Source organism: Vagococcus sp. JNUCC 83 (assembly GCF_053667615.1).
The window spans coordinates 287649-749021 of the sequence record NZ_CM132204.1; the positions used below are offsets into that span (position 1 = coordinate 287649).

A 461373-nucleotide genomic window follows, 5' to 3' on the forward strand; every position below is an offset into this window, starting at 1 on the left:
ATTATTTTGATAGTCCACAGTCTCGTTATACTGGAATCAATCATTCTCAAATAAGCCAAGCTCCTTTAGTGGTTTTATCTGAAAGTATTCAATTAGGGCCACTAATGTTTGTATCAAATGATGATAAAAATGTATTTGTTTTGGGCCACTTGGAATATGATGCCAATACGCTATATGAAGAGTATTTAAGAGATCAAGAAAAACAACTAGGAACACAATTTCCTAAGCATTATGAAAAAATAGAGAATACAAACCAGTTTAAACAAACATGGAGATCAGAAGCGAGTTTATTTTATCAAAATTGGTTAAATCTTGTGTATCAAATAACACCGTATGATTGGGTAACGAAAAATAACATTGGAATGTTATTTTCTGAAAAGAATTAAGTAAATCATCATGTAAGTTTATTGCTTTTCCTTTCCAGTGTGATAAAATATGCTATATTTTAAAATATATTCGTTAAATTTTTTTCTCAGATAATGAAATTTAAGTATGAAAAAAGGGGAGCAGTATGCCAAACAAAGAACAAGTTGTACATGAAGGCAACAACCAACTAAAACGAACGATGACCTTTTTCCCTGCATTATCAACTGTTATGGGAACTGTAATTGGTGGTGGAGTATTTTTCAAAACAGCAAGTGTGACTCAATCTACAGGTTCTGCGAGCATGACACTATTATCATGGTTTTTAGGTGGTATTATCAGTATTTGTGCTGGGTTAACGGCTGCAGAACTTTCAGCGGCAATACCTGAGACAGGCGGTATGGTACGCTATATTGAGAGGGCTTATGGAAAATTATGGAGCTTTTTATTGGGATGGGCGTTAATTATTATTTATTTTCCAGCTAATGTTGCAGCCTTATCTATTATATTTGGAACACAGTTCAAAAATCTATTTAGTCTGTCTAATTCTGTTGTTGTACCGATTGCGATTTTAGTTGGTGCTTCTATTATGTTGATTAATTTTTTAGGTGCAAGAGCAAGCGGAATTTTTCAATCTATTACCTTGATATGTAAATTAATACCATTAGCATTAATTGTTATTTTTGGATTATTGCGACAAGGCGATGTCACGGTGAGTTTATTTCCAGTGACAGCTGGATCTGAGGCATCTGGTTTTTTTCCTGCATTAGGAGCAGGATTACTAGCGACAATGTTTGCTTATGATGGATGGATACATGTTGGAAATATCTCTGGAGAGCTAAAAAATCCTGAAAGAGATTTACCGCGCTCGATAGCGGGCGGACTGTTCGGTGTTATGGTTATCTACCTATTAGTAAATTTTGTTTATTTGAAAACATTACCTATAGAGGCACTGGCGGGAAATGATAATGCAGCTATGGATGTGTCGAAACAAATTTTTGGTAACTTTGGTGGAAAACTGGTGACGATTGGGATTTTAATTTCTGTTTATGGTTCTATCAATGGGTATACAATGACAGGTATGAGAATTCCTTATACAATGGGATTAGATAAGCAATTACCATATTCAAATCAATTAGCTAAATTAAATCGTAACAAGGTGCCTTTTATTGCTGGTTTTTTTGAATTAGCTGTTGCGATTGTGATGATGTTACTAGGTGGTTTTGATATTTTAACAGACATGTTGGTATTTGTTATTTGGATATTTTATACATTAGTGTTTATGGCAGTGATAAAACTCCGAAAAACAGAACCAGATTTACCAAGACCATATAAAGTACCTTTGTATCCATTTATACCAATTGTTTCAATCATTGGTGGTATTTTTATTTTATCGATGACATTAATTAACCAATTATCTTTAGTAGTGACTGGGTTAGGACTGACTGCTTTAGGTATCCCGTTTTATATATATGCAAATAGAAAAAGAAACTAGAAAGTATTTTTAGTTTCTTTTTTTGTTTAGGAAATTTAAAATAACATGCTAAAAAGATAAAGATTTGATAGAATGAAGATAATATGGGGTTAAGGAGGACTAATTCATGCCTACAATGAATGATGTTGCAAAATTAGCAGGAGTATCTAGAGGAACGGTTTCTAATTATATTAATGGAGTTAGGGTGAAAGAAGCCTCACAAAAAAAGATCCAAGAAGCAATCGATGAATTAGGATACATCCCTAATATTACAGCGAGAGAATTGAAAATGAATCGGTCAAATTTAGTGATTTTTATTGTACCAACCACTCAAACACCATTTTTTGCTGAGCTAACATATCAAATGCAACGGGCGCTAAAAAAAGAACAGTTTAAGATGATTTTATGTACGTCAAATAATGATATCGCTGAAGAATTAGAGTATATACAAATGAGTCGAGAACAGAAAGCAGCAGGAATTATTACGATATCTTATAGTGACTTTTCTTCAGAATTGACACATGACATTCCTATCGTGTCTATTGAGAAAAAAATTTCTGAGACTATCCCATGTGTGACGTCGGATAACTATATGGGTGGAAAATTAGCTGCAAAAAAATTATCTGAAAGTGGTGCGAGTAATTTATTAATGATTACTAGAACAACTGATAAAACGATTACTAATTATGGTGAGAGAACAAGAGGTTTTGTTGATTACTGTGAAGAATATAATATTCCTTATGAGGTCTTTAATTCAAAATATCATGAAGATAAATTTTTTAATGAATTATCTCAGTTTTTACGACAAAACTATCAGAATAACATACCACATGATGGGATTTTTGCTGTAGCGGATCAATATGCTGATTTTTCATTAGATATTTTAAAACAATGTGGATTAACAAGTCCAAATGATTTTCAAATTATTGGTTTTGATGGTGGTAAGATGTATGAATATCAAAATCATCCATTATCTTCTATTCGTCAACCAATACCAGAAATAGTTACCAAGTGTGTGTCCATTTTGCAAGACATTTTAAAGGGTAAAAAAGAAACAAATGAAGAAACGATTGTCTTACCTGTTGAGTTTATTCAAGGTAAAACGACAAAAAGAATTTTATGAAACCACTTGCATAATTTTCTTTTTGTAGTATACTAATAAAAAATGGAACGTTCCAAATATAAACTCCGAACAATTTTGGAACGTTCCAATAGGAGGTAGTCATGAAAAAATTTGTTGTAGCAACCCATGAAAAAATGGCTCAAGGTGTAAAAGATACTCTTGAATTATTTGCCGGTAGCGATCTGAATATAACATATATGTGCGCGTATGTTGAAGGAATTGAAGACATCGATACACAAATTAATTGCTTTTTTGATGAATTAAAAGATGATGATCAAGCCGTTATTTTTACCGATATGTTTGGAGGTAGTGTGAATCAAAAAATGATACTAGCTGCACAAGGAAAAGAAAATGTATTTATAGTGGCTGGGTTTAATCTACCAGTCATGATTGAGATTATATATGGTGCAGAAGTTTATACCGATGATGTGATTGAAGGATTGATAAAAAGTGGGAGAGATGCCATGCAATTAGTAAAAAATAAACCCAACGTGAAGATAACTGAAGAAACAAATGAAGAAAAAAGTGACATGACAAATGATGTTAAAAACAATAAGCAAGCGAAACAAAACAACTCTACGGATATTATCCCTACAACACTTCGAGTAGATGAACGATTAGTTCATGGACAAATCGCGATGGTATGGTCTAAAGAATTAAGTTTACAGGGAATTATTGTGGCAAATGATGAAGTCGCTAACAACGAAACACAGCAAATGGCATTAAAAATGGCTGTTCCTTCAGGTATAAAGGTGTTGATTCGTTCAGTAGATGACGTTGCTAATATATTAAATGATCCACGAGCAAGTAGTAAGCGGATACTTGTTTTAGTTAGAACAGTTGGTGACGCTTTAAGGCTAGCGGAAAAAGTTCCAAACATGAATCGGATTAATATTGGTAATGTAGGAAAATCGGTTGAAGGGGAAAAGAAAACATTAACTCAATTTGTCATGTTGACACCAGATGAACTTGAATTCTTAAGTGAGTTGACTAAAATTTATCCAGAAACAGCACTTCAAAATGTTCCATCAGATAGAAAAGAACTAGCCAATAAATTTGTAAGTTAAAGGAGAGAAAACAATGTTACTAGAAGCATTTATTGTTGCACTCGTTGTATTTATTACAGTTGGTGGACAGGAGTTGTTAGGATTTACAATGATTGGAAGACCCATTGTCATTGGACCGTTATTAGGATTATTGCTAGGAGATATTCAAACAGGATTACTCATAGGGGCAGCACTTGAAACAATCTTTATGGGGGTTGTTAATATCGGTGGAGCAAGTTCTGCTGAACCTGGTTTAGCCACTGCGTTAGCGACAGCTTTTGCTATTAATATGGGAGCTGGTGCTGAGGTTGCTATTCCAATCGCTATTCCATTAGGTATCATTGGACTACAAATTAAAACATTATTATATGTTGGAGTTGTTGGTCCGTTTGCTTCAAAATTTGATACATATGCCCAAGAAGGAAATGAAACAGGAATTCGACGTTTACACTTTGGTTTGTGGGCACTTCAATGGTTTATTTATTCATTGATACCATTTTTTGCTATTTTATTCGGTTCAGAAGCAACACAAACAATGTTAGAAAAAATACCAGATGTGATTATTAATGGTTTGAGTATTGCCGGTAATCTATTACCAGCTGTTGGTATGGCAATGTTACTAAAGATATTATGGGATAAAAGTGTTTCAGTCTATTACTTTTTAGGATTTGTTTTAATCGCTTATTTTAAAACACCGTTGATTGCAGTTGCAGTTATTGCATTAATTATTGCGATTGTTACAGCAAACAGAGACATTGATTTAAAAAATATTAGAAAAGAAATTTCTGATAAATCATTACTAGCACAATCAAATAGTATTGATACAGATGATCCTGAAGTGGATGAATTTTTTAGATAATAGGAGGAAGAAAAGATGCAAGAAAAGTCATCAATGAGTTTAGAAGAGAAAAAATTATTAAAACAAATGTACTGGCGTTCATTCACTTTGTATTCTGCTGTAACTCCATCAAAACAGGGAGCCTCAGGTGTGTCCTATGCGATGCAACCATTTTTAGATTTGTTTTATAAAGATGATGAAGAAAAACGTAAAGAAGCAATGATACGTCAAATGTCTTATTTTAATACCAATGTGGCAGTTTACCCATTTATTTTAGGTATTACTGCGTCGATGGAAAAAGAAAATAGTGAAAAAGATGATTTTAATTCGGAATCAATTAATGCGATTAAAACAAGTTTAATGGGACCTTTAGCAGGCATTGGTGATTCTGTATTTTGGGGAGTACTGAGAACTATTGCAGCAGGAATTGCTGTTAGTTTGGCTCAAGCAGGCAATGTGTTAGCGCCTATTATCTTTTTAGTCTTGTTTAATGCGCCTGTACAATTTTTACGTTGGAAAGGTGGTATGTTAGGATACTCATTAGGCTCATCTTACATATCAAAATTATATAATGATGGTTTAATTAATATTTTGACTAAAGCAGCTAGTATTGTTGGGTTAGCGATGGTAGGTGCTATGACTAGTCAAATGGTTAAATTAGATATTAAATGGAATATGGTAATGGATGGGGAAGTAGTGTTAAAAACACAAGAGATGCTTGACCAAATATTTGTTGGGTTACTACCTTTAAGTATTACACTATTGAGTTTTTATTTACTGAAAAAGAAAAATGTTTCAATTAATTACTTAATTTTTGGCATTATTTTATTAGGTATTTTATTGTCTATTTTAGGAATTGCATAACAAGAAAGGAGCACGACATGAGAAATAATTGGTGGAAAAATGCTGTAATTTATGAAGTTTATCCTAAAAGTTTTAAAGATACAAATAACGATGGTATTGGTGATTTAAAAGGAATACAAGAGAAACTTCCTTATTTAAAAGAATTAGGTGTAGATGCCATCTGGATTGCTCCTATTTATTTATCACCACAAATCGATAATGGGTATGATATTGCAGATTATTACACGATTGATCCTATGTTTGGGACAAATGAAGACATGTATGAGTTGATCGAGCAAGCACATGATATAGGTATTAAAATTATTATGGATTTTGTGGCAAACCATACCTCAGATCAGTCTGAATGGTTTAAAGAAAGTTCACGCTCAAAAGATAATCCTTATAGCGATTTTTATATTTGGAAAGATGCTAAAGAAGATGGTAATGAACCCAATAATTGGGGGTCAAGTTTTGGAGGCTCGGCTTGGACATGGAATGAATTACGACAACAATATTATTTACATTACTATGCATCAGAGCAACCTGATTTAAATTGGGAAAATCCTAAAGTTCGGGAAGAGATTTATAAGATGATGCGTTTTTGGAAAAGTAAAGGAGTCGATGGATTTAGAATGGATGTGATTACATCTATCTCAAAAGATTTAAATTTCCCTGATAATGAGATACCTTACACAACAGGAAATCAGCAAAATGGACCAAGAATGCATGAATTTATTCATGAAATGAATCAAGAAGTTTTAACACCATATGACATGATGAGTGTTGGCGAAGCTCCAGCAGCTAAGTCAACAGATGCTTATTTATTAGTAGATCCAAAACGAGAAGAGTTAGACATGGTATTTACCTTTGAGCACATGCATATTGATCGTGAAAAAGGCAACATTAATGGACGATGGGCGTTAACTGAGCCTGATATTGTATCGTTAAAAAAAATAATGAGTGAGTGGCAACTCAATTTAAGGGATAAAGGATGGAATGCTCTTTACTTTGAAAACCATGATCGTGGACGTATTATTTCTAGATGGGGAAATGATGAGGAGTATCGTTATGAATCGGCGACCGCATTTGCCACAATCTTACATGGAATGCAGGGGACACCATTTGTTTATCAAGGTGAAGAAATCGGAATGACTAATGCCAAGTTTGAATTGGATGAATACATAGATGTTGAGTTACGAGGGAATTATGAGTATTTTGTTAAACAACAACAAACGATATCAGAAGAAGACTTCTTAAAGGCTGTTCACAAAGTCAGTCGTGATAATGCAAGAACTCCTATGCATTGGAATGATGAAACGAATGGTGGCTTTTCTGAGGCTGACCCTTGGTTTAAAGTTAATCCTAACTTTAAAGAAATTAATGTAGAAAAAGATAAGAAATCTGATAAATCGGTGTTTTATTTTTATCAAAAATTAATTAAACTTCGTCACGAAGATAACATCCTGCTTGAAGGTGACTACGAATTATTACTACCTGAACACCCACAGCTTTTTGTTTATAAAAGAAGTTTAGGTGATAGAGTATGGTTGGTAGTAGCTAATCTATCAGCTAGTCATCAACAGCTAACATGTACTCTACCTGATAATTACACCACTAAACTAAGTAATTATCAAAGAAGTGAATTGAATGAGAATTTAGCACCATATGAAAGTTTTATAATAGAATATAAACACTAAAAATCAGCATCCGATTGGGTGCTGATTTTTAGTTTTCTTGTGTTCTTATAGCATATGAATCAAGTAACACCCTTGCAATAATAGATAATGGAAGTCGTGATCGAACTTCGTATTCTGGGAAGTACGAACTATCAGATTTATAACCTTGAAAGACAATTTCGGATAAATTAGCAAGTGTACTATATGGATTAGCGGTAATTGTTATTGTACTAATATCATCTGCTATGCAATTTTTTAAGGCAGTTACTAATTCTGGTGTTTCACCATTTAAGGATATGAAAATAACAATATCTGATGGCTTTAATTTTCTACTAATACTCTTCATTATATTAGGATCAGAATGCATTTCGGCATATTTGCCCATTAATTGAAACTTCATACAAATTTCTTGTGCAGTCATTTCAGAGAATCCTCTTGCAAAAATAACGATTCTTTCAGAGTGTTTTATTTTTTGTATAGAGTCTTCAATAATCCCACTATCTAGCATATTAATCGTTCTAATTACTTCTTTTTCATTATATATTGCTGAAGGAATTGCTAAAAGACCTGGACTAGTTGTAGGTTTTGTTGGAGGATTAGTCGCAAATAATGGTGGAACTGGTTTTCTAGGAGGAATTGTTTCAGGATTTTTAGCTGGATATGTCATTATTTTACTATCTAAATTATTAAAGTCATTGCCAAAATCGTTAGACGGATTAAAAGCAATATTTTTATACCCAGTTCTTGGTGTAGGAATTACTTCTCTAATCATGGTTGGCATATCAGAACCAATGTCTGCAATCAATGAAGGAATGATGAGTTTTTTAGCCGGATTCGAAAATTCTAGCCCATTAATATTAGGAATTATAGTAGGTTGTATGTGTGCATTTGATATGGGTGGTCCTTTTAATAAAGCAGCTTATGTCACAGGAACAGCTCTTTTAGCCCAAGGGAATACTAGCTTTATGGCTGGTGTGTCAGCAGCTTGTATTGCTCCACCATTAATTACTGGCTTTGCAGTTTTATTTAATGGAAAATATTTTGATGAAAATGAGAGGAATGCTGGATTTGTTAACTTTATTTTAGGATCAACACATATCACAGAAGGAGCAATTCCTTTTGCGGCAAAAGATCCATTAAGAGTATTGCCAACAATGATGCTTGGTTCTTCTATTGCAGCAGTACTAACGTATATGTTTAAAGTACAAGTTCCAGCTCCTCATGGTGGCTTCTTAGTTTTACCAGTAGTGACTCATGCAGGTCTTTGGGTATTATCAATACTTATTGGCTCTATTATCGGCGGGGTTATATTAGGGATGATTCAAAAAAATAGAATATTAAAAATGGAAAAAGAACTTGGTAAATAATCTAACAAGTTGAGAAAGGTGGGTCATGATGATTCATTCAGATTGTATTTTTCTTGATAAAAATTTTAAAACAAAAGATGAAGTAATAAAATTCATATCCAAACAAGCTGTTGCAAAAGAAATAAGTAATAGAGAAAGAGATTTAATAAGTAGTTTTATAAAAAGGGAAGAAGAAGGTAGTACAGGTATGATGGATGGGTTTGCTATTCCACATGCCAAAAGTGACAGTATTATTAAACCTGCAGTAATAATAGTTAAATTAGATGAGGGAATAGAATGGGACAGTATGGATGGACAACCTATTAATTTTGTTATCGCTTTATTAATACCTGAATCAGAATCTGGAACTACCCATTTGAAATTATTATCGAATATTGCTAGGGCTTTAATGGATGAAGAGTTTAAAAAAGGACTTACTGAAGCAAATAGTGTTGAAGAAATAGTTAGTATATTTAAAAATAGAGAAATTTAATAAAAAGAGGAGTGATTTTTTGAAAAATATAACAGAAAAAAAGAAAATCCATATGGAAAATTTATCAAATGCTAATAGCATAATCGGGGCGTTGGCAATTGATCAGCGTGGCGCATTAAAAAAAATGTTTTCAAATGAACAATACCTAGGTGATGTTGATAAAGCTATTGTAACATTTAAAGAACTAGTTTCTACCTACTTGACTCCATATGCCAGTTCTATTCTTTTAGATCCTGAATATGGTATACCAGCTGCAAAAAAACGTCATTCTGATGCTGGTTTGTTATTAGCTTATGAGAAAACTGGATATGATACAACAATTGAAGGTCGATTTCCTGATTTAATAGATGATTATTCTGCATATAGAATTAAACAACAAGGTGCAGATGGAGTTAAGTTTTTGTTATATTATGACGTTGATAGTTCAACTGATACCAATGATAAGAAACATGCTTTCGTAGAACGAATTGGGGCTGAATGTATGGCTTTAGATATTCCATTTTATCTAGAGTTGGTCTCCTATGATGAAAGGATCAGTGACACAACTAGTGCAGAGTATGCTAAAATTAAGCCACATAAAGTAAATCAAATGATGAAGGAATTTTCAAAAGAACAGTATCATGTTGACGTATTAAAAGTAGAAGTTCCTATTAATATGGCATATGTAGAAGGGTACCAGGAAGACAATGAAGCAGTTATTTACACACAAAATGAAGCTAAAGAGTACTTTAAAGAACAAAGCAATGCCACTGAACTTCCATTTATTTTCCTGAGTGCTGGAGTGAGTGCCTCATTATTTCAAGAAACCTTGAAATTTGCTAAGAAATCTGGCTCAACTTTTAATGGAGTTTTATGCGGGAGAGCAACTTGGAAAGATGCAGTTCCTATATTTATAAAAGAAGGAGAAAGTGCAGCTAAAGAGTGGATGCAGACACAAGGGAGAAAAAATATAGAGGAGCTTAATTATGTGTTGAGTAATACAGCAACTTCTTGGAAAGAGAAAATATCTTAGTCGAATAAGTATATTATATATAGTAGAGGAGAGTGTAATATAAACTGTGTAAGTAACCTACCATCCTAGGTAGTGGGTTGCTTCGCGGTTTTTCTTTTTTTACAATAGATTAAAGGAGTGAGAAGCTGTGGCTAAAAAGAAAAGAGACCAAAAATCAGCGAAGTTAGCTCAATCAATTATTGACATCTATCAACCAGAATCGGTTGAAGATATGCAAGAAGCTTTAAAAGATGTTTTTGGACCGATGTTTGAAGCTATGCTACGTGGAGAATTAGATAATCATTTAGGTTATGAGAATCAGTCAAGACAAGAAAAAGAAACTCAAAACAGACGGAATGGATATGGAAATAAAAAGTTAAAAACAAGTTTCGGTGAATTAGACATTCAGGTTCCAAGAGATAGAGATGCTTCTTTTGAACCAGAAATTATTCCTAAAAGAAGCAAAGACGTTTCAAGTATTGAAAGTAAAGTTCTTTCTATGTATGCCAAAGGCATGAGTCAACGAGATATTGCCTCGACAATTGAAGATATTTATGGCTTTACTATTTCTCATGACATGGTGTCGGATATCACAGATCAAATATTATCAGAACTTGAGGAATGGCAAATCAGACCTCTGGCCAAATGCTATGCCTTCTTGTTTGTTGATTGTATGTATGTCACTCTAAGAGAAAATTATGAAGTGAAAGAATGTGCAGTGTATACAATTCTTGGCTATGATTTAAAAGGAAATAAAGAAATTTTAGGCCTTTGGTTAAATCAAACAGAATCAAAAAACAGATGGATGCAGATTTTTGATGAGATTAAAGAGCGTGGAGTTGAAGATATTCTATTTATTTCAATGGACGGCGTATCAGGACTTGAAAATGGTGCTAAAGCTATTTTCCCAGGCGTTGTGGTTCAACGTTGTTTAGTTCATTTAGTTAGAAATGCCCTTCGCTATGTACCAAGTAAGAGTTATAAAGAAGTTTGTAAGGATATGAAGTCTTTTTACAGCGCTTCTTCTTTAAAAGCTGCTCAAACAGCTTTTGATACCTTTCAAACAAAGTGGGCTATTTATCCAGGAGCTGTTGATGTTTGGAAAAGAAATTTTCAACATGTTGAACAACTATTTGATTATGGATCAGCTATTCGAAAAATAATGTACACAACAAATGCTGTAGAGAGTGTTCATTCAAGTTTCCGTAAGGTAACTAAAAAAGGCGCTTTCCCTAATGAGAATGCCCTTCTTAAGCTGCTATATCTTCGAGTAAAAGAACTTCAAAGTAAATGGGAAGGTGGACACGTTCACAATTGGGCTATGGTGCTTAATCAATTAACTGTTAATGATTCTTTTTCAAAACGAGTTGAAAAATATAATCGGTACTAATCAAAATAGGTTGGATATATATAATTTGACAACGAGTCTCTCGTCCTGTGAATTTTTATCGGGACAAGAGCTTTATTAAAAATGCCCTCTTATCCTCGAAGATTATCACAGGACGACTCATTGTCAAATTGTCGTTCTATTATTATTTAAAATTACTTACACACTTAACTTGACAAACCCTAGTAGAGCAACTAAAAAATGAAGATTTAGTTGCTTTACTTTTTACTATCTCAAACCATTCGATATAGATACAATGCTAATCTTAAGTAAAGTGAGTACTGTTGATTAGTTAGATTCTCTTCTAAAAGTGATTCTATTTTATGAATTCTATATAATAATGTGTTCCTATGAATAAAAAGTTCTCGCGAGGTACTAGCTATATTTTGATTATTTGCTAAATAGCTATCCAATGTGTCTAATAATTGGCTATCTTTTTTTTCATCCGCCTTTATTAACTCTCCAAGATAGTGATTGATATAATGTTTCATTGACAATTTATCGACTCGCTCAGTAATAAATAATTCAAAATAATAATCCTTAGGGTAATAGATGTGCGTTCCAGTCGTTGTTTTAAAGACCATTAATTTTTTTGCGACATCATAACTTTTTTGTATCTGTGATGCAGGGTTTTTTGTCCCAACAAAAATTGAAATAGAGGAATCTTTTGATAAAAATGATTGTATGTATTGCAACAAATCGTTAAAAAATAGTTTAATGTCATATTGTTTGTCAGGCAATGTTTCTTTTGTATCATCTTCTCCTATTAGCCCAATGTAATGATGTCCATGTTTAAAAAAATGGAGCGGTCGATAAAATGATTTTTTATATAGGTCAACAGCATTGAGTATAGTAGCTACTTCGAGTTCTTCATCATATTTTTGTTGGACAGGATTTTCTTTTACTTGGCTCAAGGAGTCTACCTCCATAACAAAAGCCGTGTAATTAATGGTGAAATCAAATGTTGGGTTCATCTCGGATAAGTCTTCAAACAATTTATCTCCAAATAGTAATTCTCGATAAAAGTCACGTTCAATTCGTTTGTTAATCCTTATTTTTTCAGTATTGTGCACAATTTTTAGGGCGATAGAAGGGGTAACATTTTCTAAAATAATATAGTCTTGTTGCGTAAAGCGTCGAATCGTTTGTAATACAATGATATATCCATAGGTAATATCGTTAAAGAAAATAGGGAAAATCATACTGTCTGTGTCGTCTTTGAATCGCAAGGAAACAGGGTGTTTAAGGAGCTCGACATTATAAGGAAGCTGTTTTAAGGAACCAGTATTAAAAAAAGATGCTCCTTTATTGACTTCAACATAAGGTGTAAAGCTAGTTGGCGTGTCCTCTGTTAAAAGTTGCCAATTTGCATTGGTAATAATCAGTGGATTTTCTAAAAGTATCTCAATTTGTTGACCAAATTCGTCAAAAGTATTTCCTTTTAAACCATATTCCATAAACCTCGAATTAATATCAAGAGCTAATAGAGTTGTATCATTTGATAAATCCGACAATCTGTTCATGATAGTAATCATAATTTTAGAAAAAGCTAAGCCATAAGGAATCACGATTAAAGGAATATTATATTGATTGCTAAATAAGTAAAGTTCTTTTGGAATGGGAGTGAGATACATTTGTGGTTTAATGCAAAGAGCGGAAATATTAATATCGTGAAAGCTTTTAAAAAAACGTTCAATTGCTAAATCGTCTTGCTTAAAAAAATAGCCAGATGTGACGATTAGTTCTCCTGGTGACAGCCATATCATTGCTTCGGGATTATCTAATATATTAACTCCTGTAATTGTATTGGATAATCCATTTTTTCCAGCTAAAACCACAAAATGATCTGAAATTGGAAGAGATAAAAAATCAGTTACGTTCATAAATGCCTCCTATAAATTTATTTGTACACATTGTACAAATAAATAGTGTTTTTTTCAAATAGAACCACTGTATAAAAACGTTTTTTATATAATTAAACTTAAGTTAGATGAACTGGTAAAAATGAATGACTATATATGTTTTATTGGTTATAAGATTGTTGAAGAATTGCTAATGCTTGAAAAGGATATAAAATCATTGGAAAATTGGGTTTAATCAAAAATTTGAATAGGAGGATTTTACATATGTCTGAGGACAGAATATTTCAACTAATGAATCAGCAAACGGAGCTTGATGTTCTAACAGAAGTGTATCAGCTAAAAAATATTGATATGGATGTTAGGAATAATCAAGGTCAAACCCCTTTGCATCTGGCGGTTTTAAAAAACATGTCAGAAATTGCTGCATATTTTTTAAGTTTAGGAGCAAATCCAAATGCAAAAGATCATATGGGATTGTCTCCATTTATCGCAGCAGCAGCTAATGGTTTTTCAGAAATGTTTGATTTAATATGCCGATATAATCCAGAAGTGACACAAATTAATCGCTTTGGTGGAACGGCATTGCTACCATCAAGTGAAAAAGGATTTTTACGTGTGGTACAGTTAGCAATAAAGGCTAAAGTCCCAGTCAATCACGTCAATAAACTTGGATGGAGTGCTCTATTAGAAGCGGTTATTTTAGGGGATGAGGGATTTTTATATCGTGATATTATATTAGAATTATTGTCTGCTAATGCTGATCAAATGATTCAAGACTTCGATGGTAAAAACGCAGTTGATTATGCTATAGAACAAGAAAAACATGATATGTTAAACATCTTAAACGTTGGAGAAAACACACAATCACCCTTCTATAATATTAGGGAATTATTAAGACAAGGTAACTATTTACAAACGATTAAAGACTTATTATCAATGGAATCTACGTTAGAGAGGGTATACTATTTAGGCTATGTTTATGAATTGTTAGGAAAATTTAATACCTCTCAATTTTATTATCAATTAGGATTAAAAGAGTCCATAGAATTTGCTTATTATTTAGCAAATAGTTATAAAAAAGAAAAAAATTATTCAAAAACACTTGATTATTTTGATTTAGGCATTAAAGAAAGTAAACGACCGGAGTTTTTCTTATACCATAAGTCAAACTTTTTAAGAGAAATAGGAGAGCATGAAGCTGCTATAGAAGTGATGGACGCATTATTAGAAAAGAATCCCTTGCGAGTGGATTACTTATTTCATAAATCTAATAGTTTTATTAGCTTAGGACAATATGATTTAGCTTATAAAGTAATGACTCATGCGCGAGATATTCAGCCAAGTAATTCACTATTTGTCGATCAGTTGGAACAATTAGATGATTTAATTAGAGAGGACTTTTACAAATCTTAATGACAACATACAAGCTATTGTAGTATTAATTATTTGCTTGAGGATACGCGTATGTTTCCTAGGAATGAAACGGGATAACTGTGGATTATTTAGACTGATAATTGTGATAAACTTTGGAATATATTTGAAAATATAAACAAAAAACGGTTCTATTGTTATTAACTTTTAATCAATATATGGTTATCTATTTTATTTTATGATAAACTGATTATATAGTTAACGTTTTCATAAAAATGGAGGTCATTCTATGGAAGAGGTAAAAGTTGGAATTGTCGGTTTAGGAAGATTAGGGAAAGTCCATGCTCATAATTTAAATAATAAAGTTGCTCATGCTAAGTTATATGCTACTTGTAGTCCAGTAAAAGAGGAATTAGAGTATGCAAGAAATCATTTAGGTGTGGTAAAAACATATACAGAATATGATGACATGGTAAAAGATGATGAATTAGATGCTATTTTCATTGTGTCCCCATCTGGACTCCATTGTCAGCAAATACAATCAGCATTTAAGCATGGAAAACATGTTTTCTCGGAAAAACCGATTGGCTTAGATATTGATGAAATAAATGATACGATAAAAGTCATTAAAAGCTTTCCTAATTTAAAATTTATGTTAGGATTTATGCGACGTTTTGATAAAGATTATATGTATGCAAAAGAGTTAGTTGATCAAGGTGAACTAGGTGAGTTAACGTTAGTGCGTTGTTATGGCATTGACCCTAGTGAAGGATTAGAGAGTTTTGTAAAATTTGCTGGAGCAAGCAATAGTGGTGGATTATTTGCAGATATGTCTATTCACGATATTGATTTAGTACGTTGGTTTACAAACCAAGAAATAGAAAACGTCTGGGCGATTGGTAAAAATGAAACTTATAAAGAGCTTGATAAAGTTGGAGAATTAGAAACAGGCGCTGCTATGTTGCAGTTGACTGATAATACAATGGGAATTTTAGTAGCTGGTCGAAATTGTCAACATGGCTATCATGTGGAAACCGAATTAATAGGGACTAAGGGCATGTTAAGAATTGCTCAAGTTCCAGAGAAAAATTTGGTCACTATTATGAATGAACATGGTGTTATTCGACCGACTTCACAGAATTTTCCAGAACGATTTTCGGAAGCTTTTGTCAATGAAGCAACAGAATTTATCGATTGCATCATTAACAATAGACAACCGAGTGTTGATGCTATTGATGGGCTAGAATCAACAAAAGTTGCTATTACTTGTCAACGATCTTATGAAGAAAATAAAGTTGTAAAAGTATAAAAATAACTCCCGTGATGACGTTTCATGGGAGTTGTTTTGGCTCTATGTCAAATAGGACTGATGAGTTGGATTTATCATCTTTTTTAGTTATTTAATTTTAATAAGGTCGTTGATCAAGAAAATTCTTATGCGCATATTTGTAAATGAGTTGAATCCATAGGAAACTCTCTTAAGAGTTTTTATATGAGTATTCTTAGCCTCAAGTTTTCCATTGGAAAAACTGTATTTTAGGGCGTTTCTAATACCTACTTCATAGGAAATCAGATTTTCTATTTTATCTCTAAATTGTGTATCCAAGCTATCAGGTAGATTTTTCAATAGTTCGAAAAAGGAATGCCCATCTTTGTTTCTAAAGTGATACATTAGTAAATGGAAGATGTCATAAGCTTCTTTTAGATCAGAAGAGAATGACAGTAGTCGATCAATCACCATAGATTCCGTTAAAAGAGGATACTTTGGAGAAGGAAAACTTCTCCAGGTCTTGAAATTTGAAATGGAAATATTTGTTTGATTTTTTAGAAGTAATTCCAATTTGATTTTAATTTATTTGCTTTTGACTGTTTCTTGTTGGTAACTAATCTTTTCATTTCTCGGATTCTAAAATCATTAAAAGCGGTGTTCAAATGCTTTACAATATGGAATCTATCAATGATTAACTTAGCAGTAGGAAAGACTTTTTTAATTAATTGAAAATAAGCTGCATTCATATCTGTTACTAAAAATTTAACTTTTTCCCGTTCCTCCAACGGAGAGCGATTGAAGTAAGGGATTATTTTATCTAATTTCCTACTAGGTAAAATGTCCACTAATTCACCTGTTTTTCCATCAGCACATATGAAGCTCATTTTATCTTCATAACTAGCGTGAGATCTAAATTCATCTACCATTAAAACTTCTGGAAAGGACCGTGGTTTAAGTTGTTGTGGAAGTTGTGATTCAACTGACTTAAGAACTCTTAAAACTGTCGTTAAAGAAACGTGGCATTGTTTAGCTATAAATGTCATAGAGACTTTCTCAGTTAATAATTCTAAAATCTTCAAAGTAATAAATTTACTGATATGACAGTTTTTTTCAACAATAGAACACTGTGCCGTCCAATTGTGCGAACAGCTTTTACAATGGAATCGTTGTTTCTTCAGTTTTAAAATAGTGGGCATATTTTGATAAGAATCTAACTGAATAGTTACTTCCTTTTTTCCATTTCTAACAACGACACTTTTCCCTTCATTATCAACAATAGTTGAACCACAGTTCCTACAAGCCGAAGGCATGGGAGAATAGACTCCAAAGATAACTAAAGTGTTTTTCCCTTTAACTTTATATTCCTCCGTATTTGTTAAATCTAAATGTTCATCTGTCATTCGTAACATTTTTTTGATATGATTATTCATGACATGTTGTCCTTTCTATCTTAGATTTTTGGTGGTACTTAAATTTTACTAGATAGACGACATGTTTTATATTTAAATAAACTAAAAAAGGGCTGATGAATCAAAATTTGATTCATCAGTCCTTTAAATTATAGAGCCGTTGTTTTTATCTATAGGTCACCAGTTAAGAATTGAGCTTTGCCAAATGCAAAACTCCAATCTTCATCGTCGTTAACGACAAGATTAATCATAATATCTTCACGTCGAATACCAAGTTCATTATTTAAAGTTTCTACCAGATTTTTGTAAAAAAGTTTTTTTTGCTCCGTTGTTCTTGGTCGTGTGATTAAACTAAAAACAAGGACATCATTGGTTCGCTCAAACCCTAAACCAGTATCAAGAATCTGCATTTCAAATGGTTCATGTTGATTTACGATTTGATATCTATCACCTATAGGGGCATCAAAGGCGTCCAACATTACTTTGTAAGAAATATCTAGAATCGCTTGAATATCTGTTTTAGTTCTTCCTTTTATCATATCTATCTTCATTAATGGCATAAATTAAGTCCTCCTCCAATGTTATACATAAATTATCTCAAAAATAACCAATATAATCAAATTTTAAACTTAAATTAATAACAATATGCTTAAAATATGAATAATTTAACTAATATACCATTTTGAATATTTTTTATATAAAAAAATATATAATTGATTGACAATTTTGTACGTAAATAGTATGATTTTTATATAAATTGTGAATGTTTAAACATTTTCAAAGTAAAAAAATAACTGAAAGTAAGTGAGTGAGATGAATGTCGAGCGTTTTATTGAAGCGAGAAGACAGAAAGGGTTATCTCAAAATGAATTGGCATTAGGAATTTGTACGCAAGCAACATTAAGTAGATTTGAAACCCATTCTCAAGTTCCGAATTTAAAAATACTCATTAAGTTATGTGAGAAATTAGAGTTACCGTTAAGTGAACTTTTTCCAAGAGTTGGTATTCGTTATACAGATTTGATAGAAACATTGAATGATGTTGAGTTTTTATTGATAACAAGTGAATATCAAAAAGCAAAAGAACTAATTGAGACAGTTGATATTAGTAAAATTGAAGACAAAGAGATTATCTTGCGTTATCGCTATCTAACGGGTTTTTTAATGATTTTTCAAAAAGCAGAAATTACAGAAATTTTGTTTAATTTTGATCAAATTCTATTAGACAACAGTAAAGAAGATGAAGAAATTTATCACTTATTAGCCTATACAGGAATTGGAATGGTATTTTCAAGAGAAAAAGATAATGAAAAAGCAGAATTTTATTTTAATAAAGTATTAGAAAAAATATATTATTACCCAATTAAGAATGTTGAAGATACATGGCGAGTATTAAATATTTTGTATCAATGTGGTGAATTTTATGCGAGTATTCATGAGTTAGAAGCGAGCAATATCTTGTTGAAATATGCTATAGAAATATGCTCAGATAATCACGTAACATATTATCTAGCTAGGGCTGCAGCAAAATTGGCAGAAAATGCCATGGTAGAAAAGAAAGAAACGGACGAAATATTAGAATTAATTTATGATGCGAGAGCCTATGCAAAAATAAATAGAAATGATATCAAACTAAAAGAGTTACAGCAAATGGAACAAAGAGTAAAGAATGGAGTGTGATATATGATTGAACAATGCACAAAACAATTACACTTAATGGGCACAGTCATAGATGTGACAGTTACAGCAGAATTTGCTGAGCAGATAACAGATGGGACCATCTCTTTATTATATTTCTATGAAAAAATGTTTAGTGCAAATCGAGATGATTCAGAACTAATGACAGTTAATCAAGCAGCAGGTATCACTCCTGTAGTGGTATCACCAGAATTGTTTGAATTAGTCTCTATTGGAAAACATCATAGCATGGGAGCAGACAGTTTTTTAAACATAGCAATTGGTCCTTTAATTAAGGAATGGAAAATAGGCTTTGATGGAGCAAAAATTCCATCAAATCAGGAAATAAACAGGTTATTAAAATATACTGAACCTGAAAATATTGAGCTAAATCAGGAAGCAAAAAGCATCTATTTAAAAAAAAGAGGAATGGAAATTGATTTAGGTGCATTAGCAAAGGGCTATATCGCAGATAAAATTGTTAACTATTACAAAGAAAAACAAGTACATTCAGCTATTTTAAACTTAGGTGGTAATGTAGTCGTTTATGGGCAAAGTCATCATCCTGATGAAATGTTTAGAATAGGTATCCAAAATCCAAAAGAACCTAGGGCACAATGTTTAACAGGTGTGAAAGCTAAAAACCAGTCGATTGTGACATCAGGAATTTATGAACGTGTGCTAAAGGTAAATAACAAAGAATATAACCACATCATTAATCCTAAAACTGGCTATCCTGTTGAGACGGATGTTGCTAGTTTGACCATACTGTCTGATTTGTCTGTTGACGGTGAAATTTGGACAACACGTTTATTTGGAAAAAATAGTTTAGACATAATTGATAAGGTAAATGCCATACAAAATATTGAGTGTATTGTAATAGATAAAGACAATAAAATCTATGTGTCAGAAGTAATCAAATCGAAATTAATTTAAAAGAGAGGAAGAATTTTTATGGATAATTATGTAGCAATAGTGGGGGCAAATTCAGAACAATCAACCAATCGACAACTGTTATATTTTATGAAAGATTATTTTAAAAATGAGGCAACTATCGACATTATAGAAATAAAAGAGTTTCCAGTGTTTAACAAACCTGAAAATAAAAATTTACCAGAAATTGTGACACAAGTGGCTAAAAAAATAGAAGAAGCTGATGGTGTGATTATTAGTACACCAGAGTATAACCATGCTGTTCCAGCGGCTTTGATGAATGCTCTTAATTGGTTGTCCTACGAACTTTATCCGTTTGTTGATAAACCGGTGATGATTACAGGAGCATCATATGGCACACTGGGATCCTCAAGAGCTCAAGCTCATTTAAAACAAATGCTTGATTCTCCTGAATTAAAAGCTAGGACAATGCCCAGCTCAGAGTTCTTATTGAGTCATTCACTTCAAGCGTTTGATGAAGCGGGAAAACTGATTGATGAAGAACAAATTCAAAAATTACATGGATTATTCTTAGATTTTAAACACTTTGTTTTTATGACAAATCAGTTGATGAGTACCCATAAATTGAATAAAAAAGAAGCAGAAGAGTTTTCATGGGAAAATATTTAGGGAGGAATAATAATGAAATTAGTCGGAATTGTCGGATCAAATGCAGAAAAATCATATAATCGTTTATTATTACAATACATCAAGAAACAATTTTCAAATAAATTTGAATTAGAGTTAATAGAGATTAAGGATGTTCCTTTGTTTAATCAAAGTAATGACCAAACCAACTCACCTGTTATACAGGAAATTAACCGTAAAATATCTCGTGCTGACGGGGTGATTATTGCCACACCAGAGCATAATCATACGATACCAGCTAGCCTGAAAAGTGTTTTGGAGTGGCTATCATTCAAAATTCATCCATTGGAAAATAAACCTGTTATGATTATTGGGGCTTCTTATTACGATCAAGGCTCATCTCGTGCACAACTTCATTTGCGTCAAATATTGGATGCTCCTGGTGTTCATGCCCTAGTCATGCCGGGAAATGAGTTTTTACTAGGAAAAGTTAGAGAGGCATTTGATGAAAATAATCAATTGAAAGATGTGAAAACTGTTGAATTTTTAGAAAGTTTATTGGATAAGTTTTTACGTTATATTGAAGTGATTTCTGAATTAGAAGGTCCTAAAAAAGTTGAATTAGAGCCAGAAGATTTATATTGTGAGCATTCGATTGAGACGACTATTGATGGGGTTGATAAAGTCGCTGATGATTGGGTTGAACAGGCATCTCAAAAAGTAGGTGCCGTTGAAGGAGAAGCATATGTTAAGTTAAATCGTGGGGTATTAACTGTTGATCAAATTAATTATTTCTTGGCCTCTATGCCAATGGAGTTAACTTATGCTGATGATAATAATCAATTTTTATATTACAATTACACGAAAGAAGACAAGGATATGTTAGCTTCACGCCATCCTAGTCAAGTTGGAAATCCACTAGCATATTGTCATCCGGACAAAGCATTAAAAGGGGTTAATTGGGTTATTCAGCAATTAAGGTCAGGTGCACAAGACTGTGTTAGAGTACATGTTCCAACGCACGGTGCAGATAAATTTGTTGTGCATAACTATCAAGCAATTTATGATGATAAGGGAAAATATGCAGGAATTAATGAGTACATATTGGATTTCAAGCCTATAGTAGATTGGTACCTAGAACAGACTGGACAAGCATTGACAGAAGGAGTAGATACAGTAAGTGGGGCATCCGAGTCAACACATGATAGTACAGTAGAAGCTGAGCCAGACACTGTATCAAGCGCTTCTGTTAAAGATTAATATTAAAAAACGACTTGGACATTTGTCTTTGTCGTTTTTTTGTTCACAAATAGTAATGATACTAGTATAAATTGAGTAAATCTATTGAAAATGAGAAAAAAGTTTATAATAATGAGGAAAAATTAATAAAAACAAACGATATTTTAGTTATATTGTTGTTTGAAATTCATAAAAAGGGATAGGTATATGAGCCAGTCGGCTGTTAAGCGTTCAGCATTGCTTACAAGTAGCTTATTATTACTTTCAACGTCGGTACTAAACGCAACGCTGGTCATAACTCAAGAAGCTGAAAAAAAGAGAAGTCATCTAGGCAAAAGAAGAGTGATGTGAGGGCCAAAAAAATTTTACTAGATGAACAAGAATCAAGTAATAAAAAGTATGCTAAAGGTTTTTATACTAGGCATCAAAAATAACTGGCGACAATTTTCAACGTGTTCGTGTGGTGATTCAGATAGATGAGGATATCGTATTAAATTAAGTGTATTTACCAACAACTGTGAAGACAAGTGAAACAGGCACTCAAATAGATGATGACTCTTTAAGTAATGAAGAGCCAGTCGTCACACCAAAAGACCCACCCCAAGAAGAGCCTTTACCATTTGAAAATCAACAGGAAACAGATGCCAAGGAAAATAAATCAGATGGTCAAAAGAAAGAAGCTTCTCAAAAAAGTCAATCGGACGAGCCAATCGGTTTTATCGCTCAGACATCAACACACAATAAAACGAATTCATCTAATGCTAGTCAAGTATATAAAAAACCACAATCAGGTTTAGCTAAAATACTACCAAAAACAGGTGAATTAACAGAGTTATGCTTGGTATATTGATATTACCAATCGTCTCTGTTGCTTGGTTTACTAAACGCAAAAAACAAGAAAAAAATATATAGAAGTTCTGAAGAAGGAGCGAGTTTTTTATAGCTCCTTCTTTTTTAATAGTTTCTAAATAATCTAGCATAAAATGAGAGTCTTGGCTTTTATTATGGTATAGTTAAACTATAAAATATTATAAAAGTGGGGACGATGTTTGTATGATAAAATCAATTGTAAAACAAGTTGGACAGTATTCAATGGATGCTAAGGATGAAATGATTATTTTATTTGGTGAGAAAGTAACAGAAGAATTAGAGAAGTTTTCTGTTATTCAAAAAATTAACTCGAATGATGCTTTTGACTTGGAAGTTGATGGAACAATCGCTTTTGATGATCAAGAGTACCGTATTGTACAAATAGGCTCAGTTGCCAATAAGCATTTAGATTCTATGGGACATGTCACATTGATGTTTAAAAGTCCAGAGGGAATGGATGAACTATCAAATGCTATTTACCTAGAACCATATACATTTCCTAAAATTAGTGAGGGGACAGTTATTACATACCGTTAGGGGGAAGTTTGGTGAAGCTAAAAAAAGAAGGAAGCTCTCAATCAATCTTTTACCGTTTATTTTTGAACAATAAATTAGTTACAGGATTGATGGTTGTACTATTGATTTTATTGATACTCTTAGTATTTACAAAAGTATCTAATTTGTTTACACCTATCGCGCAGTTTTTAGGCATTGTGGGTGTACCAATTATTGTGTCAGGATTATTATATTATTTACTTAATCCAGTAGTTAATTTATTTGAAAAAAGAGGCGTTAAGAGAGTTTATACTATTAGTGTTTTATTTATCACAATTCTTGGATTGATGATCTGGGGGATTGTTATCTTAGTTCCAAAAATAGAATATCAAACTAGAAGTTTTATTTCTGAATGGCCACATTATTGGGAAGTGATTGAGCAAAAAACGACTGAGTTCTTATCATTGCCAATATTAAGTCAGTTTAGTGAACCATTTGAAAAGTATTTTAATGAATTAACTGCTTCTATCAGTAGTTTGGCTAAATCTTTATCTAAGACAACTTTTAATAGTTTAGGTAATATCGTAGGAGCGGTGGCAAACGTTGTTGTAACAGCTATTACAGTGCCGTTTATACTGTTCTATTTGTTAAAAGACGGTCGACAATTAGTCCCTTATATTACACCAGTAATACCTACTAAAATGAGAAAACCAACACTTAAAGTGTTAGAAGATATTAATAAACAGCTGTCTTCTTATGTAAGAGGTCAAGTAACGGTGGCTTTTGCGGTTGCTGTGATGTTTATGATAGGTTTTAGTGTTATTGGGCTAGAGTATAGTGTGACTTTAGGCATACTTGCTGGTATTTTAAATTTAATACCATATATAGGGTCAGCTTTAGCCACTATACCTGCTATTGTGTTAGCTTTAGTTAATGGACCAAAGATGTTGATAGCAGTGATTATTGTTTTTGTTATTGAGCAAACTATTGAGGGAAGAGTTATTTCGCCTTTAATTTTAGGTAGTCAGCTTGATATACATCCGATTACTATTATCTTTGTACTCTTATCTGCTGGAAAACTATTTGGTGTATTAGGTGTTATTTTAGGTATTCCAGGATATGCAGCATTAAAAGTAGTCGTGATTCATATTTTTAATTGGTATAAAGAAATCTCAGGGTTGTATGAGGAAGAAGAATCTACTTCTAGTTAAACAAAAGTCTAGGATAATTAAATTCCTAGACTTTTTTGTGTTCTAAAAATAAAGAATAATTCATATCTTATCTTAAAAAGATTCATAAAAAAATGTTTTAATAAAACTATTGTTGGATAATAAATATCATACCAAATTTCTATAAAAGTACTATGGTATAAATGATAAAAAATCTGTCAGTGTTTTTGGAAAATAGCGATTTTTTAAATAAACCCATTGGTATGAATAAGATAAATTAGGAACGGTAATTTTATGAACATAGATACTTTTAGGTAGTTCACCTAAAAGAAATTCTGGTACAAAACTAATGCATTGATTTGTTTTTATTAATTGTAATAATAAACTAACATCTGTACAGCTAGTAATTGTCTGATGACAGTTAAGCGAGCTGTTAAGCCATAATGATAATTCTTTGTATAGCTCCTCTTCTTTGTGTAGAGGTAAGATAATGTCTTTCGATTGATGAAGAATTTCGTTAATCGTCCAGTGTTCATCATAATTATCAGAGTAAACGAGATAAACAGGAACCGTTTCTTTGTTAATAGAATGAAATCCTTCTTCACTTAAAATATAGTGTGTTAAAGCAATGTCGATTTGTCTTGCTTCTAGCATCTCTTGCAAAGTGGATTGATCATTTTGAAAAATATTTAGTTTAATATTTGGAAATTGTTTTAAATAATCTTTAATGATTGAGTACAACACAGACGATAATAAAGCGTCCACTCCGATGTTTATAGAGCCCAAAGTTCCAACATGACTATCTTGAATTCGTTGTTTTGCTTGATTGATTTGTGAAATGATTGACACAGCCTCACCGTACATAATTTTACCGCTAGGTGTTAGGTGATGCTGTTTTTTATGACGTTCGACTAGTATTGTTCCTAATTCTGTTTCTAATTGTTTTAACATTTGACTTAACGCTGATTGTGCTATATTCAGTTTTTTTGCAGCATCAGAAATAGTATTGGCTTCAGCAATGGCTACAAAATAGGTAAGTTGTCGAATATCCAATTGACTACCTCCTTTCTTATTAGAAAATAATTAAAAAATTAGATAAATCTAATGATATCAAAAAAAATGATATACGTCATTAATTATTTGTATAGAAATAAAATAAGTATTAGTCAAAGTAAATAGTTTATTAAAGGGAGCGATTTTACATGAAAACAAAAGAAGAGAAAGAAATGAATATTATTGATGATATAGTCAAAACAGTAAAGAAAATGGATGAGCATTTAGAGGTTATTCAGCAAGAGGATATAACTAACCAAACTAAATTAAAAGAATGGTTTTATGAAAAAGAAATGCTACACGATATTCGTCACATATTACATGATATTGATAAATATGATGGCTATAATTTGAAAAGGGTCGATCCAATAGATGAAAACTTGAAAGAATTAGGATTGGATGCCCAGACAGCTTCATTTATGAGAGACTATTTTTGTTAAATGATATACTATAAAAAACCAATGATACGACTACTATTCTGTAGAGGTGTCATTGGTTTTTTTACTATAATAATTCTTTTTCTTTGTACCATTGATCTGGTTGCCATACCCATGAACGTCCATCTTTTTCTAAGAGTTCAGTTGCTTCTTTTGGTCCCATGGTTCTAGCAGGATAAGTAGGTATTGGTGTGTGCTTCTTATCCCATGTTTGTTTGATGACATCAACAATTTTCCATGATGCAGCAACTTCATCCCAATGAGTAAAGTTTGTGGCATCACCTTTTAAACAGTCTAAAAGAAGTTTTTCGTATGCTTCTGGGCTATTTTCAAGCGTTTCGCTAGAATGACGATAATTTAATTTAACCGGATCCATAGCAAAACCAGGACCCACTTCTTTTCCATTTAATGTTAATGAAAAACCTTCAGTTGGTTGAATATAAATGGTTAAGATATTTTCTGGCAGAGTTTCTGACTGGTCTACAGATCGAAAAATATTAATAGGTGTCGTTTTAAAAATAATATTAATTCGTGTGCCTTTTTCTGTTAATCGTTTGCCAGTACGTACATAAAAAGGAACATCTGCCCATCGGAAAGTATCTATCATAAATTTACCAGCAACAAATGTTTCTGTTGAAGAGTCAGGGGCGACATCTTTTTCTTCGTGGTATCCAACAAATTCTTTGTTTCCTAAATGCCCGCGGGAATATTGAGCACGAACAAAATTTTCTTTCACTTCTGTTTCATTATAGACACGAATTGATTCAAGAGCACTAATTTTTTCTGTTCGAATGGCGTGATCTGAAAAAATTGTTGGAGGTTCCATTGCCAGTAAAGCAACTACTTGTAGAATATGATTTTGTACCATATCTTTTAAAGCGCCACTTTTATCGTAGTAACCACCACGTTCCTCTACACCTAATGATTCAGCTAATGTAATTTGGATGTTGTCTATGTATTGATGATTCCAAAGAGACTCAAAAATATTATTACCAAAGCGGATAGCAGAGATATTTTGTACCATCTCTTTTCCTAAGTAGTGATCAATGCGGAATATTTGATCTTCTGTGAATGCTGCTGAGATTGAATCATTTAATTCTTTAGCCGTTTGATAATCTGTACCAAATGGTTTTTCTATAATTAAACGATTGAATCCTGTATCACTTAAGATATGTTCTGATTTTATATGTTGGGCAATTGTTCCAAAGAAACTTGGTGCCATTGCTAAATAAAATATACGATTACCTTCTAATTGATACTCAGTATTAAGTTGGCTTGCTAACTTTTCAAGAGTCACATATTCATGTGTATTTGTGACATTATGTGCTTGATAATAAAAATGAGAAATAAACGATGTTAGTTCTTTTGACGTAGGATTTAAATCTGAAATGCTCTCAGCAATGACCTCTCTGAAATGTTCATTAGTCCATTCTCTTCTAGCAGTTCCTATCACAGCAAAATGCTCGTTGATTGCTTTTTTTCGATATAAGCGAAATAATGAAGGATAAAGCTTTCTCTTAGCTAAATCTCCTGTTCCCCCAAAGATGATAAATAATGCTTTATGTTCTTGTGTCATCTTACTTCCTACTTTCCTTACGAATATCTGAATAATCTTAGTATTGGTCTTATTTTACTTGTAAAAGAGATACAAATCAATAAATTAGAGTTTTATGAGAATACTTTTTACCTAATCGCCATGAGAAAATAAACTTTGTTTTTATGATATAATTGATTAAAAACATATGAGAGGTTGAGAAGATGACAAATACTTATACAGAAACATACACAATTCCATATTATGATTGTGACTCTGAAGGTCTATTAAAAATTCCTATGTTGATAAAAATGATGATACGAACTTCTGGCAATCAAAGTGATTCTTTAGGTGTCGGTGTAGAGCTATTAAAAGAGTTTAATGTTAATTGGATTATCACACAACATGACTTGAAAATTAGTAAATTACCTCAAACAGGTGATGTTGTGATGGTTACAACCCAAGCAGAAAGTTATAATAAGTATTTTTGTTATCGTCGCTTTTGGTTACATGATAGTAATAAAAATGAGTTAGCTTTTATGGAATCTACGTTTGCTTTAATGGATGTTACTACACGAAAAGTTCATGCCGTACCAGACGAGGTGATTTTACCGTTTCAGTCTGAAAAAATTAAGCGTATCAAACGAGGAGAAAAGATTCCGGAAATGAATGAAACTACTATTAAACGTTCATTTGATGTGAGTTTCTGGGATATAGATGACAATCATCATGTTAATAATGCCACCTATCCTGCTTGGATGATGGATAGTTTAGGTTATGATTTTTTAATAAGTCATGTTCCAACACGGATTATTGTCAAATTTAATAAAGAAATTCGTTACGGTGAAGCAGTTGAAAGTATGGTTGAAGAGATAACTAAACAAGAGACTGTTCATCAAATTAAAACTAATGAAACGCTTTGTGCTGAAGGGTTAATACAATGGAAAAAACGTTGATTTATCTTGTAATATGAATGATAGTTGCAGGATGAATAATTGATCATGCAAACTTAAATAAACAATATAAAAAGGGAGTTGCGAAATTTTGATTGAATTTCAAAATGTGTCGAAAATATATAAAGGAAATAAGAAGGCCGTATCTGATTTAAATTTATCATTTGATGATGGTGAATTTATCTGTTTTATTGGGACAAGTGGTAGTGGTAAAACAACTGCTATGCGTATGATTAATCGTATGATTGATCCGACATCTGGGAAAATATTGATTGACGGAAAAGATATCACTAAAGAAAATCCAGTTGACTTAAGACGCAGTATTGGTTATGTGATTCAAAATATTGGGTTGCTACCTCACATGACTATTAGAGAAAATATTACTTTAGTACCAAAGTTGTTAAAGTGGCCTGAAGAAGAGCGTAATGATATTGCAGAACGTTTAATTACTTTAGTAGAATTACCTAAAGAAATGCTTGATAGATATCCTAATGAACTCTCAGGTGGACAGCAACAGCGAATTGGTGTTATTAGAGCGCTTGCTGCAGATCAAAATATTATCTTGATGGATGAGCCGTTTGGGGCGCTTGATCCAATTACTCGAGATTCTTTACAAGATTTTGTGAAAGAGTTACAGGAAAAAATGGGAAAAACCATTGTATTTGTCACTCATGATATGGATGAGGCTCTGAAACTTGCCACAAAAATAGTAGTTATGAGTCATGGAAAAGTTGTTCAATGTGACACGCCTGAAAATATTTTAAGAACCCCGGCAAATGATTTCGTTCGTGAGTTGATAGGAGAAGAGCGTTTGATGCATAGCCAACAAGATTTTATTACGGTTGGTGAAGTTATGATGAAACGAGCAATTTCAATAACACCTGAAAAATCATTGTCTCAAGCGATTCGTTTGATGCGTGAAAAACGTGTAGATACGCTACTTGTGGTTGATGGCAATAATGTATTAAAAGGATTTATTGATGTTGAATCAATAAATGATAAACGAGGTTACTCAACTAGTGTTGGCGATATCATGGCGCTTGATGTGTTCTATATTAAGCAAACTGCACTATTAAGAGATGCCATTCAACGTATTTTAAAACGTGGCTTAAAATATGTGCCAGTAGTAGATGATGATAAAAAATTAGTTGGGATTCTAACACGTTCTTCTTTAGTTGATATGGTTTATGATACGATTTGGGGAGAAGATGATTCATCCGTAGATGATGTGTCTGTAGAAGAGGAGGAAGCATAATGAACACCTTCTTATTAGAAAATGGCAATGAATTAGTTGTAAAAACTCTTGAACACATCTATATTTCTGGCATTGCTCTTTTATTAGGGGTTATTGTTGCAGTCCCTTTAGGAATTGCTCTGACACGAACTAATAAACTGGCCAACTTTATCATTGGATTAGCAAGTGTATTGCAGACAATTCCATCACTTGCATTACTGACTATGTTTATTCCTTTTTTTGGCGTAGGAAAAACCACAGCTGTTGTCGCATTATTTATCTATTCACTGCTACCTATTTTACGAAACACTTACTTAGGAATCAAGAGTGTCGATCCTAATATGGTTGATGCAGCTAAAGGTATGGGAATGACTGATTTTGAACAAATTCGTATGGTGGAAGTGCCACTGGCTTTACCAACCATTATGCGAGGTATTCGTTTGGGAACGGTTTATGTCATTGCATGGGCAACTTTAGCTTCTTATATTGGAGGTGGAGGTTTAGGTGATTTAATTTTTAGTGGATTAAATCTTTATAAACCCGAATTGATTATTGGTGGGACAATTCCTGTTGTTCTTTTAGCGTTAATCAGTGATTTTTTATTAGGTTTACTAGAAAAGAAATTGTCTCCAAAGATGAAGGAGGCAAACAGTTAATGAAATTAAAACGACGTAAAATATTTTTATCTTTAGTATTTGGTTTATTGTTATTAACAGGTTGTGAATTACCTGGATTAGGTGGAGGCACTAGTGACAATCAAACTATACGTGTGGGATCACTTGCAACCACTGAAAATCAAATTCTAGCTAATTTAGTAAAAGAGATGATTGAGCATTATACGGACGATAAAGTTGTGTTAATAAATAATTTAGGAACAAGTACTGTTGCACATAATGCAATGGTTAACGGTGACATAGATATTTCAGCTGGACGATATACAGGAACCGATTTAAGTGGAACACTTAATCTACCAGCAGAAAAAGATCCAAAAAAAGCGTTTGAAATTGTCTCAGAAGAGTTTAACAAACGATACAACCAAACGTGGCTTCCGTCATATGGGTTTGCCAATACATATGCTTTCATGGTATCCAAAGAAACAGCCGAGAAGTACAATTTAAAAAAAATCAGTGACCTAAAAAATGTTGCTGATCAATTAACAGCTGGAGTAGACACATCTTGGATGAAACGTGATGGAGATGGCTATCAAGCTTTTTCAGATACGTATGATGTAGATTTTAAAAAAGTTTATCCAATGCAAATCGGTCTCGTTTATGATGCAGTAGCAGCAGGTAAGATGGACGTGGTACTAGGGTATTCAACTGATGGACGAATCGCTAGTTATGATTTAGTCGTTTTAGAGGATGATTTGAAATTCTTTCCACCATATGATGGTAGTATTGTGATTGACAATGATGTGATGAATAATAATCCTGAACTAAAAAAAGCACTACTAAAATTATCTGGAAAGATTGACACTAAAACGATGCAACGACTTAATTATGAAGCCGATAATAATTTATTAGAACCAGAAACAGTTGCTAAAAAATTTTTACGCGAAAATAACTTTTTTGAGGAGGAAAAATAATGCAAGATATGAACTTAATTCAACAATTTTTCTACTATTTACAACAAAATAGTGGGTATGTTCTTTCTCAATTTGTCCGTCATTTTCTCATCTCAATCTATGGTGTTTTTTTCGCAGCGATTGTAGGAATTCCATTGGGGATTTTTATAGCCAAAAAACGTCGCTTAGCTGATTGGGTAATTGGTGCGGCCAATGTGATCCAGACAGTCCCTTCGCTTGCAATGGTTTCCCTATTGATGTTAGCGTTTGGTTTAGGAGTCAATACGGTGATTATTACAGTGTTTCTATATTCGCTATTACCGATTATTTCAAATACGTATACAGGAATGACTCAAGTTGATAAAGACATTTTAGATGCAGGTAAAGGTATGGGGATGACTTCTTTTCAACGTTTGTGGATGATTGAGTTGCCTTTATCTATTTCTGTCTTAATGGCCGGAATAAGAAATGCACTAGTTGTTGCTATAGGGATTACAGCTATCGGTTCATTTGTTGGAGCTGGAGGATTAGGAGATATTATTATCCGTGGGACCAACGCTACAGATGGTACGGCGATTATTTTAGTCGGGGCACTTCCCACAGCATTGATGGCTATAATAACAGATTGGGTATTAGGACTAGTTGAACGCCGTCTTGATCCAGCAGGAAAATTATTGGGTGCCTCAACGGCCGTGGAAAGTAAAAATACACCATAAAAATGCTATTTTAAAGAAAAATTAACTTGCAATCCACTGATTCTAGGTGTAATTTGGAAAAAATGGTTGCAAGTTATTTTTTAGGAGGATATTAGATGAGACAATTTAAAAAGTCATCAAAATTAGATTACGTTAGTTATGATGTCAGAGGACCAGTTCTAGAAGAAGCAGACAGAATGACGGCAAAAGGAATGGATGTATTAAAATTAAATACAGGAAATCCAGCAGCATTTGGATTTAAGGCTCCTAACGAAATTATTCATGATTTAATTACCAATACTAGAGAGTCAGAAGGATACTCTGATTCAAAAGGTATTTTTTCAGCAAGAAAAGCTATTCAACAATATTGTCAGTTGAAAAAAATTCCTAATGTAACAATTAATGATATCTATACAGGAAACGGCGTAAGTGAATTAATTACAATGTCTATGCAAGCATTAATTGATAATGGCGATGAGGTGCTTGTACCAATGCCGGATTATCCATTATGGACAGCAGCGATTACGCTATCAGGTGGTAGAGCTGTTCATTATGTTTGCGATGAAGAAGCTGATTGGTATCCTGATATTGATGACATAAAAAGTAAAATCACACCAAAAACTAAAGGAATAGTATTAATCAATCCTAATAACCCAACAGGTGCACTGTATTCAAAAGATTTGTTGTTAGAAATTGTAAAAGTAGCACGAGAGCATGAATTGATTATCTATTCTGATGAAATTTATGATCGCTTAGTAATGGATGGACTAGAGCATGTATCTATTGCGAGTTTAGCGCCAGATTTGTGTGTGGTAACGTTTAATGGATTATCTAAATCACATCGTGTAGCAGGATTTCGTTGTGGTTGGATGGTTATTAGTGGTGAAAAAAAACATGTCCAAGGCTATATTGAGGGGATAAACATGTTAGCATCTATGAGATTATGCTCTAATGTATTATCCCAACAAATTATTCAAACAGCGCTAGGTGGTCATCAAAGTGTCGATGAATTACTGTTACCAGGTGGACGAATTTATGAGCAACGTGAATATATTACAAATGCGTTAAATGCGATTCCTGGAATAACAGTGAAAAAACCTCAGGCAGCCTTTTATATTTTTCCAAAATTAGATATAGAGAGATTTAATATAAAAGATGATGAAAAATTTGTGTTAGATTTTTTACATGAGCATCAGATTTTACTTGTACATGGTAAAGGCTTTAATATGTCTACACCAGATCATTTTAGAATTGTGTATTTGCCAGAAATGGAAGAGCTAAAAAAAGCAACAGCAAGTTTAGAAACATTTTTATCAACATATAAACAAAAATAATAATGAGGCTGACCCAAAAGTAAGTTTTTAAATGAAAATCACTAAACTAACAAAATAGAAATCCCATGAAGTCAGTGTTTTAATAAACTGATTTCATGGGATTTTTCTATTTTAAGACTTTTGGGTCAGCCTCATTATTATTTTTTTTAATATCCTTTTTACTAACTACAATTCGGCCTAAGTACTTATCTTTTAATTCCTCATTGGGATTGTTGACTTCAATTAAAACAGAATTGTCGTATTCTTTTTCAATCACACCTTCATAGCGGGATCCTTGCCATTTAAAGAACACTTTTTCTTTAGTATCCATACTAATCTCTCCCATATCATCCAAAAATAAAAAACATTGTAATAATTATTTCTGTATTATAACATTAAAAAATCAAAATGTGGAATAAAAACCTTTTTAAATTTAAACTATTATTCATTTAAAAATATACAGTACACTAATAAAAGTGGTTTTTGTGAAATATCTAGACCAATTATTGACTAATGAAGTAAATAGTGATAATTTAAACGTATACAAGAAAAGAAAGAAGTGTTAGCAATGAAAAAAATTATTTATGCTGATAAATTTTTTTTAGCAAGTGGAGAAGTTGGACCTGGTTTTTTAGAAATTAATGATGGCGTTTTCGGGAATATTACGACAGAAAATCCAGATGTCAATGCTGAGTTAATTGACTATTCAGGAAAATGGATTGCCCCAGGATTAGTTGATACACACATTCATGGGTATAAAAATCATGATGTGATGGATAATGATGCTGAAGGTATTAAAGTCATGTCGGAAGCCTTGCTAAGTTGTGGCGTAACGTCTTTTTTACCTACAACATTAACTTCAGACCACAAGAGATTAAAAAAAGTTGCTAGAACTGTAGGTGAAGTGAAAGATAAAGTAGAGGGTGCAAAAATTCAGGGAATTTATTTTGAAGGACCGTTCTTTACTGAAGAACATAAAGGGGCACAAAATCCTGGGTATTTTTCAGACCCAAGCTTAGAAGTTTTTCATGAATGGCAAGATGCCTCAGGAGGAATTATTAAAAAAATTGCTTTAGCACCAGAACGAGAAGGTGTTAAAGAGTTTGTTCAGCAAGTGACAAACGAGGGTGTTGTTGTAGCGCTTGGTCATAGCAATGCGACGATAAATCAAGCAAGAGAAGTTGTTGAATCTGGAGCTAGTGTATTTGTTCATACATATAATGGCATGCGTGGGTTAAATCACCGTGAACCTGGTATGGTAGGAGCCGCATTAAGTTTAGAACATGTATTTTCAGAGTTAATTTGTGATGGACATCATGTACATCCAACTGCAGCAGAAATCTTAATGGATGCAACAGGACGTGATCATGTGGCATTGATTACAGATTGCATGATGGCAGGAGGTATGCCGGATGGACAGTATATGTTAGGGGAATTTGAGGTTACTGTCAAAGATGGTACTGCAAGAATGAAAGAAGGAAATCTTGCAGGTAGTATTTTAAAATTAAAAGAAGCTATTAAAAATGTTGTGGATTGGGGAATCGCGACGCCACAAGAAGCTGTTATGATGGGAAGTTATGTTCCTGCTATAAGCTGTAAAATAGATGATGTTTGCGGTATGATCAAGCCTGGTCGTCAAGCTGATTTTATTGTTTTAGACAAATCGATGAATTTAGAAGCAACATATCTAGACGGTCAATGCCGTTTTGAAGTACAATAAGATGAATGGAACGGTAGAAGGTTTCTACCGTTTTTTTATATAAGGAAAAGGAGTCGAGTGCAGTGAATAAAGAACGAATGAATCGTGTATTAGAAGAGATGAACCGACAACAACTGTCACAACTAGTAGTATCAGATCAAGCGTCAATCGCTTATTTAACTGGACAATTAATTGATCCTGGTGAACGTTTAGTAGCATTAATCCTAAGAGAAAATAAAAAACATGTTGCAGTTATCAATAGGCTGTTTCCAATATCTGAAGAAACATTAGGGATGCCAATCATTTTTGTTGACGACACGGATGAAGGAATGGGTGTTTTAACGTTAGCTAAAGAATTAGATAGTACTCAACCGATTGCTATTGAAAAAAATTGGGCGTCTCACTTTTTATTAGATGTGATGAAAGAGTTAGATGTACCAATTAGTCAGTACACTCTAAGTTCTTTAGTTATTGATAAAGTAAGAGCGATTAAAACAGACGATGAAATAGAAAAAATGCTTGAAGCGTCTCATGATAATGATTTAGCAATGAATCAGTTGATTGGCTTGATTCCAGAAGAATTAACTGAAATAGAAATGACAAAGCGCTTAGAAAGCATTTATCATAAACTAGGTAATGATGGCTTTTCATTTGAACCAATTGTTGCTTATGGAGCGAACGGGGCTGATCCTCACCATATGAATGATGAATCTAAAGTTAAGCCAGGAGACAGTATCATTTTGGATATTGGCGGCATCAAAAATGGCTATTGCTCTGATATGACACGAACTGTTTTTTATAAAGAGGTTAGCGATAAAAGTCGAGAAGTGTATGATACAGTGTTAGAAGCAAATAAACGAGCAATTGATATTATCAAACCAGGTGTTAGGTTATGTGATATTGATGCTGCAGCAAGAGATTATATTGGATCAAAAGGTTATGGAAAATATTTTACACACCGAACTGGACACTTTATTGGGACAGAGGTTCATGAGGCTGGGGATGTTTCAGCAAGTAACACAGATGTCGTATCAGAGGGAATGATTTTTTCAATTGAACCTGGTATTTACTTGCCTGGTGAGGTTGGTGTGCGGATTGAAGATTTAGTTGTTGTGACTAAAGAAGGATGTAAAGTGCTAAATGAATACCCAAAAGAATTAATAGTCATTGATTAATTCTATGTATTAGCTGTTGAATCTACCAATAGGGTAAGGTTCAATAGCTTTTTTATTCTCATGTTTATCTTTTATTAAAAGTCGTGTAATATTAGGGGGGAATATTTGCCGTAGGAGGCTCTTAGAATAATTATGAAAATTTCAAACCAGTTTAAAAAAGGAGTTTTAGAACTTTGTGTTTTGTACCTTTTAAAGCATACAGATAGATATGGTTATGAATTGACTCAAAAGATGAATGAACATATAGCAATCACAGAAGGGGCATTGTATCCTATTTTGAGGCGATTAGTAAAAGAAGAATTTTGTTTAACTTATTTAAAAGAATCAAGTAGTGGCCCTGCTAGAAAGTATTATTCTTTAACTGATAAAGGTAGAGAACATTTAGAGTCATTATTTTCAGAATGGAATTTATTTGTAGAAAGTGTACAAGCATTATGTCAGGAGGAAGATAATGGAGAAGATGGATAATTTTTTTGATGAAATGAGACAATTGTTTTTAGAAAAAGATTTAGATGAATTTGAAGAATTAAAAGAAGATATGATGGAACATATTTCGATAAAATTGGAGCAAGGTGAAGAATTAGAGGTTATACTCGCAAAACTAGGAACCCCAAAAACAATAGTTGATGCTTTTTATGAAGATAAACGTTTAGAAAAAGTCGGGCAATATGAAACGGATATTGTTGCGATTGAGGATGTGACATCAGTTGCTTTGCAAGAAAAAAAAGATCGTTTATATAAAAAAATGTCTCGCTTTAGATATGGTTTGATGTTATTTTTTAACATTATCTTTTGGCTCCTAGTGATAGCTAGTTTTATATGTTTTTTTTGGAATATTGTTAACTACAGACATGTCAGTTTTATTATATTATTAATACTGGGTAATTCTTTATTTGGATTAGTTTTACTTAAAGATATGCAACACAAATCGACTAAAAAGATGTCTTTTTTTACACTAATTTTCATAATTATATCGTTTTTTATAGTTTATAGTATTCATTATAAATTGTTTTTTTATAAAGGTGAGAGGATAAGTGAAGCGATAGAACTTAACCAGGAAGCATTAGAATCATTAACATTAACTGGCGATTTTCCTGTTAATTTAACCATAGAACAGACATCAAAAAAATATCCAACGATTACGTTTGAAGGCCGTATGACAAAAGAAAGTAAAGATGGACTTAAACGCTTGGGTAGTAAAAAAGAGAAAATATTAGATTTGGGTGAAAAATCACCATTATCAATGTTTACTTCTATGGGAGAATTGGAAGTAGTACTAAGCATTCCAAAACATAATGAAAAAAATTTACTACTTGATTTTGAAGATGCAGATATTCAAGGAAGAAATATTGATGCTAAGAATATTGAATTATTAATTAAAACTGGTGATATTGAATTAGAAGATATAGAGAGTCAACATTTTAGAGTAGTTAGTGATCAAGCAGATATATTAATTAACCAATTTGATACGCCAATTGAGATTACTAACAATAAAGGAAAAAGTATAATAAAAAATGGTGTTGGAAATATTAATATTACTGCAACTAATGGTTTGACAAATCTTCTTAATATTAATGGTGATAAGGGGACTATTTCCAATAAAGATGGTAAGTTAGTTATGACTGATACATCATTAGATAATGCTAATATAACGAGTAAAAATAATACTGTGGTGATTGAAAATCAGTTAGGACAAACGACAATCGCTATAGAAAACGGAAAGTTGATTTTGAGAGAAAATCAAGGAAAGGTATTAGTCGATAATAATAAGGCCCCTATTATTGTGACACAACATCTTCCAGTAAATGGTGAAATAATCAGTCATTCAGGGGTGGTTAAGTGGGTACAATATTCAGATGAACATAATAAGGCCCCAAAATTCAAGTTAGAATCAAATAGTAAGCATATCAGGAATGATTTTAAAAATAGCGATAGCAGTGATAAAGGTCATGAGTTTATGATAAAAAGCGATACTGGTGAAATAAATATTATCAAAAAATAAACTAAGTTAGAGAATTGAAATTTCCACCAAAAATACACCTTAAACGTTAGATAGGTCATCTAATGTCTAAGGTGTATTTTAATTTAAATAGAGATGATATTTGACTGTAATATGCCTTCTTCCATTTGTTTAAAAAAATCAAAAACTGTTAAGTTAAACAGTTCACTGTCTGATTTATAAAATGAGTAGGGGATGACTAATGTTTTATCAGTATTTGATAGTACATAATCGTTATCAATTGTTTGTGAAATAAAGGTGTAGCCATCTAATTCATCTTTCGACCAGATACCATCGTCAGCTAAAAATTCCAGAGATTGATAAAATTGTTGGCTATTTTTGTCATTATTAAAGATAAAATAATCAGTCAAGGGTTGTAATTTTTTCTCTTTAACGAGAGTTAGAAAAGATTGTGGTGATTTGTCTATTGTCTCTGATGCTAATTGTTCAAATGTTTCCATTATTGTCACATCCATTTATTGTTTATTTTCAATTGTAACATAGAAATCAATATTGGATTGCTTACTCAATCCCCTTCCCTCTATATCCACAGCTATCGGCATAGGTTCATTACCTTGGTATATAGGTGCCACTCTGTAACGAATGGTTTCGCCAGAATCAGCTGCTTTTCGAACCATATTTTCATACTTGGTCATGTAGGGTGTATTTACTGGATTTTGATAGAGAGTTACTAAGTTTTCTAGTTGGTCTCCCGTCCCTCCCAATTGTCTCCCAATTAAATGACCACGTGAATGATTATGGGGTTCTAATCCGGAGATAAACCCTGGTGGACGGATACTTTGATTAGCTGAGGTTCCAGTATTAACCATATTCGGTTTGATAAGGGCATTAGCAGTAGTCGGTCTCCCAAGTTTATCTAGCTTACCGTATTCAATCCAACCTTTCGAACTATTTTTTAACTCTTCTGATGTGAAACGAGATTTTCCGTGTTCTATAGGACCAGGGTTATCTTTTTTTATCGTTTCACTAGTTTTTTGACTGGTTTCTTTGTTATCAAATGGTAAAAAATCAAGTAAGGTATCTGGGGACTTTACACCAGCGATAACTAATAAAATACAGACAATTAACCCAATGATGTATTGAATAGGTGTTGAGTTCTTTTTGTTTTTTTTGTATGACATAGTAAGCTCCTTTTTTTGTAATCGCTTGTTATTATACGATAGTCTATAAAAAAGAACAACCGTTCTCTTTTTAATAATGCTATTAATGTTTAAATAATCCATCTTTTGTTATAATGATACATGAGATTAAAAAGGGGTGATTCCATGAGTTATGTAGAATTAAAAAATGTGTATAAGCGTTATAAGATGGGAGATAATGTCATAGTTGCCAATAATGATATTAATTTTTCAATTGAAAAAGGTGAATTTGTGGTGATACTAGGTCCTAGTGGGGCAGGTAAATCAACGGTGTTAAACATTTTAGGTGGCATGGATAGTTGTGATGAGGGAAATGTGATTGTTGACGGGACGGACATAGCAACCTTTAATGCCAAAGAACTGACTAAATATCGCCGTTTGGATGTTGGATTTGTGTTCCAATTTTATAATTTAGTCCCTAATTTAACAGCAAAAGAAAATGTGGAACTTGCCTCTCAAGTTTCGCCAAATGCGTTAGATGTAGATAGCGTGATAGAGATGGTCCAACTTGATCATCGTAAAAACAATTTTCCAGCTCAATTATCTGGTGGAGAACAACAACGTGTTGCAATTGCACGAGCCTTAGCTAAAAATCCTAAATTATTGCTATGTGATGAACCAACTGGAGCGCTTGATTTTGAAACTGGAAAACATGTGTTAGCGATATTAGAAGAAACCTGTCGCAAGTACGGGACAACGGTCATCGTTATTACCCATAATTCAGAAATAGCCAAAATGGCGGATAGAGTGATTCGCATTAATGATGCAAGAGTGAGAAGTATTGAGAAAAATGAACATCCAGCAAAAGCTAGTGAGTTAGAGTGGTAAAGGGAGGTTCAAATTTATGAAAAAGAAAAAAGCATTGTGGACATCAACATTTAGAGAAATCTATCAATCAAAAGCAAGATTTATTTCTATTTTATTAATCATTATGTTAGGTGTAGGATTTTATGCGGGTATCAAAGCAACTGGACCAGACATGTTAAATACAGCAGATTCTTATTATAAAGATAATAAGTTAATGGACACTAAACTTATGTCTACTACTGGTTTAGAGGATAAAGACATTGAGTTAATCAAAGGAGATAAAACGGTAAAAACGGTTGAACCATCATATAGTTTAGATGTTTTAACCAAAGAGAATAATCACGTATTGAAGTTAATGGCTTATAAACCAGCTAAGAATGAATTGAATAAGCCTGTTGTTGTTGAGGGGAGATTACCTGAAAAAGAAAATGAAATAGCTCTCGATACACAAGCACAAGATAATCAAGACTATAAAATTGGTGACACGTTAACCATACAACAAGATGATGATAAGAGTGTTTCAAACACAAGTTATAAGGTTGTCGGATTTGTTAATAGTCCGATGTATATTGATAAAACATCAAGAGGATACACGACAGTTGGGACTGGTACGATTGATTACTTTGGCTATATTATGGAAGATGTGTTTACTTTACCTGTTTATACAGAAGCCTATATACAATACAAAGACACAGTCAAACTAGCAAGTTATAGTAAATCGTATGATGCAGCATATGATAAAGATGTTAAACATCTGAAAAGTATCTTAAAAAATCGTCCATCTGAGCGATTAGTAGAGATGAAAAAAGGAGCCAATACTAAATTAGATGAAGCTAAAACAAAACTATCTGATGGAGAAAAGCAATTTTCTGATGGTCAAACGGTACTTTCAACAAAAGAAAAAGAATTAAATAATCAGAAACAATTATTAGAAACAGCAAAAGAACAAGGTATATCGGTAGATGCCACAGAAGAAGCCGCATTGCAAGAAGCAATTAAAAAGTTAGAAGAAGAAAAAAGTAAATTTGAGGAACAACAAAAAGTACTAGACGACTCAAAAGAAGAATTAGAAAAGAACCAAAAAGAAGTAGATGAGCTAAAAGCGCCAACTTATCACTATTTTTCGAGAGAAGACAATCCATCTTACGCGGAATTTCAAGATAATGCAGATCGCATCTCATCAATAGCAACTGTTTTTCCAGTGTTTTTCTTTATGATAGCCGCACTTATTTCACTTACAACTATGACACGTATGGTTGATGAAAAACGCGGAGAAATCGGGACATTAAAAGCTCTAGGCTATACAAATTGGGAAATATCTCAAAAATATATTGTGTATTCTACGACAGCTAGTATTATTGGTAGTGTAATTGGATTAATGATAGGGTATTATTTATTTCCAACGGTTATTTTTGACGCTTATGGTAGCATGTACAATTTACCATCTGTGATTATTACTTATTATAGCAGTTATACGATTCAATCGATTGTAGTAGCTTTGTTATGCACGTTACTCGCGTCATTGCTAGTATTAAGAGTTGATTTACTTAGTACGCCAGCAACATTAATGAGACCCAAGGCACCAAAACCAGGGAAACGCATTTTACTTGAGCGTCTATCTTGGTTATGGTCTAAATTTAGTTTTAATCAAAAAGTTACTGCAAGAAATCTGTTTCGCTATAAGCAACGAATGTTGATGACTGTATTAGGTATTGCAGGATGTACGGCGATGATTTTAACAGGTTTTGGGTTGAAAGATTCGATTGGAGATATTGTCAATCTTCAGTTTAATAAAATCTGGCACTATGATGCGACAGTGACGTTTAATGAGGATAGCACTAATAAAGAAAAAGAAAACTATAAAAAAGTAAAAGAAACGGATAAGTCAATAGTAACTAGTCTAGACTTGTCTCAAAATAATATGACAGTCGTCAAAAAAGGTTATACAAATCGTGATGTAACAGTGGATGTACCTAAGCAAGTCAAACAGTTATCAAAATTTATTACATTTAATGATCGTAAATCTGGTGAGAAATATGAATTGACAAATAATGAAGTGATTATTAATGAAAAACTAGCTAATTTCTTTGATGTTAAACATGGTGATGACTTGACGATACGTGATGCAGATAATAAAGATGTGACTGTCAAGATTCATGCGGTAGTTGAAAATTATGCGATGCATTTTATTTATATGACACCAAGTTACTACGAACAACTATTTAATAAACAACCAAATTACAATGTTGAGTTACTTAAGTTTAGTAATAAGCTAACAGATAAGCAGCAAGATGAACTTGCAGATAAATTATTGAAAAGTAATTACGCTGCTAATGTGTCATTTACTAGTCAAATTGGAAAAACCATGGATGATACGATGTCTAGTTTAAATATCGTTGTATGGGTACTAATTATTTCCGCAGCATTGCTTGCGTTTGTTGTATTATATAATTTAACAAACATCAATATTTCTGAACGGATTCGAGAGCTGTCAACGATTAAAGTCTTAGGTTTTTATGATAGAGAAGTGACGATGTATGTTTACCGGGAAAATAATATTTTGACAGTATTAGGTATTTTATTAGGATTTGTGCTAGGTGTTTTATTACATGGTTATGTGTTAAAAACAGCAGAGATAGATATGATGATGTTCCCAACAACAATTCATACTATTAGTTATGTTTACTCCGCATTACTAACTTTACTCTTTTCATTTATTGTCATGTTAATTATGCATAGAAAATTAAAACGGGTTGATATGATAGAAGCTTTAAAATCAACTGAATAAGAATGTCGGGCAAAAGGAATTCTCCTTTTGTCTTTTTTATACGATTTTCGAATATCGGTTGGAAAATATACGATTTTTCTGTTGTTTTGTTTAAAATATTGGTAGACTAATAGTAATAAGGTGGGAAGGAGAGTGGGAGAGATGTTTGAAATACAGTCAATTGAACAAGTGTATTTTTACATATTAATATTTTGTACGATATTGTCTGTCGTATTATTTTTAGTGGGAGATATCTTACAATTTGATGGACCGATTGATCCTGTATTAATAGTACCTTGGATTGCATTTGTTTCGCTTTTTGGCTATCTAGGGGAAACGCTATCAACGTTAGGTAGTGTCTGGATTTTTATTATCGCCGTTTTGCTATCATCAGTTATCGTGTTTTTATTAAATTTTTATATACTGATTCCTTTGAAAAATTCGGAGGCAACTATTTCCGTGTCAGAAAAAACACTTGAAGGAAGAGTAGCAACAGTTGTGACGCCAATACCTATAAAAGGAATGGGAGAAATCACCATTAGTAGTGTGACGGGCACGATGAGTCGGCCAGCCGCTTTTTATACAGAGCAAGATGGGCAGATTAATAATGGTGAAGAAGTATTAATCATTGAGGTAAGAGAAAGAGTGTGTTATGTCGTACCATATGTTGAAAATTTTTAAATAATATATAAGAGGAGAGAAGTAGATGAATTTAATGTTTATTGCTATAGGGTTAGTTGCGTTTATTTTAATCATGTTATTAATTGTTTTTGTATCAAAATATCAAACAGCCAAACCAGATGAGGCATTGATTATTAGTGGGAGTTATTTAGGAAATAAAAATGTTCACGCAGACAATGAGGGCAATCGTATTAAGATTGTTCGTGGAGGAGGAGCATTTGTTTTACCTGTGTTCCAAAGAAGCAATCGTTTGAGTTTATTATCTAGTAAATTAGATGTATCAACGCCTGATGTATACACTGAACAAGGTGTACCAGTAATGGCTGATGGAACGTCTATTATTAAGATTGGATCATCTGTTGAAGAAATTGCTACAGCAGCTGAACAGTTTTTAGGAAAAACGCGTGAAGAACTTGAAAATGAAGCAAGAGAAGTTTTAGAAGGTCATTTACGTTCAATTTTGGGATCAATGACGGTTGAAGAAATTTATCAAAATAGAGATAAGTTCTCTCAAAGTGTGCAAGAAGTTGCTAGTGTGGATTTAGCTAAAATGGGGCTTGTCATTGTGTCATTTACTATTAAAGAAGTACGTGATAAAAATGGCTATCTGGATTCATTAGGTAAACCCCGTATTGCGCAAGTAAAACGTGATGCTGAAATTGCTGAAGCTGAAGCAAGTAAAGAAACTCGTATTAAAAAAGCACAAGCAGAAAAAGAATCGCAAGAGGCTGAATTACAACGTCAAACTGAAATTGCTGAAGCGACGAAAGAAAAAGAATTAAAATTGGCAGCCTATAAGCAAGAGCAAGATATCGCAAAAGCCAAAGCCGATCAAGCTTATAACTTAGAAAGTGCAAAAGCTCAACAACACGTTATCGAACAAGAGATGGAAGTTAAAGTTATTGAGCGTCAAAAACAAATTGAGTTAGAAGAAAAAGAAATCCAACGTCGTGAACGACAGTATGATTCTGAAGTGAAGAAAAAAGCGGATGCTGATCGTTACGCTAAAGAGCAAGAAGCATTAGCAGAAAAAGCAACAGAAGTAGCTGAAGCTGAAGCACAACAGTTTAAAGTTGAAGCAATGGCTAAAGCGAATGCCACTCAACTTCGAATGGAAGGTCAAGCTGAAGCCGATGCTATTTTAGCTATTGGTGAGGCAGAAGCCAAAGCAAAAGAACAAATTGCAGAAGCCTTTAAACAATATGGTGAAGCTGCTGTTATGAGTATGATTATCGAAATATTACCTGAGTTAGTGAAACAAGCAGCTCAACCTTTAGGAAATATCGAGAAAATTTCAGTTGTGGATACTGGTCAAGGTGGAGAAAATAGTGGTGCAAACCGTGTCACAAATTATGCAACAAACCTTTTAGCGTCAACTCAAGAAACATTGAAAGAGACAACAGGTTTAAATGTTAAAGAGATGTTAGAGTCATTTGTAGCAAAGAAAAATGAACAATAAATCAATTAAAAATAAAAACTCCCTTAGGTATTTTTACTAAGGGGGGGTTATTGATTATAAATTTTAAAAATTATATATTAAATTGATTATATATGCAATTATTTTGCTTATGACGTTTTTTTATAGAGGATAAAAAGTGTAATTTATAATAATTATTAAATGATAAAATATTAAGTTGGTTTATTTAATTACATAAAGTTGTATTTGATAGTAAGTCGTGTCTTAGTATAATATAAAAGAATAATAACGTTATCATCCTCTTTTTACTCAATTCTATGATATATCTTCCATGCAAATTTTTCTCATTTTTCCTTAATAGTGTATTTGTTAGCGAGTTTTAGGTCAATTTTTACCTATTTATGAGAAGTTATTGGTCTAGATAGGTTCAAAGATATCCCTATAATTAGATTTACTAAGAAAAGTTCTAGGGGAGAGGAAAGAATGAATAAATTAAAAGAAAAACAATTTGGTTTGTGGATGGTATTGATTTTGCTTATTCCATATTTTATCCAACCAATTGTTGCTGTAGCAGAAGGTATTGATAGGATAGTAAAAGATACGTCAACTAATCTTGTTGATTTTAATTTTACATCAACGTCAGATAGTCCAAGTTTATCGTCGTTAAAAATACAAATCGGTAAGGAATCAACAGAAGCAGAGGAACTATTTATAAAAAGTTCTGAACCATTAAAAAAAGTATCAGCATTAAATGAATCGAAAAAAGTTTTGACTCAAATAGTTGATAATGGATTTAATTTAAGTCTTATTGGGCAAACAAATAGTTTAATGGATTTTCAATTGGAACCAGTAAATGAGAAAGTAGAGCATTGGAGCATTACCTTACCTAATGGTGAAACAAAAGAGATTCATAAAGAGATAGAATCAGAAAAAGAAAATACGTTAGTGGGTAATATAAACGAAGGAAAAGAAGAAAATGACTTAAGTAAAACGTTTAACTTAAAGAAAAAAACACGAAAATTAAGAGAACCTGGAAATATTGAATCTTTAATTGCAGAGTTAAACAATGGAAAATCATTGATTGAAAATTTAACTGTCACATTAGCAGGAAACAAACCTATTCCAAATGAAGGTATCAGACCAGATGAGCCATTGAAACTAGCAGTAAAGTGGGCTATTCCTGAAGAAGTCGCACAAGAAATGGTTGCAGGTGATTACTATGAATTTTATTTGCCGGAGCAACTTCAAGTAACTCCAAGAAGTGGGGAGTTAAAAGGCCAAGATGGGATTGTATTTGGTAACTATACATTAACATCAGATGGAAAAGTTCGGTTTGATTTTAATGATGAGATTTCACAACATGGATTTATTGAAGGTGAATTTATTCATAATCAACAACTAAAAGAAATAACAAAACCTGGTAAGGTAGAAATTCGTTTGCCTCATCAAGAATCCTTACCACCGATTGAATTAATTGTAAAATCAAATGTTGATAGTGTAATTGAAAAAAGTGGTCGTCCTGATAAAACATGGGGAGCCAATTATATCAATTGGGATATTGACATCAATAAATCAATGTCATCTTTAGTAAAACCTGAAATCCAAGATATCTTACCAAAAGGTCTAACAAAAGAGTCAATTCAAATTGTTCCATTAGATGTGGATATAAATGGAAATGTACTAGGTGAAAAAGAGTCAACATTAACTGAAAATGTTGATTATAAAGTTGACGGTGATAAAATCATCTTTTTGAAAGATGTAACAGAAGCATACCGAATCAAGTTAAAAACAAAAATCAGTTTAGAAAAGAAAAAAGAAGAAAATGGAAGACCAGAGTTTACAAACAAAGCAACTTTGGTGTTTGATGGAAAAATAAAAGAAGCTGAAGCGACTGTTTCTGCTGATTATCATAAAAACTTAACTAAAACAGGCCCTACCGAAGTTGGTGAGGGTGGTCAAATTTATAATTGGAACGTACAAGCGAATTATTTAGAAAATAACTTAGCAATAGGAACAAAAATTCAAGATAGATTTAAAATTCCGAAAGATGCAGGCTATAGTATGTCTGTTATACCAGACAGTATGGAAGTGTATAAAGTAACATTTGATGAGGATGGAAATGAATCTATAGGTGACGTATTAGATACAAGCTTTTACAAAGTTGTCGATAAAGACTCTGAAGGATTTGATATTGAATTAATAAAAGAAATAGATTATGCCATCTATATTAGTTATCAAACAAAAGTGAACGGTTATGTATCAGGGGCAGAGGAACTAGCTAATGATGTGTCAATCAATGGTGACTACACAGTGAGTAGTGGTGGTTCTGTTTCCAATCAAAATTTAAGTAAATGGTTTACAGGTGTTAATTATGAAGATAAAACATTAGATTGGCAGCTAGATGTTAACCGTGCAAAATATACAATGAAAAATTATGTTTTAACGGACAAACTTTCATCAGGTCAAACATTAATTGAAGATTCTGTTGAAATAAGAGAAGTTGATGGGACAGACCCTGTTGTCAATAAAGATTATAAAATTGAGGTAAATGGACAAGAGTTCAAAATTATCTTCTTAGGAAAATTAGCAGAACAAACAGATAAGTATTATCAAATTTACTATAAGACAGCATTTGATTTGTCTAAAGTCGATAAAGGCCACCAAAAAGAAGATGACAATATTTTTTGGAATGAGTCATCTCATGAGTGGACTGATGATAGTGGGAAGAAACAACAAGCAGATACAGGTAAAATACATGCTGATTTACAAGATAACTTTAAGTTCAATGGATCAAAATATGCAACATATAATATGAAAGAAAAATCATATGATTGGATGATTGATGTTAACGTAAATTGCCACGTGTTAGTTAATGCAACGATTGAAGATGTGATTGAAGGGCAACATGAATTAATTGATGATAGTCTAAAAATCTATGAATTAAAAGTTTACTCGAATAGTACAACAGAAAAAGAAATTGATGTCACATCGAGTATTGATTACAAAATTATTCCAGAAGGTAAAAACAAACGAATCAAAATTAATTTACCTAAAAATAGTACAAAAGCATATCGAATAGAATATCAAACAACACATAAAGGATTATTGGTTACTAAAGGTGGGGTCAAAAATAAAGCTGTTTTTGAAAATGATAAAATAAAACATGAATTATCAGCAACTGTCGAACCTACTTTTGCAGGTAAAACAATTGAAAAAACTGGTGAAGTGAATCCAGAAAATGGCAACGAAGTGTTATGGGATGCTACCATTAATCCATCTCAATCTCATTTAGAAAATGTTGTTATTACAGACAAACCCTCTTCAAATCAAATATTGGATAAAAAATCAATAAAACTTTACTCTACCACTGTTTCAAACCATTATCATTATGGAACAATTGATAAAGATAAAGAACTGGTACAAGGGAAAGATTTTGATGTTGACATTAAAACAAATGATATAACGGGTGAACAAGTTTTAACTGTTAAACTGATTGGTGAATTAGCAACCATTGATACATCCTATATTTTACGTTATGTTACGACATTAAATAATACAACAGATGCGTCGCAAGTATATGTGTCTAATAATATTAAATTAACGGCTGATCATGTAGAAAGTATGGAAACTGAAACTAAAAGTCATGTATTGGTAACAGATAATGATGCAACAGCAACAGGTAAAGCTGGAAAAATTCGCATTACGAAACATTCATCATTTGATGATAAACCATTAGAGGGCGCACATTTTGAGTTATGGAAAACAAATGCTAAACGTGAGAAAAAACAATTATTACGTTCAGGTGTGACAAATAAAGATGGTCAATGGGATTTTGGTAATATTAGACCTGGAAAATATCTTTTAGTTGAAACAAAAGCACCAGAACATTTTTTAATTAGTTCAGAATTAAAAGAAGGTAAATTAATTGAGGTGACACCTCAAGCTAACAAAACAGACATACAAGAAATCAAAGAAGTCAATGATCCAAATGAAGTGGTTGTCACAAAAGTATCTAAAGATGGCAGGCCATTATCAGGAGCAACATTTAATTTACTTGATGAATCAAAACAATTGGTTATTAACCAAACACCTCTTGTATCTGATGAAGATGGACAAATTCGTTTAAGCGAGTTAAAAGAAGGTACATATTACTTAAAAGAGTTATCAGCTCCATCAGGATATATTAGAAATGATGAATTATTACCAATTCATATTACCTCAGATAAAAGTGATGCTTTAACATTTACTAATTATCAAGGTAGTGTGTCATTTGATAAAGTTGATGGTCAAACAACTCAATCATTGAAGGGGGCAACGTTTGATATTTTATCATTAGATAATCCTGCATTATCCGTAAAAGGAATCACTGGAGATGACAATGGACATTTTAAGGTAGATGGTTTAGCTCCTGGTAAGTATCAATTAGTTGAAACCACTGCACCAACGGGATATTTACTAAACACAGATCATATATCATTTACTATTCCAGAGCACGCATCAACTGAACCAGAAACAATAAGCTTAGGACAAGTGAAAAATGTTAAAGGATCAGCTAAATTTAAAAAAGTATCAGAAGATGGTCATGCATTAAAAGGTGCAACTTTCAGAATTAAAACTAAAGGCACTCAAGATGTTGTGATAGATGCATTGACAGGTAATGACCAAGGTGAATTTGAGATAGAAGGTATTGCTCCTGGTGAGTATGTGTTAGAAGAAACGCAAGCACCAACAGGCTATATCAGAAATACAGAAGAAACACCATTCTCGATTGATAATAAGGGCAATGGAGAAATCAGCACAACCGATATTGGAAGTATCGTGAATTACAAAGGTAAAATAACATTTGACAAAGTAACGGAAACTGGCGAAAAATTAGTTGGAGCCAAATTCCAAGTAGTAAATAAAGAAACAAAAGAAGTTATCATAAAAGATGTTGAATCAGATGATAAAGGCCATTATGTTGTAGAAGGATTGGCTCCAGGAAATTATGAATTAGAAGAAACGCAAGCGCCTGAAAACTATATCCGAAACAAAGATGTTATCGCCTTTACTATTCCTACAGAAACAAATGGAAAACCAAAAGAAATTCATGTATCAGATGTTGTGAACTATCAAGGGGACGTTCATTTCAAAAAAGTTGATGAGACAAATCAACCACTAAATCACGCCGAATTCAAATTAAGTGATAAAAACACAGGAAAAGTCATTAAACAAGATATTAAAGAAGTAGCACCAGGTGAATTTACAATTAGTGGATTAGCACCAGGTGAGTATGTGTTAGAAGAAACAAAAGCACCAGAAAATTATATTTTAAATACAGAACCTTATGAATTTACGATTCAAAAAGACGAGTCAGGTAAACCTGTTGCGACTAAAATTGATGATATTGTAAACTATCAAGGCAGTATCTCATTTAAGAAAACAAACGCTCAGGGTGAACTATTAGGTGGTGCGGTGTTCTCAGTAAGAGATGCTGAAACAAAACATGTTGTAGTAGATTCTATTAAAGAAACAACTAAAGGTGAATTTACGTTAACTCACTTAGCGCCAGGAAATTATGAGTTAATTGAAACCCAAGCACCTGAAGGCTATGTGTTAAATACTAAGCCAATGACGTTTAGCATTGATGGTAAACAAAAAGGTCAACCAAAACAATTAGAATTAGATAATGTTTTAAACTATCAAGGTAGTGTGTCATTTTCTAAAGTAGATGACAAAGGTAACGCACTTTCTGGCGCAACATTTAAATTGTTTAATAAAGATTCAGGTGAAGTTGTAAATAGTGAGATTACTGAGGCAAGTAAAGGACAATTTACTATTACTGATTTAGTACCAGGTCATTACTCATTAGAAGAAGTGACAGCTCCAACTGGATTCGTTAAAAACACTCAGCGTATTGATTTTACAATAGACAATCAATCAGAAGGTAAACCAAGTGTTGTTACACTAGACGCGTTTACTAATTATCAAGGTAGTTTATTGATAAAGAAAACGAGCGAAGAAGGAATATTACTTTCAAATGCTGTATTTGAATTAAGCCGTGTAATCGATGGTAAACATCAAGTTGTGGCGACAGATTTAACAACAGATTTATTAGGACAAGTTTCTATAGAAGGACTAGCTCCAGGTGAGTATGTTGTGAAAGAAATTAAAGCCCCAGCTGGATATAAATTAAACACACAAGAGTTTACTGTGACTATTGAAAGTAGTCATTTAGGTATGCCAGAGAAGTCTGTTGTATCAGTTACTGACTATCAAGGAAGCATTCAAATAACTAAAACGGATAAAGATTCAAACTTATTATTAGGTGCAGTATTTGCCATAAGAGATGTTCTTTCAAATCAAATCGTGAAAAATAACCTAACAACAGATAGTACTGGAAAAGTAATGACTGGCCAATTAATGCCAGGAGATTATGAATTAGTTGAAACCAAAGCTCCATCAGGATTTATGAGAAATGAAAAACCATTACCTTTTCATGTGTCAACTGAAGACAATGGCCAACCAAAAGCACTAGAATTAACGATGATTAATTACAAAGGAAGCATGTTATTAGAAAAAGTAAATGCTTCAAATGAACTATTAACTGGTGCTGTATTTAACTTACTTGATGGTGTGACAAAAGAAGTTTTAAGAGAAGGTCTTTCAGTAGATGAAAAAGGACAACTTTTAATTGAAGAACTATCACCAGGTCGTTATGAATTAGAAGAAACACAATCCCCAACAGGTTACATGATTAATAAAGAAAATGTAGCGTTTATTATTTATGATAAGTCATTTGACCAACCAGAAGTTATAAAAGAAACATTTGTAAATTATCAAACTCAAGCAGAATTTAAAAAGACAGATGCAAATGGCCAACCATTAAAAGATGCGACATTTGATTTATATGATAAAACGAATGGAACTAAAATTAAGGAAAATCTTGTGTCGAATCAAACTGGGAAAGTTGCTTTAGACAACTTATCACCAGGCGACTATGAATTAGTTGAAACTAAGGCTCCAGCAGGGTATATTTTAAATACTAAAAAAGTATCCTTTAAGGTAGAAGACGGACACGAAGGTAAACCAGAAGTGATGACATTAAAAGATGTTGTAAACTATCAAGGAACTGTGGAATTTACCAAAGTTGATGACACAGGCAAAGGTTTAGAGGGCGCTATTTTTAAAGTTGTAGATAAAGAAGGTAAAACTGTTCAAGAAAATATTACAGGTGATAAAGCCGGTAAGTTTGTCATCGACAATTTATCACCAGGTGACTATGAATTAGTTGAAACCAAAGCCCCAACAGGGTATGAAAGATTAACAACAGCTATTAAATTTACAGTTAATCCAAAAGAAGAAGGACAAGTTAAATCTATCCAATTGGAAAACATTGTAAATAAAAAAATTGTACCTGAACCAGATACATCAGAGTCAAGTACAAGTGAAACAAGTACAAGTGAAACAAGCACAACAAGTGCAAGCGAAACAAGCACAAGTGAAACAAGTACAAGTGAAACAAGTACAAGTGAAACAAGCACAAGTGAAACAAGTGCAAGCGAAACAAGCACAAGTGAAACAAGTACAGGTGAAACAAGTACAAGCGAAACAAGCACAAGTGAAACAAGCACAAGCGAAACAAGTACAAGTGAAACAAGTACAAGTGAAACAAGTACAAGTGAAACAAGTACAAATGAAACAAGTACAAGTGAAACAACTGCTAATCATACATCAGCTATGAGTGAAAGTAATCATTCGAATAGTTCTGACACTAATAAAAAATCAGATGCAACACATTTACCCCAAGCAGGTGAAAATATGACGAAGCATTGGGTATTAACGATAATAGGATTAATATTGATTATAAGTATGATGGTTGTATACAAAAAAAGGCAAAAATAGCATGTTGAGGCAAGGGATATTTTCTCTTGCCTTTTAAAATTTTATGAAATAAAATCTATTAATTGAGATTTTATGTTATACTAGAGCGTGAATTTCTACTAACTAAGTAATAACTACATAGAAAAACTAAGAGGAGTCTATATATGGGATTTGATCAACAAAAAGAAGTCGATAGAAGAAGAACATTTGCTATTATTTCGCATCCGGATGCTGGTAAAACAACGATCACCGAGCAATTACTATTATTTGGTGGCGCGATTAGAAATGCTGGAACCGTAAAAGGTAAAAAAACTGGGAATTATGCTAAATCAGACTGGATGGACATTGAAAAACAACGTGGGATTTCGGTTACAAGTTCTGTGATGCAATTTGATTTTCAAGGAAAACGCGTCAATATCTTGGATACTCCTGGACATGAGGACTTTTCTGAAGATACTTACCGTACATTAATGGCTGTCGATAGTGCAGTCATGGTCATTGATAGTGCTAAAGGGATTGAAGCACAAACTAAGAAACTATTCCAAGTGTGTCGTATGCGTGGGATTCCTATTTTTACTTTTATTAATAAACTGGATAGAGATGGTCGTGAACCACTTGATTTACTAGAAGAATTAGAAGAAGTGTTAGAAATTGATTCTTATCCAATGAACTGGCCAATTGGTATGGGAAAAGGATTTGAAGGATTATATGATATTTACAATAATCGTATAGAAATTCATCGTCCTGATCGTTTTGATGGGGAAAGATTCTTACCACTTAATGAGGATAGAGAATTAGAAATAGACCACCCATTAAAAGAGCAATCAATTTTTTCTCAAGTAATGGAAGAAGTTGAGTTATTACTTGAAGCTGGAAATGAATTTTCAGAAGAAAAAATTGCCAAGGGTGAATTAACACCAGTATTCTTTGGTTCTGCTTTGACAAACTTTGGTGTGGAAACATTTCTAGAAACGTTTTTACAATTTGCGCCAAAACCAAGCGAGCATGAAACAAAAGATGGTGGCGAAGTGAGTCCTTATGACAAAGACTTTTCTGGATTTGTCTTTAAAATTCAAGCAAATATGAATCCAGCTCATAGAGATAGAATTGCATTTGTTCGGATTTGTTCAGGGAGCTTTGAAAAAGGCATGGAAGTTAAGTTAGCTCGTGAATCGAAAAAAATTAAGTTAAATAACTCAACCCAGTTTATGGCTGATTCTCGTGAAATCGTAGAAGAAGCAGTGGCTGGTGATATTATTGGGTTGTATGATACAGGAACTTATCAGATTGGTGATACCTTATTTACTGGTAAAGATAAGATTGAATTTGAAGATTTACCACAATTTACGCCAGAGTTATTTATGAAAGTTACGGCGAAAAATGTGATGAAACAAAAGTCATTTCACAAGGGACTGTATCAGTTGGTGCAAGAAGGTGCTATTCAATTATATAAAACTTATTTAACTGAGGATTATATTATCGGGGCAGTTGGACAGTTGCAGTTTGAAGTATTCAAACACCGTATGTTAAACGAATACAATACTGAGTTAATCATGGAACCAATGGGAACAAAAATCGCTCGTTGGATTGATCCATCTCAGTTAGATGAAAAAATGAGTTCAAGTCGAAATATCTTAGCAAGAGATAGATTCGACCAACCATTATTCTTATTTGAAAATCAATTTGCGATGCGTTGGTTTGCGGATAAATATCCAGAAGTGGAATTGAAAACATTGTTATAAAATCCGTTGATATAATAGTTTTTTAGCATGTTTAAAATAAATTTTACATAAAAATTTAAGCACTTCGCGTTGGTTCTGTAGTTCATAAATCTCTTTTCTATCCGGATTTACTGGATTAGGAAAGAGGTTTTTTATTAATGACTTTAGTCAGTTGAGCACGAAATCGTGTGAAACAGAAAAACCACGCGTATTGCGCGTGGAAGAAATAGCTTTAGCGTTAAGAAACTCCTTTCGATATACTAAAAAGTGGCTACCAACCGCAATAAGAGTATCGAAAGGAGTTTCTTTATGTCTAATGACGATAAAAGTTTAGCACACACAAGGTGGAATTGTAAGTATCATTTAGTATTTACCCCAAAATATAGAAGGAAAGTAATTTATGGGGAGTTAAGGAAAGATATAGGAAAAATATTGAGAAAGTTATGCGAGATGAAAGATGTAGAAATAATAGAGGCATACGCAATGCCAGATCATATTCATATGCTAGTAAAAATACCTCCAAAACAATCGGTGTCAGGTTTTATGGGATTTCTTAAAGGAAGAAGTGCTGTCTTAATTCATGAGCAACACGGAAATTTGAAATATAAATATGGAAATAAAAGTTTTTGGTCTAAAGGATATTATGTGAGTACTGTGGGATTGAATCAGAAGACAATCCAAAAATATATTCGAGAACAAGAGTCTGATGATAGAGTAAGGGATAGTATAAGTAAACGTGAATACATGGATCCATTTAAAAAATAGAAAGTTTCTCGAATTGCGGTTGGCGGTCTTTTAAAAGGCTCTCTTTAGAGAGTATGTAGGTAACGAGCCCTTCTAGGGCTATTAAAAAGCCACCCGTTTTCACGGGTGGATATTTACTTTGGAATTGTGTTTTGACATCGTAGTTAAAGAATTTTTAATCTGAAAATCAATTAGCAATCTAAATGAGCCAGATAGTTTAGCCGAGTTAATTTGACAAATGACGTACATTTTATCAAAAAAGGTTATATATTTATATATTACACGTTTAATTTTAACTTTTATTCAGGTAATCCGCTAATGATTTAAGAGATGTGGGCATACATTTTGTCTCCTAAAAGTGGAATTTTTATCGTTTTGTTGTATACAACTCCTTTGAATAGTTTAATAAAATTGATTAAAATAGGGGAAAGAAAAGAGGAATATTATGTTGATTATTGGTAAAAATATTAAAACATATCGTATAAAAGAATCCTTAACGCAGACTGAATTAGCTGAGATAGTTGGTGTATCAAAGTCTTCGGTATCTAAATGGGAAACCAACCAAACTTATCCAGACATTGATTTATTACCTAAGTTGGCGACTATTTTTGGTATCTCAATAGATGAATTAATCGGTTACCAACAATCTATGAAAAAAGAAGCTATTCAAACATTATACAATATATATTCTAAACGTTTTTCCTTAGAGCCTTTTGATCAAGTTTATGAAGATTGCGTTGGTACCATCATACATATTATGCAAGTTCAGAAGTGTTATTACAAATGAGTGTTTTATTAATTAACCATCTAAATCTTTTAGATAATGAATTTAAAAAAAAAGAAATATTACAATCAATTATAGAATATATGAATAGAATTAAGCAGTTGTCAATCGATGTGAATCAAATGTCTTATGCTAATACTATTGAATCAATGTGTAATATGCAACTTGGATTTCCAGATAAAACAATCGAATTATTAGGAAGAGATGTACATGTCTATGTTGGTGAAGATCAGTTACTAGCTAGAGCATATGATTTTCAAGGAGATCATTTAAAAGCTTCTCAAATTAGACAAGTTGCACAATATCAAAGTCTTATGTGCTTGTTAATTATGAGTAGTGATTCTTTGATGGAAAGTGAAAAATCATTGAAAGAAATTGATGAAATTATGGAAAAAATAACATCAATAATGACATTATTTGATTTAGAAACATTGAATCCAGGTCTGCAGGCAACATTATATAATAATGCGTTTATAACATATACTTCTCATCGTTGTGTTGATAAGGGGATTGAAATGTTAAAAAAAGTTGTAATGATTTTAACCACATTGGTTTATCCCCTTACGTTGCATGGAGATGAGTACTTTAACCAATTGGATGAATGGATAAGTAAACAAACATACATTGGAACACAAATGCCACGTGATAGCGAGTTAGTTATTCAAAGTCTTATTGAGTTTTATACACACTCTCCCTTGGTTGTGGAAACATATAAAGATAATGAAGATTATCTTTTGTTAATAAATAAATTAATTCAATTTAAGGAGAAAAAATATGACAACAATATCATTTGAACAAATTAAAGAATATCTTCCATTTTTGGTTCCGTTGATAGTGATTCAATATGGATTAGCTTTTTACTGTTTGGTTAAATTATTTAAGCAAAAAAGTGTACATTACTTAAATAAATGGATTTGGTCTATACTTATTTTATTTATCCAGTTTATTGGACCAATCATTTATTTAATGACTGAAGGGAAAGAAAATGAATGATTTTAAGTTTGTCAAATGTATCAAAATCTTTTGGATCTCACAAAGTGTTAGATAATGTTAATCTAGATGTATCCTCTGGGGAAGTTATTGGTTTAGTTGGAAAAAATGGTGCTGGAAAGACAACGTTAATGAATTTGCTGCTTGGTTTTTTTAAGCTCGATAATGGTGAAATTATGGTTAATAATCAATTCGTCAAGTTTGGGGGACAGCAGACCAATCGAGATATTGGTTACTTACCTGACGTACCCCAGTTTTATTCATATATGACTAGTACACAATATTTATCGTATTGCGGAGAATTATTTGGAATGTCAAAATCTGAGATAGATATGCGAACTCATGAGGTATTAACACTTGTTGGATTAGAAAAAGACAAGAAAAAGATAAGGGGCTATTCTAGAGGGATGAAACAACGATTAGGGATGGCTCAAGCTATATTCCATTCACCGAAGTTGTTGATCTGTGATGAACCTATGTCAGCGTTAGATCCAATAGGAAGACAGGCAATGATTTATATACTGGAGGAAATCAAAAAAACGACAACAATTATATTTTCAAGTCATGTATTGGAAGATGTGGAACGTTTATCTTCTCGTATCATTTTATTAAATGATGGAAGTCTTAAAAATTTTTCACCAAGTAAAATGTCTTCTAAGCAATGGAAGATAGAGTTTGATCAATTGATTGATGTCGATGAATGGTTTAGTGATTGTAAAGTAATCTCTAAAGTCAAAAATACGTATTTAGTGCAAGTTAAAGAGGAAAATATTTTTCAGCACCATTTCTATCAAACTTGTTTAGTTAAGGACATTTACCCAATAAAAATGGAGAAATATTATGAGACACTGGATGAATTGTTTTTGGAGGTGGTAAAATGAGGGCGTTTCATGCATGTGTCAAAAAAGAGGTCAGAGAACATTGGGTTTATAAAAGATGGCAAATAATATCATTACTTTTTACTTTTTTTGGTATATTAAGTGTATTTACAGCAAAATATATGCCAGATTTGATGGGTTATTTTTTATCTAGTGAATTGGTCAAGTCATTTCCAACCCCAATAGTTCAGGATGTTTGGGTTCAGTTTTTTAAAAATATTGGACAAGTTGGCGTGTTAGTTGTCGTTGTTTTATTTAGTAGTCTGTTTACATCAGAATACCAAAATCACACACTCATCCTACCATTAAGTAAAGGTGTGTCACGTTGGAAAGTATTATTAAGTAAGTGGAGTGTAGCTTGTGCTGTGTTCAGCATACCATTTTTGATAGCAATAGGAGTTACACAAATATATAGTATGTTGTACTTCAAACAAGATAGTTTAGTTAATATTCCTGAAGCTTTATTATCTCAGTGGGTATTTGTTTGTTTTTTAATCACATTAATTGTCTTTTTTAGTTCATTTGTTTCGACAAATAGTCAAGTGTTAATCGGTGTATCGAGTGTCTTGTTATTATGTTTTGTTGTATCCATTTTTTTGGAAAATGGCAAGTATCTGCCCTTATTCTTGGCAACGTCAGTAAATCAATTAATTGCGAATACTGTAAACAAACAAGATGTTTATTTTAGTATGATAATTACTCTGATTGTTAGCATACTATTATTAGTTGTCAGTTTATTTTTGTTTAATAAGAAAGAAATAGACTAAAGGAACAGCACAGATCCAAATAACATTGTGGACAATGATAGAAAGTGTTTAAAACAAGTGTTATAGTACCATTAGGAGTTACAGAATTGTGGCTCTTTTTTTGTGAAAAAGAGTTTGGTTGATTCATAAAAATAGAAGTAATATTAAATTAATTCATATAAATTGGAAGCTTAACAAATGAGAGGAATAACTCTAGAGCACATGAGTTATCTATAATTAATGAAAAGTTATTAAAAGGGTTAATGATATTTGGGTATTTTTCTTGTATTCATTCATTTAAATAAAGTGATATAATTGAACGGACTGAGGGTAAAATCGATAATACAACTAGAAGCATTAAAAAAATATCCGAAATACCTCAGGAAAAAACTTGAGTATTGAGATGAAGCAGATTGGTTGTCAATAGTCCAACGTTTTTTGTTAGATAAGTGATATGATTGTACAAATTAGAAGATATAGCCTCACAAATTCCAATCATAAGAAATGATATTTTTTTCGTGAAGGCAAGCTATTGCTAGTAGGCTATTTAATACAGTGACCTCAACTTTAGTGTTAGGTTTTGAGATTATTGGCATATCTAAGGAATATTCTTTAAAGATATTTTTAAAGTTATTACCTTATGTTCAAAAAAATGACTAAAATTGAGATAGACTTGAAAGTGATCATATGCAAAAAGAAGGATTAATTAATGATGGGAAAGAAAGTCGTTAAGTAAACGAATAATGCGATTCATAATTTAACAGTTAAATTATGAAGTACGTGAATTTAGCTTCTTTTAGAGAATTACCAATAATAATACAAGGAGATAAGGTAATAAATTGTCATCTGAATTAAAGAAGTATGTATTAATACCGAAAGAGCAGTTGTGTGAACACTAAGAATAAAAAAAGTGAGGTTATATCAATGTCGGATGAACTTATAAATTTATTACAGACTAAAAAAATTGATGAATCTAAGTTAACTAGTGCCTCTATTATGAATACAGTAATTAGAGAAAATAACGGGAAATTTTAGCAGTCAAAATATCGAGAAATCAATCTATTGCATAGACGGCAAAGCGTGAGTTCCTAGAAAATATACATCATCTGTTCCAAATATGAAACTCAAAAAATAACGGAAATTGAAGATCAAAAATTAGAGCGTAGATATCGAGCTATTTTTTTTCTGAAATGAACAATTTTATTAATTTTCATGTGTCATTTCAACTAGTAAATTGTAATTAGAAAGGGTAGAAGATAGTGAATGAATATTCATTAGGAGAATTTATAAAGCCGTCCGATTGTTAAATTAATAGTTATTATATTTAAATAAAAAAATAAACAATAGCTTAGTTAAATTTATGGAGGAGAAAAAAATGTGCTTTAAATCAATATTTCAAATACCAGACTTGAGTTATAAGTGGAAGTATATTGGAAGTGATGGAAAAAAAGAAAGATGGATGTATCAGACAGAATTAATTGTACAGAAATTGAATCCCGCTGGTATTGTTAATAGGAAAAACTATGTAATAGAAATAGGATATGAAACTGAAAAAGAGTCAACAGTACCATTAAATAAGAAAAAAATAGTACTTCTTGATATAGCTACTAGGACTATGGCGTCTAAAAGATACCCTGATAATCACCAAACATATATTTTTTTTGGGATGGAAGATATATTTCAAATAAAAAGAAGATGGGGGAAAACAATATTAGTACCTATTCAAGACTTACCTCGCATGGATAGAAAAATTGAAAGAATAATAGAAAAAGTATACAAATAAAAAATTCATTTTTTTGTGGTGTAAATATAGTGGGTGTTTTTTTTATCACAGGATGGCGTTAATAAGAAATGGTAAATGAGTATAAAAAGTTCTGGTTAAAGTTTTATGATTTGCTTATGTTTTAAAAGGAAATGTGGTTAGGGTTTGTCAAGTTAAGTGTGTAAGTAATTTTAAATAATAATAGAACGACAATTTGACAATGAGTCGTCCTGTGATAATCTTCGAGGATAAGAGGGCATTTTTAATAAAGCTCTTGTCCCGATAAAAATTCACAGGACGAGAGACTCGTTGTCAAATTATATATATCCAACCTATTTTGATTAGTACCGATTATATTTTTCAACTCGTTTTGAAAAAGAATCATTAACAGTTAATTGATTAAGCACCATAGCCCAATTGTGAACGTGTCCACCTTCCCATTTACTTTGAAGTTCTTTTACTCGAAGATATAGCAGCTTAAGAAGGGCATTCTCATTAGGGAAAGCGCCTTTTTTAGTTACCTTACGGAAACTTGAATGAACACTCTCTACAGCATTTGTTGTGTACATTATTTTTCGAATAGCTGATCCATAATCAAATAGTTGTTCAACATGTTGAAAATTTCTTTTCCAAACATCAACAGCTCCTGGATAAATAGCCCACTTTGTTTGAAAGGTATCAAAAGCTGTTTGAGCAGCTTTTAAAGAAGAAGCGCTGTAAAAAGACTTCATATCCTTACAAACTTCTTTATAACTCTTACTTGGTACATAGCGAAGGGCATTTCTAACTAAATGAACTAAACAACGTTGAACCACAACGCCTGGGAAAATAGCTTTAGCACCATTTTCAAGTCCTGATACGCCGTCCATTGAAATAAATAGAATATCTTCAACTCCACGCTCTTTAATCTCATCAAAAATCTGCATCCATCTGTTTTTTGATTCTGTTTGATTTAACCAAAGGCCTAAAATTTCTTTATTTCCTTTTAAATCATAGCCAAGAATTGTATACACTGCACATTCTTTCACTTCATAATTTTCTCTTAGAGTGACATACATACAATCAACAAACAAGAAGGCATAGCATTTGGCCAGAGGTCTGATTTGCCATTCCTCAAGTTCTGATAATATTTGATCTGTGATATCCGACACCATGTCATGAGAAATAGTAAAGCCATAAATATCTTCAATTGTCGAGGCAATATCTCGTTGACTCATGCCTTTGGCATACATAGAAAGAACTTTACTTTCAATACTTGAAACGTCTTTGCTTCTTTTAGGAATAATTTCTGGTTCAAAAGAAGCATCTCTATCTCTTGGAACCTGAATGTCTAATTCACCGAAACTTGTTTTTAACTTTTTATTTCCATATCCATTCCGTCTGTTTTGAGTTTCTTTTTCTTGTCTTGACTGATTCTCATAACCTAAATGATTATCTAATTCTCCACGTAGCATAGCTTCAAACATCGGTCCAAAAACATCTTTTAAAGCTTCTTGCATATCTTCAACCGATTCTGGTTGATAGATGTCAATAATTGATTGAGCTAACTTCGCTGATTTTTGGTCTCTTTTCTTTTTAGCCACAGCTTCTCACTCCTTTAATCTATTGTAAAAAAAGAAAAACCGCGAAGCAACCCACTACCTAAGATGGTAGGTTACTTACACAGTTTATATTACACTCTCATATTATTTTAGTAATTTATCCAAATCAAGTGGTACAACATAATTTATCACAGTTAATCCTTTTTTATTTCTGAAACGTTGGGTTCCCGATTCAAAAATAGTATAGAGCTTGTCACCTGAAACCGATATTTGCTCTAAATAAGGTGGTGCTTCTATCACTTTTACAGCATCTTTTTCAAGAAATACATTGTCATCTCCTAATTCGTAGACAAGTATTTTAGAATTTTTATCCCCATAAGAACGTGATAACAGCATATAATTTTTATAAAATGTAATGCCTTGAATTTGTGTTCCTACATGCATTTTTTCTTCTGGTGATAGAGTTTTATCATCATCTACTAATTCTTTTTTTCCGTGTAGTGTGGTATCAAAAACGCCATCCTCGTTAAATTGATATTTTTCTAAAATCGCTTTGTGATCGACTGAGAAATAGCCAACATACAGGGCATCATCATGATAAGTAACATAAGAAGATTTTTTTATACCATCTAATGTAATTTCTTGATCATAGACAATTGGTATATAATTTTCTTTCATATCATATGCTTTGAGTTTATCCATAGAAAAAGCCACTAGTTCTGCTTGATCATTATCAGTAGAAGAACAAACCCAAATATTTTTTGCCACAGGATCGTATGTTATTCCTCCAACATGGGGATTTCCTTTTAGAATAATTGTTTTAACATAGTCATGTGTTTTTTTATTTAGGACATAAATTACTGAATGATGTTTTTTATCATGACTGTATGATGAAATAAGTAAATAATCTCCTGCAATCGTCACGCCTTGAGGGTCCATTGACTTACTAATACTTTTTTTACCAGGATTATCCAATGTAGGAACAATGGTTTCTTGAAGGCCTGGAATGGGATAAACATCTCCCTCAGATATATCAGAGAAAAAGGTGAAATTATAAAAGGTAGCGTATTGTTTTTTTAACACTTTTTCTTGTTTTGGAAGGTTGTAGTGTGCCACTACGCGTGATTTTTGCTGACAACCACTTATTAATAGAAGTGATAAAATAAGTAAAACTAATGATATTTTTTTCATAGAATGTCTTCTTTCTTAAAATGATACCGTTAGCATAACTGAAAATAAAGTTAAAAACAATGTTATTTATTAAGATGATTTATTTAAACATATCAGTTTTATTGGTGAATACTAAATTAGTGTTAAAATAAAGATGAACATATAAGGGGAGAACAATGAAATCAGACAATACATAAAGAACTAAAAACATGGTCAAATCGACGGGATGGTTTATTGTAGGGGTTATCATAACCACTATTGTGATTAAATTGTTTAAAAAATTTTATTTTGAGGGTAAATATTATGAATATTATGATGATAGTGTGTTTGTTGATTGGATTCATATTACTAGTATCAAGCATTATTTTTTATTTGTTAAAAGAAAAATCGGTGATTTTTATTGCTGGTTTCAATAGCTTAACTACAGAGGAACAAGAAAAATATGACACATTGAAGCTTAGTATAGATGTTAGAAATCAATTATTTAAATGGTCTTTTGTGTTATTTTTAGGTGGATTATTGTCTTTGTATAATGAATATTTTGGGGTAGGAGCCATGTTTATTTGGTATTTACTCCTTGTTAATAATATGGGGTTAAATAGTTTTGAGAAATACAAAAAGGACTGATTGCTAGTCAGTCCCTTTTGCTATTTACTAATTCAAATTCTTTATTCTTTAACTCATAAATGGTATCACATTTTTTTGCAACATCTTGTTCATGTGTCACGATAATAATGCATTTGTTTTGATTATGCGCAACCTCCTGAAATAAGGACACAATATCCTGAGATGTTTGATCATCTAAATTTCCAGTGGGCTCATCTGCGACAATTAAATCATGGTCACAACATAATGAACGGACGATGGCGACTCGTTGTTGTTGTCCACCTGAAAGCTGTGTGACGGGTTTAACAGCTAACGTGTCGTCAATCCCAACTTTATTTAAATGCTCAAGAGCGTATTCTTTTTTATTATCTACTTTAGTTTGGCAGATGCTCATAGCAGTTAATACATTGTCTAAAGCTGACATGTAAGGGAGTAAATTGTATGATTGAAAAATGGTTGATACATCATTTTTACGGTAATTTCTTAAACCAATTGAATGAATGTCTGTATCATTATAATAGATGATCCCTTCTTTTGGGACGTCTAATCCAGCAATAAGTGAAAGAAATGTCGTCTTTCCAGAACCACTGGCACCAAGTATGGCATATATGTTACCAGCTTTAAAATCTAAATCAACATGTTTATAGAGAAAGTCCTGTTCATTTGTATACCAGTAACCAATATCTTTTGTTTTAAGCATATAGATTCCTCTTTTCTAAGTAGTTAATATTTTTTTCGGTTGTAAGCGAAGAATGCCAAGTGATGATAACAGGATTGATAGGAAACTAATCAGTAATCCCAGTCCAGTAAGTTTTAGTATATCTGAACCACTCACTGAAATATTTAAATTGTCAATTTCGGTTGCAATTTCTTGTGAACTAGCACCCATCGTACCAAGTCCACCGCGCATACCACCACCAGATGGCTTATTAGGCATTTGATTGTCTTCACCGCCAGGTTGTCCACCACCAGGACCACCTTGATTTGTTTGAGTCTGAGAGGACTGACTTTGTTGATTAATCAATTGTTCACCGACAACATTTCCAACAATGTTTCCACTGAAGGTTGCAATAATTAATGCGACAATCATACAAACGACTATTTCACTGAAAAATTGTAAAATGACTTTAAAACGTGATTCACCAAGTGATAGTAATACACCAATTTCATAGCGACGTTCACGAATCGTCATCATGACAATCAGTGTTAAGATTATAATGCCCGCAATAGCAACTAAAATAACAATATTTTTTGCAAAACTAGCGACATTGTTAAGAGGTGATAACATTTGTTGATAAGCTTGATCATTTGTTTGTAGACTAAAAGAGTCGGTATCGATTAATTTTTCTGCTTCTTTAACAAAAGTATCCATCTCTTTAGGATCAGATAAAGTATAGGTTGCAGAGTCAATCGTTCCTTTTGCATCATCACCTTTTAACGTATTAGCAAAAGTATAAGAGCTATAAATTGTATTGGCTGGATTTAAGAAATTAAAACGCATGCCCATACTATCACCTGATTCAGACGTTGTATAAATCCCTTTTACTGTCATTTTATATGTTTTAGTTTCATCGTCAGAGTTTTTTAATGTAAAAGTATCCCCAACTTTTAAATCATTTGCTTCGGCTAATGTTTTTTCAATCACAACGTTATCTGTGTCTATATCATCTGAAGTTATAGCTTCTCCACTCGTGATTTTTGCGGTGCCTTCTTCAAAGGCAGAAGCCATTGATTGATCGACCACACCACTTATTTGAAAGTCACCTTGACTCATCCCTGCCATTGGTCCGCCTTGTTTTCCACCGTCAGGAGCGTTTTGATTTTCATTTGAAGAGTTTTCTGTTGATGATTCCGTTTCACTACTAGAAATGGAGGTAATGTTGTCCCCAGCCGTTGCAGATGTTGATGAGACAAAAGAATATGATTTGACATTGTCTAGTTTTGCAATCTTTTCAGCATCTTCAAGTGATACAGGGGTTAAACTAAAACTACCAGGGTCAGGTCGTTCACCACTTTCCGAATTCTGTTGTTTTTTCATTCCAGCTTCTCTATTTGCACTGAGTGTTACTTGAGCACCAATACTTTTTTTAGCATTTTCAGTTGCTGTGACAGAAGCTCTTTGAATGGTTAGTCCAGCTAAAACAAAAATTAAAATTGCTGAAAACACAGCACATAACAAAATCGTTCGCCCTTTTTTTGCTTTCATGCTTAGTAATGCTCGCTTGATAAAATCCATAATAATCCTCCTAAATATTTCTCTAAGTGATTATTACTTTAAATAACTTACCTTAAAGCTAACTTAAAATAGCATGAATTATTTTTGTCGCTTAACTAATCATTTTTAGTCCAATAGAAGAAAGTAAAATAACTAGAATACATACTAGACGTTTCCAATCTTTGGATTCATTAAAAAAAATCATACCAATAATCGATCCACCAACAACGCCAATACCAGTCCATATAGCATAACCAGTTCCCATAGGAATTGTGTTTAGTGCCATGCTTAGTAAAGTTAAACTCACTCCAAATCCTAAAATAATAAATAGTACAGTGGAGAATGTTCGCTTTATAGATAAACGGTTAATCATCGTGACACCAAACATTTCAAATAGTCCTGCGGCAATTAAAATCATCCAATCCATATTATTTTTCCTCCTTGATATTTTTTTCAGGTGTTAATAGTTTTAAACCAACGACACCGCTAATAAGCAATAAAATGAGTATCAATTTTACTAAATTTAGCGTAGAACCAAAGATTAGTATATCCGATAGAACAATGCCAACTGTTCCCAATCCAACAAACACAGCATAAACTGTCCCTGTAGGTAATGCACTTGTGGCTGAAATCATTAAATAATTACTTAAAATAATCAGTGAAATTGTCAACATCCATTGGGGTATTGTGCTCGAGTGAGTTAACCCAATGACCCAAAATATTTCCAAACCTGCTGCTAAGATAACTTTTGTCCATTCTTTATTCATTTCTATTCCTCCTTTTAAAATAAAAAAGCCTGAAAGACACTGTTAAAAAAACAGTATCTCCCAGGCTTTTATCCTTCCGTGACATAGATAAATCATCTATGAGTTTTCTCTTGGACCAGACTAATACAGTCGTACTACGGAACCCTAGAAAACTTAATATATGTAATTGTTTGTCATTCTAGCAAACTATAAATCTCTCGTCAACTAAAATTAAAAATTAGAATGTATCGTTTGTTTGCTTCTTTCATGGTAATATGAATGAAAAAGGTATGAGGGTATGAAAGATTTTTTACAAACTGATCGGCTAGAGACGTTATTTTCTTATCAACAAGCAGTGGATTTGTATCCTGATATGTATCCATTTTTAGAGGATGGGTCGTATAATGAGGAGATGTTTTTTCTTACATATACAACATTAAAAAGTGTGTTAACTGATTTATTATTTAAAGAGGATAAGGTAATCATTTTAATAAATAAATATCCGCTACTTAATAAAAATAAAACAGATAAAATTCTCCATAAAATAGTGAAAAATATAAGAGAAATTACCTTGTCTGAACAAACCTTTGATTGTTTTAATGATGATATAGATGATTATCATCGATTGCAAATTGAAACAACTTGTTCCAATATAAAGTGGAAGAAGTTGATTCTTTGTGTAATTAATCAAGATTTTCCAGATAGACGACCACAGTTTAAAATAAAAAATTCTCTACGAACACCTGAAATATACTTGATTAATCCAATATCTGAACTAATGATTCATATTTATGATGATCGAGGATATATCATTTATAGTAATGACAAAACCAAAATAAAGAAACAGATTAAATAATGAGGTGACCAATAGTGAAGAAAAAAGTGATGTTAGTATTTGGTACACGTCCAGAAGCGATAAAGATGTGCCCACTTGTCAAAGAATTAGAAAAACATGATGAATTTGAAACAGTTGTCTGTGTCACAGGGCAACATAGAGAAATGCTAGATCAAGTATTGAGTGTTTTTAATGTTGTACCTCAATATGATTTGGATATTATGAAATCACAACAAGATTTATTTGATGTGACAACAAATATTTTAGAAAAAATTAAACCAATATTGTTAAAGGAAAAGCCTGATATAGTTTTGGTGCATGGTGATACGAGTACCTCATATGCCTCAGCCTTAGCAGCGTTTTATTTGCGCATACCAGTGGGGCATGTAGAAGCTGGGCTTAGAACGCATAATATTTTTTCACCTTTTCCAGAAGAGTTTAATCGTCAATCTATTAGTTTAATTTCTACATTAGATTTTGCGCCAACAATTCGAGCCAAAGAAACACTAATGAAAGAAGGAAAAAAGGCTGACAGTATTTTTGTTACGGGAAATACAGCGATTGATGCCTTGCAAACAACGGTAAAAGATGAGTATGCAAGTGATATTCTTGAATGGGTTGCAGACAGCCGATTGATTGTCTTGACTGCGCATAAGCGAGAAAATCATGGACAACCTATGAAAGAAATGTTTCAAGCGGTGAAAACTATCGTTGATAAACATGAGGATGTTAAAGTAGTGTATCCCATTCATATGAATCCTGCCATTCAAACATTGGCTAAAGAGATCTTTGGAAACACAAAACGAGTGAAACTGATTCCTCCAATGGAAGTCATTGATTTTCATAATCTACTAGCTAAAAGTTATTTGATTATAACTGATAGTGGTGGCATACAAGAAGAAGCACCATCACTTGGAAAGCCAGTACTTGTCATGCGTGATACAACAGAGAGACCTGAAGGCATAGAAGCCGGTACTTTGAAACTGGTAGGAACGCATGAAGCAGTTATTTTTAAGGAATTGGATAACTTATTGACAGATGAAGAGAGTTATAAATCTATGTCTACAGCAAGCAATCCTTATGGTGATGGGACAGCTTCTCAACAAATTGCGACTATCTTAAAGAATAAATTATAACAAATAAAAGTTTTAGAGATTTCTCTAGAACTTTTTTTATGTTTTTAAGGAATTTGAGAAAAAACCTTGTACTGTAAGTGAGATACAAAAGGAGGGGATAATATGACAGATGAAGAATACTTAGTCGGTGATGAGGAAGTATTAGGTCAACTAATGGATACTTATACGAAACTATTGTGGGCAGTAGGTTCAAAGTATTTAAATCATCAGCAAGGCATGGGGGTTCAAGATATTGAGGAGTTGATTAGTGATGTGTTTATTAGATTGTGGAAAAATCCAAAGGGGTTTGATCCAAGTAAAGGTACATTGAAAACATATCTTTGTATGATGACGCGAGGTATGGCACTGAACAAAATGAAGCAACAATCAAAAAATATAACGGTTGAGCTCGAAGACAACATTACAGCGACATTAACGAGTGAAGAGTCTAAGCTCGATTGGTCTGTTTTTTATGATGCGGTGATGACGTTAGAAGAACCTATGCGAGAAATTATTATTAAACGTTATTTCTATGAAATGAAGCCAAAAGAAATACAAGAAAAGACAGGTTATGATTCAAAACTAATCGATAACAAGTTGTATCAAGGCAAAAAGCAATTACAAAAACAGTTTAAAGAATTAGGGGGAGAAATAGGATGAAAAAATACCTAAAAGAACCATTTGAAGAATTATCTGACGAGCAGTTAGATGAGTTATTGACAGAAATGAATTATGAAATACCTAAAGACTCGCAAGAAAAAATAAAACAAAGCGTGTTTGAAAACATCAACAAAGAAACAGAAAAAATCAAACCGTTAAAACCTAAAAAGAAAAAATGGGTAGCTATTCTTGGAGCAGTGGCAGTGCTTAGTTTGATGGTTGGTTATACGCAGTTAGATTCGATAAAAGCAGCTTATACCAAAGCTTTTGGTACAGAGGCAGACAAGATATTAATAGATGCAGAAAAACTTGATTATTCAGTAGAAGATCAAGGATTAAAATTAACGGCAAAAAATACCTTCAAAGATGGCAATACCACTTATGTTTTTTTAGAATTACAAGATCTAACAGGAGATAGATTATCAGAAGATACAAGCATTAGTGATTGGTCCATGCTTAATGGTGGAAACACGCAAGTGATTAACTATGATAAAAAAACAAAGACAGCGACGTTATTAGTCAGTTCTATTGCGTGGGAAGAACATAAAGATACAGGTTTTATATTGAAACAATTTGATTCTCATATCAAAGAGATGAAAAATACTGTGTCGATTGATTGGAAAAAAGATTTAGCGACAAATGTTAAATGGAACAAGTATGATGGGAAAAGTGGAGTAGGTGGTGGAAGTGCAGAAGACTCAATTTTAGAAAAATTGAATGTTAATTATGATGAGCTACTTACTGAATATTTACCGAACAAACGATTATCCATCCCATTAATTCCTGACGAAGATTATTTTATCGAAAATATGGCTTATAAAGATGGGTTATTACATATTTTGGTAAAATGGCCCAATATAAAAGGGTACAATTTCTTAAACTTAGATTTTCAACCTAAGGATGCTAGTAAAAAAATGCCAGAAAAAAATGGAAATAAGGTATGGCCATATATTGCTTCTTATTCAGCTTATAATAATGAAACACATAAAGATGAAACAGGACGAAGTGATTATGAGGAGTTTGTTTTTGATATAAAAGAATCAGAGTTACAAAACTATGATTTAAAAGTAGAAGCTGCAAAAACTCAAACAGTTGTTTCTGGAAATTGGGCAATAAAATTGAAAGAACCAAAAGAAATAGAAAGAAAAACATTAAAAGATATCACACTTAAAAAAGAAAACTTAGTATTATCTAATATAAATCTATCAGGTTTATCTTTAAGTTTTGATGTAAAAGATTCTTCTCGAGAGAAAATGGAAGAGTTGACTTTAGATGTAAAACTAGTGAAAAAAGATGGTGGAATCATTGATGTAACGAAAGACGGTGGCGGTAATATTTACACCGAAAATGGGGAAAGTCACGTTTCTTTAATGTTTGATTACACTGAATTAAGTGATATCGAATTAGTTATAATAAATGGTCAGACACTTAAAGTTAATTAAAAAAAATAAAACCATTCCTGTGCAAACGACAAGTAAAACATAGGAATGGTTTTATTTTAGCTAATTTTGTTCTTCTTTTTTTGTTTGACAGGAATTTCAACTTCAACGACACCATGAGCACGAATGATTTCTACCTCAGGATTGTCGACTGTAGTGTGAAGAAGCTCCTCTAAAACAGTGTTTAATTCTAAATCTTTGATGTCTCGAGTTTTGTTGACTAAAACAACATCAATGTGTGTATCAGCTGTACTGTGAATCACTAACGTTTTTCCTAATGAATAGACACTAACAAATCGGGCATCTGTGTTTTCTAATTGTTTTGAAACTAAAGTTGCATAACTATTCGTAACGTCAATTAATTTCATTATTCTCACCTCATTTTAGTTGTACCGTTCTTTATAAATCAATTATACCACAATGATGAAAAATTAAGGAGAAAAGCTTCCTATTAATATAGGAAAGATTTTCTCCTTAAAAATACTACACTAATTAACTTGTTCTGTTATTGTAATTCTATCATCAACTAGATTAGCAGATAAATGTTTTGCCTCTGGATTATCCAAATAGCAATCAGCAATACCATCTTCAATATACTCTTGTATAGTACGTCTTAAAGGTCTTGCACCCATACTTGCATCATAACCTAATTCAACCAATTTTTCTTTTGTTTCTTCAGTTGTATCAATATGGATACCCTCATCTTGTAATTTTAAGTTAATATCATCAAGCATAAGAGAGACAATAGACAATAAGTTTTCTTTACTTAATGGTTTAAACTCTACTACTCCATCAAATCGGTTTAAAAATTCTGGTTTAAAGTAATGAGAGAGTTGTCCTAAAACAGATTGAGTTGTTCCATCTTTAATGGCACCAAACCCAACACTAGCTTCGACATTTTGCGTTCCGGCATTACTGGTCATAATAATCAGTGTATCCTTAAAGCTTACTGTTCGACCTTGAGCATCAGTTAAACGGCCATCTTCAAGTATTTGCAAGAATAGATGCAGCACATCTGGATGAGCTTTTTCAACTTCATCTAAAAGGATTAAACTATATGGATTTCGTCTCACCCTTTCAGTTAATTGACCAGCTTCGTTGTATCCAACATAACCAGGTGGTGATCCAATCAATTTTGACACGCTATGTTTTTCCATGTACTCACTCATATCAAAGCGAATCATGTTTGATTCATGTCCAAATAATTCTTTTGCTAATTGTTTAGCAAGTTCAGTCTTACCAACACCAGTTGGACCAACAAAAAGAAATGATCCAATAGGGCGACTTTTATTTCCTAATCCAATACGATTTCGTCTAATAGCACGCGATACTTTATCAATGGCTTCGTCTTGGCCAATGACGTGTTTTTTCAACTCACTCGCTAAATGTTTCATTTGTTGTTGTTCAGTTTCTTTTAATTTGCCGACTGGAATACCTGTCATCGTTTCTACCGTTTGTTCCATATCTTCAACTGTGACAATAGGCATACTGTCTTCAGAAACTTGATGAACTTTTAAATCTTCTAACTTTTTGATTTGATCTCTGTAATAAGCAGCTTTTTCAAAATCTTCTTCTTCAGAAGCAATTTGTTTATTAGCTTCTGCTCTAGCAATACGAGAATCTAATACTTTTGGATCAATTGATGGAATGGTTAAATTCTTTTTAGATCCTGTTTCATCAAGTAAGTCAATTGCTTTATCAGGTAAATGCCGATCTTGGATAAAGCGACTCGATAGATGAACAGCCCCTTCAATCGCATCTTCTGTGTATTTAACATGATGATAGTTTTCATATTTTTCTTGGATACCTTTTAAAATATGAATGGTTTCTTCAACAGTTGGTTCATCCACTTTAACTGGTTGCAAACGTCTTTCAAGTGCTGCATCTTTTTCAATAATGCGGTACTCATTAAAAGTGGTTGCACCAACTAATTGCAATTCACCTCGCGCTAACGCAGGTTTTAAAATATTTCCGGCATCCATTGATCCATCATTCACTGAACCGGCACCAACAATTTCATGGATTTCATCGATAAATAAAATGACATTCTTTTGTTCTTTTAACTCAGTGATTAACTGTTTCATACGTTCTTCAAACTGGCCTCTAACACCTGTTCCTTGTACAAGAGAAACCACATCAAGCCTGATAACCTCTTTGTTTTCTAATTTATGTGGGACATCTCCATTCACAATACTTAAAGCTAGTCCCTCGACAACGGCTGTTTTACCAACACCAGGTTCACCTATCAAAACAGGATTATTTTTTGTTCGACGATTTAAAATTTCAATTACACGTTTTATTTCCTTGTCACGACCAATAACTGGATCGATTTTTCCTTCACGTGCTAGTTGAGTTAAGTTTTCACCATATTCTAAAAGAATAGAAGAACCACTTTCTCCCTTTCCTGGTTGTGATTGTTGTTGTGATTGTTTTATTGATTGTGATTGTTTTATTGATTGTGATTGTTGTGCCAACTGCTTGAAAAATTCATTTAATTGACCAAAACCATAGGGATCTTGTGCGAATTTTTCTCTGTTCATTTTATCTTCTTGTGATTTTATCTCTCGGTAACATTGTTGACACAAATCTATTTGTTGTTTTTCTCCATTAAGAGTAGCATGTAGATGGATAGTCGCTTCATTTGTTTTACAGTTTTTACATATCATTAGGCATATCCTCCTTTAATCAAATGAGTTGTCTTTTTTGACCTTTTTTGACCTTAGTTTAATTATATAATGTAAAAATATTTTTTGCAAAAAATTTGTTTTATTAAAAGGTGAATATTACCGAAAATGGGTTGTAATAAAAAACGTTTTATTAACGTAAAGTTTGAAGTTATTATTTAGTGTACAAAATCATGAGTAGAACAAAATAGCTAGTAAAAAATTTTATATTATTTTCTGAAACGTAGCTGAAAAGTTTATAAAAGGATTTTAATATTCTATAGATACCATGGGAAAAAAGTTGTAACTAAGAGAAAAACATGGTATTCTTTATCATTGAAAGGGTTATTTTTTTAGGACAATTTTTGTTTAATTAAATAATCCATCATAAAAATTTTTCACATGACAAAGGAGAAGATAATTATGGAAAAAAAAGAATTTCACGTAGTAGCAGATACAGGTATCCACGCTAGACCAGCAACTTTATTGGTGCAAACAGCTAGCAAGTTCAGCTCAGATGTTAACTTAGAATACAAAGGTAAATCTGTAAACTTAAAATCAATTATGGGCGTTATGTCTTTAGGTGTTGGCCAAGGTGCTGATGTGACAATTACAGCTGAAGGTGCTGACGAAGCAGATGCTATCGCAGCTATCGAAGAAACAATGAAAAAAGAAGGGTTATCTGAATAATGACAAAACAATTGAAAGGTATTGCGGTTAGTGATGGTATTGCAGTTGCTAAAGCATATCTTTTAGTTGAGCCGGATTTATCATTTGAAAAACGTTCAGTTGAAAACGTTGAAGCCGAAGCAGCACGTCTTTCAGATGCTCTTAGTCAATCAACTAAAGATTTGCAAGCAATCAGAGACAAAGCGGTGAAAACTTTAGGTGAAGAAGAAGCACAAGTTTTTGATGCTCACTTAATGGTTTTATCTGACCCTGAATTAATTAGTGCAATTGAAGGAAATATCAAAGATAACAAAGTTAATGCTGAATCAGCGTTAAAAGAAGTAACAGATATGTTTATTGGTATGTTTGAGGCTATGGAAGATAACCCTTACATGCAAGAAAGAGCAGCTGATATTCGCGATGTTACAAAACGCGTGATGAGTCATTTGTTAGGTGTTAAATTACCTGATTTGACAATGATTGATGAAGAAGTTGTTATTGTCGCTGAAGATTTAACTCCAAGTGATACAGCTCAATTAGATCGTAACTTTGTTCGTGCATTTGTTACTAATATTGGTGGGCGTACATCTCACTCTGCTATTATGGCTCGTTCTCTTGAAATTCCAGCTGTTGTTGGCACAAAAGAGATTACAGAGTTTGTTAAAGAAGGGGATATGTTAGCTGTTGACGGTAGTGAAGGTGATGTTATTGTCAACCCAACTGATGATCAAGTAGCTAATTTTAAAGCAAAAGAAAAAGCATTCAACGAATTAAAAGCTGAATGGGATAAATTAAAAAATGCTAAAACAGTAACAGCTGATGGTAAACATCTGGAGTTGGCTGGAAATATTGGAACGCCTAAAGATTTAGAGGGTGTTTTAAGTCATGGTGGAGAAGCAGTAGGGTTATACCGTACTGAATTTTTATACATGGATTCGCCAGATTTTCCAACTGAAGACGAACAGTTTGAAGCATATAAAGCTGTTTTGGAAGGTATGGATGGTAAACCTGTTGTGGTTCGTACAATGGATATTGGTGGGGATAAAGAACTTCCTTACTTGAAATTCCCTGAAGAGATGAATCCATTCTTAGGTTACCGTGCTATCCGTATTTGTCTAGCTGAAGATCAAATGTTCCGTACACAATTACGTGCGTTATTACGTGCGTCTGTTTATGGAAACTTACGTATTATGTTCCCAATGATTGCTACGTTAGCAGAATTTAGAGAAGCAAAAGCTTTACTTGAAGAAGAAAAAGCTAAATTAATTGCTGAAGGTGTAGAAGTGTCAAATGATATTCAAGTTGGTATCATGATTGAAATTCCTGCAGCAGCAGTTATCGCTGATCGTTTTGCGAAAGAAGTAGATTTCTTTAGTATTGGAACAAATGATTTGATTCAATACACAATGGCAGCAGATCGTATGAATGAACGCGTTTCTTACTTATATCAACCATATAACCCTGCAATTTTACGTTTAATTAAAAACGTTATTGATTCAGCTCATGCTGAAGGTAAATGGGCTGGTATGTGTGGAGAAATGGCTGGAGATCAAACAGCTGTGCCACTATTAGTTGGATTAGGTTTAGACGAATTTTCTATGAGTGCAACAAGTATTTTACGTACTCGTAGCTTAATGAAACGTTTAGATTCTAAAAAAATGGCTGAATTAGCAGAAAAAGCAATTACAGAATGTGACACTGCTGATGAGGTTGTTGCCTTAGTAGAAGAATATACAAAATAATTAGTGTTATGAACTATAATTTACTGTATTTATACGGTAAATTATAGTTTTTTTTTATTATTACATGTTAAAATATAAAAAGGTGTATAAATTTCGTATTAAAAATGAGACTGTAGTATGATGTATTGTGACATTGTTTTACGTATTATAGTAGATATTAGGAGTGGATTTTTTGTTAAGGATAAATATGTTTTCATCAGCTGATAAAGTGAAAGGACAGGGAGTTGGTAGCGCCTATACTGAGTTAGTTAACATGCTCAATAAACATTTTTCAACTGAATTTGATATTTCAATTAATAAATTTAACCAATCAGATATTTCACATTATCATACAGTTGATCCACAATTCTTTTTGTCTACATTTCAAAAAAAGAAACGTGGAACAACGATTGGGTACGTTCATTTTTTACCAGAAACATTAGAGGGAAGCCTAACGTTGTTTTCTCCCTTCAAAAAAATATTTGATTGGTATTTGATACGATTTTATGGTCGAATGGATAAATTAGTCGTTGTGAATCCAACGTTTATTCCAAAACTTGTTGAAGCAGGATTAAAAGAAGAACGAATTACTTATATTCCTAATTTCGTTTCAAATGAAAAATTTTACGAAGTAACAACGGATAAAAAAAATGAATGGCGACGAAACTATCATATTCCTAAAGATCAATTAGTTATCCTTGGGACCGGTCAGATTCAACAGAGAAAGGGTATTGATGATTTTGTTCAATTGGCTATTGATAATCCAGATATCCAATTTATTTGGGCAGGAGGCTTTTCATTTGGTAAAATGACAGACGGGTATGATCGTTACAAAAAAATATACGATAATCCACCAAAGAATCTATTATTTACGGGGATTGTTGATAGAGAAGAAATTATGCGATTATATAACATTGCGGATGTTTTTTTATTGCCATCTTACAATGAACTATTTCCAATGAGCATTTTAGAAGCTTTTAATTGTGGTACTCCTGTCATGTTGAGAGATTTAGAGTTATATCATGCTATTATTGATGATCAGTATATGTCAACACAAAATGTAGATGATATGAATGAAATGATTGAAACGATAAGAAAAAATCCTCAAATATTAGAAGAATATCAACAAAAATCAAAAGAATCTGCTTTATATTATAGTGAAGATCATGTTGCAAAAATTTGGTATGAGTACTATAAAAAAAACGCTAAGGAGGAGAGCTAGGTGAAAATAGGTTTTTTTACAGATACATATTTTCCTCAAGTTAGTGGTGTATCAACTTCTATTCGGACACTAAAAGAAGAACTTGAGAAGTTAGGGCATGATGTTTATATTTTCACAACAACTGATCCTGATGCAAAAGAGGTTGAACCAAGGATTATTCGGATGCCAAGTATTCCGTTTATTTCATTTAAAGAACGACGTGTAGTCATACGAGGCATGCTGTATGCTTATCACATCGCAAAAGAAATTGATTTGGACATTGTTCACACTCATACAGAATTTGGTGTAGGTATTCTGGGGAAACAGACAGCAAAAGCACTAAATGTTCCTGTTGTGCATACCTATCACACTATGTATGAAGATTATTTACATTACATTGCAAAAGGTAAAGTATTAAGACCTGTACATGTTAAGCAATTATCAAAATTATATACTAATCATATGTCAGGTATTGTTTGCCCTAGTCAAAGAGTTGTTAATAAGCTAAAAGAATATGGTATCGATCGACCAATGTCAGTGATTCCTACAGGTATCAATGTTTCTCAATTTAAACCAGTTGAAGAGGGATTAGTTGAAAACATTCGTCATAAATACGATATAGCAGAAGACGCTTGTTTATTGCTTTCTGTTAGTCGGATTTCTTATGAAAAAAATATTCAGACCATTTTAAATGGAATGCCTGATGTGGTAGAACAAGTTCCTAATGTAAAACTATTAATTGTTGGTGATGGGCCATTTAAAGCGAAACTAGAAAAACAAGTAGAAGAATTAGGATTGGAAGATTATGTTGTCTTTGTTGGCGAAGTTCCTAATAAAGATATCGCTCCTTTTTATCAAGCAGCTGATTATTTTGTGAGTGCTTCAGATTCAGAAACCCAAGGATTGACATATACTGAAGCTATGGCAGCAAAAACAAAAGTAGTGGCTAAAGGAAATGATTACTTGAACGATCTATTTAGTGATAAAAGTTTAGGTGTGACATATGAAAATAATAGTGAGTTTGCTGAGACGCTGATTGACTATGTCACACAACATATTGAATTAAATCAAGAAATTCTTAAAGATAAGTTGTATGATATTTCAAGTGAAGCCTTTGGTAAAAAAGTCGAAGCATTTTACCAGGAAGCTTTGACATATTTTGAAGAAAGACACCAAGGATACGAGGAAGAAAGTAACTTATATTCGTTAAGATTATTTAAAAAGTAGTGGTCTGCTAGGAGGAACTCTATGTCAAAAAAGAATAGGTGGTACCTACTATTAGCTGTTATGTTAGGTCTAGTAGTTATCGGAAATGAAATGAAAAAGGTCAGCTTAAAAGATATGGCAGCAGAGTTTTCCATTATAAATTGGTGGTGGATACTTGTATCTGTAGGGTGTATCCTTTTGTACTGGGGAATAGAAGCCAAGATTGTTCAAGTTCTATTGAAACGTAGCAATCCAGAATTTACTTTTTCTGCAAGTTATCGTATTCCTCTGATTGAGCATTTGTTCAATGCTATTACTCCTTTTTCAACAGGAGGACAACCCGCACAAATCATCGCCCTATCTAAATCAGGGGTTGATACAGGTGTTGCTACTTCAGTTAGTTTGATGAAGTTTGTTGTTTATCAAATATGGGTAGTGATTAATTTTTTAGTTTGTTTAATTGGTGGTTATGGTTATTTATCTAATAGCCTCTCAAAATTAAAAGTTCTTATTTTATTGAGTTTTATTATTCATTTTGTGATTGTTATTGGGTTGTTAATGATTATGTATTGGTATTCTTTTACAAGAATATTAGTTGATATGGTATTTAAAGTTATTCGTCTAATCAAGCAAGGCGAGAAAATAGACGATTTATACAAGCGAACAATCGAAAAAATGGATACATTCTATCAAGAAAGTCGTTATATGAGAGAACAACCTATATTAATGCTCAAGGTAAGTGCATTGACAGTGTTGCAACTGATAGCTTATTATATTATTCCTTACTTTATACTATACGGCTTAGGTATAACTGGAATAAGTATATTCCATGTCGTTGTGTTACACGCATTTATTACGATGTTAATCTCATTGTTCCCTGTTCCAGGTGGGACTGGGGGAGCTGAATATAGTTTTAGTTTATTATTTGGAACATTTACATTGTCTCAAAGTAAACTGGTACTAGCTATCTTTTTATGGCGAGGAGTGACTTACTATTTAGGCATCATACTTGGCTTAGTTGCTTTGACATTTCATCAAAATAAGAAAATAAATTCTAAAAATAAACAAACAGTTAAGACATTTGAGTGAAAGCTTAAATGTTTTTTTATTATTCAAAAAATAAAAGTGGTATAACTTTATTTAATACGTAACTTTTCTTATAATGTAGGAAGAGACAATTATTTATAGATGGGGTGAAGAAATGGAAAAAATTGGATTTATAGGAACTGGTGTTATGGGGGCATCAATTGTCAACCACTTATTAAAAGCAGGTTACTCAGTAAATGTGTATAATCGTACAAAGTCAAAAACAGATGATTTAGTAAAAGAAGGAGCCGTATGGTGTGAGACACCAAAAGATGTGACGAAAAATAGTGATATTGTCTTTACAATGGTTGGCTATCCAAAAGATGTTGAAGAAATCTATTACGGAGATAATGGGATATTTTCTGCACCTGTAAAAGAAAAAGTACTGATTGATATGACGACAAGCACTCCGTCTTTAGCTCAAAAAATTGATCAAACAGCAAAAGAAAAAGAAGCTTACAGCTTAGATGCTCCAGTATCTGGTGGCGATTTAGGTGCTAAAAATGGAACATTAACCACAATGGTAGGTGGCGAACAAAGTGTGTATGATAAAGTAAAACCTATATTTGACGTTTTTAGTAGCAAAGTGAACCTACAAGGAGCAGCTGGAAGTGGGCAACATACTAAAATGGCAAATCAAATCATGATTGCAGGAACAATGACAGGAATGACGGAATTATTGGTCTATGCTAAATCAGCTAATTTAGATTTAGAAAAAGTATTAGATACAGTTGGTGGAGGAAGTGCGGCTAACTGGTCGTTAACTAATTATGCGCCACGAATTTTAAAAGAAGATTTTACCCCTGGATTTTTTGTTAAGCATTTCTTAAAAGATTTAAACATTGCATTAGAAGAAGCTGAGAAAATGTCGATAGACTTGCCAGCAACAAAAGAGGCTAGAAATCTCTATCAAGCACTTGTTGATAAAGGTTTTGAAAATGATGGAACACAAGCCTTAATTAAACTTTGGTGGGATATTTAAAAAACTTACAAAAAGACAAAGTTTTTCAATGCATGTTAGAGTGGTTTCTGTTACAATATAACAGAAGAAATGCGAAGGAGGCTAGCTCTATGAAAAGTTCACAATTAGCAGCAATTATTAAACGATTGAATGCCATGGTGGAATCTAGCGACAGTGAGGTACAAGTTCGTCGATTTGAAAGAGAAGGACAAGAGCGATGCATCGTGACGTTTGATGGGAACAATGAGATGTTTGAGTTAACAGAAGCAGGTTCTCAAGAAGTCTATCAATTTGATGACATTGATTTAGTCACTTTAGAAATTTTTGAATTATTACAAGACTAACGATTAAAAGTGTTCACGTTATGTGTGACACTTTTTTTTTATGATAATTTGTAAAGGAGGACACATTGTGGGAGAAACCATTGAGTTTCCAAATAAAGAAGAACGACTTTTTTATCTAGCAAAAAAATACTTTAATCAAAATGAATGGTTACAATCTCTAAAATACTTTGAGGAATATTATGACATAAATCAAACTGTTGACGTTAACACTTATTTAGTTCGTATAGCTATTCAACTAGATATGTTAGAAGAAGGATACACGTATGTTCAAGAATTTCATTCTGAGTATCAAACTAACCCTAAACTACAAAACGTTTATTTTGAATTATTGTTGAAACGCAAACAATTTTTAACCATAGAAAAATGGTTATTGCAAATCAAATCATCCAACCGGAACGATAAATTTTACATGGAAACATTACAAAAAACTCAAGAATATTGGACAAAAGTGAATGATAAAGACTATATAAACACACTGGATTTGTGTGAAAATTTAGTAACACAAGGAATAAATGGTCAATTACAATTATTGAAAGACTGTGAGTTTTTAACTAAAGAAGATTTTATCCGTTTAGTGACAAAAAAATGGGTAAGTAATCCTGATTTATCTGTACTAGTTCGCGCACAGCTCATTGATAGTTTAGTCGAAGTGGGTGGGATTATTGAACTACATATACGAGATGTTTTTGGAGTGGAACATGTGATTGATCTAAGCCACGTACCACGTTTGATGCCAAGCGTTCTGTCACATCCTATCTACATAGCTTTATCTGAGTATCTAAGTAATAATAGCCCTACTCAAGAAGCCATGGTGTTAGGTGTCATAAAAACACATTTAGGTATGATGTACCCATGTATTGATGTTATTGTTGAAAAAGAGGATGATTGGAAAGAAGCATACTTGCGTTATTTTGGATTTGAAGTTGCACCTGGTGATTGTTTACATTCTGAGATTCAAAAAATTGATTCACTGATAAAAAAATTAGATACCATCATGATGAATACGATGACAAAATAGTGAGTAGTCAGTGAAAAATGTTTACAAGTAATGGTGTTTAGTGTAAGATTGTATGGTATGAAATAGTGTAAAAAACTATAAAGAATAGATACTTGGAGGTACATTATATGTCTACAAAATGGGAAAAAAAAGGAACAAACGATGGCGTTTTAACGTTTGAAGTTTCTACAGAGCATATTGAAAAAGGATTAAAAGCAGCGTTTGATCGTGTGAAGAAAGATTTAAACGTACCAGGTTTCCGTAAAGGGAAAGTACCTCGCCAAATGTTTAACCAAATGTATGGTGAAGAAGCATTATATGAAGATGCTTTAAACGTTGTATTACCTGAACTTTATGAGGCAGCAATTGAAGAGTCTGGTATTGAACCAGTTGCTCAACCAAAAATCAATGTTGAGTCAATGGAAAAAGGTCAACCATGGGTTATCTCAGCAGAAGTTGTTGTAAAACCTGAAGTTAAATTAGGTGACTATAAAAATCTAACTGTTCCTAAGCAAGATAGAACAGTGACAGATGAAGAAGTAGAAGAAAACTTAACTCAAAAACAACAATCACAAGCTGAATTAGTGATTAAAGAAGACGCTGCTGAAAATGGCGACACTGTTGTGATTGATTTTGAAGGATTTAAAGATGACGTTGCCTTTGAAGGTGGAAAAGGTGAAAACTACTCATTAGAATTAGGTTCTAACTCATTCATCCCAGGTTTTGAAGAACAATTAGTCGGAACTAAAGCTGGAGATGAAGTGGAAGTTAAAGTTACTTTCCCAGAGGAATATCAAGCTGAAGATTTAGCTGGACAAGATGCAGTGTTTAAAGTAACTGTTCATGAAGTTAAAGCAAAAGAATTACCAGAATTAGATGATGAATTTGCTAAAGATGTGGACGATGAAGTAGAAACTTTAGCTGAATTAAAAGAAAAAATCAAAGCTGAATTAGTCGCTTCTAAAGAAGAAGCAGCTGAAACAGCAGTTGAAGAAGCAGCAATTTCTCAAGCAGTTGAAAATGCTGAAATCGTTGAATTACCAGAAGTAATGGTTCACGATGAAGTTCACCGTGGCATGAATGAATTCTTATCAAACATGCAAAATCAAGGTATTTCACCTGAGTTGTACTACCAAATTAGTGGAACAACTGAAGCTGATTTACATAAACAATTTGAAGGTGAAGCTGAAACACGCGTTAAAACTAACTTAGTGATTGAAGCGATTGTTGAAGCAGAAAACTTTGAAGTAACAGATGAAGATATTCAAGCAGAAATTGAAGATTTAGCATCTCAATACAACATGGAAGCTTCAGCTGTAAGAAACGCATTATCTGATGCTATGTTAACTCATGATATTAAGATGAAACGTGCAGTTGATTCTATCGTGAAAACTGTTAAAGAAGAAGCTTAAGAAAGACCCAAAAGACAAGGTGAATAAGCCTTGTCTTTGTTTTTCTTTTTTAATGCATTGTCTAGTAGAGTATGTTATTATAAACAAGATGATTAGACTTTTCGCGAAATAGGCCATAAGGGTCTTTTTTCAATTAGGAGGGAAAACATGTACGACAATACAGGTGAAAACAACGAAGTGCGCTGTTCATTTTGTGGTAAGTCCCAAGATGAAGTGAAAAAATTAGTCGCAGGACCTGGGGTATATATATGTAACGAATGTATCGATTTATGTAAAGAAATCATTGATGAAGAGATGCAAGATGAGATGGTATCTGATTTAATCAATGTATTAAAACCAAAAGAAATTTTAGACGTATTAAATGAATACGTTATTGGTCAAGAACGGGCAAAAATTGTTTTATCTGTTGCGGTATATAATCACTATAAACGAGTACAACAAATGGCGATTGATGAAGAAAATGATGATACAGATGAGGTAGAACTTCAAAAAAGTAATATTTGTTTGATAGGACCGACTGGATCTGGAAAAACATTTTTAGCTCAAACATTAGCGAAAACATTAAATGTGCCATTTGCCATTGCCGATGCGACAAGTTTAACTGAAGCGGGTTATGTTGGTGAAGATGTTGAAAACATTCTTTTAAAACTATTACAAGCTGCTGATTTTAATGTTGAAAAAGCACAACGTGGTATTATCTATATCGATGAAATTGATAAAATCGCACGAAAAAGCGAGAATGTCTCTATTACACGAGATGTTTCTGGTGAAGGTGTACAGCAAGCCTTGCTTAAAATATTAGAAGGTACTGTGGCAAGTGTTCCCCCTCAAGGAGGACGCAAGCATCCACAACAAGAATTGATTCAGATTGATACATCTGAAATTTTATTTATTGTTGGTGGAGCATTTGATGGTATTGAAACAATCGTTAAAGAACGTCTAGGTGAAAAAGTCATTGGTTTTGGTTCAACTAGTAAAAACAAACGTGATGAAGAAAAAAGTATTATGTCACAAATCATTCCAGAAGATTTACTAAAATTTGGATTGATTCCTGAATTTATTGGTCGATTACCTGTGACAGCCTCATTAGAAAAATTAACACGTGATGATTTAGTTCGAATTTTAACTGAACCAAAAAATGCCTTGGTTAAACAATACAAAAAATTGTTGTCATTAGATGATGTTGAGTTAGAGTTTACACCAGGAGCACTAGAAGCTATTGCTAATCAGGCAATTGAGCGCGATACTGGGGCTCGTGGTCTTCGCTCAATTATAGAACATGTGATGATGGGAATTATGTATGAGATACCAACACGTGAAGACGTTGAAAAAGTGATTATTACAAAAGAAGCTGTAGAAGGCGACGGCGATCCTGAGTTGAAATTAAAAGCCAAATCAAAAAAATAAATAAGATATATTGAGAGAGCAGAGTGATTGCTCTCTTTTTTTGTCATGTTTGTTTAAAATGATACTAAGTTGATATAAACTTTACATTTAATTTGAAAAGAGACGTATATAATGTGATTTTCGAGTAATTTACCTTTATTTTACAAAATCAAGACTATAAACTTTACAAAAACTTGATACACTCTGTGTGTAGTAAATAACTAAACAAATAACTTTTTAAGGAGTTTTGACAAAAATGAAGAAAAAATTATTATCAGCAATTACAGTTGGGGTATTATTTACATTAGTTGGATGTGGAGGAAGTGGCTCAACAGATAGTAGTAAAGGTGGTTCAAATACCTCTGATAAAGGAAAGTCAACAGAAAAAGTTGATATTACATCTGTTGGTTCGACAGCACTACAACCATTGGTAGAAAAAGTTGCTGAAATTTATATGACTGATAATCCCGATTATACGATTACTGTTCAAGGTGGAGGAAGTGGTACAGGTCTAACACAAGTATCAACAGGTGCTGTAGACATTGGTAACTCTGATGTTTATGCAGAAGAAAAAGATGGCATCGATGCATCCAAAATTGAAGATCATAGAATTGCAGTTGTGGGTGTCGCACCAGTTGTGAATAAAGAAGTAGGTGTTACAAACATTACCTCTGAACAATTAAAAGATATTTTTACTGGTAAAGTAACTAACTGGAAAGAAGTTGGTGGAAAAGATCAAAAAATTGAACTAATCAATCGTGCAGCTGGAAGTGGTACGCGTGCAACTTTTGAGAAATGGGCAATCAATGGAGCAGAGGCAGCTAAAGGACAAGAACAAGATTCATCAGGTACCGTTAGAAAAATTGTTTCTGAAACACCAGGGGCAATCAGCTACCTTGCATTTTCTTATATTGATGACAGTATTTTGGGACTTTCTATCGATAATGTTGAGCCAAAAGATAAAAATGTATTAGATAATTCTTGGAAAATCTGGGCATATGAACATATGTATACACAAAAAAATGCAAGCAAAAATGTTTTAGCATTTTTAGATTATATGAAGTCAGATGATGTTCAAAAAAATGTAGTCAATGAATTAGGTTATATAGCCATTTCTGATATGAAAGTAGAACGTGATTTAGAAGGAAATATTAAATAGCAATAACGTTTTCTAGATGTGTCCTATCTTCATTTAGTTACATTAACTATGGTATAATGGAACAGAGTAAAATGGTTTAGGAAGGGACGTTTAGCAAAAATGAAACGAATTCTAGTAGTTGACGATGAACAATCAATTACAACTTTGTTAAAATATAATTTAGAAAAAGAAAGTTTTGAAGTGGACGTTGTTCATGATGGTGAATCTGCAATTGACTACGCCATGTCAAATAAATATAGTTTTATTATATTAGATTTGATGTTACCAAAAATAAATGGATTTGATGTCACAAAAAAGTTACGTAAAGAAAAAATAAGTACACCAATCATTATGTTAACAGCAAAAGACGAGACAATTGATAAAATCATTGGATTAGAAATTGGTGCAGATGATTACGTGACCAAACCTTTTAGCCCACGAGAATTAATTGCTAGATTACGTGCAGTTGAGAGGCGTCTGGAAAATCAAACAGAAGATGGTGAGAACGTAACGATTAGTAATAATCAATTAAGCGTTGGTGAATTAGTTGCTTATCCAAAAGATTATAAAGTTTTAAAAAGAGGGACAGAAATTACGCTAACTAAAAAAGAATTTGAACTATTAATATATTTTATGGAACGTCAAAATAGAATCATTGGACGAGATGAATTAATGTTATCAATTTGGAAAGATGATATGTATCATTTATCTCGTACGGTTGATATTCATGTAAGCCATTTGAGAGAAAAAATTGAAGATGACGCTAAAAGCCCCAAATATATTAAAACAGTTCGAGGGTTTGGTTATAAATTTCAGGAGCCAGAATAATGACACGATTACAGAAAATAGTCAATCCTGTAAGAATTATTATATTAACAATTATACTTGTTTTGATAGGTGGTTACTATACCACCTATTTTTTTAAAAAGGATGTTATCGAACAACAAACAAATCAGTTATCTAAAGAAATAGAGATTCTCTTACCTTTTATATCAAATGATAATAAGCTAGTCCTAGATAAAAGCAGGCTAGACCAAAGTGTGAGAAAGCATGAACGATTGACGATCATGAATGAGTCGGGTGATATTTTATATGACTCTTCAAAAGATAATATGGCAAAAGGGTCACGTAAAAATCGACCTGAAATAAAACAAATTTTAGAAGAAGGAAAATCTGAAGGTTTCGCTATTAGAGATAGTCATACAGTTGATGAAAAACTAATTTATGTATCAAAAAAGATAGAAAAAAATGATGAATTCATTGGTGTTATTAGATTAGCTGAAACTTACCAAGGAGTCTCGCAATATGTTGAAAACTTTCAACGTATCGTTATTTCAATAATGGTTGTATTAGTTTTAGCAATTCTTATTATGGGACATTATATTCGTCGTCAGACAGAAAAACCAATTCAATTTATGTTGCCCATTCTGAAACAAGCAATTCAGAATCCAGAGAAAAAGCAAAAGGTTATAGATGCGCCAGGAGAATGGCGAGAACTCTATCAAACGGTGTATGAGTTAATGGAAGAAACAAATTTATTGTATTATAAGCAATTAAAAAATGAAGAAACGCTTCAATTTTTGTTTGAAAATTTAGATATTGGGATTTTTATATTAAATGATCGACTTGAGTTAACTTTAGCTAATCGAATAATGGAAGAAATGTTTTATAAAAAATGGATTAATACAACATATGATAAATGGTTTGACGAGCCGACGTTAAATGAATTAATCCATCAAGCCTATGTAACAGGCGAATCAGTGCAAGGTGAAATAAAAATTGAGAAACCAGCAGAACAAGACTTAAAAATAGTGATTCGACCATTATCAATTGAAAATGAAAATAATGAGTATGTTGGTATTATCTATGATGTAACAAAAGTAAGACAAGTAGAGCGAGTTCATGAAGATTTTATTAGTAATATTTCCCATGAACTAAAAACACCAACCACATCAATCATTGGTTTTTCCGAGACATTATTAGCTGGTGCTAAAGATGATCCAGAAGCCAGTAAAGAATTTCTGACAATTATTGAACGAGAAGCACAACGACTAATGAGTCTGATTCAAACTATAATGATGTTACTGAAAACAGAAAAAGATATATACATTATGGATTCTTTTGTCGTACATCCTAAATTAGTCATAGAAGATGAAATTGATAGATACCGTTTTAGAGCATATGATAGAGATATTTCTATTATTTTTGATTGTTCCGTATCAGAAGATGTAGTGATTCCGAATGATTCGTTTCAAATTATTGTGAAAAATTTATTGGAAAATGCCATTGAATACTCTGAAGATCATAGTAAAATATTTATCTACTTAACGCAAAAAAATAATGAACTAACGCTAAAAGTAGAGGACGCTGGAATTGGAATTTCAAAAAAAGATCAACAACGTATTTTTGAAAGGTTTTACCGTGTGAGTCACTCAAGACAGCGAAATAGTGGCGGTTCTGGATTAGGTTTATCACTAGTAAAACATTATGCAGGAATTCTAGGTGGACGTGTTAAACTAGTGAGTGAGCTTGGAGAAGGGACAACAGTTATAGTCAAAATAAACTTAGATATACTGAAATCTAAATATGATGAGAAGAGTATAAAGGAATAACTTTTGTTATTTCTTTTTTTAAAATCTAATCGTTGACAAATGTAGATGATTGAATTATATTGTATTTATAAATAAATTAAGGAAGTGATTTATGGTGACCAAGGAAAAACAAATATATATTACTGAAGCAGAATGGGAAATTATGAAAGTAGTGTGGTCAAACGATGAGGTTACAAGTCGCCAAGTGTTAGATATTTTAAGTGATAAGATGGGTTGGAGTATGTCAACCATCAAGACATTGTTAGCTAGACTTGTTGAAAAAAATTATTTAAAAACGACAAAGAATGGCAACCAATTTATTTATGCGCCAAAAATTAATGAAGAAGATGCCATTAATAATCTTTTAACGGCGGATTTAAATAAATTATGTCAGAAGAAAAAAGGAAAAATGATTTATCAATTAATAGATAAAGAAGAACTAACAATAGATGATGTTACCCAACTAATCACTTTACTAAGCAAGAAAAAAGAGAACGCGCCACATCAAGTAGAGTGTAATTGTATTGTTGGTCAATGTAACTGTCATAAATGAGGTGAAAAAATGGAAAAGAGAATAATATTACCCGTTGAAGGGATGAGTTGTGCGTCATGTTCGAGTACGGTAGAAAAAGTGGTATCAAAACTTTCTGGTGTTAAAAACGCTAGTGTTAATTTAGCAACAGAGAAATTAGATGTAACGTATGACACAAATCAATTAAAAGAAACAGATATAGCTAAGGCTGTAGAAAATGCAGGGTATAGTATTGCTAATCAAGAAGTTACAGCTAAGTATGATATTGAAGGGATGACTTGTGCATCATGTGCAAGTACTATAGAAAAAGTTGTTAATCAATTAGACGGAGTCCATGATGTCTCTGTCAATCTTGCCACAGAAACAATGACTCTATCTTTTAATCCTTCAGTTACAGAAAAAAAAGAAATTATTAAGGCAGTTTCAGATGCAGGTTATAAAGCTGTTGATAAAGAAATAAATGACGTAGTGAGTCAAAATAAAGAAGATAGTAAGGAAAAACAAATTCATGTGATGTGGAAAAGGTTTCTCTATTCTGTCGTTTTCACTGTACCTCTATTATATATATCGATGGGGCACATGATAGGATTACCACTACCTTCATTTATTGATCCAATGAATTCACCAAAAGTATTTGCATTAACTCAATTAATTCTTACTATACCAGTTATTGCGATAGGATGGCCGTTTTTTACAGTAGGATTTAAAGCATTAGTCAAGAGACACCCTAACATGGATTCTTTAGTTGCTTTAGGAACGAGTGCAGCAACTTTATATAGCTTGTATGGTACGATTCAAGTATTTATGGGTGACTCTAGTTTTGCAATGAATCTCTATTATGAATCAGCCGCGACAATCTTGACATTGATTACATTAGGAAAATATTTTGAAGCTGTGTCTAAGGGAAAAACATCTGAAGCAATTAAAACACTGATTAATTTAGCGCCAAAAACAGCATCCGTTATTCGAGATGGTAATGAAAAAAATATTTCGGTAGAAGATGTCGTTGTTGATGATGTGTTAATTGTTCGACCTGGAGAAAAAATTCCAGTGGATGGTGTGATTATTTCAGGAAATAGTGCAGTTGACGAGTCAATGATTACTGGTGAAAGTATTCCTGTAGAGAAGAAAACGGGAGACAAAGTAGTCAGTGCTAGTTTAAATAAAACAGGTAGTTTTAAATTTAAGGCGACCAAGGTTGGAAAAGATACGACTTTGTCTCAGATTATAAAATTGGTAGAAGAAGCACAGGGATCTAAAGCACCAATTGCTCAATTAGCAGATAAAGTATCAGGTGTTTTTGTTCCGGTGGTTATTGTTTTAGCGATTGTATCTGGATTACTTTGGTATTTTTTAGGTCAAGAATCTTGGGTGTTTGCTTTAACGATTACTATTTCTGTCTTAGTGATTGCTTGTCCGTGTGCTTTAGGTTTAGCAACGCCTACAGCGATTATGGTAGGAACTGGTAAGGGAGCTGAAAATGGTATTCTGATAAAAAGCGGTCAGGCATTAGAAACAGCTCATCAATTAGATACCATCGTATTTGATAAGACAGGTACGATTACAGCCGGAAAACCTGTTGTAACAGATGTCTTGGTATTTGGTAAGTTATCAGAAGAGGAAATACTTAGATTATCTGCTTCGGCTGAAGTTCATTCGGAACATCCATTAGGAGTTGCTATTGTGGAAAAAGCCAAAGATATGTCAATTAATCTTCTATCGATTTCTGAATTTTCAGCTATACCAGGACAAGGAATTGAGGTAGAAATTGACGGAGCAACATACTATATAGGTAACGAGAGATTGATGAGAGAACAATCAATTAATTTGAATGATAAAAAAGAACTGATGAATTCATTAGCTAAAGAAGGTAAAACACCAATGTATGTTGCTGGTACACAAAAAGTAATTGGGATTATCGCAGTAGCTGACCCTGTGAAAGAAAGTAGTATTAGAGCCATCAGTGCGTTAAAAAAACTTGGGAAAAAAGTGGTTATGTTGACGGGAGATAACGAACTAACTGCACATGCAATTGCTAGTCAAGTTGGGATAGATACAGTGGTTAGTGAGGTCTTACCTGAAGACAAAGCCAACCAAATACAATTATTGCAGCAAGAAGGAAGAAAAGTTGGAATGGTGGGAGATGGTATCAATGATGCGCCAGCCTTAGCCCAAGCAGATATTGGATTAGCTATTGGAAATGGAACAGATGTCGCCATTGAATCAGCAGATATCGTGTTGATGAATGATGATTTGAAAAGTGTTGCAACAGCTATAGAATTATCAGATGCAACCATGAAAAATATTAAAGAAAATCTATTCTGGGCGTTTGGTTATAATATTTTAGGTATCCCAGTAGCAATGGGAATACTACATTTATTTGGTGGACCGTTACTAAATCCAATGATTGCTGGTGCGGCGATGAGTTTTAGTTCAGTGTCAGTTCTGTTAAATGCATTGAGATTAAAACGATTTAAACCAAGACAATAAAAAAAACCTCGTATGAGGTTTTTTTTAATACCAACCATTGTTCATCCAGAATGCTTGAGCGTTTTCCCATGAACCATAACGATTAGCAACATATTGATCAGCTACTTTTTCTTGATTTGCTGGTGAGTAGTCGCCATTCAAGTAGTTAGGGTCTAATTGGTAACGACCAATATGGTATCCGTTTGTTGCATTGTAATCTCCACCAGATTCTTTTTGAGCAATCCATTCTTTTGCACTAGATGTTGTAGCAGATGCAGACGATATAGATGCTTGTGTTTCTTGTTGTGGCGCTACATAAGTTGTTTCTTCTTGTGTAGGTTCAGACACAGCAACATTAGTGGTTGTCTGTCCATCAGTTTTTATAGTTAATTCTTGACCAGGGAAAATCATGTTCATATTTTTGATATTATTGTCTTTAGCGATTTGATCAATTTGATTGTTAGAACCAAAGAGTTCCATTGATATAGAAGAAAGAGTGTCACCTGATTTTACAGTGTATACAGAGTCAGCAAGTACAGTTGTACTGAATAATAATCCTAATGCAAATGTGCTACCAAATATTAATGTTTTTAGTGATTTCATAAGTTTGAAAATCTCCTTTTAAAGTTGTTTAATTTATTTTCGTTGTGTTCCAACGACAAGATATACTTTACCATCGAATAATATTTCTTAGGTGAAAGAATATGTTTAATTTGATAACAAAATAAAGTGGAATATTACAAAACGTGATACATAGAAATATTTGCTCGTTCGTAATTAGCTATATTATAATATAGCGGTTTTGATATAGTTAATTGACACAAGCAAAGTAATATATAGTTTATTCTGTGAAAAAAACAAGGTAATATGATAATAATTAAGAGATTTTGGTGATGTTATTTCATTATTTGTCAATAAAATAAAAATAAAAATATTACATACGTTACTTAGTTAAAATACTTTGTTACATTTCTGACTTTTTATAAAACCGTCATATATTTTAAAAAAATGAAGAAATACTTGAATTATCTATAAAAACTTTTGTAAAACCGGTTATTTTTGAATATACTGTAAGTAATAGATACTTAAGGGGGATTGTTTATTATGTTAGTCGATTCAAATTTACCAATTGAACGAGATAAATTAAAAAATAGATTTGCTAGATTAGTGAAGGAAGACAATGATATTATTGGTGCCTATTTTACGGGGTCAATTGGCGATAAGACAGAAGATTTTTATTCAGATATAAATGCTCGTATTATTTTAAAGCCAGGTATTCAAATTGAACAAAAACAACGTGATATTATTCGATCAATTGGAGATTATTTATTCATTGAGCTATTTGATTATAATCATTCTATTATCCACTATGCTACGTTTATTAAGTTAGACTTAATGGTATATACGCTGGAGATGTTAGAACCAAGTGTTTTATATAAACATATTGAAATTATAAAAGATGATGGTACGTTAACTGAATTACATAATTTATCGAAAAATACACACTATGTTGTGACACAAGAAGTATTTGATGATGTGTTAAACCAATATTATGCAGATTATTTTGATTTATACCGAGCATGGAGAAGAGATGAGAGGAATCATATTGAATCAATTATTTTATCAATCAAGCAACATTTAGTTTCTATGTGGTACCTTTCAAAAGGAGCAAAACCAAATGATGCGGATGATTGGAGTAATTATGAGGGTGATAAATCTCGATTATCACATTTAGAAAAAGAGTTTTTATTGTCTTATACACCATTTGATATCAATGATATTGAAGTCTTTACAAGAGAAATAGCTATATTAATGTTAGAAGCAAGTGAAAAAGTTGCCGTGTATGATGAGTTATTTTTCTCACGACCTAATTTTATGAAAGTACATGACCGTATATCATATAGTACGGAAGAAGAAGAATAAAAAAGAGGCTGACCCAAAAGTATTAGAATATAAAAAATCCCATGAAATCCGTTAATTACAATGTTGATTTCATGGGATTTCTATTTTGATAGTTAAGTGATTTTGATTGAAAAAGTTACTTTTGGGTCAGCCTCTTTTATTCGTATATATAATAGTAGAAACTTAACTCATTGCAGCTTGAGCCAATAAGTTTAAGTAGTTCCAAGGTCTGTCAAAATGCGGTTGGAAAAAGAAATCAGATAACGCTAAGTCTTCGACAGTCATATTATTTTGAATTGCTAATGATAGTGTATTAGCAGATTGGGTAATATCATATTTAGACATTAACTGTCCACCTAAAATTCGTTTAGTGTCTTTATCAAATACTAGTTGCATCATTACTTTTTCAGTTGTAGGCATGAACTCAGGACGGTAGTTATCTTCTAAGTAAACCATATCTGCATTTAGACCTTGCTGTTTAGCGTTTTCGATAGTTAATCCAGTTGAGCCAATTTTCCATCCAAATAGATACAACCCAGATGTTCCTTGAGTCCCACGATATGCTAGAGTTGGCTTGTTGATATTCTTTCCAACTAATAACCCTTGTCTTACAGCATTGGTTGCTAGAGGAATGTAATTTTCAACATTAGTTGGATTATAGTGAACAACTGCACTATCTCCTGCGGCAAAAATATCAGGTTTGCTTGTTTGCATGTATTTATTTACTTTGATTGCACCATTAGATAGCTTATCGACACTATCACCTAAAAGCTCTGTTGATGGTTTGAATCCTACGCAAAGAATAACCATATCCGCGTCAAATGATTGGGATTTAGTATGTACTTTTTTCACATTAAAAGATTCATCTGATTCAAAGCGTGCAACATTTTCTCCTAAAGCCAGAGTAACACCTTGATTGAACAGTTCTTTTTCGAGTTTATCAGTAAAAGGTTTATCTAAGTATTTATTTAAAATACGGTCTAGTCCATCAATCAAGGTGACTTCTTTCCCAGACTCAACAAACGCCTCAACTAGTTCGATTCCAATATATCCACCACCGACAACAACTATTTTTTTAGCATCTGTTGCTTTTTTTATGATGTCATTTGCTTGGTTATAGTTTTTACATAATAAAATATTATTTGACTCAACCCCTGGGATTGGCGGAACGATAGGCCATGATCCAGTAGTCATCACTAATTTATCATATGAAGTAGTGCTTGTTTCATTTGTTTTTAAATTAACAGCTGTTACTTGTTTAAGTTCAGTATCGATGGATGTCACATTATGCTCCATGTTTACTGTAGCACCTAGAGAAGCTAACTCCTCAGGATTTGAGTAGAATAAGTCTTGTGCATTTTTTACTACGCCACCTACGTATAACGCAATCCCGCATGATAAGAAAGAAACATTGTCATTTCTTTCATAGACAATTACCTCAGCTTCTGGAGATTCCTTTAAGATACTTTTTACTGCAGATGTACCAGCATGAGTACATCCTATAACAACAACTTTCATTGCTTTCACCCTTACATGTAATATTTATCACAAATGATTATATATGTGACATGTGCAAAATATAACAGAAAGAAAAAGTGAAGTATATCTTTATGCTTGTGAAGTTTAAAATAGAAAACAATGGTTTTTTATTAATCCATGTGCTAATTATATCAATTTTTTTGTTTACTATATATTCTGTTTGGTGAAAGAATAGACATAAAAAAACAAATTTGTGCTATTTTAAACATAGAATTAAATTCACAAATAAAAAAATTAGTTTTAATTAGAAAACATCTTTATAAAAAAGGTGTATTTTATACAAAAAGTGTTGAAGTACAATCATATATGGTAGATAATAAATTAACTTAGATTTTTTGTAGGTAGTTAAATAGACTCTATAATAATGAATGAGGTGATAGGATGACAAATCTTGCGGTATTTGATATAGGTGGTACAGCGGTGAAATGTAGCTTGTGGGAAAATAATTCACTGTCATTTCACACACAGTTTTTGACCCCTAAAACGATAGAATTACTAATTGAACAGATGAAAAAAGTTATAAGAAATTATCCGGTTGATATTGAAGGAGTTGCTATCAGTGCTCCGGGTGTGGTTGATACAAAAAATCGAGTCATTAAAGGAATGAGTGCTGTTCGATATTTACATGACTGTGAGATATTTGATGTGTTTGAAAAAGCTTTTTCTTTACCAGTAAGAATTGAGAATGATGCCAATTGTGCTGGTATCGCTGAGATGAGTTATGGAGTTGGACAGGGAGTAAATCATGCAGTATTTCTAGTGTTAGGTACTGGAGTTGGTGGAGCGATATTTATTAATCAATCATTATATAAGGGGGCACACTTATTTGGTGGCGAATTTGGCTTAATGAAAAATCATACTGATAAGATATTAAGTAATACAGGAACAATTGTCAGAGTTATTAAAGCATATGAACAACACACTGGTATCGAAGTAGACGGCAAAGAGCTTTTTAGGTTAGCGAATTTAGGAGATAAGCTAGCTTTGAGGTTCTTAGATACCATGTATGAGAATATTTCGCAAATTCTTTATGATTTACAGGTTTCTCTTGATCCTGAAATGGTTATTATTGGTGGAGGAATATCTGAAAAATCTGAAGTGGTTTATGAACTTCAGCGTCGGTTATTTACTAAGTTAGAAGAGATAAGGTTAGATCATATCATGCCACGTATCGTTGCTTGTCAATTTAAAAATGATGCGAATTTAATCGGAGCAGCTATTAATTTTTTAAACACTATTTAACCCCTAATGACATCAAATTAAGATGTTACTAGAGGTTTTATTTTTCTCTATATTATTGTGTATTTATAAGTTGTTTTCCATGTTTTTACTTGATGCTTATCTAGATTAATATTACCAAGTTTAGGATGGTTGATAACATCTGGTAATTCCTGGGTCTCTATAGCAATACCTAATTGTGACCGCATTTTTTGTCCGGTAACAAATTGATCTGTCGTAAAATTTGTGGTTGAAAAAATAACAGCTGCTTGTCTGTTAGAAGAAATTTGAATTTGTCTTCCATTATCTTTTTGACTCAAAATAATTTGTGGTTGCTCATTTGACAATAAAAATGCATCATCAATACCGCTTGAGAGCATGTTTAAAGAATCTGTTAATAAAGAGCCTGTTCTAAAATCATAACCAGTATCAGTAACATCTATCAGGTTTCCAGTCGGAATATTTTCACTATCAGTTTCTAAAATAGTATCTGCATGGATGAGCAAGGTATGATTAGTGATGTCGTCTTTCGCGTTACCATTAAGGTTAAAATAAATATGATTAGTTGGATTAACAATAGTGTTACTATCAGAGTGACAACTAGTAATCATTTCAATCGAATCCTGTGTTACTTTGTACGAATTTCTGACGTAAATAGGGCCAGGATACTCCGTTATAGTATCTTTTAACATAAAGTGCACGATGATGTCATCATCAACTTCTTCAATATCAAACGACCAAAACTGATGCCACCACCCGTTACTTCCACCATGTAAATGATTATTTCCATTGTTCTTTTCAAACTGTAGTCCATTCCATTTTCCTTCTTTAATTCTACCAGCAACTGGTCCAACAAAAGCTCCAAATTGCGCTGTATCATTTAATACTTCTTCAGGAGTGTCTGGAGAGAGTAATATATTTTCTTTCACGTCATCTTTATCTGGAACGTGCCATTCTTGAATTCTAGCCCCAAAATCAACAAATGTGACTGTATGATTTTTTTGATGTACGGTGATATAATGAATGTTTGTTTTTTTATCATGAGTTATTTTATATGCCATCTTTATCATGTTCCTTCCATAGTTTAATTAAATAACATAAAGTTAATTCTTCAGTATTTTGAACACTTATGATTGGATAAGGATCAAACGATTTATTAGGTGATAATGCTAGAGTGACGTTTGGCATGTTTCTAACTAAATTTAAATCATGTTTATCATCAATTATGAAAAAATCGCAAGAAATATCAGCTAGCTGTTCTAGAGCAATCAACGTCACAAGTGAGGAGATACCTAATTGTTGAATTAGTTTACTCGCTAGTCGACTAGCTGAATAACAATATACTGTTATATGTTCCTTTTTTGCCTCAATGAAAAGTTCTCTTATTCCAGGATAGATATCATCAGGCTCAATATCCTCTAATTCTTCTTCATAAATTGCGTCTTTGTTTAAAATAATAACCTCTTTTTGTTGATGGGTTAAATCATAGTAATCATCCAGCCATGTGTATCGTCTAAATATTTTTTGTTCTTCAAATGTTTTTATTGTAGGCATATTTAAATATGAGTGTTTTAAAACATCAATAAAACAGAGATTATGTAAATAAGTGGTATCTGTCACAAGGCCATCTAATGGTAAAACAATATTATCAAACAATCATACACCCCTTTTTTAAGATGAAAGAGTTTACTATCTTCATTTTAACGAAAAAAAGAGGGATTGTCACTGCTTATTAATTGATAATATGAATAGACTAAAAAGATAAATATGTGTATTATGTGTTATTTTAATGAATACTTTAAGTTAATCAGGATAATGATTGACTTAAACATATTCTTTGTTTATAATTATTATAAATAAGATTCTAGTTATTAGAATCAAAAAAATTAACGGAGGGTTATTATTATGTCATTAATTGGAAAAGAAATTGAAGAGTTTAACGCACAAGCTTATCATAAAGGAGAATTTATTTCTGTATCAAATGAAGATTTTAAAGGTCAATGGAGTATTCTTTGCTTCTACCCAGCAGATTTTACTTTTGTGTGTCCTACTGAGTTAGAAGATTTACAAGATCAATATGCAACGTTGAAAAGTTTAGGTGTTGAAGTATATTCTTGTTCAACAGACACTCATTTTACGCACAAAGCTTGGCACGATACATCAGATGCTATCGGTAAAATTGAATACATTATGATTGGAGACCCATCTCATGTAATCTCTCGTCAATTTGATGTGTTGGACGAAGAAGCTGGAGCTGCACAACGTGGGACTTTTATCATTGATCCAGATGGTGTGGTGCAAACAATCGAAATTAATGCTGATGGAATCGGCCGTGAAGCAAGTATTTTAGTAGATAAAATTCGTGCAGCACAATATGTTCGTGAAAACCCAGGCGAAGTGTGTCCTGCTAAGTGGAAAGAAAATGGTGAGACATTAAAACCAAGCTTTGATTTAGTCGGAAAAATATAAGGAGATAAATATGCTAGATAATGAAACAAAAGCACAATTAAAACAATATTTGGAACTACTAGAGTCTGATATTGAGTTTAAAGCAAGTTTAGATGATAGTGACTCGTCAAAAAAAGTGAGAGAGTTTTTAACAAGTGTCTGCGAGTTGTCTCCACGTTTAACCCTCGTTGAAGAAACACTAGAAAGAACACCTAGCTTTGAGGTCAGTCAACCAGGTAAGACAAGTGGTGTGACATTTGCTGGTTTACCTCTAGGTCATGAATTTTCATCCTTTATACTTGCTTTATTACAAGTAAGTGGTCGTGCACCAAAAGTTGAGAATTCAGTCATTAACACAATAAAAAAAATAGATGAACCATTATCTTTTGAAACATTTGTTAGTTTAACGTGTCATAATTGTCCTGATGTGGTTCAAGCGCTAAATATTATGAGCGTGATAAATCCTTTAATTTCTCATACAATGATTGAAGGCGGTATGTATCAAGAAGAAGTTGACGCTAAAAAAATAATGGCAGTTCCTACTGTCTTTTTAAACGGCGAAGAATTTTCAAGTGGACGTATGGAATTAAGTACTATTTTAGAAAAAATATTAGGTAGTGTAGATATTAGTGATATTGATCAAGAAAACCCTTATGATGTTCTTGTCATTGGTGGTGGACCTGCCGGTGGAGCAGCTGCAATTTATGCTGCAAGAAAAGGTATCAGAACTGGTATGATAGTTGATACATTTGGTGGACAAGTGATGGACACTTTAGGTATTGAAAACGTCATCGGAACACCTTATATAGAAGGTCCACAGTTGATGAATCAGATAGAAGAACATGTGAAACAATACAATGTTGATATTATGAAAAATCAACGAGCAAAAGATATTCAGAAAAATGGTTTTGTTGAAGTGTCTCTAGAAAGCGGAGCAGTGGTAAAAACGAAATCATTAGTTATATCAACGGGTGCTAGATGGCGCAACATCAACGTACCGGGTGAAAAGGAATTTAAAAACAAAGGGATTGCTTATTGTCCTCACTGTGATGGACCCTTATTTGCAGGAAAAGATATTGCTGTAATTGGTGGGGGGAATTCAGGCATTGAAGCTGCTATTGATTTAGCAGGTATGGGTAAACACGTTTATGTCTTAGAATTTTTACCTGAATTAAAAGCTGATAAAGTATTACAGGACAAATTATATTCTTTACCAAATGTGACTGTCATAACCGGCGCAGCGACTAAGTCTATCGAAGGATCAGATAGCGTAGAAAAACTCGTATATGAAGATGTCACAACTAATGAAATCCACGAGTTAGATGTGAAGGGTGTCTTTATCTTAATTGGTTTAATACCTAATACTGAGTGGCTACCTGAAACAATTACTACAACTGATCGTGGTGAGATTATTGTTGATAAGCATGGTATGACAAATGTCCCTGGCGTTTTTGCTGCAGGCGATTGTACTGACAGTGCCTATAAACAAATCATTATTTCTATGGGAAGTGGTGCAACTGCGGCTTTAGGAGCCTTTGACTACTTAATCCGACAATAATATAATGTTTTAAAGAGGCTGACCCAAAAGTAACTTTTTCAATCAAAATCACTTAACTATCAAAATAGAAATCCCATGAAATCAACGTTGTAATTAACGGATTTCATGGGATTTTTTATATTCTAATACTTTTGGGTCAGCCTCTTTTTATTTCTGCTATTATGTTTTACATACTAGTGGTGATATGATATAGTTTAAAAAGTAATAGGTATAACATAGTAGTGGAGGAGAAGATGAAACAAACGCAATTATTAAAAGGAATTCTTGAAGGCTGTGTGTTATCAGTATTACAAGAAAAGACAACATATGGTTATGAGTTAGTTCAAAAATTAATCCACTTAGGTTTTACAGATTTAAGTGCTGGAACAGTGTATCCTTTATTACAAAAATTAGAAAAACAAGGAATGCTTAGAGGTGAATTATTACCTTCCCCTGATGGTCCAAATAGAAAATACTATTCAGTTACTAAAGAAGGTGAACATCGGCTAGAAGAATTTGAAGAACAGTGGGTTAATTTGAGTGCTGTTGTCAATTTGATATTAAAAAAGGAGAACTAATATGACAGTTGAAAAAATGATTGATAAAAATAATGAGTTAAGGGATATGCTTACATCTGAAAGCAAGGATTACTATGAGAAAATATTATTGTATACACGTTTTAAAGGGTTATTTGGAGATGATGAGGTGATAGAAACAGCTTTATTAAATATACTGTATGATATATTGGATGCTCAACAATCAGGAATATCAGCTGAAGACTATTTTGGTGAAGAACCTAAAGACTATTTGGATGAGTTATTTAAAGAGATGCCACGAGTGCCTTTAAGTAAAAAGTTATCGGTATTTTATATGGTATTTGGTATTAGTTCAGGTTTTTCTTTATTTAGTACACTGACACAAAAAAATCCTTCAATAAATATTTTGACAATTTTATTAAATGGAATACTTAGCATGTTGTTAGTGTTTAGTGTATTTAAGTATTTAGAAAAAATGACGTTTAAGTTAAGTAGACAATCAAAAGTCGTGGAATATCTGAGAGTGTAATATAAACTGTGTAAGTAACCTACCATCCTAGGTAGTGGGTTGCTTCGCGGTTTTTCTTTTTTTACAATAGATTAAAGGAGTGAGAAGCTGTGGCTAAAAAGAAAAGAGACCAAAAATCAGCGAAGTTAGCTCAATCAATTATTGACATCTATCAACCAGAATCGGTTGAAGATATGCAAGAAGCTTTAAAAGATGTTTTTGGACCGATGTTTGAAGCTATGCTACGTGGAGAATTAGATAATCATTTAGGTTATGAGAATCAGTCAAGACAAGAAAAAGAAACTCAAAACAGACGGAATGGATATGGAAATAAAAAGTTAAAAACAAGTTTCGGTGAATTAGACATTCAGGTTCCAAGAGATAGAGATGCTTCTTTTGAACCAGAAATTATTCCTAAAAGAAGCAAAGACGTTTCAAGTATTGAAAGTAAAGTTCTTTCTATGTATGCCAAAGGCATGAGTCAACGAGATATTGCCTCGACAATTGAAGATATTTATGGCTTTACTATTTCTCATGACATGGTGTCGGATATCACAGATCAAATATTATCAGAACTTGAGGAATGGCAAATCAGACCTCTGGCCAAATGCTATGCCTTCTTGTTTGTTGATTGTATGTATGTCACTCTAAGAGAAAATTATGAAGTGAAAGAATGTGCAGTGTATACAATTCTTGGCTATGATTTAAAAGGAAATAAAGAAATTTTAGGCCTTTGGTTAAATCAAACAGAATCAAAAAACAGATGGATGCAGATTTTTGATGAGATTAAAGAGCGTGGAGTTGAAGATATTCTATTTATTTCAATGGACGGCGTATCAGGACTTGAAAATGGTGCTAAAGCTATTTTCCCAGGCGTTGTGGTTCAACGTTGTTTAGTTCATTTAGTTAGAAATGCCCTTCGCTATGTACCAAGTAAGAGTTATAAAGAAGTTTGTAAGGATATGAAGTCTTTTTACAGCGCTTCTTCTTTAAAAGCTGCTCAAACAGCTTTTGATACCTTTCAAACAAAGTGGGCTATTTATCCAGGAGCTGTTGATGTTTGGAAAAGAAATTTTCAACATGTTGAACAACTATTTGATTATGGATCAGCTATTCGAAAAATAATGTACACAACAAATGCTGTAGAGAGTGTTCATTCAAGTTTCCGTAAGGTAACTAAAAAAGGCGCTTTCCCTAATGAGAATGCCCTTCTTAAGCTGCTATATCTTCGAGTAAAAGAACTTCAAAGTAAATGGGAAGGTGGACACGTTCACAATTGGGCTATGGTGCTTAATCAATTAACTGTTAATGATTCTTTTTCAAAACGAGTTGAAAAATATAATCGGTACTAATCAAAATAGGTTGGATATATATAATTTGACAACGAGTCTCTCGTCCTGTGAATTTTTATCGGGACAAGAGCTTTATTAAAAATGCCCTCTTATCCTCGAAGATTATCACAGGACGACTCATTGTCAAATTGTCGTTCTATTATTATTTAAAATTACTTACACACTTAACTTGACAAACCCGAATATCTTGGTGTTTTTATGATAAGTATTTTATTAATGATAGGCTATATTGGCTCAGTTATGTTAGGGAATCGTTTTTTATCTGTTTCTATTCCTTTGTATGCATCCATATCTATTATTTTTATTGCGATGACAGTTGTTTCGTATCTTATAATTAAAAGAAAAAACACACCTTATTATAGTTATTTAGTTTTCGGGTGGGGGATTGCTTGTTTTACGACGATTAACAGACTACCACAAACAAAAAAATGGTTTGACTCAGAACCAGTGATTATTGTAAGTGTTGTGGTGATTTTATTAGGTGGTGTTATTACTGCAAAACTTTCTCAAAAAGCTTTATTAAAAGAGGATAAATAAAAAAGAAACTCGCTCATTTCTGACGAGTTTCTTTTTGGTTTTATTTTAACCAACTTTCTACTTTATCTTGGTTATTGTCAACCCATTCTTTTGCAGCTTCTTCAGGACTTTGCCCTTCATTGATAGCTAACATAACTGTTCCCATATCTTCAGTAGACCAGTTAAAGTTTTTCAATATTTTATAGGCTTCAGGAGAATCATCTTTAAATCCTAAACGTGTAAATGTTTTGATTGCTTCTGTTTCTCCCATTGATTTTTTTGGATCTTCCAAATATTTTAAGTCATATTTATTAAACATCCAATGTGGAGTCCAACCAGTGATGACAATAGGTTCTTTGTTTTTAATGGCTTGGTCTAATGCAACGACCATCGCTCCAGATGAAGATGTTTCAACTTTCCAATCACTTAAGTTGGAATATGCTTTTAATGTGTTATTGGCTGCTGAAACTACGCCAGCACCTGGTTCAATACCAGTAATTGATTTTCCAGCTTCATCTGATAAATCTTCAATTGAATTAACATCCATGTAACTTGGAACAACTAATCCGACTTTTGCCCCTTCTAGGTTAGTTCCTAAAATATCAATTTTATCTTTATACTCATCAGCTTGTGCTTTATGAGTGCTTGGTAACCAAGCAGAGACACTTGCATCAGCTTTTCCAGTAGCAACAGATTCCCACATAATAGCATTATCTAGTGGTGTTGTTTCTACATCAAATCCTTGACGTTTTAATACTTCAGCAACAACATGAGTTGAAGCGACTTCTGAATCCCACTCGACATAAGCTAAATTAACTTTTTTATCACTTGCTGTGTTAGATGATAAGAAGAGTGATGAGCCAATCGCAGCAACTAATACCACAACTGCAGCAATAATGGTTATTTGTTTTTTTCTAGGATTTTTTTCTTTTACTTTTTCTGTACGAGGTTTATTAACATATTGTGTAAAACGATCAATGATAATCGCTAAAATAACTAAAGCTAAACCATTAACAAATCCATTACCAACTTGAGCACGTTGTAAAGCTGATAACACGCCACGTCCTAAACCTGGAGCACCAATCATTGATGCAATAACTACCATTGATAAAGCTAGCATAGTTGTTTGATTAATCCCAGCTAAGATGGTGCTTTTGGCTAAAGGTAATTCCAGTTTAAATAGTTTTTGTTTTCCAGTACTACCAAATGAATCAGCTGCTTCAACTAGTTCTTCTGGTACTTGACGAATCCCTAAATTTGTAAAACGAACGGTTGGAGGTAAAGCAAAGATAACTGAGGCAAATACCCCTGGAACCATCCCAATACCAAAGAATGCAACGGCTGGAATTAAGTAAACAAATCCAGGCATTGTTTGCATAAAGTCTAGAATAGGCGTCAGAATAGCTTGTGCTTTATCACTCTTCGCCATTAATATACCAAGAGGAACACCTATAATGACAGATAAGATACTTGAAATTAATACTAAGGTTAATGTGCTCATTAAATCTGCCCATAGCCCTTGATTTAATATAAATAGCAAACCAAGGAAAGTAAAAATAGACAATCCTTTTTTCTTATCAGATATGTAGAAAGCCAATGCAGTAATCAAAACGATAAATACTAACGGTGGAATAGCTGTTAGTAGGGTGGTCATGCCATCCATTATTTGCTTACCTACTGTTTGGATAAAAGAAAATAGGCCAGAAAATGTATTTGTAAACCACTCTGTTATGTTTTCTACCCAATCTGCAACTGGTAAAGTACTTACTAGTAAATTATTCATTATCCATCACCTCGTTTTCATCTGTTGTATCAGCTAGTGCTTCAATCACACTGCCTCGAATCACTACACCTAGTAGTCGGTCGTTATCAACAACTGCAATAGGAGTTGGTGAGTCATAGATAAGAGGAAAGATATCGCTTATCAGCATATCTTTTTCAACGGTAATAATACCAGTATCTAAAACATCCCGTAATGTTTGTTTATTTTTCTTCGCTTCAGCCGCTGCATCCGCTGTGATTGTTCCAAGTAGTTCACGTTTTTTGTTAACAGCAACTAGCATGCTGACTTCTTCGCTACGCATACGTTGTAAGGCTACATTTGGTCCATCAATATCAAGGTTTGTTGTAATTGCCGGAACCATGATATTTTGAGCTGTTAAGACTTTTGAACGATCTACATCTTCAACGAATTCACGGACATAATTATTTGCTGGGTTGGTTAGAATTTCTTCACCAGTACCAATTTGCATAATTTGACCATCTTTCATTAACGCAATTCGATCTCCAATTCTTAAGGCCTCGTTTAAATCATGAGTAATAAAGATAATTGTTTTCTTCACTTTATCTTGCAATTCAATCAACTCATCTTGCATTTCGCGACGAATTAAAGGATCAAGTGCAGAGAAAGCTTCATCCATTAATAAGATTTCAGGGTCATTGGCAAGTGCACGAGCTAGACCAACACGTTGTTGCATCCCACCAGATAATTGATCTGGGTATTGATCTTTAAAAGTGATTAAACCTGAATTTTCTAGTGCTTTTTCAGCTCGTTTTTGACGTTCTTCTTTTTCAACACCACGAACTTCTAAACCATATTCAGTATTTTCTAAAATTGTTCGATGTGGAAATAACCCGAAATTTTGAAATACCATACTCATTTTATGGCGACGGACTTCTCTAAGCTGCTCTTTATCAAGTTTGGCTATGTCTTGTCCATCGATGTAAATATCACCAGAAGTTGGTTCAATAATTCGATTGATTAAACGAATCAATGTTGACTTTCCACTACCAGAAAGCCCCATAATAACGAATATTTCTCCTTCTTTAACGTCAAAATTTACATCATATACACCAACAGTTGCCCCAGTTTCTTTGACAATATCTGTTTTTGATTTTTTTTCTTTTACCATCTGTAACGCAACTTGTTGTTGTTGTTTTTTCCCAAATATTTTGGTTAAATTTTCAACTTTTACTTTAGTCATTACAAAACTCCTTTATAAAAATTCTCTCTTTTTGAAAGTGACCACATAATGTTATAACAGAATGGTCACTTTGTCAAAGAAAAAAATGCCTTATTATCATTTTATTTTCAGAAAATATGATAATAAGGCATGGTATATATAGGATTATGACGGATAAAAAAAATTTGATAAACGTTGCTTGGAAAACTCATCTCCAATGAAGTAAAGTGTATCACCAGCAGATATTTTCGCATATGGTCCTGGAGAGATTAACAATTGCTGCTCATGAAGAATTGCTACAACAGTTGCAGACGTTTCTTGCCATAAATTTAGTTCTTTGATGGTTTTTTCCAAGTGTTCGGCTTCTTTGGTTAATTGCAACTCAGATGGGAGAAGTGGGTTAGCATGATTGATTTTTTTAGTTTGAGAAACAAGTAGATTAGCCAAATCAGTCAAATTGTCTAACTCTTTTTTTTGTTTCTGGATATTTTTTAATAAGTCTTGCTTGATTTCTTCAATATTTTGGACATCCTTATATTGAGATAAGAAAGAGGTTGCTTTTTCTTTTGAAGCAACTAATACACCACTGCCGTGTTTAACTTCCATAATGCCCACATCAACTAAAATATTGACAGCTTTCCTAGCAGTTTCAGGTGAAACGCCAAAAGTATTAGCTAATGTTGATCTAGCATGGACTTTATCTCCAACTTTATAGTAATTAGTATCGATTCTCTCAGCGATTTCAATGGCTACCTGTTGATATTTTGGTAGAATAATTTTTTTATGTTTGTCCATTTTTACTCGATCCTTTCTGTTGTAACTTATTATGGCTATCGTACTAAAAAAAGAATAAAAATGCAAAACATGGTTTATTTTGTCTATTAGTCACTAACAGGAATTTGCATTCTAATAGTCATATTTCTTTCTAATTTAGTTGAGTGATTTTTACCTTAAATATAACTTCTGGGGCATCGTTTTTTAGGAATTACTGGTTCTTAACTTGTCTTGTAAAATAAATGATGATATGGTTATTCTTTAATAATACTGTTCCAATTAGTGAAGGGAATGATGAATGTGTCTGAAACAGTTAAAAGACAAGAAGAAGAGTATCTAAAGTTAACGTATGCTCAACTTATGCAGACTCAAAAAAAATTGAGTGAGTGGTTAGATGAAACAAAGCAATCTGGTCAAACAATGATGAGTAAAATCACAGAAGATATCAAGTTAAATGTTGATGGTATATCAGATAAACTAGATAGCTTTTCTCAAATTGAAATGAAAAATAGAGAAATTGATCAATATAATATCAAAATTAGAAACGGTGAACTAACGTTAGATAAAGTAAATCGACTACTAGAAAACCCATATTTTGGAAAAGTAAAAGTTGATTTTTTAGATGGAGAAGAACCAGACTTCTTTTATATAGGAATGCATGGTTTTTCAGATGATAAGAATGATAATTTGATTTATGATTGGCGTTCTCCAATTGCAGAATTGTTTTATAACAATGAAATAGGTACTTCATCCTATGATGTCAGAGGAACGATAATTGATACATCAATAGAAGAAAGACGTCAATTTGTTATTGAAAAAGATAAGTTAATCACATATTTCGATACAATGGTCTCTATTCAAGATGATGTGTTACTTGATGCACTAGCAAAAGATGACACTAAGAAAATGCGAGATATTACAGCAACCATTCAAAAAGAACAGAATGTGATTATTCGTGATACGAAAACACCGTATATATTAGTCAATGGTGTCGCTGGTAGTGGTAAGACATCTGCTATTATGCAACGAATTGCTTACTTGCTTTATAATTTACAAGATAAGATTACATCAGATGACGTGTTAATTTTATCTCCTAACAAAGCATTTATCCAATACGTCTCAGATGTTTTACCCTCGCTTGGTGAGAAAAATCCTCGTAATATGACTCTTCTACAATTTGCCCAAAGCTATATGAATCGATCAATTGAGTCAGAAGAAAATTATTTTAAACGCATATCTAAAAGTCAGATATCAAAAGAAACAGACGTATTAAGAGATGAACAGTTTATTAATTACATTAAGGAAAATGTCTTTCATGATTTTAATCATGAACAGTTATTCAAAGATATTATTTACCGTGATAAACCAATTATTAGTAAACAACAAATTAGTCAATTATTTGAAGAAACACCTAAAAATAGTTCACATGTTGACCGCGTACAAGGAGTTAAACAGCGATTGTTGAGTAGTTGGGATGAGCGATTGATACAGCAATCTCGGACTAAAAAAATTCATGACCAAGTAACGTCATTGACAGAAGAACAACAAGAAAAATATTTTGGTCATTTGATTCAGGATGACTCTGAGAAAAGTTTGACCCGTTATGCAGAAAAACTACTAAGAAAAAAATATAAAAAAGTCACACAACAAATTAATCGCTATCGTTGGTTAAACCAACTCGTCTTATTTAATGAATTGTTTGAAGGATTCTCAAGTATGTCATACTCTAGGCAAATGGCTCCTATTACATTAGATGAGGCAATTATTCTCCTATGTATTAAACACTATTATGTCGAGCGATTAACAATGCCTAATATGAAATTTGTTTTAGTTGATGAAGTACAAGATTACACACCTGCTCAATTACAGTTTTTATTGCTTCTTTTTCCAAAAAGTGATTTTACAATGGTTGGCGATGAAAACCAAGCTATTTTTAATACGAGTACACCTTTTCAAGCCATAGAACAATTATTTTCTAAAGATAATAAGGAATTAACAACTTATCATTTGTTAACAAGTTATCGTTCGACAGGAGCAATCACAGAAGCATTTAATGAATTATCACTATCAAAAAATGCTGAGATTGTACCGATTCGTCCATTTGGAGTTAAACCACAATTAATAAAGTACGAAACTGTTGATAAGTTACTCTCGCTGATTACTAATATTTTAGAAACAATACCTAGTGAAGAGTTAACTATACTGGTGAAAACAGAATATGAAAAAGAGAGAGTAGAACAGGTACTCAATGATATGCCCAATGTGGCAGTAACCAGTATTAACTTAGCTAAGGGGTTGGAATTTGATAATGTTCTACTATTTGATGCTACTAGTGAGCAGTATACAACTATTAGAGACCAAAAAATACTATACACTGCTTTTTCAAGAGCTATGAATCGTTTATACATTGCTTATAAAAAAGAATTATCTCCACTATTAACTTATCTATTATCGTAATTAATAATAGACAGACTACTTATCTACCGATACACTAAGAGATAAGTAGTCTTTTTAAGGGGGATAGATTAAATGATTGGTTGGGTATATTTTTTTATTATCATTTTTGCCAATAGCATTGGTGCAATTTCTGGTATGGGTGGAGGAGTTATCATAAAACCTCTATTCGATATGTTAGGCTATCATGATGTTTTAAGTATTTCATTTTATTCAACAGTGGCTGTTTTAAGTATGTCTTTAGTATCAACAGCTAGACAAGTACAAAATGGGATAAAAATTAGTTGGCCATTTGCTTTATCATTATCGTTAGGCTCTGTTTTGGGTGGGATATTAGGCAGTCTTGGTCTTGATAAATTAGTGAGTATCATGCCATCCGAAAAAATAGTCTCACTGATTCAGATTATATTAATTGTTTCGACATTGATTTTTTCTTATGCTTACAGTAAATCACAGTGGAAAAGTTATCACTTTAAAAGTTTGCTATCCATTATATTGTGTGGGGTGTTTTTGGGAGCGATTGCTAGTTTTCTAGGTATTGGTGGAGGACCACTAAATGTGGCTCTGTTGATGATGTTGTTTAGTGTGCCAATAAAAGATGCCACAGTATATTCGATTATTACGATTTTATTTTCTCAACTTTCAAAAATTATTACCATCCAGTTAAGTACTGATTTTAGTCACTTTGATTTGAGTTTATTAGTGTATATTATACCAGCTGGAATGATAGGTGGTTTATTGGGTGCCTATCTAAGTAAAAAGGTATCTTCAGAAAAAGTCACAATGATTTATCAGTTTGTGATATTAGCTGTACTCCTTGTCAATTTTTATAATGCTTATAAATTGTTCTTATAATAATTTTAAAATTTATGCTAGAATTTGTCTTTTTTGTCATTTTAAATGCAATAAATAAAATGTTTTATCTATTTATGTGCGGTAGAATAGACTTTAGTAAAGGATTTAAAAAAACTGGAGGTCATGATTATGTATACAAGTAATGGAAACTATGAAGCATTTGCTCGTCCTAAAAAATCTGAAAGAACAGACAAAATCTCAGCGGTTTATTTGGTTGGATCAGGATTAGCCTCATTATCTGCGGCAGCTTTTTTAATTAGAGATGCTCAACTACCTGGCAACAAAATCACTATTTTAGAAGAGTTACCCCTTCCAGGAGGTTCTCTAGATGGTATTGATAAAGACCAATATGGTTTTGTCATTCGTGGTGGACGTGAAATGGAGAGTCATTTTGAATGTTTATGGGATTTATATCGCTCAGTTCCATCACTTGAAGTTGAAAATGCTTCAGTACTAGATGAGTTTTATTGGTTAAATAAAGAAGATCCTAACTCATCCAAATGTCGTTTGATTCATAGCCAAGGGATTCAATCAGATACAGATGGGAAATTTACGTTAACTGAAAAAGGTTTAAAAGAAATTATCTCTTTGTGTTTAACTAAAGAAGATGATTTACAAGATAAAAGGATTGACGAAGTATTTAGTCAAGAATTTTTTGAGTCAAATTTTTGGAAATATTGGTGTACAATGTTTGCTTTCGAAAATTGGCACTCAGCTATGGAAATGCGTCGTTACTTAATGCGTTTTGTTCATCATATTGATGGATTGGCAGATTTTAGTGCATTGAAATTCACAAAATACAATCAGTACGAGTCTCTAGTAATGCCTTTAGTTGATTATTTAACTGGAGAAGGTGTGACATTTCAATATAATACAAAAGTTGAAAATATTATCGTAAATTGTGAGAGCAACCAAAAAATTGCCGAAAAATTAGAGTTACTAGTAGATGGCAAAAATGAAATAATTGAGTTAAAAGAAGATGATTTAGTGTTTGTAACAAATGGATCTATCACTGAAAGTTCAACGTATGGGACTCAGACAACACCAGCTCCAATACCAACAGCAGACGATTTAGGCGGTAGTTGGAATTTATGGAAAAAATTAGCGGATCAATGTGATGAATTTGGACATCCAGAAAAATTCTGTGAAAAATTACCAAGTGAAAGTTGGGTGGTTTCTGCAACTATTACAACACTTGATAAAAAAATAGCTCCTTATTTAGAAAAAATAAGCAAGCGTGATCCTTATTCAGGACGTGTTGTTACAGGTGGGATTGTCTTTTCAGAAGATTCGAATTGGCGTCAAAGTTATACAATTAATCGACAACCTCATTTTAAAAAACAACCTAAAGATGAGTTAGTTATTTGGTTCTATGCACTTTGTTCTAATAAAGAAGGAAATTATGTGAAAAAACCAATCACATCATGTTCAGGTGAGGAAATTGCCAAAGAATGGTTGTACCATATTGGTGTACCGGTTGATCAAATTGATGATTTAGCGAAAAATTCTGTCAATGTCGTACCAACTTATATGCCATTTATTACCTCATACTTTATGCCAAGAGCTAATGGTGATCGGCCATTAGTTGTACCAAACGGATCAAAAAATTTAGCATTTATAGGTAATTTCGCAGAAACAAAACGTGACACGGTATTTACCACAGAATATTCTGTTAGAACAGCAATGGAGGCTGTTTATGAATTAATGTCAGTTGATAGAGGTGTTCCAGAAGTATTTGCTTCAGCTTTTGACATTCGTACATTACTTCGAGCAACTTATTATTTAACAGATAAAAAAACATTGCCAGAAATTAAAGTACCTTGGTTAATGAGTAAAATTGAAAAACATGAACTTAAAAAAATAGAAGGTACATTTGTCGAAGAATTATTAAAAGACAATCATTTATTATAAAATAAAAGCAACGGCTAAAATTTAGACGTTGCTTTTATTTGTTGTTTCTTATGTTGTTTAATATATCTATAGCTGTTGGGGTATTCATATGAGGAGCATGTCTTAGTTCTTTTGTTACAGCTTCTATTTCATCACCAGTAGCACCAACTTGAATAGCAAGTGAACTGGCATGTAGTTTCATATGTCCTTTTTGAATACCATCACTGACTAATGCTTTTAAGGCGGCTAAATTTTGTGCTAGTCCAACTGACACGATGACTCGAGCAAGATCTTCAGAATCGGAAATGCGCATCATTTTTAAATTAGCCTGAGCCATTGGTAAAACAGAAATCGCTCCACCAACACTTCCAATAGACATAGGTAAAGTAAGTGTTCCGTGTAAGTTATTGCCTTTTACCGTCCACTCAGACATGCTTTGATAGGAACCATTTTTACTCGCATAAGCATGAGCAGCAGCCGAAACAGCGCGAGGGTCATTTCCTGTTGCAATTACCACTGAGTCAACACCATTCATAATTCCTTTATTATGAGTGACTGCTCGGTATGTATCTAAGTTAGCATAGCGGGTGGCCGTTTCAATACGTTTTGCTATCGTTTTGCCATCTATTGATGTCGTTGCTAGATTTTCTACAGGAATAGAACAGGTTGCAGTAACCAAAGATTCTGTGTTGTAGTTACTTAATATAGACATAAGAGCCTCTCCGCCAACTAAATCGACAATAAAAGGGGTCACGCCTTCTAAAATAGTATTGATGATGTTAGCTCCCATTGCTTTTTTAACATCGATTAGTAAATAGACTGTTAAAAATAAGTCATCATGTTCTTCTGAGTGAAATGTTTCGCAACGAATTTCTCTTAATCCACCTCCACGATTCACAATGGAAGGATGAGATAGGTCTGCCATTTTTTTTATTTCGTTAAAATGACTTAAAATGGTTTCTTTTGCTTTTTCTGGTTCCTTAATACCAGTTAAAATAATCTGCCCACGTTTTAAATAATGAGTGATGGCGGTTGAAAAACCGGTGGGACGCGTTAATTTAGCAGCAAAACTACAGGCAGCGATGACAGAAGGTTCTTCAACTACCATTGGAACAATCATTTCTTTATGATCTACAGTGAAATTTAGTGCAACCCCCATAGGTAAAGGAAACTGTGTTAGCTGATTTTCGATTAGTGAACTAGCCACATCGTTATCCAACACAGTGTTATTTTGAAATAAAACATAATCTTCACTTTCAATATAATGGTTAGATAAAAGGGTAGAGAGTCTCTCATCACGTGTTTTTTTATAAAATTTGTCAAATGTATTATTCACTAGAGAGTCTCCTTAATCTTTATTTTTACCATAGATTCTTTGATGATGAGTAACACCTTTGAAAAAGAATTTACCTGTATCTGTTTTGTCTTGATTGAACAAGTGATTCCCTTCGTTATCAATACGTAATTCCTCATTAAACATATTTGTATAATCATCAATTGATAAGGTTAGTCGTTTTTTCAGTATATCTCTGTGTTTGTCGGTTAATAGCCTTTCTTTGTATCCTTCAACTAACTGTCCAGAAAATATCTCAGCAACAGCTCCACTGCCATAACTAAAGAATCCGATACGATCATGTTCTTTAAGTGATGTTGTCATACTTTCAATTAAAGACATAAAGCTTAAATAAAGTGACCCAGTGTAAATATTTCCAATGTCACGAGAGTAATCAGTACTTTCTTGATATCTTTCTAAAAGTAAATCTTTGTTTGTAGGATTTTCTCTTTCAAGTAAAGGCAATAATGCTTTTTTGCCCATTTTTGTATAAGGTAAATGAAAACAAAAAGCATTGAAATCTTCTAATGATCGTTCTGTACGTTTAGTATACTCATTCCATAAATCACTGAAAAATGAAATATAGGCTTCATTTGAAAATTTTCCATCAACAATAGCTGTTTTTGAATAGTTTGGACGCCAAAAATCAAAAATACTTTTTGTCATTGAGACGGATATATCTTCAATTTCTAAAATACGAGGACATGAGCTAATAAGCATAGCAACCGCGCCAGCTCCTTGTGTGACTTCACCAGAGCTGTTTAGGCCATATCTAGAAATATCTGATCCAATTACTAAAGCTTTTTTATCAGGATGTAATTTAACAAAATCAACAGCCATCATTAATCCAGCTGTAGCCCCGTAACATGCTTGTTTTAAGTCAATTGATTTTGCAAAGGGGTGTATATTTAATAAATCATGGATAAATGACGCCACAGATTTTGATTCATCAACACCAGTTTCAGTTCCAACAACAATTAAATCTATGTTATTTAAATCATCTGCCGTAAGTAACGGATAAGCAGCATTGGCAGCCATACTAACTGTATCTTGACTAATAGGAGGAACAGACATTTTTGATTGACCAATCCCGATAGTAAATTTTGCTGGGTCAACGCCACGATGTGTTGCGAGTTCTTCTAAATCAATACATGTATTTGGAGTGTAAAAATTAATTTTATCTATACCAACCATACAAATAAACCTACTTTCTTTTATATAAGAGTTATTCATTTTGTATTTTATCATAGAAAGAACAAAAGAGTGGGGGATATTAGTTAACTTTAGTAATCTTTTAAAGAATAAAAAAACTGAACTCATTTAAAGAGTTCAGCTAAAAATTTAAAATTAGTCTTCTTCAGTTTTACCATTTACCAATTCAGGTTCTGCTGTTTCACCAACAGTATCTTCTTCAACAGGTGCTGACATTTCAGATACAGAACAAATTTGTTCTTCAGCATCAGTTACAATAGTAAACTCATCATGTTTTGGAATATCAGAAACAACTAAAGAGTCTCCAATTTCTAAATTAGCAACGTTGACTTCAACGCGTTCAGGTAACTTATCTGGAGTGGCAGAGACAACAATGCTATATAAGTTTTGTTCTAATACACCACCTGCTTTAACCCCTTTAGGAGTTCCAACTAATGATAACTCTGCTTCAACTTCAGTTTCTTGAGACATATCGACTGCAAGGAATTCCACGTGAATCCATGATTTAGTAAATGTATCTAATTCGTATGTGTGTAATAAGGTACTGATTTTTTTACCGTTTAAGTCTAATACATAAACAGCGTTTAATCCATTTTCACGAATATCTTTTTCTAATTGACGTGCATCAACTGAGATTGATAGGTTTTGAATACCATTACCATTTACAGCACCAGGTACACGGCCCTCTTCTCTAAGTTTTCTGCGGATAGATCTTGGTCTAGTTGCTCTTTCTTCTACTTTTAACACTACTGACATAAATAATTTCCTCCTTTAGAATATAACATCTTAGTTAGTTCGTTATTTAGTTCATGTAGATATAATCGTTGTGATGAGCTTGTCGATTTATCTAGTGATATTGATAAGAGTGTTAAACTTATCAATAACGAACGATAAGACTATATTATACCTTTTGAGGCAATCTTAACAATTAATAATTAATTACTAAGTTAAATATGGTGACTAAGGACTTAAGCAATCCATATATTGCCTGCTCATCATGGTAAAAAACCACACTATAATATAAGCTTATGAACTAACCATACGATGAAAAGAAGAAAAGGTCAAGTAATATAGCTGTAATATCAGATAATAACTTGTTTTGAATATTTTCTTTAAATAGATAGCTCGCTAAATAAGTATTCTTTCACTAATTGTTCAGTAGATTGAATGGATTCTTCATGCGTTCTTTCGTATGCATGGCTAGATTCAATACCAGCGCCAATTAAGCCATGTTTTACATCAGCACCAGCTCTCATAGCAGCAGAAGCATCACTACCATAATAGGGATAAATATCTAATTGATAAGGGATTTTGTGTTTTTGACATAAGGAAACAAAGTGATTTCTTAAACCTAAATGATAAGGTCCACTAGCATCTTTTACGCAAATTGAAACAGAATATTCATCTGTTTGTTGATCATCTCCCATAGAGCCCATATCAACAGCAACATACTCGATAACATTTGGATCGATATTAGAATTTCCACCATAACCAATTTCTTCATTGTTTGAGAAGAAAAAGTGAGTTGTATAAGGTAATTTTTTTCCATCTTTTTTTAAATCAATTAAAAAATTCATCAAAATAGCAGCACTTACTTTATCATCTAAATGACGAGATTTGATATAACCGGAGGGTGTGATTAGTGTACGAGGATCAAAGCTTATAAAATCCCCAACTTGAATGCCGAGATTTTCAGTATCTTCTTTAGAGAATGTTTTTTCATCGAGTCTGACTTCCATATTTTGTTGGTCTCTTTTTGCAGTGGCTGAGTCTTTATATACGTGGACACTCGTTTGATGCATGAGAATCGTTCCAGTATAATTTTTATTATTTTGTGTATGTACTGTACAATACTCTCCCTCAATGGCATTAAAATTAAAGCCACCAATTAAATCTAGTTTAAGGCGTCCATCGGGTTTAATCGCACGAACCATCGCTCCTAAAGTATCGATATGAGCTGTAATAAAACGTTGTTTGTTCGTATTCGCCCCCTCAACAGTAATAATCAGACTTCCTTTATTATTAATAGTAGGTGTGTAACCCACAGCTTTCATCTCGTTGGAAATAAACTGAATAATATCAGATGTATTTCCTGTTGGAGACGGAATATTGGTTAGTTGTTTAGTTAATTCAATGGTTGATTTAGACAAATTAATCATCCTTTCTTTTAAGTTAAGGGTAGATGAATCAACACTGAAAATCAATGATTATTTTTTATAAGAGAAATGGTGATTTTTTTGTTGTGAACGACGATAACTCTTTTCATCCCAAAGCATCAACCATAAAAGGATTAAAGGTGTCACAATAATTAAAGCAACATCAAGTCCCAAATTACCTAGTACAATTCCAATTATTAATACAACTAAAATAAGAGCATACCTTCTTATAGCAAACATAAAATCACTCCTTAAATTTTTAAACGAACATGTGTTCTGTGTTTTGTAAATGTATTATACAAACATCTGTTCGTTTTGTAAAGAAAAAAATAAAGCATAACATCATGCTTTATTAAATATGGTTTCTATAAAGGCCGACAACTTTTCCTAATATCGAAACATTGCTTAGTATGATAGGCTCTAAAGTGTCATTTTCTGGTTGTAATCGAATATGATTTTTTTCTTTAAAAAACCTTTTACATGTTGCTTCATTTTCGTCAGTCATGGCAATAACAATTTCACCATTGATAGCAGAGGACTGTTTTCTTACAATAACATGATCTCCATCAAATATGCCGGCATTAATCATACTATCGCCTCTTATAGTAAGCATAAATAGGCTGTTTTCTTCGTATTTTAAATCAGGCGGTAATGGAAAGAAATCTGATGCTTCTTCAACAGCAAGAATAGGTTCACCTGCAGTGACGACTCCAAGCATTGGAATAAATGGTGAATTAACGCCAATCATCTTAAGCCCTTCTGATGTAAGCTCGATTGCTCTAGGTTTAGTAGGGTCTCGTGTAATTAACCCTTTTTTTTCTAAACGAGATAGGTGTCCATGGACAGTAGATGTTGAGGAAAGATTGACAGCTGTACCGATTTCTCTCACAGTTGGAGGATACCCTTTTTCTTCAACTTGTTCGTGAATATATTTTAAAACGTCTATTTGTCTTGAAGAACGTTTAGTTGACATATTGATACCTCTTTTCCTTTTTTTTGAGTGTAACATAAATTTTCGTTAAAATCAAACGCATGTTCGTACTTTTTCGTTGGTAATAATTGTTTTTTTATTTCTTTTAAGATACTATTTAACTAGAACTTTAAGGAGGTTTTTACTTATGTTAAGTGAAAAAAAATTAGCAAGAATAAATGAACTAGCCAAAAAAGCAAAAACAACAGAGGGTTTGACTGATGTTGAAAAAAAAGAACAACAACTGTTAAGAGAAGAGTATTTACATAGTTTTCGAAAAGGTATGAGAAATCATATAGAAGGCATGAAAGTTGTTGATGAAGAGGGAACAGACGTTACACCAGAGAAGTTAAAACAAATTCAAAAAGAAAAAGGGTTACATGATAGATAATTTAGGTGTTTATTTTATTTAAAAACGCTTGTAAAAAAGAAATATTCGATGTAAAATGTAATAAAGGTAAATAAAACCTAAATAGGAGGGCGTTATATGTTATTTGATCAAACTGATCAATTAGGTGTGAATGCAATTCGTACACTTAGTTTAGACATGATTCAACAAGCAAATTCAGGACATCCAGGCTTACCAATGGGGGCAGCTCCAATGGCTTACACTCTTTGGACTAAATTTTTAAAAGTAAATCCAAAAACATCAAGACAATGGGTTGATCGTGACCGTTTTGTTTTATCTGCTGGACATGGTTCTGCTATGCTCTATAGTTTGCTGCATTTATCAGGTTATAACTTACCAATGGAAGAATTAAAAAATTTCCGTCAATGGGATAGTTTAACACCAGGACATCCGGAAGTTCATCATACTGATGGCGTTGAAGCAACAACAGGTCCATTAGGCCAAGGGATTGCAATGAGTGTTGGGTTTGCGATGGCAGAAGCACATCTTGCTGCAACATATAACAAAGATAAATTTAACATTGTGGATCATTATACTTATGCTTTATGTGGTGATGGTGACTTAATGGAAGGCGTCTCACAGGAAGCAATCAGTTTAGCTGGACATTTAAAACTTGGTAAACTAATTGTTTTATATGATTCAAATGATATTTCTTTAGATGGCCCATTAGATAAGTCATTTACTGAAGATGTTAAAGGCCGAGTGGAAGCATCAGGTTGGCAACATATTTTAGTGAAAGATGGTAACGATTTAGAAGAAATTGCTAATGCAATCGAAGCCGCACAAAAAGAAACAACAAAACCAACGATGATTGAAGTTAAAACTGTTATTGGTTTTGGTGCAGAAAACGAAGGAACAAATAAAGTACATGGTGCGCCACTTGGAGCTGAAGGTGTGGCATTTGCTAAAAAATCTTATGGTTGGGATTACCCAGCATTTACTGTACCAGAAGAAGTGGCAACACGTTTCCATACTGATATGGTAGAAAAAGGTGAAGAAGCAGAAGCAGCATGGCAAAAACTATTTGCTGACTATAAAGAAGCTTATCCAGAACTAGCACAACAATTTGAAGAAGCCTTTAAAGGTGAGGTCACAGTTGATTTAGAATCAGTGCTACCAACTTATGAAGTAGGTGAAAGTGCGGCAAGTCGTGTAACAAGCAAAGAAGCTATCCAAGTATTATCAAAAGAAATCTCATCATTCTGGGGAGGTTCTGCTGATTTATCATCATCAAACAATACAATGGTAGCTGCAGAAAAAGATTTCGAACCAGGACAATATGACGGCCGTAATATTTGGTTTGGTGTACGTGAGTTTGGTATGGCTGCTGCGATGAATGGTATTGCATTACATGGTGGAACCCGTGTTTATGGTGGAACATTCTTTGTATTTGTTGATTACTTACGTCCAGCGTTACGTCTATCAGCGATTCAAAAAACACCTGTAACATTTGTGTTAACACATGACTCAATTGCTGTTGGTGAAGATGGTCCGACTCATGAGCCAATCGAACAATTATCAAGTTTACGTGGTATGCCAAATGTGAACTTAATTCGTCCGGCTGATGGAAATGAAGTATCAGCGGCTTGGAAAATAGCAGCAACTTCAACTGAAACGCCAACTGTTTTAGCGTTATCAAGACAAAACTTACCTGTTCTTGACGGAACAAAAGAGAAAGCATACGACGGTGTTGCACGAGGAGCTTACGTGTTATCTCCATCAAGACGTGACACACCAGATGGTATTTTAATTGCAACTGGATCAGAAGTGAAACTGGCAGTGGATGCACAAAAAGCCTTATATGAAAAAGAAGGTGTGGATGTCTCTGTTGTGTCAATGCCATCAACGACTTTATTTGATGCACAAGATGCAGCGTATAAGGAAAGTGTGTTGCCATCATCTGTGAGCAAACGCGTTTCAATTGAAATGGGAACAACATTTGGATGGGGACGTTATGTTGGATTATCTGGTAAATCATTAGGTATTGACACATTTGGTGCAAGTGCACCAGGCAACAAAGTGATTGAAGAATATGGCTTTACAGTGGAAAATGTAGTGAAGGCATTTAATTCATTATAAGAGTATTATGAAACCCAACGATCAAATTATGATTGTTGGGTTTTTGTTGTTTTATTTAACGATTTATTGACACCCATTAAAATAGCTTGGGCTAATCCCAATGCACAGAATAATGTTGCGACAATAAAAGCAATATTATATCCATGTAGAGTGGCTGATAAGACATCCGATTTATAGGTTACAGGGGAATTGAGTAAGAGAGATTTTTTAGGCATCTCTTTTAAGGTAGCTTGCGATAAGAAACTGATGAGAATCGCTGTACCAATTGAGCTGAATAATTGTTTTGCGGTATTATTGACTGCTGATCCATGGCTAAGTAAATTATTTGGTAAAGAGTTCATCCCGGCTGTTGTGATGGGCATCATTACCATCCCAACGCCTAGCATACGAATACCATAGATAATCGTAATAAAATGCATAGGGGTTTTCTCATTTAGAGTACATAAACAAGCCGTTCCAAAGGTTAATAAACTCATCCCGATGATGGCAAGATATTTTGCGCCATATTTATCAAATAATTTTCCGGTAATTGGCATCATGACACCCAAAATTAATGCTCCTGGTAATAAAACAAGACCAGAATGAAACGGATCATATCCTCTGACATTTTGGATGTAGAGTGGTAATACCATCTCAGCTCCAACCATTGCCATATTAACAATCCCACTTAAAACGGTTGTGTTACTAAATAATTTTGATTTAAACACATCCATATTTAAAAAAGGATTGTTAATTTTTTGTTGTCGTATACTAAAAATAGCGATAAGCAATACACCGATAAATAATAGACTTAAAACCATTGGGTCGTGCCATCCATGTGTTCCAACAAGGGAGAAGCCATATAACAAGCTTCCAAATCCAAAAGTTGAAAGAATGGGAGAAGGTAAATCTATTTTTGATGGATGTAAAGGTAGAACGTTTTGCATAAAAATAAACGATAGACCAATAACTAAGACAATAATTGGGATGAGTAATCCAAATAGATATCGCCAATTAAACGTGTCGATAATAAAACCAGATAATGTTGGTCCGATAGCTGGAGCAAGGCCAATAACAATCCCAGCAATCCCCAAAGCTTTTCCTCGCTCATTTTCAGGATAGATGCTCAACATAATTGTTTGTAATAATGGAAGAGAAATTCCAACACCCATAGCTTGAATGATACGTCCAATTAACAATAGTTCAAAAGAATTTGCAACTAGGCAGACGATTGTACCGACTAAAAAAATAGAAATGGCTCCGATGTATAATTTTTTTGTGGGAATGTTGTTCATTAAATAAGCACTAATTGGAATCATGATGCCATTCACCAATAAAAAACCAGTGGTGAGCCACTGAATAGTTGAAGTAGACACAGAAAATTGTTTCATTAAATCAGGGTAAGCTGTTGTAAGTAACATCTGATTGAGTACTGTACAAAAACTCCCGATAATGATAGTAATCACCAATAGATTACGATGTTTTAATTTTACAATAGGACTGTCCATGATAAATCCCCCTTGATTGATATGAATGATAGATTACTCTCTCTTTTTGAAATTATAGTGAATATAACGGTGATTTATTATCATAATTAAAGAAATATCTTTTAGTATTGACTTAGTAATACAAGATTTATGAAAAAAACTAAGAAGATTTGTAAAAATAACATCTTTTTTTCGTTTGTTCTAGTCAAAATGGATTTGATAGTAAAATGAAAGAAGATGGTTAGATGGATACAAAAACATTGGAAAAATTGGTTATAAAAAATAAAGAGTACTGTCTACAAGGGAAAAATGCAGATTATATTCCTGCGCTTGCACAGGTAAATCCAAATCAGTTAGGAATCTCTTTATTTGATATTAATAGTAAAGAGATTATCTCTGCTGGTGATAGTTCAACGCGGTTTGCAATAGAGAGTATATCAAAGGTTCCTGCGTTGTTACTGGCTATAGAAGATAACGGCATAGCTACAGTATTAAAACATATCAATACTGAAGCAACAGGCTTTTCATTTAATTCTCCCTTGAACATGGAAATAAATCATGATAAACACCCGCTTAATCCATTTGTTAATATTGGCGCGATTAAGACAACCTCTCTTATCAAAGGTGAGTCACCGGATACACGTTTTAGTCGTTTGTTAACCTTTATAAAAAATATTTGTCACGACGACGATATTTCGCTAAACGATGACATTTACCAATCAGAATCTAAAACAGGTGATATTAATCGTTCACTCGCTTATTACTTAAAGGGAAATCATATGCTGAATGGTAATGTTGATGAGATATTGGAGGTTTATTTTAAGCAGTGTTCCTTAAACGTGACAACAGATGATATTGCTAGGATGGCAAGTGTTCTAGCAAACAAAGGTGTGACACCCTGGGATAATAAAAGACTTATATCTGAAGAATCAGCTACATTAGTTAAGTCAATTATGACAACAGCTGGTTTATATGATGAATCAGGCGAGTTTTCAGCTCATGTCGGAATACCAGGAAAGAGTGGTGTAGGTGGAGGGTTGATGGGGGTTTCTCCAAAGCGCTATGGTATCGGTGTATTTAGTCCACCGCTTGATAAATCAGGAAATAGTGTTGCTGGTGTGAAATTATTAAGAGATGTGGTAAATCATCTGAATTTAAATATATTTGACTAGTTTTTAATAAAAAAACGGTCAATATAATTAAAATAGTATATAATATTATCAAGAGAAAGGGATAGTATACGAAAGATGGTGAACTGATGGAAAATCAGATGTTTCGCTTACTGAATTCAACGAATCAGCAACTGCTTGAAATACTCTCATTAATTGCGGAGAATAAGCGATGGTATAGTACAAAGGAAATTAGTCTTTACCTAAATGTAACAGAAAGAACAGCACAAAGATATATCCAACAAGTAAGGGATATGTCAGAAGAGTTTAATCAATTCTCAAGTGTCAAGGTTGTTATAGACTATGAAAAATATCGGGGAATTTACTTGGATAGTGAGTCTGGTTATATCGATTTAAAAAATTATATTTATGAAAAAGATGAAACCATTCAATTACTAAAATATATCGTGGTAGAAGATGGAGTTAATGTTGAGCGGTATGCTATTGAAAATTATGTCAGTGTCAATTCAGTTAAGTCATCCTTAAAAAAGATAAAAGTGTTGTTTGAACTATATGATTTGAGTTTATCACGTCATACACATGCCATAATAGGCAATGAAAAACAAATTCGGATAATTATTTATATTATGATGTGGAGACTCTATAAGGGGATGAGATGGCCGTTTTCAACGATTAATGAAACGGTTATTTATCAAACGGTTGATTTGTTTTCAGAGACGAATCATTTTCAGTTTTCTGTCATTCAACGCAAGCAATTGGCATATGTTTTAGCGACAAATTTAATTCGTTTGAGAAAAAAACATTTTGTTGTGATGGAGGATGAGTGGAAGGATTATGTTAATGTCGACGCTTTGTTAAAGAAATTAGATTTTTTAAGAGGTGTCATGCAAGAGTTTCATATTTATTCGGAAGCTGAAATTTATTTTTATGCAGTCGTAGCACAAATAAAAACGAAATTTTACGAATCTGATGTGTTTAATAAAGAAATTTTAGGCTACCATAAACAACAACAATCAGATGTATATCAGGCCACAATTCAATTTATCAGTTTATTTCAATCCACCTTCACAGAAATACCAACAGATTTAAAAGAACGTTTTTTTATCACAAGTTTTTGTGCACACATGTTTTGTCGGCTATTTAAAAGTATTCATGTTGATGTAGATGGCTATTATGTGGTTAATGAAGTGAGTGATAGATACCCTGTCTTAAGGAATAAAATGTTAAAGTTAATTGATACATTACAGAAAAAAACGCATAATAATTTATTTTTGATGGAAGATTTTTTATTGCAAAAATATATTTTACTTTTTTCTTCGGTCTTACCACTGACATGTTATGAACCGGAGATTGCGATTTATTTAGACACTGATTTACCGTATTTTATTAAACGCGATATAGAAGAACGTATTACTTATCGATACAAGTATGATTATCATATTGTTTTTAAAACACTTAATCATGAGGAGGAAATTGATTTGGTGTTAACCAATATACCTAATACATTGGAAGAAAATAATCAATATTCTTCACATGTGCAATTATTTGATTATCCGATTAAAGAACGTGATTTAATCGAGATAGGGAAAAAATGCCAATTACTTGTACAGGAAAAAAGTCAGAAACAGAAGCTTTAAGAAGGTTAGTATTCTTAAAGTTTTTTTCGTATTCTTAATAAAATATTAACAGATTTGTGGGGTTATTTTATTTTAATTTAGAAGTATCTAATATATACTTTAATTTACAGGTAATTTGCAGTATACTTGATAGTTGAAGAACTATGAGTTACTTGTGATTAGAAGTTTTATTTATAAAATTGGAGGACGAAAACATGTGTGGATTTGTCGGATATATGAACCAACCAGGTGTTGATCCAACGGTCATCAAACAAATGGCGGATCGAATTGTACATAGAGGACCAGATGATGAAGGATTTTACCAAGATGACGCTATCTCAATGGGATTTAGACGCCTATCAATTATTGATTTAAATCATGGACAACAACCAATGACGAATCAAACGAATACGAAAGTATTAACGTTTAATGGTGAAATATATAATTACGTAGAATTAAGAGAAGAATTACAAGAATTAGGCTATGAGTTTAAAACAGAAGTAGACTCTGAAGTATTAATTCATGGTTATGATGCGTGGCAAGAAGGATTATTAGACCGTATTCGTGGGATGTACGCGTTTGTCATTTATGATTCTGAAACAGGTGAAGTGTTTGGTGCCCGTGATCATTTCGGGATTAAACCTCTGTATTATTTTAAAAATGAAGACACATTTATGTGGGGATCAGAGATTAAAGCTTTTTTAGATCACCCATCATTTGTTAAAGAGTTAAATGAAGAGTTATTACCAATTCATTTAAGTTTTGAATATGTTCCAAGTGATGAAACATTATTTAAAAATGTCTTTAAAGTGAACCCAGGCCATTATTTTAAATATAAAAATAACGACTTAGAGGTAAATGAATATTATCATTTCACATTTGAAGAAGAAAAGAAAATGACCATGGACGAGGCAAAACGTGATATCATTGATACGGTAGATGAATCAGTGAAAAAACACATGATTGCTGATGTTGAGGTAGGAAGTTTCTTATCAAGTGGGATTGATTCAAGTTATATTTTAAATGAAGCGTCACAAGATCGTGATATCCAATCATTTTCATTAGGTTTTGACGATAAAAATATTAGTGAGCTAGAATGGGCACAAGAATTCGCTAAAGAAATCGATCAAAAAAATACTGCCATCATGATTAATGATGAAGACTTTTTTGGCATTATTCCTAAAGCGATGTACCATATGGATGAACCATTATCTAATCCATCAGCGATTCAGCTATACTTTTTATCGAAAGAAACAAGTAAACATGTTAAAGTTGCTTTATCAGGTGAAGGAGCGGATGAGTTCTTTGGTGGATACAACACGTATCTAGAAGCAGGAACTTTTAGAAAATATGAAAAATTCACGACTCGTAATATGCGTCAACTATTCGCTCAAACAGCGAAACGTTTGCCACATTTCCATGGACGTCGTTTCTTAATTCGTGGCGCGCAAGATATTAGCGAACGCTATTACCGTGTGAATTATGTGTTTAATGAGGCAGAAAGAAATGATTTATTAAAAGATACTCGTTACAATAAATCATCATCGTTATACGTGAAAAACTTATTTGATGAAGCAAAAAGTAAAGATGATGTGACTAAGATGCAACATTTTGATATTCATGGGTGGCTAGCATATGATATCTTGCATAAAGCAGACCGTATGAGTATGGCTAACTCACTTGAAGTTAGAACGCCTTTAGTTGATAAAGAAGTAGCAGAAATTGCGAAAAGAATGCCAACAGACACACGTGTTGATATGAAAAATGGTGTGACAAAAATTGCATGGCGTGAAGCTTCAGAAGCAAAATTACCAGATCGTATTGTTAATCGTGAAAAATTAGGCTTCCCGTCACCACTTGCATCATGGCTAAAAGAAGACAAATACCAAGAGATGTTGAAAGAAGCATTTAATTCAGATATAGCTGAAAAATTCTTTAATGTCGATTATCTAAATCGTTTATTAGAAGAACAAAAACAAGGAATAGCAAATATGCAAAAAATATTTACTATTTATACGTTTATTGTTTGGTATCGTGTTTATTTCATTGAAAATTAATTAAAAGAAGGGAACCGATTGTATTGACTCAACAAAAAGAGTTTATCCCCGTTTTACTCGGTGGAGACTTGAATCTATATGGCATGGCCCGCTCATTTTATGATATTACAAATAAACCAGTCCGGACAATTGCTAGTGCGTCAATCGCACCAACCAAACACTCAAGCATACTTGCAATAGAAGTTGTATCAAATTTTGATACTGATCCAACGTTTATTGAAACAATGAGAGAAGTGGCAAAAGAATACAAAAATTCAGATGTTCCAGTTGTTTTAATGGGAATGGGAGATTGGTATACAGAACTAATTTCTAAACATTTAGACGAGTTATCTGAAACATTTGTTTGTCCTTATATCAATAAGGAATTAGAAAAACAATTAGTTAACAAACAAGATTTTTACGAGATATGCGAAAAATATGATTTACCATATCCTAAAACTAAAATTATTACACGCCGAATGGTTGAAAACTCAGAAGCAACACAACCCTTTGAGTTTCCAATCGCGCTAAAACCAGCCAATAGTGTATCGTGGAATGATTTTACTGATCCTATTAAGGAAAAAGTCTATATCATTGATAATTTGACTGAATATAATCGTGTCATTCATGGCATCTATGGTGCAGGATACAAAGATAATTTGATTTTACAAGAATTTGTTGAGGGTAATGAGAGCCCAATTCGTGTATTAAATGTTTACGTGGATAAACATCATCATGTAAAAATGATGTGTTTAGGGCATCCGCTTCTTGAAGATCCAACGCCTTTAGGTATTGGTAATTATTTGGCAATTATGCCCGATTATAATGAAGCTATCTACCAACAAGTTAAGCACTTTTTAGAAGATATCAAGTACACAGGCTTTGCTAACTTTGATTTGAAGTATGATATCAAAGATAACACATATAAGTTCTTTGAAATTAATTTAAGACAAGGAAGAAGTAGCTTTTTTGTCACACTTAATGGCTTGAATTTAGCAAAATGGGTTGTAAGAGATTATGTTTATGACGATTTAAAAGATGCAGAACCCGTTTATGCTAATATTCCTGAAGATAAAGGCATGTTGTGGCTAAATGTGCCACTCGATGTGTTTGATAAATATGTGCCAGAAACGCAATATAAAGATATGGCTCGAGAAATGATAGCTGATAAACGTTATGGCTATACATTTTATTATGAGGGTGATCGTAACTTTAAGCGTTATTTACAATTACAACGAATGTTTAGGTATTACCGAAAAGTATTTAAAAAATATGGTTAGTAAGGTGGGATGATATGGAACATTTCTTTACCGTCATTGGTGGTATGGGGACTAAAGCAACAGAATTATATGTGAAAATGGTAAATGATAAAACACCCGCTAAAAAAGACCAAGATTATTTAAATTATGTGTTAGTCAATTATGCAACCATTCCTGATAGAAGTTCTTACATAATGGATAAAGAAAATAACGATAATCCATTGCCATACTTGCTTGATGTGATTGAAACGTATAATAAATTATCACCAGATTTTTTTGTTCTGACGTGTAATACAGCCCATTACTTTTTTGACGAATTGGAAAAAGCAACAGATAAACCGCTACTGCATATGCCTAAGTTAGCTATATCAAGAGCGAGTGAAGCTTATGAAAAAGGCTCACGAGTGGGAATTATTGGGACTGAAGGTACCATTAAAAATAAAATTTATGACCCATTTATAGAAGAAGCTGGTTTTGAAGTGGTGCATCCAACGCAAGTTATTCAGGATAAAGTAAGTCAGCTTATTTTTGAGAAAATCAAACAAGACAATGTGCTAGATCATGAACTATATCATGAAGTATTAGATGATATGTTTAATGAATTGCACTGTGATGTCATTGTGTTAGGTTGTACAGAATTATCTATGGTGGAAGATGCGGAAAATCAGATGAATCAACATGTTATTGATCCACAAAATGTATTAGCTGAAGAAACAGTTGCTCTAGCTCTGAAAAATAGAAATTAGTAAGAAGATGACTTTGTCTTAGGATGGAGTCATCTTTTTTATGTAGAAACTAGTATATTTTTTCTGGTTGATTTACAATGAAGATACGTGAAAGGACTGAGTAAATGAAAACAATAACAACAGAAAGTTTATTTGAATTAAAAAGCTTATCTCATCCCTTGTCAGTAGGGAATATCATTTTTTTTATGGAGCACTCAATTAATCAAAAAAACAATCAATATGAGTCTCGTATTTATAGTATAGACAAACAAACGAAAGAACGACGTTTATGGAGTGGTGACGATGTATCGATTAGTCAATTAAAAGTATCTCCAAATAAAAAGTGGTTGAGTTACGTCGCTAAAGTAGATAAAAAAACACATCTAAAAGTACAAGCTATTAACGGAGGTAGTGCCTATAGTATGTTAGAAAAAGAATCATTTTCTAACTATACATGGAATCACTCAAGTAGTGCGATTTATTTTGTCCAAACAACATCAGAACACAATAAACAAGATGATCCATTTGAGCAACCTAAGAAGTGGGATAAATTAACTTATAAATTGGACGGAGCTGGATTATTAGATTTAAATGCAACGTATCAATTAAGTAAATTAACGATTGCAACAAAAGAGGAGACAATTCTCTTTGAATCAAGTGATGAATTCTCTTTGGATTATGTGTCAAAAGATGAGAGTTATGTTTTGTTAGGACGTGAAAAAGAGCCAAATAATGAATGGGATTACGGTAGCACAGTTTATAAATATGATGTATCAAACCAGTCTCTGATGTCGTTAACAGAGTCATTGCCAAAGGGAAGTTTTTATTGTGGAAAAATGAATCACGACGAAAACCATTTACTACTAACAGGTAATAATTTTGATTATGGATTTGTTACTCAAAATAAATTGTATCACTACAATATGACAACAGGACATCTAGAATGTTTGACTGAAACGTTGGATGAAGAAGTCGGAGATGCCATTGTCGGTGATTTTCAGCAACAAGTTAAGGGTGTTGATATAGAGTGGCTTTCTTCAGAGGAATATATCTTTCCAGTGACACATCATGGAAAAGTTATAGTGTATAAAGGGAGTTTAAATGGCTCTTTAACGAAAATTTTTGATGAAAAAATGCATTTAACAGATAGTTGCTTAGATGATAAAGAATTGATCGTGACTTATTCGACATTAATAGAGCCATCTGCTTTAGCAGTTTTATCGCTAGAGAATTCAACATTAGAAACTATTTATCATCCAAATGAAAAAGTACTAGACAATCTATCGTTGTCTCAACCACAGGAATTTTGGTATGAAACAGAAAAAGATGTTTCTGTACAAGGTTGGTACGTCCCACCTGTGAATGTGACAGCCAACCATCCAGCGGTCCTCTACATTCATGGAGGTCCTCAAGTATGTTATGGTGAGACTTTCTTCCATGAAATGCAGTACCATGCAGCAAATGGCTATGGGGTGATCATGTTAAACCCAAGAGGTGGTCAAGGATATGGTCAAGATTTTGTGCGTGCGATTCTTGGAGATTATGGTAATAAAGACTATCTTGATTTAATGACAGGTCTAGATGTTGTTTTAACTGAGCATCTAGAAATCAATGAGCAAGAACTGGTTGTGGCTGGTGGAAGTTATGGTGGCTTTATGACAAATTGGATTGTTGGTCATTCAAAACGTTTCAAAGCAGCTGTGACACAACGATCTATATCAAATTGGATTAGTTTTTATGGAACAAGTGACATTGGTGCTTTCTTTGTTAAATATCAACTATTGACTGATTTACCAAACATTTCTGATATGTGGCGATTATCACCATTAGCCTATGCGGAACTAGCTAAAACACCATTACTTATCTTACACGGGGAAGATGATTTGCGTTGTCCAAAAGAACAAGGTGAACAAATGTTTACAGCGATGAAACGTTTTAATGTACCGACTGAAATGATTGTCTATCCTAAATCAAGTCATGGATTATCAAGAGGAGGATTGCCTCATTTAAGGGCAGCTCGCTTACAAGATATTTCGAATTGGTTTAAAACACATTTAAATAATGGAGAAGAAAAATGAGTGTAAAAAATAAAACATTAGCCATGTTAGAAGCACATCGTGGCGAATTTTTCTCAGGTGAAAAATTAGCCGAATTAATTGGCGTATCAAGAAATGCTGTGTGGAAATCTATTAAACAATTAGAGCAAGAAGGCTACCCAATTATTGCGGTAAAAAGTAAGGGATATTGTTTAGAAGAAACAAGTGATAAATTGTCGTTACAAGGGTTGTTACCGTTTCTTGATAAAAATATGGATACGACATTAATCCAAGTACATGATACGATTGATTCGACAAATAATTTAGCCAAAGAGTTAGCAGTCTCAGGAGCGAAACATGGCACAGTGGTTATTGCTAATGAGCAAACAAATGGTCGTGGAAGGTATGGCAAAGTCTTTGAATCACCAAAAGATACTGGTATTTACATGAGCTTAATTATTAAACCAAGTCATTTTCCATCTATAGATCCATCATTAATGACCGCTTACTCAGCTGTTGTCGTATCAAATGTTTTATCTAAGTTGACAGGAGAAACTATTGGGATTAAATGGGTAAATGATTTATTTTTAAATGGAAAAAAAGTATGTGGTATTTTAACAGAAGCAGTAACAAATCTTGAAACAGGCTTATTAGATTGGATCGTTGTTGGGATTGGAATCAATGTGTCCACAGAGCCTACTGATTTTTCACAATCTGTTCAGTCAGTAGCGACCTCTTTAGTTAATGACAAACGAGTGACACGAAACGAAATAGCTGCTGAAATAATCAATCAATTTTTTATCCGAGCGCAGGACATTGATCAATCAACCATGATGCAAAGTTATCGGGATAAATCAATTGTTTTAGGTAAAACAGTCTCTGTTGTGTCGGGAACTCATCATGAAATTGCCCATGTTGAAGACATTCTTAATAATGGATCGCTACTTATAAAACAAATGAATGGTGATGTAAAAGAAATTAGATTTGGTGAAGTTTCTCTAAAAATAAGTTAGTCAACTTTTATTTTAAAAAAGTTGACTAACCTTTTCTTTTTGCTATAATAAAAAAGAAAAGGGGAGACGTTATGACAAAATTTAAAACATCAGATATGACAAGAATTGCACTATTTACCGCTGTTATAGTGGTATTATCACAAATCAGTATTCCAATGCCTTATGGAGTTCCAATGACGCTTCAAACATTTATTATTCCGTTAACTGGTGTGCTACTAGGGAAAAAATCAGGAACATTAGCTACGTTATTATATGTGTTATTAGGATTGATTGGGTTACCAGTTTTTGCTGGCTTTTCTGGAGGTGCGGCAGTTATTTTTGGCCCAACAGGTGGATTTATTTTAAGTTTTCCTATGATGGCTTATATTTCAGGACTATTTGCTGAACGTGGTAAAACATTATCATTATATAGTGGGTTGATTTTCAGTGCTATGATTAATTTTATTGTTGGATTTATTGTGTTTCATTTTGTGACAGGAAGTAGTCTATCAGTTGCATTTACCGCAACTGTCTTACCATTTATTCCTACAACTATTATTAAAGTCATTTTTATTGGATTGTTATCACAAAAATTGCGACCAGTTGTGCAGAAACGAATGGCTGTTTAGTTAGATGACAAAAAACGTATTAACTTAGCTTTAAGGCTAAATTAATACGTTTTTTTATTAATGACTTTAGTCAGATGAGCACGAAATCGTGCGAAACAGAAAAACCACGCGTACTGCGCGTGGAAGAAATAGCTTTAGCGTTAAGAACTCCTTTCGATATACTAAAAAGTGGCTACCAACCGCAATAGAGTATCGAAATGGGGTTCTTTATGTCTAATGACGATAAAAGTTTAGCACACACAAGATGGAATTGTAAGTATCACTTAGTATTTACTCAAAAATACCGAAGGAAAGTAGTGTATGGGGAATTAAGGAAAGATATAGGAAAAATATTGAGAAAGTTATGTGATATGAAAGATGTAGAAATAATAGAGGCACATGCAATGCCAGATCATATTCATATACTGGTAAAAACACCACCAAAATAATCAGTATCAGGTTTTATGGGGTTTCTTAAAGGAAGAAGTGCTGTCTTAATTCATGAGCAACACGGAAATTTGAAATATAAATATGGAAATAAAAGTTTTTGGTCTAAAGGATATTATGTGAGTACTGTAGGATTGAATCAGAAGACAATCCAAAAATATATTCGAGAACAAGAGGCTGATGATAGAGTAAGAGATAGTATAAGTAAAAGTAAAAGCGAATATATAGATCCATTCAAAAAATAGAAAATTTCTCGAATTGCGGTTGGCAGTCTTTTAAAAGGCTCTCTTTAGAGAGTATGTAGGTAATGAGCCCTTCTAGGGCTATTAAAAAGCCACCCGTTTTCACGGGTGGATATTTACTATTGGGTGGCATATTGGTTACTTGATGTTAGATAGTTACCAAAAGATTCTTTATCAAAACCTGGTGATACTCTAATACGTTTAAGAGCGTAAAGTCCATCATTTTTACTAGCATAGCCAGACTCAGTTGTTAAGGCTAGTTTATAACCTGTTGCTTCCGCTTCTTTTTCTACACGTTCGTCATATCTTCCGGCAGGATAACAAATAACGGTTGTTTGCTGTTTTAATGTATCATCTAACCAATTTTTTGAGTCGCGCAATTCAGTATGAATTTGTTCATCACTTAAGGTGTTTAGATCAAGATGACTAACAGTATGACTTTCGATTGAGATAAGGCCACTTTGTGTCATTTTTTTCATATCATCTGTATGAAAGTAATACTGATTATCTAGTTTAGAAGTAATATAATTGATAGTAGCATTCATTTTGAGCTTTTCTAAAATAGGAAAACCATCCGTATAATTATTTAGATAACCATCATCCAATGTAATCCAAACGATGTTTTCTTTTGGTTTTTTATTTTCAGTCAGAACAATATAGGCTTCTTCAGGAGTTAATGTGTAGTAATCATTTTCTTTTAACCACTCCATTTGTTTCTTAAATTCTTCAGGAGGAAGTTTTAACGTATTACCATCATCACTTTTAGTCAAGCTATGATACATCAATATTGGAAATGAAATAGCTGTATCGCTACTTATCCAATGAGTGGTATCGATTTTTCCAGTTTGTTTTTTTGAGTCAGTTGTTGAATTCTCAACCACAGTTTCTTTCGTTGAAGATTGAGCAGAGGTGGCTGTCTCCACAGTATTGGACGTGTCTTTTTTAGCGTAATCTTTTGCAAAATAAACACCAACTAAAATAATTTCTATTAATAATAAAATAATAATAAACCATAGAGCTTTTTTCTTCATAAAAAGTCCTCCTTGTCTTTTATCATAGTATCAAACGGTTATTCCAGTTGGCAAGTATTTGTTGAAAAAATTGAGCTATGGTAAACTGTGATAGGTGAGATGTTGTGAAGTTAAATAAAAGAATCACGTAGAAATGGAAGTGTTTGAGTGAAAGAATCTCAATTTCAATGGGAAAAAAAAGTTCTATCAAATGAAGAACAATCAACTATAGAAACGTTTAAAAAAGAAGGATTATCGCCAATAATGAGTGAATTATTGGTTAATCGTGGATTACAAACAATTGATGAGGTTGAGGAATTTTTAACACCATCATTGGATAATTTACACGATCCTTTTATGTTATATGATATGGAAAAAGTAGTAAATCGTGTGCAAGAAGCTATTGCGACGGGCGAGAGAATATTGATATATGGTGATTATGATGCAGATGGTATTACTAGTACAACTGTATTGAAAGAAGCGATTGAATTAATCGGGGGAGAGGTGGAGTATTATCTACCTGATCGATTTAATGATGGCTATGGACCTAATAAGGATGTTTATAAGTATTTTATTGAACAAGGAATTCAGTTGATTATTACTGTAGATAATGGAGTAAGTGGTCATGAGGCCATTGCCTATGCAAAAGAAAAAGGCATTGATATCATCGTGACGGATCATCATGAATTGCCTGATGAATTACCCGATGCGTTCGCGATTATTCATCCTAGACACCCATTAGGCAAGTATCCGTTTAAAGATTTAGCGGGTGTTGGGGTAGCGTTTAAAGTTGCAACAGCACTGTTAGGTGAGTTGCCAACCGAAAGTTTAGATTTAGTAGCTATTGGGACGATTGCGGATTTGGTGTCGTTGACAGGAGAAAATCGTTCATTAGTAAGTTTTGGATTAACAATGTTAAAACAAACAGAACGCGTTGGCCTACATGCTTTAGCCGAGATTGGTAATCTTGATTTATCTAATGCTAATGAAGAAACGATTGGTTTTGGGTTCGGTCCAAGACTGAATGCGATGGGAAGACTAAAAAGTGCTATGCCTGCAGTAGAACTACTGTCCACTTTTGATGAGGAAGAAGCATTGTCTATTGCAACGGATATACAGCAGACAAATGTTGATAGACAAGCACTTGTAAAAAAAATTACTAAAGAAGCATTAACTATGGTTGCTGAGTTTGGAGAGCAACCAATTTATGTCTTGGCAAACGAAGATTGGCATGAAGGGGTATTAGGAATTGTTGCCAGTCATATTGTCAGAAAAACGCAACGTCCGGCGATTATTTTAACAAAAGCAATGGATAATACATTGTTAAAGGGTTCAGGAAGAAGCATTTCTAGCATTGATTTATTTCAAGTCCTTTCCCAAATAAAAGATAAATTCATTTCATTTGGTGGACATCATATGGCAGCGGGATTGTCGTTTAATAAAGACAATCTAGATGGTATTAGAGAAGAATTAGTCGCTATAGTGAGGCCTTTGATAGAAGATGGGACTAAGGATGTTTTAGAAATAGATGCAACAATATCACTAGAAAATGTTTCTGTGGATATAATTGAAGAAATATCTAAGTTATCTCCATTTGGTACAGATAATCCATCTCCGCATTTTTTACTTTCTGATGTGAAAGCAGAGGGAATGAAGACAATTGGAGCTGATGGAAATCATTTAAAAGGGCAACTAGTTGATCAACAATCGTCATTAGATTGTATCGCATTTGGTAAAGGGTCTGAATTGGAAGAATTATTAACTGGGGACACTCTAGATGTTGTTGGAAAACTATCTATTAATGAATGGAATGGTTTTAGAAAACCACAATTGATGCTAGAAGATTATCATGTGTCTGGTATTCAGATTTTTGATATGCGAGGTGGCAAACAAGAAAATTTCGAGAGACTCGCAAGCAATCCTATGTATATTGTTTTTAATGAAGACACACCAGTAGAGCATGTTCCATCAGATCAATTAGTATACTTAAAAGATACAAGTTCTATTGATGAAGTGACTGATGAGAACGAATTAGTGTTTGTTGATTGCCCATACGATTTAGAATTAGTTTCACAGCTTGTTGCTACATGTGATTTTAAACGTTTGTATCTTTGGTTAAATGTGGTTAATGAGCATTATTTATCAGGGCTTCCGACCAGACAACAATTTGGAAAAGTGTTTAAATTAGTACAAGCTCAAGGTAGCATCGATGTTCGTTATAAATTAGAGGATTTATCAAATTATCTACAAATTTCTAAAAATCATTTAATTTTTATTATAAAAGTGTTTTTTGATTTGGGATTTGTTACAATAGAAGATGGTTTGATGAGCAAAGTTTCTAATCCTGATGCAAAAGCCTTGGAAGAAAGTGATGTTTATCAAGCTTACGTATACAAAATTGAGATGGAAAAACTATTTTTATATAGTAATGTAGCAGATATTCGTCAGTGGATATCGCAACAGGAGGAAGACAGATGAATTTAAAAGATTATATTGCTAGTATCCCTAATTATCCTCAAGAAGGTGTTATCTTTAGAGACATTTCACCGTTAATGGGGGATGGAGCGGCTTATCAAGAGGCGACAAATCAAATTGTAAAATATGCTAAAGAACGTGGAGCTGAAATGGTTGTTGGACCAGAAGCACGTGGATTTATTATAGGGTGTCCAGTAGCCTATGAATTAGGTATAGGATTTGCTCCTGCTAGAAAAAAAGGAAAGTTACCTCGTGAAACAATCGAAGTAGAGTATGGTTTAGAGTATGGTAAAGCAACACTGACATTACATAAAGATGCGATTAAACCAGGTCAAAAAGTTATTATTTGTGATGATTTATTAGCGACAGGTGGAACAATTGCAGCTACCATTGAGTTAGTGGAACAATTAGGTGGGGAAGTAGTTGGGTGTGCTTTCTTAGTTGAATTAAATGAGCTAAATGGCAGAGAAAAAATCAAGGGTTATGATATTTTAGCATTAATGGACTTTTAGATAAAAAAATCCAGCAAGAAAATTACTTTTTGCTGGATTTTTTTTGTATGCTTCGAATCCAGTGATGTGTTAAGCATTACTGGTTTTCATTTAATCTGTCTGGTTCAGAATGTGCCAAGCGACTGGCAGCAGCTGCAGCAATTGCCCCAACTATATCATCTAGAAATGTATGGACTTGATGGCCTTCATGAGAATTTAGTTTGGCCAAAATTCCTGGCTTAACTTTATCGATATACCCATAATTAGTAAAACCTATTGAACCATAAATATTCACAATCGATAATGCAAGAATCTCATCAATACCATAAAGACCTTCATCTGTTTCTAAAATTTCTTGTAAAGGTTCTAAGACTTGATGATTTTCTGCAGCAATATCAAGTTGAATACCTGTCAGAATAGCATTTTGTACCTCACGTTTATTTAGAACTGCCTCAACATTTTCTAAACACATATCAAGCGTTAAGTCTGTGACGTATTTTTCTTGCAAAAAATAAACCAAGTCTGCGATATCAGTGACTGTTACACCGCGATCAAGTAACAGTTGTCTAGATACTTTTTTTAGTGTTTCTTTTTTTATTGTCATGTTTGCACCTTCTCAAATAGTATTGTTACATAGTATATCTTATAGAAATAATTATAACAAGTAGATATTATTGGTCAAATAGACTCGTACTATGCATAGGTTGTATACGTTCTTTTGGATTTATGTGGTTTACTGCATGGTTAACAGCAATTGGTGCTTCACCAAAACCAGTGGCGATTAATTCCACTTTACCATCATAAGTTGAAATATCACCAATAGCAAAAATACCGTCTACTGATGTTCGCGTAGCAGAATCTGTGATAATAGATTGACGTTTGAATTCAATTGGCCAATTCTTAATAGGTCCTAGAGAAGATGAAAAGCCATAATTGACTAATAAGTCAGTAATTTCTACTGTTTTTGATTCGTCTTCTTTAGGATTAAATAAAGTCACTCCGCTTAAATTTCCATTATCTCCGTGTAGCTCGTGAATCACAAAAGGTGTTTCTACTTGTACACTTGATTGTTCTAATAAACTAATGCTATGTTCGTGTGCACGGAAAGTCGGGCGCCGATGGACTAACTTCACTGAGTTAGCAATACCCTCCAACATGAGTGCCCAATCGACAGCAGAATCTCCGCCACCACAAATCATAATGTCTTTTCCTCTAAATTGCTCCATATCTGTGACAAAATAATGCACTCCGTTTCCTTCGAATACATCATGTCCTGCAGTGGTTAATCTTTTTGGTTGGAACGCTCCATTTCCTACAGCGATGATGATTGTTCTAGAAAAATGAGTGTCTTTTTTTGTGGTCAATCTAAAAATATTTTCTTCTTTAGTGATATCTAAAACTTCTTCATTTAGACAAATGGTATGGTTAAAAGGCTCAATTTGCTCGATTAGTTGATCAACTAGTTGTTGTGCTTTGATATTAGGAAATCCTGCCACATCGTAGATAAGTTTTTCAGGATATAACAAGCTAAGCTGTCCACCTAGTTGAGGTAAGGTTTCGATAATTTTTGTTTTTGCTTGTCTCATTCCTGCATAGAACGACGCGAATATACCCGCAGGTCCCCCACCGATAATAGTGATATCATATATTTCTTTTGTCATGTGACACTCCTTTATTTACTCAATAAACAAAGTATAAATGACATCATCGCATAAATAAACTAATTTGAATTGTTCAGGTGTTTATAATTGCTTTATGACATGGTGTCATATATAATGACACCATGTCATAAAGTGTTAGGAGGTAACATCATGCCAAGACCCACGTTTTTTCGATTAGAAAATGAAAAGCAAATAAAAATAATAGAAGCGTGTGAAAAAGAGTTCTCATCAGTTCCGATTCATCAAGCATCGATTGCAAACATTGTGAAATATGCGGATATTCCAAGAGGTAGTTTTTATCAATACTTTGAAGATAAGGATGATGTGTTTTATTACATTTGTGATAATTTAGTGAAGCAGCCTGAGTCGAAATTCATGGAATTATTTAATGAAAATAATGGGCATTTATTTTTAACTATGAAAGAGTTTTTTGATTATTTTATTCACTTAGTTTTAAAAAGTACCCATTCAAAGTTATTAAAAAATATTTTTATGTATATGGATTATAAACGATCAAGTGAGATTTTTGATGGATTAGATGCAGAAAAGAAAATAGAAAAACAGTTTAGGGGTCGAAAGAGTCAGCGTTATCATCAATATGAAGAATTGATAAAAAATATTGATTACTCCTACTTGAAAATATCTAACGTTAAAGAATTAAATATCTTGTTAAGATTACTGTTTTATACAATGCATGCATCAATTAATGAAATTTATCGTACAGAACAAATGGGTAAAAAAGTCAGCATTGAAAAAATAAAAAGAGAATTTAATATGAAATTAAATTGGATTGCCTATGGGGTAATGAAAGATAATTAGGAGGATAGGCATATGTTAAGAATTATAAAGAGGATGTCTCTACCAGCCGTATTAGGGGCTGTTTTATTTATGGTGATTCAAATTACGAGCGATTTATATTTGCCAACACTAACATCAAATATTATTGATAATGGTGTGACTAAAGGGGACATATCTTATATTTGGCGAGTAGGATTTGTAATGATTGGAATTTCTTTTGTAGGAATTTTAGCATCTATTGCCAATACATTTATTGCCACTAGACAAGCTCAAAAGTTAGGGAAACAGTTACGTTCAGAGATATATAAAAAGGTAGAGTATTCTTCGCAACGTGAATTTGACAAAATAGGTACAGCGTCTCTAATTACAAGAACAACCAATGATGTCAATCAAATTCAGATGGTAAGTCAAATGTTTCTAAGGATAATGATTAATGCACCAATTACATTGATTGGGGCAAGTGTGTTGGCTTTTTATCGTGATAAAGAATTAACAAAAATATTTTTATATGTTATTCCAATGATTATTTTAGTAGTTGGTGTAACAATGTATTTTGCGATTCCTTTGTTTAAAAGTTTGCAAAAAAAGACCGACAGACTAAATTTAGTATTTCGTGAAGGACTGACAGGTGTACGCGTGATTCGTGCATTTAATCAAACAAAATTTGAAGAAAATCGTTTTGATGACGCCAATAAAGATTATACGAATACTGCGGTAAAAGTTAATACATTGATGTCATTTTTATTACCAGTGATTACGTTTATTATTAGTGTAACAAATGTATCTATCATTTGGTTTGGTGGACATAATATTGCTGAGGGAACGCTTGAAGTAGGGAACATGATGGCTTTTATGACGTATGCCATGCAAATCTTAATGAGTTTTGTCATGATGGCAATGATTTTTGTTTTTGTCCCTCGCGCTCAAGCATCGGCTGTTCGTATCAATGAAGTATTAGATATGAAAGATGATATTAAAGATCCAGAAACACCTAAAACTTTTAATAGTGATAGTTCACTTGCATTTCATAATGTAAGTTATAGTTATAGCGGAGCAGAAAAGCCTGCCCTTGCTGCTGTTGATTTTACTGCTAAAAAAGGTGATACGGTTGCGATTATTGGGGGAACAGGTTCGGGTAAATCAACTTTAGTCAACTTAATTCCACGCTTTTTTGATACGACTGAAGGTGAGATTTTAGTTGATGAATGTAATGTGCAGAACGTGTTGCAACATGATCTTAGAGAAAAAATTAGTTTTGTTCCTCAAAAGGCGGTTCTGTTTACAGGGACTATCCGTTCTAATATGCAATATGGAAAAGAACATGCGACAGATGACGATATTTGGAAAGCCTTAGAAATCGCACAAGCAAAAGAGTTTGTTTCTGAATTACCTGATGGATTAGATAGTAAAGTTGAACAAGGAGGAACAAATTTTTCTGGTGGTCAACGTCAACGTTTGTGTATTGCACGTGCATTAATCAAAGAAGCATCTGTATACGTATTTGATGATTCATTTTCAGCTTTAGATTTTAAAACAGATGCTGCTTTGCGTAAAGCTCTTAAAGAATCAATTACTGAAGCAGTTGTGGTAATTGTTGCTCAAAGAATTAGTACAGTGGTAAATGCTGACACTATTCTTGTATTAGATGATGGAATGATGGTAGGTCGAGGAAACCATAAAGAGTTAAAAGAAACGAATCAAACTTATCAAGAAATTATTTCATCACAATTGAGTAAGGAGGAAATAGCATGAGACAACATGGACCTGGTGGAGTAAAAGGAAAAAAAGCAAAACCAAAAAACTTTTGGAAAACAACCAAACGTTTAATGTCATATATGGTAAGACGTTGGTATTTGATTCTTTTAGTATTTATTTTGGCTACTGCCTCTACAATATTTCAAATTAGGACGCCTAAAATTTTAGGGGAAGCGACGACAGAAATTTTTGCTGGATTGATGAAAGCTAAAGAAGCGATGATGGGTGGTGCAAAAGTTACTAAAATTGATATCAATTTTGATAAAATTTTTGACATACTCATGATTGTATTAGCCATGTATATCGCGTCTGCTATTTTCAGTTTTATGCAACAGTTTATTATGACACGAATTTCTCAGCGAACAGTGTATCAATTAAGAAAAGAATTTAAAGAAAAAATGGGTAAAGTACCCGTTTCGTATTATGATACACACTCTAATGGTGATATCATGTCACGAGCAATCAATGACATGGATAATATTGCAACCACACTACAACAAACTTTAACTCAATTTGTCACTAGTATTTTAATGTTTTTTGGTGTCTTGTGGATGATGCTCACTATTAGTTGGAAGTTAACACTTGTTGCAGCTTTAACAGTGCCACTTAGCTTAATTATTACAATGATTATTGCACCAAAATCTCAACGTTATTTTGGAAAGCAACAAGCTAGTCTAGGATTATTAAATAATCAAATTGAAGAAAGTTATAGTGGACATACTGTTGTAAAAAGTTTTAATCACGAAAAAGATAATATTGAAACGTTTGAAATTCAAAATGATAGTTTATATGAATCTGGTTGGAAATCTCAATTTATTTCAGCAATTATCATGCCACTGATGAACTTTGTTAAAAATATTAGTTATGTATTTATTGCAGTACTTGGTGGCATTCAAGTAGCTAATGGGAACATGCCTTTAGGGGATGTACAAGCATTTATGCAATATACGAATCAGTTCGCGCAACCACTTAGTCAAATGGCCAATCTACTCAATACCATTCAATCAACGATTGCTTCAGCAGAACGTGTATTCGATGTGCTAGATGAGTTAGAAATGAGTGATACAACTGTCAATGAGACTAATGAAAGAAAAACAGATGCCGCTGTTTCGTTCCAACATATGGCGTTTGGTTATGATGATAGTGAGTTATTGATGAAAGATTTTAATCTCGATGTTTTTGCAGGGCAAAAAGTAGCCATTGTTGGTCCTACAGGTGCTGGTAAAACAACTATTATTAATTTGTTAGAAAGATTTTATGATGTGTCTGGAGGAGCAATTCTCTATGAAGGAAAAGACACACGAAATATTAAGCGTGAAAAATTACGTTCTCACTTTTCAATGGTACTTCAAGACACATGGTTATTTACCGGATCGATTTATGATAACATTCGTTATGGTAATATGGACGCCACTAAAGAAGATGTCATTCGTGCTGCAAAAGCTGCAAGAGTGGATGAGTTTGTCCGAAGATTACCTGAAGGATATGATACTGTATTAAATGAAGATGCTTCTAATATTTCGCAGGGGCAAAGACAATTAATCACGATTGCTCGAGCCTTTTTAGTTAATCCGGATGTTCTAATATTAGACGAAGCAACATCTAGTGTGGATACACGTACAGAAATATTAATCCAAGAAGCAATGGACAGATTGTTAGAAGGACGAACAAGTTTTGTGGTAGCCCATAGATTATCAACGATTCGTGATGCTGACAATATCATTGTCATGGATCAAGGAGATATTGTTGAAACAGGAAATCATAATCAATTACTTGAAAAAGCGGGATTTTATGCAGAGTTATATAATAGTCAATTTTCAACAGGAGTAACAATTTAATAATAAAAATGATATTCATCTAATTTTTCGAATATAATAATGGAATTCCTTAGATAAAAGGTGTTACAATGTAAATTGACGTTAAGGGAAAAGACATTGATTTGAAAATTTAGGGGGAAATGAATACTATGGTTAACTTTTCATTAAATCCAAAGACTAAATTAACGTCTGTTGCAATCAAAGTAAAAGATTTTGACAGAATGTTAAGTTTTTACCAACAGGTTGTTGGGTTTGATTTGATTAATGAAGAAAATGATATGGCTATTTTAGGTATTAGTAGTCAGAAAAGAAAATTGTTAGGTTTGATTTCGACACCAGATGGGGTTGAAGGATCAAACACTCAAACAGGATTAAACCATACATCGTTTGTTTTTCCAACTCGAGATGACCTTGCTCGATTTATTAAGCACCTCATGTTATTAAATTACCCAATCGAAGGTGAGAGTGATCATGGTTTTTGTGAGTCTGTTTATATAAGTGACCCTGAAAACAATCGCCTAGAGTTTAGTTGGGATAAGCCAAAAGATGAGTGGCCTATGGTAGATGGTAAAATAGATGGTGTAACAAAAGATTTAAATATTCAAAAACGTTTGAATGATGTTGAAGGTGAGTATGTCTCAGTACCTGAACAGACAAAAGTTGGACATGTCCATTTATCTGTCTCAGATTTAGAAGAAGTCTATCAGTTTTATGCTGAAAAACTAGGTTTTAAAATTAAAGACGATGATTTTAGTTCAACACACTTATTATCGGTAAATGATTACCACCATCAGTTAGCTATTAATGAGTCTCAATCTAATAGCTCTTCGCCAGTCATCCATGATACGGATTTAGGGGTAGATCATGTGACTTTTGATGTGCCAACAATGGATGATTTGTTATTACTAAAAGAAAACCTTGACACATTAGGGTGTGATTTTTACTATAACAAAGGAAAAAGAATCATTGGTTTGTATGATCCAAGTGGTATTCATTTGTGGTTTATTGTTTTTAAGAAAGAAAATAAAAAATAAAAAACTGATAGTCCTTACTAGTTTAATACTAAGTGAGGATTATCATTTTTTTATAGATGGAGAGAAAGTATGTTTAATAAGACCATCCAGTTTATCGAATCAATGTATCAAGATAATATTATACCAGGAGCTAACTATTTATTTTATAAAAATAATGCAATCTATAAACACACAATAGGTTATAGACAACTATTACCCGACAAAGAATGGGCTACTGAGAATACCATTTATGATATGGCTTCTCTCACCAAAGTGATGTTAACTAACACGATGGTTCTAAAATTAATTGAACAAAATAAAATTGATATTGATGAGCCATTTAAACTGTATTTATCTTCATGGCATGATGACAGAGTCACTTTACGTCACTTGTTAACTCATACATCTGGTATTACAGGTTACATAAAAAATCGTGATGTACTCTCTGCTGAAGAACTAAAAAAAGCTCTTTTATCTTTGCCTGTTAATGAATCAGATTTTGGTAGAAAAAAAGTCTATACAGATACAGGAACGTTATTGATAGGATTTATGTTAGAAGAGATGTTTGGAAAAACTGTTCAAGAATTATTTTCAGAAGAAATATTGATGCCTTTAAATATGTCTAATAGTGGTTTTTTTATGAAAGACAATCCATTGTGCGCACCAACAGAATTAACGACATCTCGAGGTTTGATTAAAGGAGACGTTCATGATCCGAAAGCCTTTCAACTACAAGAGCATTGTGCCAGTGCTGGACTATTTAGCACGATTGATGATAGTTTTAAATTTGTGGATATGATGCTAAAAAAAGGAAAACTACCATCAGGTGAACCATTTTTATTACAGTCTACTATTTTAGAATTATTACAAGACTACACGCCCAATAAACAGTTTTCTAGGTCGTTAGGGTGGGATTTGAAGTATCACTTAACTACCGGTCATCCGATATTGTTTCATACCGGGTATACGGGAACGTTTATGTTAATTGATATTATTAGTCAAGAAGCTTTTATTTTTCTGTCAAACCGAGTGCACCCAATTGATGATAAGGAAGCATATCTTAAAAAAAGAGATACTTTGATTGAAGTATTTTTAAAAGAGCAAACAGAAACTTGAGAGAAGTGATATACTATTTGTATAAACTTAGACGAGGTGATAGGATCTATGAAAGAACCATTATTTTTAAAACCTGTATTTCAAGAAAAAATATGGGGAGGAGAAAAACTAGAAACAGAATTTGGGTATGAATTAACAAGCAAAACTATTGGCGAGTGTTGGGCCATTAGTGCTCATCCACATGGTGTATCTACCATTGAAAATGGTGAATTCAAGGGGAAAAAACTAAATGAATTATGGAAAGAACATCCAGAAATTTTTGGATATCCTAAAGAGAAAGTTTTTCCACTACTTACTAAAATATTAGATGCTGAAGATGATTTATCAGTGCAAGTTCACCCAGATGATTTTTATGGACTAAATCATGAAGGTGAATTAGGAAAAACTGAATGTTGGTATATTATTAGTGCTGAGCCTGGAGCTGAAATAATTTATGGTCATCATGCAAAAAATAAAGAAGAACTCCAACGAATGATTGATTCTGGTGAATGGGATGCTTTATTAAGACGTATTCCTGTAAAAAAAGGCGATTTCTTTTATGTGCCGAGTGGAACCATCCATGCAATTGGTAGTGGTATAATGATTTTAGAAACACAACAGAGTAGTGATACTACTTACCGTGTGTACGATTATGATCGAATAGATGATAACGGTAACAATAGAGAATTGCATATTAAACAGTCGCTAGATGTGACAACTGTTCCTCATGCAGATCCTAAGCTAGAAATTACTCAAATAAATGAAAATAATTCAAGTATCACAACCTTTATTAAATCGGATTACTTTAATGTATATGAATGGAATGTTAATGGTATATTGGATGTTGAGACTCGTGCTCCTTATACTCTTGTCAGTGTGATTGGTGGATTTGGTTATTTAAAAATTCCTGGGGTTAAATCTTATGAATTGTCAAAAGGATCACATCTTTTACTACCTAATGGAATTGATTCATGGAGGATAGAAGGGGATATAGATATCATTGCTTCCGAGCCAGGAACTAAGAATCGATAAGAAAAATAGATAATACAAAAATACCATGCGTTATTTTAAAGCTAATGAAAAACTAGAGAGTTTCTAGAATAATAGGACAAATAGTAAAATAAATAGAGTACTTACTCCTTTGTATAAGGAATCAGTACTCTATTTTCTTATTTAACTTTTTCAACAGCTTCGGTTATTTTACACGGTATTTTTGTATTAATTATAAAACCTCTATAATTGGCTTGTAATCAGTTAAACGATTTTGGTCTTCTGCTACTTCTTTAGAATTTAACACGCCATTGTAAGTATTGAAACCATGTCTTAAAGCTTCATCATTGTAAACAATATCTTTTAATGAATCGTTTGCTAATTTGACAATGTAAGGTAATGTATTATTTGTTAATGCCAATGTTGATGTACGAGCTACAGCACCTGGCATATTAGCTACAGCATAGTGAACAACACCATGTTTGATATAAGTTGGGTTGTCATGATTTGTAACATGATCAGTTGTTTCAAAAATACCGCCTTGATCAATAGCAATATCTATAATGACAGAACCAGGTTTCATTTGTTTTACCATATCTTCTGTCACTAGTCGAGGGGCTTTACGACCGGGGATAAGAACAGCACCGATAACTAAGTCAGCAATTTTTACGGATTTTTCAATGTTATGTGAATTTGAAATAACAGTTTCTACATTGTTTCCAAAGATATCCTCCAATTCAGCTAAACGTTTAGGATTAACATCTAAGACTCTCACTTTTGCACCCAAACCAACTGCAAGTTTTGCTGCATTTGTTCCAGCGACCCCACCACCAATGATAACAACCTGTCCTTTTTCAACACCAGGTACAGCAGATAATAATACGCCAGCACCTTCATTAATTGATTCTAAGAAATAAGCGCCAGTTTGTGGAGCCATACGACCAGCAATTTCTGACATAGGTGTTAGTAATGGAAGAGAACCATCTGCTAAACGAACAGATTCATAAGCAATAGAGGTTACTTTTTTCTCTAATAAAGCATCTGTTAATTCTTTATTAGGAGCTAAGTGTAGATATGTAAATAATATTTGATTAGGTTTGAATAAATGATATTCAGATGCTAGAGGTTCTTTGACTTTTAGAACCATATCTACATCCCATGCGTCTTCTGGATTTTGAACGATTGTTGCACCCATTTCTTCGTAAGCAGTGTCTTCGAATCCAGCTCCTACACCTGCTTGAGATTGTACAACAACGTCATGTGATTTTTCCACTAAAATTTTAACAAATGGTGGAGTCAAAGCCACACGATTTTCATTGTTCTTAATTTCTTTTGGTACGCCAATTTTCAATTTTTTTCACTCCTATTCTTTCATAACTTGTTAAAGTTATAACAATGTAATTGTATATAAAAATTCAAAAAAAGGCCAATAATATACTTTTTGTATAAAAAAAGAACACAAATTAAATATGTGTTCTAATTCAAATCTTCTAATGTAAAAGTTTTTTCATATTTATTTTTCATAGCCATGTTTAGTAATCTGAGAGCTAATTGCTTATTTTTTGCTAAAAGGGGTCCATGAGAATATGACCCTATGACATTTTTATAAATAACACCTTCTGTTTTATCTTTGCCATTATTTCCATAGCCTTTTACGACTTCACCTAATGGTTTTTCCCCGTCGCCAAGGAATGTCATTCCATTATGGTTTTCAAAACCATAATAAGTTTCGTTAAATTCTTTATTATAAATTTCTATATCTCCAATAAAACGATTGTTTTCTTGGCTTAATGTATAATGTGGAAGAGCAGAAATACCATGAATCTTTTCACCATGAGCCCCAATATAATAGTCACCAAGTAGTTGGAAGCCACCGCATATTGCCAACATAACACCATCATTTTTTATGTAGCGAGTAAGAGACTCTTTTTTATTTTGAATATCTTCAGATACAATCTTCTGTTCGTAGTCTTGACCCCCGCCAAAAAAGACAAAGTCATATGTTGAATCATCAAACTCTTCAAATACACTGATAATTTCTGTTGTAATTGATATACCTAGTTTTTTAGCATAGTAGTTTAGTAAAAGTAGGTTACCATTGTCACCATATGTGTTTAGAAGATTTCCATAAAGGTGGCAAAATGTTAAATGATAATTTGTCATACTAGGCATCCTCCTTGATAAACCCTTGTTGGATTAGTTCTTTTCTCAAGCCTAATACGGCTGTATATGTTGCTAAAATGTAAACATGCTCAGTCGGAGCGGATTTTATTTCATTAATAACTTGTGTCAGTGAAGATGTTTCGATTAAGTTATCTTCGGGTATGCCAGCTACTTTTAGACGTAAGGACATGTCACTTTGACGTTCACCACCAGAAATCACTTTAGGGATATCAAGGTCACCCAATTCTTCTAGTTGACTATCCCAAATCCAACTAACATCAATACCATCCGCATAATTTGCGTTTAACAGAGCTGCTAAAGAAAATGGATAAGGAGATAATTTCATAGTATCAACCACTTGATTTAACCCAACAGGATTTTTTACCAATACGAGCGTACATTTTTTATCACCGATTTCGATGACTTCTTGTCGACCGAATACTTTCTCATCGTAAGAGAGACCTTTTCTGATTTTTTCTGGTGAGATATTATAGTGCTTTGCGACTGCTGTAGCAGCTAAAGCATTATAAATGTTGTACATCCCACCTACCTCAATTTGATAATCATGCTCATCAATCGTAAATGTCGAAGAAACGTTTGTCATGTGTTTGATATCAGTTAAAGCAACAGTAAGTTCAGGACGTTTGAAGTCACAGTTAGGGCAATAGTAATCACCTAAGTTGCTATATGTAATCATCTTGTAGTGCAAAATATGGTGACAGTGAGGACAAAGTACCCCATCTGTATTATAATGTGCCAGTTGTTCTTCGTCTTTTTTGTGGTTAAATCCGTAATATTCACGAGGGTTAACTGTTTCTACAGAATTAAAGATTGGTAAATCACCATTCATTAAAATTGGTGCATGAGGTGCTTTTTTAGCACCATCAACAATTAGTTGGTATGTCGTATAAATTTCTCCATAACGATCCATTTGATCGCGAAAAATATTTGTAAATAGAAATAGTTCAGGAGTTAAAAAGTCAGTTACTTTATTTAAACTCGCCTCATCAATTTCTAAGACTGCGACATTTTTACCATGTTTATTTTTTTTACCTTGAAGAAAGGTTGATACAATTCCTTGTAACATGTTGGCACCTGTCGTATTTGTAACAACTGAGTCAAATTCTTCTTTTAAGATGTTGACTGTTAAAGCAGTTGTTAAAGTTTTACCATTTGTTCCAGTTATAACAATTACATCATAATCTTTAGCAAGACTTGAAAGAATTGTTGGATCTATTTTTAACGCTAATTTTCCAGGTAAACTACTTCCACCTTTGAAAAATGTTTTCAATATCCATTGTGAAGATTTACCAACAGTTGTTGCTAGTCCACTTTTAAAACTCATATACATTCCTCCTGTGTATACATTAACTTAATCATGATACCATAAAAAAGATTCGATAGATTAAAAAAAAGCATAAGATTCTCTTAATAAGATAACAAAACGACTTAGAACAAAAAAACATTTGTTCCAAGTCGCTAAATTTAACCAATAATAATTTTTTCGGCGGGATAAACATAACCGTGATCGTGTTTTTCTTTTGGTATAAATATCATTAAGGTGTAAAGCATCCCAATACGTCCGATAAACATTAATAGGGCAATGACAATTTTCCCAATAGGAGAGAGTGAAGAGGTGATACCTAAAGATAATCCTGTAGTTCCAAAAGCTGAAGCTACCTCAACAATCAAGGCAATCATCGATTCATTTTCAGTGACCGTTAAAATTAGAATAGATAGGAAACACATGAAAACTGACAAATTAAATACAACAATGGCTTTTTTGATATCTGTTTTATCAATTCTCCTATTAAATACAGTGACGTTTTCTTGCCCTTTAATAAAGCTATACATATACAATCCTAAAATTGCGACAGTGGTTGTTCGAACACCTCCACCAACAGAACTGGGACTACAGCCTATAAACATTAGCATAGAAAAAAGTAACAAAGTAGGTGTTTGGAAATCATTGAGATTATTTAATTGTAAACCAGCATTTCTTGTTGTCGTTGAATAAAACATGGAGGTTAACCATTTTTGTGATTCGCTCATATCAATAAATAAATGATTTTTTTCTAAAAGATAAATTAACAGTGTTCCAACGACAAATAACACGAGATAAATACTAAGAGCAAGACGACTGAATAGAGAAAAGCGAAAAGGGAGTCTATGCTTTTTTCGTTTATAAAATAACCATTCTTTGATTTCCATGAGTACGGGAAAACCAATTCCACCAATCATGATTAAAAGCATTAAAATTGGTAAAAAGAAAAAGTCATTTTTATATGGCGTGACAGATTCTCCAGTCACATCAAAACCTGAGTTTGTGACTGCAGAAATTGATTGATAAAATCCATGAAATAGAGACTCAACTAAGTCAAGATGATGTTCAGCAAAATAAAAATGAGTAGCGAAAACAACGCCAAATACTAATTGAATAGCGAGTAAAGTTAACATAGTATTTTTGATTAAGCGAATACTCCCGCTCAGTTTTGGAGAGTTCATGTCTGTCATAATAAGTTGTCTACGTTTTAAAGATATTTTTTTCTTTGATAATATAAAGAAGAAAGTTGAGACCATCATTATTCCAAAACCACCTATTTGAAAGAGAATCTCGAGTAAGATGATGCCACGCTGATTAAATATTTCATTGATATTAAAGGTGCTAAGGCCTGTGACACTAATGGTACTTATAGCCATAAAAATCATATCAAAGGTTGAATAGGATGCACCATCTTGATGAAAGTAGGGCATGCTGAGTAAAAAGTAAGCGACTGCAGTCATCAAAACATAGTAGATAAATATAATTTGAATACTGGAAAGGTGTCGGTTAATGTATTTTATGCCAGAATGTTTTAATTTCATATAAGAAAATTCTAAACGAGGCAAATCATCTCCTCCTTATAGTCTAATGTCTCAACTAGTATAACAACTTCTAGATTATTAAACTAGTCTTAACAAAAAAGTTACGAATTTTATATAGGAAAAAATAATAGGTTTTGAAAATAAATAATCCATCAAAGATGAATTCATCTTTGATGGATTATAAAATTACATGATTGGTGAAAAAAGTCTAGCCGTTTTCTGTTTGAATTTTAGCCAAATAGACATATTATCGATCATTTCTTGGGTTAATTGTTTAGAGTTTTTTAAATCTTTTTCAAAATAATTAGTCAAGTCTTGATTGATTGATGGGTCATACATGACTGCACTTGCCTCAAAATTTAGTTTATAACTTCGAATATCTTGATTAGCAGACCCTACAATACTAACGTCATCATCCATGATTAGTACTTTAGAATGTAGGAAGCCTCCTTCATAAATAAACACGTCAATATCATATTTCATAATGACTTGAGCAAAATATTGTGTAGCACGATAAATGAAAGGATGGTCTGGCTTATTTGGAATCATAATTCGGACGTCAACTCCTGACTCTTTTGCGATTTTAAGCGCATCAAGAATCGTGTCATCAGGTATAAAATATGGTGTTTGTATCCAAATTCTTTTTTTTGCACTAGTGATTAGTTTAGTGAAAGCTAACTTAATTTGTTGCCTTTCATCATGAGGACCACTGGCAATAATCTGGATATCAGTAGAGGCTGAAGTATTTGGTTTCTCATGATACAGATAATCGAGTTTACCAATAAGTTTTTCATTTGATGGGACAGAAACATTCCAGTCAGATAGGAAACGCAATTCTAAAATAGAGGTTGCAGGACCGTCTATTCGTAGGTGAGTATCGCGCCAATAACCAAATTTTTTCGTTGTTTGAACGTACTGATCAGCGATATTAAATCCACCAATGTAGCTAATTTTTCCATCAATGACAGCAATCTTACGGTGGTCATGATAATTTACCCTAAATTTTAAAATTGCTTTTTCACTCGTAACAAAGGTCTGAGTTTTTCCGCCTGCTTCTATAAGTTGACTAAATTTTGCTTTTTTTACGCCTTTAGATCCTAGTTCATCGTAAAGTAAGCAAACTTCCACGCCTTGTTTTGCTTTTTCAGTGAGTAAATCAACCACGCGCATACCCGTTTCATCCGTCACAAAAGCATAATATTCAATGTGAATAAACTTTTCGGCATGTCTTATATCGTTTAGTAACGATTCTAATTTTTGCTCGCCATCCACGAATATTTTAACGTTATTATGGTGTGTTAGAGGGGTATGATTTAAATTAGACATAAAATAGGCTAGTTGTTGATGTTTTTTTTCGACAGGAATATCATCGTATAGTTGTAGAGTTGGATCGTACATACTATCTAGAGAATCGAAATCTAGGGATATTTGACTTTTTATGTCGTAACGTTCTTTTTTGCTAAGACCTAAGCCAAAAAATAGGTAGAGTATAAAACCCAAAAATGGAATAAACATAAAGACTAACAGCCATGCCCATGTTACGCTTGTGTCGCGCTCTCTATAAAATATTAAAAATAGTGCAAATAATAAATTAATTAAGTATAAAATAATTAAAAGGATGCTCATTTGTTATCCCCCTTTACATGATATCTTATTCTAGCAAAAAAATAGGCAGATACCTAGCTATATTTTATTTTTTTGAGTACTTTAATTCTTTTTGCAGTGCTTGTTTTGCATGATGGTCTGCCATTTTATTTTGATTTTCTGGTATCCATTCTATTGTTAGATTCTTAAAGCTCTTTGTAAGAGTTATTAAAGTATCAAGAAGTGGGGTGAATAACTCATTTTTTACATAGCGTTTGTTGATTGATGATACAACAATTTTACTATCTGAATATATATAGATTAAATTATCAGATAAACAATGGTCAAGACAATACTGGAGTGCTTTAATCACTGTTTTAAATTCAGCTGTATGATTGTCTGCAGCATCTAGAGGAAATGTTTCAATGATTATGTTTCCGTCGTTTTTGATAACAAAACATCCTACGCTTTTTTTATATTTTGGATGTGTAGAAGAATCAGTGTTAATTTTTATCATAAAATTCCTCATTTCATTTTTTTATTCGTTTATCTTGTGTTAGTATTATATCTTAGAGAAGAGCGAGTTTAACGGAGGGTAGTAATGAGCGAGAATAAGATTCATATATATAGATATCAACCTATATTAGCTGATACAGTTATTTATTGGTCTCTGACATTTGTCTTATTTTTTGCTAGTATGATTGGATTACTAGAAGAACAAGGACGTATCAACCTATTTAGTATAGTGACATTTTTAATGTTTCTGTTTTTTTTCTACCTAGGAACAAGACGAAAATTAATTTTGACACAAGATCAAATTAAGGTAAATGCTGTATTAAAAAAGAACCAATATACCATTGATATTAATGAAATAAAAAAAGTATTGGTCGGTAAGTATGGGTTTACATTAATAACGACACATCATGAGAGGTCATACCTTATGTTACCCTCATCTAAGATAAGTTTTATAACACATTTAGAGCAATCAGATTATTTAACCTGTGCCATAAATGGACATAAAAAAGGAGTTGATGATTAATCAACTCTTTTTTCATCTTCTTTTATAACAGATACGTTAGAAGCTTGTAAACCTCTAGCGCCTTCTTTAATATCAAATAAGACATGCTGTCCTTCAAATAATGTTTTAAAACCGTCTTGCTCTATTGCCGTAAAATGAACAAAGATTTCCTCATCTTGGTCGTAAACAATGAATCCATAGCCTTTTTTCACATCAAACCATTTTACTAAACCTTGTTTCATTTCACATTCCTCCAGGTTTCTTCTATCATATTGATTATTATACGGTTTCAACGAACATTCGTCAAACAACATTATTTAATAGAAAAACAGTCGGTAAATAAAGGTTGTTCTTTCTAAAAAATGTTATATACTGTATTTATTGTTTTTAATTGACAGAAGAAATAGTTTAGTGATGAAAGGAACGAGTCGATGATTCTTTATTTATTGATTATTATTGGGAGTATTGTAATAGATCAACTAACAAAATTGGTGGTTGTGCAAAATTTAGATTTGTATGAAACAACATGGAATAATCCGATTTTATCTATCACGCATATTCGTAATGAAGGTGGTGCGTGGAGTATTTTTGAAGGACATATGTGGTTTTTCTTATTAGTAGGAGTGATTGCTTTATGCATTTTTTCTTACTTACTTTATAAGAATAGATATAAAAATAAGTGGTTAACAATTGGTTTGAGTTTTGTGATAGGTGGGACTGTCGGGAATTTTATTGATCGCTTTAGACAAGGATATGTTGTCGATATGTTCCAAACAGAGTTTATTAAATTTCCAATTTTTAATGTGGCGGATATTTGTTTAGTGGTAGGTGTTATTTGCATTTTTATCTATATTCTATTTTTTGACGAAGAAGCTAACAATAAATAAGAATCTTGCGAAAAATTGTAAAGAGTAGTAAAATAGAATTAATATAAATAGTGAGGATGATGCTATATGTCAAAAAATCACTTAGTTGACGAAGCAATAGAAAAATTAAAAACAGCTGACATAAGAATTACACCACAAAGATATGCTATTTTGGAATATCTGATTGAAAGTCATACACACCCAACTGCTGATGATATTTATAAAGAATTGGAAAGTCGATTTCCAAATATGAGTGTTGCTACTGTATATAATAATTTGCGATTATTTACAGAAATTGGCTTTGTTGTTGAGATGGCATATGGCGATTCTTCAAGTCGGTTTGATTTTGCTACAGAAAAACACTATCATGCGATTTGCGAGAAATGTAAGAAAGTCGTGGATGTCAATTATCCAGGTCTTGGTGATGTGGAAGCTGCCACTGAAAAATTAACAGGATTTAGAATTAATGATCACCGTTTAGAAATGTATGGCATTTGTCCAGAATGTCAAAAATTAGAAGAAGATGCTTAAATTAAAAAGTCCCAACCTATATTCAATATAGATTGGGACTTTTTTTATTTACTTCCAGACATCTCTAGTAATTTATTTTTTAAATCTTCTTCCATCATGGATAATTCTAATTCAGCATTACGGCGTTTTTCTTTACCTTCTTGTTGAATTTTTAATGTTTCTTGAATAGTTTCTACTAAATCATTTTGAGTTTTTTGTAATGTTTCAATATCGACAATACCTCGTTCATTTTCTTTAGCTGTTTCAATTGCAGAAATTTTAAGCATCTCTGAATTTTTAGCTAATAAATCATTTGTCGTTTCAGATACTTGACGTTGAGCCGTCACAGCATCTTTTTGTCTCAACAGAGTTAAGGCGATAGCCACCTGATTTTTCCATAAAGGAATAGCGGTATTGATAGAAGCTTGGATTTTTTCAGCTAATGCTTGATTGGTATTTTGAATTAAACGAATTTGTGGTGCTTGTTGTATTGTAATTTGTCTAGCAAGCTTTAAGTCATAGGTTCTTTTTTCAAGACGATCAACAAATTGATTTAAGTCATTGACGATTTGAGTATCCATCTGATCGCCTGTTTCTTCTGCATGGGCCATCGCTTCAGGGATTTTTTTAGTTTGCAGTTCTTCAATCTTTAATTCACCAGCTGCAATATAAATATTTAGTGCATCAAAATAGTCCTTGTTTTTGTGATAAAGTTGTTCAAGCATTGCATTATCTTCAAGTAATCCATTTTTTTCATGATCTAATTTTACAGCTATTTTATCAATTTGAGCTCCTATTTTTTGATATTTAGCAGTAATTTCATAAATGGATTGTTTTACTTTACCAAACATACGCTTAAATAAATTACCATCTCTTGCTTCAAGCTCACTAGGACTGGCTTCATTTAGACGATACATCAACTCAGTCAATGAGTCTCCCATCGGACCAATATCTTGTGTTTGAACATGATTTAACATAGTATGTGAAAATTCACTTAGTTTTTGCTGAGCTGCGACACCATAACTTAAAATAGATTGACTATCATTTGTATCAATTTGATTGGCTAACTCTTGTGCTTGTTTTTTTCTTTCATCAGATAGCTTATCAATCACTTTTGTTGACGTAGCTACTTGTTGTTTTTTTTCAGCTTGAGCTAACACATCGGTTTGCTCAATTTCGGAAAAAGGGTTGCTAAGTAAGTCGTCTAATGTATTGTCTATTGATTCTACTTTTTTTATTTCGTCAGACATTAATTTTCCTCCTGCTCGCTAGAAATATCTTGTTCTTTGTACTCTCTATTAGTATTTTGTTTAGCAATTGATATTTCGACTTCAAGGTCTTCTATATCGTCACTAACAAAGTATTCATAATCTTTAATGATAAGGACTGCAACATTTTCAATAGCTGAAATACTATCATTTAAAGTGTCATATGTTGCTTTACTTTTAATTTCATGCTCTGAGATTTCAACATACTTATTAGTTAGTTCAACTAAATTTGGTAGATGATTGTAGAGAAACTTATCAGCTAGATGAAGTTTTTTTGGTTCTTTCACTAATTCCTTAAACATTGCTTTACACACTTTTAGTGTGTCATACCTTAAATTAATTGCTTTCAATTTCGGAACGGCTTGAAAATTAGATTCCAATTGATCGATTTGTTGTTTGGTTTCAGCAAGCGTGTTTCTGAAAAATTCAATTTCTTTATCAGACATGCCAGCTTCATGATAGTGTTCTTGCTTTTCTTTTGATAAACCAGGAACAACATCTTTTTTATGTTTCTTGGAGAATTTCTTATAGACAAACCATGCAATGAGTGCAAGGATAGCTACAGGAATTAAGTTTTCATCAATGTCAGTCAAAATGAACATTCCTACTAAAAAACCAATCACAAATATGACAGTCTTATTTGTTTTACGTTGCTTCATTTGTGTCACTCCTCTTTTTATGAATTATTTGTATAGTAATAGTTTATCATAAGGGAGTAAAAACATTATCAGTCCCAAGTTTGATTTATAAATAAGTACAAGGTTACAGTAAGATTTGTTGAAATAACACCTCGTTAAAGGTATCATAAACATAAATGACTCAAAATACAAGGAGCATGCTGAAGATGAAAGATAAATTTAATGAAGAAACGATAGAAAGAACTAATGTTTATAATGGGGCAATCATTGATGTTTGTGTTGATACAGTAAAACTACCTAATGGAGCAACGTCTAAACGAGAGCTTGTCTTTCATAATGGGGCTGTTGGTATTTTAGCTATTACACCAATGAACCGTATTGTGCTAGTTAGACAATACCGTAAAGCGATTGAAAAAAGTATTCTTGAAATTCCAGCTGGAAAAATAGAGAAGTACGAAACAAGTCCTATAGAGACTGCTCAACGTGAACTTGAAGAAGAAACATACTATCAATGTGAACGAATGGAAGAAGTCGCAGATTTTGTAACCTCACCTGGATTTTGTAACGAAAGAATGGTTTTATTTCAAGCGCATGGTATCAAAAGAGTAGAAAATCCTCTGCCTAGAGATGAGGATGAGTTTTTAGATATTGTTGAGTTATCATTAGCAGAAGCAAAAGAACATATTCGTTTAGGAAATATTTGTGATGCTAAAACCTTGTATGCTATTCTACTATGGGAATTTCAAATGAAATAAGGAGTAAAATATGTCAAAAGAAAAACCGGAAAAATCAGAAACAACCTCACAACAAATTTTAACAAGAAGTCGATTTAGAGAAGCGAATAAAAATGAAAAACGAAATGCTTGGTTAAATAGAGCCATTGTTATTATCGTGATATTGTTAGTGATTATATTGTACGCTATTTTTAACTTATAAGGAGTTTTATATGAAAATTGGAATTATCGGAGCAATGGAGCAAGAAGTTATTTTATTAAAAGAGCAATTAAATAATAGAAAAGAGTGGCATGAAGCGGGCGTTTCTTTTTACTCTGGTGTGATTGGTGAACATGATGTGGTCGTGACACAGTCAGGAATAGGAAAAGTGTTAGCCGGGTTGACGGCAAGTTTACTACTTAGCCATTATAAAGTGGATTGTCTAATCAATACTGGCTCTGCAGGAGGTATTGGTGAGGGATTATCTATTGGTGATTTAGTTATATCTGAAAAGTTAGCCTATTTTGACGCGGACGTCACAGCATTTGGGTATAGTTATGGCCAAATGCCACAGATGCCACTGTACTATGAAGCAAATCATGACTTGATATCAACTGCACGAAAAGCATCTAAGCAACATAACTTGGTACCACATGAGGGATTAATTGTATCAGGAGACACGTTTGTTCATAGTAAGGAGCAGATTAATCAGATTAAAGAGCATTTTCCAGACGTTTTAGCAAATGAAATGGAAGGTGCGGCTATTGCACAGGTTGCTCATCAATATAACTGTCCTTTTGTGGTTATAAGAGCCATTAGTGATGTAGGAGACGAGAATGCCAGTGTTAATTTTGATGAATTTATCATTGAAGCAGGTAAAAAATCCGCTGAGATGGTGATTCATTTAATTAAACAAATAAGTTAAGGAGTGAGAAGATGGAGGCTTTAATATCAATAGACTATACAAATGATTTTGTTGCAACAGATGGAAAATTAACGACTGGTGAATACGGTCAAAAAATTGAACCAGAGATTGTAAGACTAACCAATCAATTTATTGATGATGGAAATTATGTTGTTTTTGCTATTGATTGTCATGATTCTACAGACAAATATCATCCTGAAAATAAGTTGTTTCCACCTCATAACATCGAAGGAACAGATGGCCGTCAGTTATACAATGGATTGAATGATGTGTACGAAAAAAATAAAGATAAAGAAACGGTATATTGGATCGATAAACGTCATTACTCTGCATTTAGTGGGACTGATTTAGATAGTCGTTTAAGAGAAAGAAAAATTGATACGATTCACTTAACCGGTGTATGCACAGATATCTGTGTCCTACATACAGCCATTGATGCTTACAATTTAGGATATAATATTGTGGTACATGAAAAAGCTGTCCAAAGCTTCGACCAAGCTGGACATAAATGGGCGTTGGGGCATTTTAAAAATACACTGGGTGCGACCGTATTATAAACATTTAGATTAAGGTGATGATTTTGATAGGAAGTTTCAAATCATCATCTTTTATTTATATTGAGAGGTACTAATGGATAAACAAAATGATTAGTTACAACTAATTTTCATAAAATGTACAAAAAAAATAGTTATATGGTAAAATAAGCAAGTAATATAGTTTATAAAATAAAAATAGGAGGTTCATATGAAAAAAATTGAGCAAAAAGGGAAAGTAACATTTAGTCAAGCAACAGGTGATTTTTTTAAAGGATATTTTGATTTTAGGGGTAGAACAACAAGAGCGGGTTATTGGTGGGCCCAGTTGGCGATTGTACTAGTTTATGTTGTTCTTTATATTTGGACTATCTCATCACTAGTAAGTAGTATATATGGAGAGCCAAATATTATGCCAATTATCTTATTAGTACTATTTACGCTTGCTATTATTGTGCCATCATTATCTATTCAAGTAAGACGTTTAAGAGATTTAGGAATAAAGGGGAAAGCTTTATTAGGAATTTTTATCATTTATTATAGTTTAGCATACACTTGGTTATTTTCCTTTTATATAAACGCTATGGGAAATATAGCCTCAGTAGTATCTAATTCATTGTCGACAGGGGACGTGTCATCTTTTTCTAATAATTCGTCTCTTTTTACCTTTTTATTTATGATTTTTAGTATTTTTATGTCCGTTTCAATGTTTTTACCAACAAATTATTTTGTGACAAAAAGTAATAATCCATTTATAACATTTTTATTTGTTAGTAAAAAAACTGATGTTGAAGATGTCGAATTAAAAGACACTGTTATCTTTAAAGAAAATGAAACAAATGTATTAAATAATGATATTCAAGAAAATCATAAAAGTTAAAAAGTAAGTTATCTGGAAAAGTAACTATCCACCCGTGAAAACGGGTGGCTTTTTAATAGCCCTAGAAGGGCTCACTACTCGCATACCCTCTAAAGAGGGCTTTTAAAAGACTGACAACCGCTATTTGAGAAGACTTTTATTTTTTAAATGGATCCATATATTCTCGTTTACTTATACTATCTCTTACTCTGTCATCTGCTTCTTGTTCTCGAATATATTTTTGTATTGTCTTTTGATTTAAACCTACTGTGCTAACATAATAGCCTTTCGACCAAAAACTTCTATTTCCATACTTATATTTCAAATTTCCATGTTGCTCATGAATTAGCACAGCGCTTCTTCCTTTTAGAAATCCCATAAATCCTGAAACTGATTCCTTTGGTGGAATTCTTACTAGCATATGTATATGATCTGGCATTGCATGAGCCTCTATTATTTCGACATTTTTCATATCGCATAATTTTCTTAAAATTTTACCTATATCTTTTCTCAATTCCCCATATATCACTTTTCTTCTATATTTGGGGGTAAAGACTAAATGATACTTACAATTCCATCTTGTATGTGATAGACTTTTATCGTCATTAGACATAAAGAAACTCCTTTCGGTTCTCTTATAGCGGTTGGTAGCCACTATTTAGTATATCGAAAGGAGTTTCTTAACGCTAAAGCTATTTCCTCCACGCGCATTACGCGTGGTTTTTTTGTTGAACACTACTTCGTGTTCAACTGACTAAAGTCATTAATAAAAAATCCAATAACATCAGTTTATTAAAGCACTGATGTTATTGAATTTTTTTATTTGTTTGATTTAGCTAATTTTTGTTTATATAGAAAGAAGCTTAATTAAACCAATAGCAGCTAGTATTTGAACTAGTCCAACACTTCCAGCGTAAGCTAAAAATCTAGGACCTTCCTTTAAAAATTCTCGTGCATTTATTCTTAAACCAATAGCGGCTAGAGCAGTAATTTCAAACCAACCACTGATTGAATGGGTTGTCTGACTTAGTAAGTTTGGAAAATGAACGGTGCTATTTAATATACAACAAATAATAAAACCAATAATATACCAAGGAAGCGGAAATTTTTTCTTTTGTGGTTGCTTATAAGCAGAATGATTCAAAGGTTCATTTGTTTGTTGGACTATTTTGCTAAAAATAAATACAACAAAGACTAAAAACATAATACGTAAAATTTTAAACAATGTCGCCATCTCTACAACTTCTGGACTAACCATATTAGCACTGGCAATAACTTGTCCAACAGATTGTAGTGTCCCACCAATTAAGGCACTTTTTTCCATAATATTATCAGAAAAAACAGCTCCACCAATAAAGGGGAGTATTAGCATCAGTACTGTACCAAGTAAATTGACTAAAGTAATAATTTGTCCTTTTTCTTTATCTTTTGCGCCAATTTCTGGTGCAATCGCTCCAATGGCTGATGAGCCACATACAGCATTTCCTCCAGCCATTAGTAAGGACATAGTTTGGTTAAATTTTAATTTTTTACCTATAAAATAAGTAGCTAAAATAGTAACAGACATTTGTAGTAAAATGAATAAAATACCTGAACCGCCTATTTGAGCAATAGTTTGAAAAGTAACGGTTGTTCCAAGAAGAACAATTGATAACTCTAGTAGCGTTTTTTCAGAAAATTTTGTTCCTTTTTGCCATACCGCTTGATTAAAGAAAATATTACCCAGTAAAATTCCTAAAAGAATAGCAATAGTTCCTGCTCCCAGAGATGGGAGCCATATAGCAATTATTTTTGATACGCTAGCAATTCCTAGTGATAAAAGCAGTCCAGGAAATAACGATTGATTAAATTGTTTCATTTTCATTCCTCCAAGATTAAACATAACTAAATTATACTGGTTTAGTTTACATTTTAAAAATAAATAGTTACAATATTAACTATTAGAAAAATGAATAGTAGGAGATCATAATGTTTAGACTATTTTTAACATTTAAAGAGGCATATGAAACAAGAAATTTTACAAAAGCAGCTGAAAATTTGTATATCTCCCAACCTGCTGTATCAAGTCAAATCAAACAATTAGAAGAAGAATTAAATTGCAAGTTATTTACGAGAAAATCAAAACAAGAAATGTCACCAACAAAGGAAGCAACTATCCTATATACCAGACTCCTAAATTTGGAGGATGATTGGTTAGAAACCAAGCGATTAATTCGCCATGTTGGTAAAGATCAAGTTAAATGTGTCATCAGTGCATCGAATACTTTTTCAATTTATTATTTACCTGATATGATGAGTGTACTCATTAAAAAATTTCCTGATGTTTTTTTTGAGTTAGAGATGCACAATTCTGAAGAAGTACTAGAAAATGTACAACAACATCGAGCACATTTTGGTTTTATTGAAAAACCATTGGAGACAGGACCTATCTCTAGAAAAGAATTTTTATCGGATGAATTGGTGATTGTAGGAGATATGAGTAGTGATTTATGGTTGTGCCGAGAAGACATATCGGGAGTGTATCATTATACGAAACGTTACTTTTTACAAGAAAACATCCAACCAAAACGACTGTGTGTAAAAAATAATGAGATGATTGTGAGATTACTGGAAAAAGGGATAGGGAAAAGTATCATTTCTCGAGTATCTGTTCCAAAAGGGTTAACTTATCAAGAGCTTGATCAAAATTATAGACGACTGTTTTATTTTTTAAAAAAAGATTATTTGACACATCCAGTTTTATTAGAAATTGAGAAAGAAATTGAAAAATATGCAAACGAAAAGGACGTAGAGTAAAAAACTCTATGTCCTTTTTTGTTGGATGATACTTTCTACTTTTTGCAAAAATGTCAAATTTAAAGGGAATTTGACCATAATAATAGGAGTTTCAGTATAGAATGAATGCTCACTTGTTTCATGAAAAGGAGTCAGTACGACATCAGTGGAGTCTTCTATATAAGTACTTTTATAATCAATTTGATAATTAAAATATAAATCTAGATACTCTTTCATTTGTTTCTGATGCTGACGGTCAAACGCAGGCTCAATAAAAATAGAAACAACTTTAAATAAGTGTTTTGGATCAATAAAATATAAAAAGCGAAAAAAGTATTGCTGTAATAAGGTTGGTAATTGATTTTTTGGGATGAAATTTTTGTCTATTAAGTGTTTTTGTATCACATTAGAAAATTTTGACGTGATAATGGGGTATTGTGATAAATCATAATTTACGGTAATACCATATTTATACTCAAAAACTAATTGATCAAAAATCATCGTAACAAAACTAGTATAAAAAATATCTCGTTTAATGGTATAGGCTTCTTCATCTGTGATTGTTCTGAACAAAGGGAATAAGTCACTGAAAATTAATTCAGTCGTTGTCATCAATTCGTAATGATACTTTTCAAAAAAATTAAAGGCCAAATTAGTGTCTTCTTTTCTATTCAGTTCCTCATCAAGTGTCATGATGTAGAAAAAGTAGGCGATTTCTTTTTTATCAAAAATATAGTAATGATTAAATAGTTTTTCTACTAAAGGATACACAGGGTGAATTAACAACTCTCGGTAAAACTTTTCGTGAATCGAGACATGTTGATTAAAGCCAATACGTTGTAAATGAATTAAAAAAATATTTATTGTTTTTTGTTTTTTTACTTCTGAGATATGGAATTCAGCAGTATTAAAAAATGTTTCAAATTGGTCATGTAGCATATCGTAATCGATTCCATTTAATGAGAAATAGGTTTCACGGCTCACCATAGTATCAAACAAAGCAATAAAATAACGTATTTTACGTTCATCGCCAACTAATTTTAAGTGGACTAAATCAATACCATAGACATGACATGTTTCTTTAATTCGCTTAATATTTTTTCTCACAGTAGTTTCGCTATAAAAGTGTTGTTGACAATAGTTGGTAACAGAAATGATTTGTTGGTTGATGATATCATTAAGTAATATCATCGTTTGGCTTTTTTGAACAACGTACTTCTTAAAATCTTCAAAATCATTAGAGTAATCAGCTATTTTTATTCCTTTATTTTTTAGATAGTCAATAGAGAGTTGATTCACTGTTGTATTATCATACTCTTTTTTTATTTCTAAAATATCTTTTATATAGTGTTGGACTGTTCTTTCAGAAATGTTCAATTCTTTTGATATATAAGAAGTTTGTGTCCAATCATAATGATTATAGATGACATTAATGACTGATATAGTCATTTTTATTTTGGGTTCAAGTAATAAATTAATCAACTATTTCATTCCTTTCAAAAGAATAAATCAGACATACTATTAATCAAAGTATAATCTGTTTTATAAAAAATTACAATTCGTATAAAAATACATTTTAGATTCATAAAATCAAAGTTTTTTAGTTTTTTTTTCATTTTGTGTTCCAAGTTAAGTATGAATTGAGCGTTATACTATCGTTGCTGTGAAGATAATAGATAGTTGATATTCTTTATTACAGATTTATTATGCTAAATTATTTTAGCCTTAATGTAAAGAAAAAAACTAGAATTAAAAAATCTATTATTTTTCTAATGATAGGAGAGAGAGTAAAACATGCAAAACACAAAAAAGTTATCATTATTTAGTTTTTTTGCCATGACGGCATCATTATTCATTACAGTTTATGAATACCCAACTTTTGCAGAATCTGGTAAAACATTGATTTTTTTCTTACTAGTTTGCGGTCTGTTTTGGTTTTTACCAGTTGCTTTATGTGCAGCAGAAATTGGTACAGTAGAAGATTTTGAAGGTGGGGGGATTTTTGGCTGGGTAGGTCATACCCTAGGGGAAAAATTTGGATTTGCAGCCATCTTTTTCCAGTGGTTTCAAATAACAGTTGGGTTTGTTACCATGAGTTATTTTATTATTGGAGCATTAGCCTATGCCTTAAAGTTTCCAGAGATGAATGACAATAAAGTTATTAAGTTTTTAGTTGTTATCATCATTTTTTGGCTATTAACATTTTTACAGTTTAAGGGTACCAAAACAACCTCTCAAATTGCAAAAGCAGGGTTTGTGATAGGTATTATTATTCCAGTAAGTATGTTACTTATTTTTACTATTAAATATATTGCTAGTGGGCATGCCATCACTCAGTCTTTTATGGATAAATCTTTTTTTCCAAACAGAGAAACTTTCTCCTCTCTTGTGACCTTTATCTTGGCTTATGTTGGGGTAGAAGCATCTGCCTCACATATCAAGTCGCTTGATAATCCACAAAAAAATTATCCACTCATGATGATTTATCTAGTTATAACGGGAATCGTATTAAGTACGATTGGAGGAACAACTGTATCAATGGTGGTTCCAGCCAAACATCTATCTTTAAATAGTGGAGTTATTCAAGCGTTTGAAACATTAATTTTAAAAGGGAATCCTAGCCTAAGCTGGTTAGTTGAAATTCTTGCAATCATGTTGGCGTTTGGCGTGTTAGCGCAAGTAAGTTCATGGATTGTCAGCCCAACTGAAGGACTGAAATATGTTGCAGATCAAGGTCTTTTGCCAAAGTCATGTAAAAAAATAAATAGAAATGGTGTACCAACTACTTTATTAGTCATTCAAGGCGTGATTGTCACGATTTGGGCAGCTGTATTGACCTTTAGTGGAGGTGGGAATGCAGTCTCTTTTTTAACTGCGATTTCCTTAACTGTAGTTATTTATTTATGTGGTTACCTTTTATTTTTTGTCGGTTATTTTGTGTTGATTTTTAAACAGTCAAATCAATCATTAAAACGAGCATATGAAGTTCCTGGTGGAAAAAAAGTGAAAGCATTTTTAGCAGGAACTGGCACGATAATGTCTATCTTAGCTTTAATCTCTTCATTTATTGTGCCGTCTGAGTTAAAAGGAAAAGATGCTACGACGTACTTAGTTACTTTAGCATTTAGTTCGTTGGTAACCATAATTCTTCCATTTATTTTTTATAAATTCTATGGGAAAAAACATTCGGTTCAATTAAATCAGAGAGAGTGTGATATACGTGCAAATGATAAAACAAGAATTTAAGCAGTTATTTCATAATAAAATATTGTTAATTTCTGTCATAGCAATTTGTTTTATTCCTATATTGTATTCCAGTGTATTCGATAAATCGGTTTGGGATCCATATAATCGTTCTTCTCATTTACCTGTAGCGGTAGTTAATGAAGATCAACCTGTTGATATGCTAGGTCAAAAGGTAGATGTAGGAAAAAGCGTCATTGATGAATTAAAGCATAACAAACAATTAAAATGGGAATTTGTTGATGCCAAAGAAGCAATGAATGGGATGAAAGATTTGAAATATTACATGATAGTCACTATTCCAAAAGATTTTTCTAAAAATGCGGCAAGTTTGTTGGACCCAACACCTAATCAAATGGAAATAGAATACACAACAAATGGGTCACTAAATTATATTGGTTTAGACATGGCGCAAATTGGGGCAAAAGAGTTAGAAGCAAAAGTCCGCGAAAGTGTCACTGCATCCTACGTAAAAACAGTTCTATCAATAGGACAAAAAGGAAAACAAGACTTAGTAAAACTAACTAATGGTTCTAAAGAGTTAGCAAAAGGAAGCACCCAACTAGATAATGGACTTAGTGAGTACACAAATGGTGTGTCAACAGCTGCTAGTGGTTCTGAAACATTAACCAATGGTATCAATAAGTTAGCATCCAATGTGTCTCCCTTAAAAGATGGGGTAACAGAACTACAAGAGGGCTCGAATAAATTATCAAATGGTTTAAATCAAGTAAACGAAAAAATTCAACCACTTTCTGGCAAATTAAATGAGGTGGGAAGTGGTGTCACAGATTTATTAAATGGTACAAAAGAATTAGAAGTTAGTCTAAAAAATGTAGAAGGCAGTTTATCAGGATCTTCATCTAGTCTTTTAAAGCAAGATATTGAAAAGATTAATCAACAAGTTGAATCAGTATTAAATGATTCAAAACAATTGAGTGAGGCATCTAGTATTTCAGAGACACTGTCTACTGATTTAGTGGGATTAAGTAATCAGTTATCAGGATTTAGTCAAGTGATTGGAAGTATTAATCAAACCGTCTCCCAAGATACACAACAATTTGAACAACTATTAGAAGGCATTATCCAACAAAATAGTCGAATAAGTGATGATGTTAAACAAGAGTTGATAACACAATTATCACAACAAGTTACTAGTTTTTCAACACAACTGTCTTCTGATATTAGTAAGTCATCATCAGATATTGACAGTATTGTTAACCAAGTGCAAACAGGGTTAAATGACGCAAGCGAGCATGCTAAAACACTATCGCAGCAAGCAACGATGATAAGTCAAATAGCTAAAGGATTGTCAGAAAATACTGGAGAAATGAAAGAGTCAATTTCTAATATTAAAGCAGGAACTACTGATTTATTGGAAAGTTTTGGAAATAATGTTAATTTAACAAACACGCAAAATGTATTGCATGATTTAGAAACAGGATTGTCTCAAGTAGATAACCTAGTTAATGACGCCCCTGTTGCATTGAACGGTATAAATCGTTTATCAGCTGGAAGTGATGCTCTGACATCGGGCTTAAATACAATGTCAGAAAAAATGCCAGAACTTGTATCTGGTGTGAGCCAACTAGACAATGGATCAACTGAACTTAGTCAAGGATTAAACCAATTAACTAATAACACACCTAAACTTATGAATGGTGCCAGCCAGTTAACAACGGGTGCAACTACAATGGCTACAGCTTTGACACAAGCAGATAAGGTGGTTAGTCGTTTGAAGTTTAATAATAAAAACGTCAACATGTTTGCAGCACCTACAGGATTAAAAAATATTGAGTACAGTAAAGTAAAAAATTATGGGCAAGCATTAGCACCATACATCATGTCATTAGCTCTATTTGTTGGCTGTATTGTCTTTAATTTTATTTTTCCAATCAGACGTGTCTCAATGAAAGGACAATCAAGTCGTGATTGGTGGTTAAGTAAAGTTGCAATTGGATTTGTTGTTGCGACAATAATGGCGGTAATTGAAGCGACGATTATGCTGCTACTAAAATTACCAGTGGATCAAGTTGGAAAATTGTATTTAGTTGGTATTGTCACAGCTTGGTGTTATATGTTCCTAATCATGTTTTTAGCGATGACATTTGACAATCCAGGACGTTTTGTTGCAATGATTTTACTGGTGTTACAGCTTGGTGGTGCTGGGGGAACATTTCCACTACCATTACAAAACAGTTTCTTTAATGCGATACATCCGTATTTGCCGATGACATACTCTGTTTACGGGTTTAGAGAGGCAATATCTAGAGGAATAGGCGCACCAGTGTTTAATAAAAGTATTATGACATTACTATGTTTGTTTATAGTATTTGTTATGCTATTAAGATTTTCAATGGACTATCTCCAAAGAAAGCATTTAGAAAATATTTCTGCATTGAATGACAATCAGAAATTACAAGCATTAGAAAAATAATCGTTTTTAAATGAGATAGTTATCCCATTTGATATATATAATTGAAATTTATTAGGAGGTCTAGTGATGACTAGTGAAAAAAATCAATCAGTGGTACCAATTTTTGGCTCAAATGCCTCAGAAGAAGCAGTAATGTTAGACAAAATGAGAATGGACCCAATTAATCCATCTATTGCTTATCGCTTAATTAAAGATGAATTGATTAATGAAGGAAATGCTAGGCAAAATCTTGCGACATTTTGTCAAACATATATGGAACCAGAAGTAACTGCAATCATGGCTGAAACCATGGAAAAAAATGCCATTGATAAGTCTGAGTACCCACAAACAGCAGCGATGGAACAAAAATGTGTGAAGATGATTGCTGATTTATGGCATGCACCAAATAGAGAACGTGTGATGGGCACATCAACAGTTGGCTCTAGTGAGGCATGTATGCTCGGTGGAATGGCGATGAAATTTCGATGGCGAAATCGTGCGAAGAAAAACGGATTAGATATTAACGCTAAACGACCTAATTTAGTCATTTCCTCAGCTTATCAAGTGTGTTGGGAAAAATTTTGTGTTTACTGGGATATTGAAATGCGTGAAGTCCCTGTTGATAGCGAGCATTTAAGTATTAACACAGATACTGTAATGGATTATGTTGATGAATACACTATAGGAATTGTTGGGATTTTAGGGATTACCTATACTGGAAAATTTGATGACATAAAACAATTAGATGAATTGGTAGAAGAATATAACCAAACGCATAATCAAGACTTAGTCATTCATGTGGATGCTGCAAGTGGTGGTTTTTTCACACCATTTATCGAACCAGATTTAGTGTGGGATTTTCGATTAAAAAATGTTGTATCAATCAATTCATCTGGACATAAATATGGTTTGGTATATCCAGGTGTGGGCTGGGTATTATGGAAAGATGAAGACTACTTACCAAAAGAATTAGTATTTGAAGTAAGCTATTTGGGAAGTGTGATGCCAACGATGGCTATTAATTTTTCGAGAAGTGCCAGTCAAATTATCGGGCAGTATTATAATTTTTACCGTTTTGGATTTAATGGATACAAAGAAATTCATGAGCGAACTAAAAAAGTAGCGATGTCTTTAGCTAAAACTGTTGAAGAAACAGGACTTTTTAAAATGTTTAATACAGGGAATAATTTACCAATTGTGTGCTTTACACTAAAAGAGGATGCTAATGTCGAATGGACACTGTACGATTTATCCGATCGTTTACAAATGCGTGGATGGCAAGTTCCATCGTACCCATTTCCTAAAGATATGCAAGATACCATTGTTCAACGATTTGTGTGTCGTGCGGATATGGGGCAAAATATGGCAAATGCATTTGCCAAAGATTTTAATGCGGCACTAAAAGAGTTAAGTCAAGCAAGAATTTTATGCCATGAAGAATCAAAAAAAACAATGGTAAAACCTGAACACTAATAAATATAATGAATAAATTGTGAAAAAGTATTTTATAATGTCTCGTAAAAACAGAAAATATTATTCATAAATTAGGTAAAATTAAACAATATAATATATAACAGTGAAATGATTAAATAACTAAAAAATATTAGACATTAGTTAAAAACCAGGAGGAAAAATCATGAAGAAAACTGCATTATTAAGTGTTACTGTTGGAGCAACTCTATTATTACTTTTAGGCGGATGTGGCTCTAAACAAGAAGTGAAAGGAACAGTCGAAGCAGGAAGTGTATCATCAACTACTGAAAGCTTAAAAGATGGCGAAAAAGTGGATGTAGAAAGTGTTAGTTTAAAAGATGATGGATCATTTAAAGAAATTATTAAAGACGGTAACGACCCAAAAGTTAAATTAGAAGCAAAATATGATACTGACTGGCAAGATAAGAGTTGGGAAAATGTAGATTTTAAAATAGATAAAGTAAAAATTGTAGAAGTTGATAAATACAAAGATAAAGAAAATAATGAGTACAAAGGATTAATGTCTATGGACTTTACATTGAAAAACGATGGCAAAGAAGATGTGAGCATCCATCCAAGTGATGCGGTATTGGTCTTAAAAGATGGAACAGAAATTAAAGGAAAACACTTTAGAGATTATTGGGAAGATATTTTTTCTAAAGATAAACAAAAAGATGGCCACATTTACTTTACTTTTGATAAATTAGAGCAAGCAGATCAAGTAAAAGAAATCAAATTAACCTTTGATGGTCATAAAAAAGGTGATGATAGTGATAAAGTAGAACACACATATGATGTAACATTACCTTTAGAATTACAAAAATAATAAACATAGGAGGTTTTTCAAATGACAAATTTTGAAAAGAAAGAAGCACATGCAATTGATAAAATTTCTGGTGTGTTGACTAATTTAGATGCTACTTTAGCTAAAATTGATTCAGAAATGGAAAAAGGGCACGAAAAATCAGTAAAATGTTGGTTTGAAGAAAAAAAAGCGGTACATGAAATAAAAAAAATATTGCATGAAATAGACAAATATGAAAACTATAACGAAAAAGAATTAGATAATCTTGTGGATGAATGGGATTAATAAATAAGAGACAGTTTTAGTTGATACTATCCAATAAAACACTAAATTGAGCGGAATAATGACTATTATTCCGCTCAATTTATGCTGTTAAATAGAAAATACTATTTTGTTAATTTTAAATCAACTGTCCTAATAAGTTAGGAGTTATTGAGATGGAAACAGATTTATTTAAGCTATTAGATTCTAACAGTCGAAATATATTAACGATTCTATCAATTGTATCAGAAAAAAATGAGTGGTATGCAATTCATGACATTAGCCGTCATTTAAATGTAGTGGAAAGAACGGTTCAACGCTATATATATCAGCTAAAAGACTTAATCAATGAATTTAATGATAAGGTAAAAGAAGAAGACAAACTGTTTTTATGTTATGAAAAATATAAGGGAGTTCATTTAGAAACGCCAAAAGGAAGAGGAATAAGATTATTCAAATATCTTGTACTAGAACAAGATGAAACCTTTATGATATTAAAACATCTCATTTTTGAGGAGTTTGAATCTGTTACAAGATATGCTTTAGACCACTACGTTAGTGAGAGTAAAGTTCGAAAAAGCCTCAAAAAAATTCGACAGTATTTAAAACAATATCAGTTATCCTTGTCTAATATTAGTTTTAAAATTACTGGTGAGGAAAAATATGTTCGTATACTAACATATTATGTTATGTGGTATGGATTTAAAGCAACCGATTGGCCTTTTAAACAATTAAATCAAGAAAAGTTAGATAAAATGGTGGATTATTTAAGTGAAAGACTAGAAATTAATGTTACAAAAACACAACGAACGCAGCTAACTTATATGCTAGGAGTTAACCTATTTCGTTTATCTAAAGGGCATGTGATTCATTGTGAAAAAGACTGGAAAAATTATGTAAACATCAATCAAGTTAGATTGTTATTACCAGAATTAGTAGCGGTATTTTCTAAATCTCAGAAAGAGCTATCATCAGAAGTATATTTTTATATGTTACTAATCCAGCTAAAAGCTAACATGTATCAATCTGAAAGATTTAAAGATAGTATATTGTCTTATCATGAACAACAACAGTCTGATGTTTATCGTGTCACGCAACATTTTGTAAAATCGTTTCATAATAATTTGCTCAATATACCACAATCTTTGTATGACTCATTCTTTTTGACATCTTTTTGTAGCCATTTATTTTGCAAAGTCTTTCAAGGCGTATCAATTATCATGAGTTCAAAAGGAGGTTCATTTGAAAGACAAACTAATGACACCAGGTTGCATAAAGAGTTAAGTTTAATGCTTGAAAATCTATTAGTGGAAACAAATAATACTATTTTTAGGCAAAAACAATTTTTAATGGAAGAATATATGATGTTGTTTTCGATGATTCATCCTATTACTTACTTTGAACCAACTATTACTGTTTTTTTAGAGAGCGACTTATCATTTTTAGCGAAAAAATTATTAGAAAAGGAACTAATGAAACGTTACTCTGGATGTTATCATATTGAATGTGTGGATTTTTTTCAAGATGGAGTTGATCTCATTTTAACAAATATTTTTGAATTATCTATTACAAAAGAATGTCACTCGTCTTATATTTATTATTTTAATTATCCTTTGAGTCATAGAGACATAGAAGAGATTGATACCCTTATGGAAAGTATCAATAAAAAATAGTTAAAAGAAATTTTTAGATTGATTAAAAAACAATGAATTGTGAAAAAAATTCAATTTTTATATTGTTAAATAAAGCGATTTAGGTTATTATTTTCTGGGAATGTTAAATATTTAACAATTAAAAAGGGGATTAGATTATGAAAAATAAGTTATTGAAATCATTAACAGTTAGTTTCGCTACGATGCTAATGTTATCTGGTTGTGGGGGCCAAAAAGCTAGTGATAAAACGTCGGAGAGTTCTTCGACAAAAGCAAGCACGTCGGACGTCACTTCAGGAGCATCAGAACAAAAGTATACTGATCCTAAAGAGATGAAAGATGAGTATGATATTATTATAGTTGGTGCAGGTGGTGCAGGGATGTCAGCTGCTCTGCAAGCAAAAGAAGAAGGGAAAAATCCTGTTATTTTAGAGAAAATGCCAGTGGCTGGTGGGAATACGTTGAAAGCATCAAGTGGGATGAATGCTTCAGAAACAAAATTCCAAAAAGAAGCTGGGATTGAAGATTCAAATGATAAATTCTATGAAGAAACATTAAAGGGTGGACATAATACAAACGACAAAGAATTACTTCGCTATTATGTTGATCATTCAGCTAGTGCGATTGATTGGTTAGATTCAATGGGGATTAAGTTAAACAACTTAACAATTACTGGTGGAATGAGTGAAAAAAGAACTCATAGACCAGAAGATGGTTCAGCAGTTGGAGAGTACTTGGTTCATGGGTTATTGAATAATATTCATGAAAAAGAAATTCCAATTTTTGTTAACTCAGATGTCACTGAAATCTTAGAAAAAAATTCAGTGGTTGATGGTGTAAAAGTGACTGTTGAAGGAAAAGAAAAAGAAATTAATAGTAAAGCAGTGGTTGTCACAACAGGTGGTTATGGTGCTAATCCTGAAATGTTAGAAAAAGAAAAACCAGAATTAAAAGGCTATGTAACAACTAACCAAGAAGGTAGTACTGGTGATGGAATCCGCATGATTGAGAAATTAGGAGGCCAAACTGTTGATATGGATCAAATTCAAATTCATCCAACCGTTCAACAAGACAAGGGTGTATTAATTGGTGAAGCTGTCCGTGGCGAAGGAGCTATCTTAGTTAATCAAGAAGGCAAACGATTTACAAATGAGATGGGAACACGTGATAATGTTTCAGCAGCAATTACCGCGTTACCTGAAAAGTCTGCTTATTTAATATTTGATGCAGGTGTGAAAGAACGAGTGAAAGCAATTAATTTCTATGAAAAACAAGGATTTGTAAAATCTGCTGATTCAATCGAAGCATTAGCAAAAGAAATTGATATGGATGGTAAAACGTTAGATACAACTGTTGCAGAATGGAATAAAGCAGTAGCAGATAAAACTGATACCGCATTTTCTCGTGAAACAGGTATGGATAATGAGTTAAGTAAAGGTCCATTTTATGCGATTAAAATTGCACCAGGTATCCATTACACGATGGGTGGTGTAAAAATCAACGATAAAACAGAAGTATTAAACAAAGACAACAAGCCAATTACTGGATTGTATGCTGCTGGAGAAGTGACTGGTGGGTTACATGGTAGCAACCGTATTGGTGGAAACTCAGTTGGTGATATCATTGTATTTGGTCGCCAAGCTGGTGAACAATCTGCAAAATTTGTAAAATAATAAATCACTACTTTAAAGAGTTTCGTTTTAAGCGAAACTCTTTTTTTATACGTTATTTAGAATAAATTAATAAAAATAATAAAATAACGTTTCTAAAAAAGTATACACTAGTATACAATATGATTAGTGTATATTTTTAGGAGGCAAATCATGAAAAGAATTGATCAAGTGTATCAATATGTAGTTGATCAAACCAAACATTTATCCCCCAATAATCTAAAACCAGACTCAGGGATAACGACAAAAGAAGTTGCTGAGTATTTAGGGATTCAACGAACAAACGCAAGTAAAGATTTAAATACACTTGTAAAAGAAGAAGTGATTGAAAAATTAGAAGGTCGTCCAGTACGCTATGTGACAAAATCTATTTTCCAACACCAACCTTTTTCAAAATATGTTCCAAGTTATCAGGAAAAAAAAGAGTCTATTTATACAACGACTAGTAAAAAATTAGTAGATGACACTGACATATTTAAACGTATTATTGGTATCAATGGCAGCATGAAAAATGCGATAATGCAAGCAAAAGCTGCGATTTTGTATCCTCCAAATGGATTAAATTGTTTAATAACAGGTCCTACAGGTTCAGGTAAAACGTATTTTGCTCATACAATGTTTCAATATGCAAAACAGCAACATGTTTTAGAAGAGGATAAAGAATTAATAGTGTTCAATTGTGCGGACTATGCTAGTAACCCAGAATTATTGATGAGTCACTTATTTGGTCATATTAAAGGAGCTTTTACGGGAGCCGATGAAGAAAAAGATGGATTGATGAGCTTAGCAAATGATGGGTATTTGTTTTTGGATGAAATCCACCGGTTACCGCCAGAAGGTCAAGAGATGATTTTTTATTTTATGGATAATGGAAAGTACTCAAAGTTAGGTGAATCAACCAAAAACCGAGAAGCAAATGTTCGTATTATTTGTGCAACGACGGAAGACCCAAACTCTGCCTTGCTAAACACCTTTGTCAGACGAATTCCGATTACTATAAAGCTCCCTACATTCAAAGAAAGAAGTGCAAAAGAAAAGGTCGAACTGGTAAAGAATATGATGATTATTGAAGCTAAGCGCATTAATCGTCGAATTATTCTAACAGAGGATGTTGTAAAGGCTCTAATAGGTAGTGTGTCTTATGGTAATGTGGGGCAATTAAAATCCAATGTTCAGTTGGTAACAGCACAGTCTTTTTTAAAACATATGGATCAACACGATGTCACCATAACGATTGATGAATTGAATGAAGGGATAAAAGAGGGACTCGTTAGTCTTGCTACAGATAGACAAACAATGAGTGAATTAACACAACTGTTAGAATCTAAAATGATTATATCGCCTAATGAATCCTTTGACACATATGAAGGGGATACATATGAATTACCTTATAATCTGTATGAAATCATTGGTGATAAAGCAGCATTGCTTAAAGAAGATGGTTTTAATCAAGAAGCAATCAATCATTTTATAACCACAGATATTAATGTGCATTTAAAATCATTTTACCGTAATCATGGATTTAACTTTGATTCAGAAAATAAACTTGGTGAAATTATTGATAGTGATGTCATTAAGACAACAAGAAAGTTATATCAATATGCTACTGAAGAAGAAGGTTATAAATTCGAACAAAACTTTCTATATGCGATTGGATTACACATCAGCTCTTTTCTTAATCGATATAAAGCAGATATGTTAATTGAAACAAGTAACGATGAAAACATAATCAATATGATTCAAGCTTATCCAAAAGAGCATAAAGTAGCGAAAGTTTTTAAACAAATCATTGAAGAAAATCATAATGTCACGCTACCACAATCAGAGGTTAATTATTTAACAGTGTTGCTAATATCTTTAAATGAGTCTACTAAAAAAGGAAGAATTGGGATTATAGTGGCAGCTCATGGGAGAAGTACCGCATCAAGTATGGTTGAAGTAGTGAGCGAGTTGTTAAAAATCAATAATATCCGTGCGGTTGATATGCCTCTTGATATGACCCCAAAAGATGCGCTAGAAAACGTCATTAATCAAGTCAATGATGTAGATGAAGGAAGCGGGGTTTTATTATTAGTAGATATGGGTTCTTTAACCACATTTACAGATGATCTTAAACAACGAACAAAAATTGATGTAAAAGTGATTGATATGGTGACAACAGCATTGGTGTTAGAAGCGGGGAGAAAGTCCAGCCTATTAGATGGTGATTTAGATGACTTATATTATTCTTTAAGTCACTTTCATGGGTATCATACAAAAGAAACAACATTAAAGAATACTCAAGTAGATAAACCAAAAGCAATTTTAGCGATTTGTGCGTCAGGAAAAGGGACAGCTCAACGAATGAAAGAACTGATTAATGATTATTTGACGATATATATGGAAGAAGATATCGAAGTGTTAACGATGTCCATTCTAGAGTTAGACACAAAAATGGAACAAGTTCAGCAGGATTATCATCTTTTAGCCAGTACGGGTATAAAAAATCCTAATTTATCTGTGCCTTTTATTACAATGGATCAATTATTTTCTAAAGATGGCCCATCTTACATTGGACAAATTGTTTCAGAATCAGTGATTGAGGTGGATACTAAAGAATTAGATGAAGTAACAGCAAAAAAAACGTGTTTGAATTATATGAATCAATATTATACGTTCATTAATCCTGATAAATTGCTCGAACCATTGTGGCAAATTTGTGAGCAAATTGACGATAATATTTTATCTCAACAACAAGATTATGCCTTTTATATTTCTTTAACTATGCATTTATCAGGAATGATTGAACGTATACTCAGAAATGATACACTAACAGCTAACGAAGAAGAACTTTCTATCGCTGAATCAACCCCATTTTTAGATAAGGTAAAAAATAGTATGCAATTGTTACAGCAATTGTTTCAAATTGACGTATCTAAAGATGAAATGGTGTATATTATTAATATCATAAATAATCAGTTATCCCATTCATGATGATACACTAAAGATACACTATAAAAAGTGTATCTTTAGTGTCTTTTTTTGTTGATTTGATGCTGTTTAAAAAAGTTGGCACATAAATTGCATATATAAAAGTGGAATGTTTTAAGTGAAGAAGAAGGGGGCATCATATGGATATCCATTTAGTTCGTATCGATGACAGGTTGATTCATGGACAGGTAGCTACAGTCTGGACAAAACATTCAAAAATAAATCGTATTCTTGTTGTTAGTGATGAAGTAGCACAGGATAGTCTCAGAAAAACTTTGCTTATACAAGCAGCACCGCCAAATATTGTTGTAAATGTTATACCTATTAGTAAAATGATAGAAGTTTATCATGATCCACGTTTTAACGATTCGATTAAAGCCATGCTATTATTTACTAATCCTACAGATGTTAAGAGAGTTGTTGAAGCGGGCGTGAAAATTCGTACACTTAATGTTGGAGGAATGAGCTATCAAAAAGGTAAGTACATGTTAACAAATGCTGTTGCTGTAGATGAAGTGGACGAGGTAGCGTTTAGTTACTTGGATGAGCAAGGAATTATCATTGAGATAAGAAAAGTAGTATCTGATAGTCCTGTTGATTTGATTCAACTATTGAAGAAAAATCAAACAAAAAATGACAAAAAGAAAACGATAAAATAGGAGGTCACAAATATGGTTGGAATTATTTTAGCAAGTCATGGTGAATTTGCTAAAGGAATCTTGCAATCAGGTTCAATGATTTTTGGTGAACAAGAAAACGTCAAAGCCGTTACTTTAATGCCAAGTGAAGGGCCAGAAGATGTGAAAAAGAAAATTATTGAAGCGATTGATACGTTTGATCAGCAAGATGAAGTACTTTTTTTAGTTGATTTATGGGGTGGTACACCGTTTAATCAAGCAAATACATTGTTTGAAGAGCATAAAGATAATTGGGCAATTGTTAGTGGGTTAAATTTACCTATGTTAATAGAAGCTTATGCTATGAGATTATCTGAGGAAAGTGCTCATAAAATCGCCTCACAAATTCTTACAACTGGTAAAGATGGGATAAAAGTTCGTCCAGAGTCTCTTGAACCAGAAGATGAAAAGAAAGAAGATGCCGCACAACCTGAAGCAAAAATGGGTACTATCCCACCAGGAACAGTTATAGGTGATGGCAAAATTAAATTTGTATTGGCACGTATTGACTCTCGTTTATTACATGGGCAAGTTGCAACGGCATGGACAAAAACAACAAACCCAACACGTATTATCGTTGTATCAGATTCTGTTGCAAAAGATGATTTACGTAAAAAATTAATTGAACAAGCTGCTCCGCCGGGTGTAAAAGCAAATGTTATTCCAGTTAAGAAAATGATAGAAATTGCAAAAGATCCTCGATTTGGTGGAACAAAAGCATTGCTATTATTTGAAAATCCAGAAGATGTGGTTCGTGTAATCGATGGTGGTGTAAAAATCGATGAGGTAAACGTTGGGTCGTTAGCTCATTCAGTTGGTAAAGTGGTTGTAAATAAAGTTCTTTCTATGGGAGAACAGGACGTTGAAGCTTTTGAAAAATTAAAAGCTGATGGCGTGAAATTTGACGTACGTAAAGTACCAAATGATTCAAGAGCAAATATGGATGAGTTACTTAAAAAAGCTAAGACAGACTTAGCAAAATCATAAAATAGGAGGGATATCATGTCTGTATTATCAGTCATTTTAATTATTATTGTAGCTTTTTTTGCAGGAATGGAAGGTATCTTGGATGAGTTTCAATTCCATCAACCATTGATTGCTTGTACATTAATTGGGTTAGTTTCAGGTCATTTAGAAGCAGGAATTCTTTTAGGTGGGTCACTTCAAATGATCGCTCTAGGTTGGGCAAATATTGGGGCAGCTGTGGCACCTGATGCAGCTCTTGCTTCAGTAGCATCAGCAATTATTTTAGTTAAAGCATTAGGCGCTCAATCAATTTCAGTAAAAGATGCCGTATCATCATCAATTGCAGTAGCTATTCCTTTAGCTGTTGCTGGTTTATTCTTAACAATGATCGTTCGTACACTTGCTGTACCAATTGTTCACATGATGGATAGTGCGGCTGAAGAAGGAAATATGAAAAAAATTGAACGTTTACACATTATGGCTGTGTGTATGCAAGGGATTCGTATTGCGATTCCTGCTGCAGCACTTTTATTCATTCCAGCTGAAACAGTACAACACTTTTTAGAGTCAATGCCAGCTTGGTTAACTGAAGGTATGGCGATTGGTGGAGGAATGGTAGTGGCTGTTGGTTACGCAATGGTTATCAATATGATGGCAACTAAAGAAGTATGGCCATTCTTTGCTATGGGATTTGTGATTGCCGCTATCTCTGATATTACATTAATGGGGTTAGGTGCTTTAGGAGTTGCTTTTGCACTAATCTATATTAACTTATCAAAAATGGGTGGCTCATCAAATTCTGGCGGTGGAAGCAATACGGGTGATCCACTAGGCGATATCTTAAACGATTACTAATATAGGAGGAATGAAAACAATGGCAGAAAAGATAGAGTTAACGAAAAAAGATCGTATGACCGTTGCATGGCGTTCAACATTTATTCAAGGTTCTTGGAACTATGAACGTATGCAAAATGGTGGTTGGGCATTTTCAATGATTCCAGCGATTAAAAAATTATACAAAACAAAAGAAGAACAATCAGATGCATTAAAACGTCATTTAGAATTTTTTAATACACATCCATACATCGCTTCTCCTATTTTAGGGGTAACGCTTGCCTTAGAAGAAGAACGTGCAAACGGGTCTGAAATTGATGATGTGGCAATTCAAGGGGTAAAAGTTGGTATGATGGGGCCTCTTGCCGGTGTTGGGGATCCAGTCTTCTGGTTTACTTTACGTCCAATGTTAGGAGCACTTGGTGCATCTCTAGCAATGGGTGGCAGTATCTTAGGACCAATTATTTTCTTTGTTGCTTGGAATATTATTCGTTGGGGATTCATGTGGTATACACAAGAATTTGGTTACCGTGCAGGATCTAAAATCACAGATGATTTATCAGGTGGATTATTACAAGATGTAACAAAAGGTGCATCCATTTTAGGGATGTTTGTTCTAGCAGCCTTGGTTGAAAGATGGGTATCTATAGACTTTAAACCAATCGTTTCGAAGGTACCACTTGATAAAGGAGCCTATGTTGATTGGGCAAACCTTCCAGGTGGTATGGCTGGTGTGAAACAAGCATTTGAAGAAGTTGCACAAGGTCGTGCGTTAAGTGATGTTAAAGTGACAACACTACAAAACAACTTGGATCAATTAATTCCAGGTTTAGCACCGTTGCTATTAACTTTCTTCTGTATGTGGTTACTTAAGAAAAAAGTTAGTCCAATCGTTATCATCATTGGTTTATTCATTGTTGGTATTTTAGGACACGTAATTGGTTTATTATAAGATTTAAGAAGAGGTCAATATTGGCCTCTTTTTTTACTAAAAGAGTCTATGTTATAATGATCATAAGGGACGTGAGAATGTGGTACAATCGTTAAACACAAAAATTGATTTAGTTATTGCAGCAACTGCTTATACGGGTTTGACAGATTATGGAGAAATCATGATAGGTGATAAAGGATTTGAATTTTACCATGGAAGAGATCCAAGAAAATTTATCCAAATACCATGGGAGGAAGTCGATTATGTAGTGGCTTCAGTCATGTTTAAAGGTAAATGGATTCCAAGGTATGCGATTCAAACTAAAAAAAGTGGTACGTACACTTTTTCATCTAAAAAGCCAAAAGTTGTTTTACGTGCAATACGAGAGTATGTTGATCCAGAGCGTATGGTTCACTCGCTTAGCTTTATGGATGTGGTAAAAAGAGGAATAAAATCAAAGTTTAAGAAAGACAAATGAAAAAACTTCCGAAGAAATGAGTTATGACTCATTTTATCGAAAGTTTTTTTTATTCAAACTTGATTTAAAAGTATTTTTTGTTATTTTTAGTACAAAAAACAATTATTTTATGAAAATAAATGTGAAAAGTTATTGATTTTACCATCACAATCATATATTATATTCATTATATTATTAGATTATTCTAATTTATTTTTAATTTTAAAAAGGGGGAAGAAATATGAAAAAGAAAATAAAGTATCTATTGATGTCAGCGACAGTACTAACATTGGTGGCTTGTGGAAATAATACAGCGAAAAAAGAAGATACAGGTAAGGGGAATAGTAGTGGTACGGAAGAATTAGCCGATGAACAGATTTTCACTGTTAATGTGCCTCAAGAAATGCCAACTGCAGACTTATCTCTTAGTACAGATGTTATTAGCTCGGTAGCCTTAAACAATGTTTATGAAGGAATCTATCGCTTAAATGATAAGCAAGAACTAGAGCCAGCTGGTGCAAAAGAAAAAGTTGAGATTAGTGAAGATGGATTGACTTATAAAGTTAAACTTCGTGAAGAATCAAAATGGTCGGATGGAAAACCAGTGACTGCTAAAGATTATGTGTATGGATGGCAACGAACAGTTGATCCTAAAACGCAATCAGAGTACGCCTATCTACATGGGCCTGTCAAAAATGCTGAAGCTATCACAGCTGGTGATAAAGATAAAAGCGAGTTAGGTATTAAAGCAATCGGTGATTATGAGCTTGAAATAACATTAGAACAACCAACTCCTTATTTTGAAAAGTTATTGTCATTTTCTACATTTTTACCACAGCGTCAAGATATTGTTGAAAAATATGGTAACAAGTATGCTGCTACAAGTGAGAATGCTGTTTATAACGGGCCATTTGTCTTAGCAGAATTTGATGGTCCTGGGACTGATACTGAATGGGCATATGAGAAAAATGACACATACTGGGACAAAGATAATGTCAAGTTAGATAAAATCAAAGTAAGCGTAGTTAAATCTGACGCTACAAGTTTGAGCCTATATGAAGATGGGCAAGTGGAAGACATCAAGCTAAATGGAGAATTGGCACAGCAAATGGCTAATAGTCCAGATTTTGTAACGGATAAAGAAGCCGGAGTTAGATATTTAGAGTTAAATCAAGATAAGAAAGATTCACCATTCAAAAATGAAAATTTTAGAAAAGCTATTGCTTATTCAATCAACCGTGAAGCGTTAGCCACACAAATTTTATCAGATGGGTCTGTTGCTGCTACTGGATTAGTACCTGAAGGGGTAGCTGAAAGTCCATCGACTAAAAAAGACTTTACAGAAGAAACGAAGAATAAAGTATCTTATGATGCAACAAAAGCTAAAGATTACTGGGAAAAAGCTAAAAAAGAGTTAGGAAAAGATAAATTTGAATTTAATATTTTATCTTCAGATGATGATTCTACGAAAAAGGCTACTGAGTTTATCAAAGGGTCTTTAGAGGATGAATTAGATGGATTGAAAGTTGAATTAAGTCCTGTACCATTTGCCGTTAGATTAGAACGTTCTAATTCTGGAGACTTTAGTACAGTGTATGGTGGATGGATAGCAGATTATGCTGATCCTAGCAGTTTTGTTGATTTATTTGTAACAGGAAGCTCATATAACAGAGGGAAATACTCTAATGCTGAATATGATCAAAAAATCAAATCTGCAAGTATAACAAATGTATCTGATCCTGAGAAGCGTTGGCAAGATATGGTGGATGCGGAAGATATCATTATGAATGATATGGGAATGATTCCATTGATTCAATCAGCAGAAGCTCATTTAAGATCATCAAAAATAAAAAATGTTGTGGTTCATCCAGCAGGAGCGAGATACGATTATAAATGGGCATATAAAGTAAAATAGCCTAACGCTTCTAACGCTAGACTATTGGGTTAAAGAATGATTAGTAGAACACTGCTCACTAGAAGGATTAATCCAACTGTTAACCAATATATTGGAGAAAAAGAGAATGTCGTAGAAAAGGGAGTGCAATCTTCCTTTTCTCTATTTCTTCTACGATGTATTAACTGGTGCATGTGTTCTTGAAATCGATCGAAAAATCCGGAAGAAAGCACAAAAATGATTCCAGCAATAATTAAGAAAAAGAGAGACAGTAAAAAATAGCCATTAGATAAGGTTATTTTTGTTAAAGATTGCCCTGTGATTAAATAAAAAACTGGAACAACAATATAACAACTAAACAAGGTAATGATAGTTTTTTTAGACATAGTGACCACTTTCTTGAAAAGGTATAATAAATATCATTTTAAGTGAAGATGAAAGTAAAAGTCAATGTGTTTTTAATTACTTATAGGAGGAAATTAAATGGGGAATTTTGCGAAATACTTTCTTAAGCGGGTAGGATACATGCTTTTGACATTATGGTTAATTATTACAATAACATTCTTTTTAATGAAATTATTACCAGGATCACCATATGCCAATCAAGAAAAACTATCCCCTGAACAAAGAGAAATACTAGATAAACAAGCTGGATTAGATAAACCAGTGATTGAACAATATGCATTGTATATTGGAAACGTCGCAAAGGGAGACTTTGGAGTATCGTTTCAATTTAAGAATCAACCAGTTTCTAAATTACTTAAAGAACGTATCGGTCCATCAGTTCAGTTAGGTGCTCAGGCTATTATTTTTGGAACGCTTGTAGGAATTTTACTTGGTGCTATTGCAGCGATGCGGCAGAATACATGGGTTGACACGATAGCTACATTAATCGCTATTCTCGGTCGCTCAATACCAAACTTTGTCTTTGCCGTTTTACTACAATATGTCTTTGCGATTAAACTTGGTATTTTACCAATTGCTAAGTGGGAAGGCTTTTCATCAACGATTCTCCCAACGTTAGCACTTGCCATGTCTCCGCTTGCCGATTCTGCTCGTTTTATTCGAACTGAAATGGTAGAAGTTTTAAGCAGTGATTATATTGAGTTGGCTAAAGCAAAAGGACTTAGTCGAATGCAAGTTGTCTTTAGACATGGACTGAGAAATAGTTTGATACCACTGATTACTTTACTTGGACCTTTAGCCGTATCACTGATGACAGGATCATTGGTTGTTGAAAATATTTTTGCTATTCCTGGAATTGGGGAACAGTTTGTTAAGTCAATTATGACAAATGACTATCCAACAATTATGGCTGTGACTATTTTATTCTCAACGATGTTAGTCGTAGTTATCTTAATTGTTGACTTATTATATGGGGTTGTTGACCCGAGAATTCGTGTATCAGAAGGAGGACAAGAATAATGGAAAAAATTAATATAAAAGACATACCAAAAGATTTATTTAAACCATTACCTCCAGCAAAAGATTTGGAAAGGGAAAAAATCAGTGCGCCCTCTTTAAATTTTATGCAAGACTCTTGGCGACGATTAAAAAAGAATAAAGCAGCTGTGGTTTCTATGATATTACTAATTATTGTTGCTATTGTGGCATTCGGATCAATTTGGATTACACCACATAATCCAACCAAACAAAATCCACAATATATTAACCTACCACCCAAAATCCCTGGTGTTTCGATTAATGGATTTAACGGGACTGCGGTCATTGGTGGGACACGAGTTGATAAATATGAACAAGCTAAGGTGCCAGAAGGAGAGTATTTTATACTTGGGACAGATGGTTTGGGACGTGATGAATTATCTCGTTTATTAATGGGAACAAGAATGTCACTGATTATTGCATTAACTGCAGCATTTTTAGACTTAACTTTTGGTGTGATTTACGGGCTTATTTCCGGTATGAAAGGTGGCCGAGTGGATACTGTCATGCAGCGTATATTGGAGGTTCTATCAGGTATTCCTAATCTCGTTGTGATGATTTTAATGCTAATGATTTTTAAACCAGGGATGTTGTCTATTATATTAGCTATGATTATTACTGGATGGATTACGATGGCGCGTATCGTTAGGGCACAAACGTTAAAAATTAAAGATCAAGAGTACGTTTTGGCGGCAACTACATTAGGAGAGCGTCAATCGAAAATTGCATTTAAACATGTTTTACCAAATATTTCTGGGGTTATTATTGTTCAAATGATGTTTAGTATTCCATCTGCCATATTTTTTGAAGCGTTTCTGAGTTTTATTGGTCTAGGGTTAACCCCACCAACAGCTTCTCTTGGAACATTACTTAATGAAGGATACAAAACATTTAGATTTTTACCTCATTTAATGTGGGCACCAGCAATTACATTATCAGTTATTATGATTTGCTTTAATTTATTGGCTGATGGGTTACGTGATGCATTTGATCCAAAAATGAACGACTAACAGGAGGAATCAAGATGACAGTGGATAAGATATTAGAAGTAAAAAATTTAAATATATCATTTGATACTTTTGCTGGTGAAGTTCATGCGATTCGTGGGGTTAACTTTGATTTACATAAGGGAGAAACTCTTGCTATTGTAGGAGAATCAGGGTCTGGTAAATCTGTTACTTCTAGAGCAATCATGCGTTTGTTAGCAAATAATGCACGCATTACAAATGGTGATATTTTATTTAAAGGTGAAAATTTATTAAATAAAACAGAAAAAGAGATGCAATCTATTCGGGGAAAGGATATAGCAATGATTTTTCAAGACCCTATGACCTCTCTTGATCCAACGATGAATATAGGAAACCAAGTAGCTGAATCGCTTATGAAACATAAAAAAATCGGTAAAAAAGAAGCATTAGACCGAGCGTTGGATTTGTTGAAATTAGTTGGTATTCCAAATGCCGAAAAACGATTAAAAAACTATCCCCATCAATTTTCAGGCGGACAACGTCAACGGATTGTGATTGCGATAGCACTCATCTGTTATCCAGAGATACTGATTGCTGATGAGCCAACAACTGCTTTGGATGTAACGATTCAAGCACAAATTATTGAGCTTATGAAAGACATTCAGCAAAAAATTCAAACATCAATTATTTTCATCACTCATGACTTAGGGGTAGTAGCAAACGTGGCTGATAGAGTGGCAGTAATGTATGGGGGAAGAATTGTTGAAATAGGGACTTCTGATGAAGTGTTTTATAATCCACAACATCCATATACTTGGGGACTTTTAAGCTCAATGCCAACTCTTGAGACAAAAGAGGAAAAACTTTATGCTATACCAGGTTCCCCACCAGATTTACTAGATCCACCTACTGGAGATGCTTTTTATCCTAGAAACAAGTATGCAATGGAAATTGATACAATAGAAGCACCACCATTTTTCGAAGTGTCGCCAACGCATTATGCAGCTACTTGGTTACTAGCTCCAGGAGCACCGAAAGTGACTCCTCCTTTAGAAATTATTAAACGCCAAGAAGAATACAAAAAAAGGTTTGCATAAGGAGGATGAGATATGACAGTAGCGAACAAACAGAAACTTTTAGAAGTGAAACATTTAAAACAATACTTTAATGTTGGCCGAGCGGATGAAGTCAAAGCAGTTGATGATATTAGTTTTTATATTAATGAAGGTGAAACATTTGGACTGGTTGGGGAATCAGGCTGTGGTAAATCAACAACAGGTAGAAGTATTATCCGTTTATACAATCCTACTAGTGGTGAAATCAATTTTGATGGTGAAAACATTGCAGCAATAAAAGGTCGAGATCGTATGAATCAGTTTAGAAGAGATGTTCAAATGATTTATCAAGACCCCTATGCTTCTTTAAACCCACGTATGAAAGTTAGAGATATCATTGCTGAGGGTATTGATATCCATAATTTAGCTAAAAATAATGAAGAACGAAATAGACGAGTGAATGAATTGTTAAAACTTGTCGGATTAGATTCTAGTCATGGTACACGCTATCCTCATGAGTTTTCAGGGGGGCAACGACAAAGAATAGGGATTGCAAGAGCTCTTGCAGTAGAACCTAAATTTATTATTTGTGATGAACCCATATCAGCACTTGATGTGTCTATCCAAGCTCAAGTAGTGAACTTACTGCAAGAACTTCAAGAAAAGCAGAATCTGACCTATTTGTTTATAGCACATGACCTATCAATGGTAAAATATATTAGTGATAGAATAGGTGTGATGTATTTCGGAAAATTAGTGGAAGTGGGAAGTGCAGAAGAAATCTATAAATATGGGTTACACCCTTATACGGAAAGTTTACTATCTGCTATTCCTTTACCTGATCCAGAGTATGAACGACATAGAGTAAGAACAACCTATCATCCTGAAATGTCTGATGCAACGGATTTAATATTGCGTGAAATCAGTCAAGGACACTATGTATACTGTAGTGAGTCTGATGTAAAAGGATATCAAGATAAGCTAAATAAATTAAAAAGCCGTACTAACGAGTTATCCGCTTTCTAATAAATATAAAAAGATGCAATATTTGAATCATTTTCAAATGTCGCATTTTTTTATATTTATTTTTTTTATGAAAGTATAATATGTTATTTGTAATTAGCAACTTATTATAAATGTGAACATAAAAAAATAAAAAAAGTCTTTGTCAATGGTTTAAATATGTAAAAAAAGCGAAAAAATAATTAATATTTTACATATAGATATGAATTATTTGAGAGTTTTAAATAACTAAATGTACTATTTTTATGAAATTTCATTTAAAGATGATTAATTGTCAGATTTTACGTATTGTTAGGAAAAGTTTGATATGGCGGGTTTTTTAAAAAAGAGATATAGTATGAACATAGCCAAGAAATAAAAAAACAAAAAATTAAAAAACAACAGGGGGTAGGAGCTATGAAAAAAATAGGATACGTTTATGCTTCTAGTGAGGAAAATTATGTAAGAGAGCAAATTGATGGATTAAACAGTTTAAACATTGAAACTGTATCTATCGAAAAGGAAACAAATGAGGAAATATCTCAAAGTGATACTGTTTTAACTGATATTGTAGAAAATTTGGAGTCAGGGGATCAATTAGTCGTTTATGAATTAAGATGTTTAGGGAAATCTGTCATTCAATTAGCTGAATTTTTAGGGCAACTAAAAGATAAAGGAATAGGACTAGTAGTTGTTAAAAAAGGTGAGGCATATAGCGACATTGATGATGCTGCTTACTTAGAAATGGTTTTAAAAATTGCTGAAATGGAAAAATTGATCATTAGAGAAAGAACAACTAAAGGGTTACAAGAAGCACGCCGTAAAGGACGTGTAGGCGGACGCCCAAAAATATCTCAAGAAACAATTGATCAAATTAGATTCTTATACAATAATAATCGTTATACACTAAGACAAATTGCTGAAGAGTGTAATATCTCTTTAGGGACTGCTTATAAATACGTACAAGAAAGATAAAAATAAAGAGGCTGACCCAAAAGTCTTTAAAATAGAAAAATCCCATGAAATCAGTTTGTTAAAACACTGACTTCATGGGATTTCTGTTTTGTTAGTTTAGTGATTTTCATTTAAAAAGTTACTTTTGGGTCAGCCTCTTTTTGCTATTTTAGTTGTGAATAATCATTAAAGTAGTGTTTATATGAAAGGTAACTAGCAATCATAGTTGAAAAACCTGTTGTAGCTATCAGCATGAACATGACAACAATTTGATATCTAATAGCAGTAGTTGGATTGATTCCAGCAAACATTAAGCCTGACATCATGCCAGGTAAACTAACTAGTCCAACAGTTTTAGCTCGGTCAATACTTGGAGACATAGCTGATTTAATACTTTCTCTAACAATAGGAAGTGTCGATTGTTTTTGAGTAGCACCTAAAGCTAATTTTTCTTGAACTTGTTGACGTTGATCTTCAAATTTGGTTGCCATGGTTCGATAACCGACACCCACAGCAGTCATCGCGTTACTAGCAATCATCCCAGTGATAGGAACAATTTGAGAAGGAGTCCACTTTAGAGTACCAGATAAGAAAAGGATGACTAGAGATAAAATTGTACCAAATCCAATAGAAATTAAAGAAATTTGGAAGGCTTTATCTATATTTTTGGCTCGTTTCCCAGCGTGATGAGCAGCGTTTAAAATAATAAAAGCGACCATAACTAACGTCAACAAGATATTATCTAACTGGAATACAAATCCTAAAACGTAACCAATAATAAATAATTGCAACACAGTTCTAAAAGCAGAAACAAAAATATCCTTACCAAGTCCTAGTTTTTCTTTATAATCAATAATCAATGCAACAACAATTAATAAACTCGCTAAAAGAAGCGAAGTATTTGAAATATTTAAATCAGTCATCTATTTTTCCTCCAAAATGCCATTAGTGATATTTAATTGACGTTTTCCTAGATTAAACTCATTGGAATCATGGGTTACCCAAACAATTGTCTTTTCCTTTAAGTCATTTAAAATGAATTGTTGAATTATCGTTTTGTTTTCATCATCTAAAGCACTAGTTACTTCATCTAATAATAAAACTTCAGGTTCAAAAATAAGATTTCTTACAAATGCAATTCTTTGCTTTTCACCACCAGAAAGATCAATGATTTTTTTAATTAGATAAGATTCATTAAGTTTGAATCTCTCTAACAATTTTGTTACCCTATCTTTGTCAAAAGGGACATTTCGAATGTCGAAAGGAAATGATAAATTATCCATGACAGTCTCACCAAATAATGTAGGTTGTTGAAAGAAATAAGAGACTTCTTTTCGATACTCAGTGATTTTGTTTTTATCAATAGATTTATTTTTATATTTAAAGATGCCAGAAGTTGGTGTGATCATTGATGCGAGTATTTTTAATAGAGTACTCTTTCCACTTCCAGAGGGTCCGTTGACAGTAATAAAGTCCCCTGAATTAATTGTTAAATTAATGTTAGTTAGAATAGGTTGATTTTCAACAGTAAAACCAATATCTTCTAAGTTAAATAATGATGTCATGATATTCTCCTTTATTTATGTGTTAGCTATAGTATATCATTATAATAATTATTATTTAATATAAACGCTTAATTGATAATCGGTTTCATTTAAAGATATAACTGACTTTGTATTGAAATCAGTTAGCTTATAGAGTAGGATATCAAAGAAGGAATAAAAAACGAGCGGGGGATATTAATGACGGCAACAAAAGAAAGACCAATTGTCATAGGTGTTACTGGAGGTTCTGGAAGCGGTAAAACAAGTGTTAGTCGAGCGATTTTAAAAGCATTGCCTAATCATTCTATTTTGTTATTCGAACAAGATTCTTACTATAAAGACCAAAGTCATTTATCATTTGAAGAAAGATTAAATACAAATTATGACCATCCATTTGCTTTTGATACAAATTTATTAATTGAACATTTAAAAGATTTGATGGAATATAAAGCCATTGAAAAACCAGTTTATGACTATGAGGCACATACCCGTAGTAAAGAAGTGATTTATCAAGAGCCAAAAGAAGTAATTATTCTTGAAGGTATTTTAATTCTAGAGGATGAACGTTTAAGAGATTTAATGGATATCAAAGTGTATGTCGATACAGAAGATGATATCAGAATTATTCGTCGTATTAAAAGAGATATGCATGATAGAGGTAGATCGCTTGACTCAGTAATTGGTCAATATTTAAGTGTTGTTAAACCAATGCATCAACAATTTATAGAACCCACAAAAAAATACGCAGATATTATCATACCTGAGGGTGGAAAAAATCAAGTAGCAATAGACTTGTTAACAACAAAAGTTAGAAGTATACTTGATAAATAGAAAAAATAATAGGAGGAAGATAGTATGACAACATTTCCACAATTAAATTTAGAAAAATCAACCGTAACAGCAACAATTAAAACAAATAGAGGTGACATTAAAGTTGCTTTATTCCCTGAACAAGCACCTAAAACTGTTAAAAATTTCATTGAGTTAAGTAAAAAAGGATATTATGATGGAGTGATTTTCCACCGTGTTATTCCTGATTTTATGGTTCAAGGTGGCGACCCAACTGGAACTGGTATGGGTGGTGAAAGTATCTATGGCGAAAAATTTGAAGATGAGTTTTCTAAAGATTTATTCAATTTAAGAGGCGCGTTATCTATGGCCAATGCAGGACCAAATACTAACGGAAGCCAATTTTTCATTGTTCAAAATCAAAATGTCCCCTCTAATATGCTTTCACAATTAGAGGGAGCTGGTTTTCCAGAAGAAATCATTGAAGCATATAAAAATGGTGGAACACCTTGGCTTGATTTTAGACACACAGTATTTGGACATGTAGTAGAAGGTATGGACGTTGTCGATGAGATTGCAGGAGTGAGTCGTGATTCGCAAGATAGACCAACACACGATGTAACAATTGATGAAGTAATAATAGAAGAATAAATAAAAAGAGGCTGACCCAAAAGTAAGTTTTTAAATGAAAATCACTAAACTAACAAAATAGAAATCCCATGAAGTCAGTGTTTTAATAAACTGATTTCATGGGATTTTTCTATTTTAAGATTTTTGGGTCAGCCTCTTAATGCTATTATAGAGAATTACAAGTATATAGTCAGAAATTTTATGTTAAAATGCTATATAGAATGAGAAGAATTAGGAGAATTAATAATGGATATAAAGATTGGTGATGTGTTAACTGGTGAAATTACAGGTATTCAACCTTATGGAGCATTTGTTTCACTTGGCGACAACCAGCAAGGACTAATTCATGTATCAGAAGTAAAACATGGATTTATTAAAAACATAGAAGATGAATTGAAAGTTGGACAAAGTGTGACAGTTCAAGTAATTGATATTGATGAGTACACCAAAAAAATTAGTTTATCCTTAAGAGTATTTTTAGATGCGCCACCTGTCTTGTATAAAAAGAAAAAATATTTTACTAACCGTTATAAAAACATTGGATTTGATAGTATTGATCGAAACTTATCTAAGTGGGTTGATGAATTTTTAGATGATATTACGGAAAATAACTGATATATTTCAGAAAACATGTTATAATGACATTTGTCGATTTATTATAACTATTAAATAAGAGGTGTGTAATATTGGAACAGTCTAGAGTAGCTGGGACAGTCATTCTTAATTTACAAGATGGTCATAAAAAATTTTTGGTACAAAAAGAAGATGGAAATGTTAGTTTTATTCAAACAACAATAGATAATAATTACACGAGTTTAGCATGTATTTTAGAAAAGTTAAATCAGTCAGTTGGATTGGATTCTGATTTGATGGATTTAGTAGAGTTGACTAATATTAATATTGAAAATGATAAGTTACCACTTTTTGTTTTTAGCTTAAACGAAGAAGATATTAAGTACTGCTCATTAGATTCAGAGTTTTTGTGGGAGGAGCCAGCAACACTTAGAATGGTTTTACAACATTTCAATGTTAGTGGTGTTCCTTTTCTAAATTAAGTATTGACAATGAGTTAATAAAGTTATAATATATAGAAGTTGTCATAAAGACATCAAATAAAAATATTTTAAAAAAATATCATAAAAATGTTGACAAACAAATTGATTCTTGTTATGATATAAAAGTTGTTACGGCGACGAAGTTTAGACCTTTGAAAACTGAACAAAGTAAGATAAACCAAATGTGTAGGGCGTTTCTACTATGTAGAAACAAACCATATTTAGTGAATAATATTCGCTAGCAAGTTTTAAACAAATGAGCTTAAACATCGTAAGATGTTAATCAACTTTTTATTGAGAGTTTGATCCTGGCTCAGGACGAACGCTGGCGGCGTGCCTAATACATGCAAGTCGAACGCATTTCTTTTCACCGGAGCTTGCTCCACCGAAAAGAAATGAGTGGCGGACGGGTGAGTAACACGTGGGCAACCTGCCCACCAGAGGGGGATAACACTTGGAAACAGGTGCTAATACCGCATAATTGCTTTTGCTGCATGGCAAAAGTATAAAAGACGCTTTCGGGTGTCACTGGTGGATGGGCCCGCGGTGCATTAGTTAGTTGGTGGGGTAACGGCCTACCAAGACCGTGATGCATAGCCGACCTGAGAGGGTGATCGGCCACACTGGGACTGAGACACGGCCCAGACTCCTACGGGAGGCAGCAGTAGGGAATCTTCGGCAATGGACGAAAGTCTGACCGAGCAACGCCGCGTGAGTGAAGAAGGTTTTCGGATCGTAAAACTCTGTTGTTAGAGAAGAACAAGTGATAGAGTAACTGTTATCACCTTGACGGTATCTAACCAGAAAGCCACGGCTAACTACGTGCCAGCAGCCGCGGTAATACGTAGGTGGCAAGCGTTGTCCGGATTTATTGGGCGTAAAGCGAGCGCAGGCGGTCTTTTAAGTCTGATGTGAAAGCCCTCGGCTCAACCGAGGAAGGTCATTGGAAACTGGAGGACTTGAGTGCAGAAGAGGAGAGTGGAATTCCATGTGTAGCGGTGAAATGCGTAGATATATGGAGGAACACCAGTGGCGAAGGCGACTCTCTGGTCTGTAACTGACGCTGAGGCTCGAAAGCGTGGGGAGCAAACAGGATTAGATACCCTGGTAGTCCACGCCGTAAACGATGAGTGCTAAGTGTTGGAGGGTTTCCGCCCTTCAGTGCTGCAGTTAACGCATTAAGCACTCCGCCTGGGGAGTACGGCCGCAAGGCTGAAACTCAAAGGAATTGACGGGGGCCCGCACAAGCGGTGGAGCATGTGGTTTAATTCGAAGCAACGCGAAGAACCTTACCAGGTCTTGACATCCTTTGACCACTCTAGAGATAGAGCTTTCCCTTCGGGGACAAAGTGACAGGTGGTGCATGGTTGTCGTCAGCTCGTGTCGTGAGATGTTGGGTTAAGTCCCGCAACGAGCGCAACCCTTATTGTTAGTTGCCATCATTCAGTTGGGCACTCTAGCGAGACTGCCGGTGACAAACCGGAGGAAGGTGGGGATGACGTCAAATCATCATGCCCCTTATGACCTGGGCTACACACGTGCTACAATGGACAGTACAATGAGTTGCGAGACCGCGAGGTTTAGCTAATCTCTTAAAGCTGTTCTCAGTTCGGATTGTAGGCTGCAACTCGCCTACATGAAGCCGGAATCGCTAGTAATCGTGGATCAGCATGCCACGGTGAATACGTTCCCGGGCCTTGTACACACCGCCCGTCACACCACGAGAGTTTGTAACACCCAAAGTCGGTGAGGTAACCTTTTGGAGCCAGCCGCCTAAGGTGGGATAGATGATTGGGGTGAAGTCGTAACAAGGTAGCCGTATCGGAAGGTGCGGCTGGATCACCTCCTTTCTAAGGATAATTACGGAAAACACATTTTGTCTTTACTTTGTTCAGTTTTGAGAGGTCTACTCTTAATAAACGGGGCCTTAGCTCAGCTGGGAGAGCGCCTGCCTTGCACGCAGGAGGTCAGCGGTTCGATCCCGCTAGGCTCCATTGGTGAATTCTCACCAATGTTTTGTTCATTGAAAACTGGATAGTTGAAGTTAGATATCAATATAAACCGAGAACACCGCGTTGAATAGTTTCTTTTAAAGAACTGTGAAATGTGTTAATAATTATCTATCGCTAGGTAGTTATTAATAAAAAACAAGCTAACCGTTAGGTTAGAAAAGGTTAAGTGAATAAGGGCGCACGGTGGATGCCTTGGCACTAGAAGCCGATGAAGGACGGGACTAACACCGATATGCTTCGGGGAGCTGTAAGTAAGCTATGATCCGGAGATTTCCGAATGGGGGAACCCAATATCTTTTATAGGATATTATCTAATAGTGAATACATAGCTATTAGAAGGTAGACGCAGAGAACTGAAACATCTAAGTACCTGCAGGAAGAGAAAGAAAAATCGATTTCCTTAGTAGCGGCGAGCGAAACGGAAACAGCCCAAACCAACAAGCTTGCTTGTTGGGGTTGTAGGACTCAGCTGTGGTAGCTGTTGTGGATAGTCGAATCGACTTGGAAAGGTCAGCCGTAGCGGGTAAAAGCCCCGTAGACGAAATTGACAACACACCTATGAGTATCCTGAGTACGGCGGAACACGAGAAATTCCGTCGGAATCCGGGAGGACCATCTCCCAAGGCTAAATACTCTCTAGTGACCGATAGTGAACCAGTACCGTGAGGGAAAGGTGAAAAGCACCCCGGAAGGGGAGTGAAATAGAACCTGAAACCGTGTGCTTACAAGAAGTTAGAGCCCGTTAATGGGTGATAGCGTGCCTTTTGCAGAATGAACCGGCGAGTTACGATAGCATGCGAGGTTAAGCTGAAGAAGCGGAGCCGTAGCGAAAGCGAGTCTGAATAGGGCGATGAGTATGTTGTCGTAGACCCGAAACCATGTGACCTACCCATGTCCAGGTTGAAGGTGTGGTAAAACGCACTGGAGGACCGAACCCACGTACGTTGAAAAGTGCGGGGATGAGGTGTGGGTAGCGGAGAAATTCCAAACGAACTTGGAGATAGCTGGTTCTCTCCGAAATAGCTTTAGGGCTAGCCTCGGATTTGAGAATGATGGAGGTAGAGCACTGTTTGGACTAGGGGCCCGTCTTGGGTTACCGAATTCAGATAAACTCCGAATGCCATTCATTTATATCCGGGAGTCAGACAGTGAGTGATAAGATCCATTGTCGAAAGGGAAACAGCCCAGACCACCAGCTAAGGTCCCAAAATACATGTTAAGTGGAAAAGGATGTGAGGGTGCACAAACAACTAGGATGTTGGCTCAGAAGCAGCCACCATTTAAAGAGTGCGTAATAGCTCACTAGTCGAGTGCCCTTGCGCCGAAAATGTACCGGGGCTAAACATGTTACCGAAGCTGTGGATAGAACCTTTGGTTCTATGGTAGGAGAGCGTTCTAAGGGCGTTGAAGCTGGATCGTAAGGACTGGTGGAGCGCTTAGAAGTGAGAATGCCGGTATGAGTAGCGAAAGACAGGTGAGAATCCTGTCCACCGAATGACTAAGGTTTCCTGGGGAAGGCTCGTCCTCCCAGGGTTAGTCGGGACCTAAGCTGAGGCCGATAGGCGTAGGCGATGGACAACAGGTTGAGATTCCTGTACTCGTTTGTTTTGTTTGAACAATGGAGGGACACAGGAGGCTATGGGATCGTGCGACTGGAAGTGCACGTTCAAGCAACAAGTCTTGATAAGAGTTAAATGCTTTTATCTTTAAGGACGAGTTGTGATGAGTAGGGAAATAAAGTACCGAAGTCTCAATGTCACACTGTCAAGAAAAGCTTCTAGTTAGAAACAAATGACCCGTACCGCAAACCGACACAGGTAGTCGAGGAGAGAATCCTAAGGTGAGCGAGAGAACTCTCGTTAAGGAACTCGGCAAAATGACCCCGTAACTTCGGGAGAAGGGGTGCTGAACGCAAGTTCAGCCGCAGTGAATAGGCCCAAGCGACTGTTTATCAAAAACACAGGTCTCTGCAAAATCGAAAGATGACGTATAGGGGCTGACGCCTGCCCGGTGCTGGAAGGTTAAGAGGATGGGTTAGCAATAGCGAAGCTCAAAATTGAAGCCCCAGTAAACGGCGGCCGTAACTATAACGGTCCTAAGGTAGCGAAATTCCTTGTCGGGTAAGTTCCGACCCGCACGAAAGGCGTAACGATTTGGGCACTGTCTCAACGAGAGACTCGGTGAAATTTTAGTACCTGTGAAGATGCAGGTTACCCGCGACAGGACGGAAAGACCCCATGGAGCTTTACTGTAGTTTGATATTGAATGTTTGTGACATATGTACAGGATAGGTAGGAGCCGTAGAAGTCGGAACGCTAGTTTCGATGGAGGCGCTGGTGGGATACTACCCTTGTGTTATGACCATTCTAACCCGCACCACTTATCGTGGTGGGAGACAGTGTCAGATGGACAGTTTGACTGGGGCGGTCGCCTCCCAAAAGGTAACGGAGGCGCCCAAAGGTTCCCTCAGAATGGTTGGAAATCATTCGTAGAGTGCAAAGGCAGAAGGGAGCTTGACTGCGAGAGCTACAACTCGAGCAGGGACGAAAGTCGGGCTTAGTGATCCGGTGGTTCCGCATGGAAGGGCCATCGCTCAACGGATAAAAGCTACCCTGGGGATAACAGGCTTATCTCCCCCAAGAGTTCACATCGACGGGGAGGTTTGGCACCTCGATGTCGGCTCGTCGCATCCTGGGGCTGTAGTCGGTCCCAAGGGTTGGGCTGTTCGCCCATTAAAGCGGCACGCGAGCTGGGTTCAGAACGTCGTGAGACAGTTCGGTCCCTATCCGTCGCGGGCGTTGGAAATTTGAGAGGAGCTGTCCTTAGTACGAGAGGACCGGGATGGACATACCTCTGGTGTACCAGTTGTTCTGCCAAGGGCATTGCTGGGTAGCTATGTATGGACGGGATAAACGCTGAAAGCATCTAAGCGTGAAGCCCCCCTCAAGATGAGATTTCCCATTCCTTTAAGGAAGTAAGACCCCTGAAAGATGATCAGGTAGATAGGCTAGGAGTGGAAGTACAGTGATGTATGGAGCGGACTAGTACTAATCGGTCGAGGACTTAACCAAGATAGCGGTGGAAGAATATATTGATACTAACAAAACATCCAGTTTTGAGTGAATAAACACTCAACAGAAATAAAAAGTGCGGTGGCGATGGCAAGAAGGATACACCTGTAACCATGCCGAACACAGAAGTTAAGCTTCTTAGCGCCGAGGGTAGTGAAGGGTTTCCCTTTGTGAGAGTAGGACGTTGCCGTGCTTTTATTTTTATCCGGCATAGCTCAGTTGGTAGTAGCGCATGACTGTTAATCATGATGTCGTAGGTTCGAGTCCTACTGCCGGAGTCAAATTAAATAAAAATAATCCGGCATAGCTCAGTTGGTAGTAGCGCATGACTGTTAATCATGATGTCGTAGGTTCGAGTCCTACTGCCGGAGCTATCAAAAGACCTAATATAACTATTAGGTCTTTTGTCTCTTTGTCAAATCGGACTGATGAGTTGGATTTATAAGATGATATATTTGAGATTATTCTCAGATTTATCATCTTTTTTAGTTATTTAATTTTAATAAGGTCGTTGATCAAGAAAATTCTTATGCGCATATTTGTAAATGAGTTGAATCCATAGGAAACTCTCTTAAGAGTTTTTATATGAGTATTCTTAGCCTCAAGTTTTCCATTGGAAAAACTGTATTTTAGGGCGTTTCTAATACCTACTTCATAGGAAATCAGATTTTCTATTTTATCTCTAAATTGTGTATCCAAGCTATCAGGTAGATTTTTCAATAGTTCGAAAAAGGAATGCCCATCTTTGTTTCTAAAGTGATACATTAGTAAATGGAAGATGTCATAAGCTTCTTTTAGATCAGAAGAGAATGACAGTAGTCGATCAATCACCATAGATTCCGTTAAAAGAGGATACTTTGGAGAAGGAAAACTTCTCCAGGTCTTGAAATTTGAAATGGAAATATTTGTTTGATTTTTTAGAAGTAATTTCCAATTTGATTTTAATTTATTTGCTTTTGACTTTTTCTTGTTGGTAACTAATCTCTTCATTTCTCGGATTCTAAAATCATTAAAAGCGGTGTTCAAATGCTTTACAATATGGAATCTATCAATGATTAACTTAGCAGTAGGAAAGACTTTTTTAATTAATTGAAAATAAGCTGCATTCATATCTGTTACTAAAAATTTAACTTTTTCGCTCTCCGTTGGAGGAACGGGAAAAAGTTAAATTTTTAGTAACAGATATGAATGGTTAATTGTAGAATCAAGTTAGCCACCCTAAAATAATAAAAAAACACCATGGTAAAATTCATGTATCATTGAAGTATCTACCCAACAACGAAAGGAATTTTTATCATGGCGCAAATTCAGAATACCACACAAAAATTGACTTATAAACATCTTTCCTTTGAAGAAAGACAACTTATTGAAGTTTGGCATAATAGAGGTGATTCTAATAGAGCAATCGGTAAACGATTAGGTCGACACCATCAAACAATAAACAATGAGCTAAAACGTGGTACAACAACGCAAATCAAAGAAAATAAAAAGCCTAGACAACTCTATTTTGCTGAGACAGGACAAGCTAAATATATAGAAAATAGAAAGCGTTGTGGTGCTAATTCTAAGCTAGCCAGTGCTGTTGACTTTATTAATTATGCCTGTAAACAGATTATTGATTTTAATTGGTCACCAGATGCAATTGTTGGTTTTATCAAGTCCATGAGGACTTGGAATACACCTACTGTCTCTAATAAGACACTTTATAATTATATTGATAGTGGCTTTTTACCTATTAGAAACCATCATCTCAAGATGAAAATCAGACTCTCACCTAAAAAGAAAAGAAGTCGTAAGCATAAAAAAGAACTAGGAAAATCGATGGATGAACGACCAAGTACAGTTGCTGATAGAAAAAACTTTTAGATTCTTATCAAAATATGCCCACTATTTTAAAACTGAAGAAACAACGATTCCATTGTAAAAGCTGTTCGCACAATTGGACGGCACAGTGTTCTATTGTTGAAAAAAACTGTCATATCAGTAAATTTATTACTTTGAAGATTTTAGAATTATTAACTGAGAAAGTCTCTATGACATTTATAGCTAAACAATGCCACGTTTCTTTAACGACAGTTTTAAGAGTTCTTAAGTCAGTTGAATCACAACTCCCACAACAACTTAAACCACGGTCCTTTCCAAAAGTTTTAATGGTAGATGAATTTAGATCTCACGCTAGTTATGAAGATAAAATGAGCTTCATATGTGCTGATGGAAAAACAGGTGAATTAGTGGACATTTTACCTAGTAGGAAATTAGATAAAATAATCCCTTACTTCAATCGCTCTCCGTTGGAGGAACGGGAAAAAGTTAAATTTTTAGTAACAGATATGAATGCAGCTTATTTTCAATTAATTAAAAAAGTCTTTCCTACTGCTAAGTTAATCATTGATAGATTCCATATTGTAAAGCATTTGAACACCGCTTTTAATGATTTTAGAATCCGAGAAATGAAGAGATTAGTTACCAACAAGAAAAAGTCAAAAGCAAATAAATTAAAATCAAATTGGAAATTACTTCTAAAAAATCAAACAAATATTTCCATTTCAAATTTCAAGACCTGGAGAAGTTTTCCTTCTCCAAAGTATCCTCTTTTAACGGAATCTATGGTGATTGATCGACTACTGTCATTCTCTTCTGATCTAAAAGAAGCTTATGACATCTTCCATTTACTAATGTATCACTTTAGAAACAAAGATGGGCATTCCTTTTTCGAACTATTGAAAAATCTACCTGATAGCTTGGATACACAATTTAGAGATAAAATAGAAAATCTGATTTCCTATGAAGTAGGTATTAGAAACGCCCTAAAATACAGTTTTTCCAATGGAAAACTTGAGGCTAAGAATACTCATATAAAAACTCTTAAGAGAGTTTCCTATGGATTCAACTCATTTACAAATATGCGCATAAGAATTTTCTTGATCAACGACCTTATTAAAATTAAATAACTAAAAAAGATGATAAATCTGAGAATAATCTCAAATATATCATCTTATAAATCCAACTCATCAGTCCGATTTGACAAAGAGCCAATAAAAAATCGTATTGATAGAATTTAATCTATCAATACGATTTAGTGTACAGTCCAAATTATAGAGTCTATGTTATACTATTTTTCTCTAATAACTTCAATTTTATAGCCATCAGGATCGATGATAAAATAATATGAAGGTGGCACATTTGGTAAATGTTTTAATTCTGTAACGTTAAAACCTTCTTCAGTATGTTTTGCATGTAAACCTTCTAAGTCATTAGTTGATATAGCAATATGACCATAACCATTACCTAAGTCATAACCTTCTGAATCATAGTTGTAAGTTAATTCTAATTCATAGGAGTCACCAGGTAAAGTTAGATAAACTAAGGTAAATTTATTTTCAGGAAAATCTCTTCTACGAGATTCTTCAAAATTAAAAGCTTGTTTGTAAAACTTTAGTGAAGCATCTAAATCTTTTACTCGTACACATGTATGAGCCATTTTCATTGTATCAACATCCTTTTCTCATAGATTACTTTCATAGTAACATGTAATATTTATGAATTCTAGTTTTTGGTTTGTTATATATTGTAAAAAGCTAAAGACACGGTTAAATCATAAGGTGTAAAAGCTGTTTTAACATGTATGTTATTATTTTCATCTTTATAGACTTCTTTATAAGTACCACCTAGAATAGTAGGGATAACTTGTATATTGGTATACTTATTAATTAAGATATCTGATTTATAACTATCTTCAATAGAAATAAAACCTAAGTTGAAATCAGAATCAGAATTTTGTTTATTTGGTATAAAGATGCTAAGTCTATTAGTGTTTGAATGTGTATCATAAAGCATTTTTGCATAGGTATTAGGTATGATGTTGTCATAGAGTTCATATATTTTTCTTGAATGATACTCGTTGTAGTGAGTCTTTAAATCATCATCAGATAGACCAGCGTATAGGCTAGAAAAGAAATGATCTTCTTTTAGTTGTAAGATTGTTTCAAATAGTATTTTTTGCTTTTCTTCTTTCTTGATTTCAGGAATAGTAGTATGCAAATACTCCTTATGTCTAATATTCGCTGACGATGTATTAATAATCATATAGTCAGAGTGAGTATCTTTTCTTTGTCTCAACGTTGTAATATCGTAGAACTGTTTTCTTTTTTTCTTTTTTCTTTTCTTTTTTTTCTTTTTGGTTGGAACGATATAATAGTCATCTTCGTTATCTTCATTATCAATAGAGTCAGTAATAGAATGATGAAACCTGTTATTGATAAAATCTTCTATTTGATAATATATTTCTGGATTTAAATAGACGATAAGAATAATGGCTAGTAGCATGGCTAATGATGATATAAAAAGATAAGCAAACCAAAAGAAACTTGGAGTATATGTCAAAAAAAGAGCAATAATCCAAAATATAATAATCAATATGCCAATTGTCTTTAAATGCTTCATATGCTTTAGGTACCTTTCTATAAAAAAATACAAACTGATATAATTATATTTAACCATAGTTTGATGTTTAAAACAAACGTATTCAATAAATTTTATAGCGTTTTTCTTTAATGACTTATTAATAGAATATAGTATAATACAATGGTGAGTAAAAATTAGAAAGGGTTGAGGTAATGGAAGCTTCCAATTTATTTGCTGTAGTTGATATAGAAACTACTGGTACAAATCAACAGACAGACAAAATTATTCAATTTGCTTGTGTGATTATTGAAAATCAACAAATTGTTAATCAGCTATCTATTGATATTAATCCACTACGCTCAATACCAAAACAGATAACAGAATTGACTGGTATTTCCAATAAAGATGTGGCAAATGCTCCTTATTTTGAAGATGTGGCATATACGATTAAGCAACTATTAGAAGGATGTGTGTTTGTTGCACACAATGTTTTTTTTGATTTTAATTTTTTAAATAGCGAGCTGACTAGAGCGGGAATAGAGCCATTAAAGACTCCCTGCATTGATACAGTTGAGTTATTTCAGATATTATTTCCAACTTCAAGTGGCTTTAGGGTAAGTGATATGGCATCAGAACTATCTATCATTCATTCTAATCCTCATCAAGCATTAAGTGATGCTTATGTTACAGCACAAGGATTTATATTAATGATAGAAAAGCTTAGGGCTCTACCATTAGTCACAAAAGAAACATTAGCAAGTTTGTCTATAGATTTGAGTGTTAACAATCAGGATTTATTTCAAATGGTGTTAGATGAATCGGTTGATAAAGATTATTTACCCACAGATGATTATACTATTGTAGACGGTATCGCTCTAAAGAAAAAATCGTATAGTTATCGTTTTAGAGTAAAAGATGAATTGAAAAGTTTTGATGATTCTTTAGCTCGTTTACGGCTAACACAAAAAGAGATGGCAACAGATATTTATGAATTTCTGAGTGAGAAAAATGACTTTAAAAATTTATTTATTGAAGCTGAAACAGGTACTGGCAAGACGTTAGGGTATTTATATCCTTTGGCATTTTTTTCTAATAAAGAGAAATATTTAATTTCAACTTCTACTATAATGCTACAAAACCAAATTGAGTATCAGGATATATCTTTGTTAAATAAATTAACGAACGCGAATAAGCAAGGAGTAGTTGTAAAGAGTGCATCACATTATATTAGTTTAGAGTCATTTAAACAAACGCTTGAACAGCCAGTGTCACAAAAAAATTATGCAATGTGTCAGATGGCTATATTGGTTTGGCTCTTAGAAACTAACACAGGTGATTTAGATGAAGTTAATGTGATTAAAAACAATATATTTTATCATCAGGTTAGTCATTTTGGACAACAAGAGTTACTAAAGTCTTCCGTTTTTTTTGAAGAAGATTTTTATCATTATTTAACAGACAAATGTCAGTTTGCTGATTTTATAATAGTAAATCATTCGTTCCTGTTAGCAGATAGTCAAAAAGAGGAACGTTTTTTACCTGTATTTGATACAGTTGTCATAGATGAAGCACATCAATTACCAAGGCTGATTGAATCTTCCTCTACGAAAAAATTATCTTTGTCTTCATGGTTATTTGAATTAAATCGTTTAGTGGAGATTTTTGGAATTATCAATAGTCATCAGAAAGATGATGTTGAGATGAGTGTGACAATCTATAGAGAATTACGAGATTCCTTATTATGGCTTGAAGAAGTTTTTCTAACGTATTATGATATTCAACATAAAAATGAAGAACAGTTGATTAGTATTCGAGAACTGTTTGACCAAGTACCTATTGTAAAAAGAAGTATCAAACAAATAAATGTTTTGTATAGAGAGTTGTTAGAACTTATTAAATTAAATCGAAATAATGTGACATTAAATGATAAGGATTTTTATAAAATACGAAACGATGTGGAAGTTAGTTATGGTCTATTTCAATCTTATTTCTATGATAATAATGACAAACTAGTCAGATGGGTTTATAGTAATAAATCTCATGTCATTTTGTCGATGATTCAATTTTCTGATTTGACAGTCGAACAGTATGAATGGTATAAAAAAGCTAAAAAAATTATCTATACTAGTGGTAGTTTACAATTAGATAATGATTCTAGTTATTTTGAACGTAAGCTTGGTATTAATAACATAGAGAAAAAAACTTTGCCAACAGTATTTAATTATGGTAAACAGGCAAGATTATTTCTATTAAATGATGTAGCATATTACTCAATTAAATCGACAAAAGATTTTTCTAAGCGGATATCCAAGTCTGTGAGACAATTGTATGATGTTCATGAAAAAACAATGCTTGTTCTCTTTACATCACATCAATTATTAGAGTTGGTATATAAAAACTTAGTCGATTACTTTAATCAAAGAGACGTTTTAGTTTTAGCACAAGGTATTTCGGGGACTAAGGAGAAGATTATAAAGAAAATCAATCAAGGTAATAAGTGTATTATTCTTGGTGCTAACAGTTTTTGGGAAGGAATGGACTTTAATAAACAATCAATTGACATTGTTATCATGACTAAGTTACCATTTGAACCACCTACACGACCGATTGTTCAAGCGAGATATCGTTATATCGAGCAACAAGGACGAAACCCATTTTATGAAGATGCTATACCACAAGCAGGGATGACACTCAGACAAGGGATTGGTCGTTTGTTAAGAAGTCCAGATGACAAGGGAGTATTGGTTCTTCTAGATGATCGATTAGTATCTAGTCAGTACAGTCATGAGCTACAATCTTATCTTCCAAAATCATTGACAATTCGTTCTGTTAATTTATCTGAATTGTTGAGAGAATCGGTTGTTTTTTTAGGCAAAAGCTGTGAATAAATTTTAGTATAGGAGAAAGTGTATGCGTGAAAATAAACTAATAAAATATTTGACGATAACTCTTATCACCATTCTTGTAGTAATAAGTGCTATTTTTTATCGTTCAACGTCCACCTATCGTTCAACTAAGCGTCAAGCAGTGGCGATTGCAAAAAATTTAGGTCATATCAATAAAGTTGATGAATTTTATTGGTTTACAAGGCAGGAGAATACTTACAGTGTTGTTGGAAGAGATGATAACAATCAAGAAAAGATTGTTATGATTCCAGAGAATGGAAAAGGAGCATTGGTGATTTACGCAGATAAAGGAGTTAAACAAGATGATGCTATACAAACTGTACTCAAGACTAATGAAACAAAAATGATTAAAAAAGTATCGTTGGGATTAGTTGATGAGAAACCTGTTTGGGAAATAACTGCTAAAAGTAAAGATGATCATTTGGTGTATTACTTAGTTGATTTTTATTCTGGCGAGATAAAAAATGGAGCATTAAAAATTTAAGGGGATGAAAAAATGGAGTTTTCAAAGAAAGTTAGTCAATTAAAAGAATCAGCGACACTTCAAGCAGCAGCAAAAGCAAAAAAATTAAAAGAACAAGGAATAGATGTATTAAACTTAACGGTTGGTGAACCTGATTTTCCAACGCCAAACTCGATTCAACAAGCAGCCATCCGCTCGATAGAAGAGGGAGTATCAAGCTTTTATACAGCAGCTACAGGTCTTAATGAGTTGAAGCAGGCAATTATAGATAGAACAAGAGAAGATTATGGCGTGAGTTATAGGTTAAATGAAGTATTTGTTGGTACGGGAGCCAAATTTATTTTATATTCTTTGTTTCAGACAATTTTAAATCCAGGTGATGAAGTGATTATTCCAACACCTTATTGGGTAAGCTATAGTGCACAGGTTGAACTGGCTGAGGGAAAGCCGGTTTTTGCAGAGACGACACAAGACAACCATTACCGTGTTACTGTAGATGAACTGGAAAAAGTACGAACAGAGCGTACGAAAGCGATTATTTTAAATTCTCCTTCTAATCCAACTGGTAGTATTTATACTAAAGAAGAATTAATAAGCATTGGTGAGTGGGCTGTTTTGCATAACATTTATATAATTGCCGATGATATTTACGCGAAACTAGTTTATAATGGTAATGTATTTACATCAATAGTGAGTTTATCTGATGAGATTAAGCAACAAACCATTGTGGTTAATGGTGTATCAAAGGCATATGCTATGACAGGTTGGCGAATTGGTTATGCTTTATGTAACCAAGAGATAACATCACAAGTATCAAAAGTCATGTCTCAGTCGACAGGAAATCCGACTACAGTTAGTCAATATGCAGCAATTGAAGCGTTAAGTGGTGATCAAGACATTGTTGAATTGATGCGTCAAACATTTGAAGAAAGATTAAATCAGATTTATCCTTTAGTTAAAGCTATACCAGGTGTTAAAGTAGAAAAACCTCAAGGGGCTTTTTATCTTTATCCTAATATTAAGGAAACTATGGAGATATGTGGATACGATAATGTGACTACTTGGGTCAACGATTTACTTGAAGAAGTCCATGTAGCTGTTGTCACAGGTGAAGCTTTTGGAACGAACCATCATGTCAGACTTAGTTATGCAACAGATATAAAAACATTAACTCAAGCAATCGAAAAAATAAACCAATTTATTGATAGTAAACGAATTTAATATAAAATTTAGTGGGGTGTTCAAGTGGAAACAATAAATATTATTGATTCAAAAAAACATGTTGGAGAAGTTGTTAAAATTGGTGCATGGGTTGCCAATAAACGCTCTAGCGGTAAAATAGCTTTCTTACAATTAAGAGATGGTTCAGCTTATTTTCAAGGAGTCGTTGTCAAAAATGAGGTAGGCGATGAAGTTTTTGAGTTAGCTAAAAGTTTAAATCAAGAAACATCAGTGATTGTGACTGGTGAAATCAGAGAAGACACTCGTTCAAAATTTGGATATGAAATTGGTATTCAAGGAATTGAAGTTGTCGGAGAAAGTCATGATTACCCAATTACACCGAAAGAGCATGGAACAGACTTTTTAATGGATCATCGTCATTTATGGTTGCGTTCATCAAAACAACATGCCATTATGCAAGTAAGAAATGAATTAATTCGTGCGACATATGAATTCTTTAACGACCGTGGATTTATTAAAATCGATCCACCAATTTTAACAAGTAGTGCACCAGAGGGAACAACAGAATTATTTGAGACAGATTATTTTGGCTCTCCTGCATACCTATCTCAAACTGGTCAGCTATATCTTGAAGCAGCTGCAATGGCGTTTGGAAAAGTATTTTCTTTTGGTCCGACGTTCCGTGCAGAAAAATCAAAAACACGTCGTCATTTAACTGAGTTTTGGATGATGGAACCAGAGATGGCATTTGTTGATCAAGAAGGAAGTTTAGAAATCCAAGAGCAATATGTGGCATTTATGATTGAAAAAGTGTTAGAAAATTGTGACTATGCTTTGGACGTTTTAGAGCGCGACAAAGATTTATTGAGAAAATACACAGAACTACCATTCCCACGTATTTCTTACGATGAAGCGGTTGAATTGTTACAACAAAATGGATTTGAAGATATTACTTGGGGTGATGACTTTGGCTCACCACATGAAACGTTTATCGCAAACCATTTTGAAAAACCAGTATTCATTTTAAACTATCCAAAATCAATGAGTCCATTCTACATGAAACCACATCCAACAAGAGATGATGTAGTGATTCGTGCTGATTTAATCGCTCCAGAAGGGTATGGAGAAATTATCGGTGGTAGTGAAAGGGCAATAGGTTACGATTACCTATTAGCTCAAATAGAAAAAGATGGTCTAGATCGTAAAGATTATGAGTGGTACTTAGATTTACAAAAATATGGTGCTGTTCCTCATTCTGGTTTTGGTTTGGGGTTAGAAAGAACAGTAACCTGGGTATGTGGTATTGAACATGTTCGTGAAGCTAGTCCATTCCCACGTTTGTTACACCGTATTTATCCATAAAGCAATAAAGGCTCCTTTAAAGGGGCTTTTTTGTTTGACATAATATAAAAAAAGTCATAACCTTACATTAATAAATGAGAGGTGAAAAAATATGAAACAAAAAATACACATTGATGGGATGAATTGTGGACACTGTTCTAGTCGCGTTGAAAAAGGATTGTCAGAAATCGATGGGGTTAGTGATGTCAACGTCTCACTAGAAAATAAGGAGGCTGATGTGGCTTTTGACGAATCAAAAGTAGCGATTAAAGATTTAGTAAATAAAATTGAAGATTTAGGTTATATACCAACTATTTAAAAACTCGACTGAAAAAAGTCGAGTTTTTTGTATTAAACTAAATGAAATAAATGAGCAATACCAGTTGTTAGCATTGTGATACCAACACCAATAATGGTTGGAATGATAAAGGAAGCAAATGTCCATTTTTTACTTTTTGTTTCTTTATAAATAGTTAGCAATGTGGTTGAGCAAGGCCAATGATATAGAGTAAACAAAATTACATTCATAGCTGTGAGCCAAGTCCAACCATTACTTAATAATAGCTGTCTAAATTGATCTAAAGAACTAAAATCTGTGATTGTTCCTGTTGCCATATAACCCATAATCATAATAGGAATAACAATTTCATTTGCTGGTAAACCTAGAATAAAAGCCATAAAGATAGTGCCATCTAGTCCCATTAGTCTAGCAAATGGATCAATAAAACTAGTGATACTTTGCAAAATAGATTGATCTCCAATAGAGACATTGGCTAATACCCAAATCACTAATCCGGCTGGAGCCGCGACAATAATAGCACGCCATAAGACAAATAATGTTCTATCAAAAATCGAGCGAACGATGACTTGACCAACTTGTGGTTTTCTATAAGGTGGTAATTCTAAAGTAAAAGATGACGGAATCCCTGTTAAGACAGTCTTTGATAGTAGACGTGACACAAAAATCGTCGTAAAAACACCGAGTAATATGACACCTGTTAAAAAGGTTGCAGATTTAATTGACCCAAGAAGTCCCACGGCACCTCCTGTAAAGAATACTGTAATGACAGTGATAAGAATAGGAAAACGACCGTTACATGGAACAAAATTATTTGTAATAATAGCAATAAGTCGCTCTCTAGGTGAGTCAATAATTCTTGCGCCAACCACGCCAGCCGCATTGCAGCCAAATCCCATACACATGGTTAATGCTTGTTTACCACATGCACCAGCTTTTTGAAAATGCTTGTCTAAGTTGAAAGCAACTCTTGGGAGATACCCAAAGTCTTCTAGTAAAGTAAACAATGGAAAGAAGATAGCCATTGGTGGTAACATAACTGCAACTACGGTTGAAAGAACTTTGTATACCCCATCAATTAAAACATCTCGAATGATTTCTGGCACACCCCAACTTGTAGTGATACTCATCAGCCAATTCCCAAATTTATCAAAATTATCTGCTAAAAAATCAGAGGGGCCGTCAGCTCCTTCAATTGTAAACCAAAAGATGATCATTAATAATAGAATCATGATTGGAATACCTGTACTTTTTTGTGTTAACAGTTTATCTAATTTTTGATCTTTTAAATCAAAGTTTTTATCCTCAAAAATAGTCACCTCTTTTACTATCACACTTGCTCTATCGACTATTGCTAGTGTCTCAGTTTCCTTGTCTTCATGCAGTTGTTGTAAGGCTTCAATCATAAAAGGATTGGATGTTATATCACCATCAATCACGGCTTTGGTTTGTTTCATTAGTGTATCTAGACCTTGTTTTTTTACAGCCGATGTTCCAACAACAGGCACGCCAAGTAGTTCTTGCAATTTGTCTAAATTAATATGAATTTTTTTCTTTTTAGCTTCATCTAACAAATTAACACAAACAACAACATTTGGTGTGAGTTGCATGATTTGTAACACAAGATTTAAGTTTCTTTCTAAACTGGTTGCATCACAAACAACAATGGTTGCTTGTGATTCATTAGATTTTATAAAATCACGTGCAACCTCTTCTTCAGCAGAATGAGCAGATAAAGAATAGGTACCGGGTAAATCAACTAGAATAAAGCCTTGACCATCGAATTCTGTTCGACCTTGAGCCAAATCAACTGTCTTCCCGGGCCAGTTTCCTGTGTGTTGTCTTAGTCCTGTCAGTTCGTTAAAAACAGAACTTTTACCGACATTAGGATTTCCGGCGAGAGTAATCACTACATCGGACTCTTTTTTTCTTTCGATTACAAACATATCTCTTTCTTCATTTGTCATCACAATATACCTCCACATACTGAGCATCTGAATTTCTTAAAGCAATGGTTGTTCCTCGTAGACGATAGGCAATAGGGTCTTTTTTGGGACTTACAAGTGTTTTCTTTACAGTTGTTCCAGGATAAAATCCCAAATCATAAAGTCGTTGTTTCATATCAGCATCTGGGTGAATGACATGACTGATAGTTGCCTGATCATCAAGTTCTAAGTTTAGTAAAGTTTTCATATTTTTACTCCTTTTTTTAGGTTAGCCTAATTTATCTTTATTTTATACCTAATATACTATTTAATCAATCCTTTCTGAATTGTATATAGATATCACTCTTTTCTTATTATGTTTTATTTGTGCTAAAATGAGGTATTAATATAAAGGGGTGGATTACATGGAAAAATTTTATGATAAGTACTATGTTGACCGTTATGATACGGATTCTCTGAAGTGGGATGGGGTTTCTGATAGGTATGGAAGCAAAGGGTTGTTGCCATTATGGGTAGCAGATATGGATTTTAAAATCCCACATGAGGTACAAAATAAAATGCAAGAACGAATTAACCATGGGGTATTTGGTTATTCACTTGTCCCTGAAGGTTATTATCATGCTGTAGTTTCTTGGCAAAAAGAGAGACATCATGTATCAATTGATAAAGATTGGCTACGTTTTTCTACCGGGGTGGTCAATTCACTACATTATTTGATTCAATGTTTTACTAAAGGACGTGAGGCAGTGATGATTTTTTCACCAGTTTATTACCCATTCTATGATGTCATTAATCAGAACAATCGACAACTTGTGGTGTCTGAATTAGTAGTGGAAGATGGAAAGTATAAAATCGATTATGACAGTATGGAAAAAAAGATTATCGAAAATCAGGTAAAAGCGATTATTTTTTGTTCACCTCATAATCCAGTTGGTAGAGTGTGGTCATTAGAAGAATTGACTAAAGTAAAAGAAATCTGTAAAGAACATAGTGTCTTGATTATTTCAGATGAAATACATCAAGATTTTACTAGTAAAAACACATCTTTTAATAGTTTTTTGAGTGTTAGTGATATCGATTATGACCAGTTGATAGTAGTTAATGCTGCATCTAAATCATTTAATCTAGCCAGTTTATTACACTCGCATATTTTTATTCCATCTCAAAAAAATAGAGAGACTTATGATGAGTTTATCAAGACAAGAATTAGTAACCCAACCAGTTTGATGGGAGTTATTGCAACACAAACTAGTTATGAGTTTGGTAAACTATGGTTAAATGAACTTAATGAAACGATTGATGAGAACTTTGACTTAATGAAAAAATTATTTTCAACTCTTTTACCAGATGCAGTTGTCTATGAGAAAGAAGGAACGTATTTGTCATGGATTGATTTATCATCATATGTTACACAAGAAAATATAAAAAAAGTAATGCAAGAAGAAGCTAAAATAGCTATAGATTACGGTGAATGGTTTGGTAAAAATAATGGAACATTTATTCGAGTTAATTTAGCAACACATCCTAAAAATATTGACATAGCTGTAAATAATTTAGCAAATGTGTTAAACAATTAGTAAATTTTAAAATTTATTTAAGGTTTCCCTAAAATGCTGAGAATTATATTAGTCAATATGGTAATATTAGTGTTATAAATATGGTGTTTTAGGAGATGCATAATGGATAATAAGTCAAGAAGAAACAAGAAGGTAAAAAAGAAATCGAGCGGATTGAAAAAGACAGTCATAGTATTACTAACAATTTTATTAGTCATTATCGCAGGCGCTGGAATTTTTTTAGCAAAAACGTATTTTGATGTAAAAAATGTTGCTGATAAAGTCAGTGCCCCAGTAGATGGAAGACCTGATGATAAAAATATTCAGGAGGGTGCACCATTTTCAGTATTACTGTTAGGAATTGATACAGGTGATTTTGGACGAAATGATGTGGGACGTTCGGATACGATGTTAGTTGCAACGGTGAACCCGAAAGAGAAAAAAACAACATTAATAAGTATTCCACGAGACACACGAACTGAGATTGTTGGACATGATACGGTAGAAAAAGTTGCTCATGCATACGCTTATGGGCAAGCTAAAATGGCAATGGATACTGTTGATAATTTGCTAGATATGCAATTAAACCATTATGTGTGGATTAATATGATGGGATTTGAAGAGTTAGTCAATGCTGTGGATGGTGTTGAAGTGACGAATAAGTTTGAATTTGCTCAAGATGGCATAACTTTTAAAAAAGGTCCTATCAAGTTAAATGGTAAAGAGGCTTTAGCTTATACAAGAATGAGATATGAAGATCCAAATGGTGATTATGGGCGTCAAGCGAGACAACAGCAAGTGATTGAAGCTATTGCTAATAAAGCTTTAGGATTTACGGGTGTTAAGCGATATAAAGATATTTTAAAAGCAATCGAGAACAATATGAAGACAGATTTAGAGCCAGACGAAATGTTTGAAATAGCGATGAAATATCGTGATAGCTTTAAGCATATTCAAAGTGAAACATTACAAGGAGAAGGTGTAATGATTGACGGTATTTCTTATCAAGAAATACCTGAAACAGAATTGGTTCGTGTTCAAAATTTAGTAAAATCGCAACTTAAATAACAAAAAGAGTTAACCACCTAATTAATAGATGGTTAACTCTTTTATTTTTTTATATGTTTTGAAAACCACCTGCTATGCGGGTGGTTCTAAAGAGCTTTCAGCGTGGTATTAAAAAAGCCTCCTAAAATGATAAGATAAATTTGGTTTCCCGACCACAAAATATCAATCATATAGGAGGCTCCTTATGAAAAAGGACAATCAAAGTTTATCACACACAACATGGAAATGTAAGTATCATATAGTTTTTGCACCTAAATACAGACGACAAATTATTTATGGAAAATACAAACAAAGTATCGGAGAAATACTAAGGTTATTATGTGAGCGAAAAGGTGTTGAAATAATTGAAGCTAGCGCATGTAAAGATCATGTTCATATGTTAGTAAGTATTCCACCAAAATTAAGTGTTTCAGGATTCATAGGTTACTTAAAAGGAAAAAGCAGTCTTATGATCTTTGACAGACATGCTAATTTGAAATATAGATATGGTAACAGAAAATTTTGGTGTCGGGGTTACTATGTTGATACAGTAGGACGAAATAAGAAACAAATTGAGGAATACATAAGAAATCAAATTCGAGAAGATTATGTAGCAGATCAACTAACATTATTTGAAGAATATGATCCGTTTACAGGAGAGAAAAATAAAAAGAAATAATAGATCCTTTTAGGATCAGCGAGTGAATGTGGTGCATGAGGGAAACCGTTTCAGTGAGCCTTTCAGGCTCAAGCCGGTAATAGAGGCTTTCAGCCGAAGAACAAACCTCCAGTTCTCACTGGAGGTTTTGATTAAGCTAATGCTCCCATTGGATCCCAGGGTGCTAAAACAGTGGCATTGTCTTGTTCAACGATTTTTTTCAAGTCATCTGAAAGGTATTTTTTGTTAACCACAACTTGATAAGTATATTCACTCATCCAGTCATCACTCATGACAAAATAACCTTTTGTTCCAACTTTATCTCCCCAACTATTTTCAACTTTCCATTTAGTTGGTTTGTCGTTGATTAAGTTAACACCAGTTAAGACCATAGCATGGGTCATTAAACTTTCACCATAATCTAAGCGTTCAGCTTTACTCATAGTGTAGTTGATGTCTAAAGTATCTTCAACACTGTAAATATCTGTTGCCATAATACCAGTATCTCTTGTAGAAGACTGGCCGACATCACAACCAAACCAAACACTTTCGCCATCTTTTAATTGGTTAATAGCCAGTTGTTTAAATGTTTCAATGTCAACATTTAAATGACGTACTTCTTTACCACCGACCACGTTTCCTAACATATCTACAGTGTAAACTTGATTGTAAGGTTTGTCCTTAGTTGGTGCGTTGATGATGCTGACATAATCATTTAAGTCAGTGCCGATGTATTTATCATAGAAAGAAGTTGGTGTTAAGCCTTGTTCTATATGATAGTTTCCATCAGTATCGTAATAAGAATAGTCAAATTCAGTTGGAGGCGTACCAAGAGAAGTACTTAGTAAGTTATAAATCTCTTGCAATAACTCAACTTTACGAGTTTCAACTTCTTTTTCAGAAGCTCCATTATGAATTAATGTTCTAAGTGTTAAGGCATCTTTTCTTAGTTTTTTGTTTAAATAAGTGTTTAACTCACGACTGCTTGAACTACTTTTAGTTTCAGGCATGATTGTTTTTGGCACAATGCCATATTTTTGGATAATTGCTACTAACATATCCCATTGTCCACCATCTTGTTGAGGTGTTGCTAGTAAGAATGCGACTTCACGACTGGTTAACTCTTGATTGCTTGTTTTGATGATGTTTTCGTAGAAATAATTTGCTTTTTCAAATTTATCCCAAAAGAATGTGTAATTTTGAGATAGCTCAAAGTCTTTAATGTGATGATTGTTTAAGACATCATGTCTGAATGTATTGAGTGCAGCAAACATCCAACAACGACCACTTTGTTTTTGATTTGTGACGTTTCCTGTATCTAAGTCGATAGAGAAGACGGGATTGTTTTCAACAACTGCTTTTTGATTTTCTGATGATGCTAAAATACCATTTTTCATGACAGCACGTTGACTTAATAAGTGCTCACGATTTGAAACATATTTTTGTTCCATTTGTTTAATTTGTTCAGTTGAAATTGATTTTACCATGTAAACACACCTTTCTTTTGTTTCTATTCTACTCCAATGAAAGAGAAAATAACACTAAATCGATTGTTTTTTTGAATGCTCCTGTTTTGCGAAAGTATGTTCGGTATGATAAAATTGAGAAAATAAGTAAATCTAAAGGAGTTTCATTATGATTGAAAGAAAAACAAATAATACCTTTGATTTAGTATCAAAATACGAACCTGCGGGTGATCAACCTGAGGCAATAAAAACATTAGTTAAGAATATAGAAAATAATGAAAAAGCTCAAATACTACTGGGAGTGACAGGATCAGGTAAAACATTTACGATGTCAAATGTGATAAAAGAAGTTAACAAACCAACTTTAATTATTGCACATAATAAAACACTTGCTGGACAGCTGTATAGTGAGTTTAAGGAATTTTTCCCTAATAATGCGGTTGAATATTTTGTTAGTTATTATGATTATTATCAACCGGAAGCGTATGTGCCATCAAGTGATACGTATATAGAAAAAGACTCGAGTGTTAATGATGAAATTGATAAATTACGCCATTCGGCTACAAGCTCTTTATTAGAAAGAAACGATGTTATTGTTGTGGCATCTGTATCTTGTATTTATGGATTGGGAGATCCTAGAGAATATCAAAATCAAGTTTTGTCGTTGCGTGAAGGTATGGAAATGGAGCGGGACCAATTACTTAGGAATTTAGTCGATATTCAGTTTGAACGAAATGACATCGACTTTCAACGTGGACGATTTCGTGTAAGAGGGGATGTCGTAGAGATTTTTCTTGCTTCAAAAGATGATTATGCCTTAAGAATTGAATTTTTTGGTGATGAGATTGATCGAATTAGAGAATTTAACGCGTTAACAGGTGAGATTATTGGGGAAAGAGAACATATTGCTATTTTTCCTGCGACTCACTTTGTGACAAATGAAGAACATCTTGAAGAAGCTATTGCAAAAATTCAAAAAGAATTGGATGAACGATTAAAAGAACTCAGAAGTGAGGAGAAACTATTAGAAGCTCAGAGGCTCGAACAACGAACCAATTATGATATCGAAATGATGCGTGAGATGGGTTATTGTTCAGGCATTGAAAATTATTCGCGCCATATGGATGGACGAAGTGAGGGCGAGGCACCTTATACATTGATTGACTTTTTTCCGGATGATTTTTTAATTATGGTTGATGAGTCACATGTAACTATGCCACAAATTCGTGGGATGTATAATGGAGACAGGGCTAGAAAGCAAATGTTAGTTGATTATGGATTTAGATTACCGAGTGCGCTGGATAACCGTCCACTGCGCCTAGAAGAATTTGAAGAAAAAGTCGATCAAATTATGTATGTATCAGCAACACCTGGTCCTTATGAAATGGAACAAACACAAGAAATTGTCGAACAAATTATCCGACCAACAGGATTGCTTGACCCTGTGATTGAAGTCAGACCAATTATGGGACAAATTGATGATTTGGTTGGTGAAATTTACGAGCGAGCGGAAAGAAACGAACGCGTCTTTATCACGACCTTAACAAAAAAAATGTCAGAGGATTTAACTGATTACTTTAAAGAATTAGGTATTAAAGTGAAGTACCTTCATAGTGACATAAAAACTCTCGAGAGAACAGAAATTATTCGAGATTTACGCTTGGGTGAATTTGATGTTTTAATTGGGATTAATTTATTGCGTGAAGGGTTAGACGTGCCAGAGGTGTCACTTGTTGCAATACTTGATGCAGATAAAGAAGGATTTTTACGAAGTGAACGCTCACTTATTCAAACTATCGGTCGTGCTGCAAGAAATGCAGATGGTAAAGTAATTATGTATGCTGATAAAATCACGGATTCAATGGAAAAAGCAATGTCTGAAACAAGTCGTCGTCGAACGATTCAGGAGGAATATAATGCTGAACATGGAATTGTTCCTAAAACAATCAAAAAAGACATACGCGATTTGATCCGTATCACTAAAGAAAGTGATGAAGAATCTGTTGGAGCAGTATCTATTAAAGAGCAATACAATGCAATGGATAGAGATGGTAAGGAAGCAGTGTTACTCGATATTGAACTCCAAATGAAAGATGCAGCAAAGGCGCTCGATTTTGAAAAAGCGGCCACATTACGTGACACGTTATTAGAACTTAAAGCAAGCAAATAGGAGATATGACATATGGCAAATGATAAAATTGTGATACACGGTGCGAGAGCACATAATTTAAAAAATATAGATGTGACGATACCAAGAGATAAATTAGTTGTGATTACCGGATTATCAGGTTCAGGTAAAAGCTCGTTAGCGTTTGATACATTATACGCTGAAGGACAAAGACGATATGTTGAAAGTTTATCATCTTATGCTAGGCAGTTTTTGGGTCAGATGGACAAACCGGATGTTGACAGTATTGATGGATTAAGTCCAGCTATTTCGATTGACCAAAAAACAACAAGTAAAAATCCTCGTTCAACTGTTGGGACGGTAACAGAAATAAATGATTATTTAAGGCTGCTTTATGCTCGTGTGGGAGAGCCGATTTGTCCAAATGATGGCACTAAAATTAGTAGCCAATCGCCTGAACAGATGGCAGATAAATTGTTAGAATTAGAAGAACGAACTAGAATTCAAATTTTAGCTCCTCTTGTTCGCGGAAAAAAAGGCCAACATAAGAAAGTGTTTGAGAAAATAAAAAAAGATGGTTTTGTTCGTGTGAGGGTAGATGGTGAAACCTATGATATTTCTGAGGTGCCTGAACTAGAAAAAAATAAAAAACATGACATAGAAATTATTGTTGACCGTATTGTGATAAAAGATGGTGTGCGGTCGCGATTATTTGATTCTTTAGAATTAGCACTACGTTTGGCTGATGGGTATGTTTTGATTGATGTCATTGGTCAAGAAGAGATGTTATTTAGCGAACATTATGCTTGTCCTTATTGTGGCTTTACTGTAGGAGATATTGAACCACGATTGTTTTCTTTTAATACGCCATTTGGTGCATGTCCTGAGTGTGATGGGTTAAGTGTTAAATTAGAAGTGGATGCAGATTTAGTTGTACCAGATGACATGAAAACACTAAGAGAAGGAGCTATTGCACCTTGGAATCCGATTAGTTCTAATTATTATCCTAATATGTTAGAACAAGCTTGTGAGCAGTTTGGTATTGATTTTGATACGCCGTTTAAAGAGTTAACGAAAGAACAAAAAGAGTTATTATTTAGAGGTTCTGGAGAAAAAACGTTTCATTTTCATTATAAAAATGAGTTTGGTGGCGTACGTGATGTGGATATTCCATTTGAAGGTATTTTAACAAATATTAATCGACGTTATCATGAAACCAACAGTGATTATACTAGAGAACAAATGAAACTATATATGACTGAATTAACGTGTGAAACATGTCATGGTTATCGTCTTAATAAAGAAGCTTTATCGGTAAAAATTGATGGGAAACATATTGGAGAAATCAGTGAGCTGTCCGTTAATAAATCACTTAATTATATGTCAGAATTAACATTTGGTGAACAAGATACGATGATTTCAAAACCGATACTAAAAGAAATAAAGGATCGTTTAAGTTTCTTAGAAAATGTTGGTCTAGGCTACTTAACACTGAGTCGTTCTGCTGGGACACTCTCAGGTGGAGAAGCACAGCGTATTCGTTTAGCAACACAAATTGGGTCAAACTTATCTGGTGTACTTTATATATTAGACGAACCATCTATAGGGTTACATCAACGTGATAACAATCGTTTAATTGATTCATTGAAAAAAATGCGAGATTTAGGAAATACTTTAGTTGTAGTTGAACATGATGAAGATACTATGAGAGCGGCTGATTATTTGATTGACATTGGACCAGGGGCAGGTGAACAAGGCGGACAAATTATTTCTGCTGGGACTCCAAAAGAAGTAGAAAAAGATAAAAATTCTTTAACAGGACAATACCTCTCAGGAAAACGAAAAATTGAGGTGCCAAAAGAGCGACGAAAAGGTAATGGAGAGAGCGTGACTATTAAGGGAGCAAAAGAGAACAATTTAAAAAATATTTCTGTTGAGTTTCCTATGGGTAAATTCGTTGCCGTGACAGGCGTGTCTGGTTCTGGAAAAAGTACATTGGTGAATACGATTTTAAAAAAAGCTTTAGCTCAAAAAATTAATCGAAACTCTGCCAAGCCGGGGAAATTTGAGGAGATAACCGGCTATGAAACGATTGAAAAAATTATTGATATCGATCAAAGTCCAATAGGTAGAACACCTCGAAGTAATCCAGCTACCTATACAAGCGTATTTGATGATATCCGTGATTTGTTTGCTAAAACAAATGAAGCTAAAACCCGTGGATACAAAAAAGGCCGATTTAGTTTTAATGTAAAAGGTGGGAGATGTGAAGCGTGTCGTGGAGATGGTATTATAAAAATAGAAATGCACTTTTTACCAGATGTATACGTTCCATGTGAAGTCTGTCATGGACAGCGTTATAATTCTGAAACATTAGAGGTTCGATATAAGGGTAAAAATATTGCTGAAATATTGGAGATGACAGTGGAGGAATCTGTTGAATTTTTCCAAGCGATTCCTAAAATTCATCGTAAATTGCAAACAATTGTTGATGTTGGACTAGGTTATGTAAAACTTGGTCAATCTGCGACCACTTTATCAGGTGGAGAAGCACAACGGATGAAGTTGGCGAGCGAACTGCATAAGCGATCAACTGGGAAAAATTTCTACATATTAGATGAGCCAACCACAGGACTTCATACGGAAGATATAAGTCGTCTACTTGAGGTTTTAAACCGTTTAGTTGATAGTGGTAACACAGTATTAGTGATTGAACATAATCTAGATGTGATAAAAACAGCTGATTACATTATTGACTTGGGTCCAGAAGGTGGCGATGGTGGTGGAACAATTATAGCTACAGGAACACCAGAGGATATTATAAAAGTGGAAGAAAGTTATACAGGATATTATTTAAAAGAAGTTATGGAACGATAATGATATTGACTATTATGACAAAAAACGGCAGAATTTTATCTGTCTTTTTTTGTTATGTATTCATTAATAATTGCTTAATTATATCGCATTTTTTATAAAGCGTTTACATTGTAAATTAAATGTAAAAAGACTTGCAATTTATGTTACTAAATTATATGTTTATCATGAGATAAGTCAGGTACTATTTCATTGTGTAAATTTTTTGTAAAAACTTAGGGGGGACATTCGTGAAAAGAGTGTTAAAAATGATCGCATCAGTTGGTTTTCTATTAACTGTGACTGGATGTGGTGCAGTTGACAATGGTGAATCGATAAATGCTGTGGGATCATCTGCTATGCAACCACTTGTTGAGGCTGCTGGTGAACAATATAGTAGTAATCATTTAGGTAAATTTATTAATGTTCAAGGTGGCGGTAGTGGAACAGGATTAAGTCAAGTTCAAGCTGGTGCTGTGCAAATAGGCGATTCTGATTTATTTGCAGAAGAAAAAGAAGGCATTGATAGTAAATTATTAGTTGATCATAAAGTTGCTATTGTTGGATTAACGCCGATTGTTAATAAAGAAGTGGGTGTATCTGATATTAGTATGGAAAATTTAAAGAAAATATTTACTGGAGAAATAACTAACTGGAAACAAGTTGGCGGTAAAAATCAAGAAATTGTATTGATTAATCGTGCAGCTGGTAGTGGTAGCCGTCATACGTTTGAACAATGGGTATTACAAGGTAAAAAAGCAAAAGGTTCCCAAGAACAAGATTCAACAGGAATGGTGAGACAAATTGTAAGTACGACACCTGGAGCAATTAGTTATGTTGCCTTTTCTTATGTCAATAAAGATGTTGCTACGTTGAGCATTGATGGGGTTAAGCCAACTGAAGATAATGTAAAAGATAATAAATGGGTTATCTGGTCATATGAACACATGTATACAAAAGGAGAGCCACAAGGATTAACGAAAGACTTCCTTGAATATATGCTCTCAGAAGAGGTACAAGAAAATATTGTTCCACAATTAGGTTATATCCCTGTGTCGCAAATGCAGGTTGAAAGAGATGTTGAAGGTAATATAGAAAAAATTTCCAAATAAAAATTGTTGTTTCAATAGGAGGATAAATTTTGGAAGATATTCAAAGCAAATTGCTAAAAAAGTCGAAGAAGGCGAAGTTAGAACAATTTGGTAAGACAATTAGTTTTATCGCAATCTTATTTATTGTTGTTGTCGTAGTGGCTATATTTTACTTTGTTGCCAGTAAAGGATTTGCTACATTTTTTAAAGATAAAGTAAATATTTTTGATTTTTTATTTGGTAAAGAGTGGAATCCAGGTTCAGTGAGTGAGTCTGGTAAACCATTAGTGGGTGCTTTACCTATGATAGCTGGCTCATTTATTGTCACACTATTATCAGCAATTATTGCCACACCGTTTGCCATTGGTGCAGCTGTTTTTATGACAGAAATTTCACCAAAGTTAGGAACAAAAGTATTACAACCAGTTATTGAATTATTGGTTGGTATTCCCTCTGTTGTTTATGGCTTTATAGGATTGTCTGTTGTTGTACCGGCAGTCCGTAGCGTATTTGGAGGTTCTGGATTTGGTATTTTAGCCGGAACATTTGTGTTATTTGTTATGATTTTACCAACTGTTACTTCTATGACAGTAGATGCGTTAAAAGCTGTTCCTAGACATTATCGTGAAGCATCGTTAGCTTTAGGTGCGACGCGTTGGCAAACTATTTATAAAGTAGTATTACGTGCAGCGATTCCAGGTATTTTAACAGCTGTTGTGTTTGGTATGGCTCGAGCTTTTGGTGAAGCTTTGGCGATTCAAATGGTCATTGGTAATGCCTCACTAATGCCTCATAACCTGATTACACCAGCTTCTACACTAACCAGTGTATTGACGATGGGAATAGGTAATACGGTGATGGGAACACTTGAAAATAATGCACTATGGTCATTAGCTTTATTACTATTACTTATGTCATTGTTCTTTAATATTGTGACTCGATTGATTGGTAAAAAAGGAGAGATGAAATAATGAATGCAAAGAAGGCAGATAAAATTGCAACAGGTGCTTTGTACGCCATTGCAGGTATTATTATATTAATCCTTGCTAGTTTAATTCTTTATATTTTAGTTAGAGGGTTACCACATATCAGTTGGAGTTTTTTAACAACACCATCTAAAAGTTTCCAAGCTGGTGGTGGAATTGGTATACAGCTCTTTAACTCATTTTATTTATTGTTTATTACAATGTTGATAAGTATTCCTATTTCATTAGGTGCTGGAATTTATTTGTCTGAATACGCTAAGAAAAACTTTTTTACCAGTGCAATTCGTACTGCTATTGAAGTATTAAGTTCTCTACCATCAGTAGTAGTTGGTTTATTTGGATTTTTAGTATTTGTTATTCAGGCAGGGTTAGGATTTTCTATTATATCTGGAGCCTTAGCATTAACGTTTTTTAACTTGCCACTTTTAACAAGAAATGTGGAAGAATCTTTAAAAGCTGTACATTATACACAACGTGAAGCTGGACTGGCTCTTGGTTTATCAAGATGGGAAACAGTCACTCGTGTGGTTATTCCAGAAGCACTACCAGGTATTTTAACAGGGGTTATCTTAGGAGCAGGTCGTATCTTCGGTGAAGCTGCCGCATTGATTTATACTGCTGGACAAAGTGCGCCTGCCTTAGACTTTACAAATTGGAACCCAATGAGTATTTCTAGTCCATTAAATATTTTTAGACAAGCAGAAACACTTGCTGTTCATATTTGGAAAATTAACAGTGAAGGGAATATGCCAGACGGTGCACAGGTATCTGCTGGAGCATCAGCAGTATTAATTATAGCTGTTTTACTGTTTAACTTTTTAGCACGATTTTTAGGTAAGAAACTTCATAAAAAAATTACATCAGCTTAGATTGGGGATTTAGATGAAAACTTATAATACTGATGAGACGCATATCATTACAATGGATCCAACAAATCAAGAGATTGCGTTAGAGACCAAAGACATACATGTTTGGTATGGTCAAAATGAAGCCATTAAAGGTGTGTCATTACAATTTGAAAAAAATAAGATTACGTCACTAATAGGACCATCTGGTTGTGGTAAGTCAACGTACCTTCGATCATTAAATCGTATGAATGACCAGATAGATGGCACAAAAGTAACTGGTGATATTATATATAAAAATACTGATATTAATTCATCAAAAATTGATGTATATGAGATGAGAAAGCATATAGGGATGGTATTTCAAAGACCTAATCCATTCAGTAAATCAATTTATGAAAATATTACCTTTGCTTTAAAAAGACATGGTTTAAAAGACAAGAAAAAACTAGATGAAGCAGTCGAAACGAGTTTAAAACAAGCGGCTTTATGGGATCAAGTAAAAGATAACTTACATAAGAGTGCACTAGCTTTATCAGGTGGACAACAACAGCGTTTATGTATTGCACGTGCGATTGCTATGAAACCAGATATCTTATTGTTAGATGAACCCGCTAGTGCGTTAGACCCTATTTCAACAAGTAAAGTGGAAGAGACATTAATTAACTTAAAAGAAGATTACACGATAGTTATTGTAACGCATAATATGCAACAAGCTTCTCGTATTAGCGATTATACGGCCTTCTTTTACATGGGAAAAGTGTTAGAATATGATCAAACTAAAAAAATATTCACTCGTCCAAAAATACAAGCAACCGAAGACTATGTCTCAGGTCACTTTGGTTAGGGGGAAAAAATATGTCTATTATTGAATCAAATGATTTGCATTTATATTATGGTGAAAATGAAGCGTTAAAAGGCATCACAATGGATTTTGATCAAGGCGGTATCACTGCACTGATAGGACCGTCTGGCTGTGGTAAATCGACCTTTTTAAGAACGTTAAATCGCATGAATGACTTAATTCCTTCAGTGACCATCACAGGGAAAGTTACATATAAGGATAATGATATCTATAGTCCAAAAACAGACATTGTAACGCTACGTAAACAAATTGGGATGGTATTTCAACAACCAAATCCATTTCCATTTAGTATATATGAAAATGTTATCTATGGACTAAGACTTGAAGGAAAACATACAAAAGAAGAGCTAGACCGAATTGTTGAAGAAAGCTTAAAAGCAGCCGCTGTTTGGGATGACGTTAAAGATAAGTTAAATAAAAGTGCTTTGTCTTTATCAGGTGGGCAACAACAACGTGTTTGTATAGCTCGTGTATTAGCTGTTCAACCAGAAGTTATTTTATTAGATGAGCCAACCAGTGCCTTGGATCCAGTTTCTAGTGGTAAAATAGAAAATATGCTGTTAGAATTAAAAGATGACTACACAATGATTATGGTGACACATAACATGCAACAAGCTTCTCGTATATCTGATAAAACAGCTTTCTTTTTAAACGGTGATTTAATTGAGTATGATAAAACAAAAAAAATATTCTTAAACCCAAGTCAAAAAGAAACAGAAGATTATATTACTGGAAAATTTGGATAAACTAAAGATAATTATGTTTATAAAGGAGATGAAGAACATGCTTAGAAGCCAGTTTGAAGAAGATTTACAAAATTTACATGATAAATTTGAACACATGGGAAATGATGTTAATACGGCTATTAGTAATTCTGTGCGCGCATTTATTGACCACGATAAATCAATGGCTAAAGATGTCATAGAAGCTGATGGACAAATTAATGCCCAAGAGTTAGGGCTTGAGAAGAAGAGTTTTGAAATGATTGCTTTGCAACAACCTGTAACAACAGATTTAAGACGTATTGTAACAATCATGAAAGCAAGCTCAGACTTAGAACGTATGGGAGACCATGCCGTTTCCATCGCTAAAGCAACAATTCGTTTAAAAGGGAATAAACGAGTGTTATCAATCGAGGAAGAAATTTCAGATATGGCAACACACGTTATGGGAATGGTTAGCACAGTTTTAGATGCTTATATTCACACAGATAGTGATAAAGCCATCAAAATTGCTCAAAGCGATAAAGTGACGAATGATTATTTTAAATCTATCTATCGTCATTCAATTAAAGCAATGGAACAAGATACTGAAACAGTTATTGTAGGGGCTGATTATTTACAAGTAGCAGGTTACTTAGAACGTATTGGTGACTATGTATGTAATATATGTGAATGGATTATTTATTTACGAACAGGTAAAATATCCGAATTAGCCGCAACCATGCATGAAGATGAATAATATAAATAAAAACCACTGATGTATTTTATGTATCAGTGGTTTTTTATGCGTTTTATCCTTTTTTTATGATTTAAAAGGTCTTTTTTAAGAATAAATATTTAATTTAATTTGAAAATAATGCATATTTATGTTGACTTTAGAAAGTAAAACGTATATTATTGAACATAATTTAACAAGTAATTATGGAGGGATAATATATGGTAAAAGAGAAAGTTGTATTAGCATATTCTGGAGGATTAGATACTTCCGTTGCGATAAGTTGGTTAAAAAAAGATTATGATGTCGTTGCTGTTTGTTTAGATGTTGGTGAAGGCAAAGATTTAGACTTTATTAAAGAAAAAGCATTAACTGTTGGAGCCATCGAATCTTACGTTATCGATGTACGTGAAGAATTTGCCACAGAATTTGTTTTACCAGCACTACAAGCTCATGCATATTATGAGCAAAAATACCCACTTGTTTCGGCGTTAAGTCGACCGCTTATTTCAAAAAAATTAGTTGAGTTGGCACATCAAGTTGATGCAACAGTGATTGCTCATGGCTGTACAGGAAAAGGAAATGACCAAGTACGATTTGAAGTAGCCATCGCATCACTAGACCCAAAAATTAAAGTCATCGCTCCTGTGCGTGAGTGGAAGTGGTCACGTGAAGAAGAAATTAATTATGCAAAAGAAAATGGCGTTCCTGTCCCAGCTGATTTAGATAATCCTTATTCTGTTGACCAAAATCTGTGGGGCAGAGCGAATGAATGTGGTGTTTTAGAAAACCCATGGAATGAAGCGCCAGAAGAAGCTTTTGCATTGACAGTATCTCCAGAAAAAGCACCAGATAAGCCAGAATATATTGACATTACGTTTGAAAAAGGCGTTCCAGTGAGTCTTAATGGGGAAAATTATAGTTTAGCTGAGCTGATTCAAACATTAAATGAGATTGCTGGAAAACATGGGGTTGGAAGAATTGATCATGTAGAAAATCGTTTAGTTGGTATAAAATCTCGTGAAATTTATGAATGCCCGGGAGCAATCACTTTGTTAACTGCTCATAAAGAAATTGAGGATTTGACATTAGTTCGTGAGGTTTCTCATTTTAAACCTATTTTAGAAAATGAGTTATCAAATTTAATCTATAATGCTTTATGGTTTAATCCAGCGACACAAGCCATTTTAGCCTATATTAAAGAAACCCAAAAAGTTGTTAATGGAATAGCTAAAGTAAAATTGTACAAAGGAAATGCGACAGTTGTTGCAAGAAAATCACCCAATTCATTGTATGATGAAAACTTAGCAACTTACACAAGCTCAGACACATTTGATCAAGATGCAGCGATAGGATTTATTAAGTTGTGGGGACTACCAACAAAAGTTAATGCTGAAGTTAACGACCCGAAGGAGTGATTTTATGAAAAATGAAAAACTTTGGGGTGGCCGATTTGAGCAAAGCTTGGAAGATTGGGTAGAAGAATTTGGTGCATCTATATTATTTGATCAAAAAATGGCAGAATTTGATTTAAAAGGCTCTATTGCTCATGCAACCATGCTTGGAAAAACAGGGATTATTTCCGAAGAGGACTCCAATACAATAGTCAATGGTTTAAAAGAATTGCTAGATGATTATCAGCAGGGAAAGTTAGTTTTTGATGTAACTAATGAAGACATTCATATGAATATTGAAGTTCTACTAACTAAAAAGATTGGCGAGATAGCAGGTAAGCTACATACGGCTCGTTCAAGAAATGATCAAGTAGCGACAGATATGCATCTATATTTGAAATATCATCTTGATATCATTATTAAAAAAATACAGGCTTTGCGTCAAGTATTGGTGAGTTTAGCAGAAAAACATGTTGAAACAATTATGCCAGGCTACACACATCTACAACATGCCCAGCCTATTTCTTTAGGACATTACTTTATGGCGTATGAGAGCATGTTTAAAAGAGATAGTGAGCGATTTGAATTTAATATTAAGCACACTGACATATCGCCTCTAGGAGCAGCAGCTTTGGCAGGCACTACTTTTCCTATTGATAGAGAATTAACTGCTGAATTAATGGGATTTTCGGATATTTATAGTAATTCATTAGATGCTGTGTCAGATAGAGATTTCATACTAGAGTTTTTATCAAATGCTAGCATTTTAATAATGCATATGTCGCGAATGTGTGAAGAAATTATTTTATGGTGTTCTAATGAATATCAATACGTGTCATTGTCAGACACCTTTTCGACAGGTTCTTCTATTATGCCACAGAAAAAGAATCCAGATATGGCTGAGTTGATTCGTGGAAAAACTGGTAGGATATATGGGAATTTATTGTCACTTTTAACGGTCATGAAGTCATTACCATTAGCATACAATAAAGATTTACAAGAAGATAAAGAAGGAATGTTTGACACTGTGGAGACGATTAGTGTATCGTTGGATATTTTAGCAAGAATACTTGATACAATGAGTGTTGATGAAAAAAGAATGCTTCATGCCACAGAAAAAGATTTTTCAAATGCAACTGAGTTAGCCGATTATTTAGCTAAAAAAGGGATACCTTTTAGACAAGCACATGAAATTGTTGGCTCATTAGTTTTAGAATGTACACAATCAGGTATTTATTTACAGGATATCTCGTTAAGTAAGTATAGAGAATTGTCTGAGTTGATTGATGAAGATATATTTGAAATATTAACCTCAAAAACTGCAGTAGCAAGAAGAAATAGTTATGGTGGAACAGGATTTAAACAAGTATATCAGCAAATTGAACAAGCAAAAAAAGAATGAAAGTTATAGAAAAATCGTTATTTAATAGCGATTTTTTTATTATGTTTCAAAAAAGTAATGATATCTCAGTTTGATTAAAAAATGTAATTTTTTTGTAACAAATTAATGGAGATTTTATGTTATAGTTTATAATATAATAGATAGAATTGGAGTTAAATGATATATGAAATTCAAAAAAGTTTTAGCTGTAACCTTGTTAACAACAACCCTATCTGGATTTGTTTGTCCAGCTGTTATTCATGCTGATAATGTTGATAAAAAAATAGAAGACTCTCAAAAGAAAATAGATGAGTTAACATCAAAGAAAAATGAATCAGATAGAACGTTAGAAGAATTAAATACGACTATAAAAAATTTAGATACAGATATTGATAATGTTTTATCTGAAAAAGTGTCACTTGAAAAAGAAATTAATACTTTAACAAAAGAAATTGATGATTTAACTGTCATTATTGAAAAACGTAACAAACAGATTGAAAGTCAGGCGCGTTCTGCCCAACTTAATCAGGAAGATCAAGATTTGATGAGTGTTATCTTAGAATCAGAATCAATCTCTGATGCATTGAGTCGTACAATGGCGTACACAAAGTTAGTGTCAGCTAACAAAGATGTGATGGAAGCACAAAAAAAAGATAAAAAAGTTTTAGCGGAGAAAAAAGAGACATTAAACAAAAAAGTTGAGGATGTCAACAAAACCGCTGAAAAATTAAAAACGAAACAAAATGAATTAGAACAAAATAAAGCAACTCAAGTAAAATTAGCTGAAACAATCCTTAAGGAGTTGTCAAAAGAGTCAAGTAATAAATCTGAATTACAATCCCAAAAAGCTGAGGCGGAGCGTATTGCAGCTGAAAATAAGAAACGACTAAAAGAATTAGCTGAAAAACAAACGGCTGCGGAAAAAGCCTTAAAAGAACAACGTGAAAAAGAACAAAAAGAAGCTGAAGCGAAACAACTTGAGGCGAATGATAGTATTTCTCCGTCTAAACAATCAAGTGCTATTGGAAAGAGCAATAATTCTCAATCAGAAGAGCAAGAAAAAGAAGTGGTCTCTTTACCTAGTCAAGGAGGTTTTTCACTTCCATTAGCGGGCGGTTACACCATTACAAGTGGATTTGGATCAAGAACAGATCCTACAGGTTATTCAGGTAGTCAACATGATGGGATTGATTTAGCGACTTCTGCAGGGACACCAATATTAGCCTCTCGAGCGGGTGAAGTCGTGGAAGCAAGCTACCATCCAAGTGCTGGTAACCATGTGATTATTTTACATGATAACGGCTTATATACTTACTATATGCATATGACAAGTATTGGAACAAGTGTTGGCTCTGTTGTTGAAGCAGGGCAAACGATTGGAACGGTTGGATCAACCGGTAACTCAACAGGTGCCCATTTACATTTTGGTATTAGTTCTGGTTTATGGAGTGGATTTATGGATCCTTCTTCAATTTTGTCATTTTAATTTCCGATATTAAAAACCTTAAACTTAGTTTTTAAGGTTTTTATTTTTTAGGATGATAGCATAATAAGTCTTGGTATACAGTGATAAATCCAACTCAAGTCCTATGACATTTGTTTAAAAATGAGACATAATATGAGTGTAGGTTAGAAATGCTTAGATAAAGAACTCAAGAGGAGGATATATTATGAACGAACGTGAAAGAATATTAGAATTAGTAAAACAAGGTATCTTAACTACTGAAGAGGCATTAGTTCTTTTGGAAAATATCGCAACTGAAAAAGATGAGAAATTAATTGATAATGAAGCAAAATTGGTAAATTATAAAACGTCTGAAGAAAAAGAACAAGCTAGTTATAACGATAGTAAAGCATTGGAAAAAATATTAGAAAAATTAGCTGAAGAGGAAAATAGAAAATCAGTTGAATATGATGAACTGACAGTTGAAATTCAAGGCCTTAGACAAGACATTCGTGAAATTGAAGAACAGTTAATGGTATTTGATACAATGGAAGATTTAGATACACTGCCACCGGAAAAAGAAGCCGAACGTGAACAATTAAAGAAAGATTTAGCGTATTTGAAGGAAACTGATATACAACTTACAGCAGAAAAGGCAGAATTAAATGAAGAATTAAAACACATTAAAAACGAAAGAAAAGAAACACAAAATACCGAAAAAATCTTAGGCTTTGACATTCCAAAAGAGTGGAAAGAACAAACAAATGAGAAACTGAATCAGGCAACTGGAAAAGTAGAAGAGGCTGGAAAATACTTTGGTGAGTTTTTAAAGAAAACTGTGGATGCTGTCAGCTCAACAGTTTCTGATAATGTTGAATGGAAAGACGTCAATATTAAAGTTCCAGGAGTAAGTAGTCATTCGTTTACTCACGAATTTTTATACCCAAATAGTACAGCGACATTAATTGATGTAAAAGTTGCTAATGGGAAAGTGACGTTTAAAACGTGGAATCAACCAGATGTAAAGGTTATTGCCAATATTAAATTCTATGGTAAATTAAATAACAATACACCATTTGAAGCATTTATCGAGCGCAGTGAAATCGTTGTGGATGAAGAAAATATTTCATTCCAGATTCCTAACAAACGATTAAGTTGTGATTTAGAATTTTTCTTACCAAAACATCTATTTGATCATGTATCAGTAAAAATGTTAAATGGTGATATCAAAGTGGAAGATATGTTACTTGGGGATATTTTCTTAAAATCAACTAATGGAAAAATGACCATTAATCGTGTGAAAGCAACTATGTTAGAAGTTGAAGGTGTTAACGGGGACATCAAAGTGGAAGAAAGCGAAATTGTTGATTTTATAGGTCAAACGGTCAACGGTGAAGTGGTAAGTAAATCATCTATTGTACATACAAGCATGTCACTTATTAATGGTGCAATAAAAATCACATCAAAAGATGCAACGCCAAAAAAAATTAAAGCAACTGTAGTGAACGGTGATATCAAAGTGTCATTAGCAAAAGATTTAGGAGTTCAAGCAAGTTGTCAGACTAACTTTGGTTCGATAAAAAATCGATTAGAAAAAATTGATATTTTGAAAGAAAAGAAAGAACGTATGAATCAACTAGTTGATTTCGTTCGTCAAGAAGAAGAGATAGTTCAATTATCTTTAAATACAACAACAGGAAGTATTTACTTAAAGGATAATGACTAATAGATGGAGTGATTAAAATGAGTAGAAAATTAACTAAATCAAATAGTAACATTGTTTTAACAGGAACGTTGGCGGGGATTGCAGAATATTTTAATATTGACCCAACTTTAGTAAGGATTATTTATGTTATTTTATCTATGTTTACGTTTGGTTCTCCAATCGTTTTGTACATTATTTTGGCATTAATAGTTCCAGCTTCAAACAAGCCACGTCAACCACGTTCTCCTTATGAAGGATATTCTCATCCCTATGAGGATTCTTCTGAAAAATATCGAACAAAAAGACCGCGTAAAGAAGCTAAAAAAGTAGAAGAAGATGACTGGAGTGACTTTTAGTGACGTATTTCCAACGTCTGATTATTAATACACTGGCATTTATTTCTTTGTCAGTGTTATTTCCATCAATGTTCTACGTTAATAGTTTTATGATTGCTGTTGTTGCGAGTATCGTGTTGTCAGCATTAAATTTTTTAGTCAAACCGATTTTGCATATTTTATCTTTACCTATTACGTTAATAACATTTGGATTATTTAGCTTTGTTATAAATGGTATCATGCTAAAATTTACATCAGTGATTGTAGGGGAGCAAAATTTTGCCTTTTCAAGTTTAGGTGCAGCTGTTTTTATTTCCTTACTATTATCATTAATTAATTCAATTGTTGTTAATAAACATGTAGAACGTTATTAAAATAAAAGTGCTTAGTGTTAATCGCTAAGCGCTTTTTTTGTATTATGGATGGTATGAAACTAGGACTTTGCTAGATTTTTTTTATTAATTGATTTAAACTAGTATTTATGAAACTGTTGAATCAAAGAGATAAAGAAAGTAGGGAAATTAATGGCATTACGTTCAGGGATTGATGTGGGATCAACCACTGTTAAATTAGTTGTGATAAATGAAGAAAATGACGTTTTATTTTCTAGATATGAACGCCATTATTCCGACGTAAAAACTGCAGCTATTACTATTTTAAAAGAAGCTAAAGAAGTGATTGGTGATCAAGAGTTAACAATGAATATTACTGGATCTGGTGGGATTGGACTAGCAGATCTTTTATCAATTGATTTTATCCAAGAAGTCATTGCTTGTACAAAAACCGTTGAAGAAATTATTCCAGAAACGGATGTTGCGATTGAACTAGGTGGAGAAGATGCCAAGATTACATTTTTTGATGGTGCTATGGAACAACGAATGAATGGTAGTTGTGCAGGTGGAACGGGTGCGTTTATTGATCAAATGGCGACTCTTTTAAAAACAGATGCTAATGGGGTCAATGAACTTGCAAAAAATTATCATACTATTTATCCGATTGCTTCTAGGTGTGGAGTATTTGCAAAAACAGATGTCCAACCTTTGATTAATGAAGGGGCAGCAAAGGAAGATATTGCAGCAAGTATTTTCCAAGCTGTTGTTAATCAAACAATAGCTGGCTTAGCTTCTGGACGAAAAATTAAAGGAAAAATTGCATTTTTAGGAGGTCCTCTTTATTTTATGTCAGAATTACGTCAACGGTTTATTGAAACGTTAGACATCAAAGATGAAGACGTCATCTTTCCAGATAACCCTCAGTTGTTTGTTGCTATGGGAGCCGCACTAGATTCAGAAGGAACTAAGTCTAGATGTTTAAGTGATTTTATTCACTTGTTGGAAACAGAGAATATGTCTGAATTATCAACTTCTGATCGTTTAGAACCATTATTTGAAACAACTGAAGATTTGAAAGAATTTCGTCAAAGACATGCCCAAGCTTCGGTCAGTAAAAAAGAATTATCAACTCATGAAGGAGCCGTATTTTTAGGGATAGATGCAGGGTCTACGACGACCAAACTAACATTGATAGATGATGAAGGGAATTTACTTTATTCGTATTATGGTAACAATGAAGGTGAACCATTAGAGACAACCATCCGTATTGTTAAAGATGTTTATAAAAAATTACCTGAGACTGCCTATATTGCAAAATCAGCGATTACTGGCTATGGCGAAAAGTTAATTCAACATGCTTTAAAAATTGACATAGGTGAAGTAGAAACAGTAGCTCATTATAAGTCAGCAAATTATTTTAACCCAGGAGTTGACTTTATTTTAGATATTGGTGGTCAAGATATGAAGGCTATGACCATAAAAGATGGAGTCTTGTCATCTATTCAATTAAATGAAGCATGCTCGTCTGGATGTGGGTCATTTATAGAATCGTTTGCTAAATCATTGAATTATGGTGTGGAAGATTTTGCTGACTTGGCACTTGAAGCCAATCACCCAGTTGATTTAGGGTCTAAATGTACGGTGTTTATGAATTCAAAAGTTAAGCAAGTGCAAAAAGAAGGGGCTTCTGTTGGTGAAATATCAGCCGGATTATCTTATTCAGTAGTAAAAAATGCCCTATACAAAGTAATAAAAGTCAGACGTCCTGATGAGTTAGGTGAGAAAATAGTTTGTCAAGGTGGAACATTTTATAATGAGTCAGTCTTGCGTGCGTTTGAACAACTTGTTGGACGAGAAGTGGTGAGACCTTCTATTGCTGGTCTTATGGGAGCCTTTGGAGCGGCACTGATTGCTCTTGAAGATTATGAACTTGGTGACGAGTCAACTTTGTTGTCATTGGACGAACTTGACGAATTATCAGTGGAAAAAGATCGGATGGATTGTGGTCTTTGTGAAAATCATTGTATGCTAACAGTTACTTTGTTTTCAGATGGACGCCAGTTTATTACAGGAAATAGGTGCGAACGTGGTGCTAGAATAAAAGTTAAAAAAGAAGATAAAAAGGAAAATTTAGTCGATTATAAATACAAACGATTATTTAAATATAAACCTTTACGTAAAAAAGAAGTAACTCGTGGAGAAATCGGCTTACCTCGTGTGTTAAACATGTATGAAAATTATCCATTATGGCACACATTTTTCACGGATTTAGGATTCCAAGTAAAATTATCTCCAAGATCTAATAAATCAGTTTATGAAAGAGGAATGGAAACTATTCCAAGCGATACTGTTTGTTACCCAGCCAAATTATCACACGGTCATGTTCAATCCTTGATAGATGACGGGGTCCCATTAATCTTTTATCCAGGAGTGATTTTTGAGCGACAAGAGGAAAAATCGGCAGATAACCACTTTAATTGTCCGATTGTACAAAGTTATCCTGATGTGTTACGTAATAATATGGACGACATTAGAGAAGGTAAGGTTGATTACCGAAACCCATTTTTAAATTTAGCCAATCCATATTCTGTGGCTATTGTGCTTTATGAATGTTTTAAAGATTTTGGTGTGACTCAAGAAGAGGTAAAAAGTGCATTGACACATGGTTACAATGAATTAGAGACTTTTAAAGAGGATATCCGAGCAAAAGGTGAAGAAACGTTACGTATGTTAACTTTAAAAGGCGAAAAGGGAATTGTATTAGCAGGAAGACCTTATCATATTGATCCTGAGATTAATCATGGTATTTCACAAATTATTACTCAAGAAGGGTTCCATGTGTTAACTGAAGACAGTATTTCTCATTTAGAAGAGATGGATAACTTACGTGTCGTTAATCAATGGGTCTATCATTCTCGTTTATATGCGGCAGCAAAAGTTGTAGGAAAAAATAAACATTTAGAGATGGTCCAACTCAATTCATTTGGTTGTGGAATTGATGCAGTCACCACAGACCAAGTCGAAGAAATATTGGATAAATATGGGAAAATTTTTACAGTCCTAAAAATAGATGAAGGTCTTAATTTGGGAGCAATCAGAATTAGAATTCGTTCATTAAAAGCAGCTATGAAGGAACGTGAAAAAAATAAATATGAACCAGACATTCATTTTGAAGAACCTGAAAAAATAGTCTTTACTAAAGAAATGAGAAAAAAACACACGTTGTTGATGCCAATGCTGAGTCCAATCCATCAAAGTGGTTTATTTGATGTAGCATTAGAGTCTTCTGGATATCATGTCGTTTGTTTACCAATGATGGATAAAGAAGCCGTAAATGTTGGATTAAAATACGTTAACAATGACGCTTGCTATCCAGCTATTATATCAATAGGACAATTGGTTGAAGCGTTACAAAGTGGTGAATATGATTTAGACAATGTCAGTGTGATGATGACACAAACTGGTGGAGGCTGTCGAGCGACTAATTATATTCCATTATTAAGAAAAGCTTTAAAAGAGGCAGGTTTTGGGAAAATTCCTATTGTTTCTATTTCTTTAGGAAATAAAGGTGTTGAAACAAATCCAGGATTCAAGTTCACATTACCAATGTTAAAACGCATCGCAGTCGCAGTTTTATATGGTGATTTATTTGAGCGATTAGTATACCGCACAAGACCATATGAGATTAATAAAGGGGAAATAGATGCCTTGCATGTGGAATGGCTAAAGAAAGTAGAAAAAAATGTTCGTAATGGTTCACTGACCTTATTTAACCAAAACATGAAAAAAATCATTAAAGACTTTGATAATATTCCACTTCATGAAACAATAAAACCTAAAGTAGGGATAGTAGGAGAGATTTTTGTTAAATATTCACCGACAGCTAATAATGATATAGTTAGATTATTAGAAGAAGAGGGAGCAGAAGTCGTTGTACCTGATTTGATTGGATTTATGAATTATTCATTATACAATCAAATATGGAAATATGAAAATCTAGGTATGCCCAAGAAAAATAAAACATATGCAGAATTTGCGATAAAACTAATTGAAAAAATCGAAAAACCAATGTCAAAAGCGCTGAATAACTCTAAGCGTTTCAACGGTATTCATTCAATTAAACAATTAGCAGATGATGCTAGTAAAGTATTATCAATAGGAAATCATACGGGAGAAGGATGGTTCTTAACTGGTGAAATGATTGATTTGCTTAAAACAGGTGTGAATAACATTGTGTGTATGCAACCTTTTGGCTGTTTGCCAAACCATGTGGTAGGTAAAGGAGTCATAAAAGAGTTACGTCATCAATACCCAGGAGCAAATATTGCAGCAATTGATTATGACCCAGGAGTATCAGTTGTGAATCAGCTAAACCGTATTCGATTGATGCTTGCAACAGCTAAAAAGAATTTACAGCCAACAGTTGAGGTCTAGAACTTAAATAGGAGACGATAATGAATTCACATAAGGTTAAAAAACTTTATTTGTTTATGATGTTTTTTTTAGTGATTGTTTCTTTTGTGGTGAATGTTGTAAATATTCGCCACAAAGAAGTTATCAATACAATCATTTTAATCATATTTACAATCGATACATTTTACACGCTTTTTAAAACAGAAGATAAAAAGGATTATATAAAACATCATTTTTTTGACTTTATAGCTATAATTCCGTTTCATCATATGTTTCGCTTAGTCAAATTTTTTCCTTTAGTTATTAAAGCAATTCAGTTAACTTCATTAGGACAAAAATATGTGTTACCGGTATTTTTTCGATTAAGAGAAACAGGAACGGGGCAATTATTTAATATATTTTTAGTTATATTTATTTTTCTACCTTTGCCATTATTGTGGATTGAACCAGAGATTACTAACTATGAAGATTTGATTTGGTGGGAGATGCAGACTGTGACTACTGTTGGTTACGGAGATATCGTTATTAAAACTCTTCTAGGTAGAATTATAGGTGGCATTTTGATGATTTTAGGTGTAGGGATTATTTCAACATTTACAAGTAGTTTGACAAGAGCTCTCAGTCACTCTAAAAAATCAAAACATAAAAAAACGGATGATATTATTCAAGAATTACTGGAAGAAAAACGATTCAGTGAAGATGATTTAGAGATTATCGATGCTTGGTTACAATTGGAAAAAAAGAAACAAGAAAATAATAAAGATATCAGTGATTAGCACATCTTTTATAGAGATGTGTTTTTCTTTGTTTATGATTGACTTACAGAAGTAATTTAAGGATAATACTAAAAAAGGGGGTTAATATGAAAGTTAAAAAAACAGAAGACAAAGTAATGAACATTTTTTTTGATGAAACTAATCAAAAAAATAAAAGAGTTAAAATGGGGTTAATTCGATTACAACCTGGAGAAAAAATACCTGATGAAGGGTATTCAAGACATGAGCAAGATGAGTTTTCCTATGTTTTAAAAGGGGAATGTCATACTATTTTAGAGGATGGTCAAGATATATTAGCTTTACCAGGGGATGCTCAACTTATTGAAGCCAATGAAGGCCATATTAACTATAATTCAAGCAATGAAGTAGCAGAGGTTGTTTGGATGTTAGTTGACAGGGAGGAAAAATAATGAAGAAAAAATTAGGGTTAATGATATCAATTGTATCAGTCATATTTATTTCAGGCTGCTCAACAACTAAAAAAAGTGAAAGCAAAAAAAGTAGTGATAAAATGAGTATTAATATGATGTTAAATTCTGAATTATCATCGTTAAATACTTCGGCAATATTAAATACACCTGATACCATTATTCATACAGGTGTATTTGAAGGACTATATGAATTAAATGATAAAGAAGAATTAGTTCCAGCAGTAGCGAAAGAATTACCAGAAATTTCTGAAAATGGTTTAAAATACACGATTAAACTAAGAGATAATGCGAAATGGAGTAACGGCGATTCAGTTAAAGCACAAGATTTTGAATTTTCTTGGAAAGAGTTAATCAATCCTGATAGAGGATATGTTTATAGTTTTCTAATGGTAGGCATCATAAAAAATGCGAAAGACGTAAATGAAGGAAAGTTAAAAGTAGATGAGTTAGGTGTTAGAGCAATCGATGATTATACATTAGAAGTTGATTTAGAAAAACCAACTCCATACTTTACCTCTCTTTTAGCTTTCTCACCATTCTTCCCTCAGAATAAAACTGTTGTAGAGGAATATGGAAAAGATTATGGAACAAGTTCAGAAAAAGTTGTTTATAATGGCCCATTTGTCGCGAAAGACTGGAATCAGGCGAAAACAACTGTCAAGCTAGAAAAAAATAAAGATTATTGGGATGCAAAAGAAGTTAAAGCAGATGAAATAAATTTTGAGGTAATCAAAGAACCATCAACGGCTTTTAACTTATTTGAAAGTGGCGAGTTAGACATTGCTAACCTATCAGGAGTGATAGCTAACCAAAATAAAAATAATCAAAACTTTGAAGCGCATCCTTCTTCTACAATGAATTATATAAGGTTAAATCAAAAAAGAGATAACAAAGAAACAGCTTTATCAAATGAAAATTTAAGAAAGGCATTGGCGTTATCTGTGGACAAAGAGACATTGGTTAATAATATTATTTCTGATGGTTCAACAGTGTTAAATGGTGCAATTATCAAAGGATTTGCTTATAATCCAGAAACGAAAGAAGATTTTCGTGATGAGGCTGGTGATCTGATGAAGTATGATAAAACAAAAGCTCAAGAATATTTTAAAAAAGCCCAAACAGAGCTTGGCGACAAAATTACGTTAGAATTAATGACGGTAGATGAAAATTCGTATAAACAAATGGCAGAAAACCTAAAAGGTCAGTGGGAAGAAACACTGGATGGTATTGAAATTACAGTGAAATCATTGCCTACTGAAACTGCATTAAATATAAGTAATCAAAGTGATTATGATATGTTTTTAATTTATTGGACGCCTGATTATCAAGACCCAATCTCAACTTTAAATACAATGAAGAGTCCTAATAATAGAAATTATGCCAATAAAGAAGTGGATGATTTATTAGAAAAAGCATCAAACGATAATAATCTAGCACAAAGATGGGACTATTTAATTAAAGCTGAAAAAATTATTATGGAAGATACAGCAGGTATGATAGTCATTAGTCAAAATGCTAATGCAGTATTAAAAAATAATGACATAAAAGGCTTAACTTACCATACTTTTGCTGCACCAGTTTCAGTAAAATATTTATCAAAATAAAAAAGATTAGCCTGTAAAGAAAAAACACTTTACAAGACTACTTAAAACTGATAAACTATGCTTTGTGATTAAAACAAATTAAAAATTTTTGGAGGTGCCTTAATAATGGCAGTTAAAATTCGTTTAAAACGTATGGGTTCTAAAAAGAAACCTTTTTATCGTATGGTAGTAGCAGATTCTCGTTCACCTCGTGATGGACGTTACATCGAAGTAGTGGGAACTTATAACCCATTAACAGAACCAGCTCAAGTAAAAGTTGAAGAAGACTTAATCTTAGACTGGTTATCAAAAGGAGCTCAACCTTCTGATACAGTACGTAACATTTTATCTCGTGAAGGAATTATGGAAAAACATCACGAAGCTAAATATACTAAAAAATAAGGTGGGTTTGTGAATGACTGATGCAAAAGATTTGGTATTAACCATTGTCCGTCCGTTAGTTAGTCAACCCGATTTGGTTCATCTAGATGTTGAAGAATCTGAAGAATTTATGGAGTATAACTTAAGCGTGGCTTCAGAAGATATTGGTCGTATTATAGGAAAACAAGGTCGTGTTGCAAAAGCAATTCGAACAATTGTTTACAGTGTACGTACGAATGATTCTAAAAGAATTCGTTTAAACATACTTGATGATAATAGTTAAAAAGCAAGCATTAGAGTTAATCTAGTGCTTGCTTTTTTTTATCTATAGGCTGTAAAACCTTTTCCAACGACTTCGTGAGCACTTGTTACAACAACAAAAGCTTCTTCATCAATATTTAGAATAGCTTGTCTTAATGTAATAAACTGATCCTCTTGTATCACGACCATAACCATTTTTTTTGTTTCTAAATTTAATCCACCTTCGATTGGAATAAGTGTCGCTCCTAAATCTAGATCAGAAATAATTTGTTCGCGAATTCTTTTATAATCATTAGAAATGATCATAACATTTTTAGATGATTCTGGGCCAACTTGGACTGTGTCAACCATCCGACTAGTCAAGTATAAGGCAATCAGCGCAAATAATACTGTTTGTACATCAAAAACAAAAAGGGCACTTAAAATAACTAACCCATCACAAATACCTAAGATAATTCCTAATTTGATTGGAATATATTTTTGGACAATCAGCGCAATTAAAGCTGTACCTCCTGTAGAACCTTTGCCTAGAAAGACTAAACCAACACCAAGACCAACCGTAACTCCACCAAATATAGCAGCAAGTATTGGTTCGATATTATTTAACGCGACACCATGTAAAAGTGAGACGAATAACGGAACAAGAAAGCTCCCTAAGATACTTTTAAAGAATACTTCCTTTCCTAATAAGAAAAAAGATAAGGCCAATAAAATAAAATTAACTGAAAATAAAACAATGCTTGGTGTTAAATGAAGTGTTTCATATAAAATAATGGTTAATCCATTGATTCCACCAGAAACAATTCGATTGGGCAATAAAAAAGCATTGAAACCAAATGCCACAAAAAGTGTTCCAATGATGATAAATAGCGTATCGCTAAAACGTGGTCCTATTTTTTTTTGTAAAGTTTGTACCATATAGACTCCTCCTTGAAATCATATCGTAACTTATTTCAGAAAAATTTAAAAGAGTTTTTATTTTATTTACAAAATATATTTCAAATAAAACCTATTAATTATCTATTGATTTTATATATTACGTACTATATAATAATTAGCAGGTACTAATTAAAGTTAATTGGAGGAATTAGTGTGTTAAAACAAGTATATCAATTTGATGAAGGCAACGCAGATATGAGAGACTTATTAGGTGGTAAAGGTGCTAACTTGGCAGAAATGACACGCTTAGGATTACCAGTCCCACCAGGATTTACGATTACTACAGAAGCGTGTATGTCATTTTTAAATACAACAAAAGAATTATCACAAGACTTAAAAAAAGAAATAGATGAGCATTTGAGTTTATTGGAGAAAAAAACCAATAAATCGTTTGAAGGAGAAAATGATTTATTGTTAGTATCAGTCAGGAGTGGTGCAAAATTTTCGATGCCTGGTATGATGGATACAATTTTAAACTTAGGATTAAACGACGACACAGTTGAACAACTAGCAGCATTAACTAATGATGATGCTTTTGCGTATGACTGTTATCGACGTTTGTTACAAATGTTTGGAAACGTTGTCTTTGGAATTGATATGCAGTATTTTGAAAATTACTTAACTTTTTATAAACAAAAGTATGGTGTTAAACTTGATAGTGAATTATCAGGGGATGATTTAAAACAAATTGTAAAAGAATTTAAACGTATTATTTTAGAAATAAAAAAGAAACCGTTTCCTCAATCAGCTAAAGAACAGTTATACTTGGCAATTGAAGCTGTTTTTCATTCTTGGAATAATGAGCGTGCCCATATTTATAGAGAATTAAATCGTATTCCGGATGATATTGGGACCGCGGTTAATATACAGTTGATGGTTTTTGGAAATAGTGGAGAGACAAGTGGAACAGGTGTAGCTTTTACAAGAAATCCAGCAACAGGTGAAAACAAATTATTTGGAGAATATCTAATTAATGCCCAAGGCGAGGATGTTGTAGCAGGTATTCGAACGCCTGAACCAATTGAAAAGTTAAAAACGGATTTACCTAAAGTATATGAAGAATTTGCCCGTCTAGCTCATTTACTAGAGCAACATTATCGAGACATGCAAGACATAGAATTCACAGTTGAAAAAGGAAAATTATATATTTTACAAACACGTAACGGTAAACGAACAGCCCAAGCAAGTGTTAAAATTGCAGTTGATTTAGTGGAAGAAGGATTAATTAGTGAAGAAGATGCTTTAATGACACTAAACCCTGATATGATTAGTCATTTGTTACACCCAGAGTTTTCTAAAAACGCATTAGAAAAAGCAATAAGGGTCTCTGATGTTGGATTACCAGCTAGTCCGGGGTCTGCAGTAGGGAAAATTTGTTTTGATGCTGCAACTGCAAAAGAATGGGCATCACAAGGTGAAAAGGTTATTTTAATGCGTCAGGAAACGTCTCCTGAAGATATTGAAGGGATGGTAGCTAGTGAGGCAATTGTGACCAGTCGCGGTGGTATGACATCTCATGCAGCTGTTGTGGCACGTGGTATGGGGACATGTTGTGTGGCAGGTTGTAGTGAATTAGAAATTGATGATTTTATAAAAAGAGTTATCTATCCAGATGGTCAATTAAATGAGGGAGATGTTGTCTCTGTTGATGGAACAAATGGTGTGATATATCTAGGAGAATTGGAAGTGGAAGTGACTGGAACGTCTAGTTATTTTGATACCGTGATGGCGTGGGCAAAAAAACATGCCAGATTAGATGTCCGTATGAATGCAGAAACAGTTAGTGATATCAAAACAGGACTGTACTTTGGTGCAGATGGTATCGGTTTAATTCGTACAGAGCATATGTTTTTTGGTGCAGAAAGATTAATTCAAATGCGTAGATTTATCTTATCTAATAGTTATATTGAACGAGAGAAAGCACTTAAGGTTATTTTAGAGTATCAAATGGAAGACTTTAAAGAAATTTTTGATACTTTAAATAATTTACCGGGTGTCATTCGATTGTTAGACCCACCATTACATGAATTTATGCCAACAAAAGAAGAAGACATTGATTTATTAGCTAGAGAAATGGGTGTCAGCAAATCTGAAATAGAACGACGATTGAAAGAATTACATGAAGTGAATCCTATGTTAGGTCATCGTGGTTGTCGTTTGGGGATGACTTATCCTGAATTATATATTATGCAAAGTGAGGCAATCATTCGTAGCGCAATTAATCTAAAACGTGAAACAGGTTTAGACGTGACACCTGAAATTATGATACCATTAGTAGGAACGACAAAAGAGCTAAGTGAATTAAAAGAAAAAATTGAGCTGTATTTAGATGCGTTGATGGAAGAAGAAGATATTCATGTCTTTTACCGAATCGGGACAATGATTGAACTTCCACGAGCTTGTCTGATTGCTGATGAATTAGCAAAAACAGCAGATTTCTTTAGTTTTGGTACGAATGATTTAACGCAAATGACATTTGGGTTTTCAAGAGATGATGCAGCAAAATATATTAATGATTATGTGTCAAAAGCTGTTTTACCAGTTGATCCCTTCCAAACTATCGACAAAGAAGGGGTAGGAGAATTGATAAAAACCGCTGTTGAAAAAGGACGTTTGACCGCACCAAATCTTAAAATAGGTGTTTGTGGAGAACTAGGTGGAGATCCAACATCGATTGAGTTCTTTGATGAGCTTAATTTAGATTATGTGTCTTGTTCACCATATAGAATCCCAATTGCCTACATTGCATCAGCTCAAAGTACCATCCGTCGTGCGTCTAATAACAAATAAAAGAGGTGTCTTTGTGGAACTAAGCGAACGACAAAAAAAAATTATCGATATTGTCAAAACAAATGAGCCGATAAGTGGCGACAAGATCGCTGGACAATTAGGGCTGACAAAGCCAACGTTAAGAAGTGATTTGGCCGTTTTAACGATGACTGGTATTCTGGATGCTAGACCAAAAGTTGGTTATATTTATTCAGGATTGCCATTTGATCCATTATTACAAGAGCATTTATTTGATGTACAAGTAGATGAGGTGATGTCAAATCCTGTAATAATCTATCCCCATACAACCATAAAAGATGCGACAACGTCATTATTTATGTATGACTGTGGATCACTTTATGTCATTGATGAAGAAACAAAAGACTTGATTGGACTGGTTTCACGAAAAGATTTACTACGTAGTTTATTAAATAATCAAGACTTAGAGTTAGCTATTGCGATTATTATGACACGTATGCCAAATCTCGTTGTGGCATATCCAGATATGACCATTTTAGAAGCTGGTAGTTTATTGAGCGCCCATGAAATTGATTCATTACCGGTTTTAAGTCGAGAAACCAATCAAGTTATTGGAAAATTATCAAAAACTAAAGTGGTACAGCACTTTATTAAGTTAGGGAGAGAGTTAAAACATGAACAACTTTAGAGAAAGTAAATTTAAACAATTACAACTATTTGTGATATCAGATTCGATTGGTGAAACGGCTCAGCGTCTTATTAATGCTGTATTAGCACAATTTCCGCAATTAGATAATTATGATATTAAAAAATTTCCTTTCGTTGATTCAAAAGAAGTCTTAATGCAGATTTTATCAGATGCGTTAAATGAAAAAGCCATTGTGGTGACAACCTTAGTAGATGGTGAATTAAATAAAGTGTGTGCTGATTTTTCTAAAAGTACAGGACTTGAGTATGTTGACTATATGTCAGAACTAATGACAAAAATTTCTCATCGAACACATATGGAGCCAACACATGAAAGTGGCTCACTCTATTTAATGGATCAAGAATATTTCAAACGTATTGAGGCAATAGAATTTGCGGTAAGGTATGATGATGGGAAAGATCCAAAAGGGTTTAGAAAGGCAGATTTAGTGATTTTAGGTATCTCGCGTACGTCAAAAACACCACTGAGCATGTATTTAGCCAATCGCTCAGTCAAAGTGGCAAACTTACCGTTAATCCCTGAAGTTCCTATACCAAAAGAATTATTTCAGTTAAACAATGTTCCGGTTATTGGGTTAACAGCAAGCCCAGAATATATTATGCGAGTGAGACAATCTCGTTTAGATTCATTAGGATTAAACGGCAGTTCTTCTTATGTGTCATTAGATAGAATCAAAGACGAACTTAACTTTGCTCATGAATTATATGATTCATTGGGTGCTATTGTGATTAATGTAGAAAATCGTTCAATCGAAGAATCTGCACAATTGATTGAGGAGTCTTATAAAAATAGGTAAATAAAAAAGCGATGCGTATGGCGTATCGCTTTTTTATATAAAGGATTGAATTTCTTGATTGACTAATAAGGGTCTTGTACGCAAAATTGAGTGTCCTGTTTTATCTAAAATAACTAACTTCGCTTGTTTTAAAGAGTCAATAAAAGGAGTGACTTTATTGAGATCAATGATATCTCTGTCTCCAAAGATAAACAAAATCGGCATTTTTAATTTTTCACGATAATTTGCCGTTAAAGGTAGATTTTTCATGGCTAAACGCAGAACTCTGGACCCTTTTTTTAACCGTAAAAATTGTTTACTGATGGTATATAAAGATGAATAAAGAAATTGTTTACTCTTTTTCAATTGATCAAACCGTATGTTAGGAGAGATAAGTACTAACTTTGCTACACGCTCAGGATAGTAATTTGCAAAAGATAATGCAATGTTGGCTCCATCGCTAAAGCCAACCATTGAGACATCTACTAGTTTTTCACTATCAAGAATGGCTAAAATATCACTAAATATATCTTTAAAATCAAGATAAGCACTATTATTTGATGATTTCCCGTGATCTCTTGTATCCATTAAAATTAATTGATGTTGTTTTTGAAAAATATCTACTTGTTTTTGAAAAGCATGGTGTGACCCACTATTTCCATGGATGAAGAAAATAGGTGTCCCTTGTCCAACAACTTGATAAAAAATATGGCTACCATCATTCGATGACACGATTTTTTCCATACAAGATTCCCCCAAAAAATTGATTAAGATTTTAATTCATAAATTTTAGATGGACGACCGACACCAGTCGCACGCTCTCCAATTTCATTAAAGTAAGGAAGCATGGCTTTTTTATAATTTGAGTGATCGATATCTTTAAAGTCTACCCCTAAAAATTTGGCATAAACTTTTCTTGCTTCACTTATTGTAAAATCATTTCCCAATACACGCAACACTTGAGGCTCGTGGTACATTTTATTACACACTCTATTGAATGCTTTAATAATAATTTTGGCGTGGTCAAATGCTAAGGAGTCCTCTCCGATAGAGTCACCAGTTAACAAATTAAGACAAATTGATGCATCAGAATGATTGGTTAAAAATAATAAATCATCCTTACGTGTTAAATCAAACCAAGATGCTTGTGCGGCTTCATCTCCTGCATCTAACGGTTCCTCTCCAATAAACGCTAAGTAACTGACTGTAATAACCCAACCACGAGGGTCACGTCCAGGTGTGCTAAATGTATGGAGTTGTTCTACATGTTCACGAGTAATGGTCACGTTTGTTTCTTCTTTTGTTTCACGAATACAACTATCTGCAGTTGCTTCACCTGGAATAACAAACCCACCTGGCAATGCCCACGAATCTTTAAACGGATGAGTATTACGTTTTATTAATAAAACTTTTAACGCATCTTGTTCTTTGTTATAACAAAATAAAACATTGTCCACGGTAACAGATGGCATATCTTGTGTAGGGAAATGTTGTTTTTTGTACCAATTTAAATATTCTTCTTCACTAACTTGCGTTTCGTAGTAGTGTTGTTCTGTTGTTTTTTTGTCGAAAGACGACATATATAACTACCTCTCTTTTCAAACTTACTAATCTTTCTCTATTTTATCAGATAAAAGTGATTTTTAAACCCATTAAGAGTCGAAATAGGTAAAAAATACATTAAAAAAATGAGCAAAATACTTTCTTTTTTATAGGGTAGGGGGTATATTGAGTTTGTAAGACACAAAACTCTAGGAGGCATATATGTTTTTATTTAAAAAAGTACCAAGCATTACAGCACAAGAACTACAGGAAAAATTGAAAAAAACGATCGAGTTAATAGATGTGAGAAGTCCGGAAGAATTTGCGCAAGGTCATATACCTAAAGCAAAAAATGTTCCATTGGATACGATTCAACAATATAAGCCAAAAGGAAAAACTGTTTATGTTGTCTGTGCGTCTGGTCCAAGAAGTAAACGTGCGACACAATATTTAGTTAGTCAAAATTATGATGCTTACAATATTGAAGGTGGCATGATGATGTGGAATGGAACATTGAAAGTGGGGTATAAATAATTATGAGAACAATTATTGTCGGTGGGGTTGCAGGTGGAATGTCTGCAGCAACAAGATTAAGACGTTTAGATGAAGAAATGGACATTGTGATTATTGAAAAAGGACCATATGTATCATTTGCGAACTGTGGTTTACCTTATTATGTATCAGGTGAAATCAGCAATCGTGATGACTTATTGGTTCAAACGCCTGAAAAATTAAAAGCTAGATTTAATTTGGATGTAAAAGTTGAAACAGAAGTGATTTCTGTTGATGCAGATAAAAAAGAAGTGACATTATCACATAACGGTCAAACAGAAGTAATGAGTTATGATAAATTGGTTCTATCACCTGGAGCAAAACCGTTTATTCCACCATTAAATGGGATAAATGATGCTAAAAATTTATTTACTTTAAGAAATGTGCCTGATGTTGATGAGGTGATGACATATTTAGATAGTCATAAACCCCAAAAAGCAGTTGTTATCGGCGCAGGATTTATCGGACTAGAAATGGCTGAGAATTTAGTTCACCGAGGTTTAGAAGTTACAATTATTGAAATGGCACCACATGTTTTACCAACAGTTGATTCAGAAATGGCATCATTTATTACAAACGAACTACGTGCTAAAGGTGTTAAAGTACTGACAAGTCAAGGTGTGGTGGCGATGGAAGATAACGGTCAAACATTGGTGCTTAATAATGGAGATAAAATTAAAACAGACTTAGTGTTAATGTCTGTCGGCGTACGACCTGAAAATGGCTTAGCTGAATCAGCTGGGATTGAACTGGGTATGCGTGGGGGTATCTTAGTTGATGACTCTTATGAAACAAACGTTAAAGATATTTTCGCTGTTGGAGATGCAATTATTGTTAAAAATCAAATTAATAACGAAGATGCTATGATTGCACTTGCTTCCCCAGCAAATCGTCAAGGTCGTCAGGTAGCTGATGTGATTGCTGGTATGCCACGTAAAAATAAAGGAAGTATCGGAACAGCGATAGTTCGAGTGTTTGAACAAACGATTGCTTCAACAGGTTTAACAGAAAAACAAGTAAAAGATTTAGGCTACGAGTATCATGTCGTTCATGTTGACGGAAAAAACCATGCAGGGTACTATCCTGGTGCTAGCATGATTTTCTTAAAGTTGATATTTAACCCAACAACAGGTAAAATCTATGGTGCACAGGCTGTAGGTAAAGATGGTGCTGATAAACGTATTGATGTGTTAGCTACTGCGTTAAAAGGCGAATTGACTGTTGAAGATTTACCAGAATTAGAATTAACTTACGCCCCACCATTTGGATCAGCAAAAGATATTGTGAATATGGTTGGTTATGCTGCGTTAAACATTATCGAAGGATTAGCCGAAAACATCCAATTATCTGAATTAGAACAGGCCAAAGAAAATGGAGCAGTATTAGTTGATGTACGAACACCTGAAGAGTTTGAACAAGGAACGATTGAAGGGTTTATTAATCTACCACTGAATAAAATTCGTCAACGTGCAAATGAATTACCAAAAGACAAAGAAATCATTTTAAGCTGTCAAAGTGGGCAAAGAAGTTATATTGCGCAACGTATGCTTGCACAAATGGGTTATGACGTGAAAAACTTAGATGGATCGTATCTATTGTATAAAGCAATCAATGGAATTTCATAAAAAATAAGGAGTGGGTCACAATGGAAGACACAAAAAGAAAAGTTAGTAATCGTTTAAAACGTTCTGAGGGGCAAATAAGAGGGGTTCTTAAAATGTTAGATGAGGACAAGAGCTGTCGTGATATTGTGGTCCAATTATCTGCTATTCGATCTAGTATTGATCGTGCGATTGGTGTGGTCGTTGCTGAAAATTTGATTGATTGTATCGAAGAAGAATCTGTTACAGCAGAAGATCGTGATGAAAAGATTAAAGAAGCGATAGATTTAGTGATAAAAAAATAACCAAAAACCAACTATTTATTAAATCGAATAGTTGGTTTTTTATGTTAATGTTTAAAAGGTATTTTAACCTGAGAAATAGTAATAATTTATACAGTTATTATTTATTATCATAGATAAATTGAAATTGAATGTGCTATCATGATGTAAGACGTATTTATTTCATAATAGTTGGGAGAGTATTCATTGAAGAAAAAAGTTGTTGTACTGGTTGGAATGTTGTTGGTTTTAGGAATAGTAACAAAATTTTCAATTAATCTAGTAAAGAATGTTCATAAGACAAATAGAGTTGTGGCAACAGATGAAAAGGTGGCAAAACCCAAAAAAATGTCATCTAAAAGTCAGAGCCTATTTGATGTAGAACAAGTGGTGTCTGAACCGATATACCCTATAAAAGATTTAGTAAGTCGACAAGTTAGCGAGGACAAATTACCAAAAGGAACAGTCGTATCAGTTAAGCCTGTAAAAGGTGATGATGCATGGGTAGAAATAGTTAGTGACCCACCAAAAGGGTTCATTGAAACAAAATATCTAGACCATCGACAGGAATACATTGATAAAAGAGAGAGTCAACGTGAAAAAAAATTAACCTCAAAAGCATTTAAAAAGCAGATTAATGAAGCAATAGAGCAGTTTATCCTTAGTAATGGTGGAGACATAAGTGTGTATCTAGAAACTGTCAATCATGATTTTTCATATAGTTATGATGGTGATAAGGTAAGACGAACCGCAAGTAGTATAAAACTACCGTTTATTACTTATGTGATGAGTTTAGCTGACAAAGGTCAAGTGAATTTAAATAAAAAACTGACTTATACGGCAAACTTCAAAATTGATGGCACTGGTATTATTCAATTTGAACCAATTGGAACAGAGTATACAATTGAAAAGTTAACGGAATTAGTTATTCGTTACAGCGATAATGTAGCCTATTTGATGTTATTGAATTATATAGGTGAACCAAATTTTGTTCAATTTTTATCAGAATTAGATGCTCAGTCACCAAATAATCGTGTGTTTTCAACTGCACGAATTTTGACTAAGTCAATGGAATATGTTTATCAAGAAAAAAATAAAAGTAAAAATATGAACATGCTTTATGGTTGGTTACAAGATAGTATTTTCGATGACGGAGTAGCGGTTGGACTACCTGGTGTGGATGTCGCTCATAAAACGGGCTGGATGCCAATGTATACCGTTAGTAATGATATTGCACTTGTCAAAGATGAAAAAAATCCGTACTTTATAACTATCATGACGAGTGGCTACGATAGTTCTTATAGTGAGCAGTCTATTTCAGATTTGGCAGCTATTATTGATGGATACATGTTACAATTGGATGTATCAAAATAACAAGTTAATCTTATCTAAAAAAGAATGAATTTTTAGATAAGGTTTTTTTATGTTTATTTAAGAAAAATGACTCTTTTTTGACAAGATTATGTATAATAGCACTAAGGATTGACGATACTTTTTATACAAGGAGAACATGATGGGAAAAGTTAGAATTAATAATATGCTTGTGTATACCTACAACGGTGTAATTAAAGAAGAAAAAGTTTTAGGTCAGAAACTAGAATTAGATATAGAATTAACTCTACCTCTTGAAAAAGCAGGTAAAACAGATGATTTACATCAAACAATTAGTTACGCAGATGTTTATACAGATGTAAAAACAGCTTTAGAATCAAAATCATTTGATTTGATTGAAGCAGTTACTTATTATGTGTTAGATATTTTAGGTGAAAAATATGGTGATATGTTGGAACATGCTGTTGTTAGAACAAGAAAATATCATGTTCCTATTGCAGGATTTTTTGATAATGTTGAAATAGAAATGGAAAGAGATTATTAACATGGAAACATATTTAGCATTAGGGAGTAACATGGGTGACTCTTTAAATTATCTTAAACAGGCAGTCGAACAATTACATAATCGACAAGAAATAAGTGTGTTAAGTAAATCAAACATATATGAAACTGATCCCTATGGAGATGTGCCACAAGATGATTATTTAAATGCAGTGATAAAAGTGGATACCACACTTTCTCCAACTGAATTATTGAAGACAGTTAATGAAATAGAAGCTGATTTAGATAGGGAACGTTTAATTCGATGGGGACCAAGAACAATCGATATAGACATTTTGTTAATGGGAGATTTAGACATTAATACACCTGATTTGATCATTCCACATAAAGAAATCACTAAAAGATCATTTGTGTTAATTCCTTTAAGAGATGTGTATTCACAGAAGACGTTAAAAGGAAAAACACTTGAGGAATGGATAGAACAATCAGGCAATGCTAGTGAAGTCAGACAGACAAATGAAAGTTGGGATTAGGATGGAACGGGACAAACAAATTCAAATAGAAGAAGCAGTCAAAACAATATTGACAGCGATTGGTGAAGATGTTAATCGTGATGGATTAAAAGAAACGCCTAAACGTGTCGCAAAAATGTATGCTGAAGTATTTTCCTCTGTTCAAGAAAAAGAATTTACAAATTACAAAGTGTTTCCAAGTTTAAATGAAGACGATATGGTGTTAGTGAAAGATATTGAGTTTTATTCAATGTGTGAGCATCATTTATTGCCATTTTTTGGAAAAGCTCACGTTGCTTACATTCCAAGTGACAATAAAGTGTTAGGATTAAGTAAAGTTGCCCGCATGGTAGAGTTTTGTGCCAAAAGACCAAATGTTCAGGAAGATTTAACCATTCAGATCGCTAATTTGATTAATGAAAAGGTTAAAACAAAAGGAGTCGCTGTATCTATAGAAGCTGAGCATATGTGTATGGCAATGCGTGGTGTAAAGGCTCGTGGTAGCGTGACGAAAACGTTCCATTATCAAGGAGTGTTTAAAGAAGATAAAGAGGTCAAAAATGACTTTTTAAGGGCATTGGACTAATCATGGGTTTTATAATGGCAAGTAACAATCATAAAAAAATACAGGAGTTACAGTTAGCTTTTCCAAAAGAAATCATTGAATCTTATAGTCTATATAGTGATCCTATCACTATTATAGAAAACGGCTCAACCTATCAAGAGAATGCATTAATTAAAGCAAAAACAGTATCACAAACGATTGATAAGCCAGTTATTGGTGATGACGGTGGTCTTGAATTATTGGCTTTTCCAGATAAGTTAGGTATACAGACATCGCGTTTTTTTGAAAAAGGGTTAACTGATGAACAAATGAATGAACAATTGTTAATGTTATTAGAAAATCAAGAAAACAGACGATTTAAGCTTTATGCCTGTTTGGTTTTTTATTCCAATGAAAATAAACCGATCATTATAGAAAAAGAATTGACAGGAATCGTGTCGAAAACAATCCAACATGGTGGAGGGTATGGATTTGATTCCATTTTAATTCCAACAGGCTACGATAGGGCCTTGTCGTTAATGAATCATTTGAAACGACAAGAATTAAGTCCTAGAATTCAAGCGTTTAAAGAGTTAATACGGAGGCGGTAAGATGTTTAAAGATAAACCAGTCATGGGGATATTAAATGTAACCCCTGATTCTTTTTCTGATGGTGGTGACTTTAGTCAAGTCAACCAAGCCATCGCTCATGCTAAAGAGATGATAGAGGATGGTGTTGATATTATCGATATTGGGGGTCAATCTACTCGACCTGGTTATATTGAAATTTCACCTGAGGAAGAAGTTAAACGTGTCATACCAGTGATTAAAGAGATACGTCATTTTAGTAACATACCAATCTCCATCGACACATATTTTCCTGAAGTAGCTAAAGCAGCAATAGAAGCTGGTGCTGATATTGTTAATGACGTAAAAGGGATGGATATGGAAGGGATGGCTGACGTTGTTTCACGATATGGAGTGCCAGTAATTATTATGCACTCAAGAGAGCGTCAAAAGAAATTATCTATTTTTGCAGATTTACAAGAATTTTATCAAGAAAAAATAAAACAGTGTCAAGAGAATCAGATTTCGCTCGATAATATTTGCTTTGACCCTGGAATTGGCTTTCATAAATCTATGGAGGATAACGAGTTAATTTTATCATTTCCAGAAAAGTGTCGTTGTAATAATTATCCTCTACTTTATGGCGTATCACGAAAAAGAACCATCGCTCACTTAATAGATGAGGACAAGCCCAAAGAACGAGATTTTGGTACGGTTGCAGCATCATTGTATGCAATAGAAAAAGGCGTTGAGATTGTTCGAGTCCATAATGTAAAAGGAATGTGTGATACATTAAAAGTGTGGAATAAGTTGGAAAGGTAATGAAAAAGACAAATCAATCGACTGACTTGTCTTTTTACTTGATTTCAATTCCATAGTAAGAGAGTGTTTTTCCATTGTATCAACATTATATTGTTGTATAATTGTTCATTTAGAACTTATTCAGAATATCGAAATCACCATCTTTACTATGAAAATGATTTGACTTGATTCAGTAAATAAATTAACATAAAATTAATATTTGATGGCAAAAAAATAAATATTTTTAATTTTGTTAAATATATAGAAATATAAATTATATGTCATATCTATATGTTTTTATAATTTGATATAAAAAAGAATGGAGGTACCTGGATGATATCATTTGCAAATGATTACCTTGAAGGTGCTCATGAAAAAGTGCTAAATCGATTAATTGAGACAAACATGAAACAAGAATTTGGTTATGGATCAGATTCCTATTCAAAAAAAGCCAGTGATAAAATAAAAGAACTAATTGAGTGTCCAAATGCTTCCATTCGTTTTCTAGTTGGTGGAACGCAAACGAATCAGATAGTGATTGATTCGCTTCTTAATAAATATGAGGGAGTCTTGGCACCAGAGACCGGTCATATCAATGTTCGTGAAGCTGGAGCGATTGAATATAGTGGGCATAAAGTCTTAACATTACCCTCAATTGATGGAAAAATATCAGCTAAAGATGTAGAGGATTATTTGAGGCGATTTAATCAAGATGAAACGAAAGAGCATATGGTGACCCCAGGAATGGTATACATTTCTTACCCTACAGAATATGGGACACTTTATTCATATGATGAACTTGAAGAGCTGTCTTCTGTTTGTCAGGAAAATAATTTACCTTTATTTATTGATGGGGCGAGACTCGGTTATGGATTGGTTAGTGAACAAAGCGATGTTACCATTCAAGACATTGCTCGGTTGAGTGATATATTTTATATTGGAGGGACAAAAATTGGTGCTTTATGTGGTGAGGCAGTTGTCTTTACTAAAAATAATGAACCAAAACAATTTGTTTCAATTATTAAACAACATGGAGGATTGCTTGCCAAAGGTCGTTTATTAGGGGTGCAATTTTTAGAGTTGTTTACAGATAATTTATATTTTGATATCAGTCGTCATGCTGTAAGATTATCCCAAAAGTTAAAACAAGCTTTTTTAGATAAAGGGTATCAATTGTATTTTGATTCACCAACCAATCAACAATTTATTATTATGAGTAATGATCAAGTTGAAAAACTTAAAAAACTTGTATCCTTTGCTATATGGGAGCAGTATGATGAAAATCATATGGTCGTGAGATTTGTAACGTGTTGGGGAACCTTAGAAGAGAATGTGGATGAATTAATATCTTATATATAAGGAAGAGGCTGACCCAAAAGTCTTAAAATAGAAAAATCCCATGAAATCAGTTTATTAAAATACTGATTTCATGGGATTTATGTTTTGTTAGTTTAGTGATTTTCATTTAAAAACTAACTTTTAGGTCAGCCTCTTTTATTTATAATGGCTTGCCTCTTTTAAAAAATGATGATTAATTAAAAATATGCTATATTAAAGCTAACGAAATTAAAGGAGAAAATTGATGCAAGAATCAATCGAAAAAATTAATTTAGTAATCAATGAAGTTAAAAAAGTTGTTTTAGGAAAAGATGATGTTATTAAATTGACGTTAACCTGTTTACTTGCTGGGGGACACGCGTTATTTGAAGATGTCCCAGGAACTGGAAAAACTCTGCTAGTTAAAACGTTAGCCAAAACAATACAAACTGAGTTTACCAGAATACAAGCGACACCTGATTTATTACCAAGTGATATTTTAGGCGTGTCTATTTTTGATATGTCTGAGCAACAATTTGTTTTCCATCCAGGACCAATTTTTACAACGATTTGTTTGGTTGATGAAATCAATCGAACCACACCAAAAACACAATCAGCCTTACTTGAAGCAATGGCAGAAAAACGCGTTACTATAGATAATCATACCTATACACTACCTGATAGTTTTTTTGTATTGGCAACTCAAAATCCTATTGACTATGAAGGAACGTATCATTTACCCGAAGCTCAATTAGATCGTTTTATGATGAAGTTAAGTATAGGATATCCAACGTTTGAAGATGAATTAAAATTAGTAATGGGTGACGATAGAACTAAAGTTAAACTTTTTCCAGTCGTTGATGTATCTGATATTGAACAATTAAAAAAACAAGTTGAAGGTGTTTTTATCAATGAGTTGATAGCAACCTATGCCTTAAAGTTGGTGCATGCTACGAGGCACCATCAAGCCATTGAGCTTGGTGTTAGTCCAAGAGGGAGTAAAGATTTAGTCCAATCGGCTAAAGCATACGCGCTAATTAATGGACGGGACTTTGTTTTACCAGATGATCTACAATATATTTTTCCTTTTGTCGTTTCTCATCGTTTAAAATTTAAACACGTCACGTCAATAGACCAAAATAATATTATACAAGATATCTTAGAAAAAGTTGATATTCCAGTTAAGAGGTGAGTCATGTCGTATAAATTAAAAAATACAGTTAGCATCATCATATGCTTTATTATCTTTCTTATTGTCTTGTGTTACACGCTAATTTTTTTGACAACGGTTGGATGGATATTAACAATGTTCATGCTATTGACTATGATTACTTCATTAATCAGCTTTAAACTGGCAGATGTGAAAAAAGTAGATGTAGAAATTGATAATTACTTACTTATTAATAAAGATGATGTGGTATCAATTAACTTAACGGTTAAAAAAAATACGCCTAAATTTGTTTTTTTTCCTGTGTTGAAAGTTTCAATAGAAGAACTCGATTTTCAAAAATATTTATATGGTTATACTGGAAAAACAAAAACGATGTCACTTCATATAAAAATGACTAAGAGAGGGCATTATGAATTAGCTAACATTGAACTGGTTTCTGGTGATATGTTTTACTTATTGTTGTCTAGTTATCATAAAAAAGTACCAGTTGATTGGTATATACTCCCAAGATACATAAAAAATCCTCAATCTTTAATAGAAATGATTGATTTTTCAGTAGTGGCTAAGCAATTTGGTGATGTGTCATTTAATATAAAAGGATACCGTTCATATAATCATGGTGACTCGATGAAGCAAGTGGATTGGAAAGTCTCAAGTAAACATCAAGAAATAATGGTGAAAGAATTTTCTAACGAAACAGAAGAAGTTCCTGTATTTGTTTTTTTCGGGCAAGCTAGTTTTTATTTTGAAGTATTATTAGATGTGTATTTTTTGTTTTTTGAATCATTTGATACATATTCTACTTCATTTTATTTAATAGGAGATGGCGTAGAAAGTACACCAGTTGAAACTATGACTCCCTTTGCTCTTATTAGAAAAACAGAAACCATTGATTTATCTGTCATTTTAAACAGGATTAATAACGATGTGGTTTTATTTATCCCAGAGATGACAGAATCTATTCAACATAACATTAATATAGTTAGAGCTAGTCAAAACATATCAATACAAGTGATTACCTATAAAGACTTAAAAGAAGGTGGGGATTTGTGATGATTAAGTATTTTAAGGAAAATCTACCTTTAGGCATTTTGACATTTTTTATATTTTCAATTGCACTTAATGAGATAGCGACTGTTTTTGATGTTCAAAATAGCCAAGCAATTTTTTTATTTGTGGGAAGTTTGACAGTGGTAGCCTGTGTGATTCCTTACATCGTGGTACGTTTTCTTTTGTATATACCCATCTATATTTTTAGTTTATATAGTTTATCATTTTCTGGCTATTTTTATTCTTCTTCTTTTTTTATAACTGACTGGATAAGTAATTTACAGGCATTTATAACTAAACAATATACAGAACACTATTCATTAATCGTCATGTCTATTATTTTATTAGTGATTGTTTTAATGATTGAGTGGCAGATATCAACAGAAACAATCACACCCCAGATGGTGTTTTTCGTGGGATATTTGTTGTTTTTAAATGAATTCAACGACCTATCAGTAACTATTCCCATAGTGTTAATTGTTTGTTTATACTTATTAGAGCGATTAGTGGTTGGCAGTGTAATACAAATCAATGTGTTATTCGTGTTAAATATAGCGATTGTTGTCTTTATTGGTTTAATCAGTATTTATGGGCAATCCTCTACTATAAAAAGTTCACTTATTAGTTTGAGTACTCCTTTAAGACAGCGAGTGGATGAAAGCGGGCTTTATAAATTTATTAATGATAATAAATTAAGGTTTATGGCAACGACTGGATTTGGTGAAGATGATAGTTTGTTAGGAGGGCCTGTGAAAGATGATGAAAGTTTAGTTTTTGATGTGAAGCAAAAAAAATCACGGTACTGGCGCGTTGATAGTAAAGCTGAATATACTGGAAAAGGTTGGATAAATTCAGATAGTGGTATACCTGAATTTCAATCAGTTGAGTCATTATTAATTGAGCCATCTGGGTATAAAAATGACTATATGTCTCCCGAAAAAATAACCATGCATTTTTATGACAATGATAATTATTTACCAATATCTTATGGGAAAATAGATTTATCAAAAAATAAGGATCATACCACCTATCAGTATAATGATGTATCAGGACGAGTCAATATGAGTAAAAAGTCAGACTCTGGAGATATTTCTATGACAATCTATTCTCCTATATACACTGAAGAATCCTTAAAAAAGTCAGAACTAGTGATTCCAGATGATCAATATCTTCAGCTACCAGAAGATTTATCTAAAAATATAGAAGAATTAACAAAAGAAATAACACAAGATAAAGACACATTATATGATAAAGTAAAGGCTGTCGAAACACATTTAAAAACATCGAGTGAATATACTTATTCAAAATCAGGTACGCGCCATGTTCCAGATAACTCTGACTATGTCTCATTTTTTTTATTTGAGTCAAAAGTAGGCTACTGTAATAACTTTTCAAGTGCCATGAGCGTGATGTTAAGAACCATTGGTATACCTACTAGATGGGTAAAAGGGTTTAACCAAGGAGAAGTAAGAGAAAGTGATGGAGATGACAAAGTTTATAATATTCGAAATTCCAATGCCCATTCGTGGGTGGAAGTATATTTTGAAGGCAGTGGCTGGGTACCATTTGAGCCCACTCCAAGATTCAATGGAGCTCAGACAGTTGAAACACAGACAGAAGAAATAAAAACAACCCCTTCTAATAGTCAAGAAAAAACGAAAGAATCAACGACTCAAACAGATGAGTCAACCACTCAATCGACAGAAAGCAAGCAAGAAAAACAGGTTAGTTTGTGGACACAAGTAAAACGTCTTATTCAAGATAATACACGTCTTATGAAATTATTAGGTACTATTGTTGCGTGGATATTAATTATTGCGATGATTTTATTCTGTCTGACATACCGCTATTACATCATGCTATGGGTTAGTTTAAACATTCTAAAACAGCCGCTCACTAAAGTCTATTCCATCCTGTTAAAACAAGTAGAAAGCTTTTTACCTAGAGATGTGGGTATGACTTTGACTGCCTATACAGAGGATATTGGACAGAAATATCCTCATATAGAAATAGTTTTTTCTCAGTTTACCCAACTATATGAGAGGATAGTTTACGGATCTAAGGAAGATGAAAGATTAACAACTCAAGAAGCTCAAGATATGTTAAAACTATCTAAGACATTAATTAAATTAAAAAGAATATCTAGCTAAAATCTAGATGTTCAGGTAAATCTGGGACAAATTGACTAGGCGCAATTTCTGTCACGTCTTCATTTAAGGAGACTTCTTTAAATTGACAGGCGTTCACCCAGACACATCCTGATCCAACTAAAGTAATACCAATATTAATGACATCAGCTTGTAGAGGAACATCAAGAACACAAGAATAATAATTCCAGTCAGATGTTTGAGTGATTAATCTATCTTGCATGTTATCAAATGCCAACATATCATAATATTTCGAATCAACTCGAACCCACAAGCCACTAGATCCAGCTGTTAGTTCAGCCTTTAAAAAGGCGGAAAATTTAATCCGTTTATTAAGAAATGTTTTAGCTTTAAATTGTTGCATAATCGTTCCAAACTCTTCTGCTTCAAAATTGTCTGCAATTGAAAATAGTTTGGCTGATTGTTGGCTGATATGTGTCATACTTGAATCAATGTCTATTTGATATTTGCCTCTAGCATTTCCAGATAAAAACCATCCATCTATATTACTATTAGTTTGTTCCATAGCTTCTTCTCCTCGTTTTATAATGGTTTGATGGAGCTTACGATATTTTTTAGGGGGTAAGTTGAATACTTTTCTAAATGCACGTGTAAAAGATTCTTGCGATGTAAATTGAGCCTGTAAAGCAATGTCTAAAATCCTTCTATTTGTGTATTTTAATAAAATAGCTGATTGTATTAATCGTTGTTGTTTAATATAATCATAGAGAGATAATCCGGTTTCATGCTTAAAAAGCCGATGAAAATGATAACTAGAGTACCCTACAAATTCGGATATTTCTTGTAGTGTAAGTTTTGTTGAAATATGTTGCTGGATGTATTTGATGGCTTTAGATACATCGTTGGAATAGTTCATCATCTTTCCTCCTCCATAAAAAAAGTGTAACACAAGAAAACTCAATTTTTTTGACCAATCTTGCTGAAAAAAGGGGATTAAAATATGACAAAACAATTGAATCAAATACTAATGGCTAATCAAGTAATGGAAACAACCCGATGTATTTTGAGGAATATCACGTTAGAAGATATTGATGATATGTATGAGTATTGTCGAGTAGAAGAAGTGAGTAGGTATACCAAATTTAATGCTCATCAGTCAAAAAAAGAAACGAAACGAGTGATAGAGGAAATATTTATCCCAAATTATTTAACGAAATGGGGCATTGTTTTAAAAGAAACCAACAAATTAATTGGAACAATTGATTATATATCGCTTGACGAACATTGTGCTACGATAGGTTATGCTTTATCTCAAAAATTTTGGGGGAGAGGCATTGTTCCAGAAGTGTCTCAAAAATTATTAGAGCTATCGTTTGAAAAGTTAAAATTGAAAGTCGTTTATGCGAGTCATCATCCTTCTAATGTTAGTTCTGGAAAAGTAATGAAAAAAATAGGTATGACTTTATTGGGAAAAGATTATTATTTTGATTTCAAAAATAAACCATTCGTTGAGGTAGTAAAATACGGTATGACGTATGAGGATTATTTCAGTTAAAGATAAAAAGCGTTATCAATTTGTGATTAACGCTTAGTTATCTGTTTTATTTGACAAGTATTTTTCTTATTAAAAAAATAAATCGTCATAAACCAAAGAATACCTATTACTTGTAGAATTCCACCTATTTTAAATGCTAATTGACTATATGACGTGTCGTTAAACAGTGTCATAATGATAAGTGATAAGCCAATTAATAATTTTGAGGGCAATGTTTTTTTACAATGACATCCCATAATTAATCTCCTTATTATATTATACTATACAGGGTATCACATTTTGATAGAAATGCATAACGTAAAGGAAAAAAATATGATGAATAAGAAAGTAACAATAAAAGATGTCGCAAAATATTCGGGAGTATCTATTACGACAGTCTCTCAAATATTAAATGGAAAAAATAGACAATTTCATCCAGATACAGTAAAAAAAGTTATGACTGCACGGGATGCATTAGGATATGAACCGGATTATTTTGCGCGCCGAATGGTGATGAAAAAGAGTCAAACAATAGGTATTATCGTACCAGATATAACGAATCCATTTTTTGCAACGTTAGTAAAAGGAATAGAAGATGTATTATTTAGTGCAGGTTTTATGACTATATTATGCAACGTAGATATGAATTTAGATAAAGGAAAAAAAGCTATCGAAGCGCTCAATCATCGAGGAGTCGATGGATTGATTTTAGCCAGTTCTGGTATTTCTTTAAATGAATTATCAAATCAAGAGCTATTTCAAAAGATTCCATTAATCGAATTAGATCGACAAGTTACGACCAAAACCATTGATTCTGTTAGGACGGACGATTACCAAGGAGGAATGTTGGTTGCTGAATTATTAAATAGATACCAACATACATCTGTAGCAGCTTTATTTCCTGAAAAAACTAGCCCAAATATTTTAAAAAGATATCAAGGATTTTTAGAAAACTTTGAAGGAGACGTTCAGTTTTTCCCAACAGAGTTGTCAAAAATAAGTGGTAAAAATCAAGTTAAACAACTATTAAAGACTAACGTAACAGCTATTTTTGCTGCTAATGATGAAATTGCATTTGGTGTTTATACTGGATTAACCGATGCTGGTAAACAAGTCCCAAGAGACTATAGTGTAGTGGGGTATGATAATATCGAAATGAGTGAATATGTCTCACCAGGATTAACAACAATCTCTCAACCTATTTTTGAGCTAGGACAACAGACAGCAAATACTCTTATAAGTCGGATAGAGTCCCCTAATGAAGAATCTTCAGAAATTATATTACCAGTCTCATTAGTAGAACGTTTTTCTGTAGCACACCCTTGAAAACTATTTCAAAGTGTGCTATATTTTTTTCGAAAGATAAATTAAAACGTTTTACTAAAACGTTTTAATTAAAAATGAATAGGGGGAACTGTGTGATGAATCATGTAACGATTATAGGGAGTATTAACCTTGATACAACTTTACGAGTTAAAGAAATGGCTAAGCCAGGAGAAACAATTCATGCAATGGAACATTTTACTGCTGGTGGTGGAAAAGGTGCTAATCAAGCTGTAGCTAGCAAGCGTTCAGGAGCGCAAACATCTTTTATTGGTGCTGTAGGAAACGATGCTGCCGGAAAAGTGATGTTAGAATTACTTGAAGGTGAAGAAATAGATGTTTCTGGAATTACAACCATTGATAATGAATCAACAGGTCAAGCGTTTATTACGGTCGATGAATCAGGTGAAAATAGTATCATGATTTATGCTGGAGCCAATAACAAGATTGATGGTGCCATGGCCAATGAATATGAATCCACTATTTCATCGAGTGACTTTTTAATTTCACAGTTTGAAAGTGCTATCACTGGAACAGTCGAATCTTTTAAATTAGCCAAGAAATCAAACGTAAAGACTATCTTAAATCCTGCACCAGCTGTGAAAGATATATCAAAAGAACTATTAGCATTGACAGATATAATCATTCCAAACGAGACAGAAACTGAACTAATTACGGGGGTTACTCTAACTGATGATACATCAATAAAACTTGCCGCAAAAAAATTACACGATTTAGGCATTGAGGTAGTGATTATCACATTAGGTCGTCGTGGTGCATATTTTGATTATAATAACCATTGTGGATTTGTCCCAGCATATAAAGTTAAAGCAGTTGATACGACTGCTGCTGGAGATACATTTATTGGAGCTTTAGCTAGTCGGTTAGAAACTGATTTTTCTAATATTGCTGAAGCGATTGATTATGGAAATAAGGCCTCATCGCTTACTGTTCAAAGATACGGGGCACAACCTTCCATACCATTTGAAAATGAAATAAAGGAGATTAACTAATGAAAAAATCAGCTGTTATTAATAGCGAAATATCAAAAGTTATTGCTAATATGGGTCATTTTGACTTGTTAAGTATTGGAGATGCTGGTATGCCAGTGCCACGTGATACTAAAAAAATTGATCTAGCAGTAACAAATGGCGTTCCGAGTTTTTTAGATGTGTTAGATAATGTTTTAGAAGAACTTGAGGTACAGAAAATTTTCCTAGCTGAAGAAATTAAGACAGCTAATCCAACTGTTTTATTAAGCATTGAAGAAAGATTCAAAGATGTACCTATTGAATTCATACCTCATAATGATATGAAGGGAAAATTGTCTGAAACACATGCATTTATTCGTACAGGTGAAATGACACCTTACGCAAATATATTATTGGAAAGTGGCGTAACATTTTAATTAAAACATTTACCAGGGGGATTTTTTAAAAATGACAGCATTATTGATAGGGTTAGGACCATTACTAGGTTGGGGTTTATACCCAACGATTGCTTCAAAAATTGGCGGAAAGCCAGTCAATCAGATAGTAGGTTCTACACTAGGTACACTGATTTTTGCGATTATATTATTTTTTGTCAATGATGTAACATTACCAACAAGCATGGATTTGGTTCTTGGTATTTTATCTGGCATCGGTTGGGCAAGTGCTCAAATATTGACATTTAAATCGTTTGAGCTAGTGGGTTCATCAAGAGCTATGCCCATTACAACTGCATTTCAATTGATAGTGGCTTCTTTATGGGGAGTGGTTCATCTAGGCAATTGGCCGACAATGATAGATAAGTTGGTTGGCGTTTTAGCACTTGTATTGATTATTATTGGTGCCAGATTAACGGTTTGGTCAGAGAAAAAAGATACAACGGAAACAAATAATATTAAAAAAGCTGTAATAATTTTAGCGATTGGTGAAATAGGGTATTGGTTGTATTCTGCTGCACCACAAGAAACAAGTCTAACTGGTTTAAGTGCTTTTCTACCTCAAGCTATTGGTATGGTTTTAGTAGCGGTTGTTTATAGTTTGATAATAGCTGTGAAAGAAAAAGAGAATGCTTTAACACAAGTTGTATCATATAAACAAATAATTTCAGGCTTTTTCTTTGCTTTTGCTGCTCTTACTTATTTGATATCAGCTCAACCTAATATGAATGGTCTTGCAACAGGGTTTATTTTATCCCAAACTTCTGTTGTTTTAGCAACGTTAACTGGTATATGGGTTTTAGGACAAAAGAAAACATCGAAAGAAATGAAAATAACTATTTTAGGACTTGTTTTAATTCTAGTTGCAGCAACTTTAACAGTGATAGTATAAAAAAACGAGGCTGACCCAAAAGTCTTAAAATAGAAAAATCCCATGAAATCAGTTTATTAAAACACTGACTTCATGGGATTTCTGTTTTGTTAGTTTAGTGATTTTCATTTAAAAACTTACTTTTGGGTCAGCCTCGTTTTTTTAATGTTTAAATAAAGAGATAAAGTCATCATTTGATATTTTTTGATCAAAATCGATATCATCTACAATTAAAGTTGGAACAAAACGAATGTTAGCATCTATTGTTTCTTTAACAATATTTTGCAACATAGTCGTGTTGTCTTGTTTTTTTAAGCCTAACGTTGATTCGGCAAATGTCTCAACTTCTTTAACAGAATCTAAGTTGCCCCACTCACTTTGTGTGGCGTAAATTTTAGTGATTATCTCTATGGCAGAATCATCTGTAGGGACATACTGATGCATAACGTTCCCTAACATTAAGCTAGGTGATGTTTTGTTAAATAATTTAATCACGTAATGAAGATTATCAATAGATACTTCATGCGAGATTAAGTCTAATTTTTCTTCCCACCATTGTTTACAGTATGGACAACGTAGGTTCACAAATTCGATTAAGACATTTTGTGCTTGTTCATTGCCGATTTTAATGCCAACAGAGCTATTTACCTTTGATGTATCTATTTGACTAGTACTCATAAAATATCTCCTTATTTAAGTGCTGCACTATTTACCATAACTTCGTCAATTAAGCCATATTCTTTAGCATCTTCTGCTGACATAAAGTTATCTCTATCAGTATCTTTTTCGATTACTTCGATTGGTTGTCCAGTGTTTTCAGCTAGAATTTTATTTAGGCGTTCTCTGGTATTAAGAATGTGACGAGCAGCAATTTCAATTTCAGTTGCTTGTCCTTGTGCTCCTCCTAAAGGTTGATGAATCATGATCTCCGCATTTGGTAAAGCAAAACGTTTCCCTTTAGTTCCAGAAGATAATAGGAAACTTCCCATTGAAGCAGCCATTCCAAGTACGATTGTTTGAATATCTGATTTAACAAAATTCATTGTGTCATAGATTGCAAGACCTGCTGAAACACTTCCACCTGGTGAGTTAATATAAAGATAGATGTCTTTTTCTGGATCTTGTGCATCTAAAAATAATAACTGTGCAATGACACTGTTTGCGACGTTATCATCAATAGGACCGCTTAACATAATAATACGATCTTTTAGTAAACGAGAATAAATGTCATAAGCACGTTCACCTCTAGCAGATTGTTCAATAACTGTTGGTATTAAATTCATATAAATTCCTCCTATAAGTAACGCTACTTGTATTATTTTAACACACTCTTTTTAATCTACCTAGAATTTAGCGCAAAAAAGGTCAACAAAGGTCAAAAAAATTAAAAGTAAATAAAAAGGACATCTGTCCTCAAAAATAGTGTGCTAAAATATGATATACTTTCATAAAACAAAAGCAACACGCCCTAAGGGAATCGAACCCCCGTCTCAAGAACCGGAATCTTGCGTGATATCCACTACACTAAGGGCGCATCTACTTGTACTAGTTTACCAAAAAAAACTTAAATAGCAAGATGAATTGGAGGAAAAGATAATGAAGTTTACGCAAAATCTTCGACAAGGTCAAAGCCAGATCCAAACTCAAAAGCTTGCAATGACACAACAACTTCAACAATCAATAAAGATGCTGCAATTTGGTACAGAAGAACTCCTAACTTTTTTAAACGAAAAAACGCTGGAAAATCCACTAATTGATGTAACCGTTACCGAAATGGATTTTCCAATATTAGAATCAAGTTATTCTACTAATGGACAAGATGATGGCAAAATGGATTGGATGAATCAAATTCCAGAAAGTACTCAATCATTATTTCATTATCTTATTGAACAAATCCATTTAAATTATCGAGATACACCATTAAGGAAGCTAAGTTTGTTTTTAGTAGAGTTTATCGATACAAATGGTTATTTAACATTATCTATAGAAGAAGCAACAAAAATAACGCAAGCCTCGTATATTGAAGTATTAGATGCACTCACGTTAATACAGATGTTAGAACCAGCTGGAGTTGGGGCTAGGAGACTGCAAGAATGTTTAATGCTTCAAACCGAGAGAGATGATGAAGCACCTAACCAAGCTTATCTAGTCCTTGAAGAATACTTTGACGAGTTAGCAAACCGTAAATGGCAAAGAATTGAAAAAAAATTAGGGATTAGTTTATCAGATATACAAGAAATATTTGACTATATTAAAAAATTAGATCCAAATCCTGGAACAATATGTCAATCGTATGAAAATAGCCTGATATATCCTGATTTGGTGGTTAAAGTAGATAAAAAAAATAAGAATATTTCTGTTTCATCTACTAAAGTAGGAAAACCTAAAGTCAGTTTTCAATCAAGTTATTTTGAAAAAATGTCACGAGAAGGTGGAAAAGAAGTAGAAACGTATTTAAAGGAAAAAAAATCAGAATTTGAATGGATAAAGAAATCTTTAGAGCAACGTGGCGATACAATACTCAGAGTTGGGGAAGAGATTGTTAAAAAGCAATCTGATTTTTTCTTTGAAAGTACGCATCCTCTTAAACCGATGAAGCTGAAAGATTTAGCCACTGAACTATCGTTACATGAATCAACTATAAGCCGAGCAGTTAATGGTAAATATCTGACAACAGATTTTGGTGTGTTTGAATTGCGTAGTTTCTTTACGACAGGGTTAGAACAAAAAAATTCGGAAAGTTTTGTGGCAACTAGCAGGATAAAAGAAACAATAAAAGAGTTAATTAATAGTGAAAATAAAGCCAAACCTTTGTCAGATCAAAAAATTGTAAATTATCTACATGAACAAGGAATCGATATCTCTCGGCGGACTGTTGCCAAGTACCGAGAAGAATTGGGGATTCAATCTTCATCGAAACGAAAGAGATTTGATGATTAATATAAAAAAGTTGAGTGTCAGACTTGTATTATTTATCAAGACTTGTTATTATAAGCGTGTAAGGGTTGGACGAAATAGTTAAGTATTTTGCATCAGCCCTATAAAAATACAATATGTGGGTCAAAAAAAGTCTACATTGGACTTTAAATGTCCCTGAGGTTGGGGAGTATAATCTATGAGCAATGATTTTGATATTATTGAACAGATTGCTCCTGACATGATTCAAGTGATTGAACAACGGTTTCGTATATTACGGAATATCTATTGGAATCAACCAGTTGGACGAAGAAAGTTATCTGAAAAGGTAAATTTAACTGAGCGGATACTTCGAAGTGAAACAGAAGTTTTAAAACAGCTAAGTTTGATAGAGGTATCTAAAATTGGGATGTCGCTTACTGAAAAAGGGTTAAGTCTTTATAGTGATTTAGAAATAGTCATGGCAGAGCAAACGGGCAATCGTGTCCTTGAAAAAAAACTTGCAAGTAAACTTGGAATCGAAAGGTGTTTGATTACACCAGGAGATAGCGATGTTGAAAGCAAGGTGTTAGAAAAATTTGGAGAATTAATTTCCGATATTCTTTCGGCACGTTTACCAGATGGTGAAAATGTAATTGCCGTTATGGGTGGGACAACAATGGCAACAGTTAGTCAATCCATGTACAAACTAGAAACACCTGAAAGACATAATATTTTTGTTCCAGCAAGAGGAGGGATTGGTGAAACTATCCAAACTCAAGCTAATTCTATAAGTGCAACCATGGCAGAACAAACTGGTGGTGAATTTAAAGTTCTATATGTTCCAGAGCAAGTCAGTTCTGAAACTTATGAGTTACTTTTACATGAACCGACAGTCCAGCGTGTTTTGGAATTGATTTCTAAATCGAACGTTGTCATTCACAGTATAGGAAGAGCACTCCATATGGCAAAACGCCGTAACATGAGTGCAAGTGATTTAGCAATGCTTTCTAATGAAGGAGCAGTTGCCGAATCGTTTGGTTACTTCTTCAACCAAGACGGAGAGGTCGTCTATAAAATACCTCGAATCGGTCTTCAAATGAAAGATCTTCAAAAAATACCGTATGTGATTGCCGTTGCTGGTGGTAAAACAAAAGCTCGTGCAATTGAAGCATACATCAAAAACGCTCCTAAACAAACGTGGCTAATCACAGATGAGGGAGCTGCTAAACAGATTTTAAAAGAGGAAACTCTTTAAAATAAATAAATTTTTTTCGATTTTCTAAAGGAGGAAATCTCACATGACAGTTAAAGTAGGTATTAATGGTTTTGGACGTATCGGACGCTTAGCATTCCGTCGTATTCAAGAAGTTGAAGGATTAGAAGTTGTAGCAATCAATGACTTAACAGATGCACAAATGTTGGCTCATTTATTAAAATATGATACAACTCAAGGACGTTTCAATGGTGACGTTGAAGTTCATGACGGATTTTTCAAAGTAAACGGAAAAGAAGTTAAAGTAACTGCTAACGCTAACCCAGCTGAATTACCATGGGGAGAATTAGGCGTAGACATCGTTTTAGAATGTACTGGATTCTTTACATCTAAAGAAAAAGCAGAATTACATTTACAAGCTGGTGCTAAACGTGTTGTTATCTCTGCTCCTGGTGGAAATGACGTTCCAACAATCGTTTATAACACTAACCATGAAATCTTAACTGGTAAAGAAACAGTTATCTCAGGTGCTTCATGTACAACAAACTGTCTTGCACCAATGGCAGACGCATTAAACAAAAACTTTGGTATTGTTGAAGGGTTAATGACAACAATTCACGCATATACTGGTGACCAAATGACATTAGATGGACCACATCCAAAAGGTGACTTCCGTCGTGCTCGTGCAGCGGCTGAAAACATCGTACCAAACACAACTGGTGCTGCTAAAGCAATCGGTTTAGTTATTCCAGAATTAAATGGAAAATTAGACGGAGCTGCTCAACGTGTTCCTGTTGCAACTGGTTCTTTAACTGAATTAGTTACAGTTTTAGACAAACAAGTTACTGTTGAAGAAGTTAACGAAGCAATGGAAAAAGCTGCTAACGAATCTTACGGTTACACAATCGACCCAATCGTATCTTCTGATATCGTTGGTATGACTTACGGATCATTATTTGATGCAACTCAAACTAAAGTTATGACAGTTGGCGACAAACAATTAGTTAAAACTGTTTCTTGGTATGATAACGAAATGTCATACACTGCTCAATTAGTTCGTACTTTACAATACTTTGCATCATTAGCTTAATCTTAATACACCCTATCAAGATTATCGAAGCGGGGAAGCAATCGCGCTTTCTCGCTTTTTTTGTTAATTCAATAAGGAGGCGTCAATAAGCATGGCAAAAAGAACAGTTGAAGATTTAGAATTAAATGGTAAAAAAGTCTTAATACGTGTTGATTTTAACGTTCCAATTAAAGATGGAAAAATTACAAATGATAACCGTATTGTTGCTGCTTTACCAACAATTAATTACGTTATCGAACATGGAGGAAAAGCAATTCTTTTCTCTCATTTAGGTCGTGTAAAAACTGAAGAGGATAAAGAGGGCAAATCATTAGAACCAGTTGCTGCTCGCCTATCAGAATTACTAGATAAACCAGTTTCTTTCGTACCTGAAACTCGTGGCGCTGAACTTGAAAAAGCAATCAGTGAAATGAAAGATGGCGATGTGTTAGTGGTTGAAAACACTCGTTTTGAAGATGTTGATGGCAAAAAAGAAAGCAAAAATGATCCAGAATTAGGTAAATACTGGGCTTCATTAGGTGATGTATTTGTAAATGATGCGTTTGGTACGGCTCATAGAGCGCACGCTTCAAACGTAGGTATTGCATCTAACTTACCTTCAGCGGCAGGTTATTTAATGGAAAAAGAAATCAAATTTATCGGTGAAGCCGTAGATAATCCTAAACGTCCATTTGTGGCAATTTTAGGTGGAGCAAAAGTTTCTGATAAAATTGGTGTCATTGAAAACTTAATTGACAAAGCGGATAAAATTCTTATTGGTGGTGGGATGACTTATACATTCTACAAAGCTCAAGGGAAAAATATCGGTAAATCAATTTGTGAACCAGACAAAGTTGATTTAGCAAAAGAATTACTTGAAAAAGCAAACGGAAAAATTATCTTACCAGTGGATACAGTATGTGCACCAGACTTTGATAATGATGCACCAACTGAAATTCATGAAAGTAATATTCCTGATAACTTAGAAGGATTAGATATTGGTCCAAAAACAATTGAATTATTCACTAAAGAACTACAAGGTGCTAAAACAGTTGTTTGGAATGGTCCAATGGGAGTCTTTGAATTACCTACATTTGCTAAAGGTACAATTGGTGTATGTGAAGCAATCGCAAACTTAAAAGATGCTACGACTATTATTGGTGGTGGAGATTCAGCAGCTGCTGCAATTCAATTAGGATTTGCTGATAAATTCACTCATATTTCAACAGGTGGTGGCGCATCACTTGAGTACCTTGAAGGTAAAAAATTACCAGGTGTAGAATCTATCTCAGATAAATAAGACTAATTAAGGAGTCGAGAACATGCGTAAACCTATTATTGCAGGAAACTGGAAAATGAACAAAACTGTTTCAGAAGCACGTGATTTTGCTGAAGCAGTAAAAAATAAAATCCCAAGTAACGATGTAGTGGATTCAGTGATTGGTGCACCAACTTTATTTTTAACAGATTTAGTTGATATTGCTAAAGGAACTGATTTAAAAATTGCCGCACAAAACTGTTACTTTGAAGACAATGGAGCGTTCACTGGTGAAACTTCTCCAGCAGCTCTAGAAGATTTAGGTGTTGACTATGTGATTATTGGTCATTCTGAACGTCGTGAGTATTTCCACGAAACTGATGAAGATATCAATAAAAAAGCAAAAGCAATCATCGCTCACAACATGACACCAATCGTATGTTGTGGTGAATCTTTAGAAACTTATGAAGCAGGTAAAACTGCTGAATGGATTAAAGGACAAATTACTGCAGCATTAGAAGGTTTAACAGCTGACCAAGTATCTAACTTAGTTATTGCTTATGAACCAATCTGGGCTATTGGAACTGGTAAATCTGCTGACGCAACAATCGCTGATAATATCTGTGGTGTTGTTCGTCAAACAGTTGCAGATCTTTATTCAGATGACGTAGCTGGAAAAGTTCGTATTCAATATGGTGGATCAGTTAAACCTGAAAATATCGCTGAATACATGGCTAAAGAAAATGTTGACGGAGCACTTGTAGGTGGCGCAAGCTTACAACCTGATTCATTCTTAGCATTATTGGAGGCATTAAACTAATATGGAAAAAGCACCAGTAGCAATTATTATATTAGATGGTTATGGTAAACGTGATGAAGTTACAGGTAATGCTGTTGCACAAGCGAATACACCTAACTTTGATCGTTATTGGAATAACTATCCTCACAACACATTAAAAGCATCTGGTTTAGATGTAGGATTACCTGATGGTCAAATGGGAAACTCTGAAGTTGGACACACTAATATTGGTGCGGGCCGTATAGTTTATCAAAGTTTAACTCGTATTGACAAAGCAATCGAGGACAAAGAGTTTCAAACAAATGTTGCCCTAAATAATGGGATTCAACATGCGTTAGACAATGACTCTGCGCTTCATTTATTTGGTCTATTATCTGATGGTGGGGTTCATAGTCATCAAAACCATTTATACGCCCTTTTAAAAATGGCAAAAGATAGCGGCGTAAAAGAAACTTACGTACATGCTTTCTTAGATGGTCGTGACGTAGCACCAACTTCAGCTTATGGCTACATGGAAGAATTACTTAAAGTCATGAAAGAATTAGATTACGGAAAAGTTGCGACAGTTTCTGGACGTTTCTATGCAATGGATAGAGATAAACGTTGGGAACGTGTAGCAAAAGCTTATGAAGCAATTGTTGATGGCCTTGGCGTGAAAGCGACTGATCCATTACAAGCTATCCAAGAATCTTATGATAATAAAGTAAATGATGAGTTCTTAGTGCCAGTTGTAATTGAAGAAAACGGTAAGCCAGTCGGACAAGTAAAAGATGATGATTCTGTTATTTTCTTTAACTTTAGACCAGACCGCGCCATTCAATTATCAAATGCTTTTACTGATAAAGAGTGGGAACACTTTGAACGTAAAAATCATCCTGAAAATGTTAAATTTGTGACAATGACTTTATATAATCCAAGCATTGTAGCAGAAGTAGCATTTCCTCCAATTGAAATGAAAAATGTGATAGGAGAAGTATTATCAGATGCAGGCTTAAAACAATTAAGAATTGCTGAAACTGAAAAATACCCTCACGTAACATTCTTTATGAATGGTGGTCGTAACGAAGAATTTCCAGGCGAAAGTCGTATCTTAATCAACTCACCAAAAGTTGAAACATATGACTTACAACCTGAAATGAGTGCTTATGAAGTAACAGACGCGTTACTTGCAGATATTAAAGCAGATAAACATGATGCGATTATCTTAAACTTTGCCAACCCTGATATGGTAGGTCATTCAGGTATTTTAGAAGCAGCGATTAAAGCCATTGAAGCTGTTGATGAATGTTTAGGTAAAGTGGTAGATGCAATCATTGCTAAAGGTGGAGCTGCTATCATATTTGCCGATCATGGTAACTCAGAAACAATGACAACACCAGAAGGAAACCCACATACAGCTCATACGACTGTACCAGTCCCTGTAATTGTTACAAAAGCTGGCGCAACTCTTAGAGATGGTGGTCGTTTAGCAGATGTGGCTCCAACAATGTTAGATCTTTTAGGTATTGAAAAACCTGAAGAGATGACAGGTGAGTCATTAATTAAATAATTCACGGGCTTTTAATTGAAAGTATACGTGAAAATGGTACAATGATTATGGAAGATTCCTTCCATAGCTATAAAAACAATATTCCTAAAGGAGAGAAATGTTAATGTCAATTATTACAGATATTTATGCTCGCGAAGTCTTAGATTCACGTGGTAACCCAACTATTGAAGTAGAAGTTTACACAGAAAGTGGTGCTTTTGGTCGCGGTATGGTGCCTTCTGGTGCGTCAACTGGTGAACACGAAGCTGTTGAATTACGTGATGGAGATAAATCTCGTTATTTAGGTAAAGGTGTTTTAAAAGCTGTTGATAACGTAAATAACATCATCGCAGAACAATTAATTGGTTACGACGTAAGAGACCAAATGGGAATTGACCGTCGTATGATCGAATTAGACGGAACTCCAAACAAAGGAAAATTAGGAGCTAACGCTATTTTAGGTGTGTCTATTGCATGTGCTCGCGCTGCAGCTGACTACTTAGAAGTACCTTTATATCATTACTTAGGAGGATTTAATACTAAAGTATTACCTACTCCAATGATGAATATCATTAATGGTGGTTCTCACTCTGATGCACCAATTGCTTTCCAAGAATTTATGATTGTTCCTGTAGGAGCTCCTACATTTAAAGAAGCTTTACGTTGGGGTGCTGAAGTATTCCACGCATTAGCTAAAATCTTAAAATCTCGTGGATTAGAAACTTCTGTTGGTGATGAAGGTGGATTTGCCCCTCGTTTTGAAGGAACAGAAGACGGTGTTGAAACAATTTTAGAAGCAATCAAAGCTGCTGGATATGTTCCAGGAAAAGACATTAGAATTGGTTTTGACTGTGCTGCTTCAGAATTCTACGAAAATGGTGTATATGACTATACTAAATTTGAAGGCGAAGGTGCTGCAAAACGTACTGCTGCTGAACAAGTAGATTACTTAGAAGAATTAGTTAACAAATACCCAATCATCACTATTGAAGATGGTATGGATGAAAACGACTGGGATGGTTGGAAACTATTGACTGAACGTTTAGGCGAAAAAGTTCAATTAGTTGGTGACGATTTATTCGTTACAAACACTGAAATTCTTTCTCGTGGTATTGAAATGGGCGTAAGTAACTCAATCTTAATCAAAGTTAACCAAATTGGTACATTAACAGAAACATTTGATGCTATCGAAATGGCTAAAGAAGCTGGATTTACAGCTGTTGTATCTCACCGTTCTGGTGAAACTGAAGATTCAACAATTGCTGATATCGCAGTTGCAACAAACGCTGGACAAATCAAAACTGGTTCTCTTTCTCGTACTGACCGTATTGCTAAATACAATCAATTATTACGTATTGAAGACCAATTAGGTGAAGTTGCTGAATACAAAGGTTTAGCTTCATTCTACAACTTAAAAAACAAATAATTAAAAGTTTAAATAAAGCTTATTCTAATGGAATTAAAACTGTTCGGACGTAATGAAGACTCTTCTTTTGAAGGGTCTTTTTTTATATAAATGATACCAATTTTTATTAGTTATAGACATGATATGTATTGTTAAATAAGGAATACGTCTATTTAGAAATACAGAACTTTTTATTTTTTTTTATAATAATTTGGATAAAGGAAGTTGAATTATGTAAATTAAAGATGTTTTAGAAGAGTTTTGATTAGTTTATCGATTATTTTGACAATTAAAAAATAGTTTATCAAAATTTTATGATAGAATTTTTACAGTGAATAAAAAAGGAGGCTGATGTATGGCAATCTTAGAAAAATTAAACGGTTTGGGCAATACAACACCAAATGAAAAAGCATTAATTGATTATATATTGACTCATTCCAAAGAAGTTATTGAATTATCACCCAAGGAGTTATCGGAAAAGTCGTTTGTTTCGATTGCAACGGTTTATAGATTACTAAAAAAGATTAATCAACCTGGATTTAATGAGTTTAAAGTGGCTTTAGCACAGTCTATATCCGATGAGTCAAGTGATTTACATCAGATAAATATTGACTATCCAATTAACAAATTAGAGTCTACGGAATCAATGATTGAAGCGATGGATAAACTTTATCAGAAAACGTTATTAGAGACGAAAAAAATGAGTCATGCTTCTTCTTTAAAAGAAGCAGTAGATTTAATGCTTCAAGCCAAACAAGTAGATATATATACATCAGCTGGTAATATATATTTTGCACAAAATTTTCAGTTTCAAGTACAAGAAATAGGACATGTGATACAAGTTCCCGAAGAAGATTATCTACAACGTTTATATGCGGCAAATAGTACACCTGAACATGTCGCTCTAGTCATTTCTTACGGAGGAAGAGCACATACAACACAAGCAGTTGTTGAATTATTAGTAAACAATCAGACGCCGATTATTTTGATAACATCAGCTCAACAAAACCGATTAGTCGAATATGCTGATATTAAACTTTATATGAGTTCCGTTGAAAATCATTATAATAAATTGTCGTCATTTTCGACACGATTTTCACTATTAATGACTCTTGATTTATTATATGCAGAACTATTTAGTCGAGATTATGAAAGAAATTTAGAGTATAAAGTAACAAATTATCAGAAAATGAATACTGATTTGATATAAATCTATCATGTTTGACTAGAGTTTAAAAAGAAATTGATAGAACTTTATCAATATGTTTCAAATTAAACTATAACTAAAAAAGTCGTGATAATATTATCTTGTAAAGGAGATGATTTATTTGAAAACAGTTGTATTAGATATAGATGGAACACTTTTAAACTCACAAAAAGAAATTTCTGCAAAAACAAAAGAGTGTTTGATTAATTTACAAAAAAATGGGAACAAATTAATTTTAGCTTCAGGTAGACCTACTACAGGAATGACTGATTTAGCGAAACAGTTAAAAATGGATGAACATCATGGTTTGCTTGTTTCATACAATGGATCAAAAGTGATTGACTGTTCAAATAATGAGGAACTTTTCAATCAAGCAATGAGTATAGAAGATGGCAAAGCTGTACTAGAGCATATGAAACAATTTGATGTCTCACCAATGATTGATAAAGATGATTATATGTATGTAAATGATGTGTTTGGTTGTGTCATAGACTATAAAGGTTCATTACTTAATATCATTGAATATGAGTCTAGGGGTGGAAATTATAAATTATGTGAAAAAGAAGACCTTGCTAGATTCTTAGATTATCCGATTAATAAAATTCTAACGGCTGGAGATCCAGATTATTTAACTTCTGTTTATGAACAAATGATGGCCCCGTTTAAAGAAAAACTGAATTGTGTTTTTACAGCAGATTTTTACTTTGAATTTACAGCTAAAGGCATTGATAAGGCTAAAGCATTGGATACAGTGCTTCGACCATTAAACATTTTTCCAGAAGATATGATTGCATTTGGAGATGGCCACAATGATAAAACGATGTTGGATTATGCCGGTATTGGTGTAGCGATGGAAAATGCAGTGGATGATTTAAAACAAGGTGCTGATGCAATAACACTCTCTAATGATATGGATGGCATTGCACATTTTTTAAATAAAATAGATAATTAGGCAGATAAATTGGTGGTTTAATGAAAGTATGTTACACTTTTTATAGTTACTTAAAGTAAGTAAAAGGTGGTGCTGTATGAAAAACATACTAAAAATATTTTTAATGTTGGCTATTTTATCAGGTTGTTCGAAAGGAAATGTTCAGTCAAATGATAGTGAATCGTCCAGTTTATATGATTCACGTGTAGTCAGACAAAGTAGTGAGACTTCAAGTAAGGTTGACTCTCGAACAAAGGAGAGTACTATGACATATCAGAGTGGATCATTGATTCAAGCGGTAGAAACTAAAAACATAGATCAAGTCGAAAAAATACTATCAAGTGATAGTTATCCTATTGACGAACAAAATGAAAAAGGTGAGACTCCCTTATTAATAGCGACACATAACAATGATGTTGATATTGCTAAGAAGCTGATCGATGCAGGAGCAGATGTGAATAAACAAGATAATATAGAAGATAGTCCTTATCTATATGCAGCTGCACAAGGTAAGACGGAAATTTTAGATTATATTATAGAAAATACTGAACCTGATCAATCTATTTACAATCGATTTGGAGGGAATTCTATCATACCGGCTGCTGAAAAAGGACATTTGGACAATGTAAAAATACTGTTAGATGATGGTAAGGTAGATATCAACCATCAAAATAATTATGGTTATACTGCGTTAATAGAAGCAGTCGCTTTAAGAGATGGTTCAAAAGTCTATCAACAAATCGTTTCTGAACTGTTAAAAAATGGAGCTGATAAAACATTAAAAGATAATTCAGGACGAACAGCAGAAGATTATGCTTCAGAGAAGGGCTATGAAACTATTCTGAAACTATTAAAACAATATTAAAATATGTTATCAAAATGACCGTTTGAGTATATGAAAACAATACTTTTAATGGTCATTTTGTTTAAGAGTTAGAAATTTTCAAAGAAATATCCCTTAATCGCCCCTTTTTTTTCTTAAAGAGTTTTATTTTTCATAAACAAATGATAGAATGTATAAGATGACCTTATTATGTAAGATGTCAGTACTTCTAGGAGAATAAGGATGAGAGGGTAGGAATAAATTCATGGCTAATTTTTTAAAGCAATTAATTGAAAATGATAAAAAAGATTTAAAACGATTAGGGCATATGGCTGATAATATTGATAAATTAGCACCACAAATGTCAGAACTAACAGATGAACAACTTAAGGCAAAAACAGAGGAATTTAAAGGGCGTTATACAAAAGGTGAAACGTTAGATGATTTACTTTTTGAAGCTTTCGCAGTTGTAAGAGAAGCAGCAAAACGTGTTTTAGGTCTGTTTCCATATAAAGTACAAATGATGGGTGGTATCGTATTACACGAAGGCGGTATTCCTGAGATGAAAACCGGTGAAGGTAAAACATTGACTGCCACAATGCCAGTGTATTTAAATGCATTGTCAGGTGAAGGGGTACACGTTGTTACAGTAAATGAGTATTTATCAACACGTGATGCAAGTGAAATGGGTGAATTATATAATTTCCTTGGCCTAACGGTAGGTTTGAATATCAATTCAAAATCTTCGGATGAAAAACGTTTAGCTTATGCTTGTGATATTACTTATTCAACAAACAATGAGTTAGGATTTGACTATCTAAGAGATAACATGGTTGTTTATAAGGAACAAATGGTTCAACGACCATTAAACTTTGCCGTGGTAGATGAGGTCGATTCAATTTTAATTGATGAGGCAAGAACACCATTAATTATTTCTGGACAAGCGGAAAAATCAACAGCTTATTATACAAGAGTTGACAATTTTATTAAAACACTTTCTGAAGAGGAAGATTATAAAATAGATGTTCAATCAAAAACAATTAGTTTAACAGAACAGGGAATTAATAAAGCAGAAAAATATTTTGACGTTGAAAACCTTTATGATATTGAAAACACGTCATTGACACATTACATAGATCAATCACTTCGAGCTAACTATATCATGTTACGTGATATTGATTACGTGGTGCAAGAAGGAAAAGTATTAATTGTTGACCAATTTACTGGACGTATTATGGATGGACGTCGTTATTCAGATGGTCTTCACCAAGCAATTGAAGCCAAAGAGGGCGTAGAAATTGAAGATGAAACAAAAACAATGGCAAACATTACTTTCCAGAACTATTTCCGTATGTATAAAAAATTATCTGGTATGACAGGTACAGCCAAAACAGAAGAAGAAGAATTTAGAGAAATCTATAACATGCAAGTTATTCAGATTCCGACAAATAAACCAATTATTCGTGATGACAGAGCAGATTTATTATATCCAACACTATCAAGTAAGTTCCAAGCAGTTGTAAAAGATATTAAAACTCGTCATGAAAATGGACAACCTGTATTGGTGGGAACAGTTGCTGTTGAAACATCAGAACTATTATCTGATTTACTTAATAAAGCAAAAGTACCACATCAAATTTTGAACGCGAAAAATCACTTTAAAGAAGCAGAAATCATTATGAATGCTGGTCAAAAAGGTGCGGTAACGATTGCGACAAATATGGCTGGTCGTGGAACAGATATCCGTTTAGGAGCTGGTGTTCGTGAGGTTGGCGGATTAGCCGTTATTGGTACTGAACGTCACGAATCTCGTCGTATTGATAACCAGCTACGTGGACGTGCAGGACGTCAAGGTGATCCGGGTATGTCACAGTTTTATTTATCACTTGAAGATGATTTGATGAAACGTTTTGGTTCTGAGAGAATTAAAGTATTCTTGGATCGTATGAAACTTGAAGAAGATGATGCAGTCATCCAAAGTAAAATGCTTTCAAAACAAGTTGAATCAGCTCAAAAACGTGTGGAAGGTAATAACTATGACACACGTAAAAATGTCTTACAATATGATGATGTCATGCGTGAACAACGTGAAGTGATTTATAAACAACGTCGTGAAGTTATCATGTCTGATATTGACTTAGAGCCTGTATTATTAGGTATGGTTGAAAGAACAATTGGTCGTTATGTCGATGGTCATACTCAAGGAGAAAAACAAGATTGGAATCTTGAAGGATTAGTTGATTTTGTTGGGTCAACAATCACTCATGAAGATGCCATTAGCGTAGCTGATTTTGAGGGCAAAAAACCTGAAGAGATGAAAACATTGATCTATGACAAAGCAAAAGCTATCTATGAAGAAAAAGCAGAAATTCTAAGCAGTGAGGAACAGTTATTAGAGTTCCAAAAAGTGGTTATCTTAAGAGTTGTTGATACAAAGTGGACAGATCATATTGATGCGATGGATCAATTAAGAGAATCTATTGGATTACGTGCTTATGGACAAAATAATCCATTAGTTGATTATCAAACTGAAGGATATGACATGTTTAACAACATGGTTGGATCGATTGAGTATGAAGTCACTCGTCTATTTATGAAATCTGAAATTAGACAAAATGTTCAACGTGAACAAGTCGCTCAAGGTGAAGCTGTTAAACCCACAATAGAGCAAGGTCAAGTATCTAATGACGAAAAAAAACAACCAATTCGTGTAGATGAAAAAATTGGACGCAATGATTTATGTCCATGTGGCAGTGGCAAGAAATATAAAAATTGTCATGGTAAACCATCATAATAAATCAAGAAGCGACTTAGTTTAACTGAGTCGCTTCACTTGTTTGCAGAAAGGATGACTAGTAGTGGAATTAAGTGATATAAGAAATGAATTGAGTAAAATGGAAACAAAGATTAATAACTTTAGGGGGTCTCTTTGACTTAGAATCTTTAGAAGAGCAAATTGCTGAAGGTGAATATGAGATGGCGACACCTGGTTTTTGGGATGATAATGAGTCAGCTCAAGTAGTTATTGATAAAGTGAATCAATTAAAAGGGCAGTATGATACGTTTAAAAAGACTGAAGAAGCTTATGAAGAACTAGAAATTTTACTTGAGATGGCTGAAGAGGGCGATGAAGAATCACAAAAAGAGTTGGAAGAAAAGTTAACTAAAACAATTCAAATTGTAGAAGAATACGAATTAGCTCAATTATTAAATGAAGAATATGATAAAAATAACGCTGTTTTAGAGCTTCATCCAGGCGCTGGCGGAACAGAATCACAAGATTGGGGAAGCATGTTACTTCGCATGTACACGAGATGGGCAGAGTCTAAAGGATTTACTGTTGAAACAGTAGATTATCAAGCAGGCGATGAAGCAGGAATCAAAAGTGTGACACTATTAATCAAAGGATATAATGCTTATGGTTATTTAAAATCAGAAAAAGGCGTTCATCGTTTAGTACGTATTTCACCATTTGATTCTAATTCTAGACGTCATACATCATTTTGTTCTGTGGATGTTATGCCTGAGTTGACCAACGATATTAATATTGAGATTAAGCCAGATGATATCAAAGTTGATACTTTTAGAGCCAGTGGTGCAGGTGGTCAGCATATTAATAAGACGGATTCAGCGGTTCGTATTACTCATATACCAACAGGTTTTGTGGTGTCTAGTCAAGCGCAACGCTCCCAATTAAAAAATAGAGAACAGGCTATGAGCATGTTAAAAGCAAAGTTATACCAGCTAGAAATCGAGAAAAAAGAGCAAGAAGCTGCCGCAATTAAGGGAGAACAACTTGAAATAGGTTGGGGCTCGCAGATCAGATCTTACGTCTTTCATCCGTACTCGATGGTTAAAGACCACCGTACAAATTATGAGGTTGGTAATACACAACCCGTGATGGATGGAGATTTGGATGGGTTTATAGATGCTTATCTTAGATGGAAGTTGTAATATTAATAGTTGACACTTAATAACTAATTGATATATATTTGTAATCAAATCCTAAAGAAGACATGTTATACTGTATTGGGATTGACTTTAAGAACAGTCAAAATAACAAGTTGGAGAGATAAACTTATGATAGAAATGAAAAAAGTAACAAAAAAATACTCCAATGGAACTACAGCAATTCGTAACTTATCTATCACGATAAATCAAGGTGAGTTTGTCTATGTCGTTGGTCCAAGTGGGGCAGGTAAATCAACATTTATAAAGTTGATGTATCGCGAAGAATTGGCAACAAAAGGATCACTTAATGTGTGTGGCTACGATTTGTTGACAATAAAAAATCGCAATGTTCCTTATTTACGTCGTGAAATTGGTATTGTATTTCAAGACTATAAATTACTACCTCAAAAAACAGTTTATGAAAATGTTGCTTATGCGATGCAAGTTATTGGAAAAAAACCACGTGAAGTGAAACGACGTGTATTAGAAGTATTGGACTTAGTTGGCTTAAAACATAAAGTGCGAGTATTCCCTGATGAGTTATCTGGTGGAGAACAACAACGTGTGGCAATCGCTAGGGCAATTGTTAATACACCAAAAGTACTAATTGCTGATGAACCAACTGGTAACCTAGACCCAGAGAATTCTTGGGAAATTATGGAATTATTAGAAAGAATTAACAACCAAGGAACGACGGTTGTTATGGCAACACATAATAGCACGATAGTAAATGAAATTCGTCATCGCGTGTTAGCTATTGAAAATGGTCGTATTACAAGAGACCAAGATGAGGGGGATTATGGCTACGATGATTAGTAATTTTTTTAGACACATAGGTAGTGCATTAAAGAATTTAAAGAGAAATGGTTGGATGACTTTAGCTTCAGTCAGTGCCGTTACAGTAACCTTGACACTGGTTGGAATTTTTCTAGGAGTTATTTTAAACGTTGCTAAAATTGCTGATGATATTAAAGATAACGTTGATGTGTCAGTATTTATTGATATTGGTACTTCTGAAAATGAAGTGAAAGAACTTGGTGAGAAACTAAAAGGTATTAACGGGGTTTCAGAGGTAACTTTCTCAAGTAAACAAAATGAGTACAAAAAATTAGTTGACAAGCTTGGTGATACGTGGAAATTATTTGGTGAAGACGAAAACCCATTATATGATGTCTATGTTTTAACCGCTAAAAATGCTGAGGATATTCCTTCTATTCAAAAAGCTGCTGCAGATTTACCAAGTGTCTCTAAGGCAGATTATGGCGGTAGAAATTCTGATAAGTTATTTAAAATTTCAAAAGATGTTAGACTTTGGGGAACAATTGCAGCTATCTTTTTACTTGGTGTAGCAGTGTTCTTAATCTCTAATACGATTAGAATTACTATTATTTCAAGAAAACGTGAAATTCAAATTATGAGACTTGTTGGGGCTAAAAATAGTTATATCAAGGGACCTTTCTTCTTAGAGGGAGCATTTATTGGAATGCTAGGATCAATTATTCCTGTGCTTTTAGTGACATTTGTTTATCCACAAATTTATGTTATTTTTACAAAAAGTATGATAGCAAATGCTTCGTATGATTTAATTACCCCAAACAATTTAATCTGGCAATTAAATGCTTTGTTAATTGTTGTTGGTGTTGTTATTGGGTCAATGGGTTCCGTAATGTCTATGAGACGATTCTTAAAAATATAATTTAGTAAAGAGGACAGATTGTTTATCTGTTCCTCTTTTTTTGTATTTCATTTAGTGATGATACACCAGGTATGTTATAATGAAAGATAGAGAAAATTAGAAGGAGTGATGTAAATGACTGATCACCAGATTGATAGTCTACAATTAGTAGTCATTACTGGAATGAGTGGTGCAGGAAAAACTGTCGCAGTTCAGAGTTTTGAAGATATGGGTTATTTTTGCATTGACAATTTACCACCAACTTTAATTCCAAAATTTTGGGAATTAATCAAAGAATCAGGGAAAATCACTAAAATTGCATTAGTTATAGATTTGAGATCTCGTGCTTTTTTTGAAGAAATTCAGAGTATGTTAATAGAAATAGAAAATACAAAATTAGTGGATACTACTGTAATGTTCTTAGATGCCTCAGATCAGGAACTTGTGTCTCGTTATAAAGAAACTAGACGTGCACATCCTCTTGCTATGGATGGCTTAGTGACTGAAGGAATAAAAAAAGAACGTGCATTATTAGAAGAATTAAAAGGAGAGGCCCAGTTAGTGATTGACACGACAGAGCTTGCTCCACGTGAGTTAAGAGAGAAAATCATGGAAAATTTTAAGAAGCATGATACAAATACATTCCGTGTAGAATTGGTATCTTTTGGCTTTAAATATGGCTTGCCTATAGATGCTGATATTGTTATGGATGTTCGATTTTTACCAAATCCTCACTACGTTGATGAGTTGCGTCCATTAACAGGAAAAGATAAACCTGTTTATGATTATGTCATGAGCTATGATATGACAGAATCATTTTATAAAAAATATGAAGACTTGATTTTAGATATATTACCAGGCTATATTAAAGAAGGAAAAATGAGTTTAACGATTGCAATTGGTTGTACAGGTGGACAACATCGCTCAGTTGCACTAACTGAAAGACTTGGCAATAAAATTTCTGAAAACTATAAAACAAATATTACCCACAGAGATATGTTGAAGCGTAAGGAGTCTATTAATCGCTCATGAAGACATATCGCATAAGAAAACCAAAGATAGTCGTGATTGGTGGCGGAACAGGGCTACCGGTCATCCTTCATGGTTTGAGAGATCAAAGTGCTGATATTACAGCAATTGTAACAGTGGCTGACGATGGTGGAAGTAGTGGGCTTCTACGTCAAAGTATCAATATGAGTCCACCTGGTGATTTAAGAAATGTACTTGTTGCTTTATCAGACATGCCGCAAATGTATGAGGATATTTTTCAATATCGTTTTAAAGAAGAAGATAATTTTTTAGCTAATCATACTATTGGCAATTTAATCATAGCAGCTATGTCAGAGATGAAAAATAGCACCTATGAAGCAATTCAGCTGTTGAGTAAATTTATGCATGTTGATGGACATATTTATCCTGCAAGTGAGCAGTCCATGACCCTTCATGCTAAATTTGTTGATGGGACTGATGCAACTGGTGAGAGTTCAATAGCGAAAGAACGAAAAAAAATTGATTACGTTTATGTCACCAATACAGCAGATGGAAAACCTGTTAAACCAGCACGTAAAGTCATTTCGAGCATACGTGATGCGGATATGATTGTTTTAGGTCCGGGAAGTTTATTTACTAGTATCCTGCCTAATCTAATGATTAAAGAACTTGGTGAAGCAGTGTGTAAATCGGAAGCAGAGGTGGTCTATATTTGTAACATCATGACTCAAAAGGGTGAAACGGAACATTTTTCTGATGCTGAGCATGTTAAGGTATTACATAATCATCTTGGAAAACAATTTATAGACACTGTACTAGTAAATACTGAGCCTGTTCCAGATGATTATCTTGATCCTGAGATTTATGATGAGTATTTATTACAAGTGAAACACGATTTTAAAGGGCTAAGGGATGAAGGGTGTCGCGTCATTTCTGCAGACTTTTTAGAGCTAAAAAATGGCGGTGTTTTTCACGACCGGACAAAAGTGGTAGATGAGCTTTTTCGTTTGGTTTTTGGAGCTAAATATTAAAAGAATGGGGTGTGGTCAACATGTCTTTTGCCTCGGACGTCAAAAAGGAATTGACGACTTTGGAAGTTCATAAGGAACATGCAAAAGCCGAATTGGCAGCTTTAATTCGAATGAACGGTTCTGTGACATTAGCCAATCGACAATTTGTGTTGAATGTCCAAACAGAAAATGCAGCAATTGCTAGGCGAATTTATACATTGCTAAAAGATCATTATGAAGTGAATAGTGAGTTGCTAGTTCGTCGAAAAATGAAACTAAAAAAAAATAATGTATACATTGTTCGGTTAAAACAAGGAACAAAAGAGATATTAAATGATTTGGAAATCATGGATGGTGTCATGTTTAATACTCGTGTTTCAAAAAGTATTATGGGAAACGAGCAAAAAATGAGATCATATCTTCGAGGAGCATTTTTAGCTGGAGGATCGGTTAATAACCCGGAAACAAGTCGTTACCATTTGGAAATTTATTCCATGTATGAAGAACAGTGCCAAGACTTGTGTGATATGTTGAAATTTTATGGGTTAAATGGCCGTGTGGTTGAAAGACGGACAGGATTTATTACGTATTTAAAAGGTGCTGAAGAAATAGCAGATTTTTTAGTGTTAGTTGGAGCAACTAATGCCATGCTAAAATTTGAAGATGTTAGAATTGTTCGAGACTTGCGTAATTCAGTTAACAGACTAATGAATTGCGAAAATGCTAATATGAATAAAACAGCTGATGCTGCCAAACGACAAATAGAAAATATTAAATTAATTAAAAAGACGGTAGGGTTAGAGCAATTACCTGAAAAATTAAGAGAAGTTGCTGAAGTAAGATTAGAAAACCCAGAAATTAGTTTAAAAGAATTAGGAGAGATGATTCCATCTGGTCCAATAACAAAGTCTGGTATTAACCATCGAATTCGAAAAATCAATGAATTTGCGAGTACATTAGTTTAAATTAAGCTTATCAAGTGTCATTTAGTCTTATCTGTATGAAAAGAGTATTTTTCAGATAAGGCTTTTTAGTTTTTACGCTAAATATCTCGCTATAAATATGATATAATGTGAAAGTGATTGTGCCATGATACATCAGTTGAAGGAGGGATATAATGGAAATAGAAAAAACCAATCGAATGAATGCTTTGTTTGAGTTTTATTCAACTCTCTTGACTGAAAAACAAATGAACTATATTGAATTGTATTACGCAGATGATTTTTCATTAGGTGAAATAGCTGAAGAATATGATGTCAGTCGTCAGGCAGTTTATGATAATATTAAACGAACAGAAAAATTACTTGAAACCTATGAGAAAAAATTACATTTGTATTCTAATTATGTTGTTCGACAAGAACTTATTGATGAGATTAAATCAATGTTAAAAGAATCATATCCTGAAACAGATTCTATCAACATATTATTGGATAAGATTCAAGAAATTGAAGAAGAGTAGGAGTTTATAAATATGGCTTTTGAAAGTTTGACAGATCGCTTACAGGTAGCGATGAGTAAATTAAAGAAAAAAGGGACGGTAAAAGAAGAAGACGTAAAAGACATGATGCGCGAGATTCGTCTGGCGTTACTTGAGGCAGACGTTAACTTACAAGTCGTTCGCGGATTCGTTAAAAGTGTTGGAGAACGTGCTGTAGGAGTTGAAATTTTAGAATCTTTAAATCCAACTCAGCAAATTGTTAAAGTTGTTGACGAAGAATTAACAAAAGTATTAGGTTCTGAAGCAGTCGGTTTAAACAAATCACCGAAAATACCAACAATTGTGATGATGGTTGGTTTACAAGGTGCAGGTAAAACAACATTTACCGGTAAAATTTCAAATTTTTTAAAACAAAACGAAAAAGCAAGACCGTTATTGATTGCAGCTGACGTGTATCGTCCAGCAGCGGTTGATCAATTGAAAGTGATTGGTCAGCAACTGGATATTCCAGTATTCGAAATGGGAACAGATGTTGATCCAGTAGAAATCGTTCGTAAAGGGTTAGAGCAAGCAAAAGAAAATAAAAATGATTATGTGTTTATCGATACGGCTGGACGTTTGCATATAGATGAAACTTTGATGGACGAATTAAAACGCATTAAAGATTTTGCCCAACCAAACGATATCTTACTAACAGTTGATGCAATGACTGGTCAAGATGCAGTGACTGTTGCGCAGAGTTTTGATGAGCAATTAGATGTTACAGGTGTTGTATTAACTAAACTTGATGGTGATACACGTGGTGGTGCTGCCTTGTCTATTCGTGCCATTACAGGTAAGCCAATCAAATTTATTGGTACAGGTGAAAAATTAACAGATATCGAAGTATTCCATCCAGATAGAATGTCTAGTCGAATTTTAGGTATGGGGGATATGCTTACTCTGATTGAAAAAGCTCAAAAAGAGTATGATGAAGAAAAAGCTGAAGAACTTGCCCAAAAAATGCGTGAAAATAATTTTGATTTTAATGATTTTATCGAGCAATTGGACCAAGTAATGGGTATGGGGCCTTTGGAAGACTTGATTAAGATGATTCCTGGGATGAACAATGTACCAGGTTTAGATCAATTACAAGTTGACCCTAAAGATGTGGCACGTAAAAAAGCAATTGTTTTTTCTATGACGCCTGAAGAAAGAGAAAACCCTGAATTATTAAACCCAAGTCGTAGAAGACGTATCGCTGCTGGATCTGGAAATTCGGTTGTAGAAGTGAATCGAATGATAAAACAGTTCAATGAATCACGTAAAATGATGCAACAAATGTCTAAAGGTAATATGCCAGCTGGTCTTGAAAATATGATGGGTAGTGGTGTTCAAGGGAAACTTGGAAAAATGGCCATGAACAAAATGATTAAGAAAAATAAGAAAAAAATGAAAAACAAAAATAAGAAGAAAAAGAAAAAATAAAGGAAGGCTGAGAGCCTTCTTTTTTCATATAAACAAATTTGTACTTCTAAGAGATAAAAGACTAGTTAATCTATCGTTTTTTGTATCATTACTTGATTTTTTTGGTAAGTTCTTTCAATAAAGGATACACTTAAGAAAAGACATTTTAATGAGGTGATGTTTAAGTGAAAGATGCAACATATTTGGCCAATGAAATTAAAACAAAACGAGTATCTATTGATGAATTATTAAAAGATACTATTAGAAAAGCGCGTGGAAAAGAAGAATTAAATTGTTTTATCTCTTTAGAAGAGGAACAAATTTTAGAAAATAGCATTCATTCATTATATAAGGAAGGATTATTTTATGGTGTTCCATTTCCATTGAAAAATATAGGACAGCAAAAAAAGGGTTGGTTAAACACTTCTGGTTCGAGATTATTTACTAAAAACAAAGCAATGATTACAGATAATTATGTGAAACAAGTTGAAAAATCTGGATTCATTCCATTTGGTGTGACAAATGCTCCTGAATTTGGGTTTAAAAATGTGACAGATCCAATAGAGTATGGTGTCACAAAAAATGCGTGGAATAAACGATACCATGCAGGAGGAAGTAGTGGTGGTGCTGCTTCATCCGTTGCTTCTGGTATTGTTCCGATTGCCGGAGCAAGTGATGGTGGAGGGTCAATCCGAATTCCAGCTAGTTTTTCTGGATTGATTGGTTTAAAACCTAGTCGAGGATCTATTGTAACTGGTCCAACTGAATGGCGAGCGTGGCAAGGAGCCTCTGTTAATTTTGCGTTAGGAGTTTCTATCAGGGATGCTAGAGGTTTGTTGTCCTTATTAAGGCCGAATCAACAAATTTCTCCGTTTTTAATGCCATCACAAACTTATCAGCCTAAAAAAATATTAAATATAGCCGTTTGTATTGAATCACCTGTAGGAAATGCTGTTTCAAAAGATGCAAAAAAAGCAGTCAAAAAAGCGATAGATTTTTTAGAAAGTCAGGGACACTGTGTCACAGAGATAGAGTATCCGGTAGATGGCGAGCGATTAATTAGGAGTTACTATACGATGAACGGTGGCGAAACATCGGCTATGATGTCTGCTATAAAAAGCTCTTTAAACAAAGAAATAACATATCAAGATATGGAACCAATGACGTGGACTTTATATCAATACGGAGAAAAATTATCTGCAGCAGATTATGTGGAAAGTTTTTATCCTTGGGATGAGGCAACGAAAAAAATGGAAACATTGTTTGAAACATATGATTTGTTTTTATCGCCTAGCACAACGACCACTGCACCAAAATTGACAGATGATTTACAAAGTGAGGATATTCGCTATCAGATGTCTTTTGCTCATGAATTAAGTAAAAAACAGTTATCAAAACTAGTTTATGATATGTTTGATAAAAGCTTAAGAATAACGCCATACACACAATTAGCCAATTTAACTGGAGAGCCTGCAATTAGTTTGCCGATTTATGTTGCAGATAACGGTATGCCATTAGGCGTTCAATTTATGACTGCTAAAGGAAATGATGAACTATTGTTGGAAATTGGTGAATTATTTGAAAAACACAACCAATTTATTTTACCCAAATATTATCAATAAAAAAACTGACGAGTGAGACATTACATCTCATTCGTCAGTTTTAATTGATTAATTGGAGGGTAGTTTACTGAACGTTCACCATAAAGTGCTTTTCTTTTTTCTTCAGCACTAATATTCAATGCAATCCCAACTAAAATGGATAAGGTCATTAGGTTAGAACCACCATAACTCATAAAAGGAAACGGCACACCTGTCATTGGCATGATGCTTAGAATTCCACCTAAATTAACAAATAATTGTAATAAAATAGCTGTGCTAATACCAATGCAAGCCAGAGAATTAAAAGCATTTTTTGATTTTATCCCAATTGAGAGAATTCGTAGTATTAAATAAAAGAGAATCATTAAAATAATAATGCTAGCAATTAAACCAAGTTCTTCCATGGTGATAGAAAAAATAAAGTCAGTCTCTGCAACGGGTAGAAACCCTTTTTTCTGAATACTTTTCCCTAAACCTTTACCAAACCACCCACCATTATAAATAGCAAAATAAGAGTTTACTAATTGAAAACCGTTATTAAGTTTATCTTCAAAAGGGTTACTCATCACAGAAAAACGTTTGTAGACATGAGAAAATCTCTCAGGAATTAGCATCCCACCATTAAACATAACTATTTGCCAAATTAGACCAATAAAGACGACTAAACCACCAAAACTTAGAAAGGTGTACCCGGCTGGAATACCGCTCGATAAAATAAGAATCGCAAATAAGAAAAAGATAATGGCAGCACCACCAACATTGGGCTGAATCAAGACCAAGAGAATCATCCCACCAACAATAGCTGTTGGTATCATGACAGATTTGAAAAAGTTTTGATTAATGGTTTCCTGTCGTTTCGAAAAAATAAATGCACAATATAGAATAGTAGCAATCATAACAAATTCTGATGGTTGAAAACTAAAACTTCCAATTGAAATCCACCGTTGGGCACCACTGATGGTTTTTCCTAGACCTAAAATACTAGTCGCCACTAACAAGCTGTAGGTGACAGTTAGCATAATTTTTTGAAAAATATCTGTTTGATAGACTCGTAATTTTGTTTTATAAATAATAGAAATTAATATCAGTGAAATAATAAAAAATATTCCTTGTTTAGTTGCTATCGAAAAAATACTTTTACCTTGTTGGTTTAATTTATATGAACTCGCACTAAAAATCATTATAATACCGATTATGTTTAGGACAATATATGGAATGAGTATTTTAAAATCAATAAATTGTAGCTTTTTTCTCATGGAGTCATCTCCTCTATTCAAATATACATTTTGATACATACTAAGCTAGTATAACAAAAAATAACGGTAAAAAAAGATACTTTAACAAAAAATAATAATTTTATAATTATCATTTTTTTAGAAAAGATTGATTGTGTCGGTCTATCTGAATAGAAAAAATAATGGTATGATAAGTTGTTAATAAGTAAGGAGTGATCGATTGAAGAAAAATGTTGGCATGAATCCTTTGACGTCTGTAGCTATTTTGTCTATTTCGTTTATTTTAACAAGTGGTGTCTCGATAAATGGAACTTTGCCATTTATTAAAGAAACGTTGGGACTTAGTCAAGTGAAAACTGAGTTATTAAGTACGATTCCAAGTTTTACAGTTATTTTATTCATTTTGTTATCATCGAATATTTCGAAAAAAATAGGCATGAAACCAACTGTTATTATTGGTTTGTTATTTGTGTGTATCGGTGGTGTTTTACCAAAATTTGCATCAAATAGTTATAGTATAATTTTTGTTGGCAGATTATTATTAGGTGCTGGTTTTGGAATGTATAATGCCTTGTCAGTAAGTTTTATAAATGGATTATATAGTGGTAGAAAACGCTCTAATCTTTTAGGAATTAGAAATGCAATTGAAGGCTTAGGTCAAATGGTTTTAACGTTTGTTGCAGGTATACTTATAAAAAATGATTGGACAAATGCTTATTTTATTTATTTTTTAAGTATACCGATAGCGTTATTTTTCTATAACTTTGTACCAGAAATATCACAACAACAACATAAAAAAAATAAAGCGTTTAAAATGAGTATACCTTTATTACTAACAACACTATTTGCTTCTAGTTTAGTATTGAATTCTATTGCTGTGGCAGTTAGGTTTCCCTCTCTGGCGATTGAGCTAAAAGGTGAACATGTCAATACGAGTTTGTTTTTATCAATCATGCCTATTTTAGGGATTATTGCTGGTTTTTTCTTTGAAAAAGTAATTCGAATATTTGCCTTTAAAACCATTTATTTAGCATTAGCTATTAACATTTTATTTAACGTCTTGGTGTATGTATCCAATACATCGTTTACGTTACTTTTGATTGGGTTATTCATTTCAAGTGTACCTGTTGCCTGGATACTTCCTTTTATTTTCAATCATATTGAACAGATTGCCAAAGGAATAGATAGTACTCAATCAACATCAGTTGTTTTTATTGGTTGTAATATCGGCGTTCTTCTTGCGCCAATTATTATGAGTCTATTAAATAAGCTATTTCATGTTGATAATTTAAATTTTCCATTTGTGTGCTTTACCATTTTTTATAGTGTTATTTTTGCCATTATTCTTTTAAATCATCAGAAAATTGAAAAATTCATGAGTGAAAAATGAGAATTTTTGTGTCTTAGGTTTTTCCAACAGAAAGTGATTTATAATACGGTTAGAAAGTTGATGAGGTGAGAATATGAAAAAAGTACTAGTTTTACATACAGGTGGCACAATTTCAATGACACAAGAAGATGGTGGAGTTAGCTTATCCAATAAGCATCCATTAGGAGATAAATTTTTACCCTTACCAAAAGATATTGAATTAATAGTGGAAGAAACATTTAATCTACCATCACCACATATTACACCAAAAGAGATGTTGGTGTTGAAAAACCGTATTGTGAGAGCTCAAACAGAGGATTTCGTAGGAGTTGTTATTACTCATGGCACAGATACTCTTGAAGAAACAGCTTATTTTTTAGAATTAACGTTAAAAAATAATTTAGCTATGGTATTAACTGGTGCGATGAGAAGTAGCAATGAAATTGGATCGGATGGTCTCTATAATTTTAGACAAGCTATTATTACTGCTTCACACGAATCTGCTAGAGATAAAGGTGTTTTAGTTGTCATGAATGATGAAATTCATGAAGCTCGATTTGTGACAAAAACGCATACGACTAGTGTCGATACTTTTCGAGCACCAACATTTGGTCCTATCGGTATTTTGTCTAAAAATAAGCCTATTTTTTTAAAAGACGTTATGGAAGAAAAAGTATATGACATTCAAACAACAGATGGAATCATTCCTATCGTAAAAGCCTATGCGGGTATGGATAGAACGATGTTTGACTTGTTATTAGAAGCGAATGTAGATGGCGTTATTATAGAAGCACTTGGCGCAGGAAATTTACCACCAGCTGTTTTGACTAGTTTGGAAAAACTATTAAATAAGAATATACCCGTAGCATTAGTTTCTCGCTGTTCAAACGGTATAGCAGAAGACATCTATAGTTATATTGGTGGTGGTGTTGAGTTAAAAAAAATGGGCGTGATGTTTGTTAGAGGGATTACTGGACCAAAAGCTAGATTACGTTTGTTAGTAGGCTTAAATGCGAAACTTGATTTACAAGAATTAAAAAAATATATGAGTGAAATTTAATGGATATTATAATATAAAAATATAAGCAATCGATTTATAAGCGTTATTAATCGATTGTTTTTTTACTAAATATATCCACACAAATACTTTAGTTAAAGTGTTTTATATAATGAATTGATAAAAATATGAAGTTAAACATTTTACTATAATTGTTTTATTATTTATAGGGGTGTGTTATATATTTTTCATTTTCTAGTTCTATGTGTTATAATGGTTCGTATAATCACCGTATAATATATAGGTGTGTTTACTATAAACATTTTATGAAATAGTTCAAAAAACATAGCTTAAGAATAATTTGTGAAATTTTTACCTTATAAATAGTTAAATTGCACAAATATAATACCATAAATGTAAGACTAGACAATGTAAACGCTTTTTCATGTGTGTATTATGGGTTTATAAATAAAAGGTTTGAGGAGGACGTTATGAAACCGGACAAGAAAGATATGGTGTTAGCTGATAAAGGTATAGATGTTCCTATAAGTGAAATCAATAAAATTTCACAAAGAGGGTACAATGAAGATTTACTACCAAAGTCAGAAAATCAACGATCGATGAGTTGGAAGAATTACTTTACCTTATGGATGGGTTCTGTACATAATATTCCAAACTATGCGGCGGTAGGAGGTTTTCTCTTTTTAGGACTATCTCCTGTAAATATCATGTTAGCACTTGTTTTAAGCAGTCTAGTTGTTGCAGGGTTGATGACATTAAATGGTCGTGCTGGAGCAAAATATGGTATCCCATTTTCGATGCATTTACGAGCAACGTATGGGACATTAGGTGCAAAACTTCCTGGTTTTTTAAGAGGAATTGTAGCGGCAATTGCTTGGTTTGGTCTACAAAACTATACAGCATCATTGGCATTATTAATTCTTATAGGTAAATTTTGGCCAGATTTTCTAACATTGGGTGGCGACTTTAGTTTCTTTGGAATTAGTTTACCCGGGTTGATTGCATTTACCATTTTTTGGGCAATTAACGTTTTAATTGGTTTGGGAGGTGGAAAAGTATTAAACAAATTTACAGCAATTCTTAATCCATTAATTTATGTAGTATTCATTGGTATGACAGTTTGGGCGGTTAACGCTGCAGGTGGTTTTGGAAATATTTTAGCTTATAAACCAAACTTAGAAGGTGTAAAAACATATTCTCCAGTATTAGTTTACTTGATGATTATAAATTCTGTGGTTGCTGTATGGGCAGCTCCAAGTTCAAGTGTGTCTGATTTTACTCAAAATGCAAAATCTATGAAAGACCAAGTGTTTGGACAAGGTTTAGGATTATTAGTAGGATATATTATTTTTGCTGTATCAAGTGTGTCTATTTTAATCGGTGGGTCAATCTATTATGGCGTTGAAGAGTGGAATGTATTGAATATTGTAAACAAATGGGGAAATCTACCAGCAGTTATACTATGTATTATAGTACTACTTATGACAACTATTTCAACAAATGCAACTGGTAATATTGTTCCTGCAGCGTATCAATTATCAGCTTTATTTCCTAAAAAAATTAATTACAAAAAAGGTGTATTAATTGCTGGTGTGATTAGTTATATCATTATGCCGTGGAAATTAATGGAAAATCAGGAGAGTATTTATACCTTTTTAAACATGATAGGTGCAGTCATTGGCCCTGTTGTCGGTGTGATGCTAGCTCAGTACTATTTTGTAGCAAAGCAAAAAATTAATCTAGATGCTCTTTATATGGATACGAAAAGTAATAATAGTAAAAATTCCTATTACGGCGTGAATAAAGCAGCATATATTGCGACTATTATTGCACTGATCATCTCAATTAGTGGTGAATTTATTTCATCATTAAAAATGGTTTCAAGTCTATCATTCTTAATAGGATGTGGATTATCTTTTGGGATTTATTTGTTATTAAAATTAAAAAAATAGGAGGAATTAAGAATGACTTTTGATTTAATTATTAAAAATGGATTGGTAATTTTAAATGGTGGAGAAGTATACACAGATGTTGCTGTAACCAATGGAAAAATAGCGGCAATTGGTGAAAATTTAGGTGAGGCAAAAAAAACGATTGATGCAACAGGCTTGATAGTAAGTCCTGGTATGGTAGATGCGCATGTGCATATTACAGATCCAGGTGGAGGTTATCGTGATTTATGGGAAGGTTATGTAACTGGCACAAAAGCGTGTGCTAAAGGTGGTGTTACATCATTTATGGAGATGCCTTTAAATCAAGTGCCCGCAACAGTTGATAAAGAATCATTAGAGATAAAATATGATGCTGGAAAAGGAAAATTGTTATCAGATGTTGGATCATTTGGTGGATTAGTTCCTTATAACCTTGAAGGTGGTATTCAAGAGTTAGATGAAGGTGGTGTAGCAGCTTACAAATGCTTTATGGCTACGTGTGGAGATCGTACGATTGACGGAGATTTCATGAATGTTGACGACTATTCTTTATATGAAGGGATGAAACAAGTCGCTAAAACTGGTAAAGTATTGGCTATTCATGCAGAAAATGCAGCGATTACTGATAAGTTAGGCGATATTGCTTATAAAAATGGTGAGACAACGCTAGCGGCATATGTAGCGACACGTCCAGTATTTACTGAAGTTGAACCTATTCGTCGTGCTATATTATTTGCTAAAGAAACAGGTTGTCGTATTCATATTTGTCACATTGCTTGTCCAGAAGGTGTTGAAGAAGTTGTTAAAGCACAAGAAGAAGGTGTTGATGTCACGTGTGAAACATGTACTCATTACTTATACTTTACAACGGATGAGCTGGACTCAATTGGACCTGTTGTAAAATGTTCACCACCAATTCGTGACCAAAAAGCTCAAGATGGATTATGGGAATACGTAAAAAATGGCGGACTATCATTTGTTACGTCAGACCATTCACCGTGTACACCAGATTTAAAAGATAAAGAAAATGCTTTTGAAGCGTGGGGTGGTATTTCAGGTGTACAGAATAATGTAGATGTTCTGTTTGACGAAGGTGTCCAAAAACGTAACTTACCATTAACAACTTTTGCTAATATTATTGCGACTAATCCAGCAAAACGATTTGGACTAGATCAAAAAGGTGAAATTACTATCGGCAAGGACGCTGATTTTGTGTTAATCAAACCAAATGCTCCATACACACTTCAAGCAGAAGACTTAGAGTATAGAAATAAAATTAGCCCATATATTGGTAGAACAATTGGTGCTCAAGTTGATACGACTATTTTAAGAGGAAAAACAATTTATTCTCAAGAAACAGGTGTTAGTGAAGAGGCAGTTGGTGTGTTTATTAAAAAATAGTTTTTTAGAAAATAGAGTCTAGCGATAGATTCTATTTTCTTCGTTAGATTTGGACAAAGACAATAATGGTTTTGGTTAAGAGTAACCAATGTAAAAGATAAGATAGTGTATTATGATTAAATCATAAACATAACAAAAATAGGAAAGAAGGTTTTTGAGTGACAGAAAAAGAAATCCAATCGTCAAGAACTCTACTTCGTCCTTATTGGAAGCAAGTCGTCTTAATCTCGACACTGGGTTGGATTATTGTTTGGTTTAATCGGACAGCACTAACACCAATTTATCCGCAATTGAGTGCTTTTTTCGATCATGCGAGCGATGCTAAAATAGGAGCCATTTCAAGTTTTTACTTTTTGGGTTATGTATTAATGCAGATTCCATCAGGTCTGTTAGTGGATAGATTTGGTAAGAAAACTGTTTTGATTCCAGGTTTTGCTTTATTTGGGATAGGAACGTTACTATTAGCAATGTCAACTTCATTGAATGTGATGTATTTTGGAAATGTCTTAGCTGGAATTGGTAGTGGAACATTCTATGGCGTTGCTTTTTCATTAACTAATGAATATGTTCCCAAAAAACATCGTAGTGTAGCAACAGCTATTGTCAATTGTGGGACTGCTGTAGGTAGTGGCATTGGTATGATCGCTTCTAGCTATTTCATCTCGCAACAAGGAATGGATTGGCAAATTATTGAGTATGTGTCGTTTGGTACTATTCTAGTAATGATTTTATTATTTATCTTATTTCTAAACAAGGATAAACATAATGATGAAATAGAGTCTAGCAATATGAGTGTATCGTCAGAAGAGAAAATGACTTTCAAAAAGCTGATGGCACCTAAAATGATTGGCGCTTATGCCGTTTATTTTTCAACATGTTATGCCTATTATCTTGTAAATACTTGGTTGCCAAACTTTTTAGAGACAGAACGTGGATTTACAGGAGCGACCATAGGATTAGCAACATCTTTGATTTTTATATCTTCCGTTCCAGGCGCATTAATTTTTAGTCGATTAGCAGACAAGTTTAGTGATAGAAAAATAGATTTAGTGGTATTTTTAGAAATTATGGCAGCGATAACATTATTTTTAACTGTTATGGCTGGAAGTAAAACGGTATTATTAGTCGGATTAGTATTATATGGTTTTTTTGGAAAGGTTGCTGTTGAGCCTATTATTATCTCTTGGCTTGGTGAAAATGTGTCAGTTAAAGGATTAGCAACAACACTTGGTGTGTTTAACTTTTTAGGAATGAGTTCATCAGTGATTGCTCCTTCTTTGACAGGAATTATATCTGATACAACTGGATCAAAAATTAATGCCTTTTATTTATCCATAGTTATTCTAGTGATAGGAACAGCCATTTTTTACATAGTTAATCGAAAAAAAAACGTAGTTAGAAAGGACAAACAATAATGACAGACTTACAAAGAGAAATAGATCAAGAAATTACGTGGCTATCTTCTATAGGTTTAGATGATAAACAAGGAACCACTCGATTGTTGTATGATAATCATTGGGTGAAGGCTCAAAATGGTTTGAAAGAAAAATTTGAAAAGGCAGGATTAGATACTTCCTTTGATGCAGTTGGTAATTTATCAGGAAAGTTAGTTGGAAGTAAGTATCCTGAAAAAGTTGTATTAACTGGCTCACATGTTGACACAGTGGTCAATGGTGGTGCTTTAGATGGGCAATTTGGGATTATTGCTTCTTTTATTGCTATTAAACATTTAAAAGAAACATATGGTCAGCCACTTAAAAGTTTAGAAGTGATAGCAATGGCTGAAGAAGAAGGAAGTCGTTTTCCATTTGCTTTTTGGGGAAGTAAAAATATTTTTGGGTTGGTTGAGCCTGAAGAAGTGAAGTATTCAGTTGATTCAGAAGGTGTTGTTTTTTCTGTTGCGATGGAAAACGCTGGTTTTAAATTTCCTGAAACAAAACAACCTATCAGAGAAGACATCGATGCATTTGTTGAAATCCATATTGAACAGGGAAATGTTCTAGAAAATACAGGAAAACAAGTGGCAGTTGTTGATAGTATTGTTGGGCAAAAACGATATGATATCACACTTAAAGGTCAAGCCAATCATGCAGGTACGACCCCAATGGGATATAGAAAAGATACAGTCTATGCTATGAGTAAAATGATTAGTGAAGGTATTGATGATGCTAAAAAAGAAGGTGATCCACTTGTATTAACATTTGGACACGTATCTGTTAAACCAAATACAGTCAATGTTGTTCCGGGTGAGACATTTTTTACAATGGATTGTCGACACACAGATGGAGACGCTTTAAATAAATTTACATCAGAATTGACTGAAAAATTTAAACAGATTGCAAAAGATTGTGATGTGGAAATTGAGATAGAAAACTGGATGGATGAAGAACCTGTTCCTATGTCAAAAAATATTGTTTCGGTTTTACAAGAAGCTTGTGAAGAAGCACATCTTAATTACACTACGATGCATAGTGGAGCAGGACATGATTCTCAAATTTTTGCACAACATGTTCCAACAGCAATGTTATTTGTTCCAAGTATCAATGGAATCAGCCACAATCCAGATGAATCGACTAAATTAGAAGATTTAACTGAGGGAGTAAAAGCGTTGATTGCATCACTATATAAATTAGCTTACCAAGAATAATATAATATGAAAGAGGTTTTACAGAATGGGATATCGTACAAATGAGTTGGGTTATCCAACAGACTTACTACAATCAAGAGCAGTTGTTGAAAGAGGGAATTTTGCTTTAATTCCACCTCAAGGATTAGTGAAAAATATGTTACCAAACTTTGCTAATTGTGAAATGACAATTTTAGCTACACCCAAATTAGGTGCTGAGTTTGTTGATTATTTATGTCGTGTGTTACCTGGTGGAGGAAACAGAGTTGGTTTTGGTGACAAAGGCATTGAAACTTTTCTATATGTTTTAGATGGAGAATTGACAGTAAGTGATGGAGAAAAATCATATGAATTAACAACTGGTGGCTACATTTATGTTCCAGAATATAAAACATTAACATTTGAAAATAACAGTAATCATCCAACAGAAACATTCCTTTATAAAAAACGTTATCAATTTGTTGAAGGATTAAAAGCGTATACATATGTAGGGAATTCTAACGATGTTGAGGGCGTTGATTATGAAGATATGACAGATGTTGATTTTAAAACATTATTACCATCTGATTTAGATTTCGATATGAACTTCCATATTTTAAGCTTTGCTACGGGGGGGTCTCACGGTTATATCGAAACACACTACCAAGAACATGGAGCATTACTTTTAAGTGGTGAAGGTATGTATAACTTAGACAATAACTGGATTCCAGTAAAAGAAGGTGACTACATCTTTATGGGTGCCTATAATTTACAAGCTTGCTATTCAGTAGGACGTCATGCACCATTAAGTTATTTATATTCTAAAGATTGTAACAGAGATGTAGAGATTTAAAAATAAGGAGGACAACATACGATGAGTGAAGAGTTAGTTTATTTAAAAGCAAAAGACCTCCAAGATTTAATGCAAGTGAAATTTGAGCGTGCAGGATTATTACCTGAACACGCCAAAGAAGTAGCTAGACATTTAACATATGCAGATTTGAGAGGAGTCCATTCGCACGGAGCGGTTCGTGTTGAATATTATTCAGAACGGATTGCAAAAGGTGGAACAACAATCGAACCAAATTTTTCATTTGAAAAAACTGGTCCAAGTACGGGAGTCTTTCATGCAGATAATGCTATAGGGCATGTAGCAGCTAGAAAAGCATTGGATTATGCTATAGATATGGCAAAAGAGAATGGGGTTGCCGTAGTTGGGGTATCACAAATGGGACATAGTGGTATGTTATCTTATTATGTGGACCTTGCAGCTCAGCAAGATTTAGTTGCTATCACAGTTTGTCAATCAGATCCAATGGCAGTACCATTTGGTGGAACTAAACCGTATTTTGGCACAAACCCAATTGCATTTAGTGCACCGACTAACGGAGAACGTCCGATTATTTTTGATATGGCAACAACTGTACAAGCTTGGGGGAAGATTCTTGATGCAAGAAGTAAAGACAATGAAATACCACCAACATGGGCAGTAGATGAAACTGGCGCTCCAACAACAGATCCGCACAAAGTACGTGGGTTATTACCAATATCTGGACCTAAAGGGTATGGATTAATGATGATGGTAGATATTTTATCAGGTTCTTTATTAGGCCTACCTTTTGGCCAACATGTTAGTTCGATGTATGCGGATTTATCTGCTGGCCGTAACCTGGGTCAATTGTTTATTTTAATTAACCCAAGTTATTTCACAGATTTAGAGGCATTTAAGCAAAATTTATCTAAAATGATTGATGAACTACATGCGAATAGTCCGGCACCTGGATTTGATCAAGTCTATTATCCTGGTGAATTATCAGAGATTCGCTATAAGAATAATGAAGAAACGGGTGTGCCAATTCCAACAGGTATCTATGAATATTTAAACAGTGACGTGGTTCATTACAACCAATATGACAATTCTGATGCGTTTGCTGAAAAATAAGACAGTGGAGGGAAGATAATGCTACAAACAATTATCAAAAAAAATAGTTATCAAGATTCAGTCGTTTTAATGTTATTAACAAGTAAATTAAACCAATTAGATGAGGTAGAACGTGTATCAATTATGATGGGAACACCATCTAATATTGATATCTTCAGAGCAAGTGGGTTTGATACACCTGAATTATCAGAAGCTTCTTCTAATGACATGGTTATTATGTTAGAAGTTTCAAGTGAAGATGATAAAGCAAAGGTTTTAACGATTATTGATGAAGAGCTTAGTAGCACACAAGATGGTAGTGGAGAAGTAGAAGAGACAATTAATTCATGGGCTAAGGCAATGAAAAAAGCCCCTGATGCAAATGTTGCATTGATTTCTGTTCCTGGTGAGTATGCAGCCCTTGAAATAGAACAAGCATTAGATAATGATTTACATGCTTTTGTATTTAGCGACAATATGGCTATCGAAGATGAAAGAAGATTAAAAGAAAAAGCACATGATAAAGGCTTATTAGTTATGGGTCCTGACTGTGGTACTGGTGTAATTCATAGTATTCCTTTAGCTTTTACTAACAATATTCGTAAAGGAAAAATTGGTGTTATTGGTGCTTCTGGGACAGGAATTCAAGAAGTGACAACATTGATCCATCGTTATGGACAAGGGGTAACAAACGCTATTGGTACGGGTGGTCGTGACTTGTCTACAGAAGTTGGAGCAATTTCTATGTTAGATAGTATTATCGCTTTAAATGATAACCCTGACACAGAAGTTATTGTGGTTATTTCAAAACCACCTGCAAAAGAAGTAGAAGAAAAAGTATTAAACGTGTTACGAAAAATTGATAAACCTGTTGTTACTTTATTCCTTGGAACAAAACCAACATTCCATGAAGAAAACTTATATCATGCCTATACGTTAGAAGAAACAGCTCAATTAAGTGCAAAACTATTAGCAAAAGAAGAGGTTATTTACACACCGTCTCCAGTTATAGAAATAAGTGATAAGCCAATTGGTAAAGGGATTAAAGGGTTTTATTCAGGTGGTACATTAGCATATGAAGCAGCATTTTTATTAGAAGATGCTTTAAATATTCCTCATGGGTCATCACCAGAAGGGTTTACTTTAAAAACTGATCGCCATGAAGTGATTGATTTAGGGGATGACATGTATACAAAAGGTAAACCGCATCCAATGATTGATCCAGAAATTCGCATTAATAAAATTAAATCAATCGTTGATGATAAGGATACAGGAGTGGTTGTTTTTGATGTTGTACTTGGTTATGGGGCACATGATGATATGGCAACTGCATTAAAACCAGCAATTGTTGAAGCACAAAAAGAATTAGAAAAACAAAATAGACAAGTTAATTTTGTAAGTGTTCTTGTTGGAACTGATGAAGATCCTCAAGGTATGGATGAACAAAGACGTATTTTGGAAGAAATCGGTGTAACGGTTTGTGAAAACAATGTTCAAGCCATTCGTACGGCTTTAAATCAAGTAGGTGCAACTCTTGATTTGATTGAAAAAGATGTGCAACCAAAACAAACAAGTAATTTAGATCACTTACCAGAAACATCTATCAAATTAGCAGAATTATTAACAGAAGATCCTAAAATTATCAATGTCGGTTTACAAAGCTTTACTAAATCAATTATTGATAATAAAGCAGATGTCGTGCAATTTGATTGGCGACCAACGGCAGGTGGAAATGTTGAATTACAAAAAGTTCTTTATTTCTTAAATCACTATACTTTTTAATAGGAGGATAAAAGATGTCATTTAAAACAATCGACGAAGCAAATCAAGCAGTCATTGATAAAATTGTTCAATCAGCACCATTTTTATTAGATGTAGTACCAGCAAAAAGTGTTATCAAAGAATTAGAAGGTCACATGTTATTACATGCAGGACCACCAATTGCATGGGAAGATATGACTGATCCAATGCAAGGCTCTTGTGTCGGAGCTGTATTATTTGAGGAATGGGCAGAAAATGAAGCTGATGCTCGTAAAATGCTAGCTAACGGAGAAGTCACATTTGCACCTTGTCATCATTATGATGCCGTAGGTCCTATGGGTGGAATCACATCAGGGAATATGCCTGTTTTAGTTGTTGAAAATAAAACAGATGGTAATAGAGCATATTGTACAATGAATGAAGGTATTGGAGCTGTATTACGTTTTGGCGCTTATTCAGATGAAGTGATTAATCGCCTACGTTGGATGAGAGATACATTAGGACCAGTATTAAGTAAAGCGATAAAAACCATGGAAGATGGGTTAAATATTAATGTACTAGTGGCAAAAGCAATTGCCATGGGGGATGAGTTTCATCAACGAAATATTGCTGCTTCATTAGCATTTTATAAAGAAGTTGGCCCAATTATCACTCGTTTAGAAATCGATGAAAAAGAAAAAGAGGAAGTATCTCAATTTTTAGCTGATACGGATCAATTCTTTTTAAATATTATGATGGCAGCAGCAAAAGCTGTGATGGACGGCGCGAGAATGATTCAAGAAGGAACAGTTGTTACAGCAATGTGTCGTAATGGTAAAGATTTTGGTATTCGTATTAGTGGTATGGGAGATGAATGGTTTACTGGACCAGTTAATACACCACAAGGGTTATATTTTGCTGGATATAGCGGTGAAGATGCTAATACGGATATTGGTGACTCTGCTATTACAGAAACATTTGGTGTTGGTGGGATGGCCATGATTGCAGCACCTGCTGTAACTCGATTTGTCGGTTCAGGTGGATTTTATGATGCTTTGAATACATCAAATGAAATGTCTGACATTTGTATCAGTCAAAATACTAATTTTCCAGTTCCTACTTGGGATTTTAGAGGGATTTGTTTAGGGATTGATGCACGATTAGTTGTAGAGTCAGGTGTCACACCAGTAATAAATACTGGTATTGCTCATAAAGAAGCTGGTATAGGTCAAATTGGGGCAGGAACTGTTCGTCCGCCATTGACATGTTTTGAGAAAGCTATTACAGCCTACGCTAAAAAATTAGGAATGTCTAACTAATGATGAAAAATACTTTTTCTAGTGAGTATCATGGCGAAGAAGTAGAAAAAATTTTATCAGATTGTTCCAAGGTTGTGTCTTTTCATAGTGAATTTAAATCTGGGGTAAATTTAAAAGTAGGAGATGACTTAGTTTACCTAAGTTATCCCTACTTTCAATTACCTCCTTTTGGAATGATGTTATCAGCCAATACGATGGATGTATTGAAGCCAGTTTTTAATACTGGTAAGTTACGTATGCAACATGGAGAGATCATCGTTAATGATTTTCATTTAACGTATAAAAAGAGTCATAAAGTACAGACTCATATAGAGAAGGAAAACATTGAGTGTATTTGTTCTATGGACACATTAAAGAAATATGCCGAACAATCACCACTAATGGATTATTTGTTTGATGGAGACATTAATCAGCTTATATCTAAAGTCATTGGTTTTGGACAGGGATTAACACCTTCTGGGGATGATTTTGTGGTTGGTCTATTGGCCTTAAATAGTCGAATAAATTATTTACCTGAAACTGTTTTTCAAACGATACGATATAAAATTACTGAAAAGCATACAACAGATGTATCAATCGCTTATTTAAAATCAGCTTTGAATCAACAGTACAGTTCGATGATTGTTGATGTGATTTCCTCATTAGATGATCCATCTAAACTAATTAAAGCGCTTGAATTATTAGCAAAAATGGGACATTCATCAGGAATAGATACAATAGCTGGAATATATTATGGGTTAAGATTAATTCAAAAATAGGAGGAACTTATGGGGAAAAAAGTCGTATTAGCATTGGGAGGTAACGCTATCTTACAACCAGGTCAAGTGGGTGAATATAGTGTTCAGAAAGAAAATGTTGAAACAAGTGCAAAAAGTATTGCTAAAGTGGTAAATGAAGGACATAATGTAGTGGTAGTTCACGGGAATGGTCCTCAAGTTGGGCAGATTTTAAGACAAAATGAGTTATCTAAAGAAGAAGTACCGGAGCAGCCATTGCCTGTATGTAGTGCTGAGTCGCAAGGATTTATTGGTTACATGATGCAAGAGTCTCTTAAAAATATGTTGCCATCTAAACAGGTGGCTACTATATTAACAATGACAGAGGTTGATGCAACTGATGAAGCTTTTAATCATCCAACAAAACCAATAGGTTCATTTTATTCTGAAGATGAAAGCGCTGAGTTAGAAAAAACAAAAGGTTGGTCTATGGGAGAAGATGCTGGTCGAGGGTACCGTCGATTAGTGCCATCGCCAAAACCAAAAAGTATTGTTGAAGTTGATACGATTAAAACCTTGATGGACAGTGGCGTACTTGTTGTATCAACAGGTGGTGGTGGTATACCTGTTGTAAAAAATGAACAAAATCAATTAACTGGAATTGCTGCAGTTATTGATAAAGACTTATCAGCGTTAAAACTATCAGAAGAATTAGATGCAGATGTTTTGATGATTCTAACTGATGTTCCAAATGTCTATATTAATTATGGCAAACTAAACCAAGAAAAATTGACTACATTATCAATTGATAAAGCAAAACAATATTATGATGAGGGTCACTTCTCTGATGGTAGTATGGGACCTAAAATGGAAGCATGTATTGAATTTGCGAAATTAGGGAAAACGGCAATTATCTGTTCTTTAGAAGATGCAGCAGATGCTCTTGATGGTAATGCTGGTACTCAGGTAGTAGGAAAATAATATAATACACCGACAGAGTGACGTTAGTTAGTGACTCTGTCGGTGTATTTTTGCATTAAAACTAGTTGCATGATTTTATTTAGCAAGAGAAATTAACCAATTAACTAACTGATGGTAAACTTTTTTTGTTTGTACATCATCACATAATCGATCAAAATCATGTGGTAGATTATTAACGGTAACTAATTCAGATTGACTAGCTAGGTTGTTTAGGTAGAAAGATTGTTCATGTGGAACATCTTGGTCATCTGTGCTTACTGCAATAAACAACGGTGGGAGATTAGATATTTCCTTATCTGTTAAAGAAGCTTGTTCTTTAGAACTGGCACCTTTAAGCATATTTTCTACCCATACACCCCGTTGACGATAAGATAAATAAATAGGAAAACGCTGTTCAATCGGTGCATTAAGTAAAGGTTTTTTTTGAATAATCGGTGCAATCATTGTATCATCAAGCAATGGATATTGATTATAAAAAGTATTTTTTCCAACTAAGCCTTGATCATAAAGTGAATAATATCCATAAAACGACACAATAGCAACAGGTTTAGTTTTTAAAAATTTTGCTGTCAGTATTAGTGACAAATACGCTCCAGCTGAACGGCCGAACAAGATATAATTGTCATCAGTAGAGAACTGAGAAACACCCCAATCAATACTATCTTGTAAACTATCCATCATTACTGGTAAAGTACTTTCAGGGATCAAGGGATAATCTAGGCATAATAAATTAAAGCCAACGCGAGTCAGTTTGTCAATATGGACAGAGGGCAAGTCATCACGTGACCCATAAATTAGGCCTCCACCGTGTATATAAATAATGAGAGGATTATCCTGATTTACAGATTCCCCCTTGTGAAATGTTGCAGTTAATTCGTGATTATATCTATCAGTGTAAACATAACTTTTCATATTATCGACTCCTTTATACCCATATTATCTGAAAAGTTGTGTTTTATCTTTATGCGTAAAGTCCAAAAAAACTGTCATAACTTGTGCATGTTTATGGTTCAGTCAATTCTAAAGCTAGCCTTAATTTGAAGCTATTTTCAGGAGTGTCAATTTTACATTCTAATAACTCCTCTATATTATCTATACGGTACTTCACAGTATTTCGATGGATAAACAATTCATTGGCGGTTTTTGTTATTTCACATTGATTGTCTAGAAATGTTTTGAGTGTTTTTCTTAATTCAATATCCATGTCACTCTGAGGGTAGCTTAAAATTTTCAGGCAATCCTGACAGAAATATTTTGCTTCTTCTTTTTCTATGTTTTCTAATAATCTTGTGATACCCTTTGGTTGGTAAAATTCAACAATTTCTTTTTGGTTATGTTCCGTTCTCTCTTTATCAATTATTTTTGCTTCATTTAAAGATTTGGCTAAGAAGTCAAGGTGAGTGTATGGTTGACCACAACTAAATAAAAGATTCATTGGTAATGAGTTGTTGATTTTTTTGTTGATATTTTTTAATGTCGTTTCTAATTTTGTAGCAGTAATGTCTTTTTGCAAAAGAATAATACTATCATTGGTTAATTTATCTAAGAATACAATTGCATTTGGAATATCATTTTCAATATGATGATCTAGCCACTCATACGCTAATTTTTGTTTTTCTTCTTGTCTTTTTGATGTGTATGTATGGTTAGAATTCTCCTGAACTTTAGCATAGATTACTTGATAAAAAGAAGCTACTTTTATGCCAAAATCTGTTTCATATTTAAACCATTCTTTTTCGTTAAAAAGGCTACGTTCTTGTCTATCGATTAAGTTTGATAAATAATCACTTTTTCGTAATTTGTTCACTTCGTAAAGCTTATCATTTTTTAAGATAGTAAAACTCAAAACCATTAAGCCTTGATCAATTGCAAATTCTGTCACGGGATATAGAATTTTTTTTGGCGATAGAATCACTAAATAATATGGAAAGTAAGTGTGACTTTTTATAGGATATACAGCAATGTCTAATTGTTTACATGTGGGTGTATCAATAATAATTGTCGTATTTCTATTGCTTTGGAAAACGTCTTTTTCAGATAAAATCGATATGATGGTTTCAGGTTTATCTTTTAGTTGTTTCCAATTATTTGATGTAGCCACGTTTTCTTTAAAGGGATCTAGTAACATAATAGGCACATCGGTCAAGTCACCAAAGTCTTTAATAATACGTTGTAGGGTAGCATCATTTAGAAAAATAGTTGAAAATTTACGCTGAATATCAAGAGCGTAAGCAATCTCTGCTTCTTTGGTTTCACTAAGATAGCTCATTAATTCTTTTAAAATAGTACCTAGTGGCTTAGTTGCTGGAATTTGTAAAATAGGCACATCTCGTTTGTTAGCGTAATCAATAATTTCTATTGGTATAGAATCTAAAAAACGTCCAACTTTGATGCATAATCCAGCACATTGAATGATTGCTAGAGAATCAATCAGTTGATAAAGCTCATTTTCTTTATCCTTATAATACATGGCAGTCGTTAAAATTAATGAGTGACTTGAAATATAATTAGCTATATCTGGTGTTTCAGTTATTTCTACATTGTTAATGATTTTATTTAAATCTGTGTGGATTGTTACTAATGTTAAATCGTTAAATCTTGGAACTGATAGAACTTGTTCTAATGTTTTCATGTAATGAACCTCCTACTCTTTATTATAGAGAGTTTAATTGAAAAAAAAAAGAACAACTCGTTTTTTGTGCGATTTGAACAACTCTTTTTTTATTTTGTATAAAATGTATAATGGCATCGTAAACTGATTCATTCATAATAAAATAAAGGAGAGATATTTATGAGACAACCATTAAATCATCCAATAAGAACAATTATGACACCTGGTCCAGTAGAAGCGTATCCATCAGTGCTTAGAACGATGGCAACACCTATTTTAGGCCAATTTGATCCCGCGTTTGTAGACATAATGAATGAAGTTAAAGACATGATCCGAGAAAGTTTTCAAACAACGAATGAAGATGCGTTCGTTGTTGATGGAACAAGTCGTTCAGGTATTGAAGCGGCTCTTATTTCACTAATCAATCCAGGAGATAAAGTGTTAATCCCAGCTTATGGTCGTTTTGCTTATTTACTTGTTGAAATTTGTGAACGAGCGCAAGCAGAAGTTGTATTATTAGAAAAATCATGGGATAGCGTGTTTTCTGAAGAAGAAATCATTGAGGCTGTTAAAGAACACCAACCAAAAATACTTGCTATGATTCATGGCGAAACAGCAAACGGTCAAATGCAACCCCTAAGTAAAATTGGTGAATTTTGTCAAAGTCATGATATATTTTTCGTTGTTGATGTCGTGGCAACGTATAGTGGAGTAGAAATCAAGGTTGATGATTGGGGAATTGATATTGCCATTGCCGGAACGCAAAAATGTTTAAGTGTACCATCAGGTTTATCTCTAATTACTTATAATCATCGTGTGAAAACAGAAATTAATAAACGATACCAAAAAGAATTAGGCCTTGGTGATGATTGTAGAAATGACAATCCTATTTCTAGTAACTACTTAGATTTAACACAACTTCAAAGATATTGGAGTAAGGATAAAATTAATCATCATACAGAAGCAACTAGTATGATTTATGCTTTACATGAAGGCTTACGACTATATTGTAACGAAGGATTGGCTGAACGTGCTAAACGTCATGAAATACATGATAAAGCAATTGTAGAAGGCATTAGGGCTATGGGATTAGACATTTACGGCAATGAAGAAACAAAGATGCCAACTGTTACACCGATTATTATTCCTGATGGTGTTGATGGTGAATCTGTAAGACAAATGTTACTTGATGATTTCGGTGTTGAAATTGCTTCATCTTTTGGTCCTTTAGCTGGCAAAGTATGGCGTATCGGAAATATGGGATTCAGTAGTCGCAAAGAAAATGTTTTGCATGTCTTGACAGCGCTAGAAGCTGTATTGATTTATCACAATGTTGATATTAATCAAGGAGCCGCAACACAAGCAGCATTGAGTGTTTATCATGAATTAGGTATTTAGTATTAGTCTCTTTACCACATTAATAAATTGGTGGTAAAGGGCTTTTTTGTATGGTTAGATAAGACGATAAATTTTTCTATGTAAAAAAATGTCTCAGCTTTTTTAACTGTGTTATAATGACTAGGTTAAAAATTAATATTGAGGAGTTTATTAAGATGAAAAAGTTAAAGGTTCAAGATTTGATTTCAATAGGCGTTTATACAACAGTCTATTTTTTTACGGTGTTTATAGCAACTATGCTGATGAGATTGACCGTTCCGGTGTTCCACAGTTTACTAGTACCAAGTATGTCAGCTTTAATTTCTGGAACACTCTACATTATGGTAGCGAATAAAATACCTAAATTTGGTGCTATTACAATTGTCGGATCAGTGATGGCGGTCTTTTTCTTTGCATTTGGTTATTTTCCGTTAGCTTTTTTACCTAGTTTTTTGTTTCCTTTATTAGCTGATTTTGTCCAAACAAAAACAAATATAGCAAAACAACCTAGATTGTTGTTAAGTTATACTATATTTAGTTTCGGATTAACTGGACCTATTTTGCCATTATGGTTTATGAAAGACGCTTATACAGACTCTTTATTAGCTAAAGGAAAAGATATGACCTATGTGAATAGTGTGTTTGAAGGTGTTAGTACTGCAAGCTTTTTTGTATCTATGATATTAGTAGTTATTACTAGTGTGATTGGTTTAAAAATTGGTCAAGTTATTTACAATAAGCATTTTGCCAAATAAATAAACAAATGGAGGTGGGTTAGTGATGGAAAAGCGATTTATTAAATTTGATCCGAGAAGTAAACTATTAACAGTTATTTTTGCAAGTTTGCTATTGATTTCGCGAGCTAACCCATCGATGGAACTTGTTTTCATGGTATTTATAACCATATTGCTTTGTATAAGTGGCTCTGTAAAAAAAGGGTTGATTATATTTACGAGTTATATTGCGTTATATATATTAACAACCACCTTTTTTTATGAAATTACAGGGGTATTATCAGCGATTGTCTCATTTGTTTTAGTCGTTTATAAAAGTTTGCTACCACCAATTTCAGCTGGTATGTTTGCAACGCAAAATACGTCTGTTGGGGAATGGGTTGCTGCAATGAAGAAATGGCATCTACCCAATTTTATAGTTATTCCTTTTATTGTGATATGCCGTTTTTTTCCGACACTTCGCCATGATTTCAAATCGATAAGGCAAGCAATGAAGTTTAGAGGGATTTATTTATCTGTGTCACAAGTTGTTAGACACCCTATTCAAACAATGGAGTATTTTTTGGTTCCTATACTAAAACAAGTCGATTATACCGCGCAAGAATTATCGGCAGCGGCTCTAGTTCGAGGGTTAGGTTATGAGGGGCAGCATACGAGTGTTATTTCAATAAAATTAAAGCTGCAAGACTATTTACTAATATGTAGTTTATTGGTATTGTTATTAATTGAAGGAGGTGTTATTTTATGATTTCTATTAATCATTTAAACCTTCTACGCAATGAAAAAAAAGTATTAAATGATATTAATCTAACTATTCGTTCAGGTGAAGTCGTTATTTTAACAGGTGAGAGTGGCAGTGGAAAGAGCTCGCTTATTAGTGTACTAAATGGTCTTATTCCAGAATTGTATGAGGGTGAAGTAACAGGTGAAGTAACTGTGTTAAGCAGTGAACTTCCTCCAATAAATTTTAATGATTATGTAAAGGATATTGGTGTTGTTTTTCAAAATCCTAAAACACAATTTTTTACGACGTCTGTTTTTAGCGAGTTAGCTTTTTCCATGGAAAACTATGGATTTTCACCTAATGATATTGAAAAAAGAATGTCAGAGATCATCTCTTTATTTAGATTGGATGATCTATTAGGAAAAAGAGTTACCGAATTATCTGGTGGGCAAAAACAAAGAATAGCCTTTGCATCAGCATGTATGTTACCGCATAGACTATTTTTGTTCGATGAACCTTCAAGTAATTTAGATTATGATACGATAGATACATTATTTTCTTATATGAGTATTTTGAAGAAACAAGGGTGCACGATGATTATATCTGAACATCGATTGTTTTATTTGAAAGAGCTTGCTGATAGGTATATTGTTTTGCATCAAGGAAAAGTCGTATCTGATTTATTGGCTCCAGAATTTGAATCAACTTTTCCGATAATTCAAAAAACTTATGGATTACGTGGTTTAACAGAGCCTAAAAAAATCACTCCTAACATAAAGTTGGATACAAATGTTGATAGTACTCAATACCTATCTATCAATCAGTTATATTTTCAATATGAAAAAAATAGTCCGGCAGTTGGTATAGATTCTCTTAGGATTGATACAAGCAATATTATAGGATTAATTGGTACTAATGGTTCTGGTAAAACAACATTTGTTCAGTTGTTGACAGGTCTATTGGCTGAAAAGCGGTCGTGTTTTTCTTTTAATCATGAAACATTATCTGCAAAACAGCGTTTAGCACGTAGTTTTTTAGTGATGCAAGATGTGAATTTACAGTTATTTTTTGAAACGGTCGAAAAAGAATTGTTAGTTCAATCTGAACGTAAGGAGTTATTTGATGAGGTGGTTAAAGAATTACGTTTAACTGACTTATTAACGTCCCATCCGCAAAATTTATCAGGTGGAGAAAAACAACGTGTGGCCATTGCTAGTGCTATATTATCAGGGAAAGAGTGGATTATATTAGATGAACCAACTAGTGGTTTAGATTATAGAAATATGCTTTCTGTTAGCCAGTTACTTAAAAAAGTTCAGTCATACGGTTTGTTTGTGTTGGTTATTAGTCATGATAATGAATTTTTAGCGTTGACTACATCTAATATTATTCAGTTGGATAAGGGTAGAATAGTTAATGAGTCAATTGAAAAATAGTTGAGAGGAGTGTACTCATTGTTAAGTATGACAGTCTTTTTTTATGTCATTTTTGTTGGAGTTCCATTAGTATGTTTTTTATATTTAAATTATTTTCGTCCTACCAGTTTATGGAATGGTTTTTTCTTTTTAATTTCTCTTAGTGTATTATATGCGTCATTTATTCTAATGATAGAAAAAGCTAATCAAAGCCTAGCTTTAGCATTTTTGCTACCAGTTATGTTAGTGTTTGTCTTTTTAAGTATTTTAGGTTTAAGTGCAAGTATTGTTGGTCTTTTTTGGAATGAAAAAGTTTTATTAAAAAGAGAGGGAAAGTCTTTAAATAATTTAGTTCCTCTTATTGTGGCCTTGGGATTACTCGGAATTCAATTATTGATGTTTGTTGTCACATTTTATTCAAAAAATATATTTTTGACGACATTGTTAGGGTTTTCGACTGCAACGTTATCATATTTGGTTTTTTTATTTATGATGTATGGAGTGACAGCTATTTTATACAATCACTTTCCTATAAGAAAAAAAGTGGATTACATAATAGTTTTAGGTGCAGGATTAATCGATGGCGAAAAAGTGACACCTTTACTTGCCAGTAGAATTGATGCGGGTATCAAATTATATTTGAAACAAAAAAGAAATTTTGGGCATAAACCAATTATCATATTTTCTGGTGGTCAGGGAAGAGATGAAAAAATATCTGAAGCACAAGCTATGAAAAATTATTTGGATTCATTACCCGTTGTGATTGAGACTGTGTATTTGGAGACAGAGTCAACGAATACGCAAGAAAATATTCTTTTTTCGGAAAAACTGGCTGAACAAGTTGATGGCATTAAAAATTTCAATGATAAAAATATTGTGATAGCTACAAATAATTATCATTTACTTAGAGCTGGTAAGATAGCGACTAGATTAGGCATTCATGCTAGAGGTGTTGGATCAAAAACAAAATTATATTATTTACCAACAGCATTTATTAGAGAGTATGTTGGTTATCTAGTCATGACTAAGAAAAAGCATTTTATTTTTATTGGTATTTTTGTCATGATTGCTATCATTCGGCTATTAGGACATTTTATAGGGGCATCTTAAAGGAAGCGTTATGGTAAATAACGTTTCTTTTTTTACTTTTAAACTAAAAATGTTTTGTTATTGATAGACTATTCGTTTACTTTTGGTATAATAAGTTTATGAAAAAGCTTAAAAAATTAACTAAAAGGAGCGGTTGATTTGAGTAAAAAAGGGTTGTCGCAAAAAATTATGAGGCTGTTTTGTTCGATTTCATTGTTAGGTGTTTTATTGCCTACTACATTAGTAAATGCTGAGGAAATACAGAAAACGACACAACAATCCACGATGGAAACAAATGTAGAAGAGAGTTCACAGTCTATAGAACAATCAACACAAGAATCTTCTGAAACACCAGATAAAGAGTCATCTAATAAAACTGAAGAGTTTAACTTTACGATATTACATACAAATGATATGCATGGACGTATGCAGTATGAAGATGGAAAAGTGATTGGATTAGCTAAGTTGAAAACTTTTAAAGAACTTAAAAATCCAACCTTAATGTTAGATAGTGGCGATGCGATGCAAGGTCTTGCTATTTCGAATTTTGGAAAAGGAATGGATATGGCAAAAGCTATGAGTAAGTTACCTTACGATGCGGTTGGCGTAGGAAATCATGAGTTTGATTTTGGTTATAATCAAGCTATGGCATATAAAGAAGTGTTGCCTATGGTTTCTGCTAACGTTGAAAAAGGTGCTAAGTCATCGTTTGAACCTTATAAAATAATCGAAAAAGACGGTAAAAAATTTGCAGTCATTGGTCTTTCTACGCCTGAAACAGCCTTTAAAACGCACCCAAACAATGTTAAAGGTGTGACTTTTAAAGACCCTATTCCTGTAGCAAAAGAAGTGATTGATTCTCTTAAGGGTAAAGCTGATGTTTTTATTTTCTTAGGTCATTTGGGAATGGATGATACTACTCCAGATAAATGGAGAGGAGATAAGCTAGCTGAAACATTATCAACAACCTATCCTAATGAAAAAATTATTGTGTTAGATGGGCATTCTCACACAGCCTTACCGTCAGGAAAAACATATGGTAATGTGCTATTAGCTCAAACTGGAAACCATTTGAATAATGTTGGCTATATTACCGTTGATTATAAGAATAATAAACCAACTTATAAAGCAGAATTGATTCCAGCAAAAGAGTTTAAAGATATTCAAGAGGATGCTACCATCAAAAAAGTAGTAGATGAAACTAAAGTAAAATTTGATACTGAAATGGGACAAACCGTTATTGAAAATAATCCAATTAAATTTGATGGTAGTCGAGAAAATGCTCGAACACGAGAAACAAATTTAGGAAATATTATTGCAGATTCTCTTTATAACTATGGTCAAACTGGTTTTAAGAATGGACAAACCGATGTAGCTGTAATTAACGGCGGAGGTATTCGAACAGATATCAATAAAGGTAAAGTAACTAAAGGAGACATTTTAGCTGTGTTACCTTTTGGAAATACGATAGCCCAAATTGATGTAACAGGAAAACAATTAAAAGAAATGTTTGAGTATTCATTGCGCTCAGATATTCAAAAAGATGAGTCAGGAAATCCAATAGTGGATGATATAACCAAACAACCGATCCTTGGACAAAATGGTGGGTTTTTACAAGTGTCAGATTCAGTGAAAATAGATTATGACCCAACCAAACAAGGTGCTGGAAATGAAGCGGCTGATAACCAAGTTGGCCAACGTATCTGGAGCATTAAAATAAAAAACAAAACAACTGGGGAATTTGAACCAATTGTTGAAGATAAAACCTATAAATTAGCAACTAACGACTTTTTAGCTGCTGGAGGTGACGGGTACACTATGCTTGGTGGTGCTAGAGAAGAAGGTCCATCCATGGATGGGGTATTCACGGAATTTTTAAATAATATTGTGACAGGTACAAAAGAAAAAGTTACACCACTTTCAGCAGTGAAGTATGATATCTCACATTATGAAAATCCAACACCATATGAACGAATTATTCCAGGAAAAATGCAAATAATCGAAAAAGAAACACCACTTGAAGTGCTTGAAACAACAATAAAAGACAGTCACAAATTGATAGAATCAGAGTATACTGCCCATAGTTGGTCGGCTTTTAATAAAGCATTAGTAGTCGCTGAAAATGTATTATCGGAAAAAGATGAATCAGTTGCACAAGAAGTTAATAGTGCGTTATTAAAGGCTAAAGAACAACTTGTGTCTATCAAAACTTTAACTCAATTGGTGGCAGAAGCTGAAAAATTAAAAGAATCAGATTACACGAAAGATTCATGGAATAATTTAGTAAAAAATCTAACAGAAGCTAAGAATATTTTAAAAGATGCTAAGGTAGTTGAGTCTCAAATAACGAATGAAACAGTCGATGAAGTTGAAGCTCAACTAACTAAAGCAATGAAAGAATTAGTAAAAAGTACAGCAGAAACGAAAAAAGAGACAAGTGGTAACCTTCCAAAAACAGGTGAAACTGTTTCTAAATTTGTTGGAATTGGTTTGATGTTAACAACTATTGCATCAGCTGTTTATGTATTTAAAAATAAAGCATCTTAATTAAACGAAATATAAAAGTAAGGGGATTGTTTCTCTTGCTTTTATTTTTGCTTTTTTAACCTGTTCATCATGATTTTTAAACCATCCAATGTTATACTACGAATAGTTACATGAAATTTTTATAGAAAAGGAGTTTTTTTATGAATGATGTGATTAATTTGCAATTAAATCATAAAAGTATTAGAAAGTTCAAACAAAAACCAATACCTCAAGATGTGATTAATACATTAATTGATGTTGCTAGACACACAGCAACAAGTAATTTTATGCAGTCATACAGTATTGTTTGTTTAACATCGAAAGAGAAAAAAGAAAAATTAGCTAAAATATGTAATCAGCCTTATGTTGCAGAGGCTAGTCATATTTTTATTTTTGTGGCAGATCAGTTTCGTAATAAACATATAGCAACTGAAAATAATCAAGAAGCAAGTGTTTTAAATAATATGGATCGTTACATGGTAGCGATGACAGATGCTGTACTAGCAGCACAAAATGTTAATTTAGCTGCGGAGAGTTTAGGTTTAGGAACGGTGTTTTTAGGAAGCATCCTAAATGACAATAAAGCAACATCAGATTTGTTAAATTTACCAGAATTGACTTTTGCAGTACTCGGTTTAGCAATAGGGTACAAAGATCAAGAGCCACAAGTAAAACCTAGATTACCCAGAGAAATGATGTTTTTTGAGGAAACTTATCAAACATTTGACAATTATAATGAGCGATTAAAAGAATATGATGACTTAGTAACGACTTACTATGATTTAAGAGATGCTAATAACCGCATCGATTCTTTTACGAATCAAATTACTACAGGAATGAACCGAAAACCTGAAAAGCGATTAAATATAAAAAAAGATTTAGAAAACAAAGGTTTTATATACAACTAATGAAAAGGATGATATAAAAGGAGGCAGTTGGTTTGGGAAACATTACTGAAGCGTATCGTAAAAACGAAGCAATCAAAAAGGGATTTATTGTTATATTTGGAGGACTAGCAATCGCGGTTGGGTTAAATATGTTTTTAATTCCCGCTGATGTTTTTTCAGTAGGGGTTAATGGTATTTCACAGTTAATCTCAGGTGTATTAGCAAAAGCGTTTAGTATAAATATTGGTACAGGGGTTTGGATTTTTATTTTAAATGTGCCAATTGCTATTTTGGGATGGATAAAATTAGGGAAATCAGCGACCATTTTAAGTTTGTTGACAGTGGTTTCGGTGTCGGTCATGACTATTTTAATTCCAGTAGTTCAAGTAACAGATAATCCCTTAATGAATGCGATTGTTGGTGGAGTGCTAACAGGACTTGCGATTGGGTTAACAATGAAGTATGGTTTTAGCACTGGTGGAATGGATATTGTCTCACTTGTACTCTCTAAAACAACAGGAAGAACAGTTGGATCATTGATGTTTACTATTAATTTATTTATTATTGCAGCTGCGGGATTTCTATTTAGTTGGGAATCTGCGCTATATACAATTATTTCGATTTTTTGTACGACACAAGTAGTTGATAAAATTCATACTAGTCATCAAAAAGTGACCGCGTTTATCATGACAAATAGAACAGAAGAAGTCATTTTTTCTATTCAACAATCTATTGTTCGTGGTATGACTTTATTACCTGGAACCGGTGTGTTTTCACGTAAAGATGTATCTGTTATTATGATGGTAGTCACTCGTTATGAACTTTATGACTTAGAACAAGCTGTTTACAATGCGGATGATAAGGCATTTATTAATATTATTCCAACTCAAACTGTTTATGGACAATTTTGGACAGAAGACGATCAGAAAAAAATAAAGGCATCAAAAATTGAGGGGTTGTAACCTCTCTTTTTTTATATCAAAAACCTTGTTAAATCAGTGAGTAGTAAGGTTTTTTTAGTTTTAGATAAAAAATTAATAAAAAAATGCTTGCTTTTTATAAAACTATTCCATATACTTTGATTATCAAATCATTTGATTATCAAACTATTTCACATTGCTTTTTCTTTTTTTTACCCATATACTTTGATTATCAAACAATTAAAGGAAGAGGCAAGTAGATGGATGAGAAAATAACAATTGTCAATTCGCAACTGGTGAAAGTGTTTAATGATATTTTAACGATAGAAGAAACAGAACTAAAAAAAAGTGATTTTTTTGATTTATCGATAAAAGAAATGCACACAATTGAAGCCATTGGTATGGGTGGAAATAAAACAACAGGTGAGGTAGCAAAAGAACTGTCAATAACTGTTGGAACATTGACAGTGGCAATCAATAATTTGGTAAAAAAAGGCTATGTTGATAGAGTACGTAGTGAAAGTGACCGACGAATTGTTCGATTGAAGCTGACAAATAGAGGTCGTCTATTTTACAGGGTACATCAACATTTTCATAAAAAAATGGTGGAAGCCGTACTAGAAGATATGTCTGAAGAAGAAAAACAGGCACTAGTCAAAGGATTAAGTAGCTTACATCATTTTTTAAAAAAATATTATTAAGTCGTAAGGGAGTTAGTGATGCTATACCCTAAAATAACAAAAACAGCAAAAGCTCTACCAAAAAAAATTGTGACAAATGCTGATTTAGCAACTTTTTTGGAGACAGATGATGAATGGATTTTCAAACGAACAGGTATTAAGATGCGCCATATTGCAACAAATGAAACAGTGGCGTCACTTAGTATCGAAGTTGGGAAAAATCTAACTAAATCAATTGATAAGCAGTCGATAGATTTAATCATTGTTGCGACGATGTCATCGGAGTACTCAACACCATCTGTTGCTTGTCAAGTTCAAGAGGCAATTGGGGCAACTAACGCTATGTGTTTTGATGTCAATGCTGCATGTGCTGGTTTTATTCATGGATTATCTATTGCAGAAAAATATGTCACACATACTGATTTTTCATGTGCATTGGTGATTGGAACGGACGTTATGAGTGGCTTGATTGATTGGACAGATCGTACGACAGCTGTGTTATTTGGAGATGGTTCCGGTGGTGTATTGATTGAAAAAAAATCTACTATGCCATGTTTTATCGGAGAATACATTCAGTCAGACGGACAACGAAGTGAGTCTTTATCTGGTCATTTGACAACAAAAGATAATCGATTTCGAGAATTGGCACATGATAAGCCATACTTAATGATGAATGGAAAACAGATTTTTGATTTTGCTTTAAGAGATGTTTCAAAAAATATGATTGATTTACTTGAAAGAGAATCTATTAAGGCACAAGAGGTAGATTTTGTGTTTGCTCATCAAGCCAACTATCGTATTTTAGAGGCTCTTTCAAAGAAAACGAGTATTCCATTTTCAGCATTTATGACAAATGTTGAAAGGTTTGGTAATACATCAGCTGCTTCTATTCCAATTTTATTAGATGAAGCAATTGAACGAAATGAATTAAAACTAATGGGAGAATCGATGTGCCTATTAACAGGATATGGTGCAGGGTTAACCTGGGGAAGTTTATTAATGAAATTATAAAATTATTGGAGGAAAGACAAATGACAACATTCGAAAAAATACAGGAAATTATTGTGGATCAATTAGGAAAAGAAGAAGAAGAGGTACAATTAACAACTAATTTTAGAGAAGAACTTGATGCTGACAGCCTTGATTTATTTCAAATTTTAAATGATATTGAGGATGCGTTTGAAGATGATAACGTAAAAATTGAGACAGATGAAGGGTTAGTTACCGTACAAGATTTAGTAAATTTTGTTGATAAACAAATCGCAGAAAATAAATAAATGATAATAGCATCAGCATTTAAATGCTGATAGCTATTTTTTTAAACCAAAAAAGAGGTGAATCGATGGGAAAATCGACAATTTGTGAACTTTTAAATATAAAATACCCTATTATTCAAGGTGCTATGGCTTGGGTAGCAGAGGAGAAATTAGCAAGTGCAGTAGCTAATGCGGGCGGGTTAGGCTTGATAGCTTCAGGACATGCACCAAAAGAAGTAATTAAGGAAAAAATCATCGCAGCTAGAAAAATGACTACAAATACTTTTGGGGTCAATATTATGCTGATGTCACCTTTTGTGGAAGATATTGTTGATTTAGTCATTGAAGAAAAAGTACAAGTTATTACTACTGGCGCGGGATCACCAGGTAAATATATGAAACGTTTTAAAGAGGCTGGCATTATTGTTATCCCAGTTGTTGCGTCTGTTGCTCAAGCGAAACGAATGGAAAAAGAAGGAGCAGATGCAGTCGTTGTTGAAGGAATGGAAGGTGGCGGTCATATCGGTAAGTCTACCACGATGACACTTGTGCCACAGGTGGTTGATGCTGTAAGTATCCCTGTGATTGCAGCTGGAGGTATAGGAGATGGTCGAGGTGTTGCTGCAGCACTCATGCTTGGAGCTAAAGCAGTTCAATTAGGCACGCGATTTTTAGTATCAAAAGAATCAATCGCTCATGACCATTTTAAAACTAAAGTGGTAAAAGCAAAAGATATTGATACAGTTGTTACAGGCACATTAACAGGGCATCCAGTTCGTGGACTTAGAAATAAATTAACTCAAACGTTTGAGAAAGCTGAGCGTTTTGAGGGAGGAAAAGAGACCCCTGATTTTGATCGATTAGAAGATTTAGGGAAAGGTGCTTTAAAAAGAGCAGTGATTGATGGTGACATAAAAAATAGTTCGATGATGGCTGGACAAATAGCTGGGATGATAAAAACAGATCAACAAAGTTGTGAAGAAATCATCTTGGAGTTAGTGTCAGAAACAAAAGAAGTATTAACAAATCGATACGACGAATGGGTACTGGAAAAGGAGTAAACATGAAAATAGGATTTATTTTTAGTGGTCAAGGCAGTCAGTATCATGGGATGGGGTATGACTTGTATCAAGAATATCCTATTTTTAAAGAGTATGTTGATATAGCAAGTAACCAATTAAACTTTGATATGGCTAAATTGTTGTTTGATGAAGATGAAAGATTACATCAAACAAAGTACACACAACCAGCTGTCTTAACGATGAGCTGTGCTACCTCAGCTGTCTTAAAAAAAGAATTAGGCATAACACCTGATTTAGTAGCTGGTCTCAGTTTAGGAGAGTATAGCGCCTTAGTTGAAAATCAGACAATATCATTTTCAGATGCTGTATCACTGGTTTATAAAAGGGGCGAGTTGATGGCTGATGCTGTACCAACTGGTCAAGGGGCCATGGCAGCTGTGATTGGACTAGATAGAAAAGTCATAGAGAATATTTGTAAAAAACTATCTAAATCATCAGAGATTGTGTTACCTGTTAACTATAATACACCAAGCCAAATCGTGATAGCAGGAAATAAGTCAGTAGTAGAACTCGCACAAGATGAGCTGATTAATGCTGGAGCAAAAAAGGTTGTTTCTCTAAATGTTAGTGGCCCATTTCACACCCCTTTACTCAGTCACGCAGCTGAAAAATTTTCCATAGAACTAGATTCAATCGAGTTTTTAAATGGTGTTATCCCATTTATAACCAATGTGTCTGGAGAGTTATTTGATACCACAACTGATATAAAAGGGAATTTAACCAAACAAATGATGTCACCTGTTTATTGGGAAGAAACGATTCGCACATTTAAGAGAGAGACTATCGATACTTTAGTAGAGATAGGACCTGGAAAAACATTGTCGCAATTTGTTCGATCAATAGACCGTGAATTGAATGTGCAACATGTTGAAAATAAAAAGACATTGGATCAATTAGAAAAGAAATTAGCAAAATGGGGGAACTAGATGTTTAGAAATAAGACAGTTATTGTGACAGGAAGCTCACGTGGTATAGGCAGGCAACTTGCTATTCGTTTTGCCAAAGAAGGAGCAAACGTTGTTTTAAATGCTAGAAAAAATATTGATGAAGACTTAATTGAAGAGATTACTTCTTATGGAGTGAAGTGCCATTGTGTGATTGGTGATGTTCAAGAATTTGAGCAAGCCAGTCGATTAGTCAATGAAGCAAAAAACGTTTTTGGCACAGTTGATGTGCTAATTAATAATGCAGGAATTACACGTGATATGTTATTGATGAGAATGTCAGAAGAGATGTTTGATGAGGTGATTTCAGTCAACTTAAAAGGAACATTTAATACGATTCATCATGCATCAAAAATCATGTTAAAACAACGTTCAGGGACGATTGTTAACTTATCTAGTGTGATAGGAGAAATAGGAAATATCGGTCAAGCAAATTATGCAGCAAGTAAAGCGGGTGTTATTGGGTTAACAAAATCAGTAGCTAAAGAATTAGCATCACGTGGGATTACTTGTAATGCGATTGCACCAGGATTTATAGAAACGGATATGACAGATAGTTTATCAGAGAAAGTAAAAGAAACAACACTGTCTCATATTCCGTTAAAGCGCTTAGGAAAGACAGATGACATTGCAGATACTGCTCTATTTTTAGCTAGTCAACCCTATATTACTGGACAAGTGATAAATGTTGACGGTGGTATGGTAATGAACGGCTAGGAGGATAAATGATGAAACGAGTGGTTATTACAGGAATAGGTGCTGTGACTCCTATTGGTAATACAGCAGAAGAATTTTTAACTAATGTTCAAGAAGGTAAAAACGGAATAGCGCCAATTGAAAAATTTGATGCAACACAGACAGGTATTCATGTAGCTGCTGAGGTCAAAGAGTTTGATCCCACCCTTTATATGGAGAAAAAAGAAATTAAACGAATGGATATGTTTTCGGTATATGGTATTTCAGCGGCTAAACAAGCAGTAGAAGACAGTCAAATCAATCTAGATGAAATAGATGTCGACCGTTTTGGTGTTATAGTCAGTTCTGGAATCGGTGGGATGAAAACAATAGAAGATCAAGTGATTCGTATGCACACGAAAGGACCAAAACGTGTCGCTCCCTTATTTGTTCCTATGGCTATTAGTAATATGGCTGCTGGAAATATTGCGATTAAAGTTGGTGCTAAAGGTATTTGTACTTCTATTGTTACAGCCTGTGCTTCATCAACAAATGCGATAGGCGAAGCTTTTAGAAACATAAAACATGGTTATTCAGACATTATTTTAGCTGGTGGAGCTGAAGCAACAATTTGTGAAATTGGTATTTCTGGTTTTGCTGCGTTAACGGCACTCAGTCCATCAGAAGACCCTGATAGATCATCCATTCCTTTTGATAAAGATAGAAATGGGTTTGTAATGGGAGAAGGTAGCGCTGTTTTAGTGCTAGAAGAGTTAGAGCATGCAAAAAAACGGGGCGCAAAAATATATGGCGAAGTTGTTGGCTATGGCTCTAATTGTGACGCTAACCATATTACTAGTCCAAGTAGCGATGGGTCTGGAGCTGGAAAGTGTATGATGTTGGCTATGGAAGAAGCAGGGATTACACCGAAAGATGTGAGCTATATTAATGCTCATGGAACGAGTACACCGACGAATGATAGTGCTGAAACAACCGCTATAAAATACGCGATGAAAGAAGAAGCGTATCAAATACCAGTCTCTAGTACAAAAAGTATGGTGGGACATTTACTTGGAGCTGCTGGAGCAGTTGAGGCATTGGCTTGTTTAGGTGCTTTAATGACAGATACTATCCCACCCACTATTGGTTTAAAAGAACCAGAAGAATCTTGTGATTTGGACTATGTGCCACAGGTTAAACGCTTTGCACCAGTTAATTACACGTTAAGTAATTCATTAGGTTTTGGTGGTCATAATGCCGTTATTGCAATGAAAAAATGGCGAGGTGAGTAGCTTTGAGTTATGAAACAGTGAAAGAGTTGGTGGATCAATTTGAAAACAGTGACATACGTGAAATGAACGTTGTGATTGATGGGTTGTCATTGTATCTAAGTAAAAACGAAACTAGCCAACAGGTTACATCAACAACACAGCTTGTAGAGACAAATAACTCATCAATGGCAATACCTATAGCAGAACATGATGAACCTAAAGAAATTGAAACAAATATTGTAAGTAATGATGAAACAGTGATTAAGTCTCCAATTGTTGGAGTCATTTATACAGCCAGTGAACCTGGGCAACCTAATTTTATTTCGGTAGGTGATAGAGTGTCTGTTGGAGATACTTTATGTATTATAGAGGCGATGAAAATTATGAACGATGTCGTGAGTGATGTCTCAGGTATTGTTACGGAAATATTGATTGAAAATGAAGAAATTGTAGAATTCGGACAGCCTTTGTTTAGAATTTCTTAGGAGGAAAAAAGATGCAATTAAATGTACAAGAAATTATGGAAATTATTCCAAATCGTTACCCAATTATGATGGTTGATAAAGTATTAGAGTTGACACCTGGCAGTTATGTTAAGGCTGTAAAAAATGTTACTTACAATGAGCACTTTTTTCCAGGTCATTTTCCAGGGGAACCTGTTATGCCAGGCGTGTTAATTTTAGAAGCACTAGCACAAACGGGATCAATTCCACTTTTAAAAAGTGAGGAATTTAAAGGAAAAACTGGTTATCTTGGAGGAATTGATAAAGTGAAGTTTCGCCAAAAAGTTGTTCCAGGAGATGTTTTGGTGATGGAAATGGAGATTATCAAGCAAAAAGGAAACATTGGCGTAGGAAAAGCAACAGCAAAAGTTGAAGATAAGATTGTTTGCCAAGCATTGATGACATTTATTATTGGTGCGTAATGATGTTTGATAAAGTACTTATAGCTAATCGAGGGGAGATTGCCACAAGGATTATTCGTGCGTGTCAAGAGTTAGAGATAAAGACCGTGGCGGTTTATTCAGAGGCTGATAAAGATTCTTTCCATGTAGCGTTAGCAGATGAAGCGATTTGTATCGGACCAGCTAAAGCGACAGAATCTTATTTAAACATGCATAATATTTTAAGTGCGGCAATTATTACAGGAGCACAGGCCATTCATCCGGGATTTGGTTTTTTAGCTGAAAATAGTTTGTTTGCAGAAATGTGTGAAGAATGTCAAATAACGTTTATCGGCCCATCTTCACAAATAATAGATGAGATGGGGAATAAGGTAAACGCTCGAAAAATCATGTTGGATGCTGGTGTTCCAGTAATCCCTGGGAGTGATGGGGCAGTTGATTCAATCGAAGATGCTAAAAAAATTACAGATGAAATAGGTTATCCCATTATGCTAAAAGCTGCTGCAGGTGGTGGAGGAAAAGGGATACGAAAAGTTTTTTCAGAGGATGAGTTGTCTTCTCATTTTTCTTCTGCGCAAAAAGAATCTATTGCCGCGTTTGGTAGCGGGGAAATGTATATTGAAAAAATAATCTATCCAGCTAAGCATATTGAAGTTCAGATTTTAGGCGATCATTATGGTCATATGATTCATCTAGGGGAGAGAGATTGCTCGCTTCAACGAAATAATCAAAAAGTATTTGAAGAAGCACCAGGTTTTTCTTTGTCTTCTGATTTAAGAAAAACTATTGGAGATATTGCAATAAAAGCTGCAAAAGCTGTTTCATATCAAAATGCTGGAACGATTGAGTTTTTAGTGGATGAGTTTAACACTTGTTATTTTATGGAAATGAATACGCGTATTCAAGTTGAACATCCTGTGACAGAGATGATTACTGGTGTCGATATTGTCAAATGGCAATTAAAAATAGCAGCTAATAAAAAGTTAACTTTAAAGCAATCTGATATTACCTTTAATGGTCATGCTATTGAATGTCGATTAAATGCTGAAAATCCGGCGTTTAACTTTGCTCCATCCCCCGGTAAAATCACTTCACTAATTTTACCATCTGGATGTTTAGGATTACGGGTGGATAGTTCTGTTTATCAAGGTTATAGTATTCCACCATTTTATGATTCGATGATTGCTAAAATTATTACTCACGGAAAAACTCGTGAAGAAGCCATTTTAAAGATGAAACGAGCATTACTTGAGCTAGTTGTTGAGGGAGTTGTAACCAATCAAGCCTTTCAACTAGATTTGTTAACTCATCCCTCTGTTATCAAAGGGGAGTATGACACATCCTTTTTACAAAAAACATTTTTACCAAGTTGGTCAATAGAATAATAAGTAACAAGGAGGATAGGTATGGGATTATTTAAAAAAAGAGAATATATACGTATCACTCCCTTAAAGAAAAGCAAAGAAAATAAAGACAAACCTCATGTACCAGATGGTGTGTGGGAAAAATGTCCGAGTTGTCAAAAACCGCTACATAAAAAAGAAATGGGACAAGAAAGAACCTGTCAACATTGTGGTTATTGCTTTCGTTTAAGCGCTTCTGAGAGACTAAAGATGATTATTGATGAAGGAACTTTTGATGAGAAATTTACTGAAATACCGTTTAAAAATCATATAGAATTTCCTGATTATGAAGAAAAGTTTTATAGTGCGAGAGAAAAAACGGGACTTGATGAAGCAGTGATAACAGGATTAGGTGAGATAAATAAATATCCAGTTGCCATAGGTGTGATGGATAGTCAGTTTATCATGGGAAGCATGAGCCATATTGTCGGTGAAAAAATTACGCGATTGTTTGAATTAGCGATAAAACAAAGACTTCCAGTTATTATGTTTACAGCTTCGGGTGGTGCACGGATGCAAGAAGGCATCATTTCCTTGATGCAAATGGCAAAAATATCTGGCGCTGTAAAAAAACATAGTGATCATGCACTTTTATATATTACAGTTTTAACTGATCCTACAACAGGTGGTGTTACGGCAAGTTTTGCGATGCAAGGTGATATTATTTTAGCTGAACCACAAGCTCTAATAGGTTTTGCCGGAAGACGTGTCATTGAGCAAACCATCAGGCAAACGTTACCCGATGATTTTCAACGGGCTGAATTTTTATTAGAACATGGATTTGTTGATAAAATTGTCAAGCGTCAAGAGATAAAGGCAACCTTGACTCAGTTACTTCAACTTCACGAAGGCGGTGAAACACATGAAATCAGCCAATGAAATCGTTCAACTCGCACGAGATAACAATCGAATTACCACTCGAGAAATAATCAACGGTGTGACTGATAATTTTATAGAACTTCATGGTGATCGATATTATGGAGATGACCATGCAATTATTGGTGGGATTGGAAGAATAAATAATCGACCTGTTACTGTGATAGGCATTCAAAAAGGACAAACACTGGAAGAAAATGTCAAAACAAAATTTGGTTCTCCAACACCTGAAGGGTATCGTAAGGCATTAAGATTGATGAAACAGGCAGAAAAATTTCATCGACCAGTGATTACGTTAGTGAACACACCTGGAGCGTTTTGTGGGATTGAAGCAGAGGAGCGAGGTGAGGGAGAAGCGATTGCCAAAAATCTGTATGAAATGAGCCAACTAAATGTTCCAATTCTTTCTATTTTAACGGGTGAAGGTGGCAGTGGGGGGGCGCTTGCTTTAGCGGTCGCAAATGATGTATGGATATTAGAACATAGTATTTACTCTATCCTTTCACCAGAAGGATTTGCTTCAATTTTGTGGAAAGATAGCTCAAGAAGTTCTGAAGCAGCTGAAATCATGAAGTTAACACCAAACGATTTAAAAGATTTAGGTGTCGTAGATAAGGTTATTTTAGAAACTAAAGATTCAGAGTGGCTAAGTAAAGAAACATTATCTGCGAATCTAAAACAAGAGATTATACAGAAATTAGATTACTATCAAACACTTACTCCATCAGAATTGAAAAACCAACGCTATGACAGATTTAGAAAATTTTAATTTGGCGTTCGATTATCTAAGTCATTTACAAAAAATCGTTTCTCGGTTAATATAAAAGTGAGTTTATATTAAGGGGGTAGAATGAATATGAGTGAATCGAAGTGGACAGAAGAAGAATTAAAAGAAGTGCAAGAAGACATTCTTGCTGCATTAGAGACTGTCATTGACCCTGAGTTAGGCATCGATATTGTTAATTTAGGATTAGTGTATGAGGTGAATCTAGATGAAGATGGTTACTGCGAAGTGAAGATGACGTTAACTACAATGGGATGTCCATTGGCTGATGTTATTACAGAACAAATTCACGACGCGTTAAGTGATATAGATGAAATCAAAAAATTAGAAGTTAAACTCGTTTGGTACCCTGCGTGGACAACTGATCGTATGAGCAGATATGCCAGAATATCTTTAGGGATTAGATAGCGATATATCAACGTTTGTAGGTGTTTTGATTAGAATTTGATGAGTGAAATACTCACCTAGTATGGTGTCCAAGATGAATTTCTCATAGTTTGGATTACTGACTAAAAGAGTCAAATTTTGAATGAATCCCAAATTAAAGTGACAAGAATTAATAAGCTCTTTCGTTAACTAATATGTTAGCGAAGGAGCTTTTTTGTTATGGAAAGATTGTTATTAAAGGATTTAGTAGAGGAGTTGGCATTTAGTGATAGGGCAAGAGGATTGTCTCCAAAGACGATAAAAAAACATGGGAAAAGTTTGAGTTTATTTCTGAAATTTTTAGAGGAAAAAAATATTGACTCACTAGGTATGGTCACCGTATCTCACGTACGCGGTTTTTTGATTAAAAATATTGAAGAAGGAAAAGCAGCATCTTACGTAAATAGCCATTTACGTAGCATTAGAGCGTTTTTTAGGTATTGTGTAGATGAGAATTACATGAGAGAAAAAGAAAATCCATGTTTGTATGTAAAGTGGGTAAAAGAAAGACAAGTTGTTATCAATACATTCTCTGATGATGAGGTAAAACAGATGTTAAAGTATGCTAAACAAAGAACTTTTACTAATGTAAAACGTAAAGATAAATACCATCTAGGGCTTCAGACAAAGTTTACAAATGAGAGAAATTACTTACTGTTACTGATATTAGTTGATACTGGTCTCAGAATAAGTGAGGTTATGAATCTTAAACACTATCATCTTGAAGAATCGCAAATTAAGGTGGAAAATGGCAAAGGGAAGAAAGATAGAGTAGTTCATTGTTCGCCAACAGTTTATAAAGCTTATTTAAAGTATCTCAGAGTAGCGAACAATTTTTTTGAATACTATGAGATTACGAGAGATGAATATGTATTTCTTACGAAAAATGGTAAACAATATAGTTACATCTCAGCAGAGAGAGAAATTAAGAAAATTGGTGTTGCTAGTGATGTTAATCCAAACATCAGAATAAGCCCTCATACTTTTAGACATTACTTTACGCAGAAACTTGTTAGAAATGGTGCAGATATTTATATGATTCAAAAATTATTAGGACATGCCTCAATTAAAACGACTGAAGTCTATCTAAGGTCATTAAATATTGATGATTCAATAGAGAGAGCAGTCAAGCACTCACCATTGCAAACAATTAAGTAGAGTCGTATTGACAATATCAGTAATAGTTCATAAGCTTACTATAAACACTATTACTGACGTTACTTATTATTAAACAAGTAGAAGGAGTCAGCAATGAAGAAAGTAGCATATATCAGAACATCAACAGGCAAACAAACACTAGGCATAGAAGTCCAAAAAGACGCTCTAAAAGCCTATCAACCTACTCATTGGTTCATTGAACAGGTTAGTGGTCGCAAGGAGAACAGAGAGCAATTAAACAAAGCTTTAGACATATTAGAAGAAGGAGATACACTCATTGTCTATAAGCTTGATAGATTAGGGAGAAGCACGAAACAATTGGTTAATCTCATTAGTCAGTTAGAGGACAATGGAATCCATTTAAACATTGTTACAGAAGGAATAGATACCTCAACAGCAACAGGAAAGCTTATTTTTACAATCCTTTCAGCTGTTGCAGAAATGGAAGCTTCACTTATATCCGAACGCACTAAACAGGCTTTAGCGGTGTCTGAGAACAAAGGTGGAAGACCAAGACTAGATAACACAACTAAAGTTAAAGTCCTTGAGATGTATCAAAAACAGGCTTATACAGTGAAGCAGATGGCTATCAAGCTTAACATTAGTGAGAGTAGTATTTATAGGATACTCAGAAAATTTAAATATAAGAATAACAAAGGTTGATAAACTTTTAGTAAGTATCGTATAATGATAATCAGAAACGAACGTTTTTGACAGACATAAAATTATACAAAGCTGACTCACTAAGAATCTTATGAAATCAACCTTTTGGTTATTTTGTAAGGTTCTTTTTCTATATATTTCATTATTATCTAATTCGTTCGTTTTAGACACAGTCTAATACAGTGTTAGTAATAGTGAAATTAAGGAGTGAAAGGAGTTGGTTTGATTTATTAAGGGCGTATGTTATTACCAAAATAGAGAGTTCAAATTATTGAAAATATATTACCACATATAACTTTCGACAATAACAAGATTTGTAAGGAGAAGCAAATGAAAAAGAGAAAACTATTAAATATTTTAATTGTAGGACTAATTCTAGTTAGTGGCTGTGGGAAAACTTTAAGTAATGATAAAAATGAAGAGCAAGATAGTTCTAGTTATAATGAAAAAAATAGCCCAAAAATGATAGAAAAAGAGGAAGAAAATAGTGAAACAATTTATGAACATTTTACAGAAGATTTAACAGATGAAATATGGATTGAAGTAGAATCTGATGAAAGTGGAATAATTAATCAAGAATCAAGAATATCTGGTTTTTTAATCACTAATGATACGAGCTACAAATCTGAACTTTATAAAGGATTTGAACCCTACAGTTCTGATGAAAAAGGATATATTTGGACAGATTTAGCAAGACCAATTAATAATAGATTTGATACAAGACCAACATTAATGAAAGCTTATTTATACTACAACGAAGGAGTTTTAAATCAAAAATTATATAAAGCATTTATTGACCGAGAAGCATCATTTATTGAGCGTGATAATGAACATTTTGGTACAGGTAGAGCATCATATATATATACTGAAAAATTAAATTTTAAACATCATCTTGATTCTGAGACTAAAAAATTAACTCAAACAATTGTACTTGTTGGTAAAGATCTTTTTTTTGATGAAGAGTTATCTAACTATAGGACAGTATCTTTTAAAGTAGTGAATGATGCAATTAATGTTGAACTTACTGTAAATGATGAAACTAATTTATATTTGGTTGGATTTAGAGTCCAAAGAGATGGAGAGAAAGATAGATTAAGGTATTTAGTAAAATTTTCTGATAAAAAACAGGATTTTGTATTTGACTCTCTCTATTCAAATGAAGAGATTGAAATTCAATAAGAATGTATTACTGATAGCTTTCGAAGATATACGATAAATAATGACACTTGTTTTTTAGTTGCTTATTTTATAAATTCTCCCAATTATATTTATAAAATTCCTAATAAAAGACTTATCAATAACTTGTGTAGTGCTAAGTGTACAGTGAAAAATTTTAGGACACTCCTATTAAGATATAGACGTGTCTTTTTTACTATTTTAGTATAGTTTTTTTGGTATAATGTGTTTAATTACTATATAATATTTATACACATGTCCATGTCACGGTGAGAGCACTCAGTGCTTTCACCGTGTGACAAACAAAATGAGCTTGCGAATTTTGGCGTCAGTAAGTGGTGGTGGTTTACCACCATCCACAAAGTTAATATCAAAAATTGAATTATATGCCCCCCTACCTTTGAAAATGTATATATAATGTTAGTTAGAATGAGTATATGCTTATTCAAAGGTAGGGGGTATTAATATATGAGGTGAAAAAATATATGAAACAGTTAACATTGAAGGAAGCAATTGAATATTATGGAACTGAGAGTCATAAAAGAACATATAAAAAAAAATATAGTTTAAATAAAAAACAAAAAATGGATATAAAAAAAATAATTTTATGCGAATTTGAATATGTTGAGTTTTTTAAAGATCAGTTAGGTCATATAATAATTAAAATTGATAATCCCAGAGAGAAGATATTTCCTATGATAAATAAAAAAAACGTTATTGGGAATAATACTATTGATGATTTAAATCAATTATTACTACAATATATACTAGTTTTCTTGGAGACAAATGAATTATCTGAAAGTGAATACTATAATTTGCCTTTTTTAGAATCGAAATTTGACATTTTAACTAATTTTACACGTCAATTTGTAAAGTACAATACAGGGCTAGCAATAGTGAATAAAGATTTTTTATATTTACAAAAACAATTTCCATTACTGGAAATTGATGATAAAAATTTTCATTTATTTAAAGTTATGCATGAAGAGTTATCCGCAATTATTAATAGGTTTAGAGAAAGAATTTTAATGTTTATTTCAACAAAATTAGATTTATATAAAATAGAAAATATTCAAGGTGCTGTTGTTAGATTAGAAAATACATCGTTCAATAAAAGTAAGGAAGGTAAACTATTTTATGATTTAAGAGGAAGATATGAAAATTTATCTTCAGTGATGTCAGAACAACATGACGTTATTATTGATAGTATAAATAGTACGTTAGAAAAAAATTTATTTTTTCGAGATGTATTTAACATTGAAGGGAAAAGTTTCGAAAAAATTAGCTTTTTAGGTAATGATGGGGATGAAATTAATATTGAAATACCGATAATCATATTTGAAAGTATTAATAAAAAAATAAAACAAAAAGAAAAACAACTGAATTTAATTAGAAAATTTCATGGTAAACAAAAACCGAATTACTTAAAAACTGAAGATTTTAAATTTTTTGATCATGATGGAAAGCTTCTTGAAGGAAAACTTTTGGAAGAAGAAATTGATAAAATTAAAGCTTTAGGACAGTATTTTAATGAGGAAAAAGAATATGATTATAGAGGTTATAAATACTATATTGGTACTAATGGAAGTGATATGTCATTTCAAGATAGATTAAAAGTTTTAGATAAATATAAGAAAAAATATTATCGATTAAAAAATCCAATTAATCATAAATTTTATGAAATCTCATACTTTACAAAATATTATAGATTTAATAGTAATATGAATATATATAGTGATTATTCTTCATATGTTTGTGATTGTCTCGAAATTAAAAGAAATCCAAACACATCTGAGCTAAAATTTAATCTTAGAAATTTATTGAAAAATCGTTTTATAGAAAGTATGAATAAACAAATAAACCAACAGTATATCTATTTGAAGAATGATAACCTTGATAGATTAATAATGAAAGAACTAGTTGATTCTTTTAGTAAGCTAATTACAAAAAGTTAGTAATAGTAAGTTGTTTTCTTTGGTTTAAATTATTGTGAATAAAGGATGAAAACCAGTGAATCTACCAAAAACATACAATCATGATTATATATCTGTATTGAAAGCTTATTGCTTTAATCAGTTTAGAGATATAAATATAATTCTGAGATATGACATAGGTGATAAAGAAGAATTTGATAAAAAGACATATGACCTTTATGGTAAAAATGCTAATTATACTTCAAACGCACAATATAATCAGTTCGCATATAATATTTTTTTATTAGATAGAATGTTTGAAAACTTGTCGACAAATGAAGAGTTGGTTGTTTACAGAAGATTTAATTCAAAATTTTTGTCAAATATAGAAATTGGTCAAAGTTTAATAGAATAAGGATTCGTTTCAACTAGTCTCACACAAAATAGCTTAAAAAGAGTGTTACATTCAAATATAAATAAGTGTAATTCTATAGCTAAAATAAGAGTTCCTAAAGGAACTAGTTGTGTATATATTGGAAATGATTTTTATAGAAAAGAATATGAACTTTTATTGAATAGAGGACTTGAGTTTATATTAAAAAATAAACAAGAGGATTATTATGAATTTGAAATAATTAAGGATTAATTCACAGTAGTTTTAGAGTGGTAGAAAATGAAATGTTGGAGGGTGAAATAATGGAATTTAAAAATTCAATAATTGAAATATTGGATACTTTAAATACCTTAAAGGATGAAGTAGGAAGTGTAGAAGATACTCAACTGACTAGTTATCTAGTAGAAATAAAAAGTTTAGAAAAAATATTAACAATGATAGATAATTTTAATGAATTACTAAAAATAGAATCGTTTGATAATGAGCAATCAAAAATGCTAATTCAAAATTTAATTCAAAATAATTCTTATAGATTTGAAAATATAAAAACAGGTTATTATGAAAATAAAATAAATAAATATTCAGAACTAGATAATTTAATTATAGAAGTACTAGAAGAATTTAAAAGATATAAATATTTAACAGTTGTTAAGGATAATAATGTAATCTTAGTTGGAGGTAACGGAGTCGGGAAATCTAGCTTTGCAAGTTTTTTAAAAGAATCATTATCAAATAATATAGTTGTTATCCCAGCACAAAAATTTTTGTATTATGATATAACGATTCATTCTTTACATTTAACCGATGAACATCATGTGAATAATATTCAACAATCTAATTTAATTGGTCGAGGACAATTTCATCATATTTCTAATCAATATGATGTTCAAAAATATGTGAAAGAAATGTCTGAGATATTTTCTAAGTTAATCACTGCAGTATCAAATAAACAAGTTACTGAAATGACCGAAGCATTTAGAAATAAAGATGAAACTAGAAGCTTGAGTGAGATAGAAAAGGAAACAACTCTATCTGAAATCAATCGCTTATGGAGTATGCTGATACCAGATATTAAACTTGAGTTAGATGAAACTAATAGAACATTAAAAGCAGTTAAGGGAGAGGAGAAATATTCTATAAACTCTCTTAGTGATGGAGAAAAAGTAATATTATATTATATATGTCATGTGTTTTTAGCTGAAGAAAATAGTTTTATTATAGTTGATGAACCAGAAACATTCATAAATACATCTAATTACAACCGTTTGTGGGATACTTTGGAAATGTACAAGAAAAGTTGTAAATTTATTTATATTTCACATGTTATAGACTTTATTTCAACTAGGTCTAATGTAGATTTATTATGGTGCAAATCTTTTGAATATCCAAATGATTGGATAATTGAACGACTTGATGAAAATTCTGAGTTAACAGGAAAATTTCCAAAAGAACTCTTATCAGAAATACTAGGAGCAAGGAAGCCAATACTTTTTTGTGAAGGCAAAAAAAGTTCTTTAGATTATTTTGTATATTCAATATTGTTCAGAGAAGAAGTAGTAGTTTATCCTGTTGAAGGGCATAATAAAGTTATTGAATACACTAGAGCTTACAACAACTCTCCCATAATGGATAATAATAAAGCTTATGGAATTGTTGATAATGATTTAATGAATGAAGAACAAATTATGGCTTTAAAAGAAGATAACGTTTTTTCATTACCATTCAATGAAATAGAAATGCTATTTTTCACACCTGAAATTATGAAAGAAATAGTTATTTTAGATACTGAAAAACAAATAGAAATATTTAAAAATCAATTTTATAATGTAGTTAGTTCAGATATAAAAAAAATCGTCTCTCAGAAAATGAAAAAATTTATTGATAATAATTTGAGCAGATATAGAATAAATTTAGAGAAAAATACTGAAGTAACAAGTGAAAGAATGCTAGAAGAAGTAAGAATTTGGTTAGATAGCTTAGAGTTAGAAAACTTGGAAAAAAGAATATCAGAAGAGTTTGAAACTGTAATTAATAGTAAGAGTTACGATGATTTATTAAAAATATCACCTCAGAAAGAAAGTGTCTCAAAAGGATTAGCTAATAGATACCTTGATAGCAATTATATAGAAAAAGCAAAAGTCAAATTAAAACAAGAAAGAAGACTTTCTGAACAGATTAGAAATAAATACTTTTCAAATATAAATTTTAATTAAATTTCAAAAGAACTAAGAGTCAAACCTCAGTTCTTTTGTTCTTTTTGAGTACACTTAAACTATACAATGAGTGGTCGTTGATATATAATGATTCTAATATGTTCAATATACATGTTCATTATATATAAATCACACTAGGGAGGATTACCATGACAAAAATCGGGTATGCTAGAGTCTCATCCAAAGAACAAAACTTAGAAAGACAATTTGAATTATTAGAGAATGCAGAAGTTAAAAAGATTTTTTCAGATAAATTAAGCGGTAAAGATAATAATCGTCCACAATTAAAAGAGATGCTTAACTATATTAGAGAAGATGATATAATAGTTGTGTCGGAATTAGACAGATTAGGTCGAAATAATAAAGAAATAACTAGTATCATGAATCAGATACAAGACAAAGGCGCAACACTTGAAATCCTTAATTTGCCATCTCTGAACGGTATACAGGACGATAACTTGAGACGATTACTAAATAATCTAATCATTGAGTTGTTTAAGTATACGGCTGAAAATGAGCGTAAACAGATACGTGAAAGGCAAAGACAAGGTATTGAGTTGGCGAAAGAAAAAGGTAAATATAAAGGTCGTCCTTTGGCTTATAGTGCTGATTCAGCTGATAAGCAGAAACGTGTAACGTATGAAAAGATCGTAGAGATGTTGGAAAAAGATGTTCCAATAACTCAGATTTCAAAAGAGTTAGATGTGTCTAGAAATACGATTTATAGAATCAAAGGAGAGTAGTATGATTGAAATTGGAGATATAATAAATAAAAGTTATGAAATTATTGATGTGATTTATAGAGGACAAGCAAGTAATATAAATGTTTATGAAGTAAAGAATATTTTAGACAATAAGAGATATGCAATGAAAGTTTTTAATGTAAACAAAATGGATGACAAAGAACGCTTAGTACTTAATGAGATATTTGCTAGAGAAGAGAAGGCTCTCAGGGCTATCGAGAGTCCATTTGTAGTAGGATTTTATGAGTCAGGAACTATGGATGATTATTTTTATATAGTGATGGAGTTTTTACATAATAGTGAAACTTTACTAGAGTTTGTTAAAAAAAATAAAGAATTTAGTGAAAGAAAAAAAATCTCTATGGCTATTGAAATTACAGAAGGATTGATTGCTTGTCATGAGATGAATATTGTTCATAGAGATTTAAAGCCTCAAAATATTATGTTTAATTTAGATAATGATATGATTAAAATAATTGATTTTGGAATTAGTAAAGTTAAATCGATATTTTTAGAAAAGCAATCTGTTACGTTAAAGGATTATATGACTATAAATTATGCCTCTCCTGAGCAAATATCTAGGGGAGAATATACTGAAAAAAGTGATATTTACTCACTGGGATGTTTATTCATATTTTTATTTAGTGGAGAAGAACCACCCACCGACAAAAGTAATTTAGGATTTGAAATTGGTTCTCTAAATACTAATAAAGAGATAAAAAGTATGATTTATCAAATGACACAAGATGATATAGAAAAAAGACCATTATCTTGTGATAAAGTATTGGAAACATTATTAAGAGTAAAAGAAAACTTAGAGCATGAAATATTTGAATTAAATATTATTGTTACTAAAGCTATAACTCGAGATTTATATAATTTATCTAAAATAGATGGTCTATCAGATGCTCTAACAGCAAAATTTGTTTCTGAATCGATAAGGAAATGTAATCTTTATAAAGGAAGTTCTAATAAGATATACTTGATTGGAGATAGAGTTAGTTATGATGTTAAAATTAATTCTAGTAAAGAAGAATTTGTTTTAGTAGGAGTAAAAAATATTCCAATCGATAAAATAGATTATGAACAAAAAAAGGGAATAAAAATAAAAGCTAAAATAAATATTCATATCAATGATAAAGATTTTTCTTATAGAACTGAAACTGAATACTTGAATTATATGTTAGAAGAAATTGAAAAGGAATTAAAGAAAGTTAATGAGATAAAGAAACAAAAAAATAATTTAAATTCTCAATTGAAAATTTGGAATAACTATTTGAATTATAAAAAAGATATTGCTTTTAAAAAAGGTGAACTAGGAGTATATACTGGAATTGATTTTGATGAGTCAGGTAACTTTCTACACATTATTACTAAAAGTAAATTAAATTTTGAAGAAACTGATAAAATTCAAATAACAACAAAGAATGGAAAGAAAGAAGTAGTTGGAGACTTTTATGATTATTATGAAGAAAAAATAATTATAGTACGTCCGATTCCAAACTTTGATATGGAAAGATATAATCAGAGAGGCGTAATTGGAGTAAATACTTATTTAGATTCAATTGTCACAAATCGTTATAGTAATGCAATAAAAGACCTCGTAGTAAAAAGCTCTGTAAATAAAAACCTTCTCAATCTTTTAAATGAACCAAATAAAATTTCATTATCTGAAAATATAGAAATAAAACAAACTGTTAACAAAAAATTTTTAGAAAGTACTAAAAAAATTGTTGAAAAAGCTCTATCTACAAATGACATCTTTTTAATTCAAGGACCTCCAGGAACAGGAAAAACAACAATTATAACAGAAATAGTTTCTCAGATTTATTTAATGAATAGGAATAGTAAAATATTATTTGTATCGCCGTCACATGTAGCTGTTGACCATGCAATAAATAATATTCAAAAAGTTTTAGAAGACTGCATTCCTAAAAATGCTAGCGTTGAACAAATGATTTTAAGGATGGGAATGGAAGAAAAAATTTCTATAAAAAATGAAGAATTAATGCTAGAAAATCATACTAATAGATGGGTAAAAAATGTAAAAGAAAAATCATTGGTATATGTAACTGAAAATGAATTGAATCAGAAAATAAATTCTGAAACAAAAAGAGAAGAAGTTTATAATATCTTGTCTGATGATTTAGTAACTGACAGAAATTTATTAGAAAATTTATTAGAGAATGAGAATTTAAAATTAGCAAAGTTAACATATATATTAAAAGATTGGTATAGAAGTCTTTATTTCAAAGAAGAGTTTAATTTACATGCAGTTGAAGATGTTTTTCTTGTCGCATCAACATGTACTGGAATTGCTTCAGGAAATGTTAATGAATTAATGTTTGATTGGGTTATTATTGATGAAGCAGCTAGAGCAACTGCCCCTGAATTATTAATACCATTAGTCAAAGGAAAAAAAGCAATACTAGTAGGCGACCATAAACAGCTACCTCCAGTTATTAATTCAGAGTCAGATGAATATATAGAGAATAAAGAAAAGTTAGAAGAAAGTCTTTTTGAAAATTTATATAACAAAATGACTTCAGATGTTAAATGTACATTAACTACTCAATTTCGTATGCACCCTGCAATATCAGAAATGATAAATGAACTTTATTATGTTGAAGAAGAAATTGAAAGTTTTACAACTAGTAATGAATATTTATTAGAAAGATATTTTAAGCCAGTTACTTGGGTAGATACAGGGATGCTTGAAAAATCAAATGAATATAAACAATCAACATCGTATTTAAATTATACTGAATCAAACGTAATTGTTACGGAATTAATAAGGTTAAATGATATTGCTGAAAAGTTAGATAGAAAATATACAGTAGGAATTATTTCAGGATATGGTGCTCAGACTGAATTGATAACAAGTAATATAAAGGAGCAAAGAGAGGAACTAAAAAATTTAGAGATAGATGTAAATAATGTTGATTCATTTCAAGGTTCAGAGAAGGATATAATTTTTTATAGTATTGTTAGAAGTAATAAAAAAAGAACTATTGGTTTTTTGAAGGATGAAAGAAGGTTGAACGTCGCATTATCGAGAGCTAAAGAGCAACTTTTTATTGTTGGTAATACAGAAGTAGCTCAATATGGGAATAGAAATAAAAATCCTTTCTCAAGACTTTTGAACTATATTAATAGAAATCCAGAAAATTGTCAGATAAATTAACATTATAGTAAGGAGTAACTAATTTGCTTGATAAAGAGTTAGTAAAATTAATAAATAATGAATTTCCGAATGTTAAAATAATCTCTGAAAGAGAGATTGCTATACCTATAGCTCAGTTAAAAGTTTCTTGTTACTTTAATCATGAGGAAAAATTACCAAGCATTATTGATGCTGTAATTAGAATGTATCAAATTGAAAAAGACGAAGAGAAAATATCCAATAATTTGGGAATTGAAACAAATTTAGTGATTGCTATTATATCCAGATTATCTAGTGAAGGATATATTGACTATTTTAATGATTCGATTACGGATAAAGGAAAAAACTATATAAATTCACAAAAAATTTCTTCATTGAAAAAAGGTAATATTAATATTCTTGTTAACAAAATAACAGGAGAATTGATTTATAAAGACTCTAATCAATTTAGTAGTGCAAAGGATATAAGAAAACAATCAATATTTGTTCCTTTTATTGAGAACAGTGCAATTGATGTTGAAGAGAAAGTTAATCTAAAAAATGTAGTAGATATTTATGAAAGAAGAAATGAGATTGAAATGAACCTTTTTAATACCGAAGAAAAAAAATTAGTTGAAATTTTGAAAGTAGCAGGTAAAGAAACAGTTTACTTAAAAGTTAAATCTATTTTGATTTTAGATACAAATAATCAACTACGAACTTTAGTTTATGACAAATCTAGTAGAAATGAGAAAATAGAAGAATTTATTAATAATACAGAACATAAGGAAAAAAGACTGTATACTTCTCTTACAGATATGTATACAGTTGATAATATATTTCAAAATATCCAAAGAAATACTAGTTTTGAGAATATTAGTGACTACCCAATATCAGATGAAAATGAAGTTACATTGATAAGTAGTGCGAAGGTTAATATTATTTTCATTTTACCTATGCTTGAATGTGATAATATATCAAACGAACTATTAGCAACAATCGAAGAAAAAGTAAACAATTCTAAACTACCCATTAATATTTTTATATCGGGAACAGGTTATCCGTTGGAGTCACAATCAAGACAAATATACAGACTGACTAAACTTGCGAAAGAATTTGAGCATTTTAACATATATTCCCTAAATGATTTTATTCCTAGAACATTAATTTGTGACGATTATAAATATTTAATGAAAGAATATATAGCATGTGAGATACCTTCAAATTTGAGTCAAAAAGAATATTTAGTAACAAGAGAAAATTTATATTTGAATGAGAGAGAAGCATTTGAAAAATACACTGAAATAGTTGATTGTTCTAAACAAAGATTCAATGATATAAATATTTATTCTCAGTTGGAAATTAGTAATCTTTTAAAAGAAATATTTAAAAAAATTGATACTTTAGACGAGATTTTCGATGAAAAGGGATTGGGATGGACCAGTGAATCTATGCCAGATCTATATGATAAAAATCTAATATTAGACTCTAAAGTTTGTACAGATTCTGAGAGTTTTAAAACATTTGTCTTTAATATTTCTAAAACATTTGTTGAACAATTTAAAAAGAAATCGGAGCAGTTTAAAAGAAAGTATTTTGAAAAAGAATTTGAAAAACAATATCCAGAGTTATATAAATCATTGAATCGAATAAGGGTTTACAGAAATTACTTTGGACATACAGAACTCAATAATCATTTTAAAAAATACTATTATGAATATTCGAGACAAGATTTTAATTCTTATTTCCCTTATGTGTTGGAAGATTGCTTTCAATATTTACAAAAATTGTTATTAACTGAATTATTAGATTCTTTAGAAAAAACAATAGATATTGAAAGAACACAATAAACCTTTACTTTATAAGATTTTTATTTTATTTTTCAAAACATTATTTAGGAGTGAGAAAATGAGTTTTTCTTATTTTATTGATGAAAGTGGAAATACTGGAACAAATTGGTTGGATGATATACAAAAAAATTTTGTATATGGTGGATGGATTGTTGAAGATAGTAGTAGAGATGAGATTGAAAAATATATTTCTGCAGAATTAAAAAAACAACAAGGTCCAGAATTTAAATCATCTAAAATGTTTAAAAGTGTAAAAGGAGCAGAAAATGCTTTGTTTTTATTAAATTATATGGTTGAAAAAAAGTGTGTTCCTTTTTTTATAATAACAGAAAAAAAATTTATGGTAGCTGCTAAAATTGTAGAATCTTTCTTTGATTATGCGTACAATCCTAATGTTAATGTTAGATTAACTCATCCACATCCTATTAAAAGGGCTTTAGCAAATTGTATTATGGAAAATGATAATTATCAGTTAATGGAGGATTTTTTGTACTTAATAAAAAATGGAACTATTAGTCTTGATGAAATAAGGAATATAAATGATAAACTGATAACTTTATTTAAAGAATCTAATTTTGAAGAAGTTTCTGCATCATTAGAAGGGATACCTGACGATGGGTTATTAAAACTAGTAGATGAATTTGAAAGTGTATCTAATTTTGGCAAAGACAAGACAAAACTTACATTAACAGAGCCATACCTCCATACTTTATTTTCAAAATTAAACTTATTTGCAAATAATATATTAGATTCTAAAATTTCTATAATTCATGATGAGTTAAGAGGATATAAGCAAATTTTTATTGAATTTGAACAATTCTTTGGGGGAGTACCCAACAGTATTAAAATGATTAACGGTAACCCTATGTTAGGAAATTATTTTATGCTTGATTCTTTAGAAATGCAAACTTCTTTAGATGAATTATTATTGCAAATGTCAGATTTGTTGATTGGTTTTGTAAACCATTCTCTTAAAAAGTGGAGGATGCGAGAAGATATAAATATAAATCAGAAAAATTTTTGGAATAAATTAATTGAATTACATAAGTTATATTTTGATGAAAAAAATAATCCTGTTGAAATCTGGAGTTTTATTATGTCTAATGAAATGGAAGTAAACTTTTTAAATTCTTTAGATATTTATAAAAGAATTACTTCGAAAGAAGAGGACATAGAAATTATTAATAATGATTATTATATGTTTTTAAGTAAGCTGGAAAGAGTTGAGAATGAACTAAGGTAAGATATTGCTAACTACAATGTGCATCCTAGTTAGTAGTACATAACAATCTATTTTTAAGAATGTTGATATATAAAGCTTTATGTGATATGATTTTCTTCAAATAAAAGAAAAGTCCGTACTGACCGTATTGCTAAATACAGACACAATTTACGTGAATAATAAATCGCTCTTACAATTAATTTTGTGAGAGCTTTTTTATTATCATTTGCCAGTTTAAAGAATGGTACAATTGAAATACTAATTTATAAAATTAGAAAAAATAGGAGTGATAGAATGTCAATAACACAAAAAGATATGATTCATTCACTATCAAAATTATTAGATTGGTTAGAACAAGAAAGTAATGGGGGAACTAATGCTGGGGAGTTAAGATTTATTACTGGTCGTATTGGAGAGCTATACACAGCAATTATGACGAATGGTCAAATGGCTACGGAAACAAATCAAGAAGGTTATGATGTTGTTTCTGAGTCTGGGGAACGTATTAGTGTTAAAGCTACAACTAGAAAAAGTGGAAGTCATCAATTTAGATTTAATAGTAAAACTCTAACAAAAGTTGACAGAATAGTATTAGTTTATGTGAATGTTGAAGATTTGGAAGTTCAAATTATTTACGATGGACTTATTAATGAAGCAAAAAAATTAATGATTGATACTAAAGATGGTAGAGACAAATCTATATCTCAGAGCAAAGTGCTTAAAAATTCTACAATAGAAATAAGGTCAATTGTTATGCAAGAAACAGAGTACAAGAATTATACAGTTCAAAAATTAGAAAGTGGAACAATTAGGGTTATTCGTGAAGGGAATGAAGTTCCTATTGTTAAACCTGTTCTTAGAGAAATAGCAAAAGAAATAGGTGTGGATATTAATAATGGAAATGGTAATTTAAAAACAACTAGGGTACTCGGGAATGACGTAATTCGCCAATTGGTTAAGGAGGATTTATGAAAGCAAAACTAAAGGTCTGCTTATTTTTCTTATTATTTGTTAATCTATCAGCATGCAGTAGCAACTCAAAAAAGAGAGTAGAGGAATCAAAGGAAACTCAAATTACTTCAAGTACATTCGAAATTACAAGTTCTGATATAAATTATTCAAGCACAGAATCAGTTGTAACAGATACAAGTTCGTCTAGATTAGAGTCAGAATCCAAAAGTACAACAGTACAAAATGAAATGGTTAACTTAGGAACAATCTATTATCAAGATTTAGACATTAATGACCCAATTCAAGCAAATTCTCAATACTTAGGATGTTATATTGTAGATGATGGAAGTACAGTTAATCTAATACCGCTAATGGCTGCGACAGTTCAAAATTTACAGATTTATATATCTGGTCAAGGAAACGAAGATTACTATCAACAATTTCTAAATAAAGCCATTGAAACAAGTAATTTAACAAGTGGTAAACCTGTAAGTATATTTGATAGAGAAGATGGCGAGATAATAATTACAGCTCAAAGTGGAGAGATAATTTTGAGTAAATAGATTCAAAAAAAATAAAACTCGAGAGTGTAATATAAACTGTGTAAGTAACCTACCATCCTAGGTAGTGGGTTGCTTCGCGGTTTTTCTTTTTTTACAATAGATTAAAGGAGTGAGAAGCTGTGGCTAAAAAGAAAAGAGACCAAAAATCAGCGAAGTTAGCTCAATCAATTATTGACATCTATCAACCAGAATCGGTTGAAGATATGCAAGAAGCTTTAAAAGATGTTTTTGGACCGATGTTTGAAGCTATGCTACGTGGAGAATTAGATAATCATTTAGGTTATGAGAATCAGTCAAGACAAGAAAAAGAAACTCAAAACAGACGGAATGGATATGGAAATAAAAAGTTAAAAACAAGTTTCGGTGAATTAGACATTCAGGTTCCAAGAGATAGAGATGCTTCTTTTGAACCAGAAATTATTCCTAAAAGAAGCAAAGACGTTTCAAGTATTGAAAGTAAAGTTCTTTCTATGTATGCCAAAGGCATGAGTCAACGAGATATTGCCTCGACAATTGAAGATATTTATGGCTTTACTATTTCTCATGACATGGTGTCGGATATCACAGATCAAATATTATCAGAACTTGAGGAATGGCAAATCAGACCTCTGGCCAAATGCTATGCCTTCTTGTTTGTTGATTGTATGTATGTCACTCTAAGAGAAAATTATGAAGTGAAAGAATGTGCAGTGTATACAATTCTTGGCTATGATTTAAAAGGAAATAAAGAAATTTTAGGCCTTTGGTTAAATCAAACAGAATCAAAAAACAGATGGATGCAGATTTTTGATGAGATTAAAGAGCGTGGAGTTGAAGATATTCTATTTATTTCAATGGACGGCGTATCAGGACTTGAAAATGGTGCTAAAGCTATTTTCCCAGGCGTTGTGGTTCAACGTTGTTTAGTTCATTTAGTTAGAAATGCCCTTCGCTATGTACCAAGTAAGAGTTATAAAGAAGTTTGTAAGGATATGAAGTCTTTTTACAGCGCTTCTTCTTTAAAGGCTGCTCAAACAGCTTTTGATACCTTTCAAACAAAGTGGGCTATTTATCCAGGAGCTGTTGATGTTTGGAAAAGAAATTTTCAACATGTTGAACAACTATTTGATTATGGATCAGCTATTCGAAAAATAATGTACACAACAAATGCTGTAGAGAGTGTTCATTCAAGTTTCCGTAAGGTAACTAAAAAAGGCGCTTTCCCTAATGAGAATGCCCTTCTTAAGCTGCTATATCTTCGAGTAAAAGAACTTCAAAGTAAATGGGAAGGTGGACACGTTCACAATTGGGCTATGGTGCTTAATCAATTAACTGTTAATGATTCTTTTTCAAAACGAGTTGAAAAATATAATCGGTACTAATCAAAATAGGTTGGATATATATAATTTGACAACGAGTCTCTCGTCCTGTGAATTTTTATCGGGACAAGAGCTTTATTAAAAATGCCCTCTTATCCTCGAAGATTATCACAGGACGACTCATTGTCAAATTGTCGTTCTATTATTATTTAAAATTACTTACACACTTAACTTGACAAACCCTAAAACTCAGTAGAATTTTTCTAAGTCTACTGAGTTTTTTTGCGTTATTGTGGTGTTATAGTCCAAGTTATAGTATGTCCATCTATATCAGTTGTCCATGTATCAAATGACAAATTTCCATCATTATATTTATATGGGATATAGTAGTCTTTAAAATTAATAGTATCTGGGGACAATGAGTAAGTTTCATCATAATCAGGTCTATATGTTCCAGCCAATTCTATATGAACATTAGTATCATCTTTAAAAGAAACAATTTGAACTCCATCATGTATTAAACTTTGTGGTGCTTTGTTCTCATCCATTGCTTGTTCAGAATCCATTCCATCATAAAGAATAGGTTTGATAACATATTTATTTCCAATAAGATGACTCTTTATTTTATTTAAATCGTCATTTGCTTTAGCTTGTTTTTTTGCTTGTTCTTTATAGTATTCTTCAGCGATAGTAGTATCCATATATTTATCAGACATTAAAATCCATTCATCAACACCACTGTATTTCCCCATATATGGCATATATTCTAATTGCCCCTTAGCATTTACTCTAAATGTCCCAGCACCATCAAGTTGGTCTACTCCAACATGGATATAAGCTAAATTATCTGTTTCATCAATCTTTACAGTTAAAATATATTTAGTTGGTGGTGGAGTTGTTAAGTCTAAGATAGCCATAACCCATCTTTTTAATTCTTCATCTGACAAATTTGTTTCTTTTAAAACAGAAGTTGATGTATCACTATTACTAACTTGCTGACTTGTAGTTGATGTTGATTCAGTTATCTTTTCAACAGTTGGTTCTTTAGAAGAGTTATTCCCTAAATATAAAAGAGTTAGAAGAATAATTACTAAAATACTAATAATACTTAGCCATTTAATGAATTTTTTCTTCTTTTCTTCTTTTTCAATTTCTAACACCATTTTAGTTAATTCCAGTCTGACATTTGGGTCAGTGGCATTATTTATTTCTGTACGAAGTAACTCTTTATTAGACCTATCGTTTTTTAAACTTCTGGTTAATTTAGTATTCGAATTGCTCAATTTCTTTTCTCCATTCCCCTTTTTTATCTATTATATCAAAGTCTAAGATAATTTATAGAAAATTAAAGATAAAAACTAAATAAAATACTCTGACGTTTTTAGGAGTTTATTTGTTTAAAAATTATCCTAATATTTGAATATTAATATGATACAATTGTTATTATAATTATAAAAAAGTGGTGATTATGGTGTTGTTTTTTTACGATAGAGTTTCTAATTTAACTAGGATGTCTAGTGATGAGTTAGTAGAGAAAATGTTAGATAAATTTCAGTCATTCGATGAAGATAGCGAAATAGAGTTCAATGATAACGAAGTTCTGTCTTGGAAAAACTCTTTACCTATTTTGATTAAGTTGATTAATCAAGCTGGTTTAACAGAGTTAGATTTAATCATGGAATATGAAACTCCTTTAAATTCAAGAATTGATGCGTTATTAGTTGGATATAATAAACTAACTAATAGACCAACAGCTATGATTATTGAATTAAAGCAATGGCAGTCAATAGATACAGAATTTACTGAGTCTAATACGTTTATAAAATTAAATAAAGTTGAAGAAGAATCAAGTATTCGTAGTCACCCTATTGCCCAAACACATACGTATAGAAATCATTTGAAATGTAATCATTCAAATTTAGGTGATAATCAAGTCGATATTTTAGAGGTACAATATTTACATAACTTTAAAAATAAAGGTGAATTATTCAGCAATCAATATGATATTTATAACTCGAAACGAGAAAATTGTTTTGTGTTAGGAGAAGAAAATAGATTAATCGAGTTATTACGTACTACTTTTGATAATAGAGAATCAGGTGAAATTACAAATTTAATTGTTACTGGTCAATATTCTATGGAGAAACAAGGATACGAAAACTTAGCTAAAGCTCTAAATTCACAGGAAATCAGTCCTTTATTAGATGAACAGAGAGATGTTTCTGTTAGAGTTTCAAAACTATTTAGGGAAAGTAAAGACAAACAATTAATTATTATTAGTGGGGATTGTGGAACAGGTAAAACTTATTTAGGTTTATACTTACTCAAACTTTTTATTGATATAACGAAATCTAAACAAGTAGTTTTTACTGTTACAAGTAAAATACTCAATGCCATTATTAACGGACATACAGAAAACGATATTCCTTATGTTAATGGATTAAGAGGACAGTTTGATTTAGTTATTATTGATGAAGCGCATAGACTTCCAGAATTGAATAAGGTTTTAGATAAACTTTATAACGAAAATAAAGTGAAATTTGTCATTGTGCTTCAGGACGACAGACAGAGAGTTAGAATTAATGAGGAAGGGCTTAGACAAAATTTTTATGATTATGTTGAAAAAAGTCCATTAAATATCGAGTTACATCAAGAATACTTATCCATTCAAAAAAGGTCTATGTATGAAAGTAGTTATGTAGATAGAATTAATGATTTATTCTCCTTGAGTCCAGTTATGAAAGAATATACCAAAATAGATGGTTACGATATACAAGTGATAAATAAACTAAATGATATTGATTTATTATTAGATAATCATGTAAATAATAACGAAAAGGCTCAATGGTTTGCTCCATTTTGTTGGGAATGGACAAGGAATATAAGAAATAATGATGTACAAATTCTAGAAGAAAATTTTACTAAACCTTGGAACCCAAAGAACGAACAATTTGAATGGTATTCTGAGATAGGGAAACACCATAAAGATAGGATTGGTTGTATCTACACAGCCCAAGGACTGGATTTTGACTATGTTGGGTATATTTTTTGGGAAGATTTATCTTGGTCGTTAGAAAAAAATGATTGGATTGTTAATTTGAATAAAAGTCAGGATATCATTTTTATTAGAGAAATAGTTCAAAAATATGGAGGTCAATTGAAATATTTTGATAAAAATAATAAGTATTGGGTGGTTAATCGAAATGGTAGAGAATATAAATTAAATACTTTTATTGCTAAATTTGGAAATCCAGAAGAAGTAAAAGAACTCATTTTAAATACGTATCGAGTATTAATGACACGAGCAAGAAAAGGAATTTATATTTGGTTTAAAGATAATGAAACAAAAGAAAAAGTAATGGAGTTTTTAAATTAATAGATGGAGTGAAGAAAATGTCGAGTTACAGAGTTATCAATTTAACACTAAAAAATGGAGAAATAGTAGATAAATTTGAAAAACTTCAAACAAATGTTTTGGAGAATAACCCAGTTACTTATGTTTACTATAACCTTAAGAAGAAAAAAATATACGTTGGTGAAACAAATGGTTTTACTAGAAGACATAATGAGCATTTAGGAGAATTAAATCCTAAAGTAGATTACAAAGAGTATACAAACTGCTTAGTTATTTATTCCAATCTATTTGATAAGTCATCGATTCTTGATTTGGAGTCATTGTTATTAAACTATATGATTGCTGAATCAGATGTAACAAAATTTATATTTGCTAATGGAAACAATGGTCAAACTGAATTGGTCTATAAAAACAAAGAAGAAATCTTAACTGAAGTATTTTATAAACTATGGGGTAATGAATTACATCAATTAGGATTAATTCATAATCCTAATATTGAGGAATTAAGAGAGAGTTTACTATTTAAGTATTCACCATTTAAACAGTTATCACCTAAACAAAAACTAATTTGTGATGAAATTGAAAAAGATGTAGCCAAAAAATATTTAATAGAGGCTCCAGCAGGCTCAGGTAAATCTGTGCTGTTTACAAACTTAGCATTTTCTTTAGCTGAGAAAAACCCTGATTTAAGAATAGGCTTAATAACTACTGGTAACCTAACAAGACAGTTTAACTTGATATTTAAATCAATCGGATTGAATGGTAGATTAACTGTTAAAACAGGTTCACAACTTATAGTAGACGCAAGGAACAATGATAAGAGATTTGATGTAATCATTGTAGATGAAGCTCATAAATTGAAACAACATTATCGTAAAGGACATCCGAATGCAAGAAGGCATCTCAATGAAGGAGATGAAGAAATTACACTCCTTGAAGAATTAACAGATGGTTTGGTTTTACTGTATGACCCATATCAAGGAATTAAACCTCAAAACATTAGACCTTCAGAAATCAGAAAACTTACAAAAGATTATAAAAAATTATTGTTAATGCAACAATTTAGAATTGGCGGAAATGGAGATTTTTCAGGAGAGGATTTTTTAAAAGGAATTTTATACGGCTTCCAATTAAGTGATGATAAAAATTTCAATTCAAAAGTCTTTGAAGATGATTATTTTAAAATCGTAGATACTTTTAAAGAAGTAATTGATTATGTAGATGACCACTCACATGCTTATCCTAAAACAACAAATAGAGTGATTGCTGGTTATTGTAGGGAATGGGCATCCAATACTGGAAAGAAAGAGAACAAAGGTAAGAAAGCAGAAGAATTACCATTTGATTGGAATGAAGATGGTATTCAAAAGAGATGGAACTCGACTTATGAAGATTGGGTAAAGAAACCAAATTCAGAAAAAGAAATAGGCTCGATTCATGCTATTCAAGGTTATGATTTAAATTATTCTGGCGTTATCATAGGTAGCGATATTACCGTAGAGAATGGACAGATTGTAGCTGTACCTGAAAATTATAAAGATATTGGTGGAACTCCGCTGAAAGAGGAATTTAGCCTATCAGAGTTAACAGAGTACATATTAAATATTTATTATGTATTACTCTCAAGAGGAATTGATGGATGTGCCGTTTACTTTGAAGATAAAAGTGTAGAGAAACTATTCAAAGAACGAGTAGGTTTGTAGGAGGAATTTAGGATGGACGATTTAATAAAAGAAATTAATGAGTTTAGAGATGAAAGAGACTGGAGACAATTCCATAACGCTAAAGATTTAGCTTTATCAGTTTCTTTAGAAGCATCAGAACTACTTGAGAACTTTCAATGGAAAACAAGCGAAGAAGCAATTGCGGATGATTTAGAAAATATAAAAGATGAAATAGCCGATGTGATGATTTATTCATTGATGCTAGCAGATGACTTAGGATTAAGTGTTGAGGCTATTATTAGGAATAAAATTAAGAAGAATGGTGAGAAGTATACTGTTGAGAAGAGTAAGGGGAAAAAGAATTAGGAGTTGAGGAAAAAATGATTACCGATACATATCCATCTGTTTTTTTCTGCCCAATGGGAGATAATGAAATGATAACAGATACTGTTAATATTAAATATAGTAATGAAACTTTTGAAAAAGCAAAAGATTATTTTAAGGACAATGAAGAAAAATTAATAAATAAGTATAAAGTTTCATCAGTTTCTGAAGTATCATTTTGGGGAACAACAGAAGGAATGAGAAGTGTGTGGAGTGAAATGAAGACTGACGATTTGATATTTTTTACCAAAAATGGAATGGGCTTTGTTTACATGGCAAAAATATCCAATAAATTTGAGAGAGAAGAAGCTGAAATGTTGAATAAAAATTTTTGGAATAATAATAGTAATCATAAAGATTTGAGTTGGGGATTAGTTTTTACTTTGAAGGATGTTAGGCAAATAAAAATTTCAACAAATGAAATGAGTTTGATTAATGGATACGGAAAACGATATATTTATCGAGGATTATTTAAGTTAGATGAAAAACGTCTAATAAATTTTTGGGAATCTTTTCCTATTTATTATTTTTTAAATCCTGAAAAATTTGATAAATTGGAGGATAATTTATGAAAGTAATTTCAATTATTGAATTTTCTGACAAAATTGATAAATATTCTTTTGATTCTAGATACATAGTAAGTATTGAAAAAAAAGATATTGATATTTATGAAATAAGTATAAAAAAAAACGCTAGACATATAGAGAAGTTTTATGAGAATAAAATAAAGTCACTTTCGGTGTGTGTGGGAAGAAACGGAAGTGGTAAGACAAGATTATTAACAAAGTTAGTCAATTATTCAAATAAGAATTTTTACGATATGAATTTTGTTTTTATTATTGAAATAAATAAAAAATTATTTTATTGGTCTTCTATTAACTTACAGCTTGACTTTATTTGTGAAGAAGGTATAGAGATACAATATGGTAATTATGTTAATCCACTTGAGGATACAAAGATTATATTTCTTTCTAATAATTTGGAGTATAATAATTATTTTTTAATTGAAAAAGAAAATTCATTTAGTGACTTTTCAGTGACTACAATATTAGAAAATACTAATCTAGAGACTTATCGGAATAATTTAATGAGTAAACAAATGGAGTTTATTTTTAAAGATTTAGAGAAAAATTTTGATAATGGTATTGTAAAAAAATTTGAACTTGACAGCAGAATAAATTTATTTAAACCTTCAGTAGATGAAGCTTATAATGACTATTTTAAATCGAATAGTATAATATATAAAAAAATAATGGAAGAAGTTAGTAATTTAACTAAACACGATTTTAATAGTCCTAGTATTTTTTTTGATATTAATAAACAATTTGTTTGTAATTATCTTTACCAAGATAACGTGAAGAATCACCTGGTTTTTAGAGATTCTTTAGCTTCCTTTCTTGGATACAATGTTCTCAAACCAGAGAAAACGCTAGTAAAAAAAGTCACTAGGAAATCGATTGTTGATTATTTTAATAAAACATATTTCTATGATAATGAGGAAAAAGAGTTACAGTTATTAAAACAAAAACTCTTTTTAAAAAATTTAGAAAAAACATCAATTCAATTAGATAACAACTTCTTACAGTTTGATATCTCGGAATTAGTAGAATTGGAAGATGTTGAATTGACGAAGTTAAACGAAGAAAAACTAAGTGAAGATATTTTCTTTTTCTTAGAAAAAAAATGGAAAGCTATTAGTTCAGGAGAAAATTCATTATTAAGTATTTTCTCAAATATTTATGAGGGTACTAAAGACATTACTCAAAGTAACGTCTTAATTTTACTAGATGAAATTGATGTAACGTTACACCCTGAATGGCAAAGAAAATTTATGAACTCATTGTTTATGTTCCTCAATACTCATTATAGTACTTCTTTAGATTTTCAGATTATTTTAACTACTCACTCTCCTCTTATTTTGTCAGATATAAGAAATATGGATGTAAATTTTCTAAGTAAGAATGACATGCTACCTAATAGTATAAACACATTCGGTGGTAATTTAAATGAGCTGATGTCTGAAAGTTTTTTTTTAGAAAATGGGTTAATGGGAGAATTTAGTTCAAATAAAATAAAAGAAATAATAAAAGAAATAAATGATGGAGTTATAACGACTAAAAGATCAAAAGAGTTGGAAGGTATAATCAACGAAATTGGAGAAGTAGTCATTCGAAAGTCTTTGAAGTATTCAATGAAGAATTTAATGGTTAAGGCAGAAAATAGACAAAGTAAGCTTAACAGGTTACAAGAGGAGAAAGAGAAAATCGAGAAACAAATTCAGATATTAAAAGATAGGGACAAAAATAATGATTAATATTGTAATGCCAAAAGAAGTTGTTGACGTTCATAAAAAGTTTTTCACTAAAGAAATTAAAAAAAAATATACTGATATGATTCTGGAAATTTCATCCGAGAATAGTTTTGTTATTGATATGACAAAAATGACAAATGCTGAAGGTACTTTTTTCGAAATATTAAATGAAATGAATCAAATAATAATATCGAAAAAACTGAGTAAGAAAGATTTTAGAAGAGAAGATTTGATTAAGAAGCAAATAGAACTTCTAGAAGATACTATTATTTTAAAAAAAATGATTAGATTAAGTATTAATTTGTTAGATGAGTCAAATTATTATGAACTTTTAAAATTAGAGGAAGATTTTGGAGAGTATCTATTTAAACTTGATAAGTTATCAAGTTTAGATAATGCTTTGTTTTGTGAAATAACAAGTTATAGGATTTATAGAGCAGAATTAAATAAGAATTTAAAAAAGAAAAAAGGAAAAGATAATCTCAAAAAGAAATTTTCAATATTTAAATTTTTACCTACATTTGAAAAAGTATTTTTAGATTTATATAAAGAAAGGTTTACACGAGAAATTAGGTATACGAAATTTCAGGAGATTGAAAATACATTTCATGATTTGAAGGACATTTCTATACTGTTCAAAGATAAAAAATTTGAAAAAACCGTTTTGAAATATTGGAATGTTTATCTCTATACTCTCTTTTTAGATACGATTGTATGTCCTTATTGTAATTCTCAATTTATTTATACCTATTTTAAAGAAAAAGGGGAAAAAAAGGGGAAAGTAAGACCTCAAATTGACCATTTATTTCCTAAAAGTGTTTATCCGTTTCTATCGGTATCCATTTTTAATTTAATTCCATCATGTAGTCAATGTAACAGTTCTATTAAAGGAGATAACGAAGTAAAGTTATCAAACGTAATTAATTTATTTACAGAGTCTATACAAGATGAATACCATTTTTATATTAAATCAAAAAAAGGGGTAGATGAATTACTTGGTAAATCAAGTAATTATGAGATTAAAATTCATGTTTCTGAGTACTTTGAATATCGTGAAAGATTAATAAAATTTTTAAATTCTTTTCATTTGAATGAAAGGTATAATTATTTTAAAAATCATTTAAATGAAGAAATTTATTATAAAGTAAATCATACTAAAAGTATGAATAGTTTTATAAATAGTTTACTGTCTGATTTAAATGATTTTGATGCAATAAATCCATCACTTATGGATTTTATGGAATTAGAAGATAAAAATAGATTACTTGGAAAATTACAACGAGATATTCTTTTTGATCAATTAGGAAATCCAGAAAACTCTGATAATATAGAATATACTGATTTTTATAGTGGATAACAAACCAAAATGACAAATTAATACTCTTCCTAGTATGTAGTCCAAGCCTAATTTAGCTAGAATATTCACTTTTTCCGTGGTAAAATGAATAAGTAAATAATAAGTTAATGAAAGATTTTTTATTAACTTTTTGTCATAGAAATGTTGATATATCAATGTCCATTAGCAGACGTTATCACAGAACAAATTCACGATGCATTAAGTGATATAGATGAAATCAAAAAATTAGAAGTAAAATTAGTTTGGTATCCTGCGTGGACGACTGATCGTATGAGTAGATATGCCAGAATTTCTTTAGGGATAAGATAAGACTGGTGTGACAGTGTTTTAACAGATTTTTATCAGTAATCTAAACAGTATAGAATAGAATATTTTAACAGTTACTCAGGTATCTCAGCCACTTTCTGAATTACAGATAGTTAGGTGGGTACTCAGAGGCAACAGTTATATTATATAGAAGAAAGACTTTCTCTACATTTATAGAATGTAGAGAAAGTCTTTTATTCTATTTAATAAAATTTATTACATCATAAAGAATCTTATAGAGAAAATACAAATATTGAAAAATTTTGATTATTAATGTTTTAGTAACAAAAGGTTTACTTGAATTCGTAGGAAATTGTAAAATATAAAAAAAGTTAATGCTTTTTATAGATATTTGACAGATAGAAACAATAAACATATTATAAAACTATGTTTAAAATTGAATAGAAGTAGTGAGGGGTTATATGCAATTATTTGAAGGTATTTTAATAATGTTATTGATGGTATTGTTATCAAATATTATCAGTCGATTTTTACCTAATATAGCTATACCACTAATACAAGTTGTACTTGGTTTTGTTATAGCTTTGCTATCTTTTGTGCATTCATTTGAGTTAGAATCAGAATTATTTATGTTAGTTTTTTTAGCACCTTTATTATTTAATGAAGGACAGATGGTGGATAAAAAAGCGTTATGGAAAGAAAAAAAAGCAGTGTTAACATTGTCGATTGTTTTAGTTTTTGTTACAGTGGGAGTTTTAGGTTATGTTATACATATTATCGTTCCCTTGGCTCCATGGGCTGCTTGTTTTGCGTTAGCAGCGGCGCTAGCACCAACAGATGCTGTAGCAGTCGGCGCGCTGGCAGAAAAAGTAAAAATTCCACACAGAATGTTGCATACACTTGAAGGGGAATCGTTAATAAATGATGCATCTGGTTTGGTTTCATTTCAATTTGCTTCAGCTGCTTTACTCACAGGTGTTTTTTCGATGGTAGATGCTGAAGTTAGTTTTGTTTTAATATCAGTTGGTGGTGTATTAGTTGGGATTGTCCTTGGATTATTTGGCTTATGGTTCATTCGTTGGATGAAGTCTCTAGGGATAGAAAATAATGTTTCCTATATATTATTTGAGTTATTACTCCCTTTTATTGTTTTCCTAACAGCTGAAACGTTAGAAGTCAACGGTATTTTAGCTGTTGTGAGTGCAGGATTAATATATTCCTGGAATTATAAAAAAATTAATCCAGAAGTTGCTCAGTTAAATATCTTGTCAAAAAATACGTGGTCTATTTTTAGCTTTAGTTTAAATGGTTTAGTGTTTGTTTTATTAGGGACTCAATTACCTGAATTAGCTACTTATGTATGGAAGAATAATCAAATAAACAACTGGACTATTCTAGGATACGTCTTAATTGTGACAACTGTATTATTAGGAATTCGTTTGATATGTGTGTTGATATGCAATAATTTTGATGGGATTAAAGGGAAGCGTGATATCAAAAAATCGTTGCTTTATACAGTATCAGGTGTTCGAGGAACAATCACTTTAGTCAGTGCGCTAAGTTTACCAACAGTATTAAGCACTGGAGAAACGTTTATTGAGCGTGAATTATTAATTAGTATAGCTGCAGGAGTTATTATTGTGACTTTATTATTAGCCAATTTTACTATGCCTTTATTAGCGGATAAAAAAGTAGATGATTCTATCGAAACGAATACAGAAATTGAAGTTCAAATTTTAAGACGTGTTACTGAACAACTGAAACGCAAACAAACAGAACAAAACTCAGTGGCTATTCGTAAAGTAATTCAAATGTATAACGAGCGTATCGTTTCTTTGGTTAATCATGAAGAATTTAGTGAAAAAAATAAAGAGTTAATGGAGCTTGTTCTTTTATGGCAATTAAAGGATACATTAAATCTTGTTGAATCAGGCAAAGTGAGTTTACAAATGGTATTTAGACGATTAGAAGTATTGGATAGACGCTTGTTTCGCTTAACTCGTAAACCAGAGTATAGTAAAAATGCATTTTATAAAAACATTATTGGAACGCATCTTAAATTTTTAGGTATGCGATTAACGAGTTTTGATCGACGAGTTGAATTAAGACGACTATTAAAAGAAAGCAATCGTGATTATGTTATTGAACAGCTCAGTCAACTAGATAGTAAACAGTTTCCGCCTGAATTAATTGATTTTTATTTAACGCGTTATGAGAAGACCGTTTCTTTAGTTGATGATAGAGGTGAAGAGACACTTGATGATTGGTTGGATTATGCTATTCAGTTAGAACGTGATTACATTCAAAGTGCTTTTGAAAACGGCAAGATGAATCGTCAAGAGCTAAACATATACAGAGAAAATCTTTCAGCAATTGAAAGCAGTGTTCAATTTATTGCTTAAAAAGAGAATCATCGATAAACAAAGTGTCTATTTAAGATACTTTGTTTTTTTATAGTTTTTATGTATTAATTAGTTTTTTAAACGTTATATTTTTATAAAAATATTATAAATGTTCAGTAGTCACATGATAAAATATAATAGAACAGTGGTTGTGAGTCATTATTTTAAGAAAGGTTGAAGAGAGATGGAAAATGATTATAGAGAATTATCAAAAACATTAAATAAACAAGTTGCTTTAAAATTAGTCCAAGATAAGTTAATTAAACAAGGAAAAAAAATTACGATTAATTGTGCTAGTTTAGAAGAAGCAGAAGACATATATATAGAATTAGTTCAAAAGCAAGCTATGAGATACATGGATGGATTTGGACAGTATAGTTATTAAGGTCACTATCATCTTACTTTGTAGAAAGTAAGATGATTTTTTACATTTATTTTACTAAATAACATATGTTTGTATTAGGGGAGTCAATTAGAATGTGCTACTATTTATTTAGAAAGAAAAATGTTAAATAGATGAGGAGTGCTAGATGATGACATGGGTATTTCTAATAATCGTTATTTTCATATTTTTGACTGTTTTTGTCTCTAATTTTACAACAACAAAAACCAAGTATGACATTATTGAAAAAAATCAAAAAAACTTAGGATATGAGTTTTGGGATTCGGGTAACTATGAGGATACTTATCTAAAAACAGATAGAGGAAAGCTTTATGTAAGGGAGTTTTTACAAGAAAACTCGAATAAATGGGCTATTTTAGTTCATGGTTACCGAAAAACTGGTAAAGAAGACATGTCGTTTTATGGATTAAATTTTTATTCTAAAATATTGATAATAAACTTATCTTGTCAAAAGAAAACTTAAATAGTATAATTGGACTATACCATTATTGGAGGGATAGATATGAAAATCATTAAAGTTCAAAATCAAATTGAAGGAGCAGAGGCTGCATTTAATTTGATTAAAGAAGGCATGGATAAGGGAATAAATACTTTGGGTCTAGCAACAGGTAGTACACCTGAAACACTATATGAAAAAATGATAGAAAGTGATCTTGATTTTAGTCAATTAACTTCAGTTAATTTAGATGAATACGTTGGTTTGAGCCCTGAAGACCCACAAAGTTATCACTATTTTATGAAGGAACATTTATTTAGTAAAAAGCCATTTAAAGAATCATTCTTACCAAATGGATTAGCCAAAAATGCTAAAGAAGAATGCGAACGTTATGATGCTATCCTCGATACACATCCAATTGATATTCAAATTTTAGGAATTGGTGAAAATGGACATATAGGATTTAATGAACCTGGTTCTTCATTTGACGGAAAAACAAGCGAAGTGAATTTAACAGAATCAACAATAGAAGCTAATAGTCGTAACTTTGCCAACATATCTGATGTACCAACTAAAGCTTATTCGATGGGGATTGGTTCAATTATGCAAGCAAATAAAATTATTTTACTAGCATATGGGCCAAAAAAAGCTGAAGCAATCAAAAAAACAGTTAGTGGGCCCATATCAGAGCTAGTTCCTGCATCTGCTTTGCAAGTTCACCCAGATGTGACTATTATTGTTGATGAAGAAGCAGCAAGTAAACTATAAAGGAAGATCTGTTTTTTTAAAGGAGAAAATTCTTTAAAAAAATAGGTTTTTTTTATAAAAATAGTTTATAATATGATTTAGTCAAAATAATAAAGGAGAATCAATATGAACGACTCTCAAATAATTTATGATTTTATTAGTCTAGCCATTGAATCAGGTGGATGGATGCGTTTGGATCGTGCATTTTTACAGAATAAATTAGCTGACATGGTTGGCTGTGGTGAAACCATCGACTATAAAAATCAAGTTTCTAACCTAACAGCTGAGGAATTGTGTCAAGAATTAGTTAAAATTGCAAAAAAAAATAAACCATCTGTTTATCAAACAAATGAGGACATGGATAGGTTGGCGCAAAGTATACTCGATTTACTAACGCCACCACCATCAGTAGTGAATGCTATGTTTGCCAAAAAATTTGAATCTTCGCCAACAGATGCAACCAATTATTTATATTGGTTAAATCAAATAAATGGTTACCTTTCAGGTGGCAAACAAGAAATTGGAACTGAAGATAGTCTATGCCCACTATGTTTTAAAAATGAGGGTGCGTATGTTTCTAATTCGGCATTTTTGAAAAAGACCAGACGATTTATTCGTTTAAATTTGGATAATACTAGTTGGGGCTATCAACTAAATCCAATGGAAAAAAATAAGGAAGTCGGATTATTTTTTGCAGAAGAACATACTTATTTATTTATGAATAGTTATTTAATAAATAAAATGATCGCCATAGTTGATTTGTATACACATTATGAATTGAAGTTTTCGGAATCTTATTATTTTGATGGTCACAGTTATATTTTAGGTCATAGAGTGAAAAAAGGTCGAGAAATAGAGTGCCACCAAATACTGCCATTTTTTAAAGATTCTTTTTTATCATATAATTCACTTGAAAAAAATGAGTTAGTCATTAGAACATCAAAACATAATGACTTATGGATGATACTAAGTTATGTGTTTTCATTAACTGTTAGTCTAAAAAAAGGTTTGTATACGAAAGATTTTACTTATTATTTACTAAAAACAGAAAAAGACTATCAATTAGTTGTTATACTATCAGAAGAAATTAGTCAAAAAGCAACCGATAATTGGTTGTATACAATGGAATTGTTGTCAAATGAGTTGGAGGTTAGGTATTGAATAAAGAAGAGTCTGTTATAAAAAGAGTAGGGGCGTTTATTGCTGGAATTATTATTATTTTAGCTATGTTATTAATTAATGATTTACCAACGATTGTTTTAGGATTATTTGAACCAATATTTAATAAAAAATCAAATGTAGTGAGTCTATTACTATTTGTTTGTTGGTTATTAATCTTATCAGGTATTATTTGGTTTATTTGGCGATATTATCAAAAAAAATCACATGATGTTGATACTAAGATTACTGGAAAAGACATTTGGCGAGCATTTAAAATATTTTTAGTGGGTCGATTAATTGTTATTATCGGCACAGGTTTGATGGAACAAATCTATGGTAATGCCACAAGTGCAAATGATGATGCTCTTTCTAAGTTATTTGGTCCAGAACAATCGATTTATTATATTTTGATTATGACGATAACCGTGGCAATCAAAGCACCGATACTAGAAGAGTTAATATTTAGAGGATTACCAACTACGTTATTGTTTAAAAATATGCCTTATTGGGTACCAATGATACTAACGTCACTTGCTTTTTCAGGTGTACATTTATCATCAAATATTATTTCTTTTGCGATGTATGCTTCACTTGGTGCGTTGATGTATTGGGCGTATTGCTCGAGAGGAAGAATTGTCGATTCTATGTTAGTCCATTTTTTCAATAATATTTTAGGTGCAGTTGCACTACTATTATCCTATTTATTAGGTACTCCTTTGCTATAATACGTTAAAAGAAAAAGAGCTTAGCACTCTTTTTCTTTTTTATTTGCAAATCACACAAGCATGCATGCATTTGTGCTACAATGGAACAGAAAAATAAATAAAGGATGGGTATAATTATGACAATACTAGGTATTGATACATCAAATAAATCATTAGGTGTCATACTTGGAGAAGGGGAGAAAATTATTTCTTCTTACTATAGTCAAGCGAGTAAAAACCATAGCGAAACCCTAATGCCAGCAATTGATTTTTGTATGAAAGAAAGTAAGTTAACCCCACAAACAATCGAGAAAATCTTAGTAGCCAGAGGTCCTGGCTCATATACTGGCTTAAGAATCGGTGTCACAACAGCAAAAACGTTAAGTTGGACACTTAATGTACCACTTTTTTCGATTTCGTCATTGGCTTGTTTGGCTCAAAATATACAAGAGACGAAACAATTAATTGTGCCATTTATAGATGCTAGACGTGGATTTTTATATACGGGTGCTTATGCCTATGAAAATGGTCGATTAATCAATGTGTTATCTGATAGATACATCGCTTTTGAAGAATGGTCAAAAAAATTATTAGAAATGACTAAAGACATTGTTTTTATTGGTGAAGACATTGGAAAATTAGATAAACAATTGGATGACTTTATCAGCAATCATCAAGCTACTGTGAAAATACAGCCCTCTGATCCAGCGGTTATGCTAAAATTGTCTCATTTGATGGAAAAAGTGGATGATGTGGATGCTTTTGTTCCAACATATTTGAAAAGAGTGGAAGCTGAGGAAGAATGGTTAAAGAAACAAACCAATAAAGATAGGAATGCGCAAAACTACGTTGAACGTTTAAGTTAATTTAGTAGAGGAGTGGCGTTGTGATTGAAAGTAATGTAGAGTTTCAATTGGCAAAAGTAACGGATATTATGGCGTTTCAACACGTACTAAAAGATGTTTATGACGGAGAATCACCTTGGAGTACAGCAATTCTATGGTTAGAATTAAGCAAAAAAAAATATGGTCGATATGTTAAAGCACAGATTAATCAAGTGTTAGTGGGATTTGCAGGAATACGAGTTGAATGTGATGATGCTCATATTACGAATATAGCTGTATTAAAAGACTATCAATCAAGAGGGATAGGAACATTATTATTGCATCAATTAAAAAAAGAGGCGTTAGACCTTGATTGTCATACAATGAGCTTAGAAGTACGTGCTTCAAACAAGCGAGCAATTGAAGTTTATGAGTATTTTGGTTTTCAACAAGTTGGGGTGAAAGAAGGCTACTATCGTTCTTTGAAAGAAGATGCTGTTGAGATGACTTTGACATTATAGGATGTGAAATAGATGGCTAAAATTGATTTAGTAGATGATTTATTCTGTGTGAGTAATAGTATCTTTGCACCGAGTCCGTGGACTAAAGAGCAGTTTGCTTCACAATTATGTCAAGAAAATGTGGAATTAGTTTATGAATACCAAGAGAATCTTTTAATTGGTTTTATTATCAGTCAATATATCTTTGATGAGGCAGAAATATTATTACTAGGTGTGTTACCACCTTATAAAAAACAAGGAATTGCTTCTAATTTATTACAAACATCTTGTGAAAGATTAAAAGAATATGATGTGACACGGTTATTTTTAGAAGTTAGGAGTCAAAATGTACCTGCTATATCATTTTATAACCATCACGGATTTAAAGACATAGGCATTAGAAAAGACTACTATAATAAACCAAAAGATGATGCAGTGATGATGCAGTTAGATATTTAGGATGTGAAAAAATGGAAAATAAAGAAATCTATATTTTAGCAATAGAAAGTAGCTGTGACGAAACAAGTGTTGCGGTTGTAAAAAATGGACGCGAGGTTCTGTCAAATATAGTTGCGTCTCAAATAAATAGTCACAAACGTTTTGGTGGGGTCGTACCTGAGGTGGCTAGTCGCCATCATGTAGAACAAATAACTATTTGTATGTCCCTAGCTTTAGAGGAAGCTAGTATTAGTGTTTCAGACTTATCTGCAGTTGCCGTAACTTATGGACCTGGATTAGTCGGTTCGCTACTTATAGGGATAACAGCGGCTAAAGCTTTTGCTTGGGCTAATGATTTACCATTGATTCCTGTGAACCATATGGCAGGTCATATTTATGCTGCTCAATTGGTGGAAGAGATGACATTTCCTTTAATGGCTTTATTAGTCAGTGGGGGTCATACTGAGTTAGTCTATATGAGAAGTCATGGAGACTTTGAGATAATTGGTGAAACGAGAGATGACGCTGCTGGTGAAGCATATGATAAAATCGGTCGAGTTCTAGGGTTAACATACCCAAGTGGAAAAGAAATAGATGAATTGGCTCATAAAGGCAAAGATAGCTATCATTTTCCAAGAGGAATGATTAAAGAAGACAATTATGATTTTAGTTTTAGTGGTCTTAAAAGTTCTGTGATTAATATGGTGCACAATGCTAAACAACGAGATGAAGTATTATGTGATGTTGATTTAGCGGCAAGTTTTCAACAAAGTGTTATTGATGTATTAGTTGAAAAAACACTTAGAGGTTGTGAAGAATACCAAGTTAAACAATTAATTGTTGCTGGAGGAGTCGCGGCTAACAAGGGGTTAAGAACTCAACTAGCAAAAGAACTGGAAAACACATTACCTCATGTTAAATTAACTGTTCCACCGATTAGTTTATGTGGGGATAATGCTGCGATGATAGGAGCAGCCGGATATGTTGATTATAAAAAGGGGCATGTAGCAGACTGGCATTTAAATGCGAAACCATCATTAACTTTATAAAAAGGAGTGACAGGAAACTGTTACTTCTTTTTATTGTGTTTAAAGACATAATAAAGCATTAAATTTTAGAGGTTAAACTTGAAATAAAAGATAAATAAAGGGAAAATAGATAATAGGTGAATTATATAAAGAATGAGGTAAAAGGTATGAACAATCAGCCAATCGGTTTTTTGGATTCTGGCGTAGGAGGATTAACGGTGGTCCGTGAGGCATTAAAACAGCTTCCGAATGAAACCGTATATTATATTGGGGATACTGCAAGATGCCCATATGGTCCACGTCCCATTGAACAAATTAAAAGTTTCACGTGGGATATGGTTCGTTTTTTATTAAAAAAACACGTTAAAATGATCGTTATTGCATGTAATACTGCAACAGCAGTCGCCCTTGAGGAGATAAAAGAGTCATTAGATATACCAGTGATTGGTGTTATTATTCCAGGGTCTCGAGCTGCGTTACGGGAAACGCATAATGGTCGAATTGGTATTATAGGAACAGTTGGAACAATACATAGTCAAGAGTACACCAAAGAAATCCAGCGAAAATCATTAGATGTCGATGTTATAGGGTTACCTTGTCCGAAGTTTGTTCCCATTGTTGAAAGTCACGAGTATCAATCAGATATTGCAAAAAAAGTTGTAAATGACACATTAAGTTATTTTAACAACTCAAACATTGATACGTTAGTTATGGGATGCACACATTATCCGTTGTTAAAGCCATTTATTAAAGATGCTATGGGAGAACATGTGAAATTAATTGACTCTGGAGCAGAAACGGTGACTGAGGTGAGTGTGTTGCTAGATTATTATGAGATATCAGCTCCACCATCATCAAAGAAAAAAGAACATCGTTTTTTTACCACAGGTTCTGTGCGTAATTTTGAAACGATTAGTTCTGATTGGTTGCCGATAAAAAACATAGATGTGTCGCATGTAGATATTACAAATATAGGAGACTAAAATTATGAGACATGATGGTAGAAAAAATGATGAAATGAGAAAAGTTTCTTTTGAACTTGACTATTTGGATTATCCAGAAGGGTCAGTATTCGTTACTTTTGGCAATACCAAAGTAATTGTCAATGCTACAGTAGAGGATAATGTCCCACCGTTTTTAAGAGATAGTGGCACTGGTTGGGTGAGTGCGGAATATAGTATGTTACCTCGAGCAACCCATACAAGAAATCGACGTGAAAGTAGTAAAGGAAAATTAACAGGTCGTACAATGGAAATCCAACGTTTAATAGGACGTAGTTTGCGTTCTGTCATCGACCTAGAAAAATTGGGTGAACGTTCTATTGTGGTTGATTGTGATGTTATTCAAGCAGATGGTGGCACAAGAACAGCCAGTATCACTGGTGCTTTTCTAGCGCTAAAATTAGCGACAGATTTGTTGGTTCAAAATGGAGAAATAGAAGAAAGTCCAATTTTAAGTCATTTAGCTGCGATTAGTGTAGGTTTAAATTCATATGGAGAGGTTATTACTGATTTAGATTATCCTGAAGATTCAACTGCACAAGTTGATTGTAATGTTGTGATGACGGATAAACTAGAATTAATTGAAATTCAAGGGACTGGGGAAGAAGCAACGTTTACTCGTGGTGAGTTAAATGCTTTCTTAGATGTTGCTGAAAAAAGTGTGACTGAATTAATTCGTTTGCAAAAAAATGCGTTAGCTTTACGTAACATGACGAAAAAAAATGACGAGCCGGTTGTAGAAAATCAATTATTAATTGCTACAAGAAATGAAGGAAAAGCCAAAGAATTTGTTGATTTGTTTAAAGCAAGAGGGTATAAAATAAAAACCTTGTTGGATTTCCCAGATATTGCAGATATTGAGGAAACGGGTAGAACGTTTGAAGAAAATGCTAGATTAAAAGCAGAAGGTATTGCTAAAGAATTAAATTGTTTGGTTTTAGCAGATGACTCAGGTCTTAAGGTAGACGCTTTAGGAGGTCAACCAGGTGTCTATTCTGCGAGATATGCTGGGGAAAGAAAAAGTGATGCAGCAAACAACGCTAAATTACTACACGAACTAACAGATGTGCCTATGGAAGAAAGAACCGCTCAATTTCATTGCACGTTAGTTTTAAGTGAACCTGGTAAAGAAAGTTTGGTTGTTTCGGGTGAGTTACCTGGAGTGATAGGACGTATACCAAGAGGGGACAATGGTTTTGGTTACGACCCATTATTTATTATTCCTGGAACTGATAAAACAATGGCAGAACTATCTTCTGAAGAAAAAAATAAAATTAGCCATCGTGCAAAAGCTTTAGAAGAATTAGATAAAAAAATCGATGCTTGGTTAGGAGAGAAACGTCAATGAGATACTTAGTTGTCAGTGATAATCATGGGGTAGAGTCTTATTTAGAAGACATTAGAGATAAATGGATGAATGAGGTTGATTATTTCTTTCATTGTGGAGATTCTGAGTTATCTCCAGACCATGAGATTTGGTCCACTTTTGAGGTGGTAAAAGGAAACTGTGATTACTATAGTGACTATGATACAGTGAAATTAATAGAAACAGGAGAAGATAACGTTCTATTGACTCATGGTCATTTGTTTAATGTTAACATGACAGCTGAAAAGTTACTGTATCAGGCAGAAGAGATGCAAGCTAATATTATTTTGTACGGACACACACATCAATTGTTTGCAACGATGTTAGATGACATTTTATTACTGAATCCTGGTAGTATTTCTCAGCCTCGTGGTAAGTACAGCTACTTAAAAACGTATGCGATAATTACGCATCAATCAGATGGCTATTTAGTTGAGTATTATAATGAAAAACATCTTTTACAAGATGAGTTGACTCACTTTTTTTCGATGAATTAAAATATTTATGTAGTACGGAGGAAATAATACAATGATTGGATCGACAGTAAAAAAAATGTTACTTGAAAATGAAGATGATTTTCTAATTTCATCTGATAATGTAGCCACACTTAGCGAATCAAATTCACTAGAGCACGCGTTGCTTGTGTTGACAAAAATTGGTTACTCTCGTGTTCCAGTGTTAAATAAAGAAGAACAACTTGTCGGATTGGTATCTTTATCACAAGTGGTGGATCAAATGTTTGGTATTGAAAATTTAGAGCCTGAAAATTTGGCTGACAAAAAAGTCGGGGATGTCATGGATAAAGATGTCCCATCTACTTTATTACCACTTGATTTAGAAAGAACGTTACATCTCTTAGTTAATCATAGTTTTATCTCAGTGGTGAATGAGGCAAATCAGTTTTCAGGAATTATCACAAGAAAAGAAATATTAAAAGCTGTTAATCATCTAGCACATGAATTAGAAACGGAATACGAGGTGACGGAAAAATTGATGCCGTCGAGGAGAGATTAATGGATAGTATGACAGAAGAAGAATTAATACATATACGACGCCAGTTACATCAAATCCCTGAGATTGGGTTGGAAGAAGTTAAAACGTCTGCTTATTTACTGGAAAAAATACAGGAGTTACCACAAGAAAATCTCACTATTTTGACACAAAATACGGCGATAATAGTCAAAGTAAAAGGTAGCGAGTCTAAAAAAACAATAGCTTGGCGCACTGATATGGATGGATTACCTATGTCAGAAGAAACAGGCTTATCATTCTCTTCTACTCACGTTAAAAAAATGCACGCGTGTGGTCATGACTTTCATATGACAATTGCTTTAGGCGTGTTATATAAAGTAGCACACACCCCATTACAAAATGATATAGTGTTCTTTTTTCAACCTGCAGAAGAAAATAAGAGTGGCGCAAAAATTTATACAGATAATCAATTTTTGGATGTCGACACAATAGATGAAATATATGGTTTACATGTTCATCCAGACTTGCCTGTTGGAATGGTTTCTACCTGTCCAGGAACTCTTTTTGCTGGAGATTGTAGTTTTAATGTAACATTTATTGGAAAAGAAAGTCATGCCGCTTTTCCTCATGAAGGCAATGATATGATTGTGGCCTCTGCGTCTTTTATACAACAAGTTCAAAGCATTGTTAGTCGAAATGTTAACCCGATGGAATCAGCAGTGATAACTTTTGGGCAAATAAAAGCAGGAGTAGCTAGTAATATTTTACCGGGTAACGCTTATTTAACGGGAACAGCACGTACCTTAACCCACGAGATGACAGATTTGTTATGGAAACGTATCGAGTCTATTGCTAAGGGAGTTGCTATGAGTTTTGAATGTGAAGTAATTTTAAAAAGAGACGATCTAGGTTATGTTCCAGTGGTAAATAATCAGTTAACAACGAAATATTTTATGAATTTTTTAAAAGAAAGAGAAGATATTGAGTTGGTACTCGCTTCACCGCTCATGACAGCTGAAGACTTTGGGTATATATTAAAACAAATACCAGGAACGATGTTTTGGTTAGGCGTTGATAGTAAGTATGGGTTACATCATCCTAAGTTTAATCCAGATGAAAGAGCACTGAAAAAAGCAGTTAAATTAGTTGCTGATTTTCTTGAAGCAAGAGACAACTAAAAGAGATTGACTAAATAGTAACTTTTAAAATGAAAATCACTAAACTAATAAAATAGAAATCCCATGAAGTCGGTGTTTTAAAAAACTGATTTCATGGGATTTTTCTATTTTAAGACTTTTAGACCAGCCTCTTTTTTATACTTTTAAGTTTATAGGTGTTGTTGGAAGTTTAATTCCTGCTTTTGTTAAAGCTTCAATATAAGCAGTCATCATTTGAGTTTTTACACCAAATTGAGAACCGCTTACGGCATAAACAGTTGACCGAATCGCGAAATTTCCACTTCCTAAATCAACTAATCCAACAATTGTAGGCTCAGAACGTATATCAGTAATATTAATGACTTCTTTTTCATTAATTGATTTCATAATGTCCATAATATGATCAATATCGTCAGTTGGATCAACTCTTATATCAACAACGACTAATTGATTTCCACGCGATAGGTTACTAACGATTAAAATTTGTCTATTAGGTATATAGTTCATTGTTCCATTAAAACTTTTAATTTGTGTTGTACGTAATCCAATATCGTTGACAATTCCTTCAATGTTATCAATGACTACATGATCTCCTACGTCTAGTTGCCTTTCGTAAATAATGAAAAAGCCAGTTAATACATCATTAATAAACCCTTGTGCACCAAGACCAATAGCAATCCCAGCAATCCCAGCACCAGCGATTAATGACCCGACAGGAACGCCTAAAATGGTCAGAATAGAATAGAGACCAATAAAAAATAACGTATATTGAACCGCATTTTTTGTCAGAGTTCTCAGGGTATGCATCCTGCTTTCACTATAGTTATCTTTTTTCTTGTTTGTAAATGATTTATCTATTAGTTTAAGTAAAATTTTTCTAATAATAGATAGAAAAATAATAACAACAAGGATAAGAATAGCTTTGTTAATCACAGAAGCAATTATTTTATTCCAATCCAATTGATTTAAAAAGCGATTAAGACCTCTGACGTTTTTTGCTGCTTCGTTTATTACTTCTGGTGTTTGTGTACTTGTTGTTGTTTCTTGCAAATATATCGCTCCTTTCTTCCTATCTTTTGGTTACTATAATAATGTATAAATTGTTGTGAAATCAAGTGGATAATGGTATTCTAATGTTAGTAATTTACAGGAAAGGTAGGAGATGTTTTATATGACAGGTACAGAAGTGGCTGCAATCATTGCTGCTGTGGCATTTGCAGTTTTAGTTGTAGCACTAGTTATTTTTTTATTACAATTAAAGAAAAATATAACGAAGTCCATGGAAAAAGTCAACGGGATTTTAGACCAAACGGATAAAACAGTTACCATACTAACTCAAGATGTTGATATATTATTAAAACAAAGCGAAGATTTATTAGTAATTGGTAACGATTTATTAGCTGATGTAACCCAAAAAGTTGAAACGATTGATCCATTATTTCATGCAGTCGCAGACTTAAGTGAAAGTGTGTCTGAGTTGAATGACTCTAGTAAAGCAGTGTTAGCAAAAGTGGGAGAAGCAAGTAAAACAGTTGCTACTGCGACTGTAGTAGGTAAAACAGCTCAAACGGCATCGCACTTATTTAAAAAAAATAAATAATACTTTTACTGAATGATGATTAGGAGGAGACGACATGTCAAAAAAATCAAGTGGTTTTTTAGCAGGAGCAATCATAGGAGGTGCAGCGGCAGCAGCGGCGGCATTATTACTAGCACCAACTAGTGGAAAAAAATTAAGAAAAGATTTGATGGAACAGCTAGATGATTTATCAGATGGCAAAGCAAGTGAATTTGTTGATTTAGCACAAGAAAAAACGTCAGAATTAAGTGAACTCGCTAAAGAAAAGTCAGCTGAGTACCCGTGGGTTGGAGAACAACTATCACAAGTAAAGGATAATTCTAGTGAATTATTTGATAACCTAAAAGATAAAACGCAAACAATGAGTGAAGATTTTCAAGCTAATTCAGAGAAATTAAAATCAGTTGTTAAACCTGTTGTTGAAGAGGATATTATTTTAAGTACAGATGATATCTCAGACGATGTATATGATGCGATTGAAGATATTAAATAAAAGTGAGTGAGCGAATGTCATATCGCTCACTTTTTTATTGAAGTTTTTTTTCTAATAGCACACAAATAATGCCATCCTCAATAAACTCATCTGAAACGACTTGGTAACCCAATTTTTTGTAGAAGCCAATCGCTTGTTTTTCTCCATGAATACGGGATAAAGTACAGTGTTGTTTTTTTCCGATTTGTTCTAGTTCTAAAATAACACGTCGACCAATTCCTTGCTGTCTCCAACCTTTATGGACACATAATCTATCAGGTCTTAGTGTGTGCTCATCATCTTGTTGGTATCTGGCAGTAGCAATTGGGGCGCTATCATGATAAATAACAAGATAGAAAGTACTATCTATATCTAAAGCATCAAATTCTGATTTGGGTGAGATTCCTTGTTCTTGGACAAAAACGAGTGTTCGCAAATAAAAAGCAGCAGCTTTGTTCCAAGGGTTGTTATTAAAGATAATTTGAATCATATAGATATCTCCTTTTCAAATAGATGGTTTCAGTGTATCATACAACTATCTTTATGTTGGAGGTAATTATGAAAAAGGTACTCGTTTATGGATTAGTAGTGGTAGTTGTTTTTATTATTATCGGATTAGGATTTGGCGTTAATTATTTATTTAACTATGCCATCGTTGCCGGGAAAAAAGATTTTATTAATGATGTTAAACAAGAAAAAATTGAAAAGGACTGGCAATTTTCAGACAAACATTTAAATGATGTGACGTTAACAAGTGATGATGGGTTAAAACTAGTTGCAAAAAAAGTCACACATGATGTGCCTAGTAAAAAGGTTGCTATTATCGCTCATGGTTATATGGGTAAAAGTGATTTTATGGGGCAGTATGCTCAATTGTTTTATGATGAAGGGTTTGATGTGTTAGTACCGGATAATCGTTCACATGGGAGAAGTGAGGGCAAATACGTTGGGTTTGGCTGGCTCGATAGAAAAGATTACGTTAAATGGATAGATAGCGTAGTAAAAGAGTATGGTGAAGAGGTTGATATCGTTCTTTATGGATTAAGCATGGGAGCGGCTACTGTTATGATGACAAGTGGCGAGGATTTACCAGACCAAGTCAAAGTGATTATTGAAGATTGTGGGTATGATTCGGTTGAAAATGAGTTAGCTTTCCAACTAAATGATATGTTTAATCTTCCAGCATTTCCAATGATTCCACTAGCTTCAGCTTATACTAAACTTCGTGCTGGTTATTCATTTGGTGAGGCAAGTGCGGTTAAACAGTTGGAAAAAAATACGTTACCAATGTTGTTTATTCATGGAGATAAGGATGATTTTGTTCCTAAAAATATGGTCTATGAGGTGTATAATGCCACAAAAGGACCAAAAGAACTAGTTATTTTTGAAGGGGCAAAACATGCAGATTCTTTAAAAAAAGACCCTGAAAAATACAAAAAAACGATTGAAAACTTTTTAGCAACCTATTTTCCAAAATAACAGTTAGCATTGACACGACATCATTTTTTAATTATAATTTATGTGCAACTTAAGGATATATTTTTAAAATATTGAAAAAGAGAGTACTCATTTTGCTGAAAGAGTACAGCTTATTTTAAAAATGCTCCCTTATGATTTTGATAGAAAACTATCACGTGTTTTCGCGTTAAGGAAGTAAAAGAGGTAATGACTGTCAAAGCATCATTGCAATCAAGGTGGTACCGCGGTAAACGTCCTTGACTGCAGAGGTGCTTTTTTATTATTTTTAGGAGGAATTATGAATGAAACAATTATCAAGTAGTCAAGTGAGACAATTATTTTTAGATTTTTTTGAAACAAAAGGTCATAAAATTGAACCAAGCGCGTCTCTTGTACCAATTGATGACCCAACATTATTATGGATTAACTCAGGTGTCGCTACTTTAAAAAAATATTTTGATGGATCTGTTGTACCAGAAAATCCAAGAATTACGAATGCTCAAAAAAGTATTCGAACAAATGATATTGAAAACGTTGGAAAAACAGCTCGTCATCATACGATGTTTGAAATGCTAGGTAATTTTTCAGTGGGGGATTACTTTAAAAATGAAGCGATTCATTGGGCTTGGGAATTATTGACGAGTGAACAATGGTTCGGTTTGGATAAAGACAGACTATATGTCACTGTTCATCCTGATGATGAAGAAGCATTTCGTATTTGGCATGAAGAAGTAGGATTACCTAAAGAGTCTATTGTTAAATTAGAAGAAAACTTTTGGGATATTGGTGCCGGTCCATGTGGTCCAAACTCTGAAATATTCTTTGATAGAGGACAAGAATATAATGATGTAGCAGAAGATGACCCAGAAAATTACCCGGGTGGCGAAAATGAACGTTATCTAGAAATTTGGAATTTAGTATTTTCAGAATTTAATCACACTGAAAACAATGAGTATCTACCATTGCCACATAAAAACATTGATACGGGCATGGGATTAGAGCGTATGGTGTCTATTTTCCAAAATGCTAAAACAAACTTTGAAACAGACCTTTTTATTCCAATTATTGAAGCGACTCAAAAAATGTCTGATGGAAAAGTTTATGGCCAAGACAGTGCAACAGATACGTCATTTAAAGTGATTGCTGACCATATTCGTGCAGTATCATTTGCGATTGGTGATGGCGCATTGCCGTCAAATGAAGGTCGCGGGTACGTGTTACGTCGATTAATTCGTCGCGCGGTTATGCATGGTAAAAAATTAGGGATTGATAAAGCCTTTTTAGTTGATTTAGTACCAGTTGTTGGACAAATTATGGAAAGTTATTATCCAGAAATAGTTGAAAAACAAGACTTTATTCAAAAAGTCATTAAAACTGAGGAAGAACGATTCCACGAAACAATTAATGATGGGTTATCTATTATTAGTGAGTTAATTAAAGAGTTGAAAGCAGCTAATCAAACTGTTCTTTCTGGTAAAGCTATTTTTAAATTATATGATACATATGGATTCCCAGTTGAATTGACGGAAGAAATGGCCCAAGATGAAGGACTAAGTGTCGATCACGAAGGATTCGAAGTAGAGATGACGGCTCAAAGAGATCGTGCACGTGCTGCTCGTTCTAAAGAAGAATCAATGTCTGTTCAATCTTCATTACTAACTGATATTAAAGTAGTCAGTGAATTTGTCGGATATACTGAAGACACAGTTGATGCTAAATTAATGGTCATTATCCAAGATGATGAGATTAAAAATAAGACAACAGAAGGTAGTGCCCAGTTAATTTTTGGTCAAACACCATTTTATGCTGAGATGGGTGGGCAAGTGGCTGATAAGGGGTCAATTTACAATGCATCAGGTGATTTAGTTGCCAATGTGGTGAACGTTAAAAAAGCACCAAATGGTCAATCACTACACCAAGTAGATGTTTTTGGTGAATTAAAAACAGATGATACGTATCAATTAGTCATTGATAAAGAGTTACGTCAACGCATCACAAAAAATCATACAGCAACTCATTTACTACATCGCGCGTTAAAAGATGTATTAGGTGAACACGCTAATCAAGCAGGATCACTTGTGGCACCAGGTTATTTACGTTTTGACTTTACTCATTTTGAGCAAGTGACCCCTGAAGAACTAAAACAAATGGAAGAAATCGTGAACGAAAAAATTTGGGGACACTTACCAGTTGTTACAGTTGAAACAGACATTGATTCAGCTAAAGAGATGGGTGCTATGGCATTGTTTGGTGAAAAATATGGTAAAGATGTTCGCGTGGTAAATGTCGATGGTTATTCTATTGAATTATGTGGTGGGGTTCATGTAAGCAACACTTCTGATATTGGTGTTTTCAAAATTGTTTCTGAATCTGGAATTGGTGCAGGCGTTCGACGTATCGAAGCTGTGACAAGTAAAGAAGCTTATGAAGCCTTTAGAGAAGAAGAAGGATTACTTCGTGAAGTATCAAAATTTGTGAAAGCTCCTCAATTAAAAGATACCGTTCAACGTGTGGAACAATTACAAGAGCAGTTAAAACAAGCTCAAAAAGAAGTAGAGCAGTTAAGTGCAAAACTGGCTAACGCTGAAGCTGAAGATGTGTTTAAAAACATAAGAGAAGTAGATGGTGTGACCTATATTGCATCAAAAGTAGCGGTTAAAGATATGAACCAATTACGCCAATTGGCCGATCAATGGAAACAAAAATCATTATCTGATATTTTAGTTTTAGGTTTAGTACAAGGTGAGAAAGTTAACTTACTTGTAAGTATGAGAAAAGAGATGAATGATAAAGGATTGAAATCAGGTGACTTAATCAAATCAATCGCGCCACTTGTTGGTGGTGGCGGGGGTGGACGACCTGATATGGCTCAAGCTGGTGGCAAAAATCCAGAAGGGTTACAATCAGCAATCGATGCAGTAGAGTTATGGATTAAAGAACATAAATAATAATTAGCTGAGGCTGACCCAAAAGTAACTTTTTCAATCAAAATCACTTAACTATCAAAATAGAAATCCCATGAAATCAACGTTGTAATTAACGGATTTCATGGGATTTTTTATATTCTAATACTTTTGGGTCAGCCTCAGTTTTTTCATATGTTGTAAGAATTGAAACACGTAATAATATATGATATAATAACTTAGTTAATACATAAGGGGGCGTTACGGATTCGACAGGCATAGTTTGAGCTTGAATTGCGCTTCGTAGGTTACGTCTACGTTAAAACGTTACAGTTAAATATAACTGCTAAAAACGAAAACAATACTTTTGCCTTAGCTGCCTAAAAACAGCGGGTAAAGATCCTCTTGGCATCGCCCATGTGCTCAAGTAAGGGTCTCAAATTTAGTGGGATACACTAAACTTTTCCGTCTGTAAAGTTTAGAAGAGATTATCAGACTAGCGAAAGTTACGGCCAGTTGCTCGGCAGAGACTTGAGCGAAATTTAAATTGAGTAACTATGAGCGTAGATGTTTAGGTGTCGATATGTTTGGACGCGGGTTCGACTCCCGCCGCCTCCATTCCAATTTTAAGATAAGACTGTTTAAACCTTGATGTATCAATGATATGTCAGAGTTTAGCAGTCTTATTTTTTAAAATAAAAGCTATAAAAAATAAACATTTTATGAAGTGTGGTATAATAGAAGTAGAAGGGATTGATTTAATTTGTCTAAGACATTAGTTTCTATAGGTTCAATTATTGACTATCCAACAGTTCATCATAAAAGAGTGATTGGTAGAGTAGAAGTGATTTTGAAAAATACGATACTAATCAGAGACAAGTTTGAGCAAACTCACTTAGTATTGATTAAAACTGTCGAAAAAGATGGATTTGAAGTAGATGAAGAAACATATATCTACAAAAATAGATATAGTAAGAAATAACCACTGTTTTACCACTCTTTTGAGTGGTTTTTCTTTTTTATGTTAAAAAACGTGGACGGTAGGATTCGAACCTACACCTCGATGAATAGAGAACAAACATCTGTTTAGCCTCTTAGAGTTTAAACACCACGTTCGCCCACAAATTAAATATGAAACTAGAGACGAATGAGCCTCTAGTATTCAATAGTTTGGTGATGATTTCTTTGATTCTCTGTACATTAGGAAAATAAATTTGCAAAATATAATTGTTTCAAAAGCGATCATCACCTTCTTTCTTAATTGATATACTTATCATACGTTTAAAAACTTAAAGTAGACATAAAAAAATATGTTTGTTTTATGAACTAATGGTTAAAAAATTTATAATATGAATATATTTATAGACAAAAAAATAAGCATCTACCATTAATCTAAAGTTAAAAGGTAAATGCTCTTTCAGTACGAACTGGTGTCATCCATTAGGTCGTTACTCCTTATGCAATTTTTTGTAATTCATGTACTGCGTTTTGAATAGTAGTACCAGTAGCCACTTTTGTTTCATCATCTTTTAGAAAAACGATAAATAAGTTTAACTCTGTGTCTAATGTTACACGGTACTCTATTGTAGTGTTATTGAATGTCATATAGCATTCTCCTTTCTTTGTGGTAACGAAAGGCAACTAAAACGTTCATAACGAAATTCCGTAACTTAGTATAGCATCAAAAAAAATAAAATGCAAATAAAAGTTAAGTTTTTTGGATGTTTATATAAAAAAGAGGCTGAACCAAAAGTAACTTTTTCAATCAAAATCACTTAACTATCAAAATAGAAATCCCATGAAATCAACGTTGTAATTAACGGATTTCATGGGATTTTTTATATTCTAATACTTTTGGGCCAGCCTCTTTTTTAATTATTTTCTATTTTGTTTGCCTTGATTACGTCCAATATTTTTGTTGTTTGCTTTGTTTTTGGGTAAATTTTGTTTAGGCGCAGTCTTTGTAACAGTTGGCTTAACTACTTTAACTGGATTTTTTTCAAAATGTTCAGCTATTTCTTTTTTCACTTTTGGTTTGTGATAAAGATTGGTGATTAAAGATTGGATACAGCTGAAAATACCACCAATAACCCAGTATAACGTTACTCCAGCGGGCGCTTTAAATGAGAAGAAGATAATCATAAGAGGTGACATATAAGTCATCATTCTCATTTGTTTTTTCTGTTCGTCGCTCATACCAATCATACTGATATAGCTTTGTAAGAAATAACTTATCCCCGCAAGTGCAACAAGGATTAAACTAGGTTTTCCTAAGTTAATACCAAAGAAAACAGATTCTGAAATACCTGGAGTTACCTTAGCAGCAAAGAATAGTGCGGTAAAGATAGGCATTTGGATTAATAAAGGTAAACACCCTATACCACCCATGATATTGATGTCATTATCTTTATAAAACTGTTGTAATTCTTGTTGAGCAGCCATTTTTTCTTCTGGAGATGTCGCTGTTTTCATTTTTTCATTGATAACATCCATATGTGGTTTAATAGCAGCCATTTTTTCTTGTTGAACCATAGATTTTTTCATTTGATTTAAACCAAGTGGTAAAATAATCAAACGGACAATCATTGTTAGTAAGATGATTGACCAACCAAATCCTAACCCCAAATTTTCTGCGAAAAAGGTAATTAAATGGCTCATTGGTTTGACTAACAAGTTATAGATAATTCCCTCGCCTGTAGGAGTACCTGTTGAATCAGTCTTGACACATCCGGATAAAAAGACTAGTAAGCCAAATAGGCCTGAACCAATCATCCAACGTTTTAAATTTTTCATTTATTTCTTCCTTTACTATAATCTTCATAAAATCTACACAAGCAATACTATAACGAATTTTAGCGTATAATTCAATTAATTTATGGAAAGAAATTAAGAATAAACTACGCTAAAATGCTTGTATTCCTTAAAAGATGGATTAAAGTCAATTGTGGAGTTTGTTACTTTCCCCATTGGAGCGGGTGATTTTTTAACTTCTTCGATAAACTGTTGAACAGCGAGTTTATCACCATTTGCCTCGATATAAACGCCACCATCATCTAAATTTTTGACAATACCATGTACTCCGAGTTCATCGGCTACCATCTTTGTCATATAACGAAACGCTACACCTTGTACACGTCCATAAACAGTCATAGATATTTTCATAACATCACATCCTTAATCTTTTCTTAAGTATATTATACAGTTTTTATAAGTAAATGAGTTAAACAATTTAAAAATCTGATATAATAAAACAAGTATCGAGAGGAATGAAATAAAAATGAAGCAAATTGAATCATTGACAAATCAATGGGTAAAAGACACGAAAAAATTACATAAAAAAAAATACAGAGATTTAACCGGCCACTATATTATCGAAGGGGAACACTCTGTTCAAGAAGCACTTGAAAATAATGCATCGATAGAAACAATTGTCACAACTGAGAGTGGATTGATAAAATATGCAGAATTGATAAAAAAAATATCTGATGATAAGTTAATTATTGTAACAGAACAGATTTTTAAACAACTTTCTGAATTACCAACACCACAGGAAATACTAGCTATTATAAATAAATCAGAAGGAACGGATAGAATTGGAAAGAAAATACTTGTACTTGATAACGTACAGGATCCAGGAAATGTTGGGACGATGATACGAACAGCTGATGCGGCAGGATTTGATCAAGTTGTATTAGGTGAAGGATGTGTCGATGTTTACCAATCAAAAGTTCAACGCGCCCTTCAAGGAAGCCAGTTTCATATATCGATTGTAACAAATGTTGAGTTGTCTAGTTGGATTAGCAAGATGAAGCAAGAAAATATTTTAACGATTGCTACAGCATTAGATGAAACGGCAATGTCCTACAAAGAATTAGATGATAAAGAATCATTAGCGATTGTTATGGGGAATGAAGGACAGGGTGTATCACAAGAGATATTAAATCAAGTAGATAAGAAAGTCTACATTCCGATGAAAGGTAGAGCTGAATCACTAAATGTTGCAGTGGCTGCAGGAATCGTTATGTTTCACTTATAAAATATTATAAATTTATTAAAGTCATGTTTTTTGATATATTTTTTGAAAATTTACTGATATATTATTATCATGAACTATCAATAAGTTATTGTTTAAGAAAGAAAGTGATGAGATATGTCATTAAATTGGCAAGAAGATGATGATTATTTAGCTCTTGTAGACGATCTTATTTTCACAGAGGACGTTCAGAGTCTAAAAAAATATACCCAACATCATTATTCAAATCGTTTAGAGCATTCAATTCAAGTATCATATAAAAGTTACCGTCTGGCAAAAAAATGGGGTGGAAATGTTAGGGCTACTGCTCGAGCAGGCTTGCTTCATGATTTGTTTTTCTACGATTGGCGTAACACGAAAATGGGTGAGGGCACTCATGCTTATGTTCATCCAAGAATTGCGTTGGAAAATGCTAAAAAATTAACTGATATTTCTCCATTAGAAGAGGATATCATTGTAAAACACATGTTTGGTGCAACCATCGCACCACCCAAGTACAAAGAAAGTTACATTGTCACATTAGTTGATAAATACTGTGCTTGTGAAGAAGTCATTAAACCTTTATTTAAGAAAGCTAAAGTAAAAGCAGTTAAATATTCAAAAGTTGTACATTTATGAGCTGACAGATAGTATTTGTCAGCTTATTGTTTTATACTGTAATAGTGGGTGGTAAAGCTGGAGTAAAGGGGGCAATTTATGAATTCGTGTGAGAAAAGACAATTTGAGCTGTGTCCAAAATTTGAGAAAACATTTGATATGTTAGGAAAAAAATGGAATGGTTTAATTATTGACGTCTTGCTTGAAGATGGGACACAACGATTTGTGGAATTAGCAAATAAAATACCAGAAGTTAGTGATAGAGTATTAGTAGAAAGATTAAAAGAGCTTGAAGAAAAAGGGATTGTATTGAGACAAGTTCACCCTATTGAGAAGAAACGAATTGACTATTCATTAACTGAAAAAGGTGAGTCTTTAAGACCTGTGATGATGGAAGTGCAAAACTGGGGAGAAAAATGGATGTAAGAATCATCTTGACGTTCGATTTTATTTCTTGTACACTCTAATTATATAGTAAAAACGTTATAGGAAAAGAGTAATTTAGGATGTTTCTCATTCAGGGAGGCTTGTCATAGACTGAAAACAAGCTGTGAAAACACTAGATGAAGTTCACTTCCTTAGTTGTTTGAATAGCAAACCGGTGATGAGTATCATCGTTAACAAATAAAGATGCGTCAGCATAAAAATTGGATGGTACCACGAGACATCGTTCCTTTTATACAAAGGAATGGTGTCTTTTTTGTTGAATTAAGAAAGGATGAAAAAAATGGAGATCAAAGAAAAATTAGAAACATTACGTAAAGAGTTTGTCGAAAAAATTTCTCAGGTAGACTCTTTAGATAGCTTAAATACAATACGTGTTGAGGTAATGGGTAAAAAAGGGTCAATGACAGAAATCTTAAGAGGGATGAAAGATTTATCAAATGAAGAACGTCCTGTTGTTGGAAGTTTAGCTAATGAGATTAGAGACATGTTATCAACTCAAATCGAAGAAAAAAAACAATCTCTTGAAGAAAAAGCATTAAATCAAGCATTGCTAAATGAAACAATCGATGTGACACTTCCTGGAAAAGTATCTAACACAGGAACACCTCATATTTTAACGCAAGTGATGCAAGAGATTGAAGATGTCTTTTTAGGTTTAGGGTATGAAATCATTGAAGGTTATGAAGTAGAAAAAGACTATTATAACTTTGAAAGAATGAATTTACCAAAAGATCATCCTGCTCGAGATATGCAAGATTCATTTTATATTACTGATGATATGCTGTTACGTACTCATACATCACCAATACAAGCACGAACTATGGAAAAACATGACTTTTCAAAAGCACCACTTCGCATGATTAGTCCAGGTAAAGTATATCGTCGTGATAGTGATGATGCGACTCATAGCCATCAGTTCCATCAAATTGAAGGATTAGTTGTTGATAAAAATATTACAATGGCTGATTTAAAAGGAACATTGGAAGTATTACTTAAAAAATTATTTGGTGAAGACCGTAATATTCGTCTAAGACCAAGCTACTTCCCATTTACAGAACCTTCTGTTGAAGTGGATATTAGCTGTTTCAAATGTGGTGGAAAAGGATGTAACGTTTGTAAACACACTGGCTGGATTGAAATTCTAGGTGCTGGAATTGTTCATCCCAGTGTGCTTGAAATGTCAGGTATTGACTCAAATGTGTATAGTGGATTTGCCTTTGGATTGGGGCCAGATAGAGTGGCAATGCTGAAATATGGCGTAAATGACATTCGTTATTTCTATCAAAATGATGTGAGATTCTTAGAGCAATTTAAGGTAAAGGGGTAGAGTGAAATGTTAGTTTCTTATAAATGGTTACAAGAATTAGTTGATGTAAAAAATATTTCAGTTGATGAGTTGGCTGATAAAATGTCACGTTCAGGGATAGAAGTTGAAGATGTAACGATTCCTGAAAACGGATTGAAAAAAATTGTTGTTGGAGATGTTAAGGAGTGTGTGCCACATCCTGACAGTGACCATCTATCAATTTGTCAAGTAGACGTTGGAGAGGATGAGCTATATCAAATTGTCTGTGGTGCACCAAATATTACTGCAGGTAAAAAAGTCATCGTAGCTTTACCAAATTCTCGCATTGCAGGTAATGTGAAAATTAAAAAAGGAAAAATGCGTGGCGAAGTGTCATTAGGAATGATTTGTTCACTACAAGAATTGGGATATGCTGATAGCGTGGTTCCAAAAGAATATTCAGAAGGAATTTACTTTTTACCAGATAACGCGATTCCAGGTGAGCCAGTCTTTTCATACTTAGACATGGATGATGCTATTATCGAGTTGTCTGTTACGCCAAATAGAGCGGATGCTTTAAGTATGATAGGTGTGGCATATGAAGTTGCGGCCATTTATGACCGAGACATTACATTGCCAACTGTTTCTATCAACGAAAACCCAGATGAACAAGTTGAAAATTATGTATCAATTAACATTGACGATAAAGAAGATGTTCCATCATATGGCATGAAAATCATTAAAGATGTGACAATTAAAGAAAGTCCAATGTGGCTACAAACTCGTTTAATGAATGAAGGCATTCGCCCAATTAATAATATTGTTGATGTAACAAACTACACGTTATTATTATTTGGTCAACCACAGCATGCCTTTGATTATGATAAGTTAACATCAAAAGAAATTTATGTTCGACGAGCAACTGACAAGGAAAAATTGACCACACTAGACGGTGTTGAGCGTGAGTTAACGACAGAAGACTTAGTTATAACTAACGATAATCAACCGGTTGCATTAGCAGGTGTGATGGGTGGAGAAAATACTGAAATAACCAATATAACGACAACTATCGCTTTAGAAACAGCTGTATTTAACGCTACTCGTGTTCGTCGTACAGCTAGAAGACTTGCTTTATCAAGCGAATCTAGTCGACGTTTTGAGCGTGGTATTAACTGGTCAGTAATACGTCAGGCAAGTGAATTCTCTGCCAATTTAATGGCTGAACTTGGTGGAGGGACGATTGTAACAGGTGAGGCATTGGTTCAATCTGAGACACCAAAAGAGCCGACTGTATCTATCACATTAGAAAAAATCAATCGTTCATTAGGAACGGATTTAACTGCCATGGATGTTGAAAAAATCTTTTTACAATTAGGTTTTGAAGTGTCTTTAAGTGGGAAAACATTTGATGTGACGATTCCATTAAGACGATGGGATATTACGATTCCTGCTGATTTATTGGAAGAAGTGGCTCGTATTTATGGCTATGATAATTTACCGTCTACACTACCAAGTGGTTCTTCATTACCAGGTAAATTAACGTTTAAACAACAAATGATTCGTCATACAAGAACATTACTTGAAGGAAAAGGATTAACTGAAGCAATTAGTTATGCTTTAACTTCTCCTGCTTCAGCAGTTGAATTTAAACTTGAGTCGGAGGATAAGGATGATACGGTAGTTCTTGATTTTCCAATGAGTGAGGAACATTCAGTCTTAAGACAAAGTTTAGTGAGTGGTTTGTTAAAAGATGTGTCTTATAATATTGCTAGAAAAGCTAATGGTGTGGCATTCTATGAAATAGGTCATGTATTCAACTGGGTAGACAAATCTGATTTACCAAAAGAAACGACTCATTTAGCCATGGCTATGACAGGCGTTTTACGAAAAAAAGATTGGAAAGAATCACAAGAAGTGGTTGATTTTTACACAATCAAAGGTATCACTGATTCCTTGATGAGCTTCTTAGGTCTTGAGAAATCAGTAGTTTACCAACCAACACATAGTTTAAAAGAGATGCACCCAGGTCGTACAGCTAATATCATTATTGATGATGTGCAGGTTGGATTTGTTGGTCAAGTTCATCCTAAAATTTCAAAAGAGATGGATTTGAAAGAAACATATGTCGTTGAACTTGATTTAGATAAATTATTTGAATTTGTTCCACAAGATAATGACTATAAAGAAGTTGGAAAATACCCATCCATCAAACGAGATATCGCCTTATTGGTTGATGATTCAGTGTCACATCAACAAATTGTTGACGTTATTGAAAAAAATGGTGGAAAAAATCTTAAATCGATTCACCTATTTGATTTATTTACTGGTGAAAAACTAGGTAAAGGGAAGAAATCATTGGCTTATTCTTTAGTATTCCAAAATGATGATCAAACATTAGTTGAAGATGATGTCGTTTCTGTGATGAAAAAAGTAGAAAAATCGTTAGTTGAAGAGCTATCAATAGAAGTAAGATAATAAGAAAACAACTAGTACATCAAGATAAGTGTACTAGTTGTTTTTTTATAAATGAAAGAAAATCCAATAAAAATTTGGTATGATATAGTAGGATAAAATTTAAAGGAGAATGTAATGGAGATGAGACAAGTTTTTAGGAGATTATTTGTGGGAATAATCTTTTTAAGTTTTTTTATGTTGGGAGATGTAACGAAAGCACAAGAAATGCCTAGTATGATGGACTTGGTACAAGAGTCAGGATTTACGGTGAATGAGGCTGATAAACCTAAAGGAGCAGTACTAATAGATGCGAACACTGGACATTTTCTATGGGGGGAAAACCCAGATACGACTCATAATCCAGCAAGCATTATGAAACTAATGGTCGTTTATTTAGTATATCAAGCGATAGAAGAAGGAAAAATGACACTCGATACAACAGTTGAAGCAACTGAACGCTATGTGGCTATTTCTCAAATCTATCAGTTAAGCAATAACAAAATTCAACTAGGTGTGTCATATCCAATAAAGGAGTTACTAAAAATGGCGGTGGTTCCATCCTCCAATGTGGCGACTGTTATGTTGGCGGATTTGGTTGAGCCAAACGCTGTCTTAATGTTAGAAAAAATGAATCAAACCGCTAAAGAACTAGGTATGACAAATACAAAAATAGTTAATATAACTGGAGCAGAAATTAGTGCATTTCAAGGAATGTATGCAGCACAAGGCGTTGACACAACAACGCTTGAACCAATGGCATCTAATGTCACAACAGCAAGAGATCTGGCGACATTTACCTATTTTTTATTGTCAAAATACCCAGATGTATTAGCTATTACACAGTCCCCAAAGGTAACATCAATGGCAGGTACACCTTATGAAGAGACGTTTGATACGTATAATTACTCATTACCGGGATTAGAGTATGCTTATGAAGGTGTTGATGGACTAAAAACAGGCTCTAGTCCATCTGGTGGGTTTAATATAGATATGACAGCAAAACAAGGCGATTTAAGATTAATTGCTATTGTGCTAGGTGTCGGAGATTGGGCAGATCAAACAGGTGAGTACAAAAGACATCCTTTTGCTAATGCAATGCTTAATTACGGATTTAACCAGTTTGAATACAAAGAATTATTAAGTAGTGGCGAGCACGAAGTTGATGATAAAGTGGTTACTATAGATAAAGGATTGTATGATATCATCCAAAAAAATAAATCATATACGTTATCATTAAAGGATAACTCTCAATTAACTGTTGATAATGGGCTTGAAAAAATTTCTGATCGTATTCCTAATGTGAGTGTTTCTTATAAGGAAAAAAAGGAACATACTGTAAAAAAGGTTTTACAGAAAACGACAGGTGAGAACTTTGCCAAAAAAGTTCCAACAAGTAAAGATGGGGTGATCAATGTGTTAAAAAAACATTGGAAACTGAGTATCGTTGCTCTTCTCAGCGTAATTTTTTTACTATTTTTAATATTATGGTATATTAAAAAGAGGAATCGACAAAAAAGATTAGATGCTAGAAATCGAGGAAAACGACGTATCTAATTTGTCGAAATAATAAGGAGGATGTAATGATGATTGAACAGACTTACTATACTCTAAAAGATGGTAACACTATCCCAGTAGTTGGTTTTGGAACATGGCAAGCAGAAAATGGTGATGTGGCAAAGCAAGCTGTTAAAACAGCATTAGATGTAGGCTATCGTCACATTGATACGGCTATGATTTATGGCAATGAGATAAGTGTTGGTGAAGCGATTAAAGAAAGTGGTATTTCACGTAGTAATCTATTTATTACTACGAAATTATGGAATAGCGATCATTCTTATGAAAAAGCAAAAGAAGCGATAGATGAGTCACTTGATAGATTGGGATTAGATTATCTAGACTTATACTTAATTCACTGGCCTAATCCTATTGAGTATCGTGAAAACTGGAAAGAAGCTAATTCGAGTGCTTGGCGAGCAATGGAAGAAGCTGTTCGAGAAGGCAAAATAAAAAGTATAGGTGTATCTAATTTTTTACCACATCATATAAAAGCACTAGAAGAAACGGCAGAGATTCACCCAGTAGTGAATCAAATTTATTTGAATCCTAGTGACCAGCAAAAGGAATTAGTATCTTATTGTAAAAACAAGGATATTTTATTAGAGGCTTATAGTCCACTTGGTACAGGTGATATTTTTAAATTAAGTGAGATAGAAGAGATTGCCAAAACGTATGAAAAAACTGTGGCACAAGTGGTATTACGTTGGTCATTACAAAAAGGCTTTTTACCATTACCCAAATCAGTGACAGCAAGTCGTATTAAAGAAAATTTAGAGTTGTTTGATTTTGAGTTATCTGAGTTTGATATGGGGATAATTGATTCATTACAAGGCAAAGCAGGATCAGCTAGAAATCCTGATGAAGTATCGTTTTAAAAGGCTCTTTACTAGAGAGCCTTTTTTCTTCATTTTTTTATAAAAAAGAGTGGGTTAGGAGAGATTGATGGAAAAGTTATTAAAAATTATATCCAATCGGGCAGTCATCATTGTATTATTAATTCTTTTACAGTTAGGTGTTTTGTTTGCGATTGTTTTTAGGTTCCAAAATTATTTCGTTTATTTTTATACATTCTATTTGATTGTATCTAGTGCTGTTGTTATAAAAATAATTAATAGTCGAAGTAATCCAGCATATAAAATCGCTTGGATTATACCCATCATGCTGATACCAATTTTTGGAACGATTATTTATTTAGTTTTTGGGCGTGTTCGTTTTAGTAAAAAAGAAAAAATGAAAATGGCTATTATTCAAGAACGCGAACGATTAGCTAATGAGTATACTGTTCCTAAGACCATTATTGATGATGGAAATAAAAATGCTGTTATTCAGTCAAATTATTTAACTAAGCATGGAGAGGCTGTTTTATTTGAACATACAACAAGTCAGTATTTTCCACTTGGTGAACAAGCATTTGAGGCGATGATTGATGATTTAGAAAAAGCGGAACGTTATATTTTTATGGAGTATTTTATCGTTCAAGAAGGTAAGATGTGGGACACTATCCTTGAAATAATGATACGAAAAGCAAAAGAAGGGGTAGACGTGCGTTTTATTTATGATGATTTTGGTTGCTTATTTAATTTACCTCATAATTATGATAAACAATTAAGAGAACAAGGAATAAAATGCTGTGTTTTCAATCCTTTCATCCCTGTACTGTCGCCAATATTTAATAATCGAAATCATAGGAAAATTACTGTGATTGATGGAAAAATTGCCTATACAGGAGGTATCAATCTTGCCGATGAATACATTAATACAGTTGAGCGCTTTGGCCACTGGAAAGATAATTCAATTAAAGTTGTCGGTGAAGCTGCATGGGGATTTTCATTATTATTTCTCTCAATGTGGGATTTTGTAAACTCGACAGAAAGTGATATTGAGGTATTTATTCCAGCCTTCAAACCAGCAGAATTGCCGGAAAATGAAGGATACTATCAACCGTATGTTGATTCTCCATTTGATAGAGAGACAGTCGGTATGAATGTTTATCTTAATCTTATTACCCGTGCGACAGATTATATATATTTTACAACACCTTATTTGGTCATTGATAATTTATTGATGGAAGCATTATGTAATGCGGCTAAAGGTGGGGTTGATGTGCGCATTATTACCCCACATATTCCAGATAAATGGTATGTCCATGCAGTGACAAAATCCAACTATGCTCAATTAATTGAAGCCGGTGTTAAAATATATGAGTATACGCCAGGCTTTATCCATTCGAAAACGTGTGTGGTAGACGGATTATATGCAACAGTAGGAACGGTTAATTTAGATTATAGAAGTTTGTTTTTACATTTTGAATGTGGTGTGTGGATGTATAAAACAAATGGTGTTGATGAAGTCTTGAAAGATCATCTAGAAACTGAAAAATTAAGTCAGTTAATCACATTAGAGCAAGCAACTAACGTATCATTTCCAAGGAAAATAGTGCGTGCATGTTTATCTGTTTTTGCCCCATTATTGTGATTAAATTGTTATATAAAAGCGAAAGAGTGAGAAAAAGTATGCAACCAATTTATTTAGATCATGCAGCAACAACGCCAATGGCAAAGGACGTTATCGAAGAAATGTCGCGTGTTATGTCAACGATTTATGGCAATCCCTCCAGTGTTCATCAGTTTGGACGACAAGCTGAATTTGAATTAGATAGTGCTCGTGAAGTTGTTGCAAAATCAATCCATGCAAAGCCAAGAGAAATTGTATTTAACGGTGGAGGATCAGAAGGTGACAATACAGTTTTACTAGGAGTTGCTAGGCAATTAAAAGAAAAAGGTAATCACATTATTACCACAAATATAGAGCATTCGGCTGTAAAAAAACCGTTAGAGACATTAATGAGTGAAGGATTTGACGTGACTTTTTTGCCAGTTGATAGTTGTGGGAAAATAACAGTGGAACAATTAGAACAAGCGTTAAGACCTGAGACAATACTTGTATCAGTGATGTATGGTAATAACGAAATAGGGACACTTAATCCAATAAAAGAAATAGGTCAGTTATTAAACGAAAAAGATGTGTTATTTCATACTGATGCTGTACAAGCATTTGGAACAGAATTGATAAATGTTGATGACTTATTAGTTGATTATCTGACAGTATCGGCTCACAAAATAAACGGGCCAAAAGGTGTTGGATTTACATACATTAAAAGTAACAGACCAACGCCAGTTTTAATCCAAGGTGGTGACCAAGAGGAAAAAAGACGTGCTGGGACTGAAAATTTAGCTGGAATTGTTGGGATGAAGACAGCTATTTCTCTACTGACTCCAGAACAAAAAAAGCTTAACCAGGAAAAATATCAGCTATTCCAAAACATTATTTTAAAAATGTTAGAGGATAATGATATCACCTATGAAGCAAATGGCGATTTAAAGAATAAGCTACCTCATATTTTAAATATTTGGTTTAAAGACGTTCCAAATAACATTTTATTATCTCGTTTGGACTTATCTGGCTTTGCTATTTCAATCGGTTCAGCATGTAGTGCTGGAGATGTTAAACCTTCTCGTGTTATACAGGCGATACATCCAGAGAATTATCTAGCACCAAATGAATCAGTGAGAATTAGTTTTGGTATAAATATAACGGAAGAAAATATACAGGATTTTTCAACGGTTTTAATAACAACGATTCAATCAATTTTGAAAAAATAGTTGGTATTTGTAAACAGATTCATTATAATAAGGGTATCAAGTTTATAGGGGGGATAAATATGTCATTTTTAGAAAAAGCAACAGTGGAAGGATGTCCACAGTTTTATAAAATTAATCCAAAGGCACGTGCTTATACATTTAAAGATTATGGGTTTCAAGTAACATCATCTGGAAATTTACAATTAACCAGACATTTAGATATTTCGCCACAAGCAAAACAAAGTCCAAAATTAAAAATAACAGTGGCCAAAGATTTGAAAACATTGAAGATGTCTTTAACCACACCTAATGGCTTAAAGGCGATTAATATCTTTAAGTCTGATGATCAAAAAGATAAACAAGATCAATTTTATTATATTATGGATGATTTAATATCATTTGATTGCATTGAAAAAGCATAATACAGATAGAAAGAATTGTCATAGGGCAGTTCTTTTTTTGTGTTTAAGAGATGATTTTATTTAACAAAAACGCTATAATATAGTGACTGAAAAAAATACGACCTTCAAATCGTAGTAGATTTTCAGAATCTATAAAAAGAAATGATGGTGAGACGTTTGACAGATAATAGTCAAATTAAAGTAGTAGTAGGTATGAGTGGTGGCGTGGATTCGTCCGTTACAGCATTGATACTAAAAGAACAAGGTTACGATGTCATCGGTGTGTTTATGAAAAATTGGGATGACACGGATGAAAATGGTGTCTGTACGGCAACTGAAGACTATAAGGATGTAGCCAAAGTGGCCAATCAAATTGGTATCCCTTATTATTCTGTAAACTTTGAAAAGGAATATTGGGATAGAGTATTTGAATATTTCTTAGCTGAATATAAGCGTGGAAGAACACCAAATCCTGATGTGATGTGTAATAAAGAAATTAAATTTAAAGCCTTTTTAGATTATGCGATGCAATTAGGAGCAGACTATGTGGCAACAGGTCATTATGCTCAAGTTGTAAGGGATGAAGAGGGCGTTTCTCATATGTTACGCGGGGTAGACCAAAATAAAGATCAAACTTATTTTTTAAGCCAATTATCGCAAGAACAATTATCTAAAACTATGTTTCCTTTAGGACATATGGAGAAAAAAGAAGTTCGTGAGATTGCTGAAAGAGCTGGATTAGCGACAGCGAAAAAGAAAGATTCAACGGGCGTTTGTTTTATTGGTGAAAAGAATTTTAAAGAATTTTTAGGGAAATATTTACCTGCTCAACCTGGAAAAATGATGACATTAGAAGGTGAGATTAAAGGAGATCATGCTGGATTAATGTACTATACCATTGGTCAAAGACAAGGTTTAGGAATTGGTGGAGGACAAGGTGAGTCAAGTGAACCATGGTTTGTAGTTGGAAAAGATTTATCAACAAATACTTTGTATGTTGGTCAAGGTTTTCATCATGATAATTTGTATTCAACACACCTTGAAGCAAGTCAAATTCACTTCACCAAAGAGACACCTATACCAAAAGAGTTTAATTGTACCGCTAAATTTAGATATAGACAACAAGATATTGGTGTACGAGTTGTGTTATCAGATGATCAAACACAGGCGACAGTATATTTTGATGAACCAGTTAGAGCGATTACACCAGGTCAAGCAGTCGTTTTTTATGATGGAATGGAGTGTTTAGGTGGCGGTTTAATTGATGTAGCATATTTTGAAAATAAACAACGTCATTATATTTAGTTAAAAAAACATTTGACAGAATGTTTTTAATACGATATAGTTTTGTGTGTAAGAAAAATAGATTAGTTAGGTGAGGCTCCTATACAAACATAGGCTACTGCCCAAAAATGTCGAGAGACGCCAATGGGTATAACAGAGATGATCGATATAAGGTTTTCTTTAACGTAGCTAAAGTTAGTCATAACTTTTACGTTGTATAGTGCTAAAACTCAACGATTGGATCTCACAAGTTTTTTTGATGTGTCTTCATGCCTTTCGTCGAGTTTTTTGACGAGAGGCATTTTTGCGTAGTCTAATCAAGAAAGGAGATAAATCTTAACAGTTTAAAAAATAACAAACAAAGGAGATGGAAACACATGGAAGATAGTAGTCACGGTCGAAGTTACAAGGGTCAAGAAAAGTGGAATCACAAACAAGTTTATTATTATCTATCTGTTTCTACCTTCAGAAGATAAGTCATAGCTTGTAACCCACTTCTCAAAAAGACCCATAAATTAAGGGGGAAGACACATGATACATACAAATTGGAGTGGCATGCTCTTTTTTATGATCGGGTGTTTCTTATGGATACAACAAGTGGGAAAGAAGGTTACAACAATGGAAAGAAAAGAAATCGTTAATTACAAATTTTTTGCACAAGCAAGTATAGAAAAATTATTTTCAACATTTAAAACAAGCCTTAGTGGTATTAATTACAACGAAGCAGAAGTATTAAGAGATGAATTTGGTGAAAATGTTATTTCACATAAAAAGAAAACACCATTTTTTGTTGAAGTTTTAAAAGCATATTTTACACCGTTTACGACAGTTTTATTAGCATTAGCCATTATTTCATTCATTACAGATTATGTGATTGTTCCAGTAGATGAAAAGGATCTAACTGGTGTATTAATTATTGTTGCAATGGTTGTATTAAGTGGAACAATGACACTTGTACAATCAGTCAAGTCTAACAATGCAGCTGAAAAACTTAGCAATATGGTAAAAGTTACGGCGACTGTTCTTAGAAAAGGTGAGGAATTAGAGTTACCTATCGAAGAAATTGTATGTGGAGATATTGTGAAATTATCAGCTGGAGATATGTTGCCAGCGGATGTACGTTTGGTAAGAACAAAGGATTTGTTTGTATCTCAAGCAGCAATGACAGGTGAAAGTTATCCAGTTGAGAAAAAAGATACATTTACTATGAGTAAAAAAGATGCTGAAACAGATTATGAAAACATCGCATTTATGGGGAGTAATGTTATCAGCGGTAGCGCGATTGGCCTTGTTATTGCTGTTGGAAATGGCACTTTATTTGGACAAATTGCCAAAGATGTGTCTGAAAAGCACACGATTACAAGTTTTGATGTTGGCATTTCAAAAACATCATGGTTATTAATTCGTTTTATGATGGTAATGGCACCAACTGTATTTTTAATTAATGGTTTAACAAAAGGTGATTGGTTAGAAGCATTTCTTTTTGGTCTATCTGTTGCAGTAGGATTAACACCTGAAATGCTACCAATGATTGTGACAACGAACCTTGTAAAAGGTGCGTCAACTATGGCAAAAAAAGGAACAATCATTAAAAATTTAAACTCTATTCAAAACTTTGGTGCCATCGATGTGTTGTGTACTGATAAGACAGGGACATTAACTCAAGATAAAATTATTTTAGAATACCATTTAGATGTTGATGGAAAAGAAGATGATAGAGTTTTAAGACATGCCTTCTTTAATAGTTATTATCAAACAGGTTTAAAAAACTTAATGGATAAAGCAATTATTGAGTCAGCTGAAGAAGAATTAAACATGAATGTGAAAGCTTATCAAAAAGTTGATGAAATTCCATTTGATTTCCAACGTCGTCGTATGAGTGTTGTGATTGAAGATGCGTTTGGAAAAACACAAATGATTACTAAAGGTGCTGTTGAAGAGATGCTTGAAGTATCAAGCTACGTTGACTATCGAGGTAGTGTGGTACCATTGACAGAAGAAATTAAGTCAACCATTCTTAAAACAGTGGATGAATTAAATGAAGATGGGTTACGTGTGATTGCCGTCGCTCAAAAAACAAATCCAAGTGTCGTCGGTGAGTTTTCGGTAAAAGACGAGAGTGACATGGTGTTAATAGGCTATCTTGCATTCCTTGATCCACCAAAAGAAACAACGAAAGATGCTTTAAAAGCACTTAAAGAACATGGTGTGGGAGTGAAAGTCTTAACAGGAGATAATGCGTTAGTAACTAAATCAGTGTGTAAACAAGTTGGATTAAAAGATGAAGAACTTATAACAGGAACTGAAATATCTCGTATGAACGATGTTGAATTAAAAGTAATCGCTGAAAAGTACAATATTTTTGTTAAGTTGACACCATCTCAAAAAACACGTTTAGTTAAAGTATTACGTGATGCTGGTCATACAGTTGGCTTTATGGGTGATGGTATCAATGATGCACCTGCTATGAAAGAAGCTGATGTAGGTATTTCAGTAGATACAGCCGTTGATATTGCTAAAGAAAGTGCGGATGTTATTCTATTAGAAAAAGACTTAATGGTGTTAGAACGAGGTATTTTAGCAGGACGTACAACGTTTGGTAACATTATGAAATATGTCAAAATGACAGCAAGTTCAAACTTTGGTAATATGTTCTCCGTTGTTGTGGCAAGTATTTTCTTACCATTTTTACCAATGTTGCCTCTACAATTATTATTCTTAAATTTAATTTATGATATTTCTTGTATGTCAATTCCTTGGGATAACATGGATGCAGAGTACTTGGAAGAACCAAAAAAATGGGATGCAAGTCGTATCGGATCATTTATGAAATGGCTTGGGCCTACTAGTTCAGTCTTTGATATAACAACCTATATATTAATGTATTTTGTTATTTGTCCAGCAGTTGTTGGTGGCTCATATCACTCTTTAGGTGCTGAACAACAAGCATTGTTTATTGCTGTGTTCCATGCTGGATGGTTTGTAGAATCATTATGGTCTCAAACCTTAGTTATTCATACGTTAAGAACACCAAAATTACCATTTATTCAAAGTAGAGCATCATTTATTTTAACAACTATTACATCAATCGGTATTGCAATTGGTTCATTCTTACCATTTACTTCATTTGGGCAAGACTTAGGGTTAATGCCTTTACCGGGTCAATACTGGGGTTATTTAGCGTTAACAATCGTTGCATACCTTATGTTAGTTATGGTTATCAAAAAAATCTATGTAAAACGTTTCGGAGAATTATTATAATAGAAAAAAGAAATGAGCGAGAGCTTGTTTCTTTTTTTTGAACACGTTAAAATAGATAAGTCGTAAGATTTGTCAATTTAAACATTTTCACATAGTCTATATGTAAAGAGTAAAAGAAGGGCGGATATATAGATGTATCAAGTTATTCAGACTTATAGTGAAGATGAGCCTTGGTGGTTTTTTGAAGAATGGGAAAAAAACATAAAATCAGAAATGATGTTTGATAAATTTCATGATGCAGAAGAAGAATTCATGAAACAATATGACACGTTAAAAAATAACTATGAAGAGGTTCGATGTAAAGATCCTTATCTCGTTGCGTTTTGGAACGATGAAGAATATGTGTATTGTGAAGATTGTGATGAAGATTTACAAGCTTATAGAGGCTTAATGCTTGTAAGTGAGTATAAAAAAATTGATTTAGGAGATAATAATTCAGATGAAACAACTGGTAATAGCAGAAAAACCAAGTGTTGCCAGAGATTTAGCCAAAGTGCTAGGGGCAACAAAGAAAAGTAAAAGTTATATAGAAGGCGATAAATATATCGTAACGTGGGCATTAGGTCATCTATTAGGCTTAAAAATGCCTGAAGATTATAATAAAGATTGGGCAGAGTGGAATATGAATACTCTGCCAATGATACCAGAACGTGTAGGCATCAAGCCACTTCCTAAGACACGTCCACAACTAAAAGCAATTAGTCAATTGGCTAATCGTAAAGATGTCTCTGAAGCGATTATTGCAACAGATGCAGGGCGTGAAGGAGAGCTAGTTGCACGCTGGATTTTACAGTACGTTAAATTTAAAAAACCAGTGAAACGTTTATGGATTTCTTCGCAAACAGATAAAGCGATTAAACAAGGGTTTAAACAGTTAAAACCAAGTAAAGAATATGATAATTTATTTTATTCAGCTATTGCGCGAGCTGAAGCTGATTGGTTAGTTGGCCTAAACGTGACACGTGCTTTGACAGTGAAATATAAAGACAGCCTATCAGCAGGACGTGTCCAAACTCCAACACTTGCAATGGTAAGAAAGCAAGAAGAAATCATTGAAAAATTTAGACCGGAAACCTATTTTACGTTAGATGCTGATTATGAAGGTGTTGTTGGTCATCTAGAACTTAAAAATCCACGTCAATATAAAGAACGTGAAGAGTTAGAAAAATTGGTTTCGTCATTTGAGGGGCAGTCACTCATAGTTGATGATATTAAAGTGAAAGAAAAGACAGAACATGCGCCTCTTCCATATGATTTAACAGAAATTCAACGTGAAGCAAATCAACGTTACCAATATTCTGCTAAAAAAACATTATCAATTATTCAACGATTGTATGAAACGCATAAAATTGTGACTTATCCAAGAACAGATTCAAAACATTTGACCACTGATATGAAATCAACCATGAAAGAAAGATTGACCGCAGTCACACAGATGTCACCTGAATTAGTGAAACGATTAGTCAAAGATGGTGCAATCGTTAAACAACAAAAGGTCTTTCAAAACGCGAAAGTAACAGACCATCATGGACTGATTCCAACTGAACAATCAGCTCGACTTGAAAAATTAGACAATGATGAGTTAAAAATTTATCGTATGATTGTCGAAAGATTTTTAGGATTGTTTTTACCACCGTATAAAGTATCAATTGAAACAATAACAGCCAAAGTTGGACAATCAGTGTTTGTATTTAAACAGCAACGAATACTTGAGCCAGGTTGGAAGCAAACACAAGATACGCCTAAAACGGGTGTCAGTTTTAAAAAAGGAATGGCGATTAAAGCTGTTTATAAAATTAATAAACAGTTAACGACACCCCCTAATCCTTTGTCTGAGGGTACTCTACTTGGCCAAATGGAAAAACATAATTTAGGAACACCCGCAACACGTGCCGAAATTATTGAAAAACTAATCAGCTCAGATTTAATTGAACGTCAAACCAATCGTTTAGTGGTCACAGCAAAAGGAAAACAGCTTCTGCAGTTAGTTAACCCATCACTTGTGACACCAGAGTTGACACAACAATGGGAGCTTTCTTTAGAAAAGATTGCTAATGGTGATCTTAAACATCAAGTGTTTATAAAAGATATCGAAAAAGAAACAACTCGCTTGGTTAAAGAAATCAAGATGAGTGAAGAAAAGTATGTCGATCATTCATTAACCAATAAAACCTGTCCTGATTGTGGTAGTCAGTTGAAAGAAAAGAACACAAGAGATGGAAAAATTTACGTGTGTAGTAGTGAAACGTGTCACTACAAACGACGTAAAGATCCAAAAGTATCTAATAAGCGTTGCCCACAATGTAAAAAGAAAATGATGATATTAGAAAACAAAAATGGATCATATTTCAAGTGTGGTGGCTGTCAATACACCGAAAAAATGCAAAGTGGCTCAAAAGGCAAGAAAAAAATCTCGAAACATGAAGAAAGAAAATTGATTAAAAAATACAAGCAATCAGAAGAGATCGAAAGTCCACTTGCGGCAGCATTAAAAGCAGCTATGAAAGGGGATTAAACAAAAAGGAATGACATTCAGGATTATCCTTAATGTCATTCCTTTTTACTATATATTAAGTACTTTATTTAAGAAATCTTTTGTTCTATCATGTTGTGGGTTTTCAAAGACTTGTTCTGGTGAACCATCTTCTAAGAAGTTACCACCATCAATGAACATCACTCGATTTGCTACTTCTTTGGCAAATCCCATCTCGTGGGTAACAATGACCATCGTCATACCTTGTTTTGCTAAATCTTTCATGACGTTTAGTACATCACCGACCATTTCTGGGTCAAGAGCAGACGTTGGTTCATCAAACAGCATAATATCAGGGTTCATTGCTAACGCTCTGGCAATCGCCACACGTTGTTTTTGGCCACCAGATAATGACTCAGGATAGCTATCTTTTTTATCAGCTAAGCCAACTGATTCAAGTAGACTAATGGCTTTTTCGTTGGCTTCATTTTTAGATAATTTTCCTAAATCCACTGGAGCTAATGTGATATTTTCTAAGATAGTTAAATGCGGAAATAAATTAAAATGTTGAAATACCATTCCAATATGTTGACGAACTTTATTGATATTTGTGTTTTTATCTGTTAGATTTGCGCCATCGATAATAATATTTCCACTGCTAATTTCTTCTAATTGATTTAAACAACGTAGAAAGGTACTTTTACCAGAACCAGATGGCCCGATAATACAAACAACGTCGCCCTCTTTAATAGAAACATTAATATCATTTAATACGGTATTTTCACCGTATTTTTTTATTAGATGCTCAACTAATATTTTCTCAGCCATTTATTTCACCTTCTTTTCTAAAACTTTAGCTAATTTTGTCAGAGCAGTAATAAGTACCAAATAAATCACAGCAATCATAAAATAAACCATAGTACTTTGTAAGTTTCTCGCAACAATAATTTTTCCTGCTTGAAGCAATTCGATTAATCCAATGGCAGATAAGATAGTAGTATCTTTTAATGAAATAACAAATTGATTAACAAATGATGGGATCATAATTTTGATTGCTTGAGGGAGAATAATTTTTTGCATCGTTCTATGATAAGATAACCCTAAACTTCTAGAAGCTTCCATTTGACCATTAGGAACAGCATTAATCCCCCCACGTACAATCTCAGATAGATACGCACTTGAATTAAGTGTCAACGTAATCACTCCGGCTAAAAAGACAGGAATGTTGAATCCTAAAATACCAGGCATACCAAAATAAATAAAGAATGCAAGAACCATAAGTGGAATACCACGAATAAGATCAACATAGATAGTAGCGATAATACGAAGTGCTTTGGATGGTGATACGCTAAACAGTCCAATGATAATCCCAATAATTAGTGCTAAAATAAATGATATCAGAGTAAGTTTAATGGTCATCCACAAACCATTTAGTAGGCTTTTCCAATTATTTTTTATCAAACCAGCAAAACTCGTTTCATCAACAACAGTTTCCTCACTTGCAGTATCTTTACCTGTTGAAATATACTTGTCGATAATTTTGTCATATTCTCCGGAGGCTTTAAGATTTTTAAGACCGGCGTTAAATTTTTCAAGTAATTCTTGATTTTGCCCTTTTTTAACAGCGAAACCATAAGCACTACCTGTTTCTTTTTCGCCAACTAGTTCTAAAGCTTGTCCATTAGTGATAGCATATCCTAACACAGGGTAGTCATCAAAAATAGCAACTGTTTCACCATTTTCTAGTGATTTATAAAGGCCAGTCGCATCGTCAAAATTTTTAATTGTGTAACCGTATTTTTTTTGATTTTTTTCAAGGAATGCAGCACTCTCAGTTCCTACTTTTGCTGCGACGGTTTTGCCTTTTAGATCATCATAACTCTTAATAGAGGTATTGCCTTTTTTAACAGCCATAGAAATACCACTATCAAAGTAAGGATCTGAAAAATCAAATGATTTTTTTCTTTCATCAGTAATGCTCATTCCAGCAACCATCCCGTCAACTTGATTTGACTGAACAGCTTGAACAGCGCTATCAAAGCCTAAGGGTTTTAAATCAACCTTAAATCCTTGGTCCTTGGCAATCGCGTTGATTAAGTCTACATCAATTCCAATATATGTTCCACTTGAATTCTGATATTCAAAAGGAGCAAATGTTAAATCTGTTCCGATTGTGTATGTTTTTTCTTCTGCTTTGACATTTATTCCAACTACTAGACACAGTAGAGTGGTAAATAAAGCAATGATTGAAAATAAAGAATATTTATTTTTCATAAAGTTTCTCCTTTTTTTCTATGTTTTTCTATTTTTTTCATTATAAATTAAAAAAATAGAAAAACACAAATTTTATGTCATATAATCTAACATAGAATATGTGCTTTTTACAAAAAATACTAAAAAACGGTTTGATTTTTAAAATATATTTTTTTGTAAACCTTTATCTATAAACTACTTCTGCACCAAATGGCATCAGAGCAAGTTTTGCTAGTTTAAAAGATTGTTTACCAAAAGGAATCCCTATGATTGTGATACATAATAAAATACCACTTGTAAGGTGAACAAATGCTAAAGGAAGGCCGGAAATAACTAGCCAAATAATGTCTACGATAAATGACAGGCCACTCCCATTGTAAACAACATCCTTTCCAAAAGGCCAAAGTGATAAACCAGCAATTTTAAAGCATTGTAAACCAATTGGAATCCCTAAGATTGTCAGGCACCATAGGCAACCAGCTACAAACCAAGATATACCTCCAGCTAGACCACCAAAAATAAACCAAATAATATTCCCTATAACTGTCATGTTTATTCTTCTTTCTATATTTAGTTGTAATTATAAAAGTATTTTATCCATCATCATGATAGAATGTAATTAAATGATTATAACATAGACATAAAGTGTAAACAAAGGAGAATTGATAGTGGAGAATTTATTTATGACGTTTATAACCTATTCGATTATTGGTTGGTTATGGGAAAGTGTGTATTGTTCAATTAAGGCAAGACATTATGTTTACCGAGGATTTCTATTAGGTCCATATTGTCCGGTATATGGTTTTGGAGTAACAGCGGTGTTGCTTTTAGTGCCTGATAAATCTGGAACATTATTGAACTTATACTTTAATTCGGTGGTTATCGTGACAATTATTGAGTATATAACGAGTTGGCTGTTAGAAAAATTATTTAATATGTCATTATGGGATTATAAAAATGTTCCATTTAATATTGAAGGACGTGTGGCTGTGCCAGTGTCCATGTTTTGGGGAATCGGTTGTTTATTTTTAATTAAAGTGATTAATCCAGTTGTCCAAGATGGGATACAGGACTTCATAAGAGCAACTAATAGTATTGGGCCGATTCTTTTGTTTATCTTATTTATCACAGATGTTATAACCACTCTTGGATTTACTGCGACAACAAAAAAAGAAGTGTCAGCATCTATTGATACTAGTGATAAAGAAAACGCAGGAATTAAAGAATACCGATTGAAACATTTATTTGAAAACAAAGAGTCTGATCATAATCGACTAAAACTACTACATCATTTAAAAAACAAGCCATTAAACTTAAGACATCATAACTTAAATCGTTTGCTAAAGAATTATCCAAACTTAAAATTAAAAAAATAAGTGAAATGGTACCATCTAAATATAGTATATGTACTGTGTTATAATGACTGTATGACAAAAAAAGAGGTAAGATATGAATAATAATGATCGATTAGTACGTTTAAGATATGCTTTAGATATTAAGGATGATGATATGGTTGAGCTATTTCGTCTTGGTGGTGTCACAGTGAGTAAGAAAGAGTATTTAACTATGTTGAATAAAATAGATGATGACCTGTATGAAACTATGTTAGAAGATGAGCCGTTTGAACGTTTTCTAAATGGCTTAATTATTTCACAACGTGGTAAAAAAGAAAATGAAACAGTTATTTATGAGCTTCATCCAGAGAATGCTAATAATATCTTTTTGAAAAAAATAAAGATTGCTTTTTCTTTGACAACTGATGACATGCTTGACTATTTTGCAAGAGCTGAATCAAAGATTTCTAAAAGTGAATTGGGTGCCTTTTTAAGAAAAGAAGGACATAGAAATTATAAAGCATGTGGCGACAATTACACGCGTCACTTTTTAAAAGGATTGATGACTGATTTTAGATAAAACGTGATATAGGAGGTGGTTTGTTGCGTTTTGTTATCGATGGAGATGGCTCTCCAGTGAAAAATGAAGTGATAAAATTAGGTGAAAAATTTTCTATACCTGTTGTTATTGTGACAAGTATTGACCATTATACCAATAAAGAATACCCCAGTTTTATTGAGTTTATATATGTCGATAAAGGCAGTGACAGTGCTGATTATAGGATTGTTAAAGAGGTTAAGGATGGAGATATTATAATTACACAAGATTATGGCTTAGCTTCATTATTGCTTACCAAAAACGTGCGTGTCTTTCATCATAGTGGACAAGAATACACGTCACGAACCATAGATACGTTGCTTAATCAACGTTTTATAGGGTCTCAAATGAGGAAAGCAGGAAAAAAAACTAAAGGAACAAAAGCTTTTACACAAAAAGACAAAGACGTTTTTGTAGAGAAAATAATGGCAATCATTGATAAAAAAATTGAGTAAATCATTATTTTTATTGACAGGCCATTAGAAAAGAGATATATTAATTCTAACAAAATGATTAAAACACGATGAGAAAGAAAGTAAGGTTATGGTATTTTCTAACAGAAAGTCTCGGTAGCTGAAAAGAGATGTTAATAACATAATTTGAAAATGGCTTTTAAGTGGATTTTCTGAAATAGTTTAGGAAAATACGGTATGTTCCGTTAACAAACAGCAGTTTCCAATAGTATATTGGGTACTGTTCGAGATAGTTTTTGTGAGAAAACTATAAAAAAAGGTGGTACCACGTGATATTCATGTCCTTAAATATCTTTAGAGATATTTAAGGGCTTTTTTTATTATAAAAGGAGGAAAAAGTATGAGTAAAATACCATTTCGTTATGACCAAGTAGGAAGTTTGTTGAGACCAGAGGCTTTAAAACGTGCTCGTGAATTGTTTAAAAAAGGTGAGATAAAAAGGGAAGAGTTAACTGAAGTTGAAGACCGAGAAATTATCAAGATTATTCAAAAGCAAAAGGATATTGGGTTAAAAGCCGTGACTGATGGAGAGTTCAGAAGAAGATGGTGGCATCTAGATTTTATTGCTGGTTTAAATGGGATAACTGTATATGATTTTGAAACAACGGCATTCGGTATCAAAACAGAAGCTCAAGGAACGTATGTCTCTAGTAGATTATCCTTTAATTCTTCCCATTCATTCATTGATCATTTTAAATTTACAAAAAAACATGCTGGGGACGCCATAGCCAAACAAACAATTCCAGGACCAAATATGATTTACCTAGATTCATTTATTTTATCAAAACAATACAATGAACATCCTGTTTATGACAATCCATCTGACTTTATTAATGATTTGATTTTGACGTACCAACAAGCGATGCAAGCATTCTACGATGCGGGATGTCGCTATCTCCAATTAGATGATACTAGTTGGGGAGCGTTGTTTGATGATAGGTTTAGAGAACTAATTAAAAGCAATGGATACAATCCAGATGATTTGATACAAGAATTTGGAGATATTACAGAAAAAATATTGGCAGAAAAACCAGAAGATTTAGATGTGACGTTTCATTTTTGCAAAGGAAACTTTCAATCCAAATGGTTGTATAATGGCTCTTATGAATTAATTGCAAAACGGTTATTTGGTATTCAAGAATTTGCAGGATTCTTTCTTGAATTTGATGATGAACGCTCAGGAGGGTTCGAACCATTAAGATTTATAGGAAACCAGAAAGTTGTTTTAGGTTTAATCACAACGAAAACCCCAGAATTAGAAGATAAAGATAAAATTAAACAACGAATCATCGAGGCTAGTAAAATTGTTCCCATTGATCAATTATGCCTAAGTCCTCAATGTGGTTTTTCATCAACTCATGAGGGTAACAAGGTCACAGAAAAAGACCAATGGGATAAATTATCCCTTGTGGTAGACATTGCAAAAGAAGTTTTTTAGAAAGGAAGATGTAATATGACAACAATCGAACTAATTAATCAGTTAAAACAAAAGGAATGGATTGATCTTACTCATACATTATCAAATAACATTCCATATTTTCCAGCTTTTTCTCCACTAAAAGAAAAGACGTTATTCACTATTGAATCTGATGGTTTTTTTGCCAAAGAATACACTTTAGCAACTCAGTATGGTACTCATATTGATGCACCCGGTCATTTTTCTAAAGGAGATGGACTTTTAGATAGTCTCATATTAAAAGATGCGATATTACCTCTTTATGTGATTCATAAGGAAAAAGAAGTAGAGGAAAATGCTGATTATGAGTTAACAGTTGATGATATTTTATCTTTTGAAGAAACATACGGAAAAATTTCACCAGGTAGTTTTGTTGCATTTGCAAGTGGTTGGTCCAAAAAATGGACGAATCATAAAGCCTATTACAATAAAGAGGAAAATGGTGTTGCCCATACGCCAGGTTGGTCTATTGAGGCTTTAACGTTTCTTAACGAGGAAAGACATGTTCGAGCGATAGGGCATGAGACACTTGATACGGATAGCGGCAAAGCTTTTGCTAAAAATAACGGACTTTTAGGTGAATTGTATTGGTTATCAACCGGTAATTTTCAGCTAGAAGCATTAAACAAATTGTATGAGGTTCCAAGTACAGGTGGGGCAATAGTTATAGGAATTCCAAAGATTGAAGAATCCCCAGGCTTTACCGTTCGAGCATTCGCTATTGTGTAAAGAGAGCGTTAAGTTTAATGAGTAAAAAAGACAAAGTGTTGAATAACTCAACGCTTCGTCTTTTTTATTTTTTATATGTTTTGAAAACCACCTGCTATGCGGGTGGTTCTAAAGAGCTTTCAGCGTGGTATTAAAAAAGCCTCCTAAAATGATAAGATAAATTTGGTTTCCCGACCACAAAATATCAATCATATAGGAGGCTCCTTATGAAAAAGGACAATCAAAGTTTATCACACACAACATGGAAATGTAAGTATCATATAGTTTTTGCACCTAAATACAGACGACAAATTATTTATGGAAAATACAAACAAAGTATCGGAGAAATACTAAGGTTATTATGTGAGCGAAAAGGTGTTGAAATAATTGAAGCTAGCACATGTAAAGATCATGTTCATATGTTAGTAAGTATTCCACCAAAATTAAGTGTTTCAGGATTCATAGGTTACTTAAAAGGAAAAAGCAGTCTTATGATCTTTGACAGACATGCTAATTTGAAATATAGATATGGTAACAGAAAATTTTGGTGTCGGGGTTACTATGTTGATACAGTAGGACGAAATAAGAAACAAATTGAGGAATACATAAGAAATCAAATTCGAGAAGATTATGTAGCAGATCAACTAACATTATTTGAAGAATATGATCCGTTTACAGGAGAGAAAAATAAAAAGAAATAATAGATCCTTTTAGGATCAGCGAGTGAATGTGGTGCATGAGGGAAACCGTTTCAGTGAGCCTTTCAGGCTCAAGCCGGTAATAGAGGCTTTCAGCCGAAGAACAAACCTCCAGTTCTCACTGGAGGTTTTGATTAGAGGGCTTATTATCCTCGGTTTTATCGTTTTAAGAATATACTTTTGTACTCTGTAAAAAGAACTGAGAATTAATATAATGATAAATTGTTTTAGAGAAATCAAAAGCTTCACCAGATGATAAGTAAAATAATTCGTCAATTAGGAGTCCTGGATCACCTACATTTAAATCTAGTAATTCGCTTTTATCTTTGTCTAATTTTATGACATGAATATACTTATCAGAAAAACTAATATTTAGTTTTAATGCAGTTTTACAATAATCAAAGATGGAATGTTCTGCTATTTCAACATTTAGGTAAGGAATAATTGCTTTTTTGTAATAAGACTCTTCTAAGCAGAGTATCTGAGAATTAATATAACGTATTCTTTTAACATAGTAGACTACTTCTTTATCATTTAAGCTTAAATGTTCACTTACTTCTAGAGGGGGTACTATTTCTTTTAATGTTAATACTTTAGATGTAATCTCAAATTGATCAAGGTCAGCAGTAAATCCTTGGTTTTCACTAAAGTTAATATACCCATTTCTTTTTTTTCTTCTAACAAATACACCGCTTCCTTGTATTTGATAGATAATTCCCCGTTTTTCTAATAAATCCAAGGCTTTTACAATAGTGCTTTTACTAACAGCATACGTTGACATTAACTCTTTAAAATTTGGTAGTCTACTACCATGTATTAAATTGCTATCAACAATTGATTCTTCGATTAATAATGCAATGTTTTCATATTTTAACATAATATTTCCCTCATTAATGGTATGGTTTTATAGTTTTGACATGGTTGTATTCATTATTTTATCATAAAAAAATAAAAAAGATAGCTATTGACAAATTGTGCATTCACAATTATTATTTATATATAAACTTTAGAGAGGAAGGTAACGATGAGTAAAGTAAGAGACTATTCAAAATTGGCACAAGATATTGTCGATATACTTGGCAAAGACAATATTCTAAACGCTACAAGATGTGCAACAAGATTAAGATTGGTATTAAAAAATATTCCAACTGACGCAAAAGAAAAAATTTCGACATTACCAGGAGTTATATCAGTAGTCATTAATAATGGACAATTTCAGATTGTTATTGGTCCACATGTAGGAGAAGTCTATGATTCATTTACTGAGCTAGTAAATGTAGATACAAGTGAAGAAGAACCTAAAGGAAGTATTTTAAATCGTATTATTGCAACCATGTCAGCAGTATTTGCACCATTTGTTTATATTTTAGCTGCTGCGGGAATTCTACAAGGGGCACTTATATTAATTAATCTTGCATATCCTTCATTTGCTTTGACAGATACTTATCGTGTTTTTAGTTTCATTTCTTGGGCACCGTTTACATTTTTACCAATTTTTATAGCAATTACAGCATCCAAACATTTTAAAGTAAATACGTATATTGCTGTTGCTATATCTATGGCGTTAGTGTCTCCAGATTGGGCAACGATGGCTGGGGAAATTGCTTCAGGTAAACATTTAAATTTATTAGGAATTCCTTTAAGTGAAACAGTTTATACATCATCAGTTTTACCTCCACTCATAATGGTCTGGTTACTATCTTATTTAGAAAAATTTGTTGAAAAAAAATTACCAGGAGTAGTTAAGCCGCTGTTAACTCCTTTGATTTGTATGGTTATAATGGTTCCCGTTACTATACTCATTTTTGGACCAGTATCAGCTTTTGTAGCAAATGCGATTGCTAATGGGTATAACAGCTTAGTACAGGTCGCACCACCACTAGCAGGAGCATTGATAGGTGGATTTTGGCAGGTTATTGTTATCTTTGGTGTCCATTGGGGAATTACTCCTGTTGTTATGGCAAATTTTGATATGTATGGAAGAGATTCATTTCAAGCATTTCAAACGATTGCAGTTGTGGCACAAGTTGGAGCTGTTTTAGGAGTATTCTTAAAAACTAGAAATAAAGAGTTAAAAGGTGTATCATTGTCAGCCTTTATTACAGGTTTATTCGGTATTACAGAACCTGCAATTTATGGTGTAACGCTCCGATTTAAAAAACCTTTTATTTTTGGTTGTATTTCTGGTGCAATAGGAGCTATCGTTGCCAGCTTTTTCCAACCATATTATTTTGCTTATGCTGGACTTCCAAGTTTATTAACAATAGTAAATGGTATTAATAGTGAATTTCCAACTTCATTTATAGGAATTGTAATTGGTTGTTTAATAGCATTAATAGGATCAGCTACATTAGTGATGGTATTTGGATTTGGGGAAACAGCTGAATCTGATAAAGAATTGTCAGAAGATATTGAAGGAAAAGTTAAAAAAACACCAGTAATAAATTATGATATGCCTTCTCCATTACAGGGTGAAGTTATTGCATTAACTGATGTTCCTGACGAAGTTTTTGCAAGTGGATCAATGGGGTCTGGCGTTGCTATTAACCCAACAGATAATAAAGTATACTCACCTTTTGATGGGATTGTAACAACAGTGATTGATTCTAAACATGCTATTGGACTAACTAGTGATACAGGGATAGAGCTATTGATTCATGTTGGACTAGATACAGTTAAATTGGGGGGTAAACCATTTAATTGTCATGTTGTTCAAGGCCAGTCTGTTAAGAAAGGTGATTTGTTGTTAGATTTTAACGCAGAACAAATAAAAGAAGCTGGTTATTCAATCATTACTCCTGTAATTATTACTAATTCTTTTGAATTTAAAACGATAAAAACGGAAGGGAATAACGTAGTCGACTTGAATGATAGTCTTTTAAAATTTAATTAGAGGTGAAAAAAATGGATAAAAATTTTTTATGGGGTGGCGCTTTAGCTGCTCATCAATTTGAAGGTGGATGGAATCAAGATGGCAAAGGACCAAGCGTGATTGACGTCATGACAGCCGGTGCACATGGTGTACCTAGAGAAATTACGGAAACCATCGAAGAAGGTAAGTTTTACCCTAACCATGAAGCAATAGATTTTTACAACCGTTACAAAGAAGATGTGGCTTTATTTGCAGAAATGGGTCTTAAATGTTTAAGAACATCTATTGCTTGGTCACGAATTTATCCAAAAGGTGATGAAGAAAAACCAAATGAAGCAGGACTTAAATTTTATGACGATTTATTTGATGAATTACTATCACATGGGATTGAACCAGTGATTACATTATCTCACTTTGAGATGCCATTACACCTTGCAAAAGAATATGGTGGATTTAGAAATCGTCAAGTCATTGATTTTTTTGAGACGTTTGCGATTACTTGTTTTGAACGTTATAAAGACAAAGTTAAATTTTGGATGACGTTTAATGAAATTAATAATCAAATGGATACGAATAACCCCATTTTTTTATGGACTAATTCTGGAGTGACAGTTGGTGAAGATGAAAATCCAAAAGAAGTGATGTACCAGGTTGCTCATAATGAACTGGTTGCCAGTGCCAAAGCTGTGATTGCTGGTAAGAAAATTAACCCTGAATTTGAAATAGGTTGTATGGTATCTCATGTGCCAATCTATCCATATTCATGTAATCCAGCTGATATTATGGCAGCTGAAGAAGCGATGCATCAACGTTTCTTTTTCGCCGATGTTCATGTTAGAGGACATTATCCAAGGTATGCCATAAAAGAATTTGAACGTGAAGGTTATGATTTAGATATTACAGAAGAAGATTTAGCTATTTTAGCTAAGGGAACTGTAGATTATATTGGATTTAGTTACTACATGTCAACAGTCGTGAAAGCCGATGTTAACAATGATAATTTAGGCAATGTGGTGAATGGTGGATTATCAAATAGTGTAGAAAATCCATATATTGAAACAAGCGATTGGGGATGGGCAATTGATCCTGAAGGGCTACGTTACACGCTAAACCGTCTATATGATCGTTATGAAATTCCATTATTTATAGTAGAAAATGGTTTTGGAGCGATTGATGAATTGACAGAAGAGAACGAAATTCATGATCAAAATCGAATTGATTATTTGGTAAAACATATCGAAGCAATTAAAACAGCGATTGAGTATGACGGTGTTGAGGTTATGGGATACACTCCTTGGGGAATTATTGATTTGGTATCATTTACCACTGGAGAAATGAAAAAACGTTATGGCATGATTTATGTTGACCGTGACAACGAAGGTAACGGAACAATGAATCGCTATAAAAAAGATTCATTTGATTGGTACAAAAAAGTCATTGAATCAAATGGTGACATTCTTTAATTACGAAAAAAACTATTAGTCAGGATTGGCTAGTAGTTTTTTTGAATGGTTTATAATTACTCTATTTTTTAATTTGTGTTATCCTTTTTATATAAGGTGTAACATGTTTGTGACAAACTTATTAGGGGGATAAAAGATGAGTAATAATGATGACAATAGAAAAATAGAGACAGATTCAAAAATAATTAAATATATTAGTTGGATTGCCACAGTCACTGCGATTTTAATGTATGTGTCATATATTCCACAAATTAGTAATAATCTGGCTGGTCATAAGGGAAGTCCTATCCAGCCATTAGTAGCAGCAATAAATTGTACGTTATGGGTTACATATGGTTTTTTCAAAACGCCAAGAGATTGGCCACTGGTATTAGCTAACTTTCCTGGGATAATTTTTGGAATCATCACATTTTTAACCGCGTTGTAGTAAAAAACTTAGATTAAACCAAAAAATTCTAAAATTGACGTAAATTTGCCCTGAACTGGTTATAATATGAAATGGATTACCTATTTTGATAGATAAAACTGTTTCAGGGGGTTGGAACAATGGATATTTTAGAAATTACAAGCATTATAGGAACGATCGCTTTTTCGTTTTCTGGCGCGCTTGTTGCTATAGAAGAAAAATATGACGTATTGGGAATAGCTGTTTTAGGCTTTGTGACAGCATTTGGTGGTGGTGCACTACGCAATTTGATACTAGGGTTGTCGATGGATATTTTTTGGGGACAAACAACCTTATTTTATGTATCATTTGCGACAATAGGTGTTGTTTATCTATTTCCTAAAAAACTGTCTACGATGAAGATGGTGGAACTAATATCTGATGCAATTGGATTAGCAGCATTTAGTATTCAAGGTTCCTTGTATGGATTAGGTATTAATGGACATGTCGGTCCTGTCATAATGGCAGCGTTATTAACAGGTACTGGTGGGGGATTGATTCGAGATATCCTAGCTGGTAAAAAGCCCAGTGTCTTATGTGCTGAAATATATGGTGGCTGGTCTATTTTAATTGCTATAGTTATCTATGTTTATCAGCCAACGCAATCACTTGTCTATTTGTTTATCATTGTATTAACCGTATTGCTTAGAGTAGTTGGTTTAACTTATAATTGGAATTTACCAAAATCTAAGTTTAATAAGCACGATGATGATAATAGTCATCCAACGCTAAAAATTGACTTATAAAGGTATGCGTGATATATTTTACCAGGAATAAAGACTAAGTAATTTACGTAGAATCATAAAGTGTTATCTAGAAAACAATTGATTGATTTTCAATTGTTTTCTTTTTTTATGATGTGTCAATCAAAAAGGAGAATCGACAGTGAGTATTTTAGAAATTGATGATTTAAAGTATGAATTACCAGATAAAATGTTGTATGAAAATGGATCACTTCGTCTAAATAAGGGAGAGCATCTTGGGTTAACAGGAAAAAATGGTGCTGGAAAATCGACCTTACTTAAGATGATTCAAGGAGACATTATGCCAGACGAGGGACGAATTGTATGGCAAAATAATATTACGATTTCGTATTTAGAGCAACAACTGACTTATCAAGAAGGTGACACCATGTTTGATTATTTAAAACAAGCATTTAGCCACTTGTATAAAATAAGTGACGAGATTCAAGAAATGTATGAAGAATATGCGACAACTTATGATGATGAATTACTTGAAACAATTGGGAAAAAACAAGAAAAATTAGAAGCAAGTGATTTTTATTCGATTGAAACACAGATTGAACAGGTAGCAAACGGTCTGGGGTTAACGGCTATTGGATTAGATAAAGAAGTTGCAAAATTAAGTGGTGGTCAACGCTCTAAAGTAAGTTTGGCTAAGTTACTTCTTGAAAAAGCAGATGTTTTTTTATTAGATGAGCCAACTAACTATTTGGATGTTTCTCATATTGATTGGTTATCAGATTATTTGAATCAATTAGATAGTACCTATATAGTTATATCACATGATAGAGATTTTTTAAATAAAGTTACGACATGTATATGTGACATTGATTACCATACATTGACAAAATATAACGGTAATCTTGAATCAGCGATGAAGCAAAAACAAGCAAAAGCTGAACAACATCAACGTGATTATGAAAAACAACAAAAAGAAATTGATAAATTAGAAGCTTATGTTAGAAAATATAAAGCAGGAAGCCGTTCAAATATGGCAAAAAGCCGTGAGAAGCAATTAAATAAAATAGATAGATTAGCGGCACCACCAAGTGGAAAACCTGGTAAATTTGACTTTCCATATGAGATGAGTCACAGTCATTTAGTACTTGAAACAAATGATTTATCAGTAGGGTATGAATTTCCTTTATTAGAAGACATTAACTTTAGACTTCATAAAGGTGAAAAAATTGCGATAAAAGGATTCAACGGAATCGGAAAATCAACCTTATTAAAAACGTTAATAGGTGAAATTGATAAATTGTCGGGGACTATTGAAATAAGTAACGATGTAAAAATTAATTACTTTTCACAAGACTTAAACTGGGAACACCCGAATCAATCAGCTATTGACTGGTTGCAAGTCGTTCATCCTAAATTATCTAATAAAGAAGTCCGTCGAGTCCTTTCAAAAAGTGGTATTAATGATGATAATATGAGTAAGCCACTATCGCAATTAAGTGGTGGGGAACAGTGTAAAGTAAAATTATGTCACTTAACGCTAATTAAAAGTAATTTACTCGTACTAGATGAACCAACAAACCATTTAGATCAACAAAGTAAAGATTCGTTGAAACATACACTTAATCAATTTGAAGGAACAGTCCTACTGGTTTCTCATGAAATGGATTTCTTAGAAGATTTGGTGGATCAAGTCTATGATGTCGCTTTAGGAAAAATGATATAGATAAACAAAGATCTCGATTTTTCGAGGTCTTTTTTTGGGCTGAAAACGCGATGTTTGTGAAATAATCACCCATTTAAAATAATTAAATAAATTAGTTTTGCATGAGAATACAATGAGTGAGCAAAAAAACAGCTCGTCAAACCTTGTATTAGCAAAGTTTATGGAACCTATAAATTTAATCAATAGTAAGATAAAAAACAACAAATTGTATGCGTTTACATTGGTTGATACAGTATGAGTGTAGTCACAAAGAAATAAATGAGGTGAATAAAAAATGGTAACAGTATCAATCGCAGGAGGTTCCCAACCAGAAATTTTAACGTTGGTAAAAGAAGCAAAAAATCGTTATAAAGAAGAATTGCATTTTGTTGTTTTTGATACAGCAGAAGATATAGGTAATTCTGATATATGGGAATATGTTTACTGTAAAGATGAGGCTGAAATTGTTCAAAAGGCAGTGCAATATGTGGCAGACGAACATGCTCAAATTCTCCTCAAAGGTATTATTCAAACGCATACATTATTAAAAGAATTATTAAAAAAAGAATATGGATTAAAAACACAATCTGTTTTATCTCATGTTGCAATGGTAACAGTTCCTTCAAAAAATCAAACATTTCTACTAACAGATTGTGCAATGAATATTGCACCTGATACACCAACAATGGTTGAAATAGTAGAAAATGTAAAATCTGTCGCACATAAAATTGGACTAGCTCACCCTAAAATTGCTTTATTGAGTGCAGCAGAAAATTACAATCCTAAAATGCCTTCGTCAGTGTTAGCAACAGAGGTAACTGAAGCATTCAAAGAGGAAAAAGAGGCAACTATATTTGGCCCAATTTCGTTTGATTTAGCTATATCAAAAGATGCGGTAGAACATAAACGATTTGACGGCCCAATCGCTGGAGATGCAGATGTATTAGTTGTTCCACAAATTGACACAGGAAATTGTTTGTATAAGTCGTTGACATTGTTTGCTGATGCAACAGTTGGCGGGACAATCGTCGGAACAAAAGTACCGGTTGTTTTGACATCAAGAAGTGATGCAACACAAAGTAAACTTGATTCTTTAGAGTTTGCTATGAAACAAATTTAAAAGGGGATTTTTTAATGGATAATATATTAGTCATAAATCCTGGATCGACTTCGACAAAATTAGCGATTTTTTCAAATCATCAATTAAAAGCAGAAGAAACGATTAGGCATTCAGTAGAAGATATTTCGCAGTTTGAGAATGTCATTAGTCAGACAGACTTTCGAACGAATCTGATTTCAGAATTTATTAAAAAACATCAAGTGGAACATCATTTAGTTGCTGTTGTAGGTCGTGGTGGTTTGTTAAAACCAATCCCAGGTGGCACATATATGGTAAATGATGCTTTACTAGACGATTTGATTTCAGAAAAATACAATACGCATGCCTCAAACTTAGGCGCAATTTTAGCGAATGAATTTTCAAAGAAATATGATATTCCAGCATATATAGTTGACCCGGTTGTAGTTGATGAAATGGAACCAATCGCAAAAGTGTCGGGTCTAAAAGGTATTACTAGACGAAGTGTGACACATGCACTTAATCAAAAAGCTGTTGCACGTGTGACAGCAGAAGAATTAGGTAAAGAATATGAAACCTCTTCAATGATTGTTGCTCACTTAGGTGGGGGAATCAGTGTCGGAGCTCATAAAAATGGAAAAATGATTGATGCGGTAAATGGACTTGATGGCGAAGGCCCATTTTCTCCAGAAAGAAGTGGTGAATTACCACTAGTTGATTTCGCCAATCTGATTATTAAAGAAAATCTAACGTTAGCTGATGTGAAAAAAATCATAGCAGGTAATAGTGGCTTGAAATCTTACTTAGGTGAAACAGATTTAAGAGTGGTCGAAAAACGCATCGAAAATGGCGACACAGAGGCTGCTTTTTATGAAGAAGCGATGTCTTATCAAGTCGCAAAAAGTATTGCTGAAATGTCTGCAGTTTTAAAAGGTCAAGTAGATAGTATCGTATTAACTGGAGGAGCTGTTTATTCTAAGGTAATTAGGGAACAAATTACCTCTCGTGTTGACTGGATAGCGCCAGTTAGAGCGTTTCCTGGAGAGATGGAAATGCAAGCTCTTTATGAGGGTGCTTGGCGAGTACTAAACGGTAAAGAAACAGCAAAAGACTATGCTTTAGTGTAACAAATAAAAGGAGTGGATAAAATGGCAGAACAGACAGATTTACTTATTTTAGGTGGCGGAACTGGTGGTTATGTAGCTGCAATTAGAGCGGCTCAAAAGGGGCTTGATGTCACGATTGTTGAAAAAAGTAAGTTAGGTGGAACATGTCTGCATAAAGGGTGTATTCCAACAAAGGCTTTATTAAGAAGTGCAGAAGTATTTGACACCATCAAAGATGCTAGTGAGTTTGGTATCGAAAATATAAACGGTTTTTCTGTTGACTTTAAGAAAGTACAAGAAAGAAAGCAAGGAATTATTAATCAACTACACCAAGGTGTCGAAGGATTAATGAAAAAAAATAAAATCCGAGTTCTGGAAGGTGAAGGAGCTATATTAGGTCCATCTATTTTCTCACCAGTATCTGGAGCAGTTGCTGTGACATTTAATGATAAATCAAAAGAAGAAGAAATTATTGTTCCTAAAAATGTCATTATTGCGACAGGATCTTCACCAAAAACATTGCCAAACCTTCCATTAGATGAAGAGTTTATCTTATCGTCAGACGGCATGTTAGACATTCAAGAATTACCTAAATCAATTGCGATTGTTGGTGGTGGCGTAATTGGTGTTGAATGGGCGTCTCTATTAAATAGTTTAGGCGTTGAAGTAACCATTATTGAATTCTTAGATCGCTTGTTAATTAATGAAAGCCCAGCTATTTCAAATGAATTGAAGAAAAGCCTAGAAAAACGCGGGATTAAGGTACTTCTAAGTAGCAAAGTATCTAAAGCAGACATCAAAGGCAAAGAAGTTGTGGTTGATATAGAAGGCCAAGATAGTCTAACAGTTGATAAAGTTATGGTTGCTATCGGACGCAAGCCAAATGTAAACGGTATTGGCTTACAAAACACATCAGTTAAGTTTGATGATAAAGGCATTCAAGTAAATGAGTTCTACCAAACAACTGAAGATCATATTTACGCAGTAGGAGATTGTATTGATACACTTCAATTAGCACACGTTGCGATGAAAGAAGGAGAAATTGCCGTTAGTCACCTACTAGAAGAAGACGTTGACACAATCAACTATACAAACGTTCCACGTTGTGTTTATACAAATCCAGAAATCGCAAGTGTTGGGTACTCAAAAGATAATGTCCCAGAAGGTGTGAAAGCACAAGTTGGAACATTTAGTTTTGCTGGAAACGGAAAAGCACTTGTTTATGGCGGCGAAGGTGGATTTGTTGAAGTTATAAGAGATGAAGAAACAGATGATTTATTAGGTGTATCCATTATCGGTCCACATGCGACAGATTTAATTTCTGAAGCAAGTACGTCTATTTATTTAGATGCAACACCAATTGAATTAGGGGAGGCGATTCATCCACATCCAACATTGTCAGAAGCAATTCAAGAAGCAGCACTCGATACATATAAAAAAGCAATTCATAAATAAAGGAAAGGTTGATGAAAAATGAAAACGTTAAAAAAATCAGGTTTAAGTAAAGAAGAAATTATACAAGCTTATTACGAGGTTAAAAGAGGTCGTCGTTTAGATGAACGTTTATGGCAATTAACTCGTATTGGTAAAACGTCATTTAACATTTCAGGACAAGGAGCAGAAGTTGCTCAAGTTGCTATGGCTATGGCTTTTGAACATGATAAAGATATTTTCTTACCATACTACCGTGATATGACTGCTTGTTTAGTATGGGGGATGACTTCTAAAGACATTATCTTAGGTTCATTTGGTAAAGATGCAGATCCTTCTTCACATGGTCGTCAAATGCCTAACCACTATGGTTCAAAAGAACATAATATTGTGTCATTTGCTTCTACTGTAAGTACACAAATGCCTTTAGCAACTGGTGTAGCATATGCAGCACAATTAGAAGGAAAAGACTATATTGCATTAACAACAACAGGTGAAGGATCTGCCAACCAAGGTGAAGTACAAGAGGCCATGAACTTTGCTGGAGTAAAAAAATTGCCAGTTATCTTTGTTGTTGAAAACAATAGCTATGCAATCAGTGTGCCAATTGAAGAACAATATGCAAATGAGAACATGTCAGATCGTGCACATGGCTATGGCTTTGAAGGAATCACTGTTGATGGAAATGACTTTACAGAAGTGTATCTAACATTTAAAAAAGCTGTAAAAGATGCTCGTAGTGGAAAAGGACCAAAATTAATTGAATTAAAAGTATATCGTCTAACATCTCACTCAGCTGATGATGATCAAACAATTTACCGTTCTAAAGAAGATATTGAAAAAATGAAAGATAGTGATCCTATAGATGTGTTTGAAAAACAATTAATCGATGAAGGTTACCTGACACAAGACGAAATGGACAAAATGGATGAAGAAATTCGCGCTGAAATCGACAAAGCAACTGACGAAGCAGAAGCAATGCCAGATCCAGCTCCAGAATCATTATTAGACGAAGTATACGCGAAATAATTTTAGGAAAAAGAGAGGAATGAATGACAATGGCTGAAATGACATATTTAGAGGCAATTAATTTAGGAATATCTGAAGAAATGGCTCGTGACGAAAAAGTAGTAATTTTTGGTGAAGACGTAGGTGGCGATAAAGGTGGCGTGTTTGGTGTAACAAAAGGATTAGCTGCCAAATATGGTGACAATCGTTGTTTCAATACACCATTAACAGAAGGACTTATTGGTGGTTTAGCAGTCGGTTTAGGTGTTATGGGATACCGTGCAATTGGCGAATTCCAATTTGCTGACTACATTTTACCAGCGACAAACCAAATTCTATCTGAAGCTAGAACAATGCGTTACCGTACAAAAGGTGATTGGACGGCGCCAATTGTTTACCGTACGCCTTATGGTGGTGGTGTTCGTGGTGGATTGTATCATTCTCAATCAACTGAAAAAATCTTTGCTGGTCAACCAGGATTACGCGTGGTTACACCATCAAATCCATATGATGCTAAAGGAATGATTAAAGCAGCAATTCGTTCAGACGATCCAGTAATTTTCTACGAACATAAGCGTCTATATCGTTTGTTAAAAGCGGATGTTCCAACGGATGATTATGTTGTGCCAATCGATAAAGCTAATGTTGTACGTGAAGGTAGCGATATTACCGTTATTAGTTATGGCATGATGTTACAATACGCAATGTCTGCTGCTGAAAAATTAGCTAAAGAGGGCATTGATGCAGAAGTTGTAGATGTTCGTTCATTGTATCCATTAGACAGAGAAACACTCGTTAATGCTGCTAAAAAAACTGGAAAAGTGTTATTAGTGACTGAAGACAACAAAGAAGGAAGCATCATGAGTGAAATCGCAGCAATGATTTCTGAAGACGCATTATTTGACTTAGATGCACCAATTAAACGTTTAGCTGGTCCTGATGCACCAGGTATGGGATATGCTTTAACATTAGAGCGTGAATTCTTAGTAAATGAAGACCAAGTAATCGAAGCAATGAGAGAATTGGCAGAGTATTAAAAATTTAGGGGGAAGTTAGTTATGGCTATTAAAGAAATTAAAATGCCCAATTTAGGGGAAAGTGTGACAGAAGCAAGTGTGGTTTCATGGATTGTAAAACCAGGTGACACAGTAAAACGATACGACCCATTAATGGAAGTTGTATCAGATAAAGTAACAACTGAGATTCCTTCAGATTTTGCCGGGGTAGTGAAAGAGACATTAGTTGAATTAGATGTTGATGTCCCAATTGGAACATCGCTTATGACACTTGAAGTTGAAGGAGAAGATGAGTCAACACAAGAAGTGGAAGAAGTAAAAGAGGAAGTAGCAGAAGAGGTTGTTGAGGCAAATCCGGCTTCAAAAGCAAAAAAACCAGTTAATAAAGCTGCAGGTCGTTTTTCTCCAGCAGTGGTTCGTTTAGCACAAGAAAAAGGCATTGATTTAAATGATGTCGAAGGCACTGGAAAAGAAGGACGTATTACGCGTAAAGATATCATGAACTTTGATCCTTCTAAAGTGGTTAAATCAGACCCAGTAGTCGAAGGAACAGTGATTAAAGTCGAAGAAACTGTTGCTCCATCAGAAAAATCGGCACCAGCCCCTGCAACAACGTCAAACGCTTCTCAAGAAGTAGTGGCAGCTGATGGTGTGAGAAAAGCAATTGCTAAAAAAATGGTGCAAAGTGTGAATGAAATTCCTCATGCTTGGATTATGGTCGAAGCAGATGTGACAAATATTGTTAATTTACGTAACAAAACGAAAAATGAATTTAAGAAAAACGAAGGTATGTCTCTAAGCTTCTTCCCATTCTTTGCTAAAGCTGTTGTTCAAGCAATGAAAAAAAATCCCAAAATCAATACATCATGGGATAACGGAAACATTGTTTACCATAAAGACATTAACTTATCAATTGCGGTGACAACTGACGAGCATTTATATGTTCCGGTCATTCACAATGCTGATAATTTATCTCTAGCTGGTATTGCTAAAGAAATTAATCGTCTAGCAACTGATGTGAGAGAAGGAAAATTACAAGGTAAAGATATGCAGGGTGGCACATTCACCTTAAACAACACAGGTACTTTAGGATCTGTTCAATCAATGGGAATTATCAACCACCCTCAAGCAGCGATATTACAAGTTGAGTCAATCAACAAACGCATTGTACCAACTAAAGATGGTGGATTCAAAACAGCGGATATGGTTAACCTATGTCTGTCAATCGACCACAGAATTTTAGATGGACAACAAGCAGGTCAATTCTTAAGAGATGTGAAAGAAAACCTAGCTAACTTCTCATCTGAATCTGATATCTACTAAAAAAACTATCATTATCTATTAAACTGTCATGTAAAGAATTAGATTTCTCAATTTACTTTGGGAAATCTCCTTCTTTCTTTAAGTAAGTGCAATCATTCTCAAACTAATTTAAAAATAATATTAATAGGAGTTTTTGATATGACAAAAACAGAAGAAACAACATTAACCCCACGCCTATTTCTTAATAAGGTTTTAGCAGGTACAGCTCAAGGGACGATTATTGCCTTGATTCCAAACGCGGTACTAGGAGCAATTTTAAAATATTTCTCACAATATGACATTATACAAATGATTATCCATGCAGGACTTATTTTCCAATTAGCGACACCACTGATTATTGGTGCGTTAATTGCTCATCAATTTGGTCTTAGTCCGGCAAAAATGATGATAGCAGGTGGTGCAGCATTTGCTGGATCAGGTGTGATTAAATTTAATACTGAAGTGAGTTCGTATGTTGGAGCTGGAACAGGTGACATCATTAATATTATGATTACAGCTTCTGTCGCTGTTTTAATGATGCTATATATTGGAAGTAAATTTGGTTCTGTTGAAATTATTGCGATGCCTATTGTTGTAGGGATTGGTGCAGGTTTAATTGGTATGTTAACTTATCCATTCGTGACACAAATCACTGTAGCAATTGGAAAATTAATTAATAACTTTACTGATTTCCAACCAATCGTGATGAGTATTTTAATCGCATGTTCTTTTGCGGCACTGATTATTTCACCAATCACAACAGTGGGAATTGGTTTAGCCATTGGATTAAACGGCGTATCAGCCGGTGCAGCCGCTATGGGAATAGCAGCTACAACGATTGTTTTAGTGATTAATTCATGGAAGATAAATGAGTCTGGGGTAACATTAGCCATTGCTTTAGGTGGAATGAAAATGATGATGCCTAACTTGTTTAAATACCCAATTATACTTGTGCCAGTATTGTTTACAGCGGTAATTTCAGCAATTCCAGTTGCTTTATTAAATGTGTCTGGTACGCCACAATCAGCAGGGTTTGGATTAGTTGGACTTGTGGGGCCTCTTGCTTCACTTGATTCAGGATTAAATATTATCCTTTTAATTATTTGTTGGTTTGTGGTTCCAATTGCTGCAGGTTTATTGTCTAAATTTATCTTTGAAAAAGTATTGAAACTTTATGATAGTAAAGTAGTTTTTTCTTACCAAGGTTAATTTGTCTTGATTGCTTCGATAAAATCTTCAATGTCTGGTGTGATGTTGAAGTCTTTTCGTAAAGCAATGCCAATTGGAAAGTGTGCATACTTGTCTTTTAGAGGAATCCATTTGACATCATCACTCTTACCAACCACTTCATACTCAATTGGTAGTAAACAAATTGAATCATTTTTAGAAACACTATGAATTAAGACTTGTAGATCGTCGTTTTGCAATACGATGTTGGGCTCATAACCAAACGCACGACTTCGTTCGAGTAATAGTCGTCCAATCATATATTTTGTTGATAAAGATGAAAAACGTTGACCTTTTAAATCCTTAAAGGTCAGCACATCTTTTTCAGACAAAGGATTACTTTCAGGAACTACGACATACACATTATAGCCTTTTGTTGTGGTTTCTAATGGTTCAATTGTAATGTGCTCCGGATGATTGTTTGGAAAAGAAATTAAACCAATATCAATGTCTTTATTCTTTAATTTTGTTTGAAGTTCTGGAGAGCCATCTTGAATGATATTTAGATCAATATATGGATGCGTTTGCAAAAATGTTGAGATTTCTTTCATAAACTGTACAGAAAAAAGGGTTGTTAATCCGATTTTTATCCGTTTTTTTTCAGTACGTTCATTCATTTGATGAATATCTTCAACTAGTTGATCAAATTGCTCCACAATATGTGTGCCTTTTTCATAGAGATAAGCACCCGCAGTGGTTAGTTGGAAAGGTTCATCAGAGTGAACAAACAGAGATGTGTTTAACTCGCTTTCTAGTTTTTTTATTGAAAGAGAAAGAGTTGGTTGAGTGACAAATAAATTTCGTGCAGCACTAGACAAGTTTCGTGTTTGAGTAATCTCAATAAAATACTTTAATTGTTGAATATTCATATCATGGACCTCTTTTCAAAATAATGTTCATATTTTAAAATATACGTTTATTATATTAAATATATAATATAAAACAATACATTTGTAAACGATTTATATATATAATAACATAAAGATTGAAAAAAATTAATAGTCAAAACATTGGGGGAATTATAAATGAATATTGTTATTGCAGGAGCAGGAGCGATGGGAAGTCGTTTTGGTATTATGCTAAAACAAGCCGGAGAAAATGTTATTTTAGTTGATGGTTGGCAACAACACATTGATGAAATTAATAACAATGGATTAAAAGCAAATTTTAATGGGGAAGAAATTGTTGAATTGATTCCAGCGTATAATCAAAATAATTTATCAGACGTTGATTTTTCAGCTGATTTAGTGATTTTGTTTACGAAAGCAATGCAACTAGACAATATGCTTCAATCAATTGATAGCATGCTAGGCAAAGATACGATTGTTTTATGCCTATTAAATGGTATTGGACATGAAGATGTTATTAAAAAATATGTTGATTATGACAACATTTTATTAGGTAACACAATGTGGACTGCGGGCATGGAAGGTCCTGGCAAAGTTACTTTGTTTGGTAATGGTAGCGTTGACTTACAAAACTTAGGTGAAGGAAAAGAAGATGTGGCCCAAAAAGTAGCAGATGTGCTAACTCATGCTAATTTAAACGCGCGAGTATCTCCTGATATTTTAACGTCAATTTACCGTAAAGCATGCGTTAATGGCACAATGAATGGTCTATGTACTATTTTAGATTCTAATATGGCCGATTTTGGTGATACGACAAGTGCCAACCCAATTGTTCAAAAAATTGTTTCAGAATTTTTAGCCGTTGCAAGAGCAGAGAATGTTTTCTTGGATGAACAGGCTGTCTTAGAACAAATTAACGGCTGCTTCAATAGAGAAACTATTGGTTTACATCATCCATCCATGTATCAGGATTTAATCATTAATAATCGTTTGACTGAGATTGATTACATCAATGGGGCGATTGTACGTAAAGGAAAAGAATACGGTATTCCAACACCCTATTGTGAATTTTTAACTCATTTAATTCATTCTAAAGAAGAAATTGTCGAAGCAAACTAAAAAACGTCATAGTTTATTTAAATCAAGTGAATTTTCAAACAACCATAACTAAAGAAGTGAAAGTCGTCCTTTTTTACATGAAAAAAAGAAAATATGTAAATGATACATAAGTCGATGCTTGACTTTCCAACTTAATTTGACAAATGAAAAAGTAAAAAATGGTTAATTGTAGAATCAAGTTAGCCACCCTAAAATAATAAAAAAACACCATGGTAAAAATTCATGTATCATTGAAGTATCCACCCAACAACGAAAGGAATTTTTATCATGGCGCAAATTCAGAATACCACACAAAAATTGACTTATAAACATCTTTCCTTTGAAGAAAGACAACTTATTGAAGTTTGGCATAATAGAGGTGATTCTAATAGAGCAATCGGTAAACGATTAGGTCGACACCATCAAACAATAAACAATGAGCTAAAACGTGGTACAACAACGCAAATCAAAGAAAATAAAAAGCCTAGACAACTCTATTTTGCTGAGACAGGACAAGCTAAATATATAGAAAATAGAAAGCGTTGTGGTGCTAATTCTAAGCTAGCCAGTGCTGTTGACTTTATTAATTATGCCTGTAAACAGATTATTGATTTTAATTGGTCACCAGATGCAATTGTTGGTTTTATCAAGTCCATGAGGACTTGGAATACACCTACTGTCTCTACTAAGACACTTTATAATTATATTGATAGTGGCTTTTTACCTATTAGAAACCATCATCTCAAGATGAAGATCAGACTCTCACCTAAAAAGAAAAGAAGTCGTAAGTATAAAAAAGAACTAGGAAAATCGATTGATGAACGACCAAGTACAGTTGATGATAGAAAAAACTTTGGTCATTGGGAAATAGATAGCGTTATTGGTTCAAAATCTAAAGATGATAATGCTATACTTACTCTTGTTGAAAGAAAAACGCGTTACATGATCACTGTTGTTTTAGATGATCATACAGAAGAGTCTGTTTGTTATACTGTTAATCGATTAAAATCTGAGTTCGGACAAGTTAATTTTAGCAAGATGTTTCAATCAATTACTGCTGATAATGGTAGTGAATTTAGCTCGCTTCATGATACTCTCCAACAAATAACGGATGTCTATTTTGCTCATCCTTATTCTTATTGGGAACGAGGTACAAATGAAAGACATAATGGTTTATTAAGACAATTTATTCCGAAAGGAACTCCAATCTGTAACTACTCAAAACAATTCATTCAACTGGCTACTGAAAAAATTAATCTTTTACCACGTAAAATCTTAAATTATAGACAACCAGCTACATTATTTTTAGAAGAAATTCAAAAGCTTAAAATCAAAACATGTTGGTAAGGATGGATTTTAATAGAATAACACAAAAAATTAGATGTTTTTACCTAGGTGGCTAACTTAATATTGCAATTTAGAAAAAGTAAAAAATTAGAAAGTCGCGAATATATTTATAAAAAAAATTGTATCTAGTTTGATTGTCGAACTGAATTAAAAAGAAAGACAAAAACTTCAATAAGTGTTAGAAAATGATTTTGAGGTAAAAAATAAGCTAAGCAAGTAATTGAGTTGATCATTTAGGAGAAGATAACACAGACTTATCTGCTAAGTGCCTTGTAATAGCCATTACCTTAAGTGTATAACTGATTTTTTTATTGATTATTTTTTAATAAAAAGAAAGCAAACTAATACAAAATAATTAACGCTATTATCTAACTTGTGGTACGATGTTTTTAAAAATGACTGAGGAGATCTTTTATGAGATTATGGCATGAAACATTAATACCAAAACTACCTAGACAACAATTGTTAGGTCAACATAGAGAGTGTTGTGCTTTACGAGGGAAAGGATGGGGTAAACCACACTCAACAGTGAATTATGTGTTTGATTACACACCATACAAGTTAGTACAATACCATCAATTGATAATGGATGAGATGAATAACAGAGGTTATAAACCAGATGAATTATGGAGGGATCCATTGTATAGAGGAAAATCGATAGAGTCGTATACGTATCTACCAGAATATCCTATGGAAATACCAATTTATAAAGAACATAATTCAGCCTACTTAGAAGAGTGTTTGAATAATCTAGCGCAAAAAGAGATATTTTTATGATGTTTGTATAAAGTATATTCTTTAAAAATAAATTAATTAGAGCCTTGAAATGACTATCATTTAGTTTGGAACTGACCCCAAAAGATGAGACAAATATAAAAACACCCCTGTTGAATTCATGTAAAATGAATTTAACGGAGGTGTATTTTTTATGGTTAAAAGGATTGCTTATCCAGTAGAAGTAAAAGAAGAAGCTATAAAAATGAAACTTGAAGGTAAAACAACATCAGAAATTATGAATAAACTCAACATTCGGAATAAAACTCAGGTGAAAACATGGTGGAAATGGTATAGAAATGGAGAATCTTATCGATTCTCTCAAGGTGTGGGAAAACAATATACTTATGGAAAAGGTAATGAACACTTTTCACCTTTAGAAGTTCTAGAAAGAGAAAACAAGTACTTGAAACAGGAAATTGATGTTTTAAAAAAATACAAGGAGTTGGAAAGGATGTGGAAAAAGAAGTATTCATAAATTTAGTTGATTCTTATAAAGGAAAACTATCTATAACATGGTTATGTCACTATTTTGGGATAGCTAGAAGTACTTACTATCGTTGGTCTAAGAAAGAATATGTTGCCGATAATCGAATTAAAATGATTGAGCAGCTGTGTAAAGAAAACAAGTTCACTTATGGTTATCGAAAAATCACTTTTTTACTTCGTAAAAAGATAAAAGTGAATCATAAAGTTGTTCAGCGTATTATGCAAAAATATGGATGGAGTTGTCAGGTGAAAATAAAGAAAGAAAAACGTCCTGGTTCTATTTATTTTAAAACTACTAATGTAATTGATAGAGACTTTAGTTCAAGTAAGCCACTAGAAAAACGAGAGTGTAATATAAACTGTGTAAGTAACCTACCATCCTAGGTAGTGGGTTGCTTCGCGGTTTTTCTTTTTTTACAATAGATTAAAGGAGTGAGAAGCTGTGGCTAAAAAGAAAAGAGACCAAAAATCAGCGAAGTTAGCTCAATCAATTATTGACATCTATCAACCAGAATCGGTTGAAGATATGCAAGAAGCTTTAAAAGATGTTTTTGGACCGATGTTTGAAGCTATGCTACGTGGAGAATTAGATAATCATTTAGGTTATGAGAATCAGTCAAGACAAGAAAAAGAAACTCAAAACAGACGGAATGGATATGGAAATAAAAAGTTAAAAACAAGTTTCGGTGAATTAGACATTCAGGTTCCAAGAGATAGAGATGCTTCTTTTGAACCAGAAATTATTCCTAAAAGAAGCAAAGACGTTTCAAGTATTGAAAGTAAAGTTCTTTCTATGTATGCCAAAGGCATGAGTCAACGAGATATTGCCTCGACAATTGAAGATATTTATGGCTTTACTATTTCTCATGACATGGTGTCGGATATCACAGATCAAATATTATCAGAACTTGAGGAATGGCAAATCAGACCTCTGGCCAAATGCTATGCCTTCTTGTTTGTTGATTGTATGTATGTCACTCTAAGAGAAAATTATGAAGTGAAAGAATGTGCAGTGTATACAATTCTTGGCTATGATTTAAAAGGAAATAAAGAAATTTTAGGCCTTTGGTTAAATCAAACAGAATCAAAAAACAGATGGATGCAGATTTTTGATGAGATTAAAGAGCGTGGAGTTGAAGATATTCTATTTATTTCAATGGACGGCGTATCAGGACTTGAAAATGGTGCTAAAGCTATTTTCCCAGGCGTTGTGGTTCAACGTTGTTTAGTTCATTTAGTTAGAAATGCCCTTCGCTATGTACCAAGTAAGAGTTATAAAGAAGTTTGTAAGGATATGAAGTCTTTTTACAGCGCTTCTTCTTTAAAAGCTGCTCAAACAGCTTTTGATACCTTTCAAACAAAGTGGGCTATTTATCCAGGAGCTGTTGATGTTTGGAAAAGAAATTTTCAACATGTTGAACAACTATTTGATTATGGATCAGCTATTCGAAAAATAATGTACACAACAAATGCTGTAGAGAGTGTTCATTCAAGTTTCCGTAAGGTAACTAAAAAAGGCGCTTTCCCTAATGAGAATGCCCTTCTTAAGCTGCTATATCTTCGAGTAAAAGAACTTCAAAGTAAATGGGAAGGTGGACACGTTCACAATTGGGCTATGGTGCTTAATCAATTAACTGTTAATGATTCTTTTTCAAAACGAGTTGAAAAATATAATCGGTACTAATCAAAATAGGTTGGATATATATAATTTGACAACGAGTCTCTCGTCCTGTGAATTTTTATCGGGACAAGAGCTTTATTAAAAATGCCCTCTTATCCTCGAAGATTATCACAGGACGACTCATTGTCAAATTGTCGTTCTATTATTATTTAAAATTACTTACACACTTAACTTGACAAACCCAGAAAAACTAACAACAGACATCACTTATCTTGATTATGGTCCTAAAAGACTCTATCTTTCTAGCATTATGGATTTGTTTAATGGAGAAATACTTTCTTATACAATAAGTGAAAAACAGGACATATCTTGTGTTTTAGACACACTAAATAAATTACCTAAACTTCCAGATAAATGTATACTTCATTCGGATCAAGGTTCTGTGTATACTTCATATGCTTATTATCACGCAACAAAAGAAAAGAGCATTACCAGAAGTATGTCCCGAAAAGGGACTCCTGCAGATAATGCTCCAATAGAATCGTTTCATTCCATCCTAAAGTCTGAAACGTTCTCATTACACCCAGAGCTTGGAAGCTCTACAATTAGTGTAATTGAAACTGTACAAAATTTCATCAACTATTATAATAAAGAAAGAATTCAACAAAAATACGACTACTTATCTCCAGTTGACTATCGGAAAAAAGTAATCGCATAGGTGTTTTTATTACTGTCTCATTTTAGGGGTTCAGTCCCGTTTCATAGGCTTTTTTTTGTCATTTAAAATGTAATTAATGGATATTGTTGTATAATAAATGACCGTATTAAATAAAAAAAGATACAAAAAACATAAAAAAATTGTTTTTTAGTCATTATTTATATATAATAAACATAAAATTATGAATTATGTTTTTTTGATGACTTTTTTATATAAAAAGATTGATTAATCAAAGAAGAGTTTGATAAAAAGATAGCTAGGTTATTATGGGATATATAAAAGGATAGTACAGTACTCTATCAACCTATTTAGATAACTAGTGTCTATTGTAATACGCATACTAATCGGTTGTCATGTTGATGTGAAAAGAGAAAGGTGAAGGTCATACTGAATATATTTCATATGCTGGATAAACGGTTATATATAGTATTAATAAAATTACGAATAAGTTGTAAATTTTCTATAGTAACAGGCAACTAAATCAAAAAAAGAGAAATAATTTAGTTTCAACAATGGTGGTTTCTATGCGATTTTTTATAAACGAAAGGAGATGAAATAATCTAACCCAAAAACTGGGATAATAAACAAGGATTTGGTTGTATTAAACCACAATTTGTTTTTGCAAGTAACAAAGATACTTATTATTATACGGGATGAATTACTTGAAAAATAATGGAGTGCAACCTTAAGGAGATGAAGAAGATGAAAAATAATTGTAATCACTTTTTAATTTGTTTGATGGTTGTACTAACCGTTGCTATTAACCATTCAGTTGAAGTATTTGGAGCTTCTACTAATGCACAGGTGGTTGTGCCCAGTGAGATATCTTTTTATGAAGGTCAGCAGACAACAAACGATTCATCATTGGTTGAATCTGGAAGCAACAAAAAAAATAATCAAAGCACTGTTGGTGATTCAGTTAATAAAAAAGGTTTTTTACCTCAAACTGGTGAATCTGAAAGAAATTATGAATTTATTGGATTAACAATCGTCTTAGTGGGATTATTATTGTTCTTTGTACGAAAAATTAGGAATGGTGACGGTAATGAAATATAAGATAATTTCAGGTATGGTATTCTGTTGCATGCTACTTAGCATAGACAACGGCTATTTAGTTCAAGCAGATGAACTAAATAATAGTGGAGCTGTTCGGGTAGAAACAAATGATAAAACAGATCCTGTTGATCCAGAAAATCCTAATAAACCAACTAATCCAGATAATGACTATTCGACAAAGGGGGATTTAAGAATTGATTTTGTCTCCCCGATAAACTTTGGTGCGAATAAAATTACAAAAACGAATCGTAAATATGCTTCATTAGCACAACAATTTAAAGGAAATATAGATGCCCGTGCCAATTATATTCAAATAACAAATCAGCAAGAATCAACAGCTGGATGGTCGCTTCAAGTCAAACAAAATCGTCAATTTACGAGTGTAACAAATGATAAACGTCTATCTGAAGAACTAACGGGTGCTATTTTATCGTTAGACAAGGGATGGGCTAATTCGTTAAGCGAGAGCCGTCCTCCTACTGTTACAAGAGAGACCATCGCGATTAATGAGATGGAGACGGCTTATGAAGTAGCATCAGCAAAACCAAATGAGGCGCGTGGTACATGGGTTATTTCATTTGGGGCATCTGATCAAAATAGTAAAAATCAGGCACCAACTTTATCAAGAGTAGTTGATGATCATAATAATCAGTTGATTGATGCAAAAACGAAAAAGCCTTTGATGAAAAATTCAGCTGTGACATTGACTGTACCTGATTCAGTAAAGATTCACCCTGTTTCTTATGAAACAGAATTAACTTGGGTGTTAGGTAAATTGCCTTAACATATATATAAAATAGGAGGAGAAATATATTATGAAAGCAAGAAAATTATATTCATCAGCTTTATTAGCAGTATTAGGAGTCACAGCTTTAGGCACTCCTTTATTAGTATCAGCTGAACCATCAGCAACAGAATTAACATCTAAAGGTTCAGTCAAAGTTGAAGAGGGTTCTGCTGGTGGTAAAGATCAACCAACCGTCGATCCAGAGAACCCTGACAAACCGTTACCAAAGCCAGATCCAGAGTCACCAAATGAAAACACTAATGAAAATTCAGGTGCACTAACTATTGAAAAAACAACAGATTTGGATTTTGGGACAATTAAAACGTCAGCAAATGATGTGGAAGCTTTTGCTAAACCAATGTCATTTGAAAGTGGATCTAAAACACGTGGAGCATATGTACAATGGGCGGATGTTCGTGCAGGAGGAACTTATGGTTATAAAGTGACAGCTGAACTAACAAAACAATTCACTTCAGGTGAAAATGTATTAAAAGGTTCTACTATTGATTTTGCGAACGGTTTGATTTCAGTTCAAAAACAAGAAAACGATTCTACTGCTAATTCGAATATTGTGCCATCTAATGTTCAAACTGGATTTAAATTAGATGAATCTAGTGGAGCGGTTGCTGTTGTAACAGCCGATAAAAGCAAAAAAGAAGGTAAAGGTCGTTTAGTGATGGAATTTGGTCAAAGTAAAGATTACACATCACAAGGTGAAGATAAAGCAACAGATAATAAGTCTGTTAAATTAACTGTACCAGCAGCCACTGCAACTGATATGGTTAAAGGAGACTATGAAGCTGAAGTAACATGGAAAATTACTGCAGCTGAATAATCATCTCTTTTACAGATAGTTAAAAAATGTCAAAGTCAGTGTCAAAACCGACTTTGACTTTATGTGTTTATATAAAGAAATAAAATAAAGGTAGATTTGGAGTTTGTTATGAGGGGAAAATTACGAATCGGTCAAAAAATAATCATTGTTTTAAGTATGGTAGTGGTTTTAGTATTAGGTGTATCTAATGTAGCATTAGCAGACGAAAAAGATAATTCAGCAGGTTTTAGTTATAAAATAAGTTATCCTGATAATCAAGTAGATAAGAGTTTGGGTTATTTTAAACTTAAAATGGAACCTGGGCAAGAGCAAACACTATCGATGACTTTTAATAATCCTAGTAATCAAAAAATCACCATTTCTGTATCAGTCAATAGCGCGAAAACAAATCAAAATGGGGTTATTGAGTATGGTGTATCTAAATTATCGAACGATGGGTCTTTGAAATATGATTTGAAAGATATATTAAAGGGTCCTGAATCGGTTGATTTGGCAGCTGGTGAAACAAAAGATGTTGAGTTTACGGTAAAAATGCCTAATGAAGCTTATGATGGTGTGATTGCTGGAGGAATTGAGATTCAGAAAGAGAATCAAGAAGGGAACCAGACACAACAAGGTGGAACAAGAATTGTTAATAAATACGCTTATGTTGTAGGGGTTGTTTTACAAGAAAGTGATAAAGATGTTCCGCCTGAATTGAAATTAAATAAAGTAGAAGCCGGACAGTCCAATTACCGTAATGCGATTTTTGTTAACTTTTCAAATGTTTTGCCATCATATGTTAATGATATGACGACAGAAGTTAAAATTATGAAAAAAGGTAGTGAGACAGTTCTCTACGAAAAAAAACAGACAGCTATGCGAATGGCTCCTAATACATTTATCAATTACCCTGTTAGTATGAATGGGGAACCGATGAAACCAGGAAATTATGAAGCAGATATTCTAGTTACTTCTGGTGAAAGAAATCAGACATGGCATTGGAAAAAAAGTTTTGAAATTACAAGCGAAGAAGCGGATAAATTTAATAATAGGGATGTGGGATTGGTCCAAAAAAAAGGCTTTAATTGGAAACTAGTCTTAATTATTGTGATATTCCTGTTATTATTGGTGTTGATTATTGTGTGGCTTGTTCGTCAAAAAAAAGAAAAAGAAGCAAAGAATAAAAAAGGTAAAAGTAAGCGACACAGTAAAAAATAGATAAGTTATAGGGGTATAGGGTATGGTACGATATTTGGAATGGTTTTATATAGGGGCTTTATCAATTGGCAGTCTGTCTACTATTGGTTTATGTTATTTTATTTTTCGTTTAGCTGCATTAAAAAAACGTTTAAAGACGTTAAATAATAATAAATTAAAAGGTAGAAAAGCAAAAAGTAATAAGAAAAAACAAAAGATAGTCTTGAACAGAAAGAAACATTCTATTTTTATTTTATTTATTATATCTTTAGTCTCTTCGCTTCTATTTTTTGGAGTTTCTGCTTATATTAGATACTATCAAGCAATGAATTTGACAACAGAAGATTCTAAGTCGATTGTGACATCTTATTATTTGATTCGTGATTTTGAGGATCAATTAAACTTGTTAAAAGATAAGAAGGATGACCAAATCAAATTAGAACAAAATATTCGTCAGTTATCCACCTCAATGGCAAGTTATGGAACGAAAAAAGCAAATACTCTTAACTCAGTAGACGGACAATTAACTTTAAATCGTTATTATAATTCTGTTACACAGCTTGGGAAAAATGCTAGTACACAAACTAAAAATTTTTATGGGAATAGTGAATTAGTAAATGATTTCTTAAAGGATATTAAAAGTGCCAAGGATTATGAAGGAGACGTTTTTAGATATTATAAAGTAGATAAGTCCGTTTTAATTCAAGCAAAATAATCATAATATGTCACTGTATAATTTTTAAATTTATTTAGTAACCATCTTTTAAAAGTTTTTAATTGGTTTTTGTAAAAAGATATACGTAATTTTAGTTTATTTGCAATGTATTTTTATCAGTTTACATGGCTTTAGTTTTTTGATAAAACATTGAATTATTTAATTTAAAAATAAAAGGGGTGAGTGTTATTTGTAGAGAAAGGAGTATGAACAAGTGATAAGAAAAAGATGTTTTTTTTCAATTAGCTTTATAGTTTGCTTAATTTTTATGGTTGGAAAACAAATAGAAGTAACTGCACTAGAGAATCAAGATCAATTAATTGAATCAAAGCAAACAGTAAGTACTAAGAAAGAATTTGGTAGCTTGTCTAATCTGAGAGAATTCAGTTTAGATAGTCAAGAAACAGGGATTATTGCTTATAATTTTGGCAAAAGCATGGAAGATATTAAAGCTCTTAATAGTGATGAACAAGCTGCAAAAGAGATGATTTTGTATGAGAGCGGAGCGACTGGTCATGGATTATTTGGGGATGTAACGGACAAAATTCAAGTGGGAAACTTGGGAGATTTGTTTTCAACGTCTTCTAATGATTTGACAGAACATCATGTGACATTAACGGTTCCAGCTGAGTATTCAGGTACAGGAAAAGAATTGTCTACCAATGTGATAATTTATACAGGAAAAGTATCGAAAGTTAGTACTTGGAGTCAGTTGGATAGTGCTTTGAGAGCTAATGACACGACTATTATTGATGTGCAGAGTAATATAACTAATACAAGTAAAGGTAGAGTAGATGTTCTATTATCAAGCAATAAAAAGGATTATGTGTTACTGGGTAATGGCTATTCGATAGATTTTATAGGGTATAGTTATAGATGGCCCGAATCAGCTTCTAATACACGTAAACCAATTGTTGATAATATTGATTTGTATGGTGGAAACTATTATGGGCCGGTGACAATGTGGAATCTTGCTGGACCTAATTCAAGTGTAACTTATCGAAATGTAAATTATACAGGATCACAAGTCACGGCTTCTTTTCAGGCTAAAATTATTTTTGAAGGAAAAAATAACATTCGTTCTAAAGATACTTATTATAATTCATATGATGGAACACAACGAACAATGGCTGATACTAAACAAGCTGGAATAGAATCTCACACATTGCTGTTTGAAAAGAATACGGACACTTTAATTGAAGTTGAACAAGGTGATGGTGTGGTAGTAGGAGGATACTATTCTAATATTGCCCCCGTTAGTAATATTCAACCTTCATTGACTATGCTAGAAGGGTCAAAAGTTGTAGTTCGTACTCTAGGAAATGATGGAGAGCAAACAAATTGGAATGGCGGGGACTATCCTGCTCCATCTACTCTAAGCCTTAGGAATAATGCAAAAATTGATATTGGTAATAAAGCAAATTTATTAGTCGAAACTGGTGAAGGAACAACACGTGTTCCAGTTAAGTTAGGGTATGTTTCATCTGTATCTAAATGGATTACTAGTATCAATTTGGGAGTTGATAGCCAATTTACTGTTAATGTTGGGGGGCCTATTCCTAATAATAATAAAAAAGCAGCTTTTATGTTGCGTGACAATTCTCAAATTAATATTGGGCAAAATGCCAGTTTAAATGTGAATGCTAGAAATATGACAACAGGTGCTCCCGTTATTTCTATGGGTACTAGCTCTTTAATAGATGTTGAAAAAAGTGGTAACTTAACTATTAATAAAACGGGTGGTATGGGAAGCATCTTAGATTTGTCAGCTGACTCTATTTTCAATGTATCGGATGAAGGGTCGGCAGGATTTGTATCGAATAATGAAGAAACAACGACTAGTCCTATGATAAATGGTGGGAATAAATCAAATTTCATTATTGATGAGCGTGGTATTTTTACGTCACAAATCAAGAATGGTACAGGTGAGCGTACGATGCTAAAATTTGACAAAGGTGCTAATTTTAAATTTGCTAATGCCCGACGAATTGATTTGGATGCTCGTGGAAATCCAAACGCTTTCTTGATTAGTATGGATACAGGAACCTTTTTAGCAGATATTCAAGCAGTTGAGGCATGGACTAAAAAAGATGCAGATAAAGAAACACCTACTTATAGTTGGAGTCCAATGTATGGTATACAGATATCTTACAGTGGAACAAATACTAGCAAGGTGGTTGGTAACAGTCTTACTTATAAAACACGTGAGGATTTTATACAAAATTATAATACAAAAGATATGTCGCGTGTGTTATTTACGTATATACCAGATGTTCATATAGAACTTGATGAAGTGAGTGACAACCCTAATTTATCAAGTGGTAAAGTGTTCAAGGGATTCGTGAATAATAGATCTAGTGTTGCGTTTTATAAGGTTGTTGATGAAAAAGATTCAAGTAAAGATGTCTTATTATCAAATGCTAATATAGCATCTCCTGTTGAAGGTGAATCTAAAAAATACCATGTTGTAGCAAATGATGCAGGGACATATGAATTTAGTATTCCAAGTGATACTAAATTAGTTGCTGGAGATAAAATCAAAGCTTACGGGTTTTTAAATGCTAAAGATGATTATGTTATCAATACCGTTCAAGATAAGACGCCACCAACGGCTCAGGCTGAAACATACTATATTTCTGTTAATAGTAAATCACCTTCTCCTGATAAACTAGTAAAAAATGTCTCAGACACGAATCCTAATAATAAAAATTTCACATATAAATATAATGAGTCTACTTCAAAAGAGACAATTGATAAGTATATGACTGAGATAGGAGATCATAAAGTTAAGGTTGATGTGTCTGATGAAGCGGGGAATACAACAACTGTTGATACACTCCTTTCCGTAGCTGAATCATCTACTCATGTTTCTGGAGATGAGTTGTCTATTTCTTTTAAAGATTTACGTAATATGTCTGAAAAACAAATGAAAGAGTATATATTGTCTAAAGGAAATATATCAGCGTACAAATTGTTAAATGGTAAAAAAATTGAGTTAAATCAGTTTGTTTCTGTAAAAGATTTAGGCGGTTTAGCTGATATCGACCATATCCAATCAACTCCTTATACTATTTCTTTAGTTGTTTCAACAAAAGATGCGGGTGACGGGGTTACTGAGGACATTACGGGAACAATGACTGTTAAGGTAACTGATATTGATGCTGTTTTAACAGTAAGTTTCATTAATGAAGCGGGTAAAGTTTTAGATGACTATACGACAACTGTTAAAGCATTAGTTGGTGATACAATTGATTTAACAAAAGATAAAAATATAAAAGAAAAACAAACTCTTCTAGAGTCTAATGGGTATTTATTAGGAGCTGGTCCTGAACAAGAAACAGCTTTTAAAGTGAATAATACTGAGATGACCATTGTGTATCACGTTGAAGGGACAGTTATGATTAAATCGGTTCCTACAGTATTAGATTTTGGAAAACTAACTTATACTGCAAGTCCCAATCGAATTGAGAAACCGACATATGACAAGCCACTAATTGTAAGTGATACAAGGGCTGATACAACAGGTGGATGGAGTATGTACGCTCAAATCAGTTCGCCACTCCAAACACCAGATGGCAAAACGTTAGAAGATGTCATTCATTATGTTTCTGGTGGAAAGGACAAGGTGTTATCAGAAAATTCTCAAGCTATTTTTAGTTACAAAGAGAATAAAGCAGGAACTTATGATATCAGTGATAATTGGGGAGATAAACCTAAATCAGATGGTATTAAACTAGAGATAGGCTCTTCTGGGGATATATATACGGGGCAATATACCGGTGAAATTACTTGGAAAATTATGGAAGGCCAGCCTTAAAAATAAATAGAAGGTTCATGAATATATCAAAAAATTCCTACTCGTTTTTTAATGAGTAGGAATTTTTTGATATTAGTCAACAAGGTATATAGATGAATTAAAGTATTGTTCGATAAACTTAATTTGTTCGTATATTTCCTCAGCTGTGTAGAATTCACCTGGAGAAGAGATGATCCACTTGGTTTCGTTATCATCGTGTCGTTTGACAATGGCAATTAGAACGCCTTCAAATGTTTCGATTGGTCCATTAACTGTTTGTGAGATAATATAGGCATCTTGTTCTTCACCATCCCCACCAAGAATATTTTTGACATAGCCACAGTTGATTGGATAGGTTGTCCCTTGGCTATTGGTAAATCCAAGGGGTCTATCTATGGTGACGTTTATTAAACGGCTCATTAATAGTCTCCTTTTTGATAAAATTGTAATCGAAAAAATGAAATTAAGCAATTCAAAAAGAAAAATAGAAAGAAATTATCTTAAGAATTTGCTATAATGGAAAAGGATTTGATCAGAAAGGGTGTTCGTACCAAATGACGCAAAAACATAATTTATTGGCAGGTCTTAATGACAAACAACAAGCTGCCGTACAAACAACACAAGGCCCGTTATTAATCATGGCTGGTGCTGGTAGTGGGAAAACAAGAGTCTTGACTCATCGTGTGGCGTATTTAATCGATGAGAAAGGGGTTAATCCTTGGAATATCTTAGCCATTACCTTTACAAATAAAGCGGCAAAAGAGATGAAAGAACGTGTGGTTTCGATTCTTGGTGCCGTTGGTGAAGATGTGTGGGTATCCACGTTTCACTCTATGTGCGTCAGAATGCTACGACGTGATGCCGATTTGATTGGTTACAATCGTCAATTTACAATATTGGACGCGAGCGACCAACAAACATTGATTAAACGGATTTTAAAGGAAGAAAACATTGATCCTAAAAAACATGATCCACGTAGTATTTTATCTCAGATTAGTCAAGCAAAAAACGAATTGCTAACGCCTGAGTTATATGAAGAACGTTATACGGGTTATTTTGAAAAAATTGTGGCAACGTGTTACAAAAGATATCAAAAAGAACTTCGAAACAATCAGTCAATGGATTTTGATGATTTGATTATGCTGACAATTCGCTTGTTTAAAGATAGTCCTGAAACATTATCTTATTATCAAAATAAATTTCAATACATTCATGTGGATGAGTATCAAGATACAAACCACGCGCAATATACGTTGGTTAATTTACTGGCAAAACGCTTTAACAATCTATGCGTGGTTGGGGATGCTGACCAAAGTATTTACGGATGGCGTGGGGCTGATATGCAAAATATTTTAGATTTTGAATCAGATTATCCTGATGCAAAAACGATTTTACTAGAACAAAACTATCGTTCAACAAAACATATTTTACAAGCGGCCAACAGTGTGATTAACCATAATCAAAACCGTAAGAAAAAAGAATTATGGACGGATAATCAATCAGGCGAAAAGATCGTGTATTACCGTGCCAACTCTGAACGAGAAGAAGTACAGTACATTGTGACCACCATTCAACAATTAAAACAACAAGAACAACGCTCATATGGTGATTTTTGTGTGTTATACCGGACGAATGCGATGTCCCGTGTGATTGAGGATACGTTCTTAAAAGCAAATATTCCTTATAAAATGGTGGGAGGACATAAGTTCTACGACCGTAAAGAAATCAAAGACATTTTAGGTTACTTAAAAGTGATTTCAAATGAAATGGATTCGTTAAGCTTTGAGCGTGTTGTCAATAGTCCAAAACGAGGTATTGGTCCTGGAACCATTGAAAAAATCAGAGAATTTGCTGATATGCATGGTTGGTCATTACTACAAGCAACAGTTGACATTGACTTGACACCAATTACGGGAAAAGCTAAAAAAGAGCTTGGTAATTTTGGTCAGATGATTATGCAATTAAGAAAGATGATTCCATTCTTAACAATTACAGAGTTAGTCGAACAAGTTTTAGATAAAAGTGGTTATCAAGAAGATTTGGTGAAACAAAATTCGCTTGAATCTCATTCACGTTTAGAAAACTTGGAAGAGTTTTTAACTGTAACCAAAGAATTTGACAAGCGTTATGAAGCGGGAGATTATGAAGACGAAAGTGAAAACGATGAAGATAAACTCGCGTTATTCTTAAATGATTTAGCGCTTGTTTCTGATATTGATTCATTAGAAGACGACCAAGGTCAAGTAACTTTTATGACACTTCATGCGGCTAAAGGTCTAGAATTTCCATATGTCTTTTTAGTTGGAATGGAAGAAAGTATTTTCCCACTATCTCGTGCAGTTTTAGAAAGCGATGAACTAGAGGAAGAACGTCGCTTGGCTTATGTTGGAATTACCCGAGCTGAAAAACAATTATTCTTAACGAACGCATCAAGTCGTATGCTGTATGGACGCACGCAATACAACCGTCCATCACGTTTTTTAGAAGAAATTGACGATGATGTATTAGAAAAAGTCGGGGCAGTGCATAAAGTCGCTAGCCAAAAACCGATTGGTGAAAAATACCGTCGTGCAACGTATCAACAGCCAACGACAACAGCCGTTACGGCGAAAAAACAAACTGGTGGCGAAAAAGCACCATGGCAACCAGGTGATAAAGTCGAACACAAAGCGTGGGGCGTTGGAACGGTTGTAAAAGTCAGTGGGGACGCCAAAGATATGGAGTTAGATGTGGCATTTCCTTCTCAAGGGATTAAACGTTTATTGGCTGCTTTTGCACCAATTACAAAAGTAGATTAAAAAGAGGTGACCATTTTGGGTATTGATGAAGCAACAAAACGTGTGGGCGAGTTACGTCACACTTTAAATGAATGGGCACGTGCTTATTATGTGAAAGATGCGCCACTAGTTAGTGACCATGAATATGATAAGTTATACAAAGAATTAGTTAGTTTGGAAGAACAGTTTCCTAATCTCATAACAAGTGACTCTATCACACAACGAGTGGGCGGAAAATTACTAGACGGGTTTCAAAAAGTCGAGCACACGACACCGATGATGAGTTTAAGTAATGCCTTTAACGAGCAAGACTTACGTGATTTTGATAAACGTGTGAGAAAAGGCACGAGCAAATCAATTAGTTACATGGTAGAATTAAAGATTGATGGCCTGGCGATTAATTTGACTTATGATAATGGACAATTTGTTCAAGGTGCGACACGGGGAGATGGTGTGGTTGGTGAAGATATCACGCAAAATTTACGTACCGTTCATTCTATTCCATTATCACTGCAAACACCTGTGACACTTGACGTTCGTGGTGAGTGTTTTATGCCTAAAGAGTCGTTCGTGAGACTAAACGAAGAACGTGATAAAAACGGCGAAAGTGTGTTTGCAAATCCGCGTAATGCAGCAGCGGGTAGTTTACGTCAACTTGATTCATCTATCACAGCAAAACGTCAATTGAGTACATTTTTATATACGATTGCTAATCCTGAAGAGTTAGGATTACAAACGCAAACAGATGCTTTAGATTACTTAGATAGTCTAGGATTTAAAACCAATCATCAACGCGAGCTTTGTGAGACGATTGATGACGTGTGGCAATACATTGTTGAATTTAGCGATAAACGTCACACACTCGATTATGAAATTGATGGCATTGTGGTAAAAGTCAATGATTTTGATGCACAAAACGAACTGGGCTATACAGTAAAAGCACCTAAGTGGGCGATTGCGTATAAGTTTCCGGCCGAAGAAGTGCAAACTGTCTTACGAGATATTGAGTGGACAGTTGGACGAACAGGGATTGTAACACCAACTGCGGTGATGGATCCAGTACAACTAGCTGGAACAACCGTCTCACGAGCTAGCTTACATAATTGTGATTTGATTGCTGAAAAAGACATTCGATTATTGGATACAGTTGTGATTCATAAAGCCGGTGACATTATTCCTGAAGTCACACAAGTTGTGTTGGATAAGCGACCTGAAGATAGTCAGCCGTATGAGTTTCCAACACATTGCCCGACATGTGATGCTGAATTGGAACGCATCGAGTCAGAAGTGGCATTAAGATGTTTAAATCCAGCCTGTCCAGCTCAAATCAAAGAAGGATTGAATCACTTTGTGTCGCGAAATGCGATGAATATTGATGGCTTAGGTCCTCGTGTGTTAGAGCAAATGTATGAAAAAGAATTGGTAAAACAAGCCGCTGATTTATACTATCTAACACAAGAGCAATTATTAACGCTTGATAAAATCAAAGAAAAATCAGCGAATAATATTTTAGAAGCCATTGCAAATAGCAAAGGCAATTCATTAGAGCGATTGTTGTTTGGTTTAGGGATTCAACATGTTGGCTCAAAAGCCGCTAAAATTATTTCAAGTGAATTTGGTACGATTGATAAAATTATCGAAGCAGATAAAGAAGAGATTTTTGCGATTGATACGATTGGACCAGTGATGGCTGATAGTATTACCAAATATTTCTCGATTCCAGAAACATTGGAACAAATTGACAAACTAAAACAAGCTGGGGTGAATATGACGTATCTTGGTGTGACAAAAGAAGACATCACATCAATCGAGTCCCCGTTTAAAGATAAAACAATTGTCTTAACCGGAAGTTTGACACAATTTAAACGAGCTGAAGCCAAACAAAAGATTGAGTCGTTAGGTGGAAAAGTGACGGGTAGTGTGTCGAAAAAAACGGATATTGTTGTTGCTGGCGAGGAAGCTGGTAGCAAGTTAACCAAAGCACAAGAATTAGGAATTGACGTTTGGAGCGAACAACAAATGGTTGATGCCATAAACGCGTCACGTAAAACAGAGTAAAAGGAGAATTTTGATGGCAATTTCAAAAGAAGAAGTACTACACGTAGCAAAATTATCGAAATTACGTTTTTCAGATAGTGAATTAGATGAGATGACAAAACATTTAGGGAAAGTTACTGACATGATGGCAAATTTAAGCCAAGTCGACACAACAGATGTGCCATTTACTTCAAGTGTGACAGAAGAAACAAATGTCTTTAGAGAAGACATCGCCATTAAAGGTGAAAGCCGTGACGAATTATTTAGCAATGTTCCTGAAACACAAGATGGTTACATTAAAGTGCCAGCAATCATGGATAACGGGGAGGCAGGAGCATAATGACTGAGTTACAACAATTAACAGTAAAACAACTAAGTGATGCATTAAATAAAAAAGAATTAAGCTCACAAGAGATTGTCAAAAGTGGGTTTGATTACATCAAAGAAACAGAGCCAACGATTGATGCGTTTATCACATTAAGTGAAGAAAAAGCATTAGCAGAAGCAAAAAAAATTGATGACTCACCACGTAGTGAATTAACACCTTTAGCTGGTATTCCAATTGGGATTAAAGATAATATCGTGACAAAAGACGTGTTAACAACCGCAGCAAGTAAAATGTTGTACAATTTTAACCCAATTTATTCTGCGACGGCAGTAGAAAAATTAGAATCAGCTGGACTTGTGTCTATGGGTAAATTAAACATGGATGAGTTTGCGATGGGGTCTTCAACTGAAACTTCTTACTTCAAGAAAACAAAAAATGCATGGGACCAAACAAAAGTACCTGGTGGTTCTTCAGGAGGGTCTGCTGCGAGTGTGGCAGCTGGAGAAGTTCCTGCATCATTAGGGAGTGACACAGGTGGAAGTATCCGCCAACCAGCGTCATTTAACGGTATCGTGGGGATGAAACCAACTTATGGACGCGTTTCTCGTTATGGGTTAATTGCCTTTTCATCAAGTTTAGACCAAATTGGGCCAATGACTCGTACGGTGGAAGACAACGCCATGATTTTAAATGCCATTTCTGGACATGATGCAAAAGACAGCACAAGTTCTCGTCGTGGCACACCAGATTTTACAAACTTAATTGGTCAAGACATCAAAGGAATGAAAATTGGTGTACCAAAAGAATTCATGGGTGAAGGGGTTCATTCTGATATTCGTCATGCAGTAAAAGAAGCGGTGAAAACATTTGAAGCGCTTGGTGCAACAGTGGACGAAGTTAGTTTACCAAATGCGGTTTATGGCGTGGAAGTTTACTATATTATTGCTTCATCAGAAGCGTCATCAAACTTACAACGTTTTGATGGTATTCGCTATGGTTACCGTTCAGAAAATATTTCAAACTTAGAAGACGTATATGTTAACTCACGTTCTGAAGGATTTGGTTCCGAAGTGAAACGTCGTATTATGCTTGGAACATTCTCTCTAAGTTCTGGATTTTATGATGCATACTTTAGAAAAGCTGGACAAGTTCGTACCTTGATTATCAATGACTTTAAAAAAGTCTTTGAAAACTACGACTTGATTTTAGGACCAGTATCACCAACTGTAGCATTTGAATTTGGTGCTGCTCAAGATGATCCAATCACAGCTTACATGCGTGATATTTTGACAATTCCAGTTAACTTAGCTGGCCTACCAGGGATGAGTGTTCCTGGCGGATTTTCTGAAGGATTACCAATTGGGATTCAATTAATCGGAAATCATTTTGATGAAGAAAAAATGTATCAAGCAGCGTATGCGTTTGAACAAGCAACTGATTTCCATAAAAAACAACCTGTTATTTTAGGAGGTAAAGCATAGTGAATTTTGAAACAGTCATTGGGTTAGAAGTCCATGTGGAATTAAAAACCGAATCAAAAATCTTTTCAACGTCTGCCGCTCACTTTGGTGCAGATCCAAATACTAATACAAACGTGATTGATTTTTCAATGCCAGGTGTTTTACCTGTTTTAAATAGAGGCGCACTTGAATATGGTATGAAAGCAGCTTTAGCACTTAACTGTAAAATCAACCATCACACAAATTTTGATAGAAAAAACTATTTCTATCCTGATAATCCAAAAGCTTACCAAATTTCTCAAGATGACAAACCAATCGGCTATGATGGTTGGGTTGAAATAGAAGTAGAAGGTAAAAAGAAAAAAATCCGTATTGAACGTGTGCATTTAGAAGAAGATGCGGGTAAAAATATTCATGGTACTGATGGTTATTCATATGTTGATTTAAACCGTCAAGGCACACCGCTTATTGAGATTGTCTCTGAAGCAGATATGCGTTCACCTGAAGAAGCCTATGCTTATTTAGAAGCCATTCGCTCAATTATCCAGTTTACTGGTGTTAGTGATGTGAAAATGGAAGAAGGATCAATGCGTTGTGACGCAAACATTTCTCTAAGACCTTATGGACAAGAAAAGTTTGGAACAAAAGCAGAACTTAAAAACTTGAACTCACTAAACTACGTGAAACAAGGACTTGCTTTTGAAGAACAACGTCAAGCAAAAGTGTTAATGTCAGGTGGTATTATCCAACAAGAAACACGTCGTTATGATGAATCAACTAAATCAACTATCTTGATGCGTGTTAAAGAAGGGGCAAGTGATTACCGTTACTTCCCAGAACCAGATATTCCATCAATTGATATTAGTGAAGAATGGGTAGAAGAAATTAGAAAGTCGTTACCAGAGATGCCAGCAGATAGACGAACACGTTACGTCAATGAATTAGGTCTACCGGAATATGACGCGATGGTACTAACTCTATCAAGTGATATGTCAGATTTCTTTGATGCAACAGTGAATAACGGAGCAGATGCAAAACAAGCCTCTAACTGGTTAATGGGTGAAGTATCAGCTTACTTAAATAGTGAGCATTTAGAATTACTTGAAACAAAATTAACACCAGAAAATCTAGCTGGTATGATTAATTTAATTGCTGATGGCACAATTAGTTCTAAAATTGCGAAGAAAGTCTTTAAAGAATTAATTGAAAATGGTGGAAATGCTAAAGAAGTTGTTGAAGCAAAAGGATTAGTCCAATTATCTGACCCTGCTCAATTATTACCAATGATTAACGATGTATTAGATAAAAACGAGCAATCAATTGAAGACTTTAAAAATGGAAAAGATCGTGCCGTTGGTTTCTTAGTTGGTCAAATTATGAAAGCAACCAAAGGGAAAGCAAATCCAGGAGTCGTGAACAAATTACTAAAAGAGGAATTGTTAAAACGTTAAAGAGGCGTTTTATATGAAGGAGCATGTTAAATGAGAGCAAGATTAATTTATAATCCAACATCTGGAAAAGAATTGTTAAAACGAAATTTAGCAGATATTTTAATGGTAATTGAAAAAGCAGGCTATGAGGCCAGTGCATTTGCAACGACTCCTGAACCTTTTTCAGCTAAAAAAGAGGCAGCTAGAGCAGCTAAAGCAGGATTTGATTTGCTAATTGCTGCAGGAGGGGATGGGACAATCAATGAAGTGATCAATGGTATCGCACCACTTGAGAACCGTCCCAAGTTAGCGATTATACCTGGAGGCACAACTAATGATTTTGCACGTGCTTTAAGAATTCCTAGAGATAATGTTGTGAAAGCAGCAGAGGTTATTCTAAAAAATCAGACCATAAAATCAGATATTGGAAAAGCTGGAAACACTTATTTTATGAATATAGCAGCAGGTGGTTATTTAACTGAATTGACATATGAAGTACCATCACATCTGAAAAGTGTTTTTGGCTATCTTGCCTATTTAGCAAAAGGAGCGGAAATGCTACCGCGAGTGAAGCCAATCAAAATGCGTCTGAAATATGACGGTGGTGAGTTCGATGGTAAAGCTTCAATGTTCTTTTTAGGATTAACGAACTCAATTGGTGGTTTTGAACAAATTGTTCCGGATGCCCAATTAGATGATGGAAAATTTTCATTAATTATTGTTAAAACCGCTAATGTATTAGAAATTATGCATTTAGTGGCTCTAATGCTGAACGGTGGGAAACACGTTGATGATCCACGTATTGAATACATCAAAACATCGAAACTCTATGCGGAAGCATTTGACGATGATTACCGAATGATGATTAATCTCGATGGTGAATATGGTGGTGATGCACCAATGGAATTTATAAACTACAAACAACACATAGAAATTTATGCTAATTTGGATGCAATACCTGACTCGGCTATTTCAATTGAAGAAGAAGAAGCGTCTGATCGATTTATCGAACAAGTCGAACAACTCACTCAAGAAGACATCAATGAAGATGGCAATATTTTTGGCAATAAAGAGTAGTACGTGCACTGTTTAAAATAGAAAGAGGATTTTATGAAAAAACAAAAGATAGAAGCACCAGTAAAGAAAAATGAGCGTTTAGTTGTTGATATTATTGATATGACGTATGACGGACGAGGCGTAGCAAAAGTGGATGGTTTTCCTATTTTTGTTGAAGAAGGAATTACAGGCGAACGAGTAAAAATTCATGTGATGAAAGTCATGAAAAAATTTGCATTTGCGAAAATTATGACTTGGGAAACAACAAGTGAAAATCGTGTGGAATCTGTTGAAAAAGATTTGATACGTACAGGAATAGCTCCACTACATCATATGAGTTACAATGCACAATTAGATTTTAAGAAAAATCAAGTGACTCAGGCGATGAAACGTATTGGTGGGTTTGAAGAATTACAGGTTGCAGACGTTTTAGGAATGGAGCACCCATTTGCTTATCGAAATAAAGCGCAAATTCCAGTACGTATGATTGGTGCTGAAATTGAACTTGGATTCTTTAGAAAAAATAGTCATGATTTAATTGTGGTAGAAGACTTTTTAATTCAAGATAAAATGATTGATGAGATTTTGTTATTCTTGAAAGATAGATTAAGAAAATACTCAATCAAACCATATGATGAAGCCCAACATTCAGGGCATCTAAAAAGTATCGTGATTCGTAAAGGCCATTATTCAAACGAAGTGATGGTAACATTTGTAACACGTAAAAAGAAAATATTCTACTTACATGATATCGTGACAGAATTAGTTGAAGCATATCCAAACGTGGTATCTGTTATGCAAAATATTCAACCAAACGTGACAAATAAAGTCTTAGACGAGCGTTTGAGCGTTTTATATGGTAAAGATAGTATCAGTGATGAATTGTTAGGTAAAACATACCATATCTCAGCTCAGTCATTCTATCAAGTAAACACTGAGCAAGCGGAAAATCTTTACAAAAAGGCTATCGAGTTAGCTGACTTGAAAAAAGATGATGTGGTTCTTGATGCATATTGTGGTATCGGAACAATCGGTCTAAGTTTGGCTGATAAAGTGAAGAAAGTGTATGGCGTGGAAATTGTGCCAGAAGCGATTGAAGATGCGATTCATAACGCTGAAATAAACGACATCACAAATGTTGAATTTAAAGCTGGAGCAGCTGATAAAGTTCTAAAAAATTGGACAGCAGATGGCATTAAATTTGATGTAATTGTGGTTGACCCACCAAGAAAAGGATTGACTGAAGACTTCATCAAACAATCAGTGGAACTAGAACCTGAAAAAATTGTTTATATTTCTTGTGACCCAAGTACTATGGCACGTGATATGAAACTGTTTGCTAGTTTAGGATACACAACTGATACAGTTTATCCAGTCGATATGTTCCCACAAACAACCCATATTGAGTGTGTGACAGTGCTGACTAAATAAATAAAATATTAAGTATAACGTTTTGAGGCTTAGAAATTTTCTAGGTCTCTTTTCGTATTAGAAACTTTCCTATCGCTATAATTCACTTAAATATAGTATTTCCTATTGAAAAACTTTATAAGGAAAATCAGATTGGTGCAAAAGTCAGTATGTTTTTCAAAAAATAGGGTTTAAGCAAATGATTTGTTAATTAATTATTTTCGTAGTATATTGCTTACATAAAGTAAGAATTATACTGAAAAAGAGGTAGATATTATGAAATTTCATAAAAAACCAGTTACTTATGTTAAAGATGTTGAATTAAAAGTCAGTGATTTAAAAAAATCAACTCAATTTTATACCGATGTAATAGGACTTAAAATAAAAGAAGAAACTTCAGAAAAAGTGTCATTTACGACAAATGGTGAGGATGTGTTATTGACTATTTTTCAACCAAAAGGAATAAAAATTAAACGAGAACAAACGACAGGATTGTATCATTTTGCTTTGTTACTTCCAACGCGTCAAGATTTAGCTCAAGTCGTTAGACATTTTGTTCGAAAAAGTATTCGTTTTGGTGGGGGAGATCATCTAGTCAGCGAAGCATTATATCTAAATGATCCAGATGGCAATGGTATTGAGATTTATACAGATAGAGATAACAGTGTTTGGCAATGGACAGACGGTGAAGTGGTGATGATGACAGATCCTGTTAATTTTGAAGATTTATTAAAAGAACCTATTGTTTCTCCTTGGAATGGTTTGCCTGCTGGAACAGTCATGGGACACATTCATTTACAAGTTAACGATTTAGAAAAAAATGAAGGGTTTTATTGTGAGGGATTAGGTTTTGAAGTAGTGAGTCGATATGGAAGCAATGCGTTGTTTCTTTCAGATTCAAAATATCACCATCATATTGCTTTTAATACATGGGCTGGAACATCTATTAGAAACGCAGAACCATTAGAAACAGGGATTGAGAGTTATAGTATTATTTTTCCAGATACGACAAGTCGAGATAACAAAATAAATTCACTAAAAAACATAGGTGCAAATGTAACTGAAAAAGATGGAGAATATGTGGCAATTGATCCATCAGGTATTAAAATAGACTTATTAGTTAGTGAGTAACATAAAGCCATCTGTCCATATTATTATGGATAGATGGCTTATTTTATTTATTGGAAAACACTGATTTTTTAAATGGGATTTCTTTGAATATGGTTTCTGTTATTTTATTGTCAAATTCAATTGACGTTCCATTGAAATGAGTATAAACAACTGGATAAAAATCTTTAACGGTCTTATCAAAAACTGCTTTCATGATAGGCTCTGGTACTTTATACTCTACTGAAATAAAAGAGTCTGTTGATTTGGAAAAACTTATGTTGTATTTATAAGTATTATCAAACCAATTATAGGATAAGGATGATGTATCGATTGATTTTTCATCTACTATTTGAGTTGATACATAGTCAGCCATTTTCTTTTCAACAAGTTGGTTAAATTTATGTTTCTTAAATCCAACGAAACTAACAATTATAAGTAAGATGATACAGATACTAATCAAAAATTTTTTCATGATACTGCCTACTCTCTAAAATGAAATGTTTTGTACCAATACCATATAAAAAACGGTTCCTAATCCAATGCTTAAAAACGTACTGTGCTTCCATTTATGAATAATAACTATAAATAGAATAGCTAAAATTTCAGGAAAGGCAAAGGCTCTTGTGACTGCCTCTTTTAAACAAAAGACAACTAACAAGCCCATAGTTGCGTAAGGTAACACATTTCCTAAGTATGTGATATAAGCAGGAGGAGTTTTATTTTCTGGAAATAAAATAAATGGTAAGAAACGAGTAATCATTGTCCCAAGTACGACAACGCCAATAGTGATGAGTTGATGTGGAAATGACATGTTTGTCATAAACTAGTGACCTCCTGTTTATCTAAATTTTTTCTGTCTAAGGTAAAAATAACCACAATGAGTGCCATTGCAGGAAGCATAAAGTTATCAGCTCCTAATAAAATCAAACAAATAAACGAACTAATCAGTCCAATGAGAGCAGGTCTATGATCAGTTGTTTCTTCCCATTGATTGATAAACATAACAACAAATAAAGCAGTCATCACAAATTCAATGCCGGTTGTATCAAAGGTTAGGACAGAACCAAGAAGAGCGCCTAATGTTGCACCACCAACCCAATAAATTTGGTTTAATAAAGTCACAAAAAACATGAACCATCCTCTATCAACATCTTTGGGTGGTATGACCGTACAATTAATTGTAAATGACTCATCACACATGCCATAAATCAAATAAAACTTTTTCCACCCAGTGTTTTTGTATTTTTCAAGCATAGAAATCCCATAAAATATATGCCTAGCATTAACTAAAAGTGTTAAAACAAAAGCATAAAGTGGGTTGTATGCAGACATAAGTAAGTTAGCAGTCACAAATTCCATTGAACCTGCATAGATAAAAAAACTCATGAGCATTGGATACCACACGCTAAATCCCATACTTCGCATTAGAAATCCATAGGACATCCCTAAAAATAAAAACCCAACACATATTGGTAGTGTATAAGGTAGAGCTATTTCAAACGCTTTTTTCTTCATAAAACTCCCCCAAAATTAATGAATATTTTTTTATCATACAGTTGTTAGAATTATCTGTCAAGTCTGTCAATTTAATAAAAGTTGTCAAAAATACTATTTAAGTGGTATAGTATTTGTATTAATCAATGAAAGGGTGACCCAAATACATGTACAACTAAATCCTATTATTAAGCCAAGTGAAGAAAATGAAATGACAAGCTTATTTGTTATGCGTTTATCTTTATTTGTGAAATAGGTGTGGTTGTATAAATGTGGGTTCAAAGTTTTTTTGGCTTACCCTGAACACGTTTAACCCCTCCTATTTCAAACTATAGGAGGGATTTTTTTCTCCTAAAAATAAGGAGATGATATGATGAAACAACTAGAAATAAAAAATAATAACTACCATATTAATGCCAATTTAAGTTTAAGCATACCCAATTTAACTATTGAACAAGGAGATAAGATTGGATTAATCGGAAAAAACGGCAGTGGAAAAACAACCTTACTGCATATTTTAGCAAATGAGTTTACTTCTGAAAAAGTACCTGTGAGACACTATTCTGATGTAACATTGGTCAAACAATTTAAAGAAGGTTTTAATGATAAAAGTGGGGGAGAGAAGACACAACGCTACTTGCAAGAAGCATTTAAGAAACAAAACGTCTGGTTACTTGATGAACCGACAACAAATTTAGATGACACTCATGTTGAATGGGTTGAAAAAAAGGTGTTAAACCATCAAGAAGGTGTGGTCGTGGTGTCACATGACCGCTACTTTTTAACAAAAGTCTGCAATGAAATTTGGCATTTAAAAGATGGAGAGTTATCAATCTATAAAGGGAACTATCAATCTTTTTTAACTCAATATGAAGAAAAGAAAAAGAAAAGCGAACAATCTTATGAAATATATAGTCGAGAAAAAGAGGAATTAGAAGAAGCGATTCGAGCGAAAAAGAGACAAGCTAATGGAGCAACGTCAGTACCAAAAAATAAAAAAATGGCTAGAGAAAGAACCGGTGGAACTAAGCCATACTATGCAAAAAAACAAAAAAAATTAGATAAATCAGCAAAAGCTTTAGAAACCAGATTATCTCAACTAACTCGAGTCGATGCACCAAAAAAAGAAATAAAGCTCACAATGGAAACGTCCTTGTCGCACCTTTCAGGCGAGCATATTATTATTCGAGGAACAGATGTGTCAGTAATTGTTGGAAAGAAAGAATTATTTTCTAAAAATGACTTTTATATCAAAAATAAAGAAAAAGTAGCTATCATTGGTAAAAATGGTGTGGGCAAAACCACTTTGTTACGCATGATATTAACTAAACATCATGGAATACAGATTTCGCCATCTGTGAAAATAGGTTATTTTTCACAAGAAGTTGATTTACTTGAAACAAATCAAACGATTTTAGAAAATGTGTTATCAACGTCTCGTAGTAACAATCAAACATTAATAAGAACTGTGTTAGCAAGGATGAGCTTTTATGAAGAGGATATAGTAAAACCAGTCAGTGTCTTAAGTGGTGGAGAACGGGTAAAAGTGACATTAGCTAAATTATTATTGAGTGATATTAATACACTAATTTTAGATGAGCCAACAAATTATTTAGACATTAATGCATTAAATGCTTTGGAAGAACTATTATTGGCTTTTGATGGTACAGTGATTTTTGTTTCTCATGATCGACACTTTGTTGAGTCTGTAGCTACTAAAATACTTGCTATTGAAGAGAAACAAATTCATATGTTTGAAGGGAATTATAATAGTTATTTATCTAGGAAAAAAAGTAAGGAAAGAGCAATAACGAAAGATGAACTGTTAGTGATTGAAACAAAGATTACAGAAGTGTTAGGGAAACTTAGTTTAGAGGTAAATGATGAATTAGAAAAAGAGTTTCAATTATTAGTCAAACAAAAACAAGCATACAAAAAAACACACAAGAATTAAATCTTGTGTGTCTTTTATTTTTTATTTAGCTACTGTAGAAGAAGTTTCTGTGGTTTCACTGCTTTGAGTGGTTCCATTTTTTTCTGCTTCTATTTCTTTATATGTTTGTGTTTTAAATAGGTTAACAGTTGATTGATTGTTATGTAATGAATAGACACTTGTTGATTTATCACCTTTTTGTTGTTCAACTTTAAGGAGTTTGTCTAACTCATTTTTGTAATCAAACTTAGCTGGATCAAGAGGTTTTAAGCCGCTATCTGTATTAAATCTTAGCAAATCACCATTAGTGATGGCATCTGACATATGAAGCTGTGTATTTCCTTTTTCTTTTAATTCAGCTACCTCAGCTAATTGTTCTTCTGTAGGTGTAACAATTAATTCGCCAGTTGTAGTATTGTAAATTGAGTCACCTAAAATAGTGTATTTTGGTGTAACAATCGTTCCATTTCTAAAGGCAACAATTTGGTCTTTATCTTTAGAGAAGAAATCTTGCCCAAGTTGAATATATGGCTGAGTATCAACTCCTAATAAGTGTAGTAATGTAGGTAGTACATCAACTTGTCCACCATATGTATGATTTACGCCACCTTTAGTTTGACCAGGTATGTGGAACATAACAGGTACACGTTGAACGGCAGTATCGTCAAATTCGTTCCATTCTTCTTTTGATTTACCAAGTAATTCAGCTAATGATTTGTTACGAGAATTTGAAATACCATAGTGATCACCATACAGCACAATGACTGAATTGTCATAGAGTCCAGATGCTTTTAAGTAATCAAAGAACTCTTTAACAGCTGTATCTAAATAATTTGCTGTAGCAAAGTATCCATTAATTGTCGCATCAGACGTTTTTGCTATGGGAAAACCAGCATTGTCATCTTTGAATTTCGCATACGGGTAATGGTTAGAAACTAAAATAAATTTAGAATAAAATGGTTGTTGCAAATGTTCTAAGTACTGCACAGACTGTTCTAAAAACGGTTTGTCATGTAATCCATATTGGAATGAATTACTTTCATTTACATTATAGTAACTACCATCAAAGAAGTAATCATACCCTAAACGTTTGTATGTTTCATTACGGTTCCAGAATGAACCACCGTTACCATGAAAGGCAGCACTTGTATACCCTTGGGTTTGTTCTAAAATATTTGGTGCTGCTTGGAACGTATTTTTATCGCCTAATTGTGTGAATAAAGGACCTTGGCTTAGACCAAAAAATGAGTTTTCTAACAATGTTTCAGCATCACTTGTTTTACCTGAACCGACTTGATGAAAAGCATTATCAAAACTAAATGTTTCATTTGAATGGAACAAGCTATTAAGGAATGGAGTGACTTCATGTTCCACACCATTTTCGTCTTTTAATTTGTAATCAATTAAGAATTGTTGGAAACTCTCTAAATGGATATAAATAACATTACGTCCTTTAGCAATTCCAAACATATCATCATCTGGCTTAGCGTAATGTGAGTCCACATACTTTTGGACGTCAACTAAATCATTTTGACTCGCTTGAGCACGACGTTGAGTGGCATTGTATGTTTGTACTCCGTCATACACAGTGAAGACGTTCATTCCTAAGTATTTCACGATATGGTTTCTTGAGAAAGTACGTTTTAGTAATTCTGGTCTATCTGTTTCTGCTAAAGTCAAATTAGCTGAAAATAGTAAGATTGAAAAACTTGTCACTGCAAACGCTGATCGAGCGGGAATAGGTCTTTCATCAATCTTAATTTTTTTTGTGGCTAATAGGACAATCACAACAATGATATCAATCCAATAAAGTAAGTCGTACGGTCTAAACATACGAAGAGCACTTTCACCCAAACCAGATGCAACTTTTCCTGCCCCAAGCATGGTATTTACAGTGATAAAATCTGTAAATTCTCTGTAATAAATGACATTAGAAAAAAGTAACAAGGTTGTTAGTGATGATATGATTAGCAATGTGATATATGCTTTTTTTGGACTTTTTATATAAAGAGCCGCAGAGAATAAAAAGACAGTTGTAGCTATTGGACTAATAAATAAAATGACATATTGGAAAAAACTTTCAATACCTAAATTAAAGTCTACTGTATACGCTAGTAGGTTTTTTAACCAAAATAACACAACCATTAGGGTGAAAAAACCCATTCTGGTGTTAATCCAGTTTTTATTATATTTATGTTTCAAAATAAACATCCTTTCTTAACAACTTAGTATCATGACAACTACTAAGATGAATACTCCAAGTTACATTTTACATATTCCTTACATGTCTGTCAATTATGTCCATTTTTCTTAAAAAAAAATATAGAACTAATAACTTTAAAAAAAAGGGGAAAAAAAACTTAAAAACTGATATAGTAGTATCATACAATAAATGATAGAAATTAAAGGGATTGACTGCATGAAAAGAGTATATATAAAACAAAAAAAAAGTCAAAAATACAAAGGACACTATCCTCTTGTTAAGGCGGAAGATTTGGTAGATGAAAAAGTCAATTGTAAAGATTGGGTAAGTTTTTATTCAGAAAAAGATGACTTTTTAGCTTACGGTTATTTAGGTAAACAACATAAAGGTTCAGGATGGATGGTTAGTTTTTCTGACCAACAACCAATCAATAAAGAATTTTTAATTTATCTGTTTAATGAAGCAAAAAATTATCGCGCCTCTTTTTTTAAAGACCAGGCAACCACAGCGTTTCGCTTGTTTAACGGTGAAGGGGATGGCTTGGGTGGTGTAACCATTGATTGGTATGATGGTTTTTTAGTAGTTTCTTGGTATAATGAAACCATTTATGGATTAAAGGAAGACATTTTGGATGCTTTATTATCATCAGAGATAGCTATTCGAGGTGTTTATGAAAAGGTTCGATTCCAAGCTAAAGGTTTACCAGAATCTACCTATTTATATGGAGAACAAGCACCAGAGCCTCTCTTAATAAAGGAAAATAATGTGACCTATGCAACTTACTTAAATGATGGATTAATGACAGGTATATTTTTAGACCAACGAGATGTTCGCAGTCGATTAACAGATGTATTTGCTAGTGGAAAAACGGTTCTTAATACGTTTAGTTATACTGGTGCTTTTTCTGTAGCTAGTGCGATGGGTGGTGCGACTGCGACAACTAGTGTCGATTTAGCCAAGCGAAGCTTAGAAAAAACGCAAGAGCAGTTTGCTGTGAATGGACTTACAACTGATAATCAGTCTATAATAGTAATGGATGTATTTGATTATTTTAAATATGCTTTTAAAAAACAGCTTACATTTGATATAGTAGTAATGGATCCACCAAGTTTTGCTAGAAATAAAAAGAAAGTTTTTTCTGTTGCAAAAGATTACCAGCAATTAACAACTGAAGCAGTTCAATTATTGAAAGACGATGGGTTGCTAGTTGCATCAACAAATGCAGCTAATGTATCATTAGATAAATTCAAACAAATGGTTGAAACAGGAATACGCAAGACCAATCGTTCATTTGATTATCTAGAATTATATCAATTACCGGAAGATTTCCGAGTAATAAAAGAATTTAATGAGGGAAATTATTTAAAAGTGCTCTTTTATCGAGTGAAATAGTAGTGATTACGAAATGATAGGTGGGGTTTGATGTCTAAGTTAAAAGTACGTAACCTTGAATTAGGAAAAGGAAAACCAAAAGTCTGTGTGCCTCTTGTGGCTAAAAATTTTGAAGAATTATTCTCAGAAGCACTTCGCATTAGCAAATTAGATTGTGATGTAATCGAATGGCGTGCTGATTATTTTATGTATGTCCATGATGAACGTTTTATGAAAAAAGCTGCCTATTTTGTTCGCTATGCGATAGATGATAAGCCACTAATTTTTACTTATCGAACGCTTCAAGAAGGTGGCGGACAACATATTGGGCTTGATGATTATATTAAATTAAACCGTATGATGATGGATACTGGATTGGTCGATATTGTCGATTTAGAATTTGAAATGGTCTTAGAAAAACCATCTGATATTATGGTTCATGCTAAAGAAAAAAATGTTAAGGTATTGTTGTCTAAACATAATCACTTACTTACTCCAGAAAAAAACCATATGTATGAAACAGTTAAAGACATGCATCAATTAGGTGGGGATTTATGCAAATTAGCAGTGACACCAAATAATCAACAAGATGTATTAAATGTTCTTGAAATTTCGAATAAAGTCAAAGAACATCATCCAGAGATTCCATTTGTGATGATTAGTATGGGTGAGTTGGGACAACTGTCTCGTATGACAGGTGAACTATATGGTTCTGTTTTAACGTATGCTTCTAATGGTAAATATTTATCAGCTCCAGGACAATTGCCGATATCCGTTGTCAGAGAAGGAATGGAAGTAATAGGTTACAAACGAGGGGTAAAGAAAGATGTCAAAGAAAAAATCTAAAACTAATGCACTTAGACAACTTGAACAAAAAAAAATAGCGTTCGAAACGAGAGAATATGAATACAGTGATTCTCATGCAGCAGCTCTTGAAACAGCTCATGCTTTAGGTATTGATGAAAACCAAGTATTTAAAACACTGGTCACTGTAGGTAATAAAACTGGTTCTGTGGTAGCAGTCATCCCTGGAAATAAAACACTAGATTTAAAAAAACTTGCTAAAGTCAGTGGTAATAAAAAGATAGAGATGCTACCAATGAAAGATTTGGAAGAGCTAACCGGTTACATCCATGGAGGTTGTTCTCCCGTGGGAATGAAAAAATTATTTCCAACGTATTATGCTAGTGAAGCACAAGCCTTTGATATGATTCATGTTTCAGCAGGCCGTAGAGGACTTCAAATGAGTGTTTCACCAGAAGATTTATTAACAATTACTCGAGGGAACTATGCAGATTTAACAGAAAATGATACGATTTTAGGATAATCCTAGAATCGTTTTTTTATGATAATATTCATAAAAATATCTAAAAGATACCATCAAGTTGATTTGTTTGTTATTTAATGTTTGTTAAACTAATATTGTATTATTCTGAGAATGATTTATAAAAACAGAAGAAGGAATTAAGATGAAAAAAAAACGAGCATTAGTAGTGATTGCCTGGGTAGTGCTGTCACTACTGTATTTATTACCAATAATTGATTTGAGTGGGTTGCATTTTGCCATCATTCGAGGAGATGATTATCCTTTTCATTTTTCTAGAATATTTAGTGCAATTGACCAACTAAGTAAGACGGAATCTATTCAAGCTTTAGGCCGATTCGGAGAGCATGATATTTTTTATGGGGCAAATATATTTTACCCAACATTGACAACCGTTTTACCAATTGCTGGGTTAACTATGTTATTTCATTCAGTGGTTGCAGGGGTATATGTGTACTTGTTTTTTATGAATGTATTAACTTTTTATATTGCTTATTGTTGTTCAAACTATATTTGCCAGTTGTGTTTTACTAATGAAAACTCACGTTTAAAAATATTAACACCTTATGTTTTTTCTGTGTTTTATGTCTTTTCACATTATCGTATGATTTGTTTTTATCAACGATTTGATTTAGGAGAGTTTTTTGTTTTGAGTATGTACCCACTAGTATTTGCTGGGTTTTACAGTATCATAAAAGACAAAGGAAATAAAAAGCATTGGCTGATTATTGGTATGACGCTGATTGCCTATTCTCATTTACTATCATTAATGCTGGTAGTCGTTGTCTTAGCTATATTATTTTTAATTAGCTTAATAAGAAAAAAACTAACATTCAACATAGTTAAGCAATTTCTAATTAGTGCTGTGATGACAGGCTTTTTATCAAGCGGAGCATTACTACCAATCGTTTATGAGATGATAACTTTTCCTATTCGATCAGTGAGTGTACATGATTTAAGTAAAGAAGCAAGCGATATAATAGCTATGATTGAAAATTCTAGTATAAATAATTTAACTTATACGAGTATTGGCTTTATGCTACTATCTTCCTTAATAGTAGCTGTGATCCAAATTATATTTAAACACGAGTCCATTGTTAAACGACTACCTATAGTCAAACAGTCTCTTGTTGCATCACTTATTTTACTAGTAATGACGACAAAATTATTTCCGTGGCGAATTGTTCAACATACTCCTTTGTCCATTATTCAATTTCCTTTTAGATTGATGCCTTTTTTGACACTTTTTGGTAGTTTTTTAGGAGCAGTGTTATTATCAGATTATTTAAGTCATAATGAAAAAAGCTCAACTAAGAAATGGGTGATTAGTTTAAGTTTATTTTTAGTTGTTATGTCAACAATTAGTGTGAATGAGTTGATGATTCGTCGGTCACTTGGCACGCTTATGTTTGGCGAGCAAGATATTGTCACTACTAAGAGATATCAAAAGTCTGTAAATAAAGACTATTTTCCAGCAGGACTAAGTGAGACACAAACCAAACGAATTAAAAATAAAATAGGTTTATTAAATCAAAAAGAAGTGTTAATGCCATACACATTTGAAAAAGATTCGGTGTTAATTGAGTTAACCACAAAAGATAAAGTAACAAATGTTGTAACACCTATCATTGGATATAGCGGCCTTGTTATAAGAGATGAGACTGGTAACCAATTAAAAACGATGCTATCTTCAGGGAAAACATTATCTTTTATCCTACCTAGAGGACATCATAAATTATTTGTTTATTATGATCCACCATTTATTATTAAATATAGTTCTGTTTTTTCTATGGTCATTGCTGTTATGTATGCTATTTACTTATTTAAAAACAGAAAAAAAAGCGGAACTGAACCCAAAAGATGAGACAAATATAAAAACACCCCTGTTGAATTCATGTAAAATGAATTTAACGGAGGTGTATTTTTTATGGTTAAAAGGATTGCTTATCCAGTAGAAGTAAAAGAAGAAGCTATAAAAATGAAACTTGAAGGTAAAACAACATCAGAAATTATGAATAAACTCAACATTCGGAATAAAACTCAGGTGAAAACATGGTGGAAATGGTATAGAAATGGAGAATCTTATCGATTCTCTCAAGGTGTGGGAAAACAATATACTTATGGAAAAGGTAATGAACACTTTTCACCTTTAGAAGTTCTAGAAAGAGAAAACAAGTACTTGAAACAGGAAATTGATGTTTTAAAAAAATACAAGGAGTTGGAAAGGATGTGGAAAAAGAAGTATTCATAAATTTAGTTGATTCTTATAAAGGAAAACTATCTATAACATGGTTATGTCACTATTTTGGGATAGCTAGAAGTACTTACTATCGTTGGTCTAAGAAAGAATATGTTGCCGATAATCGAATTAAAATGATTGAGCAGCTGTGTAAAGAAAACAAGTTCACTTATGGTTATCGAAAAATCACTTTTTTACTTCGTAAAAAGATAAAAGTGAATCATAAAGTTGTTCAGCGTATTATGCAAAAATATGGATGGAGTTGTCAGGTGAAAATAAAGAAAGAAAAACGTCCTGGTTCGGGTTTGTCAAGTTAAGTGTGTAAGTAATTTTAAATAATAATAGAACGACAATTTGACAATGAGTCGTCCTGTGATAATCTTCGAGGATAAGAGGGCATTTTTAATAAAGCTCTTGTCCCGATAAAAATTCACAGGACGAGAGACTCGTTGTCAAATTATATATATCCAACCTATTTTGATTAGTACCGATTATATTTTTCAACTCGTTTTGAAAAAGAATCATTAACAGTTAATTGATTAAGCACCATAGCCCAATTGTGAACGTGTCCACCTTCCCATTTACTTTGAAGTTCTTTTACTCGAAGATATAGCAGCTTAAGAAGGGCATTCTCATTAGGGAAAGCGCCTTTTTTAGTTACCTTACGGAAACTTGAATGAACACTCTCTACAGCATTTGTTGTGTACATTATTTTTCGAATAGCTGATCCATAATCAAATAGTTGTTCAACATGTTGAAAATTTCTTTTCCAAACATCAACAGCTCCTGGATAAATAGCCCACTTTGTTTGAAAGGTATCAAAAGCTGTTTGAGCAGCCTTTAAAGAAGAAGCGCTGTAAAAAGACTTCATATCCTTACAAACTTCTTTATAACTCTTACTTGGTACATAGCGAAGGGCATTTCTAACTAAATGAACTAAACAACGTTGAACCACAACGCCTGGGAAAATAGCTTTAGCACCATTTTCAAGTCCTGATACGCCGTCCATTGAAATAAATAGAATATCTTCAACTCCACGCTCTTTAATCTCATCAAAAATCTGCATCCATCTGTTTTTTGATTCTGTTTGATTTAACCAAAGGCCTAAAATTTCTTTATTTCCTTTTAAATCATAGCCAAGAATTGTATACACTGCACATTCTTTCACTTCATAATTTTCTCTTAGAGTGACATACATACAATCAACAAACAAGAAGGCATAGCATTTGGCCAGAGGTCTGATTTGCCATTCCTCAAGTTCTGATAATATTTGATCTGTGATATCCGACACCATGTCATGAGAAATAGTAAAGCCATAAATATCTTCAATTGTCGAGGCAATATCTCGTTGACTCATGCCTTTGGCATACATAGAAAGAACTTTACTTTCAATACTTGAAACGTCTTTGCTTCTTTTAGGAATAATTTCTGGTTCAAAAGAAGCATCTCTATCTCTTGGAACCTGAATGTCTAATTCACCGAAACTTGTTTTTAACTTTTTATTTCCATATCCATTCCGTCTGTTTTGAGTTTCTTTTTCTTGTCTTGACTGATTCTCATAACCTAAATGATTATCTAATTCTCCACGTAGCATAGCTTCAAACATCGGTCCAAAAACATCTTTTAAAGCTTCTTGCATATCTTCAACCGATTCTGGTTGATAGATGTCAATAATTGATTGAGCTAACTTCGCTGATTTTTGGTCTCTTTTCTTTTTAGCCACAGCTTCTCACTCCTTTAATCTATTGTAAAAAAAGAAAAACCGCGAAGCAACCCACTACCTAGGATGGTAGGTTACTTACACAGTTTATATTACACTCTCCCTGGTTCTATTTATTTTAAAACTACTAATGTAATTGATAGAGACTTTAGTTCAAGTAAGCCACTAGAAAAACTAACAACAGACATCACTTATCTTGATTATGGTCCTAAAAGACTCTATCTTTCTAGCATTATGGATTTGTTTAATGGAGAAATACTTTCTTATACAATAAGTGAAAAACAGGACATATCTTGTGTTTTAGACACACTAAATAAATTACCTAAACTTCCAGATAAATGTATACTTCATTCGGATCAAGGTTCTGTGTATACTTCATTCGGATCAAGGTTCTGTGTATACTTCATATGCTTATTATCACGCAACAAAAGAAAAGAGCATTACCAGAAGTATGTCCCGAAAAGGGACTCCTGCAGATAATGCTCCAATAGAATCGTTTCATTCCATCCTAAAGTCTGAAACGTTCTCATTACACCCAGAGCTTGGAAGCTCTACAATTAGTGTAATTGAAACTGTACAAAATTTCATCAACTATTATAATAAAGAAAGAATTCAACAAAAATACGACTACTTATCTCCAGTTGACTATCGGAAAAAAGTAATCGCATAGGTGTTTTTATTACTGTCTCATTTTAGGGGTTCAGTCCCGTTTTTTAGTGTTTAATAATTAAAATAGCTTGCAATTTCTGCAGCGTGCTCTCCAGCTACATGACCTGTACAAAAAGCAGCAGTAATGTTAAAGCCACCAGTATAACCATTGATATCTAATAACTCCCCACAGAAAAATAGGCCATTAACACATCTACTTTCCATAGTTTTTGGATTGACCTCTTTTAGACTGATTCCTCCACCAGTGACAAACGATTTATCTAGTGGGTATGTTTTATTGACTGTAAAGGTAAGATGTTTGATTTCACCAACAAGTGCATCGATTTCTTTTTCCGTCACTTGTTTGAAGGGTGTTTGCGTGTCAATCCCACAACGCAAAAGTAAAAATTCTAAATAACGTTCTTGCATGAGTGGTTTCAACGCATTTTTAATTGATTTATTGCCATCTTCTTTTTGTATAGAAGTAATTTGATATTTAATGTCTTCATCCGATTTTAACGGGAATAAATCCAATGACATTGTCACATTTTTTTGTCCTTTTTCAAGTAGCTGATTGACAAACATGCTACATCGAAGTGCTGCAGGGCCAGAAATGCCAGAATGGGTAAATAAAGCATCCATTTCATGTGTGACAACAACTTTTCCTTTGTCATCTAGGACGGATAATCCAATGTCTCGTAAAGATAACCCTTGAAGTTCTCGACTTTGGATGAATGACTCTTCTGATAAAAGGGGTGATTCAGTTGGAAAAAGTTTGGTAATTGTATGCCCAACTTTTTTAGCTAACGTGTAGCCGTCTCCTGTTGAACCAGTGTATTGATATGTTTTACCACCAGTGGCAAGAACCACACAAGGTGCGTTGATTTCTTCTTTTGTATCGGTTATAACCCCTGTAATATTACCATCAGTCACTAATAATTTCTTCACAGTAGTTTTCATTTTTAATTCAACATTTAATTCTGTTAACCTATCAAATAGCCCGTTAACAATCGCTTTTGAGGTATTTGCTACAGGGAACATTCTACCATGGTCTTCTTCTTTTAAATGAACGCCATGGCTTTCAAAAAATTCCATGATGTCATAATTGTTAAATTGTGAGAAAGTACTATATAGAAATTTCCCATTACCAGGAATGAAAGAAATAATTTCTTCAGGGGGTCTGTTATTTGTAACGTTGCAGCGACCTCCACCAGTCAGCCGTAATTTTTTTCCAAGCATTTTATTTTTATCTATTATCATGACGCGCGCGCCCTTTTCTGCTGCAGAAACAGCAGCCATCATACCACTTGTTCCCCCACCAATGACAATGACATCTACACTCATCTATTGTCACTCCTTTCGTTATTGAATTGTTAGTCTATCATACTTTTTTTAAAATTTGATGAGAAATTATTTTTTTTTTTTAATCAAATAATATATAATACTAATTAAGTTTAAGAAGGGATTGATACATTATGACAGCAAAAGACTATGTGAAACAATTATTGGATGAGGTAAAAGGTAAGTATGGCTATCAGCCAGAGTATATCCAAGCGGTAGAAGAATTTCTACCTTCAGTTACACCATTTTTAGAGAAAAACCCGGTGTACTGTGAAAAAAACATTTTAGGTCAATTGGTTGTGCCTGAGCGTTTAATCGAGTTTCGCGTACCATGGATGTCAGATTCAGGTGAATGGATGGTTAATACAGGATACCGAGTTCAATATAACTCAGCTTTAGGACCATATAAAGGCGGATTACGTTTCCACCCATCTGTGAACCAAAGTATCATGAAATTCTTATCGTTTGAACAAATTTTCAAAAACAGTTTGACTTCTCTACCAATCGGCGGTGGTAAGGGGGGAAGTGATTTTGACCCTAAAGGCAAATCAGATGGTGAAATCATGCGTTTTTGTCAAAGTTTCATGCAAGAATTACAAAAACATATCGGGCCAAGCTTTGATGTTCCTGCTGGTGATATGGGTGTTGGGGGCCGTGAGATTGGCTATTTATACGGGGAATACAAACGCCTAAATGGTTATCAAGCAGGTGTCTTAACAGGTAAACCTCTTTCTTTCTGGGGAAGTTTAGCTCGTACAGAAGCAACAGGTTATGGTTTAGTGTATTTTGTTAAGTATTTACTCCAAGACAAAGGGGATTCACTAAAAGGCAAACGTGTCATGATTTCAGGTAGTGGTAACGTGGCCATTTATGCAATTGAAAAAGCAAAAGAATTAGGAGCAACAGTTCTTGGCTGTTCTGACTCTTCTGGTTATATTATTGATGAAGATGGTGTAGACTGTGAATTAGTCAAAGAAATCAAAGAAGTAAAACGTGGTCGTTTAAGTGAATATATAGCCTCTAAACCAAATGCAAAATATGTTGAAAATGCGTCGATTTGGACAGAAGACATTGATTATGAAGTAGCTTTACCATGTGCGACTCAAAATGAAATTGGCCTTGATGAAGCGGATGTATTAATCAAAAACGGCGTAAAAGTGCTAGCAGAAGGCGCGAACATGCCAACAAAACTTGAAGCTTTACATAAATTAACTGAAGCCGGTGTGGTTTATTGTCCAGGTAAAGCATCTAATGCTGGTGGTGTGGCTGTATCAGCTCTAGAAATGGCTCAAAACGCACAACGTTTACCATGGACTTTCGAACAAGTTGATTCAGAACTTGATAACATCATGAAAAACATCTACGAAACATGTGCGACAACGGCAAAAGAATATGCACAAGAAGACGATTTATTAACTGGAGCAAACATCGCTGGATTCGAGCGTGTTGCTAAAGCAATGCTTGCTCAAGGCCTTGTTTAATAAAAATTCTCCACGTTTTTATTAGAATCTACCTGAAAAAGATGTGAAAAAAATAAAAAAATGGTAGAATAGATATGTATTCTTGTACGAAGAATCACATATATTAGGAGGATGATTATGTCACATATTCGTTTTGATTATTCAAATGTTGGTACATTTATCAGTGACCATGAATTAGGTTACATGCAAGCAGAAGTGACTGCAGCACACAACACATTGCGTGAGGGTACAGGGCCAGGAAATGATTTTCGTGGTTGGATTGATTTACCAGAAAACTATGATAAAGAAGAATTTGCTCGCGTAAAAAAAGCAGCTGAAAAAATTCAATCAGATTCAGATATTTTAATCGTCATTGGAATTGGTGGGTCATATTTAGGAGCTAAAGCTGCTATTGACTTTTTAAACCACTCATTCTACAACCTTTTAGACAATGAAGAAAGAAAAACACCACAAGTATTTTTTGCTGGAAACTCTATCAGCTCAACTTATTTAGCTGATTTAATCCAAATTATTGGTGACAAAGATTTCTCAGTGAATGTTATTTCTAAATCTGGTACAACAACTGAGCCAGCCATTGCTTTTAGAGTATTTAAAGATTTATTAGAGAAAAAATATGGTAAAGAAGAAGCAAACAAACGTATTTATGCGACAACTGATAAAGCGCGTGGTGCTGTTAAAACAGAAGCAGACGTTGAAGGCTGGGAAACATTTGTGATTCCTGATGATGTTGGTGGACGTTTTACTGTTCTAACACCAGTTGGTTTACTTCCAATCGCTGTAACTGGTGCTAACATTGATGAGTTAATGAAAGGTGCAGCTGATGCTCGTGTAGCATATAGCTCTGATGATTTAACGAAAAATGAAGCCTATCAATATGCGGCATTGCGTAATATTTTATACCGTAAAGGAAAAGTAACTGAGTTATTAATCAATTACGAACCAAACTTACAATACTTCTCTGAATGGTGGAAACAATTGTTCGGTGAATCTGAAGGGAAAGACCAAAAAGGGATTTACCCATCAAGTGCGAACTTCTCTACTGACTTGCATTCATTAGGTCAATACATTCAAGAAGGACGTCGTAACATTTTTGAGACAGTTATTAAAGTAGACAAACCTCGTAAAAATGTTGAAATCCCAGTACTTG

At 33.2% G+C, this 461373-nt stretch carries 404 protein-coding genes, 5 tRNA genes, 3 rRNA genes, 1 other RNA gene, 12 pseudogenes, 2 riboswitches and 1 other annotated feature (2 of these 428 running past the window's edge); of the genes and pseudogenes, 340 read left to right on the forward strand and 85 right to left on the reverse strand.

Annotation, left to right across the window (positions count from 1 at the left end; translation table 11 throughout):
* From JNUCC83_RS01380 to JNUCC83_RS01410, 7 genes and pseudogenes are all read left to right on the forward strand, one after another.
* Nucleotides 1–386 (forward strand): annotated as a pseudogene (locus JNUCC83_RS01380) (homoserine O-acetyltransferase/O-succinyltransferase family protein) (its annotated part extends 280 nt beyond the left edge of the window); the annotation flags it as partial.
* A 125-nt stretch (nucleotides 387–511) separates the two neighbouring features.
* On the forward strand, nucleotides 512–1858 hold the full coding sequence (locus JNUCC83_RS01385) for an APC family permease (RefSeq protein WP_454460473.1): 1347 nt from the start codon (nucleotides 512–514) through the stop codon (nucleotides 1856–1858).
* A gap of 106 nt (nucleotides 1859–1964) precedes the next feature.
* Nucleotides 1965–2960, forward strand: a complete 996-nt coding sequence (locus JNUCC83_RS01390) for a LacI family DNA-binding transcriptional regulator (RefSeq protein ID WP_454460474.1) — start codon at nucleotides 1965–1967, stop codon at nucleotides 2958–2960.
* 101 nt (nucleotides 2961–3061) lie between these two features.
* Nucleotides 3062–4027: a PTS sugar transporter subunit IIAB gene (locus JNUCC83_RS01395; protein WP_454460475.1), complete on the forward strand. Its 966-nt coding sequence runs from the start codon at nucleotides 3062–3064 to the stop codon at nucleotides 4025–4027.
* Nucleotides 4028–4040: 13 nt separating this feature from the next.
* Nucleotides 4041–4865, forward strand: coding sequence for a PTS mannose/fructose/sorbose/N-acetylgalactosamine transporter subunit IIC (locus JNUCC83_RS01400; RefSeq protein WP_454460476.1), 825 nt, complete (start codon nucleotides 4041–4043; stop codon nucleotides 4863–4865).
* Nucleotides 4866–4880: 15 nt separating this feature from the next.
* Complete coding sequence (locus JNUCC83_RS01405; protein ID WP_454460477.1) at nucleotides 4881–5708, forward strand: PTS system mannose/fructose/sorbose family transporter subunit IID; 828 nt, start codon at nucleotides 4881–4883, stop codon at nucleotides 5706–5708.
* Nucleotides 5709–5725: 17 nt separating this feature from the next.
* On the forward strand, nucleotides 5726–7384 hold the full coding sequence (locus JNUCC83_RS01410) for a glycoside hydrolase family 13 protein (protein ID WP_454460478.1): 1659 nt from the start codon (nucleotides 5726–5728) through the stop codon (nucleotides 7382–7384).
* A 28-nt stretch (nucleotides 7385–7412) separates the two neighbouring features.
* Here the strand turns inward: JNUCC83_RS01410 and JNUCC83_RS01415 are convergent, their stop codons facing one another.
* Nucleotides 7413–8000 carry an SIS domain-containing protein gene (locus tag JNUCC83_RS01415; protein ID WP_454461304.1) on the reverse strand — a complete coding sequence of 196 codons (588 nt, stop codon included), beginning with the start codon at nucleotides 7998–8000 and terminating at the stop codon, nucleotides 7413–7415.
* Between JNUCC83_RS01415 and JNUCC83_RS01420 the strand changes: the two are divergent.
* The 4 genes and pseudogenes from JNUCC83_RS01420 to JNUCC83_RS01435 all read left to right on the forward strand — a co-directional run.
* Nucleotides 7897–8730, forward strand: a pseudogene (locus JNUCC83_RS01420) (PTS fructose transporter subunit IIC); the annotation flags it as partial. The gene JNUCC83_RS01415 and the pseudogene JNUCC83_RS01420 overlap by 104 nt on opposite strands.
* A 28-nt stretch (nucleotides 8731–8758) precedes the next feature.
* On the forward strand, nucleotides 8759–9202 hold the full coding sequence (locus tag JNUCC83_RS01425) for a PTS sugar transporter subunit IIA (RefSeq protein WP_454460479.1): 444 nt from the start codon (nucleotides 8759–8761) through the stop codon (nucleotides 9200–9202).
* Nucleotides 9203–9221: 19 nt separating this feature from the next.
* Nucleotides 9222–10214, forward strand: coding sequence for a tagatose-bisphosphate aldolase (lacD, locus tag JNUCC83_RS01430; protein ID WP_454460480.1), 993 nt, complete (start codon nucleotides 9222–9224; stop codon nucleotides 10212–10214).
* A 127-nt stretch (nucleotides 10215–10341) separates the two neighbouring features.
* A complete protein-coding gene (locus tag JNUCC83_RS01435; protein ID WP_454459153.1) occupies nucleotides 10342–11583 on the forward strand; it encodes an IS256 family transposase in 1242 nt (413 codons plus the stop codon).
* Nucleotides 11584–11813: 230 nt separating this feature from the next.
* Here the strand turns inward: JNUCC83_RS01435 and JNUCC83_RS01440 are convergent, their stop codons facing one another.
* Nucleotides 11814–13463 carry a PucR family transcriptional regulator gene (locus tag JNUCC83_RS01440; RefSeq protein ID WP_454460481.1) on the reverse strand — a complete coding sequence of 550 codons (1650 nt, stop codon included), beginning with the start codon at nucleotides 13461–13463 and terminating at the stop codon, nucleotides 11814–11816.
* Nucleotides 13464–13706: 243 nt separating this feature from the next.
* Here JNUCC83_RS01440 and JNUCC83_RS01445 point away from each other — a divergent pair, with 243 nt between their 5' ends.
* Complete coding sequence (locus JNUCC83_RS01445; protein WP_454460482.1) at nucleotides 13707–14855, forward strand: ankyrin repeat domain-containing protein; 1149 nt, start codon at nucleotides 13707–13709, stop codon at nucleotides 14853–14855.
* A gap of 247 nt (nucleotides 14856–15102) precedes the next feature.
* Nucleotides 15103–16122, forward strand: coding sequence for an inositol 2-dehydrogenase (gene iolG, locus JNUCC83_RS01450; protein WP_454460483.1), 1020 nt, complete (start codon nucleotides 15103–15105; stop codon nucleotides 16120–16122).
* 87 nt (nucleotides 16123–16209) lie between these two features.
* Here iolG and JNUCC83_RS01455 read toward each other — a convergent pair.
* A pseudogene (locus JNUCC83_RS01455) lies at nucleotides 16210–17513 on the reverse strand (ISL3 family transposase).
* A 149-nt stretch (nucleotides 17514–17662) separates the two neighbouring features.
* Nucleotides 17663–18052, reverse strand: a complete 390-nt coding sequence (locus tag JNUCC83_RS01460) for a tautomerase family protein (RefSeq protein WP_454460484.1) — start codon at nucleotides 18050–18052, stop codon at nucleotides 17663–17665.
* 253 nt (nucleotides 18053–18305) lie between these two features.
* Between JNUCC83_RS01460 and JNUCC83_RS01465 the strand changes: the two genes are divergently transcribed.
* From JNUCC83_RS01465 to JNUCC83_RS01495, 7 genes are all read left to right on the forward strand, one after another.
* Complete coding sequence (locus JNUCC83_RS01465; RefSeq protein WP_454460485.1) at nucleotides 18306–19172, forward strand: helix-turn-helix domain-containing protein; 867 nt, start codon at nucleotides 18306–18308, stop codon at nucleotides 19170–19172.
* A gap of 3 nt (nucleotides 19173–19175) precedes the next feature.
* Complete coding sequence (locus JNUCC83_RS01470) at nucleotides 19176–20105, forward strand: FAD:protein FMN transferase (protein ID WP_454460486.1); 930 nt, start codon at nucleotides 19176–19178, stop codon at nucleotides 20103–20105.
* Nucleotides 20106–20123: 18 nt separating this feature from the next.
* Complete coding sequence (locus JNUCC83_RS01475; protein WP_454460487.1) at nucleotides 20124–20732, forward strand: NADPH-dependent FMN reductase; 609 nt, start codon at nucleotides 20124–20126, stop codon at nucleotides 20730–20732.
* 12 nt (nucleotides 20733–20744) lie between these two features.
* The gene (locus JNUCC83_RS01480; RefSeq protein WP_454460488.1) at nucleotides 20745–21950 is read left to right on the forward strand and encodes an NAD(P)H-dependent oxidoreductase; all 1206 of its coding nucleotides are present in this window, start codon (nucleotides 20745–20747) and stop codon (nucleotides 21948–21950) included.
* 478 nt (nucleotides 21951–22428) lie between these two features.
* Entirely contained in the window at nucleotides 22429–22779 is a 351-nt protein-coding gene (locus tag JNUCC83_RS01485) for a hypothetical protein (RefSeq protein ID WP_454460489.1), read from the forward strand.
* 203 nt (nucleotides 22780–22982) lie between these two features.
* Nucleotides 22983–23336, forward strand: coding sequence for a PTS glucitol/sorbitol transporter subunit IIA (locus JNUCC83_RS01490; RefSeq protein WP_454460490.1), 354 nt, complete (start codon nucleotides 22983–22985; stop codon nucleotides 23334–23336).
* A gap of 8 nt (nucleotides 23337–23344) precedes the next feature.
* Nucleotides 23345–24505 carry an AI-2E family transporter gene (locus JNUCC83_RS01495; protein ID WP_454460491.1) on the forward strand — a complete coding sequence of 387 codons (1161 nt, stop codon included), beginning with the start codon at nucleotides 23345–23347 and terminating at the stop codon, nucleotides 24503–24505.
* A gap of 150 nt (nucleotides 24506–24655) precedes the next feature.
* Here the strand turns inward: JNUCC83_RS01495 and JNUCC83_RS01500 are convergent, their stop codons facing one another.
* Entirely contained in the window at nucleotides 24656–25516 is an 861-nt protein-coding gene (locus tag JNUCC83_RS01500; protein WP_454460492.1) for a LysR family transcriptional regulator, read from the reverse strand.
* Nucleotides 25517–25665: 149 nt separating this feature from the next.
* Between JNUCC83_RS01500 and JNUCC83_RS01505 the strand changes: the two genes are divergently transcribed.
* A complete protein-coding gene (locus JNUCC83_RS01505) occupies nucleotides 25666–25956 on the forward strand; it encodes a hypothetical protein (RefSeq protein WP_454460493.1) in 291 nt (96 codons plus the stop codon).
* Nucleotides 25957–26020: 64 nt separating this feature from the next.
* Here JNUCC83_RS01505 and zwf read toward each other — a convergent pair whose 3' ends face one another.
* A complete protein-coding gene (gene zwf / locus JNUCC83_RS01510) occupies nucleotides 26021–27529 on the reverse strand; it encodes a glucose-6-phosphate dehydrogenase (protein WP_454460494.1) in 1509 nt (502 codons plus the stop codon).
* Nucleotides 27530–27711: 182 nt separating this feature from the next.
* Here zwf and JNUCC83_RS01515 point away from each other — a divergent pair, with 182 nt between their 5' ends.
* From JNUCC83_RS01515 to JNUCC83_RS01540, 6 genes are all read left to right on the forward strand, one after another.
* Nucleotides 27712–28443 carry an acyl-[acyl-carrier-protein] thioesterase gene (locus JNUCC83_RS01515; RefSeq protein WP_454460495.1) on the forward strand — a complete coding sequence of 244 codons (732 nt, stop codon included), beginning with the start codon at nucleotides 27712–27714 and terminating at the stop codon, nucleotides 28441–28443.
* 88 nt (nucleotides 28444–28531) lie between these two features.
* Entirely contained in the window at nucleotides 28532–29695 is a 1164-nt protein-coding gene (locus JNUCC83_RS01520; protein ID WP_454460496.1) for a betaine/proline/choline family ABC transporter ATP-binding protein, read from the forward strand.
* Nucleotides 29695–30330, forward strand: coding sequence for an ABC transporter permease (locus JNUCC83_RS01525; protein WP_454460497.1), 636 nt, complete (start codon nucleotides 29695–29697; stop codon nucleotides 30328–30330). Before JNUCC83_RS01520 ends, JNUCC83_RS01525 begins: the two co-directional genes overlap by 1 nt.
* Nucleotides 30330–31259, forward strand: a complete 930-nt coding sequence (locus JNUCC83_RS01530; protein ID WP_454460498.1) for an osmoprotectant ABC transporter substrate-binding protein — start codon at nucleotides 30330–30332, stop codon at nucleotides 31257–31259. The genes JNUCC83_RS01525 and JNUCC83_RS01530 overlap by 1 nt, the downstream gene beginning before the upstream one ends.
* Nucleotides 31259–31954, forward strand: coding sequence for an ABC transporter permease (locus JNUCC83_RS01535; protein ID WP_454460499.1), 696 nt, complete (start codon nucleotides 31259–31261; stop codon nucleotides 31952–31954). The genes JNUCC83_RS01530 and JNUCC83_RS01535 overlap by 1 nt, the downstream gene beginning before the upstream one ends.
* A gap of 95 nt (nucleotides 31955–32049) precedes the next feature.
* Nucleotides 32050–33267 (forward strand): pyridoxal phosphate-dependent aminotransferase, encoded by a 1218-nt coding sequence (locus JNUCC83_RS01540; RefSeq protein WP_454460500.1) that lies wholly within the window; start codon nucleotides 32050–32052, stop codon nucleotides 33265–33267.
* 106 nt (nucleotides 33268–33373) lie between these two features.
* Here the strand turns inward: JNUCC83_RS01540 and JNUCC83_RS01545 are convergent, their stop codons facing one another.
* A complete protein-coding gene (locus tag JNUCC83_RS01545) occupies nucleotides 33374–33577 on the reverse strand; it encodes a DUF2187 domain-containing protein (RefSeq protein ID WP_454460501.1) in 204 nt (67 codons plus the stop codon).
* 237 nt (nucleotides 33578–33814) lie between these two features.
* On the opposite strand from JNUCC83_RS01545, the gene nagA reads away from it, so the two are divergent.
* The 4 genes from nagA (at nucleotide 33815) to JNUCC83_RS01565 (ending at nucleotide 38122) form a co-directional block, all read left to right on the forward strand.
* The gene (nagA, locus tag JNUCC83_RS01550) at nucleotides 33815–34966 is read left to right on the forward strand and encodes an N-acetylglucosamine-6-phosphate deacetylase (RefSeq protein ID WP_454460502.1); all 1152 of its coding nucleotides are present in this window, start codon (nucleotides 33815–33817) and stop codon (nucleotides 34964–34966) included.
* 62 nt (nucleotides 34967–35028) lie between these two features.
* Complete coding sequence (locus JNUCC83_RS01555; protein WP_454460503.1) at nucleotides 35029–36120, forward strand: M24 family metallopeptidase; 1092 nt, start codon at nucleotides 35029–35031, stop codon at nucleotides 36118–36120.
* Nucleotides 36121–36252: 132 nt separating this feature from the next.
* Nucleotides 36253–36588, forward strand: coding sequence for a PadR family transcriptional regulator (locus tag JNUCC83_RS01560; protein ID WP_454460504.1), 336 nt, complete (start codon nucleotides 36253–36255; stop codon nucleotides 36586–36588).
* Entirely contained in the window at nucleotides 36572–38122 is a 1551-nt protein-coding gene (locus tag JNUCC83_RS01565; RefSeq protein ID WP_454460505.1) for a DUF4097 family beta strand repeat-containing protein, read from the forward strand. Before JNUCC83_RS01560 ends, JNUCC83_RS01565 begins: the two co-directional genes overlap by 17 nt.
* Before the next feature lie 83 nt (nucleotides 38123–38205).
* Here the strand turns inward: JNUCC83_RS01565 and JNUCC83_RS01570 are convergent, their stop codons facing one another.
* Entirely contained in the window at nucleotides 38206–38580 is a 375-nt protein-coding gene (locus JNUCC83_RS01570; protein WP_454460506.1) for a hypothetical protein, read from the reverse strand.
* Between the two features lie 15 nt (nucleotides 38581–38595).
* Nucleotides 38596–39261: a DNA/RNA non-specific endonuclease gene (locus JNUCC83_RS01575; RefSeq protein ID WP_454460507.1), complete on the reverse strand. Its 666-nt coding sequence runs from the start codon at nucleotides 39259–39261 to the stop codon at nucleotides 38596–38598.
* Nucleotides 39262–39405: 144 nt separating this feature from the next.
* Between JNUCC83_RS01575 and JNUCC83_RS01580 the strand changes: the two genes are divergently transcribed.
* The 13 genes from JNUCC83_RS01580 (at nucleotide 39406) to JNUCC83_RS01640 (ending at nucleotide 60460) form a co-directional block, all read left to right on the forward strand.
* Nucleotides 39406–40107, forward strand: coding sequence for an ABC transporter ATP-binding protein (locus JNUCC83_RS01580; RefSeq protein ID WP_454460508.1), 702 nt, complete (start codon nucleotides 39406–39408; stop codon nucleotides 40105–40107).
* Nucleotides 40108–40123: 16 nt separating this feature from the next.
* Complete coding sequence (locus tag JNUCC83_RS01585) at nucleotides 40124–42874, forward strand: FtsX-like permease family protein (protein ID WP_454460509.1); 2751 nt, start codon at nucleotides 40124–40126, stop codon at nucleotides 42872–42874.
* A gap of 141 nt (nucleotides 42875–43015) precedes the next feature.
* On the forward strand, nucleotides 43016–43534 hold the full coding sequence (locus tag JNUCC83_RS01590) for an NfeD family membrane protein (RefSeq protein ID WP_489749545.1): 519 nt from the start codon (nucleotides 43016–43018) through the stop codon (nucleotides 43532–43534).
* Between the two features lie 34 nt (nucleotides 43535–43568).
* On the forward strand, nucleotides 43569–44993 hold the full coding sequence (floT, locus tag JNUCC83_RS01595; RefSeq protein WP_454461305.1) for a flotillin lipid rafts scaffold protein FloT: 1425 nt from the start codon (nucleotides 43569–43571) through the stop codon (nucleotides 44991–44993).
* A 441-nt stretch (nucleotides 44994–45434) separates the two neighbouring features.
* Nucleotides 45435–52835, forward strand: coding sequence for a SpaA isopeptide-forming pilin-related protein (locus JNUCC83_RS01600; RefSeq protein ID WP_454460511.1), 7401 nt, complete (start codon nucleotides 45435–45437; stop codon nucleotides 52833–52835).
* Nucleotides 52836–52978: 143 nt separating this feature from the next.
* Nucleotides 52979–54556 carry a peptide chain release factor 3 gene (locus JNUCC83_RS01605; protein ID WP_454460512.1) on the forward strand — a complete coding sequence of 526 codons (1578 nt, stop codon included), beginning with the start codon at nucleotides 52979–52981 and terminating at the stop codon, nucleotides 54554–54556.
* Between the two features lie 288 nt (nucleotides 54557–54844).
* On the forward strand, nucleotides 54845–55300 hold the full coding sequence (gene tnpA / locus JNUCC83_RS01610) for an IS200/IS605 family transposase (RefSeq protein WP_454460513.1): 456 nt from the start codon (nucleotides 54845–54847) through the stop codon (nucleotides 55298–55300).
* 424 nt (nucleotides 55301–55724) lie between these two features.
* The gene (locus JNUCC83_RS01615) at nucleotides 55725–56066 is read left to right on the forward strand and encodes a helix-turn-helix domain-containing protein (protein ID WP_454460514.1); all 342 of its coding nucleotides are present in this window, start codon (nucleotides 55725–55727) and stop codon (nucleotides 56064–56066) included.
* Nucleotides 56063–56857 (forward strand): hypothetical protein, encoded by a 795-nt coding sequence (locus tag JNUCC83_RS01620; protein ID WP_454460515.1) that lies wholly within the window; start codon nucleotides 56063–56065, stop codon nucleotides 56855–56857. The genes JNUCC83_RS01615 and JNUCC83_RS01620 overlap by 4 nt, the downstream gene beginning before the upstream one ends.
* Entirely contained in the window at nucleotides 56838–57056 is a 219-nt protein-coding gene (locus JNUCC83_RS01625) for a PLDc N-terminal domain-containing protein (protein WP_454460516.1), read from the forward strand. Before JNUCC83_RS01620 ends, JNUCC83_RS01625 begins: the two co-directional genes overlap by 20 nt.
* On the forward strand, nucleotides 57053–57934 hold the full coding sequence (locus JNUCC83_RS01630) for an ABC transporter ATP-binding protein (protein WP_454460517.1): 882 nt from the start codon (nucleotides 57053–57055) through the stop codon (nucleotides 57932–57934). The genes JNUCC83_RS01625 and JNUCC83_RS01630 overlap by 4 nt, the downstream gene beginning before the upstream one ends.
* Nucleotides 57931–58698 (forward strand): ABC transporter permease, encoded by a 768-nt coding sequence (locus JNUCC83_RS01635; protein ID WP_454460518.1) that lies wholly within the window; start codon nucleotides 57931–57933, stop codon nucleotides 58696–58698. The genes JNUCC83_RS01630 and JNUCC83_RS01635 overlap by 4 nt, the downstream gene beginning before the upstream one ends.
* A gap of 1354 nt (nucleotides 58699–60052) precedes the next feature.
* Nucleotides 60053–60460, forward strand: a complete 408-nt coding sequence (locus JNUCC83_RS01640; RefSeq protein WP_454460519.1) for a hypothetical protein — start codon at nucleotides 60053–60055, stop codon at nucleotides 60458–60460.
* A gap of 320 nt (nucleotides 60461–60780) precedes the next feature.
* On the opposite strand, the gene JNUCC83_RS01645 is transcribed toward JNUCC83_RS01640, so the two are convergent.
* Together JNUCC83_RS01645 and JNUCC83_RS01650 are read right to left on the reverse strand one after the other, a co-directional pair.
* On the reverse strand, nucleotides 60781–62022 hold the full coding sequence (locus JNUCC83_RS01645) for an IS256 family transposase (protein ID WP_454459153.1): 1242 nt from the start codon (nucleotides 62020–62022) through the stop codon (nucleotides 60781–60783).
* Between the two features lie 102 nt (nucleotides 62023–62124).
* Nucleotides 62125–63171 (reverse strand): YncE family protein, encoded by a 1047-nt coding sequence (locus tag JNUCC83_RS01650; protein WP_454460520.1) that lies wholly within the window; start codon nucleotides 63169–63171, stop codon nucleotides 62125–62127.
* A gap of 282 nt (nucleotides 63172–63453) precedes the next feature.
* Between JNUCC83_RS01650 and JNUCC83_RS01655 the strand changes: the two genes are divergently transcribed.
* Complete coding sequence (locus tag JNUCC83_RS01655) at nucleotides 63454–63777, forward strand: DUF3784 domain-containing protein (protein WP_454460521.1); 324 nt, start codon at nucleotides 63454–63456, stop codon at nucleotides 63775–63777.
* Nucleotides 63778–63784: 7 nt separating this feature from the next.
* On the opposite strand, the gene JNUCC83_RS01660 is transcribed toward JNUCC83_RS01655, so the two are convergent.
* The 4 genes from JNUCC83_RS01660 to JNUCC83_RS01675 form a co-directional block, all read right to left on the reverse strand.
* On the reverse strand, nucleotides 63785–64456 hold the full coding sequence (locus JNUCC83_RS01660) for an ABC transporter ATP-binding protein (protein WP_454460522.1): 672 nt from the start codon (nucleotides 64454–64456) through the stop codon (nucleotides 63785–63787).
* 15 nt (nucleotides 64457–64471) lie between these two features.
* Nucleotides 64472–65992 (reverse strand): ABC transporter permease, encoded by a 1521-nt coding sequence (locus tag JNUCC83_RS01665; protein ID WP_454460523.1) that lies wholly within the window; start codon nucleotides 65990–65992, stop codon nucleotides 64472–64474.
* Nucleotides 65993–66083: 91 nt separating this feature from the next.
* Nucleotides 66084–66398, reverse strand: coding sequence for a DMT family transporter (locus JNUCC83_RS01670; protein ID WP_454460524.1), 315 nt, complete (start codon nucleotides 66396–66398; stop codon nucleotides 66084–66086).
* Nucleotide 66399: 1 nt separating this feature from the next.
* A complete protein-coding gene (locus JNUCC83_RS01675) occupies nucleotides 66400–66738 on the reverse strand; it encodes a DMT family transporter (protein WP_454460525.1) in 339 nt (112 codons plus the stop codon).
* Nucleotides 66739–66793: 55 nt separating this feature from the next.
* Nucleotides 66794–66897: riboswitch (guanidine-I (ykkC/yxkD leader) on the reverse strand.
* A 118-nt stretch (nucleotides 66898–67015) separates the two neighbouring features.
* Here JNUCC83_RS01675 and JNUCC83_RS01680 point away from each other — a divergent pair.
* From JNUCC83_RS01680 to JNUCC83_RS01695, 4 genes are all read left to right on the forward strand, one after another.
* A complete protein-coding gene (locus JNUCC83_RS01680; RefSeq protein WP_454460526.1) occupies nucleotides 67016–67573 on the forward strand; it encodes a DUF3885 domain-containing protein in 558 nt (185 codons plus the stop codon).
* Nucleotides 67574–67602: 29 nt separating this feature from the next.
* The gene (gene wecB, locus JNUCC83_RS01685) at nucleotides 67603–68688 is read left to right on the forward strand and encodes a non-hydrolyzing UDP-N-acetylglucosamine 2-epimerase (protein ID WP_454461306.1); all 1086 of its coding nucleotides are present in this window, start codon (nucleotides 67603–67605) and stop codon (nucleotides 68686–68688) included.
* Nucleotides 68689–68790: 102 nt separating this feature from the next.
* On the forward strand, nucleotides 68791–69327 hold the full coding sequence (locus tag JNUCC83_RS01690) for an RNA polymerase sigma factor (RefSeq protein WP_454460527.1): 537 nt from the start codon (nucleotides 68791–68793) through the stop codon (nucleotides 69325–69327).
* Nucleotides 69324–70769, forward strand: a complete 1446-nt coding sequence (locus tag JNUCC83_RS01695) for a DUF4179 domain-containing protein (protein ID WP_454460528.1) — start codon at nucleotides 69324–69326, stop codon at nucleotides 70767–70769. Before JNUCC83_RS01690 ends, JNUCC83_RS01695 begins: the two co-directional genes overlap by 4 nt.
* 56 nt (nucleotides 70770–70825) lie before the next feature.
* Here JNUCC83_RS01695 and JNUCC83_RS01700 read toward each other — a convergent pair whose 3' ends face one another.
* Both JNUCC83_RS01700 and JNUCC83_RS01705 read right to left on the reverse strand, forming a co-directional pair.
* The gene (locus JNUCC83_RS01700; protein ID WP_454460529.1) at nucleotides 70826–71134 is read right to left on the reverse strand and encodes a DUF1827 family protein; all 309 of its coding nucleotides are present in this window, start codon (nucleotides 71132–71134) and stop codon (nucleotides 70826–70828) included.
* 120 nt (nucleotides 71135–71254) lie between these two features.
* Complete coding sequence (locus JNUCC83_RS01705) at nucleotides 71255–73432, reverse strand: ATP-dependent Clp protease ATP-binding subunit (RefSeq protein WP_454460530.1); 2178 nt, start codon at nucleotides 73430–73432, stop codon at nucleotides 71255–71257.
* 420 nt (nucleotides 73433–73852) lie between these two features.
* Here JNUCC83_RS01705 and JNUCC83_RS01710 point away from each other — a divergent pair, with 420 nt between their 5' ends.
* From JNUCC83_RS01710 to JNUCC83_RS01780, 15 genes are all read left to right on the forward strand, one after another.
* A complete protein-coding gene (locus tag JNUCC83_RS01710) occupies nucleotides 73853–74119 on the forward strand; it encodes a phosphocarrier protein HPr (RefSeq protein ID WP_071456474.1) in 267 nt (88 codons plus the stop codon).
* Entirely contained in the window at nucleotides 74119–75840 is a 1722-nt protein-coding gene (ptsP, locus tag JNUCC83_RS01715; protein WP_454460531.1) for a phosphoenolpyruvate--protein phosphotransferase, read from the forward strand. Before JNUCC83_RS01710 ends, ptsP begins: the two co-directional genes overlap by 1 nt.
* A gap of 172 nt (nucleotides 75841–76012) precedes the next feature.
* Nucleotides 76013–77041, forward strand: a complete 1029-nt coding sequence (locus JNUCC83_RS01720) for a glycosyltransferase family 4 protein (protein WP_454460532.1) — start codon at nucleotides 76013–76015, stop codon at nucleotides 77039–77041.
* Nucleotides 77042–78247: a glycosyltransferase family 4 protein gene (locus JNUCC83_RS01725; RefSeq protein ID WP_454460533.1), complete on the forward strand. Its 1206-nt coding sequence runs from the start codon at nucleotides 77042–77044 to the stop codon at nucleotides 78245–78247. It begins immediately after the preceding gene.
* 21 nt (nucleotides 78248–78268) lie between these two features.
* Nucleotides 78269–79315 carry a lysylphosphatidylglycerol synthase transmembrane domain-containing protein gene (locus JNUCC83_RS01730; RefSeq protein WP_454460534.1) on the forward strand — a complete coding sequence of 349 codons (1047 nt, stop codon included), beginning with the start codon at nucleotides 78269–78271 and terminating at the stop codon, nucleotides 79313–79315.
* 112 nt (nucleotides 79316–79427) lie between these two features.
* Complete coding sequence (locus JNUCC83_RS01735) at nucleotides 79428–80294, forward strand: NAD(P)-dependent oxidoreductase (protein WP_454460535.1); 867 nt, start codon at nucleotides 79428–79430, stop codon at nucleotides 80292–80294.
* An 89-nt stretch (nucleotides 80295–80383) separates the two neighbouring features.
* Nucleotides 80384–80617 carry a YkuJ family protein gene (locus JNUCC83_RS01740; RefSeq protein WP_454460536.1) on the forward strand — a complete coding sequence of 78 codons (234 nt, stop codon included), beginning with the start codon at nucleotides 80384–80386 and terminating at the stop codon, nucleotides 80615–80617.
* A 67-nt stretch (nucleotides 80618–80684) separates the two neighbouring features.
* Complete coding sequence (locus JNUCC83_RS01745) at nucleotides 80685–81635, forward strand: hypothetical protein (protein ID WP_454460537.1); 951 nt, start codon at nucleotides 80685–80687, stop codon at nucleotides 81633–81635.
* Between the two features lie 107 nt (nucleotides 81636–81742).
* Nucleotides 81743–83026, forward strand: a complete 1284-nt coding sequence (gene tig, locus JNUCC83_RS01750; protein ID WP_454460538.1) for a trigger factor — start codon at nucleotides 81743–81745, stop codon at nucleotides 83024–83026.
* A 147-nt stretch (nucleotides 83027–83173) separates the two neighbouring features.
* Nucleotides 83174–84433, forward strand: coding sequence for an ATP-dependent Clp protease ATP-binding subunit ClpX (clpX, locus tag JNUCC83_RS01755; protein WP_454460539.1), 1260 nt, complete (start codon nucleotides 83174–83176; stop codon nucleotides 84431–84433).
* 235 nt (nucleotides 84434–84668) lie between these two features.
* Complete coding sequence (locus JNUCC83_RS01760; RefSeq protein ID WP_454460540.1) at nucleotides 84669–85571, forward strand: phosphate ABC transporter substrate-binding protein PstS family protein; 903 nt, start codon at nucleotides 84669–84671, stop codon at nucleotides 85569–85571.
* A gap of 99 nt (nucleotides 85572–85670) precedes the next feature.
* Nucleotides 85671–86378, forward strand: coding sequence for a response regulator transcription factor (locus JNUCC83_RS01765; RefSeq protein WP_454460541.1), 708 nt, complete (start codon nucleotides 85671–85673; stop codon nucleotides 86376–86378).
* On the forward strand, nucleotides 86378–88162 hold the full coding sequence (locus JNUCC83_RS01770; protein WP_454460542.1) for a sensor histidine kinase: 1785 nt from the start codon (nucleotides 86378–86380) through the stop codon (nucleotides 88160–88162). The genes JNUCC83_RS01765 and JNUCC83_RS01770 overlap by 1 nt, the downstream gene beginning before the upstream one ends.
* A 91-nt stretch (nucleotides 88163–88253) precedes the next feature.
* Nucleotides 88254–88694, forward strand: a complete 441-nt coding sequence (locus tag JNUCC83_RS01775) for a CopY/TcrY family copper transport repressor (RefSeq protein WP_454460543.1) — start codon at nucleotides 88254–88256, stop codon at nucleotides 88692–88694.
* A gap of 9 nt (nucleotides 88695–88703) precedes the next feature.
* Nucleotides 88704–91163, forward strand: coding sequence for a heavy metal translocating P-type ATPase (locus JNUCC83_RS01780; protein ID WP_454460544.1), 2460 nt, complete (start codon nucleotides 88704–88706; stop codon nucleotides 91161–91163).
* Between the two features lie 24 nt (nucleotides 91164–91187).
* Here JNUCC83_RS01780 and apf read toward each other — a convergent pair whose 3' ends face one another.
* Entirely contained in the window at nucleotides 91188–91745 is a 558-nt protein-coding gene (gene apf / locus JNUCC83_RS01785; RefSeq protein WP_454460545.1) for an aggregation-promoting factor, read from the reverse strand.
* A gap of 501 nt (nucleotides 91746–92246) precedes the next feature.
* On the opposite strand from apf, the gene JNUCC83_RS01790 reads away from it, so the two are divergent.
* Nucleotides 92247–93065 (forward strand): hypothetical protein, encoded by an 819-nt coding sequence (locus JNUCC83_RS01790; RefSeq protein ID WP_454460546.1) that lies wholly within the window; start codon nucleotides 92247–92249, stop codon nucleotides 93063–93065.
* A 162-nt stretch (nucleotides 93066–93227) separates the two neighbouring features.
* Here the strand turns inward: JNUCC83_RS01790 and JNUCC83_RS01795 are convergent, their stop codons facing one another.
* Complete coding sequence (locus JNUCC83_RS01795) at nucleotides 93228–94562, reverse strand: FAD-dependent oxidoreductase (RefSeq protein WP_454460547.1); 1335 nt, start codon at nucleotides 94560–94562, stop codon at nucleotides 93228–93230.
* Between the two features lie 402 nt (nucleotides 94563–94964).
* Here JNUCC83_RS01795 and JNUCC83_RS01800 point away from each other — a divergent pair, with 402 nt between their 5' ends.
* Nucleotides 94965–95825: an ROK family protein gene (locus JNUCC83_RS01800; RefSeq protein ID WP_454460548.1), complete on the forward strand. Its 861-nt coding sequence runs from the start codon at nucleotides 94965–94967 to the stop codon at nucleotides 95823–95825.
* A 47-nt stretch (nucleotides 95826–95872) separates the two neighbouring features.
* Here JNUCC83_RS01800 and JNUCC83_RS01805 read toward each other — a convergent pair whose 3' ends face one another.
* Together JNUCC83_RS01805 and JNUCC83_RS01810 are read right to left on the reverse strand one after the other, a co-directional pair.
* Nucleotides 95873–96862 carry an aldose epimerase family protein gene (locus JNUCC83_RS01805; RefSeq protein ID WP_454460549.1) on the reverse strand — a complete coding sequence of 330 codons (990 nt, stop codon included), beginning with the start codon at nucleotides 96860–96862 and terminating at the stop codon, nucleotides 95873–95875.
* Nucleotides 96852–97457, reverse strand: a complete 606-nt coding sequence (locus JNUCC83_RS01810) for a beta-phosphoglucomutase (protein ID WP_454460550.1) — start codon at nucleotides 97455–97457, stop codon at nucleotides 96852–96854. The genes JNUCC83_RS01805 and JNUCC83_RS01810 overlap by 11 nt, the downstream gene beginning before the upstream one ends.
* A gap of 249 nt (nucleotides 97458–97706) precedes the next feature.
* Here JNUCC83_RS01810 and ahpC point away from each other — a divergent pair, with 249 nt between their 5' ends.
* The 6 genes from ahpC (at nucleotide 97707) to JNUCC83_RS01840 (ending at nucleotide 102719) form a co-directional block, all read left to right on the forward strand.
* Complete coding sequence (gene ahpC, locus JNUCC83_RS01815; protein ID WP_454460551.1) at nucleotides 97707–98270, forward strand: alkyl hydroperoxide reductase subunit C; 564 nt, start codon at nucleotides 97707–97709, stop codon at nucleotides 98268–98270.
* A gap of 10 nt (nucleotides 98271–98280) precedes the next feature.
* On the forward strand, nucleotides 98281–99807 hold the full coding sequence (ahpF, locus tag JNUCC83_RS01820; RefSeq protein ID WP_454460552.1) for an alkyl hydroperoxide reductase subunit F: 1527 nt from the start codon (nucleotides 98281–98283) through the stop codon (nucleotides 99805–99807).
* A 233-nt stretch (nucleotides 99808–100040) separates the two neighbouring features.
* Entirely contained in the window at nucleotides 100041–100364 is a 324-nt protein-coding gene (locus JNUCC83_RS01825; protein WP_454460553.1) for a PadR family transcriptional regulator, read from the forward strand.
* Between the two features lies 1 nt (nucleotide 100365).
* On the forward strand, nucleotides 100366–100851 hold the full coding sequence (locus JNUCC83_RS01830; RefSeq protein WP_454460554.1) for a hypothetical protein: 486 nt from the start codon (nucleotides 100366–100368) through the stop codon (nucleotides 100849–100851).
* Between the two features lie 89 nt (nucleotides 100852–100940).
* Nucleotides 100941–102182 (forward strand): IS256 family transposase, encoded by a 1242-nt coding sequence (locus JNUCC83_RS01835; protein WP_454459153.1) that lies wholly within the window; start codon nucleotides 100941–100943, stop codon nucleotides 102180–102182.
* Between the two features lie 198 nt (nucleotides 102183–102380).
* Nucleotides 102381–102719, forward strand: coding sequence for a hypothetical protein (locus tag JNUCC83_RS01840; RefSeq protein WP_454460555.1), 339 nt, complete (start codon nucleotides 102381–102383; stop codon nucleotides 102717–102719).
* Nucleotides 102720–102759: 40 nt separating this feature from the next.
* Here the strand turns inward: JNUCC83_RS01840 and JNUCC83_RS01845 are convergent, their stop codons facing one another.
* The 3 genes from JNUCC83_RS01845 to JNUCC83_RS01855 form a co-directional block, all read right to left on the reverse strand.
* A complete protein-coding gene (locus tag JNUCC83_RS01845; protein ID WP_454460556.1) occupies nucleotides 102760–104481 on the reverse strand; it encodes an ABC transporter permease/substrate binding protein in 1722 nt (573 codons plus the stop codon).
* On the reverse strand, nucleotides 104474–105682 hold the full coding sequence (locus JNUCC83_RS01850; RefSeq protein ID WP_454460557.1) for a quaternary amine ABC transporter ATP-binding protein: 1209 nt from the start codon (nucleotides 105680–105682) through the stop codon (nucleotides 104474–104476). The genes JNUCC83_RS01845 and JNUCC83_RS01850 overlap by 8 nt, the downstream gene beginning before the upstream one ends.
* A gap of 144 nt (nucleotides 105683–105826) precedes the next feature.
* Complete coding sequence (locus JNUCC83_RS01855) at nucleotides 105827–106456, reverse strand: cation:proton antiporter regulatory subunit (protein ID WP_454460558.1); 630 nt, start codon at nucleotides 106454–106456, stop codon at nucleotides 105827–105829.
* A gap of 273 nt (nucleotides 106457–106729) precedes the next feature.
* Between JNUCC83_RS01855 and JNUCC83_RS01860 the strand changes: the two genes are divergently transcribed.
* From JNUCC83_RS01860 to JNUCC83_RS01870, 3 genes are all read left to right on the forward strand, one after another.
* The gene (locus JNUCC83_RS01860) at nucleotides 106730–108892 is read left to right on the forward strand and encodes a HelD family protein (protein WP_454460559.1); all 2163 of its coding nucleotides are present in this window, start codon (nucleotides 106730–106732) and stop codon (nucleotides 108890–108892) included.
* A gap of 72 nt (nucleotides 108893–108964) precedes the next feature.
* The gene (locus JNUCC83_RS01865) at nucleotides 108965–109744 is read left to right on the forward strand and encodes a sulfite exporter TauE/SafE family protein (protein ID WP_454460560.1); all 780 of its coding nucleotides are present in this window, start codon (nucleotides 108965–108967) and stop codon (nucleotides 109742–109744) included.
* 129 nt (nucleotides 109745–109873) lie between these two features.
* On the forward strand, nucleotides 109874–111655 hold the full coding sequence (locus tag JNUCC83_RS01870) for an oleate hydratase (RefSeq protein ID WP_454460561.1): 1782 nt from the start codon (nucleotides 109874–109876) through the stop codon (nucleotides 111653–111655).
* A gap of 34 nt (nucleotides 111656–111689) precedes the next feature.
* Here JNUCC83_RS01870 and JNUCC83_RS01875 read toward each other — a convergent pair whose 3' ends face one another.
* The 6 genes from JNUCC83_RS01875 to lexA all read right to left on the reverse strand — a co-directional run bounded on the left by JNUCC83_RS01875 (nucleotide 111690) and on the right by lexA (nucleotide 117308).
* Nucleotides 111690–112970 carry a hydroxymethylglutaryl-CoA reductase, degradative gene (locus JNUCC83_RS01875; RefSeq protein WP_454460562.1) on the reverse strand — a complete coding sequence of 427 codons (1281 nt, stop codon included), beginning with the start codon at nucleotides 112968–112970 and terminating at the stop codon, nucleotides 111690–111692.
* A gap of 12 nt (nucleotides 112971–112982) precedes the next feature.
* A complete protein-coding gene (locus JNUCC83_RS01880) occupies nucleotides 112983–114161 on the reverse strand; it encodes a hydroxymethylglutaryl-CoA synthase (protein ID WP_454460563.1) in 1179 nt (392 codons plus the stop codon).
* Nucleotides 114162–114314: 153 nt separating this feature from the next.
* The gene (locus tag JNUCC83_RS01885; RefSeq protein WP_454460564.1) at nucleotides 114315–114935 is read right to left on the reverse strand and encodes a 50S ribosomal protein L25/general stress protein Ctc; all 621 of its coding nucleotides are present in this window, start codon (nucleotides 114933–114935) and stop codon (nucleotides 114315–114317) included.
* Nucleotides 114936–115291: 356 nt separating this feature from the next.
* Nucleotides 115292–116338, reverse strand: coding sequence for a M42 family metallopeptidase (locus tag JNUCC83_RS01890; RefSeq protein WP_454460565.1), 1047 nt, complete (start codon nucleotides 116336–116338; stop codon nucleotides 115292–115294).
* Between the two features lie 48 nt (nucleotides 116339–116386).
* Nucleotides 116387–116575: a hypothetical protein gene (locus JNUCC83_RS01895; protein ID WP_454460566.1), complete on the reverse strand. Its 189-nt coding sequence runs from the start codon at nucleotides 116573–116575 to the stop codon at nucleotides 116387–116389.
* A 112-nt stretch (nucleotides 116576–116687) separates the two neighbouring features.
* Entirely contained in the window at nucleotides 116688–117308 is a 621-nt protein-coding gene (gene lexA, locus JNUCC83_RS01900) for a transcriptional repressor LexA (RefSeq protein ID WP_454460567.1), read from the reverse strand.
* 145 nt (nucleotides 117309–117453) lie between these two features.
* Between lexA and JNUCC83_RS01905 the strand changes: the two genes are divergently transcribed.
* Together JNUCC83_RS01905 and tkt are read left to right on the forward strand one after the other, a co-directional pair.
* The gene (locus JNUCC83_RS01905) at nucleotides 117454–117696 is read left to right on the forward strand and encodes a DUF896 family protein (protein ID WP_117973093.1); all 243 of its coding nucleotides are present in this window, start codon (nucleotides 117454–117456) and stop codon (nucleotides 117694–117696) included.
* A gap of 96 nt (nucleotides 117697–117792) precedes the next feature.
* Entirely contained in the window at nucleotides 117793–119793 is a 2001-nt protein-coding gene (tkt, locus tag JNUCC83_RS01910; protein ID WP_454460568.1) for a transketolase, read from the forward strand.
* Nucleotides 119794–119819: 26 nt separating this feature from the next.
* Here tkt and JNUCC83_RS01915 read toward each other — a convergent pair whose 3' ends face one another.
* Nucleotides 119820–121280, reverse strand: coding sequence for an MDR family MFS transporter (locus JNUCC83_RS01915; RefSeq protein WP_454460569.1), 1461 nt, complete (start codon nucleotides 121278–121280; stop codon nucleotides 119820–119822).
* A gap of 224 nt (nucleotides 121281–121504) precedes the next feature.
* Between JNUCC83_RS01915 and glsA the strand changes: the two genes are divergently transcribed.
* The 9 genes and pseudogenes from glsA to tnpA (JNUCC83_RS01960) all read left to right on the forward strand — a co-directional run bounded on the left by glsA (nucleotide 121505) and on the right by tnpA (JNUCC83_RS01960) (nucleotide 132353).
* Complete coding sequence (glsA, locus tag JNUCC83_RS01920; protein WP_454460570.1) at nucleotides 121505–122431, forward strand: glutaminase A; 927 nt, start codon at nucleotides 121505–121507, stop codon at nucleotides 122429–122431.
* 86 nt (nucleotides 122432–122517) lie between these two features.
* Nucleotides 122518–124026: a helix-turn-helix domain-containing protein gene (locus JNUCC83_RS01925; RefSeq protein WP_454460571.1), complete on the forward strand. Its 1509-nt coding sequence runs from the start codon at nucleotides 122518–122520 to the stop codon at nucleotides 124024–124026.
* Nucleotides 124027–124220: 194 nt separating this feature from the next.
* Nucleotides 124221–126062 (forward strand): asparagine synthase (glutamine-hydrolyzing), encoded by a 1842-nt coding sequence (gene asnB / locus JNUCC83_RS01930; protein ID WP_454460572.1) that lies wholly within the window; start codon nucleotides 124221–124223, stop codon nucleotides 126060–126062.
* 83 nt (nucleotides 126063–126145) lie between these two features.
* Complete coding sequence (locus tag JNUCC83_RS01935) at nucleotides 126146–127321, forward strand: carboxylate--amine ligase (RefSeq protein WP_454461307.1); 1176 nt, start codon at nucleotides 126146–126148, stop codon at nucleotides 127319–127321.
* Nucleotides 127322–127335: 14 nt separating this feature from the next.
* The gene (locus JNUCC83_RS01940; RefSeq protein WP_454460573.1) at nucleotides 127336–128046 is read left to right on the forward strand and encodes an aspartate/glutamate racemase family protein; all 711 of its coding nucleotides are present in this window, start codon (nucleotides 127336–127338) and stop codon (nucleotides 128044–128046) included.
* A 104-nt stretch (nucleotides 128047–128150) separates the two neighbouring features.
* Nucleotides 128151–130103 carry an alpha/beta hydrolase family protein gene (locus JNUCC83_RS01945; protein WP_454460574.1) on the forward strand — a complete coding sequence of 651 codons (1953 nt, stop codon included), beginning with the start codon at nucleotides 128151–128153 and terminating at the stop codon, nucleotides 130101–130103.
* Entirely contained in the window at nucleotides 130100–131074 is a 975-nt protein-coding gene (locus JNUCC83_RS01950; RefSeq protein ID WP_454460575.1) for a biotin--[acetyl-CoA-carboxylase] ligase, read from the forward strand. Before JNUCC83_RS01945 ends, JNUCC83_RS01950 begins: the two co-directional genes overlap by 4 nt.
* A 71-nt stretch (nucleotides 131075–131145) precedes the next feature.
* On the forward strand, nucleotides 131146–131682 hold the full coding sequence (locus JNUCC83_RS01955; RefSeq protein WP_454460576.1) for a biotin transporter BioY: 537 nt from the start codon (nucleotides 131146–131148) through the stop codon (nucleotides 131680–131682).
* 209 nt (nucleotides 131683–131891) lie between these two features.
* Nucleotides 131892–132353, forward strand: a pseudogene (gene tnpA / locus JNUCC83_RS01960) (IS200/IS605 family transposase).
* Nucleotides 132354–132469: 116 nt separating this feature from the next.
* Here the strand turns inward: tnpA (JNUCC83_RS01960) and JNUCC83_RS01965 are convergent.
* Nucleotides 132470–133381: a polysaccharide deacetylase family protein gene (locus JNUCC83_RS01965; protein WP_454460577.1), complete on the reverse strand. Its 912-nt coding sequence runs from the start codon at nucleotides 133379–133381 to the stop codon at nucleotides 132470–132472.
* A 147-nt stretch (nucleotides 133382–133528) separates the two neighbouring features.
* Here JNUCC83_RS01965 and recJ point away from each other — a divergent pair, with 147 nt between their 5' ends.
* On the forward strand, nucleotides 133529–135838 hold the full coding sequence (gene recJ / locus JNUCC83_RS01970; protein WP_454460578.1) for a single-stranded-DNA-specific exonuclease RecJ: 2310 nt from the start codon (nucleotides 133529–133531) through the stop codon (nucleotides 135836–135838).
* Nucleotides 135835–136347: an adenine phosphoribosyltransferase gene (locus tag JNUCC83_RS01975; protein ID WP_454460579.1), complete on the forward strand. Its 513-nt coding sequence runs from the start codon at nucleotides 135835–135837 to the stop codon at nucleotides 136345–136347. Before recJ ends, JNUCC83_RS01975 begins: the two co-directional genes overlap by 4 nt.
* Nucleotides 136348–136423: 76 nt before the next feature.
* Here the strand turns inward: JNUCC83_RS01975 and JNUCC83_RS01980 are convergent, their stop codons facing one another.
* Together JNUCC83_RS01980 and JNUCC83_RS01985 are read right to left on the reverse strand one after the other, a co-directional pair.
* Nucleotides 136424–136930 carry a phosphatidylglycerophosphatase A family protein gene (locus JNUCC83_RS01980; protein WP_454460580.1) on the reverse strand — a complete coding sequence of 169 codons (507 nt, stop codon included), beginning with the start codon at nucleotides 136928–136930 and terminating at the stop codon, nucleotides 136424–136426.
* 67 nt (nucleotides 136931–136997) lie between these two features.
* Nucleotides 136998–137987 (reverse strand): NAD(P)/FAD-dependent oxidoreductase, encoded by a 990-nt coding sequence (locus JNUCC83_RS01985; RefSeq protein WP_454460581.1) that lies wholly within the window; start codon nucleotides 137985–137987, stop codon nucleotides 136998–137000.
* 150 nt (nucleotides 137988–138137) lie between these two features.
* On the opposite strand from JNUCC83_RS01985, the gene JNUCC83_RS01990 reads away from it, so the two are divergent.
* The 6 genes from JNUCC83_RS01990 to manA all read left to right on the forward strand — a co-directional run bounded on the left by JNUCC83_RS01990 (nucleotide 138138) and on the right by manA (nucleotide 145497).
* Complete coding sequence (locus tag JNUCC83_RS01990) at nucleotides 138138–138806, forward strand: TetR/AcrR family transcriptional regulator (protein ID WP_454460582.1); 669 nt, start codon at nucleotides 138138–138140, stop codon at nucleotides 138804–138806.
* A 12-nt stretch (nucleotides 138807–138818) separates the two neighbouring features.
* Nucleotides 138819–140537 (forward strand): ABC transporter ATP-binding protein, encoded by a 1719-nt coding sequence (locus tag JNUCC83_RS01995; protein WP_454460583.1) that lies wholly within the window; start codon nucleotides 138819–138821, stop codon nucleotides 140535–140537.
* Entirely contained in the window at nucleotides 140534–142378 is a 1845-nt protein-coding gene (locus JNUCC83_RS02000) for an ABC transporter ATP-binding protein (RefSeq protein WP_454460584.1), read from the forward strand. The genes JNUCC83_RS01995 and JNUCC83_RS02000 overlap by 4 nt, the downstream gene beginning before the upstream one ends.
* A gap of 128 nt (nucleotides 142379–142506) precedes the next feature.
* Nucleotides 142507–143391, forward strand: a complete 885-nt coding sequence (locus tag JNUCC83_RS02005; protein WP_454460585.1) for a VOC family protein — start codon at nucleotides 142507–142509, stop codon at nucleotides 143389–143391.
* Between the two features lie 69 nt (nucleotides 143392–143460).
* Nucleotides 143461–144486, forward strand: a complete 1026-nt coding sequence (locus JNUCC83_RS02010; RefSeq protein WP_454460586.1) for a serine hydrolase domain-containing protein — start codon at nucleotides 143461–143463, stop codon at nucleotides 144484–144486.
* 48 nt (nucleotides 144487–144534) lie between these two features.
* Nucleotides 144535–145497, forward strand: a complete 963-nt coding sequence (gene manA, locus JNUCC83_RS02015; RefSeq protein ID WP_454460587.1) for a mannose-6-phosphate isomerase, class I — start codon at nucleotides 144535–144537, stop codon at nucleotides 145495–145497.
* Between the two features lie 190 nt (nucleotides 145498–145687).
* Here manA and ald read toward each other — a convergent pair whose 3' ends face one another.
* The 6 genes from ald to JNUCC83_RS02045 all read right to left on the reverse strand — a co-directional run bounded on the left by ald (nucleotide 145688) and on the right by JNUCC83_RS02045 (nucleotide 152584).
* A complete protein-coding gene (gene ald / locus JNUCC83_RS02020) occupies nucleotides 145688–146806 on the reverse strand; it encodes an alanine dehydrogenase (RefSeq protein ID WP_454460588.1) in 1119 nt (372 codons plus the stop codon).
* A 125-nt stretch (nucleotides 146807–146931) separates the two neighbouring features.
* Entirely contained in the window at nucleotides 146932–147618 is a 687-nt protein-coding gene (locus JNUCC83_RS02025) for a type 1 glutamine amidotransferase (protein WP_454460589.1), read from the reverse strand.
* A 1-nt stretch (nucleotide 147619) separates the two neighbouring features.
* Nucleotides 147620–148963 (reverse strand): MurT ligase domain-containing protein, encoded by a 1344-nt coding sequence (locus JNUCC83_RS02030; RefSeq protein WP_454460590.1) that lies wholly within the window; start codon nucleotides 148961–148963, stop codon nucleotides 147620–147622.
* A 140-nt stretch (nucleotides 148964–149103) separates the two neighbouring features.
* On the reverse strand, nucleotides 149104–150483 hold the full coding sequence (locus JNUCC83_RS02035; protein WP_454461308.1) for a TrkH family potassium uptake protein: 1380 nt from the start codon (nucleotides 150481–150483) through the stop codon (nucleotides 149104–149106).
* 186 nt (nucleotides 150484–150669) lie between these two features.
* Nucleotides 150670–152109 carry a cardiolipin synthase gene (gene cls, locus JNUCC83_RS02040; protein ID WP_454460591.1) on the reverse strand — a complete coding sequence of 480 codons (1440 nt, stop codon included), beginning with the start codon at nucleotides 152107–152109 and terminating at the stop codon, nucleotides 150670–150672.
* A 64-nt stretch (nucleotides 152110–152173) separates the two neighbouring features.
* Entirely contained in the window at nucleotides 152174–152584 is a 411-nt protein-coding gene (locus JNUCC83_RS02045) for a ribonuclease HI family protein (protein ID WP_454460592.1), read from the reverse strand.
* 84 nt (nucleotides 152585–152668) lie between these two features.
* Between JNUCC83_RS02045 and JNUCC83_RS02050 the strand changes: the two genes are divergently transcribed.
* Entirely contained in the window at nucleotides 152669–153106 is a 438-nt protein-coding gene (locus tag JNUCC83_RS02050; RefSeq protein WP_454460593.1) for an EbsA family protein, read from the forward strand.
* On the opposite strand, the gene JNUCC83_RS02055 is transcribed toward JNUCC83_RS02050, so the two are convergent.
* The gene (locus JNUCC83_RS02055; RefSeq protein ID WP_454460594.1) at nucleotides 153103–153327 is read right to left on the reverse strand and encodes a cold-shock protein; all 225 of its coding nucleotides are present in this window, start codon (nucleotides 153325–153327) and stop codon (nucleotides 153103–153105) included. The genes JNUCC83_RS02050 and JNUCC83_RS02055 overlap by 4 nt on opposite strands.
* 189 nt (nucleotides 153328–153516) lie before the next feature.
* On the opposite strand from JNUCC83_RS02055, the gene lspA reads away from it, so the two are divergent.
* Both lspA and JNUCC83_RS02065 read left to right on the forward strand, forming a co-directional pair.
* Entirely contained in the window at nucleotides 153517–153972 is a 456-nt protein-coding gene (gene lspA, locus JNUCC83_RS02060) for a signal peptidase II (RefSeq protein ID WP_454460595.1), read from the forward strand.
* Nucleotides 153973–154038: 66 nt separating this feature from the next.
* A complete protein-coding gene (locus JNUCC83_RS02065) occupies nucleotides 154039–154482 on the forward strand; it encodes a Fur family transcriptional regulator (RefSeq protein WP_454460596.1) in 444 nt (147 codons plus the stop codon).
* A gap of 44 nt (nucleotides 154483–154526) precedes the next feature.
* On the opposite strand, the pseudogene JNUCC83_RS02070 reads toward JNUCC83_RS02065, so the two are convergent.
* Both JNUCC83_RS02070 and JNUCC83_RS02075 read right to left on the reverse strand, forming a co-directional pair.
* Nucleotides 154527–155576, reverse strand: a pseudogene (locus JNUCC83_RS02070) (toxic anion resistance protein); the annotation flags it as partial.
* A 134-nt stretch (nucleotides 155577–155710) separates the two neighbouring features.
* Nucleotides 155711–156388 carry a 5-bromo-4-chloroindolyl phosphate hydrolysis family protein gene (locus tag JNUCC83_RS02075; RefSeq protein ID WP_454460597.1) on the reverse strand — a complete coding sequence of 226 codons (678 nt, stop codon included), beginning with the start codon at nucleotides 156386–156388 and terminating at the stop codon, nucleotides 155711–155713.
* Between the two features lie 176 nt (nucleotides 156389–156564).
* On the opposite strand from JNUCC83_RS02075, the gene JNUCC83_RS02080 reads away from it, so the two are divergent.
* From JNUCC83_RS02080 to JNUCC83_RS02100, 5 genes are all read left to right on the forward strand, one after another.
* Nucleotides 156565–157122, forward strand: a complete 558-nt coding sequence (locus tag JNUCC83_RS02080) for an NUDIX hydrolase (RefSeq protein ID WP_454460598.1) — start codon at nucleotides 156565–156567, stop codon at nucleotides 157120–157122.
* A 10-nt stretch (nucleotides 157123–157132) separates the two neighbouring features.
* A complete protein-coding gene (locus JNUCC83_RS02085; RefSeq protein ID WP_454460599.1) occupies nucleotides 157133–157303 on the forward strand; it encodes a hypothetical protein in 171 nt (56 codons plus the stop codon).
* 10 nt (nucleotides 157304–157313) lie between these two features.
* On the forward strand, nucleotides 157314–158006 hold the full coding sequence (locus JNUCC83_RS02090; protein ID WP_454460600.1) for a 5'-methylthioadenosine/adenosylhomocysteine nucleosidase: 693 nt from the start codon (nucleotides 157314–157316) through the stop codon (nucleotides 158004–158006).
* Nucleotides 158007–158017: 11 nt separating this feature from the next.
* A complete protein-coding gene (locus JNUCC83_RS02095; RefSeq protein WP_454460601.1) occupies nucleotides 158018–158563 on the forward strand; it encodes a cysteine hydrolase family protein in 546 nt (181 codons plus the stop codon).
* Between the two features lie 187 nt (nucleotides 158564–158750).
* On the forward strand, nucleotides 158751–159419 hold the full coding sequence (locus tag JNUCC83_RS02100; RefSeq protein WP_454460602.1) for a DUF805 domain-containing protein: 669 nt from the start codon (nucleotides 158751–158753) through the stop codon (nucleotides 159417–159419).
* Nucleotides 159420–159555: 136 nt separating this feature from the next.
* Here the strand turns inward: JNUCC83_RS02100 and tnpA (JNUCC83_RS02105) are convergent, their stop codons facing one another.
* Nucleotides 159556–160011, reverse strand: a complete 456-nt coding sequence (tnpA, locus tag JNUCC83_RS02105; RefSeq protein ID WP_454460603.1) for an IS200/IS605 family transposase — start codon at nucleotides 160009–160011, stop codon at nucleotides 159556–159558.
* Between the two features lie 234 nt (nucleotides 160012–160245).
* Complete coding sequence (locus tag JNUCC83_RS02110) at nucleotides 160246–161256, reverse strand: YeiH family protein (RefSeq protein WP_454460604.1); 1011 nt, start codon at nucleotides 161254–161256, stop codon at nucleotides 160246–160248.
* Nucleotides 161257–161366: 110 nt separating this feature from the next.
* On the opposite strand from JNUCC83_RS02110, the gene JNUCC83_RS02115 reads away from it, so the two are divergent.
* Entirely contained in the window at nucleotides 161367–162194 is an 828-nt protein-coding gene (locus tag JNUCC83_RS02115; protein WP_454460605.1) for a LysR family transcriptional regulator, read from the forward strand.
* A 6-nt stretch (nucleotides 162195–162200) separates the two neighbouring features.
* On the opposite strand, the gene JNUCC83_RS02120 is transcribed toward JNUCC83_RS02115, so the two are convergent.
* Nucleotides 162201–163655, reverse strand: coding sequence for a helix-turn-helix domain-containing protein (locus JNUCC83_RS02120; protein ID WP_454460606.1), 1455 nt, complete (start codon nucleotides 163653–163655; stop codon nucleotides 162201–162203).
* Nucleotides 163656–163967: 312 nt separating this feature from the next.
* On the opposite strand from JNUCC83_RS02120, the gene JNUCC83_RS02125 reads away from it, so the two are divergent.
* From JNUCC83_RS02125 to JNUCC83_RS02190, 14 genes are all read left to right on the forward strand, one after another.
* Nucleotides 163968–165419: an amino acid permease gene (locus JNUCC83_RS02125; protein WP_454460607.1), complete on the forward strand. Its 1452-nt coding sequence runs from the start codon at nucleotides 163968–163970 to the stop codon at nucleotides 165417–165419.
* Nucleotides 165400–167853, forward strand: coding sequence for a YhgE/Pip domain-containing protein (locus JNUCC83_RS02130; RefSeq protein ID WP_454461309.1), 2454 nt, complete (start codon nucleotides 165400–165402; stop codon nucleotides 167851–167853). Before JNUCC83_RS02125 ends, JNUCC83_RS02130 begins: the two co-directional genes overlap by 20 nt.
* Nucleotides 167854–167919: 66 nt before the next feature.
* Nucleotides 167920–169305, forward strand: coding sequence for a glutamate decarboxylase (gene gad / locus JNUCC83_RS02135; protein WP_454460608.1), 1386 nt, complete (start codon nucleotides 167920–167922; stop codon nucleotides 169303–169305).
* A 163-nt stretch (nucleotides 169306–169468) separates the two neighbouring features.
* A complete protein-coding gene (locus tag JNUCC83_RS02140; RefSeq protein WP_454460609.1) occupies nucleotides 169469–170131 on the forward strand; it encodes a hypothetical protein in 663 nt (220 codons plus the stop codon).
* 21 nt (nucleotides 170132–170152) lie between these two features.
* Complete coding sequence (locus JNUCC83_RS02145; protein ID WP_454460610.1) at nucleotides 170153–170395, forward strand: hypothetical protein; 243 nt, start codon at nucleotides 170153–170155, stop codon at nucleotides 170393–170395.
* 152 nt (nucleotides 170396–170547) lie between these two features.
* Nucleotides 170548–172044: an AcpB/EbpR/MafR family transcriptional regulator gene (locus tag JNUCC83_RS02150; RefSeq protein ID WP_454460611.1), complete on the forward strand. Its 1497-nt coding sequence runs from the start codon at nucleotides 170548–170550 to the stop codon at nucleotides 172042–172044.
* A gap of 137 nt (nucleotides 172045–172181) precedes the next feature.
* Nucleotides 172182–173696 carry a flavocytochrome c gene (locus JNUCC83_RS02155; RefSeq protein ID WP_454460612.1) on the forward strand — a complete coding sequence of 505 codons (1515 nt, stop codon included), beginning with the start codon at nucleotides 172182–172184 and terminating at the stop codon, nucleotides 173694–173696.
* 150 nt (nucleotides 173697–173846) lie between these two features.
* Nucleotides 173847–176666: a sigma-54-dependent transcriptional regulator gene (locus JNUCC83_RS02160; protein ID WP_454460613.1), complete on the forward strand. Its 2820-nt coding sequence runs from the start codon at nucleotides 173847–173849 to the stop codon at nucleotides 176664–176666.
* Nucleotides 176667–176803: 137 nt separating this feature from the next.
* Nucleotides 176804–177322, forward strand: a complete 519-nt coding sequence (locus JNUCC83_RS02165) for a mannose/fructose/sorbose PTS transporter subunit IIB (RefSeq protein WP_454460614.1) — start codon at nucleotides 176804–176806, stop codon at nucleotides 177320–177322.
* Between the two features lie 12 nt (nucleotides 177323–177334).
* Nucleotides 177335–178327: a mannose/fructose/sorbose PTS transporter subunit IIA gene (locus JNUCC83_RS02170; RefSeq protein WP_454460615.1), complete on the forward strand. Its 993-nt coding sequence runs from the start codon at nucleotides 177335–177337 to the stop codon at nucleotides 178325–178327.
* 15 nt (nucleotides 178328–178342) lie between these two features.
* The gene (locus tag JNUCC83_RS02175; RefSeq protein ID WP_454460616.1) at nucleotides 178343–179161 is read left to right on the forward strand and encodes a PTS mannose/fructose/sorbose transporter subunit IIC; all 819 of its coding nucleotides are present in this window, start codon (nucleotides 178343–178345) and stop codon (nucleotides 179159–179161) included.
* 19 nt (nucleotides 179162–179180) lie between these two features.
* On the forward strand, nucleotides 179181–180092 hold the full coding sequence (locus JNUCC83_RS02180) for a PTS system mannose/fructose/sorbose family transporter subunit IID (protein ID WP_454460617.1): 912 nt from the start codon (nucleotides 179181–179183) through the stop codon (nucleotides 180090–180092).
* 79 nt (nucleotides 180093–180171) lie between these two features.
* Entirely contained in the window at nucleotides 180172–180549 is a 378-nt protein-coding gene (locus JNUCC83_RS02185) for a DUF956 family protein (RefSeq protein WP_454460618.1), read from the forward strand.
* A 220-nt stretch (nucleotides 180550–180769) separates the two neighbouring features.
* The gene (locus tag JNUCC83_RS02190; RefSeq protein WP_454460619.1) at nucleotides 180770–182443 is read left to right on the forward strand and encodes a peptide ABC transporter substrate-binding protein; all 1674 of its coding nucleotides are present in this window, start codon (nucleotides 180770–180772) and stop codon (nucleotides 182441–182443) included.
* A 29-nt stretch (nucleotides 182444–182472) separates the two neighbouring features.
* On the opposite strand, the gene JNUCC83_RS02195 is transcribed toward JNUCC83_RS02190, so the two are convergent.
* On the reverse strand, nucleotides 182473–182808 hold the full coding sequence (locus tag JNUCC83_RS02195; protein ID WP_454460620.1) for a DUF3899 domain-containing protein: 336 nt from the start codon (nucleotides 182806–182808) through the stop codon (nucleotides 182473–182475).
* Between the two features lie 97 nt (nucleotides 182809–182905).
* Between JNUCC83_RS02195 and opp3b the strand changes: the two genes are divergently transcribed.
* From opp3b to JNUCC83_RS02220, 5 genes are all read left to right on the forward strand, one after another.
* On the forward strand, nucleotides 182906–183847 hold the full coding sequence (gene opp3b / locus JNUCC83_RS02200) for an oligopeptide ABC transporter permease (protein WP_454460621.1): 942 nt from the start codon (nucleotides 182906–182908) through the stop codon (nucleotides 183845–183847).
* Nucleotides 183847–184875, forward strand: a complete 1029-nt coding sequence (gene opp3C / locus JNUCC83_RS02205; protein ID WP_454460622.1) for an oligopeptide ABC transporter permease — start codon at nucleotides 183847–183849, stop codon at nucleotides 184873–184875. The genes opp3b and opp3C overlap by 1 nt, the downstream gene beginning before the upstream one ends.
* Before the next feature lie 20 nt (nucleotides 184876–184895).
* Nucleotides 184896–185930 carry an ABC transporter ATP-binding protein gene (locus JNUCC83_RS02210; RefSeq protein ID WP_454461310.1) on the forward strand — a complete coding sequence of 345 codons (1035 nt, stop codon included), beginning with the start codon at nucleotides 184896–184898 and terminating at the stop codon, nucleotides 185928–185930.
* Nucleotides 185931–185942: 12 nt separating this feature from the next.
* Complete coding sequence (locus JNUCC83_RS02215; RefSeq protein WP_454460623.1) at nucleotides 185943–186914, forward strand: ABC transporter ATP-binding protein; 972 nt, start codon at nucleotides 185943–185945, stop codon at nucleotides 186912–186914.
* A gap of 393 nt (nucleotides 186915–187307) precedes the next feature.
* The gene (locus JNUCC83_RS02220; protein WP_454460624.1) at nucleotides 187308–187865 is read left to right on the forward strand and encodes a recombinase family protein; all 558 of its coding nucleotides are present in this window, start codon (nucleotides 187308–187310) and stop codon (nucleotides 187863–187865) included.
* Nucleotides 187866–188008: 143 nt separating this feature from the next.
* Here the strand turns inward: JNUCC83_RS02220 and JNUCC83_RS02225 are convergent, their stop codons facing one another.
* Together JNUCC83_RS02225 and JNUCC83_RS02230 are read right to left on the reverse strand one after the other, a co-directional pair.
* The gene (locus JNUCC83_RS02225) at nucleotides 188009–188767 is read right to left on the reverse strand and encodes an ABC transporter permease (RefSeq protein WP_454460625.1); all 759 of its coding nucleotides are present in this window, start codon (nucleotides 188765–188767) and stop codon (nucleotides 188009–188011) included.
* The gene (locus JNUCC83_RS02230) at nucleotides 188768–189409 is read right to left on the reverse strand and encodes an ABC transporter ATP-binding protein (protein ID WP_454460626.1); all 642 of its coding nucleotides are present in this window, start codon (nucleotides 189407–189409) and stop codon (nucleotides 188768–188770) included.
* 177 nt (nucleotides 189410–189586) lie between these two features.
* Between JNUCC83_RS02230 and udk the strand changes: the two genes are divergently transcribed.
* From udk to JNUCC83_RS02280, 10 genes are all read left to right on the forward strand, one after another.
* Nucleotides 189587–190219 carry a uridine kinase gene (gene udk / locus JNUCC83_RS02235; protein ID WP_454460627.1) on the forward strand — a complete coding sequence of 211 codons (633 nt, stop codon included), beginning with the start codon at nucleotides 189587–189589 and terminating at the stop codon, nucleotides 190217–190219.
* A gap of 24 nt (nucleotides 190220–190243) precedes the next feature.
* Nucleotides 190244–190828 (forward strand): peptidylprolyl isomerase, encoded by a 585-nt coding sequence (locus JNUCC83_RS02240; protein ID WP_454460628.1) that lies wholly within the window; start codon nucleotides 190244–190246, stop codon nucleotides 190826–190828.
* 225 nt (nucleotides 190829–191053) lie between these two features.
* Nucleotides 191054–191422 (forward strand): CvfD/Ygs/GSP13 family RNA-binding post-transcriptional regulator, encoded by a 369-nt coding sequence (locus tag JNUCC83_RS02245; protein ID WP_454460629.1) that lies wholly within the window; start codon nucleotides 191054–191056, stop codon nucleotides 191420–191422.
* A gap of 71 nt (nucleotides 191423–191493) precedes the next feature.
* Nucleotides 191494–191862, forward strand: coding sequence for a hypothetical protein (locus JNUCC83_RS02250; protein ID WP_454460630.1), 369 nt, complete (start codon nucleotides 191494–191496; stop codon nucleotides 191860–191862).
* A gap of 290 nt (nucleotides 191863–192152) precedes the next feature.
* A 16S ribosomal RNA gene (locus tag JNUCC83_RS02255) occupies nucleotides 192153–193712 on the forward strand.
* A 71-nt stretch (nucleotides 193713–193783) separates the two neighbouring features.
* Nucleotides 193784–193856, forward strand: a tRNA-Ala gene (locus JNUCC83_RS02260).
* Between the two features lie 178 nt (nucleotides 193857–194034).
* Nucleotides 194035–196945: ribosomal RNA gene (locus tag JNUCC83_RS02265) — 23S ribosomal RNA — on the forward strand.
* A gap of 77 nt (nucleotides 196946–197022) precedes the next feature.
* A 5S ribosomal RNA gene (rrf, locus tag JNUCC83_RS02270) occupies nucleotides 197023–197138 on the forward strand.
* The 16S, 23S and 5S rRNA genes sit together here with 3 tRNA genes alongside, the layout of an rRNA operon.
* 11 nt (nucleotides 197139–197149) lie before the next feature.
* Nucleotides 197150–197223, forward strand: a tRNA-Asn gene (locus JNUCC83_RS02275).
* A gap of 19 nt (nucleotides 197224–197242) precedes the next feature.
* Nucleotides 197243–197316, forward strand: a tRNA-Asn gene (locus JNUCC83_RS02280).
* 118 nt (nucleotides 197317–197434) lie between these two features.
* Here JNUCC83_RS02280 and JNUCC83_RS02285 read toward each other — a convergent pair.
* Nucleotides 197435–198091, reverse strand: a pseudogene (locus JNUCC83_RS02285) (transposase); the annotation flags it as partial.
* A gap of 150 nt (nucleotides 198092–198241) precedes the next feature.
* Between JNUCC83_RS02285 and JNUCC83_RS02290 the strand changes: the two are divergent.
* Together JNUCC83_RS02290 and JNUCC83_RS02295 are read left to right on the forward strand one after the other, a co-directional pair.
* Nucleotides 198242–198808 (forward strand): annotated as a pseudogene (locus tag JNUCC83_RS02290) (transposase); the annotation flags it as partial.
* Nucleotides 198809–198810: 2 nt separating this feature from the next.
* A pseudogene (locus JNUCC83_RS02295) lies at nucleotides 198811–199896 on the forward strand (ISL3 family transposase); the annotation flags it as partial.
* Nucleotides 199897–200057: 161 nt separating this feature from the next.
* Here the strand turns inward: JNUCC83_RS02295 and gloA are convergent.
* A complete protein-coding gene (gene gloA / locus JNUCC83_RS02300) occupies nucleotides 200058–200432 on the reverse strand; it encodes a lactoylglutathione lyase (RefSeq protein WP_454460631.1) in 375 nt (124 codons plus the stop codon).
* Nucleotides 200433–200506: 74 nt separating this feature from the next.
* Entirely contained in the window at nucleotides 200507–201388 is an 882-nt protein-coding gene (locus tag JNUCC83_RS02305; protein ID WP_454460632.1) for a hypothetical protein, read from the reverse strand.
* A gap of 173 nt (nucleotides 201389–201561) precedes the next feature.
* On the opposite strand from JNUCC83_RS02305, the gene JNUCC83_RS02310 reads away from it, so the two are divergent.
* The 5 genes from JNUCC83_RS02310 (at nucleotide 201562) to JNUCC83_RS02330 (ending at nucleotide 207560) form a co-directional block, all read left to right on the forward strand.
* On the forward strand, nucleotides 201562–204237 hold the full coding sequence (locus JNUCC83_RS02310; protein WP_454460633.1) for a helicase C-terminal domain-containing protein: 2676 nt from the start codon (nucleotides 201562–201564) through the stop codon (nucleotides 204235–204237).
* Between the two features lie 22 nt (nucleotides 204238–204259).
* Complete coding sequence (locus JNUCC83_RS02315; protein WP_454460634.1) at nucleotides 204260–204739, forward strand: cell wall elongation regulator TseB-like domain-containing protein; 480 nt, start codon at nucleotides 204260–204262, stop codon at nucleotides 204737–204739.
* A 12-nt stretch (nucleotides 204740–204751) separates the two neighbouring features.
* Nucleotides 204752–205939, forward strand: a complete 1188-nt coding sequence (locus JNUCC83_RS02320) for a pyridoxal phosphate-dependent aminotransferase (RefSeq protein ID WP_454460635.1) — start codon at nucleotides 204752–204754, stop codon at nucleotides 205937–205939.
* Nucleotides 205940–205963: 24 nt separating this feature from the next.
* The gene (gene asnS / locus JNUCC83_RS02325) at nucleotides 205964–207262 is read left to right on the forward strand and encodes an asparagine--tRNA ligase (RefSeq protein WP_454460636.1); all 1299 of its coding nucleotides are present in this window, start codon (nucleotides 205964–205966) and stop codon (nucleotides 207260–207262) included.
* A gap of 91 nt (nucleotides 207263–207353) precedes the next feature.
* The gene (locus JNUCC83_RS02330) at nucleotides 207354–207560 is read left to right on the forward strand and encodes a heavy-metal-associated domain-containing protein (RefSeq protein ID WP_454460637.1); all 207 of its coding nucleotides are present in this window, start codon (nucleotides 207354–207356) and stop codon (nucleotides 207558–207560) included.
* 32 nt (nucleotides 207561–207592) lie between these two features.
* Here the strand turns inward: JNUCC83_RS02330 and feoB are convergent, their stop codons facing one another.
* Together feoB and JNUCC83_RS02340 are read right to left on the reverse strand one after the other, a co-directional pair.
* Complete coding sequence (feoB, locus tag JNUCC83_RS02335; protein WP_454460638.1) at nucleotides 207593–209506, reverse strand: ferrous iron transporter B; 1914 nt, start codon at nucleotides 209504–209506, stop codon at nucleotides 207593–207595.
* Nucleotides 209496–209732: a FeoA family protein gene (locus JNUCC83_RS02340; protein ID WP_454460639.1), complete on the reverse strand. Its 237-nt coding sequence runs from the start codon at nucleotides 209730–209732 to the stop codon at nucleotides 209496–209498. Before JNUCC83_RS02340 ends, feoB begins: the two co-directional genes overlap by 11 nt.
* Before the next feature lie 157 nt (nucleotides 209733–209889).
* On the opposite strand from JNUCC83_RS02340, the gene JNUCC83_RS02345 reads away from it, so the two are divergent.
* From JNUCC83_RS02345 to tnpA (JNUCC83_RS02355), 3 genes are all read left to right on the forward strand, one after another.
* Nucleotides 209890–211062 (forward strand): MalY/PatB family protein, encoded by a 1173-nt coding sequence (locus tag JNUCC83_RS02345; protein ID WP_454460640.1) that lies wholly within the window; start codon nucleotides 209890–209892, stop codon nucleotides 211060–211062.
* Between the two features lie 102 nt (nucleotides 211063–211164).
* A complete protein-coding gene (locus tag JNUCC83_RS02350; protein ID WP_454460641.1) occupies nucleotides 211165–212109 on the forward strand; it encodes an LCP family glycopolymer transferase in 945 nt (314 codons plus the stop codon).
* A gap of 184 nt (nucleotides 212110–212293) precedes the next feature.
* Complete coding sequence (gene tnpA / locus JNUCC83_RS02355; RefSeq protein ID WP_454459189.1) at nucleotides 212294–212767, forward strand: IS200/IS605 family transposase; 474 nt, start codon at nucleotides 212294–212296, stop codon at nucleotides 212765–212767.
* Between the two features lie 131 nt (nucleotides 212768–212898).
* Here tnpA (JNUCC83_RS02355) and JNUCC83_RS02360 read toward each other — a convergent pair whose 3' ends face one another.
* Nucleotides 212899–214233: a C1 family peptidase gene (locus JNUCC83_RS02360; protein WP_454460642.1), complete on the reverse strand. Its 1335-nt coding sequence runs from the start codon at nucleotides 214231–214233 to the stop codon at nucleotides 212899–212901.
* Nucleotides 214234–214381: 148 nt separating this feature from the next.
* Here JNUCC83_RS02360 and uvrB point away from each other — a divergent pair, with 148 nt between their 5' ends.
* The 20 genes from uvrB (at nucleotide 214382) to JNUCC83_RS02460 (ending at nucleotide 238875) form a co-directional block, all read left to right on the forward strand.
* The gene (gene uvrB, locus JNUCC83_RS02365) at nucleotides 214382–216382 is read left to right on the forward strand and encodes an excinuclease ABC subunit UvrB (RefSeq protein WP_454460643.1); all 2001 of its coding nucleotides are present in this window, start codon (nucleotides 214382–214384) and stop codon (nucleotides 216380–216382) included.
* A gap of 12 nt (nucleotides 216383–216394) precedes the next feature.
* Complete coding sequence (uvrA, locus tag JNUCC83_RS02370; protein ID WP_454460644.1) at nucleotides 216395–219217, forward strand: excinuclease ABC subunit UvrA; 2823 nt, start codon at nucleotides 216395–216397, stop codon at nucleotides 219215–219217.
* A 245-nt stretch (nucleotides 219218–219462) separates the two neighbouring features.
* Nucleotides 219463–220305, forward strand: coding sequence for a phosphate ABC transporter substrate-binding protein PstS family protein (locus JNUCC83_RS02375; RefSeq protein WP_454461311.1), 843 nt, complete (start codon nucleotides 219463–219465; stop codon nucleotides 220303–220305).
* A 29-nt stretch (nucleotides 220306–220334) separates the two neighbouring features.
* Nucleotides 220335–221255, forward strand: coding sequence for a phosphate ABC transporter permease subunit PstC (gene pstC, locus JNUCC83_RS02380; protein ID WP_454460645.1), 921 nt, complete (start codon nucleotides 220335–220337; stop codon nucleotides 221253–221255).
* The gene (gene pstA / locus JNUCC83_RS02385; protein ID WP_454460646.1) at nucleotides 221255–222139 is read left to right on the forward strand and encodes a phosphate ABC transporter permease PstA; all 885 of its coding nucleotides are present in this window, start codon (nucleotides 221255–221257) and stop codon (nucleotides 222137–222139) included. The genes pstC and pstA overlap by 1 nt, the downstream gene beginning before the upstream one ends.
* Before the next feature lie 13 nt (nucleotides 222140–222152).
* Nucleotides 222153–222962 carry a phosphate ABC transporter ATP-binding protein PstB gene (pstB, locus tag JNUCC83_RS02390; protein WP_454460647.1) on the forward strand — a complete coding sequence of 270 codons (810 nt, stop codon included), beginning with the start codon at nucleotides 222153–222155 and terminating at the stop codon, nucleotides 222960–222962.
* An 11-nt stretch (nucleotides 222963–222973) separates the two neighbouring features.
* On the forward strand, nucleotides 222974–223726 hold the full coding sequence (gene pstB / locus JNUCC83_RS02395; protein WP_454460648.1) for a phosphate ABC transporter ATP-binding protein PstB: 753 nt from the start codon (nucleotides 222974–222976) through the stop codon (nucleotides 223724–223726).
* 37 nt (nucleotides 223727–223763) lie between these two features.
* A complete protein-coding gene (gene phoU, locus JNUCC83_RS02400; protein WP_454460649.1) occupies nucleotides 223764–224441 on the forward strand; it encodes a phosphate signaling complex protein PhoU in 678 nt (225 codons plus the stop codon).
* 197 nt (nucleotides 224442–224638) lie between these two features.
* Nucleotides 224639–225835 carry an argininosuccinate synthase gene (locus JNUCC83_RS02405; protein ID WP_454460650.1) on the forward strand — a complete coding sequence of 399 codons (1197 nt, stop codon included), beginning with the start codon at nucleotides 224639–224641 and terminating at the stop codon, nucleotides 225833–225835.
* A gap of 4 nt (nucleotides 225836–225839) precedes the next feature.
* A complete protein-coding gene (gene argH / locus JNUCC83_RS02410) occupies nucleotides 225840–227213 on the forward strand; it encodes an argininosuccinate lyase (RefSeq protein ID WP_454460651.1) in 1374 nt (457 codons plus the stop codon).
* A 163-nt stretch (nucleotides 227214–227376) separates the two neighbouring features.
* Nucleotides 227377–228678 (forward strand): murein hydrolase activator EnvC family protein, encoded by a 1302-nt coding sequence (locus JNUCC83_RS02415; RefSeq protein WP_454460652.1) that lies wholly within the window; start codon nucleotides 227377–227379, stop codon nucleotides 228676–228678.
* Between the two features lie 184 nt (nucleotides 228679–228862).
* Nucleotides 228863–230362 carry a daptomycin-sensing surface protein LiaX gene (liaX, locus tag JNUCC83_RS02420; protein ID WP_454460653.1) on the forward strand — a complete coding sequence of 500 codons (1500 nt, stop codon included), beginning with the start codon at nucleotides 228863–228865 and terminating at the stop codon, nucleotides 230360–230362.
* Nucleotides 230363–230379: 17 nt separating this feature from the next.
* Complete coding sequence (locus JNUCC83_RS02425; protein WP_454460654.1) at nucleotides 230380–230697, forward strand: PspC domain-containing protein; 318 nt, start codon at nucleotides 230380–230382, stop codon at nucleotides 230695–230697.
* The gene (locus JNUCC83_RS02430) at nucleotides 230697–231050 is read left to right on the forward strand and encodes a phage holin family protein (protein ID WP_454460655.1); all 354 of its coding nucleotides are present in this window, start codon (nucleotides 230697–230699) and stop codon (nucleotides 231048–231050) included. The genes JNUCC83_RS02425 and JNUCC83_RS02430 overlap by 1 nt, the downstream gene beginning before the upstream one ends.
* A gap of 150 nt (nucleotides 231051–231200) precedes the next feature.
* On the forward strand, nucleotides 231201–235442 hold the full coding sequence (locus tag JNUCC83_RS02435) for an acyl-CoA dehydratase activase-related protein (RefSeq protein WP_454460656.1): 4242 nt from the start codon (nucleotides 231201–231203) through the stop codon (nucleotides 235440–235442).
* A 20-nt stretch (nucleotides 235443–235462) separates the two neighbouring features.
* The gene (locus JNUCC83_RS02440; protein WP_454460657.1) at nucleotides 235463–236197 is read left to right on the forward strand and encodes a potassium channel family protein; all 735 of its coding nucleotides are present in this window, start codon (nucleotides 235463–235465) and stop codon (nucleotides 236195–236197) included.
* 86 nt (nucleotides 236198–236283) lie between these two features.
* Entirely contained in the window at nucleotides 236284–236607 is a 324-nt protein-coding gene (locus JNUCC83_RS02445) for a cupin domain-containing protein (protein WP_454460658.1), read from the forward strand.
* Nucleotides 236607–238232: a peptide ABC transporter substrate-binding protein gene (locus tag JNUCC83_RS02450; protein WP_454460659.1), complete on the forward strand. Its 1626-nt coding sequence runs from the start codon at nucleotides 236607–236609 to the stop codon at nucleotides 238230–238232. Before JNUCC83_RS02445 ends, JNUCC83_RS02450 begins: the two co-directional genes overlap by 1 nt.
* A 105-nt stretch (nucleotides 238233–238337) precedes the next feature.
* Complete coding sequence (gene rpsP / locus JNUCC83_RS02455; RefSeq protein WP_454460660.1) at nucleotides 238338–238613, forward strand: 30S ribosomal protein S16; 276 nt, start codon at nucleotides 238338–238340, stop codon at nucleotides 238611–238613.
* Between the two features lie 13 nt (nucleotides 238614–238626).
* Complete coding sequence (locus JNUCC83_RS02460; protein WP_454460661.1) at nucleotides 238627–238875, forward strand: KH domain-containing protein; 249 nt, start codon at nucleotides 238627–238629, stop codon at nucleotides 238873–238875.
* A 38-nt stretch (nucleotides 238876–238913) separates the two neighbouring features.
* On the opposite strand, the gene JNUCC83_RS02465 is transcribed toward JNUCC83_RS02460, so the two are convergent.
* Nucleotides 238914–239771 carry a YitT family protein gene (locus JNUCC83_RS02465; RefSeq protein WP_454460662.1) on the reverse strand — a complete coding sequence of 286 codons (858 nt, stop codon included), beginning with the start codon at nucleotides 239769–239771 and terminating at the stop codon, nucleotides 238914–238916.
* A gap of 174 nt (nucleotides 239772–239945) precedes the next feature.
* Between JNUCC83_RS02465 and ppdK the strand changes: the two genes are divergently transcribed.
* Genes ppdK through JNUCC83_RS02480 form a run of 3 tightly spaced genes read left to right on the forward strand, consistent with a single transcriptional unit; the run spans nucleotide 239946 to nucleotide 244045 of the window.
* Nucleotides 239946–242582 carry a pyruvate, phosphate dikinase gene (gene ppdK / locus JNUCC83_RS02470; RefSeq protein WP_454460663.1) on the forward strand — a complete coding sequence of 879 codons (2637 nt, stop codon included), beginning with the start codon at nucleotides 239946–239948 and terminating at the stop codon, nucleotides 242580–242582.
* 13 nt (nucleotides 242583–242595) lie between these two features.
* Entirely contained in the window at nucleotides 242596–243228 is a 633-nt protein-coding gene (locus JNUCC83_RS02475) for a CBS domain-containing protein (protein ID WP_454460664.1), read from the forward strand.
* On the forward strand, nucleotides 243215–244045 hold the full coding sequence (locus JNUCC83_RS02480) for a pyruvate, water dikinase regulatory protein (protein WP_454460665.1): 831 nt from the start codon (nucleotides 243215–243217) through the stop codon (nucleotides 244043–244045). The genes JNUCC83_RS02475 and JNUCC83_RS02480 overlap by 14 nt, the downstream gene beginning before the upstream one ends.
* 33 nt (nucleotides 244046–244078) lie before the next feature.
* On the opposite strand, the gene JNUCC83_RS02485 is transcribed toward JNUCC83_RS02480, so the two are convergent.
* Together JNUCC83_RS02485 and JNUCC83_RS02490 are read right to left on the reverse strand one after the other, a co-directional pair.
* On the reverse strand, nucleotides 244079–244768 hold the full coding sequence (locus JNUCC83_RS02485; protein ID WP_454460666.1) for an alpha/beta fold hydrolase: 690 nt from the start codon (nucleotides 244766–244768) through the stop codon (nucleotides 244079–244081).
* Between the two features lie 23 nt (nucleotides 244769–244791).
* A complete protein-coding gene (locus JNUCC83_RS02490) occupies nucleotides 244792–245604 on the reverse strand; it encodes an NUDIX domain-containing protein (RefSeq protein WP_454460667.1) in 813 nt (270 codons plus the stop codon).
* A 184-nt stretch (nucleotides 245605–245788) separates the two neighbouring features.
* Here JNUCC83_RS02490 and JNUCC83_RS02495 point away from each other — a divergent pair, with 184 nt between their 5' ends.
* The 13 genes from JNUCC83_RS02495 (at nucleotide 245789) to JNUCC83_RS02555 (ending at nucleotide 257945) form a co-directional block, all read left to right on the forward strand.
* On the forward strand, nucleotides 245789–246100 hold the full coding sequence (locus JNUCC83_RS02495; RefSeq protein ID WP_454460668.1) for a rhodanese-like domain-containing protein: 312 nt from the start codon (nucleotides 245789–245791) through the stop codon (nucleotides 246098–246100).
* A 2-nt stretch (nucleotides 246101–246102) separates the two neighbouring features.
* A complete protein-coding gene (locus JNUCC83_RS02500) occupies nucleotides 246103–247743 on the forward strand; it encodes an FAD-dependent oxidoreductase (RefSeq protein ID WP_454460669.1) in 1641 nt (546 codons plus the stop codon).
* Between the two features lie 20 nt (nucleotides 247744–247763).
* On the forward strand, nucleotides 247764–248024 hold the full coding sequence (locus JNUCC83_RS02505) for a metal-sensitive transcriptional regulator (protein ID WP_454460670.1): 261 nt from the start codon (nucleotides 247764–247766) through the stop codon (nucleotides 248022–248024).
* A gap of 183 nt (nucleotides 248025–248207) precedes the next feature.
* A complete protein-coding gene (locus tag JNUCC83_RS02510; protein ID WP_454460671.1) occupies nucleotides 248208–249374 on the forward strand; it encodes a serine hydrolase in 1167 nt (388 codons plus the stop codon).
* Between the two features lie 139 nt (nucleotides 249375–249513).
* Complete coding sequence (folB, locus tag JNUCC83_RS02515; protein ID WP_454460672.1) at nucleotides 249514–249876, forward strand: dihydroneopterin aldolase; 363 nt, start codon at nucleotides 249514–249516, stop codon at nucleotides 249874–249876.
* A gap of 1 nt (nucleotide 249877) precedes the next feature.
* Entirely contained in the window at nucleotides 249878–250366 is a 489-nt protein-coding gene (gene folK / locus JNUCC83_RS02520; RefSeq protein ID WP_454460673.1) for a 2-amino-4-hydroxy-6-hydroxymethyldihydropteridine diphosphokinase, read from the forward strand.
* Nucleotide 250367: 1 nt separating this feature from the next.
* Complete coding sequence (folE, locus tag JNUCC83_RS02525; protein WP_454460674.1) at nucleotides 250368–250931, forward strand: GTP cyclohydrolase I FolE; 564 nt, start codon at nucleotides 250368–250370, stop codon at nucleotides 250929–250931.
* 14 nt (nucleotides 250932–250945) lie between these two features.
* The gene (locus tag JNUCC83_RS02530) at nucleotides 250946–251500 is read left to right on the forward strand and encodes a non-canonical purine NTP pyrophosphatase (RefSeq protein ID WP_454460675.1); all 555 of its coding nucleotides are present in this window, start codon (nucleotides 250946–250948) and stop codon (nucleotides 251498–251500) included.
* A 1-nt stretch (nucleotide 251501) separates the two neighbouring features.
* Nucleotides 251502–252278 carry a dihydropteroate synthase gene (folP, locus tag JNUCC83_RS02535; protein ID WP_454460676.1) on the forward strand — a complete coding sequence of 259 codons (777 nt, stop codon included), beginning with the start codon at nucleotides 251502–251504 and terminating at the stop codon, nucleotides 252276–252278.
* A 312-nt stretch (nucleotides 252279–252590) separates the two neighbouring features.
* Nucleotides 252591–253616: a threonine aldolase family protein gene (locus tag JNUCC83_RS02540; protein ID WP_454460677.1), complete on the forward strand. Its 1026-nt coding sequence runs from the start codon at nucleotides 252591–252593 to the stop codon at nucleotides 253614–253616.
* 223 nt (nucleotides 253617–253839) lie between these two features.
* A complete protein-coding gene (locus JNUCC83_RS02545; RefSeq protein WP_454460678.1) occupies nucleotides 253840–254766 on the forward strand; it encodes an AAA family ATPase in 927 nt (308 codons plus the stop codon).
* Nucleotides 254767–254769: 3 nt separating this feature from the next.
* On the forward strand, nucleotides 254770–255798 hold the full coding sequence (locus tag JNUCC83_RS02550; RefSeq protein ID WP_454460679.1) for a DUF58 domain-containing protein: 1029 nt from the start codon (nucleotides 254770–254772) through the stop codon (nucleotides 255796–255798).
* The gene (locus tag JNUCC83_RS02555) at nucleotides 255798–257945 is read left to right on the forward strand and encodes a DUF4129 domain-containing transglutaminase family protein (RefSeq protein WP_454460680.1); all 2148 of its coding nucleotides are present in this window, start codon (nucleotides 255798–255800) and stop codon (nucleotides 257943–257945) included. The genes JNUCC83_RS02550 and JNUCC83_RS02555 overlap by 1 nt, the downstream gene beginning before the upstream one ends.
* Here JNUCC83_RS02555 and JNUCC83_RS02560 read toward each other — a convergent pair.
* Nucleotides 257938–258819 carry a helix-turn-helix domain-containing protein gene (locus JNUCC83_RS02560; RefSeq protein ID WP_454460681.1) on the reverse strand — a complete coding sequence of 294 codons (882 nt, stop codon included), beginning with the start codon at nucleotides 258817–258819 and terminating at the stop codon, nucleotides 257938–257940. The two genes, JNUCC83_RS02555 and JNUCC83_RS02560, sit on opposite strands and share 8 nt — an antisense overlap.
* 84 nt (nucleotides 258820–258903) lie before the next feature.
* Here JNUCC83_RS02560 and JNUCC83_RS02565 point away from each other — a divergent pair, with 84 nt between their 5' ends.
* The gene (locus JNUCC83_RS02565) at nucleotides 258904–259458 is read left to right on the forward strand and encodes a GNAT family N-acetyltransferase (protein ID WP_454460682.1); all 555 of its coding nucleotides are present in this window, start codon (nucleotides 258904–258906) and stop codon (nucleotides 259456–259458) included.
* 26 nt (nucleotides 259459–259484) lie between these two features.
* Here the strand turns inward: JNUCC83_RS02565 and JNUCC83_RS02570 are convergent, their stop codons facing one another.
* On the reverse strand, nucleotides 259485–259694 hold the full coding sequence (locus tag JNUCC83_RS02570) for a hypothetical protein (protein ID WP_454460683.1): 210 nt from the start codon (nucleotides 259692–259694) through the stop codon (nucleotides 259485–259487).
* 76 nt (nucleotides 259695–259770) lie between these two features.
* On the opposite strand from JNUCC83_RS02570, the gene rbsR reads away from it, so the two are divergent.
* The 4 genes from rbsR (at nucleotide 259771) to rbsU (ending at nucleotide 263078) form a co-directional block, all read left to right on the forward strand.
* Complete coding sequence (gene rbsR / locus JNUCC83_RS02575) at nucleotides 259771–260763, forward strand: ribose utilization transcriptional repressor RbsR (RefSeq protein WP_454460684.1); 993 nt, start codon at nucleotides 259771–259773, stop codon at nucleotides 260761–260763.
* 95 nt (nucleotides 260764–260858) lie between these two features.
* Complete coding sequence (rbsK, locus tag JNUCC83_RS02580; RefSeq protein ID WP_454461312.1) at nucleotides 260859–261773, forward strand: ribokinase; 915 nt, start codon at nucleotides 260859–260861, stop codon at nucleotides 261771–261773.
* The gene (rbsD, locus tag JNUCC83_RS02585; RefSeq protein ID WP_454460685.1) at nucleotides 261773–262168 is read left to right on the forward strand and encodes a D-ribose pyranase; all 396 of its coding nucleotides are present in this window, start codon (nucleotides 261773–261775) and stop codon (nucleotides 262166–262168) included. Before rbsK ends, rbsD begins: the two co-directional genes overlap by 1 nt.
* A 31-nt stretch (nucleotides 262169–262199) precedes the next feature.
* A complete protein-coding gene (gene rbsU, locus JNUCC83_RS02590; protein WP_454460686.1) occupies nucleotides 262200–263078 on the forward strand; it encodes a ribose/proton symporter RbsU in 879 nt (292 codons plus the stop codon).
* Nucleotides 263079–263219: 141 nt separating this feature from the next.
* On the opposite strand, the gene JNUCC83_RS02595 is transcribed toward rbsU, so the two are convergent.
* The 3 genes from JNUCC83_RS02595 to JNUCC83_RS02605 all read right to left on the reverse strand — a co-directional run bounded on the left by JNUCC83_RS02595 (nucleotide 263220) and on the right by JNUCC83_RS02605 (nucleotide 264591).
* On the reverse strand, nucleotides 263220–263735 hold the full coding sequence (locus JNUCC83_RS02595) for a thioredoxin domain-containing protein (protein ID WP_454460687.1): 516 nt from the start codon (nucleotides 263733–263735) through the stop codon (nucleotides 263220–263222).
* Between the two features lie 11 nt (nucleotides 263736–263746).
* Nucleotides 263747–264340, reverse strand: coding sequence for an ATP-dependent Clp endopeptidase proteolytic subunit ClpP (gene clpP, locus JNUCC83_RS02600; protein ID WP_454460688.1), 594 nt, complete (start codon nucleotides 264338–264340; stop codon nucleotides 263747–263749).
* A 179-nt stretch (nucleotides 264341–264519) separates the two neighbouring features.
* Nucleotides 264520–264591 (reverse strand) — tRNA-Arg (locus JNUCC83_RS02605).
* Between the two features lie 62 nt (nucleotides 264592–264653).
* On the opposite strand from JNUCC83_RS02605, the gene rpoN reads away from it, so the two are divergent.
* The 20 genes from rpoN to JNUCC83_RS02705 all read left to right on the forward strand — a co-directional run bounded on the left by rpoN (nucleotide 264654) and on the right by JNUCC83_RS02705 (nucleotide 288320).
* A complete protein-coding gene (gene rpoN, locus JNUCC83_RS02610; RefSeq protein WP_454460689.1) occupies nucleotides 264654–265997 on the forward strand; it encodes an RNA polymerase factor sigma-54 in 1344 nt (447 codons plus the stop codon).
* Nucleotides 265998–266172: 175 nt separating this feature from the next.
* Nucleotides 266173–267210, forward strand: a complete 1038-nt coding sequence (locus JNUCC83_RS02615; RefSeq protein WP_454460690.1) for a sugar-binding transcriptional regulator — start codon at nucleotides 266173–266175, stop codon at nucleotides 267208–267210.
* A 43-nt stretch (nucleotides 267211–267253) separates the two neighbouring features.
* Entirely contained in the window at nucleotides 267254–268258 is a 1005-nt protein-coding gene (gene gap, locus JNUCC83_RS02620) for a type I glyceraldehyde-3-phosphate dehydrogenase (RefSeq protein WP_079348009.1), read from the forward strand.
* Between the two features lie 91 nt (nucleotides 268259–268349).
* Entirely contained in the window at nucleotides 268350–269537 is a 1188-nt protein-coding gene (locus tag JNUCC83_RS02625) for a phosphoglycerate kinase (RefSeq protein ID WP_454460691.1), read from the forward strand.
* A gap of 22 nt (nucleotides 269538–269559) precedes the next feature.
* Nucleotides 269560–270315, forward strand: coding sequence for a triose-phosphate isomerase (gene tpiA / locus JNUCC83_RS02630; RefSeq protein ID WP_454460692.1), 756 nt, complete (start codon nucleotides 269560–269562; stop codon nucleotides 270313–270315).
* Nucleotide 270316: 1 nt separating this feature from the next.
* Nucleotides 270317–271843, forward strand: a complete 1527-nt coding sequence (gene gpmI, locus JNUCC83_RS02635; RefSeq protein WP_454460693.1) for a 2,3-bisphosphoglycerate-independent phosphoglycerate mutase — start codon at nucleotides 270317–270319, stop codon at nucleotides 271841–271843.
* Nucleotides 271844–271946: 103 nt separating this feature from the next.
* Nucleotides 271947–273248, forward strand: a complete 1302-nt coding sequence (eno, locus tag JNUCC83_RS02640; protein WP_454460694.1) for a surface-displayed alpha-enolase — start codon at nucleotides 271947–271949, stop codon at nucleotides 273246–273248.
* A 334-nt stretch (nucleotides 273249–273582) separates the two neighbouring features.
* Nucleotides 273583–274437, forward strand: a complete 855-nt coding sequence (locus tag JNUCC83_RS02645; RefSeq protein ID WP_454460695.1) for a MurR/RpiR family transcriptional regulator — start codon at nucleotides 273583–273585, stop codon at nucleotides 274435–274437.
* 109 nt (nucleotides 274438–274546) lie between these two features.
* On the forward strand, nucleotides 274547–275386 hold the full coding sequence (locus tag JNUCC83_RS02650) for a Cof-type HAD-IIB family hydrolase (protein ID WP_454460696.1): 840 nt from the start codon (nucleotides 274547–274549) through the stop codon (nucleotides 275384–275386).
* A 76-nt stretch (nucleotides 275387–275462) separates the two neighbouring features.
* The gene (locus JNUCC83_RS02655; protein WP_454460697.1) at nucleotides 275463–276230 is read left to right on the forward strand and encodes an ankyrin repeat domain-containing protein; all 768 of its coding nucleotides are present in this window, start codon (nucleotides 275463–275465) and stop codon (nucleotides 276228–276230) included.
* 223 nt (nucleotides 276231–276453) lie between these two features.
* A complete protein-coding gene (secA, locus tag JNUCC83_RS02660) occupies nucleotides 276454–278982 on the forward strand; it encodes a preprotein translocase subunit SecA (protein ID WP_454460698.1) in 2529 nt (842 codons plus the stop codon).
* Between the two features lie 64 nt (nucleotides 278983–279046).
* Nucleotides 279047–280142 (forward strand): peptide chain release factor 2 gene (gene prfB, locus JNUCC83_RS02665; RefSeq protein ID WP_454460699.1). Its coding sequence is split into 2 segments (ribosomal slippage): nucleotides 279047–279118 and nucleotides 279120–280142, totalling 1095 coding nucleotides; the frame shifts between segments, so codons are not numbered across the junction.
* A gap of 126 nt (nucleotides 280143–280268) precedes the next feature.
* Nucleotides 280269–280955, forward strand: a complete 687-nt coding sequence (gene ftsE, locus JNUCC83_RS02670) for a cell division ATP-binding protein FtsE (RefSeq protein WP_454460700.1) — start codon at nucleotides 280269–280271, stop codon at nucleotides 280953–280955.
* Nucleotides 280948–281835 carry a permease-like cell division protein FtsX gene (ftsX, locus tag JNUCC83_RS02675; protein ID WP_454461313.1) on the forward strand — a complete coding sequence of 296 codons (888 nt, stop codon included), beginning with the start codon at nucleotides 280948–280950 and terminating at the stop codon, nucleotides 281833–281835. The genes ftsE and ftsX overlap by 8 nt, the downstream gene beginning before the upstream one ends.
* 114 nt (nucleotides 281836–281949) lie before the next feature.
* A complete protein-coding gene (gene rapZ, locus JNUCC83_RS02680; protein WP_454460701.1) occupies nucleotides 281950–282846 on the forward strand; it encodes an RNase adapter RapZ in 897 nt (298 codons plus the stop codon).
* The gene (locus tag JNUCC83_RS02685; protein ID WP_454460702.1) at nucleotides 282843–283835 is read left to right on the forward strand and encodes a gluconeogenesis factor YvcK family protein; all 993 of its coding nucleotides are present in this window, start codon (nucleotides 282843–282845) and stop codon (nucleotides 283833–283835) included. Before rapZ ends, JNUCC83_RS02685 begins: the two co-directional genes overlap by 4 nt.
* A gap of 20 nt (nucleotides 283836–283855) precedes the next feature.
* Nucleotides 283856–284779 carry a DNA-binding protein WhiA gene (whiA, locus tag JNUCC83_RS02690; RefSeq protein WP_454460703.1) on the forward strand — a complete coding sequence of 308 codons (924 nt, stop codon included), beginning with the start codon at nucleotides 283856–283858 and terminating at the stop codon, nucleotides 284777–284779.
* Nucleotides 284780–284931: 152 nt separating this feature from the next.
* Nucleotides 284932–285273, forward strand: a complete 342-nt coding sequence (locus tag JNUCC83_RS02695; protein WP_454460704.1) for a putative DNA-binding protein — start codon at nucleotides 284932–284934, stop codon at nucleotides 285271–285273.
* 12 nt (nucleotides 285274–285285) lie between these two features.
* Entirely contained in the window at nucleotides 285286–286719 is a 1434-nt protein-coding gene (gene ffh / locus JNUCC83_RS02700) for a signal recognition particle protein (RefSeq protein WP_454460705.1), read from the forward strand.
* A 164-nt stretch (nucleotides 286720–286883) separates the two neighbouring features.
* Nucleotides 286884–288320: an amidase gene (locus tag JNUCC83_RS02705; protein WP_454460706.1), complete on the forward strand. Its 1437-nt coding sequence runs from the start codon at nucleotides 286884–286886 to the stop codon at nucleotides 288318–288320.
* 20 nt (nucleotides 288321–288340) lie between these two features.
* Here the strand turns inward: JNUCC83_RS02705 and JNUCC83_RS02710 are convergent, their stop codons facing one another.
* On the reverse strand, nucleotides 288341–289555 hold the full coding sequence (locus tag JNUCC83_RS02710; RefSeq protein WP_454460707.1) for an FtsW/RodA/SpoVE family cell cycle protein: 1215 nt from the start codon (nucleotides 289553–289555) through the stop codon (nucleotides 288341–288343).
* A 199-nt stretch (nucleotides 289556–289754) separates the two neighbouring features.
* Between JNUCC83_RS02710 and JNUCC83_RS02715 the strand changes: the two genes are divergently transcribed.
* From JNUCC83_RS02715 to arcC, 12 genes are all read left to right on the forward strand, one after another.
* Nucleotides 289755–290924, forward strand: coding sequence for an MFS transporter (locus JNUCC83_RS02715; protein ID WP_454460708.1), 1170 nt, complete (start codon nucleotides 289755–289757; stop codon nucleotides 290922–290924).
* Nucleotides 290925–290997: 73 nt separating this feature from the next.
* The gene (locus tag JNUCC83_RS02720) at nucleotides 290998–291963 is read left to right on the forward strand and encodes an asparaginase (protein ID WP_454460709.1); all 966 of its coding nucleotides are present in this window, start codon (nucleotides 290998–291000) and stop codon (nucleotides 291961–291963) included.
* Between the two features lie 428 nt (nucleotides 291964–292391).
* Nucleotides 292392–293873 carry an allantoin permease gene (gene allW, locus JNUCC83_RS02725; protein ID WP_454460710.1) on the forward strand — a complete coding sequence of 494 codons (1482 nt, stop codon included), beginning with the start codon at nucleotides 292392–292394 and terminating at the stop codon, nucleotides 293871–293873.
* A 12-nt stretch (nucleotides 293874–293885) separates the two neighbouring features.
* A complete protein-coding gene (allB, locus tag JNUCC83_RS02730) occupies nucleotides 293886–295253 on the forward strand; it encodes an allantoinase AllB (protein WP_454460711.1) in 1368 nt (455 codons plus the stop codon).
* Between the two features lie 158 nt (nucleotides 295254–295411).
* The gene (locus JNUCC83_RS02735; protein WP_454460712.1) at nucleotides 295412–296668 is read left to right on the forward strand and encodes an MFS transporter; all 1257 of its coding nucleotides are present in this window, start codon (nucleotides 295412–295414) and stop codon (nucleotides 296666–296668) included.
* Nucleotides 296668–297900, forward strand: a complete 1233-nt coding sequence (allC, locus tag JNUCC83_RS02740) for an allantoate deiminase (RefSeq protein ID WP_454460713.1) — start codon at nucleotides 296668–296670, stop codon at nucleotides 297898–297900. Before JNUCC83_RS02735 ends, allC begins: the two co-directional genes overlap by 1 nt.
* 25 nt (nucleotides 297901–297925) lie before the next feature.
* Nucleotides 297926–298711 carry a (S)-ureidoglycine aminohydrolase gene (gene allE / locus JNUCC83_RS02745; RefSeq protein ID WP_454460714.1) on the forward strand — a complete coding sequence of 262 codons (786 nt, stop codon included), beginning with the start codon at nucleotides 297926–297928 and terminating at the stop codon, nucleotides 298709–298711.
* A gap of 21 nt (nucleotides 298712–298732) precedes the next feature.
* A complete protein-coding gene (allD, locus tag JNUCC83_RS02750) occupies nucleotides 298733–299800 on the forward strand; it encodes an ureidoglycolate dehydrogenase (RefSeq protein ID WP_454460715.1) in 1068 nt (355 codons plus the stop codon).
* Nucleotides 299801–299818: 18 nt separating this feature from the next.
* Entirely contained in the window at nucleotides 299819–301561 is a 1743-nt protein-coding gene (fdrA, locus tag JNUCC83_RS02755) for an acyl-CoA synthetase FdrA (protein ID WP_454460716.1), read from the forward strand.
* Nucleotides 301562–301575: 14 nt separating this feature from the next.
* The gene (locus tag JNUCC83_RS02760) at nucleotides 301576–302838 is read left to right on the forward strand and encodes a YlbE family protein (protein WP_454460717.1); all 1263 of its coding nucleotides are present in this window, start codon (nucleotides 301576–301578) and stop codon (nucleotides 302836–302838) included.
* A complete protein-coding gene (locus JNUCC83_RS02765; RefSeq protein ID WP_454460718.1) occupies nucleotides 302838–303596 on the forward strand; it encodes an oxamate carbamoyltransferase subunit AllH family protein in 759 nt (252 codons plus the stop codon). The genes JNUCC83_RS02760 and JNUCC83_RS02765 overlap by 1 nt, the downstream gene beginning before the upstream one ends.
* Nucleotides 303597–303605: 9 nt before the next feature.
* Nucleotides 303606–304535: a carbamate kinase gene (gene arcC / locus JNUCC83_RS02770; RefSeq protein ID WP_454460719.1), complete on the forward strand. Its 930-nt coding sequence runs from the start codon at nucleotides 303606–303608 to the stop codon at nucleotides 304533–304535.
* 75 nt (nucleotides 304536–304610) lie between these two features.
* On the opposite strand, the gene JNUCC83_RS02775 is transcribed toward arcC, so the two are convergent.
* Together JNUCC83_RS02775 and JNUCC83_RS02780 are read right to left on the reverse strand one after the other, a co-directional pair.
* The gene (locus tag JNUCC83_RS02775) at nucleotides 304611–305447 is read right to left on the reverse strand and encodes an alpha/beta hydrolase (protein ID WP_454460720.1); all 837 of its coding nucleotides are present in this window, start codon (nucleotides 305445–305447) and stop codon (nucleotides 304611–304613) included.
* 91 nt (nucleotides 305448–305538) lie between these two features.
* Nucleotides 305539–307167 (reverse strand): PucR family transcriptional regulator, encoded by a 1629-nt coding sequence (locus JNUCC83_RS02780; protein ID WP_454460721.1) that lies wholly within the window; start codon nucleotides 307165–307167, stop codon nucleotides 305539–305541.
* 159 nt (nucleotides 307168–307326) lie between these two features.
* On the opposite strand from JNUCC83_RS02780, the gene JNUCC83_RS02785 reads away from it, so the two are divergent.
* The 34 genes and pseudogenes from JNUCC83_RS02785 to JNUCC83_RS02950 all read left to right on the forward strand — a co-directional run bounded on the left by JNUCC83_RS02785 (nucleotide 307327) and on the right by JNUCC83_RS02950 (nucleotide 344468).
* A complete protein-coding gene (locus JNUCC83_RS02785; protein WP_454460722.1) occupies nucleotides 307327–308544 on the forward strand; it encodes a pyridoxal-phosphate-dependent aminotransferase family protein in 1218 nt (405 codons plus the stop codon).
* Between the two features lie 155 nt (nucleotides 308545–308699).
* Entirely contained in the window at nucleotides 308700–309278 is a 579-nt protein-coding gene (locus JNUCC83_RS02790; RefSeq protein WP_454460723.1) for an MptD family putative ECF transporter S component, read from the forward strand.
* Between the two features lie 25 nt (nucleotides 309279–309303).
* Entirely contained in the window at nucleotides 309304–310005 is a 702-nt protein-coding gene (locus tag JNUCC83_RS02795; RefSeq protein WP_454460724.1) for an energy-coupling factor transporter transmembrane component T, read from the forward strand.
* Nucleotides 310002–311417, forward strand: coding sequence for an ABC transporter ATP-binding protein (locus JNUCC83_RS02800; protein WP_454460725.1), 1416 nt, complete (start codon nucleotides 310002–310004; stop codon nucleotides 311415–311417). The genes JNUCC83_RS02795 and JNUCC83_RS02800 overlap by 4 nt, the downstream gene beginning before the upstream one ends.
* A 27-nt stretch (nucleotides 311418–311444) precedes the next feature.
* Nucleotides 311445–312506, forward strand: coding sequence for a YdcF family protein (locus JNUCC83_RS02805; protein WP_454461314.1), 1062 nt, complete (start codon nucleotides 311445–311447; stop codon nucleotides 312504–312506).
* 138 nt (nucleotides 312507–312644) lie between these two features.
* The gene (locus JNUCC83_RS02810; RefSeq protein ID WP_454460726.1) at nucleotides 312645–315032 is read left to right on the forward strand and encodes a 5'-nucleotidase C-terminal domain-containing protein; all 2388 of its coding nucleotides are present in this window, start codon (nucleotides 312645–312647) and stop codon (nucleotides 315030–315032) included.
* Nucleotides 315033–315172: 140 nt separating this feature from the next.
* Nucleotides 315173–315919, forward strand: a complete 747-nt coding sequence (locus tag JNUCC83_RS02815; RefSeq protein ID WP_454460727.1) for an NADPH-dependent oxidoreductase — start codon at nucleotides 315173–315175, stop codon at nucleotides 315917–315919.
* A 32-nt stretch (nucleotides 315920–315951) separates the two neighbouring features.
* Complete coding sequence (locus JNUCC83_RS02820; protein ID WP_454460728.1) at nucleotides 315952–316860, forward strand: YitT family protein; 909 nt, start codon at nucleotides 315952–315954, stop codon at nucleotides 316858–316860.
* Between the two features lie 218 nt (nucleotides 316861–317078).
* On the forward strand, nucleotides 317079–317519 hold the full coding sequence (locus JNUCC83_RS02825) for a MarR family winged helix-turn-helix transcriptional regulator (RefSeq protein WP_454460729.1): 441 nt from the start codon (nucleotides 317079–317081) through the stop codon (nucleotides 317517–317519).
* Between the two features lie 18 nt (nucleotides 317520–317537).
* Complete coding sequence (locus JNUCC83_RS02830) at nucleotides 317538–318509, forward strand: beta-ketoacyl-ACP synthase III (RefSeq protein WP_454460730.1); 972 nt, start codon at nucleotides 317538–317540, stop codon at nucleotides 318507–318509.
* 20 nt (nucleotides 318510–318529) lie between these two features.
* Nucleotides 318530–318775 carry an acyl carrier protein gene (locus JNUCC83_RS02835; RefSeq protein ID WP_454460731.1) on the forward strand — a complete coding sequence of 82 codons (246 nt, stop codon included), beginning with the start codon at nucleotides 318530–318532 and terminating at the stop codon, nucleotides 318773–318775.
* A 65-nt stretch (nucleotides 318776–318840) separates the two neighbouring features.
* The gene (gene fabK / locus JNUCC83_RS02840) at nucleotides 318841–319815 is read left to right on the forward strand and encodes an enoyl-[acyl-carrier-protein] reductase FabK (RefSeq protein ID WP_454460732.1); all 975 of its coding nucleotides are present in this window, start codon (nucleotides 318841–318843) and stop codon (nucleotides 319813–319815) included.
* Nucleotides 319816–319817: 2 nt separating this feature from the next.
* Nucleotides 319818–320762 carry an ACP S-malonyltransferase gene (gene fabD / locus JNUCC83_RS02845; protein WP_454460733.1) on the forward strand — a complete coding sequence of 315 codons (945 nt, stop codon included), beginning with the start codon at nucleotides 319818–319820 and terminating at the stop codon, nucleotides 320760–320762.
* Complete coding sequence (fabG, locus tag JNUCC83_RS02850; RefSeq protein WP_454460734.1) at nucleotides 320763–321497, forward strand: 3-oxoacyl-[acyl-carrier-protein] reductase; 735 nt, start codon at nucleotides 320763–320765, stop codon at nucleotides 321495–321497. It begins immediately after the preceding gene.
* An 11-nt stretch (nucleotides 321498–321508) separates the two neighbouring features.
* Nucleotides 321509–322747, forward strand: a complete 1239-nt coding sequence (gene fabF / locus JNUCC83_RS02855) for a beta-ketoacyl-ACP synthase II (RefSeq protein ID WP_454460735.1) — start codon at nucleotides 321509–321511, stop codon at nucleotides 322745–322747.
* Between the two features lie 2 nt (nucleotides 322748–322749).
* Entirely contained in the window at nucleotides 322750–323211 is a 462-nt protein-coding gene (gene accB, locus JNUCC83_RS02860; RefSeq protein ID WP_454460736.1) for an acetyl-CoA carboxylase biotin carboxyl carrier protein, read from the forward strand.
* Nucleotides 323212–323222: 11 nt separating this feature from the next.
* Entirely contained in the window at nucleotides 323223–323651 is a 429-nt protein-coding gene (gene fabZ / locus JNUCC83_RS02865) for a 3-hydroxyacyl-ACP dehydratase FabZ (RefSeq protein ID WP_454460737.1), read from the forward strand.
* Nucleotides 323652–323653: 2 nt separating this feature from the next.
* Entirely contained in the window at nucleotides 323654–325015 is a 1362-nt protein-coding gene (gene accC, locus JNUCC83_RS02870) for an acetyl-CoA carboxylase biotin carboxylase subunit (RefSeq protein ID WP_454460738.1), read from the forward strand.
* A 21-nt stretch (nucleotides 325016–325036) separates the two neighbouring features.
* Nucleotides 325037–325912 (forward strand): acetyl-CoA carboxylase, carboxyltransferase subunit beta, encoded by an 876-nt coding sequence (gene accD, locus JNUCC83_RS02875; protein WP_454460739.1) that lies wholly within the window; start codon nucleotides 325037–325039, stop codon nucleotides 325910–325912.
* Entirely contained in the window at nucleotides 325896–326678 is a 783-nt protein-coding gene (gene accA, locus JNUCC83_RS02880) for an acetyl-CoA carboxylase carboxyl transferase subunit alpha (RefSeq protein WP_454460740.1), read from the forward strand. The genes accD and accA overlap by 17 nt, the downstream gene beginning before the upstream one ends.
* Before the next feature lie 87 nt (nucleotides 326679–326765).
* A complete protein-coding gene (locus JNUCC83_RS02885; RefSeq protein ID WP_454460741.1) occupies nucleotides 326766–327101 on the forward strand; it encodes a metal-sulfur cluster assembly factor in 336 nt (111 codons plus the stop codon).
* Between the two features lie 198 nt (nucleotides 327102–327299).
* Nucleotides 327300–328277: a tyrosine-type recombinase/integrase gene (locus JNUCC83_RS02890; protein ID WP_454460742.1), complete on the forward strand. Its 978-nt coding sequence runs from the start codon at nucleotides 327300–327302 to the stop codon at nucleotides 328275–328277.
* A 93-nt stretch (nucleotides 328278–328370) separates the two neighbouring features.
* Complete coding sequence (locus tag JNUCC83_RS02895; protein WP_454460743.1) at nucleotides 328371–328940, forward strand: recombinase family protein; 570 nt, start codon at nucleotides 328371–328373, stop codon at nucleotides 328938–328940.
* A 330-nt stretch (nucleotides 328941–329270) separates the two neighbouring features.
* A complete protein-coding gene (locus tag JNUCC83_RS02900) occupies nucleotides 329271–330119 on the forward strand; it encodes a hypothetical protein (RefSeq protein ID WP_454460744.1) in 849 nt (282 codons plus the stop codon).
* 482 nt (nucleotides 330120–330601) lie between these two features.
* Nucleotides 330602–332071: a hypothetical protein gene (locus tag JNUCC83_RS02905; protein ID WP_454460745.1), complete on the forward strand. Its 1470-nt coding sequence runs from the start codon at nucleotides 330602–330604 to the stop codon at nucleotides 332069–332071.
* 55 nt (nucleotides 332072–332126) lie between these two features.
* A pseudogene (locus JNUCC83_RS02910) lies at nucleotides 332127–332675 on the forward strand (ADP-ribosyltransferase).
* A 17-nt stretch (nucleotides 332676–332692) separates the two neighbouring features.
* Nucleotides 332693–334636 carry a DUF4435 domain-containing protein gene (locus tag JNUCC83_RS02915; protein WP_454460746.1) on the forward strand — a complete coding sequence of 648 codons (1944 nt, stop codon included), beginning with the start codon at nucleotides 332693–332695 and terminating at the stop codon, nucleotides 334634–334636.
* Nucleotides 334637–334785: 149 nt separating this feature from the next.
* Entirely contained in the window at nucleotides 334786–335379 is a 594-nt protein-coding gene (locus JNUCC83_RS02920; protein ID WP_454460747.1) for a recombinase family protein, read from the forward strand.
* Between the two features lies 1 nt (nucleotide 335380).
* Complete coding sequence (locus tag JNUCC83_RS02925; protein ID WP_454460748.1) at nucleotides 335381–338563, forward strand: AAA domain-containing protein; 3183 nt, start codon at nucleotides 335381–335383, stop codon at nucleotides 338561–338563.
* 23 nt (nucleotides 338564–338586) lie between these two features.
* Entirely contained in the window at nucleotides 338587–340371 is a 1785-nt protein-coding gene (locus tag JNUCC83_RS02930) for a hypothetical protein (RefSeq protein WP_454460749.1), read from the forward strand.
* A gap of 58 nt (nucleotides 340372–340429) precedes the next feature.
* Complete coding sequence (locus JNUCC83_RS02935; protein ID WP_454460750.1) at nucleotides 340430–341614, forward strand: DUF3800 domain-containing protein; 1185 nt, start codon at nucleotides 340430–340432, stop codon at nucleotides 341612–341614.
* Nucleotides 341615–341887: 273 nt separating this feature from the next.
* Complete coding sequence (locus tag JNUCC83_RS02940; RefSeq protein WP_454460751.1) at nucleotides 341888–342565, forward strand: DUF6998 domain-containing protein; 678 nt, start codon at nucleotides 341888–341890, stop codon at nucleotides 342563–342565.
* Nucleotides 342562–343107 carry a hypothetical protein gene (locus JNUCC83_RS02945; protein WP_454460752.1) on the forward strand — a complete coding sequence of 182 codons (546 nt, stop codon included), beginning with the start codon at nucleotides 342562–342564 and terminating at the stop codon, nucleotides 343105–343107. Before JNUCC83_RS02940 ends, JNUCC83_RS02945 begins: the two co-directional genes overlap by 4 nt.
* Nucleotides 343108–343226: 119 nt before the next feature.
* Nucleotides 343227–344468, forward strand: a complete 1242-nt coding sequence (locus tag JNUCC83_RS02950) for an IS256 family transposase (RefSeq protein ID WP_454459153.1) — start codon at nucleotides 343227–343229, stop codon at nucleotides 344466–344468.
* A 224-nt stretch (nucleotides 344469–344692) separates the two neighbouring features.
* Here JNUCC83_RS02950 and JNUCC83_RS02955 read toward each other — a convergent pair whose 3' ends face one another.
* Nucleotides 344693–345688 carry a hypothetical protein gene (locus JNUCC83_RS02955; RefSeq protein WP_454460753.1) on the reverse strand — a complete coding sequence of 332 codons (996 nt, stop codon included), beginning with the start codon at nucleotides 345686–345688 and terminating at the stop codon, nucleotides 344693–344695.
* A gap of 185 nt (nucleotides 345689–345873) precedes the next feature.
* Between JNUCC83_RS02955 and JNUCC83_RS02960 the strand changes: the two genes are divergently transcribed.
* The 22 genes and pseudogenes from JNUCC83_RS02960 (at nucleotide 345874) to JNUCC83_RS03065 (ending at nucleotide 366903) form a co-directional block, all read left to right on the forward strand.
* The gene (locus tag JNUCC83_RS02960) at nucleotides 345874–347781 is read left to right on the forward strand and encodes a DNA/RNA helicase domain-containing protein (RefSeq protein WP_454460754.1); all 1908 of its coding nucleotides are present in this window, start codon (nucleotides 345874–345876) and stop codon (nucleotides 347779–347781) included.
* Nucleotides 347782–347798: 17 nt separating this feature from the next.
* On the forward strand, nucleotides 347799–349463 hold the full coding sequence (locus JNUCC83_RS02965) for a DUF2075 domain-containing protein (protein ID WP_079344802.1): 1665 nt from the start codon (nucleotides 347799–347801) through the stop codon (nucleotides 349461–349463).
* Between the two features lie 12 nt (nucleotides 349464–349475).
* On the forward strand, nucleotides 349476–349790 hold the full coding sequence (locus JNUCC83_RS02970; RefSeq protein ID WP_079344800.1) for a nucleotide pyrophosphohydrolase: 315 nt from the start codon (nucleotides 349476–349478) through the stop codon (nucleotides 349788–349790).
* 14 nt (nucleotides 349791–349804) lie between these two features.
* The gene (locus JNUCC83_RS02975) at nucleotides 349805–350380 is read left to right on the forward strand and encodes a hypothetical protein (RefSeq protein WP_454460755.1); all 576 of its coding nucleotides are present in this window, start codon (nucleotides 349805–349807) and stop codon (nucleotides 350378–350380) included.
* On the forward strand, nucleotides 350377–352122 hold the full coding sequence (locus JNUCC83_RS02980; protein ID WP_079344796.1) for an AAA family ATPase: 1746 nt from the start codon (nucleotides 350377–350379) through the stop codon (nucleotides 352120–352122). The genes JNUCC83_RS02975 and JNUCC83_RS02980 overlap by 4 nt, the downstream gene beginning before the upstream one ends.
* Complete coding sequence (locus JNUCC83_RS02985; protein ID WP_454460756.1) at nucleotides 352115–353476, forward strand: hypothetical protein; 1362 nt, start codon at nucleotides 352115–352117, stop codon at nucleotides 353474–353476. The genes JNUCC83_RS02980 and JNUCC83_RS02985 overlap by 8 nt, the downstream gene beginning before the upstream one ends.
* A 156-nt stretch (nucleotides 353477–353632) precedes the next feature.
* Nucleotides 353633–353785: pseudogene (locus JNUCC83_RS02990) on the forward strand (metal-sulfur cluster assembly factor); the annotation flags it as partial.
* Between the two features lie 419 nt (nucleotides 353786–354204).
* The gene (locus JNUCC83_RS02995; RefSeq protein WP_454460757.1) at nucleotides 354205–356145 is read left to right on the forward strand and encodes a cation:proton antiporter; all 1941 of its coding nucleotides are present in this window, start codon (nucleotides 354205–354207) and stop codon (nucleotides 356143–356145) included.
* Nucleotides 356146–356329: 184 nt separating this feature from the next.
* Nucleotides 356330–356530, forward strand: a complete 201-nt coding sequence (locus JNUCC83_RS03000; RefSeq protein ID WP_454460758.1) for a hypothetical protein — start codon at nucleotides 356330–356332, stop codon at nucleotides 356528–356530.
* A gap of 145 nt (nucleotides 356531–356675) precedes the next feature.
* Complete coding sequence (locus JNUCC83_RS03005) at nucleotides 356676–357011, forward strand: hypothetical protein (protein ID WP_454460759.1); 336 nt, start codon at nucleotides 356676–356678, stop codon at nucleotides 357009–357011.
* 39 nt (nucleotides 357012–357050) lie between these two features.
* The gene (nagB, locus tag JNUCC83_RS03010) at nucleotides 357051–357752 is read left to right on the forward strand and encodes a glucosamine-6-phosphate deaminase (RefSeq protein WP_454460760.1); all 702 of its coding nucleotides are present in this window, start codon (nucleotides 357051–357053) and stop codon (nucleotides 357750–357752) included.
* 105 nt (nucleotides 357753–357857) lie between these two features.
* Nucleotides 357858–358892: a hypothetical protein gene (locus tag JNUCC83_RS03015; RefSeq protein WP_454460761.1), complete on the forward strand. Its 1035-nt coding sequence runs from the start codon at nucleotides 357858–357860 to the stop codon at nucleotides 358890–358892.
* Nucleotides 358889–359617 (forward strand): CPBP family intramembrane glutamic endopeptidase, encoded by a 729-nt coding sequence (locus JNUCC83_RS03020; RefSeq protein ID WP_454460762.1) that lies wholly within the window; start codon nucleotides 358889–358891, stop codon nucleotides 359615–359617. Before JNUCC83_RS03015 ends, JNUCC83_RS03020 begins: the two co-directional genes overlap by 4 nt.
* Before the next feature lie 116 nt (nucleotides 359618–359733).
* Nucleotides 359734–360462: a tRNA (adenosine(37)-N6)-threonylcarbamoyltransferase complex dimerization subunit type 1 TsaB gene (tsaB, locus tag JNUCC83_RS03025; protein WP_454460763.1), complete on the forward strand. Its 729-nt coding sequence runs from the start codon at nucleotides 359734–359736 to the stop codon at nucleotides 360460–360462.
* 20 nt (nucleotides 360463–360482) lie between these two features.
* Nucleotides 360483–360941: a ribosomal protein S18-alanine N-acetyltransferase gene (gene rimI, locus JNUCC83_RS03030; RefSeq protein WP_454460764.1), complete on the forward strand. Its 459-nt coding sequence runs from the start codon at nucleotides 360483–360485 to the stop codon at nucleotides 360939–360941.
* 12 nt (nucleotides 360942–360953) lie between these two features.
* Complete coding sequence (rimI, locus tag JNUCC83_RS03035) at nucleotides 360954–361379, forward strand: ribosomal protein S18-alanine N-acetyltransferase (RefSeq protein ID WP_454460765.1); 426 nt, start codon at nucleotides 360954–360956, stop codon at nucleotides 361377–361379.
* A gap of 11 nt (nucleotides 361380–361390) precedes the next feature.
* Nucleotides 361391–362407 carry a tRNA (adenosine(37)-N6)-threonylcarbamoyltransferase complex transferase subunit TsaD gene (gene tsaD / locus JNUCC83_RS03040; RefSeq protein WP_454460766.1) on the forward strand — a complete coding sequence of 339 codons (1017 nt, stop codon included), beginning with the start codon at nucleotides 361391–361393 and terminating at the stop codon, nucleotides 362405–362407.
* A 146-nt stretch (nucleotides 362408–362553) separates the two neighbouring features.
* Nucleotides 362554–363369, forward strand: a complete 816-nt coding sequence (racE, locus tag JNUCC83_RS03045) for a glutamate racemase (protein WP_454461315.1) — start codon at nucleotides 362554–362556, stop codon at nucleotides 363367–363369.
* Between the two features lie 4 nt (nucleotides 363370–363373).
* Nucleotides 363374–364735, forward strand: coding sequence for a ribonuclease PH (rph, locus tag JNUCC83_RS03050; protein ID WP_454460767.1), 1362 nt, complete (start codon nucleotides 363374–363376; stop codon nucleotides 364733–364735).
* Nucleotides 364732–365250, forward strand: coding sequence for a metallophosphoesterase (locus JNUCC83_RS03055; protein ID WP_454460768.1), 519 nt, complete (start codon nucleotides 364732–364734; stop codon nucleotides 365248–365250). Before rph ends, JNUCC83_RS03055 begins: the two co-directional genes overlap by 4 nt.
* 31 nt (nucleotides 365251–365281) lie before the next feature.
* Nucleotides 365282–365767 (forward strand): cyclic-di-AMP-binding protein CbpB, encoded by a 486-nt coding sequence (gene cbpB / locus JNUCC83_RS03060; protein ID WP_454460769.1) that lies wholly within the window; start codon nucleotides 365282–365284, stop codon nucleotides 365765–365767.
* Between the two features lie 8 nt (nucleotides 365768–365775).
* A complete protein-coding gene (locus JNUCC83_RS03065) occupies nucleotides 365776–366903 on the forward strand; it encodes an N-acetyldiaminopimelate deacetylase (protein WP_454461316.1) in 1128 nt (375 codons plus the stop codon).
* A gap of 135 nt (nucleotides 366904–367038) precedes the next feature.
* Here the strand turns inward: JNUCC83_RS03065 and JNUCC83_RS03070 are convergent, their stop codons facing one another.
* A complete protein-coding gene (locus JNUCC83_RS03070) occupies nucleotides 367039–367932 on the reverse strand; it encodes a mechanosensitive ion channel family protein (protein WP_454460770.1) in 894 nt (297 codons plus the stop codon).
* Between the two features lie 121 nt (nucleotides 367933–368053).
* On the opposite strand from JNUCC83_RS03070, the gene JNUCC83_RS03075 reads away from it, so the two are divergent.
* Nucleotides 368054–368482: a DUF948 domain-containing protein gene (locus JNUCC83_RS03075; RefSeq protein ID WP_454460771.1), complete on the forward strand. Its 429-nt coding sequence runs from the start codon at nucleotides 368054–368056 to the stop codon at nucleotides 368480–368482.
* Between the two features lie 34 nt (nucleotides 368483–368516).
* Nucleotides 368517–368954 (forward strand): YtxH domain-containing protein, encoded by a 438-nt coding sequence (locus tag JNUCC83_RS03080; RefSeq protein ID WP_454460772.1) that lies wholly within the window; start codon nucleotides 368517–368519, stop codon nucleotides 368952–368954.
* A gap of 34 nt (nucleotides 368955–368988) precedes the next feature.
* Here the strand turns inward: JNUCC83_RS03080 and JNUCC83_RS03085 are convergent, their stop codons facing one another.
* A complete protein-coding gene (locus JNUCC83_RS03085) occupies nucleotides 368989–369423 on the reverse strand; it encodes a GNAT family N-acetyltransferase (protein WP_454460773.1) in 435 nt (144 codons plus the stop codon).
* A 68-nt stretch (nucleotides 369424–369491) separates the two neighbouring features.
* Here JNUCC83_RS03085 and JNUCC83_RS03090 point away from each other — a divergent pair, with 68 nt between their 5' ends.
* The 4 genes from JNUCC83_RS03090 to JNUCC83_RS03105 all read left to right on the forward strand — a co-directional run bounded on the left by JNUCC83_RS03090 (nucleotide 369492) and on the right by JNUCC83_RS03105 (nucleotide 374276).
* On the forward strand, nucleotides 369492–370412 hold the full coding sequence (locus JNUCC83_RS03090) for an alpha/beta hydrolase (protein WP_454460774.1): 921 nt from the start codon (nucleotides 369492–369494) through the stop codon (nucleotides 370410–370412).
* Nucleotides 370413–370693: 281 nt separating this feature from the next.
* Nucleotides 370694–373339 (forward strand): alanine--tRNA ligase, encoded by a 2646-nt coding sequence (alaS, locus tag JNUCC83_RS03095; RefSeq protein ID WP_454460775.1) that lies wholly within the window; start codon nucleotides 370694–370696, stop codon nucleotides 373337–373339.
* Nucleotides 373340–373548: 209 nt separating this feature from the next.
* Nucleotides 373549–373915: a transfer-messenger RNA gene (ssrA, locus tag JNUCC83_RS03100) on the forward strand.
* Between the two features lie 142 nt (nucleotides 373916–374057).
* A complete protein-coding gene (locus JNUCC83_RS03105; protein WP_454460776.1) occupies nucleotides 374058–374276 on the forward strand; it encodes a hypothetical protein in 219 nt (72 codons plus the stop codon).
* 50 nt (nucleotides 374277–374326) lie between these two features.
* On the opposite strand, the gene JNUCC83_RS03110 is transcribed toward JNUCC83_RS03105, so the two are convergent.
* The 4 genes from JNUCC83_RS03110 to JNUCC83_RS03125 all read right to left on the reverse strand — a co-directional run bounded on the left by JNUCC83_RS03110 (nucleotide 374327) and on the right by JNUCC83_RS03125 (nucleotide 376456).
* A tRNA-OTHER gene (locus JNUCC83_RS03110) sits at nucleotides 374327–374416 on the reverse strand.
* Nucleotides 374417–374749: 333 nt separating this feature from the next.
* The gene (locus JNUCC83_RS03115; protein WP_454460777.1) at nucleotides 374750–374899 is read right to left on the reverse strand and encodes a hypothetical protein; all 150 of its coding nucleotides are present in this window, start codon (nucleotides 374897–374899) and stop codon (nucleotides 374750–374752) included.
* 270 nt (nucleotides 374900–375169) lie between these two features.
* Nucleotides 375170–376087 (reverse strand): membrane protein insertase YidC, encoded by a 918-nt coding sequence (gene yidC, locus JNUCC83_RS03120; protein ID WP_454460778.1) that lies wholly within the window; start codon nucleotides 376085–376087, stop codon nucleotides 375170–375172.
* A 93-nt stretch (nucleotides 376088–376180) separates the two neighbouring features.
* On the reverse strand, nucleotides 376181–376456 hold the full coding sequence (locus tag JNUCC83_RS03125) for an acylphosphatase (protein ID WP_454460779.1): 276 nt from the start codon (nucleotides 376454–376456) through the stop codon (nucleotides 376181–376183).
* Nucleotides 376457–376571: 115 nt separating this feature from the next.
* Between JNUCC83_RS03125 and JNUCC83_RS03130 the strand changes: the two genes are divergently transcribed.
* From JNUCC83_RS03130 to JNUCC83_RS03195, 14 genes are all read left to right on the forward strand, one after another.
* Nucleotides 376572–377330, forward strand: a complete 759-nt coding sequence (locus JNUCC83_RS03130; RefSeq protein WP_454460780.1) for a TrmH family RNA methyltransferase — start codon at nucleotides 376572–376574, stop codon at nucleotides 377328–377330.
* A 114-nt stretch (nucleotides 377331–377444) separates the two neighbouring features.
* Complete coding sequence (locus JNUCC83_RS03135; protein WP_454460781.1) at nucleotides 377445–377945, forward strand: HD domain-containing protein; 501 nt, start codon at nucleotides 377445–377447, stop codon at nucleotides 377943–377945.
* A gap of 78 nt (nucleotides 377946–378023) precedes the next feature.
* Nucleotides 378024–378350, forward strand: a complete 327-nt coding sequence (locus tag JNUCC83_RS03140) for a winged helix-turn-helix transcriptional regulator (protein WP_454460782.1) — start codon at nucleotides 378024–378026, stop codon at nucleotides 378348–378350.
* Nucleotides 378351–378651: 301 nt separating this feature from the next.
* Complete coding sequence (gene pheS, locus JNUCC83_RS03145; RefSeq protein WP_454460783.1) at nucleotides 378652–379698, forward strand: phenylalanine--tRNA ligase subunit alpha; 1047 nt, start codon at nucleotides 378652–378654, stop codon at nucleotides 379696–379698.
* Between the two features lie 6 nt (nucleotides 379699–379704).
* Complete coding sequence (gene pheT, locus JNUCC83_RS03150; RefSeq protein ID WP_454460784.1) at nucleotides 379705–382131, forward strand: phenylalanine--tRNA ligase subunit beta; 2427 nt, start codon at nucleotides 379705–379707, stop codon at nucleotides 382129–382131.
* 147 nt (nucleotides 382132–382278) lie between these two features.
* On the forward strand, nucleotides 382279–383664 hold the full coding sequence (locus tag JNUCC83_RS03155) for a DUF1958 domain-containing protein (RefSeq protein ID WP_454460785.1): 1386 nt from the start codon (nucleotides 382279–382281) through the stop codon (nucleotides 383662–383664).
* 26 nt (nucleotides 383665–383690) lie between these two features.
* Entirely contained in the window at nucleotides 383691–384542 is an 852-nt protein-coding gene (locus JNUCC83_RS03160) for an aldo/keto reductase (protein WP_454460786.1), read from the forward strand.
* Nucleotides 384543–384609: 67 nt separating this feature from the next.
* Nucleotides 384610–386142 (forward strand): cardiolipin synthase, encoded by a 1533-nt coding sequence (gene cls / locus JNUCC83_RS03165; RefSeq protein WP_454460787.1) that lies wholly within the window; start codon nucleotides 384610–384612, stop codon nucleotides 386140–386142.
* A gap of 38 nt (nucleotides 386143–386180) precedes the next feature.
* The gene (locus JNUCC83_RS03170) at nucleotides 386181–387329 is read left to right on the forward strand and encodes a cysteine desulfurase family protein (protein WP_454460788.1); all 1149 of its coding nucleotides are present in this window, start codon (nucleotides 386181–386183) and stop codon (nucleotides 387327–387329) included.
* Between the two features lie 59 nt (nucleotides 387330–387388).
* Nucleotides 387389–387730, forward strand: a complete 342-nt coding sequence (locus JNUCC83_RS03175) for a cysteine desulfurase (RefSeq protein ID WP_454460789.1) — start codon at nucleotides 387389–387391, stop codon at nucleotides 387728–387730.
* A 156-nt stretch (nucleotides 387731–387886) separates the two neighbouring features.
* Nucleotides 387887–389014, forward strand: a complete 1128-nt coding sequence (mnmA, locus tag JNUCC83_RS03180) for a tRNA 2-thiouridine(34) synthase MnmA (RefSeq protein ID WP_454460790.1) — start codon at nucleotides 387887–387889, stop codon at nucleotides 389012–389014.
* Nucleotides 389015–389069: 55 nt separating this feature from the next.
* Nucleotides 389070–389242, forward strand: a riboswitch (M-box (ykoK) riboswitch).
* A 369-nt stretch (nucleotides 389243–389611) separates the two neighbouring features.
* A complete protein-coding gene (gene mgtA, locus JNUCC83_RS03185) occupies nucleotides 389612–392254 on the forward strand; it encodes a magnesium-translocating P-type ATPase (RefSeq protein ID WP_454461317.1) in 2643 nt (880 codons plus the stop codon).
* Nucleotides 392255–392386: 132 nt separating this feature from the next.
* The gene (locus JNUCC83_RS03190) at nucleotides 392387–392773 is read left to right on the forward strand and encodes a DUF1033 family protein (RefSeq protein ID WP_454460791.1); all 387 of its coding nucleotides are present in this window, start codon (nucleotides 392387–392389) and stop codon (nucleotides 392771–392773) included.
* A complete protein-coding gene (locus JNUCC83_RS03195) occupies nucleotides 392694–394769 on the forward strand; it encodes a DNA topoisomerase 3 (RefSeq protein WP_454460792.1) in 2076 nt (691 codons plus the stop codon). The genes JNUCC83_RS03190 and JNUCC83_RS03195 overlap by 80 nt, the downstream gene beginning before the upstream one ends.
* A gap of 48 nt (nucleotides 394770–394817) precedes the next feature.
* Here the strand turns inward: JNUCC83_RS03195 and JNUCC83_RS03200 are convergent, their stop codons facing one another.
* The 3 genes from JNUCC83_RS03200 to JNUCC83_RS03210 form a co-directional block, all read right to left on the reverse strand.
* Entirely contained in the window at nucleotides 394818–395555 is a 738-nt protein-coding gene (locus tag JNUCC83_RS03200; protein ID WP_454460793.1) for an amino acid ABC transporter ATP-binding protein, read from the reverse strand.
* Nucleotides 395556–397001 carry an amino acid ABC transporter substrate-binding protein/permease gene (locus JNUCC83_RS03205; RefSeq protein WP_454460794.1) on the reverse strand — a complete coding sequence of 482 codons (1446 nt, stop codon included), beginning with the start codon at nucleotides 396999–397001 and terminating at the stop codon, nucleotides 395556–395558.
* Nucleotides 397002–397164: 163 nt separating this feature from the next.
* The gene (locus tag JNUCC83_RS03210) at nucleotides 397165–397530 is read right to left on the reverse strand and encodes a YccF domain-containing protein (RefSeq protein WP_454460795.1); all 366 of its coding nucleotides are present in this window, start codon (nucleotides 397528–397530) and stop codon (nucleotides 397165–397167) included.
* A 133-nt stretch (nucleotides 397531–397663) separates the two neighbouring features.
* Between JNUCC83_RS03210 and JNUCC83_RS03215 the strand changes: the two genes are divergently transcribed.
* The 6 genes from JNUCC83_RS03215 (at nucleotide 397664) to tnpA (JNUCC83_RS03240) (ending at nucleotide 402250) form a co-directional block, all read left to right on the forward strand.
* The gene (locus JNUCC83_RS03215; protein WP_454461318.1) at nucleotides 397664–398356 is read left to right on the forward strand and encodes a putative ABC transporter permease; all 693 of its coding nucleotides are present in this window, start codon (nucleotides 397664–397666) and stop codon (nucleotides 398354–398356) included.
* A gap of 73 nt (nucleotides 398357–398429) precedes the next feature.
* Complete coding sequence (locus JNUCC83_RS03220; RefSeq protein WP_454460796.1) at nucleotides 398430–398894, forward strand: YehS family protein; 465 nt, start codon at nucleotides 398430–398432, stop codon at nucleotides 398892–398894.
* A 23-nt stretch (nucleotides 398895–398917) separates the two neighbouring features.
* Nucleotides 398918–399367 (forward strand): YaiI/YqxD family protein, encoded by a 450-nt coding sequence (locus JNUCC83_RS03225; RefSeq protein WP_454460797.1) that lies wholly within the window; start codon nucleotides 398918–398920, stop codon nucleotides 399365–399367.
* Between the two features lie 59 nt (nucleotides 399368–399426).
* Nucleotides 399427–399674, forward strand: a binding site (T-box leader).
* 51 nt (nucleotides 399675–399725) lie between these two features.
* Nucleotides 399726–400823, forward strand: a complete 1098-nt coding sequence (locus tag JNUCC83_RS03230; protein ID WP_454460798.1) for a 5-methyltetrahydropteroyltriglutamate--homocysteine S-methyltransferase — start codon at nucleotides 399726–399728, stop codon at nucleotides 400821–400823.
* Nucleotides 400824–400838: 15 nt separating this feature from the next.
* Nucleotides 400839–401570, forward strand: a complete 732-nt coding sequence (locus tag JNUCC83_RS03235) for a cyclase family protein (RefSeq protein ID WP_454460799.1) — start codon at nucleotides 400839–400841, stop codon at nucleotides 401568–401570.
* Between the two features lie 206 nt (nucleotides 401571–401776).
* On the forward strand, nucleotides 401777–402250 hold the full coding sequence (gene tnpA / locus JNUCC83_RS03240; protein WP_454459837.1) for an IS200/IS605 family transposase: 474 nt from the start codon (nucleotides 401777–401779) through the stop codon (nucleotides 402248–402250).
* A gap of 163 nt (nucleotides 402251–402413) precedes the next feature.
* On the opposite strand, the gene JNUCC83_RS03245 is transcribed toward tnpA (JNUCC83_RS03240), so the two are convergent.
* Entirely contained in the window at nucleotides 402414–403124 is a 711-nt protein-coding gene (locus JNUCC83_RS03245) for a GntR family transcriptional regulator (RefSeq protein WP_454460800.1), read from the reverse strand.
* A 147-nt stretch (nucleotides 403125–403271) separates the two neighbouring features.
* Between JNUCC83_RS03245 and JNUCC83_RS03250 the strand changes: the two genes are divergently transcribed.
* The 12 genes from JNUCC83_RS03250 to JNUCC83_RS03305 all read left to right on the forward strand — a co-directional run bounded on the left by JNUCC83_RS03250 (nucleotide 403272) and on the right by JNUCC83_RS03305 (nucleotide 417583).
* Nucleotides 403272–405140, forward strand: a complete 1869-nt coding sequence (locus tag JNUCC83_RS03250; protein WP_454460801.1) for a beta-glucoside-specific PTS transporter subunit IIABC — start codon at nucleotides 403272–403274, stop codon at nucleotides 405138–405140.
* A gap of 11 nt (nucleotides 405141–405151) precedes the next feature.
* Nucleotides 405152–406582, forward strand: a complete 1431-nt coding sequence (locus tag JNUCC83_RS03255) for a 6-phospho-beta-glucosidase (RefSeq protein ID WP_454460802.1) — start codon at nucleotides 405152–405154, stop codon at nucleotides 406580–406582.
* Between the two features lie 136 nt (nucleotides 406583–406718).
* Nucleotides 406719–407009 (forward strand): SemiSWEET family transporter, encoded by a 291-nt coding sequence (locus JNUCC83_RS03260; RefSeq protein ID WP_454460803.1) that lies wholly within the window; start codon nucleotides 406719–406721, stop codon nucleotides 407007–407009.
* A gap of 119 nt (nucleotides 407010–407128) precedes the next feature.
* Complete coding sequence (locus JNUCC83_RS03265) at nucleotides 407129–407773, forward strand: trimeric intracellular cation channel family protein (protein WP_454460804.1); 645 nt, start codon at nucleotides 407129–407131, stop codon at nucleotides 407771–407773.
* A 139-nt stretch (nucleotides 407774–407912) separates the two neighbouring features.
* Nucleotides 407913–409454: a ribosomal protection-like ABC-F family protein gene (gene abc-f / locus JNUCC83_RS03270; protein ID WP_454460805.1), complete on the forward strand. Its 1542-nt coding sequence runs from the start codon at nucleotides 407913–407915 to the stop codon at nucleotides 409452–409454.
* Between the two features lie 274 nt (nucleotides 409455–409728).
* Complete coding sequence (locus JNUCC83_RS03275; RefSeq protein ID WP_454460806.1) at nucleotides 409729–410553, forward strand: phosphate acyltransferase; 825 nt, start codon at nucleotides 409729–409731, stop codon at nucleotides 410551–410553.
* Between the two features lie 14 nt (nucleotides 410554–410567).
* A complete protein-coding gene (gene buk / locus JNUCC83_RS03280) occupies nucleotides 410568–411638 on the forward strand; it encodes a butyrate kinase (protein ID WP_454460807.1) in 1071 nt (356 codons plus the stop codon).
* A gap of 21 nt (nucleotides 411639–411659) precedes the next feature.
* Nucleotides 411660–413072 (forward strand): dihydrolipoyl dehydrogenase, encoded by a 1413-nt coding sequence (gene lpdA / locus JNUCC83_RS03285; RefSeq protein WP_454460808.1) that lies wholly within the window; start codon nucleotides 411660–411662, stop codon nucleotides 413070–413072.
* Between the two features lie 18 nt (nucleotides 413073–413090).
* Entirely contained in the window at nucleotides 413091–414077 is a 987-nt protein-coding gene (locus JNUCC83_RS03290; RefSeq protein ID WP_454460809.1) for a thiamine pyrophosphate-dependent dehydrogenase E1 component subunit alpha, read from the forward strand.
* Between the two features lie 29 nt (nucleotides 414078–414106).
* A complete protein-coding gene (locus JNUCC83_RS03295) occupies nucleotides 414107–415093 on the forward strand; it encodes an alpha-ketoacid dehydrogenase subunit beta (RefSeq protein WP_454461319.1) in 987 nt (328 codons plus the stop codon).
* A 21-nt stretch (nucleotides 415094–415114) separates the two neighbouring features.
* Nucleotides 415115–416395: a dihydrolipoamide acetyltransferase family protein gene (locus JNUCC83_RS03300; protein WP_454460810.1), complete on the forward strand. Its 1281-nt coding sequence runs from the start codon at nucleotides 415115–415117 to the stop codon at nucleotides 416393–416395.
* A 138-nt stretch (nucleotides 416396–416533) separates the two neighbouring features.
* Complete coding sequence (locus JNUCC83_RS03305) at nucleotides 416534–417583, forward strand: PTS sugar transporter subunit IIC (RefSeq protein ID WP_454460811.1); 1050 nt, start codon at nucleotides 416534–416536, stop codon at nucleotides 417581–417583.
* On the opposite strand, the gene JNUCC83_RS03310 is transcribed toward JNUCC83_RS03305, so the two are convergent.
* Nucleotides 417580–418470, reverse strand: coding sequence for a LysR family transcriptional regulator (locus JNUCC83_RS03310; protein ID WP_454460812.1), 891 nt, complete (start codon nucleotides 418468–418470; stop codon nucleotides 417580–417582). The genes JNUCC83_RS03305 and JNUCC83_RS03310 overlap by 4 nt on opposite strands.
* Before the next feature lie 156 nt (nucleotides 418471–418626).
* On the opposite strand from JNUCC83_RS03310, the gene JNUCC83_RS03315 reads away from it, so the two are divergent.
* The 13 genes and pseudogenes from JNUCC83_RS03315 (at nucleotide 418627) to JNUCC83_RS03375 (ending at nucleotide 432885) form a co-directional block, all read left to right on the forward strand.
* On the forward strand, nucleotides 418627–419568 hold the full coding sequence (locus JNUCC83_RS03315) for a 2-dehydropantoate 2-reductase (RefSeq protein WP_454460813.1): 942 nt from the start codon (nucleotides 418627–418629) through the stop codon (nucleotides 419566–419568).
* Nucleotides 419569–419835: 267 nt separating this feature from the next.
* On the forward strand, nucleotides 419836–420894 hold the full coding sequence (locus JNUCC83_RS03320; protein ID WP_454460814.1) for an IS30 family transposase: 1059 nt from the start codon (nucleotides 419836–419838) through the stop codon (nucleotides 420892–420894).
* A gap of 414 nt (nucleotides 420895–421308) precedes the next feature.
* Nucleotides 421309–421671 (forward strand): TIGR02328 family protein, encoded by a 363-nt coding sequence (locus tag JNUCC83_RS03325; protein ID WP_454460815.1) that lies wholly within the window; start codon nucleotides 421309–421311, stop codon nucleotides 421669–421671.
* Nucleotides 421672–421822: 151 nt separating this feature from the next.
* Entirely contained in the window at nucleotides 421823–422146 is a 324-nt protein-coding gene (locus JNUCC83_RS03330) for a helix-turn-helix domain-containing protein (RefSeq protein ID WP_454459949.1), read from the forward strand.
* The gene (locus tag JNUCC83_RS03335) at nucleotides 422125–422541 is read left to right on the forward strand and encodes an IS3 family transposase (RefSeq protein ID WP_454460816.1); all 417 of its coding nucleotides are present in this window, start codon (nucleotides 422125–422127) and stop codon (nucleotides 422539–422541) included. Before JNUCC83_RS03330 ends, JNUCC83_RS03335 begins: the two co-directional genes overlap by 22 nt.
* Before the next feature lie 58 nt (nucleotides 422542–422599).
* Nucleotides 422600–423841 carry an IS256 family transposase gene (locus tag JNUCC83_RS03340; RefSeq protein WP_454459153.1) on the forward strand — a complete coding sequence of 414 codons (1242 nt, stop codon included), beginning with the start codon at nucleotides 422600–422602 and terminating at the stop codon, nucleotides 423839–423841.
* 181 nt (nucleotides 423842–424022) lie between these two features.
* Nucleotides 424023–424496, forward strand: a pseudogene (locus tag JNUCC83_RS03345) (transposase); the annotation flags it as partial.
* Nucleotides 424497–425198: 702 nt separating this feature from the next.
* A complete protein-coding gene (locus tag JNUCC83_RS03350; protein WP_454460817.1) occupies nucleotides 425199–425552 on the forward strand; it encodes an LPXTG cell wall anchor domain-containing protein in 354 nt (117 codons plus the stop codon).
* The gene (locus tag JNUCC83_RS03355; RefSeq protein ID WP_454460818.1) at nucleotides 425542–426336 is read left to right on the forward strand and encodes a WxL domain-containing protein; all 795 of its coding nucleotides are present in this window, start codon (nucleotides 425542–425544) and stop codon (nucleotides 426334–426336) included. Before JNUCC83_RS03350 ends, JNUCC83_RS03355 begins: the two co-directional genes overlap by 11 nt.
* Nucleotides 426337–426367: 31 nt before the next feature.
* Nucleotides 426368–427174: a WxL domain-containing protein gene (locus JNUCC83_RS03360; RefSeq protein ID WP_454460819.1), complete on the forward strand. Its 807-nt coding sequence runs from the start codon at nucleotides 426368–426370 to the stop codon at nucleotides 427172–427174.
* 108 nt (nucleotides 427175–427282) lie between these two features.
* Nucleotides 427283–428374, forward strand: coding sequence for a WxLIP family cell surface protein (locus JNUCC83_RS03365; protein WP_454460820.1), 1092 nt, complete (start codon nucleotides 427283–427285; stop codon nucleotides 428372–428374).
* 22 nt (nucleotides 428375–428396) lie between these two features.
* Nucleotides 428397–429068, forward strand: a complete 672-nt coding sequence (locus tag JNUCC83_RS03370) for a hypothetical protein (RefSeq protein ID WP_454460821.1) — start codon at nucleotides 428397–428399, stop codon at nucleotides 429066–429068.
* A 214-nt stretch (nucleotides 429069–429282) separates the two neighbouring features.
* Nucleotides 429283–432885 (forward strand): pectate lyase-like adhesive domain-containing protein, encoded by a 3603-nt coding sequence (locus tag JNUCC83_RS03375; RefSeq protein ID WP_454460822.1) that lies wholly within the window; start codon nucleotides 429283–429285, stop codon nucleotides 432883–432885.
* Nucleotides 432886–432957: 72 nt separating this feature from the next.
* On the opposite strand, the gene JNUCC83_RS03380 is transcribed toward JNUCC83_RS03375, so the two are convergent.
* On the reverse strand, nucleotides 432958–433284 hold the full coding sequence (locus JNUCC83_RS03380; RefSeq protein ID WP_454460823.1) for an inorganic diphosphatase: 327 nt from the start codon (nucleotides 433282–433284) through the stop codon (nucleotides 432958–432960).
* A 134-nt stretch (nucleotides 433285–433418) separates the two neighbouring features.
* Here JNUCC83_RS03380 and pcrA point away from each other — a divergent pair, with 134 nt between their 5' ends.
* The 8 genes from pcrA to JNUCC83_RS03420 all read left to right on the forward strand — a co-directional run bounded on the left by pcrA (nucleotide 433419) and on the right by JNUCC83_RS03420 (nucleotide 444493).
* Nucleotides 433419–435662, forward strand: a complete 2244-nt coding sequence (gene pcrA, locus JNUCC83_RS03385) for a DNA helicase PcrA (RefSeq protein ID WP_454460824.1) — start codon at nucleotides 433419–433421, stop codon at nucleotides 435660–435662.
* A gap of 6 nt (nucleotides 435663–435668) precedes the next feature.
* Nucleotides 435669–437699, forward strand: coding sequence for an NAD-dependent DNA ligase LigA (gene ligA, locus JNUCC83_RS03390; protein ID WP_454460825.1), 2031 nt, complete (start codon nucleotides 435669–435671; stop codon nucleotides 437697–437699).
* Nucleotides 437700–437712: 13 nt separating this feature from the next.
* Entirely contained in the window at nucleotides 437713–438018 is a 306-nt protein-coding gene (gene gatC / locus JNUCC83_RS03395) for an Asp-tRNA(Asn)/Glu-tRNA(Gln) amidotransferase subunit GatC (protein WP_079348215.1), read from the forward strand.
* Nucleotides 438018–439487: an Asp-tRNA(Asn)/Glu-tRNA(Gln) amidotransferase subunit GatA gene (gene gatA, locus JNUCC83_RS03400; protein WP_454460826.1), complete on the forward strand. Its 1470-nt coding sequence runs from the start codon at nucleotides 438018–438020 to the stop codon at nucleotides 439485–439487. Before gatC ends, gatA begins: the two co-directional genes overlap by 1 nt.
* The gene (gatB, locus tag JNUCC83_RS03405) at nucleotides 439487–440917 is read left to right on the forward strand and encodes an Asp-tRNA(Asn)/Glu-tRNA(Gln) amidotransferase subunit GatB (RefSeq protein ID WP_454460827.1); all 1431 of its coding nucleotides are present in this window, start codon (nucleotides 439487–439489) and stop codon (nucleotides 440915–440917) included. The genes gatA and gatB overlap by 1 nt, the downstream gene beginning before the upstream one ends.
* A 30-nt stretch (nucleotides 440918–440947) precedes the next feature.
* Nucleotides 440948–441973 carry a diacylglycerol kinase gene (locus tag JNUCC83_RS03410; RefSeq protein WP_454460828.1) on the forward strand — a complete coding sequence of 342 codons (1026 nt, stop codon included), beginning with the start codon at nucleotides 440948–440950 and terminating at the stop codon, nucleotides 441971–441973.
* A 33-nt stretch (nucleotides 441974–442006) separates the two neighbouring features.
* Complete coding sequence (gene rlmD, locus JNUCC83_RS03415) at nucleotides 442007–443383, forward strand: 23S rRNA (uracil(1939)-C(5))-methyltransferase RlmD (RefSeq protein WP_454460829.1); 1377 nt, start codon at nucleotides 442007–442009, stop codon at nucleotides 443381–443383.
* A 255-nt stretch (nucleotides 443384–443638) separates the two neighbouring features.
* Nucleotides 443639–444493, forward strand: coding sequence for a VOC family protein (locus tag JNUCC83_RS03420; RefSeq protein WP_454460830.1), 855 nt, complete (start codon nucleotides 443639–443641; stop codon nucleotides 444491–444493).
* Nucleotides 444494–444536: 43 nt separating this feature from the next.
* Here JNUCC83_RS03420 and JNUCC83_RS03425 read toward each other — a convergent pair whose 3' ends face one another.
* From JNUCC83_RS03425 to JNUCC83_RS03435, 3 genes are read right to left on the reverse strand one after another with little or no spacing between them, the layout of a single operon-like run.
* The gene (locus JNUCC83_RS03425; RefSeq protein ID WP_454460831.1) at nucleotides 444537–444944 is read right to left on the reverse strand and encodes a DUF3139 domain-containing protein; all 408 of its coding nucleotides are present in this window, start codon (nucleotides 444942–444944) and stop codon (nucleotides 444537–444539) included.
* Between the two features lie 15 nt (nucleotides 444945–444959).
* A complete protein-coding gene (locus JNUCC83_RS03430; protein WP_454460832.1) occupies nucleotides 444960–445292 on the reverse strand; it encodes a branched-chain amino acid transporter permease in 333 nt (110 codons plus the stop codon).
* On the reverse strand, nucleotides 445289–445987 hold the full coding sequence (locus tag JNUCC83_RS03435) for an AzlC family ABC transporter permease (RefSeq protein WP_454460833.1): 699 nt from the start codon (nucleotides 445985–445987) through the stop codon (nucleotides 445289–445291). The genes JNUCC83_RS03430 and JNUCC83_RS03435 overlap by 4 nt, the downstream gene beginning before the upstream one ends.
* Before the next feature lie 352 nt (nucleotides 445988–446339).
* On the opposite strand from JNUCC83_RS03435, the gene abc-f (JNUCC83_RS03440) reads away from it, so the two are divergent.
* Entirely contained in the window at nucleotides 446340–447920 is a 1581-nt protein-coding gene (gene abc-f, locus JNUCC83_RS03440) for a ribosomal protection-like ABC-F family protein (RefSeq protein ID WP_454460834.1), read from the forward strand.
* A gap of 21 nt (nucleotides 447921–447941) precedes the next feature.
* Here abc-f (JNUCC83_RS03440) and JNUCC83_RS03445 read toward each other — a convergent pair whose 3' ends face one another.
* Nucleotides 447942–450101, reverse strand: a complete 2160-nt coding sequence (locus JNUCC83_RS03445) for an LTA synthase family protein (RefSeq protein WP_489749546.1) — start codon at nucleotides 450099–450101, stop codon at nucleotides 447942–447944.
* A gap of 217 nt (nucleotides 450102–450318) precedes the next feature.
* Between JNUCC83_RS03445 and JNUCC83_RS03450 the strand changes: the two genes are divergently transcribed.
* The 6 genes from JNUCC83_RS03450 to JNUCC83_RS03475 all read left to right on the forward strand — a co-directional run bounded on the left by JNUCC83_RS03450 (nucleotide 450319) and on the right by JNUCC83_RS03475 (nucleotide 455353).
* Nucleotides 450319–451494: a class I SAM-dependent rRNA methyltransferase gene (locus JNUCC83_RS03450; RefSeq protein ID WP_454460835.1), complete on the forward strand. Its 1176-nt coding sequence runs from the start codon at nucleotides 450319–450321 to the stop codon at nucleotides 451492–451494.
* A 30-nt stretch (nucleotides 451495–451524) separates the two neighbouring features.
* Nucleotides 451525–452319: a type I 3-dehydroquinate dehydratase gene (aroD, locus tag JNUCC83_RS03455; protein WP_454460836.1), complete on the forward strand. Its 795-nt coding sequence runs from the start codon at nucleotides 451525–451527 to the stop codon at nucleotides 452317–452319.
* Nucleotides 452300–452800, forward strand: a complete 501-nt coding sequence (gene ybaK, locus JNUCC83_RS03460; protein WP_454460837.1) for a Cys-tRNA(Pro) deacylase — start codon at nucleotides 452300–452302, stop codon at nucleotides 452798–452800. The genes aroD and ybaK overlap by 20 nt, the downstream gene beginning before the upstream one ends.
* Before the next feature lie 142 nt (nucleotides 452801–452942).
* On the forward strand, nucleotides 452943–454661 hold the full coding sequence (locus JNUCC83_RS03465) for a hypothetical protein (protein ID WP_454460838.1): 1719 nt from the start codon (nucleotides 452943–452945) through the stop codon (nucleotides 454659–454661).
* A 63-nt stretch (nucleotides 454662–454724) separates the two neighbouring features.
* Nucleotides 454725–455048, forward strand: coding sequence for a helix-turn-helix domain-containing protein (locus tag JNUCC83_RS03470; protein ID WP_454459949.1), 324 nt, complete (start codon nucleotides 454725–454727; stop codon nucleotides 455046–455048).
* Nucleotides 455027–455353: an IS3 family transposase gene (locus JNUCC83_RS03475; protein ID WP_454460839.1), complete on the forward strand. Its 327-nt coding sequence runs from the start codon at nucleotides 455027–455029 to the stop codon at nucleotides 455351–455353. Before JNUCC83_RS03470 ends, JNUCC83_RS03475 begins: the two co-directional genes overlap by 22 nt.
* Before the next feature lie 164 nt (nucleotides 455354–455517).
* Here JNUCC83_RS03475 and JNUCC83_RS03480 read toward each other — a convergent pair whose 3' ends face one another.
* Nucleotides 455518–456759 carry an IS256 family transposase gene (locus JNUCC83_RS03480; protein ID WP_454459153.1) on the reverse strand — a complete coding sequence of 414 codons (1242 nt, stop codon included), beginning with the start codon at nucleotides 456757–456759 and terminating at the stop codon, nucleotides 455518–455520.
* A 126-nt stretch (nucleotides 456760–456885) separates the two neighbouring features.
* Between JNUCC83_RS03480 and JNUCC83_RS03485 the strand changes: the two are divergent.
* Nucleotides 456886–457426 (forward strand): annotated as a pseudogene (locus JNUCC83_RS03485) (transposase); the annotation flags it as partial.
* A gap of 50 nt (nucleotides 457427–457476) precedes the next feature.
* On the opposite strand, the gene JNUCC83_RS03490 reads toward JNUCC83_RS03485, so the two are convergent.
* A complete protein-coding gene (locus tag JNUCC83_RS03490; RefSeq protein ID WP_454460840.1) occupies nucleotides 457477–458748 on the reverse strand; it encodes a BaiN/RdsA family NAD(P)/FAD-dependent oxidoreductase in 1272 nt (423 codons plus the stop codon).
* A gap of 131 nt (nucleotides 458749–458879) precedes the next feature.
* Here JNUCC83_RS03490 and gdhA point away from each other — a divergent pair, with 131 nt between their 5' ends.
* Entirely contained in the window at nucleotides 458880–460226 is a 1347-nt protein-coding gene (gene gdhA, locus JNUCC83_RS03495; RefSeq protein ID WP_454460841.1) for an NADP-specific glutamate dehydrogenase, read from the forward strand.
* Nucleotides 460227–460343: 117 nt separating this feature from the next.
* Nucleotides 460344–461373, forward strand: the 5' portion of a protein-coding gene (locus tag JNUCC83_RS03500; RefSeq protein ID WP_454460842.1) for a glucose-6-phosphate isomerase. 320 nt of this gene lie beyond the right edge of the window; the window shows 1030 of its 1350 coding nt (coding positions 1–1030); it begins with the start codon at nucleotides 460344–460346; its stop codon lies off the right edge, out of view.

Bases quoted from the DNA above. Each gene is read 5' to 3' on its own strand.
- JNUCC83_RS02340 (WP_454460639.1), bottom strand. From the start codon at position 209,732: ATGAAAACTTTACTAAACTTAGAACTTGATGATCAGGCAACTATCAGT.
- JNUCC83_RS01840 (WP_454460555.1), top strand. From the start codon at position 102,381: ATGATAAGTATTTTATTAATGATAGGCTATATTGGCTCAGTTATGTTA.
- JNUCC83_RS02985 (WP_454460756.1), top strand. From the start codon at position 352,115: ATGATTAATATTGTAATGCCAAAAGAAGTTGTTGACGTTCATAAAAAG.
- JNUCC83_RS03200 (WP_454460793.1), bottom strand. From the start codon at position 395,555: ATGGCTGAGAAAATATTAGTTGAGCATCTAATAAAAAAATACGGTGAA.
- rph (WP_454460767.1), top strand. From the start codon at position 363,374: ATGAGACATGATGGTAGAAAAAATGATGAAATGAGAAAAGTTTCTTTT.
- JNUCC83_RS03315 (WP_454460813.1), top strand. From the start codon at position 418,627: ATGAATATTGTTATTGCAGGAGCAGGAGCGATGGGAAGTCGTTTTGGT.
- JNUCC83_RS02905 (WP_454460745.1), top strand. From the start codon at position 330,602: ATGAAACAGTTAACATTGAAGGAAGCAATTGAATATTATGGAACTGAG.
- wecB (WP_454461306.1), top strand. From the start codon at position 67,603: ATGTTAGTATTTGGTACACGTCCAGAAGCGATAAAGATGTGCCCACTT.
- JNUCC83_RS02010 (WP_454460586.1), top strand. From the start codon at position 143,461: ATGTTTAATAAGACCATCCAGTTTATCGAATCAATGTATCAAGATAAT.
- JNUCC83_RS01800 (WP_454460548.1), top strand. From the start codon at position 94,965: ATGACAAATCTTGCGGTATTTGATATAGGTGGTACAGCGGTGAAATGT.
- JNUCC83_RS02095 (WP_454460601.1), top strand. From the start codon at position 158,018: ATGGAGGCTTTAATATCAATAGACTATACAAATGATTTTGTTGCAACA.
- JNUCC83_RS02440 (WP_454460657.1), top strand. From the start codon at position 235,463: ATGAATTCACATAAGGTTAAAAAACTTTATTTGTTTATGATGTTTTTT.
- JNUCC83_RS01675 (WP_454460525.1), bottom strand. From the start codon at position 66,738: ATGAATAAAGAATGGACAAAAGTTATCTTAGCAGCAGGTTTGGAAATA.
- JNUCC83_RS02825 (WP_454460729.1), top strand. From the start codon at position 317,079: ATGGATGAGAAAATAACAATTGTCAATTCGCAACTGGTGAAAGTGTTT.
- JNUCC83_RS01735 (WP_454460535.1), top strand. From the start codon at position 79,428: ATGGAAAAAATTGGATTTATAGGAACTGGTGTTATGGGGGCATCAATT.
- JNUCC83_RS02485 (WP_454460666.1), bottom strand. From the start codon at position 244,768: ATGGAAAAAATCGTGTCATCGAATGATGGTAGCCATATTTTTTATCAA.
- JNUCC83_RS03325 (WP_454460815.1), top strand. From the start codon at position 421,309: ATGAGATTATGGCATGAAACATTAATACCAAAACTACCTAGACAACAA.
- JNUCC83_RS02065 (WP_454460596.1), top strand. From the start codon at position 154,039: ATGTCAAAAAATCACTTAGTTGACGAAGCAATAGAAAAATTAAAAACA.
- JNUCC83_RS03250 (WP_454460801.1), top strand. From the start codon at position 403,272: ATGAGTAAAGTAAGAGACTATTCAAAATTGGCACAAGATATTGTCGAT.
- JNUCC83_RS03305 (WP_454460811.1), top strand. From the start codon at position 416,534: ATGACAAAAACAGAAGAAACAACATTAACCCCACGCCTATTTCTTAAT.
- JNUCC83_RS01950 (WP_454460575.1), top strand. From the start codon at position 130,100: ATGAGTGTAAAAAATAAAACATTAGCCATGTTAGAAGCACATCGTGGC.
- nagB (WP_454460760.1), top strand. From the start codon at position 357,051: ATGAAAATCATTAAAGTTCAAAATCAAATTGAAGGAGCAGAGGCTGCA.
- accA (WP_454460740.1), top strand. From the start codon at position 325,896: ATGAAATCAGCCAATGAAATCGTTCAACTCGCACGAGATAACAATCGA.
- clpP (WP_454460688.1), bottom strand. From the start codon at position 264,340: ATGAATTTAATACCAACAGTTATTGAACAATCTGCTAGAGGTGAACGT.
- rbsR (WP_454460684.1), top strand. From the start codon at position 259,771: ATGATGAATAAGAAAGTAACAATAAAAGATGTCGCAAAATATTCGGGA.
- arcC (WP_454460719.1), top strand. From the start codon at position 303,606: ATGGGGAAAAAAGTCGTATTAGCATTGGGAGGTAACGCTATCTTACAA.
- JNUCC83_RS03465 (WP_454460838.1), top strand. From the start codon at position 452,943: ATGAAAAAAAAACGAGCATTAGTAGTGATTGCCTGGGTAGTGCTGTCA.
- rpoN (WP_454460689.1), top strand. From the start codon at position 264,654: ATGAAGTTTACGCAAAATCTTCGACAAGGTCAAAGCCAGATCCAAACT.
- JNUCC83_RS01855 (WP_454460558.1), bottom strand. From the start codon at position 106,456: ATGGACAAACATAAAAAAATTATTCTACCAAAATATCAACAGGTAGCC.
- JNUCC83_RS02710 (WP_454460707.1), bottom strand. From the start codon at position 289,555: ATGAGAAAAAAGCTACAATTTATTGATTTTAAAATACTCATTCCATAT.
- JNUCC83_RS03015 (WP_454460761.1), top strand. From the start codon at position 357,858: ATGAACGACTCTCAAATAATTTATGATTTTATTAGTCTAGCCATTGAA.
- JNUCC83_RS02895 (WP_454460743.1), top strand. From the start codon at position 328,371: ATGAAGAAAGTAGCATATATCAGAACATCAACAGGCAAACAAACACTA.
- JNUCC83_RS01480 (WP_454460488.1), top strand. From the start codon at position 20,745: ATGAAATTAGTCGGAATTGTCGGATCAAATGCAGAAAAATCATATAAT.
- JNUCC83_RS02315 (WP_454460634.1), top strand. From the start codon at position 204,260: ATGCGTGAAAATAAACTAATAAAATATTTGACGATAACTCTTATCACC.
- rbsD (WP_454460685.1), top strand. From the start codon at position 261,773: ATGAAAAAATCAGCTGTTATTAATAGCGAAATATCAAAAGTTATTGCT.
- JNUCC83_RS01640 (WP_454460519.1), top strand. From the start codon at position 60,053: ATGTGCTTTAAATCAATATTTCAAATACCAGACTTGAGTTATAAGTGG.
- JNUCC83_RS02230 (WP_454460626.1), bottom strand. From the start codon at position 189,409: ATGACATCATTATTTAACTTAGAAGATATTGGTTTTACTGTTGAAAAT.
- JNUCC83_RS03425 (WP_454460831.1), bottom strand. From the start codon at position 444,944: ATGAAAAAATTTTTGATTAGTATCTGTATCATCTTACTTATAATTGTT.
- JNUCC83_RS03130 (WP_454460780.1), top strand. From the start codon at position 376,572: ATGAAGCAAATTGAATCATTGACAAATCAATGGGTAAAAGACACGAAA.
- JNUCC83_RS02450 (WP_454460659.1), top strand. From the start codon at position 236,607: ATGAAGAAAAAATTAGGGTTAATGATATCAATTGTATCAGTCATATTT.
- JNUCC83_RS02800 (WP_454460725.1), top strand. From the start codon at position 310,002: ATGATTTCTATTAATCATTTAAACCTTCTACGCAATGAAAAAAAAGTA.
- fdrA (WP_454460716.1), top strand. From the start codon at position 299,819: ATGCTACAAACAATTATCAAAAAAAATAGTTATCAAGATTCAGTCGTT.
- tnpA (WP_454459189.1), top strand. From the start codon at position 212,294: ATGAAAAAGGACAATCAAAGTTTATCACACACAACATGGAAATGTAAG.
- JNUCC83_RS02645 (WP_454460695.1), top strand. From the start codon at position 273,583: ATGGCAATCTTAGAAAAATTAAACGGTTTGGGCAATACAACACCAAAT.
- gap (WP_079348009.1), top strand. From the start codon at position 267,254: ATGACAGTTAAAGTAGGTATTAATGGTTTTGGACGTATCGGACGCTTA.
- JNUCC83_RS02965 (WP_079344802.1), top strand. From the start codon at position 347,799: ATGTCGAGTTACAGAGTTATCAATTTAACACTAAAAAATGGAGAAATA.
- JNUCC83_RS01795 (WP_454460547.1), bottom strand. From the start codon at position 94,562: ATGAAAGTTGTTGTTATAGGATGTACTCATGCTGGTACATCTGCAGTA.
- JNUCC83_RS03140 (WP_454460782.1), top strand. From the start codon at position 378,024: ATGAATTCGTGTGAGAAAAGACAATTTGAGCTGTGTCCAAAATTTGAG.
- JNUCC83_RS01635 (WP_454460518.1), top strand. From the start codon at position 57,931: ATGAGGGCGTTTCATGCATGTGTCAAAAAAGAGGTCAGAGAACATTGG.
- JNUCC83_RS03115 (WP_454460777.1), bottom strand. From the start codon at position 374,899: ATGACATTCAATAACACTACAATAGAGTACCGTGTAACATTAGACACA.
- cls (WP_454460787.1), top strand. From the start codon at position 384,610: ATGGAAAAGTTATTAAAAATTATATCCAATCGGGCAGTCATCATTGTA.
- JNUCC83_RS01780 (WP_454460544.1), top strand. From the start codon at position 88,704: ATGGAAAAGAGAATAATATTACCCGTTGAAGGGATGAGTTGTGCGTCA.
- mgtA (WP_454461317.1), top strand. From the start codon at position 389,612: ATGGAAAGAAAAGAAATCGTTAATTACAAATTTTTTGCACAAGCAAGT.
- manA (WP_454460587.1), top strand. From the start codon at position 144,535: ATGAAAGAACCATTATTTTTAAAACCTGTATTTCAAGAAAAAATATGG.
- JNUCC83_RS02650 (WP_454460696.1), top strand. From the start codon at position 274,547: ATGATTTATTTGAAAACAGTTGTATTAGATATAGATGGAACACTTTTA.
- pcrA (WP_454460824.1), top strand. From the start codon at position 433,419: ATGACGCAAAAACATAATTTATTGGCAGGTCTTAATGACAAACAACAA.
- JNUCC83_RS02320 (WP_454460635.1), top strand. From the start codon at position 204,752: ATGGAGTTTTCAAAGAAAGTTAGTCAATTAAAAGAATCAGCGACACTT.
- JNUCC83_RS02360 (WP_454460642.1), bottom strand. From the start codon at position 214,233: ATGGTAAAATCAATTTCAACTGAACAAATTAAACAAATGGAACAAAAA.
- JNUCC83_RS03220 (WP_454460796.1), top strand. From the start codon at position 398,430: ATGAATAATAATGATCGATTAGTACGTTTAAGATATGCTTTAGATATT.
- JNUCC83_RS02215 (WP_454460623.1), top strand. From the start codon at position 185,943: ATGACAGTAGCGAACAAACAGAAACTTTTAGAAGTGAAACATTTAAAA.
- JNUCC83_RS02480 (WP_454460665.1), top strand. From the start codon at position 243,215: ATGAACAACTTTAGAGAAAGTAAATTTAAACAATTACAACTATTTGTG.
- gatC (WP_079348215.1), top strand. From the start codon at position 437,713: ATGGCAATTTCAAAAGAAGAAGTACTACACGTAGCAAAATTATCGAAA.
- JNUCC83_RS03160 (WP_454460786.1), top strand. From the start codon at position 383,691: ATGATGATTGAACAGACTTACTATACTCTAAAAGATGGTAACACTATC.
- zwf (WP_454460494.1), bottom strand. From the start codon at position 27,529: ATGACACAAGAACATAAAGCATTATTTATCATCTTTGGGGGAACAGGA.
- JNUCC83_RS03470 (WP_454459949.1), top strand. From the start codon at position 454,725: ATGGTTAAAAGGATTGCTTATCCAGTAGAAGTAAAAGAAGAAGCTATA.
- JNUCC83_RS01925 (WP_454460571.1), top strand. From the start codon at position 122,518: ATGGAAAATCAGATGTTTCGCTTACTGAATTCAACGAATCAGCAACTG.
- JNUCC83_RS03235 (WP_454460799.1), top strand. From the start codon at position 400,839: ATGACAACAATCGAACTAATTAATCAGTTAAAACAAAAGGAATGGATT.
- JNUCC83_RS02305 (WP_454460632.1), bottom strand. From the start codon at position 201,388: ATGAAGCATTTAAAGACAATTGGCATATTGATTATTATATTTTGGATT.
- JNUCC83_RS02940 (WP_454460751.1), top strand. From the start codon at position 341,888: ATGTCAATAACACAAAAAGATATGATTCATTCACTATCAAAATTATTA.
- JNUCC83_RS01940 (WP_454460573.1), top strand. From the start codon at position 127,336: ATGGAACATTTCTTTACCGTCATTGGTGGTATGGGGACTAAAGCAACA.
- JNUCC83_RS02885 (WP_454460741.1), top strand. From the start codon at position 326,766: ATGAGTGAATCGAAGTGGACAGAAGAAGAATTAAAAGAAGTGCAAGAA.
- folK (WP_454460673.1), top strand. From the start codon at position 249,878: ATGGAAACATATTTAGCATTAGGGAGTAACATGGGTGACTCTTTAAAT.
- JNUCC83_RS02025 (WP_454460589.1), bottom strand. From the start codon at position 147,618: ATGACAAATTATCATTTAACATTTTGCCACCTTTATGGAAATCTTCTA.
- JNUCC83_RS01895 (WP_454460566.1), bottom strand. From the start codon at position 116,575: ATGTTTGCTATAAGAAGGTATGCTCTTATTTTAGTTGTATTAATAATT.
- fabG (WP_454460734.1), top strand. From the start codon at position 320,763: ATGTTTAGAAATAAGACAGTTATTGTGACAGGAAGCTCACGTGGTATA.
- yidC (WP_454460778.1), bottom strand. From the start codon at position 376,087: ATGAAAAATTTAAAACGTTGGATGATTGGTTCAGGCCTATTTGGCTTA.
- JNUCC83_RS03080 (WP_454460772.1), top strand. From the start codon at position 368,517: ATGTCAAAAAAATCAAGTGGTTTTTTAGCAGGAGCAATCATAGGAGGT.
- JNUCC83_RS01590 (WP_489749545.1), top strand. From the start codon at position 43,016: ATGTTTGAAATACAGTCAATTGAACAAGTGTATTTTTACATATTAATA.
- JNUCC83_RS02995 (WP_454460757.1), top strand. From the start codon at position 354,205: ATGCAATTATTTGAAGGTATTTTAATAATGTTATTGATGGTATTGTTA.
- JNUCC83_RS02595 (WP_454460687.1), bottom strand. From the start codon at position 263,735: ATGAGTACTAGTCAAATAGATACATCAAAGGTAAATAGCTCTGTTGGC.
- allD (WP_454460715.1), top strand. From the start codon at position 298,733: ATGAGTGAAGAGTTAGTTTATTTAAAAGCAAAAGACCTCCAAGATTTA.
- JNUCC83_RS01405 (WP_454460477.1), top strand. From the start codon at position 4,881: ATGCAAGAAAAGTCATCAATGAGTTTAGAAGAGAAAAAATTATTAAAA.
- JNUCC83_RS02655 (WP_454460697.1), top strand. From the start codon at position 275,463: ATGAAAAACATACTAAAAATATTTTTAATGTTGGCTATTTTATCAGGT.
- pheT (WP_454460784.1), top strand. From the start codon at position 379,705: ATGTTAGTTTCTTATAAATGGTTACAAGAATTAGTTGATGTAAAAAAT.
- lexA (WP_454460567.1), bottom strand. From the start codon at position 117,308: ATGTCAACTAAACGTTCTTCAAGACAAATAGACGTTTTAAAATATATT.
- JNUCC83_RS03350 (WP_454460817.1), top strand. From the start codon at position 425,199: ATGAAAAATAATTGTAATCACTTTTTAATTTGTTTGATGGTTGTACTA.
- JNUCC83_RS02050 (WP_454460593.1), top strand. From the start codon at position 152,669: ATGAGCGAGAATAAGATTCATATATATAGATATCAACCTATATTAGCT.
- JNUCC83_RS02130 (WP_454461309.1), top strand. From the start codon at position 165,400: ATGATAAAACAAGAATTTAAGCAGTTATTTCATAATAAAATATTGTTA.
- JNUCC83_RS02170 (WP_454460615.1), top strand. From the start codon at position 177,335: ATGGTTGGAATTATTTTAGCAAGTCATGGTGAATTTGCTAAAGGAATC.
- JNUCC83_RS02500 (WP_454460669.1), top strand. From the start codon at position 246,103: ATGAGAACAATTATTGTCGGTGGGGTTGCAGGTGGAATGTCTGCAGCA.
- JNUCC83_RS03370 (WP_454460821.1), top strand. From the start codon at position 428,397: ATGGTACGATATTTGGAATGGTTTTATATAGGGGCTTTATCAATTGGC.
- JNUCC83_RS03085 (WP_454460773.1), bottom strand. From the start codon at position 369,423: ATGATTCAAATTATCTTTAATAACAACCCTTGGAACAAAGCTGCTGCT.
- JNUCC83_RS02190 (WP_454460619.1), top strand. From the start codon at position 180,770: ATGAAAAAGAAAATAAAGTATCTATTGATGTCAGCGACAGTACTAACA.
- argH (WP_454460651.1), top strand. From the start codon at position 225,840: ATGAAAAATGAAAAACTTTGGGGTGGCCGATTTGAGCAAAGCTTGGAA.
- buk (WP_454460807.1), top strand. From the start codon at position 410,568: ATGGATAATATATTAGTCATAAATCCTGGATCGACTTCGACAAAATTA.
- allC (WP_454460713.1), top strand. From the start codon at position 296,668: ATGACAGACTTACAAAGAGAAATAGATCAAGAAATTACGTGGCTATCT.
- JNUCC83_RS01525 (WP_454460497.1), top strand. From the start codon at position 29,695: ATGAACACCTTCTTATTAGAAAATGGCAATGAATTAGTTGTAAAAACT.
- JNUCC83_RS01955 (WP_454460576.1), top strand. From the start codon at position 131,146: ATGACAAAATTTAAAACATCAGATATGACAAGAATTGCACTATTTACC.
- JNUCC83_RS01545 (WP_454460501.1), bottom strand. From the start codon at position 33,577: ATGGATACTAAAGAAAAAGTGTTCTTTAAATGGCAAGGATCCCGCTAT.
- whiA (WP_454460703.1), top strand. From the start codon at position 283,856: ATGTCTTTTGCCTCGGACGTCAAAAAGGAATTGACGACTTTGGAAGTT.
- JNUCC83_RS01770 (WP_454460542.1), top strand. From the start codon at position 86,378: ATGACACGATTACAGAAAATAGTCAATCCTGTAAGAATTATTATATTA.
- JNUCC83_RS03055 (WP_454460768.1), top strand. From the start codon at position 364,732: ATGAGATACTTAGTTGTCAGTGATAATCATGGGGTAGAGTCTTATTTA.
- fabD (WP_454460733.1), top strand. From the start codon at position 319,818: ATGAAAATAGGATTTATTTTTAGTGGTCAAGGCAGTCAGTATCATGGG.
- JNUCC83_RS01385 (WP_454460473.1), top strand. From the start codon at position 512: ATGCCAAACAAAGAACAAGTTGTACATGAAGGCAACAACCAACTAAAA.
- folE (WP_454460674.1), top strand. From the start codon at position 250,368: ATGGAACGGGACAAACAAATTCAAATAGAAGAAGCAGTCAAAACAATA.
- JNUCC83_RS02090 (WP_454460600.1), top strand. From the start codon at position 157,314: ATGAAAATTGGAATTATCGGAGCAATGGAGCAAGAAGTTATTTTATTA.
- JNUCC83_RS03065 (WP_454461316.1), top strand. From the start codon at position 365,776: ATGACAGAAGAAGAATTAATACATATACGACGCCAGTTACATCAAATC.
- JNUCC83_RS01390 (WP_454460474.1), top strand. From the start codon at position 1,965: ATGCCTACAATGAATGATGTTGCAAAATTAGCAGGAGTATCTAGAGGA.
- opp3b (WP_454460621.1), top strand. From the start codon at position 182,906: ATGGGGAATTTTGCGAAATACTTTCTTAAGCGGGTAGGATACATGCTT.
- JNUCC83_RS01985 (WP_454460581.1), bottom strand. From the start codon at position 137,987: ATGACAAAAGAAATATATGATATCACTATTATCGGTGGGGGACCTGCG.
- JNUCC83_RS03265 (WP_454460804.1), top strand. From the start codon at position 407,129: ATGGATATTTTAGAAATTACAAGCATTATAGGAACGATCGCTTTTTCG.
- JNUCC83_RS02780 (WP_454460721.1), bottom strand. From the start codon at position 307,167: ATGAAAACATTAGAACAAGTTCTATCAGTTCCAAGATTTAACGATTTA.
- clpX (WP_454460539.1), top strand. From the start codon at position 83,174: ATGTACGACAATACAGGTGAAAACAACGAAGTGCGCTGTTCATTTTGT.
- JNUCC83_RS01995 (WP_454460583.1), top strand. From the start codon at position 138,819: ATGTTAAGAATTATAAAGAGGATGTCTCTACCAGCCGTATTAGGGGCT.
- JNUCC83_RS02490 (WP_454460667.1), bottom strand. From the start codon at position 245,604: ATGTCGTCTTTCGACAAAAAAACAACAGAACAACACTACTACGAAACG.
- floT (WP_454461305.1), top strand. From the start codon at position 43,569: ATGTTTATTGCTATAGGGTTAGTTGCGTTTATTTTAATCATGTTATTA.
- JNUCC83_RS03255 (WP_454460802.1), top strand. From the start codon at position 405,152: ATGGATAAAAATTTTTTATGGGGTGGCGCTTTAGCTGCTCATCAATTT.
- JNUCC83_RS01470 (WP_454460486.1), top strand. From the start codon at position 19,176: ATGATTGAACAATGCACAAAACAATTACACTTAATGGGCACAGTCATA.
- tnpA (WP_454460513.1), top strand. From the start codon at position 54,845: ATGTCTAATGACGATAAAAGTTTAGCACACACAAGGTGGAATTGTAAG.
- JNUCC83_RS02550 (WP_454460679.1), top strand. From the start codon at position 254,770: ATGTCGTATAAATTAAAAAATACAGTTAGCATCATCATATGCTTTATT.
- ffh (WP_454460705.1), top strand. From the start codon at position 285,286: ATGGCTTTTGAAAGTTTGACAGATCGCTTACAGGTAGCGATGAGTAAA.
- gpmI (WP_454460693.1), top strand. From the start codon at position 270,317: ATGGAAAAAGCACCAGTAGCAATTATTATATTAGATGGTTATGGTAAA.
- gdhA (WP_454460841.1), top strand. From the start codon at position 458,880: ATGACAGCAAAAGACTATGTGAAACAATTATTGGATGAGGTAAAAGGT.
- JNUCC83_RS03135 (WP_454460781.1), top strand. From the start codon at position 377,445: ATGTCATTAAATTGGCAAGAAGATGATGATTATTTAGCTCTTGTAGAC.
- folP (WP_454460676.1), top strand. From the start codon at position 251,502: ATGTTTAAAGATAAACCAGTCATGGGGATATTAAATGTAACCCCTGAT.
- pstB (WP_454460648.1), top strand. From the start codon at position 222,974: ATGTCTATTATTGAATCAAATGATTTGCATTTATATTATGGTGAAAAT.
- JNUCC83_RS02720 (WP_454460709.1), top strand. From the start codon at position 290,998: ATGAAAAAAGTACTAGTTTTACATACAGGTGGCACAATTTCAATGACA.
- rlmD (WP_454460829.1), top strand. From the start codon at position 442,007: ATGAAAAAACAAAAGATAGAAGCACCAGTAAAGAAAAATGAGCGTTTA.
- gloA (WP_454460631.1), bottom strand. From the start codon at position 200,432: ATGAAAATGGCTCATACATGTGTACGAGTAAAAGATTTAGATGCTTCA.
- JNUCC83_RS01585 (WP_454460509.1), top strand. From the start codon at position 40,124: ATGAAAAAGAAAAAAGCATTGTGGACATCAACATTTAGAGAAATCTAT.
- secA (WP_454460698.1), top strand. From the start codon at position 276,454: ATGGCTAATTTTTTAAAGCAATTAATTGAAAATGATAAAAAAGATTTA.
- JNUCC83_RS02100 (WP_454460602.1), top strand. From the start codon at position 158,751: ATGAAAAAAATTGAGCAAAAAGGGAAAGTAACATTTAGTCAAGCAACA.
- fabZ (WP_454460737.1), top strand. From the start codon at position 323,223: ATGCAATTAAATGTACAAGAAATTATGGAAATTATTCCAAATCGTTAC.
- JNUCC83_RS02125 (WP_454460607.1), top strand. From the start codon at position 163,968: ATGCAAAACACAAAAAAGTTATCATTATTTAGTTTTTTTGCCATGACG.
- JNUCC83_RS03300 (WP_454460810.1), top strand. From the start codon at position 415,115: ATGGCTATTAAAGAAATTAAAATGCCCAATTTAGGGGAAAGTGTGACA.
- JNUCC83_RS01860 (WP_454460559.1), top strand. From the start codon at position 106,730: ATGAATGTGTCTGAAACAGTTAAAAGACAAGAAGAAGAGTATCTAAAG.
- JNUCC83_RS01665 (WP_454460523.1), bottom strand. From the start codon at position 65,992: ATGGATTTTATCAAGCGAGCATTACTAAGCATGAAAGCAAAAAAAGGG.
- rimI (WP_454460765.1), top strand. From the start codon at position 360,954: ATGGCTAAAATTGATTTAGTAGATGATTTATTCTGTGTGAGTAATAGT.
- JNUCC83_RS01625 (WP_454460516.1), top strand. From the start codon at position 56,838: ATGACAACAATATCATTTGAACAAATTAAAGAATATCTTCCATTTTTG.
- JNUCC83_RS03360 (WP_454460819.1), top strand. From the start codon at position 426,368: ATGAAAGCAAGAAAATTATATTCATCAGCTTTATTAGCAGTATTAGGA.
- JNUCC83_RS02110 (WP_454460604.1), bottom strand. From the start codon at position 161,256: ATGAAACAATTTAATCAATCGTTATTTCCTGGACTGCTTTTATCACTA.
- JNUCC83_RS01460 (WP_454460484.1), bottom strand. From the start codon at position 18,052: ATGCCATTAATGAAGATAGATATGATAAAAGGAAGAACTAAAACAGAT.
- JNUCC83_RS02545 (WP_454460678.1), top strand. From the start codon at position 253,840: ATGCAAGAATCAATCGAAAAAATTAATTTAGTAATCAATGAAGTTAAA.
- JNUCC83_RS02830 (WP_454460730.1), top strand. From the start codon at position 317,538: ATGCTATACCCTAAAATAACAAAAACAGCAAAAGCTCTACCAAAAAAA.
- JNUCC83_RS01825 (WP_454460553.1), top strand. From the start codon at position 100,041: ATGAAACAAACGCAATTATTAAAAGGAATTCTTGAAGGCTGTGTGTTA.
- JNUCC83_RS02505 (WP_454460670.1), top strand. From the start codon at position 247,764: ATGGAAGACACAAAAAGAAAAGTTAGTAATCGTTTAAAACGTTCTGAG.
- JNUCC83_RS02970 (WP_079344800.1), top strand. From the start codon at position 349,476: ATGGACGATTTAATAAAAGAAATTAATGAGTTTAGAGATGAAAGAGAC.
- JNUCC83_RS01740 (WP_454460536.1), top strand. From the start codon at position 80,384: ATGAAAAGTTCACAATTAGCAGCAATTATTAAACGATTGAATGCCATG.
- JNUCC83_RS01845 (WP_454460556.1), bottom strand. From the start codon at position 104,481: ATGAATAATTTACTAGTAAGTACTTTACCAGTTGCAGATTGGGTAGAA.
- JNUCC83_RS02960 (WP_454460754.1), top strand. From the start codon at position 345,874: ATGGTGTTGTTTTTTTACGATAGAGTTTCTAATTTAACTAGGATGTCT.
- JNUCC83_RS01890 (WP_454460565.1), bottom strand. From the start codon at position 116,338: ATGATTAATTTGTCTAAATCAACCATTGAATTAACTAAACAACTAACC.
- JNUCC83_RS02900 (WP_454460744.1), top strand. From the start codon at position 329,271: ATGAAAAAGAGAAAACTATTAAATATTTTAATTGTAGGACTAATTCTA.
- JNUCC83_RS01805 (WP_454460549.1), bottom strand. From the start codon at position 96,862: ATGGCATATAAAATAACTCATGATAAAAAAACAAACATTCATTATATC.
- JNUCC83_RS02245 (WP_454460629.1), top strand. From the start codon at position 191,054: ATGGATATAAAGATTGGTGATGTGTTAACTGGTGAAATTACAGGTATT.
- JNUCC83_RS01690 (WP_454460527.1), top strand. From the start codon at position 68,791: ATGACAGATGAAGAATACTTAGTCGGTGATGAGGAAGTATTAGGTCAA.
- JNUCC83_RS01885 (WP_454460564.1), bottom strand. From the start codon at position 114,935: ATGTCAGTAGTGTTAAAAGTAGAAGAAAGAGCAACTAGACCAAGATCT.
- JNUCC83_RS02225 (WP_454460625.1), bottom strand. From the start codon at position 188,767: ATGACTGATTTAAATATTTCAAATACTTCGCTTCTTTTAGCGAGTTTA.
- JNUCC83_RS02980 (WP_079344796.1), top strand. From the start codon at position 350,377: ATGAAAGTAATTTCAATTATTGAATTTTCTGACAAAATTGATAAATAT.
- JNUCC83_RS02555 (WP_454460680.1), top strand. From the start codon at position 255,798: ATGATTAAGTATTTTAAGGAAAATCTACCTTTAGGCATTTTGACATTT.
- JNUCC83_RS01540 (WP_454460500.1), top strand. From the start codon at position 32,050: ATGAGACAATTTAAAAAGTCATCAAAATTAGATTACGTTAGTTATGAT.
- tnpA (WP_454459837.1), top strand. From the start codon at position 401,777: ATGAAAAAGGACAATCAAAGTTTATCACACACAACATGGAAATGTAAG.
- JNUCC83_RS01700 (WP_454460529.1), bottom strand. From the start codon at position 71,134: ATGAAATTAATTGACGTTACGAATAGTTATGCAACTTTAGTTTCAAAA.
- gad (WP_454460608.1), top strand. From the start codon at position 167,920: ATGACTAGTGAAAAAAATCAATCAGTGGTACCAATTTTTGGCTCAAAT.
- JNUCC83_RS02530 (WP_454460675.1), top strand. From the start codon at position 250,946: ATGGCAAGTAACAATCATAAAAAAATACAGGAGTTACAGTTAGCTTTT.
- JNUCC83_RS01935 (WP_454461307.1), top strand. From the start codon at position 126,146: ATGGCCCGCTCATTTTATGATATTACAAATAAACCAGTCCGGACAATT.
- JNUCC83_RS02975 (WP_454460755.1), top strand. From the start codon at position 349,805: ATGATTACCGATACATATCCATCTGTTTTTTTCTGCCCAATGGGAGAT.
- JNUCC83_RS01565 (WP_454460505.1), top strand. From the start codon at position 36,572: ATGGAGAAGATGGATAATTTTTTTGATGAAATGAGACAATTGTTTTTA.
- tig (WP_454460538.1), top strand. From the start codon at position 81,743: ATGTCTACAAAATGGGAAAAAAAAGGAACAAACGATGGCGTTTTAACG.
- rpsP (WP_454460660.1), top strand. From the start codon at position 238,338: ATGGCAGTTAAAATTCGTTTAAAACGTATGGGTTCTAAAAAGAAACCT.
- JNUCC83_RS02925 (WP_454460748.1), top strand. From the start codon at position 335,381: ATGATTGAAATTGGAGATATAATAAATAAAAGTTATGAAATTATTGAT.
- JNUCC83_RS02685 (WP_454460702.1), top strand. From the start codon at position 282,843: ATGAAGACATATCGCATAAGAAAACCAAAGATAGTCGTGATTGGTGGC.
- JNUCC83_RS01630 (WP_454460517.1), top strand. From the start codon at position 57,053: ATGATTTTAAGTTTGTCAAATGTATCAAAATCTTTTGGATCTCACAAA.
- iolG (WP_454460483.1), top strand. From the start codon at position 15,103: ATGGAAGAGGTAAAAGTTGGAATTGTCGGTTTAGGAAGATTAGGGAAA.
- aroD (WP_454460836.1), top strand. From the start codon at position 451,525: ATGTCTAAGTTAAAAGTACGTAACCTTGAATTAGGAAAAGGAAAACCA.
- JNUCC83_RS01465 (WP_454460485.1), top strand. From the start codon at position 18,306: ATGAATGTCGAGCGTTTTATTGAAGCGAGAAGACAGAAAGGGTTATCT.
- JNUCC83_RS01705 (WP_454460530.1), bottom strand. From the start codon at position 73,432: ATGATATGTAAAAACTGTAAAACAAATGAAGCGACTATCCATCTACAT.
- JNUCC83_RS02155 (WP_454460612.1), top strand. From the start codon at position 172,182: ATGAAAAATAAGTTATTGAAATCATTAACAGTTAGTTTCGCTACGATG.
- JNUCC83_RS01655 (WP_454460521.1), top strand. From the start codon at position 63,454: ATGAATATTATGATGATAGTGTGTTTGTTGATTGGATTCATATTACTA.
- JNUCC83_RS02460 (WP_454460661.1), top strand. From the start codon at position 238,627: ATGACTGATGCAAAAGATTTGGTATTAACCATTGTCCGTCCGTTAGTT.
- alaS (WP_454460775.1), top strand. From the start codon at position 370,694: ATGAAACAATTATCAAGTAGTCAAGTGAGACAATTATTTTTAGATTTT.
- JNUCC83_RS02775 (WP_454460720.1), bottom strand. From the start codon at position 305,447: ATGAAAAGTTATGTTTACACTGATAGATATAATCACGAATTAACTGCA.
- ahpF (WP_454460552.1), top strand. From the start codon at position 98,281: ATGCTAGATAATGAAACAAAAGCACAATTAAAACAATATTTGGAACTA.
- gatA (WP_454460826.1), top strand. From the start codon at position 438,018: ATGACTGAGTTACAACAATTAACAGTAAAACAACTAAGTGATGCATTA.
- fabF (WP_454460735.1), top strand. From the start codon at position 321,509: ATGAAACGAGTGGTTATTACAGGAATAGGTGCTGTGACTCCTATTGGT.
- JNUCC83_RS01865 (WP_454460560.1), top strand. From the start codon at position 108,965: ATGATTGGTTGGGTATATTTTTTTATTATCATTTTTGCCAATAGCATT.
- JNUCC83_RS02350 (WP_454460641.1), top strand. From the start codon at position 211,165: ATGGATAATAAGTCAAGAAGAAACAAGAAGGTAAAAAAGAAATCGAGC.
- JNUCC83_RS02375 (WP_454461311.1), top strand. From the start codon at position 219,463: ATGATCGCATCAGTTGGTTTTCTATTAACTGTGACTGGATGTGGTGCA.
- racE (WP_454461315.1), top strand. From the start codon at position 362,554: ATGAACAATCAGCCAATCGGTTTTTTGGATTCTGGCGTAGGAGGATTA.
- JNUCC83_RS02425 (WP_454460654.1), top strand. From the start codon at position 230,380: ATGAGTAGAAAATTAACTAAATCAAATAGTAACATTGTTTTAACAGGA.
- JNUCC83_RS01660 (WP_454460522.1), bottom strand. From the start codon at position 64,456: ATGCTTAAAACAAAAGATATTGGTTACTGGTATACAAATGAACAGGAC.
- ptsP (WP_454460531.1), top strand. From the start codon at position 74,119: ATGACAAAACAATTGAAAGGTATTGCGGTTAGTGATGGTATTGCAGTT.
- JNUCC83_RS01680 (WP_454460526.1), top strand. From the start codon at position 67,016: ATGAAAGATTTTTTACAAACTGATCGGCTAGAGACGTTATTTTCTTAT.
- pstA (WP_454460646.1), top strand. From the start codon at position 221,255: ATGAATGCAAAGAAGGCAGATAAAATTGCAACAGGTGCTTTGTACGCC.
- JNUCC83_RS02150 (WP_454460611.1), top strand. From the start codon at position 170,548: ATGGAAACAGATTTATTTAAGCTATTAGATTCTAACAGTCGAAATATA.
- tpiA (WP_454460692.1), top strand. From the start codon at position 269,560: ATGCGTAAACCTATTATTGCAGGAAACTGGAAAATGAACAAAACTGTT.
- JNUCC83_RS02465 (WP_454460662.1), bottom strand. From the start codon at position 239,771: ATGGTACAAACTTTACAAAAAAAAATAGGACCACGTTTTAGCGATACG.
- JNUCC83_RS03275 (WP_454460806.1), top strand. From the start codon at position 409,729: ATGGTAACAGTATCAATCGCAGGAGGTTCCCAACCAGAAATTTTAACG.
- JNUCC83_RS01395 (WP_454460475.1), top strand. From the start codon at position 3,062: ATGAAAAAATTTGTTGTAGCAACCCATGAAAAAATGGCTCAAGGTGTA.
- JNUCC83_RS03320 (WP_454460814.1), top strand. From the start codon at position 419,836: ATGGCGCAAATTCAGAATACCACACAAAAATTGACTTATAAACATCTT.
- JNUCC83_RS02345 (WP_454460640.1), top strand. From the start codon at position 209,890: ATGGAAAAATTTTATGATAAGTACTATGTTGACCGTTATGATACGGAT.
- JNUCC83_RS03205 (WP_454460794.1), bottom strand. From the start codon at position 397,001: ATGAAAAATAAATATTCTTTATTTTCAATCATTGCTTTATTTACCACT.
- JNUCC83_RS02055 (WP_454460594.1), bottom strand. From the start codon at position 153,327: ATGAAACAAGGTTTAGTAAAATGGTTTGATGTGAAAAAAGGCTATGGA.
- tkt (WP_454460568.1), top strand. From the start codon at position 117,793: ATGTTATTTGATCAAACTGATCAATTAGGTGTGAATGCAATTCGTACA.
- JNUCC83_RS03490 (WP_454460840.1), bottom strand. From the start codon at position 458,748: ATGAGTGTAGATGTCATTGTCATTGGTGGGGGAACAAGTGGTATGATG.
- JNUCC83_RS01670 (WP_454460524.1), bottom strand. From the start codon at position 66,398: ATGGATTGGATGATTTTAATTGCCGCAGGACTATTTGAAATGTTTGGT.
- JNUCC83_RS02115 (WP_454460605.1), top strand. From the start codon at position 161,367: ATGTTTAGACTATTTTTAACATTTAAAGAGGCATATGAAACAAGAAAT.
- JNUCC83_RS01580 (WP_454460508.1), top strand. From the start codon at position 39,406: ATGAGTTATGTAGAATTAAAAAATGTGTATAAGCGTTATAAGATGGGA.
- ftsX (WP_454461313.1), top strand. From the start codon at position 280,948: ATGATTAGTAATTTTTTTAGACACATAGGTAGTGCATTAAAGAATTTA.
- JNUCC83_RS03195 (WP_454460792.1), top strand. From the start codon at position 392,694: ATGAAACAACTGGTAATAGCAGAAAAACCAAGTGTTGCCAGAGATTTA.
- JNUCC83_RS01440 (WP_454460481.1), bottom strand. From the start codon at position 13,463: ATGAACGTAACTGATTTTTTATCTCTTCCAATTTCAGATCATTTTGTG.
- JNUCC83_RS03125 (WP_454460779.1), bottom strand. From the start codon at position 376,456: ATGAAAATATCTATGACTGTTTATGGACGTGTACAAGGTGTAGCGTTT.
- JNUCC83_RS02560 (WP_454460681.1), bottom strand. From the start codon at position 258,819: ATGAACTATTCCAACGATGTATCTAAAGCCATCAAATACATCCAGCAA.
- apf (WP_454460545.1), bottom strand. From the start codon at position 91,745: ATGAAATCACTAAAAACATTAATATTTGGTAGCACATTTGCATTAGGA.
- JNUCC83_RS02805 (WP_454461314.1), top strand. From the start codon at position 311,445: ATGACAGTCTTTTTTTATGTCATTTTTGTTGGAGTTCCATTAGTATGT.
- JNUCC83_RS01600 (WP_454460511.1), top strand. From the start codon at position 45,435: ATGAATAAATTAAAAGAAAAACAATTTGGTTTGTGGATGGTATTGATT.
- JNUCC83_RS02175 (WP_454460616.1), top strand. From the start codon at position 178,343: ATGTCTGTATTATCAGTCATTTTAATTATTATTGTAGCTTTTTTTGCA.
- JNUCC83_RS01605 (WP_454460512.1), top strand. From the start codon at position 52,979: ATGGGATTTGATCAACAAAAAGAAGTCGATAGAAGAAGAACATTTGCT.
- ybaK (WP_454460837.1), top strand. From the start codon at position 452,300: ATGTCAAAGAAAAAATCTAAAACTAATGCACTTAGACAACTTGAACAA.
- JNUCC83_RS01975 (WP_454460579.1), top strand. From the start codon at position 135,835: ATGAATTTAAAAGATTATATTGCTAGTATCCCTAATTATCCTCAAGAA.
- JNUCC83_RS02615 (WP_454460690.1), top strand. From the start codon at position 266,173: ATGAGCAATGATTTTGATATTATTGAACAGATTGCTCCTGACATGATT.
- JNUCC83_RS02000 (WP_454460584.1), top strand. From the start codon at position 140,534: ATGAGACAACATGGACCTGGTGGAGTAAAAGGAAAAAAAGCAAAACCA.
- JNUCC83_RS01400 (WP_454460476.1), top strand. From the start codon at position 4,041: ATGTTACTAGAAGCATTTATTGTTGCACTCGTTGTATTTATTACAGTT.
- JNUCC83_RS01790 (WP_454460546.1), top strand. From the start codon at position 92,247: ATGTTAGTCGATTCAAATTTACCAATTGAACGAGATAAATTAAAAAAT.
- tsaB (WP_454460763.1), top strand. From the start codon at position 359,734: ATGACAATACTAGGTATTGATACATCAAATAAATCATTAGGTGTCATA.
- JNUCC83_RS02795 (WP_454460724.1), top strand. From the start codon at position 309,304: ATGGAAAAGCGATTTATTAAATTTGATCCGAGAAGTAAACTATTAACA.
- JNUCC83_RS02085 (WP_454460599.1), top strand. From the start codon at position 157,133: ATGTCAAAAGAAAAACCGGAAAAATCAGAAACAACCTCACAACAAATT.
- JNUCC83_RS01695 (WP_454460528.1), top strand. From the start codon at position 69,324: ATGAAAAAATACCTAAAAGAACCATTTGAAGAATTATCTGACGAGCAG.
- JNUCC83_RS02075 (WP_454460597.1), bottom strand. From the start codon at position 156,388: ATGAAGCAACGTAAAACAAATAAGACTGTCATATTTGTGATTGGTTTT.
- JNUCC83_RS02035 (WP_454461308.1), bottom strand. From the start codon at position 150,483: ATGAAATTAAAACATTCTGGCATAAAATACATTAACCGACACCTTTCC.
- JNUCC83_RS02790 (WP_454460723.1), top strand. From the start codon at position 308,700: ATGAAAAAGTTAAAGGTTCAAGATTTGATTTCAATAGGCGTTTATACA.
- JNUCC83_RS02145 (WP_454460610.1), top strand. From the start codon at position 170,153: ATGACAAATTTTGAAAAGAAAGAAGCACATGCAATTGATAAAATTTCT.
- rbsU (WP_454460686.1), top strand. From the start codon at position 262,200: ATGACAGCATTATTGATAGGGTTAGGACCATTACTAGGTTGGGGTTTA.
- folB (WP_454460672.1), top strand. From the start codon at position 249,514: ATGGGAAAAGTTAGAATTAATAATATGCTTGTGTATACCTACAACGGT.
- opp3C (WP_454460622.1), top strand. From the start codon at position 183,847: ATGGAAAAAATTAATATAAAAGACATACCAAAAGATTTATTTAAACCA.
- accD (WP_454460739.1), top strand. From the start codon at position 325,037: ATGGGATTATTTAAAAAAAGAGAATATATACGTATCACTCCCTTAAAG.
- udk (WP_454460627.1), top strand. From the start codon at position 189,587: ATGACGGCAACAAAAGAAAGACCAATTGTCATAGGTGTTACTGGAGGT.
- JNUCC83_RS03330 (WP_454459949.1), top strand. From the start codon at position 421,823: ATGGTTAAAAGGATTGCTTATCCAGTAGAAGTAAAAGAAGAAGCTATA.
- cls (WP_454460591.1), bottom strand. From the start codon at position 152,109: ATGAGCATCCTTTTAATTATTTTATACTTAATTAATTTATTATTTGCA.
- JNUCC83_RS03230 (WP_454460798.1), top strand. From the start codon at position 399,726: ATGAGTAAAATACCATTTCGTTATGACCAAGTAGGAAGTTTGTTGAGA.
- JNUCC83_RS03310 (WP_454460812.1), bottom strand. From the start codon at position 418,470: ATGAATATTCAACAATTAAAGTATTTTATTGAGATTACTCAAACACGA.
- JNUCC83_RS01425 (WP_454460479.1), top strand. From the start codon at position 8,759: ATGATTCATTCAGATTGTATTTTTCTTGATAAAAATTTTAAAACAAAA.
- JNUCC83_RS03005 (WP_454460759.1), top strand. From the start codon at position 356,676: ATGATGACATGGGTATTTCTAATAATCGTTATTTTCATATTTTTGACT.
- phoU (WP_454460649.1), top strand. From the start codon at position 223,764: ATGCTTAGAAGCCAGTTTGAAGAAGATTTACAAAATTTACATGATAAA.
- JNUCC83_RS01915 (WP_454460569.1), bottom strand. From the start codon at position 121,280: ATGGACAGTCCTATTGTAAAATTAAAACATCGTAATCTATTGGTGATT.
- JNUCC83_RS01830 (WP_454460554.1), top strand. From the start codon at position 100,366: ATGACAGTTGAAAAAATGATTGATAAAAATAATGAGTTAAGGGATATG.
- feoB (WP_454460638.1), bottom strand. From the start codon at position 209,506: ATGACAAATGAAGAAAGAGATATGTTTGTAATCGAAAGAAAAAAAGAG.
- lpdA (WP_454460808.1), top strand. From the start codon at position 411,660: ATGGCAGAACAGACAGATTTACTTATTTTAGGTGGCGGAACTGGTGGT.
- eno (WP_454460694.1), top strand. From the start codon at position 271,947: ATGTCAATTATTACAGATATTTATGCTCGCGAAGTCTTAGATTCACGT.
- JNUCC83_RS01560 (WP_454460504.1), top strand. From the start codon at position 36,253: ATGAAAATTTCAAACCAGTTTAAAAAAGGAGTTTTAGAACTTTGTGTT.
- JNUCC83_RS02765 (WP_454460718.1), top strand. From the start codon at position 302,838: ATGATGAAAAATACTTTTTCTAGTGAGTATCATGGCGAAGAAGTAGAA.
- JNUCC83_RS02785 (WP_454460722.1), top strand. From the start codon at position 307,327: ATGAGACAACCATTAAATCATCCAATAAGAACAATTATGACACCTGGT.
- JNUCC83_RS02180 (WP_454460617.1), top strand. From the start codon at position 179,181: ATGGCAGAAAAGATAGAGTTAACGAAAAAAGATCGTATGACCGTTGCA.
- JNUCC83_RS01850 (WP_454460557.1), bottom strand. From the start codon at position 105,682: ATGACTAAAGTAAAAGTTGAAAATTTAACCAAAATATTTGGGAAAAAA.
- uvrB (WP_454460643.1), top strand. From the start codon at position 214,382: ATGATTGAAAGAAAAACAAATAATACCTTTGATTTAGTATCAAAATAC.
- JNUCC83_RS02540 (WP_454460677.1), top strand. From the start codon at position 252,591: ATGATATCATTTGCAAATGATTACCTTGAAGGTGCTCATGAAAAAGTG.
- JNUCC83_RS01980 (WP_454460580.1), bottom strand. From the start codon at position 136,930: ATGACAATAAAAAAAGAAACACTAAAAAAAGTATCTAGACAACTGTTA.
- pheS (WP_454460783.1), top strand. From the start codon at position 378,652: ATGGAGATCAAAGAAAAATTAGAAACATTACGTAAAGAGTTTGTCGAA.
- JNUCC83_RS01505 (WP_454460493.1), top strand. From the start codon at position 25,666: ATGAAAACAAAAGAAGAGAAAGAAATGAATATTATTGATGATATAGTC.
- JNUCC83_RS01730 (WP_454460534.1), top strand. From the start codon at position 78,269: ATGTCAAAAAAGAATAGGTGGTACCTACTATTAGCTGTTATGTTAGGT.
- JNUCC83_RS03435 (WP_454460833.1), bottom strand. From the start codon at position 445,987: ATGAAGAAAAAAGCGTTTGAAATAGCTCTACCTTATACACTACCAATA.
- JNUCC83_RS02330 (WP_454460637.1), top strand. From the start codon at position 207,354: ATGAAACAAAAAATACACATTGATGGGATGAATTGTGGACACTGTTCT.
- JNUCC83_RS03410 (WP_454460828.1), top strand. From the start codon at position 440,948: ATGAGAGCAAGATTAATTTATAATCCAACATCTGGAAAAGAATTGTTA.
- abc-f (WP_454460834.1), top strand. From the start codon at position 446,340: ATGAAACAACTAGAAATAAAAAATAATAACTACCATATTAATGCCAAT.
- JNUCC83_RS01765 (WP_454460541.1), top strand. From the start codon at position 85,671: ATGAAACGAATTCTAGTAGTTGACGATGAACAATCAATTACAACTTTG.
- JNUCC83_RS03170 (WP_454460788.1), top strand. From the start codon at position 386,181: ATGCAACCAATTTATTTAGATCATGCAGCAACAACGCCAATGGCAAAG.
- JNUCC83_RS03075 (WP_454460771.1), top strand. From the start codon at position 368,054: ATGACAGGTACAGAAGTGGCTGCAATCATTGCTGCTGTGGCATTTGCA.
- JNUCC83_RS01620 (WP_454460515.1), top strand. From the start codon at position 56,063: ATGAGTGTTTTATTAATTAACCATCTAAATCTTTTAGATAATGAATTT.
- allE (WP_454460714.1), top strand. From the start codon at position 297,926: ATGGGATATCGTACAAATGAGTTGGGTTATCCAACAGACTTACTACAA.
- JNUCC83_RS03000 (WP_454460758.1), top strand. From the start codon at position 356,330: ATGGAAAATGATTATAGAGAATTATCAAAAACATTAAATAAACAAGTT.
- allW (WP_454460710.1), top strand. From the start codon at position 292,392: ATGAAACCGGACAAGAAAGATATGGTGTTAGCTGATAAAGGTATAGAT.
- ahpC (WP_454460551.1), top strand. From the start codon at position 97,707: ATGTCATTAATTGGAAAAGAAATTGAAGAGTTTAACGCACAAGCTTAT.
- JNUCC83_RS02080 (WP_454460598.1), top strand. From the start codon at position 156,565: ATGCTGAAGATGAAAGATAAATTTAATGAAGAAACGATAGAAAGAACT.
- JNUCC83_RS02310 (WP_454460633.1), top strand. From the start codon at position 201,562: ATGGAAGCTTCCAATTTATTTGCTGTAGTTGATATAGAAACTACTGGT.
- pstB (WP_454460647.1), top strand. From the start codon at position 222,153: ATGAAAACTTATAATACTGATGAGACGCATATCATTACAATGGATCCA.
- JNUCC83_RS01760 (WP_454460540.1), top strand. From the start codon at position 84,669: ATGAAGAAAAAATTATTATCAGCAATTACAGTTGGGGTATTATTTACA.
- liaX (WP_454460653.1), top strand. From the start codon at position 228,863: ATGAACGAACGTGAAAGAATATTAGAATTAGTAAAACAAGGTATCTTA.
- JNUCC83_RS01490 (WP_454460490.1), top strand. From the start codon at position 22,983: ATGATAAAATCAATTGTAAAACAAGTTGGACAGTATTCAATGGATGCT.
- JNUCC83_RS01535 (WP_454460499.1), top strand. From the start codon at position 31,259: ATGCAAGATATGAACTTAATTCAACAATTTTTCTACTATTTACAACAA.
- JNUCC83_RS03215 (WP_454461318.1), top strand. From the start codon at position 397,664: ATGACGTTTATAACCTATTCGATTATTGGTTGGTTATGGGAAAGTGTG.
- JNUCC83_RS02835 (WP_454460731.1), top strand. From the start codon at position 318,530: ATGACAACATTCGAAAAAATACAGGAAATTATTGTGGATCAATTAGGA.
- JNUCC83_RS01615 (WP_454460514.1), top strand. From the start codon at position 55,725: ATGTTGATTATTGGTAAAAATATTAAAACATATCGTATAAAAGAATCC.
- JNUCC83_RS02695 (WP_454460704.1), top strand. From the start codon at position 284,932: ATGGAAATAGAAAAAACCAATCGAATGAATGCTTTGTTTGAGTTTTAT.
- JNUCC83_RS02165 (WP_454460614.1), top strand. From the start codon at position 176,804: ATGGATATCCATTTAGTTCGTATCGATGACAGGTTGATTCATGGACAG.
- JNUCC83_RS03210 (WP_454460795.1), bottom strand. From the start codon at position 397,530: ATGACAGTTATAGGGAATATTATTTGGTTTATTTTTGGTGGTCTAGCT.
- allB (WP_454460711.1), top strand. From the start codon at position 293,886: ATGACTTTTGATTTAATTATTAAAAATGGATTGGTAATTTTAAATGGT.
- glsA (WP_454460570.1), top strand. From the start codon at position 121,505: ATGGATACAAAAACATTGGAAAAATTGGTTATAAAAAATAAAGAGTAC.
- JNUCC83_RS01880 (WP_454460563.1), bottom strand. From the start codon at position 114,161: ATGGTTGGTATAGATAAAATTAATTTTTACACTCCAAATACATGTATT.
- JNUCC83_RS02570 (WP_454460683.1), bottom strand. From the start codon at position 259,694: ATGGGATGTCATTGTAAAAAAACATTGCCCTCAAAATTATTAATTGGC.
- JNUCC83_RS03420 (WP_454460830.1), top strand. From the start codon at position 443,639: ATGAAATTTCATAAAAAACCAGTTACTTATGTTAAAGATGTTGAATTA.
- JNUCC83_RS01710 (WP_071456474.1), top strand. From the start codon at position 73,853: ATGGAAAAAAAAGAATTTCACGTAGTAGCAGATACAGGTATCCACGCT.
- ftsE (WP_454460700.1), top strand. From the start codon at position 280,269: ATGATAGAAATGAAAAAAGTAACAAAAAAATACTCCAATGGAACTACA.
- JNUCC83_RS02760 (WP_454460717.1), top strand. From the start codon at position 301,576: ATGTCATTTAAAACAATCGACGAAGCAAATCAAGCAGTCATTGATAAA.
- JNUCC83_RS02495 (WP_454460668.1), top strand. From the start codon at position 245,789: ATGTTTTTATTTAAAAAAGTACCAAGCATTACAGCACAAGAACTACAG.
- rapZ (WP_454460701.1), top strand. From the start codon at position 281,950: ATGACTGATCACCAGATTGATAGTCTACAATTAGTAGTCATTACTGGA.
- asnB (WP_454460572.1), top strand. From the start codon at position 124,221: ATGTGTGGATTTGTCGGATATATGAACCAACCAGGTGTTGATCCAACG.
- JNUCC83_RS03295 (WP_454461319.1), top strand. From the start codon at position 414,107: ATGGCTGAAATGACATATTTAGAGGCAATTAATTTAGGAATATCTGAA.
- JNUCC83_RS01775 (WP_454460543.1), top strand. From the start codon at position 88,254: ATGGTGACCAAGGAAAAACAAATATATATTACTGAAGCAGAATGGGAA.
- JNUCC83_RS02920 (WP_454460747.1), top strand. From the start codon at position 334,786: ATGACAAAAATCGGGTATGCTAGAGTCTCATCCAAAGAACAAAACTTA.
- JNUCC83_RS02030 (WP_454460590.1), bottom strand. From the start codon at position 148,963: ATGAGTTTTAAAAGTGGACTAGCAACAACTGTTGGTAAATCTTCACAA.
- JNUCC83_RS02445 (WP_454460658.1), top strand. From the start codon at position 236,284: ATGAAAGTTAAAAAAACAGAAGACAAAGTAATGAACATTTTTTTTGAT.
- JNUCC83_RS02220 (WP_454460624.1), top strand. From the start codon at position 187,308: ATGAAAAAAATAGGATACGTTTATGCTTCTAGTGAGGAAAATTATGTA.
- JNUCC83_RS01475 (WP_454460487.1), top strand. From the start codon at position 20,124: ATGGATAATTATGTAGCAATAGTGGGGGCAAATTCAGAACAATCAACC.
- JNUCC83_RS02005 (WP_454460585.1), top strand. From the start codon at position 142,507: ATGGTTAACTTTTCATTAAATCCAAAGACTAAATTAACGTCTGTTGCA.
- JNUCC83_RS01530 (WP_454460498.1), top strand. From the start codon at position 30,330: ATGAAATTAAAACGACGTAAAATATTTTTATCTTTAGTATTTGGTTTA.
- JNUCC83_RS03090 (WP_454460774.1), top strand. From the start codon at position 369,492: ATGAAAAAGGTACTCGTTTATGGATTAGTAGTGGTAGTTGTTTTTATT.
- cbpB (WP_454460769.1), top strand. From the start codon at position 365,282: ATGATTGGATCGACAGTAAAAAAAATGTTACTTGAAAATGAAGATGAT.
- JNUCC83_RS02160 (WP_454460613.1), top strand. From the start codon at position 173,847: ATGAAAAGAATTGATCAAGTGTATCAATATGTAGTTGATCAAACCAAA.
- tsaD (WP_454460766.1), top strand. From the start codon at position 361,391: ATGGAAAATAAAGAAATCTATATTTTAGCAATAGAAAGTAGCTGTGAC.
- JNUCC83_RS03380 (WP_454460823.1), bottom strand. From the start codon at position 433,284: ATGAGCCGTTTAATAAACGTCACCATAGATAGACCCCTTGGATTTACC.
- JNUCC83_RS01650 (WP_454460520.1), bottom strand. From the start codon at position 63,171: ATGAAAAAAATATCATTAGTTTTACTTATTTTATCACTTCTATTAATA.
- JNUCC83_RS03190 (WP_454460791.1), top strand. From the start codon at position 392,387: ATGTATCAAGTTATTCAGACTTATAGTGAAGATGAGCCTTGGTGGTTT.
- JNUCC83_RS03365 (WP_454460820.1), top strand. From the start codon at position 427,283: ATGAGGGGAAAATTACGAATCGGTCAAAAAATAATCATTGTTTTAAGT.
- JNUCC83_RS03175 (WP_454460789.1), top strand. From the start codon at position 387,389: ATGTCATTTTTAGAAAAAGCAACAGTGGAAGGATGTCCACAGTTTTAT.
- JNUCC83_RS02195 (WP_454460620.1), bottom strand. From the start codon at position 182,808: ATGTCTAAAAAAACTATCATTACCTTGTTTAGTTGTTATATTGTTGTT.
- JNUCC83_RS01570 (WP_454460506.1), bottom strand. From the start codon at position 38,580: ATGGAAACATTTGAACAATTAGCATCAGAGACAATAGACAAATCACCA.
- JNUCC83_RS02140 (WP_454460609.1), top strand. From the start codon at position 169,469: ATGAAGAAAACTGCATTATTAAGTGTTACTGTTGGAGCAACTCTATTA.
- JNUCC83_RS02045 (WP_454460592.1), bottom strand. From the start codon at position 152,584: ATGATAAAAATTAACACTGATTCTTCTACACATCCAAAATATAAAAAA.
- accC (WP_454460738.1), top strand. From the start codon at position 323,654: ATGTTTGATAAAGTACTTATAGCTAATCGAGGGGAGATTGCCACAAGG.
- JNUCC83_RS02435 (WP_454460656.1), top strand. From the start codon at position 231,201: ATGGCATTACGTTCAGGGATTGATGTGGGATCAACCACTGTTAAATTA.
- JNUCC83_RS03245 (WP_454460800.1), bottom strand. From the start codon at position 403,124: ATGTTAAAATATGAAAACATTGCATTATTAATCGAAGAATCAATTGTT.
- JNUCC83_RS02415 (WP_454460652.1), top strand. From the start codon at position 227,377: ATGAAATTCAAAAAAGTTTTAGCTGTAACCTTGTTAACAACAACCCTA.
- JNUCC83_RS03355 (WP_454460818.1), top strand. From the start codon at position 425,542: ATGAAATATAAGATAATTTCAGGTATGGTATTCTGTTGCATGCTACTT.
- JNUCC83_RS02625 (WP_454460691.1), top strand. From the start codon at position 268,350: ATGGCAAAAAGAACAGTTGAAGATTTAGAATTAAATGGTAAAAAAGTC.
- JNUCC83_RS01870 (WP_454460561.1), top strand. From the start codon at position 109,874: ATGTATACAAGTAATGGAAACTATGAAGCATTTGCTCGTCCTAAAAAA.
- fabK (WP_454460732.1), top strand. From the start codon at position 318,841: ATGGGAAAATCGACAATTTGTGAACTTTTAAATATAAAATACCCTATT.
- JNUCC83_RS02405 (WP_454460650.1), top strand. From the start codon at position 224,639: ATGGTAAAAGAGAAAGTTGTATTAGCATATTCTGGAGGATTAGATACT.
- JNUCC83_RS03260 (WP_454460803.1), top strand. From the start codon at position 406,719: ATGAGTAATAATGATGACAATAGAAAAATAGAGACAGATTCAAAAATA.
- JNUCC83_RS02935 (WP_454460750.1), top strand. From the start codon at position 340,430: ATGAGTTTTTCTTATTTTATTGATGAAAGTGGAAATACTGGAACAAAT.
- JNUCC83_RS01990 (WP_454460582.1), top strand. From the start codon at position 138,138: ATGCCAAGACCCACGTTTTTTCGATTAGAAAATGAAAAGCAAATAAAA.
- JNUCC83_RS01515 (WP_454460495.1), top strand. From the start codon at position 27,712: ATGACAAATACTTATACAGAAACATACACAATTCCATATTATGATTGT.
- lspA (WP_454460595.1), top strand. From the start codon at position 153,517: ATGATTCTTTATTTATTGATTATTATTGGGAGTATTGTAATAGATCAA.
- JNUCC83_RS01445 (WP_454460482.1), top strand. From the start codon at position 13,707: ATGTCTGAGGACAGAATATTTCAACTAATGAATCAGCAAACGGAGCTT.
- uvrA (WP_454460644.1), top strand. From the start codon at position 216,395: ATGGCAAATGATAAAATTGTGATACACGGTGCGAGAGCACATAATTTA.
- JNUCC83_RS01410 (WP_454460478.1), top strand. From the start codon at position 5,726: ATGAGAAATAATTGGTGGAAAAATGCTGTAATTTATGAAGTTTATCCT.
- tnpA (WP_454460603.1), bottom strand. From the start codon at position 160,011: ATGTCTAATGACGATAAAAGTCTATCACATACAAGATGGAATTGTAAG.
- JNUCC83_RS02240 (WP_454460628.1), top strand. From the start codon at position 190,244: ATGACAACATTTCCACAATTAAATTTAGAAAAATCAACCGTAACAGCA.
- JNUCC83_RS03430 (WP_454460832.1), bottom strand. From the start codon at position 445,292: ATGACAAACATGTCATTTCCACATCAACTCATCACTATTGGCGTTGTC.
- JNUCC83_RS02945 (WP_454460752.1), top strand. From the start codon at position 342,562: ATGAAAGCAAAACTAAAGGTCTGCTTATTTTTCTTATTATTTGTTAAT.
- JNUCC83_RS03290 (WP_454460809.1), top strand. From the start codon at position 413,091: ATGAAAACGTTAAAAAAATCAGGTTTAAGTAAAGAAGAAATTATACAA.
- JNUCC83_RS01905 (WP_117973093.1), top strand. From the start codon at position 117,454: ATGTTAAGTGAAAAAAAATTAGCAAGAATAAATGAACTAGCCAAAAAA.
- rbsK (WP_454461312.1), top strand. From the start codon at position 260,859: ATGAATCATGTAACGATTATAGGGAGTATTAACCTTGATACAACTTTA.
- JNUCC83_RS02890 (WP_454460742.1), top strand. From the start codon at position 327,300: ATGGAAAGATTGTTATTAAAGGATTTAGTAGAGGAGTTGGCATTTAGT.
- JNUCC83_RS01575 (WP_454460507.1), bottom strand. From the start codon at position 39,261: ATGTCATACAAAAAAAACAAAAAGAACTCAACACCTATTCAATACATC.
- JNUCC83_RS01965 (WP_454460577.1), bottom strand. From the start codon at position 133,381: ATGAAGAAAAAAGCTCTATGGTTTATTATTATTTTATTATTAATAGAA.
- JNUCC83_RS01945 (WP_454460574.1), top strand. From the start codon at position 128,151: ATGAAAACAATAACAACAGAAAGTTTATTTGAATTAAAAAGCTTATCT.
- JNUCC83_RS02565 (WP_454460682.1), top strand. From the start codon at position 258,904: ATGACAAAACAATTGAATCAAATACTAATGGCTAATCAAGTAATGGAA.
- JNUCC83_RS02815 (WP_454460727.1), top strand. From the start codon at position 315,173: ATGAATGATGTGATTAATTTGCAATTAAATCATAAAAGTATTAGAAAG.
- nagA (WP_454460502.1), top strand. From the start codon at position 33,815: ATGAAAAAAATTATTTATGCTGATAAATTTTTTTTAGCAAGTGGAGAA.
- JNUCC83_RS03450 (WP_454460835.1), top strand. From the start codon at position 450,319: ATGAAAAGAGTATATATAAAACAAAAAAAAAGTCAAAAATACAAAGGA.